The sequence below is a fragment of the Sphingomonas sp. 3P27F8 genome, from assembly GCF_005502745.1.
Taxonomy (GTDB): domain Bacteria; phylum Pseudomonadota; class Alphaproteobacteria; order Sphingomonadales; family Sphingomonadaceae; genus Sphingomonas.
In genome coordinates this window covers 1-449,246 of the sequence record NZ_SCNL01000001.1, presented here as the reverse complement: position 1 = coordinate 449,246, position 449,246 = coordinate 1, and the positions used below count along the sequence as shown (strand labels likewise).

General features: G+C 65.5%; 448 protein-coding genes, 4 tRNA genes, 2 pseudogenes and 1 riboswitch (1 of these 455 running past the window's edge). Of the genes and pseudogenes, 245 read left to right on the top strand and 209 right to left on the bottom strand.

Translation table 11 applies throughout. The features are described 5' to 3' along the window. The 3 genes from FFS35_RS02225 to FFS35_RS02215 all read right to left on the bottom strand — a co-directional run. On the bottom strand, positions 1-689 hold the 5' portion of the coding sequence (locus FFS35_RS02225) for a Crp/Fnr family transcriptional regulator (RefSeq protein WP_249341397.1). The gene continues 22 nt to the left of window position 1, outside the view; the window shows 689 of its 711 coding nt (coding positions 1-689); its start codon is at positions 687-689; its stop codon lies beyond the left edge, outside the window. A gap of 356 nt (positions 690-1,045) precedes the next feature. Then, positions 1,046-1,300, bottom strand: a complete 255-nt coding sequence (locus FFS35_RS02220) for a response regulator (RefSeq protein WP_249341396.1) — start codon at positions 1,298-1,300, stop codon at positions 1,046-1,048. 150 nt (positions 1,301-1,450) lie between these two features. Next, a complete protein-coding gene (locus tag FFS35_RS02215; protein ID WP_137785462.1) occupies positions 1,451-2,500 on the bottom strand; it encodes a PAS domain-containing sensor histidine kinase in 1,050 nt (349 codons plus the stop codon). A gap of 1,472 nt (positions 2,501-3,972) precedes the next feature. On the opposite strand from FFS35_RS02215, the gene FFS35_RS20265 reads away from it, so the two are divergent. The 3 genes from FFS35_RS20265 (at position 3,973) to FFS35_RS02205 (ending at position 5,839) form a co-directional block, all read left to right on the top strand. Beyond that, entirely contained in the window at positions 3,973-4,743 is a 771-nt protein-coding gene (locus FFS35_RS20265) for a divalent metal cation transporter (protein WP_249341395.1), read from the top strand. Continuing rightward, positions 4,683-5,234 (top strand): divalent metal cation transporter, encoded by a 552-nt coding sequence (locus FFS35_RS20260; protein ID WP_249341394.1) that lies wholly within the window; start codon positions 4,683-4,685, stop codon positions 5,232-5,234. The genes FFS35_RS20265 and FFS35_RS20260 overlap by 61 nt, the downstream gene beginning before the upstream one ends. 83 nt (positions 5,235-5,317) lie before the next feature. Further along, entirely contained in the window at positions 5,318-5,839 is a 522-nt protein-coding gene (locus tag FFS35_RS02205; protein WP_137785461.1) for a hypothetical protein, read from the top strand. Positions 5,840-5,944: 105 nt separating this feature from the next. Here the strand turns inward: FFS35_RS02205 and FFS35_RS02200 are convergent, their stop codons facing one another. Then, positions 5,945-7,090 (bottom strand): acetate/propionate family kinase, encoded by a 1,146-nt coding sequence (locus FFS35_RS02200; RefSeq protein WP_137785460.1) that lies wholly within the window; start codon positions 7,088-7,090, stop codon positions 5,945-5,947. Continuing rightward, positions 7,087-9,450, bottom strand: a complete 2,364-nt coding sequence (locus tag FFS35_RS02195) for a phosphoketolase family protein (RefSeq protein ID WP_137785459.1) — start codon at positions 9,448-9,450, stop codon at positions 7,087-7,089. The genes FFS35_RS02200 and FFS35_RS02195 overlap by 4 nt, the downstream gene beginning before the upstream one ends. A 310-nt stretch (positions 9,451-9,760) precedes the next feature. On the opposite strand from FFS35_RS02195, the gene mgtA reads away from it, so the two are divergent. Further along, positions 9,761-12,319 (top strand): magnesium-translocating P-type ATPase, encoded by a 2,559-nt coding sequence (gene mgtA / locus FFS35_RS02190; RefSeq protein WP_137785458.1) that lies wholly within the window; start codon positions 9,761-9,763, stop codon positions 12,317-12,319. 195 nt (positions 12,320-12,514) lie between these two features. On the opposite strand, the gene FFS35_RS02185 is transcribed toward mgtA, so the two are convergent. The 5 genes from FFS35_RS02185 to FFS35_RS02165 form a co-directional block, all read right to left on the bottom strand. Further along, a protein-coding gene (locus tag FFS35_RS02185) for an IS5 family transposase (protein WP_137785457.1) occupies positions 12,515-13,272 on the bottom strand; the annotation gives its coding sequence in 2 pieces (ribosomal slippage) (positions 12,515-12,951 and positions 12,951-13,272; 759 coding nt in all). Between the two features lie 198 nt (positions 13,273-13,470). Continuing rightward, the gene (locus FFS35_RS02180; RefSeq protein ID WP_137785456.1) at positions 13,471-14,100 is read right to left on the bottom strand and encodes a MobA/MobL family protein; all 630 of its coding nucleotides are present in this window, start codon (positions 14,098-14,100) and stop codon (positions 13,471-13,473) included. An 88-nt stretch (positions 14,101-14,188) separates the two neighbouring features. Next, a complete protein-coding gene (locus tag FFS35_RS02175) occupies positions 14,189-15,067 on the bottom strand; it encodes a 3'-5' exonuclease (RefSeq protein WP_137785455.1) in 879 nt (292 codons plus the stop codon). Between the two features lie 70 nt (positions 15,068-15,137). After that, on the bottom strand, positions 15,138-15,797 hold the full coding sequence (locus FFS35_RS02170) for a hypothetical protein (RefSeq protein WP_137785454.1): 660 nt from the start codon (positions 15,795-15,797) through the stop codon (positions 15,138-15,140). A gap of 281 nt (positions 15,798-16,078) precedes the next feature. Continuing rightward, a complete protein-coding gene (locus tag FFS35_RS02165) occupies positions 16,079-18,964 on the bottom strand; it encodes a MobA/MobL family protein (RefSeq protein ID WP_171007471.1) in 2,886 nt (961 codons plus the stop codon). A gap of 646 nt (positions 18,965-19,610) precedes the next feature. On the opposite strand from FFS35_RS02165, the gene FFS35_RS02160 reads away from it, so the two are divergent. The 7 genes from FFS35_RS02160 (at position 19,611) to FFS35_RS02130 (ending at position 26,318) form a co-directional block, all read left to right on the top strand. Further along, positions 19,611-20,456, top strand: coding sequence for a hypothetical protein (locus FFS35_RS02160; RefSeq protein WP_137785452.1), 846 nt, complete (start codon positions 19,611-19,613; stop codon positions 20,454-20,456). Further along, positions 20,453-20,746 carry a hypothetical protein gene (locus tag FFS35_RS02155; protein ID WP_137785451.1) on the top strand — a complete coding sequence of 98 codons (294 nt, stop codon included), beginning with the start codon at positions 20,453-20,455 and terminating at the stop codon, positions 20,744-20,746. The genes FFS35_RS02160 and FFS35_RS02155 overlap by 4 nt, the downstream gene beginning before the upstream one ends. Continuing rightward, positions 20,743-23,133 (top strand): hypothetical protein, encoded by a 2,391-nt coding sequence (locus tag FFS35_RS02150; protein ID WP_137785450.1) that lies wholly within the window; start codon positions 20,743-20,745, stop codon positions 23,131-23,133. Before FFS35_RS02155 ends, FFS35_RS02150 begins: the two co-directional genes overlap by 4 nt. Before the next feature lie 97 nt (positions 23,134-23,230). Next, the gene (locus tag FFS35_RS02145) at positions 23,231-24,091 is read left to right on the top strand and encodes a ParB N-terminal domain-containing protein (protein ID WP_171007469.1); all 861 of its coding nucleotides are present in this window, start codon (positions 23,231-23,233) and stop codon (positions 24,089-24,091) included. Positions 24,092-24,110: 19 nt separating this feature from the next. After that, positions 24,111-24,398 carry a hypothetical protein gene (locus FFS35_RS02140; RefSeq protein WP_137785448.1) on the top strand — a complete coding sequence of 96 codons (288 nt, stop codon included), beginning with the start codon at positions 24,111-24,113 and terminating at the stop codon, positions 24,396-24,398. Continuing rightward, a complete protein-coding gene (locus tag FFS35_RS02135; RefSeq protein ID WP_137785447.1) occupies positions 24,398-25,486 on the top strand; it encodes a hypothetical protein in 1,089 nt (362 codons plus the stop codon). Before FFS35_RS02140 ends, FFS35_RS02135 begins: the two co-directional genes overlap by 1 nt. Before the next feature lie 4 nt (positions 25,487-25,490). After that, positions 25,491-26,318: a hypothetical protein gene (locus FFS35_RS02130; protein ID WP_137785446.1), complete on the top strand. Its 828-nt coding sequence runs from the start codon at positions 25,491-25,493 to the stop codon at positions 26,316-26,318. 18 nt (positions 26,319-26,336) lie between these two features. Here the strand turns inward: FFS35_RS02130 and FFS35_RS02125 are convergent, their stop codons facing one another. Then, complete coding sequence (locus FFS35_RS02125; protein ID WP_137785445.1) at positions 26,337-26,969, bottom strand: hypothetical protein; 633 nt, start codon at positions 26,967-26,969, stop codon at positions 26,337-26,339. A gap of 126 nt (positions 26,970-27,095) precedes the next feature. Here FFS35_RS02125 and FFS35_RS02120 point away from each other — a divergent pair, with 126 nt between their 5' ends. From FFS35_RS02120 to FFS35_RS02105, 4 genes are read left to right on the top strand one after another with little or no spacing between them, the layout of a single operon-like run. Further along, entirely contained in the window at positions 27,096-27,770 is a 675-nt protein-coding gene (locus tag FFS35_RS02120; RefSeq protein WP_137785444.1) for a hypothetical protein, read from the top strand. Then, positions 27,767-28,660, top strand: a complete 894-nt coding sequence (locus tag FFS35_RS02115) for a hypothetical protein (RefSeq protein ID WP_137785443.1) — start codon at positions 27,767-27,769, stop codon at positions 28,658-28,660. The genes FFS35_RS02120 and FFS35_RS02115 overlap by 4 nt, the downstream gene beginning before the upstream one ends. 14 nt (positions 28,661-28,674) lie before the next feature. Then, on the top strand, positions 28,675-29,073 hold the full coding sequence (locus tag FFS35_RS02110; RefSeq protein WP_137785442.1) for a multiubiquitin domain-containing protein: 399 nt from the start codon (positions 28,675-28,677) through the stop codon (positions 29,071-29,073). 11 nt (positions 29,074-29,084) lie between these two features. Further along, positions 29,085-29,840 (top strand): ThiF family adenylyltransferase, encoded by a 756-nt coding sequence (locus FFS35_RS02105; protein WP_137785441.1) that lies wholly within the window; start codon positions 29,085-29,087, stop codon positions 29,838-29,840. A gap of 33 nt (positions 29,841-29,873) precedes the next feature. Here FFS35_RS02105 and FFS35_RS02100 read toward each other — a convergent pair whose 3' ends face one another. After that, positions 29,874-30,173 carry a hypothetical protein gene (locus FFS35_RS02100; RefSeq protein ID WP_137785440.1) on the bottom strand — a complete coding sequence of 100 codons (300 nt, stop codon included), beginning with the start codon at positions 30,171-30,173 and terminating at the stop codon, positions 29,874-29,876. Between the two features lie 486 nt (positions 30,174-30,659). On the opposite strand from FFS35_RS02100, the gene FFS35_RS02095 reads away from it, so the two are divergent. Next, the gene (locus tag FFS35_RS02095; RefSeq protein WP_137785439.1) at positions 30,660-31,397 is read left to right on the top strand and encodes a hypothetical protein; all 738 of its coding nucleotides are present in this window, start codon (positions 30,660-30,662) and stop codon (positions 31,395-31,397) included. Here FFS35_RS02095 and FFS35_RS20255 read toward each other — a convergent pair. Continuing rightward, complete coding sequence (locus FFS35_RS20255) at positions 31,388-31,699, bottom strand: hypothetical protein (protein WP_249341393.1); 312 nt, start codon at positions 31,697-31,699, stop codon at positions 31,388-31,390. The genes FFS35_RS02095 and FFS35_RS20255 overlap by 10 nt on opposite strands. 152 nt (positions 31,700-31,851) lie before the next feature. Here FFS35_RS20255 and FFS35_RS02085 point away from each other — a divergent pair. Beyond that, positions 31,852-32,889, top strand: a pseudogene (locus FFS35_RS02085) (recombinase family protein); the annotation flags it as partial. Positions 32,890-33,189: 300 nt separating this feature from the next. Here the strand turns inward: FFS35_RS02085 and FFS35_RS20460 are convergent. Then, entirely contained in the window at positions 33,190-33,321 is a 132-nt protein-coding gene (locus tag FFS35_RS20460) for a hypothetical protein (protein WP_283214507.1), read from the bottom strand. 140 nt (positions 33,322-33,461) lie between these two features. Then, positions 33,462-33,536, bottom strand: a tRNA-Gly gene (locus tag FFS35_RS02080). 122 nt (positions 33,537-33,658) lie between these two features. Here FFS35_RS02080 and FFS35_RS02075 point away from each other — a divergent pair. From FFS35_RS02075 to FFS35_RS02040, 8 genes are all read left to right on the top strand, one after another. After that, complete coding sequence (locus FFS35_RS02075) at positions 33,659-34,369, top strand: response regulator transcription factor (protein ID WP_137785437.1); 711 nt, start codon at positions 33,659-33,661, stop codon at positions 34,367-34,369. After that, positions 34,366-35,682, top strand: a complete 1,317-nt coding sequence (locus FFS35_RS02070; protein ID WP_137785436.1) for an ATP-binding protein — start codon at positions 34,366-34,368, stop codon at positions 35,680-35,682. The genes FFS35_RS02075 and FFS35_RS02070 overlap by 4 nt, the downstream gene beginning before the upstream one ends. 69 nt (positions 35,683-35,751) lie before the next feature. Then, positions 35,752-36,447 (top strand): carbonic anhydrase, encoded by a 696-nt coding sequence (locus tag FFS35_RS02065; protein ID WP_137785435.1) that lies wholly within the window; start codon positions 35,752-35,754, stop codon positions 36,445-36,447. After that, positions 36,444-37,979 (top strand): SulP family inorganic anion transporter, encoded by a 1,536-nt coding sequence (locus tag FFS35_RS02060; protein WP_249341392.1) that lies wholly within the window; start codon positions 36,444-36,446, stop codon positions 37,977-37,979. Before FFS35_RS02065 ends, FFS35_RS02060 begins: the two co-directional genes overlap by 4 nt. Positions 37,980-38,134: 155 nt before the next feature. Then, positions 38,135-38,983, top strand: a complete 849-nt coding sequence (locus FFS35_RS02055) for a TorF family putative porin (RefSeq protein ID WP_137785434.1) — start codon at positions 38,135-38,137, stop codon at positions 38,981-38,983. Between the two features lie 110 nt (positions 38,984-39,093). After that, positions 39,094-39,990 (top strand): tetratricopeptide repeat protein, encoded by an 897-nt coding sequence (locus FFS35_RS02050; protein WP_137785570.1) that lies wholly within the window; start codon positions 39,094-39,096, stop codon positions 39,988-39,990. Position 39,991: 1 nt separating this feature from the next. Further along, a complete protein-coding gene (locus FFS35_RS02045) occupies positions 39,992-40,597 on the top strand; it encodes an LON peptidase substrate-binding domain-containing protein (RefSeq protein WP_137785433.1) in 606 nt (201 codons plus the stop codon). Continuing rightward, positions 40,594-40,770, top strand: a complete 177-nt coding sequence (locus FFS35_RS02040) for a Trm112 family protein (RefSeq protein WP_137785432.1) — start codon at positions 40,594-40,596, stop codon at positions 40,768-40,770. Before FFS35_RS02045 ends, FFS35_RS02040 begins: the two co-directional genes overlap by 4 nt. Here the strand turns inward: FFS35_RS02040 and msrA are convergent. From msrA to pabB, 4 genes are all read right to left on the bottom strand, one after another. Beyond that, positions 40,754-41,446, bottom strand: coding sequence for a peptide-methionine (S)-S-oxide reductase MsrA (msrA, locus tag FFS35_RS02035; protein WP_171007466.1), 693 nt, complete (start codon positions 41,444-41,446; stop codon positions 40,754-40,756). The genes FFS35_RS02040 and msrA overlap by 17 nt on opposite strands. Then, positions 41,446-41,586, bottom strand: coding sequence for a hypothetical protein (locus FFS35_RS19865; protein ID WP_171007465.1), 141 nt, complete (start codon positions 41,584-41,586; stop codon positions 41,446-41,448). The genes msrA and FFS35_RS19865 overlap by 1 nt, the downstream gene beginning before the upstream one ends. Positions 41,587-41,781: 195 nt before the next feature. Continuing rightward, positions 41,782-42,981 (bottom strand): pyridoxal phosphate-dependent aminotransferase, encoded by a 1,200-nt coding sequence (locus tag FFS35_RS02030; RefSeq protein WP_137785431.1) that lies wholly within the window; start codon positions 42,979-42,981, stop codon positions 41,782-41,784. 62 nt (positions 42,982-43,043) lie between these two features. After that, the gene (pabB, locus tag FFS35_RS02025) at positions 43,044-44,834 is read right to left on the bottom strand and encodes an aminodeoxychorismate synthase component I (protein ID WP_137785568.1); all 1,791 of its coding nucleotides are present in this window, start codon (positions 44,832-44,834) and stop codon (positions 43,044-43,046) included. Positions 44,835-44,923: 89 nt separating this feature from the next. Between pabB and FFS35_RS02020 the strand changes: the two genes are divergently transcribed. Next, on the top strand, positions 44,924-45,586 hold the full coding sequence (locus FFS35_RS02020) for an MBL fold metallo-hydrolase (protein WP_137785430.1): 663 nt from the start codon (positions 44,924-44,926) through the stop codon (positions 45,584-45,586). Positions 45,587-45,667: 81 nt separating this feature from the next. Here the strand turns inward: FFS35_RS02020 and rpoZ are convergent, their stop codons facing one another. Then, a complete protein-coding gene (gene rpoZ / locus FFS35_RS02015; RefSeq protein WP_137785429.1) occupies positions 45,668-46,012 on the bottom strand; it encodes a DNA-directed RNA polymerase subunit omega in 345 nt (114 codons plus the stop codon). 118 nt (positions 46,013-46,130) lie between these two features. On the opposite strand from rpoZ, the gene FFS35_RS02010 reads away from it, so the two are divergent. After that, positions 46,131-47,276 carry a phosphatidylserine/phosphatidylglycerophosphate/cardiolipin synthase family protein gene (locus FFS35_RS02010; RefSeq protein ID WP_137785567.1) on the top strand — a complete coding sequence of 382 codons (1,146 nt, stop codon included), beginning with the start codon at positions 46,131-46,133 and terminating at the stop codon, positions 47,274-47,276. A 25-nt stretch (positions 47,277-47,301) separates the two neighbouring features. On the opposite strand, the gene FFS35_RS02005 is transcribed toward FFS35_RS02010, so the two are convergent. Continuing rightward, positions 47,302-47,922, bottom strand: a complete 621-nt coding sequence (locus FFS35_RS02005; protein WP_137785428.1) for a methyltransferase domain-containing protein — start codon at positions 47,920-47,922, stop codon at positions 47,302-47,304. Positions 47,923-48,055: 133 nt separating this feature from the next. Between FFS35_RS02005 and FFS35_RS02000 the strand changes: the two genes are divergently transcribed. Both FFS35_RS02000 and FFS35_RS01995 read left to right on the top strand, forming a co-directional pair. Then, positions 48,056-48,391: an antibiotic biosynthesis monooxygenase gene (locus FFS35_RS02000; RefSeq protein WP_137785427.1), complete on the top strand. Its 336-nt coding sequence runs from the start codon at positions 48,056-48,058 to the stop codon at positions 48,389-48,391. A 41-nt stretch (positions 48,392-48,432) separates the two neighbouring features. Beyond that, positions 48,433-49,701 carry an MFS transporter gene (locus FFS35_RS01995; protein WP_137785566.1) on the top strand — a complete coding sequence of 423 codons (1,269 nt, stop codon included), beginning with the start codon at positions 48,433-48,435 and terminating at the stop codon, positions 49,699-49,701. A gap of 5 nt (positions 49,702-49,706) precedes the next feature. On the opposite strand, the gene FFS35_RS01990 is transcribed toward FFS35_RS01995, so the two are convergent. After that, positions 49,707-51,998 carry a CDC48 family AAA ATPase gene (locus FFS35_RS01990; RefSeq protein ID WP_137785426.1) on the bottom strand — a complete coding sequence of 764 codons (2,292 nt, stop codon included), beginning with the start codon at positions 51,996-51,998 and terminating at the stop codon, positions 49,707-49,709. Positions 51,999-52,302: 304 nt separating this feature from the next. Here FFS35_RS01990 and FFS35_RS01985 point away from each other — a divergent pair, with 304 nt between their 5' ends. Then, positions 52,303-53,196: a LysR substrate-binding domain-containing protein gene (locus FFS35_RS01985; protein WP_137785425.1), complete on the top strand. Its 894-nt coding sequence runs from the start codon at positions 52,303-52,305 to the stop codon at positions 53,194-53,196. A gap of 52 nt (positions 53,197-53,248) precedes the next feature. Here FFS35_RS01985 and FFS35_RS01980 read toward each other — a convergent pair whose 3' ends face one another. Then, a complete protein-coding gene (locus FFS35_RS01980; protein WP_137785424.1) occupies positions 53,249-53,704 on the bottom strand; it encodes a peptidylprolyl isomerase in 456 nt (151 codons plus the stop codon). A 142-nt stretch (positions 53,705-53,846) separates the two neighbouring features. Between FFS35_RS01980 and mgtE the strand changes: the two genes are divergently transcribed. Beyond that, entirely contained in the window at positions 53,847-55,244 is a 1,398-nt protein-coding gene (mgtE, locus tag FFS35_RS01975; protein WP_137785423.1) for a magnesium transporter, read from the top strand. 15 nt (positions 55,245-55,259) lie between these two features. After that, a complete protein-coding gene (locus FFS35_RS01970; RefSeq protein WP_137785422.1) occupies positions 55,260-55,658 on the top strand; it encodes a DUF1489 domain-containing protein in 399 nt (132 codons plus the stop codon). Here FFS35_RS01970 and FFS35_RS01965 read toward each other — a convergent pair. The 4 genes from FFS35_RS01965 to recQ are packed head-to-tail and all read right to left on the bottom strand — an operon-like array spanning position 55,553 to position 59,206. Then, positions 55,553-56,536: a sterol desaturase family protein gene (locus tag FFS35_RS01965; RefSeq protein WP_137785421.1), complete on the bottom strand. Its 984-nt coding sequence runs from the start codon at positions 56,534-56,536 to the stop codon at positions 55,553-55,555. The two genes, FFS35_RS01970 and FFS35_RS01965, sit on opposite strands and share 106 nt — an antisense overlap. Before the next feature lie 10 nt (positions 56,537-56,546). Further along, the gene (locus tag FFS35_RS01960) at positions 56,547-56,942 is read right to left on the bottom strand and encodes a hypothetical protein (RefSeq protein WP_137785420.1); all 396 of its coding nucleotides are present in this window, start codon (positions 56,940-56,942) and stop codon (positions 56,547-56,549) included. Positions 56,943-56,957: 15 nt separating this feature from the next. Further along, positions 56,958-57,392, bottom strand: coding sequence for a TIGR01244 family sulfur transferase (locus tag FFS35_RS01955; protein ID WP_137785419.1), 435 nt, complete (start codon positions 57,390-57,392; stop codon positions 56,958-56,960). A gap of 47 nt (positions 57,393-57,439) precedes the next feature. Next, positions 57,440-59,206 carry a DNA helicase RecQ gene (recQ, locus tag FFS35_RS01950; RefSeq protein ID WP_137785418.1) on the bottom strand — a complete coding sequence of 589 codons (1,767 nt, stop codon included), beginning with the start codon at positions 59,204-59,206 and terminating at the stop codon, positions 57,440-57,442. 73 nt (positions 59,207-59,279) lie between these two features. Here recQ and FFS35_RS01945 point away from each other — a divergent pair, with 73 nt between their 5' ends. Beyond that, positions 59,280-59,552 carry a GNAT family N-acetyltransferase gene (locus tag FFS35_RS01945; protein WP_137785417.1) on the top strand — a complete coding sequence of 91 codons (273 nt, stop codon included), beginning with the start codon at positions 59,280-59,282 and terminating at the stop codon, positions 59,550-59,552. A 10-nt stretch (positions 59,553-59,562) separates the two neighbouring features. On the opposite strand, the gene FFS35_RS01940 is transcribed toward FFS35_RS01945, so the two are convergent. Then, entirely contained in the window at positions 59,563-61,383 is a 1,821-nt protein-coding gene (locus FFS35_RS01940) for an ABC transporter ATP-binding protein/permease (RefSeq protein ID WP_137785416.1), read from the bottom strand. A 102-nt stretch (positions 61,384-61,485) separates the two neighbouring features. Here FFS35_RS01940 and FFS35_RS01935 point away from each other — a divergent pair, with 102 nt between their 5' ends. After that, complete coding sequence (locus FFS35_RS01935; protein WP_137785415.1) at positions 61,486-61,716, top strand: hypothetical protein; 231 nt, start codon at positions 61,486-61,488, stop codon at positions 61,714-61,716. A gap of 3 nt (positions 61,717-61,719) precedes the next feature. Here FFS35_RS01935 and ubiG read toward each other — a convergent pair whose 3' ends face one another. Continuing rightward, positions 61,720-62,475 carry a bifunctional 2-polyprenyl-6-hydroxyphenol methylase/3-demethylubiquinol 3-O-methyltransferase UbiG gene (gene ubiG / locus FFS35_RS01930; RefSeq protein WP_137785414.1) on the bottom strand — a complete coding sequence of 252 codons (756 nt, stop codon included), beginning with the start codon at positions 62,473-62,475 and terminating at the stop codon, positions 61,720-61,722. Positions 62,476-62,534: 59 nt separating this feature from the next. Between ubiG and FFS35_RS01925 the strand changes: the two genes are divergently transcribed. Further along, positions 62,535-63,794 (top strand): aspartate kinase, encoded by a 1,260-nt coding sequence (locus FFS35_RS01925; RefSeq protein WP_137785413.1) that lies wholly within the window; start codon positions 62,535-62,537, stop codon positions 63,792-63,794. Between the two features lie 9 nt (positions 63,795-63,803). Here the strand turns inward: FFS35_RS01925 and FFS35_RS01920 are convergent, their stop codons facing one another. The 7 genes from FFS35_RS01920 to FFS35_RS01890 all read right to left on the bottom strand — a co-directional run bounded on the left by FFS35_RS01920 (position 63,804) and on the right by FFS35_RS01890 (position 70,160). Next, positions 63,804-64,508: a DUF2807 domain-containing protein gene (locus FFS35_RS01920; RefSeq protein WP_137785412.1), complete on the bottom strand. Its 705-nt coding sequence runs from the start codon at positions 64,506-64,508 to the stop codon at positions 63,804-63,806. A gap of 45 nt (positions 64,509-64,553) precedes the next feature. Then, on the bottom strand, positions 64,554-65,282 hold the full coding sequence (locus FFS35_RS01915) for a head GIN domain-containing protein (protein ID WP_137785411.1): 729 nt from the start codon (positions 65,280-65,282) through the stop codon (positions 64,554-64,556). Between the two features lie 56 nt (positions 65,283-65,338). Continuing rightward, complete coding sequence (locus FFS35_RS01910; protein WP_137785410.1) at positions 65,339-66,082, bottom strand: DUF2807 domain-containing protein; 744 nt, start codon at positions 66,080-66,082, stop codon at positions 65,339-65,341. Between the two features lie 112 nt (positions 66,083-66,194). Further along, positions 66,195-66,728, bottom strand: a complete 534-nt coding sequence (locus FFS35_RS01905; RefSeq protein ID WP_137785409.1) for a CarD family transcriptional regulator — start codon at positions 66,726-66,728, stop codon at positions 66,195-66,197. 259 nt (positions 66,729-66,987) lie between these two features. Beyond that, positions 66,988-67,329 (bottom strand): ferredoxin FdxA, encoded by a 342-nt coding sequence (fdxA, locus tag FFS35_RS01900; protein WP_137785408.1) that lies wholly within the window; start codon positions 67,327-67,329, stop codon positions 66,988-66,990. 37 nt (positions 67,330-67,366) lie between these two features. Further along, positions 67,367-67,669, bottom strand: a complete 303-nt coding sequence (locus FFS35_RS01895; protein WP_137785565.1) for an RNA-binding S4 domain-containing protein — start codon at positions 67,667-67,669, stop codon at positions 67,367-67,369. A 13-nt stretch (positions 67,670-67,682) separates the two neighbouring features. Then, positions 67,683-70,160, bottom strand: coding sequence for a helicase-related protein (locus FFS35_RS01890; RefSeq protein WP_137785407.1), 2,478 nt, complete (start codon positions 70,158-70,160; stop codon positions 67,683-67,685). A gap of 196 nt (positions 70,161-70,356) precedes the next feature. Here FFS35_RS01890 and FFS35_RS01885 point away from each other — a divergent pair, with 196 nt between their 5' ends. Next, entirely contained in the window at positions 70,357-71,817 is a 1,461-nt protein-coding gene (locus FFS35_RS01885; RefSeq protein ID WP_137785406.1) for a M23 family metallopeptidase, read from the top strand. 36 nt (positions 71,818-71,853) lie between these two features. Here FFS35_RS01885 and FFS35_RS01880 read toward each other — a convergent pair whose 3' ends face one another. From FFS35_RS01880 to FFS35_RS01860, 5 genes are all read right to left on the bottom strand, one after another. Next, on the bottom strand, positions 71,854-73,518 hold the full coding sequence (locus tag FFS35_RS01880) for an ATP-binding protein (protein ID WP_137785405.1): 1,665 nt from the start codon (positions 73,516-73,518) through the stop codon (positions 71,854-71,856). An 80-nt stretch (positions 73,519-73,598) separates the two neighbouring features. Continuing rightward, positions 73,599-74,366 (bottom strand): TIGR02186 family protein, encoded by a 768-nt coding sequence (locus tag FFS35_RS01875; RefSeq protein WP_249341391.1) that lies wholly within the window; start codon positions 74,364-74,366, stop codon positions 73,599-73,601. Next, complete coding sequence (locus FFS35_RS01870) at positions 74,363-75,277, bottom strand: sulfite exporter TauE/SafE family protein (protein ID WP_137785404.1); 915 nt, start codon at positions 75,275-75,277, stop codon at positions 74,363-74,365. Before FFS35_RS01870 ends, FFS35_RS01875 begins: the two co-directional genes overlap by 4 nt. Positions 75,278-75,321: 44 nt before the next feature. Then, positions 75,322-76,329: a hypothetical protein gene (locus FFS35_RS01865; protein WP_249341390.1), complete on the bottom strand. Its 1,008-nt coding sequence runs from the start codon at positions 76,327-76,329 to the stop codon at positions 75,322-75,324. Beyond that, positions 76,326-77,699: a glycosyl transferase family protein gene (locus tag FFS35_RS01860; protein ID WP_137785403.1), complete on the bottom strand. Its 1,374-nt coding sequence runs from the start codon at positions 77,697-77,699 to the stop codon at positions 76,326-76,328. Before FFS35_RS01860 ends, FFS35_RS01865 begins: the two co-directional genes overlap by 4 nt. A gap of 124 nt (positions 77,700-77,823) precedes the next feature. On the opposite strand from FFS35_RS01860, the gene gluQRS reads away from it, so the two are divergent. The 11 genes from gluQRS (at position 77,824) to FFS35_RS01810 (ending at position 85,708) form a co-directional block, all read left to right on the top strand. Continuing rightward, a complete protein-coding gene (gene gluQRS / locus FFS35_RS01855) occupies positions 77,824-78,669 on the top strand; it encodes a tRNA glutamyl-Q(34) synthetase GluQRS (protein ID WP_137785402.1) in 846 nt (281 codons plus the stop codon). 9 nt (positions 78,670-78,678) lie between these two features. Then, the gene (locus FFS35_RS01850) at positions 78,679-78,915 is read left to right on the top strand and encodes a twin transmembrane helix small protein (RefSeq protein WP_137785401.1); all 237 of its coding nucleotides are present in this window, start codon (positions 78,679-78,681) and stop codon (positions 78,913-78,915) included. A 95-nt stretch (positions 78,916-79,010) separates the two neighbouring features. Beyond that, complete coding sequence (locus FFS35_RS01845; protein WP_137785400.1) at positions 79,011-79,568, top strand: cob(I)yrinic acid a,c-diamide adenosyltransferase; 558 nt, start codon at positions 79,011-79,013, stop codon at positions 79,566-79,568. Between the two features lie 255 nt (positions 79,569-79,823). After that, a complete protein-coding gene (locus tag FFS35_RS01840; protein WP_137785399.1) occupies positions 79,824-80,735 on the top strand; it encodes a heme o synthase in 912 nt (303 codons plus the stop codon). Then, positions 80,732-80,872, top strand: a complete 141-nt coding sequence (locus tag FFS35_RS19860; protein ID WP_171007464.1) for a hypothetical protein — start codon at positions 80,732-80,734, stop codon at positions 80,870-80,872. The genes FFS35_RS01840 and FFS35_RS19860 overlap by 4 nt, the downstream gene beginning before the upstream one ends. Further along, positions 80,869-81,408: a cytochrome c oxidase assembly protein gene (locus tag FFS35_RS01835; protein ID WP_137785398.1), complete on the top strand. Its 540-nt coding sequence runs from the start codon at positions 80,869-80,871 to the stop codon at positions 81,406-81,408. The genes FFS35_RS19860 and FFS35_RS01835 overlap by 4 nt, the downstream gene beginning before the upstream one ends. Positions 81,409-81,442: 34 nt before the next feature. Then, the gene (locus tag FFS35_RS01830) at positions 81,443-82,369 is read left to right on the top strand and encodes a cytochrome c oxidase subunit 3 (RefSeq protein ID WP_137785397.1); all 927 of its coding nucleotides are present in this window, start codon (positions 81,443-81,445) and stop codon (positions 82,367-82,369) included. An 82-nt stretch (positions 82,370-82,451) separates the two neighbouring features. Further along, positions 82,452-82,808, top strand: coding sequence for a DUF983 domain-containing protein (locus FFS35_RS01825; protein WP_137785562.1), 357 nt, complete (start codon positions 82,452-82,454; stop codon positions 82,806-82,808). Next, positions 82,805-83,422, top strand: a complete 618-nt coding sequence (locus FFS35_RS01820; protein WP_137785396.1) for an SURF1 family cytochrome oxidase biogenesis protein — start codon at positions 82,805-82,807, stop codon at positions 83,420-83,422. The genes FFS35_RS01825 and FFS35_RS01820 overlap by 4 nt, the downstream gene beginning before the upstream one ends. A gap of 11 nt (positions 83,423-83,433) precedes the next feature. Beyond that, positions 83,434-84,828, top strand: a complete 1,395-nt coding sequence (gene thrC / locus FFS35_RS01815; protein ID WP_137785395.1) for a threonine synthase — start codon at positions 83,434-83,436, stop codon at positions 84,826-84,828. Between the two features lie 7 nt (positions 84,829-84,835). Next, positions 84,836-85,708 (top strand): class I SAM-dependent methyltransferase, encoded by an 873-nt coding sequence (locus FFS35_RS01810; RefSeq protein WP_137785394.1) that lies wholly within the window; start codon positions 84,836-84,838, stop codon positions 85,706-85,708. 31 nt (positions 85,709-85,739) lie between these two features. Here the strand turns inward: FFS35_RS01810 and FFS35_RS01805 are convergent, their stop codons facing one another. The 4 genes from FFS35_RS01805 to FFS35_RS01790 all read right to left on the bottom strand — a co-directional run bounded on the left by FFS35_RS01805 (position 85,740) and on the right by FFS35_RS01790 (position 88,432). Then, positions 85,740-85,997 (bottom strand): hypothetical protein, encoded by a 258-nt coding sequence (locus tag FFS35_RS01805; protein ID WP_137785393.1) that lies wholly within the window; start codon positions 85,995-85,997, stop codon positions 85,740-85,742. Between the two features lie 67 nt (positions 85,998-86,064). Then, on the bottom strand, positions 86,065-87,249 hold the full coding sequence (gene rlmN / locus FFS35_RS01800) for a 23S rRNA (adenine(2503)-C(2))-methyltransferase RlmN (protein WP_137785392.1): 1,185 nt from the start codon (positions 87,247-87,249) through the stop codon (positions 86,065-86,067). Positions 87,250-87,320: 71 nt separating this feature from the next. Continuing rightward, positions 87,321-87,794 carry a hypothetical protein gene (locus FFS35_RS01795; protein WP_137785391.1) on the bottom strand — a complete coding sequence of 158 codons (474 nt, stop codon included), beginning with the start codon at positions 87,792-87,794 and terminating at the stop codon, positions 87,321-87,323. Continuing rightward, the gene (locus FFS35_RS01790; protein WP_137785390.1) at positions 87,791-88,432 is read right to left on the bottom strand and encodes a histidine phosphatase family protein; all 642 of its coding nucleotides are present in this window, start codon (positions 88,430-88,432) and stop codon (positions 87,791-87,793) included. The genes FFS35_RS01795 and FFS35_RS01790 overlap by 4 nt, the downstream gene beginning before the upstream one ends. A 209-nt stretch (positions 88,433-88,641) precedes the next feature. On the opposite strand from FFS35_RS01790, the gene FFS35_RS01785 reads away from it, so the two are divergent. Continuing rightward, the gene (locus FFS35_RS01785; protein ID WP_137785389.1) at positions 88,642-89,262 is read left to right on the top strand and encodes a porin family protein; all 621 of its coding nucleotides are present in this window, start codon (positions 88,642-88,644) and stop codon (positions 89,260-89,262) included. Between the two features lie 118 nt (positions 89,263-89,380). Beyond that, a complete protein-coding gene (gene dnaN / locus FFS35_RS01780) occupies positions 89,381-90,496 on the top strand; it encodes a DNA polymerase III subunit beta (protein ID WP_137785388.1) in 1,116 nt (371 codons plus the stop codon). A 49-nt stretch (positions 90,497-90,545) separates the two neighbouring features. On the opposite strand, the gene ung is transcribed toward dnaN, so the two are convergent. The 3 genes from ung to FFS35_RS01765 all read right to left on the bottom strand — a co-directional run bounded on the left by ung (position 90,546) and on the right by FFS35_RS01765 (position 92,984). Then, positions 90,546-91,247: a uracil-DNA glycosylase gene (gene ung / locus FFS35_RS01775; RefSeq protein ID WP_137785387.1), complete on the bottom strand. Its 702-nt coding sequence runs from the start codon at positions 91,245-91,247 to the stop codon at positions 90,546-90,548. Positions 91,248-91,251: 4 nt separating this feature from the next. Then, positions 91,252-92,376, bottom strand: coding sequence for an acyltransferase family protein (locus FFS35_RS01770; RefSeq protein ID WP_137785386.1), 1,125 nt, complete (start codon positions 92,374-92,376; stop codon positions 91,252-91,254). An 86-nt stretch (positions 92,377-92,462) separates the two neighbouring features. Continuing rightward, a complete protein-coding gene (locus FFS35_RS01765) occupies positions 92,463-92,984 on the bottom strand; it encodes a DUF1993 domain-containing protein (protein WP_137785385.1) in 522 nt (173 codons plus the stop codon). A gap of 86 nt (positions 92,985-93,070) precedes the next feature. On the opposite strand from FFS35_RS01765, the gene ispG reads away from it, so the two are divergent. Genes ispG through FFS35_RS01735 form a run of 6 tightly spaced genes read left to right on the top strand, consistent with a single transcriptional unit; the run spans position 93,071 to position 96,790 of the window. Then, positions 93,071-94,186 carry a flavodoxin-dependent (E)-4-hydroxy-3-methylbut-2-enyl-diphosphate synthase gene (ispG, locus tag FFS35_RS01760; RefSeq protein WP_137785384.1) on the top strand — a complete coding sequence of 372 codons (1,116 nt, stop codon included), beginning with the start codon at positions 93,071-93,073 and terminating at the stop codon, positions 94,184-94,186. 28 nt (positions 94,187-94,214) lie between these two features. Then, positions 94,215-94,727, top strand: a complete 513-nt coding sequence (locus FFS35_RS01755) for a TIGR02281 family clan AA aspartic protease (RefSeq protein ID WP_137785383.1) — start codon at positions 94,215-94,217, stop codon at positions 94,725-94,727. Positions 94,728-94,759: 32 nt separating this feature from the next. After that, positions 94,760-95,656 (top strand): DMT family transporter, encoded by an 897-nt coding sequence (locus FFS35_RS01750; protein ID WP_137785382.1) that lies wholly within the window; start codon positions 94,760-94,762, stop codon positions 95,654-95,656. Then, positions 95,653-96,135 (top strand): GNAT family N-acetyltransferase, encoded by a 483-nt coding sequence (locus tag FFS35_RS01745; protein WP_137785381.1) that lies wholly within the window; start codon positions 95,653-95,655, stop codon positions 96,133-96,135. Before FFS35_RS01750 ends, FFS35_RS01745 begins: the two co-directional genes overlap by 4 nt. Further along, the gene (locus tag FFS35_RS01740; RefSeq protein ID WP_137785561.1) at positions 96,135-96,449 is read left to right on the top strand and encodes a multidrug efflux SMR transporter; all 315 of its coding nucleotides are present in this window, start codon (positions 96,135-96,137) and stop codon (positions 96,447-96,449) included. The genes FFS35_RS01745 and FFS35_RS01740 overlap by 1 nt, the downstream gene beginning before the upstream one ends. Beyond that, a complete protein-coding gene (locus tag FFS35_RS01735; RefSeq protein WP_137785380.1) occupies positions 96,446-96,790 on the top strand; it encodes a TfoX/Sxy family protein in 345 nt (114 codons plus the stop codon). The genes FFS35_RS01740 and FFS35_RS01735 overlap by 4 nt, the downstream gene beginning before the upstream one ends. Positions 96,791-96,852: 62 nt before the next feature. On the opposite strand, the gene ppa is transcribed toward FFS35_RS01735, so the two are convergent. From ppa to FFS35_RS01720, 3 genes are all read right to left on the bottom strand, one after another. Continuing rightward, positions 96,853-97,392 (bottom strand): inorganic diphosphatase, encoded by a 540-nt coding sequence (gene ppa / locus FFS35_RS01730; protein WP_137785379.1) that lies wholly within the window; start codon positions 97,390-97,392, stop codon positions 96,853-96,855. Positions 97,393-97,438: 46 nt separating this feature from the next. After that, positions 97,439-99,364 carry a PDZ domain-containing protein gene (locus tag FFS35_RS01725; RefSeq protein WP_137785378.1) on the bottom strand — a complete coding sequence of 642 codons (1,926 nt, stop codon included), beginning with the start codon at positions 99,362-99,364 and terminating at the stop codon, positions 97,439-97,441. 72 nt (positions 99,365-99,436) lie between these two features. After that, positions 99,437-100,096, bottom strand: coding sequence for a DUF1345 domain-containing protein (locus tag FFS35_RS01720; RefSeq protein ID WP_137785377.1), 660 nt, complete (start codon positions 100,094-100,096; stop codon positions 99,437-99,439). A 77-nt stretch (positions 100,097-100,173) separates the two neighbouring features. On the opposite strand from FFS35_RS01720, the gene hisS reads away from it, so the two are divergent. The 4 genes from hisS (at position 100,174) to FFS35_RS01700 (ending at position 104,376) form a co-directional block, all read left to right on the top strand. After that, a complete protein-coding gene (gene hisS, locus FFS35_RS01715; protein ID WP_137785376.1) occupies positions 100,174-101,430 on the top strand; it encodes a histidine--tRNA ligase in 1,257 nt (418 codons plus the stop codon). Further along, a complete protein-coding gene (gene prfA, locus FFS35_RS01710; protein WP_137785375.1) occupies positions 101,427-102,503 on the top strand; it encodes a peptide chain release factor 1 in 1,077 nt (358 codons plus the stop codon). The genes hisS and prfA overlap by 4 nt, the downstream gene beginning before the upstream one ends. Next, positions 102,466-103,326, top strand: a complete 861-nt coding sequence (gene prmC / locus FFS35_RS01705; RefSeq protein ID WP_137785374.1) for a peptide chain release factor N(5)-glutamine methyltransferase — start codon at positions 102,466-102,468, stop codon at positions 103,324-103,326. Before prfA ends, prmC begins: the two co-directional genes overlap by 38 nt. A 270-nt stretch (positions 103,327-103,596) precedes the next feature. Further along, positions 103,597-104,376, top strand: a complete 780-nt coding sequence (locus FFS35_RS01700; protein ID WP_137785373.1) for a DUF4167 domain-containing protein — start codon at positions 103,597-103,599, stop codon at positions 104,374-104,376. A gap of 80 nt (positions 104,377-104,456) precedes the next feature. Here the strand turns inward: FFS35_RS01700 and FFS35_RS01695 are convergent, their stop codons facing one another. Beyond that, positions 104,457-104,747, bottom strand: coding sequence for a hypothetical protein (locus FFS35_RS01695; RefSeq protein ID WP_137785372.1), 291 nt, complete (start codon positions 104,745-104,747; stop codon positions 104,457-104,459). A gap of 61 nt (positions 104,748-104,808) precedes the next feature. Here FFS35_RS01695 and FFS35_RS01690 point away from each other — a divergent pair, with 61 nt between their 5' ends. After that, positions 104,809-105,237: a CBS domain-containing protein gene (locus FFS35_RS01690; protein ID WP_137785371.1), complete on the top strand. Its 429-nt coding sequence runs from the start codon at positions 104,809-104,811 to the stop codon at positions 105,235-105,237. Between the two features lie 21 nt (positions 105,238-105,258). On the opposite strand, the gene FFS35_RS01685 is transcribed toward FFS35_RS01690, so the two are convergent. From FFS35_RS01685 to cobT, 5 genes are read right to left on the bottom strand one after another with little or no spacing between them, the layout of a single operon-like run. Next, a complete protein-coding gene (locus tag FFS35_RS01685; protein WP_137785370.1) occupies positions 105,259-105,942 on the bottom strand; it encodes a Fe2+-dependent dioxygenase in 684 nt (227 codons plus the stop codon). After that, complete coding sequence (locus FFS35_RS01680; RefSeq protein ID WP_137785369.1) at positions 105,936-106,670, bottom strand: tetratricopeptide repeat protein; 735 nt, start codon at positions 106,668-106,670, stop codon at positions 105,936-105,938. The genes FFS35_RS01685 and FFS35_RS01680 overlap by 7 nt, the downstream gene beginning before the upstream one ends. A gap of 4 nt (positions 106,671-106,674) precedes the next feature. After that, positions 106,675-109,152: a TonB-dependent receptor gene (locus FFS35_RS01675; RefSeq protein WP_137785368.1), complete on the bottom strand. Its 2,478-nt coding sequence runs from the start codon at positions 109,150-109,152 to the stop codon at positions 106,675-106,677. 51 nt (positions 109,153-109,203) lie between these two features. Further along, a complete protein-coding gene (locus FFS35_RS01670; protein WP_137785367.1) occupies positions 109,204-109,470 on the bottom strand; it encodes a ribbon-helix-helix domain-containing protein in 267 nt (88 codons plus the stop codon). Then, positions 109,467-111,293 (bottom strand): cobaltochelatase subunit CobT, encoded by a 1,827-nt coding sequence (gene cobT / locus FFS35_RS01665; RefSeq protein WP_137785366.1) that lies wholly within the window; start codon positions 111,291-111,293, stop codon positions 109,467-109,469. The genes FFS35_RS01670 and cobT overlap by 4 nt, the downstream gene beginning before the upstream one ends. Positions 111,294-111,563: 270 nt before the next feature. Here cobT and FFS35_RS20250 point away from each other — a divergent pair, with 270 nt between their 5' ends. Beyond that, positions 111,564-112,367, top strand: a complete 804-nt coding sequence (locus FFS35_RS20250) for a PEPxxWA-CTERM sorting domain-containing protein (protein WP_249341389.1) — start codon at positions 111,564-111,566, stop codon at positions 112,365-112,367. Between the two features lie 85 nt (positions 112,368-112,452). Here the strand turns inward: FFS35_RS20250 and cobS are convergent, their stop codons facing one another. Both cobS and FFS35_RS01650 read right to left on the bottom strand, forming a co-directional pair. Continuing rightward, complete coding sequence (cobS, locus tag FFS35_RS01655; protein ID WP_137785365.1) at positions 112,453-113,457, bottom strand: cobaltochelatase subunit CobS; 1,005 nt, start codon at positions 113,455-113,457, stop codon at positions 112,453-112,455. 47 nt (positions 113,458-113,504) lie between these two features. Continuing rightward, a complete protein-coding gene (locus tag FFS35_RS01650; protein ID WP_249341388.1) occupies positions 113,505-114,188 on the bottom strand; it encodes a helix-turn-helix domain-containing protein in 684 nt (227 codons plus the stop codon). 81 nt (positions 114,189-114,269) lie between these two features. On the opposite strand from FFS35_RS01650, the gene FFS35_RS01645 reads away from it, so the two are divergent. From FFS35_RS01645 to FFS35_RS01630, 4 genes are all read left to right on the top strand, one after another. Beyond that, a complete protein-coding gene (locus FFS35_RS01645) occupies positions 114,270-114,692 on the top strand; it encodes a VOC family protein (protein WP_137785363.1) in 423 nt (140 codons plus the stop codon). Positions 114,693-114,722: 30 nt separating this feature from the next. Next, positions 114,723-115,376: a glutathione S-transferase family protein gene (locus FFS35_RS01640; protein WP_137785362.1), complete on the top strand. Its 654-nt coding sequence runs from the start codon at positions 114,723-114,725 to the stop codon at positions 115,374-115,376. Between the two features lie 72 nt (positions 115,377-115,448). After that, entirely contained in the window at positions 115,449-116,243 is a 795-nt protein-coding gene (locus FFS35_RS01635; protein ID WP_137785361.1) for a VOC family protein, read from the top strand. Next, a complete protein-coding gene (locus tag FFS35_RS01630) occupies positions 116,240-116,719 on the top strand; it encodes a VOC family protein (RefSeq protein WP_137785360.1) in 480 nt (159 codons plus the stop codon). Before FFS35_RS01635 ends, FFS35_RS01630 begins: the two co-directional genes overlap by 4 nt. A gap of 193 nt (positions 116,720-116,912) precedes the next feature. Here the strand turns inward: FFS35_RS01630 and FFS35_RS01625 are convergent, their stop codons facing one another. Then, complete coding sequence (locus FFS35_RS01625) at positions 116,913-117,509, bottom strand: J domain-containing protein (RefSeq protein WP_249341387.1); 597 nt, start codon at positions 117,507-117,509, stop codon at positions 116,913-116,915. A gap of 43 nt (positions 117,510-117,552) precedes the next feature. Between FFS35_RS01625 and FFS35_RS01620 the strand changes: the two genes are divergently transcribed. Both FFS35_RS01620 and FFS35_RS01615 read left to right on the top strand, forming a co-directional pair. Further along, positions 117,553-117,843 carry a BolA family protein gene (locus FFS35_RS01620; RefSeq protein WP_137785358.1) on the top strand — a complete coding sequence of 97 codons (291 nt, stop codon included), beginning with the start codon at positions 117,553-117,555 and terminating at the stop codon, positions 117,841-117,843. After that, complete coding sequence (locus tag FFS35_RS01615) at positions 117,840-118,286, top strand: NUDIX domain-containing protein (RefSeq protein ID WP_137785357.1); 447 nt, start codon at positions 117,840-117,842, stop codon at positions 118,284-118,286. The genes FFS35_RS01620 and FFS35_RS01615 overlap by 4 nt, the downstream gene beginning before the upstream one ends. Before the next feature lie 55 nt (positions 118,287-118,341). Here the strand turns inward: FFS35_RS01615 and FFS35_RS01610 are convergent, their stop codons facing one another. Both FFS35_RS01610 and FFS35_RS01605 read right to left on the bottom strand, forming a co-directional pair. Continuing rightward, entirely contained in the window at positions 118,342-119,085 is a 744-nt protein-coding gene (locus FFS35_RS01610; RefSeq protein WP_137785356.1) for an outer membrane beta-barrel protein, read from the bottom strand. 154 nt (positions 119,086-119,239) lie between these two features. Beyond that, positions 119,240-120,058 carry an inositol monophosphatase family protein gene (locus tag FFS35_RS01605; RefSeq protein ID WP_137785355.1) on the bottom strand — a complete coding sequence of 273 codons (819 nt, stop codon included), beginning with the start codon at positions 120,056-120,058 and terminating at the stop codon, positions 119,240-119,242. A 65-nt stretch (positions 120,059-120,123) separates the two neighbouring features. Here FFS35_RS01605 and FFS35_RS01600 point away from each other — a divergent pair, with 65 nt between their 5' ends. The 3 genes from FFS35_RS01600 to FFS35_RS20455 all read left to right on the top strand — a co-directional run bounded on the left by FFS35_RS01600 (position 120,124) and on the right by FFS35_RS20455 (position 122,093). Beyond that, the gene (locus FFS35_RS01600; protein WP_137785354.1) at positions 120,124-120,657 is read left to right on the top strand and encodes a peroxiredoxin; all 534 of its coding nucleotides are present in this window, start codon (positions 120,124-120,126) and stop codon (positions 120,655-120,657) included. Positions 120,658-120,762: 105 nt separating this feature from the next. Further along, positions 120,763-121,833: a GGDEF domain-containing protein gene (locus FFS35_RS01595; RefSeq protein WP_249341386.1), complete on the top strand. Its 1,071-nt coding sequence runs from the start codon at positions 120,763-120,765 to the stop codon at positions 121,831-121,833. A gap of 125 nt (positions 121,834-121,958) precedes the next feature. Further along, on the top strand, positions 121,959-122,093 hold the full coding sequence (locus tag FFS35_RS20455) for a hypothetical protein (protein WP_283214503.1): 135 nt from the start codon (positions 121,959-121,961) through the stop codon (positions 122,091-122,093). A gap of 158 nt (positions 122,094-122,251) precedes the next feature. On the opposite strand, the gene FFS35_RS01590 is transcribed toward FFS35_RS20455, so the two are convergent. From FFS35_RS01590 to FFS35_RS01580, 3 genes are read right to left on the bottom strand one after another with little or no spacing between them, the layout of a single operon-like run. Further along, positions 122,252-123,457, bottom strand: a complete 1,206-nt coding sequence (locus FFS35_RS01590; protein WP_137785353.1) for an acyl-CoA dehydrogenase family protein — start codon at positions 123,455-123,457, stop codon at positions 122,252-122,254. A gap of 13 nt (positions 123,458-123,470) precedes the next feature. Beyond that, on the bottom strand, positions 123,471-124,568 hold the full coding sequence (locus tag FFS35_RS01585; protein WP_137785352.1) for an acyl-CoA dehydrogenase family protein: 1,098 nt from the start codon (positions 124,566-124,568) through the stop codon (positions 123,471-123,473). Between the two features lie 19 nt (positions 124,569-124,587). Continuing rightward, positions 124,588-125,373 (bottom strand): SDR family NAD(P)-dependent oxidoreductase, encoded by a 786-nt coding sequence (locus tag FFS35_RS01580; protein WP_137785351.1) that lies wholly within the window; start codon positions 125,371-125,373, stop codon positions 124,588-124,590. A gap of 99 nt (positions 125,374-125,472) precedes the next feature. Between FFS35_RS01580 and FFS35_RS01575 the strand changes: the two genes are divergently transcribed. Together FFS35_RS01575 and FFS35_RS01570 are read left to right on the top strand one after the other, a co-directional pair. Further along, the gene (locus tag FFS35_RS01575) at positions 125,473-126,279 is read left to right on the top strand and encodes an enoyl-CoA hydratase-related protein (protein ID WP_283214502.1); all 807 of its coding nucleotides are present in this window, start codon (positions 125,473-125,475) and stop codon (positions 126,277-126,279) included. Further along, complete coding sequence (locus FFS35_RS01570) at positions 126,276-127,034, top strand: SDR family oxidoreductase (RefSeq protein WP_137785349.1); 759 nt, start codon at positions 126,276-126,278, stop codon at positions 127,032-127,034. The genes FFS35_RS01575 and FFS35_RS01570 overlap by 4 nt, the downstream gene beginning before the upstream one ends. 128 nt (positions 127,035-127,162) lie before the next feature. On the opposite strand, the gene thiC is transcribed toward FFS35_RS01570, so the two are convergent. The 6 genes from thiC to FFS35_RS01540 form a co-directional block, all read right to left on the bottom strand. Continuing rightward, positions 127,163-129,022, bottom strand: a complete 1,860-nt coding sequence (thiC, locus tag FFS35_RS01565) for a phosphomethylpyrimidine synthase ThiC (protein WP_137785348.1) — start codon at positions 129,020-129,022, stop codon at positions 127,163-127,165. A gap of 41 nt (positions 129,023-129,063) precedes the next feature. Next, positions 129,064-129,174: riboswitch (TPP riboswitch) on the bottom strand. A gap of 46 nt (positions 129,175-129,220) precedes the next feature. Next, entirely contained in the window at positions 129,221-130,222 is a 1,002-nt protein-coding gene (locus tag FFS35_RS01560) for a ferritin-like domain-containing protein (protein ID WP_137785347.1), read from the bottom strand. A gap of 51 nt (positions 130,223-130,273) precedes the next feature. Further along, complete coding sequence (locus FFS35_RS01555; protein WP_137785346.1) at positions 130,274-131,239, bottom strand: ferritin-like domain-containing protein; 966 nt, start codon at positions 131,237-131,239, stop codon at positions 130,274-130,276. A 125-nt stretch (positions 131,240-131,364) separates the two neighbouring features. Next, entirely contained in the window at positions 131,365-132,228 is an 864-nt protein-coding gene (locus tag FFS35_RS01550) for a MipA/OmpV family protein (RefSeq protein ID WP_137785345.1), read from the bottom strand. A gap of 63 nt (positions 132,229-132,291) precedes the next feature. Continuing rightward, positions 132,292-132,681, bottom strand: coding sequence for a DUF2141 domain-containing protein (locus tag FFS35_RS01545; RefSeq protein WP_137785344.1), 390 nt, complete (start codon positions 132,679-132,681; stop codon positions 132,292-132,294). Further along, positions 132,647-133,438, bottom strand: coding sequence for a sterol desaturase family protein (locus tag FFS35_RS01540; RefSeq protein WP_137785343.1), 792 nt, complete (start codon positions 133,436-133,438; stop codon positions 132,647-132,649). The genes FFS35_RS01545 and FFS35_RS01540 overlap by 35 nt, the downstream gene beginning before the upstream one ends. 131 nt (positions 133,439-133,569) lie before the next feature. On the opposite strand from FFS35_RS01540, the gene crtY reads away from it, so the two are divergent. The 5 genes from crtY to FFS35_RS01515 all read left to right on the top strand — a co-directional run bounded on the left by crtY (position 133,570) and on the right by FFS35_RS01515 (position 138,041). Further along, entirely contained in the window at positions 133,570-134,730 is a 1,161-nt protein-coding gene (gene crtY / locus FFS35_RS01535; RefSeq protein ID WP_137785342.1) for a lycopene beta-cyclase CrtY, read from the top strand. Then, positions 134,727-136,202 carry a phytoene desaturase gene (locus tag FFS35_RS01530; RefSeq protein ID WP_137785341.1) on the top strand — a complete coding sequence of 492 codons (1,476 nt, stop codon included), beginning with the start codon at positions 134,727-134,729 and terminating at the stop codon, positions 136,200-136,202. The genes crtY and FFS35_RS01530 overlap by 4 nt, the downstream gene beginning before the upstream one ends. 67 nt (positions 136,203-136,269) lie before the next feature. Then, positions 136,270-136,851 (top strand): TIGR00730 family Rossman fold protein, encoded by a 582-nt coding sequence (locus FFS35_RS01525; protein ID WP_137785340.1) that lies wholly within the window; start codon positions 136,270-136,272, stop codon positions 136,849-136,851. Beyond that, a complete protein-coding gene (locus FFS35_RS01520) occupies positions 136,848-137,786 on the top strand; it encodes a phytoene/squalene synthase family protein (RefSeq protein WP_137785339.1) in 939 nt (312 codons plus the stop codon). Before FFS35_RS01525 ends, FFS35_RS01520 begins: the two co-directional genes overlap by 4 nt. A gap of 60 nt (positions 137,787-137,846) precedes the next feature. Further along, a complete protein-coding gene (locus tag FFS35_RS01515; protein WP_137785338.1) occupies positions 137,847-138,041 on the top strand; it encodes a hypothetical protein in 195 nt (64 codons plus the stop codon). Between the two features lie 9 nt (positions 138,042-138,050). On the opposite strand, the gene FFS35_RS01510 is transcribed toward FFS35_RS01515, so the two are convergent. Then, positions 138,051-139,679, bottom strand: a complete 1,629-nt coding sequence (locus FFS35_RS01510; RefSeq protein WP_137785337.1) for an alkaline phosphatase D family protein — start codon at positions 139,677-139,679, stop codon at positions 138,051-138,053. A 96-nt stretch (positions 139,680-139,775) separates the two neighbouring features. Here FFS35_RS01510 and FFS35_RS01505 point away from each other — a divergent pair, with 96 nt between their 5' ends. Beyond that, entirely contained in the window at positions 139,776-141,191 is a 1,416-nt protein-coding gene (locus tag FFS35_RS01505) for a glycosyltransferase family 87 protein (RefSeq protein ID WP_137785336.1), read from the top strand. Next, positions 141,188-141,925, top strand: coding sequence for a polysaccharide deacetylase family protein (locus tag FFS35_RS01500; RefSeq protein WP_137785335.1), 738 nt, complete (start codon positions 141,188-141,190; stop codon positions 141,923-141,925). The genes FFS35_RS01505 and FFS35_RS01500 overlap by 4 nt, the downstream gene beginning before the upstream one ends. Here the strand turns inward: FFS35_RS01500 and FFS35_RS01495 are convergent. The 3 genes from FFS35_RS01495 to FFS35_RS01485 are packed head-to-tail and all read right to left on the bottom strand — an operon-like array spanning position 141,904 to position 144,532. Further along, positions 141,904-143,094, bottom strand: coding sequence for a glycosyltransferase (locus tag FFS35_RS01495; RefSeq protein ID WP_137785334.1), 1,191 nt, complete (start codon positions 143,092-143,094; stop codon positions 141,904-141,906). The genes FFS35_RS01500 and FFS35_RS01495 overlap by 22 nt on opposite strands. A gap of 2 nt (positions 143,095-143,096) precedes the next feature. Next, positions 143,097-143,612 (bottom strand): DUF2141 domain-containing protein, encoded by a 516-nt coding sequence (locus FFS35_RS01490; RefSeq protein ID WP_137785333.1) that lies wholly within the window; start codon positions 143,610-143,612, stop codon positions 143,097-143,099. After that, complete coding sequence (locus tag FFS35_RS01485; RefSeq protein WP_137785332.1) at positions 143,597-144,532, bottom strand: hypothetical protein; 936 nt, start codon at positions 144,530-144,532, stop codon at positions 143,597-143,599. The genes FFS35_RS01490 and FFS35_RS01485 overlap by 16 nt, the downstream gene beginning before the upstream one ends. A 124-nt stretch (positions 144,533-144,656) precedes the next feature. On the opposite strand from FFS35_RS01485, the gene FFS35_RS01480 reads away from it, so the two are divergent. Continuing rightward, positions 144,657-145,808, top strand: coding sequence for a glycosyltransferase (locus FFS35_RS01480; RefSeq protein ID WP_137785331.1), 1,152 nt, complete (start codon positions 144,657-144,659; stop codon positions 145,806-145,808). Here FFS35_RS01480 and maiA read toward each other — a convergent pair. Genes maiA through pyrE form a run of 6 tightly spaced genes read right to left on the bottom strand, consistent with a single transcriptional unit; the run spans position 145,702 to position 150,066 of the window. Next, positions 145,702-146,331, bottom strand: coding sequence for a maleylacetoacetate isomerase (gene maiA, locus FFS35_RS01475; protein ID WP_137785330.1), 630 nt, complete (start codon positions 146,329-146,331; stop codon positions 145,702-145,704). The genes FFS35_RS01480 and maiA overlap by 107 nt on opposite strands. Next, positions 146,328-147,392: an AI-2E family transporter gene (locus FFS35_RS01470; protein ID WP_137785558.1), complete on the bottom strand. Its 1,065-nt coding sequence runs from the start codon at positions 147,390-147,392 to the stop codon at positions 146,328-146,330. Before FFS35_RS01470 ends, maiA begins: the two co-directional genes overlap by 4 nt. A gap of 14 nt (positions 147,393-147,406) precedes the next feature. Next, the gene (gene lepB / locus FFS35_RS01465; protein ID WP_137785329.1) at positions 147,407-148,351 is read right to left on the bottom strand and encodes a signal peptidase I; all 945 of its coding nucleotides are present in this window, start codon (positions 148,349-148,351) and stop codon (positions 147,407-147,409) included. Positions 148,352-148,355: 4 nt separating this feature from the next. Continuing rightward, positions 148,356-148,760, bottom strand: coding sequence for a holo-ACP synthase (gene acpS / locus FFS35_RS01460; RefSeq protein ID WP_137785328.1), 405 nt, complete (start codon positions 148,758-148,760; stop codon positions 148,356-148,358). Next, positions 148,757-149,485 carry a pyridoxine 5'-phosphate synthase gene (locus FFS35_RS01455; RefSeq protein ID WP_137785327.1) on the bottom strand — a complete coding sequence of 243 codons (729 nt, stop codon included), beginning with the start codon at positions 149,483-149,485 and terminating at the stop codon, positions 148,757-148,759. The genes acpS and FFS35_RS01455 overlap by 4 nt, the downstream gene beginning before the upstream one ends. Then, the gene (pyrE, locus tag FFS35_RS01450; protein ID WP_137785326.1) at positions 149,482-150,066 is read right to left on the bottom strand and encodes an orotate phosphoribosyltransferase; all 585 of its coding nucleotides are present in this window, start codon (positions 150,064-150,066) and stop codon (positions 149,482-149,484) included. Before pyrE ends, FFS35_RS01455 begins: the two co-directional genes overlap by 4 nt. Positions 150,067-150,259: 193 nt before the next feature. On the opposite strand from pyrE, the gene coxB reads away from it, so the two are divergent. Both coxB and ctaD read left to right on the top strand, forming a co-directional pair. Further along, positions 150,260-151,354: a cytochrome c oxidase subunit II gene (gene coxB / locus FFS35_RS01445; RefSeq protein ID WP_137785325.1), complete on the top strand. Its 1,095-nt coding sequence runs from the start codon at positions 150,260-150,262 to the stop codon at positions 151,352-151,354. A 2-nt stretch (positions 151,355-151,356) separates the two neighbouring features. Beyond that, positions 151,357-153,036 carry a cytochrome c oxidase subunit I gene (ctaD, locus tag FFS35_RS01440; protein WP_137785324.1) on the top strand — a complete coding sequence of 560 codons (1,680 nt, stop codon included), beginning with the start codon at positions 151,357-151,359 and terminating at the stop codon, positions 153,034-153,036. Positions 153,037-153,117: 81 nt separating this feature from the next. On the opposite strand, the gene FFS35_RS01435 is transcribed toward ctaD, so the two are convergent. After that, the gene (locus tag FFS35_RS01435; protein ID WP_137785323.1) at positions 153,118-153,804 is read right to left on the bottom strand and encodes a DUF2490 domain-containing protein; all 687 of its coding nucleotides are present in this window, start codon (positions 153,802-153,804) and stop codon (positions 153,118-153,120) included. A gap of 80 nt (positions 153,805-153,884) precedes the next feature. Between FFS35_RS01435 and FFS35_RS01430 the strand changes: the two genes are divergently transcribed. After that, on the top strand, positions 153,885-154,847 hold the full coding sequence (locus tag FFS35_RS01430; protein WP_249341385.1) for an alpha/beta hydrolase: 963 nt from the start codon (positions 153,885-153,887) through the stop codon (positions 154,845-154,847). A gap of 106 nt (positions 154,848-154,953) precedes the next feature. Here FFS35_RS01430 and FFS35_RS01425 read toward each other — a convergent pair whose 3' ends face one another. Both FFS35_RS01425 and FFS35_RS01420 read right to left on the bottom strand, forming a co-directional pair. Next, positions 154,954-155,454 carry a MucR family transcriptional regulator gene (locus FFS35_RS01425; RefSeq protein WP_137785321.1) on the bottom strand — a complete coding sequence of 167 codons (501 nt, stop codon included), beginning with the start codon at positions 155,452-155,454 and terminating at the stop codon, positions 154,954-154,956. 561 nt (positions 155,455-156,015) lie between these two features. After that, entirely contained in the window at positions 156,016-156,579 is a 564-nt protein-coding gene (locus FFS35_RS01420; protein WP_137785320.1) for a helix-turn-helix transcriptional regulator, read from the bottom strand. Positions 156,580-156,663: 84 nt separating this feature from the next. On the opposite strand from FFS35_RS01420, the gene FFS35_RS01415 reads away from it, so the two are divergent. Both FFS35_RS01415 and dapF read left to right on the top strand, forming a co-directional pair. Continuing rightward, entirely contained in the window at positions 156,664-157,125 is a 462-nt protein-coding gene (locus tag FFS35_RS01415) for a DUF6456 domain-containing protein (protein ID WP_137785319.1), read from the top strand. Between the two features lie 19 nt (positions 157,126-157,144). Beyond that, positions 157,145-158,104, top strand: a complete 960-nt coding sequence (dapF, locus tag FFS35_RS01410; protein ID WP_137785318.1) for a diaminopimelate epimerase — start codon at positions 157,145-157,147, stop codon at positions 158,102-158,104. Between the two features lie 53 nt (positions 158,105-158,157). Here the strand turns inward: dapF and FFS35_RS01405 are convergent, their stop codons facing one another. The 5 genes from FFS35_RS01405 to rpmF form a co-directional block, all read right to left on the bottom strand. After that, complete coding sequence (locus FFS35_RS01405; protein ID WP_137785317.1) at positions 158,158-158,514, bottom strand: MerR family transcriptional regulator; 357 nt, start codon at positions 158,512-158,514, stop codon at positions 158,158-158,160. Between the two features lies 1 nt (position 158,515). Beyond that, positions 158,516-158,815: an integration host factor subunit alpha gene (locus tag FFS35_RS01400; RefSeq protein ID WP_137785316.1), complete on the bottom strand. Its 300-nt coding sequence runs from the start codon at positions 158,813-158,815 to the stop codon at positions 158,516-158,518. Positions 158,816-158,926: 111 nt separating this feature from the next. Further along, positions 158,927-159,895, bottom strand: a complete 969-nt coding sequence (locus FFS35_RS01395; RefSeq protein ID WP_137785315.1) for a beta-ketoacyl-ACP synthase III — start codon at positions 159,893-159,895, stop codon at positions 158,927-158,929. Beyond that, the gene (gene plsX / locus FFS35_RS01390; RefSeq protein WP_137785314.1) at positions 159,892-160,923 is read right to left on the bottom strand and encodes a phosphate acyltransferase PlsX; all 1,032 of its coding nucleotides are present in this window, start codon (positions 160,921-160,923) and stop codon (positions 159,892-159,894) included. The genes FFS35_RS01395 and plsX overlap by 4 nt, the downstream gene beginning before the upstream one ends. 32 nt (positions 160,924-160,955) lie before the next feature. Next, on the bottom strand, positions 160,956-161,135 hold the full coding sequence (rpmF, locus tag FFS35_RS01385; protein WP_137785313.1) for a 50S ribosomal protein L32: 180 nt from the start codon (positions 161,133-161,135) through the stop codon (positions 160,956-160,958). Between the two features lie 197 nt (positions 161,136-161,332). On the opposite strand from rpmF, the gene FFS35_RS01380 reads away from it, so the two are divergent. Further along, positions 161,333-161,773, top strand: a complete 441-nt coding sequence (locus FFS35_RS01380; protein ID WP_137785312.1) for an MAPEG family protein — start codon at positions 161,333-161,335, stop codon at positions 161,771-161,773. A gap of 61 nt (positions 161,774-161,834) precedes the next feature. Here FFS35_RS01380 and FFS35_RS01375 read toward each other — a convergent pair whose 3' ends face one another. After that, complete coding sequence (locus FFS35_RS01375; RefSeq protein WP_137785311.1) at positions 161,835-162,479, bottom strand: peptidylprolyl isomerase; 645 nt, start codon at positions 162,477-162,479, stop codon at positions 161,835-161,837. Here FFS35_RS01375 and FFS35_RS19855 point away from each other — a divergent pair. The 16 genes from FFS35_RS19855 to FFS35_RS01305 all read left to right on the top strand — a co-directional run bounded on the left by FFS35_RS19855 (position 162,478) and on the right by FFS35_RS01305 (position 173,313). Further along, on the top strand, positions 162,478-162,669 hold the full coding sequence (locus FFS35_RS19855) for a hypothetical protein (RefSeq protein ID WP_171007462.1): 192 nt from the start codon (positions 162,478-162,480) through the stop codon (positions 162,667-162,669). The genes FFS35_RS01375 and FFS35_RS19855 overlap by 2 nt on opposite strands. A 224-nt stretch (positions 162,670-162,893) precedes the next feature. Beyond that, positions 162,894-163,373: a hypothetical protein gene (locus FFS35_RS20245; protein WP_249341383.1), complete on the top strand. Its 480-nt coding sequence runs from the start codon at positions 162,894-162,896 to the stop codon at positions 163,371-163,373. An 89-nt stretch (positions 163,374-163,462) separates the two neighbouring features. Continuing rightward, the gene (locus FFS35_RS01370; RefSeq protein WP_249341406.1) at positions 163,463-164,698 is read left to right on the top strand and encodes a terminase family protein; all 1,236 of its coding nucleotides are present in this window, start codon (positions 163,463-163,465) and stop codon (positions 164,696-164,698) included. A gap of 25 nt (positions 164,699-164,723) precedes the next feature. Then, positions 164,724-165,818 carry a phage portal protein gene (locus FFS35_RS01365; protein WP_137785309.1) on the top strand — a complete coding sequence of 365 codons (1,095 nt, stop codon included), beginning with the start codon at positions 164,724-164,726 and terminating at the stop codon, positions 165,816-165,818. Further along, complete coding sequence (locus tag FFS35_RS01360; RefSeq protein WP_137785308.1) at positions 165,815-166,108, top strand: DUF6127 family protein; 294 nt, start codon at positions 165,815-165,817, stop codon at positions 166,106-166,108. The genes FFS35_RS01365 and FFS35_RS01360 overlap by 4 nt, the downstream gene beginning before the upstream one ends. Beyond that, complete coding sequence (locus FFS35_RS01355; protein WP_137785307.1) at positions 166,096-166,476, top strand: HK97 family phage prohead protease; 381 nt, start codon at positions 166,096-166,098, stop codon at positions 166,474-166,476. The genes FFS35_RS01360 and FFS35_RS01355 overlap by 13 nt, the downstream gene beginning before the upstream one ends. A 98-nt stretch (positions 166,477-166,574) precedes the next feature. Further along, positions 166,575-167,567 (top strand): phage major capsid protein, encoded by a 993-nt coding sequence (locus FFS35_RS01350; protein ID WP_249341405.1) that lies wholly within the window; start codon positions 166,575-166,577, stop codon positions 167,565-167,567. A 110-nt stretch (positions 167,568-167,677) separates the two neighbouring features. Then, positions 167,678-168,229 carry a hypothetical protein gene (locus FFS35_RS01345; protein WP_137785305.1) on the top strand — a complete coding sequence of 184 codons (552 nt, stop codon included), beginning with the start codon at positions 167,678-167,680 and terminating at the stop codon, positions 168,227-168,229. Continuing rightward, positions 168,226-168,414, top strand: a complete 189-nt coding sequence (locus FFS35_RS01340) for a hypothetical protein (RefSeq protein ID WP_137785304.1) — start codon at positions 168,226-168,228, stop codon at positions 168,412-168,414. The genes FFS35_RS01345 and FFS35_RS01340 overlap by 4 nt, the downstream gene beginning before the upstream one ends. Next, positions 168,411-168,803, top strand: a complete 393-nt coding sequence (locus FFS35_RS01335) for a DUF3168 domain-containing protein (protein WP_137785303.1) — start codon at positions 168,411-168,413, stop codon at positions 168,801-168,803. Before FFS35_RS01340 ends, FFS35_RS01335 begins: the two co-directional genes overlap by 4 nt. Further along, entirely contained in the window at positions 168,803-169,210 is a 408-nt protein-coding gene (locus tag FFS35_RS01330) for a phage tail protein (RefSeq protein WP_137785302.1), read from the top strand. Before FFS35_RS01335 ends, FFS35_RS01330 begins: the two co-directional genes overlap by 1 nt. Continuing rightward, entirely contained in the window at positions 169,207-169,521 is a 315-nt protein-coding gene (locus FFS35_RS01325) for a gene transfer agent family protein (protein ID WP_137785301.1), read from the top strand. The genes FFS35_RS01330 and FFS35_RS01325 overlap by 4 nt, the downstream gene beginning before the upstream one ends. Continuing rightward, entirely contained in the window at positions 169,518-169,715 is a 198-nt protein-coding gene (locus FFS35_RS01320; protein WP_137785300.1) for a phage tail assembly chaperone, read from the top strand. Before FFS35_RS01325 ends, FFS35_RS01320 begins: the two co-directional genes overlap by 4 nt. Then, positions 169,708-170,262, top strand: coding sequence for a tail tape measure protein (locus FFS35_RS01315; RefSeq protein ID WP_137785299.1), 555 nt, complete (start codon positions 169,708-169,710; stop codon positions 170,260-170,262). Before FFS35_RS01320 ends, FFS35_RS01315 begins: the two co-directional genes overlap by 8 nt. Further along, the gene (locus tag FFS35_RS01310; protein WP_137785298.1) at positions 170,262-172,514 is read left to right on the top strand and encodes a DUF2460 domain-containing protein; all 2,253 of its coding nucleotides are present in this window, start codon (positions 170,262-170,264) and stop codon (positions 172,512-172,514) included. Before FFS35_RS01315 ends, FFS35_RS01310 begins: the two co-directional genes overlap by 1 nt. A 1-nt stretch (position 172,515) precedes the next feature. Continuing rightward, complete coding sequence (locus tag FFS35_RS01305) at positions 172,516-173,313, top strand: DUF2163 domain-containing protein (RefSeq protein ID WP_137785297.1); 798 nt, start codon at positions 172,516-172,518, stop codon at positions 173,311-173,313. Here FFS35_RS01305 and FFS35_RS20550 read toward each other — a convergent pair. Beyond that, complete coding sequence (locus FFS35_RS20550; RefSeq protein ID WP_171007461.1) at positions 173,298-173,615, bottom strand: hypothetical protein; 318 nt, start codon at positions 173,613-173,615, stop codon at positions 173,298-173,300. The two genes, FFS35_RS01305 and FFS35_RS20550, sit on opposite strands and share 16 nt — an antisense overlap. 88 nt (positions 173,616-173,703) lie before the next feature. Here FFS35_RS20550 and FFS35_RS20235 point away from each other — a divergent pair, with 88 nt between their 5' ends. The 6 genes from FFS35_RS20235 (at position 173,704) to FFS35_RS01275 (ending at position 179,660) form a co-directional block, all read left to right on the top strand. Next, positions 173,704-174,837, top strand: a complete 1,134-nt coding sequence (locus FFS35_RS20235) for a phage tail protein (protein WP_249341381.1) — start codon at positions 173,704-173,706, stop codon at positions 174,835-174,837. After that, positions 174,834-175,838: a hypothetical protein gene (locus tag FFS35_RS20230; RefSeq protein WP_249341380.1), complete on the top strand. Its 1,005-nt coding sequence runs from the start codon at positions 174,834-174,836 to the stop codon at positions 175,836-175,838. The genes FFS35_RS20235 and FFS35_RS20230 overlap by 4 nt, the downstream gene beginning before the upstream one ends. Positions 175,839-175,850: 12 nt before the next feature. After that, positions 175,851-176,354, top strand: a complete 504-nt coding sequence (locus FFS35_RS01290) for a DUF2793 domain-containing protein (protein ID WP_137785296.1) — start codon at positions 175,851-175,853, stop codon at positions 176,352-176,354. A gap of 109 nt (positions 176,355-176,463) precedes the next feature. Next, the gene (locus FFS35_RS01285; protein ID WP_137785295.1) at positions 176,464-177,582 is read left to right on the top strand and encodes an OmpA family protein; all 1,119 of its coding nucleotides are present in this window, start codon (positions 176,464-176,466) and stop codon (positions 177,580-177,582) included. Between the two features lie 330 nt (positions 177,583-177,912). Beyond that, a complete protein-coding gene (locus tag FFS35_RS01280; protein WP_137785294.1) occupies positions 177,913-179,214 on the top strand; it encodes a UDP-glucose/GDP-mannose dehydrogenase family protein in 1,302 nt (433 codons plus the stop codon). A gap of 2 nt (positions 179,215-179,216) precedes the next feature. Further along, entirely contained in the window at positions 179,217-179,660 is a 444-nt protein-coding gene (locus FFS35_RS01275; RefSeq protein WP_137785293.1) for a VOC family protein, read from the top strand. On the opposite strand, the gene FFS35_RS01270 is transcribed toward FFS35_RS01275, so the two are convergent. Continuing rightward, on the bottom strand, positions 179,643-180,356 hold the full coding sequence (locus FFS35_RS01270; protein WP_137785292.1) for a folate-binding protein YgfZ: 714 nt from the start codon (positions 180,354-180,356) through the stop codon (positions 179,643-179,645). The genes FFS35_RS01275 and FFS35_RS01270 overlap by 18 nt on opposite strands. Before the next feature lie 45 nt (positions 180,357-180,401). On the opposite strand from FFS35_RS01270, the gene FFS35_RS01265 reads away from it, so the two are divergent. The 5 genes from FFS35_RS01265 to hslU all read left to right on the top strand — a co-directional run bounded on the left by FFS35_RS01265 (position 180,402) and on the right by hslU (position 184,758). Then, positions 180,402-181,727 carry a dihydroorotase gene (locus tag FFS35_RS01265; protein ID WP_137785291.1) on the top strand — a complete coding sequence of 442 codons (1,326 nt, stop codon included), beginning with the start codon at positions 180,402-180,404 and terminating at the stop codon, positions 181,725-181,727. 67 nt (positions 181,728-181,794) lie between these two features. Beyond that, positions 181,795-182,334, top strand: coding sequence for a glycosyl hydrolase 108 family protein (locus FFS35_RS01260; protein WP_137785290.1), 540 nt, complete (start codon positions 181,795-181,797; stop codon positions 182,332-182,334). A gap of 17 nt (positions 182,335-182,351) precedes the next feature. Continuing rightward, positions 182,352-182,759 (top strand): holin family protein, encoded by a 408-nt coding sequence (locus FFS35_RS01255; RefSeq protein ID WP_137785289.1) that lies wholly within the window; start codon positions 182,352-182,354, stop codon positions 182,757-182,759. Between the two features lie 110 nt (positions 182,760-182,869). After that, positions 182,870-183,433, top strand: coding sequence for an ATP-dependent protease subunit HslV (gene hslV, locus FFS35_RS01250; RefSeq protein WP_283214500.1), 564 nt, complete (start codon positions 182,870-182,872; stop codon positions 183,431-183,433). A 26-nt stretch (positions 183,434-183,459) separates the two neighbouring features. Beyond that, positions 183,460-184,758 (top strand): ATP-dependent protease ATPase subunit HslU, encoded by a 1,299-nt coding sequence (gene hslU, locus FFS35_RS01245; RefSeq protein ID WP_137785288.1) that lies wholly within the window; start codon positions 183,460-183,462, stop codon positions 184,756-184,758. Positions 184,759-184,790: 32 nt separating this feature from the next. On the opposite strand, the gene pgeF is transcribed toward hslU, so the two are convergent. From pgeF to lgt, 4 genes are read right to left on the bottom strand one after another with little or no spacing between them, the layout of a single operon-like run. Beyond that, complete coding sequence (gene pgeF, locus FFS35_RS01240; protein WP_137785287.1) at positions 184,791-185,555, bottom strand: peptidoglycan editing factor PgeF; 765 nt, start codon at positions 185,553-185,555, stop codon at positions 184,791-184,793. Further along, positions 185,552-186,067, bottom strand: coding sequence for a GNAT family N-acetyltransferase (locus FFS35_RS01235; protein WP_137785286.1), 516 nt, complete (start codon positions 186,065-186,067; stop codon positions 185,552-185,554). Before FFS35_RS01235 ends, pgeF begins: the two co-directional genes overlap by 4 nt. Continuing rightward, positions 186,064-187,104 carry an SAM-dependent methyltransferase gene (locus FFS35_RS01230; RefSeq protein WP_249341378.1) on the bottom strand — a complete coding sequence of 347 codons (1,041 nt, stop codon included), beginning with the start codon at positions 187,102-187,104 and terminating at the stop codon, positions 186,064-186,066. The genes FFS35_RS01235 and FFS35_RS01230 overlap by 4 nt, the downstream gene beginning before the upstream one ends. Continuing rightward, entirely contained in the window at positions 187,101-187,982 is an 882-nt protein-coding gene (gene lgt / locus FFS35_RS01225; RefSeq protein WP_137785285.1) for a prolipoprotein diacylglyceryl transferase, read from the bottom strand. The genes FFS35_RS01230 and lgt overlap by 4 nt, the downstream gene beginning before the upstream one ends. 65 nt (positions 187,983-188,047) lie before the next feature. Between lgt and FFS35_RS01220 the strand changes: the two genes are divergently transcribed. The 5 genes from FFS35_RS01220 to FFS35_RS01200 all read left to right on the top strand — a co-directional run bounded on the left by FFS35_RS01220 (position 188,048) and on the right by FFS35_RS01200 (position 196,626). Next, positions 188,048-189,745, top strand: a complete 1,698-nt coding sequence (locus FFS35_RS01220; protein WP_171007460.1) for a class I adenylate-forming enzyme family protein — start codon at positions 188,048-188,050, stop codon at positions 189,743-189,745. Positions 189,746-189,791: 46 nt separating this feature from the next. Beyond that, complete coding sequence (locus FFS35_RS01215; protein WP_137785284.1) at positions 189,792-192,005, top strand: molybdopterin cofactor-binding domain-containing protein; 2,214 nt, start codon at positions 189,792-189,794, stop codon at positions 192,003-192,005. Beyond that, positions 192,002-193,006 (top strand): ferrochelatase, encoded by a 1,005-nt coding sequence (hemH, locus tag FFS35_RS01210; RefSeq protein ID WP_137785283.1) that lies wholly within the window; start codon positions 192,002-192,004, stop codon positions 193,004-193,006. The genes FFS35_RS01215 and hemH overlap by 4 nt, the downstream gene beginning before the upstream one ends. A gap of 33 nt (positions 193,007-193,039) precedes the next feature. Continuing rightward, entirely contained in the window at positions 193,040-193,762 is a 723-nt protein-coding gene (phbB, locus tag FFS35_RS01205; RefSeq protein ID WP_137785282.1) for an acetoacetyl-CoA reductase, read from the top strand. A gap of 116 nt (positions 193,763-193,878) precedes the next feature. Then, a complete protein-coding gene (locus FFS35_RS01200; protein ID WP_137785281.1) occupies positions 193,879-196,626 on the top strand; it encodes a [protein-PII] uridylyltransferase in 2,748 nt (915 codons plus the stop codon). Between the two features lie 40 nt (positions 196,627-196,666). Here FFS35_RS01200 and infC read toward each other — a convergent pair whose 3' ends face one another. From infC to FFS35_RS01180, 4 genes are all read right to left on the bottom strand, one after another. Beyond that, on the bottom strand, positions 196,667-197,200 hold the full coding sequence (gene infC, locus FFS35_RS01195; protein ID WP_137785280.1) for a translation initiation factor IF-3: 534 nt from the start codon (positions 197,198-197,200) through the stop codon (positions 196,667-196,669). 130 nt (positions 197,201-197,330) lie between these two features. Further along, a complete protein-coding gene (locus tag FFS35_RS01190) occupies positions 197,331-200,111 on the bottom strand; it encodes a TonB-dependent receptor (RefSeq protein ID WP_137785279.1) in 2,781 nt (926 codons plus the stop codon). A 159-nt stretch (positions 200,112-200,270) separates the two neighbouring features. Next, positions 200,271-202,265, bottom strand: a complete 1,995-nt coding sequence (gene thrS, locus FFS35_RS01185; protein ID WP_137785278.1) for a threonine--tRNA ligase — start codon at positions 202,263-202,265, stop codon at positions 200,271-200,273. 332 nt (positions 202,266-202,597) lie between these two features. Then, positions 202,598-202,972 carry a glycine zipper 2TM domain-containing protein gene (locus tag FFS35_RS01180; RefSeq protein WP_137785277.1) on the bottom strand — a complete coding sequence of 125 codons (375 nt, stop codon included), beginning with the start codon at positions 202,970-202,972 and terminating at the stop codon, positions 202,598-202,600. A 91-nt stretch (positions 202,973-203,063) separates the two neighbouring features. Here FFS35_RS01180 and FFS35_RS01175 point away from each other — a divergent pair, with 91 nt between their 5' ends. After that, positions 203,064-204,065, top strand: a complete 1,002-nt coding sequence (locus FFS35_RS01175; RefSeq protein ID WP_137785276.1) for an esterase-like activity of phytase family protein — start codon at positions 203,064-203,066, stop codon at positions 204,063-204,065. Between the two features lie 80 nt (positions 204,066-204,145). Here FFS35_RS01175 and rpmB read toward each other — a convergent pair whose 3' ends face one another. After that, the gene (gene rpmB / locus FFS35_RS01170; protein ID WP_137785275.1) at positions 204,146-204,439 is read right to left on the bottom strand and encodes a 50S ribosomal protein L28; all 294 of its coding nucleotides are present in this window, start codon (positions 204,437-204,439) and stop codon (positions 204,146-204,148) included. A gap of 137 nt (positions 204,440-204,576) precedes the next feature. Here rpmB and FFS35_RS01165 point away from each other — a divergent pair, with 137 nt between their 5' ends. Beyond that, complete coding sequence (locus FFS35_RS01165; RefSeq protein ID WP_137785274.1) at positions 204,577-204,807, top strand: hypothetical protein; 231 nt, start codon at positions 204,577-204,579, stop codon at positions 204,805-204,807. A gap of 64 nt (positions 204,808-204,871) precedes the next feature. Further along, positions 204,872-205,300, top strand: coding sequence for a nucleoside deaminase (locus tag FFS35_RS01160; protein WP_137785554.1), 429 nt, complete (start codon positions 204,872-204,874; stop codon positions 205,298-205,300). 46 nt (positions 205,301-205,346) lie between these two features. On the opposite strand, the gene FFS35_RS01155 is transcribed toward FFS35_RS01160, so the two are convergent. Genes FFS35_RS01155 through FFS35_RS01135 form a run of 5 tightly spaced genes read right to left on the bottom strand, consistent with a single transcriptional unit; the run spans position 205,347 to position 210,910 of the window. Then, a complete protein-coding gene (locus FFS35_RS01155; protein ID WP_137785273.1) occupies positions 205,347-205,799 on the bottom strand; it encodes a MaoC family dehydratase in 453 nt (150 codons plus the stop codon). After that, the gene (locus FFS35_RS01150) at positions 205,799-207,709 is read right to left on the bottom strand and encodes an acetyl/propionyl/methylcrotonyl-CoA carboxylase subunit alpha (protein ID WP_137785272.1); all 1,911 of its coding nucleotides are present in this window, start codon (positions 207,707-207,709) and stop codon (positions 205,799-205,801) included. The genes FFS35_RS01155 and FFS35_RS01150 overlap by 1 nt, the downstream gene beginning before the upstream one ends. Next, on the bottom strand, positions 207,706-208,185 hold the full coding sequence (locus FFS35_RS01145) for a nuclear transport factor 2 family protein (RefSeq protein ID WP_249341376.1): 480 nt from the start codon (positions 208,183-208,185) through the stop codon (positions 207,706-207,708). Before FFS35_RS01145 ends, FFS35_RS01150 begins: the two co-directional genes overlap by 4 nt. Before the next feature lie 11 nt (positions 208,186-208,196). Next, entirely contained in the window at positions 208,197-209,798 is a 1,602-nt protein-coding gene (locus FFS35_RS01140) for a carboxyl transferase domain-containing protein (RefSeq protein WP_137785271.1), read from the bottom strand. After that, positions 209,795-210,910 (bottom strand): isovaleryl-CoA dehydrogenase, encoded by a 1,116-nt coding sequence (locus FFS35_RS01135; RefSeq protein WP_137785552.1) that lies wholly within the window; start codon positions 210,908-210,910, stop codon positions 209,795-209,797. Before FFS35_RS01135 ends, FFS35_RS01140 begins: the two co-directional genes overlap by 4 nt. Positions 210,911-211,039: 129 nt before the next feature. Here FFS35_RS01135 and FFS35_RS01130 point away from each other — a divergent pair, with 129 nt between their 5' ends. Then, the gene (locus FFS35_RS01130) at positions 211,040-211,885 is read left to right on the top strand and encodes a LysR family transcriptional regulator (protein ID WP_137785270.1); all 846 of its coding nucleotides are present in this window, start codon (positions 211,040-211,042) and stop codon (positions 211,883-211,885) included. Between the two features lie 15 nt (positions 211,886-211,900). Here the strand turns inward: FFS35_RS01130 and FFS35_RS01125 are convergent, their stop codons facing one another. Next, entirely contained in the window at positions 211,901-212,587 is a 687-nt protein-coding gene (locus FFS35_RS01125) for an OmpA family protein (protein WP_137785269.1), read from the bottom strand. A 127-nt stretch (positions 212,588-212,714) separates the two neighbouring features. Here FFS35_RS01125 and FFS35_RS01120 point away from each other — a divergent pair, with 127 nt between their 5' ends. Continuing rightward, a complete protein-coding gene (locus FFS35_RS01120; RefSeq protein ID WP_137785268.1) occupies positions 212,715-214,010 on the top strand; it encodes a hemolysin family protein in 1,296 nt (431 codons plus the stop codon). A gap of 62 nt (positions 214,011-214,072) precedes the next feature. Here FFS35_RS01120 and FFS35_RS01115 read toward each other — a convergent pair whose 3' ends face one another. The 3 genes from FFS35_RS01115 to FFS35_RS01105 form a co-directional block, all read right to left on the bottom strand. Further along, a complete protein-coding gene (locus FFS35_RS01115) occupies positions 214,073-214,312 on the bottom strand; it encodes a DUF2312 domain-containing protein (RefSeq protein WP_137785267.1) in 240 nt (79 codons plus the stop codon). Between the two features lie 137 nt (positions 214,313-214,449). After that, positions 214,450-215,757, bottom strand: coding sequence for an amidohydrolase family protein (locus FFS35_RS01110; protein ID WP_137785266.1), 1,308 nt, complete (start codon positions 215,755-215,757; stop codon positions 214,450-214,452). A gap of 108 nt (positions 215,758-215,865) precedes the next feature. Continuing rightward, positions 215,866-216,159, bottom strand: a complete 294-nt coding sequence (locus tag FFS35_RS01105) for a DUF1244 domain-containing protein (protein ID WP_137785551.1) — start codon at positions 216,157-216,159, stop codon at positions 215,866-215,868. 70 nt (positions 216,160-216,229) lie between these two features. Between FFS35_RS01105 and pyk the strand changes: the two genes are divergently transcribed. Then, positions 216,230-217,684: a pyruvate kinase gene (gene pyk, locus FFS35_RS01100; protein ID WP_137785265.1), complete on the top strand. Its 1,455-nt coding sequence runs from the start codon at positions 216,230-216,232 to the stop codon at positions 217,682-217,684. Positions 217,685-217,702: 18 nt separating this feature from the next. Here the strand turns inward: pyk and FFS35_RS01095 are convergent, their stop codons facing one another. The 3 genes from FFS35_RS01095 to ykgO all read right to left on the bottom strand — a co-directional run bounded on the left by FFS35_RS01095 (position 217,703) and on the right by ykgO (position 220,733). Then, positions 217,703-219,865 (bottom strand): TonB-dependent receptor, encoded by a 2,163-nt coding sequence (locus tag FFS35_RS01095; RefSeq protein WP_137785264.1) that lies wholly within the window; start codon positions 219,863-219,865, stop codon positions 217,703-217,705. A gap of 101 nt (positions 219,866-219,966) precedes the next feature. Then, positions 219,967-220,581, bottom strand: a complete 615-nt coding sequence (locus tag FFS35_RS01090; RefSeq protein WP_137785263.1) for an HAD family phosphatase — start codon at positions 220,579-220,581, stop codon at positions 219,967-219,969. Positions 220,582-220,607: 26 nt separating this feature from the next. Next, complete coding sequence (gene ykgO / locus FFS35_RS01085) at positions 220,608-220,733, bottom strand: type B 50S ribosomal protein L36 (protein ID WP_003046794.1); 126 nt, start codon at positions 220,731-220,733, stop codon at positions 220,608-220,610. A 131-nt stretch (positions 220,734-220,864) separates the two neighbouring features. Between ykgO and FFS35_RS01080 the strand changes: the two genes are divergently transcribed. The 10 genes from FFS35_RS01080 to FFS35_RS01035 all read left to right on the top strand — a co-directional run bounded on the left by FFS35_RS01080 (position 220,865) and on the right by FFS35_RS01035 (position 227,726). Continuing rightward, on the top strand, positions 220,865-221,473 hold the full coding sequence (locus FFS35_RS01080) for a hypothetical protein (RefSeq protein ID WP_137785262.1): 609 nt from the start codon (positions 220,865-220,867) through the stop codon (positions 221,471-221,473). Then, positions 221,470-222,579, top strand: a complete 1,110-nt coding sequence (locus tag FFS35_RS01075; protein WP_137785261.1) for a M14-type cytosolic carboxypeptidase — start codon at positions 221,470-221,472, stop codon at positions 222,577-222,579. The genes FFS35_RS01080 and FFS35_RS01075 overlap by 4 nt, the downstream gene beginning before the upstream one ends. Positions 222,580-222,584: 5 nt before the next feature. Continuing rightward, entirely contained in the window at positions 222,585-223,040 is a 456-nt protein-coding gene (locus FFS35_RS01070; protein WP_137785260.1) for a GNAT family N-acetyltransferase, read from the top strand. An 89-nt stretch (positions 223,041-223,129) separates the two neighbouring features. After that, positions 223,130-223,771, top strand: coding sequence for a queuosine precursor transporter (locus FFS35_RS01065; RefSeq protein ID WP_137785259.1), 642 nt, complete (start codon positions 223,130-223,132; stop codon positions 223,769-223,771). A gap of 32 nt (positions 223,772-223,803) precedes the next feature. Further along, positions 223,804-224,703, top strand: a complete 900-nt coding sequence (gene argB, locus FFS35_RS01060) for an acetylglutamate kinase (protein WP_137785258.1) — start codon at positions 223,804-223,806, stop codon at positions 224,701-224,703. A 140-nt stretch (positions 224,704-224,843) separates the two neighbouring features. Then, the gene (locus tag FFS35_RS01055; protein ID WP_137785257.1) at positions 224,844-225,479 is read left to right on the top strand and encodes a PEPxxWA-CTERM sorting domain-containing protein; all 636 of its coding nucleotides are present in this window, start codon (positions 224,844-224,846) and stop codon (positions 225,477-225,479) included. Between the two features lie 154 nt (positions 225,480-225,633). Continuing rightward, entirely contained in the window at positions 225,634-225,939 is a 306-nt protein-coding gene (locus tag FFS35_RS01050) for a YggT family protein (protein ID WP_137785256.1), read from the top strand. Further along, entirely contained in the window at positions 225,936-226,238 is a 303-nt protein-coding gene (locus FFS35_RS01045) for a DUF167 family protein (RefSeq protein ID WP_283214512.1), read from the top strand. The genes FFS35_RS01050 and FFS35_RS01045 overlap by 4 nt, the downstream gene beginning before the upstream one ends. After that, positions 226,235-227,098, top strand: a complete 864-nt coding sequence (gene folD / locus FFS35_RS01040) for a bifunctional methylenetetrahydrofolate dehydrogenase/methenyltetrahydrofolate cyclohydrolase FolD (RefSeq protein WP_137785254.1) — start codon at positions 226,235-226,237, stop codon at positions 227,096-227,098. Before FFS35_RS01045 ends, folD begins: the two co-directional genes overlap by 4 nt. Positions 227,099-227,108: 10 nt before the next feature. Further along, a complete protein-coding gene (locus tag FFS35_RS01035; protein ID WP_137785253.1) occupies positions 227,109-227,726 on the top strand; it encodes a MarC family protein in 618 nt (205 codons plus the stop codon). 15 nt (positions 227,727-227,741) lie between these two features. Here the strand turns inward: FFS35_RS01035 and FFS35_RS01030 are convergent, their stop codons facing one another. Next, entirely contained in the window at positions 227,742-229,520 is a 1,779-nt protein-coding gene (locus FFS35_RS01030) for an AcrB/AcrD/AcrF family protein (protein ID WP_137785550.1), read from the bottom strand. Between the two features lie 99 nt (positions 229,521-229,619). On the opposite strand from FFS35_RS01030, the gene FFS35_RS01025 reads away from it, so the two are divergent. Beyond that, the gene (locus FFS35_RS01025; RefSeq protein ID WP_249341374.1) at positions 229,620-230,048 is read left to right on the top strand and encodes a GtrA family protein; all 429 of its coding nucleotides are present in this window, start codon (positions 229,620-229,622) and stop codon (positions 230,046-230,048) included. A 1-nt stretch (position 230,049) separates the two neighbouring features. Further along, positions 230,050-230,778 carry a class I SAM-dependent methyltransferase gene (locus tag FFS35_RS01020; protein ID WP_137785252.1) on the top strand — a complete coding sequence of 243 codons (729 nt, stop codon included), beginning with the start codon at positions 230,050-230,052 and terminating at the stop codon, positions 230,776-230,778. A gap of 4 nt (positions 230,779-230,782) precedes the next feature. On the opposite strand, the gene FFS35_RS01015 is transcribed toward FFS35_RS01020, so the two are convergent. From FFS35_RS01015 to FFS35_RS00975, 9 genes are all read right to left on the bottom strand, one after another. Then, entirely contained in the window at positions 230,783-232,243 is a 1,461-nt protein-coding gene (locus FFS35_RS01015) for an NAD(P)/FAD-dependent oxidoreductase (protein ID WP_137785251.1), read from the bottom strand. Between the two features lie 134 nt (positions 232,244-232,377). Continuing rightward, entirely contained in the window at positions 232,378-233,697 is a 1,320-nt protein-coding gene (locus FFS35_RS01010) for a cystathionine gamma-synthase family protein (protein ID WP_137785250.1), read from the bottom strand. Between the two features lie 81 nt (positions 233,698-233,778). Further along, positions 233,779-234,189 (bottom strand): hypothetical protein, encoded by a 411-nt coding sequence (locus FFS35_RS01005; protein ID WP_137785249.1) that lies wholly within the window; start codon positions 234,187-234,189, stop codon positions 233,779-233,781. Positions 234,190-234,231: 42 nt separating this feature from the next. Continuing rightward, a complete protein-coding gene (gloB, locus tag FFS35_RS01000) occupies positions 234,232-234,969 on the bottom strand; it encodes a hydroxyacylglutathione hydrolase (RefSeq protein WP_137785248.1) in 738 nt (245 codons plus the stop codon). Then, positions 234,966-236,024 (bottom strand): nitronate monooxygenase family protein, encoded by a 1,059-nt coding sequence (locus tag FFS35_RS00995; RefSeq protein ID WP_137785247.1) that lies wholly within the window; start codon positions 236,022-236,024, stop codon positions 234,966-234,968. Before FFS35_RS00995 ends, gloB begins: the two co-directional genes overlap by 4 nt. Before the next feature lie 5 nt (positions 236,025-236,029). Continuing rightward, positions 236,030-236,479 (bottom strand): VOC family protein, encoded by a 450-nt coding sequence (locus FFS35_RS00990; protein WP_137785246.1) that lies wholly within the window; start codon positions 236,477-236,479, stop codon positions 236,030-236,032. Between the two features lie 23 nt (positions 236,480-236,502). Beyond that, positions 236,503-237,228, bottom strand: coding sequence for a tetratricopeptide repeat protein (locus FFS35_RS00985; RefSeq protein ID WP_137785245.1), 726 nt, complete (start codon positions 237,226-237,228; stop codon positions 236,503-236,505). Further along, positions 237,225-237,929 carry an alpha/beta hydrolase gene (locus FFS35_RS00980; protein ID WP_137785244.1) on the bottom strand — a complete coding sequence of 235 codons (705 nt, stop codon included), beginning with the start codon at positions 237,927-237,929 and terminating at the stop codon, positions 237,225-237,227. The genes FFS35_RS00985 and FFS35_RS00980 overlap by 4 nt, the downstream gene beginning before the upstream one ends. A gap of 84 nt (positions 237,930-238,013) precedes the next feature. Next, positions 238,014-239,420 (bottom strand): Mur ligase family protein, encoded by a 1,407-nt coding sequence (locus tag FFS35_RS00975; protein ID WP_137785243.1) that lies wholly within the window; start codon positions 239,418-239,420, stop codon positions 238,014-238,016. Positions 239,421-239,477: 57 nt separating this feature from the next. On the opposite strand from FFS35_RS00975, the gene FFS35_RS00970 reads away from it, so the two are divergent. Together FFS35_RS00970 and FFS35_RS00965 are read left to right on the top strand one after the other, a co-directional pair. Then, positions 239,478-240,293 carry an LD-carboxypeptidase gene (locus FFS35_RS00970; RefSeq protein WP_137785242.1) on the top strand — a complete coding sequence of 272 codons (816 nt, stop codon included), beginning with the start codon at positions 239,478-239,480 and terminating at the stop codon, positions 240,291-240,293. Between the two features lie 135 nt (positions 240,294-240,428). Continuing rightward, complete coding sequence (locus FFS35_RS00965) at positions 240,429-241,118, top strand: PEPxxWA-CTERM sorting domain-containing protein (RefSeq protein WP_137785241.1); 690 nt, start codon at positions 240,429-240,431, stop codon at positions 241,116-241,118. A 55-nt stretch (positions 241,119-241,173) separates the two neighbouring features. Here FFS35_RS00965 and mutS read toward each other — a convergent pair whose 3' ends face one another. Then, on the bottom strand, positions 241,174-243,744 hold the full coding sequence (gene mutS, locus FFS35_RS00960; RefSeq protein ID WP_137785548.1) for a DNA mismatch repair protein MutS: 2,571 nt from the start codon (positions 243,742-243,744) through the stop codon (positions 241,174-241,176). Between the two features lie 297 nt (positions 243,745-244,041). Between mutS and FFS35_RS00955 the strand changes: the two genes are divergently transcribed. The 3 genes from FFS35_RS00955 (at position 244,042) to FFS35_RS00945 (ending at position 247,254) form a co-directional block, all read left to right on the top strand. After that, a complete protein-coding gene (locus FFS35_RS00955) occupies positions 244,042-246,300 on the top strand; it encodes an NADP-dependent malic enzyme (protein ID WP_137785240.1) in 2,259 nt (752 codons plus the stop codon). Between the two features lie 105 nt (positions 246,301-246,405). Next, positions 246,406-246,810, top strand: a complete 405-nt coding sequence (locus FFS35_RS00950; protein WP_137785239.1) for a hypothetical protein — start codon at positions 246,406-246,408, stop codon at positions 246,808-246,810. A 120-nt stretch (positions 246,811-246,930) separates the two neighbouring features. Beyond that, complete coding sequence (locus tag FFS35_RS00945; protein WP_137785238.1) at positions 246,931-247,254, top strand: hypothetical protein; 324 nt, start codon at positions 246,931-246,933, stop codon at positions 247,252-247,254. A gap of 1 nt (position 247,255) precedes the next feature. Here FFS35_RS00945 and FFS35_RS00940 read toward each other — a convergent pair whose 3' ends face one another. From FFS35_RS00940 to FFS35_RS00915, 6 genes are all read right to left on the bottom strand, one after another. After that, the gene (locus FFS35_RS00940; protein ID WP_137785237.1) at positions 247,256-248,257 is read right to left on the bottom strand and encodes a cell wall hydrolase; all 1,002 of its coding nucleotides are present in this window, start codon (positions 248,255-248,257) and stop codon (positions 247,256-247,258) included. A 32-nt stretch (positions 248,258-248,289) separates the two neighbouring features. Beyond that, positions 248,290-251,118 carry a pitrilysin family protein gene (locus FFS35_RS00935; protein WP_137785236.1) on the bottom strand — a complete coding sequence of 943 codons (2,829 nt, stop codon included), beginning with the start codon at positions 251,116-251,118 and terminating at the stop codon, positions 248,290-248,292. Between the two features lie 91 nt (positions 251,119-251,209). Continuing rightward, on the bottom strand, positions 251,210-251,404 hold the full coding sequence (locus tag FFS35_RS00930) for a hypothetical protein (RefSeq protein ID WP_137785235.1): 195 nt from the start codon (positions 251,402-251,404) through the stop codon (positions 251,210-251,212). Positions 251,405-251,418: 14 nt separating this feature from the next. Next, positions 251,419-252,543 (bottom strand): tRNA guanosine(34) transglycosylase Tgt, encoded by a 1,125-nt coding sequence (gene tgt, locus FFS35_RS00925; RefSeq protein ID WP_137785234.1) that lies wholly within the window; start codon positions 252,541-252,543, stop codon positions 251,419-251,421. Between the two features lie 10 nt (positions 252,544-252,553). Beyond that, complete coding sequence (locus tag FFS35_RS00920) at positions 252,554-253,024, bottom strand: EF-hand domain-containing protein (RefSeq protein WP_137785233.1); 471 nt, start codon at positions 253,022-253,024, stop codon at positions 252,554-252,556. 173 nt (positions 253,025-253,197) lie between these two features. After that, positions 253,198-254,163 (bottom strand): hypothetical protein, encoded by a 966-nt coding sequence (locus FFS35_RS00915; protein ID WP_137785232.1) that lies wholly within the window; start codon positions 254,161-254,163, stop codon positions 253,198-253,200. A 44-nt stretch (positions 254,164-254,207) separates the two neighbouring features. Between FFS35_RS00915 and cysD the strand changes: the two genes are divergently transcribed. From cysD to FFS35_RS00900, 3 genes are all read left to right on the top strand, one after another. Beyond that, positions 254,208-255,131, top strand: coding sequence for a sulfate adenylyltransferase subunit CysD (cysD, locus tag FFS35_RS00910; RefSeq protein ID WP_137785231.1), 924 nt, complete (start codon positions 254,208-254,210; stop codon positions 255,129-255,131). Further along, entirely contained in the window at positions 255,131-257,044 is a 1,914-nt protein-coding gene (gene cysN / locus FFS35_RS00905) for a sulfate adenylyltransferase subunit CysN (protein ID WP_137785230.1), read from the top strand. The genes cysD and cysN overlap by 1 nt, the downstream gene beginning before the upstream one ends. Positions 257,045-257,273: 229 nt before the next feature. Beyond that, positions 257,274-257,513, top strand: coding sequence for an XrtV sorting system accessory protein (locus tag FFS35_RS00900; protein WP_137785229.1), 240 nt, complete (start codon positions 257,274-257,276; stop codon positions 257,511-257,513). A gap of 42 nt (positions 257,514-257,555) precedes the next feature. On the opposite strand, the gene FFS35_RS00895 is transcribed toward FFS35_RS00900, so the two are convergent. Further along, complete coding sequence (locus FFS35_RS00895) at positions 257,556-260,174, bottom strand: calcium-binding protein (protein ID WP_137785228.1); 2,619 nt, start codon at positions 260,172-260,174, stop codon at positions 257,556-257,558. 141 nt (positions 260,175-260,315) lie between these two features. Here FFS35_RS00895 and FFS35_RS00890 point away from each other — a divergent pair. After that, positions 260,316-260,579, top strand: a pseudogene (locus FFS35_RS00890) (hypothetical protein); the annotation flags it as partial. A gap of 36 nt (positions 260,580-260,615) precedes the next feature. Here the strand turns inward: FFS35_RS00890 and FFS35_RS00885 are convergent. Both FFS35_RS00885 and FFS35_RS00880 read right to left on the bottom strand, forming a co-directional pair. Further along, complete coding sequence (locus tag FFS35_RS00885; protein WP_137785226.1) at positions 260,616-262,010, bottom strand: HlyD family type I secretion periplasmic adaptor subunit; 1,395 nt, start codon at positions 262,008-262,010, stop codon at positions 260,616-260,618. Further along, positions 262,007-264,178: a type I secretion system permease/ATPase gene (locus FFS35_RS00880; protein WP_137785225.1), complete on the bottom strand. Its 2,172-nt coding sequence runs from the start codon at positions 264,176-264,178 to the stop codon at positions 262,007-262,009. The genes FFS35_RS00885 and FFS35_RS00880 overlap by 4 nt, the downstream gene beginning before the upstream one ends. A 178-nt stretch (positions 264,179-264,356) precedes the next feature. Here FFS35_RS00880 and FFS35_RS00875 point away from each other — a divergent pair, with 178 nt between their 5' ends. Further along, the gene (locus tag FFS35_RS00875; RefSeq protein ID WP_137785224.1) at positions 264,357-264,626 is read left to right on the top strand and encodes a hypothetical protein; all 270 of its coding nucleotides are present in this window, start codon (positions 264,357-264,359) and stop codon (positions 264,624-264,626) included. Next, the gene (locus FFS35_RS00870; RefSeq protein ID WP_137785223.1) at positions 264,626-265,963 is read left to right on the top strand and encodes an SGNH/GDSL hydrolase family protein; all 1,338 of its coding nucleotides are present in this window, start codon (positions 264,626-264,628) and stop codon (positions 265,961-265,963) included. Before FFS35_RS00875 ends, FFS35_RS00870 begins: the two co-directional genes overlap by 1 nt. A 38-nt stretch (positions 265,964-266,001) precedes the next feature. Here the strand turns inward: FFS35_RS00870 and FFS35_RS00865 are convergent, their stop codons facing one another. Then, complete coding sequence (locus FFS35_RS00865; RefSeq protein ID WP_137785222.1) at positions 266,002-266,247, bottom strand: XrtV sorting system accessory protein; 246 nt, start codon at positions 266,245-266,247, stop codon at positions 266,002-266,004. 312 nt (positions 266,248-266,559) lie between these two features. Here FFS35_RS00865 and xrtV point away from each other — a divergent pair, with 312 nt between their 5' ends. Genes xrtV through FFS35_RS00850 form a run of 3 tightly spaced genes read left to right on the top strand, consistent with a single transcriptional unit; the run spans position 266,560 to position 269,047 of the window. After that, positions 266,560-267,444, top strand: coding sequence for an exosortase V (gene xrtV, locus FFS35_RS00860; RefSeq protein WP_249341372.1), 885 nt, complete (start codon positions 266,560-266,562; stop codon positions 267,442-267,444). Continuing rightward, on the top strand, positions 267,441-268,175 hold the full coding sequence (gene epsI / locus FFS35_RS00855) for an exosortase-associated protein EpsI, V-type (protein ID WP_249341370.1): 735 nt from the start codon (positions 267,441-267,443) through the stop codon (positions 268,173-268,175). Before xrtV ends, epsI begins: the two co-directional genes overlap by 4 nt. A gap of 20 nt (positions 268,176-268,195) precedes the next feature. Then, entirely contained in the window at positions 268,196-269,047 is an 852-nt protein-coding gene (locus FFS35_RS00850; protein WP_137785221.1) for an EpsD family peptidyl-prolyl cis-trans isomerase, read from the top strand. Positions 269,048-269,122: 75 nt separating this feature from the next. Here the strand turns inward: FFS35_RS00850 and FFS35_RS00845 are convergent, their stop codons facing one another. Further along, positions 269,123-270,568: a tetratricopeptide repeat protein gene (locus FFS35_RS00845; protein ID WP_171007458.1), complete on the bottom strand. Its 1,446-nt coding sequence runs from the start codon at positions 270,566-270,568 to the stop codon at positions 269,123-269,125. Between the two features lie 211 nt (positions 270,569-270,779). On the opposite strand from FFS35_RS00845, the gene FFS35_RS00840 reads away from it, so the two are divergent. The 4 genes from FFS35_RS00840 to FFS35_RS00825 are packed head-to-tail and all read left to right on the top strand — an operon-like array spanning position 270,780 to position 274,836. Further along, positions 270,780-271,391 (top strand): polysaccharide biosynthesis/export family protein, encoded by a 612-nt coding sequence (locus tag FFS35_RS00840; RefSeq protein ID WP_171007457.1) that lies wholly within the window; start codon positions 270,780-270,782, stop codon positions 271,389-271,391. After that, on the top strand, positions 271,388-272,566 hold the full coding sequence (locus FFS35_RS00835) for an autotransporter outer membrane beta-barrel domain-containing protein (RefSeq protein ID WP_137785219.1): 1,179 nt from the start codon (positions 271,388-271,390) through the stop codon (positions 272,564-272,566). Before FFS35_RS00840 ends, FFS35_RS00835 begins: the two co-directional genes overlap by 4 nt. After that, positions 272,563-274,005 (top strand): Wzz/FepE/Etk N-terminal domain-containing protein, encoded by a 1,443-nt coding sequence (locus FFS35_RS00830; protein ID WP_137785218.1) that lies wholly within the window; start codon positions 272,563-272,565, stop codon positions 274,003-274,005. Before FFS35_RS00835 ends, FFS35_RS00830 begins: the two co-directional genes overlap by 4 nt. 27 nt (positions 274,006-274,032) lie before the next feature. Beyond that, positions 274,033-274,836 (top strand): CpsD/CapB family tyrosine-protein kinase, encoded by an 804-nt coding sequence (locus tag FFS35_RS00825; RefSeq protein ID WP_137785217.1) that lies wholly within the window; start codon positions 274,033-274,035, stop codon positions 274,834-274,836. 6 nt (positions 274,837-274,842) lie between these two features. Here the strand turns inward: FFS35_RS00825 and FFS35_RS00820 are convergent, their stop codons facing one another. From FFS35_RS00820 to FFS35_RS00810, 3 genes are read right to left on the bottom strand one after another with little or no spacing between them, the layout of a single operon-like run. After that, entirely contained in the window at positions 274,843-276,003 is a 1,161-nt protein-coding gene (locus tag FFS35_RS00820; RefSeq protein WP_171007456.1) for a glycosyltransferase, read from the bottom strand. Next, a complete protein-coding gene (locus FFS35_RS00815; RefSeq protein WP_249341368.1) occupies positions 276,000-276,740 on the bottom strand; it encodes a WecB/TagA/CpsF family glycosyltransferase in 741 nt (246 codons plus the stop codon). The genes FFS35_RS00820 and FFS35_RS00815 overlap by 4 nt, the downstream gene beginning before the upstream one ends. Then, positions 276,737-277,924 carry a glycosyltransferase gene (locus FFS35_RS00810; RefSeq protein ID WP_171007455.1) on the bottom strand — a complete coding sequence of 396 codons (1,188 nt, stop codon included), beginning with the start codon at positions 277,922-277,924 and terminating at the stop codon, positions 276,737-276,739. The genes FFS35_RS00815 and FFS35_RS00810 overlap by 4 nt, the downstream gene beginning before the upstream one ends. A gap of 172 nt (positions 277,925-278,096) precedes the next feature. On the opposite strand from FFS35_RS00810, the gene FFS35_RS00805 reads away from it, so the two are divergent. The 5 genes from FFS35_RS00805 (at position 278,097) to FFS35_RS00785 (ending at position 282,868) form a co-directional block, all read left to right on the top strand. Next, positions 278,097-279,131 (top strand): glycosyltransferase family 2 protein, encoded by a 1,035-nt coding sequence (locus FFS35_RS00805; protein ID WP_171007454.1) that lies wholly within the window; start codon positions 278,097-278,099, stop codon positions 279,129-279,131. Further along, positions 279,128-280,135: a glycosyltransferase gene (locus FFS35_RS00800; RefSeq protein ID WP_137785213.1), complete on the top strand. Its 1,008-nt coding sequence runs from the start codon at positions 279,128-279,130 to the stop codon at positions 280,133-280,135. The genes FFS35_RS00805 and FFS35_RS00800 overlap by 4 nt, the downstream gene beginning before the upstream one ends. Further along, positions 280,132-280,674 (top strand): serine acetyltransferase, encoded by a 543-nt coding sequence (locus FFS35_RS00795; protein WP_137785212.1) that lies wholly within the window; start codon positions 280,132-280,134, stop codon positions 280,672-280,674. The genes FFS35_RS00800 and FFS35_RS00795 overlap by 4 nt, the downstream gene beginning before the upstream one ends. 95 nt (positions 280,675-280,769) lie before the next feature. After that, positions 280,770-282,017, top strand: coding sequence for a glycosyltransferase family 4 protein (locus FFS35_RS00790; protein ID WP_171007453.1), 1,248 nt, complete (start codon positions 280,770-280,772; stop codon positions 282,015-282,017). Beyond that, entirely contained in the window at positions 282,017-282,868 is an 852-nt protein-coding gene (locus FFS35_RS00785) for a class I SAM-dependent methyltransferase (RefSeq protein ID WP_249341403.1), read from the top strand. Before FFS35_RS00790 ends, FFS35_RS00785 begins: the two co-directional genes overlap by 1 nt. Positions 282,869-282,886: 18 nt before the next feature. On the opposite strand, the gene FFS35_RS00780 is transcribed toward FFS35_RS00785, so the two are convergent. The 6 genes from FFS35_RS00780 to FFS35_RS00755 form a co-directional block, all read right to left on the bottom strand. Beyond that, positions 282,887-283,915 carry an acyltransferase gene (locus tag FFS35_RS00780; protein WP_137785209.1) on the bottom strand — a complete coding sequence of 343 codons (1,029 nt, stop codon included), beginning with the start codon at positions 283,913-283,915 and terminating at the stop codon, positions 282,887-282,889. Next, positions 283,905-285,017: an acyltransferase gene (locus FFS35_RS00775; RefSeq protein ID WP_137785208.1), complete on the bottom strand. Its 1,113-nt coding sequence runs from the start codon at positions 285,015-285,017 to the stop codon at positions 283,905-283,907. The genes FFS35_RS00780 and FFS35_RS00775 overlap by 11 nt, the downstream gene beginning before the upstream one ends. Continuing rightward, positions 285,014-286,135, bottom strand: coding sequence for an acyltransferase (locus tag FFS35_RS00770; protein WP_137785207.1), 1,122 nt, complete (start codon positions 286,133-286,135; stop codon positions 285,014-285,016). Before FFS35_RS00770 ends, FFS35_RS00775 begins: the two co-directional genes overlap by 4 nt. A 2-nt stretch (positions 286,136-286,137) precedes the next feature. Beyond that, the gene (locus FFS35_RS00765; protein ID WP_137785206.1) at positions 286,138-287,529 is read right to left on the bottom strand and encodes a sugar transferase; all 1,392 of its coding nucleotides are present in this window, start codon (positions 287,527-287,529) and stop codon (positions 286,138-286,140) included. A gap of 189 nt (positions 287,530-287,718) precedes the next feature. Continuing rightward, positions 287,719-288,009: a hypothetical protein gene (locus tag FFS35_RS00760; protein WP_137785205.1), complete on the bottom strand. Its 291-nt coding sequence runs from the start codon at positions 288,007-288,009 to the stop codon at positions 287,719-287,721. 70 nt (positions 288,010-288,079) lie between these two features. Continuing rightward, entirely contained in the window at positions 288,080-289,681 is a 1,602-nt protein-coding gene (locus FFS35_RS00755) for a hypothetical protein (protein ID WP_137785204.1), read from the bottom strand. Between the two features lie 217 nt (positions 289,682-289,898). On the opposite strand from FFS35_RS00755, the gene FFS35_RS00750 reads away from it, so the two are divergent. The 6 genes from FFS35_RS00750 (at position 289,899) to FFS35_RS00725 (ending at position 297,563) form a co-directional block, all read left to right on the top strand. After that, complete coding sequence (locus tag FFS35_RS00750) at positions 289,899-290,735, top strand: 2OG-Fe(II) oxygenase (protein ID WP_137785203.1); 837 nt, start codon at positions 289,899-289,901, stop codon at positions 290,733-290,735. Between the two features lie 79 nt (positions 290,736-290,814). Next, positions 290,815-292,203: an oligosaccharide flippase family protein gene (locus FFS35_RS00745; RefSeq protein WP_249341402.1), complete on the top strand. Its 1,389-nt coding sequence runs from the start codon at positions 290,815-290,817 to the stop codon at positions 292,201-292,203. Positions 292,204-292,292: 89 nt separating this feature from the next. Further along, a complete protein-coding gene (locus FFS35_RS00740; RefSeq protein WP_137785201.1) occupies positions 292,293-293,837 on the top strand; it encodes an O-antigen ligase family protein in 1,545 nt (514 codons plus the stop codon). 20 nt (positions 293,838-293,857) lie between these two features. Then, positions 293,858-295,039 (top strand): glycosyltransferase family 4 protein, encoded by a 1,182-nt coding sequence (locus FFS35_RS00735; protein ID WP_137785200.1) that lies wholly within the window; start codon positions 293,858-293,860, stop codon positions 295,037-295,039. Positions 295,040-295,130: 91 nt separating this feature from the next. After that, the gene (locus FFS35_RS00730) at positions 295,131-296,264 is read left to right on the top strand and encodes an acyltransferase (protein ID WP_137785199.1); all 1,134 of its coding nucleotides are present in this window, start codon (positions 295,131-295,133) and stop codon (positions 296,262-296,264) included. Positions 296,265-296,405: 141 nt separating this feature from the next. Then, a complete protein-coding gene (locus FFS35_RS00725) occupies positions 296,406-297,563 on the top strand; it encodes a glycosyltransferase family 2 protein (RefSeq protein ID WP_137785198.1) in 1,158 nt (385 codons plus the stop codon). Positions 297,564-297,569: 6 nt separating this feature from the next. On the opposite strand, the gene FFS35_RS00720 is transcribed toward FFS35_RS00725, so the two are convergent. Both FFS35_RS00720 and FFS35_RS00715 read right to left on the bottom strand, forming a co-directional pair. Then, positions 297,570-298,901, bottom strand: coding sequence for a NupC/NupG family nucleoside CNT transporter (locus tag FFS35_RS00720; protein WP_137785197.1), 1,332 nt, complete (start codon positions 298,899-298,901; stop codon positions 297,570-297,572). Positions 298,902-299,010: 109 nt separating this feature from the next. Continuing rightward, the gene (locus FFS35_RS00715) at positions 299,011-299,739 is read right to left on the bottom strand and encodes a dienelactone hydrolase family protein (protein WP_137785196.1); all 729 of its coding nucleotides are present in this window, start codon (positions 299,737-299,739) and stop codon (positions 299,011-299,013) included. Between the two features lie 73 nt (positions 299,740-299,812). On the opposite strand from FFS35_RS00715, the gene gpmA reads away from it, so the two are divergent. From gpmA to FFS35_RS00695, 4 genes are read left to right on the top strand one after another with little or no spacing between them, the layout of a single operon-like run. Beyond that, a complete protein-coding gene (gene gpmA, locus FFS35_RS00710) occupies positions 299,813-300,499 on the top strand; it encodes a 2,3-diphosphoglycerate-dependent phosphoglycerate mutase (RefSeq protein WP_137785195.1) in 687 nt (228 codons plus the stop codon). Then, positions 300,496-301,359, top strand: coding sequence for a protein-L-isoaspartate(D-aspartate) O-methyltransferase (locus tag FFS35_RS00705; RefSeq protein ID WP_137785194.1), 864 nt, complete (start codon positions 300,496-300,498; stop codon positions 301,357-301,359). The genes gpmA and FFS35_RS00705 overlap by 4 nt, the downstream gene beginning before the upstream one ends. A gap of 50 nt (positions 301,360-301,409) precedes the next feature. Next, positions 301,410-301,886 (top strand): 5-(carboxyamino)imidazole ribonucleotide mutase, encoded by a 477-nt coding sequence (gene purE / locus FFS35_RS00700; protein WP_137785193.1) that lies wholly within the window; start codon positions 301,410-301,412, stop codon positions 301,884-301,886. Continuing rightward, complete coding sequence (locus FFS35_RS00695) at positions 301,883-302,950, top strand: 5-(carboxyamino)imidazole ribonucleotide synthase (RefSeq protein WP_137785192.1); 1,068 nt, start codon at positions 301,883-301,885, stop codon at positions 302,948-302,950. Before purE ends, FFS35_RS00695 begins: the two co-directional genes overlap by 4 nt. Positions 302,951-302,962: 12 nt before the next feature. Here FFS35_RS00695 and FFS35_RS00690 read toward each other — a convergent pair whose 3' ends face one another. The 3 genes from FFS35_RS00690 to FFS35_RS00680 all read right to left on the bottom strand — a co-directional run bounded on the left by FFS35_RS00690 (position 302,963) and on the right by FFS35_RS00680 (position 307,249). Further along, on the bottom strand, positions 302,963-304,000 hold the full coding sequence (locus FFS35_RS00690) for a hypothetical protein (RefSeq protein ID WP_137785191.1): 1,038 nt from the start codon (positions 303,998-304,000) through the stop codon (positions 302,963-302,965). Between the two features lie 133 nt (positions 304,001-304,133). Then, positions 304,134-304,430, bottom strand: a complete 297-nt coding sequence (locus tag FFS35_RS00685) for a hypothetical protein (protein WP_137785190.1) — start codon at positions 304,428-304,430, stop codon at positions 304,134-304,136. An 11-nt stretch (positions 304,431-304,441) separates the two neighbouring features. After that, positions 304,442-307,249 carry a pitrilysin family protein gene (locus tag FFS35_RS00680; protein ID WP_137785543.1) on the bottom strand — a complete coding sequence of 936 codons (2,808 nt, stop codon included), beginning with the start codon at positions 307,247-307,249 and terminating at the stop codon, positions 304,442-304,444. A gap of 117 nt (positions 307,250-307,366) precedes the next feature. Here FFS35_RS00680 and FFS35_RS00675 point away from each other — a divergent pair, with 117 nt between their 5' ends. Genes FFS35_RS00675 through FFS35_RS00660 form a run of 4 tightly spaced genes read left to right on the top strand, consistent with a single transcriptional unit; the run spans position 307,367 to position 311,966 of the window. Beyond that, positions 307,367-307,831: a MarR family transcriptional regulator gene (locus FFS35_RS00675; RefSeq protein ID WP_137785189.1), complete on the top strand. Its 465-nt coding sequence runs from the start codon at positions 307,367-307,369 to the stop codon at positions 307,829-307,831. Next, positions 307,819-309,228, top strand: coding sequence for an efflux transporter outer membrane subunit (locus FFS35_RS00670; RefSeq protein ID WP_137785188.1), 1,410 nt, complete (start codon positions 307,819-307,821; stop codon positions 309,226-309,228). The genes FFS35_RS00675 and FFS35_RS00670 overlap by 13 nt, the downstream gene beginning before the upstream one ends. After that, on the top strand, positions 309,225-310,409 hold the full coding sequence (locus tag FFS35_RS00665) for an efflux RND transporter periplasmic adaptor subunit (RefSeq protein ID WP_137785187.1): 1,185 nt from the start codon (positions 309,225-309,227) through the stop codon (positions 310,407-310,409). The genes FFS35_RS00670 and FFS35_RS00665 overlap by 4 nt, the downstream gene beginning before the upstream one ends. Before the next feature lie 12 nt (positions 310,410-310,421). Next, a complete protein-coding gene (locus tag FFS35_RS00660) occupies positions 310,422-311,966 on the top strand; it encodes a DHA2 family efflux MFS transporter permease subunit (protein ID WP_137785186.1) in 1,545 nt (514 codons plus the stop codon). Here FFS35_RS00660 and mnmA read toward each other — a convergent pair. Beyond that, positions 311,963-313,069 carry a tRNA 2-thiouridine(34) synthase MnmA gene (gene mnmA / locus FFS35_RS00655; RefSeq protein ID WP_137785185.1) on the bottom strand — a complete coding sequence of 369 codons (1,107 nt, stop codon included), beginning with the start codon at positions 313,067-313,069 and terminating at the stop codon, positions 311,963-311,965. The genes FFS35_RS00660 and mnmA overlap by 4 nt on opposite strands. A 146-nt stretch (positions 313,070-313,215) precedes the next feature. Here mnmA and FFS35_RS00650 point away from each other — a divergent pair, with 146 nt between their 5' ends. From FFS35_RS00650 to FFS35_RS00640, 3 genes are all read left to right on the top strand, one after another. Further along, on the top strand, positions 313,216-313,446 hold the full coding sequence (locus FFS35_RS00650) for a hypothetical protein (protein WP_137785184.1): 231 nt from the start codon (positions 313,216-313,218) through the stop codon (positions 313,444-313,446). Positions 313,447-313,554: 108 nt separating this feature from the next. Further along, positions 313,555-313,854: a DUF1153 domain-containing protein gene (locus tag FFS35_RS00645; RefSeq protein WP_137785183.1), complete on the top strand. Its 300-nt coding sequence runs from the start codon at positions 313,555-313,557 to the stop codon at positions 313,852-313,854. A 237-nt stretch (positions 313,855-314,091) separates the two neighbouring features. Further along, the gene (locus tag FFS35_RS00640) at positions 314,092-314,349 is read left to right on the top strand and encodes a GlsB/YeaQ/YmgE family stress response membrane protein (RefSeq protein ID WP_137785182.1); all 258 of its coding nucleotides are present in this window, start codon (positions 314,092-314,094) and stop codon (positions 314,347-314,349) included. Positions 314,350-314,417: 68 nt separating this feature from the next. Here the strand turns inward: FFS35_RS00640 and FFS35_RS00635 are convergent, their stop codons facing one another. Next, a complete protein-coding gene (locus FFS35_RS00635) occupies positions 314,418-315,131 on the bottom strand; it encodes an SIMPL domain-containing protein (protein WP_137785181.1) in 714 nt (237 codons plus the stop codon). A gap of 200 nt (positions 315,132-315,331) precedes the next feature. On the opposite strand from FFS35_RS00635, the gene FFS35_RS00630 reads away from it, so the two are divergent. From FFS35_RS00630 to FFS35_RS00600, 7 genes are all read left to right on the top strand, one after another. Beyond that, on the top strand, positions 315,332-316,504 hold the full coding sequence (locus tag FFS35_RS00630) for an efflux RND transporter periplasmic adaptor subunit (protein WP_137785180.1): 1,173 nt from the start codon (positions 315,332-315,334) through the stop codon (positions 316,502-316,504). A 6-nt stretch (positions 316,505-316,510) separates the two neighbouring features. Further along, complete coding sequence (locus tag FFS35_RS00625; protein ID WP_137785179.1) at positions 316,511-319,726, top strand: efflux RND transporter permease subunit; 3,216 nt, start codon at positions 316,511-316,513, stop codon at positions 319,724-319,726. Between the two features lie 88 nt (positions 319,727-319,814). Beyond that, positions 319,815-321,080: a DUF445 domain-containing protein gene (locus tag FFS35_RS00620; protein WP_249341366.1), complete on the top strand. Its 1,266-nt coding sequence runs from the start codon at positions 319,815-319,817 to the stop codon at positions 321,078-321,080. 85 nt (positions 321,081-321,165) lie between these two features. Beyond that, positions 321,166-322,263, top strand: coding sequence for an MlaE family lipid ABC transporter permease subunit (locus FFS35_RS00615; RefSeq protein ID WP_137785178.1), 1,098 nt, complete (start codon positions 321,166-321,168; stop codon positions 322,261-322,263). Continuing rightward, on the top strand, positions 322,263-323,099 hold the full coding sequence (locus FFS35_RS00610) for an ABC transporter ATP-binding protein (RefSeq protein ID WP_137785177.1): 837 nt from the start codon (positions 322,263-322,265) through the stop codon (positions 323,097-323,099). The genes FFS35_RS00615 and FFS35_RS00610 overlap by 1 nt, the downstream gene beginning before the upstream one ends. Continuing rightward, on the top strand, positions 323,099-324,064 hold the full coding sequence (locus FFS35_RS00605; protein ID WP_137785176.1) for an MlaD family protein: 966 nt from the start codon (positions 323,099-323,101) through the stop codon (positions 324,062-324,064). Before FFS35_RS00610 ends, FFS35_RS00605 begins: the two co-directional genes overlap by 1 nt. An 8-nt stretch (positions 324,065-324,072) precedes the next feature. Next, the gene (locus tag FFS35_RS00600; protein WP_137785175.1) at positions 324,073-324,654 is read left to right on the top strand and encodes an ABC-type transport auxiliary lipoprotein family protein; all 582 of its coding nucleotides are present in this window, start codon (positions 324,073-324,075) and stop codon (positions 324,652-324,654) included. Between the two features lie 2 nt (positions 324,655-324,656). On the opposite strand, the gene FFS35_RS00595 is transcribed toward FFS35_RS00600, so the two are convergent. After that, a complete protein-coding gene (locus FFS35_RS00595; protein WP_137785174.1) occupies positions 324,657-325,640 on the bottom strand; it encodes a peptidylprolyl isomerase in 984 nt (327 codons plus the stop codon). Positions 325,641-325,734: 94 nt separating this feature from the next. Between FFS35_RS00595 and FFS35_RS00590 the strand changes: the two genes are divergently transcribed. Continuing rightward, a tRNA-Ser gene (locus tag FFS35_RS00590) sits at positions 325,735-325,825 on the top strand. Positions 325,826-325,951: 126 nt separating this feature from the next. Here the strand turns inward: FFS35_RS00590 and FFS35_RS00585 are convergent. The 5 genes from FFS35_RS00585 to FFS35_RS00565 form a co-directional block, all read right to left on the bottom strand. Beyond that, positions 325,952-326,968 (bottom strand): hypothetical protein, encoded by a 1,017-nt coding sequence (locus FFS35_RS00585; protein WP_137785173.1) that lies wholly within the window; start codon positions 326,966-326,968, stop codon positions 325,952-325,954. A gap of 29 nt (positions 326,969-326,997) precedes the next feature. Continuing rightward, complete coding sequence (locus tag FFS35_RS00580; protein WP_137785172.1) at positions 326,998-327,897, bottom strand: DUF1259 domain-containing protein; 900 nt, start codon at positions 327,895-327,897, stop codon at positions 326,998-327,000. A 26-nt stretch (positions 327,898-327,923) separates the two neighbouring features. Beyond that, a complete protein-coding gene (gene chrA, locus FFS35_RS00575; protein ID WP_137785171.1) occupies positions 327,924-329,333 on the bottom strand; it encodes a chromate efflux transporter in 1,410 nt (469 codons plus the stop codon). Next, the gene (locus FFS35_RS00570) at positions 329,330-330,181 is read right to left on the bottom strand and encodes a sulfurtransferase/chromate resistance protein (RefSeq protein ID WP_137785170.1); all 852 of its coding nucleotides are present in this window, start codon (positions 330,179-330,181) and stop codon (positions 329,330-329,332) included. Before FFS35_RS00570 ends, chrA begins: the two co-directional genes overlap by 4 nt. Before the next feature lie 135 nt (positions 330,182-330,316). After that, positions 330,317-330,586 carry a metal-sensing transcriptional repressor gene (locus FFS35_RS00565; protein ID WP_137785169.1) on the bottom strand — a complete coding sequence of 90 codons (270 nt, stop codon included), beginning with the start codon at positions 330,584-330,586 and terminating at the stop codon, positions 330,317-330,319. A 119-nt stretch (positions 330,587-330,705) separates the two neighbouring features. On the opposite strand from FFS35_RS00565, the gene FFS35_RS00560 reads away from it, so the two are divergent. The 10 genes from FFS35_RS00560 to FFS35_RS00520 all read left to right on the top strand — a co-directional run bounded on the left by FFS35_RS00560 (position 330,706) and on the right by FFS35_RS00520 (position 345,153). Further along, positions 330,706-332,043, top strand: a complete 1,338-nt coding sequence (locus FFS35_RS00560; RefSeq protein ID WP_137785168.1) for an MFS transporter — start codon at positions 330,706-330,708, stop codon at positions 332,041-332,043. A 130-nt stretch (positions 332,044-332,173) separates the two neighbouring features. Beyond that, a complete protein-coding gene (locus FFS35_RS00555) occupies positions 332,174-332,500 on the top strand; it encodes a hypothetical protein (RefSeq protein WP_137785167.1) in 327 nt (108 codons plus the stop codon). Between the two features lie 53 nt (positions 332,501-332,553). Next, positions 332,554-333,849 (top strand): TolC family protein, encoded by a 1,296-nt coding sequence (locus FFS35_RS00550; protein WP_137785166.1) that lies wholly within the window; start codon positions 332,554-332,556, stop codon positions 333,847-333,849. After that, a complete protein-coding gene (locus FFS35_RS00545) occupies positions 333,846-334,997 on the top strand; it encodes an efflux RND transporter periplasmic adaptor subunit (protein ID WP_137785165.1) in 1,152 nt (383 codons plus the stop codon). Before FFS35_RS00550 ends, FFS35_RS00545 begins: the two co-directional genes overlap by 4 nt. Beyond that, positions 334,994-338,233, top strand: a complete 3,240-nt coding sequence (locus FFS35_RS00540; RefSeq protein ID WP_137785164.1) for a CusA/CzcA family heavy metal efflux RND transporter — start codon at positions 334,994-334,996, stop codon at positions 338,231-338,233. The genes FFS35_RS00545 and FFS35_RS00540 overlap by 4 nt, the downstream gene beginning before the upstream one ends. A gap of 39 nt (positions 338,234-338,272) precedes the next feature. Continuing rightward, the gene (locus FFS35_RS20450; protein ID WP_283214496.1) at positions 338,273-338,404 is read left to right on the top strand and encodes a hypothetical protein; all 132 of its coding nucleotides are present in this window, start codon (positions 338,273-338,275) and stop codon (positions 338,402-338,404) included. Positions 338,405-338,757: 353 nt separating this feature from the next. Beyond that, positions 338,758-339,357, top strand: a complete 600-nt coding sequence (locus FFS35_RS00535) for an RNA polymerase sigma factor (protein WP_249341365.1) — start codon at positions 338,758-338,760, stop codon at positions 339,355-339,357. Further along, positions 339,357-340,364, top strand: coding sequence for a FecR domain-containing protein (locus FFS35_RS00530; RefSeq protein ID WP_137785163.1), 1,008 nt, complete (start codon positions 339,357-339,359; stop codon positions 340,362-340,364). The genes FFS35_RS00535 and FFS35_RS00530 overlap by 1 nt, the downstream gene beginning before the upstream one ends. Before the next feature lie 86 nt (positions 340,365-340,450). Then, positions 340,451-343,036 carry a TonB-dependent receptor gene (locus tag FFS35_RS00525; protein ID WP_249341364.1) on the top strand — a complete coding sequence of 862 codons (2,586 nt, stop codon included), beginning with the start codon at positions 340,451-340,453 and terminating at the stop codon, positions 343,034-343,036. A 20-nt stretch (positions 343,037-343,056) separates the two neighbouring features. After that, a complete protein-coding gene (locus FFS35_RS00520; RefSeq protein ID WP_171007452.1) occupies positions 343,057-345,153 on the top strand; it encodes an Atxe2 family lasso peptide isopeptidase in 2,097 nt (698 codons plus the stop codon). Here the strand turns inward: FFS35_RS00520 and FFS35_RS00515 are convergent. From FFS35_RS00515 to FFS35_RS00485, 7 genes are all read right to left on the bottom strand, one after another. Continuing rightward, the gene (locus FFS35_RS00515; protein ID WP_137785161.1) at positions 345,150-346,895 is read right to left on the bottom strand and encodes an asparagine synthetase B family protein; all 1,746 of its coding nucleotides are present in this window, start codon (positions 346,893-346,895) and stop codon (positions 345,150-345,152) included. The genes FFS35_RS00520 and FFS35_RS00515 overlap by 4 nt on opposite strands. Beyond that, positions 346,895-347,557 (bottom strand): lasso peptide biosynthesis B2 protein, encoded by a 663-nt coding sequence (locus FFS35_RS00510; protein WP_171007451.1) that lies wholly within the window; start codon positions 347,555-347,557, stop codon positions 346,895-346,897. Before FFS35_RS00510 ends, FFS35_RS00515 begins: the two co-directional genes overlap by 1 nt. 55 nt (positions 347,558-347,612) lie before the next feature. Further along, positions 347,613-347,732, bottom strand: a complete 120-nt coding sequence (locus FFS35_RS00505) for a benenodin family lasso peptide (RefSeq protein WP_137785159.1) — start codon at positions 347,730-347,732, stop codon at positions 347,613-347,615. Positions 347,733-347,853: 121 nt separating this feature from the next. Beyond that, positions 347,854-348,462, bottom strand: a complete 609-nt coding sequence (locus tag FFS35_RS00500) for a GntR family transcriptional regulator (RefSeq protein ID WP_137785158.1) — start codon at positions 348,460-348,462, stop codon at positions 347,854-347,856. Next, positions 348,459-349,340, bottom strand: a complete 882-nt coding sequence (locus tag FFS35_RS00495) for a phytanoyl-CoA dioxygenase family protein (RefSeq protein WP_137785157.1) — start codon at positions 349,338-349,340, stop codon at positions 348,459-348,461. Before FFS35_RS00495 ends, FFS35_RS00500 begins: the two co-directional genes overlap by 4 nt. A 16-nt stretch (positions 349,341-349,356) precedes the next feature. Continuing rightward, on the bottom strand, positions 349,357-349,971 hold the full coding sequence (locus tag FFS35_RS00490; protein WP_137785156.1) for an acyl-homoserine-lactone synthase: 615 nt from the start codon (positions 349,969-349,971) through the stop codon (positions 349,357-349,359). Between the two features lie 77 nt (positions 349,972-350,048). After that, positions 350,049-350,801, bottom strand: a complete 753-nt coding sequence (locus FFS35_RS00485; protein ID WP_171007450.1) for a LuxR family transcriptional regulator — start codon at positions 350,799-350,801, stop codon at positions 350,049-350,051. 543 nt (positions 350,802-351,344) lie between these two features. Here FFS35_RS00485 and FFS35_RS00480 point away from each other — a divergent pair. The 5 genes from FFS35_RS00480 to FFS35_RS00460 all read left to right on the top strand — a co-directional run bounded on the left by FFS35_RS00480 (position 351,345) and on the right by FFS35_RS00460 (position 358,731). Next, positions 351,345-351,851: a DUF2285 domain-containing protein gene (locus tag FFS35_RS00480; protein ID WP_137785155.1), complete on the top strand. Its 507-nt coding sequence runs from the start codon at positions 351,345-351,347 to the stop codon at positions 351,849-351,851. A gap of 218 nt (positions 351,852-352,069) precedes the next feature. Next, entirely contained in the window at positions 352,070-352,786 is a 717-nt protein-coding gene (locus tag FFS35_RS00475) for a sulfite exporter TauE/SafE family protein (RefSeq protein ID WP_283214495.1), read from the top strand. A gap of 249 nt (positions 352,787-353,035) precedes the next feature. Then, positions 353,036-354,454, top strand: a complete 1,419-nt coding sequence (locus FFS35_RS00470) for a TolC family protein (RefSeq protein ID WP_137785154.1) — start codon at positions 353,036-353,038, stop codon at positions 354,452-354,454. A gap of 12 nt (positions 354,455-354,466) precedes the next feature. Next, positions 354,467-357,616, top strand: coding sequence for an efflux RND transporter permease subunit (locus tag FFS35_RS00465; protein ID WP_137785153.1), 3,150 nt, complete (start codon positions 354,467-354,469; stop codon positions 357,614-357,616). Continuing rightward, the gene (locus FFS35_RS00460; RefSeq protein ID WP_137785152.1) at positions 357,613-358,731 is read left to right on the top strand and encodes an efflux RND transporter periplasmic adaptor subunit; all 1,119 of its coding nucleotides are present in this window, start codon (positions 357,613-357,615) and stop codon (positions 358,729-358,731) included. Before FFS35_RS00465 ends, FFS35_RS00460 begins: the two co-directional genes overlap by 4 nt. 10 nt (positions 358,732-358,741) lie before the next feature. On the opposite strand, the gene FFS35_RS00455 is transcribed toward FFS35_RS00460, so the two are convergent. Then, positions 358,742-359,062: a hypothetical protein gene (locus FFS35_RS00455; RefSeq protein WP_137785151.1), complete on the bottom strand. Its 321-nt coding sequence runs from the start codon at positions 359,060-359,062 to the stop codon at positions 358,742-358,744. 795 nt (positions 359,063-359,857) lie between these two features. Here FFS35_RS00455 and FFS35_RS00450 point away from each other — a divergent pair. From FFS35_RS00450 to FFS35_RS00435, 4 genes are all read left to right on the top strand, one after another. Beyond that, positions 359,858-360,895, top strand: a complete 1,038-nt coding sequence (locus FFS35_RS00450; protein WP_137785150.1) for a zincin-like metallopeptidase domain-containing protein — start codon at positions 359,858-359,860, stop codon at positions 360,893-360,895. Continuing rightward, on the top strand, positions 360,892-361,308 hold the full coding sequence (locus FFS35_RS00445; protein WP_137785149.1) for a DUF2958 domain-containing protein: 417 nt from the start codon (positions 360,892-360,894) through the stop codon (positions 361,306-361,308). The genes FFS35_RS00450 and FFS35_RS00445 overlap by 4 nt, the downstream gene beginning before the upstream one ends. Positions 361,309-361,393: 85 nt before the next feature. Then, positions 361,394-363,235 carry a ParB N-terminal domain-containing protein gene (locus FFS35_RS00440; RefSeq protein WP_137785148.1) on the top strand — a complete coding sequence of 614 codons (1,842 nt, stop codon included), beginning with the start codon at positions 361,394-361,396 and terminating at the stop codon, positions 363,233-363,235. Positions 363,236-363,341: 106 nt separating this feature from the next. After that, the gene (locus FFS35_RS00435) at positions 363,342-363,785 is read left to right on the top strand and encodes a hypothetical protein (protein ID WP_137785147.1); all 444 of its coding nucleotides are present in this window, start codon (positions 363,342-363,344) and stop codon (positions 363,783-363,785) included. Positions 363,786-363,857: 72 nt separating this feature from the next. Here FFS35_RS00435 and FFS35_RS00430 read toward each other — a convergent pair whose 3' ends face one another. After that, positions 363,858-364,460: a cation transporter gene (locus tag FFS35_RS00430; RefSeq protein WP_137785146.1), complete on the bottom strand. Its 603-nt coding sequence runs from the start codon at positions 364,458-364,460 to the stop codon at positions 363,858-363,860. 530 nt (positions 364,461-364,990) lie between these two features. Between FFS35_RS00430 and FFS35_RS00425 the strand changes: the two genes are divergently transcribed. The 4 genes from FFS35_RS00425 (at position 364,991) to FFS35_RS00410 (ending at position 367,122) form a co-directional block, all read left to right on the top strand. Continuing rightward, positions 364,991-365,311: a DUF736 domain-containing protein gene (locus FFS35_RS00425; RefSeq protein ID WP_137785145.1), complete on the top strand. Its 321-nt coding sequence runs from the start codon at positions 364,991-364,993 to the stop codon at positions 365,309-365,311. Between the two features lie 404 nt (positions 365,312-365,715). Next, a complete protein-coding gene (locus FFS35_RS00420; protein ID WP_137785538.1) occupies positions 365,716-365,940 on the top strand; it encodes a helix-turn-helix domain-containing protein in 225 nt (74 codons plus the stop codon). Then, a complete protein-coding gene (locus tag FFS35_RS20225) occupies positions 365,933-366,505 on the top strand; it encodes a S26 family signal peptidase (protein ID WP_249341363.1) in 573 nt (190 codons plus the stop codon). Before FFS35_RS00420 ends, FFS35_RS20225 begins: the two co-directional genes overlap by 8 nt. Next, positions 366,493-367,122 carry a lytic transglycosylase domain-containing protein gene (locus tag FFS35_RS00410; RefSeq protein ID WP_249341362.1) on the top strand — a complete coding sequence of 210 codons (630 nt, stop codon included), beginning with the start codon at positions 366,493-366,495 and terminating at the stop codon, positions 367,120-367,122. Before FFS35_RS20225 ends, FFS35_RS00410 begins: the two co-directional genes overlap by 13 nt. Here the strand turns inward: FFS35_RS00410 and FFS35_RS00405 are convergent. After that, on the bottom strand, positions 367,119-367,601 hold the full coding sequence (locus tag FFS35_RS00405; protein ID WP_249341361.1) for a hypothetical protein: 483 nt from the start codon (positions 367,599-367,601) through the stop codon (positions 367,119-367,121). The genes FFS35_RS00410 and FFS35_RS00405 overlap by 4 nt on opposite strands. A gap of 228 nt (positions 367,602-367,829) precedes the next feature. Here FFS35_RS00405 and FFS35_RS00400 point away from each other — a divergent pair, with 228 nt between their 5' ends. Then, positions 367,830-368,189, top strand: a complete 360-nt coding sequence (locus FFS35_RS00400) for a hypothetical protein (RefSeq protein ID WP_137785142.1) — start codon at positions 367,830-367,832, stop codon at positions 368,187-368,189. A 144-nt stretch (positions 368,190-368,333) separates the two neighbouring features. On the opposite strand, the gene FFS35_RS00395 is transcribed toward FFS35_RS00400, so the two are convergent. The 3 genes from FFS35_RS00395 to FFS35_RS00385 are packed head-to-tail and all read right to left on the bottom strand — an operon-like array spanning position 368,334 to position 371,140. Next, positions 368,334-369,860 carry an IS66 family transposase gene (locus tag FFS35_RS00395; protein ID WP_137785141.1) on the bottom strand — a complete coding sequence of 509 codons (1,527 nt, stop codon included), beginning with the start codon at positions 369,858-369,860 and terminating at the stop codon, positions 368,334-368,336. A gap of 60 nt (positions 369,861-369,920) precedes the next feature. Next, complete coding sequence (gene tnpB, locus FFS35_RS00390) at positions 369,921-370,274, bottom strand: IS66 family insertion sequence element accessory protein TnpB (RefSeq protein WP_137785140.1); 354 nt, start codon at positions 370,272-370,274, stop codon at positions 369,921-369,923. Beyond that, entirely contained in the window at positions 370,271-371,140 is an 870-nt protein-coding gene (locus FFS35_RS00385) for a transposase (RefSeq protein ID WP_137785139.1), read from the bottom strand. Before FFS35_RS00385 ends, tnpB begins: the two co-directional genes overlap by 4 nt. Before the next feature lie 122 nt (positions 371,141-371,262). Between FFS35_RS00385 and FFS35_RS19845 the strand changes: the two genes are divergently transcribed. Together FFS35_RS19845 and rlxS are read left to right on the top strand one after the other, a co-directional pair. Then, positions 371,263-371,418, top strand: coding sequence for a hypothetical protein (locus tag FFS35_RS19845; protein WP_171007449.1), 156 nt, complete (start codon positions 371,263-371,265; stop codon positions 371,416-371,418). Positions 371,419-371,448: 30 nt separating this feature from the next. Continuing rightward, positions 371,449-373,437: a relaxase/mobilization nuclease RlxS gene (rlxS, locus tag FFS35_RS00380; protein ID WP_137785138.1), complete on the top strand. Its 1,989-nt coding sequence runs from the start codon at positions 371,449-371,451 to the stop codon at positions 373,435-373,437. Positions 373,438-373,730: 293 nt separating this feature from the next. On the opposite strand, the gene FFS35_RS00375 is transcribed toward rlxS, so the two are convergent. The 11 genes from FFS35_RS00375 to FFS35_RS00325 form a co-directional block, all read right to left on the bottom strand. After that, positions 373,731-374,591, bottom strand: a complete 861-nt coding sequence (locus tag FFS35_RS00375) for an SIR2 family protein (protein ID WP_137785137.1) — start codon at positions 374,589-374,591, stop codon at positions 373,731-373,733. After that, positions 374,591-375,667, bottom strand: coding sequence for a DUF262 domain-containing protein (locus tag FFS35_RS00370; RefSeq protein ID WP_137785136.1), 1,077 nt, complete (start codon positions 375,665-375,667; stop codon positions 374,591-374,593). Before FFS35_RS00370 ends, FFS35_RS00375 begins: the two co-directional genes overlap by 1 nt. Positions 375,668-375,669: 2 nt before the next feature. Continuing rightward, on the bottom strand, positions 375,670-376,125 hold the full coding sequence (locus FFS35_RS00365; RefSeq protein ID WP_137785135.1) for a hypothetical protein: 456 nt from the start codon (positions 376,123-376,125) through the stop codon (positions 375,670-375,672). Continuing rightward, entirely contained in the window at positions 376,125-378,203 is a 2,079-nt protein-coding gene (locus FFS35_RS00360; RefSeq protein WP_137785134.1) for an AAA family ATPase, read from the bottom strand. The genes FFS35_RS00365 and FFS35_RS00360 overlap by 1 nt, the downstream gene beginning before the upstream one ends. Before the next feature lie 3 nt (positions 378,204-378,206). After that, positions 378,207-378,434, bottom strand: a complete 228-nt coding sequence (locus tag FFS35_RS00355) for a hypothetical protein (RefSeq protein WP_137785133.1) — start codon at positions 378,432-378,434, stop codon at positions 378,207-378,209. 6 nt (positions 378,435-378,440) lie between these two features. After that, a complete protein-coding gene (locus FFS35_RS00350) occupies positions 378,441-380,615 on the bottom strand; it encodes a DEAD/DEAH box helicase family protein (protein ID WP_137785132.1) in 2,175 nt (724 codons plus the stop codon). Further along, complete coding sequence (locus tag FFS35_RS00345) at positions 380,612-381,448, bottom strand: phosphoadenosine phosphosulfate reductase family protein (RefSeq protein ID WP_137785131.1); 837 nt, start codon at positions 381,446-381,448, stop codon at positions 380,612-380,614. Before FFS35_RS00345 ends, FFS35_RS00350 begins: the two co-directional genes overlap by 4 nt. Continuing rightward, positions 381,445-384,774 (bottom strand): ATP-binding protein, encoded by a 3,330-nt coding sequence (locus tag FFS35_RS00340; protein WP_137785130.1) that lies wholly within the window; start codon positions 384,772-384,774, stop codon positions 381,445-381,447. Before FFS35_RS00340 ends, FFS35_RS00345 begins: the two co-directional genes overlap by 4 nt. Then, a complete protein-coding gene (locus tag FFS35_RS00335) occupies positions 384,771-385,694 on the bottom strand; it encodes a DUF4007 family protein (RefSeq protein WP_137785129.1) in 924 nt (307 codons plus the stop codon). The genes FFS35_RS00340 and FFS35_RS00335 overlap by 4 nt, the downstream gene beginning before the upstream one ends. Next, a complete protein-coding gene (locus FFS35_RS00330; RefSeq protein ID WP_137785128.1) occupies positions 385,645-386,916 on the bottom strand; it encodes a cysteine desulfurase family protein in 1,272 nt (423 codons plus the stop codon). The genes FFS35_RS00335 and FFS35_RS00330 overlap by 50 nt, the downstream gene beginning before the upstream one ends. A 101-nt stretch (positions 386,917-387,017) precedes the next feature. Further along, positions 387,018-388,199, bottom strand: coding sequence for a Fic family protein (locus FFS35_RS00325; RefSeq protein ID WP_137785127.1), 1,182 nt, complete (start codon positions 388,197-388,199; stop codon positions 387,018-387,020). Positions 388,200-388,422: 223 nt separating this feature from the next. On the opposite strand from FFS35_RS00325, the gene FFS35_RS00320 reads away from it, so the two are divergent. The 14 genes from FFS35_RS00320 (at position 388,423) to FFS35_RS00255 (ending at position 401,444) form a co-directional block, all read left to right on the top strand. Continuing rightward, positions 388,423-389,328, top strand: coding sequence for a HEPN domain-containing protein (locus FFS35_RS00320; RefSeq protein WP_137785126.1), 906 nt, complete (start codon positions 388,423-388,425; stop codon positions 389,326-389,328). A 161-nt stretch (positions 389,329-389,489) separates the two neighbouring features. After that, positions 389,490-391,514 (top strand): conjugal transfer protein TraG, encoded by a 2,025-nt coding sequence (locus FFS35_RS00315; protein WP_137785125.1) that lies wholly within the window; start codon positions 389,490-389,492, stop codon positions 391,512-391,514. A 7-nt stretch (positions 391,515-391,521) separates the two neighbouring features. After that, on the top strand, positions 391,522-391,926 hold the full coding sequence (locus FFS35_RS00310) for a CopG family transcriptional regulator (protein WP_137785124.1): 405 nt from the start codon (positions 391,522-391,524) through the stop codon (positions 391,924-391,926). Then, positions 391,926-392,924, top strand: coding sequence for a P-type conjugative transfer ATPase TrbB (trbB, locus tag FFS35_RS00305; RefSeq protein ID WP_137785123.1), 999 nt, complete (start codon positions 391,926-391,928; stop codon positions 392,922-392,924). Before FFS35_RS00310 ends, trbB begins: the two co-directional genes overlap by 1 nt. 1 nt (position 392,925) lies before the next feature. Next, positions 392,926-393,261 carry a TrbC/VirB2 family protein gene (locus tag FFS35_RS00300; RefSeq protein ID WP_137785122.1) on the top strand — a complete coding sequence of 112 codons (336 nt, stop codon included), beginning with the start codon at positions 392,926-392,928 and terminating at the stop codon, positions 393,259-393,261. Continuing rightward, positions 393,258-393,518 carry a VirB3 family type IV secretion system protein gene (locus tag FFS35_RS00295; RefSeq protein WP_033964516.1) on the top strand — a complete coding sequence of 87 codons (261 nt, stop codon included), beginning with the start codon at positions 393,258-393,260 and terminating at the stop codon, positions 393,516-393,518. Before FFS35_RS00300 ends, FFS35_RS00295 begins: the two co-directional genes overlap by 4 nt. Then, positions 393,512-395,950: a conjugal transfer protein TrbE gene (trbE, locus tag FFS35_RS00290; RefSeq protein ID WP_137785121.1), complete on the top strand. Its 2,439-nt coding sequence runs from the start codon at positions 393,512-393,514 to the stop codon at positions 395,948-395,950. Before FFS35_RS00295 ends, trbE begins: the two co-directional genes overlap by 7 nt. Before the next feature lie 6 nt (positions 395,951-395,956). After that, positions 395,957-396,703, top strand: coding sequence for a P-type conjugative transfer protein TrbJ (trbJ, locus tag FFS35_RS00285; RefSeq protein WP_137785120.1), 747 nt, complete (start codon positions 395,957-395,959; stop codon positions 396,701-396,703). Between the two features lie 108 nt (positions 396,704-396,811). Next, positions 396,812-398,116: a P-type conjugative transfer protein TrbL gene (trbL, locus tag FFS35_RS00280; protein WP_137785119.1), complete on the top strand. Its 1,305-nt coding sequence runs from the start codon at positions 396,812-396,814 to the stop codon at positions 398,114-398,116. A 19-nt stretch (positions 398,117-398,135) separates the two neighbouring features. Then, entirely contained in the window at positions 398,136-398,936 is an 801-nt protein-coding gene (gene trbF, locus FFS35_RS00275; RefSeq protein WP_137785118.1) for a conjugal transfer protein TrbF, read from the top strand. Next, positions 398,933-399,775, top strand: a complete 843-nt coding sequence (gene trbG / locus FFS35_RS00270) for a P-type conjugative transfer protein TrbG (RefSeq protein ID WP_137785117.1) — start codon at positions 398,933-398,935, stop codon at positions 399,773-399,775. Before trbF ends, trbG begins: the two co-directional genes overlap by 4 nt. After that, the gene (locus tag FFS35_RS00265) at positions 399,772-400,992 is read left to right on the top strand and encodes a TrbI/VirB10 family protein (protein ID WP_137785116.1); all 1,221 of its coding nucleotides are present in this window, start codon (positions 399,772-399,774) and stop codon (positions 400,990-400,992) included. Before trbG ends, FFS35_RS00265 begins: the two co-directional genes overlap by 4 nt. Positions 400,993-401,001: 9 nt before the next feature. Then, positions 401,002-401,232, top strand: a complete 231-nt coding sequence (locus FFS35_RS00260; RefSeq protein ID WP_137785115.1) for a DUF2274 domain-containing protein — start codon at positions 401,002-401,004, stop codon at positions 401,230-401,232. Next, positions 401,229-401,444, top strand: coding sequence for an AlpA family phage regulatory protein (locus FFS35_RS00255; RefSeq protein ID WP_137785114.1), 216 nt, complete (start codon positions 401,229-401,231; stop codon positions 401,442-401,444). Before FFS35_RS00260 ends, FFS35_RS00255 begins: the two co-directional genes overlap by 4 nt. Before the next feature lie 6 nt (positions 401,445-401,450). Here the strand turns inward: FFS35_RS00255 and FFS35_RS00250 are convergent, their stop codons facing one another. Continuing rightward, positions 401,451-403,061, bottom strand: coding sequence for a site-specific integrase (locus tag FFS35_RS00250; protein WP_249341359.1), 1,611 nt, complete (start codon positions 403,059-403,061; stop codon positions 401,451-401,453). Between the two features lie 743 nt (positions 403,062-403,804). Here FFS35_RS00250 and FFS35_RS00245 point away from each other — a divergent pair. From FFS35_RS00245 to paoC, 5 genes are all read left to right on the top strand, one after another. Then, complete coding sequence (locus tag FFS35_RS00245; RefSeq protein ID WP_249341357.1) at positions 403,805-404,614, top strand: hypothetical protein; 810 nt, start codon at positions 403,805-403,807, stop codon at positions 404,612-404,614. Positions 404,615-404,683: 69 nt separating this feature from the next. After that, complete coding sequence (locus FFS35_RS00240) at positions 404,684-405,346, top strand: hypothetical protein (RefSeq protein ID WP_137785112.1); 663 nt, start codon at positions 404,684-404,686, stop codon at positions 405,344-405,346. A 116-nt stretch (positions 405,347-405,462) separates the two neighbouring features. After that, on the top strand, positions 405,463-406,095 hold the full coding sequence (paoA, locus tag FFS35_RS00235) for an aldehyde dehydrogenase iron-sulfur subunit PaoA (RefSeq protein ID WP_137785535.1): 633 nt from the start codon (positions 405,463-405,465) through the stop codon (positions 406,093-406,095). Then, positions 406,092-407,051, top strand: coding sequence for a xanthine dehydrogenase family protein subunit M (locus tag FFS35_RS00230; protein ID WP_137785111.1), 960 nt, complete (start codon positions 406,092-406,094; stop codon positions 407,049-407,051). The genes paoA and FFS35_RS00230 overlap by 4 nt, the downstream gene beginning before the upstream one ends. Continuing rightward, positions 407,048-409,255 carry an aldehyde oxidoreductase molybdenum-binding subunit PaoC gene (gene paoC, locus FFS35_RS00225; RefSeq protein ID WP_137785110.1) on the top strand — a complete coding sequence of 736 codons (2,208 nt, stop codon included), beginning with the start codon at positions 407,048-407,050 and terminating at the stop codon, positions 409,253-409,255. Before FFS35_RS00230 ends, paoC begins: the two co-directional genes overlap by 4 nt. 105 nt (positions 409,256-409,360) lie before the next feature. Here paoC and FFS35_RS00220 read toward each other — a convergent pair whose 3' ends face one another. Both FFS35_RS00220 and FFS35_RS00215 read right to left on the bottom strand, forming a co-directional pair. Next, positions 409,361-410,272 carry a glycosidase gene (locus tag FFS35_RS00220; RefSeq protein WP_137785109.1) on the bottom strand — a complete coding sequence of 304 codons (912 nt, stop codon included), beginning with the start codon at positions 410,270-410,272 and terminating at the stop codon, positions 409,361-409,363. 5 nt (positions 410,273-410,277) lie between these two features. Then, a complete protein-coding gene (locus tag FFS35_RS00215; protein ID WP_137785108.1) occupies positions 410,278-411,045 on the bottom strand; it encodes an SDR family oxidoreductase in 768 nt (255 codons plus the stop codon). A gap of 588 nt (positions 411,046-411,633) precedes the next feature. Here FFS35_RS00215 and FFS35_RS00210 point away from each other — a divergent pair. From FFS35_RS00210 to FFS35_RS00190, 5 genes are read left to right on the top strand one after another with little or no spacing between them, the layout of a single operon-like run. Beyond that, a complete protein-coding gene (locus tag FFS35_RS00210; RefSeq protein ID WP_137785107.1) occupies positions 411,634-413,199 on the top strand; it encodes an EAL domain-containing protein in 1,566 nt (521 codons plus the stop codon). Further along, positions 413,196-413,936 carry a LysM peptidoglycan-binding domain-containing protein gene (locus tag FFS35_RS00205; protein ID WP_137785106.1) on the top strand — a complete coding sequence of 247 codons (741 nt, stop codon included), beginning with the start codon at positions 413,196-413,198 and terminating at the stop codon, positions 413,934-413,936. Before FFS35_RS00210 ends, FFS35_RS00205 begins: the two co-directional genes overlap by 4 nt. 2 nt (positions 413,937-413,938) lie before the next feature. Next, the gene (locus FFS35_RS00200) at positions 413,939-415,621 is read left to right on the top strand and encodes a serine/threonine-protein kinase (protein ID WP_249341355.1); all 1,683 of its coding nucleotides are present in this window, start codon (positions 413,939-413,941) and stop codon (positions 415,619-415,621) included. Between the two features lie 20 nt (positions 415,622-415,641). Beyond that, the gene (locus tag FFS35_RS00195) at positions 415,642-416,649 is read left to right on the top strand and encodes a type VI secretion system-associated FHA domain protein (RefSeq protein ID WP_249341353.1); all 1,008 of its coding nucleotides are present in this window, start codon (positions 415,642-415,644) and stop codon (positions 416,647-416,649) included. Further along, positions 416,646-417,389, top strand: coding sequence for a protein phosphatase 2C domain-containing protein (locus FFS35_RS00190; RefSeq protein ID WP_249341351.1), 744 nt, complete (start codon positions 416,646-416,648; stop codon positions 417,387-417,389). The genes FFS35_RS00195 and FFS35_RS00190 overlap by 4 nt, the downstream gene beginning before the upstream one ends. A gap of 105 nt (positions 417,390-417,494) precedes the next feature. Here FFS35_RS00190 and FFS35_RS00185 read toward each other — a convergent pair whose 3' ends face one another. The 6 genes from FFS35_RS00185 to FFS35_RS20220 all read right to left on the bottom strand — a co-directional run bounded on the left by FFS35_RS00185 (position 417,495) and on the right by FFS35_RS20220 (position 423,609). Continuing rightward, on the bottom strand, positions 417,495-418,205 hold the full coding sequence (locus FFS35_RS00185; RefSeq protein WP_137785104.1) for a hypothetical protein: 711 nt from the start codon (positions 418,203-418,205) through the stop codon (positions 417,495-417,497). 385 nt (positions 418,206-418,590) lie between these two features. After that, complete coding sequence (locus FFS35_RS00180) at positions 418,591-419,607, bottom strand: amidohydrolase family protein (RefSeq protein WP_137785103.1); 1,017 nt, start codon at positions 419,605-419,607, stop codon at positions 418,591-418,593. 87 nt (positions 419,608-419,694) lie between these two features. Further along, a complete protein-coding gene (locus FFS35_RS00175; protein WP_137785102.1) occupies positions 419,695-420,285 on the bottom strand; it encodes an NAD(P)H-dependent oxidoreductase in 591 nt (196 codons plus the stop codon). Positions 420,286-420,379: 94 nt separating this feature from the next. Then, positions 420,380-421,393 (bottom strand): serine hydrolase domain-containing protein, encoded by a 1,014-nt coding sequence (locus FFS35_RS00170; RefSeq protein ID WP_249341350.1) that lies wholly within the window; start codon positions 421,391-421,393, stop codon positions 420,380-420,382. A 314-nt stretch (positions 421,394-421,707) separates the two neighbouring features. Then, a complete protein-coding gene (locus tag FFS35_RS00165) occupies positions 421,708-422,688 on the bottom strand; it encodes an MBL fold metallo-hydrolase (RefSeq protein WP_212742148.1) in 981 nt (326 codons plus the stop codon). Between the two features lie 327 nt (positions 422,689-423,015). Continuing rightward, entirely contained in the window at positions 423,016-423,609 is a 594-nt protein-coding gene (locus FFS35_RS20220) for a PEPxxWA-CTERM sorting domain-containing protein (RefSeq protein WP_249341349.1), read from the bottom strand. A gap of 183 nt (positions 423,610-423,792) precedes the next feature. Here FFS35_RS20220 and FFS35_RS00155 point away from each other — a divergent pair, with 183 nt between their 5' ends. Further along, complete coding sequence (locus FFS35_RS00155; RefSeq protein ID WP_137785101.1) at positions 423,793-424,683, top strand: hypothetical protein; 891 nt, start codon at positions 423,793-423,795, stop codon at positions 424,681-424,683. A gap of 300 nt (positions 424,684-424,983) precedes the next feature. Beyond that, positions 424,984-425,382 (top strand): tyrosine-type recombinase/integrase, encoded by a 399-nt coding sequence (locus tag FFS35_RS00150; protein ID WP_212742147.1) that lies wholly within the window; start codon positions 424,984-424,986, stop codon positions 425,380-425,382. Between the two features lie 33 nt (positions 425,383-425,415). Here the strand turns inward: FFS35_RS00150 and FFS35_RS00145 are convergent. From FFS35_RS00145 to FFS35_RS00120, 6 genes are all read right to left on the bottom strand, one after another. Continuing rightward, positions 425,416-425,491, bottom strand: a tRNA-Lys gene (locus FFS35_RS00145). A 90-nt stretch (positions 425,492-425,581) separates the two neighbouring features. Beyond that, complete coding sequence (gene rodA, locus FFS35_RS00140; protein ID WP_137785099.1) at positions 425,582-426,694, bottom strand: rod shape-determining protein RodA; 1,113 nt, start codon at positions 426,692-426,694, stop codon at positions 425,582-425,584. After that, entirely contained in the window at positions 426,694-428,790 is a 2,097-nt protein-coding gene (mrdA, locus tag FFS35_RS00135) for a penicillin-binding protein 2 (protein WP_137785098.1), read from the bottom strand. The genes rodA and mrdA overlap by 1 nt, the downstream gene beginning before the upstream one ends. Next, positions 428,787-429,221, bottom strand: coding sequence for a rod shape-determining protein MreD (locus tag FFS35_RS00130; protein ID WP_249341347.1), 435 nt, complete (start codon positions 429,219-429,221; stop codon positions 428,787-428,789). The genes mrdA and FFS35_RS00130 overlap by 4 nt, the downstream gene beginning before the upstream one ends. Before the next feature lie 74 nt (positions 429,222-429,295). Then, complete coding sequence (gene mreC, locus FFS35_RS00125) at positions 429,296-430,180, bottom strand: rod shape-determining protein MreC (protein WP_137785096.1); 885 nt, start codon at positions 430,178-430,180, stop codon at positions 429,296-429,298. A 31-nt stretch (positions 430,181-430,211) separates the two neighbouring features. Then, positions 430,212-431,255, bottom strand: a complete 1,044-nt coding sequence (locus FFS35_RS00120; protein WP_137785095.1) for a rod shape-determining protein — start codon at positions 431,253-431,255, stop codon at positions 430,212-430,214. A gap of 153 nt (positions 431,256-431,408) precedes the next feature. On the opposite strand from FFS35_RS00120, the gene mutL reads away from it, so the two are divergent. After that, entirely contained in the window at positions 431,409-433,178 is a 1,770-nt protein-coding gene (gene mutL / locus FFS35_RS00115; protein WP_137785094.1) for a DNA mismatch repair endonuclease MutL, read from the top strand. A gap of 358 nt (positions 433,179-433,536) precedes the next feature. Here mutL and hisF read toward each other — a convergent pair whose 3' ends face one another. The 5 genes from hisF to hisB are packed head-to-tail and all read right to left on the bottom strand — an operon-like array spanning position 433,537 to position 436,541. Beyond that, complete coding sequence (gene hisF, locus FFS35_RS00110) at positions 433,537-434,304, bottom strand: imidazole glycerol phosphate synthase subunit HisF (RefSeq protein WP_137785093.1); 768 nt, start codon at positions 434,302-434,304, stop codon at positions 433,537-433,539. After that, the gene (hisA, locus tag FFS35_RS00105; protein WP_137785530.1) at positions 434,301-435,038 is read right to left on the bottom strand and encodes a 1-(5-phosphoribosyl)-5-[(5-phosphoribosylamino)methylideneamino]imidazole-4-carboxamide isomerase; all 738 of its coding nucleotides are present in this window, start codon (positions 435,036-435,038) and stop codon (positions 434,301-434,303) included. Before hisA ends, hisF begins: the two co-directional genes overlap by 4 nt. Continuing rightward, on the bottom strand, positions 435,035-435,640 hold the full coding sequence (hisH, locus tag FFS35_RS00100) for an imidazole glycerol phosphate synthase subunit HisH (RefSeq protein WP_137785092.1): 606 nt from the start codon (positions 435,638-435,640) through the stop codon (positions 435,035-435,037). The genes hisA and hisH overlap by 4 nt, the downstream gene beginning before the upstream one ends. Continuing rightward, a complete protein-coding gene (locus FFS35_RS00095) occupies positions 435,637-435,954 on the bottom strand; it encodes a YciI family protein (RefSeq protein WP_137785091.1) in 318 nt (105 codons plus the stop codon). The genes hisH and FFS35_RS00095 overlap by 4 nt, the downstream gene beginning before the upstream one ends. Further along, positions 435,954-436,541, bottom strand: coding sequence for an imidazoleglycerol-phosphate dehydratase HisB (hisB, locus tag FFS35_RS00090; protein ID WP_137785090.1), 588 nt, complete (start codon positions 436,539-436,541; stop codon positions 435,954-435,956). Before hisB ends, FFS35_RS00095 begins: the two co-directional genes overlap by 1 nt. Positions 436,542-436,627: 86 nt before the next feature. Between hisB and FFS35_RS00085 the strand changes: the two genes are divergently transcribed. From FFS35_RS00085 to gmk, 3 genes are all read left to right on the top strand, one after another. Next, a complete protein-coding gene (locus FFS35_RS00085) occupies positions 436,628-437,116 on the top strand; it encodes a ClpXP protease specificity-enhancing factor SspB (RefSeq protein WP_137785089.1) in 489 nt (162 codons plus the stop codon). A 54-nt stretch (positions 437,117-437,170) separates the two neighbouring features. Next, positions 437,171-438,562 carry a class II fumarate hydratase gene (gene fumC / locus FFS35_RS00080; RefSeq protein ID WP_137785088.1) on the top strand — a complete coding sequence of 464 codons (1,392 nt, stop codon included), beginning with the start codon at positions 437,171-437,173 and terminating at the stop codon, positions 438,560-438,562. A gap of 327 nt (positions 438,563-438,889) precedes the next feature. Next, positions 438,890-439,546: a guanylate kinase gene (gene gmk, locus FFS35_RS00070; RefSeq protein ID WP_137785086.1), complete on the top strand. Its 657-nt coding sequence runs from the start codon at positions 438,890-438,892 to the stop codon at positions 439,544-439,546. Here gmk and FFS35_RS00065 read toward each other — a convergent pair. Beyond that, complete coding sequence (locus FFS35_RS00065) at positions 439,543-440,232, bottom strand: ATP12 family protein (protein ID WP_137785085.1); 690 nt, start codon at positions 440,230-440,232, stop codon at positions 439,543-439,545. The genes gmk and FFS35_RS00065 overlap by 4 nt on opposite strands. Next, the gene (locus FFS35_RS00060) at positions 440,229-440,450 is read right to left on the bottom strand and encodes a hypothetical protein (protein ID WP_137785084.1); all 222 of its coding nucleotides are present in this window, start codon (positions 440,448-440,450) and stop codon (positions 440,229-440,231) included. The genes FFS35_RS00065 and FFS35_RS00060 overlap by 4 nt, the downstream gene beginning before the upstream one ends. Positions 440,451-440,628: 178 nt before the next feature. On the opposite strand from FFS35_RS00060, the gene FFS35_RS00055 reads away from it, so the two are divergent. Next, positions 440,629-440,829, top strand: coding sequence for a hypothetical protein (locus FFS35_RS00055; RefSeq protein ID WP_137785083.1), 201 nt, complete (start codon positions 440,629-440,631; stop codon positions 440,827-440,829). Positions 440,830-441,102: 273 nt separating this feature from the next. Here FFS35_RS00055 and FFS35_RS00050 read toward each other — a convergent pair whose 3' ends face one another. Genes FFS35_RS00050 through FFS35_RS00040 form a run of 3 tightly spaced genes read right to left on the bottom strand, consistent with a single transcriptional unit; the run spans position 441,103 to position 443,369 of the window. Continuing rightward, positions 441,103-442,194 (bottom strand): RluA family pseudouridine synthase, encoded by a 1,092-nt coding sequence (locus FFS35_RS00050; protein WP_137785082.1) that lies wholly within the window; start codon positions 442,192-442,194, stop codon positions 441,103-441,105. Further along, entirely contained in the window at positions 442,191-442,574 is a 384-nt protein-coding gene (gene crcB / locus FFS35_RS00045) for a fluoride efflux transporter CrcB (protein WP_137785081.1), read from the bottom strand. Before crcB ends, FFS35_RS00050 begins: the two co-directional genes overlap by 4 nt. A 45-nt stretch (positions 442,575-442,619) precedes the next feature. Continuing rightward, positions 442,620-443,369, bottom strand: a complete 750-nt coding sequence (locus tag FFS35_RS00040; protein ID WP_137785080.1) for a hypothetical protein — start codon at positions 443,367-443,369, stop codon at positions 442,620-442,622. Between the two features lie 83 nt (positions 443,370-443,452). On the opposite strand from FFS35_RS00040, the gene FFS35_RS00035 reads away from it, so the two are divergent. After that, positions 443,453-443,686, top strand: coding sequence for a hypothetical protein (locus FFS35_RS00035; RefSeq protein ID WP_349290313.1), 234 nt, complete (start codon positions 443,453-443,455; stop codon positions 443,684-443,686). Positions 443,687-443,771: 85 nt separating this feature from the next. Continuing rightward, complete coding sequence (locus FFS35_RS00030) at positions 443,772-444,920, top strand: acyl-CoA dehydrogenase family protein (RefSeq protein WP_137785079.1); 1,149 nt, start codon at positions 443,772-443,774, stop codon at positions 444,918-444,920. Here the strand turns inward: FFS35_RS00030 and FFS35_RS00025 are convergent. After that, on the bottom strand, positions 444,908-445,582 hold the full coding sequence (locus tag FFS35_RS00025) for an acyl-CoA dehydrogenase family protein (protein ID WP_137785078.1): 675 nt from the start codon (positions 445,580-445,582) through the stop codon (positions 444,908-444,910). The two genes, FFS35_RS00030 and FFS35_RS00025, sit on opposite strands and share 13 nt — an antisense overlap. A gap of 276 nt (positions 445,583-445,858) precedes the next feature. On the opposite strand from FFS35_RS00025, the gene FFS35_RS00020 reads away from it, so the two are divergent. Both FFS35_RS00020 and FFS35_RS00015 read left to right on the top strand, forming a co-directional pair. Then, positions 445,859-445,935 (top strand) — tRNA-Pro (locus tag FFS35_RS00020). A 262-nt stretch (positions 445,936-446,197) separates the two neighbouring features. Further along, positions 446,198-446,689: a hypothetical protein gene (locus tag FFS35_RS00015; protein WP_137785077.1), complete on the top strand. Its 492-nt coding sequence runs from the start codon at positions 446,198-446,200 to the stop codon at positions 446,687-446,689. A gap of 231 nt (positions 446,690-446,920) precedes the next feature. On the opposite strand, the gene FFS35_RS00010 is transcribed toward FFS35_RS00015, so the two are convergent. Both FFS35_RS00010 and FFS35_RS00005 read right to left on the bottom strand, forming a co-directional pair. Continuing rightward, positions 446,921-448,084, bottom strand: coding sequence for an MFS transporter (locus tag FFS35_RS00010; RefSeq protein ID WP_137785076.1), 1,164 nt, complete (start codon positions 448,082-448,084; stop codon positions 446,921-446,923). Positions 448,085-448,097: 13 nt separating this feature from the next. Beyond that, the gene (locus FFS35_RS00005; RefSeq protein ID WP_137785075.1) at positions 448,098-449,132 is read right to left on the bottom strand and encodes an aldo/keto reductase; all 1,035 of its coding nucleotides are present in this window, start codon (positions 449,130-449,132) and stop codon (positions 448,098-448,100) included. Between the last annotated feature and the right edge of the window lie 114 nt (positions 449,133-449,246).

Here is a 449,246-nt window from a genome sequence, read left to right as displayed (position 1 = left end):
TCGAGAGCCGTGCGATTGGATATGGTGACGGCGCGTGACCCCGGGAGACCGATGACTCCAGCCGTCCTGAGCTGGGTGAGCTGTCGGCTGACGGTCTCTATGGTCAAGCCGAGAATGTCTGCCATCTGGCCACGAGTCAGTGGCAGATCGAATGTCAGCGGCGCGTCGGGGGCGGATCGGCATCCAGTCGGTCCGGCCTTGTCTGCCATCTCGAGCAGGAATTCGGCCACCTTTTCATGAGCCGATTTGCGCGCCAGCATCAGCATGCGCGCTCGCGCCTCCTGCAGGGCCGTCAGCGTCCGCTGGAGGAGCAGCCGTTCCATCCGGATGTGGTTGTCAAGCACCTGTTCGAACTTCTGGCGCGGGAAGACGCACAGTTCGACGTCGGACAAGGCCCGCACGGAATGGCCCGCCTCTTCGGAATATGGCTGACCGACGAAGTCCGCTGGATAGAGGAGCCCGACTATCTGCTCCCTGCCGTCAGGCGTGGACGTCGTGAGCTTCAGCATGCCGGTCAGGACGTTGGCGCAGATGACGCTCTCGCCCCCCGCCCAGATGATCGTCGTCCCTCGGGCATACGTTCGACGTTCCGCGATGGAGTTGAGAAGACCAAGTTCCATATCGTCCAAACTCCCGCAGAGGGCGAGGTCGCGGACGGTGCAATCCTGGCAGATGTTCGGGCTTTTCACGTCCTATCCTTAACAGATTTCTCGCGATTGTCGTCTCATTGGCCGGGCCTTTGTAAACCGGAGGTATTCTGCGCAAGGTAGCACCCGATCCGGTTCTTTTTCCGTATCGCTGGTTCAACCCGCTTGGGCTAGCCACGCCTGTGGCCCTCGGGGTCGGACGATGGGTGTTCTAGGGCTGCGACGTTGCTCGTTCCTTCGTTCACACCGACAATCCTGGGGTCGGTTGGTCCCGCATCATGTTCGCGAAGGTGCCTGCCCCACGGCAGCGGGGACGGAACTCCAGCTACAGGCACGGGGCTGCCAGAGTCGCGCCCGGAGGAGCAGGATCGAATGACCGACTGCAAGGACACGGCCTATCACTTCGTGATGAGCGTCCCCGTCACGAACATCACCGGGATAGCTCCAAATTGGGCATGGATGAGCGCCACAGCGCAAGGACCGGTTCCGTGGAGCAGCTTGACGTCGGACGATATCATCGCCGGAAGTCGCTCGCGCGCGGCCGTGACAGCCTCATCCTGCGTCGCGGCGAACGCGAAGGACGTGGCCCCGGCATCCTCCAGGACGTCCCGAAGCAGCATCGCAATCAGCGGCTCGTCTTCGATGATCAGCACGTGGCACATCTTCGCTTACTCCTGATGGGCCTTAACGCGCGGGAAAGCCTATCGGCGTGCGGAATCGAGATTCTTTCGAGGTGGCGGCACAGACCGCTGTTTGTCACCGCTCTTGGGCGTGACCGGTCGTGCGGCGCAGCGCCCGCGCTTTCACGCCACTTTCGTCTCGCGGCTACGGCTGGCATCGGATTCCACGTGATCGATCGACACGATGGTGCCAGGATTCCCGCCATGCGTCTCAACGGTGGCGTCCAGCCTTTTAGCCAGCGCCTCGACGATCGTGCTGCCGAGCCCGGTCGAAGCGGACGCCATCGAGGACGGCGTGCCGACCCCGTCATCGCTGACCGACAAGGACCAGTCGCGTCCGTCCGCTTGGTACCCGACGGTGATCGTGCCGCTGCGGTCGCCGGGAAAGGCATGCTTCAGCGAATTGATCACCAGCTCCGTGACGATGAGGCCTAGGCTGACAGAGATATCGGCAGGAACGCTGCTGCTATCCGCGACGACATCGATCGAGAGCTGGTTGTGATCGCGGATCATCGAAGCGCCGAGGCTCTGGCACAGCTCGGTGAAGTAGGTGCGCAGCGCAACATCCCCGAGTGTCGATGTCGCCAAGTGGCGCTGCAGCGACGCGATCGACATCACCCGGCTATGGGCGTCGTGAAGATGGCCCCGGGTTTCTTCCGACTGCACGCGGCGCGCGCTTTGCAGCAGCACGCTCGCTATGATCTGAAGGCTGTTGGCAACGCGGTGCTGCACCTCCTGGAGCAGGATCACCTTTTCGCGCAGCAGCTCGTCCTTGAGCCTGGCGGCGATCCGGGCTTCGGTGACGTCGGCGATCGTTAGCAGCAACAAAGCGGGCTCGGCGCTATAATCGAGCTTGCGAGCCGTCAGGACGAGCTGGCGGGGCTTGGCGCCGCCCGCCAGATCCATGTCATAGGAATCGATGGCCGCATGTCCGGTAAGCGTCGCGCTCAGTAGGGAACGGAGCTGGGGCACGTCCCATTCGCCCGAGCCCAGCGCGAACAGCGACTTTCCGGCCACCTCGGCCTCTTCGGCATGGAATGCGCTACAGAAGGATGTGCTTGCCCCGACGACGGCGAAGGTCCGGTCGAGCAGCAGTGCTGGTGCGCTCGAGCAACTGACTACGGCTCGTGCCAGGCCGAGCGCAACGTCTGGGTGTGTGGGCCGCTCTGTCATTAGGTGCCTTCCGGCGTGCCGGGGGCTCGCAAGATCGAAAGCTTGGCCGGGATTGGGGCGCGATGCCTGTCTCTCAGCTGGGGACATAGACTCGCACAGTCCGTATAACATGGATCATGCGGTTCCGGTGAGAATTCGCACAGTGGTTTGCATCGGCTCGGCGGCATTAGTTCGCATCGATCAAATCGAACCGGCTGTCGCTGGCGTCAAGTAAGGCGAAAGGCGCTTGTGACAATGTGTATCGCCGCAACGGAGCCGACGGGATCAGCAGTAGTAGCGATACCCGTCGCCCCTTGCCGGTCGCGCTCGCGCCCAGGGATTCCGACTCTGCCGTGGCGAGTTTAACGCTCAACCCAGCGTATGCGACATCCTTATGATTCAATGAGAAGCGGATGCCGTTACGCTGAAGTCAAAGGCGTCGCGTCCTGGGCGCAGGCTATTCCATTGAGGATTTCCGGGCTCAGAAAGGCCAACCTGTCTTGGCGCAGAAACCGCTGGTGTCCTTCAGTACCTCCGGGACGCCGCTTGCCTGGCTCGATGAACAGGGCCAAATTCTGTCATTGCGTGAGATATTTGATGTCTATCTTTGGCGGGAATTTGGGATGCGGCAGAGCGAGCACGTGATGATCGATAACGTCGTGCCGAACATGAGCAACGAATATACCAGTCAACAGCTGGGACGGTGCAAGATACCCCAGCACGCACATGCGCCATGCTTCGCAACAGCTAGCCAGCAAAAGGTAGCTCGTACGTTGAGGCTCCATATCATTTCGCCGAAAAACGGAGGGCGCTTAGCTCTTCTTACCGCCTCCGTTACTAGGCGATGATCGATACTCGAACTCCCAAGGGAACGTGACGACGTCGAAGCTATCGTTTCTTGGCTGCAGGAACCACAAACATTGGCTGTTCCGAGTACGATATGACATAAGGCTGGCGGAAATAAGTCGCCTTGCACAGGAAATCAGATGCGGAAGAAGGGTGTAGAGCTGGCGGACGAATTTCCGACGTGTGACGTGTCATCGCATCGACACGCTACCCGCCAGTCCGTTCGATGGTTAGCCTTGATCCTTTTCGTCGTCGCCAGCGTCTCGCTTATGGCGGCGTCACTTTGGGGGGTGAGCCATCGAATAATCTGGCTCGGAAACGCGGCGTTGATGACAGTCACGATGTTTTACGCTGTTTCTGTCTGGATCGCGCATCGTCGCCGATCGACGAACGTTCTAGCTGCGCTTGATCGCCTTCAGGCTCTTCGGGTTGAGGAGCGATCAGAAAGACACATCACTTTCCGTGACCGGGTCCGTCCCCGCAAGCTCGATTCCTGACCTTGGTTGCCGCGCTCGGGCCTCCGCGGCTAACATTTTCCCCTAAGCGCGTCGTTCAATGGTGGCGCGAGGCAGTATGCGTCGCGGGTCTTCCGACCCGTCGGACACGGACCACAGGCCATTTCGTCAATTCTGCGAAGAGGACCAAGAATGAACCTTCGTGAGCGCGTTCGCTCGATCGCGCTGTTCAAGCAGCTTGGTCCCGGATTGATCACCGGCGCGGCGGATGACGATCCCAGCGGGATAGCCACTTATTCGCAGGCTGGCGCGCAGTTCGGTTTCGGGCTGTTATGGACTTTGGTGCTCACCTATCCGTTGATGACCGCGATACAACTGGTCAGCGCGCATATCGGGCGAGTCACCGGTCACGGCCTGGCCAAGAACATGGGCGACATCTTGCCAAGATGGTTGGTGACGGGACTGGTCGCTCTCCTGTTCATCACCAACACGATCAATATCGGCGCCGATATTGCCGCGATGGGGGCGGCCGCGGAACTGGTCGTGGGGGGCGGAGCACATCTGTTCACGGTCGCCTTCGCCGTCGCCTCCCTCCTGTTGCAGATGTTCATTCCCTATCGGCGCTACGCATCCATCCTGAAGTGGCTGACCCTAGTCCTGCTCGCCTATGTCGCACTTGTTTTCATGGTCCATGTCGACTGGGCTGCCGCCGGGAAAGGCATGGTCTGGCCGACAATCGCGGGCGCGGGCGCGATCACGACAGTGGTCGCGATCTTCGGGACGACGATCAGTCCGTACCTGTTTTTCTGGCAAAGCTCGCAGGAAGTGGAAGAGGTCGATCAGGACGACGGCAAGCACGCGCTCACCGAAGCCCCGAACAGGCGACGGGCGAGTATATCCGGATGCGAATGGACACGTATGTTGGAATGGCGGTGTCGAGCCTGGTCGCGCTCGCAATCATGATCGGCACCGCTGCTACCCTGCATGCCGCCGGCAAGACTCAGATCGACACCGCGGCTGATGCCGCGAAGGCGTTGCAGCCGGTCGCCGGTCAGTTTGCCTTCCTGCTGTTTAGCCTTGGGATCATCGGCACCGGATTTCTCGCCGTCCCCGTGCTCGCCGGCTCATCGGCCTATGCGATAGGCGAGTCTCGCGGATGGAAGTGCGGCCTGGAACATAAACCGTGGGAGGCCGTCGGATTCTACTCGGTCATCGGCGCTGCCACGATCCTTGGAATCGGCATCGACTGGTCCCCGTTGGATCCAATCAAGGCGCTGTTCTGGAGCGCCGTGATCAACGGCGTCGTCGCCGTCCCGATTATGGCGGCGATGATGATCGTGGTGTCGCGGCACTCGGCAATGGGCCAGTTCACGGCGACGCGTTGGCTGCTCTTCTTCGGCTGGGCTGCAACTGCCGTCATGGCTGCGGCTGCGGTGGCGATGATTTTTGTCTAGTCGAAGCGAGCGAGTAGTTTTGCATATATAGTTCAGCGCTGATCTCGTTCAGATTCGGTCCTTTGCGCCCATTGGAGACATTTGTGACCGAGTATTCCCCGAGCAGCCCGGAATCCACGGCATTCCACACCCTCGCGTTCACCACCAAGGAAGCGGCTGCGCGTGCCTATCAAGATCTTGTCGCCAGAGGTGTGTTGCCCGAACAGATTAGTCTGTTTATCCACGCAAGCCCGCCGCACAGGGATGACGCTCTGGACCACGACATCGATGTTGGCGGCGTTGCGGGAGCCGGTGCCGCGTCATTCGCCGGTGGCGTGGGCGGTTTTCTCGCCGGCTTAGGCTTGCTGGTAGTACCAGGCTTTGGACCTCTGCTTGCCGTCGGACCCATCGCTGCGGCCTTGACCGGGGTGATCGCGGGAGGCGCGTTGGGTGGATTCGCCGGTTCGCTGGTCGGTGCTGGCGTCTCGGAGATTTCCGCGTTTGCGGCGGAGAAGCATCTCGCGGCTGGTCATGCCATTGTTGTCGTTGCCGATACAGCCTGGAGCAAGGAACTCGACGAAGCAACGCAGCGATTTCCGGATTTGATTGCGAACCACGCAGCCTGACGGATCGCCAAGTGTATTGGACCCAACGGATCTATCACTGCGAAACGAAGCAACACTTGTACCGAAATAAGCGGCGGCAGATAACGATCTGTCCTTTGCGGTTTCTCACCGCCTGAGGAGAGCGCCGACGTGACGGGCGATCTGCTCATCTTCCCGCGATGTAAGAACGCGTAGTTCGCACGCGGAATCCGATCGATCGATATGCCCGGTTTTCGTCCGATTGGCGGCATCGTCGAGGCAAACGCCGAAGCAGCGCAGCGCGTGGCAGATGCCCGCGCGCGCGACCGCGTCATGTTCGCCGATGCCGCCAGTGAATACGATTGTGTCGACGCCACCCAAGGCCACGATCATGCCCGCGATTTCCTTTGCGACGGACATGCAGAACATCGCGACCGCCAGCCGAGCGTCGGGATTTGAGGGCTCCGCCTCGTGGAGCTTGCGCAGATCGCCGCTCACGCCGGAGATGCCAAAGAGCCCCGAGCGATGATCGACCAGATCCTCCAACGCGGCCGCATCGTATTTCTTCTCGCGCATCAGATAAATCAGGACGCCTGGATCGATGTCGCCGCTACGCGTCGCCATGATGATGCCGCCTGATGGCGTCAGCCCCATACTGGTGTCGATCGAGCGTCCGTCCTGCACTGCCGTCACGCTCGCTCCGCTGCCGAGATGCGCGATGACCAGGCGCTTCGGTAGCGCATTGCCGAACTGATGGACGATGGATTCGCAGGACAGCCCGTGAAATCCGTAGCGCTGGATGCCTTCGAGTTGGAGTTCCTTCGCAATGGGCAGGATACGGGCGATGTCGGGCATTTCCGCGTGAAAGGCCGTATCGAGGCATGCCACTTGCGGCACGTCCTGCCAGGTCTGTTTGGCAAGTCGGATGATAGCAAGCGCGGCGGGGGCGTGAAGCGGCGACATCGCACTTGCCGCTTCGAGATCGCGTTCCCCCCGGTCATCGATCACGCAGTGGACGCGAAGCTTCGGACCGCCGTGCACGATCCGGTGACCGATCGCCTCGGGCGCCGAAAGGCTGGTCTTCGCTAGAAGCGACGCGATCGCCTGTAGCGTTGCTTCCGGCGTCTCCGCCTTGATCGGCGTTCCCGGCAAGGCCGAACCCTTTGCGTCCTCGGCCTGCAACTCGGTACCGTCCGTCTCGCCCGTCATCAGCGCTTCGGTCTCGGCCCCTTCGACACGGTAAAGCCCGAACTTGAGCGAGGAGGAGCCGCTGTTGAGGGTGAGGACGATCATCGCACCCAGCGCCAGTCGCGAACCTCCGGCATGTCCTCGCCATGCTCGGCGACGTAGAGCTTGTGGCGCTCCATCGTCGCCCAATAGCGCTGCGTCTCGGCCGCCACCCGATCCTTGAACCGGGGGATGCGCGATATCGCATCGAGCGCGAGCTGGTAACGGTCGAGATTATTGAGCACGACCATGTCGAACGGCGTGGTGGTGGTGCCTTCCTCCTTGTAGCCACGGACATGGATCTGGTCGTGGTTGCGCCGACGATAGGTGAGCTTGTGGATCATCGCCGGATAGCCGTGGAAGGCGAAGATCACCGGCTTGTCGGTGGTGAACAGTTCATCGAAATCCTCGTCGGACAGGCCGTGCGGATGTTCGGACTGGGGCTGCAACACCATCAGATCGACGACATTGACGAAGCGGATGCGTATGTCGGGCACATAGTCGCGCAGCAGCGTGACTGCGGCGAGCGCCTCGAGCGTCGGCACGTCGCCGGCGCACGCTAGCACGACATCCGGCTCACCCTCGTCGCTCGCCCATTGCCAGATGCCGGCGCCGACCGTGCAATGGACGATCGCCTCATCCATCGTCAGCCACTGCCATTCCGGATCCTTCCCGGCGACGATGAGGTTGATGTAGCCGTGGCTCCGCAGGCAGTGATCGGCCACCGACAGCAGGCAGTTGGCATCGGGCGGCAGATAGATGCGGGCGACATCGGCCTTCTTGTTGGCGACATGATCGATGAAGCCCGGGTCCTGGTGCGACAGCCCATTATGGTCCTGCCGCCAGACATGCGAGGTCAGCAGGTAATTGAGCGATGCGATCGGCTTGCGCCACGGGATCTTCGCGCTGACCTTGAGCCATTTGGCGTGCTGGTTGACCATCGAATCCACGATATGGATGAAGGCCTCGTAGCAGGAGAAGAAGCCGTGGCGGCCGGTCAGCAGATAGCCTTCCAGCCAGCCTTGGCAGAGGTGCTCGCTCAGTACCTCCATCACGCGTCCTGACGGGTCGAGATTTTCGTCGACCGCCTCCATATCGGCCATCCACGTCTTGCCGGTCACTTCATAGGAAGCCTCGAGCCGGTTCGATGCGGTTTCATCGGGCCCGAACAGGCGGAAGTTTGCCGCCGGCAGGTTGAGGCGCATGACATCGCGGATATAGCGGCCGAGGGTCCGGGTCGCTTCGGCTTGCACACCGCCTGGCGAGCTGACCGCAATGGCATGGTCCCGGAAGTGGGGCAGATTCAGCGGCTTCAGCAGCAGGCCGCCGTTGGCATGAGGATTGGAGCCCATGCGACGATGCCCCGTTGGCGCGAGGGCGGCCAGCTCCTCGATCAGCTTGCCGTTACCGTCGAACAGCTCCTGCGGCTTATAGCTGCGCATCCAGTCTTCGAGCTGTGCGAGGTGTTCGGGATTCTTAAAGTCGGCGATCGGCACCTGGTGGGCACGCCACGTACCTTCGACCGGCTTGCCGTCGACTTCTTTCGGCCCGGTCCATCCCTTGGGCGTGCGGAACACGATCATCGGCCAGCGCGGGCGCGCCGCTCCACCCGCAGGCGCATCGGCTGCGCGCGCCTCGGTCTGGATCGCGCGGATTCGCGCCAGCACGATATCGAGCGTTGCGGCAAGCTGCTGGTGGACCAGCGTGGGATCATCGCCCTCGACGAAGAAAGGCTCATGGCCATAGCCGCGCAGCAGGTCGGTCAGCTCCTCGCGGCTGATCCGCGCCAGCACTGTCGGATTGGCGATCTTGAAGCCGTTCAGATGCAGGATCGGCAGCACCGCGCCGTCACGTGCCGGGTTGAGGAATTTGTTGGAATGCCAGCTCGCCGCGAGCGGCCCGGTCTCCGCCTCGCCATCGCCGACGACGCAGGCGACGATCAGGTCGGGATTGTCGAACGCCGCGCCATAGGCGTGAACAATCGAATAGCCGAGCTCGCCGCCTTCATGGATCGATCCCGGTGTTTCCGGGGCGACGTGACTCGGCACGCCGCCCGGCCAGGAAAATTGCCGGAACAGCCGCCGCATGCCCGACCGGTCGCGTTCGATCGCGGGAAAAAGCTCGGTATAGGAGCCCTCGAGATAGGTGTGCGCCACCAGGCCCGGCCCGCCATGGCCTGGGCCGATGACGTAGATCATATTTAGATCGTGTTGGACGATCAGCCGGTTCAGGTGGACATAAAGGAAATTGAGCCCGGTGGTCGTCCCCCAGTGGCCGAGCAGGCGCGGCTTGATGTGCTCCAGCGTCAGCGGCTGTTCGAGCAGCGGATTGTCGCGCAGGTAGATCTGTCCGACCGACAGGTAGTTGGCCGCGTGCCAATAGGCGTTCATCCGGGCGAGGAGATCGGGCGACAGGGGTTCGGTCATGCGTATCTCCGGCGTTGGCGGTGCGACTAAGCCATTGCATCTGCTGGCCGAACCAGTTGTTGCTCGGCAGTTGAGCCGGGCGGGCGCAGTTTGCGAGGGTCTCCACGACGCTGTCAGGAGACATAGCCTATCCGCAATGGGCTTTGTCGCGCTCTTAAGCGAGCGATGTTTCCGAGATAAGACGAGCGCGACCCATATAGTTTGATCGTGCTTCCGCCAGGGATCAAGCCTATGCTCAGGCTATCGCTGCGGCACCTGCAGGCATCCGGCGACTGAGAGACAATTGTGCTCCCGCTTGTGGGGAGATCGTATGGCTACAGTTCAGCCCAAGACAGTGCAGCCGCCCCTCTCCAACGCAAACGCCAAGAAGCCATTCTGGACGCTTTCCACTGACGACCAGAGCAAGGCTCTTGGCTGTACGCAGAACGGCCTCAGCGCGTCTGAAGCGGCCGAGCGGCTGAAGCGCTTTGGCGAGAACGCGGATGCCAAGCATCGGCGGGTCAGCCCGATCCGCGCGATCCTCCGCCGTTTGCTTGAACCACTGTCGCTGATCCTGCTGGCGGCGGGCGTCGTCTCGATCGCGACGGGCGATGCGATCGGCGGCGCGATCATCGTTGCCATCCTTGCCTTCTCGGTCGGTCTCGACACATTCCAGGAAGGTCATGCCGAGCAAGCCGCCGAGGTGCTGCGGCGCTCAGTCGCGCTCAAGGCCGAGGTGAAGCGCGACGGCGATTTCGTACAGGTGCCGGTCGAGGCGGTAGTGCCCGGCGATGTGATCCGGGTACGCGCGGGCGATATCATACCGGCTGACGCGCTGGTGCTGACCGCGTCGGCCTGTACCGTCAACGAGGCCGCGCTCACCGGTGAGCCTTATCCTGTCGAGAAGGAACCGGGGGCGGTGGCCGGCACGACCGCGGCCGAAGCGGTCGGCGGGCTGTTTCGGGGTGCCGTCCTCCAGACCGGGGAAGCGGTCGCGCTGGTGGTCGGTACGGGCTCGGCAACCTTGTTCGGCGCTGCTGCCACGGCGCTCGTCCAGACCGAGGTGCCGTCACCGTTCCAGCGCGATCTTCGCGCTTACGGCCTGCTCACCGCCCGGCTGACGCTCGCGCTGGTCGTGGTGGTCCTCGCTATCAATATCTTTTTCGGTCGCCCGCTGCTGCAATCCCTGCTGTTCGCCGTGGCGCTCGCGGTCGGGCTCACGCCCGAGTTGTTGCCGATGATCACCACAGTCACCCTGTCGCGCGGCGCGGTGCGAATGGCCAAGCGCAAGGTGATCGTGAAGCGACTCGCCTCGATCCACGATCTCGGCGCGATGACGATCTTCTGCACCGACAAGACGGGTACGCTGACCTCGGCCGAGATCCGCCTCGCGCGCAGCCTGAACGCGTCGGGCGGCGATGATCCGCGAGCCTCACACCTCGGCGCGATCGCGGCCACGCTCGGCGGCGACCGCGGGGCGATGGATGCCGCGCTGATCGCTTGCGCGACCGATGCAGCGAAAGGCTGGGCCTCGCTCGAGCGCCGCGCCTTCGATTATACGCGCCGCCTGGGGTCGGTACTGGCGAGCGGCGCCGAAGGCGCGCTGCTCATCGTCAAGGGCGCGCCGGAAGCGGTGCTGGCGCTCTGCGTCTCCAGCCGGAACGGCGATGCCATCGCCGCCATGGACGACGCGGCGCGTGCCGCGGCGCTTGCCCGCGTCACCACGCTGGCGGAGGCAGGCCAGCGCGCCGTCGCGGTGGCATCCCGCGCCTGGACCGGCGACCCGCACGAGCTTGCCGATCCCGACGAAGCGGGACTCGTTTTCGAGGGACTGTGTGCCTTCGAGGATCCGCCGAAGCCGACCGCCAAGGCCGCCATCGCCCGGCTGGCTGCCGCCGGGATCCGGTTGAAGATCCTGTCCGGAGACGATCCAGTGGTGGTGAAGCGCCTTGCAGGCCTGGTCGGGCTCGGCGCCGAAAATGTCCTGTCGGGCGCCGATATCGCCAATCTCTCCGACGACGCGCTGGCGGTGCAAGTGCAGTCGGTCGATGCTTATGGTCGGCTCGCGCCGGACCAGAAGTCACGACTGGTCAAGGCGCTTCAGGCCAAGGGGGCCATAGTCGGCTATCTGGGTGACGGGATCAACGACGCGCCGGCGCTCAAAGTGGCGGACGTCGGCCTGTCGGTCGCAGGCGCCACCGGCGTGGCACAGGCAGCGGCCGACATGATCCTGCTCGATTCCGATCTGGCGGTCGTCGCCGACGGGGTCGAGGAAGGGCGGCGGACCTTCGCCAACATCCTCAAATATGTCCGGATGGGTGCAAGCTCCAATTTCGGCAACATGCTGTCGATGGCAGCAGCGTCGCTGTTCCTGCCCTTCTTGCCGATGCTGCCGACCCAGATTCTGCTCAACAACCTGCTCTACGACGTATCGGAGATCGGCATCCCCTTCGACTCCGTCCGTCCCGAAGCCGTGGCGCGACCGCAAGTGTGGGACATGAAGGCGCTGGTCCGGTTCGCCGCGATCATGGGGCCGCTCTCGTCACTGTTCGATATGTTGACGTTTGGCGGCCTCCTCTTCCTGTTCCATGCCGCCGCACCCGAGTTCCAGACCGGCTGGTTCCTCGAATCGATGGCGACGCAGATCCTGGTGATCTTCATCATCCGAACCAACGGTCGACCCTGGCGCGATCTGCCGCGGCCGTGGCTCGCCGCGTCGTCGCTTGGCGCGCTGGCGGTCGCCATGATCCTGCCGTTTACCCCGCCCGGCGCTTGGTTCGGATTCGTGACGCCCCCTTGGCGCATCACGCTTGTCCTCGGCATCATCGTCGCGGTCTATTTAATTTGCGCGGAGCTTGTGAAGCAGGGGTGGGTCGAACGGACAAGATAGCGGCGTCGTAAGTCGAGTTGCATCCGGAAAATGGGCCGATCGAGTCATCTTCGAGCGCGCACTTTCTCGGAACGGCCAGCCCGACGCCCATAGGCTAATCAGCTGGCGCGCGGCCGGCTCACTGACGGCGAAGCCTCAGCATGCTTGTGCGCCAGCGTAACAAGCCAAGCGGTCGCTAGGGTCAGGACTCATAGGTCATAGCCAGAAGATGACGGTGGCAGCGAGCGCGATGGCGGAGAAGAAGGCGGTCGGGCATCGATCGTAGCGTGTGGCGACGCGGCGCCAGTCCTTGAGGCGGCCGAACATGATCTCGATGCGGTTACGGCGACGGTAGCGGCGCTTGTCGTATTTAATGGGCTCGTTGCGCGATTTTCGGCCCGGGATGCAGGGCTTTATGCCTTTCTCCTGCAGCGCGTCCCTGAACCAGTCGGCATCATAGCCGCGGTCGCCGAGCAGCCATTGCGCCTTCGGCAACTCGTCCAGCAGAGCCGCCGCGCCAATATAATCGCTGACCTGGCCGGCGGTCATGAAGAATCTCAAGGGACGGCCGTTGGCATCGGTAATCGCATGAAGCTTGGTGTTCATGCCGCCTTTGGTGCGACCGATCAGGCGACCAAGATCCCCCTTTTTGCCGCCAGGCTCGATGCCGTGCGGTGCGCCTTCAGATAGGTGGCATCGATCATCACCGTCCGGCGCTCGGCGCCCGCGGAGGACAGCCCTTCCACGATCCGCGTAAACACACCCATCTCGCCCCACCGCTTCCAGCGGTTGTAGAGTGTCTTGTGCGGCCCATAATCCTTCGGCGCATCGCGCCAGCGCAGCCCGTTGCGGTTCACGAAGATGATCCCGCTCAGCACCCTTCGATCGTCTACCCGCGGCCGACCGTGGCTCTTGGGAAAATACGGCGCAAGCCGCGCCATCTGCTCATCCGTCAGCCAATACAGGTCGCTCATATCCAGTCTCCTCTCGGAGCCTGATCAGATCGCAGCCCTCACATCAATGGGTCCTGACCCACGTTAGCATCTGTCGGTTGGGTGCAAGGGTAAGCCTGCGGCGGAGGTCCCGCCAACTTTGTGAACACAGGTCAGACCGGCCGCTGGCCTGCTGTCGTGCGCCGCGCTCGCTGCCGGTCCAATCGGCCGAGTCGCGATCTACGCAGCAATTGTGTAGCTGCGTGGCACGAGTCCTGAATGCGCCCACCATTTCTCGGTGAGCGACTTGCGCGCCTTATCTGTGCGTAGCCAATTCTGACGCACCCGTCCAACGTCTACGTGTGACGGATCGAATACTCGCGTCGTGATCAACATGTGGAGGTGTGGCAGGATCTCGGGCGTGTCGTTTGTGCCAACGCGGTGGTGAATTGCCCAGTCGACTGCCATACCCTGCGAGGTCAAATGGTCTTCGGCGAACCCTTCGATCAAGTTGCGCCAGCTGGCGACATCCTCGCCGATCGGCAACGAGCCGACCGCATGCGCGAGAACAGGTTCATCGGGCCTGATTGCCGCAGCATGGGCATCGGCCTGATCCCACAATCCAACGCCATCAAGCGATGTATGGCTCGCTGCCCTGGCGGGTGCGCAACGGCCATAAGCAACAAGGTCGTCTCGCACCGACCAATCGGGAGTCGGCCCGACCAAGTCGATGCCATGCTGGCGATGAATATAGAGCCACGACGCGCGGGCCGTGCGGTGAGTGCGCAGCAGTTCGGGCGTGTAGCGGCCATTCTGCTGGTGCACCGCATAGCGAATGTTGAACGGACGATCGTGATAGAGGCTGAACATAGGTCTTCTCCTTGGGTGATAGCCGCACGTCGCGGCGATTCCCGCGGGCGTGGCTGCGGGATTTTGTGAAAAGTGATGGTTTCGGTGGTCAGGCGCGGTGGCGTCGGTGCCAGGTGAGGGGCTCGATCGTCGGATTGTGGCAGGCCGCTTCGGCGGCCAGCCAGGCTTGTTCTTCGTCGGCGTTCGTAACGGCCACCTCGCTCCACCAGCGGCGGATGGTCGGATCCCAGCGATAGCCACGCGCCTTGAGCCGGTCCTTGACCTCGAACGGGGCGCCATCGGCCGTGATGCGGACGGTCGGACGCTGCGCGGACAGGATCATCTCGCTGCACGCCGTGCGCCCCGAGGGCAACATCGCGATGAGCAATGCGACCAGGGCGGCGACATCGGCATCTGCCCGGTGGCGTGCATTGAAGAACCCAGCCACCTCAGCCAGAAGCGCGCCGAGCTGACGCCCTTCATAGCCAAAGCCACGCCAATCGATGTCCTTGAGCGAGCAGCACCACGGTTTGCCGGCGACCGCCGGATACCGGCGTTCGATCCAAACGGCATCAAAACTGGCGTTATGCGCGACGATCAGATCGGCATTCGACAGCAAGTCTAACGCCGCTACGTCATCGATACGCTGACCTGCCAGATCCGCATCGGTGAGCTTGGTCAGCCGCACGATCTCGCGCGGTAACGGATAGCCCGGATCTTCCAGCCAATCGTGAGCCGGCCCGATCGCGACGATGCGCCCACGCGCATCGAATTTGACCTGGCAGATCGCGAGCTCGATGATGTGCCCGGTGGCAGGGTCGAGCGAGGTGGTCTCGGTGTCGAGGATCGCGGCGGTGCGGAGTTTTCCCTCCGGTTCGGGCAGGGGCACCAGATCTAACGGCGGCAAGGATCGCAGGACGCGATAGTCGGGGTGCGCTTCGAGGATCGCAGCAGCGCGCTCGGCGTCAGGCGACAGCCAGTCGTGCATGGTCGTTCTCCTAAACGACACAGCCCCGCCGAAACGGGGCCGTGTCGAGGGTGACTGATGAAGTTGGATGTCAGACGTAGGATTGGCCGTCCTCGAAGGTCAGCCATCGACTCTCGTCACCCGCATCGCGCCTCACGCAATAGTCGCGGTAATAGCTGGCGAATGACGCCGCCCGATGGAACGGGCGCGAGGCGAGCAGGGGCTTCAGTCCGGGCCGTTCGATCTCGATGTCGAGCAGCCGTAAACGAAGCGGCAGGAGCGTTTCGAAAAACGCATCCGGAAACCCACGCAGAAATGAAGCGCCGTGCGCCCACAAGATCACCCGCGACACGGCGGCGGCCAACGCCACGTCCTCGACCGCCAACGGCGCATCGCGATTCCAATACCGCGCCACATCGCTGTCGAGGACGAGGTTGGCCGGAATCCCCAGCCGCCGGCACAGAGCCGCCTCGTCATGCCCTGCACCGAACATCGCCACCGGATCGATCAGCGTCTGTCCCTTGGCCAGCACACCGATCGTAGGCTCGCTGAAGAACCGTCGGGAGGTCGCATCGATGGCCAGGACGTCACAATCCGCCTCGGTAATGATGATCGGCACGCCCGCGATCAGCGCGTCGTTGACGAGCACCGGCAGCGGGAATTCCATGTCGCGGGCGTCGGTCACGCAGTTGATCGCAACGTCGCGGTGTCCGTCGTCGCGCTCGACGAGCGTGACGATCGCCGCCGCCACTGGCTTGCGCGCGAGCGTGGTGCCCGGCGGCATGTCGTCGACGGGTACGCAGGCGATACCAACCGCCTGGATCACAGGCGGCAAGATTTGAGATTTCATGACAGTCTCCTTGGCAGGAGAACTGGAAGGCCAAGAGCCATATGCCCTTTTCCTTCACCCTCCAGTTCTCAAGCCCAAGCGCCAGCGTTTCTCTCTTCCTGGCCGCGCGTCGCACGCGCGGCCGACCTGTACGGCGTTCGGCGACGCCGGCGCTTTTCCACGCCGGTCGCATGCGTGATGTCTCAGCGCGACAGGTGTAACTCTTGAGGCGACCAGGACGGCGCCGTCACGTTTGTGACGATTGCGCGCATTTCGGCGCTGAGCTCTAGTGGCCAGACCGGCCGGCTCGCCGCGCGGCTCAGGCTGACCGTCGCCACGACAAGCTGCCGCACGCGAGGATCGTGCTGCCATCCCTTGAGTAATGTCCGGATCGTTTCCGGCACATCGTCTGTGGCCTCAAGGCCCGAGCGGCGCGCCACGTCGATGCGGTTGGGATACTCTCCAGCATAGCGTATTAGCATCAGCAGTGGTCTGGTCGGCTTGCCCGTCTTTTTGGAGAAGGCGACGATGCGGACACCGTCGAGGCCGCCGTCATCACTGCGGCGTCGGGGCACCTTGGGCCGGTCCTCTGGCGCCATCGTTGCGACATCAGCCTTCGCAAGCGCCCGCGCCTTCGAACGCTGCTCAGCCACGTCATTGTCACGATGGGCCTGGCGCACCGCCAGTTCGATGGCGAATACGTCGCTGCCAAAGAATTCGTCCCGCGCCCAACGATCGACCCGCTGTTTGAGTTGTAAGTCGAGGTCGTTCGGCCAGAACCGCACGCCGGTCTTGCTGAATGCCAGCGGGCGCAGTTGCGCTTCTGCGCTGAGCGCGGCGACCACCTGCTGTTGCTCGCTGCGGAAATCGCTTAGCGCGCGCTGAACGTGCCGTTGCATGAGCCAGTCGTCATCGACGTCCAAGGCACCGGTCATGCGCGGATCGATTCCGAACGAGCCGTCCCTGAAATCGCCGACATAGATATCCGCTCTGCGCAATCGGTCGATCAGATGCTCATCACGCTCGAGCGCCCGCACGGCGCGATCATCGAACTCGGTGCGCGGATGATCCTCGAGCCATTCGCGATCGGGGATTACATCGAGGGTGTTTTGCGGGCCCCTATCGGCACTCTTCGCAAACGTCCGCCGTCCACGATAGGTGCGAACCGCCGGCGGCACGGCCGCAGGGTTCGGCGTGCCCAACCCATGAGCCGCATCGCCTCGCCGGTCTTCCGAATCCCGCGTTTTCTTCGGCCCAGCCGCACCCGGCGCGACGAGCGATACGCCGCGATCGGCTTCACGCCAGGTGTTCAGAGCGGCAAGCAAATTGCGCGTCCGCATTACCGTCTCATCATCACCGTCTACCCCCATCCGCGACGCAAGCGGCGTGATGTGCGCCTCTGCTGTTATTGACGGTTCGAGGACTTTTGCTGGGCTGGTGCCTTGAGACGATGACTGTTGCGCTGGAGCGGCACCGGGTAGTGACAACAGAGGAAACGGGGGCGCTCCCTTGTCGGCGACGGACAGCCTGCGGTCGTGGGAATGCTGGCTGGAAACCTTCCTATCGGTAGCCACAAGCGTCCGAGCGGTAATGAGCGTTGTCGTTCGCGGCGTGCCCCCTGCACCTGCGGTCAGGGGTGGTCGCACGGTCACAGGCTGACCGCTTGGGGCGGCACTCACCCGCGTCATTTCGATCTCGCGGCCTGCAGCAGCCATGCTGGACGGTTGCCGCAAGTCCTTGGGCACAATGAGCGGGATCGACGGCGTGGCTGATCGCCCGGCAGCAGTCCGGAGCGGCCGCTTCCCAACGTGTTGCGCGTCTTGGATCATCGGAGGCGGCGCAGTCGGCGCGACTGTAGCGGCGCTGAGACGATTCGCGAATGACTCGGGCTGGGAGGCTGTGAGGCGCGGCGATTGCGTGGAATTGGAAGCAGGTGCCGCGATCAGCGGCATATGGACGCGAGGAGCATTCGCGTGCACGAGCTTTCGCGGCGCTCTCGCTTCAGCCTCCCGCGCCCGCATCTCCGCGATGGCGGCGTCACGCAACTGCGTAAGCGCAGCGATCTTCTTGTCGGCGTCGTGGATCGACCGGCGCAGCGCATTGCGCGCGTTCTTGATCCGGTTGCGCTCGTAAGCCCACACGGTCTTGCCGCGGCGAGCCATCGCGCTCCTGGCCTCATTGAGGTGCTCGCCAGCCTCGAGGTTGAGGCCGCGCGCACCGTAACCCAAACCCGTGTAGCGCATATTACGCTGCGCCTTTTCCGCGGCTTCCGACATCGAATGCGCCCACAAATGCCGCAGCATCTGCACCCCGTCGCGGCCGTCGAGCTCGCCGCGGACATGATCAGCGAACGACCAGCAATAGGGCTCGATGCGTGTCGTCGGACGAAAGTTGGTGAGGATGTGCGCATGGACGTTACGGCTATCGCCGCCGTCGGGCGCGCGATGGATCACCGCGCTGTACGGCAGACCCAGAGGTTCGAGCACCGTCTTGCAGAAATGGTTGAGCGCCGCGGCCTTTTCGGCATCGCTGGCGTCAGCATCCAGCGCCACGATGAGGCGGATCTGGATCTTGCCGTTCTTGCGTGTTGTCGCATCTTCGATCGCCTGCCACGCGGCGCTAATTTCATCGAGGTCGTCGCCGAGATTGGCGATGATGATCGGCTCGCCCTCGGCGTCACGTAGCACGGCCTCATCGCGTGCTTCGTAGAGCCAGCGGTCTCGCGCGGCACCACGATAGAAGCCGGGCGATTTCCGCCCGATATAGCTTTGGCTGTAGTGAACGCCGCGCATTCCGAAATCGTCGATCACCCAAGACGACGGGATCGTCGTCATCGAGATCGGCTTGCGCGACGGCGGCATCGTGACGCGCTTCACGACGTCTGATGTCTGCGGTGCCGGCCGGTCGGCCTTGACCTTGGCACGCAGTGTTGCCGCCATCCGGCGACTCTCGCGATCAATCTCGGCAAGCTCCTGCAGAAACCGCCTGGCCGCCGCGCGATCTTCGAGGTTGCGCTGCAACTCGTCGGCTTTCTCCTTGGCCGCCAACCGGCGCTGTTTGGTCGCTTCCGAGCGAGCCTGGCGAAGCACGATTTTGAGCGTAGCCGAGGTTGCAGGGGTGCAACTGCCGTCCGGCAGGACGACGAACACTTCTATCGGGGGCGGGGGTGGAACAGGGCCGGCGGAGCCGCCCGAATTCGACGAAGGCGAATTCATTTAATGCGCCCCCCGCCCTAAATCTGAAACCCCGCTCCCATTACGTGTCTGCCCACGGCGGTTCGTTATCGAACCGAAACGAGCCGCCACCTCCATCCACGCCGATGCATACGTCTTCGCCGGGCGACACGGTCGATGGTCGGCCAACGAGTGATGACAACGGTCCATGCCGGCCAGTCTGGCCGATCGAGCGGATTCAACCCATGTAAGTCCGGCTTCTCGACAGCTTCGTCACGGCATTCAAGTCGCGGTCGCGACCGAAAAATGACGTGCGGTGAAGATTCACCTGTGCACGAGCCGGACCATCTCCCATAAGCTCGGGGTTGGGCAACCCCGTCCGGCACAGGAGCCGGGCCGCCCGATGATCACGCATCACTATTTGGCAGGACCGCCACGAACGGCCGCCCGGCGAATGCCCGCGGCCGGACTTACATCGCTACCAAAACCCGCAGCGTCGAAGACGAATCTCGAAGGAGATTTCGTCATATCCGACCACGCTACGCCCGCCGACGCCCGCGACTTGCTCGCGGCGATTGATCGCGACATCGCCCACCTGGCTGCAAGCCGTCAGACCGCGCTGGATCGGATCGTCGCGCTCGACGCCGAGTTCGCGTCGCTTGGCTACCACCCGAACTATCCGGCCTATGTTCACGGCGGGATGCTCGCCGACAAGGGGTTCGGATCCGCGCACATCCTCGCCGTCGCTGGGTTCTACGACCTCGACTGGCGCGAGGCGCTCGACCGCCTGGAGAAAGCACCGGCCGACCCCGGCGACGATCCCGCCTGCCTGCTGGTTCGCCTGCGCCATGCCTGCGAGGCTGACGCGATGCTCGAGGTCGCGGGCTTCGCGTGGTGCGAGCAATCTCATCTCCTCAAGCGAGGCGCCATCGAGGGCTACTGGCTCAAGCACCCCAAGCTCGGGCTCGGCCAGCCGGCGAAAGCGTTCGGGCTGAGGCCGGATCACGCCGCCGCGCATCGCGGGCTCTTCGCGCTATCGACCGCCACGCTCAAGCGCGGGTTCGAGAATGCCGCGGTCAACCAGTTGGACCAGCGGTTCGGCGCCATGCTGCCTGCCGTCATCGATATGGGCGGACAGCGCCTCGCCCGGATCGGCGCCGCAGCGCTCCACGATGATGCCGAGACCCGCTATCGGGACGACTGCCGCCGCTTCGCTGCGCACCAGGCCGCGACGCCCGATCGCCGGTGGCGCTGGAAACCGCCGCTGTCGCGGCAGGGCCACCTCGCGGTCACGACGGCCCGCGCGAAGAACATCGCGGTGCCGACGGAGCGCACGCGCGGCCACGCCGCCGGCTGGCTCGACGACCATGACGCCAACATCCGCTTTACCAGGGAGGAGGAAGAATGACTGCGATCAACATCACGATCGACGGCGCGGAGCGCACGGTCACTGACATCACGCTGTATCGCAACGATCTCGCGAATACCGCGCGGATGCTCGATAAGGTCTATGCCGGGTTCGACGCCACGCGTCCCGATCTCCTCGTTTCGCGGGAGGAGGAGATCGTGAAGCTCTACAACCGCTATCAAGACCTCCGCGCGATCGTCGATCAGTGGGATGGCGCCGAGAAGAGCCGTGAGAATATCCTGGCCGGCTGGGTGCTGGTTCAGCAGCTGCGTGAAGGCGGTGCGCCATGACGCCGGACCGCGCATTCGATCGTGACAGCCGCACAGATATCGAAGGGCTTGCTCATCGCTCCGGGATCACGCTCCCTGGGGTGTTGCGAGCCGATGGCACGGCATCGGACGATCAGATCGCCAAGGTCGCGCCGGGTACCAATCTCAAGCTGGCGCTGCTTCCGCATCGTGAACTTGGTGCCGACCCCGTCTCGTGGCCTGGGGCCGCGATTGTCGGCACGCGCGAACCTGAGATCACCGCGTATCTCGATCGATGCGGTCCCGTAGCCGGCAGCGCCGACGCGGCCGCATCCATCGCGCAGGCCCAGAGCCGCGATGCCATCCTGTCGTGGCTCTACGACGTCACCGGGTTTCGCTACGCACCCGCCGCCCTTTGGAAGCTCGCCGGATGGCAGATCGGCTGGGCGGTCGACTTTCTCGACCGGCTGAAGCGTGGCGGCGCGGAAGGAGCCCTCAGCATGGCGGAGCGTCAGGCCGCAGCCGCCGTCCGCGCCATGTGGGTTGCACATGATCAAGCGCAGGAGGTGCTCGGGCTTGCGACCGCGAGCGGTGCGGTTCCGGTCGGCCATGCGCTGATCGATCTCATTGCGGCGTTCGATCGGATTTGCGACGAAGCAATCACGTCCGGCGAGGTGCACACCATCCGGCACCGCAATGCCGTGAAGGAGGCCCGCGCCCTGCTGGTGGCCGACCTGGAGCTTTACTGCGCCCGAATATCGGAAGCCGATCGCGCCGCGACGGCCAAAGCTGAACGCGCGCGGATCGGCGGCGCCCTGGAGGTCGCACGCCGGATCATCCAGGCAACGGCGATGTTCACCGTTGCCAGCGAGGCGATCGGTGAGCGCATCCGCCGACTGGTACACGTGCTGAAGACGAAGGCAAAGGTTGCAAGGGCGCCCGCCAGGCATGCCGATATCGAGGCCGGGTTGAGCGCCGCAAACGCCGGGTTGGACCGGCTCATCTGCGCCGGCCTCGGCAATACGCTCGAGCACACGGCATGGCCCATCGCGACTCGGATCGGCCTTGGCCGCCTCGGACTGACCGATCGCGCAGCGCGACTAGCGTTGCTCGATTGTATCCGCACGGACCTCATCTACAAACTCATCGTGACCCGGCGGCTCGACCGGCTCTACCGCGTCCTGCCATGGATGGCAGCACCGTCGGAAGCGTTCCCGCTGACCTTCGCCGGCCCACTCGGCGCGATCGCCCAGCTGTTCGAAGCAGCCCGCGCGCGCGAGATCGCACTCGAGCTGATGCGGCGCCTCTATGAACGACAAGGCGCCCCGCGCCTCGATACGAATGAGGGTCTCGCGGCGTGCGGCACGCCCGCCGCCGTTCACGCCGCCGTACAGGCCCGCACTCGCGCCGGCTTTCTCATCGCCGAGGGCGCGCATTCGCATCACATGGTGCAGGCATATCTCGGCGGCCGCAGCTTCGACGTCCTGCACCCCATCCCTGTTGCCGTCGCGGGAAGCACCGAATGGCATCTTCGCATCAGTCTCAACGATGCGTCTACGGCGAATACGGTTTCCGACGCCGAGCGCGGCAAGCCGGTCTATTCGATCACCGACTATGATACGGACCTGCCCCGCTACATGGGGCTGACACTCATCGATCTGCTTCGCGTCGCGCTGTTCGACATCTTTCCCGGCCACGCTCGCGGTCCGCGGTTCGGGCTTGACATAGCCATGACGGCAGAATTCGACGAGAAGGAACTCCATCGTACTGTTTCCGCCATGGCAGGCGCCCCAAGCGCTGCGAACCGCGAACTGCTGCGCTCGATGCTGAAGTCGATCGACGTCGATGAAACGGGCATGATCGACGAATGGCCATCCGATGACGCTGTGGTCGCCGCCACGGGGATGATCGAGCTCAATCGCGCCGATGATCTGTTCACTCGCCACACTCCGGACAGCAAGAAGAGCACCGGGGACTCAATCCGGCGCAACCTGTCGCCACTGATCGCGAATATGGGGGCTCTCGGCGTGCATCTACGAGCGCTCATCGACAGGGCGCGGACCTGGACGACGAGCAAGGATGGGAAGATTCGTTCGGAGGATGCGCCGCTGGCGGCAGTGCTCACCGGCGACGCCTTGCTTCCCGGCCTCGTGCCAAGCGCGCAGCTGTTCGTGCCCGCCCTATGGTTCCGGCCCGACATCGACCGTCACCTCCATGGCTGGCTCGCCGACGGCGCACCGATGTGGGCACCACTCGCGCTGAATAATGTCCAGCATGCCGGCCTCATTGCCAGGCATGTCGTGATGATGCGCGACGCCGCGCCCGCGCTCTATGCAGCGGTCCGATCAGACCGCGAGATCTCGCGCATTCTGGTGCCGCTATTCACCGGGCTAGCCGGGATTACCGCAGATCATGCGCATGTGCCCTGAGGCAACGGTCCTGCGCGCGGCATTTGCAGGGACTTACATCGCTAGGGCGAGCGCCCATCGGGCAGATCGATTCTTGTCACCAATCGAGGAACACGCGATGCCCAACCAGCTTCCCCTTCCTTCCTTCCGCTCGACCACCCGGATCGTCCATGTCGATCCGGCGACGGTGCGGCTCTCGTCGCTCAACCCGCGCGCGCGGACGTCGCATTCGCCCGACAGTGTCGCCGCTCTCGCCGACGAAATCAAGGAGGTCGGCCAGATCAACGACGCGCACGGCGAGACCGCCAAGGATGGCGTTATCGAGCTGTTTGCCGGGTCGCGGCGCCGGGAGGCGTGTATCGTCGCCGGGGTCGAATTGCGCATCCGTATGCACACGGATCTCCCGCGCGACGCCGCGATCGGCATCGCCTACCGCGACGACCGCGAAGCCGTGCCGGTCAGCCTGTGGGATCTGTCCGACGGATGGTCCCGAATGCTGGGCGACGGCATCGTCAAGACCGAAGCCGCGCTCGCCAAGATGGTCGGTGTTGACAAGAGCACGATGAACCGGGGGCTGGCGTTCCAGAAGGCGCCGGCCGCGATCCTCGATGCTTTCCCCGATCGCCGTGCGATCAGCCTCACCCAGTGGATCGAGCTCGCGCCGCTGATCGAGAACGACGAAACCCGCGCCCGCCTCATCGAGCGCGCCGGCCTCATCGCAAGCAAGGGCTATGCGGCAACCCGCGTCGCCGCCGAGCTCAAGGCGGCGGCCGCCAACAAGGCCGAGATCAGGCCGTTCGAGGTGCGCAACCGCCACGACAAGGTGATCGCCACCGTCCAGCCCGACCATCGCGGCGGGTTCGCGATCAAGGTCAAGCCCATGCTCGAGCTGCATCCCAGCTACCGGCTGGAGTTCGCAAAGCTCATCCACGACCGCTTCGCCGAGGTTCTCAAGACCTGGTTCGACCGCGATGTCTGACAGCTCTCGGAGAGACGCGATGGCTAGGGAAACGCGGATCTGCTCGTTCGGCGAGATCCAGCAGCTGATCGGGAAGGACGACAGCGTCGTGCTCGCGCAGCTGTCGGACAAGCATCGTCCCGATCCGTGGCCGGCCTGCGCGACCTGTCCTGCCCGGGATTGGTATCTGACCGTGAAGGGCCTGCGCTGTTACTGCAACGAACACCGGTACGTGTCCTGGGTCTCCAATGATAACCCGGTCCTGATGTGCGAAGCGCGCGAGCGTTTGATCGAGGAAGACGCGGCTGCCGCCCGTGGCGGCGGCTGATGGAGTCACGGATCGTGAATATATGGCGTAGGGAATATGGTAGGCAAAGCGCGTCGGATCTCGCGCTTGAAATCCTGGATGACATCGAAAGGAAGTTGGTCGCGTTCAGCGATCCGCGTCCGATCGTCCGGTCGATCCGCATCGGCGCCGGTCTTCGCGACCTGCATGATTTCGAGGTCGAGGTCGAGCTTGCGCCCGGCGCCATCCTGGCCGTCAGATACCAATCGGTCGATGAGGAGGGACGCGATCCTGACGCGCTGGAGAACCAGGCAGGCTCCGTAGCCTTTCTCGTAGGCGAAGGCGTCAAGGATCTTGCAGCGTTCGGCTTTGGTGCTCTTGCCGACGTTTTGCACGACCTGCGCGTGCGAGCCCGCAAGGCGTTCGCTGAATATTGGGCCGGCGGCGTCTACGAAACACTCGTTGATATCCGCATCATCTATACCGAATTCTGGCTGCCGCGAGATGGTGTGACCTTCGGGTTGAGGTTCCGTTGCCTCGACGACAAACTTCGACCTTCCATCGAAACACTGGAGACCACGGACCCCGACAGCCTTGAGGCCGAACTCGCGTCACCGCAGCAAGATTTACGCTTCGCCCGGAAGGCCGAACTGGCGCGGCAGGGAGCGGACGGCTGGGTCGATCAACTGGTGCTGAACGCCGCCGCCCAATATGGCGACGTCGCAAAGATCCTCCGGGGTGAACAGTCGGAGATACCACTCTGGCTGTCGCAAGCGCTGACCATCTGGACGACCGATGGTCACGTCAGGTGTCACGGCTGGGATGAATCAAATCCCAACTTCAGATGGAATCGAAACTCGATAGAGATTTTAGGGCGCTCCGCGCCAGACACCGTGCTCACGGCAATGCGCGGACGACCGATCACCCAGCTTGTCGAGCATCCGGTGCTGTCGGACGACATGGTGATCTCACATGCATACTCGAGGTTCGAATACGACACGCATTCGATCCGCGCGGAGTTCGAACAGCCGCGGCGGCTGTTCTGCGGTGCGTCGGGCCGCGTTTGGGATCCCGATCCCGCGACGCGGAACCGGTCGCCGGCATCGAGCGGGGCATGTGGCGATGAGTAACTTCATGGACCTGGGGATCATCGAGGAGCGTGCCCGCAGCATCGTCGCCGCCTGCGCGACCCCGAGCGCAAGCGACATCGCCATCATCCAGCGAAATCAGGCGTCTGTATCGGTCAGGATCGCCGACGAACGCCTGGATCTCGACCCGACCGATCCGTCCCTGCCGGTTCAGTTCGCCTTTTTGAAGAGCCGGGTCGCATCGATCACTCGCATTCAACGCGTCATCGCGATGGTGACGGCGGCTGACATATCTCCGGATACCTTCCCGCTCTGGACCCTTTGCGCCCTTCGGCCGATCGCGGAGTGGGTCGCTTGGGCTGGCGTTGAGAAGGAGCTGATCCCCCATGCGCGATGGGGGCAAAAGGACCGAAAGTCGAAGCTGGTCATCGCCGATAGAGTGGCCGTGTTTGCGGACATCGAAGGCCGGAACATGGCGTTGCACGCAGGTTTGTACGGCGGCGCTTTGACCGGCTCCCTGACGTTGGCGAACACGCCACGCTGTTATTTCACCGATCGGCCGCACCCACATATCGTCGTTGAAGCCACGACGCTTCCAGAGACTCTGATCGTGGAGATCGAGGAGCGTTTGTCGTCGCGCAACATTCCGGTGCGATTAAGCGATGTCATCGCCCACCCGTTTCTGTCGGCCTACGATCCGCTCATCAGCAGTGTCGCCAATCGCGGTGCGGGGGTGATGATTGGCTTCGATTGCGATTTCACGACCCTGCAACCTGTTCCGGAGGCTGCCATGCGCGCAGTTCCCATCGACGCGGATCCGGCGAGGCCCTGGAACCTTACGCACGCCGAGCGGGCGAGGCTTCAGGAACTCTAGGTTACCCGCATTTCGCTGCTAAAGCGCGCTGAACCGGAGCCGGTCAATTTCGTCCGCAACCTGCTCCTCGCTCACCGTTTCGAGCGTGGCGAGGTTCGTAATCAGCGCCGACATATACGGCCGCGTGTCGAAAACGATGCCCTGCCGCGTCGTCTCGCCCCATACCTTGCTTAGGGCGTCGTTGTCCGGGTGGCAGGTGATCAGTCCGAGTGGCCCGTCGTAGCGCGTGTCGCTCGCCGCCTTCTGTCCGAGACGCGCCAACGCCACTCCTTCAATCGCCACGAAGCTGGCGTCGAGTGGCTGACCTTCGCCCCAGCGGCTGCGCGCATGGTCAGGCCCCAGCCCGGCGACAAGCGCAGGGATGAAGTCAGCCCACCGCTCGCTCACATATCGGACCGCAACGATCGGCAGCATGAACGCCGCCATCAAGCGGAAAGCGGTTGCTAGGGCTGCGAGTTCGACCAGGCCGTAGCTGAAACGCTCATAGGCTTTGCCGTCGGGCTTCTTCAGCAGCCCGATCCGCTGCAGCTGGCGTATTCGCGCCTGAAATGCTGAGCGCGCGCTTTCCGGCTGCTCGAGCGCCGCCATGAGCAGCGTCGTCGCCTCCTCATAGCCCAATCGAATCGCCGGTGGTTGTGCATGCCCGCTCACAGCGCCTGCGTGCCGTGCCAACCGTCGCGGAGCAAGAACAGCGATCAGATAGAGAGTTCTCTATTTCTCTTGACGCGAAGTGTTTAGGATTATACACAGCTCTCTACATAACGAGTGTGAGAGGTCATGGGACTGTTTGAACGGATGCATGCGGACGCGGCGGAGCGGGTCGCGCTCAAACCGGCCCGCATTCGTCCGATTGCATTTCGCATGGTGCGCGATCTCGACGCAAGAAATGGCGTCGCGCTCCTGTTCGAGCGCCCCGGCACCAATTCCACCGTGCGCATCTGGTCTGGTGTGTTCGATTCGCGCGCCGAATGCACGGCGATCCTCGCCATGGCGAAGGAACAGGCCGACAGGCTGGAATTCTGGGGCCGGCTAGTGCTCACCTTGGGCGCCGCGCCGCTCGACCCGATCATCGCGGTGATCGCCTGCAAGGCCCGCAAGGAGGCGATCGAGGATGCCGAGCGTCGCCGCAAGAAAGCCGCGGCCCGCCGCACAATCCATCTCTACATCCGCGAGCGTAAGGGCCGTTTCTATCTCGATCTCGAGCGCGCCAGCGATAACGCGCCCGAATGGTCGATCCGCTTCGATGGCCGCAGCGAACGCGACCGGATGTGCGACTGGCTGCGCTGGCAGAAGCCGCATTTCCGCGAATACCTCGCCTATGCCGCAGCGAACGGCGACCACGCCCTCGAGAAGCGGCTGGTCGACGAGATGTTCGAAACCGAGGCACGGCTGAAAAAGGAGGGTCGCGTTGCCGGCGGCCTGCGGCCGCTGAGAATGTGGCGCGGCGAGTGAACACGCTCCCCGCTCCGTTCGAGCCCGCGACGCCGGCGATGATCGTCGGCCACTCGACGGCCGCGTCCACACCGCCGCTCGGCCTCGGTGAGCCGTTCGCGCTGATGGGCGGTGACCGCCTCGGCCCCGGCGGCATCGCGTTCGACCTCGGTCATGACTGGCAGCGCGATTTCATCGACGCGGTCGCCGACGCCTGTGACGACCATCTCGCGGCGGAACGGCCGTGGTTCAAGATGCCCGCGACGGCATTGGTTGGACATGCCGGCTCCGGGCGCACCCACGCCGCGCGGATGCTCGCATCCGCCGCGGGCGTGCCGCACGTGATCCTAAACCTGTCCGACCCTGTCATCGCGATGAATGTGTCGGCATCGGGCGAGATCAACGAAGCCCTATGGGTGTCGCCTGTCGTGACTGCGATGGCCGCGACGCGATGCGCCAATCCGGTCGTCACCGTGGTTGGTGCTGAGCACAATGCCGATGCCGCGATGGCCTTGGTGGCAATGGTCGACCCGATGCTTGGGCGCGCCTGGCGCGAGGACCGGATCGCCACCAGCGCCGACCTGGGTGAGGTAAGCTGGTTCATCCAGTGCTCGGACCCGTCCAACCTACCCTCGCCGCTGGTCGACCGACTGCAGATTGTCCCCATGCGCCAGAAGAATGTCGTGCCCAACTCCACGATCGCGCTCTCGCTCCTGACCGAGGTGCTCGCCGATCTAGGCATCGCCCGCAACGACCCGGCCGTCGTCTGGCACGATATCGTCGATCGCATCGATTGGTGCGGGTTCACCACCGCCGCGAAAGCCTACGCGGATCTGCGCAGCGCCGTGATCCAGGCGCAATACGACTTCGCCACCCAGCGGCACACCAACGCCGATCTCGATCCCTACTGAAAAGGAGACTGATGATGACGATGCTCACGACCAAGACCGTCGGCGAAGGAGCTGCGGTGCCCGCAGGCCTCCAGCATGACGTAAATCCGTCCACGGCGACGCCCGCCGCCCGGCGCGCGCCCTATTACCTGGTCGGCGAGCACGAGCGCAGCAGCGCGCGTCCTGCCAATGTCGATGCGGGCCGGACGCTCGTTTGCGTCAACGGACGCTGGCACGGCTTGCGCGGTGACCTCGCGACGTTCGAGCAGATTCTGGCGCTCGCCTATCCCGATCTCGAGCGGCCCTGGTCGACCGCCACGGTTACCTACCGCCGAGGGGTGGCGACGCGGCCCGCCGGCTCGCTGACACCCGGCGATGTGGTGCCCGTGGCCGACGGCATGCTGATCAACGCCAACGTCACCGTGCTGAGCTGAGAGTCGTCATCATGTCGGTCTCCCCGTTCATCTACGCCGATACGGCCAGCCCGCGCGCCGGGATCGATGCGGTGTCGGCACGTCTTGTCGGCGGGACGATCGCCATCATCGGCTGTGGCGGCAACGGCTCGTACATCCTCGATCTCGTTGCCAAGACGCCGGTCGAGCGGATTCTCCTCATCGATGGCGATGTGATGGAGCAGCACAATGCGTTTCGCGCGCCCGGCGCCGCATCGCAGGCCGAAGTCAACGCCGAGATGTTCAAGGTCGATTACTTCGCGCGCATATATGGCCGGATGCACGCGAGCATCGAGGCGCACGCGGCGCACCTCGACGCTGACAATTTCAAGTTGCTCGATGAGGTCGACTTCGCCTTCCTCTGCGTTGACAGCGTCGAGGCGCGTGCCGAGATCGTTCCGGCACTGCAGGCGCGCGACATTCCTTTCATCGACACCGGCATCGGGCTCACGCTCGTCGATGACCAGCTCATGGGGATGGTCCGCGTCACCACGAGCACCCCTTCGGTACGCGGCCATTCCACCGCCCGCGGACGTATCCCGATCGAGACGAGCGGCGCAGACATCTATCGCTCCAATGTCCAGATAGCGGACATGAACGCTCTCGCCGCAGCGCTCGCGGTGATGCGCTGGAAACGCTTGCGCGGGTTCTACCTCGACCTCGAAGGCGAGTACCACGCGACGTTCGCGGTCGACGGCAATCACATGCTCAACGAGGACCACCGTCCGGCCGACAAGGTCGATGGGTGACCACGTCCGACATCACGCCCGGCCGCGCGCCGCCTACGCCACCACGAGCCGCTCGGCACGAGCATCGGCCAGCGGCAGAAGGCTCGCCATCTCGGTCCTTCGCAGCGACCAGGCGAGCGAGCGCGCCATCAACCGTCGCTGACGGCGGGTCGGCCGGGCGTCGAACGAGGTGAACGCCGGATTGTCGCCGCGCTGCGCGATTAGCTCAGTCGCCAGCACACGGCAGCGCCAGACGATGAAAATGCCGATCGCGGTCGCGGCGATATCGACGAGCAGCAGCGGCGCCTTCCGGATCGCCAGCGAAGCGACGAGCAGAACAAAGATCATGAGCATGTTGAACACTTTCAATTTTTCCCCAGCCCCTGCTGGATCACTTCACCAGAGCCCTTTCCGCTTCCTCCTCACAAATCTTGTCGCGGTCCGCAAAGCCATCGCCTGCAGTTTCGTGGGACTTACATCGCTAGAACGGCACCCATCCCGTCAGAAGCTGACGGATGAGAGTTTCAACGGATCAAGGTCGCGCCGCAAACCCATCCACCGCCGGGAACGGCGTGGGGTTCGTTGGGGCGAGCCTGCCAGGTCCGGCCAGCGATCCCGACCCTGCGGTCGTCGAATTCGTGAAGGCATTTGCTCGCGCGAACGTCGCACGCGACCGCACACGGCTTCGCTCGGTGCGCGGCGCGGACTGATGCCGCCGAGCTTGGCCCAGCAGGTCCGCCGTTCGGGCACCCAGCTCGACTTACCCGAGCGCCAGGGCGCTAGTCCACCTTCAGGCGGCATGCCATCATTGGCAGCCGCTGCTCATCGGCAATCGAAATGATGCCCAGAACCACCGATCCTTCTACCAGCCCATCGGTCGCCCCCGAAGAGACCTTCGGTTCAGACGGACCTACCGAGGAGGATCGCCGACGCGTGCGAAAAGCACGGCGCCAAGCTCGTGCGGACGCTGCTCAGATCGAGAAAGAGCGCGAGACCGCGCTAATGACCGTTTTCCGGACGGAGATTGGCGATGTCGTCCGGTCAACGTCGCCACTGCTGATCTCGCTCCTCGCCATCGAGGGACTTACGCTGGACGACGCCATGGCGTTGATGAAGCCTGGGCGATTTTGGCCGCACGAACCCCAATTGTGGAATCGCCCACGCAAGCCGGCGCTCCACACTCATGTGCCTAAATACGATCCGGTCGGTCTGCAGCCAATGAAGATCTGCAAGCATCCGCTGCACAGTCACCGGTTTGATCGCCCGGATGGCGACTACCTGGATATCAACATCGTCGACCACTCGCTGGAGCTCTGTGCGAGGGTCAAGCCGGTTTTTCTCCAGACGCGGTTTGGAGTTCTGCGCATCGAGCTGGACGACGTCATTCCCGACACTGTCCTCACGGGCAGCATCGGCCGAACGATCGACGAGATCGTCGACCATGAAGCGTGGCGCGGGCGCGGATGGCGGATCATCGCGACAGAGGACGGGTATCCGCCGCTTCAGGGTCAGGCGCTGGTCGTGGCGATGGGTTCAGTTCCTTACCGAGTGATATGGCCGGAGCAGGATCAGCAATGAACGCAGTCATCTATGTCCGCGCATCGAGCTCCTCGCCTGATGCGCATGTGCTGGTCGATCAGATCGCGGCTTGCGGCGGGCTTTGCGAACGCAACGGGTGGGCCGTCATCGGCATCTTCTACGACACGAGCAGCGGAAGTGGAACGCTTGCACAGAAAAAGCGCACTGGGTTGCACGCCTTGCTTGCGATCATCGAGCAGGGCGACATCGACTATGTCGTGATCGAGACGGCGGATCGCATCGCCCGCGATCGCATCTATACTTCTGCCATCCAGGAAGACATCGAGCGCGCCGGCGCTCAATTGGTCAGTGTTTCGGACAGCGACCGGACCGGCATCGCCGACACCATCCTCGCGTTGTTCGACACGGCGTTTCGAGATGACTGGATCGCAAGGATCAAGCGCGGCACCCATGCCTCGGTCTCGGCTCGACGCGCCGATCTGTCGAAATAGATATGCAAACCGTCATCTACGCGCGGTTCTCGAGCGCCCTCCAGAATGCTCGATCCATCGAAGATCAGATAGCCCTCTGCCGTGAACGTTGTGAGCGCGAGGGATGGACGGTCGTCGAGGTCTTCACCGACTACGCCATAAGCGGTGCCGCCGGCATCGACGAGAACGGTCGGCCGGGGTTGAGCGCGATGCTGGCACGGATTGAAGCCGGCGGGATCGATCAGGTGGTAGCGGAAGCAACCGATCGCATCGCGCGGCATCAGGGCGATGCGTACACGATACGCGAGCGCATCACCTTTGCCGGCGCCCGGCTCTTCACGCTCTCGGACGGTGAGGTTACCGACATCACCGCCACCTTCCGCGGGTTGATGGACGCACAGTTCCGCCGCGACCTGGCGGCGAAGATCAAGAGGGGTCAGCGCGGTACCATTTCCCAGAAGCGCTCGGCAGCGGGATTGGCTTATGGATATCGCAAGGCGAATAGGTTCGACGATAATGGCGAACTGATCCGGGGTCTGCGCGAAGTTGATGAAGAGCAGGGCAAGGTCGTCCGGCGCATCTTTGAGGAGTTCGCCGCTGGACAGTCGCCACGCGCCATCGCCGAACGACTGAACCAGGATGGTGTGGAAACACCGGGCGGTCGGCTGAGTGGACCGCGATTCTGGCGAGCCTCCACCATCTACGGTGATCGCAAGCGTAAGAACGGCATCCTCCAGAACCGGCTTTACCGCGGCCAGTTGGTTTTCAATCGCACGAGGAAGGTACTCGACCCACGCACCCGTACCCATCTCATCCGCGCCAACCCCGAGAACGAATGGCTGGTCGAAGAGGTGCCGGCGCTGCGCATCGTCGACGACGCGCTCTGGGATAAAGTGCAACTCATGCTCGGTAAGGTCCAGAGTCGCGCGCCGGACAAGAACCGACGTCCGAAGCATATCCTGTCCGGTCTCGTCGCTTGCGGATCGTGCGGTGGTAGCTGGACGATCCACAGCGGGAATCGTTGGGGGTGCTCGCGTTACAAGGAGGGTGGGAAGCACGCCTGTTCCAACAACCGCATCATCTCGACCGATCGCCTTGAGACCCGGGTGCTGAATGGACTGCAGCACTACATGCTCAACGAGAAGCTCATTGAAGTCTATGTCGAAGAATATCGCGCAGAGTTCGCGAAGCGATCCAAAGAACTCGGTCGCGAGGGCGATCGTCTCAAAAAGCGGCACGCCGAAGCTGTGGCCAAGATCGAACGCCTGGTGGACGCCGTTGCCAACGGCGCTGAAGACTTTGTCGAGATCCGTGACGTCCTTGCCAAGGCCCGCACCGAACGCGATCAGCTCGCGGAGCAGCTATCGCAGGTCGAGCAGCTGCCAACCGTCGTGCTGCATCCTGCCGTCGTCGCCGACTATCGCCGGCAGGTCGCCAAGCTGAACGCCGCTCTCGGCGACAACCCCGAAGCCCGCCTTGAAGCCATTCCCCAACTAAGGGCGCTAATCAATCAGGTGAAGGTATCGCCTGCTGAGCAGGAGAAGGGTGTGACAATTGAGGTGATCGGCCGCCTGACCTCGATCATGGCTCTCGCCACGGGCCAGCCTGTTTCAGAAAAACAGTACTATAACGTTGGAGCGGGCGAAGGGATTCGAACCCTCGACCCCAACCTTGGCAAGGTTGTGCTCTACCCCTGAGCTACGCCCGCTCTGGCGTTCATCGCCGGGCAGACCCGGCGGGTGAGGCGCGGCCACTAGCAGCGCCGTTCGGGCTTGCCAACCCCCCTTGTGCGTTGACCGCGCAACGGGTTCGCGATTAGGCCTTCGCGCGATGACCGCACCTGTTATCCTGCTCGTCGAGGACGATCCCGCGCTTCGCATGCTCACCGCGCGCGCGCTGCAGGAGAACGGTTTCGTCGTCCGCCCTGCATCCGCTGCGCCGGAGATGTGGCTGGCGCTTGATTCAGGCCCGGTCGATCTCGTGTTGCTGGATATCATGCTCCCGGGCACCAGCGGCATCGATCTGTGCCGTGCGTTGCGGCAGAAAAGCGACGTGCCGATCATTTTCATGTCGGCCCGGTCGAGCGAGACGGATCGTGTAGTCGGTCTTGAGCTTGGGGCGGACGATTATATCGCCAAGCCGTTCGGCGTACGCGAACTGGTGGCGCGGGTGCGGGCGGTGCTGCGCCGCCCGGCGCTCGATCGCCGGTCGGGCGAAGGCGATTCCGGTCTGATCCGCTTCGAGGGGTGGACGATCAACCTGCCGCGCAGGGAATTGATCTCCGCGACGGGCGCCGTGGTGGACCTGACGGGCGCCGAATTCGACCTGCTCGTCGTGCTTGCCGATCATGCGCAACGCGTCATCGCGCGCGAGCGGCTGATCGAACTCTCCAGGACGCGGCTGGGTGACAGCTCGGACCGATCGATCGACGTGCTTGTGAGCCGGTTGCGGCGCAAGCTTTCCAGCGTCGGAAACATTGCGCCGATCGTCACGGTGCGCGGTGTCGGGTATATGCTCAACGTTCCGGTGGAGCGCAGTTGAGGCGGCTGGTTCCCTCTGTCGGCCTGCTTGGTCAGGTTGTCGCGATCCTGCTGCTGACGATGTTGATCGAGTTTGGCGTCTCAACGCTGTTATACGAGCGCGCGAGCCAGTTTTCGGTGCGTGACGACGAGGCGCGGCGGCTGGCTGAGCACCTCGTTATCAGTCGTCGGCTGGTGGAGGAACGGCCGCCGGAACAGCGCCCCGCGATGGCCGATGATCTGACCACCGATCGCTATGAAATGCACTGGGATCGCAAGCCGCCGCACGTGCCCCCGGTGGCGCCCACGCTCGATCAGATGCAGCGGCAGATCATGGAATGGGAGCCGTCGCTCGGCACGCGCGATCTGCGTATCCGCTTAACGTCGCCGGGCACGAGTTCGGCCGTCACGGGGGGCTTGCGGCTCAACGACGACAGCTGGCTGCATTTCCGCACGCTCGAGCCGGTGGCGCGGCTGAATTTTGGCTTCGAGCGGATCGCGCTGGCGCTGGTCCCCGCGATCGCGCTGATGGTGATCGGTGGACTGATGCTGCGTCGTGCGTTGCTGCCGCTCCGGCGACTTGCCGTGGCGGCTGACCGCGTGGGGCAGCATGAAGTCGAGCCCGTGCCGGAGGATGGGCCGGGCGACGTGCGCCGGCTGGTTGCCGCATTCAACCGGATGCAGGCGCGCATCCGCGCCTTGATCGAAACACGCACGCAGGCGCTGGCGGCGGTCGGGCATGACCTGCGAACGCCCCTGGCGCGCCTGCGCCTGCGGAGCGAATCGGTTGAAGACGACGAGACCCGCACCGCAATCGATCACGACGTCGCGGAGATGGAAGCGATGGTGACATCGCTGCTCGCGTTTCTGGGCGGGGATAGCGATCCCGAAACGCCGGTTTCCGTAGACCTTGCCGTGATGTGCGCGACGTTGGTGGACGATGCCAATGATCTTGGCAGAATGGCGGACTATGATGGCCCCGATCACCTCGAGATGCGGTTGCGCCGGTCCGGCTTCAAGCGCGCGCTGACCAACCTGGTCGACAATGCGCTTCATTATGGCGACCAACTCACGGTCGCGCTCGAAAAGACAGGCGGCGGCGTGACGATCAGGGTCATCGATGATGGGCCCGGGATACCCCAGGAAAGGCTTGCCGACGTGCTTCAGCCGTTCGTTCGGCTTGATCCGGCGCGTCGCCGCGACACCGTGGGCTTCGGCCTGGGGCTGGCGATCGCGATGCAGGCGGTACAGGCCGAGGGCGGCACGCTAAGTCTGGCGAATCGCGTGCCGCACGGGCTGGAAGCTGCGATCCGATTGCCCGGACACAAAACTTAACAGTTGCGCGGCGTCGCAGCAAAACAACGCGCTTAATTACCCTGCTCCATGACTAGAGGAGCAACTCCCGTGAACGACCTTATCGGCCGCGTATTCAGTTTCGAAAAGCAGGTCTTCCCGAACCAGCAGGCGCTTTACTCGAAGCTTGCGACGGACGGGCAGAGTCCAAAGGCGCTGATGATATCATGCGCTGACTCGCGCATCGTTCCCGAACATATCATGCAGGCGGACCCGGGCGATCTTTTCGTCTGCCGCAATGCGGGCAATATCGTTCCGCCCTATGCGACCATGAACGGCGGCGTGTCCTCGACCGTGGAATATGCCGTCGCTGCGCTCGATGTGCGCGACATCATCGTTTGCGGCCACTCGGATTGCGGCGCGATGAAGGCGCTGGTCAATCCGGAAATGACCGAAGGCATGCCGAACGTCGCGGCGTGGCTGCGCCACAGCCACGCGGCGAAATGCGTGCTCGATTCCTCTTATCCCGATCTCGAGAACGGTGCGGCGGTGCGCGCGGCGAGCCTCGAGAATGTGGTTGTCCAGATCGCGCATCTTCGTACTCACCCGTCGGTTGCCGCCGGAATCGCGCGGGGGGAAATCGCGTTGCACGGCTGGTTTGTCGATATCCACGCCGGGCAGATGCTGGCGCTGGACGGGAAAAGCGGGCGCTTTCTGCCCGTGCGCGACGATGCGCCGCTGCCGGTCGCGTTGCCTGCCGCGCCGCGTATCGCGGCAGAATTCATCATGCAGGAGGCGGCGGAGTGAAGCATGAGGTCATCACGCCGCCGGGCGTGTCGATCCCACGGCTCAAGTTTCTCGGACGCGATCTGACCTCGTCGATCGTTGTCTTTCTGGTTGCGATGCCCTTATGCATGGGCATCGCAGTCGCTTCCGGCGTGCCTCCGGAAAAGGGGCTGATCACCGGCATCATCGGCGGCATTGTCGTTGGCACGCTCGCCGGCTCGCCGTTGCAGGTCAGCGGCCCGGCCGCCGGCCTTGCGGTGATCGTCTTCGAACTGGTGCGCGACAAGGGCCTGTCGGCGCTTGGGCCGATCCTGATTCTCGCGGGGGTCATCCAGATCGCGGCCGGCATCTTCCGGCTCGGCGGATGGTTTCGCGCGATCAGCCCTGCGGTCGTCCACGGGATGCTCGCTGGCATCGGCGCGCTGATCGTCGTGGGCCAGTTTCACGTATTGTTCGATGCCAAGCCGCTGTCGAGTGGCCCCGCCAATCTTGCCGCCATGCCAGGCAGGCTGCTCGGGTTGTCGGCGACCAATATGCAGGCTGCGGAACTCGCTTTCACCGTGGCGCTGGTGACAATTGCTGCGATGCTCGGCTGGGAGAAGTGGCGGCCGCAATCGATGAAGCTGGCGCCAGGAGCATTGGTTGGTGTGCTTGCCGGCACATTCGTGACGGTGGCGTTGGGCCTGGATGTCGCCAAGGTTGTCGTGCCTGAATCGATCCTGGCTGCGATAGCGCCGCCGGAAAGCGGCTTCTGGGCAAAGTGGCTCGATCCATCGATCCTCGCCGCCGCGCTGGCGATCGCCTTCATCGCGTCGGCTGAGACATTGCTGTCCGCCGCAGCGGTCGACAAGATGCATGGCGGCGTCCGCACAGATTACAACAAGGAGCTTCGCGCGCAGGGCGTGGGCAACCTGCTGTGCGGCGCGGCGGGTGCGCTGCCGATGACGGGCGTTATCGTGCGCTCTTCCGCGAACGTGCAGGCCGGCGCGATCACGCGTGCGTCGGCGATCCTTCACGGCATTTGGATTCTCGGCTTCGTCGCGCTGTTGCCATGGCTCCTGCGCGAGATTCCGATGGCTGCGCTCGGCGCGATCCTGGTTGTCACCGGGTGGCGGTTGGTCAGCCTGACCCACGCGAAGCATCTGTTCCGAGATCATGGCGTGCTGCCCGTTGTCATCTGGGCGGCGACGCTCATCATGGTGGTGGCGACGGATCTGTTGACCGGCGTGCTGGTCGGCATCGGGCTTACGGTGCTCGAACTCGTGCCAAACATTCGCCGTCTGCGGTTGCGCGTGTTCGAGGAGCCGGAGGGCGAAACGCACCAGATCACGCTCGATGGTTCGGCCACCTTCGTGACGTTACCGAAAATGTCTGACACGCTCGATCGTGCGCCGGTGGGCAAGCCGGTTCGGCTCGATGTCACCCGGCTTGGCGCCGTGGATCATACCAGTGCCGAGATGCTGCGCGACTGGTTTCAGCGCCGTCGCGCGGGCGGTTTGCCTGTCGAAGTGCTCGGAGGCGAGCGTGGCCGAATCGCCACACTCATCGAGTGACATAAGATCGAGCAACAGTTCGACACAAAACAGCAACAAAACAGATAAAATGCTGCAGTAGCGTAAAGACTGTCGGTTAGCCGATGCCCGCCCTTCGGGATGAGAGCATCGGCGGCCGCGCAAGCAGGAGGAGCCTCTGCCAATCAGGAGGTTCCATGAAGACTATTTTTCTCGTTTCCGCCATCGCGCTCGGTTTTGCCGCCAGCCCCGCCGTTGCCCAGGAAGCAGCCCCGCCCAAGGAAATAACCGTCACCGGCAGCGTCGCCGTGGTTAGCGATTATCGGCTGCGCGGCGTTTCCCAGACCGACAAGCGTGCAGCGATTCAGGGCGGCTTCACCGTCGCGCACAAGAGCGGCTTTTATCTCGGCACCTGGGCGTCGAATCTTGCCGGCTGGGGAACGTTCGGTGGTTCAAACATGGAGCTGGATCTGATCGGCGGCTACAAGGCGGCGATCGGCAGTGGTGTTTCAGTTGATGCCGGCCTCACTTATTATGTGTACCCGGGCGGTGCCAAGAAGACAGCGTTCGCGGAACCCTATGTGAAGCTTTCGGGCACTGCCGGCCCCGCGAGCGTCCTCGTAGGGGTAGCGTACGCGCCCAAGCAGCAGGCGCTCGGTAAATGGTATAACGATGCCGCCAGCTATGCGACGGGCATCCCGGACCACCCGGGCGCGAAGAACGATAACCTGTATATCTGGACCGATCTTTCCGCTGCCATTCCCACGACCCCGCTGACGGCCAAGGCCCATCTGGGCCATTCGAACGGTAACAACGGTCTAGGGCCGAATGGCACCAGCGCCGCGCCGACCGGCCACTATTGGGACTGGATGGTAGGCGCGGACTTCGCAATCAAAGGCACCCCGCTGACGTTGAGCGCGGCCTGGATCGACACCAGCATCACGCGGCGGAAGGCCGCCTATCTCCAGCCGAACTTCGCTTCGACTCGGGATGGCAGCTCGATCGCGGGATCGTCGGCGTTGTTCTCGGTAACGGCGGCGTTCTGACGGCTGACTGAAAACCGATGTTTCCGGCGGGCCGGGGGGTTTGCTTCCCCCGGCCCGACCCCACATAAGGGGCTCCAATCAAGCTGGAGCGATCCTTGGCAACCCTAGGCATGAGTGAAGCGGAGAAGGCGGCCGTTCAGGCGTTTCGCCACGACGTGGTGGAGCCGTCGATGACGAAGCTCGTCATCATCGATTTCTGGGCAGAATGGTGCGGGCCGTGCAAGGCGCTGGCGCCGGTGCTGGAAAAGGTTGCCGCCGCCTATGCTGACAAAGGGGTGGTGCTGGCGAAGGTCGATACCGACAAGAACCAGTTCATCGCGGCGCAATTCCAGGTCCGCTCGATTCCCACCGTCTATGCGATGTTCCAGGGACAGCTCGTTGCGGACCTAACCAGTGCGCGCACGGAATCGCAGCTGCGCACGATGCTGGATCAGTTGCTGCGCCAGTTGCCGATCACGGGCGACGCGCAGGAGCAGGAAGCCGAGCTGGAGCCGCTGATCGCAATGGGCGAGGACGTGCTGGCCTCCGGCGACGCCGAACGGGCGCTGTCGATCTTCGAGCAGCTTGCGGAGATGGCGCCGGATCATCACGCGGTGCTCTCGGGCCAGGCGCGTGCGCTGATCGCGGCGGGCGAGATAGACAGGGCGGCCGCGTTGCTCGCTGAATTGCCGGAGGAACTCGCGCGTCAGCCGGATATCGAACGCGCGAAATCGGCGCTGTCACTGGCACAATCCGCGCCGCTGGTTTCTGATCTCGCGCCGCTGGAAGCGGCGGTAGCGGCCGATCCGAGCGACCTCCAGGCGCGATACGATCTCGCCAATGCGCAGATGGGCGCGGGCAACCGCGATGCCGCCGCCGAGGGGTTCCTCGAGATTACGGCCGCCGAGCGCGATTGGAATGAAGGCGCGGCGCGCCAGCAGCTGCTGAAGCTGTTCGAAGTTGTCGGGCTGGAAGATCCATGGGTCTCCCAACAGCGCCGCAAGCTCTCCGCGATCCTCTTCGGCTGACATGAGCCGGCTGTCTATCTTTCCCCTCGCTGGCGCGATCCTCTTTCCGGGGATGCATCTGCCGCTGCATATCTTCGAGCCACGCTATCGCGCGCTGGTATCGGATGCGATGGCGCGCGATCGTCGGATCGGGATGATTCAGCCGCGCGGCGAGGGTGATCCGCCGCCGCTCTATGAGCTGGGCTGTATCGGCCGAATTGTGGACGTCGAAATGCTGGACGACGGGCGCTCGAACGTCGTGCTTGAAGGGCTGTCCCTGTTTCGTGTCGTGCGCGAACTCGACGTGACCACGAAATTTCGCCAGGTCGAGGCGGAAATAATCCCAACGTGCGAAAACGAAGCACTTTCGCTCGCAGCGCGGGCGGGTCTTGAGCTTGAATCGAAACGCTTCGCTGAGGCGCAGGGCTATGCGGTTGACTGGGATGCGGTGGGTCGGCTGGACGATGCCAGCCTCGTCAACGGAGTCGCGCAGATCGCGCCATTCGATGCGGCGGCCAAACAGGCGCTGCTTGAGACACCGACGATCGCTGATCGGGCCGAACTGGTCGTCCAGCTCCTGCAGTTCTTTGGCCGGCACGACGGCGAAGATCGCGTTACGCTGCAATGATCGATGCATGGTTGCTCGAAAAGCTGGTGTGCCCGCTTACTCGCCAGCCGTTGCGCCATGATGAGGCTGCACGTGAGCTGATTTCCGACGCCGCCGGCCTCGCTTATCCGATCCGCGGCGGCGCGCCGATCATGCTGGTGGAGAACGCCCGCCCGCTCACTTCGCCAGATTAGGGAAGGCCGCGCGGAAGGCGGCAACCTTCGGTTTGTCCCATCGCACAATGTAGGGATGCGTCGGGTTACGATCGTAAAAATGTTGATGATATTCTTCAGCCGGGAAGAACTTGCCCTGCTCGATCCGCGTGGCGATTTTTCGCGGCCAGATGTGCGCCGCACCTAGCTGTCCGATGTAGGCAGTAGCCGCCGCGCGCTGGGCATCCGATTGCGGAAAAATCGCGGAGCGATAGCTTGGCCCACTGTCCGGCCCCTGCCGATCGACTTGCGTCGGGTCATGCGCGACAGAGAAATATACGCGCAGCAAGGTGCCATAACTTACTTGCCGCGGATCAAACTCGATTTGAATAGCTTCCGCGTGACCAGTATCTTCGCCGGAAACGCTGGCATAGTTGGCCGTCCGCGCCGTGCCGCCCGCATAACCCGCCGTGACGGAGCGAACGCCCTTTACCCGCTCGAACACTGCTTCCATGCCCCAGAAACAGCCACCGGCAAGCACCGCCGTCTGCACACCAGGGGTTAAGGGAACATCTTTTGCCGCAGGCGGGATGATTACAGCGCGTTCCGCGGCGTCAGCCGAGACGGGGGAGCATCCGATCAGAAGCGCGGAGATCGTCAGGGCGGATAGAGAACGGTTCATGGCCGTAATATAGGGTGCCGATCGGCGGCGCGCCATCACCGCGAGGCGGTGTGCGCCGGGGCAGCGGGTAGGGCCGTTGTGGCGGAGACGGGGTGTAATGCGAACAGGCCGACCGCCCCGATGACGAAGCCGCCTGCGAACTGCCACAGGAAGGTGGATTTAAGGAACCGGCTCATTCGCGAAATCTCTCTTGGATTTTGATCATGCCGATGCGCGTGATGCAGCATCGAAAGGCGGAACTACTTTAACGTGTCCAGCTGAACTTACGCTGGCGGCGCCGTTCATCTAGCGATGCACAGATAGGGACTCGCGCGTTGCAGCGATATTTCAGCGATCGAAACGCTGTGTTTCGCCGTTGAAACCTGCACGCCTCACTTGAGGGCGGCGCAGGCAGTCTGTATCCGCCGACATGCCTCGCGCAGCACGTCTTCGCCGGTAGCGTAACTGATGCGCATCGCGGGAGAGAGGCCGAATGCCAGCCCCTGCACTGCGGCGACGCGCGCGTCCTCGAGCAGATAGCCGACGAAATCGCTGTCGGTGGCGATTACCTTGCCGCCGGGCGTCGTCTTGCCGATCACGCCCGAGACTTCGGGATAGACATAGAAGGCGCCTTCAGGGCGGGGACAGGTGATCCCGGGCGTGTCGTTGAGCATCGAGACGACGAGATCACGGCGCGATTTAAACGCGGCGTTCCGCTCGACGAGGAAGGACTGGTCGCCGTTCAGCGCAGCCGTCGCCGCCGCCTGCGCGATCGAGCACGGGTTCGAGGTCGATTGCGACTGAAGCTTGGCCATCGCCTTGATGAGCCATTGCGCGCCGGCCGCGAAGCCGATCCGCCAGCCGGTCATCGCATAGGCTTTCGAGCAGCCGTTCACCGTCAGCGTGCGGTCGTAAAGCGAGGGGCAGACCTCGGCGATAGTCGCAAACCGGAAGTCATCATAGACGATATGCTCGTACATATCGTCGGCAAATATCCACACCTGGGGATGCCGTTCCAGCACCTCGCCAAGCGCCTTGAGCTCGGCCACGGTATAAGCGGCGCCGGTCGGGTTCGAGGGGGAATTGAGGATCAGCCACTTCGTCTTGGGCGTGATCGCGGCTTCGAGCATCGCGGGCGTCAGCTTGTAACCTTGCGCGGCGCCCGCCGCGACAATCACCGGCGTCGCCCCGGTGAACTGGACCACATCGGGGTAGCTCACCCAATATGGCGCGGGCACGATCACTTCGTCGCCCGCGTTGAGTGTCGCGACGAGCGCGTTGAACAAAGTATGCTTTCCGCCGACGTTCACGCTGATCTGCTGCGTGCTATAATCAAGGCTGTTGTCGCGCTTGAACTTGGCGACGATCGCCTCCTTCAACTCCTGCGTGCCGTCGACATTCGTGTATTTCGTCTTGCCGTCGCGGATCGCCTGAATCGCGGCTTCCTTGACGAAATCGGGCGTATCGAAATCAGGCTCACCCGCACCCAGCCCGATCACATCCACTCCCGCGCGTTTCAGTTCCAGCACCTTGGTGGTGATGGCGAGCGTCGGCGAAGGGCTGATGCGGTCGAGCGCGGCGGAGGGCTTCATATCGGCGTGCCTTTTGAAGTTTCACGAAACGGCAACTGCGCGTCTCGCTTATGTCGCGCGGCCTATAGCGTTCGCCGTTCCGATTTCGCAACTGCAACAGCCGCCGGCATCAACCCGCGCAGCGCGTTTCCGACGAAAAATCCCGCCGCAAGGTCTGCCACGGTGAGATCGCCTTCCACTGCGCGTGCGTGCGCGATCAGCTCGGCACGGAGGACGCCGGGGAGCAATCCGCGCGCCAGCGGTGGAGTGACCAGCGTGTCGCCGCGCGGGACAAAGATATTGGTGAAGCTGCCCTCGGTGAGAAATCCCTCGGGATCGACGAACACCACTTCGTCGGTGCCGGCCGCGGTGCGCGCGACGTCATAGAAGTTGCGGTCACTGGTCTTGTGGCGCAGCCGAAAATCCTCGCGCGGCACCGGCAGATCCACCACCGCCACCTCAATCGGCGCGCCGGGCGATACCGGCGGCGGGCCGATCTCGATCGCGACCCGGCCAGACCGCGCCGCCAGCAGCCGCACTTTGGCGGCATGACGCAAGCGGAACGTGGCGGCCTGAAGCTCGTTGCGCGCCTCATGGCGATCGAACGCGAAGCCAAAAACCTCGGCGCTCGCCTTCATCCGCGCGAGATGGGCCTCCACGCGCGCCACGCCGGCCTCGGGATCGAAGGCCATGGTCTCGATAAGGTCGAAGGAACGTGCGTCGTGCGTCAAGAAAGCTCCTTTGGCGAGCGCCTCATCCCATTCGGCGGACGCGCGGGAATCCGCAACGATCCCACCGCCGAGCCCGATCGTGGCGCTCCGCGTGCCCTCCTTCGCCGCTGCGGCATTCACAAGCAAGGTGCGGATCGCAACGTTGAACTGCGCGTCCTGCGGAGCGTCGATCCGCCCGATCGCTCCCGTGTATGGGCCGCGCGCGATACCACCTTCTACCTCGTCTATCACCTGCATCGCACGTACCTTGGGGGCGCCGGTGATCGAACCGCACGGGAACAATGCCACAAGCACGTCGATCGCGTCCCGCGCCGGATCGAGATCGGCAGTGACGGCGGATGTCATCTGGTGGACGGTTGGATAGCGCTCGACAGTGAACAGTGCCGGCACTTTGACGCTGCCGGGAATGGCGACGCGGGATAGATCGTTGCGCATCAGATCGACGATCATCAGGTTTTCGGCGCGCTGCTTTTCGTCTGCCTCCAGGGCGGCGGCGGCAGAGATATCGCGCGCGGGATCGGGATCGCGGCGCGCCGTTCCCTTCATCGGGCGGCAGGTGATGCGGCCCGCCGACATATCGAAGAACAGTTCTGGCGAAAAGGAGAGGAGCATCTCGCTCCCGGTCTCAACGACTGCCCCCCAGCCCGCGCCGGCCCGGCACCGCACAGCGGCGTACAGAGCGAGCGGGTCGCCAGCGAACGGAACGCGCGCGCGAAAGGTAAGGTTCGCCTGATAGATGTCGCCCGCCGCGATCAGCGCGAGGACGCGGTCGATCGCCGCGTCATAGTCGGCGCGCGTCACCATCGGCTCGGGCACGCCGACCCACGCTCCGGCGGGATCGGGGAAGAGCGCCATGGGGTCGAGAATCTCGGTGAATCCGTCGAACACGCCGAACCACAATAGCGGGCTCGCGCTGGCGCGCGCGGCCACGTTGCCTGGTTCCAGCACGTGCCCGGCCTCATATGACAGAAACCCGGCCGCCTGCTTCCCGCCGGCAACCGCCGCGCGCAATGCTGCTAGCGCGAGGGGCACTTCATCCGCCGTTCGGGCTTCGATCACCGCTGTGGGCGCGGTATAGAGGCGGGCGGGTGCGCCACCGGCGCGCGCGTCGTCGAGCAAAACGAAAGGAGGGCGGGGCAGCATCGCGGCGGTGATGCCCGTCGCATCGCCTTGCGGCAAGGGCAACGAGCGGGCTACGATCGCCGCAACAGGCGTGCCGAAGAGGACTTTCCATGAGCCAACCCGCATTGCGCGCGATGATCGTGCCGGTCACCGCGATCGAGCAGAATTGCACGATCATCTGGTGTACCAATACGATGAAGGCGGCGGTGATCGATCCCGGCGGCGATATCCCGCGCATCAAGGCGGCGATCGCTCAGGCCGGTGTGACGGTGGAGAAGGTGCTGCTCACGCATGGCCATATCGATCATGCTGGCGAGGCGAAGCCGCTTGCCGACGAACTTGGCGTACCGATCGAGGGGCCGCAGGAGGCGGATCGCTTCTGGCTCTCGCGGCTGGCCGACGACGGGCGCAACTGGGGCATTCGTGGTGTGCCATTCGAGCCGGATCGCTGGCTGGAGGATGGCGATACGGTGACGGTGGGGGAACTTACGCTAGATGTCTATCACACACCTGGCCACACCGCCGGGCATGTTATCTTTCACCACGCGCCGTCGAAATTCGCGCAGGTGGGCGACGTGTTGTTCCAGGGATCAGTCGGGCGCACGGATCTTCCGCAGGGCGATCACCCGCAGCTGATCAATTCGATCGTGACGAAGCTCTGGCCGCTTGGCGACGACACCACGTTCATTCCCGGTCATGGCAAAGCCAGCACCTTCGGGCACGAGCGGCAGTGGAACATGTTCGTCAGCGACGAGGCGTTGTCGGCAGCCTGAGTGGGGATAAAACAGAAAAGCCGCGACTGCCATAATGACTGCCGCGGCTTTTCTGCCTGTGCCGATCAGTGAAGGTTTAGATCAACCTTCGTAATCGGCGCCGAGATTCTGGTTACGTGGCGGCGCGGCGGCGGTAAGGCGTAGCGCTTCGGCCGACGCGGCAAGGCTGCCAACGGCATCCGCCTCGTCCTCGTCGTCGATCTGAACGCGTTGCAGGCTTGCCACCAGCGATTCCTCAAGGCCACCCGGAAGCACGGTTTCCTCGGCAATCTCGCGCAGTGCAACGACGGGATTCTTGTCGCGATCGCGGTCGATCGTCAGTTCGGCGCCACCGGAAACCTGCCGCGCACGTTGCGCTGCCAGCAGAACCAGATCGAACCGGTTCGGGATCTTGTCGACGCAATCCTCGACCGTTACGCGCGCCATAGACGCTTTCCTTCGCAAAATTACCGCTGGATGAGACGCTGCGATCTAGATGCTGGCGCCCGCGAAGTCAAGAAAAGCGCGCTTGCCGCTGCTGCTGCTCGCGGCCAACAGTGGCGCGATGAACATGTTCACGGTCGACGGCAACCGCCTCACGCTGCTAACCGAGGGGCCTGCGCGTCTCGATGCGCTGGTGGCGCTGATCGATGGCGCGCGGGAAAGCCTGCGCATCCTGTACTACATTTATGCCGACGACGAATCGGGCAGGCGCGTCAACGCTGCGCTGCTGGCGGCGGCGGGGCGCGGCGTGCAGATCGCGCTGATTGTCGACGGTTTTGGCAGCGAGGCGGCGGGACAGCGACATTTCTTCGATCCGCTGGCAGCGGCAGGGATTTCGGTATGCTGGTTCCGTCCGCGCTTTGGCCGGCGTTATCTGTTGCGCAATCATCAGAAGCTGGCGTTGGCCGATCAGATGCGGATCCTGATCGGCGGCTTCAATATCGCCAACGATTATTTCGCCGCCGACCACGCGGATGCCTGGCGCGATCTGGGGCTGCTTGTCGAAGGACCAGCGGCGGGGAGGATCGCGCCCTATTTTGATGCGCTGCTCAAATGGGTGCAATGTGCGGGTGGTCGAAACAGGCGCGTCGGGCATGCGCTGGCGCGCTGGAGCGAGCCTGTCGGGAAGGTGCGGTGGCTGATCGGTGGCCCGACGCGGCGGCTATCGCCTTGGGCGCGCGCCGTCCGGCACGACATGCGGCGCGCCATGCGGACCGATATCATCGCCGGGTATTTCACCCCGAGCCCGACAATGCTGCGGCGGCTGGATCGCGCGGCGCGACGCGAGGGCCAGGTACGGATCGTCACAGCCGCCAAATCCGATAATAACGCCACGATCGCGGCGGCGCGCTTCACCTATCGTGGCTTGCTGAAGCAAGGGGTGCGAATCTTTGAATATGCGCCGTCGAAACTGCACACGAAACTATATGCGATCGACGACGCGGTGCATATCGGCAGCGCCAATTTCGACATGCGCAGCCTGTTCATCAATCTTGAACTGATGCTGCGGATCGAGGATGCCGCGTTCGCCGCACATGTCCGTCACTACATCGATGGCGAGGTGGCGCGATCGGTCGAAATCACAATGGACGGCTATCGCGCGGAAACCGGCTGGTGGCAGCGCGTAAAGCAATTTCTGGCGTATCTGATCGTGGGCGTGGCCGACCCGACGCTATCGCGCGGGCTGAACTTCGGGATCGATGATTAGCGCGCCGGGCGACGCCGCCGCATTCCTACTCGGCTTCTTTCCAGGCCCAGTACAGCTGTGCCGGCGGCACGTTCCACCATTCCATGGCGTGGTCGATCCGCGTGAAATGTGGCGCGATGAAATCGCGCACCTTCGGACTGAACTGATAGACGAGGAAGGCGCCGCCCGGCTGAATCACGCGCCGCGTAGCCGCCGCGATCGCCGGTCCGACGCCGGCGGGGAGGGTGGAGAAGGGCAGGCCGGACAGCACATAGTCCGCTTTCTCATGGCCATGTTCGCGAACGATCGATTCGACGTCAGCCGCGGAGCCGTGCACCGGGACGAAACGCGAATCTGCGATCGTGTGGCGTAGATAGTTGATGAAATCCGGGTTGGTATCGATCGCGATCAGGGTCGCGTCGGGCGCCATCTTCTCAAGGATCGGGCGGCAGAAGGTGCCGACGCCGGGGCCGTATTCGACGAACAGTTTGCAACGTTGCCAGTCGACCTTGCCGAGCATCTTCTCGATCAGCTTGTCGGAGGACGGTATGATCGAGCCGACCATTACCGGATGCTTGAGGAAACCCTGGAAGAACATCTGCCACGGTCCTGGAACGCCGGCGGGGCGGGAACGCGCGCGGCGAACGGCACTGGTCGAACTGGGCATCGAGCTTCTGTCACTCCCGGACGTCGAATTGAGCGAGATTCCGCCCCCGTCGCACATCTGCCAAACGCTGGGCAAGCGCTATCAGTTGCAATCACGGGGTTGCGTCTGCGCGGCAAGCGCCTAAGCGAGCGGGATGCACGACGGAACGAGCGTGGGTCGGGAGGGGCAGGTGGCGGTGATCTTCATCTCCCAGCGCACTGCGGCCAATGAGGAGGAGTATGCGGCGGCAGCGGCGGCGATGGACGCGCTGGCGGCCGCGCAGCCGGGCTATCGCGGCGTCGATGCCGTGCGCGATGCCGACGGGCGGGGCATCACCATTTCATATTGGGCGAACGAGGCGGACGCGATTGCTTGGCGCGAACATCCCGATCACGCCGCTACACGCGCGCGGGGCCGCGCGGACTGGTATCTGGGCTATCAAGTGATCGTGGCTCGCGTCGAGCGTGGGTATGACTGGATGCGGTCGTGACGCGAGGGTTCGACCGTCGTTTTACACTGTTGTTCCTCGTCATGCTGACGATCGCGGCCGGGAATACCGCGCTGCAATCGGTTCTGCCGGCGCTTGGTCGTTCGCTCGGCGTGATGGACAGCGCGGTGGCGGCGGCCTTTTCGGTTTCCGCACTGCTTTGGGTGATCGCCGCGCCGTTCTGGGCCAATCGATCTAACCGGCAGGGGCGGCGCGCGATGGTATTGCTCGGCATGGGCGGTTTCACCGTCAGCCTAAGCCTGTGCGGGCTGTTCCTCGCGGCCGGAATCAACGGCTGGATAAGCGGTACGGCGGCATTCGTGCTCTTCATTATAGGGCGTTTGATCTACGGGACGTTCGGCGCGGCTGCGCCCCCGGCAGTGCAGGCGATGGTCGCGGGCAATACGACGCGCGAGGAGCGCACCCGCGCGCTCACCCTGCTGGCCTCGGCATTCGGGCTCGGAACGATTTTGGGGCCGGCTATCGCTCCTTACCTCATCTTAGGCCGGTTCGGCACCTTTGAGGTCGGTCTGGCAGGACCGGCCTTTATCTTTGCGGCATTCGGACTCGCCGTGTTCCTGACCGTGCGGCGCATCCTGCCTGACGATCGCGAGCCTGTGGACGGTGTGCATGGCGCCGCTAACGCCTATCCCTCGATCGGCGGACAGTCGACCGGCGCCAGTGTACGCGCTGCGACCGAGCCACCTGGCGAAGAGGTGAAGTTTGCCGATCCGCGCATTCGCGGCTGGATGATCGTGGGGCTGGTCGCGGGGCATGCGCAGGCGATGACCGGGCAGGCGATAGGTTTTCTCGTGATCGACCGGCTGCATCTGGCTCCTTCTCTGGCGCTGGAGCCGACCGGGATCGTGCTGATGATGGGCGCGGGCGCATCCTTGCTCGCACAATGGGGGATAATTCCGCTGCTCAATCTTGCGCCGCGCGCACTGGTGCTGGTGGGGCTGGTGCTGGCGGCGGCTGGCACCGTGCTTACCGGGATGGCGATGTCGCTTTATGGAATCGCGACGGCTTATGCGCTCGCGAGCTTGGGCTTCGGCTTCATCCGTCCCGGTTACACCGCGGGATCAAGCCTGGCGGTAGGCTACGACGCGCAGGGATCGGTAGCGGGGAAGGTAACGAGCATCAACGGAGCCAGCTTCATCCTCGGCCCGTCGATCGGCGTCGGTCTGTACGAGTTGCATCGGCCGTTGCCGTATCTTGCCGCCGGCGTCGCGTGCGTCATGCTGCTTGCCTATTGCTGGAAAAAATTGCGCGATCAGCCGGTCGACACGATTGAGGACGTGCCGGCCGGCTGAGGCGGTTAACGGCTCTTCGATCCGTCGGAGGCGGCTTGCGTGGGCATCGCGAAGCCGATCGATTGTGGCGCATTTGCCTCTTGCTTGAGCCGGGCGGCGATCTGTTCATACTCACGCTCCAGCTCTGGCGTGACACTGGCGCGGGACTCCTTCAGGGCAGCACGGAAATCGGCCATCGTCACTTCCGTCGCCGCCAGCGAGCCACGTAGCGCGATCAGCCCCGCGCGACGCACGACATCTTCCAGATCGGCGCCCGTGAAGTGATCGGTGAGTGCCGCAATCGCATCGAGGTCGACGTCGGCGGCAAGCGGCATTTTCTGGGTCTGTATCGCCAGAATGCGCCGTCGCCCCGCCTGATCCGGCACGCCCACATAGATCAACTCGTCGAACCGGCCCGGCCTCAACAACGCCGGATCGATCATATTGGGCCGATTGGTAGCGCCGATCACCACGACGGACTGCAATTCCTCCAGCCCGTCCATCTCGGCGAGGATGGTGTTGACCACTCTTTCTGTGACCTGCGGCTCGCCCAGCCCGCCGCCGCGCGCTGGCACGAGGCTGTCCAGTTCGTCGATGAAAATCACCGTCGGCGCAACCTGACGCGCGCGCTGGAACAGACGGGCGATCTGTTGCTCGCTCTCGCCATACCATTTGCTGAGCAGATCGCTTGATTTGGTGGCGATGAAGTTCGCCTCCGCTTCGCGCGCGACCGCTTTCGCCAGCAGCGTCTTGCCGGTGCCGGGCGGCCCATAGAGCAGAAAGCCCTTGGCGGGGCGGATGCCAAGCCGTCGGAAAGCGGCCGGATTCTTGAGCGGAAGCTCGACTCCTTCCTTCAGCCGCATCTGCGCGTCGTCCAACCCGCCGACGTCGCTCCACCTTATTGTTGGCGCCTGTACCATCACCTCGCGCATCGCGGACGGCTGGACACGCTTAAGCGCCTCCATGAAGTCGTTGCGCGTTACCGCCAGCGTGTCGAGCACCTCGGCGGGGATAGTGCGCTCCTCCAGGTTGAGCTTCGGCATGATTCGTCGCACCGCTTCGATCGCTGCCTCTCGAGTAAGCGCGGCGAGGTCCGCGCCTACGAAGCCAAAGGTGGTGCGCGCCAGCTCATCGAGGCTGACGGTCTGTTCCAGCGGCATACCGCGCGTATGGATGCCCAGAATCTCACGGCGACCACGCTCGTCCGGCACGCCGACAACGATTTCGCGATCGAACCGGCCAGGGCGGCGCAGCGCCTCGTCGATTGCCTCCGGCCGATTGGTGGCAGCGATGACGACGAGATTGGCGCGCGCCTCGAGCCCGTCCATCAGCGTCAGGAGCTGCGCGACGACGCGCTTCTCCGCTTCTCCGGAAACCTGCCCACGTTTCGGTGCGATCGAATCGATCTCGTCGATGAACACGATCGACGGTGCGTTCTTTGCCGCCTCCTCGAACACAGTGCGCAGCCGCTGCTCGCTCTCGCCATAAGCCGAGCCCATGATCTCGGGCCCGTTGATCAGGAAGAACTGCGCATCGCTCTCGTTCGCGACCGCGCGCGCCAGCCGGGTCTTGCCGGTGCCGGGTGGGCCATGAAGCAATACGCCCTTGGGCGCCTCCACGCCGAGCCGCTCGAACAATTCGGGGTACCGCAGCGGCAATTCTACCATCTCGCGAAGCTGGTCGATCGTCCCGGCCATGCCGCCGATATCGTCATAAGTGACATCGGCGCGCCGCGCATCGCCAGGCTCCTGATATTCTGGGCGCAGCTCCACCTCGGTATTTTCGTCGATATGGACAATGCCCTTTGGGGCAGCCGTTACGACGACCAGCCGGATCTCCTGAAGTGCATATGCTGGCGCATTGACGAACTGCGCCATGTTGGGCGGCATATTTTGCACCCGCTGGTGGCCGGCGGTCGCCACCACGTCGCCTTGGCATAGAGGGCGATTGAAGAAGGTGCGTTTCAGCGCGTTGGTCGAGCCCTGCAGCCGCAAGTTCTGCTGTGCAGGGGCAAAGACGACGCGGGTAGCCGGCTTCGATTCGGTGCGCCGAACCTCCACGAAATCGCCCGAGCCGACGCCCGCGTTGGCGCGTTGCAGGCCGTCGATGCGAACCAGCTCCAGCCCCTCGTCCTCGGCATAAGGACCGACGGCGCGAGCCGGTGTAGATTTCTTTCCGACAATCTCCACGACATCGCCGTCGGTGATGCCCGAAGCCGCCATGAACGCGCGTGGGAGATGCGCGATGCCGTGGCCGGAGTCTTCGGGCCGCGCATTTGCCACCTGCAACTTGCGCGTCGCTTCTTCACTGTCCGCCACTATCGCTCCTTCACATCGCTTCGAATGCGAACATAGAAACGCGCCAGGCCAGTTTCGAGATGCGCAGCCAGATTCACGGCAACTAACCAGCGGGCAAAAAAAAGGGCCGATCGCGAGGATCGGCCCATGAAAGTTTTTAGGAGAGGATGCCTGAAAGGCAACTTTCATATGTGGGGGAGGAGATTATTGTGCAAGTGCGAAATAAATCCACACACATGCATTTTTTGCAATCCAGGTGCGGAGGCGCTTGCGTTGCGAATGGCGGAGAGCGCATGATGCGATGCACAAGAAAGAGCGGGATTTCATGCGTCGCCTGCCCCCACTGACCGCGATCGAGGCATTCGTCGCAGTTGCCCGATTCGGTTCCGTGAAGGCCGGGGCGCAGGAATTGTCGTTGTCCGCGCCGGCGCTTAGCCGCCGCATTCAAACGCTCGAGCGCTTCATCGGGCGCCCGCTGTTCGAGCGTCGCCACCAGTCAATGGTAGCCAACAGCGATGGCGAGCGCTTGCTTGCGCAGGTTGCGCCGGTGCTTGATCAGCTTTCCGATTCGCTTGCGGGCTTGAGCAGTGCGGCGGAGGTCGTGCGGCTTCGGCTCGGCGTGATGCCGCTGTTCGCCTCCCAGCGGCTGTTTCCGAAACTGGGCGAACTGCGGGCGAAACATCCCGAGTTGCATCTCGATATCGACACGGCGGGCCACGCGTTGACGCGGTTGGGCGAGGGGCTCGATGCGGTGATCGTGCTGGCGCGCGATGTCGATCCGACGCTTTACGCGCGGCGGCTGGACCGGAACATGGTCTATGCGATCGGCGCGCGCGGCTTGGTGGAGGGGCCGAAACCGATCGTTCGCCCGGACCAGCTGGGCGATGTATCGGTGCTGATCCACCGCGACATGCCCGATACCTATTCAACCTGGCGGCACGCCGCCGGTCTGCCGGAGGTGGAGCCGGTGGCGATCGATCATTTCGACTCCGGCGCGCTGATGCTCGAGGCCGCGGCTCAGGGGCTGGGTGTCGCCTTCATGCTCGAAAGCCATTTTGAAGACGCGAACGATCCGCGGCTTGTGCGACTGTTCGCCGACATCGAGGTGGAGAGCCCATACAGCTATTGGTTCGTCTGCCGCCCGCGCGCGCTACAGCAAAAACCGGTGCGGATTTTTCGGGACTGGCTGCTCGCGACGCTGCGGCAGGAGGGCGTATAGCGTCATTGGGCAACATCCGGTCGAACCGGATGTTGCCAAGCCATGACAATGATCAGGCCGCGCGCATCTTTACGATCTTGCCCGGCTCGCGCGGCGGCTCGCCCTTCGGCAGCGCGTCGATCAGTTCCATGCCGGAAATCACCTCGCCCCAGACGGTGTATTGGTTGTCCAGGAAGCGGGCGTCGTCGAAGCAGATGAAGAACTGGGAATTCGCGCTGTCCGGGTTGTTGGTGCGCGCCATCGAGCAAACGCCACGAACGTGCGGCTCGCGATTGAATTCCTGTTTCAGGTCCGGCAGGTCAGAGCCGTGCATGCCGGTGCCGGTGGGGTCGCCGCCCTGCGCCATGAAACCGGGGATCACGCGGTGGAACACCACGCCGTCATAAAATCCCTGGTTGGCGAGTGTCGCGATCCGCTCGACATGATTCGGGGCGAGATCCGGACGCAGCTTGATCGTTACGTCGCCGTCGGCGAGCGTCATCGTAAGCGTGTTGAAAGTATCAGCCATGATTGGCTCCTGGTTCTAAGGAAACCGGCGCCCTACCGCCCGGTCATCGTGATGGCAAATCGCGCACGCGCGGGTTGTCGATCCGCGCTTGTGACCATATCACCTGCCTTTGTCTGCGCGCGATACTGAAAGGGGCGACGCGATGAGCGACACCGAACTTCAGGTCGTGGACGACGAAAGCCGTCTGGATGCCGATGACCGGCTGAGGCCGGAATTCATCGACGCCGTTCTCGATGCGGTCGAATCGGGCGAGGACGAGGCTGCGCGCGCCTTGGTCGAGCCGCTTCATGCCGCCGATATCGCCGATCTGTTTGAACTGGCGCCCGAGGATCGCCGCGCCGCCCTCGCTGCGGCGCTGGCTGATTTGCTTGATGCTGACGTAATAGCAGAGATGAACGAATACGTCCGCGAGGACGTGATCGACACGCTCGACGCGCGGCAGGTGGCGGACATCGCGTCGGAGCTCGATACCGACGACGCGGTGGCCATCATCGAGGATCTCGATGCCGACGAGCAGCGCGAGGTGCTGCGCGCGATGGAGCCGGACGATCGCGCCGCGATCGAGGAGGCGCTGGGCTATCCCGAGGAATCCGCCGGCCGCCTGATGCAGCGCGAGCTGATCGCGGTGCCGGAACACTGGACGGTTGGCGACACGATCGATTTCCTGCGCGGCCATGAGGAACTGACAACCGATTTCTGGGAAGTGTTCGTCGTCGATCCGTCGCACCGGCCGGTCGGCAGCTGCGCCCTTTCGTGGATCCTGCGCACACCCAGCACGATCGCCATCGCCGATGTGATGCAGCGCGAACAGACGCTGATCCCGGTGGACATGGATCAGGAGGAAGTGGCGCTGCGCTTCCAGAAATACGCGCTGATCTCCGCCGCGGTGATCGATGCGAGCGGCCGGCTGGTCGGGATGATCACCGTCGATGACGTGGTACACATCATCCAGGAGGAAGCGGGCGAGGACACGCTGAAGCTCGCCGGCGCGGGCGACGGCGACATCAACGAGCCGCTGATCATTACCGTGCGCACCCGCGTCGCGTGGCTCGTCATCAATCTCGGCGCGACGATATTGTCGGCCTCGGTGGTGGGGGTATTCCAGGGCGAGATCGCGCGTTTCGCGCTGCTCGCCGCGCTGATGCCGATCGTTTCCGCGCTCGGCGGCAATGCGGGGACGCAAACGCTGGCGGTGGTGGTGCGCGCGCTGGCGACGAACCAGCTGACCAGCTCGAACACGCTGCGCATGCTGTTGCGCGAATTTCGCGTCGCGATCTGCAACGGCGCGGCGCTCGGCGCGGTCGGCGCGGCCGGCAGTTACGTGATCCTCGGCAACGGCGGGCTGTCGCTGGTGTTCGGGCTGGCGATGATCTTCACCAGCATCGTCGCCGGGCTGGTGGGCGTGATCGTGCCGGTGGCGCTCGATCGCGCGCGCGTCGACCCGGCGGTGTCGTCGGCGGTGTTCGTCACGACCGCGACGGATGTGATGGGGTTCTTCTCGTTCCTGGGGCTCGCGGCCTTGTGGCACCTTGGCGCATGAACCACATTCCAGGCCATGCTTCATCTCACCAAGGTCGCGTTCGGATGCAGCGCCGTCGATGATCTCTCCGAACGCCTGCGCCTGCGCGGCGAGCAGGGGCCGGTGTTCCTGACGACGCGCTATCTGCCGAAGCGGCATGAGGAAATCGCGGGGCAAGGCTCGCTGTTCTGGATCATCAGGCACGCGCTGGTCGCACGCTCGCCGATCCTGTCGTTCGGCGAGGCGGAGGGCGGGCGCGTCGCGATCCATATCGATCCCGTGCTGCGCTTGACCCATGCGCGCCCCAAGCGCGCGCACCAGGGCTGGCGCTATCTTGAGGCGGCGGACGCGCCGGCCGACCTTTCCGACGGCGAAAGCGCTGTGGCGCTGCCGTCGGCGCTGGCGGGGAGGCTGGTGGAACTCGGCCTCATCTGACCGGCCAGCCATGCCTGCCTGAGCGTCTCGCTCGTTTCCCGGCTGTTGTCGTGGCTCCAGCCCGGCGGTCGCCAGATATAGCCCGGCTTCGCACGCCACGGCGCCCGCCACACATCGCGCGCGATCCCGATCCACTCGTGCGTTGCCGCCCACAGCAGGTTGAACGAGCCGAGCTGGTGGACGATGCCGTAACGCGGGCGTTCCTCGTCTAGCTCCGCTTCGAACGTGCCGAACACTTTGTCCCAGATGATGAACACGCCCGCGTAGTTGCGATCGAGATAGCGCGGGTTCGTGGCGTGGTGGACACGGTGGTGGGAGGGGGTGTTCATCACCGCCTCGAACCATCGCGGGAAGCGGCCGATCAATTCGGTGTGAATCCAGAACTGGTAGATGAGGTTCACGCCCGCCACGAAAAACACCATCGCCGGCGGAAAGCCGATCAGGAACAGCGGCAGGCGAAAGATGAACGCGAGGCTGAAGAAGCCGGTCCAAGTCTGCCGGAGCGCGGTGGAGAGATTGTAATGCTGCGAACTGTGATGGATGACATGGCTAGCCCAGAACCACCGCACGCGATGCGCCGATCGATGAAAGGCGTAATAGGCAAGATCGTCGACCACGAAGGCGATGACGAACCAATACCATTGCCAGCCGATATCGAAGAGCCGGAAGCGCGACACCCATGTCGCCATCGCGAACACCGCCCCCGCTGACAGCACCCCCGCCACCGTGCTGCCTAGCCCGAGCATCAGGCTGGTCAGCGTGTCGCGCGGCTCGTAACGCCGGCGATCGCGGAAATGAGCGACGACCATCTCGGCCAGCACCAGCAGGACGAAACCGGGCACGGCAAGGCTGACGGGATCGGGCAACTGCGGCGCCATGCCGCTTAGTTTACACGCGTGTCAGTTGCGGTGCCAGCCTTCGTACATCGAGCGCGTCGACGCCGCGCAGCGTGACCGCGCCGAACCGCCGCTCGCCGGTTTCCACCACCATGCCGCCCGGCGCCGCGCGCACCGCTTCCCAGGCGATCACCCGGGCCGCGATCCGCGCGCCATGCACTTTCAGCACGACCACGCGGCGATCTTCGCCAAACACCAGAGCGGCGCGGCCATCGGCGCCGATCACCGCCGACACGCCGGCGAACCCGGCGATCGCCTCATCCGCCGCAACGATCGCATCGGCCTCTTCCACCAGCATCCGATCCACGCGGCCCAGCCGCAGGAACGCGGCGATGCCGCCCAGCGCGAGCACCGCCGTGAGCGAGCCGCCCAATGCCAGCCAGTTCATCGTGCCCAATCCGCGTCAGCCGCGCGACGCCACCGCATCCATCAGCGGGCGCAGGTTGGTGAGATCGTAACCAGCGCCAGCGCCCTTGGCCGTGAGCTCGTCGCGATCGGCGCCGTTCTGTGCCTGCGCGAGCGCCCACAGATTGCAGGAGCGCGTGCCCGAGCGACAATAAGCGAGGATCGGGCCATCGGCATTGGCCAGCGCCTCCGCCATCGCGCTCACCTGCGGCTGGGAAAAGCCGGCGTGGGTGATCGGGATCGCTGTATAGGCGAGGCCGGCATCCTCCGCCGCCATACGGATCGCATCGCCCCCGGGCTGCGCCGCTTCCTCGCCGTCCGGTCGATTGTTGACGATCGCGACGAAGCCGGCGGCCTTGATGGCGGCGATATCCTCCGGGGCGATCTGGGGCGCGACGGAGATGGTGGCATCAATGGGGCGGATATCGAGCATGGCACTCCCCTAACGCAGCTTGTCGCGGGATTGAACCGGGTGAGCGATCAGTTTTCGTGGATAACCTTGAGGAACGCGGCGCCATATGCGTCGAGCTTGCGCTGCCCCACGCCCGCGATGCGCGCCATCCGATCCAGCGAGGCGGGGCGGGCGGCGGCCATCTCACGCAACACCGAATCATGAAAGATCACATAGGGCGGCACCTGCGCCTCCCGCGCGAGATCGCGGCGCTTCTCTCGCAATGCCTCGAACAGCGGATCGCCGACGGGGTTGGGGGCCGCGCCTTCACCGCCCTTGCGCCGGCGTTCGCGCTTTGGCGGCAGGACGAGCGCCACCTGCTCCTCGCCCTTCAGGATCGCGCGCGCGGCGGGGCCGAACTCCAGCCCGCCGTGCGGATTGGCGCGCAACGCGTCACGCACCTGGAGCGCGCGGCCGACCGGCTTGAGCAGCGCGCTCTCCTCACCATCGACGATCCCCCACACGGAAAGCGATTCGTGGCCGCTCATCAGGCTGCGCTCGCTCGATTTTCCGGTCAGCACCTGCTCCACATAGGTCGAGCCGAACATCTGGCCGGTGCGGAACACGGCGGAGAGATATTTGCGCGCCGCCTCCGTCACGTCGACCGCGGCGGGGGGCGAGAGGCAATTGTCGCAATTGCCGCATGACGATGGCGGATCCTCGCCGAAATGCTGGAGGAGGATGCGCCGGCGGCACCCCGCCGTCTCCACCAGCGCGCCAAGCGCGTTGAGGCGGGTGCGCTCGCCCGGCTGGCGATGCGCGTCCACCTCTGCGGTGCGCTGGCGTGCGCGCGCGAAATCCTCCGCCCCCCAGAACAGATGCGCCACTGCCGGATCGCCATCGCGCCCGGCGCGACCGGTTTCCTGATAATAGGCCTCGATCGATTTCGGCAGCCCGGCATGGGCCACGAAGCGCACGTCGGGCTTGTCGATCCCCATGCCGAACGCGACCGTGGCGCAGATCACCATCTCCTCCGATGCGACGAACGCAGCCTGATTGGCGGCGCGCACCGCCGGATCGAGCCCGGCATGATAGGCGCGCACCGGCCGGCCGGTGACGGCCAGCGCCTCCGCCATCCGCTCCGTGCCGGCGCGCGTCTGCGCATAGACGATGCCGGGGCCCGGCGTGGCGCGGACGAGATCGACGATCTGCCGCGTCGTGCCGTCGCGCGGGGTGATCGAATAGCGGATGTTGGGCCGGTCGAACCCGGCGACGATCATCCCCGCCGCCGGGATGCCGAGCTGCTCGAGAATGTCGGCGCGGGTGTGCGCGTCGGCCGTTGCGGTCAGCGCCAGCCGTGGCACGTCCGGGAAGCAATCGAGCAGCGGGCGCAGCAGCCGGTAATCAGGGCGGAAATCATGCCCCCACTCGCTGACGCAATGCGCCTCGTCGATCGCGAACAGCGCGACACGGCCACGCCGAAGCAGCTCGCGGAAATCCTGCGTCGATGCGCGTTCGGGCGCGATATAGAGCAGATCCAGATCGCCATCGAGGAAGCGCCCGCGCGTTTCGGCGCGGTTCTCGTCCACGCTCGTAAGCGTGGCGGCGCGGATGCCGACCGCCTCGGCCGCGCGAAGCTGATCGTGCATCAGCGCGATCAACGGGGAGACGACCACGCACGTCCCCTCAAGCATCACCGCCGGAAGCTGATAGCACAGCGACTTGCCGGCGCCCGTCGGCATCACCGCCAGCGTGTTCTCCGCAGCCAGCACACGACGCACCACATCGCGCTGGACGCCGCGAAAATCGGGAAAGCCGAAGACGCGCTGGAGCGTGGAAACGGGATCGGCAAGCATGACCGGGGCGCTATAGGGGGCGAAAGGGGCGCGGCGCCAGCCCGCGCCGACCAACGGCCAGAAAGGACATTCGATGGATATCGTGCGCGACAACCGGGCGGAGCAGGAATTCGAGCTGGACGTGGACGGTCAGCGCGCGATCGCCGCCTATCAGATGGAGGGCAACCGGATCGTCTTCACCCACACGCTGGTGCCCAAGGCGCTGGAGGGACGCGGCGTGGGATCGAAGCTTATCCGTGCGGCGCTGGACAGCGCGCGCGACCAGCGGCTGAAGGTGGTGCCGCAATGCTCGTTCGTGCGCGCCTATATCCAGCGGCACGACGAATATCGCGACCTGCTGGCCTGATCGCGGCCGGTCATTCCGCGGCGAGCGCTTCCTCGCGTTCCTTCGCCTGCCGCTGCCACATCTCCGCATACAGCCCGTCGCGGGCGAGGAGCTGCGCGTGGGTGCCCTGCTCCACGATCCGCCCCGCCTCCAGCACGACGATGCGATCGGCATGGACCACGGTGGACAGGCGATGCGCGATGACGATCGTGGTGCGGCCGCGCTCGATCGATTCCAGCGTCGCCATGATCTCCGCTTCGGTACGGCTGTCGAGCGCGCTGGTCGCCTCGTCGAGGATCAGGATCGGCGGATCCTTCAACAGCGTGCGGGCGATAGCGACGCGCTGCTTCTCGCCACCGGACAGCTTCAATCCGCGCTCGCCGACCCGCGTGGCATAGCCTTCCGGCTGGCGCTCGATGAAGCCGGCGATCGCCGCGCCGCGTGCCGCCGCCGCAATTTCCGCATCCGTCGCGCCTTCGCGGCCATAGGCGATGTTATAGCCGATCGTGTCGTTGAACAGCACCGTATCCTGCGGGACGATGCCGATCGCCGCACGCAACGACGCCTGCGTTACGTTGGCGATATCCTGACCGTCGATCGTCAGCGTGCCGCCGGTCAGATCGTAGAAGCGGTAGAGCAGCCGCGCGAGCGTGGATTTGCCCGCGCCGGACGGGCCGACCACCGCGACGGTGGAGCCGGCCGGCACGTCGAGATCGATGCCTTTTAAGATGTCGCGCCCGGCATCGTAGCCGAAGCGGACGTTCTGAAACCGCAAATGCCCGTTCGTCACGCGAAGCGGCAGGGCGCCCGGCGCGTCCACCACCTCGGCTGGCGTATCGACCAGATCGAACATCGCGCCCATATCGATGACGCCCTGCCGGATCGTGCGATAGACCATGCCCAGCAGATCGAGCGGCCGGAAGAGCTGTGACAGCAAGGTCGAGACCAGCACGACATTGCCGGCGGTGAACTTGCCCTGTCCCCAGCCGATCACCACCCACGCCATGCCGCCCGCGAGCATCATATTGGTGATGAGGGCCTGACCGATATTCAGCCACGCCAGGCTGTTTTCGGATTTCACCGCCGCGTTGGCATAAGCGGTCATCGCCGCTTCATAGCGCCGGCCCTCGCGCGCCTCCGCCCCGAAATATTTCACCGTCTCGAAATTGAGCAGCGAATCGACCGCATGCGCCACCGCGCCGGTATCCAGATCGTTCATGCGCTGGCGCAGGGCCGCGCGCCAATCGGTCACCCAGCGGGTGAACCAGATATAGAGGGCGACCATCGCCAGTGTCGCCACGACGAGCTGCCAGCCGAATTTCGTCCAGAAGATGCCGATGACCAGCCCAAGCTCCAGCACCGTCGGCGCGATGTTGAACAGCATGAAATAGAGCATCGTATCGATGCTTTTGGTGCCGCGCTCCACCACCTTGGTGACGGCGCCGGTGCGGCGTTCGAGGTGAAAGCGCAGCGACAGCTGGTGGAGATGGCCGAACACCCGCACCGCCAGCGTCCGCGTCGCTTCCTGCCCGACGCTTTCGAACACCGCGTTGCGCAGATTGTCGAACAGCGTGGTGCCGAAGCGCGCGACGGCATAGCCGGCCGCGAGCAGCACGATCAGCGTGACCGGGCTGCGCGATCCCGGCGCCATCCCGTCCACCACGCCCTGCAACGCGAACGGCGCGCCATAGACCTGCACCAGCTTCGAGCACACCACCAGCAGCAGCGCGCCGGTGACGCGCGCGCGGACTCCGGGCGCGTCCGCCGGCCAGAGATAGGGCAGGAAACGCCGGAGCGTCGGCCATAGCGGGCGGTCGGCAGTGAGGGCCGTGGTGGGATCGATGGGGGGCATGTCCGCCTCGCATGTCAGGAGCCGGGCGCGCTACGTCAATCCCTGTCACGGAACTGTATGGCGGGGCGGACCGTTGGCTTTGTAACAAGTGGAGGCAGGGTCATGGGTCCGGTGTTCTACGTGATGGCCATCATGGGGTGCGGCGACGGGCAGGCGATGTGCACCGAAGCGCGTGTCGAACCAGTGCGTTACGCCACGATCCAGCAATGCCAGGCCGCGGCACCGGCCGCACTGGCGCGCAACACCGATCTGTCGTTTCCCGAGATCAGCGCGTCATGCCGGTCGAACGGGTTGCAGATGGCGCAGCAGAATGCGCGCCGCCCACGCGGCTGATCGTCAGGCCGAGAGCGCCGTCATGAAATAATCGAGCGCGGTGGACGATCCCAGCGCGAAGCCGGTGCCGGGCGAAAATGTTAGACCGTGCACATCGCTGACGCGCATGTTCGCTTCTTCCAGCATCGCTGAAAGCTCGTCGGGCTTCAGAAAGCGGTGCCAGTCATGCGTCCCGCGCGGGATGCGCCCGGTGCCCTCCGCCACGGTGATGAGCGCCAGGCGCGACAGCGGCGTGCGATTCGGCGTGGACAGGATCAGCAGGCCGCCGGGCGCCACCGCGCCCGCCAGCCCGGCGACGAACGGCTGCGGATCGGTGACGTGCTCGATCACCTCCATGCAGGTGACGAGATCGAATGTCTCACCCGCCACCGCCTCGATTCCTCCGACGCGATAGTCGATGGCGAGCGGCCCCGCGTGATCGCGCGCGGCGGCGATATTTTCCGGCGCGGCATCGATCGCGGTGACGGCGGCGCCCAGCCGGGCGAGCGGCTCCGCGAGCAGCCCCGCGCCGCAGCCGACATCCAGCACGCGCCTGCCGGCGAGCGGGGTGAAGCTCGCCTCGTCCGCCCCCCAATGCGCGTCGATCCGCTGGCGGATATAGGCGAGGCGCGGCGGGTTAAGCCGGTGGAGCATCGCCGATGAGCCGCGCGGGTTCCACCAGTCGGCCGCCATCGCGCCGAAGTGCGCGGCTTCGCGCGGATCGACCGATGAAGGTGAGGTTTGCGGGCTGGTCACTTTTGTTACGGTTGCGTCGGCCATGCGCCCTTCCTATCAGTGCCGCCGTTTTCCCCCAAGAGCGAGGTTGGACGACAGCGACAATGGCGCGCATCGTGATGAAGTTCGGCGGCACCTCGATGGCCGGAATCGAGCGCATCAGGAGCGTCGCCGCGCGCGTGAAGCGTGAGGTCGATGCCGGCAACCAGGTCGCGGTGGTCGTTTCGGCAATGGCGGGCGAGACTGACCGGCTGGTCGGCTTCTGCCGCGAGGCGTCGCCGCTTTACGATCCGCGCGAATATGACGTGGTGGTCTCGGCGGGCGAGCAGGTGACGAGCGGGCTGCTCGCGATCGCCCTGCAGGCATACGGCGTGAAGGCGCGCTCGTGGCTGGGCTGGCAATTGCCGATTCGCACGTCGGACGCGTTCGCCAAGGCTCGTATCGGCACGATCGATACCGAGGCGCTCGACGCCAGCCTTGCGGGCGGCGAGGTGGCGGTGATCCCCGGTTTCCAGGGCGTGCATGAGGGACGCGTGACGACGCTGGGGCGGGGCGGATCGGATACGTCGGCGGTGGCGGTGGCGGCGGCCATGAAGGCCGACCGCTGCGACATCTACACCGATGTGGACGGCGTCTATACCACCGATCCCCGCATCGTCCCGCGTGCGCGCAAGCTCGCCAAGGTGACCTATGAGGAAATGCTGGAACTCGCCAGCGTCGGGGCCAAGGTGCTCCAGACGCGCTCGGTGGGCCTGGCGATGAAGGAAAAGGTCCGCGTTCAGGTATTGTCGTCCTTCACCGGCGAGGACGCGCCGATGGCGGACACATTGCCCGGCACGATGATCGTGGGCGAAGAGGAGATCGACGACGTGGAACGCCAGCTCATCACCGGCATCGCGCATGACAAGAACGAGGCGAAGATCACGCTGACCAGCGTGCCTGACAAGCCCGGCGCCGTGGCGGCCATCTTCGAGCCGCTGGCCGACGCGAACATCAACGTCGACATGATTATCCAGAATATCGCGCACGGCTCCGGCTCCACCGACGTGACGTTCACCGTACCGGCGGCGGACCTCGCCCGCTCGATCGAGACGCTCAATCAGGGGCGCGAGCGGATCGGCTTCGCCGAGCTGGTGCACGACACGCGCGTCGCCAAGGTTTCTGTGGTCGGCGTCGGAATGCGCAGCCACGCGGGCGTCGCCTCGACGATGTTCACCACGCTGGGCGCGCGAGGGATCAACATCCAGGCCATCACCACCAGCGAGATCAAGGTATCCGTGCTGATCCATGAGGACGAGACGGAGCTGGCGGTGCGGGTGCTGCACACCGCTTATGGCCTGGATGCGGAGGATGCGGCGGCCTGAGCGCCGCCGCTACTTGCCCGTGCCGCAGACGACGGGGCCGTCGGCAGCCGTCTTGACCGTGCATTTCGGAGTGCCGAGCACGGTTACCTTGCCCAGACCCGTCGTCGTCACCTGAGCGGTATAGCGCGCGCTGGCGCGGGTTTCGCCGGTGCCGTCGACGCGTACCGTCAGATCGGCGGCGGAGAGCGCGGCGGCGTCGATCGTGGCGGCGCCGCTGCTCGACAGCCGAACGCGATTGGCGCGGCCGGCGAGGCGGATCGATCCGGTGCCCATGACCAGCGCGGTGAGCTGATCGGCCTCCACGCCCTCCATCGCCAGCATGCCCGATCCGTTGACGTTGAGATCAAGGCGCTGCGCGGAAACCTTGCGCGCCGTGACCCGCGCGCCCGCCGTGAGCAGGATCGTGCGAAGCTGCGGAGTGGAGAGCGTGACCACCACCGGCGTCTGGCTGGATGCTGCCCGCGGCAATTCGCCCCAGCCGCCCGGGCCGAGCCGGACGGCCAGCGTCGTCCCTTCCACTTTCAGATCGAGGCGATCGAGGATCGCCGGGCTGCCGGTCGCGCTGGCGCGCGGGGAGCCGCCGGCGGTGATATGCACCTCGAACGGGCCATCAACGCGCAGGCGATCGTAACTGCCGACGCTGTAAGTGCGTTCGGCGGCGAGCGCCGGAGTGGCCATGCATGCGACGAGCGCCAGCGCTGCGGTATATCTCATGCGCGAGACCGTTGCGCGAACCCGGTCCGCGCGCAAGCCCGGGCGTTACCCGCCGCAACGCACCGAGCCGGAGCCGGCCGTGCGCGAACTGCATTTCGCCTTCGGCCCGAGATCGACATCGCCAGAGCCCGCGATGGAGACCTTCGCCGCGCCATCGACCGCCGCGCTGACGTTGCCCGATCCCGCGACATCCACCGTCGCGGCACTGGCGGAAAGATTCTTCCCCTCGAAATTGCCCGATCCGGCGATCGAGACCTTGATCTGCCGCGCGGTGCCTTGCGTGGCGGCGATATCGCCCGATCCGGCGATCGAGAAGCTGGCATTGTCCACCGCTACCGCGCCGATGGTGATGTCACCCGAACCGGACAGCTTGCCATCGAACGCCGCGCCCTCGACGCGATCGACCGTCATGTTGCCCGAACCCGACAGGCCCGCCCGCGCGATCCGCGGCATGGTGATGTACACCTTCGCCCTGGTGTCCGATCCCCACGAGAGCCAGCTTTGCTTGCGGCCGACGCGCAGCGCATCGCCATCGCGAACGATGCGCAGGTGATCGAGAACCTTGGGATCGCCCTCGGCGCGGACCGAGAAGGACGAGCCGACGCGCACATCCACGTCATCCGGCCCGCGCAACTGCACCGCGGCGAAATCGCTCGCGGCATAGGCGCGGGTCGATCCCGATCCGCTTGGCGGGATCGACGCCGTCGCATCCTCATCGTGAAGGGTGCCGCAGGCAGCGAGCGGCATGAGCAATAAGAGGGTGAAATAGCGCATGTGAGACCTCCTGTGTATTATCGAAATAACACACGTAGGGGGGACAAGCAATCGGATCATGCGCCGCAGCGCGCCTTGCCGCTGCCGGAGCGACTGACGGTGCAGCGCGCACGCGGGCCGAGATCGGCGTCTCCGCTGCCGGCGATCGACACGCGGGCGTCTCCCTCCACCTGCGCCCGAACCCCGCCCGATCCGGCGATCGATACGCTGGCTGCGCGCGCGCGCAGACGATCCCCGGCGAACCGCCCGGATCCACCGATGTTCACCTTGATTTCGCCAGCATTGCCTGCCGCCGCGATCGAGCCAGACCCGCCGATCGAGCCGGTCAGCCGCTCCACCGCGACATTGCCCAGGGTGAGCGACCCCGAGCCGCCGACCGCCGCATCGAAGCGGGGGCCCGACACGCGATCGACGGCGATCGAACCGCTGCCGCCGATGCTCGCACTCTCGATGCGCGGCATGGTCACCACGAACTGCACCGCCCGCAGCGCGCGATCGTCACGAGGGTGGTTGCGATAGCGCGGCTCGATCTGCAGCGTGGTGCCGTCGCGGAATACCCGCACATCGGCGAATGCCCGCGCCGGGCCGGTCGCGCGTACCGAGAAACCCGGGCCGACCCGCACCTTCACCTGCGACGGCAACGCCAGGCCGATCGCAGTGAAACCGTCTGCCGGGTAGGAAAGGGCGCCGCCATCCTCCCGGGGAGCGATGCCGGGGCCGCGATCGTTGCTCCAAGGAGCGGCGGGGGCGGCAATCGCGATCGCGGCAAGTGGAAGCAGGGCAAGCGACAGAAAGCGCATCGGGAATTCTCCTGGTGTATTGCGCTTTCAATACACCAAACGATTACGCCCGTAAACGAAAAAGGGGCGACCGGCGGCCGCCCCTTTCGATTTTGCGCAACGGCGCCGGCGATCAGGCGGGCGTCTTGTCCTTGTTGTAAATTGCCGCGGCGGCGCGAAGTATCTCGAGGATCTTCTCCTGTGCGGCCGGCTCGTCGATCTGCTCCATCGCGGCGAGCTCGCGGGCGAGACGGCTCGTCGCTCCTTCGAAGATCTGGCGCTCGGAATAACTCTGCTCCGGCTGGTCGTCAGCGCGGAACAGGTCGCGCACCACCTCGGCGATCGACACCAGGTCGCCCGAGTTGATCTTCGCTTCATATTCCTGCGCGCGGCGCGACCACATGGTGCGCTTCACCTTGGGCTTGCCCTTCAGCGTTTCCATCGCCTCGCGCATCGTCTTGTCGGACGAAAGCTTGCGCATGCCCACCGATTCCGCCTTGTTGGTCGGAACCCGGAGCGTCATCTTCTCCTTTTCGAAGCGCAGAACATACAGTTCGAGCTGCATGCCGGCGATTTCCTGTTTCTGCAGTTCGATGACCCTGCCAACCCCATGCTTGGGATACACGACATAATCACCGACATCGAAATGCAGAGCCTTGGCAGCCATTTAGGGGCCTTTCGTCAGGATATGATCCCGCCACCCGCGGCGCGGTGAAAGCCACGTCGAGGATTTTGCGAGAGGATAAGGATTGGACATCTCCGGTAGCCGTCGGGTTCGATTCCGACCGCCGTGGATGCATATAGCATGCCTGTAATAAAATTGCCAGCATCACCATGGCAGTGATGCTGGCCTGTCTCATCTGGGGTTCACGCGCGGATGCATTGCACGTGATCTCAATGGTCTCGGCGCCCGCGCGCCGGCTGTCTCAGTCCCCCGCGCCGGGCTCCGCCGAGAAATATTTGTCGAACTTGCCGGTTTCACCCTTGTGCTCGTCGGCGTCTTCCGGGGTCTGATCGCCCTTGCGGGTGACGTTGGGCCATTGCGCGGAGAAGGTATTGTTCAGCTCCAGCCACTTTTCCAGCCCGCTCTCCGTATCGGGAAGGATCGCCTCGGCGGGGCATTCCGGCTCGCACACGCCGCAATCGATGCACTCGCTCGGATTGATGACGAGCATGTTCTCGCCCTCATAGAAACAGTCGACCGGACATACCTCGACGCAATCCATGTACTTGCAGCGGATGCAGGCGTCGGTGACGACGTAGGTCATTGCCGGAAAACTCCCCTGGGACGAAATTATCCCGCTGCTATGCTGCGCGACCGGCGTCGTCAATTGCCGGCGTTTGATGCGAATGGTTATCAGTGAGAAGTTCCTGATAGCAGGCCCGCGCTTCCGCCGGTGGGCCGCGCCGCGCCGGCAGCGCCTCGACGCGCAGCACGCGGACGCGGCCGTGCTGCGCGAAGGTGAGGATGCAGCCGATGCGGACCGGCGCGGCGGCGCGATCGACGGCGCGACCGTTCAGTCGCAGGTGCCCGTCACTCGCCATCGCTTGCGCGGCGCTGCGCGTCTTCACGATCCGCGCAAACCACAGGAAGCGATCGAGCCGCATCGCCTCGGTCACGTCAGCCACGGCGCAGTGTGGCAAGGGCGGCGAAGGCATTGCCTGGCTGCGGCGGCAAGGGTTCGGCACGGCGGGGCTGCGGGCGGCCGTGCCAGCGCCAGCCGGTCGCGCCCTCCACATCCTGCACCGGGCGGAAGCCAAGCTCCGTCATCAGCCGCGCGATCGTCGCGGGATGCAGCCCCATCGACGTGGCGAGCGCGGGATCGGGGGCGAAGGGCTGGCGTCCGTTCCGGGCTTCGTGCGCGGCCTGCGCGATCCGCTCGACCAGATCGATGCGCACCGCCTGCGTCGCCAGCGGGCGGAAGCCCATCGCCAGGGAGGCGCCGGGCGTATCGCGCGGCACGGCGGTGGCGCCGGTGGGGGGCGTCGCACCCGCGGTGCCCTGCGCGGCGAGCAGCGCGATCCGCCACGGCTGGGCGCGCGGCTTGAGCAGGCGCGGGTCGAACAGATCGAGCGCGCCGATCGTAACCCCCGCTTTGCGGAGCCGGTGGCGATCGGCGGCGGCAAGCGCGTCGATCGCGGCGCGCAGCGGCAAGCGCTCGGCGAACCCGGCGCCCGCCTCGAGCGCACCGGCGATGCTGCGGAGCGCGGCGGTCGCCTGTTCGTCGCGCGACAGGTCGGCCAGCCGCGCGAGCGACGGAAGGGCATCGCGAATCGCCTCCGCGATCCAACCACGCACCCGTGCGCCCACCTCGCGGCGCAACCCGGCATCGAGGCAATCGAGCGCGGGGTCGAGGACCGCGCCCGGCCGAGCGAGCGAGCGGCCCGCCTCGATCCGGGCCAGCACGTGCCCCTGCCAGCGTATCTCGCCCGCGTGCATCGAGAGTTCGTCGTCCGGCGCGTCCACCACCGCGCGGGCGCGGCGCGCGCGCTCCACCGTGAGGCGCTTCTCGGCCGTCGCGAGCAGGAGGCGCTTGTCTGCCGCGCGCGCCTCCGGCGCGACGATGAAGCGAAAGCCGTCGAGCCGGCCGATCGGGTGCACGTCGATCGAGACATCGCCATTGTCCTCGATCGTCACCGGCAGCGCGCCCGCGCCGCCGCCGATCTGGCGGATCAGCGCGCTGGTGCGCTTGTCGACGAAGCGCTGGGTCAGGCTGGTATGGAGCGCGTCGGACAAACGCTCCTCCACCGCCAGCGTGCGCGCCGCCCAATGCGCCGGATCGGCGAGCCAATCGCCGCGCTGCGCGATATAGGCCCAGGTGCGGATCGCCGCGAGCCGCCCGGCCAGCGTCTCCACATCGCCATCGGCGCGATCAAGCCGCGCGACCTCGTCGGCGAACCATTGATGCGGGATATGGCCATCCGCGAGATAGGTGAAGATGCGCGAGACGAAGCGGGCGTGATTGTCGGCGCCGAGCTTTTGGAAATCGGGAATGCCGCACGCCGCCCAAAGCCGCGCCACCTGCCCTTTCGCGCGGGCGCGGATCGCGGGATCCTCCGCCAGCCGGCGCAGCACCGCAAGGTCGATCGCTTCCGGTGCGGCGCGCAGCATCGGATCGCCGGGCCGGGCCGAAAGCGAGGCGATGAGCGAATCGAGGCTGGACAGATCGGGCCGCCCCTCGCGCCAGTACAGTGCGTCGAGCGGCGGAAAGCGGTGCGCCTCGATCGCCAGCACCTCTTCGGGCAGAAATGCTTCCGCGCCGTCCTCCACCAGCGCGCCGAACGTGCCGTCGCGCTGATGCCGCCCGGCGCGGCCGGCGATCTGTGCCATTTCGGCGATCGTCAGCCGGCGGCGGCGGCGCCCGTCGAACTTGTGCAGCCCCGCGAAGGCGACATGCGCCACATCCATGTTGAGGCCCATGCCGATCGCGTCGGTGGCGACGAGATAATCGACCTCGCCCGCCTGAAACATCGCCACCTGCGCGTTGCGTGTGCGCGGCGAGAGCGAGCCCATCACCACCGCCGCCCCGCCGCGCAGTCGGCGCAGCATCTCGGCGACGGCATAGACCTCCTCCGCCGAGAAGGCGACGATCGCGGAGCGGCGCGGCAGGCGGCTGATCTTCCTTGCGCCAGCATAGCTGAGCGTCGAGAAGCGCGGCCGCTCGACGATCTCCGCCTCTGGCACGAGGTGGCGGATCACCGGGCGCAGCGACGCCGAGCCGAGGATCATCGTCTCCTCGCGTCCGCGCGCATGAAGCAGCCGCTCGGTGAAGACATGCCCGCGTTCCGGGTCCGCTCCGAGTTGCGCCTCGTCCAGCGCGACGAAGGCGGTATCCCGCTCGGATGGCATGCTTTCGGCGGTGCACAGGAACCAGCGGGCATCCTTCGGCACGATGCGTTCCTCGCCGGTGATGAGCGCGACCCGCTCCGCCCCCTTCAGCGCCACCACGCGGTCATAGACCTCGCGTGCCAGCAACCGCAGCGGGAAGCCGATCATGCCGCTGGAATGCGCCGCCATCCGCTCCACGGCGAGATGGGTCTTGCCGGTGTTGGTTGGGCCGAGCACCGCCGTAATGCGGGCATTGTCTGGAACGCGCATGTCGGATGTTACATCGGCGGGGCGGGGCGCGGATGCAAGTTTGAGCCGCTTTGCCGCAGCGCGCGAACGCCCCGCCGCATCGGAACCTGCGGTTTCCAGCGGTTAATTTGACTTTAGAACTTGCCGATTACATCCCCGCATCGGGATGCGCCGGGGGCTCGGCGACGGTGGATTTTTTGGGGGAAACCTCCTCGCGATGTTTCTGCGTGAACAGCCTGGACTTGAGCTGGCCGGCGGCGCCGGTTCGTTCGGCCGCGCGCTTGTCCCGGTAAAACCGCGTTCGCATTACGAGCGGCTGCATGGGTTGCTGGGCGGGATCGACTGGGTGCCGGATCTCGGTGCCGAGATCGGCTCGCTTACCTGGTGGCGCGGACTGGCGACGTGCTCCGTGCTGTGCGGCGCGGCGATCCTGACCGCGCCGGGAATTCGCCCGGTGCCGGGGCATGAGTCAGCCCCGCTGGCCGGCGCGGCCTGGGAAGAGGCGCGACCGCTGGCGATCGCGCCGCTCGGGCTCGGCGGCGGCACAGGGCGGCGGATGGCGGCGAGCGACCTCGTGCGCCCGCTCGCCGAAACGCCCGAGCGCCCGGTGATCGAGCTTACCGCGACGCTGGCCGACGGCGACCGTTTCGCCGCCGCGTTGCAACGCGCAGGTGTCGGCCGGGCCGATGCGGCCGCCGCCGCGACGCTGATCGCGCAGGCGGTGGCGCTCGATGATATCCCGTCAGGCACCGTGCTGGATCTCACCCTCGGCCGCCGCGCCGACAAGCGCGTGGCCCGCCCGCTCGAGCGGCTCGCGTTCCGCGCGAAGTTCGACCTCAACCTCACGCTCAATCGTGCCGGCGACGCGCTGACGCTGGAACGTCACCCGATCGCGATCGATCACACGCCGCTGCGTGTGACCGGCCGGGTCGGCTCCAGCCTTTATCGCTCCGCGCGCGCCGCCGGCGTACCCGCCCGGCTGGTGGAGGCGTATATCAAGGCGCTCGCCTCGCGCGTGTCGATCGGCCGCGACGTGCACGCCGACGACCGTTTCGACATCATCGCCGAGCAGGCGCGCGCCGCCACCGGTGAGGTGCAGATCGGGCAGCTCCAGTTCGCCGGCCTCGATCAGGGTGGCAGGAAAGTTCAGCTCGTCCGCTGGGGCGAGAACAGCCAATGGTGGGATGCAAAGGGCCAGAGCGAGCAGCGCGGCGCGATGGGCATGCCCGTCGCCGGCCATGTCACCTCCACCTATGGCAACCGCATCCACCCGCTGCTCGGCTTCATGCGCATGCACAAGGGCATGGACATCGGCGCGCCCTATGGCGCCCCGATCCGTGCGGCGGTGGATGGCGTGGTCGCCCAGGCCGGGCGTGCGGGCGGCTATGGCAATTTCGTCAAGCTCAACCACCCGGGCGGCGTCGCCACCGGCTATGGCCATATGAGCCGGATCGCGGTGCGTGCGGGTCAGCATGTCGCGCGCGGCCAGGTGATCGGCTATGTCGGATCGACCGGCCTGTCCACCGGGCCGCATCTGCACTGGGAAGTGTGGAAGAACGGCGTATCGGTGAACCCGCGCAGCATCTCGCTGTCGAGTGTCGCCGTGCTTTCCGGCAAGGCGTTGCGCGAATTCAAATCGAAAGTGGCGACTCTGCTGGCGACCGCACCGGCGCATTGATCCGTGCGGCGCAACGGCCGCCCGCGGTTTTCGTCCTTATTTCCCCTGCACGCGCCATTTCTGGATGGTGCGCTCGATGATCTCCTCCTCGTGGCCGACCTCCTTCCATAACTGGGAGAAGAGCGGGTCGGCGGAGGCAGGGCGACGCTCCTCTTCCAGCGTGTCGAAGGCGACGCGGATCGGGATTGCGACACCTTCGCCGCAGATCACGCATTCGCGATTGCGCAGCGCCGGGATCGAATCGAGGAAGCCGCGCGCGCCCTCCGGCATCGCGGCGCGGACGAACGCCTGGTCGCGATCGTTGTTGAGGCGCATGGCGATGATCGTGCCGCATTGCGACAATACGCCCTCCGCAAGATCGGACGGGCGCTGCGTGATAAGGCCGAGAGAGACGCCGTACTTACGACCTTCTTTGGCGATGCGTCCCAGGATGCGCGAGACGGAGCTGCTGGCGTCGCGGTCAGACGGTATGTAGCGGTGCGCCTCCTCGCAGACGAGCAGGATCGGCCGCTGCGGCTCGTTGCGTGACCAGATCGCGAAATCGAATACCATGCGGCTGAGCATCGCCACCACCACCGAGGTGATCTCGCTTGGCACGCCCGACACGTCGATGATCGAGATCGGCTTGCCATCTCCCGGGAGGCGGAACACGCGGGCGATGAAATTCGCCATCGTGTCGCCCACCAGCATGCCGGAGAACATGAAGCTGTAGCGCGGATCGGCCTTGATCTCCTCGATCTTGGATTTGACGCGGAGATAGGGGGCGCTGCTGCTCGCCTTGTCCATCTTGCCCATCTCGGCCTGGATCTGCGCGGTAAGGTCGCTCAGCAGATAGGGCACCGGCGCGTCCACCGTTAGCTTCGGAATGGTCTGTCCGACGCGGCTCTTGGCGCGTGCAGCAAGCAGGCATTTGGCGAGAATGTCGGCATCAAGCTGCCGGTCGGCGCCTTCGCTGGTGAGGAACACCTCGCAATGTTCCTCGAAGTTCATCAGCCAGTACGGCATCTGCAGGTTCGACACGTCATAGAGCGCGCCGTTGGTGCGGAAGGCGGCGGAATATTCGCCGTGCGGATCGATCATAACGACATGGCCGTGCGGCGCGGCTTCGCAGATGCGGTGCAGGATCAGCGCGGCGGAGGTCGATTTGCCGGTGCCGGTCGAACCGAGCAAGGCGAAATGTTTGCCGAGCAACGCATCGATGAACAGCGCACCGCGAATGTCGCGCGTCGGGTACACCGAGCCGACCTCGATCGAGGCGCGGTCATCGGCGGCATAGACCTGGCGCAGATCCGCCTGCGTCACGGGGAACACCTCCGCGCCCGGAGTCGGATAGCGGGTGACGCCGCGCCGGAAGTGATAGAGCTTGCGCGTGAGCTTCTCTTCGCCGCCTTCGCCGAGGAAATCGATCGTCGCGATGATCCGCCCGCTATCGAGATCGTCGAGCTTCAGCGAGCGCACGTTGGCGATCAGCCAGTTCGATCCGACCGGCACCTTGATCTGGCTGCCGACCTGTCCCGCGACGGCCACTACCGGATCGGGATGCGTGGCGAAGCTCGCCAGCGCCGCCATATCCAGCATCACCTTGCTGGAAGAGCCGCCGATCTCCAGCACGATCCCGATCGGCTCTGGCAGCGCGGAAGGAACGTGCGGCGCCTCGGGCCGGGTGTTCGTGAAGGCGCCAGGCGCCGGCATCTCGGTCATGCGGTAGATCCCACGGGTCGATAGAACCTGGGAATCATCGCCCAATTTGGTAAATTAACGGTGAGGTTGCGCGCCGCCCGTCAAACGCGGCGCGCGATCACCCCAGCCCCCCAGCCGAGCAGCACCGACAGCGCCACCGCCGTGACGCCGTACAGAAACGATGATTTGTCCGCCGCGCGCGCCACGAAGCGCTCGAAGCCCGATTTGCGCACGTCGATGTCGCGCACCGCCGCGCCCAGCACCTTGCCGTCGCGGATCAGGAAGGTCTCGGCGGTGAAGCGCCCGACAGGAACGCGGGCCGGGATTTTCATCCTGGCGCGATAGAGCACGCCGTCGGTGATCTCCACGGCGCGCGGCGCCTCGTAATAAAGCCCGTTGCGCGAGCGAAGATCGACCAGCCCGTTGGTAAAGCGATCCTGCACGTCGGATGGCGCGGAGGAGGTGGGGGAGAGCTGGAGACTGTCCAGCCCCAGCTCGTAGATCGCGCGCGTCCGATCGTCGACGAGATCGCGGATCGGGCGGGACGAGGCGATCGCGTAGAAGCTCGGCGCAGAACTGTAGCGCAGGCGATCGGCGTTCACCCAGATGCCGGCGACCTTCTCCTTCTCGCGGATCGTGATCGATTCGACCGGCCCTTTCACCACCACCACCACGTCGATCGGGTGGCGTGCATCGGCGCGGGGTTCGCCGGGCGGCAGGAGGATCGCGCCGAACAGCAGCAGTTCCGCCCCGGTGAAGCTGTAGGCGATCTCGATCTCGCGCTGCGACACGTCGGGCACCAGCACCGGCTTGGCCTCGGCCATCACCAGCGGCGCGGCGAGCGCCAGGCCGATCGCCCAGCGCTTCACGACAGCTCGACCGTGTAGATCTCGTCCGGCTTCCACCCCAGCCCCACGCCGATCCGGATCGCGACCAGCAGCACGATGATCGCCAGCGCGAGGCGCAGGTATTCCGGCCGCGCCTTTTCCGCGAAGCGCGCGCCGACCTGCGCCCCGGCGACCGACCCGAGCAGCAGCAGTGCGGCAAGCACGATATCCACCGCCTTTGTGGTGGTGGCGTGGACCATTGTCGCCGCGGCGGTGACGAACAGGATCTGGAACAGCGAGGTGCCGACGACCACCTGCGTCGCCATGCCGAGCAGATAGATCATCGCCGGCACCAGCACGAAGCCACCGCCGATCCCAAGCAGGATCGTCAATATACCCGTCGCCACGCCCAGCAGCAGCGGCGCGAGCGGCGAGATATAAAGGCCCGAACGATAAAAGCGCATGCGGAACGGCAGGCTGGCGACCAGCGGGTGATGCCGCCGCCGCCTGGGCCGCGCCGCCGCCTTGCCGTGGACGATGCGAATCGCCTCGATCGATTCCTTCAGCATCAGCCCGCCGATCGTGCCGAGCAGGAGCACATAGGTGATCGCGATCGTCGTATCGATCTGTCCCGCGGATTGCAGCAGGCGGAACAGCCACGCGCCCAGTAGCGAGCCGACGATGCCGCCCGCGACGAGCACACCGCCCATCTTCAGATCCACGCCGTCGCGGCGAAAATACGCGAACACGCCCGAGACGCTTGCGCCCGTCACCTGGCTCGCTGCGCTGGCGGCCGCGACGGTCGGCGGAATGCCATAGACGATCAGCAGCGGCGTGGTGAGGAATCCGCCGCCCACGCCGAACATGCCCGATAGCAGCCCGACCCCCGCGCCCAGCGCGATGATGACAAGCGCGTTCACCGAAAGATTGGCGATCGGCAGATACAGGTCCATGCGCGAGCGGTAAGCGTTTCGCGGGCGGAGCGGAAGATCGGGCGCTAGAAATCCGCGCCGATCGACAGCGCGGGGCCGGATTCCGGCCGCGCGTCCCCCGCGACGCGCTGCCGCCATTCCAGCGAAACGCGAAGCGGAAGGGCGGCGGGAATGGCGATGCTCGCCGCCGGGCCGACATCGAATCGTGATGCGCCGCGCTGCGCGCCACCCCAGGCGCCCAGACCAAGCTCGACGCGCGCCGTGCCGATCTTTGCGACGCGGCGCCGCAGATGCGCCGCACCGTCGACGAACGCTTCGCCCCCGTCGCGCGCGATCACGCCTGCCTGGCCGTATCCTTCCAGTGCGAAGCCGGCCGCGATGGGCTTTGGCGGCAGGCCGGCGATAACGCCGGCAGCCGGGCCACCGCGCGAACCGGCGAGTGCGATACGTTGTTCGGCGAAAAGGTGGATCGGCAGGGCGGTGGGCCGCCAGTCCAGCCCGATCGCCGCTTCGCGTTGGCGCACCGCCAGTGCCGAGGATATCCGCGCCGCAACGGAAAGGCGGCGCGAATCGCCCAGCGCATAGGTCAATCGCGCGCCGGCCTGGCTGCCGCCGAGTTGCGGGGAAAATTGCGCCGCCGCGCCCGCGCCGCGCGCGATCAGCCAGGCGCTGGCGGAGAGCCGTGAGCCAGCACCGCGATCGGGCGGCGGCAATGGTGCACCGATCGCTTCGCCCGGTTGCGGCGCGTTCAGCCGTGCGGAATCCGCAATCGCCTCCACCGGGGCGGGCGCGGTGAGCGCGAGCGTGAGCAGCGGCTCCCCCTGTCGCGACGCAGGTGCCAGGGCCGGTCGCGTCCATCCGGCGCGCGCGATAGGTTCGCCGCGATCGATCGCCGCCGCCGCCGGCGCGAAGGGCCCGGCATCGGCGGCGGGCGCGCCGATCAGCTGAGGCGCGGCGGCGGCGACAAGCGCAGCCACTGGCTCTTCCGCCGGCCACAGGATCGCGACGCGCACGCCAATCCACCCGCCGACAATCGCCATCACGAAGCGCAGCGGGCGGCTTTCGCCGATCACCGCCCGGTTCCGCCGAGACTGGCGGGGAAGGCGTGGGCGGTCTTGTCCCACTGCGGCGCGCGGCCAGCGAGCAGCGCGGCATAGCGGATCGCCGCCCGCCGCGCCGCGAGCAGTGCGATCAGATTGCCGGCGATCATCCGTAACGGTGCCCAGCGTGCCTCCCGCCAGCCATAATTGTGCGCGGTAAAGCCGATCCGCCATGCCGCGCGCCACAGCAGCAGCGCAAGATTGATGGTGAGGATGGTCGCCAGCGGCGCGCCTGGATTCGGCAGCGGGGAGTGCGTCAGGGCGTGGCCGGTCGCCGACACTGCCCAGCCGAGCAATGCGGCATAGCCGGCGGCCAGAACGATCACCGCCAATGTCGCGCGCCGATCTCGAACGCGCATCCAGTGATCGCCGAGATCACGCATCCGCCCCCAGCCAAGGCGGTCCCATCCGGCGAGCGCGATCCCCGTCATCCACCGGGCCTTCTGCCGCACCGCCGCGCCGATGGTCGAAGGGAAATATTCGCGCACCGAGATAACCGCGCCGCCAGCGTGCTCCCGCACCCGCGCGAAATGCGCGGCATGGCCCGCAGCGGCGAGGCGCAGGCCAAGTTCGTAATCCTCGACGAGGCTCCCGGCGTCGAACGGTGCGCCATGATCGGTGGTGATGGCGGCAAGCGCGTCGCGGCGGATCGCGCAGCCGACCCCGGCGAACGGCAGGCCGGCCTTCAGCGCGGTGCGCACGACCAGAGATTTGCCGTGCGCCTCGGCGAATTCGTCGATGTAATGGCCGGCCACCAGCGGCGATTCAGGGCGTGGGAGTGGCAGTACCGGGATTTGCACGGCGGCGTGCGTATCGATCAGTGCGTCGAACAGGCGAAGTTCGGCCGGGTGCACCACGTCCTCCGCATCATGGAGGACGATCGCATCGACCGGCGCGCCGCTTCGCCCCAGCGCGCGCCACAGCGTGTTGAGGCAATCGGCCTTGGTTGTCGGGCCGGGGCGGTCTCCCACCACCAGCGTCACACGCGAATCCTGCGCAGCGACTGCCGCCACCTCGCCGATGGTGGCGCTGTCGTTGGGATAGCAGCCGACCAGGATGCAGAAATCGGGATGATCGAGCCGCGCCAGCGTCGCGCGCAACATCGCGCCGATCACCGCGCTTTCATCCCACGCCGGCACCAGGATCGCGAAGCGATGCGGGACGGCGGGCGAGGTGAGTTCGTCCAGCACGGGGGCGTCGCTGCCGTGGACGAGGCGCCGGACGAGCCACACAAGATCGATCAACAGATCATCGACGCCCCCGATCAGGAAGCCAGCGGCGGCGAACAGCGTGACCTCACGGGTCGCCGCATCGATCCACGCCAGAACTTCCACTGCCCCCAAGCGCCGCTCCCCCGATTCGGCACAAACAGTTTCGCATTTTACGTAAGTTACGCAATCATTATGACAGCTTTACAGCCCGGGCGGCTTGCTGGTCAGGATTGCCGGAACCGCGCGTCAGCGCCAAATGGCGTGCGTGATCGTCACGCGTTTCGCCCCATCGCCGACCGGCCAACTGCATCTCGGCCATGCATGGTCCGCCATCCGAGCGCATGACCTTGCGCGGGAGCGGGGCGGGCGTTTCCTTTTGCGGATCGAGGATATCGACGGCACGCGCAGCCGCCGCGAGCATGTCACCGCGATCATCGAGGATCTGCGCTGGCTGGGGCTGGAGTGGGACGGGGAGGTCGTGTTCCAGTCGCGGCGACTGGACCTCTATGCAAACGCGCTGGATCGGTTGCGCGCGCGCGGTTTGCTCTACCCCTGTTTCTGCACGCGGGCGGAGATCTCCGCCGCCGCCAGCCTTGCCGCGCCGCATGGGCCGGAGCCGCTGTACCCCGGCACCTGTCGCGGGCTGGACGCGGACGGACGAATGCACGAGCCGCATTGCTGGCGGATCGACATGGCGAAGGCGGCGGCGCTCGCCGGGCCGATGGTCTGGGCCGATCATGGCGCGCCGATCGCGGCCGATCCGCTGTCGGCGGGTGACGTGGTGCTCGCGCGCAAGGACGCGCCGGCAAGCTATCACCTCGCGGTGACGATCGACGATGCGGCGCAGGGCGTGACGGACGTGGTGCGTGGGCGGGATCTGTTTGCCGCCACGCATGTCCACCGGCTGTTGCAGGCATTGCTCGATTTGCCTGTGCCTGCGTGGCACCACCATGATCTGCTTGCCGGCGCCGATGGCGAGCGCCTCGCCAAACGGCACGGCAGCCCGACGCTCGCGGCGATGCGCGAGGGCGGGGCGGACGGGCGAGTGCTGGCCGAGATGCTGCGGAGCGGGCGGCTTCCCAACGGGATCGTGACGGCGTAGGAAGCGAGCATGAAGATCTTCCTCGTCATTCTGCTGGTGGCAGCGATGATCGCCACGGTGGTCGCGCTCTTGCGCGGCGTCATTACATTTCTTCAGGGTGCGAGCGCGGAGGCGCGCGGCGAGGTGGGCTCAGGCCCCACCGCCAGCCAGCTCAAATCGAACCGCATGATGCAGCAGCGCATCCTTTTTCAGGCGCTGGCGATCCTGATCTGCGTCGTGCTGCTGTTCGCGATGGGGCGGACGTAAGATTTTAACAGCGTTGCCGGCCTGCGGCCCGCGCGCCGTTATGGACTGACGCCGCCGCCGAAGCCCGGTCGATGGCGGCGCCGTGAGGATTGACGATGGTAAAGCTCAACAAGATCTACACCCGCACCGGCGATGCGGGGACAACCGGGCTGGTCGATGGCAGCCGCGTCGCCAAGACCGATCCGCGCATGCAGGCGATCGGCGATGTGGACGAGGCGAACTCCGCGATCGGCGTCGCGATCGCCACTATCGACGATCCGGCGTTGCGCGCGGCACTGCTGCGTATCCAGAACGACCTGTTCGATCTCGGCGCCGATCTCGCTACGCCCGGTGAGGATTTCACGCCGACCGAGATGACGCTGCGCATCGATCCCGCGCAGGTCGAGCGGCTCGAGGCAGAGATCGATGAGATGAATGCGGCGCTGGAACCGCTGCGCAGCTTCGTCCTGCCGGGCGGCGCGGCCGCCGCGCTGCACCTTGCCCGCGCGATCACGCGACGGGCGGAGCGATCGGCGGTCGGGATCGACGGTGGCGCCAATCCGCAGGCGTTGATCTACCTTAACCGCCTGTCGGACTTTCTGTTCGTCGCCTGCCGTGCGGTGAACCTTCGCGCTGATGGCGATGTGCTGTGGGTGCCCGGCGGGGCGCGATAGGAAAATGGCCGGCGCGCACGGTTGTCGCGGTCGCGCTCATCGCTCCCAATAATGGCATAAGGGTCGGCCGGTCATTGGCGGTGCGACGATCGTCGCTTATGGCGATGGGCGCGGTTCCCGGCAGTCCCAGCCCGCAAAAGCAGGATGAATGGCCGCTTGGCTGGATCGGCACTTGCCACGAACGCCGCATCGACGCCATCGACATCCCGCCCTTCCCCCGCGCCGCGCGACAAGCTATGGCCCGCGCAGACCAGCATGAGCACCGCCTCTCCCCTTCTGCCGCCAGCACATTGGCGGGATTTCCTGGCGCTGACCAAGCCCCGGGTGATGACGCTCGTCGTTTACACCGGGCTGTGCGGGCTGCTTGCCGCGCCCTCGATCGACGGGCATCGCGTCCATCCCGTGCTCGGCTTCACCGCGATCCTGTGCATCGCGCTCGCGGCCGGGGCGGCAGGCGCGCTCAATCAATGGTATGAAGCGGATATCGATGCCGTGATGCGACGCACCGCCGCGCGGCCGCTGCCCGCCGGGCGGATGGATCGGCAGGCGGCGCTTCATTTTGGTGTCGGCCTCGGCGCGTTCGCGGTGATCCTGATGGGGTTGGCGCTCAACGTGCTGGCGGCTGCGATACTGGCGGCATCGATCCTGTTCTACGTGCTGATCTACACCGTGTGGCTGAAGCCGCGCACGCCGCAGAACATCGTGATCGGCGGTGCGGCGGGCGCGTTCCCGCCGCTGATCGGCTGGGCGGCGGCGACAGGGCATATCGCGCTGCTGCCGGTACTGATGTTCCTGCTCGTCTTTTTGTGGACGCCGCCGCATTTCTGGGCGCTCGCGCTGTTCGTGAAGACCGATTACGCCAATGCCGGAATCCCGATGCTGCCGGTTGTGGCGGGCGAGCGGACGACGCGGCGCCAGATCGGGCTGTATACGATCCCGATGGCCGTTGCTGCGGTGCTGCCGTGGCCGCTCGGGCTTTCGGGTGAGGTGTACGGGCTGGTGTCGGTGGTGATGACGGCGTGGTTCGGCTGGCTCGCGCTGCGCGTGGCGACGCGCACCGCCGAGCCCGACGATGCGATGAAGCCTGAAAAGGCCCTGTTCAAATTTTCGATCCTCTACCTGTTCGTCGTGTTCGGCGCGCTGGTGACAGACCGGTGGATGGCATGAATAGCGAAGATGAAAAGCTGATCCGGCAGCGGCAGAAGGGCCGCGCGATCGTGATGGGGCTGCTGCTTGGCGCGTTCGTCGTGCTGGTGTTCGCCATCACGATCGTCAAGATCAAGGCGGGGATGGTGGCGCGGTGAGGGTCGCGCGCACCACCCGCACCGCGCTGCTGGCGGTACTCGGCATCTGCTTCATGACCGGGCTCGCCTTTGCCAGCGTGCCGCTTTACCGCTTGTTCTGCCAGGCGACCGGCCTCAACGGCACCACGCAACGCGGGCTGGCGGCGCCGGGCGCGGTGGATCGCGCGATCCGCATCGATTTCGACGCCAACACCAGCACGCATCTGCCATGGCGCTTCACGCCGGAGCAGGGCAGCGAGACCGTGAAGGTCGGCGCGCGTGACATGGCGTTCTTCACCGCCACCAATCGCGCCGCGGTGCCGATCACTGGCACCGCCACGTATAACGTAACGCCATATCAGGCGGGAAAGTATTTCACGAAGATCGAGTGTTTCTGCTTCACGCAGCAGACGCTGAAGCCGGGTGAGACGGTGCGAATGCCGGTGATCTTCTTCGTCGATCCGAAGATCCTGACCGATCCCGATACCAGGGATGTCGAGACGATCACGCTCAGCTATACATTTTACCCGGTGGATTCCGGGAAAACCTCAAGCTAGAGAACCAGCCACTTAGGAACAGGGAACGTAACGAATGGCCGGCGCGAAGAACCACGATTATCACATCCTGCCACCCGATCCGTGGCCGCTGATCGGATCGTTCGCCGCGCTCGCGATGGCCGCGGGCGGCATCATGTGGATGCACGGCGGGCATGTGGGCAAGCCCAACGGTGGCGGCTTCCTGTTCTTCGCCGGGCTGTTCGCGGTGCTGTTCACGATGTTCTGCTGGTGGCGCAATGTCATCAAGGAAGCGCACGCGGGCGACCATACGCCGGTGGTGCAGCTTCACTTCCGCTATGGCATGATCCTGTTCATCGCCTCTGAAGTGATGTTCTTCGTCGGCTGGTTCTGGGCCTATTTCGATTTCGCGCTGTTTCCCGCCGCAATCAGCTTCGTCAACGGGCAGGTCGAGCATGCGGCCGATGGCGCCGCGGCGATCGCCGCTCAGTGGCCGCCGAAGGGGCTGGAGGTCATCAACGCCTTCGAATTCCCGCTGCTCAACACACTGATCCTGCTGACCAGCGGAACGACGGTCACCTGGGCGCACCATGCGCTGATCCACAATCAGCGCGGCGGCGAAAAGGTCGGCCTGTGGGGCCTGCTCGGCGTCGGCAATCGCGACAGCGTGCTCAAGGGCTTGTGGCTGACGATCGTGCTCGGCCTGATCTTCTCGTCGATCCAGGCCTATGAGTACATTCACGCGCCGTTCCCGTTCAAGGGGCTGAACTATGGCGCGGCCTTCTTCATGGCGACCGGTTTCCACGGCTTCCATGTCATCATCGGCACGATCTTCCTCACCGTGTGCCTTATCCGCGCATACAAGGGCGATTTCACGCCGCGGCAGCATTTCGGCTTCGAGGCGGCGGCCTGGTACTGGCATTTCGTCGACGTGGTGTGGCTGTTCCTGTTCGTCGCCATCTACGTCTGGGGCGGCTGGGGCGCGCCGGTTCACGGTGGGTGATGCTGAGAGCGGTTCGGGACCGGCGGATTCGCCCGCCGGTTCGCGATCCGAGGATAACGGACAAGCGGGCGCGGCGGGAACGATCTCGCCGCGCCCTTTCGATTGTGGGTTCAGGGGGGTCTGTCCGCGTTGCGGCGGCAGGACGTTGTTCGCGGGCTGGGTGAAGTTTGCCGATCGGTGTCGCATATGCTGGTTGGACTATGCCGCGTTCAACGTTGGCGACGGACCGGCGGCGTTCCTGACGCTGATCCTGGGAACGCTTGTCGTGATCGGCGCGGTGGCGCTGGAGCTGACGATCGAGCCGCCGTTGTGGGTTCAGCTTCTGCTATGGACCCCCGTGACGCTTGGTGGCGTGGTGTTCAGCCTGCGCCTGGCCAAGGGCTGGCTGATCGCACTCGAATATCGCAATGCCGCGCATGAGGGGCGATTGAAGCAATGACGCGTTGGCCGGTAATGCCCACGATCCTGGTCGCGCTCGCGGTGGCGGCGATGATCGGGCTTGGCCTGTGGCAGCTCCTGATCCGGCTGCCGGAAAAGGAAGCGCAACTGGCGCAGCTTGCGGCCAACCCCGGCAAGCCTGCGATCGCTTTCCCGCGCTTCCCCGATGACGCGTTGCTGTTTCGTCGTGCGACCGGTTTCTGTCTGTCGGTCGCAAGCATCGAGCGCGCCGGGGCGGGGAATTCCGGCTACCGCCTGATCGCCCATTGTCGCACCGGGGCGGAGGGCCCGGGGATGAAAGTGCAACTTGGCACCACGCGCGATCCCGATGCGAAGGTGCAATGGAGCGGCGGCAAGGTTTCGGGCTGGGTAAGCCACGCGCCGGACGCACGACCGCTGATCGCCGGCCTGTTCGATCATATGCCGCGCGAACTTCTGCTCGTGGCGGATGCGCCGCCTCCGGGCCTTGCGCGGAACACGCGGCCGGATATCACGATCGTGCCCAACAACCACTTCGCCTATGCCGTGCAATGGTTCTTCTTCGCGGCCGTTGCGGGGGTGATCTACGTGCTGGCGGTGCGGCGGAGGATTGCCCGCATGAACGACGCGCGTTAGGCGCGTCGTTCATGCGCTATATTTCCACCCGCGGGGCCGCGCCGGCTCTGGATTTCCGCGACGTCACGCTTGCGGGCCTCGCTGCCGATGGCGGCCTGTATCTCCCGGAACGCTGGCCGACGCTGAGCCGGGACGCGATCGCCGGACTGGCGGGCCTTTCCTATGTCGATACGGCGGTGGCGGTGATGGCGCCGTTCGTGGGAGACAGCCTGACGAACGACGAACTCAAGTCGCTGTGCAGCACGGCTTACGGCAGGTTCGATCATGCCGCCGTCACGCCGCTCGTCCAGCTCGATCATGATCGATGGCTGCTGGAACTGTTCCACGGCCCGACGCTGGCGTTCAAGGATGTCGCGCTCCAATTGCTCGGCCTTCTGTTCGAAAAATTTCTTGCCGGCAGCGATCGCCACCTCACCATCGTGGGCGCGACCTCGGGAGACACCGGCTCCGCCGCGATCGACGCGGTGGCGGGGCGCGCGGGCGTCGATATCTTCATGCTTCATCCGGAAGGCCGGGTGAGCGACGTGCAGCGCCGCCAGATGACCACGGTCGGCGCGCCAAACGTCCACAATATTGCGATTCGCGGCGATTTCGATTCCGCGCAGGCGCTGGTGAAGGCGATGTTCAACGATCCGGGTTTTTCCGGGCGGTTCAGCCTGTCGGCAGTCAATTCGATCAACTGGGCGCGGCTGATGGCGCAGGTGGTCTATTATTTCTACGCCGCCGTACGGCTCGGCGCGCCGGAGCGAGCGATCTCGTTCAGCGTGCCGACCGGCAATTTCGGCGACGTGTTCGCAGGCTATGTCGCCGTGAAGATGGGCTTGCCGGTGGCGAAGCTGATCGTGGCCACCAACGTCAACGACATCCTCGCGCGCGCGCTGGCGAGCGGCGATTATTCGTGCCGCACGGTCGTGCCGACGCCGACACCCTCGATGGACATCCAGGTTTCCTCGAATTTCGAGCGCTTGCTGTTCGATCTCGGCGGGCGGGACGGCAACGCGCTGGCAGAACAGATGCGCGGGTTCGAGGCGACGCGCGCGATGCGGCTGAGCAACGCGCAACAGGAGGGCGCGGCGGCGCTGTTCGCGAGCGAGCGGGTCGATATCGATGACATGTCGCTGGCGATGCGCTGGGCGTTCGAGCGCGCCGGGCAGGTGATCGATCCGCACAGCGCGATCGGCCTCGCCGCGGCGCGCCGCCAAGCCGGGGAGGCGCCGGTAGTGACGCTGGCTACCGCGCATCCGGCGAAATTCCGCGACGCGGTGGAACGCGCGACGGGCGTTCGCCCCACGCTTCCTGCGCGCGTCGGAGACCTGTTCGACCGCGAAGAGCGCTATGTCACGCTCGATGCGACGTTCGAGGCGGTGAGCGGCTATATCGCCGGGCTGGCCTCTCCGCGCAGGTGAGGGCGGCGTGATCCTTGACACTCTCATCGGCGACCCATGGGCGGATTATGGCCTGATCGATTCGGGCCATGGCCGAAAGCTGGAGCGCTATGGCCGCTTTCGGTTCATCCGCCCGGAACCGCAGGCATTGTGGGCGCCGGCAAAGGCGGACTGGCGGGCGCATGGCGAATTCGTGCCCGGCAGCGACGAGGATGGCGGCGGCCAGTGGCACTTCGCCGAGCCGGTGCCGCACGAGGGGTGGCCCTTGTCGTGGCGCGAGGTGCGTTTCACCGCACAGACCACGCCCTTCCGCCACCTCGGCTTCTTTCCCGATATGGCGCCGGTGTGGGGGTGGATGCGCGAGCAGCTCGCCGGCCGAAGCGAGCCGGAATGCCTCAACCTGTTTGGCTATACCGGTGTGGGCACGCTGGCGCTCTCCGCGATCGGCGCGCGGATGGTGCATGTCGATGCCTCGAAGAAATCGGTGGAAGCGGCGCGCGGCAATGCCGTGCTTTCCGGGCTGGCGGACGCGCCGGTGCGCTGGATGATCGACGATGCGGCGAAGTTCGTCGCGCGCGAGGTGCGGCGCGGGCGGCGCTATGACGGCATCCTGCTAGATCCGCCCAAATACGGTCGCGGGCCGACCGGCGAGGTGTGGCGGCTGGAGGAGAACCTGCCCGCGCTGATCGCCGATTGCCGCCGGTTGCTCGATGGCGATTCACGCTATCTTTTCCTGACGGTGTACGCCGTCCGCATGTCCGCGCTGGCGATCGGCGAGATGCTGCGACAGGCGTTCGCGGACCTGCCGGGGAAGGTGGAGGCGGGCGAACTCGGCGTGCGCGAGGAATCGCGCGGGCTGGTGCTGCCGACAGCGATCTGGGCGCGCTGGTCGCGGAGGTGAGGGGCGGGGATTGTTGGGAAGCTGCCATTAGCTAGTCAGCCGTTGTCTGAACCCAAATGCGCGACACACCCCGCTGCTCTGCCCACCTCGTCGCGGCGGCTATCGCCACCTCCAGGCTCACGTCGTTCTCCGCCAGGGATATGTAGAACGCGTCCTCTCCACCCGCTTTCTTGCCATAGCCGGTGCCAAAGAACTGCCCGTCATCGCTTGCCTCAACGACGATCCAAGTCTCTCGCTCGGACAGTAGCGGCATTTGTTCACCGGGAGCCAAATAGATGAGTTCGACCATCGCTCAACTATTCTCACGCCCAAGCAGTGTCGGCAACTGCGCGAAAGCGGTCAAAATTCCCTCAGCCTCACCCCAGAGCGGCCAGCTTCTCCTCCGCGAGCCGGTCCAGCTCCGCGCGCGTCTTGCGCTCGGACGCGGTCTTGAGCTGCCCACACGCGGCATCGATATCGCGCCCGCGCGGCGTGCGGGTGGGCGCGGAGATGCCGGCTTCGAAGATCAGCGTCGAGAACGCCTTGATCCGCTCGGGCGTGGAGCATTCATAGGGCGCGCCGGGCCATGGGTTGAACGGGATAAGGTTCACCTTCGCGGGCAGGCGATAATGGCGGATCAACCGCACCAGTTCGCGCGCGTCATCGTCCGAATCGTTCTTGTCCTTCAGCATCACATATTCGAACGTGATGCGCCGCGCGTTGTTCGCGCCGGGATAGTCGGCGCATGCCTGCAGCAGTTCCTCGATGCCGTATTTGCGGTTCAGCGGCACGATCTCGTCGCGCACCTCCTTGGTGACGGCGTGGAGCGATACGGCGAGGTTTACCCCGATCTCCTCGCCCGCGCGCGCCATCATCGGCACCACGCCCGAGGTGGAGAGCGTGATCCGCCGCTTCGAGAGCGCCAGGCCATCGCCGTCCATGACGAGCTTGAGCGCATCGCGCACGCTGTCGAAATTATACAGCGGCTCGCCCATGCCCATCATCACGATGTTGGTGAGCATCCGCCCCTCGGGCTGGCTCGGCCATTCACCGAGCGAATCGCGCGCGAGCATCACCTGCCCGACGATCTCGGCAGCGGTGAGATTGCGGACGAGGCGCATCGTGCCGGTATGGCAGAAGCGGCAGTTGAGCGTGCAGCCGACCTGGCTGGATACGCACAGCGTGCCCCGATCGGCATCGGGGATGAACACCATTTCGTAATCCTGCCCGTCGTCCGACCGGAGCAGCCATTTGCGCGTGCCGTCGGTGGAGACCTGTGCCTCGATCACCTGCGGCCGACTGATGACGAAGCGCTGGGCGAGCCACGGGCGCAAGGTCTTCGAGATATCGGTCATCAGATCGAAATCGGTGACGCCACGATTGTAGATCCAGTGCCAGAGCTGCTTGGCGCGCAGCTTGGCCTGTTTCGGCTCAAGCTGCGATGTCTCGAGCGCCATGCGCAGATCGTCTTTCGACAACCCGAGCAGGTCGATGCGCCCGTCGCTGCGCGGCGCAAGGGCGCGCGCCACGGGCACGGGATCGATGTGCCCCGGAATGGGCATGAGGGCTGCCGGCGCTGTCTGCATGACCGCGCACATAGGCGAAGTCGCGCGGTTTTTCCAGAAGCAACGATTCAGCGCCCGGCGCAGCCCAGCGCGGCGGCGTCGATCGCGGTGGCGGCGCCGGACAGGCCATAGGTATCGGCGAAGGGGCGACCGCTCGCGGCTATCGTCGACACGCTCATGCTTCGTCCGCCGCGCATCGCGGCGATCACGGCACGATCGGTGGCCGCGTCGGGAGACCAGGCGGCGGAATCGCGCGCGGAAAGATTGAAGCGGCGGTCCCCCACCGCCAGCGTCACGGTCGCGCCGGGGCGGGCCGCGGCGCTCAGGCGGACGAACAGTGCGCCGCGCCGTTCCGTGCCGAAACGACTGACCACGCTGGCGAACGGTCGCCAGCGTGAGGCGGCGCCGGCGCGCATCGGCGCGGCGATCGCGAAGCAGCGCGCGGGTGCGGCATCGCGAAACGCGCCCCAGCTTTGATAGACGCCGATGGTTGCGCGCCCCTCGGCCGCTCCGGCCAGCAACAGGAGCGCGGCCGCGATCATGCCGGGGCGTGGCCCGTGCCGAGATGCGCGACCGATTCGCGCCCACCTTCGATCAGAGTGACGGTCCCCTGCGGATGGCCGGGCAGAACTGGCGAACCGTAACGTCCAACCGGCGTTCCGGTCATCACCCCCCGCATCACGCGGCTGGAGATGCCGTGCATGATGACCAGCCGGTCGCCGGGATCGCGCGCGGTGTCGGCAAGCCATCCGGAAACGCGTCGGGCGATCGAGGGGTAATCCTCGCCGTCCGGTGCGGGGCGCAACAGGCCCTCCGCGTCGATCACCGGCCCGACTTCGCCGATGACGTCGGCGTAATAGCGGCCGCCCCAGCTTCCCATGCCGATCTCGGCCAATCGGGGATCGACGTTCGCCTCGTGCCAGTCGAGCTCGAGATGCTCCGCCACGATCGCCAGCGTCTGCAGCGCTCGGCCCGCGTTCGATGCCCACAGGGTGAGCGGCGGCCGCGGCCCGAGCAGGTCGCGCAGCGCCAGCCCCATTTCCTCCGCCTGCGCGAAGCCGGCGCGGGTGAGCGGGGTGTGGGGCGCATCGCCCTGCAGCCGGCGCGCGGCGTTGAACACGGTTTCGCCATGCCGTGCGATGAAATCACGGCCGAGGCGGGCGGGTGCCGAGGTGGTCATGAGGTGACCTTTGGACCGCTACGGCATGCCCGCGCAACGACTTATTCTTGACGTGGGCGATCGGAGCCGCACCCCGCGATTTCAACCCCCTGTGGCCGAAAAACAACGGATTTCCGCGTTTATCTGAGGTTCATGCAAAGTGCTGCGAGAACGCCCAGATAGGCTCCGCGCCCCCAGTTTCAGGGGACGGTTATCGAATGGAGTTTGTTATGCGTAAGCTCGTTATCGCCACTGCCGCCGCCGCGATGGGCGCCGCCCTCGCCACCCCGGCGCTGGCGCAGAGTCAGGCACCGTTTTCGGGTCCGCGTGTCGAGGTGCTGGCCGGATGGGATCATCTGAACGCCCATGACGGCAACGGCAGCGGGCGTGATGGCCTCACCTATGGCGGCGCGATCGGCTATGACGCGAACCTGGGTGGCAGCACGATCCTCGGCATCGAAGGCGAGATCGACGGTTCGACGACCAAGGCACGCGCCTATGACATCGTCAACACCGGCGACGCCGCGCGCCTGAAGGCGGGCCGCGACCTCTATGTCGGTGGTCGCCTCGGCTACGTCGTCTCACCGCGTGCGATGATCTATGCCAAGGCGGGCTACACCAATGCCCGCTTCAACGCGCGCTATTTCGACGGCACCGCGACGACGTTCGAGGACAGCCAGAACCTCGGCGGCTATCGTCTTGGCGCGGGCGTGGAATATAACGTGACGCCGACCGCCTACATCAAGGGCGAGTATCGCTACTCGCATTATGGCCACATCGACGGCGTCGACAATTATGATCCGAACCTCGATCGCCATCAGATCATGGCGGGCGTGGGCATGCGCTTCTGAGCGCAGCTTCGCGATCTGACGAAAAGAAGGGTCGGGGCGCTTGCTCCGGCCCTTTTTCATTGGCTAGGGTGGCGCGCTAACTGCCCCGGCCTTTGCCGCAGGGCTGGGGGATGACAGAATGAAGGCGACGATCGAACGCGCGACGCTCCTCAAGGGGCTTAGCCATGTGCAATCCGTGGTGGAGCGCCGGAATACCATCCCGATCCTGTCCAATGTCCTGATCGAGGCGACGGCGGAGGGGGCGCTGCGGCTGATGGCAACGGATCTCGATCTCCAGATCAACGAAAGCGTGCCGGCGGCGGTGGATCAGCCGGGCGCGACCACGGTTTCCGCGCACACATTGTTCGATATCGCACGCAAGCTGCCGGAGGGGGCGCAGGTGTCGCTTTCCGCCGCCGACGGCCGGATGGCGATCGTGGCCGGGCGGGCGCGCTTCTCGCTCGGCACGCTGCCGCGCGACGATTTTCCGGTGATCGCCGAGGGCGAGCTGCCGACCCAGTTCGAGATGCCCGCCGAGGCGCTGAAGCAGATCATCGACAAGACGCGCTTCGCCATCTCCACCGAGGAGACGCGTTACTATCTCAACGGCATATTCCTGCACGTCGCCGATGAGGGCGCGCAGCCGGTGTTGAAGGCGGCGGCGACCGACGGCCACCGCCTGGCGCGCGTAACCATTCCCCGCCCGGAAGGCGCGGAGGGCATGCCCGACGTGATCGTGCCGCGCAAATGCGTCGCCGAGCTGCGCAAGCTGCTCGATGAGGTCGACGGATCGGTCGGCGTATCGCTGTCCGGCACGAAAATTCGCTTCGATCTCGGCCAGGCGGTGCTCACATCGAAGCTGATCGACGGCACGTTTCCCGATTATTCGCGCGTGATCCCGACCGGCAACGACAAGATCCTCAAGATCGACCCGAAAAGCTTCATGGAAGGTGTCGATCGCGTCTCCACCATCGCCACGGAAAAGACGCGGGCGGTGAAGGTCGGGCTTGATCGCGACAAGGTGACGCTCTCCGTCACCAGCCCGGAGAACGGCACGGCGGCGGAGGAGGTGCCGGGCGAATATGTGTCCGCGCCGTTCGAGATCGGTTTCAACAGCCGCTACCTGCTCGATATCCTGGGGCAGATCGATGGCGACGTCGTGGAAGTCCACCTTGCCGATGCCGCCGCGCCGACGCTGATACGCGAGAATGACAAATCGCCCTCGCTGTATGTGCTGATGCCGATGCGGGTCTGACGGGCAGGGGCGGTGGCGGCGCGTTGCCACCGCGAAGGCGCGCCTCTGGCTATTCGGCGGCCGACGGCAAGGCCCAATCGATCGTTCCCCGCCCGTTGCCGTCAAGGAACGCGTTCGCCTTGCTGAAATGCCCGCTGCCGAACCATCCACTGTGCGCGGAAAGCGGCGAAGGATGCGGCGCCTTCAACACGAGATGGTGCCCGCCCTGCTCCACGCCCCGCACGAACCCCGCCTTCTTCTGGGCGTAGCTGCCCCACAGCATGAACACGATCGGCTCCGGCCGCGCGGCGAGCAGACGGATGATCGCGTCGGTGAACTTTTCCCAGCCGCGGTCGCGGTGCGCGGCGGCCTGCCCGCTCACCACGGTCAGCACGCTGTTGAGCAGCAGCACGCCCTGCCGCGCCCAGCTTTCGAGGAATCCGTGCGCCGGCCGCGCGATGCCGCAATCGGCTTCCAGCTCCTTGTAGATGTTGACGAGGCTCGGCGGCGGACGAACCCCGGGCGGCACGGAAAAGCACAGTCCATGGGCCTGTCCCGGCCCGTGATAGGGGTCTTGCCCCAAGATCACCACCCGCACGTCGGGCAGCGCAGTCAGCACCAGCGCGCGGAACCAGTCGGCGGAATGGGGGAAGATCTGCTTGCCCGCCGCCTTCTCCGCACGGAGAAAGTCACGCAGCGCTGCCATATAATCGCTGGCGAATTCGGCACGCAGCGGCTCCAGCCATGTCGGATGCATCTTCGGCTCGGCCATGTCGCTATCCTCTGAGCCGCAGCCCGATCAGCGGGCGGATGAGCGGAACTGCCCGGCCGCCGAGGTAAAAGGCCCAGCACCCCGTTACCGTCGCGGCGACCAGGATCGCGAATTCGGCCGGGCCGGAAAGACGCAGCGGCAACAGCCAGAACATCACGAGCACGATGATCGTCTGGTGAATGATATAGAAGGGGAATACCGCTTCCGTCAGGATCCTGCGCGCGGGCGTGTCATGGTTCCACCAGCGATCCGCGACACCGAGCAGTGCGGCGATCGCGCCCCATTGCTGCAACGCATGCACCGCGCCATAGGGACGCAGCACCCAGCGGGGCGTCCGCACCGAAGGCGGCCAGGTATATTCGATCGCCAGCACCGTGCCGAATGCCGCCAGCGCGATCACTGCCGCGACCGGCCACAGCCGCCGCAGCGCAGCCATCGCCGCGACCGAGCGGGCCAGCCCGAAGCCGAACAGGAAATCAGGCACGTACATGAAATGCGCCATCGTATCGTCGATCAGCATGTGCGTCTCGCCGACCATCGGGAACCACCATGCGTGAACGGCCAGCGCCCACGCCGTCGGGATCACGATCACGCCCCAGCCGCCGAATACCCGGTCGAACCAGCGTTGCGGCGCATCGCTGCGCACCAGCGCCACCAGCAGCGCGAGCGCAAGCGTATAGACCCACAGATAGCCGATGAACCACAGATGGTTCCATGTCGGCAGCAGGATTCCGCCAAGCTTCCCGAAGCGGAAATAATCGTGCAGCCAGAAATAGGGAAAGCCATGGGCGTATCCCAGCTTGGTCACCAGCTCGACCCACGGCTGCGGCGGCACGATCACCGCGATGCCGAATGCGAGCGGCACGAGCAGCCGCCAGCTGCGATTGGCGATGAACGGCACCAGTCCGGCCGACCGCCGGATCAACGCGCGGCTGGCATAGCCCGAAACGACGAACAGCAGCGGCAGACGCCACGCGTTGGTCGCCATCATCGGCAGCGTCGTCCAGTCCTCGCCGTTGGTGGACTTCACGTGGAAGTTCCACGGCACGAAGACCATGCCGATATGATAGAGGATGAGCAGCCCGAATGCGCCGATCCGCAGCCAGTCCATCCCGTAATGTCGCGCCATCCGATCGGCTGTAAGGCGCAAACCCGGCCATAACAATCGCATACGGCGGCGTGACGCCCGATCGCGCCAGGCCGCCCGGCGGAGCCTCAACGCTTGAAGCGCGGCATCCCCATGAAATCGCGCTTGCCGATCTGAACGCCTTTGGCGCGCAGGATCGCATAGGCGATCGAAGCGTGGAAATAGAAATTAGGCTGCGAAAAACTGAGCAGGAAGGATGCGCCCGTAAACGGCATCGCCGTCTCGCCGAAACGGAATTCGGTGTCGCGATCGCCCAGAGCATCGATCTCGGCCGGGACGAGCGCCTTCAACGTGGCGATCGCCTGCTGCAGCTTGGCGCGCAGCCCCGCAAAATCGGTGGGCCACGCATCCAGGTTGGGCGAATAGCTCCCCGCGCGGACGCCCTCGATTGATCCAAGCGCATGTTCGACGGCAGCCTTCACCTGATAGCCGAACGGCAGCATGTCCGGCGCGAGCCGCGCACCGATCAGATCGGACGGGGCGATCCCCTGTTCGGCGCAGAACGTCTCCGCCTTGACGATCAGGCCCTCCAGCGCGGCGAGAATCTGAATGTTCGACGGAATGGTCGCATCATAAAGGGAAAGCGTCATCGATCCTGCTCCTTTTCGGTAACGTGGCGTTTCACTCCGCGTCCCAAGCCGCTATATCGCGGTGAACCCCGATAGGAAGCTTGTCCATGTCCGTTCGCCCCTGGCGCGATATCCACCGCCGCAAGAGCCGCCAGATCATGGTCGGCAATGTGCCGGTCGGTGGGGATGCCCCCGTCACCGTTCAGACGATGACCAACACCCCGACCAGCGACGCGCGCGCGACGATCGACCAGATCCGCCGCTGCGAGGACGCCGGGGTGGATATCATCCGCGTGAGCTGCCCCGATGTCGAGAGCACCGCCGCCTTCCGGCAGATCGTTCGCGCCGCACGCGTGCCGATCGTCGCCGACATCCATTTTCACTACAAGCGCGCGCTGGAGGCGGCGGATGCCGGCGCGGCGTGCCTGCGCATCAACCCCGGCAACATCGGCTCGGCGGAACGTGTCAATGAAGTGGTCAACGCCGCCAAGGCGAATGGCTGCGCGATCCGTATCGGCGTGAACGCGGGCAGCCTCGAGAAAGACCTGCTGGAAAAATACGGTGAACCTTGCCCGGAGGCGCTGGTCGAAAGCGCGCTCGATCATATCAAGCTGCTCCAGGATCGCGACTTCCACGAGTTCAAGGTTGCGGTGAAGGCATCCGATATCTTTCTCGCGGTCGCCGCCTACCAGCAGCTTGCCGAGGCGGTGGATTGCCCTCTGCATCTGGGCATCACCGAGGCAGGCGGCTTCGTGGGCGGCACGGTCAAATCCGCGATCGGGATCGGCTCGCTCCTTTGGTACGGTATCGGCGACACGATCCGCGTATCGCTCTCGGCTGAGCCGGAAGAAGAAGTGCGCGTCGGCTTCGAGATTCTGAAGAGCCTTGGTATCCGCAACCGGGGCGTGCGCGTGGTGAGTTGTCCGAGTTGCGCGCGGCAGGGGTTCGACGTGATCCGCACCGTGCAGGCGCTGGAGGAGCGGCTCCAGCATATCCGCACGCCGATGTCGCTCTCCGTGCTCGGGTGCGTCGTCAACGGGCCGGGCGAGGCGCGCGAGACCGATATCGGCATCACCGGCGGCGGCAACGGCAAGCACATGGTGTATCTGTCCGGCGTCACCGATCACCATGTGCAGGATGCCGACATGATCGAGCACATCGTCAAGCTGGTCGAAGCCAAGGCGGCCGAAATCGACGCGGCGAACGAAAAGGCGGCGGCGTAACCATTCCCTAAGCGCGGCGCGGTAGGGCATGCCGATGCGCACCGCGATGCTCCTGATGATCGCTGCCGGTACGGTGATCGGCCTCGCGCTGCCCGGCGCGCGGCCCGGCGGCACTGCGCGGGCGAAAGTGGATATCGCGGCAGTCGCCTCGTCCGGCGCTGCGCCCAATTACCAGCGGCCGCGCGAAACGGTGATCCAGCGCGACGACAGCGGCCATTTCTACGCCTTCGCCACTGTCAACAACGAACCGGTCCGCTTCGTGGTCGACACCGGCGCGACAACGGTCGCGCTGACGGCGGAAGATGCGCGGCGTGCGCATGTCAGCGTCGACCCGTCGCAGTTCGTGCCGGTTGGTTATGGCGCGGGCGGCGAAGTGCGTGGACAGCCGGTGACGCTCGATCGGATCGAGCTGGACGGAAAAGCCGTGGGCGCGGTGCGGGCGGTGGTGCTGCCGGACCTGCGGGTATCGCTGCTCGGCCAATCCTATCTGCGCCAGATCGGCAGCGTATCGATCAGCAACAATGAGATGCGCCTCAATTAGCGCGCTGGCGCACACCCGGCTAAGCGAGATGGATGAATCGGCCGCTTTCCCCCGCGCTGGCCTTCGCCGTCGCGGCGGCGGGGATCGGCCTGTTCTCGATCATGGACGCGTTCATGAAATCGCTGACGCTTGCGCTCGGCGTTTATAACGCGCTGATCTGGCGCACAGGTGCGTCCACCGCGTTCGGGCTGGCGGGCTGGATTGCGGGGGGCGCCCCGCGACCCAGCCGGCGCGGGATGCGTCTGCATATGGTGCGTGGGGCGATAACGGCGGCGATGGCGCTGCTGTTCTTCTGGGGCCTCGCGCGCATTCCGATGGCGCAGGCGATCACGCTGGCATATATTGCGCCGTTGCTGGCGCTGCTGTTCGGCGCCCTGTTCCTGCAGGAGCGGGTCGGGCGGCGGGTGATCGCCGCTTCCGTTGCGGCATTCGCAGGGGTGCTTGTGGTGCTCGCGGGGCAATCGAGCCTCGCGCTGGGCCGGCAGGGGATGGAAGGGACGATCGCGGTGCTGGCCTCGGCGCTGCTCTACGCGGTAAATCTGGTGGTCGCCCGGGTGCAGAGCCAGGCGGCCGGACCATCCGAGATCGCCTTTTTCCAATCCGCGCTCGTCACGCTGTTCCTCGCGCTTGGCGCGCCTTGGCTGCTCGCGGTGCCGGAGGCGGGGCAATGGTGGAAGATCGCCGTCGGCGGGTTGCTGGCGACCAGCTCGCTGTTCCTGCTGGGCTGGGCCTATGCGCATGGCGAGGCGGGCTATCTCGCGACCTCCGAATATACGTCTTTCCTCTATGCCGCGACGCTCGGCTATATCGTGTTCGGGGAGCAGCTTTCGCTCCACACGCTCGCCGGCGCGGCGATCATCGTCGCCGCCTGTCTTTATGGCGCGCGCCGTCGCGATATCGCACAGGCTGCGATAGAGGGTGCGGCATGAGCATTGTCATTCGCCCCGCCACGCCGACAGATTGCGGCATCATCCTGCGCTTCGTACGCGAACTGGCGGAATATGAGCGCGAGCCGGACGCCGTCGAGGCGAGCGAGGAGATGCTCGCCGCCGCGCTTTTTGCCACGCCCCCCGCGGCCGAGGCGCTGATCGCGGAGCAGCGAGGCGAGCCGATCGGTTTTGCCCTGTTCTTCCACAATTTCTCCACCTGGACGGGCAAGCGCGGAATCTACCTCGAGGATCTCTATGTTACGCCGGCCGCGCGCGGATCCGGCGCGGGCAGGGCGTTGCTCGTTCACCTCGCGGGCCTGGCGCTCGATCGCGGCTGCGCGCGGTTCGAATGGTCGGTGCTCGACTGGAACACGCCGGCGATCGATTTCTATCGCTCGATGGGTGCGACCGGCATGGAGGAATGGACCGTCCAGCGCGTCACCGGTGACGCACTCGTCCGCCTGGCGGGACGGGCGTGATGGCGTGGGCATGGCTGATTTTGGGAGGGCTTTTTGAAGTCGGCTTCACCACCTGCCTGCGCAATGCCGATGGCTTCCGCAATCTGCCATGGACGCTCGCTTTTCTGGCCTCCGTCACGCTTTCTATGGGTCTGCTGGAACTTGCCGCGCGCTCGATCCCGATGGGCACCGCCTACGCCGTGTGGACCGGGATCGGCGCGCTCGGCACGGTGGTGGTGGGCGTAACGCTCTACGGTGAGCCGCTGACGGCGATCCGGGGTCTGCTGATCTTCGGGGTGGTCGCCTGTATCGCCGGGCTTAAGGCGACAGCGTGACGATCGATACCGGCCTGATCACCTGGATAGCCGAGGCGCTGGAGCCACTTGGCACGCTTTCTCGCCGGCGGATGATGGGCGGCGTGACGCTCTATCTGGATGGCGCCGTGTTCGCGATTGTCGACCGCGACGACGCGCTATGGTTCAAGGCTGATGCCGCAAGCGACGCCTTCTGGGATGGCGCCGGCTGCGCGCGCTTCGCCTATGAACGGGATGGCACCATCGCGATGATCAACTATCGCCGCGCCCCCGACGAAGTTTACGATGACGCCGAAGCGATGCAGAAATGGGCCGCCCCCGCAATCGCGGCCGGGCGGCGCGCGCCACGCATGCGCAACTAGGGAAACGCCGCCCGCCCCGGTGCGGAACGGGCGGCGCGATCCCCGCTTCTAAAGAAATGCGGTCAGGCCGCCTTGGCCTGCTTGGCGCGCTCGATCGCCTCGACCACGATCTGCCGTGCCTCGGCGGCATCGCCCCAATTGCCGACGCGCACCCACTTTTCGGATTCGAGATCTTTATAGTGGGTGAAGAAATGCTCGATCTGCTGCAGCACGATCGAGGGCAGATCCTGACGCTCGCCGACGTCGGAATAATAAGGGAAGGTCGTGTCGACCGGCACGCAGATCAGCTTCTCGTCACCGCCATGCTCGTCCTCGAGATTGAGCACGCCGATCGGGCGCACGCGCACGACGCAACCGGGAATGAATGGCGAGCGTGCGATGACGAGTGCGTCGAGCGGATCGCCATCGGGCGACAGCGTATGTGGCACGAAGCCGTAGTTCGCCGGATAGCGCATCGGTGTGTGCAGGATCCGATCGACGAACAGCGCGCCGGATTCCTTGTCAAACTCGTATTTCACGGGCTCACCGCCGGTGGGCACCTCGATGACGACGTTGAGTTCCTCGGGTGGGTTCTTGCCCACGGGGATAAGGTCGATGCGCATGGTATCCTTCACTTCGCTCGAACGGAGAGACGCCGGTATCCGCGCGTCAGCGCGGCGCCAGCAGCCTGTCGAGGCCATTCTCTCCGGTGCCGATCTTTTGGAGGCGCGGGTAGCGCAGCCCGCCGTGCCAGTCGAGCGATACCGTGCGATATTCTTCGGCATTTCTGATGAGCAGCGCCACCGGGGCTTTCGTATCCTTCGCCGCCGCGATCGCGGCCTTCAACCGTTCGGCTGAATAGCTCTCGCCGTTGATCGCGGTGATCGTGGTGCCGACCTTCAGCCCGGCGGCGAATGCGGGGCTGTCCCACGTAACGCCGCTCACTACGCCACCCTCGCCGATTATCATCCCGCCCGAATAGGTGAGATCGGTAATCTTGCGGGTCTTCTCGCCGTTGCGGAACGATGGCGGCGCGGTATCGGTGTAGATCAGGCGATAGCCATTGCGCTCGAACCCCTCGATCGGCGCGCCGGCGGCGTGCTCGGTTAGCCGCTTGTTCAGATAGGCTTTCCAGTCCCACGGCTGGATCGCATTGAGCGTCTGCGCCACATCGTCGATCGTATAGGTAAGCTCGCCCCAGTCGCCGTCGCGCACCCCGAAAAAGGCGCGCGCGAAATCGTCGATCGATTTCCTGCCGCCCGATTTCTCGCGCAGCAGCGAATCGACATCCATCCAGACGAGCAGGCCCTCGTTGTAATAGTCCTCGCTGCGCTGCCAGCTCGTCCAGCCCTTGGGCTTGCGCTGGGCGATGACGGGATCGTTGGTGGTGTCGACCAGATCGCGCCAGTGCCGCGCGGGCTGCGAATCGTAATTCGCCATGATCGCGGCATACTGATCGAGCGTATCCTGCTTCGAAACCAGGCCCGACCGCGCCTGGAGCACGAAACCCCAGAATTGCGTCTGCCCCTCGTACACCCACAGCAGCGAACCGCGCATCGGCGCGCGGAAATCGGGGGTCCACAGATCGGCGCCACGCCGGAACTTGCCGTTCCAGCTATGCGTGAACTCGTGTGGCAGCAGATTGCGACGGCCCGGTCCCTCCTCCCACTTCGTGAAATAGCCGGGGGTCACGCCGTTTTCGGAGCTGCGATGATGCTCCAGCCCGATCCCGCCGAGCCTGTCGGTGATCGAAAGCAGAAAATCATAATGGTCGTAGTGCTGCGCGCCGAAGGTCTTCACCGCCTGATCGACCAGCCTTTTGTGGGCGTCAATCTGTGCCGGTGTCGCCACCAGTTCCGCCGGATCGTCGGCGAAAACGTTTAATGACACACGATCGCTGAGCGGGATCACGCGGCCATAGCGACCGGCGAGCATCGGCGAATCGACGAGGATTTCGTAATTGGTCTGCTGATAGGCCCAGGTGTTGGCGATGCCTGTCGCCTTGCCGCGCAGCGCGCCCGCCGCCGTCCAGCCCGCCGGCCAGGCAACGTTCATCCGCACGGGGATGCGCCGCGTGAAATACCCCGCCGGGTAGAGGCTCACCTGATTTGGTTGCAGGCTAATCATCGTCGGGGTCACAACGATGCGCCCCTGATCGGCGCGCGTGGCGGAAAGGAACTGAAATTCCACATCGAGCTGCTTCGCGCCAGCCGGCACGTCGATGTGGAACGCGAACACATCGACCGGATCGCGCGTCCACGGCACCTGCTTGCCGTTGGCGCGGATGACGAGGCCGGCGAGCTTCTCGATCTCCCCGCGCGGAGAATGCGCACCTGGCAGCCACTTGGGATAGAGCAACGCCATATGGCCCGCGCTCGCGACGGGGATCGCCTGCTTCACGCGCAGGATGCCGCGCACCGTATCGGTCGCGTCGACATTGATCACCATCGTGCCCGGATAGGCCTCATCGCGTGGTTGAGGAATCGTGTCGGTAAACGGCGTTGGCTGCGGCGCGGAGTTACCTGCGGGAACCTGGGCGGTCGCAGCGATCGGGGCGGTGGACAACAGAAGCACGGCGGCAATGGCACGAAGCATCAAGCAAACTTTCACAACAACACATACACGAACGGTCACGCTAACTGCCTGCGCACGTTCCCGTCCAGCCGCTCAATGCCCGCCGCTGCTGCCCAGCACGTTGATGGTGAACGCCAGCACCCCGATGTTGAACACGAACGCCGCCAGGCACTGGCCGATCGACACGCGCCGCATCCGCCGCGTTGTCATGTCCACGTCAGAGGTTTGGAACGTCATCCCCAGCGTGAAGCTGAAATAGATGAAATCCCAGTAATTCGGCTCGTCGCATTCGGGGAAATCGAGCCCGCCCGAATCCTTGCCGGCGTTGTCGCTATAATAAAGGTGCGCGTAATGCAGCGCATAGACGACGTTGGAGAACAGCCACGCAAGCGCCAGCGTGGCCACGAGCAGCACGATCGAGCGTCCCGACGGCGGCCCCCGCAGCTCGTTGGCCACCACGACCAGAATCACGATCATCACCAGCCCGGTGATGGCGAGCAGCCCGGCGCGATTGGCGTCGTTCGCTTTGGCTCGCGCCCGCACGTCGCTCGTCTCGTCCCCCAGCAGCGGCCACAGCGAGACCAGGAAGAACGCCGCGCCTGCATCGAAGCCGATCATCAGCGCCCGTCCCCAGGCGAAGCCCCAGACCATGCCGGAACCGACACCCACCGCCGCCATGATCGCCATGAAGGCTATAAAACGCAGCGGCGCGACGTGCCGCCCCACCTGCCAGCGTTGAACGCTTTGCGTCATCTGCTCTCCCGTCTCTCTCCCGGCGCGGCAAACCCTAGCGTCGGCGCGCATCCTCGCATAGATAGCCGCGCTTCATCATGGCCCGTATCCAGACCCCAAATCGCGTCCGCGGCACGCAGGACATTTTCGGCGCCGAACAGCGCCGCTTCGCCCATGTGCTCGACAAGTTCGATCGCGTCCGCAGGCTCTATTGCTTCGGTCGCGTCGACCTGCCGGTGTTCGAGGACACGCAGGTTTTCGCCCGCTCGATCGGCGAGACCACCGACGTCGTCTCCAAGGAGATGTACACCTTTCCCGACAAGGGCGGCGATTCGCTGACGCTGCGGCCGGAGTTCACCGCCGGGATCGCACGCGCCTATATCACCGAGGGGTGGCAACAGTTCGCGCCGCTCAAGCTTGCCACCTCCGGCGCGGTGTTCCGCTACGAGCGCCCGCAAAAGGGGCGCTACCGCCAGTTCCACCAGATCGACGCGGAGATTCTCGGCGCGCCGGAGCCGGCGGCGGACGTGGAATTGCTGTGCCTCGCCGACCAGCTGCTCCGCGACCTCGGCATCGCCGACGGCGTGACGCTCCAGCTCAACACGCTCGGCGACGCGGCGACCCGCGATGCGTGGCGCGATGCGCTGGTCGCGCATTTCGGGCTTCATCGCGGCGATTTGAGCGAGGACAGCCTGACGCGGCTCGACAAGAACCCGCTCCGCATCCTCGACAGCAAGGATCCGCGCGACCGCGCAATCGCCGAGGCCGCGCCGGGGATCGACGAGTTCATGACCGCCGAGGCGGGCGTGTTCTTCGAAAGTGTGACCAGCGGGCTGGACGCGGCCGGCGTGAAGTGGACGCGCAACGAGCGACTGGTGCGCGGACTGGATTATTACCGTCACACCGCGTTCGAGTTCGTCACCGACCGGCTCGGCGCGCAGGGCACGGTGCTGGCCGGCGGGCGCTATGACGGGCTGGTGGAGAGCCTCGGCGGCCCGGCGACGGCGGGTGTCGGCTGGGCGGCGGGCGTCGAGCGGCTGGCGATGCTGATCGAGGAGCCGGCGGCGGAGCCGCTCGCGGTCGCAATCGTCGCCGAAGCAAGGGAATTGGAAACGGCATCGTTCGCATTTGTCGCGGCGCTTCGCGCGGCCGGAATATCTTCCGAAATGTTTGCCTCAGGCAGCCCGAAGAAGCGCTACGACAAGGCGCTCAAAGCCAACCCCTCTTACGTCGTTTCCCTTCAGCGCGAGCATGTCGGGCAACGCATTTTGCAGCCCGATGCGGTCGATGCGAACAAGGTGCGATCAATAATCGATCCACTTATACATCGCCTGGGTGAGCTTGCGAACGCATGACCACCATCTCGCTCGAACGCATCCGGCAGATCGAGGCGCGGCGGGATGAACTCGCGGCGATGATGGCGACCGGCGATCTTTCCGGCGAACGCTTCGTCGCGGTATCGAAGGAATATGCCGAGCTTGAGCCGGTCGCGGTTGCGGCGGCGGAGGTGCGGCGGCTGCGGCAGGAGGCGGAAAGCCTCTCGTTCATGACCGAGGACGCCGATGCCGAGCTGCGCTCGATGGCCGAGGACGAACTGCGAGAGAACAAGGCGGCGCTCGAACAGGCGGACCGCAGGCTCGCGCTCGCGCTCCTCCCGCGCGACGCCGCCGACGAGCGTTCCGCGATGCTGGAGGTGCGCGCCGGCACCGGCGGTGATGAGGCGGCGCTGTTCGCGGGCGATCTGTTCCGCATGTACCAGCGCTATGCGGAGACGCAGGGCTGGCGGGTCGAGCTGATCTCTGCGTCAGAAAGCGAGGTCGGCGGGTTCAAGGAAGTCGTCGCTTCCGTCACGGGGCAGGGCGTGTTCGCCAAGCTCAAATTCGAAAGCGGCGTCCACCGCGTTCAGCGCGTGCCCGTCACCGAAAGCGGCGGCCGCATCCACACCTCGGCCGCCACCGTCGCGGTGCTGCCCGAGGCGGAAGAGGTGGACGTGCAGATCGACGACAAGGATCTGCGCATCGATATCTATCGCTCGTCGGGCCCCGGCGGCCAGTCGGTCAACACGACCGATTCGGCGGTGCGCATCGTCCATATTCCCACCGGGCTGACGGTAATCCAGCAGGACGAGAAATCGCAGCACAAGAACAAGGCCAAGGCGCTCAAGGTGTTGCGCACGCGATTGTATGAGCTTGAACGCGAACGGCTTCATGCCGAGCGGGCGGGCGCGCGCAAATCGATGGTCGGGTCCGGCGATCGCTCCGAGCGTATCCGCACCTATAATTTCCCGCAGGGCCGTGTGACCGATCATCGCATCAACCTGACGCTGCATCGCCTGCCCGAAATCCTAGCGGGCGAGATGGGTGAGCTGGTCGGCGCACTGATCGCGGAAGATGAGGCGGAGCGGCTGGCGACGCTCGACGCTGCCTGAGGTGTCACGCTCGCCGGCCAGCGGCGCGCTCGCGGTGGCGGCCGCACGCTTCGCCTTCTCCGCCACCGCGCGTCTTGATGCCGAGCTGCTGCTTGCCCATGCGCTGGGGATCACGCGCGAACGGCTGCTGCTGACGCTGGCCGACTGGCCCGTCCCGCCAGCCTTTGCCGACCTAGTGGAACGGCGCGCACGGCACGAGCCGATCGCCTATATCACCCGAACGCGCGCGTTCTGGACGATCGAGCTTGACGTCGCGCCGGGCGTGCTCATCCCGCGTGCCGACAGCGAGACGCTGATCGAGGCGGCGGTGGCGCATTTCGCCGGCACCCCCGGGCCGCGACGGGTGCTCGATCTCGGCACCGGCTCCGGCGCGCTGCTGCTCGCCGCGCTCGATCAGTGGCCGGACGCCAGCGGCATCGGGCTGGATGCGTCACCCGCTGCGCTCGCCATCGCCCGCGCGAATGCCGCCCGTGTCGCGCCGGGCCGCGCGTGCATTGCGGAGGGCGGATGGAACGGGACGGGCGAGCCGTTTGACCTGATCCTGTGCAACCCGCCCTATATCGCCACGGATACGCCGCTGCCACGCGAGGTCGCGGCCTTCGAGCCGGCGTCCGCACTGTTTGCTGGTGAGGACGGTCTCGACGATTATCGCCTCATCGCGCCGTACCTCGCAGGCCAGATCGCGACCGGCGGCGTCGCCTGTATCGAGATCGGGCATGACCAGGCCGAAAGCGCCGCGCCGCTATTCCGCGACGCCGGGTTGCGGGTCGCGCTGCGCCGCGATCTGGCCGGTCACGACCGTTGCCTTGTCATCACGCCTTGAAACCGGCGAATGCGCAACCAACATTTTGCTTTGAGAAAGCCCCGCGAACGGCTAAGAGGCCAGCAGGGGCGCACCAGATCAACTCAAGTAGTTGAAATTGGGGAAGTTGCCCATCCCTCGTCATAAGCCGCTGCAGTCCGGTGGCCCGTGGCAGGCCCAGGCCCGCGATTTGTTCGCGCCGGCATGGGCCGGGGGAGGTTGCACCGTGAAGTCCGGGATGGGTGCGTTCGGAAATGGGTCCGGTTTGGGTTCGAGGACGAGGACAGTAATTTGATCAACAATCGTCAGAATGGTCGCCGGCGGGGTCGCGGTGGCGGGCAGCGTACGCCCGGTGGCGGCGGGCATGGTCAGCGGGACGGCGGCAACCGGATCGACAGCCGCGCGCGTGGCAATGCAGCGCAGCTTCTAGAGAAATACAAGAACATGGCGCGTGACGCGCAGCTCTCTGGCGATCGCGTCAACACCGAATATTATCTTCAGTTCGCCGATCACTATTTTCGCGTTCTGGCGGATCAGCGCGGTCGTTTCGAGGAGCAGAACCGCGATCGTCGCGGGCGCGAGGATTTCGATATCGACGAGGATTTCGGGGACGAGGGCGATTTCCGCGGCGACGAGCAGCAACAGCAGCAGCAGCACCATCAGCAGCAGCGCGCCGAGGAAGGGCGCCGCGATGATGCGCGTCGGGAGGACAGCCGCCGTGGCGAGGGTCGCCGCGACGAGCGCAATGGCCGCGATCGTGGCTTTAACCGTAACGAGGAAGCGCTGCGCGCTGACGCGGAAAGCGCGCCCGAGGGAACCGAGCCGGCTCCCGTTGTCGCCGAGCAGCGTGGTGATGCCGAGGTCGAGGCTCCACGCCCCCGCCGTGGCCGCCCGCGCCGCGTGACGAGCGAAAGCGAAGGTGCGCAGGCGATCGAGGCCGATCGTTTGCCGCCGTCGCTCGGCGTCGCCCCGGCCGAGGGTGTTATCGCCAGCGAGGGCGAGCCGGTGGAGGCGCCAAAGCCGCGTGCCCGTCGTCGGCGCACCGCGGATGTGGAAGCGAACGCAGGCTGAACCAAGACTGCAGGTAAAGGATCAGCCGGCGCTCCCAGGGAGACGCCGGCTTTTTCTTTTCGAGCCGGTTTCCGCGAAATTCAGTCGCTGTGCGGATGATGGTCATCGATCGACTCGTCGTGGCCGGTCCCGGAGCTGAGGAAGGTCAGCCCCATCAACGCCCCCGCCATCAGGACGGTGCCGACCACGCCGCCGATCGTCGCGAGCGTCGCCACCCAGCCGAGCGGGCCGTAGATCCGGCCCAGCGCCCACACTGACATGAGTGCGCTGGCCACCCCAACCACGCCGACCCATCCCAGAATCCGCCGGAAGCGCCGCCAGGCGAAGCGCGCATATTCGGGATCGGAAAGGCCGCTGTGATGGTCGTTCATCCTTTGCCATTAGCCGGGAAAAGTGAGACGCTGCTACCCCAATCAGAAACGGAGAGGGACGATGACGATCGCGGCGATCCTGGGCAACAAGGGGCGGGATGTGGTCCATGTCAGCCCCACGCAAACGGTGGCGGAGGCGATCGCCCTGCTTGCTAAGCATCGTATCGGCGCCGTGCCGGTGATCGATGGTGGCAAGGTGGTCGGCGTGTTTTCCGAGCGAGACGTGATCCACGGGCTGAGCGCTGGCGACACCGCGACGCTTCATCGGCCCGTCGCGGAAACCATGACAGCTCCGGCGCTCACCGTCACCCCGTCCGAGCCGGTGCTCGCCGCGCTCTCGCTAATGACGCGGCGGCGGATCCGCCATCTGCCGGTGATCGAGGATGGCCGTGTCATCGGCATCGTTTCGATCGGCGATCTGGTGAAACACCGGATCGAGAAGATCGAGGCCGATGCGGCGGCGATGCGCGACTATATCCAGCAGGCGTAGGTCTGTCGCGCGCGGCGCGGCCTACATCTCCGCCAACCGACGCAGAAGATTGTGGTAAACCCCGGTGAGGCGGATCACTTCGGCATCTGCTTGCCCGCGCTCGTGCCCCAACGTCTGAACGGATTGATCCAGCTCGAACAGGATCCGTCTGGCACCTTCGTCGCGAACCATTGACTGGATCCAGAAGAATGATGCGACGCGCACGCCACGCGTCACTGGCGTTACGCGGTGCAGACTGGATGCGGGATAAAGCACCATATGCCCCGCGGGCAATTTCACGCGCTGTTCGCCGAACTGTCCATCGATTACCAGCTCGCCGCCATCATAACTGTCCGCGTCGGAAAGAAACAACGTGGCGGAAAGGTCGCTGCGGATGCGAAAATCGCTGCCGCGCCGGATGCGTATCGCATTGTCGACATGCAGGCCGAATGCGTCCCCGCCTTCGTAGCGGTTGAACAGCGGCGGAAACACCCTGAGCGGCAGCGCGGCCGCGACGAACAACGGCGAATTGCCGAGCGCATCAAGCACCAGACTGCCCGCCTCGCGTGCTGCGGCACTGTCCTCCGGCAACTGCCGGTTGCGTTTGGCCAGCGCAGATTGCGGGCCGGAGGTGGCGTTGCCATCGCTCCATTCGGCCGCATCGATCAGCGCGCGCAGCCGCGTCACCGCCGCTGGATCGAGCACGTCGGGGATCGCGATCAGCATCCTGCACCTTCTTTCAGCGCCGCGATACCGCGGTCGGCGAAACCGGGTATCTCACTATCGGCAAGCCACGCCAGCGCCTGGCTGACAAAGCGCGCATTGCCGAGTTCACCCGCCCGTTTGAGCCAAAGCAGCGCGTCGCCCACGCGACCGGCGTTGCCCAGCATCCGAGCGTGGTTGAAGCAGCCGCGGAAATCGCCGCCTTCTGCCGCCCGCGCGTAGCAATCCGCCGCCTTGCCCATGTCGCGCGGTCCGGCCCAGCCATCCTCGGCAAAGCTGCCGACATGGTTGATCGCCTTGGCGTAACCCGTCGCGGCCGCGCGCTCGAACAGGGCCAGCGCCGCAGCCTTGTCCTCCGGCACGCCATCGCCCAGCGCCAGCGCCGTCCCGTAATTATACTGCGCCTCGGGCAATCCCCGGGCGGCGGCGACGCGGAAGCATTCCGCCGCCCGGGTCTTGTCCACCGCCACGCCCCAGCCAAGATCGTAACAGCGGCCTACCATGTTGAGCGCCATCGCGTGATGCTGCCGCGCGGCGCGCTCGAACCACCCGAATGCGGCCGACGCGTCCTGCGCAACGCCGTTGCCGTCGAGCAGCAACTGGCCCAGCAGCGCCTGCGCTTCCGCGATGCCGGCGTCGGCGATTTCGCGCAGGAACGCCGCCCGCTGTTCCGGGGGGCCGGAAAGGCGGGCGGCTGTTTGCTCGCGCGTCAGATCGGGTGCTTCGGCCACCCGGTCAGTAACGCACCGATAGAGTGGCGAACGCCGACCGCCCGGGCGCTATCGTCGCATAATGCGAGGCAAACGCCTGGGTGAAATAGGTCTTGTCGGTCAGATTCTGCACGTTGACGCTGAGATTCACCTTGTCGGTTATGTCATATCCCAGTCGCGCGTCGAACCGCGTGTAGGCGGGGATGGTACGCGCGATCACCTTGGTGGCCGGGGTGATCGTTACATTGCCGGCCGCGTCCTGCGTGGCGATCCGGTTATCGGCGTAGCCGCCGAAGACGCGGCTGACATAGAAGGCGCCGCCGCCGATCTGGAGCCGCTCGAACAGCGTCACATTGGTCCAGAGCGACACGCTGTCGCGCGCGGTTTGCGGTGCCTGTCGCCCGTTGTTGACGGACGGCACGAGCACCGTCCGGGCCGCCTGGGGGCCCACGGCCGCCGCGGTAAGCGCGGAGAAACCGCCATCGATGATCTTCGGGTCAAGATGAGTGTAGCCGCCGAAGATCGTCCAGCCCGGCAGGATGGTGCCATTGACGCTCAGCTCGATGCCGCGAATGCGTCGTTTGCCGATGAACTGTACGGTGTTGTTGTCGCCCGTGACGCGGGCATTGTCCGTGTCCGTCTGAAACGCGGCGACCGCCAGGCTCAGGCGGCCGTCCAGCACGTCCGCCTTGGCGCCCACCTCATAGGATCTGGTCTTTTCCGGCTTGAGTGCCGCGAGGACATTCGCCGTGGCCGTCGTGGTCGGCAGCGCATTGCCTTCCGATCCTTCCCCCAGCAGACTGTTCGGCGGTGTCGCGGCGGTGGCATAGCTGGCGTAGATGCTGGTGTTTCTCGTGGGCTTGAGCACCAGCCCGGCCTGCCAGTTGAACAATTCGTCGGTGCGCTCGAACTCGATCACGCGCGTCGCCGCGATTGGCTGGCCGGGGCGGATACGGGAGTGGAAACGATCGTAACGCAGGCCGACGTTGAGGATCAGCGGGTCGGCAAGCTGGATCGAATCGAAGCCGTAGATGCCGATCGTATTGGCGTCGTTCTGCGTCTCCGCGATCGGCAATGTGCGCGAGATCGCCGCCGGTGTGGTCGATGTGTCGCTGGCGTAGTTCACCCACGGATCGTTCGGGTTCGGGCTGAACAGGCTCGTGCAATTGTATCGTGCCACCGCCGTGGCGTCGCAGCGTGGCGATATCGTCGAGCCGTTCGAGAATATTTCGTTGCCCGATCCGTTGACCAGTCCGCGCGTCACGTAGCTGCCGCGCCGTGCCTTCTCCCACGCCAGCTCTGCGCCGATCGCGAAACTGTGCTTGAGGGCGCCGGTTTCGAACTTGCCGAAAAGGTCGGTCTGGTTGACCACCGAATTCGCATAACCGTAGCGCGAGTTGGCGCGACGCCACACCTGCCCACTGTTATAAACATTCCCCTGCGAGTCATCCGGCTGGGTGTAGATGTACGCCTGCGAGTTGTGCGTGAAGCGCGATGTGTTGCGCAGCGTGATGCCGCCGAAATCATGCTCGGCGCGGATCGTCGCCTGATCGATGCTGGTGTCGCGGAAGTCGCGGTCCTTCAGCCCGTAGAATGTCGCGCGGCCGACGGTGCCAGTCTGGCCGGAGGCGGTGGTGACGCGGCCGATCGCCGGCTCCGAATAGGAATAGCCAAGGTTGGGCGTGTTCCCGATCGTGTAGAGATACGGAATGCCCGCATCGGGCAGTTCCTCGCTCTCCATGTGATAATAGCCGACGGTGAGGCGCGTCGGGGAATCGATGCCGATCGTGATCGAGGGCGCGACACCCCAGCGCCGTTGCCAGATGGCATCGCGGCCGGCGACATCCTGATCGTGGAACACACCCTCAACGCGCACCGCGATCTGATCGGTCACGCGCTGGTTCACGTCGGCGGTGAAGCGCTTGTAATCGGCAGTGCCATAGCTCGCCGCGGCTGCCACGAAGCTTTCCTTCTGCGGCGTCTTGGAGATGATGTTGATCGTGCCGCCCGCGTTCCCGCGACCGCCGAGCGTGGTGTCCGATCCGCGCACGATCTGGATCGAATCAACCGCGAACACCTCCCGGCTTTGCGCGGCGAAATCACGCACGCCATCGACATAGGTCGAGCCCTGGCTGTCGAAGCCGCGGATGAACGGCCGGTCGCCGATCGGGTTGCCGCCCTCCGCCGCGCCGAAGGTGATGCCGGGCACGGTGCGGAGCGCATCGGCCAGCGTTGCTGATCCGGTCTGCTGGATCGTCTCGGCCGGCAGCACGACTATCGAGCGTGGCGTATCGACCGGCGGGGCGACGAACTTCGGATTGGCGTCGCGGCGTTCGCGCTCGCCGGTGACGACCACATCGGTGTGATGGACGCTCGCGCCGTCCCCTTCAGCCTCCGGCGCGTCGGCGCTGTTGGCGAGTGTGGCCGCATGGGCCGGCAACGGCGCGCTGGCGATGAAACCGACGCATGAGAGCGCGAGAAACGAAACAGATTTGTTAGCCACGGTCTTCCCCTTCGGAGAAACCGCTATTGCGACTAGTTCGCATAGTCAATGCTATTGCGAAATATTCTCACTATTGTCGCAAGCTGTCCCGAACAGCCATGTGCGCACGGCACTCGCAAGATTGGGCGGATCGGCCTGCGCAATGCGCAACGCATCGATCTGGGCCACCAGCGCGCTCAGCGGCAGGGCACGCGCTGCCGCCGCCGCCTCAAGCGCGCGCCAGAACGGTGGTTCGAGACTGACAGACGTTTGATGCCCGGCAATGGTGATCGAGCGCTTGACCGGACCAACGAAGCCGCCGGGGGGCGGGGCGATCACGGCGTATCGAACAGCGCGGCGAGCTGCTCGATGATCGTGCCGCCGAGCTGGTCGACATCCATGATCGTCACGGCGCGGCTGTAATAACGGGTCACGTCATGGCCGATGCCGATCGCCACTAGCTCGACCGATGACTTCTTCTCTATCCAGTCGATCACCTGCCGAAGATGCCGCTCGAGATAGGAACCGGAATTGACGCTGAGGGTCGAATCATCCACGGGCGCGCCGTCCGATATCACCATCAGGATGCGCCGTTCCTCCGGTCGCGCGATCAGGCGCGCATGCGCCCACATCAGCGCCTCGCCGTCGATATTCTCCTTCAGCAGCCCCTCGCGCATCATCAGCCCGAGCGAGGTGCGCGCGCGCCGCCACGGCTCGTCCGCCTTCTTGTAGACGATATGCCGGATATCGTTGAGCCGCCCCGGCTGCGGCGGTCGCCCGGCGGCGAGCCACGTCTCGCGACTTTGCCCGCCCTTCCAGGCACGCGTCGTAAAGCCCAGTATCTCGGTCTTCACCCCGCATCGTTCGAGCGTGCGCGCGAGAATATCGGCGGAGATCGCGGCGATCGAGATCGGCCGGCCGCGCATCGATCCGGAATTGTCGATCAGCAGCGTAACCACCGTATCGCGGAATTCGGTGTCGCGCTCGATCTTGTATGAAAGCGACATGTCCGGGCTGACCACCACGCGCGCCAGCCGGGCGGCATCGAGCAGCCCTTCCTCCTGGTCGAAGTCCCACGAGCGGCTCTGCTGCGCCATCAGCCGGCGCTGGAGCCGGTTGGCGAGCTTAGACACGACCGATTGCAGATGGACAAGCTGCTGGTCGAGATAGGAGCGCAGCCGCACCAGTTCGTCAGCATCGCAAAGATCGGTTGCGGCGATCACCTCGTCGAAATCGGTGCTCCACACCCGATAATCGAATTGCGGGGAGAGATCGGCAAACGGCCGGTTGGGGCGCACCGGCTGCATCCCATCCTCACCGTCATCGCCCGGCTCGCCGTCCATGTCCTGAACGTCGTCGCCCATTTCCTGGCCTTCGCCGTCCTCATTCTCGGCATCGCGCTGCTCGCCGCGCGCTTCGACCTGCGCTTCGCCCTGGCCGCTCTCGCCTTCCTCGTCCTCGCCGTCGTCGCCTTGCTCGTCGTCGGTGCCGTCTTCTTCCGATTCGCCGTCTTCAGTATCCTCGGGCAGCTCGTCGCCCTGGACGAGTTCGAGGTCTTCGAGCAATTTGCGCACGATTGCCTGAAACGCCCGTTGATCGTCCAGCGCGAGCGCGAGCGAATCGAGATCTGTTCCAGCCTTTTCGTCGATCCAGTCGCGCACGAGCGCGAGGCCGGGCGCCGCAATTGCGGGCGATTCGCGCCCGCTGAGTTTCTCGCGCACCAGCAGGCCGAGTGCGGTGGACAGCGGCACTTCCTCTCGCGTGCGCGCGCGGGTGATCGGATCGGCGCGCAGCCGCACATCGAGCGCGACCGCAAGATTGTCGGCGATCCCGGCATATCCGCGGCTGCCTAGCGCCTCGACCCGCGCCGTCTCGATCGCGTCGAACACCCCGCGCGCCACCGCCTCGTGCGGCGCGGCGCGCAGATGCAGCGCCGCGTCGTGATGCTTCAGGCGCAGCGCGAAGCCATCCGCGAAGCCGCGCGCTTCGGCCACCTGATCGGCGGGGAGAGCACGGGCCGGCATCGGCACCTTCAGGTGCTTGCCCGATTGTGTTGGCGCGTCGGCGGTGAAGGCGAGTTCGATTTCGGGTTCGTCCGCCAGCGCCCGCGCGGTACCGCCGAGCACTTCCTTGAACCGGTCGAGCGGCGTCTGCTGCGTCATCGCTCGTCTTTGTGGCGACAAAGGGCCGGCGCGCAACCCCAAAAGGCCAGCAATCCTCAAACGCCTCGGGCCGCCGCCGGACCGTGGCCCTATGCGTTGGCCCGCACGCGGTGCCGTTTTGGGACGATTAAGCCTGATTCAGGCCGAAACCGGCGTTCAATAACAGGATACGCGCGTTGCGACTCGTTAATGAAGCGTTTATGAACAGCAAAAATAAAAGGTCGCCCTCGATTCGCTAGATCAACATCTCAAAACAGAGGAACCACGATAATGAAACTGGGAATGAAAATCCTGCTGGCGTTATGCTCGACAGCGCTCGCCACGCCGGCCCTTGCCGGCAATATTCTCATCATCAACGGTTCAAGCGGAACCTCCGAAACCGGCACCACTGCCTCGATCACCCAGCAGATTTCTCAGCTGCAGACGGCTGTCGGCAATACGGTGACGGTGTCCGATCTCGTCCCTGTCTCGCTGTCCGGCTATGCGCAGGTGTGGGATCTGCGCTTTTCGAACAATCTGGCGCTGACCTCCGCGGATCAGGCTGAATATCTCTCCTATCTGCAAGGTGGGGGCGGCATGTTCGTCATGGGCGAGAATTCCTACTTCATGACGCGCAATGACTCGGTGCTGGCGCTGATAGCGGCTGCTGGCGGCGGCTCGATCGGCTTCACGACGCCGGGCGATGGCCAGACCGTGGTTTCGCCCTTTACCGGCCCGGATCCCGTCAGCTCCATTCAATATTCGGCTGCTGGCGGCTTTGACGGCAAGGGCACCGGGCAGTGGATCACGTCCAATGCGGCCGGCACAGCCGGATCGGGCATCGCTTTTGGCGTGGGCACGCTGGCAAATGCGCAAAAGGGCGCGCTGACGACGATCTTCGACGTCAATTTCATGCAAACCACTGCGAACGCGGAGTCGCAGGCGCTGACCCGTAACCTGATCGGCTATGTGGGCAATCAGGTTAATCCGTCCGTGCCGGAGCCTGCTACCTGGGCCATGATGATCATGGGCTTTGGCGCAGTCGGCGCGACGATGCGTCGCAAGCGCGTCAACACGAGCGTGCGTTTCGCCTGACCGGTCCAGTTAGCGCGAAGAACGAAGGGGCGGTGCCATGCGCACCGCCCCTTCTTTTATCAGCCGGGATGCGCGTGCGCGCCGGTCAGGCCTTGCCCACCACGCTTTCGGGCAGGTCCTTGCCGAACACGCGCTGATAATATTCCGCCACCAGCGGCCGTTCCGCCTCGTCGCACTTGTTCAGGAACGACAGCCGGAACGCGAAGCCGACATCGCCGAAGATCAGCGTGTTCTGCGCCCAGGTGATGACGGTGCGCGGGCTCATCACCGTCGAGATATCGCCGTTGATGAAGCCCTTGCGCGTCAGATCCGCGACGCGGACCATGTTCTCGACCAGCTTCTTGCCCTCTGGCTTGTCATATTCACCTGATTTGGCGAGCACGATCTGCGCCTCGGTCGCGGCGGGCAGATAGTTCAGCGTGACCACGATGTTCCAGCGATCCATCTGCCCCTGATTGATCTGCTGGGTGCCGTGATAGAGGCCGCTGGTATCGCCGAGCCCCACGGTATTGGCGGTGGCGAACAGGCGGAACCACGCATTTGGCCGGATCACGCGGTTCTGGTCGAGCAGCGTCAGCTTGCCCTCGGTTTCCAGCACGCGCTGGATCACGAACATCACGTCCGGGCGGCCGGCGTCATATTCGTCGAACACCAGCGCGGTCGGCGTCTGTAGCGCCCACGGCAACAGCCCCTCGCGGAATTCCGTCACCTGCTGGCCGTCGCGAAGCACGATCGCATCGCGACCGACCAGATCGATGCGGCTGATGTGCGCGTCCAGATTGATGCGGATGCACGGCCATTTCAGTCGCGCGGCGACCTGCTCGATATGGCTGGACTTGCCGGTGCCATGATAGCCTTGCACCATCACGCGCCGATTGTGCGCGAACCCCGCCACGATCGCCAGCGTCGTATCGGGATCGAAGACATAGGCGGGGTCGAGATCCGGCACCCGCTCATCCGCCTCGCTGAAGGCGGGGCATTGCATGTCGCTGTCGATGCCGAACAGATCGCGGACGCTGGCCATCTTGTCGGGAGCGTCGAGGATCGTCGTCTCGCGGCTGTCTGGCTGGGTGTTCGGAATATCGGTCATGCGCGCCTCGCGAAGTAACACACATGCCTTAGTCGCGGGCGTGGCGCTTATTCAACCTTTGCCTTGGGCGGCAACGCGAAGAGATCGATAAAAGCGCGCGCTTTAGCGCGATCCCCGGTGAAGATCAGCGCGCCTTCCGCTTCCGCCTCCTCGATCGGCCACTTGCCATAGACGATATTGGCCATCAGCCGCGCCGTGGTGGCGAAATGCGCGTCGCTCGCCGCCTCGCCGCGCGCGATCGGGAGATCGCCACCGGCGAGTCGCGCGATGAACGATTCGGCGCCGAAGGTGAAGCCGATCGTCATGGCGGGCAGCGCCAGCGCCTTTTTCACATCGATCATCGCGCGCAGCGACGACATCATTGATGCCGGCGACAGCGGCAGCGTCGGATCGTGATCGGGCGATCGTGCCGCCCAGGCGCCAAGCACCTTGATCGCCGCCTCCGCCTCATATCCCCATTCGGTGAGCTCATAGACCTGCACGTTCACCGGTGGCGCCAACCGGCGCCGCTTCAGCACATGGCTGCTCTCCAGCCCCTCCAGCCGCTGCGTCAGGACGTTGGCGCTGATCCCTGACAGCGCCGCTTTAAGCTCACCGAACCGGCGCGGCCCGAATATCAGTTCGCGCACGATCAGCAGCGCCCAGCGTTCCCCGATCAGTTCCATCGCCAGCGCGGTTCCGCAGGCATCGTCATACCAACGCTTCGTCGCGGCGCGACCTCTATCAGTCACTTTTTCTAACTTCATGGTTGTTTTTTATAACTATCGCGCGCAACAGTCTCAAGCATCGATTCGGGAGAGGAATGGTTTGCCATGACAAAGATGATCTTCGTCAATCTGCCGGTTGCCAATGTCGCGGAATCGACCGCCTTCTACGAGGCGATCGGCATGCGGAAGAACGAGATGTTCTCGAACGAGCATGCTTCGTCGATGGAATGGTCCGACACGATCGTGTTCATGCTGCTCGATCACGGCTTCTATTCCACCTTCACCACCAAGACGATCATCGATGCCAAAACGCAGAGCGGCGCGCTGATCGCCTTGTCGCTCGACAGTCGGGCGCAGGTCGATGCGCTCGCCGAGGCCGCGCTCGCCGCCGGCGGGCGTGAGGCACGGGAAAAGCAGGATCTCGGCTTCATGTATGCGCGCCCGATCGAGGATCTCGACGGCCACACCTTCGAGCCGATGTACATGGACATGGCGGCTTTCGAGCAGGCGACGCACGCGAACGCCTGAGGCGAGGGCACAACTGCAGGGGGCGAGGACATGGCTGGGATACCACAGATCATCACCTTCGGCTGGGTGCCGGAGTTCGCGCGCGGCTTCGTCCGCGATATTCGCCCGCGCTGGGCGTGCGAGGAGGTGGGCCAGCCGTATGAGGCGGTGTTGATCGCCGACGCCAAATCGCCCGAGCATCGGCGGCTCCAGCCGTTCGGGCAGGTGCCTGCCTATCGCGATGGCGCGCTGGAGATGTTCGAATCCGGTGCGATCGTGCTGCACATCTGCGAGAAGGCCGGGAAGCTGGTCCCCACCGATCCGGTAGCCCGTGCGCGCGCGATCCAATGGCTTACCGCGGCGCTCAATTCCGTCGAACCATGGGTGATGGCGCTTGCGGTCAACGATCTGTTCGAGGCCGACCAGCCGTGGTCGGAGATGCGCCACGGCAAGGTCGTCGCCGATCTCGATGGCCGGTTGCGCGATCTGGAAGAAGCGCTTGGCGACCGGCGGTGGCTTGAGGGGGACGTCTTCACCGTTGGCGACCTGATGATGGTTTCGGTGCTGGGCGGCCTGCGCAACACCGCCACGCTCGAGCGCTTCCCGCGCCTTGCGTCTTACGTCGCGCGCGGCGAGGCGCGACCAGCGCACCGCAAGGCGATAGCCGATCATTTCGCCACATTCGATCGCCCCGCGGCGGCCTGAGGAGCGCCGACCGGTCTATGAGGTCGTGGCGCCGACACTCGCCTGAACCGACATTTCGAGAGGATAGCGACAATGAGCAATGCCGATGGCACACCCGTCTGGTTTGAACTGACCACCCCGGATCAGGATGGATCGCAGGAGTTCTACGCCGCTGTCGCGGGCTGGACGATCGCCGCGTCCCCGCTGGCCGAACATGGCGGCTATCGCCTGGCGACCGCGCCAGATGGCGAGCAGGTCGCCGGTATGATGACACCGCCGCCGGGCACGGAAGGAATGCCCGGCTGGGCGCTCTATCTAGGCACCGGCGATGTCGATGCGGCGGCGGCGCGGGTGAAGGAGCTGGGCGGCGCCGTGCATTTCGGCCCGATGGATATACCGCACGTGGGCCGCTTCGCCGTCGTCGCCGATCCGCAGGGCGTTGCGTTCAGTCTGATGACCGGCTCCAGCCCGGAGGAATCGCGCGCGTTCGCCCGCGCGCCCGGGGGCATTGGCCATGGCGTGTGGATCGAACTGGCCACGCCTGATCCCGATGGTGCATTCGCCTTTTACGGCAAGCTCTTCGGCTGGGAGAAGGCGGGCGCGATGCCGATGGGCGATATGGGCGACTATGCCTTCATCGGCAAAGGCGATGATTTCCGCCCCGGCGCGGTGATGTCGAGCAGCGGAAGCGGCGCTCCCGCGCGGTGGACTTGGTATGTCCATGTCCCCGCTATCGATGCCGCGATCGCCGCCGCAACGGCTCGCGGTGGCGCATTGCTGCAAGGCCCGGACCCGATACCCGGCGGTGATTTTTCGGCCAAGATCACGGATTCGCATGGCTTTGAGATCGGCCTTGTCGGGCCGCGCACGCCAAGGAGCCAGTCATGACGACGATGCGCACCTGCTTGTGGTTCGATCATGGCGAGGGCCGGAAGGCGGCGGAATTCTACGCCGACACCTTTCCTGACACCCATCTCGACGACGCGAACAAGGCTCCGTCGGATTTTCCCGGCGGCAGCGCGGGCAATGAGATCACGGTGCTCTTCACGCTGCTGGGCCAGCCGTTCATGGCGCTGAACGGCGGCCCGAACTTCAGGCCGAACGAAGCCGTCAGCTTCCAGGTCTGCACCGATACTCAGGAAGAGACCGATCGTTACTGGCACGCGATCACAAGCAACGGCGGAGCGGAGAGCCGGTGCGGCTGGTGCCGTGATCGATGGGGTTATGCGTGGCAGATCACGCCCCGCGCGCTGACGGAAGGGATGAGCGACAGCGATCCGGCTGCCGCGAAGCGGGTGTTCGAGGCGATGATGACGATGACGAAGATCGATATCGCCACCATCGAGCGGGCACGCCGCGGGTAGCGGGCATCGCCATAAGTGTCGTCGCCCGCGATGTTGCGATCCGAACAACGCCGCGCCGCGCGATGAAGCGTAGTGCGCGATTGCCCACGACATCGCGGATTAGCGCTGCACGCACTTTGGCGGACCGAAACGGCCTCGATCGATTGGCGCTCCCGCGGCTGTGCCTGGCTGACAATGCGACGGCGCGCGCGGGTCAGGCGAAGGCGGGCGCCCGGCGAAGGTGCTGATAGGCCGCGATGACCTTGGTGAGCCTTTCCTCATGGCTGCGATCGCCGCCGTTGCGGTCTGGGTGATAGCGTCGCACCAGCTCCGAATAGCGGCTTCGCAGCGCGTGGCGGTCCGCGTCCGGCTCCAGCCCGAGCACCTTCAGGCTGGCGCGATCCTGCCCTGACAGCGGCTTGCCGTCCTTGCGACCGGCGATGTTCTCGCGGCGGAAACGTGCGCTGATCGCATCGAGCGGATCGGCGAAATCGGCCCAGCGCGGCGGATGATCCGCGCCGGCATGCGCGAACGCCCGCGTCTCGCGCTCCCATCCCGCCATAGGGCGTTGCGCGGCATGTATCTCGTCTGCGCTCATCCCATCGAAATAGTTATAGCCCGCGTTGAACTCGCGGATGTGATCGAGGCAGAACCAGCGAAAGGCGGGCGGCCCTTCGTGATCTCCGCGCGCGCCTTCCGGCGGTGGCGCGCGAAACTCGCCCGGCTCGGGGCAGCCCGGCGCGGCACAGGGGCGGTCTCCGGCGATCCGGCCGTGAAAACGTGCACTTGGCCGATCCTTTCGTTCGTGCACCTTGCCCAGAGCCTTTCCCGAAAAAGCCGGCTATATAGGAACGATGACCAGTATCGCCACCGGCCCCGTCGCCCGGGAAATCACCGCCCGCCTCACCGAAGCGCTCACCCCGACGCAGCTTGAGGTCATCAACGAGAGTGCTCAGCATCGCGGCCATGCCGGCGATGACGGCTCGGGCGAGAGCCATTTCCGCGTCGTCATCGAAAGCGCCGTGTTCACCGGCCAGTCCCGCGTCGCGCGGCAGCGGCTGGTCAATCAGGCGCTCGCCGATCTGCTGCGCGATCGGGTCCATGCGCTCGCCCTTCGCACGATCGCGCCCGGCGAGGCGGTGTGAGAGCGCAACGGCCGGCGGCGCGCATCCTGCTGGTCGATGCTCGGCGGCGCGTACTGCTGTTCCGGTTCGACACGGGCGATGAGCGGCCGCCGTTCTGGTGCACTCCCGGCGGCGCGGTCGATCCCGGCGAAAGCTACGCCGCGGCTGCGCGCCGCGAACTGCTGGAGGAGACCGGTATCCATGCCGATCCCGGGCCGGAGGTGGCGCAGCGCACGGTGGAATTCCTCACGATCGAGCGCATCGAGGTGGTGGCCGACGAGCGCTGGTTCCGCGTCGAGATCGACGGCGGCGAGATCGATTCGTCTCGCCACACCGCGCTGGAACGGCGCGTGATGACCGAGTGGCGCTGGTTCGCGCGCGATGAGATCGCGGGCTGGCCCGAAACGATCTATCCGGAGGATATCGTCGCTATGCTGGAAGCGACTGACCGGCGCGTTCACTGAAGCGGCCCCGACCGGGGCGGCCGCATGCCCGTGCACCCGGCCGCCGATGGCTGGATTACAGGTTGAAGCGGAGCCCCGCCGAGAAGGTGTTGGTCTTCACCTTGCCGATGTTGAGGCCGGCGCTCGGGAAATCCTCATCCACGATGCGGGCGCCGCTGATCTGGCGATGACGATAATCGATGGTCAGCGCGATATTGCGCGACAGATCTACCGCCAGGCCCGCGCCAAGCTGCCACGCGAAGCGCGCCTTGCCCTCGCCGCCGACCTCATACCCGCCAATGCCGGCGCCACCGCCGACATAGGGCGTGACGCGGCCGCCGGTGGGAATATCCACCCAGATGTTTGCCAGCGCGCTGAGCTGGCGCAGCTTCATGCCATCGCCGCCGATCGTATTGCCATTGACCGTGCAATTCTCCGTTTCGAGATAGTCGCAGATATCGGCGCCGTCGGCGGGTGTCAGCGTCACATTCTGCCCGTTGACCTGGCGCAACGTGAGGCTCTTCACCTTGCTGCGGCTGTAATCGATCTGAAGATCGGTGCGGATCAGGCCGAAATCATAGCCGATCGTGCCGCCGAACGCGAAGGCGCTGGACACGTCGCCGGTGAAGTCGATCGTGTCTTGCGCGCCGGTGCCGCCGAACGTGCCGCCCTGATCGAAATAGGTGAGGCGGACATCGGACACCGTGGCGACGCCTGCGTTGAGCGAGAGATAGACGCCCTTGTTGTCGCCGTCCTGCGCCAGCGCCGGCGACGCCGCCGCGGCCAGGGCGACGCCCAGAGAAATGATTGCAAACCGCATTTATACAACTCCCGGAAACTCAGACCGCTCCCCTGCGGTCGTCGGGGCGCTATCACCCGTTCCCGGTCGCGAAATCCCCCGCGGGGGGGATGACCAGCCGATAATGCAAAAATTTCAGGGCGATGGGCGCGCGGCCGACCGGCAGGCTCGCGCGCTAATGTGCGTGAGCCGCTCCATGCGCCTCGCCGTGCAGCGCTTCCAGCACATCGTCAGTCCGCGCCGGATCGCCAATCGCCAGCACCTGCCCACCGCTTGCGGCGGTCAAGGGATCGCCATGCCAGTCACACATGCGGCCGCCCGCGCCTTCCACCACCGGCACCAGCGCGGCGAAATCGTAGAGCGCCAGCCCCGCCTCGCACACCAGATCGAGATGCCCCGCGGCGACCAGCCCGTAATTGTAGCAGTCGCCGCCATAGACCGGGCCCTGCCGGGCATGACCGCCGGAAACTGCAGCGACGAGCGCGAGGAAACCGTCCGCCTCTTCCCCCCCGAAGGCGTGCGGGCTGGTGGTCGCCAGCAGCGCGCCTTCCAGCGCGGCGCAGGAACGCGTGCGAATCTCGCGGCCGTTCAGCGTCGTCGGCCGCCCGGCCGCGCCCAGCCAGCGTTCGCGCTGCACCGGCTGATCGATAATGCCCAGCACCGGCCACCCGTCTTCGACCAGTGCGATCAGCGTGCCGAAGATCGCGCGCCCGGCGGTGAAGCTGCGCGTCCCGTCGATCGGATCAAGCACCCACTGGCGCGTGGTGACGCCTTCCTTGATGCCATATTCCTCGCCGACAATGCCGTCGCCCGATCGCTCCGCGTCGAGGATGCGGCGCATCGCCGCCTCCGCCGCGCGATCGGCAAGCGTGACGGGGGAGTGATCGGCCTTGATCTCCACGCCATGCTCGGTGCGGAAATACGGGCGGATCGCCTCGCCCGCCGCATCGGCGAGGCGAAGCGCGAGATCGATGTCGGCTTGGCGGATAGGCATGGCACAGCCGCCTATCGCACCGCGCGCGATCGCGCTAGGATGGCGCGACCATCAGGAGACTTTCGATGCGCCTGTTCCCGTTGTTCGTCGCGACCGCCGCCTTCGCAACCACGGCTGGCGCAACCCTCGCACCCGGCGCCAAGGCGCCCGATTTCACCACGCGCGGCGCCGTCGCGGGCAAGGTCGTGCAGATCAGCCTCGCCGAAAAGCTGCGGCATGGCCCGGTTGTGCTCTATTTCTTCCCCGCCGCTTTCACCCCCGGTTGCAACGCGGAAGCGAAGGCATTCGCTGAGAATATCGGCGCCTTCCAGAAGGCGGGTGCGACCGTGATCGGCATGTCGGCTGATACGGTGGAAGACCTGCAGAAGTTCTCGTCCGCCGAATGTGCGGGCAAGTTTGCGGTCGCCAGTGCCGGGCCCCGCGTCGTTCAAGGATATGATGTGTCGCTGCCGCGAAGCGTGAACGGACGGCAGGTTACCAATCGAACCAGCTACGTTATCGATCGCACCGGCAAGATCGCCTTCGTCCATAGTGATATGAACCCGGCGGATCACATCTCTTCCACACTGGAAGCGGTGCGGAAACTTAACGCGCGCTAATATATCTGGTCACCAGTTCTTAGCGCTTTGCGGATATCTCCCCTCTGAACAACGCAAGCCACGCGGTGATCGCCGAGCCGTGGCCCATCCAGGGGGATGTCGACGGTGGAGTTCATTGCTGCGCGACAGATGCAGGATGGCAGTGCGCCGCTTGGTCTGTTTGAGCGGATCGGATTGTTCCTGGCCGATCACCGGCTAAGTCCCGAGCCGGCGCATTATACCTTTTCCTATCACGTGCTTAGCGATCCGAACGGCGCTCTTGCAAGGGCCGTCGCCGCGTTGACCGATGGCGGCGTGCGGCTGTCGCGGGACGATATCGTTTCGCTGGGCGGAGAGGCCGTGACCGGGCCCGCGGTCGAACTCGTGCACGATACCCCGCGAGTCGCGTCGCCGCCGCCAGCGACCGGGCCCGATGCCGATGCGCTCATCGCGCGCACGCAGCAACAGGTGGATGGATTCGCCGATACGGTCCGCGCCATTCACGGCGAGGCGGTCGATTTCGGCCGTGATATTGCCGCTAGCGCCGCGGCGATGCGCAAGGACACGCTGGCTGACGGGATCGACGAGATCGCGCGGCTGACCGGCGCGATGCTCGAGCGCGTTCGCCAGGTCGAGGCCCGGCTGGCGGTGGCGACGCGCGAAACCGAGGAATTGCGTGCTGCGCTCGATGTGGCGCGCGGCAATGCCCGCAGCGATCCGCTCACCGAACTGGCCAATCGTCGCGCCTTCGATGAGGCCTATGCCAATCTGACGCCCGGCACCTCGGCGATTGTCGCGGTGTGTGACGTCGATCATTTCAAGCGGGTCAACGACGAATTCGGCCACGCAGTCGGTGATCGCGTGCTGAAATCGATCGGGAATACGCTGGCGACCGAATGCGAGGGCCATCTGGTCGCGCGGCTCGGCGGGGAAGAGTTTGCGATATTGTTCGTCGGCCTTGAGCTGAACGAGGCGCGCGTGCTGGTCGAGCGGGCGCGCAGTGCGATCGGCGCGCGCCGGCTGCGGCTGCGATCGACCGACGCATTCATCGGCACGATCACGATCTCGGCAGGCGTGGCGCGGGTGTTCGCGTCCGAACGGCAGGAGGCGGGGATCGGCCGCGCCGATGCGGCGCTCTACGCCGCCAAGCGCGCCGGGCGAAATCGGGTGGAAATCGCACCGGAAGCTGGTGCGTAGTGCCAACATCTCGTGGCGTATTTGGCTGATTGTGCCTGGCCCGCAAGCTAAGGCATTGATAAATAATCAGTTATAAAACTGGCACGGCCTCTGCAAGGTATCAAGCATCGCCACCGGATAGTCTGGTGGCACAGCAGAAAGCCGATGCCATGACCGACCGTTTCATCACCGCTCGCCACTATGCGTTCAGCCTCGTCGGCGCCCTGTTCGTCGCCGCGCTGATGGTCAGCGCCGCCGTTCCCGTGATGCCGATCGCCTGATCGCCGTCGTCGCAATCGCACCCGGAGAGACAGACATGTACCGCCCTTTCGCCCTTGGCCTCGCTTCCTTCGCAACCGCCGCCCTGCTGGTCTACGTCAACGCCGTGAGCGTCATCGCCTGATTGCCGGCGGCGGCGCGAAGGGGTCGCGCCGCCAGCTTAACGCCCGGCAGGCAGATCCTTGAACGCTGCGTCCTTGTCGACGCGGATTTCGCCGGGCAGGCCGAGCACACGCTCCGCGATGATGTTCTTCAGGATTTCGTCCGTTCCTCCGGCGATGCGCAGGCCCGGCGCATTCATCACCGCCGTCTGGAACAGCCCCTTCAGCGGCAGCAGCGCGGGATCGTTGATGATCCCGTACTGATCCTCCGCCTCCACGGCGGCATTGCCCAGTTCCTGAAGCTGATTGGCGGCAATTATCTTTCCGATCGAACTCTCCGGCCCCGGCGTCTGTCCCCGGCTCAGCGCGGTTATCGTGCGCATCCGCGTGTTGCGCAGCCCTTCGGACTGGACATACCAGTCGGCAAGCCGCTGACGGAACGCCGGATCGCGGATCAGCGGTCCCTCGATCGCGTCGAGTTCCTTTGCCAGCGCGAGGATCTCCTTCGGTCCGGCGCCTGTGCCGCCGCCGACGGCGAGCCGCTCGTTCATCAGCGTGACGAGCGCGACCTTCCAGCCATCGTCCACCGCGCCCAAGCGCTGCGCATCCGGGATACGGACATCGGTGAAATACACTTCGTTGAAGTTAGACCCGCCCGACATCTGGTGGATCGGCCGGATCTCGATCCCCGGTGACCGCAGATCGAGCCAGACCATCGTCAGCCCCTTGTGCTTGGGCACCTCGGTATTGGTGCGGACGAGGACGATGCCGTAATCCGAATAATGCGCGCCGGACGTCCACACTTTCTGGCCATTGACGACCCAGTCGTCGCCATCGCGCACCGCGCGGGTGCGAATCGCCGCCACGTCCGAACCGCCAGCCGGCTCGGAGAAGAGTTGCGACCAGATTTCCTCGCCGCGCAGCGCCGGCCCGACAAAGCGCTTTTTTGTTTCGTCATTGGCAAAGGCCATCACGGTCGGCACGCACATGCCCAGCCCGATGGTGAAATAACCGTACTGGACCGGGAATCGCGATTCCTCCTGGCCGAAGATCACGCTCTGGATCGGTGTGCCGCCGCCGCCGCCCCATTCCTTGGGCCATGTGATCTGGGCATAGCCCGCGCCGGCCTTGCGCGCCTGCCAGCTGCGTGCGGCTGCCATATCGTCGGCGTGGGCGATCGCCTTGTGCTCGGCTGCATTCGTTTCCAGCCACGCGCGCGCCCTGGCGCGATATTCGGCCTCTTCCGGGGTGTCGTTGAAGTCCATCATCTCTCTCCAATCAGGCCGCGTTGCGTGCTTCGAGCTGGCTGACCAGCCGCTCGCGCCATGTAGACGGCGCGCCTGCGACAAGGCTCAATTGCCGGGACCGGCGATAGAGAAGCTGCGGATCGGCCTCCCAGGTGAAGCCGATGCCGCCATGCGTCTGGATATTCTCCTTCGACGCGAACCAGAACGCCTCGCTCGCCGCGACGCGCGCGGTGGCGGCGGCGAGCGGCAGTTCCGCAGCGGAGGTGTTGAGCGCCCAGGCTCCGTAATATGCGTTCGAGCGCGCGATCTCGTTTTTCACATAGATGTCCGCGAGCTTGTGCTTGATCGCCTGATAGCCGGCAATCGCCCGGCCGAAGGCGAAGCGTTCGAGCGCATAGCCCTTCGCCATTTCGAGGCTGCGATCCGCGCCGCCGATCTGTTCGAACGCAAGCAGCACCGCCGCACGATCGAACACCGCCTGCATTGCGTCGATCCCGTCCTCGTCGCCAAGCCGCTCGGCGGGTGCACCGCTCAGCACGAGCTTCGCCGCCGAGCGCGTCGGATCGAGCGTGGTAAGCACTTCCGGCGATACACCCGCGCCTTTTTCGACCAGATAGAGGCCGTCCTTCGCCAGCACGACGATCAGGTCCGCCACGTCACCGTCGGTCACGGGAATCTTCTCGCCGGTGAGCTTGCCGCCGCTCACGGTGGTGCGGATCGAACGCCGCGTCACCGGGCCCTTGCCTTCGCTCGTGGCGAATGCGCCGATCACCTCGCCGGCGGCGATCCGCGGTAGCCATTTCGCTTTCTGCGCCTCGGAGCCGAACAGCATAAGCGCCTCCGCCACGAAATAGACGGTCGAGGCGAACGGAATCGGCGCACAGGCGCGGCCGAGTTCTTCGGCCAGCGCGCACAATTCGACATGGCCCAGCCCCAGCCCGCCATAGGCCTCCGGTATCGCGGTGCCGAGCCAGCCCTGTTCGGCTACCGCGCGCCACAGCCCGGCGTCATGGCTCTGGCCGGCATCGTCAAGTACCGCGCGCACCGCCCTGGCGTCGCATTTCGCGGCGAGGAAGCGGCGCGCTTCCTCCTTGAGCATCTTCTGGTCGTCGGAATAATCGAAGTTCATCGCCTGTCCCCTTACGCCGTCAGCGCGGTTGCATCCTGATCGCGCCGTCGAGGCGCACGTCCTCGCCATTGAAATAGCCGTTGCGGATCATCTCCACCGCCAGCGCCGCATATTCCTGCGCCGCGCCGAGACGCTTCGGGAATGGCACCGATGCAGCGAGCGCCGCCTTCACTTGCGGCTTGGCCCGCGCGAGCAGGGGCGTGTCGAAGATGCCGGGCAGGATCGTGTTGATACGGATGCCTTCGCTCATCAGATCGCGGGCGATCGGCAGCGTCATGCCGATCACTCCCGCCTTGGCGGAGGCATAGGCGACCTGACCCATCTGCCCTTCCTCGCCCGCGACGCTGGCGGTGTTGACGATCGCGCCGCGATCCCCGTCCGGCAGCGGATCGAGCGTCATCATCCCGGCCGCCGCGCCCACGATGCAGCGAAAACTGCCGATCAGGTTCAGCTCGATCGTCTTGATATATTTGTCGAGCGGATAGGGTTCGATCTCGCCGGTTTCCTTCGAGCGCGCGACCGTCTTGTGCGCGCCGAAGCCTCCCCCGGCGCAATTGACGAGGATGCGCTCCTGCCCGTTCGCGGCCCGCGCCTTTGCGAAGCCGGCATCGACGGAAGCTTGCTGCATCACATCGACCGCACAGAAGGTCGCGCCGATCGCGGCAGCGGCCTCTGGGCCGATCTCCTCATTCTTGTCGAACAACGCGACCTTCACCCCCGCCGCGCGCAATGCGCTTGCGGTCGCGTGGCCAAGGCCAGAGGCCCCGCCGGTGATGATCGCCGCAATATCCGGCCCCAGCTTCACGCATCGCTCTCCTGTAACCCACGCCGGTTCGCGCCGGCTGTTGCGGGATAACATTAGTTATGTAGAAAGATGCGTCAACAGAACTGTGGGAGAGAATGCGTGGGCGAAGCGACGCTGCTGGTGGAGCGCCGGGACGGCGTCGACTGGGTGACGATGAACCGGCCGGACCGGCTCAATGCGCTCGACGATGCGCTGATCGGCGCGCTCTCCGACTATTTCGGCGCAGTCGCGAAAGACCGCGACTGTCGCGTCATCGTGCTCCGCGGCGCCGGTCGCGCCTTCTGCGCCGGGCTGGACCTTGCGGCACCGCGCGCCGGCGGCGATCGCGATACGATCGATCGGCTCGCGCATCAGCGCAGCATCGCGGAAATCGTGATGAAGATGCGCTATTGCCCGCAGCCCGTCATCAGCCTGGTACACGGTCCTGCCTGTGGAGGCGGGTTCGCGATGGCGCTGGCGAGCGATATCCGCATCGCGGGCGAATCGGCGCGAATGAACGCCGCCTTCATCCGCATCGGACTTTCCGCGTGCGATATCGGGGTCAGCTATTTCCTGCCCCGGCTGGTCGGGGCAAGCGTGGCGGCGGAATTCATGCTGACCGGCGATTTCATCACGGCCGAGCGTGCGCTGTCCACCGGCCTCGTCAGCCGTGTCGTTGCCGACGAGGCGATGGCGCAGGCGGCCGCGCCGCTGATCGATTCGATGCTGACTACCGCGCCGCTCGGTCTCCGCCTAACCAAAGAGTGCCTGCGCATGTCGATCGACGCGCCCAGCCTCGAGGCGGCAGTGGCGATGGAGGATCGCAACCAGATCCTCTGCGCCTCCGGTCCGGATTTCAACGAGGCGATCGCCGCGTTTTTCGAGAAACGTCGGCCGGACTACACCAGGAAGGAGCAAGGGGCATGAGCGGACTTCAGGGGCGCGTCGCGCTCGTAACCGGGGGCGGCCGCGGGATCGGCCGTGCGATCGCGCTGCGGCTGGCGAGGGACGGCGCCGATGTCGCGGTGAACTATCGCCGCGATGCGGACGCCGCCGCCGACGTCGTGCGCGAGATCGAGGCGGTCGGGCGTCGCGCGAAGGCCTATGCCGCGTCGGTCGATCGTTTCGAGGAATGCGAGGCGCTGGTCGCGGCCGTGCTGGCCGATTTCCCGGTGGTGGACATTCTGGTCAACAATGCCGGCATCGCCAGCCGCGGCCAGTCGGTCGCGGATACCGATCCGGGCGAGCTGGAGCGCGTGGTACGCACCCATGCGCTCGCCCCCCATTACATGTCCAAGCTGGTGCTGCCCTCGATGCGCACCCGCCCGCGCGGCGACATCGTCATGATCTCCAGCGTCGCCACGCTCTACAATTCGCCCAACGGCGCGCCGTATAATATGGGCAAGGCCGCCGCTGAGGCGCTGGCGGAAACGCTGGCGAAGGAGGAGCGCGCGAACGGTATCCGGGTGAACATCGTTGCGCCGGGGCTCACCGTCACCGACATGGGCGAGCGCCTCGCCAAGGCCACGCGCGGGGTAGCGAGCATTCATGATCTCGACGCGCAATCGCCGTTCGGGCGCGTCTCGACGCCGGAGGATGTCGCGGCGGCGGTCTCCTTCTTCGTTTCTGCCGACGCCGATTACGTCACCGGGCAGAAGATCAACCTCCACGGCGGCGGTTGATCCGGTCGCCCGCGCGAGACCACGCTTCCAGAAGGCCCGCTATCGATCGACCGAAAGTATGCGGGCGGTCCGACCGTGGTTCGTGACCGCCCGTAAGCGGCGAGCCCGCCAGCCCGCCGCCATATCCCTCAATCATGCTCCCTGCCGCCGGCGCCCATGTACAATTCGCGGCCGGTTTCGTCATACACCTTGCTCATCTGCTTCATGCCGGCTTCCGCCGCGTCCGCCGCTACAAAGGCATCGGCGGGCTGGTTTTGCAGCCGGGCGAACTCGCGCACCTCCTGCGTGATCTTCATCGAGCAGAATTTCGGACCGCACATCGAGCAGAAATGCGCGGTCTTAGCGCCCTCCGCCGGAAGCGTCTGGTCGTGATACGCTTCGGCCGTGTCGGGATCGAGCGACAGGTTGAACTGATCGCGCCAGCGGAATTCGAAGCGGGCACGGCTTAGCGCGTCGTCGCGCAGCCGCGCGGCAGGATGGCCCTTGGCGAGATCGGCGGCATGGGCGGCCAGCTTGTATGTCACCACGCCGACCTTCACGTCATTGCGGTCCGGCAGGCCGAGATGCTCTTTCGGCGTGACGTAGCAGAGCATTGCCGTGCCATACCAGCCGATCATCGCCGCGCCGATGCCGCTGGTTATATGGTCATATCCCGGCGCGATATCGGTCGTCAGCGGCCCGAGTGTGTAGAAGGGGGCTTCGCCGCACGCCTCCAGCTGCTTGTCCATGTTCTCCTTGATCTTGTGCATCGGCACGTGGCCGGGGCCTTCGATCATCACCTGCACGTCCTGTTCCCAGGCGCGCTTGGTGAGTTCGCCGAGCGTGTAGAGTTCGGCGAACTGCGCCTCGTCGTTGGCGTCCGCGATCGACCCCGGGCGCAGCCCGTCGCCGAGGCTATAGGCGATGTCATACGCCTTCATGATCTCGGTGATCTCGTCGAAGCGCTCGTAAAGGAAGCTCTCCTTGTGATGCGCAAGGCACCATTTCGCCATGATCGAGCCGCCGCGCGAGACGATCCCCGTGACGCGCTTGGCCGTCAGCGGCACGTAGGGCAGGCGGACGCCGGCGTGGATGGTGAAATAGTCGACGCCCTGCTCCGCCTGCTCGATCAGCGTGTCGCGGAAGATTTCCCACGTCAGATCCTCGGCAATCCCGCCCACCTTCTCCAGCGCCTGATAGATCGGCACCGTGCCGATCGGCACCGGCGAATTGCGGATGATCCATTCACGCGTGTCGTGGATGTTGCGGCCCGTCGACAGGTCCATCACCGTGTCCGCGCCCCAGCGGATCGACCAGACCATCTTGTCCACCTCGCTCGCCACGTCGGACGCGACGGCCGAGTTGCCGATATTGGCATTGATCTTGACGAGGAAATTCCGCCCGATCGCCATTGGCTCGGATTCGGGGTGGTTGATATTGTTCGGGATGATCGCCCGCCCGCGTGCCACTTCGTCGCGGACGAATTCGGGGGTTACGTAATCGGGGATCGCCGCGCCGAAGCTCTCGCCGTCACGGATGTAGTCGCGCAGCATTTCGCGTCCCAGGTTCTCGCGGGTGGCGACATATTCCATCTCCGCCGTGATGATGCCGCGCCGGGCGTAATGCATCTGGCTGACGTTGGCGCCGGGCTTGGCGCGCAGCGGGCGGCGGACGACATTGGGAAACTGCGCGACGCCGGCCGAGCGATCCGGCCCCTTGAGGCCGTTGTCCTCGGGCCTGATCTCGCGCGCGTCATAGCTTTCGACATCGCCGCGCCCCACGATCCAGTCGCGGCGCAGCGCGGGCAGGCCGGCCATGATATCGATCCGTGCGTCGGGATCGGTGTAAGGGCCAGAGGTGTCGTAGACGTTGAGCGGCGGTTCGCCGGACGAGGGCTCCAGATCGATCGCCCGCATCGCAACCTTGCGCGGGCCGACGTGAATCTTGCGGCTGCCGCGGATCGGGCCGGTGGTGACACCGATTTCGGTACGTGCTGGGATATCGGCCATGTGTCGCATTCCTCGCTTGTCGCGGGGAGGGGCACGGCCGGGATGAAGCGCCGCTCCCTCCCTACGCCGGTGTCAGCCGGATCAGGTTCAGCGGGTCGAGGGCTGCGGCCCTCCTCTCAACCGCGACGAAAGCGGTCCCCCGGGGATACGGTCGTTGTAGGCGGATCGTCAGCCGGCGTCCAGCGCCGGCCCACGGGATCATCCGCTCGCGGCGCTGGTGTTGACCGTTCCGTTGACGCCGGACGGGAAGAAGCCGCCGGAGGTGACCGCCGCCTTGTTCTGGAAGAAGATGTTCAGCCCTTGCCCGGTGTTTCGGCTGAATACGATGCCATTGCCATCGACAGGCGCGATGTTCGAAATAGAAGAGTTGGCGCCCGCGATGCCCTCGTCGAGGTTCTTGCCCGGGTTCAGGCTGTTCCGCGCATTGCTGAACAGCGCGGGGTTGGCGGTAAGGCCCTTCGAATACAACAACGTACGGATCAGGCCGGCGTGATAGCTTTCGGCGCCGAGAACGCCCACCGCGCCGGCCGCGAAGGCAGCGGTTCCGATCAGCGGCGCGAGGCCTTTGTACACTGTGACTATCGCATCCTTGAGGATGAACGCGCCATACAGGAAATTCTCGTCCGAAGCGTACGGATTGAACGGCGCGCCCGCGGCCACCACGGTAGCAAGCTGCGCGAACGTGGAAAACGCGCCGGTCGCGCTGGTGCCGTCGATGTTGATCGCCGGCATGGCCACCGGCGACGAGCCGGTCAGCGACGCTGCCAGCGATCGGAGATATTCGACATGCGCCCGATCGTCCCGTGCGATCTCGCGTGCGCAGGCAGCGACGACCGGGTCGGCGAACGCGACCTGCGCGCCGCCCGTCACCGTGCCCGGCGTGCCCGTGCCGGTCAGGTCAGACGCGGGCAGCCCGGTGCCGAGCGCCGCGTACGAAAAGTATTGCGCGGAAAGATATTCGAGGTTGAGCGCTAGGTTGAGGATCGAGATGTCCGCCGCTTCGACACTGCTGGTTGCTGTCGAGGTGGGCGTGGGGGTGGGCGTCGCGCTACCCGAACTGCTGCCGCCGCAGGCCGAAAGCAGCGCGAGGCCGCCGGCGGCCGCGCCGGTGCGGCCAGCGATACTGAGGAAACGGCGGCGTTCCGCGTTGCGCAGCGCGGCGGCGTCGAGGACGGTGGCGATCTTTTCCTGGTCGATCATGACGGTAATCCTGTGAATCGGGAGAGGCTGGGAGGGGGCGTCGGTCCGCCCTCAGCTTGCCGCGCTCGTCGTGATGTTGCCGTTGATGCCGCCCGGGAAGAAGCCGCCCTTCGTCGTCGAGGTTCGCGTCAGGAACAGCTCGTTGAGCACCGTGCCGCTGGTGCGGGGGAAGGTGTTGGCGTTGCTGTCCACGGGTGCGATATTGGCGACCAGGCCGTTGCCGGAGCTGACCGGGCGGATGCCCTGATCGTCATCCGTACCACCGTCGATGCTGTCGCGATAATTGGAAATGAGGTCGACCTGATCGAGCAACGCAGGGGTGGCGACGCTCTTCTGGTACAGCGTGGTGCGCACGAGCGCCGCATGATGCGCCTCGGTCGCCATCAGGCCGCCGAACGCTTCCTGATAGGTCTTGCTGGAAAGTAACGCGAACATGCCCTGATAGGCGCTGACAGCGACATCCTGGAGGAAGAATGCGGCAAGCAGGAAGTTGGTGTCCGATGCATATGGATCGAACGGAGCGCCCTGTGCGACGAGCCCGGCATTCTGCGCCATCACGCTGAACGCGCTGGTCGCCGCATTGCCCAGGTCGATCGCCGGTTGCGCCACCGCAGAGGTGGCGAGCGAGGTGCGCAGGAAGCGAACCTGATTGAGGTTAACGGCGGCCATTTCATTGGCGTAGGCGGCAACGATCGGATCGGCGAACGTAACCTTTGCGCCAGGAATCACGGTGCCGCCTGCAACCGGGGTCGCGGCGCCGCTCTGGGTATCCGCTGTCGCAAGCCCCGCGCCTGCGGACGCATAGCCGTAGAAATTCGCCTGCAGATATTCGATGTTAAGCGCGAAATTCAGGACGTCGGCATCGACGAGCGTCTGCGCGGAAAGCGGATCGGCGAACAGAAACGCGCCCGTGCCGATCGCGAGCGCGCCCGCCGCCGCGGCAAAGAAGGCGCGGCGGTCGTCACGCCGTTCCTCTGACACCTCGGGTGCCACGACAAGTCGCTCGTCCTGCGTCATGCTGCCTTCCTTCCTGAACTCGCCCGTTCGTTGCCGGGCAAAAACGCGGCGTAAAGTATTTCGCTGTCGCCAAGCTGAACGAATCGACAGAATCGCGACCGGAAATGGCCATACATGCTCAGGCCCTAGAAGGTATAGGCCACGCCGAGCGCGCCGAGCCATTGGTTGGGCGAGCCAGCGACGCTGACTAGCGGGCTGGCTGCGGTATCGCCGAGCACCCGCTCATAGGTCACGCCGCCAACCAGTTTCCAGCCGCGCAGCAGATCGCCGGAAACGGAAACGGTGCCGAGCGCGCCGACCGTCCAGTTCTTCCACCCGCCGTTGCCGTTGAAAACGGGCAGGCCGCTCACCGCGCTGTCGGCGGCGCTCACATCATAATATGCCGTCATGTACCGGCGCTGGACATGCTCCGCCGACGCGTAGAGGCCGACGGCGACCTTGCGGCTCAGCGGCGTCATATAGGTTATCGATGGCGAAATGATCGCGCTGTCATGAACGCCGGCGACATCGCGGCGGTAGCTGAGCGACACGGAGAGATTATCGTAGTCGCTGGTGATGACGCCGGTCTTGCCGATGCCGACATAGCCGCCAAGCTCCACGGCCAGCCCGCGTTTGGGCAGGGCGCGGACCTGCGGATTGTCGATCCCGCCGCGCGTGGAGCGGTTGAAGTTCAGGACGGCGACCGGGCCGAGCTGAATATCCCATGTCGGGCCCGGCTGGTTGCGGATCAGATCGACGCTGGCGCGATTGCCGATGACGGTGAAGCTGTATCCGCTGACCGTGCCGATCGCGCCCGGAATCGGGAAAAGCGAATAATGGTTCGATCCCTCGTAATCGCTCATATAGCCTGCGCCGATGCCCACCGTCACGCTGTCGCGCGCCAGATCCTCGGGTGTCGGGCGGCTCGATCCCGGGCCGGGGTTCTGCTGCGCCAGCGCAGGGCCGGAAACGAGGAAACAGGCGGCCCCGATCAGATACAAGCTACGCACAGGCGATTCCCCTTTTGTCGTTCCGGTTGAAACTGCCGGGGCGGCGATCGGGTCCGTCGCGCGTCACAACAGATAGCGTATCCTGATCGTCTGCCGCGCGCCGTCCCCGTCAATCGGAAAGCGCGCGGCGGCAAAACTCGGCGGCCCGAAGCGGATCGAGGGATTGCGCGAAAAGCCAAAGCCCTCACGCGGAATGCCGGCGAACGTATCGAGCTTGCCGTTGCCGTTCTCGTCGTGGATCACCGCGACGGCATAGTCGCCTGGCGGCAGCCCTTCGAGCAGCAGTTCGCGCGCGCTGGCCGGCATCGATCGGGCGATGCCGTGATGCTCATCCTTGCAGGCGGGGAAATTCTTCGCGGTGTTGGCGATGCAGATGCGCAGCATCCCTTTCGCCGATCGGACGTTCACGAAATCGAGATCAAGCCGTGCGACCGGGCTTGCGCCGATCAGCATCGTTCCCGCCGCCGCCAAGACGAGCCGCGGCACGATGCGCGCGGGTGAAATCGCCGAGCCCGTCATCGGTGCCGCAAAGCCGATCCCAAAACCGGAAGTAGAGGCCATAATTGCACCCGTAACGCTCGTGGTGACGCTGATGATGGCTCGCGGTGATGAGCCAGGCCCCCAGATACCCTCGCCACATGAACCGGGGGAAAATCTCCCACCCCATGTGATTGGTGACCCCCATAACCGTCATCACCGTGAGCACCACCCCGAGCGCCGCGACATGGATCGGAATGAGGAACACCAGTAGCGGAATTATCACAGCGCCGGTCAGCGCTTCGATCGGGTGGAACGCCATCGCCGCCCATGCGGTCGGCGGGCGGCTGGCGTGGTGGACGGCATGCGCGATGCGGAAGGGCTTTGGCCAGTGCATCCAGCGATGGGTCCAGTAAAACCAGGTGTCGTGCAGCGCGAGATACAGCAGCACCGAAAGCGGCAGATACCAGATAGGCCGGGCATGGATGTCGGTGTAGATCTGCGTCCAGCCGCGGTTCTGCCAGCCCCAGGCGATAATGCCGGCCGGAGCGCCATAAATCGCCGCCGACACCAGGCTCCACCATATCTCGGCGCGAATCTGCGGATCGAGCCCGCGATACAGGCCTGGATGGCGCAGCCGTGTCGCCAGCGCGAAGCCACCGCTCGTCAGCAGATATCGTATGCCGACGATCGCCGTCATGGCGAGCGCGGAGAGGAGGATCGCGATCAGCATCGATGCGCTTCTAGCGCCCGTCTCCGAACGATGACAGCGTTGATGGGCGGTGCCGGGAACCGTCCCGATCCGGGGCTGGCGTGATTCTCCTGCTCTTTCGCGCGCCGCGGGGATCGGCTAGGGCCGCGCTCATGGCGGAAATCCACGGCTGCGACGTGGCGATCGTCGGCGGCGGCCTCGCGGGGTCGCTGATCGCGCTGGCGCTTGCCGAAAAACGCCCTGATCTTTCGCTTCTGCTGATCGAGGCGGGCGAAACGATCGGCGGCAACCACCTCTGGTCGTTCTTCGACGCCGATGTGGCGAAGGAGGACCGGTGGCTGTTGGCGCCGCTCGTCTGCCATGCCTGGCCCGATTATGATGTGGCGTTTCCGGCGCACGCGCGCATCCTGCGCCAGCCTTATTATTCGATCGCCTCCGAGCGGCTCGACGAAGTCGTGCGCGCGCGGCTTCCTGCGCATGCGTTGATGATGGGTCGCAAGGTGCACAGCGTCGCCGCGACCGGCGTTTCGTTCGCCGATGGTGACCGAATCGAGGCGAAAGGGGTGATCGACGCGCGCGGTGCGGGCGATCTTTCGGCGCTCGATCTGGGCTGGCAGAAATTTGTCGGGCGCGAGCTGGAGGTGGCCGGCGGGCACGGGCTGGAGCGGCCGGTCGTGATGGACGCCACCGTGGCGCAGCACGACGGCTATCGCTTCGTCTATTGCCTGCCGCTTTCTCCCACGCGCGTGTTCGTCGAGGATACCTATTACAGCGACGGCGCCAATGTGAACGCGGGCGCGCTTGGCCGGCGGATCGAGGTCTATGCCGAAAGCCGCGGCTGGCAGGTGACGGAGAGCGGTCGCGAGGAACGCGGCGCGCTGCCGGTGGCGATGGGCGGCGATTTCGAGGCTTTCTGGCGCGCGGGCGGCGCGCGCGTGGCCAAGGCGGGAATGCGGGCCGGACTCTTCCACCCGATGACCGGCTATTCGCTGCCAGATGCGGTGCGCCTCGCCGTGAGGATTGCGGCAGCGGATGATCTGTCCGGCGATGCGCTGCACACGCTGACGCACGATCATGCCCGCGCCACCTGGGATGACCGGGGTTTCTATCGTCTGCTCGCTGCGATGCTTTTCCGGGCCGCTGATCCCGATGCGCGCTATCGCGTGCTCGAACGCTTCTACCGGCTGCGCGCCGGGCTGATCGCGCGCTTCTATGCCGCGCGTTCCACCTTTCCCGACAAGGCGCGCGTGCTAAGTGGCAAGCCGCCCGTGCCGTTCTGGCGCGCGGTGAGGGTCGCGAGGCGAATGGCATGACAACGGCGGTGGTGATCGGTGCGGGGTTCGGCGGGCTGGCGCTCGCGATCCGGCTGCAATCGGCAGGGATCGCGACGACGATCGTCGAGGCGCGCGACAAGCCGGGCGGGCGCGCCTATTTCTGGGAGCGCGAAGGATTCACGTTCGACGCCGGCCCGACCGTCATCACCGATCCCAGCTGTCTGAAAGAGCTGTGGGCGCTGAGCGGGCACGACATGGCGGCGGATGTGACGCTTCAGCCGGTCAGCCCGTTCTATCGCCTCAACTGGCCGGACGGGACGAACTTCGACTATACCAACGACGATACCGTGCTGCGCGCGGAAATCGGCAAGCTCGATCCGGCCGATATCGCCGGTTATGCGAAGTTTCTCGAATATTCGGCCGGCGTGTTTCACGAAGGCTACGAGAAACTCGGGCACGTTGCCTTTCTGGATTTCGCATCGATGGTGAAGGCGGCGCCGGCGCTGGCGAAATATCAGGCATGGCGATCGGTCTATTCGATGGTTTCGCGCTTCGTGCGCAGCGAGAAGCTGCGGCAGGCGCTGTCCTTTCACACCCTGCTGGTCGGCGGCAATCCGATGACGACCAGCGCGATCTACGCGCTGATCCACAAGCTCGAGCGGGATGGCGGCGTGTGGTTCGCCAGCGGCGGGACGAACCGGCTCGTTGCCGGGCTGGTCGCGTTGTTCGAGCGGATCGGCGGCACGATCCGGCTGGGCGATCCGGTGGCGCGGATCGAGACGATGGGCGATCGCGTGACGGCGGTGGAGACGGCGAGCGGATGGCGCGGTGAATGCGACATGCTCGCCGCGAACAGCGATATCGTTCACACCTATCGCGATCTGCTCGCGGGGTCGGCCTCGGCGCGGCGGAGCGCGGACAAGCTCGAGAAGAAGAAATATTCGCCATCGCTGTTCGTGGTGCATTTCGGGATCAAGGGAACTTGGCCGGGCATCCCGCACCACATGATCCTGTTCGGCCCGCGCTATCGCGAATTGCTCGCCGACATCTACGATCACGGCGTGCTCTCGTCCGATTTCTCGCTCTATCTGCACCACCCGACCGTCACCGATCCGTCGCTGGCACCGGAGGGCTGCTCCACCTTCTATGCGCTTGCGCCGGTGCCGCACACCGGCAAATTCACGGAAGACTGGGGCCGCGTCGCGCCGATCATGGAGAAGCGGATCCTCGACGAGATCGGCCGACGGCTGATACCGGATATCCACGAGCGGATCGTGACGAAATTCAGCTATACGCCGGCCGATTTCCAGCACGATCTAAACGCGCATCTCGGCAGCGCCTTCAGCCTGGAGCCGGTGCTGACGCAGAGCGCCTATTTCCGCGTCCACAATCGCGACGATGCGATATCCAACCTGTATTTCGTCGGCGCCGGGACGCATCCGGGGGCGGGCATCCCCGGTGTCGTCGGCAGCGCGAAGGCGACCGCCGGGCTGATGCTGGGACGCGGTTGAGGGGCGGCATCTTGCCCGCGCGCGCCCGTTTCGGTAGCGCCGCCGGACTTTCCAGCAGGGTGAACAGATGAAGCGTCTCGCCGTCTATTGCGGCTCGGCCACGCCGGCCGATCCCGTCTATCTCGAGACCGCGCGCGCCGTGGGGCGCGGGCTGGCGGCGCGCGGGATCGGCGTGGTCTATGGCGGCGGGCGGCTGGGGCTGATGGGCGCGCTCGCCGATTCGGCGCTGGCGGCGGGCGGCGAGGTGATTGGCGTGATTCCGCAGGCGCTGGTCGATGCCGAAGTGGCGCATCGCGGGCTGACCGAGCTTCACGTCGTCCCCGGGATGCACGAGCGCAAGAAGGCGTTTACCGATATCGCCGACGGCTTCGTCACCATCCCCGGCGGCACCGGCACGATGGATGAGTTGTGGGAGGCGCTCTCCTGGGCGCAGCTTGGCTATCACAGCGATCCCGTCGGGCTGCTCAACACGATGGGCTATTATGACGATCTCGTCGCTTTCTGGGCGAAGATGGCGACCGTCGGCTTCCTGCGGCCGCAGCATCGCGACCTGTTGATCGTGGCGGAAACCCTGGACGAACTGCTCGATCGCATGGCGGCGCACGTGCCGACCCAGCCGATCGTGCGGATGAAGGCGGCGGACCTCTGAGCCGCGCAGCGCCAGACCGCGACGCGCTCGTCGCGACGGCGCGCGAATCGATCGTGCGCGGCTCGAAAAGCTTCGCGCTGGCAAGCCGCCTGTTCGATCCGCCCACGCGCGAGCGGGCGTGGCTGCTTTATTCGTGGTGTCGGCGCTGCGACGATCTGATCGACGGGCAGGATCACGGGCATGAGATGACGCGGGTTGCCGATCCGCTGGCGCAGGTGGCGATGGTCGAACGGCTGACCGACGCCGCGCTCGCCGGCGAGGTGACGGGCGATGCGGCATTCGACGCGTTGGGCGTCGTCGCGGCGGAAACCGCGATGCCGCCGCGTTTCGCGCATGATCTGGTCGCGGGCTTCCGGCTCGATGCCGAGGACTGGCGGCCGCGCGGCGAGGACGATCTCTTCCAATATTGCTATCATGTCGCGGGCGCCGTGGGGTGCATGATGGCGGCGGTGATGGGCGTGCCGCCCGGGGATGACGACACGCTTGACCGGGCGTGCGACCTCGGCCTCGCCTTTCAGCTCGCCAATATCGCGCGTGACGTGGCGGAGGATGATCGCGCCGGACGTTGCTATCTGCCGATGGAATGGCTCGCGGAAATGGATATTCCGCCGGGCCAGCACATGAAGCCGCCGTTCCGCGATCGGCTGGTAGTGCTTGTGCGCCGCCTTACCGATCGCGCGGCGCAGCATGAGGCGAGTGCACGGATCGGTGCTGCGCGCCTGCCGCGGCGCTCGCGCTGGGCGGTGCTGGCCGCTGCGGGAATCTACGGCGACATTGCGCGTGAAGTCGCCCGGCGCGGCGCTCATGCCTGGGATCATCGTGTTTCGACCGGCAAGGCGGGCAAGCTCGGGCATGTAATGGGCGCGTGGCTGGCGGCATCGCGCCCGATCACGGATGTGCCGCGCGCGGCATCGCTGTGGACGCGGCCAAGGTAAATCAGTCGGTAACCACGATCGTTATCCACCGCGCAAATCGCCGACGCCTAAGATACAGATATGTCCAGGCTTTCACTCACGCTGTCGCGCGCGCTCGAAAAAGGTCGCGCCGCGCGTCCGCCGGTCACGCGCGCGGGCGTGCTCCGTGCGCTGCTCCGCAAGCGCGCCACCGCGCACGGGCAGGGCGCCGAAGAGCTTGAGGCGATGCTGCGCGAGCAGATTCTCTTGTCGCTGCCGATCGAACGCGGAGAGTAGCGCCCGATACTAGGACATCATCGCCCGCCGGCCGCGTTGCACGACGACGCTGTGCCCGACCGACGCCTTTGCCGAACGCACACGGACGCTATCGACGAACAACCAGTCGTTGGCCACGCGATCCGGTGTTATCGTCATCGCCATGTAGCCGCGGCGGCTGGTGTCGCACCATTTCAGTTCGGGATTGGCGGCGACGAGCGATCTTGCGATCTGTGCGGGGTCGGCAGCCAGCGCATTCTCGTAGCCCGGCGATGTCACCGAATGGCCGGCGAACTCGACGCCGGTGGCGTTGCCGCCCTGCGCCAGATCGAACGCCCAGGCATTGTGGCTGTCGCCGGTGATGACGACGAGGTTCGCATCGGCAGCGCGGGCCGATTCGAGGAAGCGGCGTCGTGCGGCAGGATAGCCGCCCCAGCTATCGTAATTGTTTGGCATGCCGAGCTTTGCCGCCGCGATCCCGGCGTTGACATAGCCTTGCGCCCGCTCACCCGCATTGGTGCTGAGCCATGAGAGAGCGTCTGCGGGCGTGTGGAGGTCACCCATGACGGTGCCGAAGCCTACGACCTGCCAGCGCTTGCCAGCTTTCACAGAAGTACGGAGCCCGTGGGCCAGCCATGCCTCCTGCTGGCTGCCAAGCATGGTGACGGCGGGATCCTGCCAGTCTCGGTCACGAAAATTCTTCAGCGCGACCGTGACATCCGGCGTTTTCAGGAATTCCTCAATTTCGCGCTGGCGGGTGCGGGCGAGCAGCCGCGATTCCGTGCGATAGAGCGTCGCAAGCGTGCCGATGTCATACGCCTTCCACGGCTCGTCCGACACCGGCATCCATTCGCGGTATGCCTGGATAGCGGCGGCACGGCGATCATTCCAGTCACCCTCCTTGACGGGATCGTGGTTTTCCGCGCCGCCCTCCCAACTGTCGTTAGCGCTTTCGTGATCGTCCCACTGCGCCAGCATCGGCAGCCGCAGGTGAAGCGCCTGAAGATCGGGGTCGGCGCGATAGCTCGCGTAGCGAAGACGATAATCGGCGAGATGGATGAGCTCACCCGCAGGTTGCGGCACGCGGCCCGCCACCGCCTGCGTGCTATAGGGATACTCGCCGAGCGCATATTCATAAAAATAGTCGCCGAGGTGAATCCACAGGTCCAGATCGTTCCGCGCGGCGGCATGACCATAAGCGTTGAACCAGCCAAATCCCATGTTCGAGCAGGAGAAGATCGCGGCACGGAAACTGCGCGCGGCGTCATCGGGCAGGGTGCGAGTCGTGCCGACCGGCGAGAAGCTGCCATCGGGGGCGACGAAGCGATAATGATAGGTGCGGCCGGGCTTCAGCCCGGTCACGGTGATCTTGGCCGTCCAATCCCGCCATGGGCCGGTGATCTGCGCGCCCGACGCAACGACCCGCGCAAAATCAGCGGCTTCGGCAAGCTCGACCTTCAACTCGGCCGAATCGCCGGAAACCGGTATATAACGTGTCCACAGCAGCATCTCGTCCGGCCCCGGCTCACCGGACGCGACCGCGTGGGTGAAACCCCGTGCGGCCATCACGCTCTCCGCAGCGGCGAAGCCGGGGAGGGCGAACGCACCGAGCCCCAGCGTGCCGGTGGCCAGCAGGGAACGGCGTGAAAGGTCGATCATCGTGGCGACATCCTTCCTGAAAGCGTGCGGCGTCTTGCGCGTCGTCTGCCGTGCGATCGTGACAGGTCCGTGTCATCTCGGATAGAGCCGGTGGCGATGCATTCGCGCCTGATCGATCGCCACCGCCTGCTCGTGCTGCTGATCGTCGCGATCGCGGCGCGCGCGGCGACGTTCGGCAACCCCGTCGTCCATGTCGACGAGGATTTCTATTTCACCGTCGCGCAGGCGATGTGGCGTGGCGCAATCCCTTATATCGACATTTGGGACAGGAAGCCGGCGGGGCTGTTCCTGCTCTATATGCCGCCCGCCGCATTGCCATTCTGGTGGGGCATCTGGACCTATCAGGCGATGGCGCTGGCGTCGGTGGTGGCAACGGCGGGGTTCATCGCGCGGCTCGCGATCCGCGCAGGATGGCGGGACGGCGCGACGCTGGCGGGCGCTGCCTATATCCTGTGGTTGAATGTCGCGCAGGGGCAGGGCGGGCAATCGCCGGTTTTCTATAACCTGCCGATGGCGGCGGCGGCGCTGCTGATCGCCAGCAATGGCGCGAGGCTATGGCGACGCGACGCGGCCGCGATGCTGCTGGTGGGCATTGCGCTGACGATCAAGACCTCGGCAGTGTTCGAGGGGGTGTTCTTCGGGCTGTGGATCGTCGCACGGGACTGGCGCGGCAGGATCGGCATGGCGCGCGTGGCGTCGCGCGCGGTGATGCTGGCGATGCTCGCGCTCGCCCCGACCGCCGCGATCGCGCTCTTCTATGCTACGATCGGCGCTTTCGATGCTTTTTTGTACGCCAACGTATGGTCGATTTTCTCGCGGGCGGACGATCCGGCGATGGAACGCTGGGGCAATCTGGCGCAGCTTGTGCTGTTCCTGTCGCCGTTGATAGCGATGGCGTTCAGCTCGCACGGGGTGGCGGAAGCGGGCGACGCGGCATCGCGGCGCTTCGTCCGCTGTTGGTTCGCGGTGGCGCTGATGGGCATCCTGCTGTTCGGCGGCTGGTACGAACATTACGCCCTGCCGGCGATGGTGCCGGGCACGATCTGCGCGGCGGGGTTCCTGGGGCGGCGGCGTGGCGCGGGCCTCACGATCCTAGTGCTCGTCGCGCTGGTCGGCACTGTCAACGTGGTGATGCAGCGAATCGGGCGGGGTGGCCCGGCGGAATTCGCGGCGCTGACGCAGGCGGTGGGGCCAGGGCCGGGTTGCCTGTGGGTTTATTCCGGCGACACAAAGCTTTATGCCGCGACGGCGCGTTGCCATCCCAGCCGCTACATGTTCCCCAGCCACCTCTATCGTCTTCGTGAACAGCGCGCGGTCGGCGTGGACCAGGCCCGGGAGGTGCGACGCATCCTGTCGCTGCGGCCGACGACGGTGGTGATGCGGCCGGCCTCGCGCGGGGAGCGACAGGATATCCGCGCAATCGTGACCGCCGCGATGACGCGCGAGTATCGCCTTGTTCATGCCATGCCGCTGGGGGACGAGACCATTTCGGTCTATGAGTTGAAGCGATGAAGCGACTGCTTGCCTCAATCCACGATGTCGGCCCGCGTTTCGAGTGCGAGGTGGAGGCGCTGCTGGCGCGACTGTCCAGGCATTTGGGCGGCCCACGCCTCGCGATGCTGGTGGTGCCGGATCATTGGGGTGAAGCGCCGCTGGCGCCCGGCACGCCCTTCGCGACGAAGCTGCGCGGCTGGGCGGATTCGGGTGTCGAGATGTTCGTCCATGGCTGGTTCCACCGCGACACCACCGAGCATCGGGGAATCGCGGCCCTCAAGGCCAAGCATATGACCGCGAGCGAGGGCGAGTTCCTCGGCCTCGATCACGCAACCGCGCTCGATCGGATGAAACGCGGCAAGGCACTGGTGGAGGATATCATCGGCCGCCCGGCGGCGGGGTTCATCGCACCGGCGTGGCTCTATTCGCCCGATGCGATGCGGGCGCTGGGAGAGGCGGGCTTTGCGCTGGCCGAAAACCATGGACGGGTATGGGTGCCGAGCGCCGCGGACAAGGTGCTGACACGCGGCCCCGTCATCACTTGGGCCAGCCGGACGAATGGGCGACAGCTAAGCTCGCTCGCCGCCGCTGCCGTGCTGCGCTCGCTGCTTCAGCCGGCACGGGTCGTCCGGGTGGCGGTGCACCCCGGCGACGCGCATGTGCCGCGCCTGCTGGACAGCATCGATCGCACCTTTCGCGCCTTCACGCGCGGCGGGCGCGTGCCGTCGTGCTACGCCGATCTGGCGCGCTGAACGCCGTCGCGCAGCGCGATTCGGTCGGCATAGTAATCGACCAGTGCCTGAGCGTGCTGGCGATCGTCCACCACCTGCCCCGCCGCCACGGCGGCGGCTCGGCGCAGGATACGGCGATCTCGTGCGGCGAGCCGCAAGATCGCGTCGGCGCACGCGCGCGCATTTCCGGCGGCATAGGTCTCCGCGAATTCCGGACGCGCCACTTCGCCCGCGCCGCCTTCGTTCGGCACGATCAGCGGCGCCCCGGAGGCCAGCGCCTCGGACACGACCAGCCCGAACGTCTCGATCTCGCAGCCGTGAATGCAGGCGTCCGCACTTGCCATGATGCTGGCGAGTCTTTCGCGATCGTAGACTGGCTTGAACAGCCGGATATGCGGACTGCCCGCCGCGCGACGCTCCAGCGCCGGCGTCTGGCCGCCATGCCCTATCAGGATCAGCCCAACCGGCAGGTGCGCTCCGGCGCGCTCAACCGCGTCGATAATCATGTCCCAGCGCTTTTCCCGATGATGACGCCCGACGCCGAAAAGCAGCAAGCCATCCTCCGGCAGCTCGCATTGCTTCAGCAGCGCGCGCCGCAATTTTTCATCGCGGAAGCGAGGCGAGAAATGCTGGCGCTCGATACCGAGCGGGAACGAGGCGTCGATGCGCAGACCGCGCGCCGTGAGTCGCTTCTGAAGCGCGGGGCCGTTTGTGACGACGCAATCATATTTGTTAAGGAAGCGCGCCATGTAGCGCGTGTACCAGGCGAACGCGCGCTCGACGCGCTCGGCGCTCGCCACGCCTTCAAACCAGCGCTGGGCGTAAGCGGCCATATTGTCGTTATGCATGAAATAGGATTTCAGCGCGCGGCCTTGCCAGTCACCCACGAACCACGCCGGCTTCCACGGACTGCAATTCTCCACCACGTCCGGGTCGTAATGATCGAGCAGGCGAGTGATCGCAGCGCGATCCCAGAACAAACCGTAGTTCTTGTCAAACGGGATCGGGGGTGATTTCACAAAATGGATGCGCCCGCCGCCGGGGCGATCCTCGATTCGCTCTTCCTTCCCGCAGGCGAGAACTATCAGTTCGTGTCCGAGATCGGCCATGATGCCAATCTTCCGGTCGATATAGGTGCGCACCCCGCCGCCGGTGGGGGAATAGATTTCGTTGACGTCGACGATGCGCATATTCAGCGTCCCAGCGGGCCGAAGGCAGGCGGGAACCCGTGCAAATATTGCGCACGGATCATGATCGTGGTGACGCCGACGCCGACATTGACCATCGCATAGCCGACCTTGGGTCGCGAGCGGCCGAGCTTTTGGTTGCCGGGCACGCCAACGCCGTCGGTCCAGAAGTTAAACTTGTTCTTCCCGTCGCGATCGTGAGTGAATAGCAGCGCATAAGTGCCGGGACGTGGCACGCGCATGCACATCACCACCGGCCCGTTCTTCGGCGTAGCCTGCCAGATCCGGTGAAACACTTTCCCTTCCGCCTTCAGATCGTGATCGTCGCGCAGAAAATCGTCCTGCGTCGCGGGGTAGAGCTCAAGCTTCAACGAGCCGGCGCGATCCTTCATACCGAGAATGTCGGCGCGGATGCCCGGCCCATTCACGCATGCGTCGGTTTCGCCGATCGGCTGGGCGACCGCGGCCGGCGGCGCCACGAATAACGCAAGAATTGCGAGGGAAATCAGGCGGCGTGCCATGCGCGTGCCTTTGCTATGCCGCTGCCCGCGCTGATAACAGCGATGAGCAAGACGTGAACCAGAAGAGTGAGGGCAGCGGTGAAGGCGATCATCTCCGACAAGGCCTTGTCCTGCCCGACGATGAGGATCGCGAAATTGGCGAACAGCAGATCCTTGTTCGGCAGAAACGGCAGCCGCGACACTAGCAGACGGCCGGCCGACAAGAAGAGCCACATGCCGACAGAAACGCCAGGCATCGCAAAATGCCAGCACAGCGCCAGCAACACCGATGTGATCGCGATCCGCGCGGCGTGAATGTTGAAGATCGTCCACAGTTCGCGGCGCGGCAGCGAAAAGACGCGCTTGGAGAAGGCGACGATCGCCACCGAGATAAACAGCGTGATGCATGCCGACCACATGACCGTCTTCAGAATCGGCAGCGGGATGAGCTGATAGCCGAGCGGCAGCGCAATCAGGCAGAGCAGGATCGTCGCGCCATTACCGGCGATGCCGGAAAGGATGCTGACATCTTTCACCGCCCCAAACGGGGCCGCAACCATGTGCGCCCGCGCGCGCGCCCAGGCATAGAAATACGCCTCGCCCGAATAGCCGAGCACGACGTCGTTCGCGATTCGCTTCTTGTTCAGCGCGATGAAGCCGCCGAGCCACGGGATCCGCCAGAGATAACGAAAGATCAGAAGGTCGCCGAGCGGGAAGGTCACGTAGAGCAGTGCAAAGGAGACATAGAACCACGGGCTAGACGGCACGGTGCGGTTTAGCCCGGCAAGGCCGGCGCTGAGCAATTCATGCCCAAGGCTCACGATCATCGCGATCGTCACTACCCCGCCCAGGATCATCGGCCAGCGGCGCTTGATCGTCTCTACCGGCTCCAAACCGGCCAGGTCGGCAACCGGATCGGGCGTTAGAATCGCTGCGGGCATTTCGGGTGGAGCTCCGGCGGGCAAAACAATCTCTCGATTCGCCCGATTTCGGGCAATTAACCCTCTCGCGGCAGATTGTGGATTCTTGTGGGCGAATCTGGGCTGTTGCATGGCAGTGCGCAAGATGGATCGAGCTAAACACATCTTCACCTATGCCGAAACGCTGGATGGCGGCGGCGTCGAACGAGCGCAACTGCGGCTCGCGCGCGGCTGGATCGAGGCGGGGCGTCGCGTCACGCTGGCGGTGGGCTGTACGGGCGGGCCGCTGGCAGCCGAGATTCCAGTGGGGCTGGAGGTCATTCCGCTGGGCGGCAGGACATTCCGCTCGCTGTTTGCGGTTCCGGCTATCATACGGAAAATAAAGCCGGATATCATCTTCTGTCCGGGCTCTTACTATACCAGCATCGCGCTTTGGACCCGCCTGCGGCTGGGCAGTTCATGCCCGCCGATCATCAGCAAGGTATCCAATGCGATGCGCCGCGGAGACCATCCGCCGCTGTTCGCACTCGGGCATTCGGCATGGCTGCGTACCCATCCGTGGTTCATCGACCACATTATTGCGATGACCGAGGCGAGCGCCCGCGATGTGTTCGAAACGACGCGAATCGATTCGTCGCGGGTGCGCATCATCGCCAATCCACCAGCGATGCCGCTGCCCGGATCAACTATCGAGGGGCTTCCGGAGCGATATATTTTGGGGGTCGGTCGGCTGGTGCGGCAAAAAAGATGGGATCGCCTGCTTGATGCGATGCCGCGAATCGCCGAGCCGCTGCCACTTGTCATTCTGGGTGAGGGCGAGGAGCGCGCGGCGATGGAAGCGCGTGCTCGCTCGCTGGGCGTAGATCTGCGGCTTCTCGGTCATGCGCCCGATCCGCTGCTGGCAATGCGATCGGCCGAGTTGCTGGTGCTGACGTCGGATTACGAGGGCGTGCCGGGCGTTCTGCGCGAGGCCCTGTCGGTCGGTACGCCGGTCGTCACGACCGACTCGTCACCGGCGGTGCGCGAGATCGTATCGTCGGCGCGGTTCGGCACGATCGTGGAGACATATGATGGCGATGCGCTCGTGCGCGCGCTTAACGCATGGCTTCGGCCCGATGCGATTCGACCGAAGCCGGTATTGCCGCCGGGCGCAGATTCGCCGCTGCGTTATCTTGAGTTGTTCGATTCGCTTATGTCGGGCGCACATTCTCCGGCGCGGCGGCTTGGAAGGCGGGCAGTGCCAGACACGCCGCTTCCGCCGACAGAAGTCGCGGCCACTGGTCCAGCGGCACCTTGAAGCGCCGCGCATTGGCAAGCTGCGGCACGAGGCATAAGTCGGAAATGTCCGGTGCCTCGCCGCCCAGGAAAGGCTCGTCACCGACCATCGCTTCCAGAGCGTTCAACCCCTCGACGATCCAGTGCCTATACCATTCGTCGCGCGCGGACTGATCCGCGCGGAACTGCGTTTCTAGTCGCCTCAGTACCCGCAGGTTGTCGATCGGGTGGATGTCTGCGGCTATCACGAGCGCGCGGGCGAGCTGATCCGCGCGCGTGAAGGGATCGCGTGACACCATCGGGGGATTGGGGAATTCGGCGTCGAGGAAGTCGATGATCGCCAGGCTTTGCGTCAATGGACGGCCGTCCACAACCAACGTGGGAACCAGCGCCTGCGGATTGATCGCGACATTCGCCGGAGTACGCTGCTCACCCTCCAGCAGATTCACTGCCACGCGCTCGTAGCGTATTCCCTTGAGATTGAGGCAAATCCGCACACGATAGGCTGCGGAAGAGCGCCAGTAATCGTGAAGCACGATCCTCACGGCGTGGCGTCGACGGCGATGGCGTCCTGATCCTCCACATGCTCGGAACGGCGCTCCATCGCCGTCTTGATAAGCGCTGTCATGGGATCCGCAAGCGCAAGGCCCATGATGCCAAATAACGCGCTCGCCAGAATCTGCGTACCCAGCGTTAACGCAGGGGGGAGGTCCACCGCCCGCTTGGCTACCATCGGGATCACGACATAGCCGTCGAACAACTGGACCGCGACATAAACGGCGATGGCCGCATAGCCAGTGTTCATCCCGGCCGAAAAACCGACTGCGATCGTTAGCGCCCCGGAGATGAAGGCGCCAATATTGGGAATGAAGGCGAGCATCCCTGTCAGGATGCCTAGAATCAGGGCCATTGGCACACCCGCGATTGCCAACGCGACGCCGACCAGCACGCCTTCCGCGGCCATGCCGACGAGGCGTCCCGCGAGCAGCCGACGTAGCGTCTTTCCCATCTCGCGCACGGTTACCGCGAATTCGCGCCGGTTATCCTCCGGGACCATCCATTGCAGACCGCGATCGTAGACCTTTGGGTCCATCGCCACGAACAGGCCGATCACCATTATCATGAACATCGTGGTCAGCGCGCCGAACGCGGTGCCGACCCATGAGGTGAGTCGACCGACCGAGGACAACGCCTCGCGCGCTATGCCTGAAATGTCCTTGGCACCCGGCAGCAAGCCCTGCGCAGAAAGCCACCCGAGCACGCGCGTCGCCTGCGCCTCGACGGTGGACCGGAGCTGGGTCACCTGATCGGTGATCTGCACCCCGGCGATGTAGAAAGTGCCGATGAGGAAGGCGATTGTCAGCAGGCAGACAATCAGCAACCGCCAGCCGCGCCCGATCGGCAGCACGCGCCCGAGCAGGCGAACTCCGCCATCGAGCAGCGCGGCAAACACCAAGCCGGCGAAGATGATGAGGAGCGGCTGGATCAGCAGCACGACGAGTGCGATCGCGGATGCCATGCCGAACCAGACGGCGGCACGGCGGATTTCGCGGCGTGTTTCCGGATTGCGGACCTCGTGCGGGCTGGCGCCCTCGACGACCTCCATGCGGTTGCCGCGGCTCACTTGGCCTGCTCCGGATGAAGCGAAGTGCCGGCGCGTCCAGCGCGCAGCGAATACCACCACGAAAGCGGATTGAGGGTCGCCGAACCATCCACCGAGAAGGTGATGAATTCGGCGCGGCCACCCAAATTCTCCCACGGCACAGGGCCGCCAAGCCCACGCTCCAGCCCGCCGAGCGCGAAACGGCTGTCGGCAGAACGATCGCGGTTATCGCCCATCAGGAATACATGGCCCGCGGGGATCGTGATCGGATTGCCCGCGTGATAAAAATCACCGGGGCTGTCCGGCTCAAGATCGACCGTCTCGTAGCGGCGGCCATTGGGCAAGGTTTCGGTAACAAGCGGGAGGCGACAAACGGTGGTGCCGTTCGCGAGAGTGAGGCGCGCGCCGGGATATTGCGCAGGATCGCAGGTAGCGTTGGCATCCACCGGAAGGTCGCGATAATGTATCGCGCTGCGCGGGATTGGCCGGCCATTGAGGATCACCACTCCGCCACGAACCTCCAGCGTATCGCCGGGCAGGCCGATGACGCGCTTGATGTAGTCGCTCGACTGACCCGGCGGAGTGACGATCACGACATCGCCGCGCTCCGGCATCTTGCCCCACAGCCGCCCCTTGATGAAGGGAAGCTGGACCGACCAACTATCCTCCGACTGGCGCAGCACGACGCTTTCGAAGATCGCGACCGGATTGGGGATCGTCGGCGAAACGAACGACCAGCCGTAAGCATATTTGGAGACAACCAGCCGGTCGCCCACCTCAAGGCCCGGCAGCATCGATTCGCTTGGAATATAGAATGGCTTCGCAATGAAGCTGTGGAAGCCCAGCACCGCGAGGATCAGCCAGAACATGCCGCGCACTTCGCCACGCCAGTCGATCCCGCGACGCGTGGCGGTTTCCGGCGCGGCCGGCGGTTCGCTCGTCAATGCCAGCTCCTCGGCCATGATATTACTCGGTTGCGACCGCCTCGATGATCACAAACGCCTGCGCCCAGGGGTGATCGTCGGTAAGGGTCAGGTGAATGCGGGCGACGTGGCCTTCCGGGATCATCGCGTCAAGCCTAGCCTTTGCACCGCCAGTCAGCGCCAGGGTCGGCGCGCCGGAGGGGGCGTTGACTACGCCGATGTCGCGCATGAACACGCCGCGCTTGAATCCGGTTCCAACCGCTTTGGAGAAAGCCTCTTTGGCGGCGAAACGCTTGGCAAAGGTGCCTGCGCGGGTAAGTGGGCGCTTCGCCGCTTTCGCGCGCTCGACATCGGTGAAGACGCGCTGCTCGAACCGCGCGCCGAAACGATCGAGCGAAGACTGAATCCGCTCGATATTGCACAGATCGGAGCCGAGGCCGACGATCACCGCGCTTCGTCCATCAGCGCGCGCATCCGGCGTACGCTTTCGGTGAGGCTGACGAAGATCGCCTCGCCGATCAGAAAGTGCCCGATATTGAGTTCGCGTACTTGCGGGATGGCGGCGATGGGGGCGACATTGTCGAAAGTGAGGCCGTGCCCGGCGTGTACCTCGATCCCGTTCTTGGCCGCCAGCGCCGCCGCGTCCGACAGACGACGCAACTCTGCCGTCCGGCTTTCTCCGACGAGTTCGGCATAGCGCCCGGTGTGCAGCTCAACCACCGGTGCCCCCAGCCGGACCGCCGCATCGATCTGGCCCGCATCGGGTTCGATGAACAGCGACACTCGGATCCCTGCCGCGCTCAGTGTGCGCATCATCGGCGCAAGATGATCGAACTGACCAGCGGCGTCCAGACCGCCCTCAGTGGTTCTTTCAGCGCGCTTTTCCGGTACGATGCAGGCAGCGTGTGGGCGATGCTTCAGCGCGATGTCGAGCATTTCCTCCGTCGCCGCCATCTCCAGATTGAGCGGGATCGTCAGCTCTTTGGAAAGCTTGGCGATATCGCCGTCGGTGATGTGTCGACGATCCTCCCGAAGATGCGCGGTAATCCCGTCTGCGCCCGCTGCCGCCGCGAGCAGTGCGGCGCGCACCGGGTCGGGCGTCGCCCCGCCTCGGGCGTTGCGGACGGTCGCGACATGATCGATGTTGACACCCAGGCGCAGAATATTGCTCACGCCGTTGCCCTGCTGCCGGGCTTGATCGCTGGAATCGCGGCGAGTTCGGGCGGAACCGCGTCGACCTCATACGTTGGCACATCGAGCCGGATCAGCGGAAAGAAGGGCACGCCGAGATCCGCTGTGCCGTTCGAGCGATCGACCAGCGCTGCCCCAGCAATCACCTGCCCGCCTGCCGCCTCGATCGCCCTTATCGCCTCGCGGCTGGATAGGCCGGTGGTGACGACATCCTCCATCATTAGCACTTCCTGACCGGGCGCAAGACGGAAGCCGCGCCGCAACTCGAACGTGCCGCTTGGCCGCTCGACAAACATCGCCTCGACTCCCAGCGCGCGCGCGATTTCATGCCCGGCGATCACGCCGCCCATCGCGGGTGACACGACTGCGGTGATGCGGGCACGTAACGCCGCCGGGAGGCGATCAGTGAGCGCCTTGGCCAGCCGCGCGGCGCGTTGCGGGTCCATCAGCACACGCGCGCATTGCAGGTAACGCGGGCTACGCAGACCGGACGACAGGATGAAATGCCCTTCGAGCAACGCGTCCGCCGCGCGAAACTCGGCCAGCACCTCGTCTTCGTTCATGCCCGTCCTTTCACGTCTCGCAGCCCAGCGCAGATACGGTCCCACGGAGACGCACGCAATGTTGCGCGGCAAAAATGGCCTTATGCGCTTGAGGCGAGGGGAGCGGCTGCGTATAGCGCAGGCCGAATGGACGGAATCTGCGCCGCGCTGGCGGTGATATGAAGCCGGGACAGGCAGGGGTGACAACAAGACGATGAAGATCGCGTTCAAAGGACTGGCTCTCGCGGCCGGCCTCGCGCTGGCCGGGTTAACGCCCGTATCGGCACAGGCGCCCGCAGCGCAGGATAAGGCTGCGGCCACCACCGCAGCGGTGCCCGCTGCAGCCGCGCCGACCTCGCCAGAACTGGCGATGGACGGTGCACCCGCCATGACGGTGAAGCCGATGATTGGCCAGCCGACCGACGGGCTGATGCGTATCCAGCCGCAGGTCACCAAGGTGGGGCAGCGCGCTCACAACTTTCACGATTACATCCTGTTTCCGCTCATCACCGTTATTTCGCTTTTCGTTCTCGGGTTGTTGATCTGGGTTGGAATTCGTTATCGCCGGGCGGCGAATCCGGTGCCGACGAAAACCAGCCACAACACAGCGATTGAAATCGTGTGGACGCTCGTGCCGGTGCTGATCCTGGTCGCAGTGGCGGTGCCCTCGATCGGGCTTTTGTCGGCGCAGTACAAGCCGGCGCCCGCCAATGCGATCACGCTGAAAGCGATCGGCAATCAATGGTATTGGAGCTACCAATATCCCGACAATGGCGGGATCGAGATCACCGCAAACATGTTGAAGGAAAAAAGTCAGGTCGCAGCCGGTGAGCGTTTCCGCACCGATGCGGACGGGCCGCGATTGCTTGCCGTCGACAACCGTATTGTGTTGCCCGTTGGCGTGCCGATTCGCCTCATCACCACCGCCAATGACGTGATCCACAGCTGGGCGGTCCCCGCTTTCTGGATCAAGCTGGACGCAGTGCCCGGTCGCCTAAACGAGACCAGCTTCACAATTGAAAAGCCCGGCCTGTATTTCGGTCAATGCTCCGAGCTGTGCGGCGCCCGCCACGCGCTCATGCCGATCGCGGTGGAAGCCGTTTCACCGGCGGAATTTGCGGCATGGGTGAAGGCCAAGGGCGGCACGATGCCGGGCGCTTCCAAGCCCGCTGCGGCACCTGCCGCCATCGCAGCCCCGGCTGATCCCGCCGCCAACTCCGCAGCCCCGGCCGCGAATGCCGCTACCTCTGTCAACACCGCCCAGGCGACGCCCGCGAACGCGGCTGCCGCTGGCGCGACGGGACGCTGACTATGACCGACACCGCAATTCATCCTTCGGCATTCGAGGCGCATCACGCGCACGATCATCATCATGACGCCGATCACAAGCCGGGCTTCTTCGCCCGGTGGTTCATGTCGACCAACCACAAGGACATCGGCACCCTCTATCTGATCTTTGCAATCTGCGCAGGGATCATTGGCGGCGCGGTTTCAGGTCTGATGCGTGCAGAACTGATGCATCCGGGCATCCAGTATCTCCAGGGCTGGGCCAGTATGCTGCATGGCGGCGAGGCAAGTCTCGACGAGTCGCTGCACTTATGGAACGTCCTCGTGACCGCGCACGGCCTCATCATGGTGTTCTTCATGGTGATGCCGGCGATGATTGGTGCGTTCGGCAACTGGTTCGTACCACTGATGATCGGCGCGCCTGACATGGCGTTCCCACGCATGAATAACATCTCGTTCTGGCTGCTGATCCCCAGTTTCTCTTTGCTGCTTGCCTCTCCGTTTTTCGGCGGCGCCGGCAACGGCTGGACCCTCTATGCGCCACTTTCCACCTATGGCGAGCCGGGGCCGTCCACCGATATGGCGATCCTGTCGCTTCACCTCGCAGGTGCGTCGTCGATCCTGGGCGCGATCAACTTCATTACGACGATCTTCAATATGCGCGCGCCGGGGATGACGCTGCATAAAATGCCGCTGTTCGTATGGTCGGTGCTGGTGACCGCGTTCTTGCTTCTGCTTGCGCTTCCGGTGCTTGCCGCAGCGATCACCATGCTGCTTACCGATCGAAACTTCGGCACCACCTTCTTCGATCCGGCCGGTGGCGGTGACCCGATCCTGTACCAGCATCTGTTCTGGTTTTTCGGCCATCCCGAAGTGTACATCATGATCCTGCCGGGCTTCGGCATCGTCAGTCAGATCATCTCCACTTTCAGCCGCAAACCAGTGTTCGGCTATCTCGGCATGGCTTATGCCATGGTCGCGATCGGCGTGGTCGGTTTCGTCGTGTGGGCGCACCACATGTTCACCACCGGCCTTTCCGTAAACACCAAGATGTATTTCACCGCCGCGACCATGGTGATCGCGGTGCCGACCGGCATCAAAATCTTTTCGTGGATCGCAACGATGTGGGGCGGCAGTCTCACGTTCCGCACCCCGATGGTATGGGCGATCGGCTTCATCTTCATGTTTACCGTCGGCGGCGTGACGGGCGTCGTGCTCGCCAATGGTGGTGTAGATGATTACATGCAGGACACCTATTACGTCGTGGCGCATTTTCACTACGTGCTGTCGCTCGGCGCGGTATTCTCGCTGTTCGCCGGTTTTTATTACTGGTTCCCGAAGATGTCGGGGAAGATGCTCAACGAGGCGCTGGGACACCTGCATTTCTGGGTATTCTTCATCGGCGTGAACGTGATGTTCTTCCCGATGCATTTCCTGGGGCTCCAGGGTATGCCGCGTCGTTACCCGGATTATCCTGATGGCTTCGCGCACTGGAACCAGATTGCTACGATCGGCTATATGATAATGGCGGCGGGCATGGCGGTGTTCTTCGTTAACGTGATCATCTCGCTGATCGCGGGTAAGAAGGCCGGAGACAATCCTTGGGGCGAAGGGGCGACGACGCTGGAATGGACGCTTTCCTCGCCGCCGCCGTACCATCAATTTGAGACGCTGCCAGTGATCGATGACGACGGTCATCATTGATCAGTCGGTGTGATCGAAGAAGCGACAAAAGCGCCTGGGAAGCAATTCCCGGGCGCTTTCTATTAATGCTTCCACGCGGTTTCAGGGTCGGACGAACAGCGTGAGCGATGCGATGTGCGACATATCGCTCTGCCCGCCACGTACGTGGCGTGTCTGATTGAGGTAGCCGGCCTCGATCGTCGATTTGCCGGGTAGCGGAATTTCGAGCCCGGCGAAGGTACGGAGTTGGTCGAAACCGGACACCCCGCCCCAGCGGGCCGATTTTAGCCCGGCGAACCCCTCAACCCAGCCCAGCGCGGCTACCCGCCGTTCGGCGTCAGCCAGTGGATATTCGAAGCGCAACATCTCCCGTACGCGCAGCGACATGCCTTCGGCATCCGACCGCCATCGCTGTTCTAGCCGGGTACGCGATTGCACCTCCAGCGACCCGATTTTGCCGACGTTCCAGGTGATCTGCTGGAACAGCCGATCCTCAATCCGAGCTTCCCCTCCGTCCTTGTGGGGTTCGACGACGCGGGCATAGCCCTGATAGGCAGTGACGGCGTTCGAGAATTGCCAGCCGATCGCTGGGCGGTAGATCACCTGTCCGAGTCGCGACGCGCCTTCAACGATGCGCGGCTGCACTTCCGCGAAAAAAACCAGCCCCCCGTCGATCCGCCCCATAACAGTGGCGTTGACCCAGATCGCTTCGTCCTGTCGGGTCTCGGCAAAGCTGGCTGAGGGGAATAGGGAGGACGCAAGGGCGATGGCAAAGGCAATTTTGTGCATACGCGCGGGGCCTATCGCGCACCCATCTTTCTGTCATGATCCGGGTATTCTTCAGCAACAAAACGTCAAGGAGAGTGTGGGTGCCGGATTTCCAGCTTATTGATACGGGGGCGGTACGGCTGCGTGTCGCGGTCGAGGGTACGGGCCCGCTCGTCCTCATGGTTCACGGGTTTCCCGAAAGCTGGTATTCGTGGCGGCATCAGATCGGGCCGATCGCGCGCGCGGGATTCACGGCCGCAGCGATCGATGTGCGCGGTTATGGCGGATCGGAAAAGCCAGGTTCGGTAGGTAGCTACGCGATGGAGCACATGGTGGCGGACATCGTGGCGGCTGCTGCTGCGTTGCAACCGTCTGGCCCGGTCATTCTGGTCGGTCATGACTGGGGCGCTCCGATGGTGTGGAACAGTGCCCTCGTTCATCCCGAGCGCTTTCGCGCGGTGGCGGCGCTCTCAGTGCCATACGCTGGAGTACCGTCTCGCCCGTTCACCGAGGTGTTCCGCGCGGCATTCACGGCGAAGGGGCGCTTCTTCTATCAGGAATGGTTTCAGGCCGAGGGCCCGCCCGAGATCGAAGCAGAACGCGACGTGCGCGATTTTTTACGCAAATTCTACTATGCTATATCCGGCGATGCGCCGGTCGGCACCTGGCCGGACAAGGCTGCCGGCGCGACATTGCTGGAGCAGATGGTCGATCCTCAGCCGTTTCCGGCGTGGCTGACGCCCGATGATCTGGACTATTATGTCGCCGAATTTGAGGCGTCCGGCTTTCGCGGGCCGATCAATCGTTACCGCAACCACGAACGCGATTTTGCATGGCTCCAGCCCTATCGCGAGCGCCTGATAGAGCAGCCTGCTCTGTTCATCGGTGGCAGCAAAGATCCGGCTACGACCCTTTTCGGCGCGGTCACCGATCCGGTGGCGCTGATGCAGCCACTGGTGCCGCGCTTGGAAGGATATATTTTAGAGGGTTGCGGCCACTGGACGCAGCAAGAGCGCCCAGTGGAGGTGAATAACCTGTTGCTCGATTGGCTGACGCGAATCTGACGCGTGGAGCGATCGCAGACTGATCGTGCTTAAACCTAGCCGTTGGCACAGACGCCTTGCCCGCTTCCGCAGCGTTTTAGCAGGAAAGCGGGCGCCTCTACGACAATCAGCCGTCGGTCTGCGCGCTCTTGCGGCGGCTGCGCGTGGGCGCAGTCGGGCTTTCGCTTTCGGCCTTCCGCTTCATGCCCGGCTTGCGGCCAAGGCCGATCTTCTTCGCCATCGCACGACGGGCTTCCGAATAGGTTTCGGCGACCATCGGATAATCCGGCTTCAGCCCATAACGTTGACGGTATTCCGCCGGCGTCAACCCCTGCCCAGCGAGATGGCGGCGCAAAGTCTTGTAAGGCTTTCCGTCAATCATCGAAATGATGAAGTCTTTCGATGCGAGCGACTTGCGCACAGAGACAGCGGGGACGAACTCCACAGTCGTATCTGCAACGACATTAGTCTCTATTTCGCCGGACAGGGTCGTAACTGCATCGTGCATCTGCTTCAGAAACGCCGGCACATCTTCGCTAGACGCGCGCGTGTTCGGGTTCGACAGCCATGCAATGGTCAACTCGGTAGCGAGCTCGACCGCATTGGTATCGACGGAATCTTCGGACATGCGACGCTCCTTTTAACTTAGTTCGTCTGTCAATAGCAGCGACGTCACGTCCGTCAATATACCAACATAAAAGAAAAAATAACAAAATATGCGATGAAAAGAGAATATAATAATGATCTTGGTAAAAATACGATTGAAGCACGATAAAAGAAAATAGACCTGCGCGACAGGAAGATCGTATATCAAAATATGGTGCAAAAATTATTAGATCTAAGTATTTTGCATCAATCTAAGAATATGTATATTGGCATAGATATTTTTATTTTGAACCAATTTGCAGCAATATATCTGTCGGAAGTTTGTGAATTCGGTATTACCACTTTATATAGTATCACGACCAACTCATATTGTTTTGATACAATAGTATCTCAAGCAGATCTGGCGGCCCGGAAAGAAATAGCCTTTCGATCCAGTCATTTAGATAAATCAAGTGCGATATTCGCGCAGGCCAATAGCCGACGGGCACGTACCCCCGATGAGAGGCGTGTGGGCTGCATATTCGCCAATCTGAGGCTATCCGATCGGCTCGTTGTGGTGATCGTATAGCCGGGGCCCCAAGCGCTAAAGGGTGCGTACAAGCCGCGCCGCTCGGGCAAGCCACGGCGCGTCCTCTACCGTAAGAGGCTTGGCGCCGGGTGCGAGGGGCAGAATTGTCACATCGGCGCCATCGACCGCTAGCAACCGGCCGAATAGGAACCTGCCCGCTGGCTTCGGCGCGAGAACATCATAGTGAAGCGCGCTCGCGAACTGTTCCGGCGTGAGCATGTCACACCAGATCGCATCGCCAGAATGGTAATCTCCGGTTGCCGCGCTGACGGAGACCGCCACCGCGCCCGGGGTTGGTTTCGGCGGAACTACCCGGGCGGGGCGGCGTAATGCTTGCGCGCCATCCGGGCCGAGCGTCGCGGCCACGGCGAGATTGTCGCGCTCTGACAAAGAAACGAGATCGCCAGCTTCCACCTCCAGCGCGCCGGCGATGCGATTGAGCCACCCGACCGACACGGTGCGCGTGCCCGTCTCCAGCCGCCCGATCGTCTGCGCCGTTGTAGGCGGGTAGCAGCGTTTTGCGACTTCCTCTAAAGTCAGCCCCTTAGCAATGCGTACTTCGCGGATAGCTGTTATCATAATAAAGCCTAACCAGATAGGTTGAATGTCTGTCCTACAATCGCGCCATTGTGGCAAGTTCCGATTCGTCAGTCGGAGGATGAGATGCGCGAACTGGTTGAGAAAGCGATCGATAATCGAGGCGTGCTCGGGGTGCGGAGACGCGGTGGATGCTTCGTAACGGTCAATCTGGCGGAATCGCCGCTGTCGTGGTTAGCGTCGCGCGGGCTTGTCGATGGGCGCCAGTGCGAAGCTGGGGAACGACTCCGCAGCGATTACGAGCGCGCCTCGATCGCGAGTGCGACGACGATGCGTTGGGGGGTCCAGCGGGTCGATGGAGGCGGCGAGTTCGCGGATCCGACGAACTCGCATATCGCCGCCAAGCGCCGGTTCGACGCGGCGATCGCGGGCGTAGGTCGCGGCCTTGCGGATATCCTGTGGCGCGTCATCTGCGCCGGCGAGCGGCTACCTGAGGCCGAGCGAGCGCTTGGATGGCCGACGCGATCCGGGCGACTTGTGCTGACAATGGCGCTCGACCGGCTCGCGGATCACTACCAATTGGGCTGAGGACTGATAAAGGCATGTCATGCGGTTCGAGATCGTCAAATGCCACGGATCGGGGAATGATTTTCCGCTGATTGATGCGCGTGGGGTCACGCTGGATGAGACGGAGTGGCCAGTCGTTGCGCGTGCGCTCGCGGACCGGCGGGGGGCAGTCGGCGGTGATGGGCTGTTGCTGCTTACCGACTATCGGGGCGGTATTGGATTTCGAATGTTCAACGCGGATGGATCGGAAGCAGAGACCTGTCTCAACGGCGTGCGTTGCGTGGCGCGGATGGCGTTCGAGCGCACCGGAGTGGACCGCGCCACGCTTCATCTAATGAACTCGACTGTGGATGTGGTCCGCGAACTGGATCTCGCGCCGGGCGTTTACACCGTCCGCGAAGTGGCTGGACCGGCGACGCTGGACGTAAGCACCTGGCCGTTTCACGGCGAGGCGCACGAAATCGTGGAGCGGCCGATCGTGCGGCTTGATCCCATGATTGCCTTCACCGCGGTCGCCATGCCCAACCCCCATCTGGTGGCTTTCGTGGAAACCATCGACGAGGCGGCGCTGGTAAGGATCGGGTCATCGTGCGAGGCAGCGCCGGATTGGCTGCCGAACCGTGCCAACGTGTCGTTCGTACGCGCGCTTGGGCCGGACACGATCTACGTCCGCACGTTCGAGCGGGGCGTGGGACTTACCGACAGCTGCGGCAGCGCGATGGCCGCCTCGGCCTTCGTCGCGGCGTTGACGGGGCGCACTTCTTTCGATCGCGAGGTGACGGTGCGCAACAAGGGGGGATTAGTGATGGCCTGTGCGGCAGGCAATGGCATGGTGGCGTTGAGCGGCAACGCGACGTGGGAGTGGGAGGGCGCGTTGCACGTTGATCTCGCGACAGGCATCGCCGGCGATTTGACTATCGCGCACCACTTCAACGAAGAGATCGCGGCTTGGGCGATGGTAGCCGAGACGAGTGCTGGCTCAGTGTCCGGGCTGCCTTGACCGGCGGTCGCAGTATTTGGGCGCTGCTTGGCAGCATTGCTATTGACTGAGCCTCAGGCCGCGTCGTCGTCCAATGCGCTCCGCAGAGTCGACCGTATCAAGCGTATTGCGGCGGCGTCACTTGCAGGCGCTACGGTCACCGGCGTTAAAATGGGCTTCCGCTCGCCGGCTAGCAATTTTTGTACGCCTTTGACGGTGTAGCCGTCGCGGTTAAGCATGATATTGATCTGGGTGATGAGGGCTATGTCTTCGGTGCGGTAATAGCGGCGGTTGCCGGCGCGGGTGATGGGGCGGAGCTGGGGAAAGCGGGTTTCCCAATAGCGCAGCACATGCGGCGCCAAACCCGTGGCCGCCGCGACTTCCCCGATCGTTCGAAACGCCCCCGCCGCCTTTACATCCGGCCCGGCCACGCTACCCGGCGGAGACGATGCGCTCACGCATCATCTGGCTGGCGCGGAAGGTGAGAACGCGGCGCGGCGCGATCGGCACTTCAACCCCGGTCTTGGGATTGCGGCCAACCCGCTGGCCCTTGTCGCGCAGAACGAACGTGCCGAAGCCCGAGATCTTGACGTTATCGCCCCTGGCCAGCGCGTCGCACAACAGATCGAGCACCTGTTCGACGAGACGCGATGAATCGGCGCGCGAAAGCCCGACCTGCCGATGCAGCGCCTCCGACAGGTCCGCACGCGTCAAGGTACCCGCTTCGCTCATACCAGCCTCACTCCCCCCGGAATGGTTGCACTATTGTAAGTTTATCACCGCGCAGCCCGCGCAGAAAGGGTTTTGTTACGGACCTTTGACGCGCCCCGGCAACGCCGTGTTTCAAAAGCGGACGACCGACGCGCCCCAGGTGAAGCCGCCGCCCATCGCCTCGAGCACCACGATCTGCCCCGGAACGATCCGCCCGTCGCGAACGGCGGTATCCAGCGCGAGCGGAACGGACGCGGCGGAGGTGTTGGCATGGCGATCGACCGTCACCACCACCTTTTCCGCAGGCAGGCCGAGCTTGCGCGCGGTGGCATCGAGAATGCGCGCGTTGGCCTGATGCGGGACGACCCAATCGACCTGATCGGAGGAAAGCCCCGCCGCGACGAGCGATTCGCCCATCACCGTCGCGAGATTGACGACCGCGTGGCGGAACACTTCCCGCCCCTTCATGCGGACCTTGCCGACGGTGCCGGTGGTCGACGGACCGCCATCGACATAGAGCAGTTCGTTGTGCCGGCCATCGGCGTGCAGCCGGGTCGCGAGGATGCCGCGCCCGTCCAGATCCGCGCTTTCCTGCGCCTCCAGCACGATCGCGCCCGCGCCATCGCCGAACAAGACGCAGGTGGTGCGATCCTCCCAATCGAGGATGCGGCTGAACGTTTCCGCGCCGATCACCAGCGCCTTGCGATGCGCGGAGGCGCGGATCATGCTGTCCGCCACCTGCACCGCATAAAGGAAGCCCGAACACACCGCCGCGACATCGAACGCGGTGCAATCGTCGATGCCGAGCGCCGCCTGCACCTTGGTGGCGGTGGCGGGGAAGGTCTGATCCGGCGTGGCGGTGGCGAGCACGATCAGATCGATATCGCGCGCTTCAACGCCAGCGGCGGCCAGCGCCGCTTTCGCCGCATCGGTCGCCAGCGTCGCCGTGGTCTCATCCGGGGCGGCGATATGGCGGAAGCGGATGCCGGTGCGCTCGACGATCCAGTCGTCGGTGGTGTCGACCATCTCGGCAAGGTCCGCATTCGATACGCGCCGCGCCGGCAATGCCGAGCCGGTTCCGGTGATGACGCTACGTATCATGCCGCCTGCTTTTCGAAATTGCCCAAATCTTCGGCGATGCGCCGTGCGAGATCCGCCTTCACCATCTTCGCCGCATTGCCGATCGCGGTGGCGACGCCAAGTTCGTTGGCGCTGCCGTGGCTCTTCAGCACCAGGCCGTTGAGGCCCAGGAAAACCGCGCCGTTATGATTGTTCGGATCGAGATGATCGCGCAGCAGCTGCGTCGCGGGGCGGGAGATCAGGAAGCCGATCTTCGAGCGTATCGATGAGGTGAAGGCGCGCTTCAGCAGATCGCCGACGAAGCGGGCGGTGCCCTCCGCCGTCTTGAGCGCGATATTGCCGGAGAAGCCATCGCACACGATCACGTCGACATGCCCGCGCGCGATCCGATCGCCCTCGATGAAGCCGGTGAAGTTCATCGGCAGGTGAGTCGCAGCGCGCAGCCCCTGCGCGGCATCGCGAATCTCCTCGGTGCCCTTCTGATCCTCGCTGCCGATGTTGAGCAGCGCGACGCGCGGGCTTTCGAGATCAAGCGTGGTGCGGGCATAGGCCGCGCCCATCACCGCGAACTGCATCAGGTTGCGCGCATCGCACTCGGTATTCGCGCCGAGATCGAGCATCACCACGTCGTTCGCGCCGAGCGACGGCAGCATCGCGGCGAGCGCGGGACGATCGATGCCCGGCATGGTGCGCAGCGAAAGCTTCGCCATCGCCATCAGGGCGCCGGTGTTTCCGGCCGACACGGCAGCGCCGGCGCGACCCTGCTTCACGCAGTCGATCGCGACGCCCATCGAGGTCGTCCGCGCCCGGCGCAACGCCTTGCCCGCCGTCTCGCTGGACCCGACGATATCGGGCGCGTGGACGATCTCGGCATTGTTGCTGAGGTTGGGATGGGCCTTCAGCCCGTCGCGAATCGCCGCCTCGTCGCCCACGAGGAGAAATTTCATCCCCTCGAAGTTGCGACGCGCACGCGCGACGCCGGCCAGCATGACCGCGAGCCCCTCGTCACCGCCCATCGCATCGACGGCGATCCAGGAACTGTCGGACATGAAGCGGCGTCCCCCCTTGACTGGCCGGGCTATCAGCCCTCGACGGAAACGACTTCGCGTCCGTTATAGTGACCGCACGACGGGCACAGATTGTGCGGGCGCTTCAGCTCGCCACAGTTCGGGCATTCCTGGAACGCCTCCACCGACAGGGCATCATGCGCGCGGCGCATGCCACGGCGGGAGGGGGAAGTCTTTCGCTTGGGGACGGCCATCGCGGCACCTTAATCCGTATTCAGTTCAGCAGGAGACGATCCATCCGAAACGACTGTGACGCCGCCGACAAAACGTCAGCCGCGCCGGGCGGCCGGACGCATCGCGAAGTGACGCGCCTATACCCGAATATCGCCGCGTTGCAAGCGGTGCGGGCAAGTGGCAGTCTCACAACCGGATAACATAAGGGGGAAAGAGGATGCTGCTTCCGGTAACATTGGTGCTCGCCGCCGCGTGCGGACTGATAAACCTGTGGCTTGGCCTGCGGCTGGTGCGCGGGCGCATGCAGGGCGTGATGATCGGCGACGGCGGCAGGCCGGAGATGCTGGCGGGGATGCGCGCGCACGCCAATTTCGTGGAGAATGCGCCGTTCGTGCTGATCCTCACCGGCCTGATCGAGCTGGCGCGCGGCCCGTCGTTGCCGCTCTGGGTGCTGACGGCGGTGTTCGTGCTGGCGCGGGTGGCCCATCCGATCGGGATGTTGCGGGCCAGCCCCAACGGATTCCGCGCCGGGGGCGCGCTGGCCACCTGGACCGTCACCGCGATTCTCGCCGGATGGGCGCTGGTGATCGCCTATCAGGCGAACATGGCGGTGCCGCCGCACGGCCCGGCGATCGAGATCGTGACGCCCAAGGGCTGAACGGCGCGGCCCGCACCGTCGGCCGCGACCGGCGTGGTGACGAAGGAGCGGCGTGTGCGGATCAGCCGTCCGTGCGCCGCTCGATGATCCACGGGCGCGGCCGGCCCGTCGGCCTGGCGACCCCGTCGAGCCGCACCGCGCGGCGGACGTAGACCGGCTTCATCAGCATCGTACCGCCCATGCCCCCGCCGGTCGGCTGCGCGAGGATATGGCGCACCACCTCCTGCCCGCCCACGACACGCCCGAACGCGGCATAGCCCGGCTGCGCCGCACCCGCATCCATCGACGGCATGGCGCCGACGGTGATGAACCAGTTGCCGTTCGCCGATCCCGGCTCCCCGCGCCGCGCCATCGAGATCGTCATGTCGAGGTGGCGGATGCCGGTCGTGCTGGTCGGCTCGTGCGCGATCGTATCGAGGAACCGGCGCGCATCGGTGCGGATGCCGGACTGGACGAAGCCGAATTGCGGCGCCTTCCGATTGCGCGCCACGCGATAGAAGCTGATCCCGTCGAACCGCCCGTCGTCGACATAGCGCATGAAATTCGCCGTGGAGATCGGCGCGCGCTTCGCGTTCAGCGCGAGCACGATGTTGCCGAGCGCGGTTTCCAGCCGCACGCGGACGAAACCCGGCGTCGCGCGGTCCGCGCGTTGCGCGGCGGCGGGGGCGGACAGCAGCAGGGCGAGGAGCAGGACGAGGGCGCGCATGCGTGTCGCGCCTATGCGCCCCGCCGATGACCCGCAAGGCGCACGGGGCGATGCGCGCGAGAAGATCGACGAGATCCCGCCGCCGCTGAAACGTCGCGCAGCCGTTCATGCCGCGCTACCCCCGATCAGATGCGAGCATGTGCGCGCATCCCTGACGCACGTGCGCAGCAACCCGCCGCGTCGCGCCTAGAACGGGCACTTCGGAAGAAAGCGAGAACCAAACGGGAACAAAGTGCTTGACAGCGTCACGCTGTTTGGGTACATAACAGGAACGCTGACGAATTGTGACTTGCGGGGGCCGAGCGGGCGGCTCGCGAGGCGCGCGTCGGCGCGGAAACGGGCTGGTGCGCGCGGATCATATCCTGCTGCGGCCGGCCCGTTTCCGTTTCGTGGGCTCGGATGGGGGATATTGGCATGGCCACGCAGGTGAAGACCGCGCCGGGGAATGGCGGCTATCCGAAATGGCCGGCGGCGCAGCGCGAGGCGTTTCTCGATTGCCTGTCGGCAAGCTGCAACGTCAAGGCGGCGGCGGTGGCGGGCGGCGTGCATGTCGCGACCGTCCATCGCTGGCGGCGCCAGGACCCCGCCTTCGCGCAGGCATGGGGCGAGGCGCTGGCGCTGGGTTACGAGATGCTCGAAACCCGGCTGCTGGGCCACGCGCTGGGCGGCGAGCCGGGCGACATGATCGCCGGCGCCGATCCGTTGCCCGCGATTTCGGTGGACCTGTCGATCAAATTGCTGAGCCGGCACCGCGAGGCGACGGGCAGGCCGCGCCGCGCGACCGGCCCCACGCGCCGCTATGCCGATCAGGACGACAGCGATCGCGCGATCCTGGCCAAGCTGGCGCAGATCGAGGCGCGGCGGGCCACTCCGCCCGCGGGCGATGGAAAGTGAGGCGCGGCACGGGCAGCGATCCCACCGCCGAGATCATCGACCGGCTGCTTGCGCTGCCGCCACGCGAGCGGCGCACCGCGATCCTGGCGATGACGCCGGCGCAGCGACGCGAATTTCGCGATCGCTGGGCGGCATGGGCGCATGACGGCCAGCGCGCCCCGCCGGGAGATTGGCGGGTGTGGCTGATCCGGGCCGGGCGCGGCTTCGGCAAGACGCGCGCGGGCGCGGAGTGGATCGGCGCGCTGGCCCGCTCGACGCCCGAGGCGCGGGTCGCGCTCGTCGGCGCCACGCCAGACGATGTGCGGCAGGTGATGATCGAAGGGCCGAGCGGCCTGATCGCGCTGGCACGCGAGCATGAGCCGATCGAGTGGCGCGCGACGGCGGGCGTGGTGCGCTGGCCCAATGGCGCGACCGCCAGCGTCTATGCCGCAAGCGCGCCGGAAAGACTGCGCGGGCCGGAACATCATCTCGCCTGGTGCGACGAACTGGGCAAATGGGGCCGCGGCGGCGAGGCGGCGTGGGACAATCTGATGCTGACGATGCGGCTGGGGGAGCGCCCGCGCGTGCTGGTGACGACCACGCCGCGCCCGACGCGGCTGATGCGGCGCGTGATGGCGCTGCCCGGCGTGGTGGAGACGCGCGGGCGCACGGCGGACAACCCGCACCTGCCCGCCAGCTTCGTCGCGGCGATGGCGGACAGCTATGCCGGGACAATGCTGGGGCGGCAGGAGCTTGAAGGCGAACTGATCGACGAGGTGGCCGGTGCGCTGTGGACGCGCGGGCTGATCGAGGCGCGGCGCGCGGCGCCGATGCCCGATGCCGTGCGCGTGGTGGTGGGCGTCGATCCGCCGGCAGGGGTGGGCGGCGACGCCTGCGGCATCGTCGCGGTGGCGCTCGGCGCGGACGGGCGCGGCTATGTGCTGGAAGACGCGAGCGTCACGGGCGCGACGCCGGAGCGCTGGGCGCGCGCGGTGGCGGCATGCGCGGCGCGGCGCGGGGCCGATCGCGTGGTGGCGGAGAAGAACCAGGGCGGCGAGATGGTGCGCGCGACATTGCTCGCCGCCGATGCGGCATTGCCGGTGACGCTGGTGCACGCCAGCCGCGGCAAGGCGGCGCGGGCGGAGCCGGTCGCCGCGCTCTACGAGGCGGGCCGGGTATGGCACGTCGGCGCGTTTCCGGCGCTGGAGGACGAGCTGTGCGGGCTTTCCGCCGGTGGCGGATATGAGGGGCCGGGCCGCTCGCCGGATCGCGCCGACGCGCTGGTGTGGGCGCTGACCGAACTGATGCTGGGCCGGCGCGGCGCGGTGGCCGTGCGGGAACTGTAGGACCAAGCTCCCATAGGAGACTGACATGAAGTTGTTCGGCTGGAAGCCCGGGCGCGAGGGGTCGCGCCCGGCGTTGTCGCGTGGCGGCACGTATTTCGACGAGGCGGCGCGCTGGCCGCAGGGATATGAGGCGCAGGTGCGCGCGGGCTATTGCGGCAACGCCGTGGCGCAGCGCGCGGTGCGACTGGTGGCGGAGAGCGTGGGCGGCGCGCCGCTCGACGGCTCGGCTCCGGCACTGGCGAGGCTGGTGAGCGCGCGCATCGGGGGCGAGCGGCTGCTCGGCGTGCTCGCGGCGCAGATGCTGCTCCACGGCAACGGCTTCGTGCAGGTGCTGCGCGATGCCCAAGGCGCGGTGGCGGAACTCTATCCGCTGCGGCCCGAGCGCGTGACGGTGGAGCTGGATGCGGGGGGCTGGCCGGCGGGCTATGTCTATCGCGTCGGCGGGCGGGCGACGCATCTTTCGGATGAGGAGGTGATCCATATCCGCAGCTTCAACCCCGTCGACGATCATTACGGGCTGGGATGCCTGGGCGCGGCATCCTCCGCGATCGCGATCCACAATGCGGCGGCGAGCTGGAACAAGGCGCTGCTGGACAATGCCGCGCGGCCTTCCGGCGCGCTCGTCTATGATCCCGGCGACGGATCGGCGATGAGCGCGGAGCAGTTCCGCCGCCTGAAGGAGGAAATGGAGGCCGGGTTCGCCGGCGCCGGCAATGCCGGGCGACCGATGTTGCTGGAGGGCGGGCTGAAGTGGCAGGCGCTGAGCCTGTCCCCCGCAGACATGGATTTCGTGGGGCTGAAGGCGGCCGCGGCGCGCGAGATCGCGCTGGCGTTCGGCGTGCCGCCGATGCTGCTCGGGCTGCCGGGCGACGCGACCTACGCCAATTACAAGGAAGCGAATCGCGCGCTGTGGCGGCTCACCGTGCTGCCGCTGGCGGACGCGGTGATCGGCGCGCTGCTGGCGGGAATCGAGCGCTGGTTTCCCGACGGCCGGCTCGAGATCGACCTCGATCGCGTGCCGGCGCTGGTGGAGGATCGCGAGCGGCTGTGGCGGATGATTACCGCGGCCGATTTCATCACGAACGACGAGAAGCGCCAGATGGTCGGGTGGTCGCAATGAGCGCGGGCATCCTGGCGCAACTGATCGCGCAGGGCACCGCCACCGGCGCGGACCTCGCCACGCTGCGCGCGATCGCGGAGGAAGCGGGCGAGCTGGGCGCGACGCGCGCGCTGACCCGGCTCGGCCTCGCCGACGACGAGGCGACGCGCGACGTGGCGGAGCTGCGCGCGCTGCTGACGGCATGGCGCGATGCCAAGCAGAGCGCGTGGAAGGCGTTCGCGGGCTGGGTGGCGGCGCTGCTGCTGGCGGTGCTCGCGGTGAAGCTGGGGTTCGGCCAATGGGTGAAGTGACGCGCATCCGGGGCTATGCCGCCGTCTATGACCGGGTGGACCGCGCGGGTGACGTGATCCGGCGCGGCGCATTCGGCGCGCCCGCGGTGGTGCCGCTGCTGATGCAGCATCGCGGGGCCCCGGTGGGCACGATCGCGACCATCGCCGAAGATGCGCGCGGCCTGTGGATCGAGGCGGCGGTGGCGCGGGAGGATGCCGCACGGCTGGTGCGCGCCGGCGCGCTGCCGGGCCTGTCGGTCGGCTATCGCGCGACCGCGACGCGGCAGGGGGCGTGGCGCGAGATACTGGCGGCGCAGCTCTTCGAGGTGAGCCTCGTCGCGCGGCCGGCGCAACCGGCGGCGCGCGTGGAGCTGATCCCCGGCGACTGACCGGGCGGATTTTCAACAGATCGGGCGGGGACGGTCCCCGTTCTTTTCGCCGGCCATGCGTGGCGGGCTTTGCGGAGGTGTGCATGGGTGAGATGGTGATGGCGCGGCCGGTGCTGGAAGGTGCGGCGGCGAAAGCGGGAAGCCGCGTGTTCGCAGGCTATGTGCGCAGCGGCGCGACGATGGAGATGAAGGCGTTCAGCGGCGTTTCCGGCGATAGCGGCGGCTATGCCGTGCCGCGTGAGATCGACGTGGTGATCGACGCGACGCTGAAGGCCGCCTCGCCGATCCGCGCGATCGCGAACGTGGTGGCGGTGGGATCGGCCGGGTATCGCAAGCTGGTGACGACCGGCGGCACGCCTTCGGGCTGGTCGGCGGAGAATGGCGCGCGGCCCGAAACCGCCAGCCCGAACTTCGTGGAGATCGCGCCGCCGATGGGCGAGCTTTATGCCAACCCCACCGCGACGCAGGCGATGCTCGACGATGCGCAGTTCGACGTGGAGGAATGGCTCGCCGGAGAGATCGCGACCGAATTCGCGAAGGCGGAGGGCGCGGCCTTCGTCAGCGGCAACGGCACGAATCGGCCCAAGGGCTTCCTCCAGTCCCCGACGGCCGCGACCGGCGACGGCGCGCGGGCGTTCGGCACGCTGCAATATCTGCCGGCGGGCGCGGCGGGGGATTTCTCCGCGAATCCGCAGGAGCGGCTCGTCGATCTCGTCCAGAGCCTGCGCGCGCCATATCGGCAGGGCGCGGTGTTCGTGATGAATGCCGCCACGCTGGCGCGCATCCGCAAGTTCAAGACGAGCGACGGCGCGTTCGTGTGGCAGCCGAGCCTGGCGCAGGGCCAGCCGGCGACGCTGCTCGGCTATCCGGTGATCGAGGCGGAGGACATGCCCGATATCGCCGCCAATTCGCTGTCCATCGCGTTCGGCAATTTCAAGGCGGGCTATCTGATCGCGGAACGCAGCGAAACGGCGATCCTGCGCGATCCGTACAGCAACAAGCCGTTCGTCAGCTTCTACGCGACGAAGCGGATCGGCGGATGCGTGTCGAACAGCGAGGCGATCAAGCTGATGAAGTTCGCCGCCGCCTGAGCCGGGGACGGGCCGGGTGACGCGCATGCGTCGCCCGGCAAGCGGCGTCGGATCAGGGAGAATGACATGGTGACGACAAGAACGACCGGCGCGATGCGCCGGGCCGGCCGATGAGCGCCGCCCCGGTTCCGGCCGCCGCGGCGCAGGCGGCGGTGGCGGCGGCGCGCGAATTCCTGCGCGATTCCGGCGTGGGCGAACAGGCCTTGCTGGAACAACTGGCGGCGAGCGCCATCCTGCTCGGCGAGGCATTCACCGGCACGTTGCTGATCCGCCGCGCGGTGGACGAGGTGCTGCCGGTGTCGGCGGACTGGCGGATGCTGGCGGAAGCGCCGGTGAACGCGATCGCGCAGATCACCGGCCTGCCGGAGGAAGGCGCGCCGTTCGCGCTGCCGACGGCGGGCCATGCGATCGATATCGATGGCGACGGCCGTGGCTGGATACGCGTGAGCGCGCCGGGCAATGCGCGGCGGATCGCGGTGAACTACACCGCCGGGGTGGCGACGGACTGGGCGGCCTTGCCCGCGCCGATCGCGCAGGGCGTGGTCGCGCTGATCGCGCACCTGTTCGAGGATCGCGGGCGCGCCACCCAGCCGCCGGCGGCGGTGGCGGCGCTGTGGCGGCCGTACCGGCGGCTGCGGCTGACGACGGAGCGACGGGCATGACGCGCGCCGGCGAGATCGCGGCGCGCATCGGCAAGGCGCGCGCGCTGGTGGTCGCGGCGCGGGTGGCGGCGGCGGCGGGCGCGGCGCTGCCGGGCGTGCGGGTGGCGCGCGAGGGCGCGACCGTGACGATCACCGGGCGCGGCGTGCTCTCCCGCCTGCGCTGGCCGGGAGGGCTGGGGCGATGAGCGGGCAACAGGCGGTGCAGGCGGCGGCGGTGACGGCGCTGCGCACGGCGCTGGGCGCGGTGGCGGTGTTCGATGCGCCGCCGGTGCGCGCGGCGCCGCGCTACGTGGTGGTCGATCCGCCGCTGCTGATCGACTGGAGCACGAAGGACTGGCGCGGACGCGAGGGGCGGCTGGTCGTCTCGGCATTCGATCGCGGCGAGCGGCCGGCGTGGCTGCGCGAAGTGGCGGGCACGATCGAGGAAGCGGTGGAGGCGATGCCGCCAGACATGGGCGATGGCTGGCGCTGCGTTTCGGCGCGCCTGGTGCGGAGCCGGATCGCGCGGGCGGGCGACGATCGCTGGGCCGCGACGAGCGAGTTCACGGTACGGATCTATCGGGAGAGTGTGTGATGGCGGTGGAGAAAGGGAGCGCGTTCCTGCTCAAGGTCGGCGACGGGGGCAGCCCGGTCGCGTGGCAGACGGTCGCGGGGATGCGCACGACGCAGATGAACATCAACGGCGACGCGGTGGTCGTTACCAACAAGGGCTCGGGCGGGTGGCGCGAGCTGCTGTCCGGCGCGGGGGTGCGCAGCGTCAGCGTGTCGGCGGCGGGGGTGTTCACCGGATCGGCGGCGGAGGCGCGGGTAAAGGCCAATGCGCTGGCCGGGCTGATCGACGATTATCGCCTGACGTTCGAGGGCGGGGAGACGATGACCGGCCGGTTCCTCGTGACGCGGCTGGACTATGCCGGCGATTTCAACGGCGAGCGATCGTACACGCTGAATCTGGAAAGCTCCGGCGCGGTGGTGGCGGCATGAGCGCGCCGGCAAATCCCGCGCGCGGCGAGGCGGCGATCCGTGTGGCGGGCGAGATGCTGGCGCTGCGCCCGAGCTTCGCGGCGCTGGTGGCGGCGGAGCAGGAACTGGGGCCGCTGTTCGCGCTGGTGGAGCGCGCCGTGGCGGGCAGGCTGACGCTGGGAGAGATCGTCGCGCTGTTCTGGCACTGCCTGCGCGAGCGGCCCGAGGGGCTGACCCGCGAGCGGCTGGGCGAGGCGGTGACGGCGGGCGGGCTGGCAGCGGCGACGCCGGTGCTGAAGCTGCTGCTCGGCCAGATCCTGGCGGGAAAATGACGTTCCGCGACAGCGCCGCCCGGCTCGCCGGGCTGGCGGGGGCGGCGTTCGGCTGGTCCCCGGATACATTCTGGCGCGCAACCCCGGCGGAGCTGGGCGTGCTGGTTGGCGCGATGACCGGCGAGGCGGCGGGCGGCGATCCGCCCGATGCCGGCGCGATCGCACGATTGAGGGAGATGTTTCCCGATGGATGAGGAAATCGAACGGCTGGTGGTGAGCGTGCGCGCCGACACCGCCGGCTTCGCGCGCGACGTGGGCGCGATGCGGGGCGAACTGGAAGGGCCGCTGGCGAGCGGCGCCGATCGCGCCGGGCGCGCGATCGAGAACACGCTGCTGCGCGCGGTGCGCAGCGGCAAGCTGGGTTTCGATGATCTCAAGACGGTGGCGATGTCCGCGATGACCGAGATCGCGTCTTCGGCGCTGCGCGCGGGCATCGGGCAGATCACCGGCGGGGCGGGGCTGCTCGGCGGCCTGACGAGCCTGCTGGGATTGCCCGGCCGCGCGACCGGCGGGCCGGTATCGCCCGCGCGCGCCTATTGGGTGGGCGAGCGCGGGCCGGAACTGTTCGTGCCGACGGCGAGCGGATCGATCGCGCCAGCGGCAACGGGCGGCGGCGGGCGCGACGTGCGGGTGGCGATCACGATCAACGCCGCCGCCGATACCGCGCCGGGCGTGCTCGCGCGGTCCAGCCGGCAGGTGGCGCGCGCGGTGCGCGCCGCGCTCGAGGGGGCGGGGGACTGATGGCGCACTGGCTCTGCCGCGAACGGCGGCATCAGACGACGGGCACGATATCGCGCTTCGATCCGCGTTTCTGGACGGTGAACTTCCCGCGCCCGATGATGGCGGCGGTGACGACCATCGCGCCGGATGCGCTGCGCGTCGATTGCGCCTTCTATCGCCAGAACGATCTCGCCGGGCTGATCTGGGACGCGGAGGACCGCCACGATCACCCATTGCTGAAATATGAGACGGCGCGCGATTTCCGCGCCTGCCGGCTGTCGTTCCGCTGGCGATCCGGCGGCGTCCGCGCGCTCGACGCGATCAACGGCCCGGTGCTGACGATCGAGGGGCGCGACGCGGCGGGGCAGGCGCGTTCCTGGTACGTGCGACTGTGGAACTACGCGCAGGGCGCGCCCGAGGACGCGCGCGTCACGATCGACTTCGCCGATCTGAAAGGCGGCTTCATGCTGCCTGCAGAGGCGGATCCGGTGTGGGCGGGCGACGTGGACCGGATGTTCTTCTCGCTCGTGCCGCCGGGCTATACCGAGGCGGATGCGCCGCTCGCCGCACCGGCCGAGGGCTGGGCCGAGATCAGCGAGATCCGCTGCGACGGCGCCGGCGCGGTGATCGCGATCGGCGAGGCGGTCGTACCCGAGCACCGGCTCGGCATCGCGAGCGGCTATGACGACAGCTATAATCTGACGCCCGCGCGGCTGCTGCGAAACGCGCTGTATCTCGGGTATCGCGGAGCGATCGTTCATTACGTCGGGATGAGCCATTATTTCCGGCTCTCGGGCGGCGTGGCGAGCCTTGGCGGCGGGGCGCTCAACGTGGCGTGCGCCGCGTGGCACCGCGATTTCGCGCGGCGGGCGAAGGAGCTTGGCTACGACCTGATCTGGTCGTTGAGCTACGAACTGTTCGACGCGCATTGCCCGGAGGCGTGGAAGCAGCGCGCGGCGGATGGCGCGCCCGCGCTGACCGGATGGTCGCCGCCGTCCACCCTCCTGTCGCCCACGCATGAGGGGGCGATGGCCTATCTGCGCGCGGTGGCGGCGGCGTTCGTGGCGATCGGCACGGCGGCAGGGCTGGCGGCGAAATTCCAGGTCGGCGAGCCGTGGTGGTGGACGATGCCGGACGGGCGGCCATGCCTCTACGATGCCAGCGCCGTTGCGGCGTTCGCGCCGGTGCCGATCGCATCGATCCGGGGCGCAAAGAGCGCGGCGGAGATCGCGACGCTGGACGCTGCCGGGGCGGCGCTGGCGACGTCCACGGCGGCGCTGTGCGCGGCGGCGCGGGAAGTGGCCGCGGGGTGCGAGACATATCTGCTCGCCTATCTGCCGACGGTGCTGGATGCCGCCGCGCCCCATGCGAAGCGCGCGAACCTGCCAACGGGCTGGGCCGCGCCGGCCTTCGACGTGCTCCAGCTTGAGGATTACGACTGGGTGACGGCGGGCGATACCGCGGCCTCGCGGGAAGGCGCGCAAGCGGCGCTCACGCGGCTGGGCTATCCGCCCGAACGGCAGGAATATCTCGCTGGCTTCGTGCTGAAGACGGAGGATGCCGCGCAATGGCGGCTGATCGACGCGGCCGCCGATGCGGCGCTGCGGCGCGGCGCGCGGCGCGCGTATCTCTGGGCGCTGCCGCAGGTGATGCGCGACGGCCTGGTGCACTGGGATGAGGAGGATGATGTGACCGCGTTCGATGACGTGCTGTTCCCGCTCGCGCTGGGCCGCGAGGCGGAAGTGGCGCCGGAATTCTCCACCACGATCGTGACGAGCGCGGGCGGTAGCGAGACCCGCAACGTGGCGTGGGAGCAGGCGCGCACGCGCTACGATGTCGGGCCGGGGGTGAGAAGCGAGGCGGACATTCGCGTGCTGCTCGATTTCTTCCGCGCACGCGGCGGATCGGCGCGCGGCTTCCGCCTGCGCGATCCGTTCGACGCGGCGGCGGGCGACGAGGCGATCGGGACCGGGGACGGCGTTACGCGGCGGTTCGCGCTGGTGAAGCATTATGGCGCCACGGTGCGACGGATAACGCGGCCGGTCGCGGGGAGCGTATCGGTCAGGGTCGGTGGGGTGGCGACGGCGGCGTTCGCGCTGGAGGGCGGGGATATCGTGCTGGATGCGGCGCCGGCCGAGGGCGTTGCGATCACCGCCTCCTTCGCGTTCGACGTGCCGGTGCGTTTCGCGGAGGACCGGCTGAGCGTGACGCGCTCGACGTTTCTTGCGGGCGCCGCGCCGTCGGTGCCGCTGATCGAGATCCGGGAGGCGTGAGATGGACCGGGTGACGCATCTTGCGATCTGCTGGCGGATCGAGCGGCGCGACGGCGTGGCGATCGGGCTGACCGATCACGATCGCGACCTGGAGATCGACGGCATGGCCTATCGCGCGGCGCCGGGCATGACCCCGTCGGCGATCGTGCGCGGAGACGGCCTCGATCCCGCGACGATGGACGCGAAGGGTTCGCTTTCCAGCGCGGCGATCACCGAGCGTGACCTGATCGCGGGCCGCTGGGACGGCGCGCGCGTGGCGATCTTCGCGGTCGATCGGGTGGCACGAGGCGATGCGGTGCCGCTCGGCGAAGGGACGATCGGGGCGGTGGAGCTGGGTGGCGAGGCGTTCACCGCCGAGTTGCGCGGGGCAGCCGCGGCGCTCGATCGCCCCGCGACGGAGGCGACCTCGCCCGATTGCCGCGCCGCGCTGGGCGACCGGCGCTGCCGCGTGGCGATGGCGGGGCGGCGGCGGTTCGCACGGGTGACCGCCGCGAGCGACGAAATGCTGACGCTCGATCGGGCGGAGCCGGTGGCCGATGCCTATGGCGGGGGGCTGCTGCGCTGGTTCGGCGGGGCGAACAGCGGGTTCGAAAGCGCTGTGACCGCCTCGTCGGGCTCGACGGTGACGCTGCGCAGCCTGCCGCCGTTCGCGGTGGAAGCGGGGGCGCTGATCGAGGTGAGCGAGGGATGCGACAAGACGCTCGCCACCTGCGCGGGGCGGTTCGGCAACGCGGTGAACTTTCGCGGCGAGCCGTATCTGCCGGGGATCGACCTGCTGACGCGCTATCCGGGCGGATGACGCGCGCGGACCGCGTCGTCGCGGCGGCGCGAGCGACGGTCGGCGCGCGGTTCCGGCCGCACGGGCGCGATCCGGCGCTGGGGCTGGATTGCGTCGGCGTGGCGGGCTGGGCGCTGCGGGCCGGCGGCTACCGAGGGCAGGTGCCGGCCGGCTATGCGTTGCGATCCGGCCCGGCGGCTCTGGAAGACGCGATGCTTGCCGGGCTGGCGACCTGCCCGGGCGATGCGCCGGGCGATCTGCTGCTGTGTTGCGCCGATGGCGGGCTGCATCTCGCCATCGTCACCGACGCGGGCCTTGTTCACGCTGATGCGGGCCTGCGCCGTGTGGTCGAGCGACCGGGTGCACCGCCGTGGCCGGTGATCGGCGCGTGGCGATTGGAAGGGGAAGAAGATGGCGACTTTGGTGCTGACGGCGGTGGGCACAGTGATCGGCGGGCCGATCGGCGGCGCGATAGGCGCGCTGATCGGGCAGACGGTCGATCGGACCGTCCTGTTCAAGCCGAAGGGACGCGAGGGCCCGCGGCTGACCGAACTGGCGGTACAGACGTCGAGCTACGGCACGCAGATTCCGAAGATGTTCGGCACGATGCGGGTCGCGGGATCGGTCATCTGGGCGACTGACCTGGTGGAACATCGCGCCACCAGCGGCGGGGGGAAGGGGCGGCCGAGCGTTACAACCTATAGCTACACGGCCTCGTTCGCGGTGGCGCTGTCGGCGCGGCAGATCCTGGGCGTGCGGCGAATCTGGGCTGACGGCAAGCTGCTGCGCGGCGCGGCGGGGGACTGGAAATCCGCGACGCGCTTCCGGCTCCATCCCGGCGCGGAAGACCAGCCGGCCGATCCGCTGATCGCGAGCGCGGAGGGGAGCGCGCTGACTCCGGCGCATCGCGGCATCGCCTATGCGGTGTTCGAGGATATGGCGCTGGAGGATTTCGGGAACCGCATCCCCTCGCTAACCTTCGAGGTGCAGGCGGATGCCGGGCCGGTGACGATCGGCGGAATCGCGGCGGCGATGAGCGATGGCGTGGTGCGGGACGCGGGGGCCGCGACCGTTATCGACGGCTTCTCCGGCTATGGCGATACGGCGCGGGCAGTGGTGGAAACGCTCGGGCGGATCGGTGGCTGCCGCTTTGCGCAGGTCGGCGCGGCGACCGAGATGCGCGGGCCGGGTTCCGGGCCGGTGCTGATGATCGCCGATGACGGCGTGAAGCGATCGACGCGCGCCCGTTCGATCCGGCCGATCGAGGCGGTGCCGCAATCGGTTTCCGTCGCGCATTATGATCCCGATCGCGACTATCAGACCGGGATCCAGCGCGCGACGCGGCCCGGCGCGGGCAACCGGCACGACACCATCGATGCTCCCGTCGCGATCGGCGCGGGGGCGGCGAAGGCGATTGCGACGGCGACACTCGCCCGCGCTGAAACGGAACGTGTGGGGCGCACGGTTTCGACCGACACCTGTGCGATCGGGATCGCGCCGGGCGACCGCGTGACGATCCGGGGCGAGAGCGGGCGGTGGCGGTGACGGGCACGTCGCTGGAGGGGATGGCGACGACGCTCGAACTGGTCGCGGAGCGCGCGGCGACGCTTCCGGCGCGCGCGTCGCCCGGGCGATCGGTCGGCGCGCCGGACATGGTGGCGGGTGCTACGATCCTGCACGCTTTCGAATTGCCTGCGCTCGACGAGGCGCTGCTGACGGAACCGCGTATCCTGATCGCCGCGGCCGGAACCGGCCCGGGGTGGCGCCGGGCAGGATTGCGATACAGCCTGGACGCGGGGGCAAGCTGGATAGCGATCGGCGGCACGGCGTTGCCGGCGACGCTTGGCACGACGGTTGGCGCGGTGCCGGCCGGGCCAGTGGCGCTGATCGACCAGCGCAACGAGATCATCGTCGATCTGGCGCATGAGGATATGTCGCTGGGCGATGCGGGCGCGGGTGCGCTGGATCTTGGCGCGAATCTGGCGCTGATCGGCGACGAACTGATTCAGTTCGCGGCGGCGACACAGATCGCGCCGCGACGATGGCTGCTTCGCGGATTGTGGCGCGGGCGCCGCGGAACGGGCGCTGTTGCACATACGCCGGGCGAGCGCTTCGTGCTGATCGAGCAGGATGCCGTCGCCGCCGTTTCGGTAGCCGCATCGGTGGGGCGGACGCTCCGCGTTGCGGCCGATGCTGTCGCGGACTCGGCCGAGGCGGAGGTGCTGCTTACCGGGGCCTCGATCCTGCCGCCGTCGCCGGTGCGCATCGAGGCCGTCTCGCAGGTGGACGGCAGCGCGCTGGTGCGATGGCGGCGGCGCGGGCGCAGCGGCTGGCGCTGGCGTGACGGCGCGGAAACGCCGCTGGGCGAGGAGCGCGAACAATATCGCGTCACGATCGCGCCGGCGACGCTGCCGACCCGGACGATGACGGTAGAGGTCGCCGCGGCTTTGGTGTCCGCCGCCGAGCGCGCGGCCGGGCCGGTGTCGATCTCTGTCGCGCAGATCGGCACGAATGGCATCTCCCCCGCGGCGATCTTCAGTTTCTAAACGGAGAGAATGATGAGCGACGAACGATCGCCACGTCTCGCGCTGCCATTGTTGCAGCCGGGCCAGGCGCAGAAGGAAAACGATCACAACGAGGCTCTGGCGCTGCTCGACATCGCAACGCAGGCGTCTGTGCTTGCGGTGGCGGTGAACGCGCCGCCGGCCGATCCGGTGCCGGGCGACTGCTGGATCGTCGGCCCCTCTCCGGTGGGAGCGTGGGCAGAACACGCCGCTGCACTGGCGGCGTGGACGAGCGGCGGATGGCGGTTCCTTACACCGCAGCCGGGAATGACGGTGTGGAGCGTACCGGACAGTCTGCCCGTCCGATACGAGGCGGGCGGCTGGCGCAGCGGGGATATTCGCGGCGCGCGGCTGATGATCGAAGGCAAGCAGGTGATCGGGCCGCAGGCGGCCGCCATTCCCGATCCGACGGGCGGCGTGGTGATCGATGCACAGGCGCGCGACGCGCTGAACACGATTCTGGCAACTCTCAGGGAACACGGGATAATCGAGGTATAATTGTTGCCTTTATGCAACAACGCCCGGTTTTTGCGCGCTTGCGTGGAAACCTTCTCTTGGGTAGTGAGTTTGCGTTGTCCGTAGTGACACCATTGAGAAGGGGATTATGATGCGGAAGCTTGCCGTTGTAGTGGCACTTGCCTCCACCGCACTTGCCTCGCCGGCGCTTGCGCGCGACAAGGCGTGGTATGTTGGGGCTGATTTCGGCGGGATGCTCGTCGAAGACATCAATTATAACATCGCCAGCGCGACGCCTGCGCTGAACGGAACGTCCACCGTCAACCATCATTACGGTTGGGACGCTGACGGCGTGATCGGTTACGACTTCGGCGGCTTCCGCCTCGAGGCCGAAGTCGGTTACCGGACGGCCAACGTGGACAGCTATCAGGCTTCTGCCGGTATTCCTTATGCGGGTGGCACGCTCGCAGCCGGAACCTACAATGGCGCCGGTGGCCGCTCGACCGCACTCAGCTTCATGCTGAACGGCCTTCTGGACTTCGGCCCGGATGATGGCCTGCAGGGCTTCGTCGGCGGTGGTGCCGGTGTCGCTCGCGTGAAGAGCCGGATCGACCTGGGCACCGCAGGGTCGCCGCTGGACGATTCCGACACCGTTTTCGCATGGCAGGCTCTGGCCGGCGTTCGCGCGCCGCTGACCGACCATGTCGATGTCTCGCTGAAGTATCGCTTCTTCAACGCTGACAAGGTGAAGCTGAACGACCTCGCGGGTTCGGCTTACGACGGGCGGTTCCGGTCGCACAGCATCCTGGGCGGTCTGACCTACAACTTCGGTGAGCCGGCTGCACCGCCGCCGCCGCCGCCGCCGCCGCCGCCTCCCCCGCCGCCTCCCCCGCCGCCGCCGCCGCCGCCTGAAGTGGTGTGCTCGCCGGGTCCGTTCATCGTGTTCTTCGAGTGGGACAAGTCGGACGTTACCCCAGAGGCAGCGTCGATCCTCGACAACGCGGTCACGCAGTACCAGAGCTGCGGCAACGCGCAGGTTATGGTCGCGGGCTTCACCGACACCTCGGGTTCGGCGAAGTACAACATGGGCCTCTCGCAGCGTCGTGCAGATGCGGTGAAGGCTTACCTGACGTCGAAGTCGATCCCGGATGGGGTGATCGCGACGCAGGCATTCGGCAAGACGCACCTGCGCGTGCAGACCGCCGATGGGGTCCGCGAAGTGCAGAACCGTCGCGTGGAAATCACCTACGGCCCGGGTTCGGGTCAGTAAGGTCTTTCACAAGACAGAGAAAATCGGGAGGTCGGCATTGCCGGCCTCCCTTTTTTTGTGTGCGGCTGGACAGGAACACGGCCGGCGGGATCTAGCCGTTTACAGTTGATTGCACAGGCGCGACCGGGATCACGCGCTTGCGGGGGTATTGCCGCCAACGCCAAGCTGTCGCCATGATCTGCTTTGACCGCATCGTTTCATCGTATCGCGGCAATCGGCTGCCAAGCGGACGACGTTGCCAACCGGGCTGATGATGTGCGGTTAGAGGTGGTGTTTGCCGGTGAAGACTTTAGAGCCGCGTCGGCAACACGCCTGATGAAGGGAGTTCAGATGCGTATCACGATGATCGGCTCAGGCTATGTCGGATTGGTATCCGGCGCCTGCTTCGCCGATTTCGGCCACAGCGTCACCTGTGTCGACAAGGCTGCGGAGAAGATCGAATCCCTGCTCGCGGGCCGGATGCCTATCTACGAGCCCGGGCTCGACCAACTCGTGGCGGCCAACGTCGCGGCCGGCCGGCTCGCTTTCACGACCGACCTTGCGGCAGGGGTCGCGGGAGCTGATGCTGTCTTCATCGCGGTCGGCACGCCATCGCGTCGCGGTGATGGCCATGCGGATCTGAGCTACGTCTATGCCGCGGCCGAGGAGATTGCCCGCGCGGCGACCGGGCCGTTGGTGGTGGTAAACAAGTCAACCGTGCCGGTGGGCACGGGTGACCGGGTCGAGCATATCCTGCGTGAAACGCGCCCGGACGGCGATTTCACCGTGGTTTCAAACCCGGAATTCCTGCGTGAAGGCGCCGCGATCGGTGATTTCAAACGCCCGGACCGTATCGTGCTAGGCACCGATGACGAACGCGCCAAGGCGGTGATGCGCGAAGTGTATCGCCCGCTGTATCTGGGTGAAAGCCCGATACTCTTCACCGGGCGGCGAACAGCCGAACTCACCAAATACGCCGCCAACGCGTTTCTCGCCACGAAGATCACCTTCATCAACGAAATGGCCGACCTGTGCGAAGCAGTCGGCGCGAACGTGCAGGACGTGGCGCGCGGGATTGGGCTGGACAACCGGATCGGGCGCAAGTTCCTTCACGCCGGCCCAGGTTATGGCGGCTCTTGCTTCCCGAAAGATACGCTGGCGCTGCTCAAGACAGCGGAAGATTTCGAAAGCCCGGTGCGGATCGTCGAGGCAGTCGTTCAGGTGAATGACACGCGCAAGCGCGCAATGGGGCGCAAGGTGCTAGCGGCGCTTGGCGGGGAACCGCGCGGCAAAACGGTCGCGGTGCTCGGCCTGACATTCAAACCGAATACCGATGATATGCGGGACGCGCCGTCGATCGCGATCGTGCAAAGCCTCATTGATGCCGGCGTCAATGTCCGTGCGTTCGACCCGGAGGGCGAAGAAACCGCGAAGGCAGTGATGCCGAACATCACCTATTGCAGAGATGCATATGACGCGGCCGAGGGCGCGGATGCGGTGGCAATCGTTACCGAATGGGATGTATTCCGCGCGCTTGATCTCAAGCGGCTTGCCACAATGATGGCGGGCGCGGCGCTTGTCGATCTGCGCAATATCTATGATCGCGACGAGGCCGAGCGGGCGGGCTTCGCTTATACGGCGGTCGGACGATAGCAATGGCGCCGCCGATCGCGGGATTATTGGAAACGTCGCTCTATGTTTCCGATATGGTGCGATCGGCAGCGTTCTTCCGGGATACGCTCGGGCTGCGTATCATGATCGAGAGCGCGCGGCTAACGGCGTTCGATGCTGGGCGCGGCGGGGTGCTGCTGCTGTTCCCGCGCGGCGGCGCGACGCGCGACGTCACAACCGAAAGCGGCACGATTCCCGGCCATGACGGCGATGGGCCACTGCATATGGCGTTTGCGATTCCGGCCGATGCACTCGATCGGTGGAGGGCGCATCTTTCGGATCATCGCGTTGTAATGCGTGGCGAGATGCGCTGGCCACGTGGCGGCACCAGCGTCTATTTTGAAGACCCGGATGGTCACGTGCTCGAGCTGGCGACGCCCGGGCTGTGGCCTAATGACGAGGATCGGCGGTCAAGCGATCGCGGATGACAGCCACTCGGGAACCAGCGCGTCGCCCAGTGCCTCGACGCGGCGATGCTCGACCATCAGCCCGAGCGCGGGATAGCGGATCCGCGTCCGCTCGCTTGCGTCGCCGAGCGGGGCGACGATCAGGCGGCGGTTGACCTTGGCGCGATGATGCATGCGCGCCGTGTTTTCCTGCCCGACATAGCATCCCTTGGCAAAGCTGACGCCGTTCAACTCGCGCGCGTTGCATTCCAGCCATAGTGTCGTACCGTCGCCTAATTCGGCAACGCCTTCCGTCACGCCGCAGGAAAGGCGGTGCGCGAGCCAGCCCTCCGCCGGCGCGCCCGGCGCGGCAATCCAGCGATTGCCCAGCGCAGCCAGGCGGGGATCGGCCGTGCCTTCATTGCTGGACGCGCTCCAATGCACCGCAAGTGTCTCATCGCGGGTGATCGAGATCGCCCGGCGCAGGCGATAGACCGTCAGCCGGCGTGCCAACGCGTCCGCCTGCGTCGCCTCGCAATCGATCAGCAGATCGGCGCCGTCCTCCCAGATGATGAAATCGAACAACGCCTTTCCCTGCGGGGTCAGCAGCGCCGCCCAGACGGGGAGCGCGCCCGACACGTCATTCGTCACCAGCCCTTGCAGGAAATCACGCGCATTCTCGCCGGAAATGCGGATCACGGCGCGGTCTGGCAGCATCGTCGGGGTGGTATCGCTCATGCCGCCCAGTTAGGGATGCGCGACACGCGACGAAAGGGCTGAACGATGGCAACCTTTGATCTCCTGCTGGCGAACGGGATCGTTCATACGCCCGGCGGCCCGATCGCGGCGAATGTCGGCGTGCGGGACGGGAAGATCGCCGCGATCGGCGCGAGCGGCGATGCCGGCCGAACGATCGACTGCACCGGGCTCGATATCCTGCCCGGCGTCATAGACACACAGGTGCATTTCCGCGAGCCGGGGCTGGAGCACAAGGAAGACCTCGCCAGCGGCAGCGTCGCGGCGGTGATGGGCGGCGTGACCGGCGTGTTCGAGATGCCCAACACCAAGCCCAATACCGACAGCGCCGCAGCGATCGCGGACAAGCTCGCCCGCGCCAAGGGGCGGATGTGGTGCGACCACGCTTTCTATGTCGGCGCGACCAACCATAACGCGCGAGACCTGGCGGAACTCGAACGGCTGCCGGGGACCGCGGGCGTGAAGATCTTCATGGGCGCCTCGACCGGCGATCTGCTGGTGAGTGAGGACGCGCGGCTCGCGGAAGTGCTGGCGTCCGGCCATCGCCGCGTCGCGATCCACGCCGAGGACGAAGACCGCATGAACGCGCGCGCCGATGAGCGCATCGCGGGCGATCCTTCCAGCCATCCGGTATGGCGTGATGACGAAAGCGCGATCCTTGCCACGCGCCGCATCCTGAAGCTGGCGCGGGCGGCGCGGCGGCGCATCCATGTGCTCCACGTCACGACGCCCGCCGAGCTTGAGCTGCTTTCGCAGCACAAGGATATCGCCTCGTGCGAGGTGACGCCCCAGCATCTCACGCTCGCGGGGGAGGAGGCCTATCCGCGCCTCGGCACGCTGGCGCAGATGAACCCGCCGATCCGATCGGGCGCGCATCGCGACGGGTTGTGGCACTGGCTGAACCAGGGCGTCCCGGATGTGATCGGTTCGGATCACGCCCCGCACACACTGGAGGAAAAATCCACGCCCTACCCCGGATCGCCCAGCGGCATGCCGGGCGTGCAGACGTTGTTGCCGCTGCTCCTCGATCATGCAGTGCACGGACGGCTAACCCTACAGCGTGTGATCGAGCTGACCAGCGCGGGCGCGCAGCGTATCTTCGGCATCGAGGGCAAGGGGCGAATCGCGGCCGGCTATGACGCCGATTTCACCATCGTCGATCTGAAAAAGCGCTGGTCGGTTGAGGAGAACTGGTTGGCCTCACGCTGCGGCTGGTCGCCGTTCACCGGGATGCAGCTTACCGGCAAGGCGATCGGCACGATCATCCGCGGGACGGTGGCGATGTGGGAAGACAGCCTCGGGGAAGGCCCGCAAGGCACGCCGATCCGCTTTGAGTCGGTCGATTTCAGCTAAGTCATTCTGTCCTACATGAACCAATTGGGTTAAATGGCTTGCCGTTTTCCGATATGAGGGACGGCAAATGGATATCGACGAACTGATCGATGAGGTGATCGGTCGCGAGGGCGGCTATGCGAATCATCCGGCGGATCGTGGCGGCGCCACCCGCTGGGGCATCACCGAGCGGGTCGCGCGCGCGAACGGCTATTCCGGCGACATGCGCGCGCTATCGCGATCTGTGGCCGCGGCCATCTACCGGCGGCTTTACTGGCAACACCCGGGTTATGATCGCGTGGCACGCCGAATGCCGCAGGTTGCGGCCGAAATGTTCGACACCGGGGTCAACATGGGGACCAAGGTGGCCACTGGCTTTCTGCAGCGGGCGCTCAATGCGCTCAATCGTGGCGCAAGCGACTATCCGGATATCGCGGTCGACGGGGTGATCGGCCCACGCACGCTGGCGGCGCTGGATGGGTTCGTCACGCGGCGCGGCGCGGCGGGGGAAAAGGTGCTCATGAAGGCGCTCGAGGCGCTGCAGGGCGCGCGCTACATGGCGCTGGCGGAAAGCCGCCCGGCCAATGAAGCGTTCCTTTACGGCTGGCTCGCCAATCGGCTCGGTTGAGGTTCGGGAGAGACATTATGGCATTGCTCGATGGGATTATCGCGCCGGTGGCTGGCCTGCTCGACCGGCTGATCCCGGATCCGAAAATGCGCGAAGCGGCCAAGCTGGAACTGCTGCGGCTCGACGGAACACAGGAGCTGGAACGGATCAAGACACAGATGACCGCGGTGCTGGCAGAGGCGAATTCCGCCGATCCGTGGACCAGCCGCGCTCGCCCCAGCTTCCTCTATGTGATGTACGCGCTGCTGCTGTGGTCGATCCCGATGGGATTGATCGCAGCGATCCGGCCGAGCTGGGCGACCGCGATCGGGCAGGGGATGAATGCCTATCTCAGCGGCATACCCGAACCGCTCTATGCTTTGTTCGGCACCGGGTATCTGGGCTATACGGTGGCGCGCGAATGGGGGAAGGCAAAGGGGCGCTGAGCATTCGCGGCCGTGATCGCGTGTGGTTCGCGGGCGTTAGCCTCCCCATCGACCACGCCTGACCGGCGAGGAGATTGCAGCCTTCCGGCCGCCGCACCATATGCGGGCCCATGAGCAACGAAAGCAGCATGCCCGTGTGGCATGGCACGACGATCCTGTCGATCCGACGCGGCGGCAAGGTGGTGGTGGCCGGGGACGGCCAGGTATCGATGGGCAATACGGTGATGAAGCCAAACGCGCGCAAGGTTCGCACCTTGGGCGCGGACGGCAAGGTGATCGCGGGGTTCGCCGGCGCCACCGCGGATGCCTTCACTCTGTTCGAGCGGCTGGAGGCCAAGCTGGAACGGCATCAGGGCCATCTGATGCGTGCCGCCGTGGAACTGGCGAAGGACTGGCGCACCGACAAATACCTTCGAAATCTCGAAGCGATGATGATCGTCGCCGACAAGGATGCGACGCTGATCCTGACCGGAAACGGCGACGTGCTGGAGCCTGAGGAAGGCATTGCTGCGATCGGATCTGGCGGCAACTATGCGCTGGCCGCGGCGCGCGCTCTGGTGGAATATGAGCAGGACGCGGAAACCGCCGCGCGCAAGGCGATGAAGATCGCCGCCGAGCTGTGCGTGTTCACCAACGATCGGCTGGTCGTCGAAACGCTCGGCAGCGCCGCCTGATTTCTCCCGATTCACGAAAGATGACCATGAACGACAATCTCACCCCGAAGGCGATCGTCGCCGCGCTTGACGCGCATATTATCGGCCAGCGCGATGCGAAGCGCGCGGTGGCCGTCGCGCTGCGCAACCGCTGGCGTCGGCAGAAGCTGAGCCCGGACCTGCGCGACGAGGTGACGCCCAAGAACATCCTGATGATCGGCCCCACCGGCTGCGGCAAGACCGAGATCAGCCGCCGCCTCGCGAAGCTCGCGGATGCCCCGTTCGTGAAGGTCGAGGCGACCAAGTTCACCGAGGTCGGCTATGTCGGGCGCGATGTGGAACAGATCGCGCGCGATCTCGTCGAGGAAGCGGTCCGGCTGGAAAAGGAGCGCCGCCGCAACGCTGTCAAGGACAAGGCGGAGGAAGCCGCGATGGCGCGTCTGCTCGACGCGCTGGTCGGCAAGGATGCGAGCCAGGCGACGCGCGAAAGCTTCCGTCAGCGCTTCCGCGACGGACACCTCGAGAGCACCGAGATCGAGCTGGAACTGCAACAGGCGCCGCAGATGCCGTTCGAGCTGCCCGGCGGCGGATCGGTCGGCATGATCAATCTGTCCGAGATGATGGGTAAAGCGTTCGGCGGCGGGCAGGCGAAGCGCCGCAAGCTGCTGGTGCCGGCGGCGTGGGAAAAGCTGGTCGAGGAAGAGGCGGACAAGCGGCTCGATCAGGACGAGGTGAGCCGCGTCGCGCTGGCGGATGCGGAGGCGAACGGCATCGTCTTCCTTGACGAGATCGACAAGATCGCGGTGAGCGACGTGCGGGGCGGGAGTGTCAGCCGGGAGGGCGTGCAGCGCGATCTGTTGCCGCTGATCGAGGGGACCACCGTGTCCACCAAATACGGCCCCATGAAGACGGACCATATCCTCTTCATCGCCTCCGGCGCGTTTCACGTCGCCAAGCCGAGCGATCTGCTGCCCGAGCTTCAGGGGCGGCTGCCGATTCGCGTGGAGCTCAAGGGGCTGACCGAGGAGGATTTCGTGGCGATCCTTTCCGACACCAAGGCATCGCTGCCGGCGCAGTATCGCGCCTTGCTCGGCACCGAAGGGGTCACGATCGACTTCACGCCGGACGGTATTCGCGCGGTGGCGAAGATTGCCGCCGAAGTGAACGGCGAGATCGAGAATATCGGTGCGCGGCGGCTCCAGACGGTCATGGAAAAACTGCTGGAGGAAGTGAGCTTCGACGCGGAGGATCGCGGCGGCGGCACGCTGACGATCGACGCAGCCTATGTGGAAAAGCAACTCTCCAGCGTTGCGCGGAATACCGATCTCAGCCGGTTCGTGCTGTAACCTTCAAACCCCGGCTTCGGCCGGGGCCGCCCTCATCTGAGGCCAATGATCGAGATCTGCCGCCCGTAATCCGGCTCGCCGCGATGCGTGGCGCGGCGGAAGCTGAAGAAGCGCGTGGGGTCGGCGTAGGTATCCAGCCCCAGCGTTTCGATGCGGGTGACGCCCGCATCGGCCAGGCGATGCGCGACATAGGCTTCCAGATCGAACTGCGCGTGGCATGCCCGCCCGTCCGCGAAAAAGCGTTCGTTCGCCGCATCCGCCTCCTCGAAGCGACGGCGAAACGCGAGATCAACCTCATAGCTGGCGCGCGCGATGCACGGGCCGACAGCGGCGGCGATCCGGTCGCGACGCGCGCCCAACGCTTCCATCGCGATGATCGTCGTATCCGTCACCCCGGCTAGCGCGCCCTTCCACCCGGCATGGGCCGCGCCGACGACGCCGGCTTCGGCATCCGCAAGCAGCACCGGCGCGCAATCCGCCGTCAGCACGCCGATCGCCAGGCCGGGTCGATCCGTCACCAGCGCATCGGCACGAGGGCGCAGCGCGGGATCGAACGGCGCGCGAACCGTCACGCACTCGGCCGAATGAACCTGATAGACCGTCACCAGCGCCGCGCCTGGCAGTACGGCGTCGCCCGCACGGCGACGGTTCTCCGCGATCGCATCCGCGTCGTCGGCCGATCCGGCGCCGACGTTGAGCCCGCCGTGCAGCCCGGTCGAAACGCCGCCGCGCCGGCCCAGAAAGCCGTGTGCCACGCCCGACAGCGCGGCGGCGCGATTGACCTCCACCGCGCTCATAATGCCAGCCGCATGATGAGATCGCGATCGACCTGATCGCCGACCGGGAAAGCATAATCGCCGATATGCGCGAACCCATGCTTCTCGTAAAAACGGATCGCGCGCGGGTTCGCCTCATAGACGGTGAGCAGCAGTGCCTTCGCGCCGCGCGCGCGCGCGGTATCGATCGTCCACGCCATCAGCGCCTGTGCGATGCCGGCGCCGTGATGCGTGCCGGCGATGTAGAGCTGGCTCAGTTGCAGCGCGCCAGCGGTCATCGCGGGATCGGGCAGAAATGGCGGGGTGAGCTTGGCATAGCCGACGATCTCGTCCCCGGCGCACGCGACGCGCCAGGATACGTCCGGATTCGAAAGATCGCGGATCAGTTTGCCGTTCGGGCCATAGGCCTCGGCGAAATAGGCGGCGATATTCTGCGGGCTGGTGAACGGCTCGAACGTCTCCAGCCACACCTTCCTCGCCATCGCGTCGATCTCGGTGCCGTCGGCGAGGGTAGGGGTGCGATAATCGATCATGCGAATCCTGCGGGTTCGGGCCAGTCCGCGTGGCGCAGGCCGATTACGTTGAACAGTTCGCCCATGTCCTCCACCAGCCGGTCGCGATCGACAAGAACATCGGCGTTGCTCTGCGCCAGCGCCGTCGCTCGGGCATCAACACCCAGCGCGCGGAGAAACGCGCCCTGCCCGACCGGGCCGCTCGCGATCGCCCCGCTGGCATGGCCGACCAGCGCCAGCGTCGCGAAATCGACATGCGCGGTCAGATCGCGTTCGCCCGGCTCCTCGAACGGATTGGCATAGGTGTGGGCGCGCACCGCCTGGAGCGTGTCGCCCACCGCCGGCCCCTCATAGCCATAATCGATCGCGAGCAGCGCGCCGCCCTGCGCCACGATGCGCGCGGCCAGCACGCGCATGATGCCGACCGAGGCGGGCGATGTTTCGATGATCGAGCCGGCGGGCGCGTCGCGAAGATGCGGTGGGATCACGTCGTCGGGCACCTGCTTGCCGGCGACAGGCAGAAACAACGTGTCCTGACACGCCACCAGCCGCTCATGCCACGTCGCGCCGCGCCGCACGAGCTGGCGGATCGGCAACGCATCGAAGAATTCGTTGGCGACGACCAGCAGCGGCCGGTCAGTCGGCAGCTCCTCCACGTCATCATGCCATGTGGCGTGGGGCACGCGCCTGGCTTGCTCGTCGCGCAGTACGGGGCTGGTCTCGACGAAATGCACGGGCGGGGTAAGCCCTGCCGTCGCCATCGCGCGCAGCGCATCGGCGGCGAGCGTTCCGCGCCCCGGCCCCAGCTCCACCCACGCCACATCTGGCCGCCCGGCGCGATCCCACAGGTCCGCGCACCACAGGCCGATAAGCTCGCCGAACATCTGGCTGATCTCCGGCGCGGTGGTGAAATCACCTCCGGCGCCGAGCGGATCACGTGTGCCGTAGTAATGCGCGTTGGCGGCCGCCATGAACTGGCTGACCGGGATCGGCCCGCCGAGAGTGATCGCTCGCGCCAGCCGTTCTGGCAGCGGGCCCTCTTCCACAATCCGGCTCACGCGACGCTGTCGCTCCCGGCGATCGGCTCGACGCGCTCGCGCCGCCCGCGCGCGGTGGCGATCAGCCAGATCCCGCCGGCGATCATCGGCAGGCACAGGATCTGCCCCATGTGGATCGTCGTCGCGAAGAAGGTGCCCGCGAACTGGGAATCCGGCTCGCGGAAGAATTCGACGAAGAACCGGCACAGGCCATAGCCGAGCACGAAGATGCCGACGAGCTTGCCCGGCTCGTATCGCGCCTTCGTCCGCCAGAAGAAGAAGGCGAGCACCGCGAACAGCAGCAGCCCCTCGAGCCCCGCCTCGTAAAGCTGGCTCGGGTGCCGTGCCGGCTCGATCATGCCGATCGGCACGGTGTGGGGGAAGACGATCGCCCAGGGCACGTCGGTCGGCTTGCCCCACAATTCGCCGTTCACGAAATTGGCCAGCCGGCCGAAGAACAGCCCGAACGGCGCGACGCAGGCGACATAATCGTGGATGCGCAGCCAGTTCAGCCCGTTCTTGCGCGCGAACAGGATGATCGCGATCGTCGTGCCGATCACGCCGCCGTGGAACGACATGCCGCCGTCCCACAGCCGCAGGATGCGGATCGGATGCAGGATCATGTCGGGCGCGTAGAACAGGACATAGCCGATCCGCCCGCCCAGGATGATGCCGAGCGTTGCGTAGAACACCAGATCGTCCGCGTGGCGCCGCGCCATCGGTGCGGCCGGCTCGGCGAGCAGCTTCAGCAGATACCACCAGCCGACGACGATCCCGGCGATATAGGCGAGGCTGTACCAGCGCAGCGTGAAGAAGCCGATCGAGAAGACGTCCGGGTGCAATCCCAGGTCGGTGAAACGGATATGGCCGGCGGATGCGGCGAACAAAGACAGGATCAAGGCTTTTCCCTCGTGCTTCGCCCCTGCATAGTAGCGTCAAATGACAAGACCAAGCGGAGAGGCGCATGAAGACCGAGCTTGACCTGAAGATGGACACCGTGATCGCCGCGATGACGGGCGAGGGCGGTCAGCTCGCGCTTGGCTCGGTGGAGCGTTTCGGGCGCGAGCTGCCGCTGATCGCTGCCGCCCCGCCCACGCTCACCGCCTATTTCTCGCACTTCTGCGCGCAGCATGCCGCCGCAGAATTCGTGATCTCGGGCGACGAGCGGCTTACCTTCGCGCAGGTCCATGCCGAGGCGCAGAAGGTCGCGCGCGCACTGGTGGGCGGCTTTGGCGTGAAGAAGGGCGATCGCGTCGGCATCGCGGCGCGCAACTCGCCCTCATGGATCACGCTTTATTTCGGCATCCTGATGGCCGGCGGGGTCGCGACGCTGCTCAACGGCTGGTGGCAATCCGACGAATTGCGCGACGGGATCGAGGATGTCGATTGCGGGCTGGTTTTCGCCGATGCGCCGCGCGCCGCGCGGCTGGCCGCGATCACGGGGCTGGGTGCAACCATTGTCACCTTCGATGATCGGCTGCCGCTACCGCAGGCGCTCGCCGACATCGCCGCGCGCGCGGATGAGACGCCCCTGCCGGAAATCGCCCCGGACGATCATGCCACGATCCTGTTCACCTCCGGGTCGACCGGCCGCTCCAAGGGCGCGCTGTCCACGCACCGGCAGGTGGTGCAGGGCGTGTTCAACTTTCTCGCCTCGGCGTTGATGATGCTTGCGATCGCGACGCAGGAAGGCGAGGTGAGCGCGTTGCAGCCTGCGACGTTGCTCAACGTGCCGCTGTTCCACGTCACTGCCGAAGTGCCGGTGATGCTCCAGTCGCTGGCGATCGGGCGCAAGCTGGTGCTGATGCCGAAATGGGACGCGGAAGAGGCGATGCGGCTGATCGAAAAGGAAAGGATCACGTATTTCGTCGGCGTGCCGCTGATGAGTTTCGAGATGCTCACGCATCCCAACCGGCACAAATACGATCTCTCGACGGTGAGCGATATCGCGTCCGGTGGCGCGCCGCGTCCGGTGGAGCATGTCCGCCGCATCCATGACGAGATGCAGGGCGCGCCGCTGATCGGCTATGGTCTCACCGAAACAAATGGCATCGGCACCGGCAACTGGCGCGGGAATTACATCGCAAAGCCCAATTCGGCCGGCCGCCCCTCGCCGCCGCTGGTCGATCTCGCGATCCTCGACGATGCGGGCAAGCCGGTCGCGCCGGGTGAGCGTGGCGAGGTCTGCATCCGCTCGGTCGCCAATTTCGAGCGCTACTGGAACAACGAGCGCGCGACCGCCGACGCCTTTACCGCCGACGGCTATCTCCGCACCGGCGACATAGGGTATCTCGACGAGGACGGTTATCTGTTCATCGTCGATCGCAAGAAAGACATCATTATCCGTGGCGGCGAGAACATCTCCTGTCAGGAGGTGGAGGCGGCATTCTATCAGCATCCGCAAGTTGCGGAGGCGACCGTGTTTGGCTTGCCTGACGAGAAGTATGGCGAGGTGCCGGGCGCGGTGGTCCATCCGGCGGATGGTGCTTCGCTGACGGCCGGGGAACTGACCGATTTCCTCCTCGAGCATATCGCCGCGTTCAAGGTGCCGGCGCGGATCTGGATCGTATCGGAACCGCTCCCCCGGCTTGGCACGGAGAAAATCGACAAGGTGGCGCTACGCGCAACTTATGGCGCACAATTTGAAGCGGAGGCGGCCTGATCCCGTCGCTTCCGTCGAAGGGTGATCCCGCCTAGTGGCTTCCCCGATGGTCACTAGACGCAATTTGCTCGTCTCCGGGGGGGCGGGACTGGGGCTGATCGTTGCCTGGGCTGCGTGGCCGCGCAGCTATCGGCCGAATCTTACCGCAGCGCCGGGCGAGACAATCTATGGCGCGTGGCTGAAGATCGGGACGGACGGCCAAGTGATCGTCGCGGTGCCGCAGGCGGAGCATGGGCAGGGCGTCTGGACCGCGCTGGCGCAGATTGTCGCCGACGAATTGGGCGCGGACTGGCGCACCATCGGCGTCGAGGCCGCGCCGCTCAACCCGCTTTACGCCAATCCGCTCGCTGCCGACACGCTGTTCGCCGGCGCGTTCGACCGGATTCCGGCCGCGTTGCGCCGTGAACGCGCGGTGCGCGGTGCGCTGATGCTGACGGGTGGCTCCACGTCGATCCGGAGGTTCGAATCTGCCATGCGGGAGGCGGGCGCGGCGGCGCGCGTGCTTCTTTGCAAGGCGGCGGCGAAGCGCTGGGGGATTGACTGGACGGCGTGCGAAACGGCGGAAGGCTTTGTCGTGGCCGACAAACGACGCATCCGCTTCGCCGAGCTTGCCGCCGAGGCGATCAGCTTCGACCTGCCGGCGGATCTGCCGCTACGCGTGGACGAGGACGGGCGGCTGACCGGCAAGGACGTGCCCCGCCTTGATGTGCCGTCGAAGGTGGATGGATCGGCCAATTTCGCCGCCGACGTGCGCCTACCGGACATGGTGTTCGCCAGCATCATGCAGGGGCCGCTCGGGGATTCCCGGCTGATCGGGGTCAATCGCGCGGCGGCCGAGCGGGTGCGGGGCGTGGTCGCCGTCGTGCAGAACGAACGCTGGGTGGCCGCACTCGCGACCGATTGGTGGGCGGCTGATCGCGCCATCGCCGCGCTCGCGCCGCGTTTCGCAACCCGCGGCCCGGTGGTGAACGACGCGAGCATTGCTGGAGTGCTCGACGCCGCGTTGAAAACACCCGGTCATCGCTTCGCGACGAGCGGCGATATTGCGCCGGTAATGGGCGGTCCCGGGTTGATCGTGGCGGATTATCTGGTCACGCCTGCCTTTCACGCCGCGCTCGAGCCGCCATGCGCCACCGCGTGGTTCCACGGCGACCGGCTGGAAATGTGGATCGGCACGCAAGCACCGGGCCTCGCGCGCGAGGCGGCGGCACGCGCGATCGGCATATCTCCAGACGCAGTGATCCTTCACCCTACACTGATCGGCGGCTCATTCGGCGCAGCGCTCGAGGTGGATGTGGCAGCACAGGCGGCGATCCTGGCAGCGGAGGCCAGGCGCCCGGTGCAACTGGTGTGGTCTCAACGCGAGGCGCTGGCGCGGGACCGCTTCCGCGCGCCAGCGAAAGCTCGAATGACCGCGCGGCTCGCCTCGAACGGCGCTATTATCGCTTGGCGCACACAAATCGCCGCCCCGTCCACCGGACGCGAACTTGCCGCAAGACTGATGCCAAGCGACGCGCTGGTTGCGGCGGCGCTGGCGCTTCCCGCGGGAGCGGACGGCTATGCGGTCGCCGGCTCATTGCCGCCTTATCGCTTGCCTGGTTGCATCGTGGAGCATCATCCAGCGAAAATCGGGCTGCCCGGCGGTCACCTGAAAGGCGGCGCACACGGCTACACCTGTTTCTTTACGGAGAGCTTCCTTGACGAACTGGCGCGCCAAGCGGGTATGGAGCCGATGTCCTTCCGCATCGGCATGCTTGGCGGAGATGCGCGGCTCGCCAGATGCTTATCCACCGCCGCTGCGCTTGGCGGATGGGATGGCGGGGGAGATGGCAGCGGGCAGGGCATCGCCTGTCACACAATGGCAGGAAGCTGTATCGCGGTGCTCGCCGAGGCCGAGATGGATCAGGCAGGTCGCCCGCGCGTGAACCGACTGGTCGCCGCGGTCGATTGCGGACGGCAGGTAAACCCGGATATCATTCGCCAGCAGATCGAAGGCGGGTTGATATTCGGTCTGGCTGCGGCCACGTCCGCTGGCGTGCATATCGACCGCAACCTCGTCACCGCCCATCGCTTTGGCGAACTCGCGCTCCCCCGGCTCGCCGATACGCCGGACATCACTGTTGAGCTTATCGCGAGCAACGCGGAACCGGGCGGAATCGGCGATCTAGGCATGGTCGCGGTCGCCCCCGCGATCGCCAACGCGCTCTATTCCGCAACCGGCAAGCGCCTGCGCGCACTGCCGCTCGGGCATGCTGCGTGAGGCCGGCAGATCATCCAGCGCTAGCAGCGCCGCGCGTCGGCGTGCTGCTCATCAATCTTGGTACGCCCGACTCGCCCGACACCAAATCTGTGCGGCGCTATCTGGCAGAGTTCCTATCCGATCAACGTGTGGTGGAATTGCCCAAGTTGCTGTGGCAGCCGATCCTGCGCGGCCCGATCCTGATGACACGGCCGAAGAAATCCGCCCATGCATATGCGCAGGTGTGGCGTGCCGATGGCTCCCCGCTCGCCGCTATCACGCGGGCGCAGGCGGCGGGCTTGCGCGACGCTTTCGGCCCGGGCGTGATCGTCGACTGGGCGATGCGTTATGGCACGCCCGCGATCGGGGAGAGGCTGGAGGTGCTGAAGGCGGCCGGATGTGAGCGGATACTGCTCGCGCCGCTCTACCCGCAATATTGCGCCGCCACCACCGCGACCGCCAACGACAGCGCGTTCGCCACGCTGGCGGCGATGCGGTGGCAGCCGGCAATCCGCACGCTGCCGCCTTATTACGACGATCCCGCGCACATCGATGCGTTGAAGCAATCGGTGGAGGCCGCGTTGGCCGGGCTGGATTTCGTGCCCGATGCGCTCCTCGTCAGCTTCCACGGCATGCCTGCGCGCACCCTGTCGCTGGGCGATCCTTATCACTGCCACTGCCAGAAAACGGCGCGGCTGCTGGGCGAGGCTTTGGGACGGGAGGTGACGATCACGTTTCAGTCCCGGTTCGGGCGCGCAAAATGGCTTGAGCCGGCGACCGATACGGTTCTGGCCGCATTGCCTGGCAGGGGCGTCAAGCGCATCGCGATCGTGGCGCCGGGCTTTTCCGCCGACTGTATCGAGACGCTGGAAGAGCTGGCGATTCGCGGGCGTGAGACGTTCGCCGCCGCCGGGGGAACGGATTTCGCCTATCTCCCATGCCTTAACGACACCCCGACAGGTTTGGAAATGCTTCGGAAAATCCTTTCGCGAGAACTTGAAGGATGGGTCGCCCACTCGTAGTTTCAAGTCCACTTCATGGAGAGGAGAGTCCTAATGGCGCGAGTTGCAGTCGTGACGGGTGGAACCCGGGGTATCGGCGAAGCGATCAGTGTCGCGCTACGGGACAAGGGGATCGCGGTGGCGGCTAATTATGCCGGCAACGACGATCGCGCCCGGGAATTCACCGCACGCACCGGGATCGTCGCCTACAAGTGGGATGTTGCCGACTACGATGCCTGCCAGCAGGGTTGTGCGGAAGTTGCCCAGCAACTCGGCCCGATCGACATCGTCGTCAACAATGCCGGCATCACCCGCGATGGCACGATCCTGAAAATGACCTACCAGATGTGGAAGGAGGTCATGGACACCAACCTTGGCGGCTGTTTCAACATGGCCAAGGCGGTGTTCCCCGGCATGCGCGAGCGCAAATGGGGGCGGATCGTGAACATCGGCTCGATCAACGGGCAGGCGGGCCAATATGGCCAGGTGAACTATGCCGCCGCCAAATCAGGCATCCACGGCTTTACAAAGGCGCTTGCACAGGAAGGCGCGCGGACCGGCGTGACGGTGAACGCGATCGCGCCAGGCTATATCGATACCGATATGGTCGCGGCGGTGCCGCCCGATGTGCTGGAGAAAATCGTTGCCAAGATTCCGGTCGGTCGGCTGGGGCAGGCGGAAGAGATTGCGCGCGGCGTAGCCTTCCTGTGCTCGGAAGAGGCGGGGTTTGTAACTGGGTCGACGCTGAGCATCAACGGCGGGCAGCACATGTACTGACGTAGTGCGCGGCGTGTCTTCCAGCGACGCGGGCCTGGCTCCCGCGCCGCTGCCGCCGCGAAAAGGCGTTCACGCGCATCGACCGCCCGGCCGGTTTCCTGTAACCGCGTAGAAAGATGCCGAGCCGCTTCGATAACCTGCCGAACCGTCGCGCGATCATTGATCGTCGCGAGCTTTCAGATCGTCTCGCCGCGCTCGATATCGCTGACCAGGCCACGCTGCGCCGCGCGGTCACCGTAGAACTCAAGAGCGCGCTCGACGCAGGCCGCGTCGAGATCGCACGGCGGCTTACCGAGCATCCCTCGCGCGGGCTGGAAGCAGCCAATGGGCAGGCGTTCCTTATCGATCAGATTCTGCGTGTGCTGTTTGATCTCGTCACCCAGCGACTTTATCCGCTGAGCAATCCGACGGCGGCTGAACGGCTCGCGCTACTGGCAGTCGGCGGGTACGGGCGCGGCGAGATGGCACCCTTCTCGGATGTGGACATCGCCTTTCTCACGCCGTGGAAGCAGCCGCCATGGGCGGAGCAGGTGATAGAATCGATGCTCTATGTCCTGTGGGATCTGGGGCTGAAGGTCGGGCATTCCAGCCGATCGCTCGATGAGATGGTGCGGCAGGCGAAAGGGGATGTGACGATCCGTACAGCGTTGCTGGAGGCGCGCTATGTCTGGGGCGATGAAGCGTTGGCGGATGAAGCCTCGCGCCGCTTCAAGGCCGAGGTACAGCGCGATACCGAGCGACAGTTTGTTGCGGACAAGCTGGCGGAGCGTGATCAGCGCCACCTCAAAATGGGTGACAGCCGCTATGTCGTCGAACCCAATGTGAAAGAGGGCAAGGGCGGGATGCGTGATCTCCACGCGCTCTTCTGGATTGGCAAATATGTCTATGACGTGGATCGCGCCGCCGATCTGGTCGAAAAGGGGCTGTTCACCCCGGCCGAATATCGCCTGTTTCATCGCGCGGATAATTTCCTTTGCGCAGTGCGCTGCCACCTCCACCTGATCACCGGACGCGCAGAGGACCGCCTGACCTTCGACGTGCAGCGTGAGATCGCCGAACGGATGCGGTTTTCGGATCGGCCGGGTAAACCTGGCGTCGAGCGCTTCATGCAATATTACTTCTTGCAGGCGAAGGCGGTGGGATCGCTGACGGGGGTGTTCCTCGCCCATCTTGATGAACAGTTTGCTGCGCGCGGGCGTCGCTTCGGGCTTCCGACCATCCGCAGGCGGCCGCGCAAGCTGAGTGGTTTCGTCCTCGATCGCGGACGGCTGGCGCTGCCGCGCGACGATTTCTTCGCCGAGGATCCCGTGCGGCTGATCGAGATATTCCAGCTTGCCGACGTGCACCGGCTGGAGATCCATCCGATGGCGATGCGTATCGCCGCGCGTGATGCCAAGCTGGTTGATGAGATCAGGGATGATCCGCGCGCAAATGCGCTGTTCCTCGATCTCGTCGCGAGCCGGAATGATCCCGAGCTAGTGCTGCGCTGGATGAACGAGGCGGGGGTTTTCGGTCGTTTTGTGCCCGATTTCGGCCGCGTCGTCGCGCAGATGCAGTTCGACATGTATCACCATTATACGGTCGACGAGCATACAATACGCGCGATCGGACTGCTGAGCCGGATCGAGCGCGGCGAGTTCGCCGGCGAGCATCCGCTCTCAACTGCAATCTTCAAGCAAATCGTATCGCGCCGCGCGCTTTACGTGGCCGTGCTGCTGCACGATATCGCGAAAGGCCGCGGCGGCGATCACTCAATTCTGGGCGCAGCAGTGGCGGAGCGCTTGTGCCCGCGTTTCGGACTTGGCCCTGCTGAGACGGAAACTGTGGCGTGGCTGGTACGAAACCATCTGTTGATGTCGGCAACAGCCTTCAAGCGCGACCTAGCAGATTTCAAGACGATCCTGGATTTCGCGGCAGTCGTTCAGTCGCCCGAGCGGCTGCGTATGCTGTTGGCGCTTACGGTCGTGGATATCCGCGCGGTCGGTCCGGCGACATGGAACGGCTGGAAGCGGCAGTTGCTTAGCGATCTTTTCGAAGCGGCGGAGGAAGTGCTGCGGCTCGGCCACAAGCAACGCGGGCGCGCCGAGCGGATCGCGGGAAAGCAGGCCAATCTTGCGCGCTCACTGGGCTGGGATGAAACGGCGCTGGCGAAATTCGTGCGGCAGATGCCGGAGCCGTATTGGATCGCGGAACCAGAGGATGTACTCGCGCATAACGCGCGTTTCATCGCCGCCACCGGTGATGAGCAGCTCGCGATCGACGCTCAGGTCTATCCCGATCGCGGCGCGACATTGGTGACCGTCTATGCCGCCGATCATCCGGGCATCTTCTATCGCATAGCCGGTGCGATCCATCTCGCCGGCGGCAATATCATCGATGCGCGCATCCACACGACGCGCGATGGCATGGCATTGGACAATTTTCTCGTGCAGGATCCGATCGGTCGCCCCTTCGACGAAGCCGGGCAGCTCAACCGATTGCGCACCGCGATCGAGGATGCGCTCGCCAACCGAAGCCGGCTGATCGACCGGCTGAAGGCGAAGCCCTTGCCGCGGGTGCGCGCCGATGCCTTTCCGATCGAGCCAAACGTGCTGGTCGACAATCACGCTTCCAACCGCTTCACGGTCGTGGAAGTGAACGCACGCGATCGGCCGGCACTGCTCAGTCAACTCGCCCACGCGCTGTTCCAATCGAAAGTGACGATCCATTCGGCACATGTCGCCACATACGGCGAGCGCGCGGTGGATACTTTCTATCTGACCGATCTTACCGGGGACAAGATCGCTGCTTCCGGGCGTGTAAAGGCTTTGGAGCGGCGGCTGCTGGATGCGGCAGCCGGCATGCCAAGCGAATTGGCGGCGTGAGGCACACGCCCCCCTCCAGCGGAGAGGGGCGTACCCAAAACTACTTCGGTGCGAGGACCATCAGCATCTGGCGGCCTTCCATTCGTGGATAGGCTTCAACCTTGGCCACTTCCGCCACCTGCTCCGCAACGCGCTGCAGCACCGCCATACCGATCTGACCGTGAGAGAGCTCTCGGCCGCGGAAGCGCATCGTCACCTTAACCTTATCGCCCTCTTCGATGAACTCGACCACCTTCTTCATCTTGGTATCGTAATCGTGATCATCGATGTTCGGACGCATTTTGATCTCTTTGATCTCCTGCGTCTTTTGCGACTTGCGGGCGAGGTTCGCCTTCTTCTGCGCCTCGTACTTGTATTTGCCTACATCGAGAAATTTGGCGACGGGCGGGTCGGCATTGGGCGACACCTCGACCAGATCGAGGCCAACATCGCGCGCCTGCTCCATGGCCTCACGCGTGTACATCACGCCAAGATTCTCGCCCTCATGATCGATCACGCGGACCTTGGGGCTCTGAATCCATTCGTTGAAACGGGGGCCATTCATTGGCGGCGCCTGCATCGGGCGGCGCATCATGGGCGGACGGATAGGTACTTCTCCTGCTGACTCACTGCGCTCGATATAGGGCTTCCTGCGCGGAATCGGAAGATATGAAACGGCCGACGCCCCGAATGGAGCGACGGCCGTGCTCTGAAGTCACACTTGTTCAGAAGCTGCCGCGCAGCGTGACACCGTACATGCGCGGTTCACCGGGGAAGCCGACGAACAGTTGGTTGGCCGAGCCCGCAAATCCGGACGATGCCGGAGCCGCGACTGAACGATAAGTGCCACTGCCCTGAAGGGGCATATCCGCGCCGATCTGGAAGTAGCGCTGGTTGAAAATGTTCTGTGCCCAGAATTCAACGCCCCATTTCTTTGCCGGGCCATAAATCCCGACGCGGCCGTTTACGACGACAAACGCATCCTGCACCTTTTCCAGATCGAGATCGGAGCCGGTGTTGGTATCGCTTTGCAGGCGCGCGTCGACATAGAATAGCGCCGAAAGCTTGTCACTGAGCTGCGGCGACCAGCTCACCCCTGTGGTGACCGTATAGCGCGGCGCGTTGGATACCTCGTTACCGGGAAGCTGGAACAACACTGGCGACAGCGGACGCCCGCCGGTCCCTACCAGATTGTTGCGATATTGGGCGTCGGTGTAAGTGAGCGCCATGTTGACCGACACCTGCCGGATTGGCCGTATGAACGCTTCAATCTCGAAGCCCTTGGAGATAACGCCCGGCCGCAGGCGATTGGGCGCGCACGATCCGGTAACGGTCGAGGCATCCCGATCCCCGCCGTTCAGATTATCCTTACAGGCTTGAATGTTCGTGACCTCAAAATTCACGCCATTGTACGTGTTGAGCTGATAATCGCTATATTCCTGGTAGAAGCCGGCAAGGTTGATATCCACGCCCGGCCCGTTCCATTTCAGCCCGACTTCATAAGCGTTGACCTTTTCGCTGGCGAAGGCGAGATCGGCAGCCTCAGGCCGGCCGTTACCCGGCGAGTTCGCCGGAAGCGCGAGCCGCGCGGCGCAGGTCGCATCATAAGCCGTGTAGCACGGTCGATCGAGCGCGGAATAGTCGAGGTTGAAACCGCCCGCCTTGTAACCCTTGGATGCGGAGGCGTAGATCATCAGCCGCTCGATCGGCTTGAAAGACAGAACCGCCGTTCCCGTCCACTCGCCATCGCTGAAGCGCGAGCCGGTCGACCCGGCCGGGATGCTGACGGCAGTCCCGTTGATGACGCACGCCAGCGACGCCAGCGACTGGAATGGTGAATTCACGATCAGCGGGCAGAGCGCGTTGTTAGAATTGGCGTTGCCTTGCAGGTTCTTGCGCTCGTGCGTGTAGCGCGCGCCGATCGTCAGCATCAGCTTGTCGCGTATGATGTCGAAAGTATTGTGCGTAAACACCGCAATGTTCGAGCTGTCCTGCCGGAAGTTCGACCCATTCGCTCCGGTGCCATTGATCGAAATGGCGGGTTGGCCTAGCGCTGCGGCCAGGCTGCCGAAGCCGGGGCGGGCCGGATTGGCGATAAGCGCCTGCAACGTAGAGCGCGCGGTGCCCGGCGGCAGCGCTGCAATCGTCCCCTGCACCACGGGCACGTTTATGCAATATTGATTCGACGGGAGAACTGCCCCCGGTAGTACATTGGCCATTAGCAAACAGTTGGCAAAACGCTCGTAATCCTTGCCATATTTTATGTCGTCGGAGGTGGTTAGGCGTTCGGTGGAGTAATAGCCGCCGATCAGCCAGTCGAGCCGGCCGTCCAGCGCCTCGCCCTGCAGGCGCAGTTCCTGGCTGAACAGGCGGAAGCGGCGGTTGAGGTTCTGCCGGTCGAGAATATCGAGCGCGTTGAAATCGCCATCCTGCCCCTGCCGGTTCTTGTAATCGCGATAGGCGGTGATCGAGGTGAGATTGGCACTGCCGAGCTTGTAGTTGATCTCGCCGGAAACGCCCCAATCCTCGCTTTTGGACGTATAGGGCACCCCCGGCGTGTTGGGCACGCCATAGACGAAGCGCTCGCCGTTCGGAATCGTCGGATAATTGGCACCGAGCGCCTGAAGCAGCGGCAGCAGCGTGTTCGGCGAGATCGCCACCCCGCCGCCCGCCTGGCGCGTCAGGCTGCGCGTCGGGCCGAGCAGCACGCCGCCGCAGCAATTCTCATCGCGCTTCGAATAATCAGCGATCAGGCGCACCTTGAGATCGCTCGACGGCTCGAACAGGAACTGGCCGCGCGCCAGCCAGCGGTTGCGATCGTTGATATCCGGCTGGCCGGGAGTGAGCGCCTTGATATAGCCATCACGCCGCTGCCACACGCCATCGAGCCGGATCCCGGCGGTTTCCGACAGCGGCGCGTTCAGCCCGCCGTCGAGCCGCCAGTAATCGTAATTGCCGTAGGTGATCGCGCCCTTGGCATGAAAGCCATCGAGCTCCGGCCCCTTGGTGACGATATTGATGAGGCCGGCGGTGGAATTGCGGCCGAACAACGTGCCCTGCGGCCCGCGCAGCACCTCGATCCGCTCGATATCGCCGAGTTCGGAGAGGCCGACGCCGGTGCGGCTGCGATAGACGCCGTCGATGAACAGGCCGACCGAGCTTTCGAGGCCGGCATTCTCGCCCACCGTGCCGATGCCGCGGATGCGCGCGGTGAAATTCACCTCGCTCGTCGCGCCGGAAACGAGCAGCGAGGGGGCGACCTGGTTGAGCGCGCGCACATCGGTCGCGCCGGTGTTCTGGAGCGTATCGCCGGACACCGCCGAGATCGCGATCGGCACGCTCGACAGCGATTCGGCGCGGCGCGTTGCGGTGACGATCACATCGCCGGCGCTGTCCGGCGCACGCTCGGCGGCGGTTTCGGCGGGTGCCGCCTGCTGGGCAACGGCGGGGGTTGAGGCCACGAGCGCCGCGCACGACAACAGGCGCGGCAGAACAGCACTGCGCATAAAATCCATCTCCCGGTCGGACCCTTCTTGAACGGGGTCACGGGCGGCAGGTTATGCGCGAGCCGGGCCGCATGTCACGGCGCGGTCATGCCGGTTTCACGTTTATTGCGCGCGCTGCGCCCTTTTCGCCACAAAGCGACAGCGACGTTGACGTAAACGTCAGGTGAGGTCCGGCGCCCGCGCGGCATCGCGCAGCCGCTCGATGGCGGCCGCCAGCCCGAGCACCTCCTGCTTTGCATCCGCGCCGAGCGGGCGCAGCGCCACGCTTCCCTCGTCCGCCTCGCGCTTGCCGACGACGAGCAGGTTGGGCACCTTGGCCATGCTGTGCTCGCGCACCTTGTAGTTGATCTTCTCGTTGCGGAGATCGGTCTCGACGCGCAGCCCCGCCTTGCGCAGTTCCGCGGCCACCTGCACCGCATAATCGTCCGCGTCGGACACGATCGTCGCCACCACCGCCTGCACCGGGGCGAGCCATTGTGGCAGCTTTCCCGCGAAATGCTCGACGAGGATGCCGATGAACCGCTCATACGAGCCGAAGATCGCGCGGTGCAGCATCACCGGGCGATGGCGCTGGCCGTCCTCCGCGATGTAGCTTGCATCGAGCCGCTCGGGCAGTACGCGATCCGACTGGATCGTGCCGACCTGCCATGTCCGCCCGATCGCGTCGGTCAGATGCCATTCGAGCTTCGGCGCGTAGAAGGCGCCCTCGCCGGGCAGTTCTTCCCAGCCATATTCCGGCGTGTTGAGCCCGGCGGCGGCGACCGCGTCGCGCAGCTCGTTCTCCGCCTTGTCCCACATCTCGTCGCTGCCGAAACGCTTCTCCGGGCGCAGCGCGAGCTTGATCGAATAGGTGAAGCCGAAATCCTTGTAGATGCGATCGGCGAGGTTGCAGAACGCCTGCACCTCATCGACGATCTGATCCTCGCGGCAGAAGATATGCGCGTCGTCCTGCGTGAACTGGCGCACGCGCATCAGCCCGTGGAGCGCGCCATGCGGCTCGTTGCGATGGCAGCAGCCGTTTTCGTAAAGGCGCAGCGGCAGATCACGATACGACTTGATCCCCTGACGGAAGATCAGGACATGCGCGGGGCAGTTCATCGGCTTCAACGCCATCCATTCGGCGTGATCGGAGACGATCGGCCCTTCATCCTCGGTATTGGGCACTTCGTCGGGGATGACGAACATGTTCTCGCGATATTTGCCCCAATGGCCGGATTGCTCCCACTGGCGCGCGTCCATCACCTGCGGGGTCTTGACTTCGCGATACCCCGCGCCGTCGATCGCGCGCCGCATATACGCCTCAAGCTCGCGCCAGATGACATAGCCCTTGGGATGCCAGAACACGCTGCCATGCGCCTCCGCCTGAAGGTGGAACAGGTCCATCTCCTGCCCGAGCTTGCGATGATCGCGCTTGGCGGCCTCCTCCAGCCGGAACAGATGCTGATCGAGCTGCTTCCTGTTGAGCCAGCCGGTGCCGTAGATGCGGCTGAGCATCGCGTTGTTCTGATCGCCGCGCCAGTAAGCACCGGACACGCGCGTCAGCTTGAAGGCATCGGGCGCGAGCTTGCCGGTCGAGGCGAGGTGCGGCCCGCGGCACATGTCGAGCCAGTCGTCGCCGGACCAATAGACGGTCAGCTCCTCGTCGCCGGGCAGTTCGGCGGCCCATTCGGCCTTGAACGTCTCGCCCTGCTGCTTCCAGCGGCTGATGAGCTGCTCACGCGACCACACTTCGCGGCGCAGCGGCTTGTCGGCCGCGATGATCGCGCGCATCCGCGCCTCGATCGCGGGCAGATCCTCCTCGGTGAACGGGCGATCCTTCGGCGCGAAATCGTAATAGAAGCCGTCGTCGGTGGAGGGGCCGAAGGTGATCTGCGTGCCGGGGAACAATTCCTGCACGGCCTCCGCCAGCACGTGCGCGTAATCGTGGCGGGCAAGCTCCAGCGCGTCCGCCTCGTCGCGCGCCGTGACGAGCGCGAGCGCCGCGTCATGCTCGATCGGGCGATTGAGATCGCGCAGCTCGCCGTCCACCCGCGCGGCAAGCGCCGCTTTCGCCAGCCCCGGCCCGATCGCGGCGGCGACATCCGCCGGCGTGGTGCCGGGCGGCATCGCGCGGACCGAGCCGTCTGGCAGCGAGATCGAGATCATGTCGTTCATGTGAAGGCGTATCCTGTCGATTCACGCGGGCTTATGCACATCGCGACGCCCCGGGGAAAGCGGCAGGAAACGGGAAGGCCGGGCGCGTGCTCCTTCCCGATCCCGGGAAGGTGCCTGAAGCGCGGATCGTCAGCCGATGCGCGTCAGGCCCCCCGGAGATCCGGGGGTAGTGCTGGTCCGCGATGGCGAAACGTGGCGCATGGGCGCGATATAGCGCGCTCGGCCCGATACGACAACGGGCCCGCCTCCGCTGGGGAGACGGGCCCGCGCCCTCGCTACGCCACTGGAGGGAAATGTCCTCGATACGCTACCCGAGGAAAGGGGCGTGCCGCTTAGCGGCAGTAACGCGGATTGCCAGACTTATCGATCGCGCGACCCGCCAGTGCACCCGCGACGCCGCCGATCAGCGTGCCGCCGAGGCGGTCGCCGCGCGTGTCGATCGTGCGGCCGAGCAAGCCGCCGGCGATCGCGCCGACCACGGTGCCGGTGCCGCCGCTCGAGCAGCGGCGCTCGCGATAGTGGTAGCGGCGGTCGTCGTAGCGCCGCTGGTCATAGCCGCGATCGTTGTAGCCGCGATCATAATAGCCGTTGCCGTAACCATTGCCGTAGCCGCCGCCGTAATAGCGCTGCGCTTCCGCCGCGCTCGGGGCCATGGTTGCCGCGCCGATCGAAAGGGCGACGGCGGCCAGTGAAAGTTTCTTGAACATCGAACGTCTCCCGAAAATTCCGGCCGATGGCGGGAGCGTTTCCCGGATCGGCGAAACACTATCTGCCCGATTCGCCGCGAACCGATCCTGAATGCGCCCGTTATCGACCGTTCAGGGTTCGCCGGGCTATCGGGATCGCGTGCGCCCGCTGTTCGCCTCCATCGCCGCCGTCTTGCTGATCGTGCCGGGATTCGCGGGGATCGATCCGGTCGCGCGCCTTTCACCGGGGGCGACGGTGCATGTGCGGCGCTATGTGCCGCGCGGCGGCTGGCCCGGGCGGATCGGGCGGCTGGAGCCGGTGGCCGCGGTGACGATCGACAGCCCGGCCGCGGGCTTCGGCGGCTTTTCCGCGCTGGCGCTGACCGACGGGCGCGCGACGCTGCTGAGCGATTCGGGCAACTGGCTGCTGCTGCGGATCGCGCACGGCGCGGCGTCCAGCGAAACCGGCGCGCTCGGCGCCGGGCCGGGGCGGGGCTGGTCGAAAGAGGATCGCGACAGCGAATCGCTTGCGATCGATCCCGCGACCGGCCGCGCCTGGGTGGGGTTCGAGCGGGCGAACGAGATCTGGCGCTTCGATCCCACGCTACGAACCGGCGAGGCGCATCGCGCGCCGCGCGCGATGGCGCCATGGTGGGGCAACAGCGGCGCCGAATCGCTCGCGCGCTTTCGCGATGGCAGGTTCGTCGCGATCGCGGAGCGCGCGCACGGCGCGACGCGGCCGGCGTTGCTGTTTCAGGGCGACCCCGCCGGGGCGACGACGCGAATCGAGCGGTTTCGCTACCGTCCGCCGGCGGGGTACGACCCGAGCGACGCGGCGGTGCTGCCATCGGGCGATCTGATCGTGCTCAATCGGCGCCATCACGGCTGGCTGCGCTTCTCCGCGAAGCTGGTGGTGATCCCGCGCGCCGCGATTCGCGCCGGGGCCAGCCTCGGCGGGCGGGAGATCGCGACGCTCGCTGCGCCGGTGACAAGCGAGAATTGCGAGGGGCTGGCGATCACGCGCGAGCACGGCGCGACGATGCTGTGGATCACCACCGACAACGATCAGATGCCGCTGCGGCGCAGCTATCTGATGAAATTCCGGCTGCGATGACGCGCGGCAAACGCCACACGGCCCGCCATCCGCTGGGGAGGGCGGGCCGCGCAGATCGGCCGGCAATCGAATCGAAAGCGTTACGCCGCGACGGCGCCGCGCTTCTTCACGATATCGCGCTTCAGGCGGCGTGCACGCAGCGACAGCTTCTCGTCGCCGGTCTTCACCAGCCAGTTGTCGAGGCCGCCGTTATGCTCCACCGAGCGCAGACCGTGGGTCGATACGCGCAGACGCACGCTCTTCTCCAGCGTGTCAGAGATCAGCGTGACGTTCTGCAGGTTCGGCAGGAACGTGCGCTTGGTCTTGTTGTTGGCGTGGGAAACGTTGTTCCCCACCTGCCGGCCCTTGCCGGTCAGCTCGCAGATGCGCGACATGATATAATCCTGAATTTCGGTTGCCCGGAAAGAGCGCGGCCCTAACGCGACCCCGCCATTTCGTCAAGCGCGGCGCGTGCAACTCCCGGCCGCGCGCGACGTTGTTTCACGATCGCATCAACACGGGAGAGAAATTCATGCGCGCTGTTCTGGTATTGCTGGGCGTCGTCGCCCTCGTGGCCCTGGTCGGCATCATGACCGGGTTCATCAACCTCGACCAGACGCGCACCGCGCAACTGCCGCATCTGGAGGGCGGGCAGGCCCCGGCGTTCAAGGCCGATGTGGGCAAGATCGACGTGGGCACCGAAAAGAAGACGATCGAAGTGCCGAAGGTCTCGGTCCAGAAGCCGGCCGACAACGCTCAATAGTCTCGATAGACAATCTCGCATGGCGGGCGGTAGGCGGGGAGCGATGTTCCCGCTTCCGCCTCATATGCGGGCCGCGCTCGATGCGGCGGCCGTTGCTGCCGCACAGGGCGAGGTGCCGGTCGGCGCCGTGGTGGTGCGCGATGGCGCGGTGATCGCCACCGGCGCCAATGCGCCGCGCGCGCTGCACGATCCCACCGCCCATGCCGAGATGCTGGCGATTCGCGCGGCGGCGGCGCTGATCGGTCGCGACCGGCTGGAGGATTGCGACCTGTGGGTGACGCTCGAGCCATGCGCGATGTGCGCGGGCGCGATCGCCCATGCGCGGATCGCGCGCCTCTATTACGGCGCGGCCGATGCGAAAGGCGGGGCGGTGGAACATGGCCCACGCTTCTTCGCGCAGCCGACCTGTCATCACCGGCCCGAGATATTCGCCGGCATCGGCGATCGTGAAGCGGGCACGCTGCTGCGGGATTTCTTCGCCGCGCGGCGCTAGGTGCGCTCGCTGCGATGAGCGCTCCGGCGCGCTTCCCGCTGAACGATCAGGCCGCCCGACGCTTGAGCAGCGCCGATCGCTCGCACCGGCAGACGATTTCATCGCGCTGATTGACAAGTTCGTGGGTGAAGGTGACGAGCCCCGCATCGGGGCGGGACTTGCTCTCACGCACCGCGATCACCTCGCTGGTCGCGCGCATTGTGTCGCCGATGAACACGGGTTTTGGCATGACGAGCTTGTCGTAGCCGAGATTGGCGACGAGCGTGCCGAGAGTCGTATCGCCCACCGACAGCCCCACCATCAGCGCGAAGGTGAAGGTGCCGTTGACGAGGATCTGGCCGAATTCGCTCGCCTTCGCCGCCTCCACGTCGAGATGCAGCGGCTGCGGATTGTGCGTCATGGTGGAGAACAGCAGATTGTCCGTTTCGGTCACGGTGCGGCGGATCTCATGCTCGATCCGGTCGCCCACCCGCCATTCGTCGTAGAAGCGCCCGGCCATCAGCCTTCTCCCCGCTCGATCCGCGCCAGCAGCGCGCCCTCGCTCACCTGCCCGCCGGCGGCGGCGTTGAGTTCCGCCACCGTCCCGTCGAACGGCGCGACGAGGCTATGCTCCATCTTCATCGCCTCCAGCGTGACGAGTTTCTGGCCCTTGGCGACGGTATCGCCCGCCGCCACCTCCACCGCGATGATGCGGCCCGGCATGGGCGAGAGGATCGCGCCGTCTGCAGCGGCGCCGGCGGCAGATAAATTGGGGCGCTGAGTAACAGAAAAAAGATAAGTCTCCCCCCTCTCGGTAACCAAAATCTCGCTATCACGTGTCATTGTAGTGCAAATGCCGTGAGGCCGGGTGTAATTCTTACTGGAGCCAACCAGATGTTTGCCGCTGTAATAGAGATTGATGCTCTCTTTTGTGTGACTATTTAGACGAAATCCAAACAATGCTGCTAACCGAACGCCAGCGGGCGTATAATTAATCTCAGTCCAGTCGAGAAAATCGAGGCGATAACGTCGGGCTGCTGCATCGACTGCTTCCGGCGATGGAGCGGGGGACGGCAAAAGCGCGTCGCCGGCACGTGAGATCAATCCGGTATCAACTGCTCCAGCCGCGAAATCTCGGTGCGCCAGGCAAGCATATAGAAAGCCGGCATTTGTCTTTGTCGGTGCGACATAGCTGGCATCGAGGGCCGCCATCAACACCAGCCTTGCTTCTTCACGGGTATCAGCATGCACCACGAGCTTTGCGATCATGGGGTCATAGAACGGGGTGACGACATCACCCTCCTCAACCCCGCTTTCGATGCGGATACGGTGATCCAGTCGTAAATGATTGAGCTTTCCGGGACTCGGCAGAAACCCCTTCGCGGGATCCTCCGCATACAGCCGCGCCTCGATCGCCCAGCCGTTGATCGACAGCTCCTCCTGCCGCTTGGGCAGCGGCTCGCCGCTGGCGACGCGGAGCTGCCATTCGACCAGATCGACGGCGGTGATCTCCTCCGTCACCGGATGCTCCACCTGAAGCCGCGTGTTCATTTCCATGAACCAGATGCGGTCGGCGCGCAGGCCCTCGCTCGCGTCGGCGATGAACTCGATCGTGCCAGCGCCAACATAATCCACCGCGCGCGCCGCCTGCACCGCCGCGCCGCAGATCGCCGCGCGGGTCGCCTCGTCCATGCCGGGGGCGGGGGCTTCCTCGATCACCTTCTGGTGGCGGCGCTGGAGCGAGCAATCGCGCTCGAACAGATGGACGACATTGCCATGCGTATCGCCGAACACCTGCACCTCGATGTGGCGCGGCGAGAGGATGTATTTCTCCAGCAGCACGCGATCGTCGCCGAACGAGGACGCCGCCTCGCGCTGGCAGGAGAGAAGCGCGTCGGCGAAATCCTCGCCCCGCTCCACGCGGCGCATCCCCTTGCCGCCGCCGCCCGCGACCGCCTTGATGAGCACGGGATAGCCGATCGCGTCCGCTTCGGCCCGGAGCCGCCCGGGAGCCTGATCGTCACCGAGATAGCCGGGCGTGGTGGGAACGCCGGCTTCCTGCATCAGCCGCTTGGCGGCGTCCTTGAGGCCCATCGCGCGGATGCTGGCGGGCTTCGGGCCGACCCAGACCAGGCCGGCATCGATCACCGCCTGCGCGAAATCGGCGTTTTCCGAAAGGAAGCCATAGCCCGGGTGGATCGCCTCCGCCCCGCTCGCCCGCGCCGCGGCGATGATCCGCTCGCCGACGAGATAGCTTTCGCGCGCCGGGGAGGGGCCGATATGCACCGCCTCGTCCGCCTGCCGCACGTGCAGCGCGTTCGCGTCGGCATCGGAATAGACCGCCACCGTACGCACGCCCATCGCCCGCGCGGTGCGGATGATCCGGCACGCGATCTCGCCGCGATTGGCGATGAGGAGCGATTTGATCATGCCGCCGCGCATCCCGTTGTCCGTTGTGTCCAGGTGATGTTGAGGATCTTCCACTGGCCGCCTTCCCGGATCAGGTCGAAGTGGTTGACGCCGCAATGCGCGACCTTGCCGTCGATCGTTGCGACATAATCGCTCCAGATCATCGCGATATCGCCGTCGATCTCGACCGCGGGGCCGGTGAGCCGCTCCACGAAGCGCGGGCCGCTATCGGGGATGCCGCCGATGAACTGCGCCCAGGTCATATGCCGGTAGCTGCGCGAGCCATCGGGATTCTCGACCACCGCCTGCGCCGCGCCATCGGGGCGGAAGAAGGTGAGCGCCTTCGCCTTGTCGCGCGCGCTCAGCGTTTCGAACAGGTTGGTCGCGACCGCCAGCACCGCCTGTTCCTCGCCGGTGGACGGCGGCAATCCGGTGCCCTTCACGATCGGGGCGACGGGTGTGACCTGGAGCAGCAGGGCGAGAAGCGGGGCGATCATGGTTTCTCCCATCACATGCGGAACACGCCGAAGCGCGGCGCTTCGGGAATCGGGGCGTCGAGCGTCGCGGCCAGCGCCAGGCCGAGCACGTCGCGGGTCTGCGCGGGATCGATGATGCCATCGTCCCACAGCCGCGCGGTGGCATGCCACGGATTGCCCTCATCCTCGTAGCGCTGGCGGATCGGGGCCTTGAACGCCTCCGCCTCGTCCGGCGTCCACCTGTCCGCGTCGCGATGCACGGTGGCGAGCACGCTGGCCGCCTGTTCGCCGCCCATCACGCTGATGCGGCTGTTGGGCCAGGTGAACAGGAACCGCGGGGAATAGGCGCGGCCGCACATCCCGTAATTGCCCGCGCCGAAGCTGCCGCCGATCAGCACGGTGATCTTGGGCACGCTGGCGGTGGCGACGGCGGTGACGAGCTTCGCGCCATGCTTGGCGATCCCCTCCGCCTCGTATTTCCCGCCGACCATGAAGCCGGAAATGTTCTGGAGGAACAGCAGCGGGATGCGCCGCTGGCAGGCGAGTTCGATGAAATGCGCGCCCTTCTGCGCCGATTCGCTGAACAGCACGCCATTGTTGGCGAGGATCGCGACCGGCAGGCCCCAGATATGCGCGAAGCCGCACACCAGGCTGGAGCCATACAGCGCCTTGAATTCGTGAAATTCGCTGCCGTCCACCAGCCGCGCGATCACCTCGTGCACGTCATAGGGCGCGCGCACGTCCTGCGGCACGATGCCGTATAGCTCTTCCGCGTCAAACTTCGGCGCGCGTGGCGCGCGTTGATTGACGGCTGCGGGCGTCTGCGGCTGGAGCGTGGAGACGATATCGCGGACGATGGTCAGCGCGTGTTCGTCATTCTCCGCGACATGATCGACCACGCCCGATCTGCGCCCGTGCGTTTCCGCGCCGCCCAGTTCCTCGGCCGAGATTTCCTCGCCCGTGGCGGCCTTCACCAGCGGCGGGCCGGCAAGGAAGATCGTGCCCTGATTGCGCACGATCACCGTTTCGTCCGACATCGCGGGGACATATGCCCCGCCCGCTGTGCAGCTTCCCATCACGCAGGCGATCTGCGGGATGCCCTGCGCGCTCATGTTCGCCTGATTGAAGAAGATGCGCCCGAAATGCTCGCGATCGGGAAACACCTCGGCCTGATGCGGCAGGTTCGCCCCGCCCGAATCGACGAGATAGATGCACGGCAGGCGGTTCTGCTCGGCGATCTCCTGCGCGCGCAGATGCTTCTTCACGGTGAGCGGATAATAGGTTCCGCCCTTCACCGTCGCGTCGTTGCAGACGATCATGCACTGGCGGCCGGAAACGCGGCCGATCCCCGCGATCATCCCCGCGCCGGGCACCTCGCCCTCGTACAGATCGAACGCGGCGAGCTGGCCGATCTCCAGAAACGGCGAGCCGGGATCGAGGAGCCGCTCGACGCGATCGCGCGGCAGCAGCTTGCCGCGCGCCGTGTGGCGCTCGCGGCTCTTCTCGTTCCCGCCCAGCGCCGCCTTCGCGACATCGGCGCGCAGTTCCTGGGCCAGCGCGCGATTGTGCGCGGCATTGGCGCGGAAATCGGCGCTGTCCGCCGACAGCTTCGTATCGAGGACGGGGGCGCTCACGCCGCGCCCACCAGTTCGCGGCCCACCAGCATGCGGCGGATCTCGTTCGTTCCCGCGCCGATATCGAGCAGCTTGGCATCGCGCCAATAGCGTTCCACCGGCCAGTCCCTGGTATAGCCCGCACCGCCCAGCGCCTGGATCGCCTCGCCCGCCACCTTCACCGCGCTTTCGGAGGCGAGCAGGATCGCGCCCGCCGCGTCGAAGCGCGTGGTGCGGCCGGCGTCACACGCCTTGGCAACGGCATAGACATAGGAGCGCGCCGAACTGAGCGCGACGTACATGTCCGCGACCTTCCCCTGCATCAGCTGGAACGCGCCGATCGGCTTGCCGAACTGCTTGCGCTCGCGAACATAGGGCAGCACCACATCGAGGCACGCCTGCATGATGCCGAGCTGGATGCCGGAGAGCACGACGCGCTCGTAATCCAGCCCGCTCATCAGCACGCCGACCCCGCCATTCTCCGGCCCCATCACATTCTCGTCGGGCACGAGGCAATCGTCGAACACCAGCTCCGCGGTTGGCGAGCCGCGCATCCCCAGCTTGTCGATCTTCTGCCCGATCGAGAAACCGGCGAAATCCTTCTCGATCAGGAAAGCGGTGATCCCGCGCGATCCCGCCTCCGGCGAGGATTTGGCATAGACGACGAGCGTGTCGGCATAGGCCGCGTTGGTGATCCAGAACTTCGTGCCGTTAAGCCGCCATCCGCCCTCGACACGATCCGCCCGCAGCTTCATCGACACCACGTCCGACCCGGCCGACGCCTCCGACATGGCGAGGCTGCCGACATGCTCGCCCGATACCAGCTTCGGCAGGTATTTCGCCTTTTGCTCCGGGTTCCCCCAGCGGCGGATCTGGTTGACGCACAGGTTCGAATGCGCGCCATAGCTGAGACCGATCGAGGCGGAGGCGCGGCTCACCTCCTCGCACGCCACGACGTGATCGAGATAGCCGAGGCCCAGCCCGCCGAATTCCTCCTCCACGGTGATGCCGTGCAGCCCGAGCGCGCCCATTTCCGGCCACAGGTGACGCGGAAACGAATCCTCGCGATCGATCTGCGCCGCGATCGGCGCGATCCGTTCGCTGGCGAAGCGCTGCGTCGTCGCTCGGATCATGTCGGCGGTCTCGCCGAGAGAATGCAGGTCTTCCACGGTCTTTCCTCTCCGCACTGGTGCAGCCTTTCTACCCGCCCGGCGCGCGCGAGGAAAATTGAAAGGCGCGGCGGCATGTCATAGATGGCGTCTATGATCGACCGCTATCTGCTACGCTATTTTCTCGCTGTGATCGATCAGGGCAATTTCTCGCGCGCCGCCGCCGCATGCAATGTGTCACAGCCGACGCTGTCGGCCGGCATCGCCAAGCTGGAGGCAGCGCTCGGGCGGCAATTGTTCACGCGCACCAACCGCCGGGTTGCGCTGACGGAGGCGGGCGCGCGGCTGGTCGCCCGTGCGCGGCGGATCGAGGCGGAGTTCGCACAGGCCGAGCGCGAGGCGAGCGCGGCGCGGGTGACGGGGCGGCTGCGGATCGGCGTGCTCGCGAGCGCCCCGACCCGGTGGGTGGCCGATTTCGTCGGCAGCGTGCCGCGCGACGGCGACGAGGTGGAACTGATCGAGGGGCGCGAGCGCGAGCTGGTCGATCACCTGTCGCGCGGGCGGATCGACGTGGCACTCGGCATCCTGCGCGGCAACCCGCGGTTCGCGGCGCGGCCGATCATCGGCGAGCGCTATATGATGGCGCTTTCCGCTGCTCACCCGCTCGCGGCCCGTGAGGAGATCGCGGCGGAGGAACTGGTGGACGAGCCGATGATCGTGCGCCGCCACTGCGAGTTGCTGAGCGAGACGAGCCGCTATTTCACCGCGCGCGGGGTGCGCCCGTTCTTCCCGGCGCGCACCACCAGCGACGATCGCGCGCGCGCGCTGGTGGCCGCCGGGCTGGGCGTCACCGTCGCCCCGGCGTCGTTCGGCGGGGCGGGTGTCGTGATGCGTCAACTGGCCGAATTCGATCACGTCCGCCAGCTTGGCCTGCTCGCCGCGGACGCCTCGCTGCTCGCGCACCCGCTGGTCGAGCGGCTGGCGGAGGCGATCGGCTGACCGGCGCCGTGCCGATCAGCCGATGTCGCTTTGCGCGATCGGCACGATCTTGATCTCGACACGGCGATTCTGCGCGCGCCCCTCCTCCGTCTCGTTCGAGGCGATCGGCTGGGTCTTGCCGAAGCCACGCGTGGCGACCCGCGCCGCCTGCACGCCGCGCGATTCGAGATACAGCGCCACCGCCGCCGCGCGCCGCTCCGACAACGCCTGGTTATAGGCGTCGCTGCCGTTCGCGTCGGTGTGGCCGTAGATGTCGATATAGGTGCGGTTGTTCTGCTGATCGGACAAGACGCCAGCCACCTGGTCCAGCGTCTGCTGGAAACGCGGCTCCACCGTCGCGCTGTTGTAGGCGAAGTTCACGCCCGACGGGATGTTGAGCAGCAGATCGTCACCCTGACGAATCACCTGCACGTCGGTGCCGGCGGTGCGCTGGCGCAATTCACGCTCCTGCTTGTCCATGTACGCGCCGATTGCCGCGCCCGCGATACCGCCGAGCCCGGCGCCGACGATCTTCTCGGTGCGATCATGCCGCCCGCCGACAAGATCACCGAGCAGATAGCCGCCCAGCGCCCCGCCGATACCGCCGATCGCCGTCTTCGACAGGCGCTGCTGCCCGGTTTCTGGATCGGTGGTGCAGCCCGCGGTCGTGCCTAGCAATGCCATCAGCGCCGCGCCGGCGGCGATCGTCGAACGGAATCCCATCATGCTCCCCTGTATTCCTGGCCGGGTGAACCCGCGCATATGGCCACTTGTTCCGCCATCGTGATGAACCGGCGATGACAAGAACGGTTGTGGTCCCCGCCTTTTATCGCCATGACTGGATGAGACCATGTTACCGCCGTTCCCCTGGATCGACGTCCTTATCATCCTCGCGCTGGTGGCGCTCAATGGCGTATTCGCGATGAGCGAGCTGGCGATCGTCTCGGCGCGCAAGGCGCGGCTGGAGGCGATGGCACGCGCGGGGAAATCGGGCGCGCGCGCCGCCGCCGTGCTTGCCGCCGACCCCGGCAAGTTCCTTTCCACCGTTCAGATCGGCATCACGCTGATCGGCATTCTGGCCGGCGCCTATTCGGGCGCGAGCCTCGGCCAGCCGACCGCCGCGCGGCTCGAGCTGCTCGGCATGAGCCATCATCTGGCGGAGAACCTCGGCTTCGCGCTGGTGATCGGCCTCACCACCTTCGCCTCGCTGATCGTCGGCGAACTGGTGCCCAAGCAGATCGCGCTGCGCTCACCGGAGCCGATCGCCGCGATCGTCGCGGTGCCGATGATGTGGCTGGCGGTTGCGGGCAAGCCGATCGTCTGGCTGCTCGATTCGACCAGCGCGCTCGTTTTCCGCCTGCTCGGGCTGAACCGCGAGAACGCCGATCAGGTGACGGCGGAGGAACTGCATCTGATCGTCGCGGAAGCATCGAAATCAGGCGTGATCGAGGAGCATGAACGCTCGATCATCTCGGGCGTGGTGCGGCTTGCCGACCGACCGGTGCGCGAGGTGATGACGCCGCGCACCGAGGTGGACTGGCTCGACGTCGCGCTCGACGATGCGGCGATCCGCGCGCGCATGCTCGCGACCGCGCACAGCCGCCTGCCGGTGGCGGAAGGATCGATCGATGCGGTGATCGGCGTGGTGCAGGCGCGCGATATCGCCGCGGCCCTGTCAAACGGCGAGTCGCTCGATCTCGCCCGGCTGGTGCGCAAGGCGCCGGTGGTGGTGGATCAGATCGACGCGATGGATGTGCTCAACACGCTGCGCCGTGCAGAGGTGCCGATGGCGCTGATCCATGATGAATACGGCCATTTCGAAGGGATTGTGACGCCCGCCAACCTGCTCGCGGCGATCGCGGGGGCGTTCGTATCGGATGCCGATGCGGGCGACGGCCCCGATGTGGTGGAGCGGGAGGACGGCTCGCTGCTCGTGGCGGGAACGATGGCGGCGGACCTGCTGGCCGAGCGGCTCGGCATGGATCTGCCGGAGGACCGCGATTACGCCACCGCCGCCGGGCTGGCGCTGGCGGTGCTCCGCCGGTTGCCGGACGAGGGCGAGAGCTTCGTCGAACAGGGCTGGCGGTTCGAGGTGGTCGATCTCGACGGACGGCGGATCGACAAGCTGCTGGTCAGCCGCGCGTAGCACGCCGCGGCGAGGGGAGGGGGCGGAGCATCGCTCGGCGCCCCCCGTGCCCACCGGGCGGCTCAGGCCATCCCGAGGGCGTTGCGATAGGTTTCGAGCAGCGCGTCGGCCTCGTCGCGGGCATGCTTCTCCATCTTGCGCAGGCGCACGATCGCGCGGATCGTCTTGGCGTCGAAGCCGGTCGACTTGGCTTCGCTGTAAACGTCGCGGATATCGTCAGCGAAGGCCTTCTTCTCTTCCTCCAGCCGCTCGATGCGCTCGATGAACAGGCGCAGCTGGTCGGCGGAAACGTTGTCGGTCATGAATCACTCCGTTCGGGATTTTCGCCCGCGATAAGGGCCAAAGCGGCCGAGGACAACGCCGCGCGAACGCCGAAGAGCACTTCGCCCGGAACGGCCGCAGGGCCGCCCCGGGCGAGCGCGCCGATGATGGCCGACGCTTATTGCGCGGCGTGCGCGACGATGCCGCGATGCATCACGAACGCGACATGCTCGAGGCGCGTCACATCCTCCAGCGGAGAGCCGCTGACCGCGATGATGTCGGCGCGCTTGCCGGGTGTGAGCGTGCCGATATCGTCGCGCCCCAGCGCGTCCGCCGCCGATATGGTGGCGGCGCGGATCGCGGCGGCGGGGGTCATCCCCGCCTTCACCATCAGCGCGAACTCCTGCGCATTCTCGCCGTGCTTCGATACGCCGGTATCGGTGCCGAACGCGATCTTGACGCCGGCGGCGATCGCCTTGCGATGGCTGGCCAGCGCGGCGGCGGCGGCGGCTTCGGCCTTGGGGATCGTCGCGGGCGGCAGCGCCCCGCCGCGCGCCTGCGCCAGCGCGGTGACCGGGGCGATCATCGTCGGGACGAGATAGGCGCCCTTCGCCTTGAACAGCCGGATCGTCTCATCATCGAGAAAGGTGCCGTGCTCGATCGTATCGACGCCGGCCTCGAGCGCCGCCCTGGTGCCTTCCGCCGCGTGGCTGTGCGCGGCCACCTTGCGGCCGAAGCCGTGCGCGGTATCGATGATCGCGCGCATCTCTTCCGGCGTCATCGCGCGGCCGAGGCCGCCCGCGACGTTCGACAGCACGCCGCCGGTCGCCGCGAACTTGATGACCTGCGCGCCGAGCCCGATCTGCGCGCGCACCGCGCGGCGGCAATCGTCCGGCCCGTCGCAGGTGTTGATCTGATGCTTGTGGACGGCATCGGCCCATTCCTCCGCCAGGCCGTTCGTGCCGTCGCCGTGGCCGCCGGTGATCGATATCATCTGGCCCGCGTTGATGATCGACGGGCCTTCGAGATCGCCGCGCTCGATCGCGTCGCGCAGCGCGCGGATACCGCGTGGATTGCCACCCAGATCGCGCACGGTCGTGAAGCCGGCGTCCAGCGTCTTGCGGGCATTCACCTCCGCGACGATCAGGTCGTCGGCGTCGTCCTGCGTCATCTCTGCCAGGCGCGCGCGCACGGGATCGCCGCCGATACCCCACAGGTGCACATGCATGTCCACCAGACCCGGCATGACGAACTTGTCCTGCAGCTCGATCAGCTCGGCCGTGGCGGGGGGAACGAGAAAGCCGTCGCGAACCTCGACCACCTTGCCGTCCTGCACGATGATCGTGCTCTTGCCGCGCGGCGCCTGCCCGGGCCGGTCGAGCAGCGCACCGGCGTGGATATAGATGACCTTCCCGGGCGCGGCCGTCTGCGCGGCGGCGGGCGCCGCAATGGAGACCGCGAGCGCGATCAGCAACGTCTTCAGCATTCCCCTCAAACTCCCGTTGGCGGGGCGCTTTCAGGCGCGCCCCTTCGTTGCCGAAGGGATAGGGGAGAGACGCGAGGTTCGACAAGCCATCCGCTCACGCCCGCGTCATCACGAGGCGTTTTTTGCGACGCTCTCCTCCATCCGGCGCAATTGCTCGGGCGTCGCCTCCTGCTGATGGCCCGCTTTCCAATCGGCATAGGGCATGCCGTAGATCGCCGTGCGCGCATCCTCCCGCGCCAGCCCGCCCGCCTCGCCGATCCAGTCCGACAGGCAGTTGCGGCAGAAGCCGGCGAGCCCCATCAGGTCAATGTTCTGGGCATCGTCGCGGTGGCGCAGATGGCGCACCAGCCGGCGGAACGCGGCCGCGGCGGTCGCATCGTCGATCGCATCGATCGGGTCCATCGTCTCACTCCTGGTTTGATCGGTCATCAAATGACTCTAAGGCGGGAGCAAGGGTAAAACGAGGACCAAGATGACCAGAGCGATCAGCCCCCGCAGCCGCAAGGTACGCGTGCTCGCGACGCTCGGGCCGGCGAGCAATACGCCGGAGATGATCGCGGCGCTGTTCGAGGCGGGCGCGGACGCCTTCCGCATCAACATGAGCCATGGCGATCAGGAATCGAAGATACCCGTGATCGCGGCGATCCGCGGGCTGGAAAAGAAATTCGGCCGGCCGACCACGATCCTGGCGGACCTGCAGGGGCCGAAGTTGCGTGTCGGCCGCTTCACCGGCGGTCGCGCGCTGCTGGAAACGGGGGCGACGTTCGTTCTCGATCGCGACGCCGTGCCCGGAGACGCGACGCGCGTTCAGCTTCCGCATCGCGAGATCTTCGCCGCGATCGAGGCGGGCGCGCGGCTGCTGCTCGACGACGGGAAGCTGGTGCTGCGCGTGGTGACGCACACGCCCGATCGCATCGTGACGCGGGTGGAGGTCGGCGGGCCGCTCAGCGACAACAAGGGGCTAAACGTGCCGGACGTGGTGCTGCCCATGGCGGCGCTGACCGAGAAGGATCGCAGCGATCTCGCCTTCGCGTGCGAGCATGGGGTGGACTGGATCGCGCTTTCCTTCGTCCAGCGGCCGGAGGATCTGGCGGAGGCGCGGCGGCTGATCGGCGGGAAGGCGGCGCTGCTCGCCAAGATCGAGAAGCCGGCCGCGATCGACCGGCTCGAGGAAATCGTCGACATGTGCGACGGCGTGATGGTCGCGCGCGGGGATCTGGGCGTCGAGCTGCCGCCGCAATCCGTGCCGCCGCTCCAGAAACGCATCGTCGAGGTATCGCGCCGCATGGGCCGCCCGGTGGTGGTGGCGACGCAGATGCTCGAATCGATGATAAAATCACCGTCGCCGACGCGCGCCGAAGTCTCGGACGTGGCGACGGCGATCTATGACGGCGCGGATGCGATCATGCTCTCGGCGGAGAGCGCGGCGGGCGACTGGCCGATCGAGGCGGTAGCGATGATGAACGCGATCGGCGACGCGGTGGAGCGCGATCCGATGCACGGGGATCGCGTGCACTTCACCGTGATGCGCCCCGACCCCACCACCGCAGACGCGCTGGCGGAAGCGGCGAAGAACATCGCCCGCACCGTATCGGCGAAGGCGATCATCTGTTTCACCACCTCCGGCTCCACCGCGCGCCGCATCGCGCGCGAGCGGCCTTCGGTGCCGTTGCTGGTGCTCACGCCGCGGCTGGAAACGGCGCGGCGGCTGGGCCTGTTGTGGGGCGTCCACGCCGCGCACACCCGCGATGTCGAATCGTTCGAGGAGATGGTCGCGAAATCGAAGCGCATGGCGCTGCGCCACCGGGTGGCGGCGGCGGGGGACAGCGTGATCGTGATGGCCGGCGTGCCGTTCCGCACGCCGGGTGCCACCAATGTGCTGCACGTCGTGCGGCTGGTCGGCGACGAGTTGAAGGACCATCGCTGAGCCGGCCGCGGCCCCGGCTTATCCCCCGAAGCTCTTCGTGAGCCCGACGAACAAGCCACGGCGCGGGCCATATTGCGGCGCACCGACGCCCACGCCGTTGCCGTCGCGGATCTCATAGATGTGATCGAGCGCGTTGATGATATCGAGCCGCACATCGAGGTTCGGCCCGGTGAAATGATGGCTCGCGGAGAGATTGAACTGGGCGTAACCGGGCAGATGCGCGCCATTGGGCACGTCGCTGCCATCGGGCAGGACCAGATCGGTGCGCAGGCCGGAGCCATAGGTCATCGTTCCGCCAAGCGCGGTCTGCGCGAGCACGCCGTGCTTGAACGTATAGGTGAGGCCCGCCGAGCCGGTGTAGGTCTGATCGTGATCGACGTAGATATAGTGGTTGGCGATATAGGCCAGCTCGTCCGGCGCGAATGCGAACTGGCTGGAGATGATGTCGCGCCCCTTGGCCTTGGCCACCGCGAAATTGGCGTAGATGTTCCAGCCGCCATGTGAATAGGTCGCGTTCGCCTCGACGCCGCCGATCCGCCCCTGCGCGTAATTGAACGGGGTGAGGATGATCGGGGCGCCGAACTGCCCTTCGTCGATCAGGTTCTTCGAGATGCGGTAATAAGCATCGACGCCATAGGTGAACGAGCCACTCGGCTTCGCCTGAAAGCCGATGTCGAAATAATGCTGACGCTCGGCGAAGGGCGTGGTGTTCAGCGTCACGATCGGCGCGGCGCTGGTGCCGGCGAATTTGTCGAGGCTGGCGGTGCCGACCAGCTCGAACGGCGGCGGCACGAAATAGCGCGCGTATCCGGCATGGACGGCGAGCGAGGAATCCGGCTGCCACACCAGATTGACGCGCGGGCTGAGCTGTTGCTCCGTGCGGAAACCGGCGAAGCGATCGTAGCGCGCGCCGTAATTAAGCGTCAGTGCCGGCGACAGCTTCCACTCGTCCTGGAGATAGGCGCTGAACGTCGTGGCGTTCGCCGAGCTGTTGTCGATGATCGAAACCGGCTCGCCCGCCTGCGCGCCGACATCGGGCGACGCCGGATCGGTGACGACGGGAAAGACGTGCGTCGTGGTGTTGCTCGTGCTGTGATCGTGGATCAGCAGCAGCCCGCCGCGCAGCGTATGCGCCGCGCCCAGATGATAGACGCCGTCCACCTGCCCGCCGAGCGCCAGATCCTGCTTGAACGCCGCCTGCGCCTGCCCGTTGAACAACAGTTCGCCAAGCACATCGGGACGATAGGCGAGCGAGGAATAGCGCGCGAAGAGCGATGCCTGCACCGTCAGCGGCTCATCGTCATGCAGCCAGCTCAGCTGGCCGAAGCCGGTGCGCTCCAGCTGCCGTTCGTCAAGCTTTTCGCTGGGGAAGGCCGATTGGCCGCCGACACTCCACTGGCCGCCCGGCTGCTGCCCGGCGGGGTTCGGAATCTGGAACCACTGATTCGAATAGCCGCCGACGAACGACACCCGGTTATGATCGTCGATGATGTGATCGACATAGGCGAAGGCCTGATACTGATCGGTCGAATCGTGGATAGGGTTCGAGCGGCCATCGACGCTTTCGATTCCCAGCGCGTCATGGCGATAATCGCCCGAAACGAAATAGTTCGTCTGTCCGCTCGATCCGCCATAGGTGAAGCTTGGCTCGATCGTGTCGTGGCTGCCGCCGTAGATCGACACGCTGCCGCCGTTCTGGAACATCCCGCTCTTGGTGGTGATGTCGATGATCCCGGCGCTGCGCAGCCCGTATTGCGCCGGGAGCGCGCCGGTGAGCAGATCGACCTTGCTGACGAGGCGTGGCGACAGCGTCTGGCCGAACACCGCCAGCCCTTCGGGCAGCACCGTGCCGTTGATGCGATATTGCAGGCCGTTGTGATCGTCGCGGACATGGAACTGGCCGAAGCCGTCCTGCACCACGCCGGGAAGCTGGAGCAGGATCTGGTTGAATTGCTGGTTGTCGCCACCGGGCAGGTTCTGGATCGCGGCCGCATCGACGCCATAGCTGGTCGCGCCAAGGCTCGGCTGGATATGCGCGCGGGCGTCATCCAGCCGCTTGGCGGTGACGACGATATCCTTGGGGGTGGTCCCGCCGCCGTCGTCGGACGGCGTGGTTTCGGCTAGGGCGGCACCCGGGACGAGAGCAAGAAACGCAATGCCGGCAAGGAGCGAAGGTCGCATGGCGACTCCCAATGTGATACTATAACATCACTCCCGGTAGTCGGCCGCTACGGGTTCGCGCGGATCCACGCAAGCATTAAATGGCGGCGCGCGCCGACCCGTTAGAGCGGAAAGCCGAGCGCCCTGAGATCGGTGCGCAATTGCGCGGCGCCGGTGAACAGCAGCGCGTGCATTCCCACTGCCGCCGCGCCATCGACATTATCCTGACGGTCATCGACGAACACCGCGTCCGCCGCGGCGATCCCGAATCGATCGAGCGCGAGGCGGTAGATGGCGGCATCGGGCTTCGTCAGCTTTTCCGCGCCGGACACGACGATAGCGCGGAAGCGATCGAACAGCGCGCTTTCCCTGTCCCGGAAGGGCGGGAAGAATTCGTGGCTGAAATTGGTGATCGCGTAGAGCGGCACGCCCGCCGCATCGAGATCGGCGACCAGCTCGGCCATGCCGGGCATCGGCCCCGGAATCTGTTCCGAAAAGCGTGGCCCCCAAGCGGCGATCAGATCGGCATGCTCAGGATGGCGCGCGGTCAGCTCGGCGGACGTATCCGCGAAATCGCGCCCGGCATCATGCTGGAAATGCCATTCGCGCGTGCAGATTTCGCCCAGGAACACGTCAAGCGCCTCATCATCGGGGATGAGGCGCCGATACAGGACCCGCGGGTCCCAATCATACAGGACGTGGCCGACATCGAAAACGACGCTGCCGGGGTTGGGCACGATTCGCCTTCCCCCAAAGGGCTGGTTCAGCCCTGACGCGCCTTGAAGCGACGATTCGTCTTGTTGATGACATAGGTACGGCCGCGGCGGCGGATCACGCGGTTATCGCGATGCCGGTCCTTGAGCGACTTCAGGCTGTTGCGGATCTTCATGGTGGATTCGCTTCTTGAATACGGGGTTCTGGTGAAAGCGTGGCCGCCTAGTGCTCGGGGCCTTGCAAGTCAAGCCGGAGCGCGCGACGAAGCATGTGCGTTACGGTGTCGCAGATATAAGGATTCGGTAGATGCGCAGTAAATTCGTCGCAATGGTGATCGCGCTCGGGACGGTCGGGCTGGCCGGATGCGCGACCGCGCCGACTTCCTTCCCGGTTCAGGTGTCACGCTATCATTACGATGCGGTGGCGCAGCGCGGCACGATCACGGTGGAGCCGCTGCCGGGCGGGAGCGTCGCGAGCATCGAATACAAGACCTATGCCGCCGCCGTGGAGGCGGAGCTGCTGCGGGCCGGCTTTACCAGCCCGCCGCCGGGCACGCGCGGCGATTATCTCGCCACCGTCGCCTTCAGCCGCGCCGAGCGCCCGCTGCCGCCCAAGCGTTCGCCGTTCTCGATCGGTATCGGGGGCGGATCGTTCAGCGGCGGGCGCAACGGCGGCGTAGGGCTGGGCGGCGGTGTCAGCTTCCCGATCGGTGGCCAGCGCGACCGCGTGGGCATCGTCACCGAGCTGTCGGTGCGCATCCGCCACGGCGCGGACGCCGTGTGGGAGGGGCAGGCACAATCACTGACCGACACCAGCGCGCCCAATGTGGATACCCAGGGGATCGCGGAACGATTGTCGCGCGCGCTGTTCACGGGCTTTCCCGGCGAAAGCGGGCGGACTATCGAGGTGAAATGACCCTCAGCATCAATTCCGCCTTCGATGGCGGCAACATTCGCGTCATCGGCATCAACGGCGATCGGATCGATCTGGAGATCGTGAAGGATCACCAGTCCGATTTCTATCAATGGTTCTATTTCCGCGCCGCCGGGCTGGAAGGAAAGCCCGCGACGTTCCGTATCCTGAACGCCGGCGGCTCGGCCTATCCGTTCGGCTGGCCGGGCTATCAGGCGCGCGTTTCGGTCGATCGCGAGACGTGGCGGATGATCCCGACGCGTTACGACAATGGCGTGCTGGAGTTTGAATGGCGGGGCGATGCGCAGGTGGCATGGTTCGCCTATTTCGCGCCCTTTACCATGGAGATGCATGCGAACCTGATCGCGCGCATCGCCCGGCGCCCCGGGGTTACCCATCGCGAACTGGGCCTGTCGCTCGATGGCCAGCCGATCGATTATTTCCGCGTCGGCAGCGGCGCGAAACAGGTGTGGCTCTACGCTCGCCAGCACCCTGGCGAATCGATGGCCGAATGGTGGATGGACGGCGCGCTCGACTGGCTGACCAGCGATGCCGCGCGCGATCTGCTAGCCCAGGCGACGGTGCATGTCGTGCCCAACATGAACCCGGACGGCACGCGGCGCGGGCACCTTCGCACCAACGCGGCCGGCGTGAACCTCAATCGCGAATGGCATGCGCCGACGCCGGAGCGCAGCCCGGAAGTGCGCTGCGTGCTGCAGGCGATGGACGAAACCGGCGTCGATTTCGCGATCGACGTGCATGGTGATGAGGCGATCGCCGCGAACTTCATCGCCGGGTTCGAGGGCATTCCTTCCTGGACCGAGGCGCATGGCGCGAAATTCTATGAATTCGGCCGCCGGCTCGCGGCCGCGACGCCGGATTTCCAGACCGAGAAAGGCTATGAGAAATCCGCGCCGGGCAAGGCCAATCTGTCCATGTCCACCAACCAGCTGGCCGAGCGTTTCGGCGCGGTATCGGTGACGCTGGAGATGCCGTTCAAGGATCACGCACCGAACGCCGATGCCGAATTCGGCTGGAGCGCGGAGCGCTCGCGCCGCCTTGCCGTCTCGTGTCTGGAGACGCTGGCCGGCATGATCGACGCGATCTGACGCGGATGGAGCTGCGCGCCGGTGGGCTGAGCGATCCGCGCGTGCAGGCGCTGATCGCGCACCACCTTGCCGAGGCGCGCGGCGCCACCCCGGTGGATAACGCGCATGCGATGGGCGCGGCGGCGCTAGATCGCCCCGATATCTCGTTCTGGGCGATGTGGGAGGGCGAGGAACTGCTCGGCATCGGCGCGCTGCGCCGGCTCGATGCGGATCACGCCGAGGTGAAATCGATGCGCACGGCCGCCGCGCACCTGCGCCGCGGTGTCGCGCGGGCGATCCTCGCGCATCTGATCGCGCTGGCGCGGGCGGAGGGGCTGGCCCGCGTCAGCCTGGAGACCGGCACCGCGCCGATGTTCGACGCGGCGAACCGGATGTATGAAGCGGCGGGCTTTGTCGATTGCCGGCCGTTTGGCGGTTATCCGCCGAGCCGACACAACCGCTTCATGACGCTCGCGCTGTGATCGGGGCGGCGCGCGCGACCGGCCCGGTGATAGCGGCCGGCGGGTCGATCGATATCGCATCCCGCGCGCGCCTCTGTTAGCACGGCGCGATGAACGCTTCCCGTGGCATCCCGCCTTCGCTTTTCGCCCTATCCATCTTCTACGGCGGCATGGTCTGCATCGCGGGCGTGCTGGGCAACAAGCAGGTCGCGCTCGGGCCGCTTGCGGTGGAGGCGGGGATCTTCGCGTTTCTGTTGTTGGTGGTCACATCCAGCGCGGTGGCGGAACTGCATGGCGCGGCGATCGCGACACGGCTGGTGCGGATCGGTTTCATCCCGCTGATCGTCTCGCTGCTGTTGACGCTGGTGGTGCTCGCCGTGCCCGCCTCGCCCGAGATGGACCCGGCACGGCTTTCCGCGTTCGAAATGATGATGACGGGCACGCCGCGCATCTGGCTGGGCGGCATCGTCGCCTACGGCACCTCGCAGACGCTGAACGTCACGATCTTCGCCAAGCTCAAGGGTGAGGGCGGCGGAGGGCGGCTGCTGTGGCTGCGTGCCGGCATCGCCAGCGTGCTCAGCCAGATCGTCGACACGCTGCTGTTCGTGACCATCGCCTTCTGGGGCGTGTTTCCGATCGGGGCGCTGCTGCTGGGCCAGATGCTGGCCAAGGTCACGCTGTCGGTGATCCTGGTGCCGCCGCTGATCTACCTGTTCGTGGCGCTGGGGCGGAAGCTTGATCGCGCGGCTTGAGCGATGGCGCTTTCGCCCGTAAGCGCGCGCGCATGACCGATCATTCCCCCGCGCCCGATCTGCTCGCCAAGGCCGAAACGCTGGTGGAGGCGCTGCCCTATCTCCAGCGCTATGCCGGGCAGACGTTCGTCGTGAAATACGGCGGCCACGCGATGGGCGATCCGGAAGCGCAGCGCGATTTCGCCGAGGATGTCGTGCTGCTCAAGGCGGTGGGCATAAACCCGGTCGTCGTCCACGGCGGCGGGCCGCAGATCGGATCGATGCTCAAGCGGCTGGGGGTCGAATCGCGCTTCGTCGATGGCCTGCGCGTTACCGACGCCGAAACCGCGCAGGTCGCCGAAATGGTGCTGGCGGGATCGATCAACAAGGAAATCGTCGGCTGGATTTCCCGCGCCGGTGGCCGTGCGGTGGGGATCTCTGGCAAGGATGCCGGGATGGTTCAGGCCGAGAAGGTCGGCCGCAATCAGCCGGACCCGCTGCAGGGCATCGAACGCAAGGTGGATCTGGGCTTCGTCGGCGAGCCGGTGGCGGTCGACCGGCGGCTGATCGATTCGCTGGTGCGCGACGGGATCATCCCGGTGATCGCCCCGATCGCCGCCGGGGCGGACGGCCACACCTATAATATCAACGCCGACACGATGGCGGGCGCGATCGCCGCGGCGCTGGGCGCGTCACGCTTCTTCCTGCTCACCGATGTGGCGGGCGTGCTGGACAAGCAGGGCGATCTCATGACCGATCTGAAGCCCGACGATATCGCGCGGCTGCGCGCCGACGGCACGGTTTCGGGCGGAATGATCCCCAAACTGGAAACCTGTGTCGCAGCCGTCGAATCGGGCGTGGATGCCGCCGTCGTGCTCGACGGGCGGGTGCCGCACGGGATGCTGCTGGAGATTTTCACGCGGCGCGGCGCGGGAACGCTGATCCGGCGCTAGCAGAAGTGTCCCATTTTGGGCGTGGCTGTCGTTAACGTACTATTCGGATTTTTGAAAATCGCGTAGGCCAACAATAAGCCGAGTCGCATAATAACATTCAGGGTCCTGGCGCTCGTGTTTGCAACAGTGGGAGCAGGTTTATGAAGAATTATGCAATTCTGGGCGCAGTCGCGCTCGCCGCCACCTCGGTAAGCGCCCAGGCGGCGCCGACCGTCTCGTTCGCTGGTGGCTCCGGTGCCACCGCCGCCGGGACGACCGTTTTCCAGAACTTCGACAGCTTCGCCGATGGTTCGACCCTGCCGGGCGGCACCGGCGCGCTGGCGCTCGGTTCTTCCGGCGGTAACGGCGCGCGTCCTGCCTATGGCAGCACGGGCAACTTCGGTTCGGTGCTCGGCAGCGGGACCTGGACGGTGAACTTCGGGGCGACCTCGATCTTCTCGTTCGTGCTCGGCTCGCTCGACACCTACAACACGCTGACGCTGCACTTCGCGGACAATTCGTCGCTGACCTACATCGGCGGCCAGATCATCAACGATCTGTCCTTCCCGAGCGGCAGCCAGATCAGCGGCGAGACCAACGGCGTCGTTTCGTACAACGCCAATGGCGGCCCGCTCATCACCGGTGCGACCTTCACCTCGTCGTCGAATTCGTTCGAGTTCGACAATCTGGCGCGCGCGGTGCCGGAACCGGCGACCTGGGCGCTGATGATCCTGGGCTTCGGCGCGATCGGTGGCGCGATGCGCCGCCGCCGCGTGAGCGTTGCCTACGCCGCCTGATCCTTCGGGCAATCATTGAGACGAAGCCGTCGGCCATCGGCCGGCGGCTTTTTCTTATGGCGTTGCCGCATGGAGCGTGCGCGTGCGCCCCATTGTCGGCGAGTGCCCGGTTGGGCTAGGCACGTGCCACATATCAACCAATGAGAGGGCACGCGTGCTGACGCTCACCATCATCCAGATCCTGCAGGTGCTGCTGAACGTCGCATGGTGGATCATCGTCATTCAATTCGTGCTGTCGCTGCTCATCACGTTCAACGTCGTGAACATGCAGTCCAATTTCGTGCGCAGCATGGCATATGGCTTCGATCGCCTGACCGAACCGCTCTATCGCCCGATCCGGCGCATCATGCCGAACCTCGGCGGGCTTGATCTGGCGCCGGCGGCGGTGCTGGTGCTGATCGCGATCCTGCGCATCGTTCTCGGCAATATCGCCATCAGCGTCGTGACGGGCGGCGCCTGACCGGCTGGAGGCAGATCGCCGACGGCATCGTCCTGTCGGTGCGGGTCACGCCCCGTGGCGGATACGATGCGCTGACGGCCGGCACGGCTGACCATCTTGCCGCCCGGCTTGCGGCAGCGCCGGTCGACGGCGCCGCCAATGCGGCGCTTATCGTGCTGATCGCCAAATCCTTCTCGGTGGCCAGGCGCGATGTGCGGATCATCGCCGGCGAAAATGCCCGATTGAAGCGGGTGAAGATCGGCGGCGATGCGCAGGCGCTGGCCGAACGCGCCCGCGCGCTCTATGGCGACGGCCCATGACTGCAAAAACAATCGACGGAAAAGCATTCGCCGCCGGGCTGCGCGCGCGCGTGGCGGAAGGCGCGGCGACGTTACTGGCCGCAGGCGGGCGCAAGCCCGGGCTGGCCGTGGTGCTGGTGGGTGAGGATCCCGCTTCGTCCGTATATGTCCGCTCCAAGGGCAAGGCCACGCTTGCCGCCGGGATGGAGAGTTTCGAGCATCGCCTGCCCGAAGCCACCAGCGAATCCGATCTGATCGCACTGGTCGATCGCCTCAATGCCGATCCGACCGTGGACGGCATCCTCGTCCAATTGCCGCTCCCCGCGCATATCGACGAGCGCAACGTCATCACCCGCATCGACCCGGACAAGGATGTCGACGGCTTTCATCCCGTCAACGCCGGGCGGCTGGCGACCGGGCTAGAGGGATTCGTGCCCTGCACGCCGCTCGGCTGCCTGATGCTGCTCAAGGACGAGCTGGGCGACCTTTCCGGGCTGGATGCGGTGGTGATCGGCCGATCGAACATCGTCGGCAAGCCGATGGCGCAGCTGCTGATCCGCGAAAGCTGCACCGTGACCGTCGCGCATTCGCGCACGCGCGACCTGCCGGATGCGGTCCGCCGCGCGGATATCGTCGTCGCGGCAGTGGGGCGCGCCGGCATGGTGCGGGCGGACTGGATCAAGCCGGGCGCAACGCTGATCGATGTCGGCATCAACCGCACCGAAGCGGGGCTGGTGGGAGATATCGATCCGGCCTGCGCGCACGTCGCCGCCGCGATGACCCCGGTGCCGGGCGGCGTCGGGCCGATGACGATCGCCTGCCTGCTCCGCAACACGCTGGTTTCGGCGTGCCGGCGGCAGGGCGTGGCGTTCGACATCTGAGCGCGCCGCGATGATCGAGCTGTTCATTTCCGCGTTCGCCACGTTTTTCGTGGTGATCGATCCGCCCGGCTGCGCACCGATCTTCGCCGGGCTGACCGCCGGGGCGACGGCGGTGCATCGCCGCGCGATGGCGATCCGCGCGGTCGGCGTGGCGGCGGTCATTCTGACGATCTTCGCGCTGTTCGGCGAGAAGCTGTTGCATGGCCTGGGCATCGAACTGGCCAGTTTCCGTATCGCGGGCGGGATCATGCTGTTCCTGATCGCGCTCGAGATGGTATTCGAGAAGCGCACCCAGCGGCGCGAGGATCGCGCGGCGAAGGTGACGCAGGCGGAGGCGGAGGACGTCTCGATCTTCCCGATGGCGATGCCGATGATCGCGGGGCCGGGATCGATCGCATCGGTCATGCTGCTGATGGCGCGCAACGACGGGATCGAGCGCAGCCTGGTGGTGCTTGGCGCGATGTGGCTCAACCTCGGGCTTACGCTCGCGGCGCTGCTGGCGGCGGGGAGCCTGATGCGCGTGCTGGGGCCGAAGATCGAGGCCGTGATCACGCGGCTGCTCGGCGTGCTGCTCGCCGCGCTCGCGGTACAGTTCGTGATCGACGGTATTCAATCGCAGCTGCGTTGAGCGAGCGCCGCCCGCTCAATCGATGCGGAACGCCCGCAGCGGCGAATTACGCGGCAGGGGCACCGGCGTGAGCCACGGAAACTTCTCGGCACTGGCCAGCCGGGCGTAAAAGCCGTGCGGCGCCCGCGAGCGGTAGATCGTCGATTCGGCCATGTTCGGGCAGACCAGCAACAGCGTTGCGCGATGGCGCTTCATGATCGCGCGGGCCTGCTCGGGTGATCCGCTGAAGGCATGCTGCACGTCGAGGATCGCATCGCCATTGCGATGATAGGGCCCGGCAATCGCCGAATGATGCGTCAGCGTGATGAGGCGCGGCCCCAGATCGACGAAAGTGAACATCGTCTGCGCCGGCAACTTGTCCAGCGGCTGCATCGCGGGCAGCGTGACGCACCGGCCAGACGCCTTGTTGACGCGGTTCACATAGGGGCTGGGCTTGTCGATATCGAACCAGCGCAAGGCGAGGCCCGAGAACAGACCGGAGATAATCACGAAACCGCCAACCGTGCCGAACACCCGCACGAACACGGAATGATGGCCGAGCAGCCACGGGAAGATCAGCCATGCGAGCGCGGCGACGCCCGGCACCGCCAGCATCTGCGCCGCTGGCCCCGCGCGGATCTGCCACAGCAACATCGCGCAGGCGAAGGCGGCGAATAGCGCGACGCAGGCCCAGCCGATCAGCAGCTCCGGGGTCCGCCGCGCGCGCCATGTCGCCACTCCCGCGCCGATCAGCCCCATCACCGGCAGCGCCGCGACGGGAAAGCCGATGCGGAAAGCATGTTGGTAGATCGGCTTCGCCTCACGGATATTGCCGAGCCAGTTGCGATATAGTTCGTCCGAAACCTGCTCCGGGCGGCCGAGGCATTGCGGGAATACCAGCGCAAACGCGCCCGCGATCACTGCACCGGCGATCACCGCCAGCGTCAGCCGCACGCCCGCGCGACGGGGGGAAAGCATCGCCATGACGAGCAGGAACGCGCCCGCCAGCACCATCACGGAGAGCCACACCGGGGTCAGCGCGTCGCATCGCGCCACGCGATTGTCGTAGGAAGCGAAGGCGGCATAGCCCGCCGCCGATCCGCCCGCGATCGTCAACGCATAGGTGGTGAGCCGATCACGCGACTCCACCTGCCACACCCAGCGGAGCGCGATGATCCCGCCGGCGATCACCGCGTAAGGCAGCATTTCCAGCCCGATCGTCAGCGATACCGCGCTGGCGATGCCGACGACCGCGCCGCCGCGCGCGCCTTTCGGATCGCACAGCCCCGCCAGCGTCAGGCTAAGCATGGCGAGCTGCCAGCCGTGATGATCGATGCGCTCGGGCATGAACATCATCAGCGCGACCGTCGAGCAGAGCATGAACACGATCGCCAGCGGCCATGCGACCGGCGCGATCAGCCGACGCGTCGTCGCCGCCAGCCCCACCAGCGCAAGCGACAGCGGCAGCAGCGGCGCGATGCCGCAGGCAAGCCGCTCCGCCTCGCCGGTGCCGAGGAATGGACGGAACAGCAGGATCAGCGCGGCGATCGGCAGATCGACCAGGCGGGTCCAGTGAATGTTGAAGCCGCCCGGCGGATTGAGCCGGTAATTGCGCAGATCGTACCAGCCCTGGCCATCGAGCAGCGCGCGGACCTGCATCAGGCGCATATTGTCGTCGGTGTCGCCCAGCGACAGCCAGTGGATCGCCGCCCAGCGCTGGATCACATACCAGAGCGCGATAACCGCCCATGCGAGCAGGGTGAGGCGGAGCCAGTGCCTGTCGAGTGCCGGCAGAAACGACCGTGCGTCGCGCATCGTCAAAGGGGACTTTCCTCATGGCTCCGGTGCCTCTAGACGCCGGGGCGGTGAAATGCCGGTTCGCCGCTGTATCGCGGCCGGCGCAAAGGGCAAGGCGTGGAAGCGGTTCGCAGGCATTTCCGATCACCGCGCACGCGCGAGATATTCTGGCAACTGGTGCGTTTCGGGATCGCGGGCGGCCTGTCGACGGTGATCTATTCGGCGGTCTATCTGCCGCTCACCTTCTTCGTCTTCTCCCGCGCGCACGCCGTCTATGCGGTGCCGTTCGCGTTCGCCGTGGCGGTGACGGCGGGGTTCTTCCTGCACAGCCGCTGGAGCTTCAGGGGGCACGGCACGCGCCAGCCCGGCGCCGCGCAGCAGGTGAAGTTCGTCGCGGTGCAGGCGTCGGGCATGGCGCTCAACGCCGTCATCACCTGGATCGGCACCGCGTGGCTGGGTTTCCCGGCATGGGCGCCGCTGCTTCCGGCGGTCGCGCTCGCGACGATCTTCACCTTCATCCTCAATCGCTGGCTGGTGTTCGCTTGATATGGATCGCGTAATCTATGACCGCATGGCGGCGCACGATTCCACGCACTGGTGGTATCGCGCCCGCCGCGACATCCTCGCCGACTTCATCACGCGCGAAGGCAGGCTGCCGCGACAGGCGAAGATCCTGGAGATCGGCTGCGGCACCGGGCACAATCTGCCGATGCTGGCGCAGTTCGGCGAGGTGGATGCGATCGAGATCGACCCCGCCGCCCGCGCGATCGCGAGCCAGCGGCTGGGCAGGGACGTGGGCGAGGCGCCGCTGCCGGTGCTGCCGGGGGTGCCCAAGGCGCATTATGATCTGATCGCCGTGCTCGACGTGGTGGAGCATATCGAGGATGACGTAGCGGCGCTGCGCGCGATGCGCGAGCGGCTCGCGCCGGGGGGCCGCATCCTCATTACCGTGCCGGCGCATCAATGGATGTGGAGCGCACACGACGTGGTGAACCACCACCATCGCCGCTATTCCAAGGCGACGCTGGCGAAGGCGATCACCGACGCCGGGCTCAAGCCGCGCAAGCTGGGCTATTTCAATTCCCTGCTGTTTCCGCTCGCGGCGGGCGCGCGGGTAGCCGGCCGCATCACCGGCCGCGACGACAGCGACGACACGCCGCCGCCCGCGCCGCTCAACCGCCTGTTCGAGACGATCTTCCGGCTGGAGCGGCATCTCGTCGGCCGCGTTCCGATGCCGCCGGGCGTATCGATCGCGACGTTCGCGGAGCCGGCCTGAGCCTTCAGGCGAAGGCCACTTCCTCCCGATCGATGGTGGCGGTCGCCTCGGCGTAGCTGGCGCAATTGCCCGACCAGTTCTGATAGATGCGCCCGTTCGAAGCCTTGTACCAGCTGTTGCAATGCGGATCGGCCCACACGGTGGCGGACAACGCCTGTTCGATCCGTTGATAGAAGCGCCGCTGCCCCTCCGCCGTGACATCCGCCGCCGCCGCGCCTTCATTCTCCAGCGCGGCAAGCGTCCTGAGCATGTAGTTCACCTGCGCCTCGATCATGAAGCTGATCGAATTGTGGCCGAGGTTCGTGTTGGGGCCATAGAGGATGAACATGTTGGGGAAGCCCGAGACCATGATGCCGAGATAGGCTTCCGGCCCGTCCTGCCAGCGCTGCGCAAGCGTCTCCCCACCCTTGCCCGTCACCGCCATCGACCAATTCCATTGTGTCGTCTCGAAGCCGGTGGCGAAGACCAGCACGTCCAGATCGTGGAATCCACCCGCCACGCGCACACCGCCAGCCTCGATCCGCTCGATCGGCGCGGTTTCCAGCGTCACATTGTCGCGCATCAGCGCGGGATAGAAATCGTCGGTGATGAGGATGCGCTTGCAGCCGATCGGATAATCGGGGGTGAGCTTGCGGCGCAGCTCCGCGTCCGGCACCTGCGCCTCGAGATGATCGAGCGCGGTGCGGGTGGACGCGGCGCGGCCCTCCGGCGTCCACTGAAACGCCTGCCACGAGAAATTGTCCGCCTGATCGAAGATCATCTGGCGCTGCATCGCGCCGAGCTTCATCGCCACGTCGATATTGGTGGCGAGCAGCGTCTTGGCCTCGGGCGTCAGCGGCACGTCGTTGCGCGGGACGCACCAGTTGGCGGTCCGCTGAAACACGACGAGATGCCCGGCTTCCCTGGCGATTTCGGGGATGAGCTGCACCGCGCTCGCCGCCGAGCCGATCACGCCCACGCGCTTGCCCTTGAGATCGGGGGATTCGGGCCAGTCGGCGGCGTGCCACTTCGCGCCGGCGAAATCGTGGACACCGGCGATATCGGGAAAAGTCGGGCGGCTGAGCTGCCCCAGCGCCGGTACGATCACGTCGAACGCCCCGGTCGCGCCCTTTTCAGTCTCGATCGTCCACTGCCGCGTCTCCTCGTCCCACGTCGCCTTCGTCACCCCTTCGTTAAGGTGGAGCGACGGGGCCAGCCCGAATTGATCCACCAGTGACTTGGTATAGGCGTGGATTTCCGGCCCGCGGGCGTAGTGATGGCTCCACATCGGATTGGGCGCGAAGCTGAACTGATAGAGGATCGCCGGCACGTCACAGGCGACGCCGGGGTAGCGATTGGCGCGCCAGGTGCCGCCGACCGAATCGGCATGTTCGTAGATGGTCACATCATGGCCGGCCTGTCGCGCCAGGATTGCGGCGCACAGCCCGCCCATGCCCGCGCCGACCACTGCGATTCGCTTCGCCATTCTCTTCGCTCTCCGTGCGCGGTCATCGCCGCGTTGATGCGCAGGATGCCGTGTCAAAGCCCAAGAGGGAAGAGGGATTAAGTCGCTCGCGTTAAATAGCGGGGCGGGGGTGCTTCCCCGCCCCGCCGTTGCGATCAGATCGCGTCGAGCGCCTGGGCGAAATCGGCGATCAGGTCGTCCGCATCCTCCACGCCGATCGAGATACGGACGAGATTGTCGGTGATCCCGAGCGCCTGCTTGCGCGCATCGGGCACCGACAGATGCGTCATCGCGGCGGGATGGCTCGCCAGCGTTTCCGTGCCACCCAGGCTCACCGCCAGCTTGGCGATGCGCAACGCGTCAAGGAAGCGGAACGATTCGGCCTCGCCGCCCTTGAGGTACAAGGAGAAGGTGGAGCCTGCGCCGGAGCAGTGGCGCCGATAGATATCGGCTTGGCGCGCATCCTTCCCGCCCTCCAGGAAGCCGAGATAGCCGACACGTTCCACCTTGGGATGATCGGCGAGGAAGGCGCATACCTTCTCCGCGTTCTCGCCCGCTCGGCTCATGCGCAGTTCCAGCGTTTCCAGGCTGCGCAGCAGCATCCACGCGGTATTGGGGTCGCAGATCGTGCCGATCGTGTTACGCATCAGCCGGATCGTGTTGATGTGCGCCTTCGTGCCCAGCACCCCGCCGGCGACAAGATCGCTGTGGCCGCCGGCATATTTGGTGAGCGAATAGACGACGATATCCGCGCCATGCCGCAGCGGCTTGTGCCACAGCGGGCCCAGGAAGGTGTTGTCGATCGCGATCGGCGGCTTCGCCTCGGCGTCGGCGAAGATCGCATCCCGGCTCGCCGCCACCGCCTCCACGTCGACCAGCGCGTTGGTCGGGTTGGCGGGGCTTTCCAGATAGATCAGCGCGACCTTGCCCTTCGCCGCCTCCTTCATCACCGCGTCGATTTCCTCGCGCGTCGCGCCGGCCGGGAAATCGAGCCATTTGACCCCGAACCGCCCGAGGATGCGGCCGATCAGCGTTTCCGTGGCGGCATAGAGCGGACCGGAATGGACGATCGTGTCACCCGGCTCGACCATCGACAGAAACAGCGTGGCGATCGCCGACATGCCGGAGGAGAAGGCGAGCGCATCCTCGGCCTCTTCCCAGATGGCCAGGCGATCCTCCAGAATCTCCTGATTCGGGCCATTGAAGCGTGAATAGACCAAGCCCTCGGCGCCGCCGGGCCGCTTGCCGGTGACCCCCTCGAAATGACGCTTTCCGGCAGCGGCATTGGGGAAGACGAAGGTGGAGGTGAGAAAGATCGGCGGCTTCAGCGCGCCTTCGGACAGCGCCGGATCATAGCCGTGCCCCATCATCAGCGTCGACGGCTTGAGCTTGCGGCCGCCGATCTTTTCGATTTCCGGCCGGGGCGATACGCGCGCCGCAATGCAGGTCAGATCGGCTTCGGTTTCATTGGTCATTCATGATCTCCGAACGAGGGGCCGCCAGCTTGCCGTGCAAGCGATCGCGCGGCCCGTGATGATCGGGTCTCTGCCGGAAATTCAGCGTGCTTGATAGGGTATGAAACTGCCCATCGTGCAAGTGCCGCTGTCGATCCGCGCGGGCATGTTCACCGTGCGCGCGATATCGCCGCGGCACAATTGCGTGGAGAATTGCCGGGTGACCAGCGCGTCGCCGCGTGCGACCGCCTCGCAGCCGCCGTTGGTCTCGTTGACGTAAACCCGCTTGCTGTTGATGCGGTAGATCAGCCGCGAACCGATCGCCTTTACCGAGCCGTTGTTGAGGCGGGTGCCAATGCAGTCAACCGGCTTGCCCGGCACAAGCCCGGATACCTCCTTTTGAAAGGCGGCTTCATCGGCGGCCGCGCGATCATTCCGGTTGCCCGGGGCGGCAATGGCGATCGCGCCCGCCCCGATCGCGGCGGCGGCCAGTGGAATGAGGATCATACGCATGGTATCAACTCCTTCGGCCCCGCACCCGACGATATAGCGACATCAGCCGCGAAATTCATCCTTTGCGTGGCGCCGCGCCGCGAGCGTCGCGGCATCGGGCGCGCGCAGGAAGGGATTGGTGGCGCGCTCCAGCCCGATCGTGGTGGGCACGGTGGCCTCGCCCGCCGCGCGCGCTTCATCCACCGCCACCATCCGCTCACGGATAGCGTCGTTATCCGGCTCCGCCACCAGTGCGAAGCGGCCGTTCGACTGGGTATATTCGTGTCCGCAATAGACCAGCGTCTCATCCGGCAGCGCGGCGAAGCGGCGCATATTCGCCAGCATCTGCGCCGCATCGCCCTCGAACAGCCGTCCGCAACCCATCGCGAACAGCGTATCGCCGGTGAACACCGCGCCGTCGCCCGCGAAGTGAAAGGCGATGTGGCCCGCGGTGTGACCCGGCACCGCCAACACCACAGCCTCGTGCGTGCCCAGCGTCACCACATCGCCCTCACCGACCCCGCGATCGAGATGGCCGATCTTCGCCCGCTCCGCTTCGGGGCCGGTGATGATCGCGCCGGTCGCGGCGACGATCGCCCCGTTTCCGCCGACATGATCGGGATGCCAGTGCGTGTTCCACACCTGCGTGATCGTCCACCCGCGCGTGGCAGCGGCATCCAGAACGGGCTGCGCCTCGCCCGGATCGATCACCATCGTCTCCCCGGTGTCGGGATCGTGGACGAGCCAGCTGTAATTGTCGCTGAGGACGGGTACGCGAATCACGTCGAGGCGGTTCGTCATGCAAGGCTCCTTCGGGCGGCGAGCGCAGCGGCGCCCAGCATTTCGGTGAGGTCGGCGGCGCTGCGGATGTGCGCGAGCGGGGCGGCCTGCCCTGCCCACAGCGGCGAATAATCCCCGCGGCCATCGGCCTCCGCGCTGGCGCGGAGCGGCGCGATCGCGCTGCCGGCGAGCGGAAAGGGTGGGGCCGACGAGTTCACCGGGCCGATCGCGTCGATCAGGCGGTTGCGCAGGCCACGCGCGAGCCGGCCGGAAAAGACGTTGGTGAAAACGCTGCCCTCGCTCCCCGCCGCCGCCAGCGCGGCGCGATGCACGGGGCTGGCGTTGCTCTCGCGGGTGAGCAGATAGGCGGTGCCGGCTTGAAGCCCGGACGCGCCCAGCGCGATTGCGGCCGCCGCGCCGCGCGCATCGGCGATCCCCCCGGCGGCGATCACCGGCACGCCCACCGCGTCGACGATCTGCGGGACCAGCGCGAACGTGCCGACCGGGCGATGATCGGCGAGAAAGTAGCCCGCATGGCCACCGGCCTCGAATCCTTGCGCGATGATCGCATCGCAGCCCGCCGCCACCAGCCAGCGCGCCTCGGCAACGGTGGTGGCGTTGCCGGTCACCCGCGCGCCGGTCGCGCGGACGCGGGCGAGCAGCGCGGGATCAGGCAATCCGAAATGGAAGCTGACGATCTCCGGCCTGACCTCCTCGATGATACGGGCGGCATCGGCATCGAACGCGCGACGCACGGGCGTGGTCGCCGGGTCATCGCGCACGCCCTCTTGCGCGTAGAATGGCGCGAGTGTGGCGCGCCAGGCGCTCTCGTCGGTGTCGGGCGGGGGCGCGTGACAGAAGAAATTGAGGTTGAGCGGACCCGGCGCCGCGGCGCGCACCGTGGCCACTTCGGCCAGTAAGCGGTCCGGCGCGAACATCGCGCCGGCGAGCGATCCCACCCCGCCGCCCCGGATCGTGGCGATCGCAAGCGCCGAATCGGCGAAATTCGCCATCGGCGCCTGAATGACGGGCCAGCGCGCGCCGAGCGAGGTGAAGAAATCGTCCGACGCGCGCATGGGGATTACCAAGTTCCGGTATTGGCCATCGATGCCCACGGCTCCTGCGGCGGCAGCACGCCTTCCTGCAACAGCTCGATCGAGATACCGTCGGGCGTTTTCACGAACGCCATGTGGCCGTCACGCGGCGGGCGGTGGATCGTATAGCCTGCCGCCATCAGCCGCTCGCAGGTGGCGTAGATATCATCGACACGATAGGCGAGATGGCCGAAATTCCGGCCGCCGGTATAGGTTTCCGGCGCTTCGCCCTCGGTCGGCCAGTTGTAGGTCAGCTCAACCTCCGCCTCGGCGCGCTCGCCGGGGGCGTTCAGGTCTCCGGGCGCGGCAAGGAAGATGAGCGTGAAGCGCCCGGCGGCATTCTCCATCCGCCTAACCTCCTTCAGCCCGAGCACCTCGAGGAAGGCGATCGTCCTGTCGGGATCGCTCACGCGGATCATCGTGTGGAGATATTTCATGCTCGGCTCCCGTTGCGGTGGGGTCATTTCGCGGGCTTTTCGCCCTCAAACTGGGCCAGCGCCTGCGCCGCCGCAACCCCCGCCGGGGCGGTGGGGGCGATCCGGTGCGCCGCGTTCCATGCGGTTCTGGCGCCGGCGGCATCGCCCGAAAGCGCGGCGATGTTGCCGGCCTCGAGCTGCACCTGCGCATCATCCGGCGAGCGCTTGAGCGCCTCCGCGATGGCGAGCCTGGCGTGCGGCAGATCGTTCGTTCGGCGCGCGAGCGTGGCGGAGAGCAGCCAGGCCAGCGGATCGTCCGCCGCGTCGCGCGTGGCGTCGTCAAGATCGGTGCGCGCCGCCGCCAGATCGCCGACGGCGACCAGCGCGCGGGCACGATCGAGATGCGCCTCGCCGCGCTCCATTCCCTGCAACGTTCCGGCCGCGAGCGCCGCATCGAGCGCGGTGCGCGCCCTGGCGGGCTGGTTCGCCGCGAGTTCGGCATTGCCGGCCTCAGCCCAGTAGGTCGCGGCCATCGTATCGTGCGCCGCTTCCGCCTGTCTCGCGGCATCGGCAAAGGCCGCCGCCGCCTCGCCGAACCGCCCCTGTTCGGTGAGCGCTAGGCCGAGGCACTGCTTCGCCTTCGCCGCCCCGCCGGAAAGCGACCAGCGTTCCGCCATCCGCTCCGCCGCGACCGGATCGGCGCGCGACAGCGGCAGGCAACGCGTGGCCGGATCGTCGGCGGCGAGCAGCAGCGCGAGCATCGCGATCATCCGAGCACTTCCTCCACCGCGCGAACGATCAGCGCGATATCGCCATCGCGCGACAGGCGGTGGTCGCCATCCTTGATGAGCACGGTCTGCACGTCGGCTGAACGGAGCAGTTCCGCCAGCCGCCCTGCGCGGTGCCACGGCACGTCGGGATCGCGCTGCCCCTGCACCAGCCGCACCGGGCAATCGATCGGTATTTCGCCGAACATCAGGCGGTTGGCCTCGCCCGACTGCCAGAAGCGGGCGGTATAGACGGTCGGTTCGGGGCCGTAGGGATTGGCGCGCCGGATCCGCCCTTCCTGAAGCAGGCGCATCTTCTCGTCGGTGGAAAAGCCCCAATCGGTGAAATCCGGCGCGGGCGCGATGCCGACGCAACCGACGACTCGATCGGGCCGCAACTTCGCGACGGAGAGCATGATCCAGCCGCCGAGCGAGGAGCCGACCAGCACCACCGGGCCATGCGCCACCTCGTCGATCATCGCCAGCGCATCGTCGCGCCAGTCGGCGAAGGATTGCTCCTCGAACGTGCCTTCGCTCGCGCCGCAGCCGCCATAATCGAAACGGAGATATGCCTGTCCGCGCGCCTTTGCCCAATGTTCCAGCGCAACCGCCTTCGTTCCTTCCATGTCGGAGGCGTAGCCGGGCAGGAAGATCACGGTCGGGCCGGTGCCCGGAGTGTGGCGGAAAGCGAGACGAGGGCGCATGACGGCGTATCTAGGATGCGGGCATGGGAAGCGCTACCCGCCCCGCTCGTCATACAGCCGATCAAGCGGTGCCAGGATTGCAGGTCAACCGGCTTTGTGAGCAGCCAGCGCCTCCACCATCCTCGCCGCGAGCAGCGGCAGCGTATCATCGCGCGCACCCATCACCACGATGCGGTCGCCCGGACGCGCCGTGGCCACAAGATGCGCCGCCGCCGCGTCGCGATCCGCGATATGGCGCGCATCGGCACCGGCCTGCGCGATATCGCGAACGATATCCGCGCTCGTCACCTCGCGATTGACGGTGCCGCCCTGATAGACGGGATCGGGCAGCACCAGGTGATCGCCCGGGGCCAGCTTCTCCGCGAACATCGCCACCAGTTCGCGCCGCATCACCTTCAGCGGGCCGTAGCCATGCGGCTGGAACAGCGCCAGCAATCGGCCGGGGAAGGCGTGAAGCGTATCGAGCGTTGCGGCGATCTTGTCCGGGTTGTGCCCGAAATCGTCGATCACCGCGACGCCGCCCGCCTGCCCGACCAGATCGAAGCGGCGCTTGAGCCCGGTGAAGCGCTCGACCCCGGCGATCGCCTGTTCCAGCGTCACCCCCGCCGCCATCGCCGCGCCGATCGCCGCGAGCGCGTTCGACACGTTATGCCGCCCCGGCACCGCAAGCCGGACCGGCGCGCCGCCCAGCATGAAGCGCACCGCGAACGGCTCCTCGACGATATCGGTGGCGCGCAGATCGGCATCGTGCGCGATACCGAAGCTGGTCACCCGCCCGCGTGGCACGGCGAGGGCGAGCGTCGCCGCGTCGGGATTGTCGATGTTGACGATCGCGTGCGCCGCCTTGCCGATGAAATCGCCGAACAACTGGTTGAGCTCGTCCAGCGACTTGTGATCGAGGCTGACGTTGTTGAGCACCGCGATGCGCGGCGCATAGAGCGCGATCGATCCGTCGCTCTCGTCCACCTCGCTGACATAGGCATCCCCGGCGCCGACCAAGGCGCTGGCGAAGGGGCGATCGGGCGCGGCGAAATCCTTCATCACCGCGCCGTTCATCACCGTGGGATCTCTCCCGGCCGCGTGCAGGATCGTCGCGATCATTCCGGTGACGGTCGATTTGCCAGAGGTGCCGGCGACGCCGATCGGCAGCGCGCTTTCGTTGAACAGCCGCGCGTTCAGCGCCGCGCGCGACAGGCGCCGGCAGCCGAGCCGCTCCGCCGCGACGATATCGGCCACCGTCGCCTCCACCGCCGCCGAGGCGACGACGATCTGGTCGGGCGTGGTGATCCCCGATCCGTCCTGCGGGTGCAGCGCGATCCCCAGCGCCTTCAGCGCGTCGAACTTGGCGGGCACGCGCCCCTGATCGAGCGAGCGATCCGATCCGGCGACGCTTGCCCCACGGCCCGCGAGGATCATCGCGAGGGGCATCATGCCCGATCCGCCGATCCCGACGAGGAAGTAACGCGTGGCTGCGAGGTTGGCGTCGTGCATCGTGCGGCGCTATCCCGGATCGGGAATTGGCTCAACCGTCAGCGGGGTTTTGGATCAGTGCGCATCGGGATCGTCTCGCCGGCAAAGTCGCTCGATCCACTTGCCGCCGAGCGCACCGCGGCATTCGCGGCGCTCGCCTATCCCGCGGTCGATCTCGTCTTCCACCCGCAATGTTTTGAAAGCGACGGCGGCCATTTCGCCGGGCCGGACGCGCGCCGCGCGGCGGCGTTCGTGGAATTCGCCAACGACGCCGCGTTCGACGCGATCTGGTTTGGTCGCGGTGGATATGGCTCGAACCGCATTCTCGCCGCCGCGATGCCGCAGCTTTCGGCGGCGGCGCGGAGCAAGGCCTATATCGGCTATTCGGACATGGGCTTCATGCTCGCGGCGCTCTACGCGCGGCGGATCGGGCGGCCGGCGCATGGGCCGATGCCGATCGACGCGCTGCGCGACGGCGGCGATCGCACGATCGCGCGCACCCTGGGCTGGCTGACCGGCGATCGGCAGGGGCTGGAGCCGGGGCTGGGCACCAAACCAGCGGTGGCATTCAACCTGGCGATACTCAACAGCCTGATCGGCACGCCGTGGCTGCCAGACCTCGCCGACCATGTGCTGTTGATCGAGGAAGTGTCCGAGCCGCTCTACAATATCGATCGGATGCTGTTCACGATGGCGAACGCCACCCAGTTGCGCGGCATCGCCGGGGTGCGACTGGGCGCGGTGAGCGACGTCAAGGAGAATGACCCGCCATGGGGCGAGCCGCTCGATGCGATGCTGCAGCGCTGGTGTCGCGACATGGGGGTGCCGTTTCTGGGGCATGCCGAGATCGGGCATACGCAAGCGAATTGCGTGGTGCCGTTCGGGTTGGGGTGATGGTGGTCGACTGCTAAGCCAGGGTAATCATGTGTCAATATGGGAAATGCCAGCATCATTAACAACAAGTATACGATTTGAAGCATGTCGTAAGTTGCTTATGCGGTCTTCTCGTCACAACAGGGAAATGTAGCGATGAAGAAGAATCTTGTTGCCGTCGCGTTTGCGGCCGCCACCATGCTTTCCACCGCAGCAGGCGCGGCGACGCTCGATGATTTCAACCGTCCCGACGCCGCGACGCTCGGTTCGGGCTGGACCCAGCAGTCCGGAAGCTCGTCAATCGTCGATGGCAAGGCGACCGGTTCAAGCCTGTCACTCGCGACGTTCAACGGCGGATCGGGCAACACCGTCAGCTTCGATCTGTCATCGCTGACCAGCGGCACCAGCTATATCGCGGCGGTGCTCGGCTATGGCGCGGGGGACAATTATTTCATCAAGGTGCAGAACAACGGCGGCGGCGCGTTCAACACCTACGGCTTCTATACCGGCAATAATAACTCTACCGGTATCTTTAGCAGCCTCAACAGTACCTTCACCTCCGCACACGTCACCGCGTCATTCGTGGGAACCGTCGCGACGCTGACGATCGATCCGACTGGCGGCACGCAGCAGGTCTACACGTATGACTATCGCTATACTCCCGGCGGCACCGGAATCGGCCTTGGCTTCTACGGCGCGGCCGCGGCAGACAATTTCGGCTCCGGCGCTGCGGGCGGCGCTGTGCCGGAGCCTGCCACCTGGGCGCTGATGATCCTGGGCTTCGGCGTGGTCGGTGGCGCGATGCGTCGCCGCAAGGCCGAACAGCTTGCCACCATCGCCGCCTGATCGGCTCGCGACACGAACCACAGAAGGGGCCGTGGCGCGATCCACGGCCCTTTTTCTATTCCCGTGCCAGTGCCTTCAGCCGGTATAGCGTCTCGAGCGCCTCGCGCGGGGTGAGCGCGTCGATGTCGAGCGCCTCCACTTCGCGCCGGATCGCATCGGCTTCCTGCTCAGGCTCCGGCAGGGAAGCGGCGAACAGGGGCAAGTCATCCAGCCCGGCCGCCAGCCCGCCCGTTTTCGCGCGTCCGGCCTCCAGCTTCGCCAGGACCGCCTTGGCGCGTGCCACGGTCGCGGGGGCCATGCCGGCGAGGCGCGCCACCGCGAGGCCATAGCTGCGGTCAGCCGGGCCATCGGCCACTTCGTGGAGCAGCACCAGCTCGCCCTTCCATTCCCGCGCGCGAACATTGTGAAGGCTCAGGGCGTCGCAGCGTTCGGCGAGCCGGGTGAGCTCGTGATAATGCGTCGCGAACAGGCAGCGGCAGCGATTTTCCTCATGGATCGCCTCCACCACCGCCCAGGCGATGGCGAGGCCGTCATAGGTGGAGGTGCCGCGTCCCACCTCGTCGAGGATCACGAAGCTGCGTGGCGTGGCCTGCGCAAGGATCGCGGCCGTCTCGACCATCTCGACCATGAAGGTGGAGCGCCCGCGCGCGAGATTGTCCGACGCGCCGACGCGGCTGAACAGGCGATCGACCAGCCCGAGCGTTGCCTTGTTCGCGGGAACGTAGCAGCCGGCCTGCGCCAGCACTGCGATCAGCGCATTCTGCCGCAGGAAGGTGGATTTGCCGCCCATGTTGGGGCCGGTGACGAGCCACAGTCGCGAGGTTTCGGATAAAGCGCAGTCATTCGCGACGAAGCGCTCGCCGGCCTTCGCCACCGCCGCCTCGACCACCGGATGACGGCCGCCCGACACCTCGAAACACGGATGCTCGACCAGATGTGGCCGCGCCCATGCGCCCTCCGCCGCGCGCTCGGCAGCGGCGGCGGCGACATCCAGCCGGGCGAGCGCATCGGCGGTGGCGGCGATCTCCTCGCAGCGGACGAGCGCCTGTGCGGTCAGCTCTTCGCGGTGCGCGGCTTCGGCGGCGAGCGCGTGCGCCCCGGCCTGCGTGACGCGCGCGGCGACCTCGTGCAGATCGGGCGCGTTGAAGCGTACGACGCCGGCCAGCGTCTGGCGGTGGGTGAAGCCGGAATCGGGCTTCATCAGGGCATCGGCTGATTTGGCCGGCACCTCGATATGATAGCCGAGCACGCCGTTATGGCGGATCTTGAGCGTCTGCGTGCCGGTGTCGGCGCGATACCGCGCCTCCAGGGCGGCGATCGCGCGGCGGCCGCCCGCGCCGGCATCGCGCAGATCGTCGAGCGCGGCGTCATAGCCCGCCGCGATATAGCCGCCCGCCGAGGCCTCGATCGGCGGCGCGGGGACGATCGCGCGCTTGAGGACGTCGATGAGCGCGCCATGCCCGCGAAGTTGCGGCGCCAGTTCGGCGAGAAGGGGCGGGGCCGCCTCCACCCGGTCGAGCATCTCGCCCAGCATCCATGCGCCATCCAGCCCGTCGCGGAGCTGGGCCAGATCGCGGGGTGAGCCGCGCCCCGCCGCCAGCCGGCCGACCGCGCGGCCGACATCGGGCAACGCCCGCAACGCGCTGCGCAGCCGCTCGCGCAGCGCGCCGTCGTCATGGAAAAGCTGGACCAGATCGAGCCGCGCATCGATCGCCGTGCGGCTCATCAGCGGGGCGCCGATATCGGCCGCGAGCAGCCGCGCGCCCGCGCCCGTAACGGTGCGGTCCACCGCGTCGAGCAGGCTGCCCTTGCGCGCGCCGGAGCTCGTTTGCGTGAGTTCGAGGCTCTCGCGTGTGGCGGCGTCGATCGCCATTGCCGCGCTCGCACTGGAGACGCGCGGCGGACGCAGGAACGGCAGCGCGCCCTTGGCGGTATGATCGAGATAGGCGACGAGGCCGCCCGCCGCCGCCAGCATCGCGCGGCTGAACTGTCCGAATCCGTCGAGCGTGGCGACGCCGTAAAGCCGCTTCATCCGCGCGTCGCCGGCGCCACTGTCGAAATCGGCGCGTGGGCGCCAGACGGTGGCGGGCGCCTCGCTCCCCTCCGCCGCCACCACTTCCGCCGCCGCCAGCCGCGCCAGCTCGGCATCGAGCGCCTGCGGGGCGCAAGCGATCACCTCGAACCGGCCGGTGGAGATATCCGCCGCCGCCAGCGCGATCTCGCCCGCCGCCTCGCCGATGGCGACGCACCAGTTGGTGGCGCGCGCGTCGAGCAACGCCTCCTCGGTCAGCGTGCCGGCGGTAACGACACGGACGATCGCGCGATTGACCAGCGCCTTCGATCCGCGCGCCTTGCGCGCTTCCTCGGGCGATTCGGTCTGATCCGCGATGGCGACGCGGTGGCCGGCCTTGATGAGACGCTGGAGATAGGCGGTAGCGGCGTGGACGGGCACGCCGCACATCGGGATCGGCTGGCCATCATGCTCGCCGCGCGCGGTCAGCGCGATGTCGAGCACCGCGCTGGCGATCTTCGCATCCTCGAAGAACAGCTCGAAGAAATCGCCCATCCGGTAGAACAGCAGGCAATCGCCGGCCTCGCCCTTCAGCGAGAGATATTGCGCCATCATCGGCGTGGGTGCGGCGGCGGTGGTCATCCAGATGGCGATACCGCGACGATCGGCGCCGGGAAACAGCGAGTTGACGATGCCCGGCAGCCACGGCGCCGCTCGCCGGCGCGAAACGGCTCGCCCCAACCGGCTTTCCACACCGGGAACGCGGCGGTGCGTTGCCACAACGCCGGGCGTAACACAGGCGGCCCGCTTCGGCATGCATCAGGCGCACGATTGTTTCAGGCGTCGAGCGGTTGCATCATGACGGGGTGCGCCTAAAGGATCGTTGCCAATCCCTCGCAGCAAGGTTGCCCTATGTCCGAGCCCACCAGCGTCCAGTTTTCCGAGCGCGAAGCGTTGCTTTTCCATTCCGAGGGAAGGCCGGGCAAGATCGAGATCGTCGCGACCAAGCCGATGGCGACGCAGCGCGATCTGGCGCTGGCCTATTCGCCCGGCGTGGCGGTGCCGGTGGAGGCGATCGCGCGGGATCCTGCGACGGCATATGATTACACGACCAAGGGCAATCTGGTCGCGGTGATTTCAAACGGCACGGCGATCCTGGGGCTTGGTAATCTCGGCGCGCTGGCCTCCAAGCCGGTGATGGAGGGCAAGGCGGTCCTGTTCAAGCGCTTCGCCGACGTGGACTCGATCGATCTGGAAGTGGCGACCGAGGATGTCGACGCCTTCATCAACTGCGTTGCGCTGCTGGAGCCGTCGTTCGGCGGGATCAACCTGGAGGACATCAAGGCGCCGGAATGCTTCATCATCGAGCAGACGTTGCGCGAGCGGATGAACATCCCGGTGTTCCATGACGATCAGCATGGCACCGCGATCATCACGGCGGCTGGCCTCATCAATGCGTGCCTGCTGACCGGGCGGAACATCAGCGAGGTGAAGGTGGTGGTAAACGGCGCGGGCGCCGCCGCGATCGCCTGCACCGAGCTTATCAAGGCGATGGGCGTGCGGCACGACAACGTGCTGATGTGCGATCGCAAGGGCGTGATCTATCAGGGCCGTGACGGCGTGAACCAGTGGCAGTCCGCGCACGCCGCCATTACCGAGCGGCGCACATTGACCGAGGCGCTGGTCGGCGCGGACGTGTTCCTCGGCCTTTCCGCCGCCGGCGCGCTGAAGCCGGAAATGGTGAAGGATATGGCGAAGGCGCCGATCATCTTCGCCATGGCCAACCCGGAACCGGAAATCCGCCCCGAGGAGGCCAAGGCCGCGCGACCGGATGCGATCATCGCGACCGGGCGTTCGGATTATCCCAATCAGGTCAACAACGTATTGGGCTTCCCGTTCATCTTCCGGGGCGCGCTCGACGTGCGCGCCTCGGCGATCAACGAGGAGATGAAGATCGCCGCGGCGCAGGCGATCGCGGAGCTGGCGCGCGATCGCGTGCCGGAGGAAGTGGCGCTTGCCTATGGCGTGCGCCACGTGTTCGGCCCCGATTATATCATTCCCGCCCCGTTCGACCCGCGCCTGATGGAGGTGGTGTCCGTCGCCGTGGCCCGCGCGGCGATGGATTCGGGCGTCGCGACCAAGCCGATCCTCGATATGGATGGCTATCGCCAGCGGCTTCGCGGGCGGCTCAACCCGACGAATTCCGTCCTCAGCCTGGCCTATGAAGGCGCGCGCGCGCATCCCAAGCGCGTGCTGTTTGCCGAGGGCGAGGAAGAGGTGGTGCTGCGCGCCGCGATCCAGTTCAAGGAAGGCGGCTATGGCACGCCCGTGCTCGTCGGGCGGGACGACGTGCCCGACCGGCTGCGCGCACTGGGCGTCAACAACCCCGAGGAATATGAGCTGCACAACAGCCGCCATTCCCCGCTGGTGCCCCGGATGGTCGACTTCCTCTATCAGCGGCTCCAGCGGCGCGGCTATCTGCGCCGCGATTGCGAGCGGATGATAAACCAGGATCGCAACATTTTCGGCTCCGTGATGCTGCAGCTCGGTCAGGCTGACGCGATGATCACCGGCATCACGCGCACGTGGGCGCACACGATGCGCGAGGTGAAGCGGGTGATCGATCCCGAGCCCGGCCGCACGCCGTTCGGCATCCATATCCTCGTCGGGCAGAGCCACACCGTGTTCATCGCCGATACGACAGTGAACGAACGCCCGAGCCCGGAAGAACTCGCCGACATCGCCGAGCAGACCGCGCAGGTCGCGCGGCGCATGGGGCATGAGCCGCGCGTCGCCTTTCTCAGCTATTCCACCTTCGGGAATCCCGAGGGGCAGTGGCTGGAGAATATCCGTGCGGCGGTGGGGGTGCTCGACGAGCGCAAGGTGGGCTTTGAATATGAAGGCGAGATGGCGCCGGATGTCGCGCTCAATCCGAAGCAGCTTGCCAACTATCCGTTCGCCCGTCTGTCTGGCCCGGCCAATGTGCTGGTGATGCCCGGGCTTCAATCGGCCAACATCTCCGCCAAGCTGCTGCGCGAACTGGGCGGGGATTCGATGATCGGCCCGATGCTGATCGGCATGGAAAAGCCGGTGCAGATCGCGACGATGACATCCACCGCCAGCGAGCTGGTGACGCTCGCGGTGCTTGCGGCGGGCGGGATCGCCCGTTGAGCCGGCTGCGGGCGACGGCCGAATTCATCCGCAATCCATTTGGCCGGCGCAACCTTTCGCGGGCGTAACCATTTTGTTTCCGTCGGTAACGATGGAGAACAGGTGATGAGGAAGGTTGCTCTGGCCGCGCTTGGCGCGGCGGTGATGGTGACGGGTTGTGTCGGCGATGAAGGCCCCGGCTACGCTGGCGACGGCTACCGCCGCTACGATTACAACCGTCCCGATCCCGCGTATAACGGCTATTACGCCGATCGTTACTATCGCGACAATCCGCGCTACCGCGAGCGTCGTCTCAGCAACAACGACCGCGTCTATGTCGGGCAGGACGGCCGCTATTATTGCCGCCGCAACGACGGCACCACCGGCCTGATCGTCGGCGGCATTGCCGGCGGTGCGTTGGGCGCGGCGATCGCGCCCGGCGGTTCGGGCGTGCTCGGCGCGCTGCTGGGGGGCGCGGGCGGCGCGCTTCTCGGCAAGTCTGTCGACAAGAGCAACGTGCGTTGCCGCTGATCTAAGCGCCAGGACGGCGACATATTGCGACAATTTTGTCGCCGTCCCGGCACATGTGCGCGACAGTGTTGAGTCAGGTTCGCCCGTGGCCGTCGTATCGGCCGTGTAGGGAGTATGAACATGAAGAAATTGACGATGATCGCGGCCGGGATCGGTCTTGCAGTCTCGGCTGTGCCTAGTGTCGCCCAGCCGGGGCGGTGGGTGCCGATCAGCCAGCGCGTCGGCAACCTCGACACCCGGATAGACCAAGGACTTCGCTCTGGCAGCCTGAACCGTGCGGAGGCATTGCGTCTGCGTGGGCAACTACGCGATCTGCAGGGGCTGGAAGCGCGCTATCGTCGCGGCGGTTTTACAATCGCCGAGCGCCGCGATCTCGACCGGCGGTTCGATCAACTCAGCGCGCGCGTGTATGCGCGAAAGCACGATATTCGCCATCGTCGCTGATCTAGCGTAGCGGTTTCCCCGAGTCTTTCCAGCGGTCAAGTATCGGAGACTGGGGCAGTTTATCGGAAGTGGCGTCGCGCAACGCGGCGCCGCTTTCCATATCGGTGGGCGGGCCCGAGGCGGTGGGTGTCGAACCGACATTGTCCCGTTCGATGACCTGCGCGTTTCCTTTAAGCGCAAGTATCGGCAATGGCGCGGCAATTGCCGGCTCGCCGCCGCGATAGATCCGGCTGAACGCTGCCGGCGTTCCCCAATAGCCTTTCCAGCGGTGGAAGAAATGCGCGCCGATCGCATCCGTCATCACCAGTGTACGGTTCCAAGACGGGGTGACGGCATAGGTATGATAGTGAGTCGCGAGGCCGACCGGCGCGAACACCTGCCCGGCAAGGATCACCGCCGCATTGCGCGCGGCTCTCCCCCACGCGCCGCCTGCCGGAATACGCGCGGCAGAACCGTCGCAGGCGAAGCTGAACTGACACCCGCTGGTGCGGTTCGCGCCCTGATAGACGACACCGCATATCGTGGGGGGGGAGGCCGGATGCCGCACCCGATTGACGACCACCTGCGCCACCGCGCGCTGGCCGGCATCGCTCTCCGAGGCAGCCTCGTAATAAACCGCCGACGTCAGACACTCCAGGGCGCGGGCACGATCGATCGAACTGGCGAGTCGGGTGGAAAAAGGAACGGCCGGGGTAATGCCGCCAGCTCCTGACGGCGTCGCGTTGCGCGGGACCGGCGGCAGCGCGATTGTGCCGGTAGAGCCGCGCGCCGGTGCCGCGAGCTCGCCATTCGGAGCTTCGGCGGCGTCGCTCAGCGCGTTCCGGCTCGGCATGGTGCGGAGGGCGGGCGGAGCATCGTTGAAGTGTAATATGCTCACGCCGGTGAGCGCGGCGGAAGCTACCGCGACGGGCAGCAGCGTAAGACCTACCACTCGTCTCCGCGCCGGCCGCCGCGCGCGGCGTTGGGCACGCCGTTCGCTGGGATGGGTCGCGGCGGTAGGCATGTGCCGATCCCTAGCGCGGATGGCTTACGATTTCATCTCAAGGGACCGGTTCGTCGCAACGTTGCGACGTCGAGGTTCAGGGCGGCAGCCGGGATCGTGTCGGTTTCGGGTCGCTGTTTGCGCAATGCGTCACCGAATGCGCGGGCATCTCCGACGACGACGATGACCGCGTTAGACGGATCGAACAACGAGGCGCCCGCAGCCTGCACTGCGTTGGCGGGGGTGTTGCGAATCGCTTCGGCGTAGCGGGTCATTTCGTCGACAGGCAGCCCGTTTGACACCGCGCTTCCAGCGATTCCGGCGAGCCCGGCGGTGCGTTCCACCTGTCGCCCGAAATTGCCGATAAGCACCGAGCGGCGCGTGGCCAGTTCGGCTTCCGGGATCGGGACGCCGCCCAGACGTCGCATCTCTCCGGCGATCAGCGTAACCACCTCGGCTGCGGAGGCGTTCTTTGTAGAGGCGCCGGCATCGATTGAGCCCGTGTCGCGCCCAGCGTTCAGATCGCTTTGCGCCCCATAGGAAAGCCCGCGCTTGATCCGGATCTCCTGATTGAGCCGCGATGTGTAACCGTCTCCGAGCACGGTATTGGCGAGCAATGCCGGATAATAGCGTGCATCGCCCCTGGGCACCGCACCGCGCGCGACAATGACACCTGCCTGTCCCGCATCCGGCAAATCAACGAGGATCGTGCGCGGCGCGGTGGCCGGCGTCGGCCGAGCGACCGGCGCGGGAGCGGTAGTGGCCGCCCGCCAATCACCGAATGCTCGCTCCGCCAGCGCCCTCGCGGTGTCCGGCGTTATGTCGCCAGCCAGGATCAGTGTCGTTCGATCGGGCGACCAGGCGGCGGCAGAGGCTGCCTGCAGATCTGCGCGGGTGATCGCCTTCAGCGAGGCGGGCGTGCCGTCCACGGCGCCGCCATAGCCCGATGCGCCAAATAGCGCGCGATCAGCGGCCAACCCGGCAAGTTCCATCGGCTCGGTCAGAGATACCTGTGCCGCATCGATCGCCTGCGCGCGGGCGCGCTCCAGTTCGTCTGGCGCAAGTGTCGCGTTGCGCGCGGCATCGGCGAGCAGATCGAGCGCGGGGGCCACCGCGGGCGTCGCGATGGTGATGCCGATCGCGCTGCCCTCGCGGGCCACGCCGGTATCGATCGACGCGCCCAACGCCTCCGCCTCGCGCGCGATCTGAACGGCTGAGCGGGTATGGGTGCCTTTTGTCAGCAGTGCGGCAGCGAGGCTCGCGGCGCCTGCCTTGCCGCTCGGATCACGCGCTGCGCCCGACAGCCCGACCAGCCTCGCGGTGACGAGCGGCACGTCATGGCGCTCGATGGTCACGACGCGCAGGCCGTTTGCCAGCCGGATTTCACGCGGCACCGGAACCTGCCCCTCAATGGCCGGACCGAGAGGCGGCAGCGGCACCCGATCTGCATCGCTGGCGGGCGTGACGAGGGTGATATCGGCCGGGATCGCAAGAGCGCGTGTCTCTACCGTCGCGGCGATGGGGATGCCTGTATCCGCGTTCGCACCATCGGCGGCCGGAAGATAACGAATCGTCGCGACGCGATCATCGCCCAGATAAAGACGTGCGACCCGCTGAACGTCGGCGGCGGAGATCCGCCGAACCGCCGCGAGCTGTCGTTCGCTGGCGCGTGGATCGCCGTCCACCAGCACCGACGCGGCGATGATGCGCGCGCGACCCTCCACTGTCTCGCTTGCCTTGAGGGCATCGGTGAGAATGCCGGTCTTGGCGATGGTAAGTTCCGCGGTGGAGGCGAGGGTATCGCGCATCCGCGCGAGTTGCGCCCGCAACGCATGCTCCACCGCGTCCGGCGCCTTGCCGCTCGCGACGATCGCGGTGACGTCGAGCTTCCCCGGCCCCGCGCGCGTATCGAGCGTCGCCTCGACCGACTGCGCAAGGCCGTCACGATAGACCAGATTCTCGTAAAGTCGCGAACTCTCGCCGTGCGCGAGGATCGCCTGGAGCACCATCAGCGCAGGTATGTCGGTGGAGCGATCAGGCGGCAGCGGATAGCTGAGCGCGATCGCGGGGAGCGGGGTGTTCGGTTCGTGGACGGTTACGCTTACCGGCTTTGTGCGAACGGTCTCGTCGGTGATCACGCGAGGGATCGGGCGATCGGGGCGCTTGATCGGCGCGAAATAGCGATCGACCCAGCGATCGAACTCTGCGGGGTCGAAGTTGCCGGCGACGACCAGAACCGCATTGTCCGGCCGGTAATAGGTGGCGTGAAAGGCACGCACGTCCTCGATCGTCGCTGAATCGAGATTGGCGATGCTGCCGATCACGCCGCGCGCATAAGGGTGGCGCTGATAGGCCAGCGCCGGAAGATACAGCGATTCCAATTTACCATAGGGACGCGCTAGGACGGACTGACGAAACTCCTCCTTCACCACATCGCGCTCCGAGGCGAAATCGGCGGGAGAGACGACCAGCGAAGCCATGCGATCGGCCTCCGCGAACAGGAGTCGCTGGAGATGATTGGCCGGGACGACCTCGAAATAGTTCGTGTAATCGTCCCCCGTGGAAGCGTTATTATAACCACCGACGTCCTCTGTCAGCCGGTCGAACTGTTCGGCCCGAAGGTTGCGCGTCGCCTTGAACATCAGATGCTCGAACAGATGCGCGAATCCGGAGCGGCCGCGCGGATCGTCGCGGCCGCCGACATCGTACCACACCTGAACCGCCACATTCGGGGTAGCCGTATCGCGGATCGCATAAACACGCAGGCCGTTCGGCAAGCTGCGTTCATTGAAAGCGATTGGCTTGACCGCCGGCAGGGGTGGTGCCGTTTCGCCAAGCGCGGGAGCGGCGACAGCGGCAAGCAACGTCAGGATCAGGCGCATGGCGTTCTCTCAGCGCGACGCCGCGATGATCTTGACGGCGGGGGGCGATGATAGCTCAGCCGCGCGGAAGCTTCTCGCGCGGCGTCGGTTGTCATTTCTTGTCGCGGTTCGCGAACAGCACGGCCGCAGCGACCGCAGCGGAGCCGATTCCGACGCCCAAGCCGATCTTTCCGAGGTTCCAGTTGCGCGCACGCTCCTCGCGCTTGGCCTTGCCGGCGCCCTCTTCATGCGCCTTGGCATCGCGCGCGGCGGCGAGTATTTCGTTGGGCTCTTCGTTGTCGGACACGCTTACTCTCCTTCTTAACCGTAGTATCGCGCGCGGAACGCGCCGGCGAAAGTACCCAGCGTGCCCGCCGAGATCGCCGCGCGCAAATCCGCCATCAATGCTTCGTAGAACCAGATGTTATGTTCGGTCATCAGCATTGCCCCGAGAATTTCGCCCGCGCGCACGAGATGATGAAGATAGGCGCGGCTCCAGGTGCTGCATACCGGGCAGCCGCAGTCGGGATCGAGCGGCCCGTCATCCTCGGCGAAGCGCGCGTTGCGGATGTTGATCGGGCCGGTGCGGGTAAAGGCCTGGCCGGTGCGGCCGGAACGGGTTGGCAGTACGCAGTCGAACATGTCGACCCCGCGTTCGACTGCGCCAACGATATCGTCCGGCTTCCCGACGCCCATCAGGTAGCGCGGTTTTTCGGTGGGGAGCTGGCCGGGCGCGAAATCGAGACAGCCGAACATCGCCTCCTGACCCTCGCCGACCGCCAGACCGCCGATGGCGTATCCATCGAAGCCGATATCGATCAGTGCGTCGGCGGAGGATTTGCGCAGCCCTTCGTCAAGCGCGCCCTGCTGGATGCCGAAGATCGCGTTCGACGCGGCATGTGCGCCGCCCGCATCGAAAGCGGCGCGGCTGCGCTTTGCCCAGCGCATCGAACGCTCCATTGCCGCCGCCTGCACCTCGCGCGCCGACGTGGTGGGCACGAGTTCGTCGAATGCCATTATGATGTTCGAACCGAGCAGGCGCTGGATCTCGATCGAGCGTTCGGGCGACAGCATATGGCGCGAGCCATCGAGATGGCTCTTGAACGAAACCCCATCCTCGCTGCGCTTGGTGAGATCGGCGAGGCTCATCACTTGATAGCCGCCCGAATCGGTGAGGATCGGCCGCTTCCAGCCCATGAAATCATGCAGCCCGCCAAGCCGCGCGACACGCTCCGCGCCGGGGCGCAGCATCAGGTGATAGGTGTTGCCCAGGATGATGTCCGCACCAGACGCAGCGACATCTGCAGGCTTCATCGCCTTCACGGTTGCGGCGGTGCCGACTGGCATGAAGGCGGGCGTGCGGATCACGCCGCGCTGCATCGCGATTGTGCCCGTGCGCGCCGCCCCGTCGGTGGCGGCGACGGTGAAGGTGAACCGCGAGGTCATCGTATGGAACTCATTGTGGCGGCGTTGCGCCGCGTTTGTGCTTGCCGCTCGCCGGATTGGGCAGGACCGCGCGGATCGTCAGGCATTCGGCACGCGTTACCGCGCCATCGTGATCGCGATCGAGCCGCCGGAAGATCTGAGCCATCTTCGCGTTCAATTCGGCTGCGGTAATGCGATTGTCGCCATCGCTGTCCACTTCGAACGGGCTCGGGAGAGCGTTGCGATCTCCCAGCCAGCGTTCGGCCCAGTCGGCGAATTCGATGTAACCGAGCGAGCCTTTGTGCGCGCTATCGATCGCGGCGAAGCTGCGCTCGACGCAGGCCTGAAGCTCGCCGGCGGTGGTGCGGCCGTCGCGATCTAGATCACAGGCGGCGATCATCATTGCGGCAGGCTCCACCACCATCGTGGCGGGCGGCTGGCCGGGGCCGGGCGGCGCGGCGGTCAAGGGAACAGCGGCCTGAAGCAGCAGTGCCAGGATCATGTGACATATTCCTGCGAGGCAAATGTACACCAAGCCATGCGGCGGACGGACACCCCCGCGGCTGAACCATGGCTGAGCCGGAAGGTGCCGCACCCGTTCTGCATCGCCATGCCCTATGGTGCGCTCGCGGAGCTTGCAACCGCTGGCCGGCATTTAGCGACGATGATCGCCGCTTACGCCAGCGCGGAAACGCCCGTGCACAGCAGGCGAACGAGCTCTGCCTGACCGCGCACGCCGGTTTTGGCATAGATTCGCTTGGAGTAATTTCGAGCCGTTTCGATCGTCAGGCCGATGGTGGCCGCCGCTTGCGCGATACTGGCGCCATCGGCGAGCGCCGCGGCCAGTCGCCCCTCGCTGTGTGTCAGGCCGTGGATTGCTTCGATCGCCGCCAGGCGCTGAGGGCCGGTCGCGATCGGCGACCGGAACAGCGCCGCCATCGCGGGGCGCGCCGGAACCAGCAGGATATTGCAAGCAGGCATGGCGGAAAGGCGGAGCGTACGCGGGGCGCTATCCGGGCTATCGGCAAACGTCGCGGCGGCTAGCGGGAGCAGGCGCTCGGCCTCGAGGTCGCCGATGCGCAGTCGTTGGCCGATCGCGGGCGAATTCCCGGTGGATGCGCGCACGATCCGCTCCGCGATGGGGTCGAAATGGAGCACGCGCGCGTCGCGATCGAAGCTGATCCGGCCCGTGCCGGTTCGCGCCACAATGTCCTCTGCGAGGTCGAGACGCGCGCGCAACCCGTCGATCGCGACCATCCCGGTCAGCGCGACGGCGAGGTGGGGGCCCAGCGCCGACAGCAGCGCGCTATCGGCGGCGGTGAATACGCGCGCGACGCCGATGATGGCGAGCACCGCACCGGCGCCGCTGGGTTCGGTCACGCGGATGATCCGCCCGTCCCCCGCTGCGCGCTCGCCCAGTTCTGCCGCGGCGTAGACGCGGTTCGGGCGGAGGCGTTCGGGTGTGATGTCGTTGAAGGGTGCGGGAAGGGCGGCACCGAACGGACTGGTTAGCAGGTGCGCGGAGTCGGCGCGGGTGCGTTGGCGAAGGCGCGCGAGAAACGTCCGCCAGCGTGGCGCCTCCCGTGCCGCTTCATGGAGCGGCAGCAACAGATCGGTTTCGTCGATGCGGCTGAATGCCATTGCCCTCCCATATGGGAGGTGGCGCGCGAAAGCCAGCCTCACAAATGGCGGCGATGACGACCGGCGCGATGACACTCACCCACCTCGAGCGGCTCGAAGCCGAATCGATTCATATCATCCGTGAGGTGGTGGCCGAGTGCGAGAAGCCGGTCATGCTCTATTCGGTCGGCAAGGATAGCGCGGTGATGCTGCATCTGGCGCGGAAAGCCTTCTATCCCGCGCCGCCGCCGTTTCCGCTGCTGCATGTCGATACGACATGGAAGTTCAAGGCGATGTACGACCTGCGCGACCGCATGGCGCGCGAGAGCGGGATGGAACTGCTCGTTCACCGCAATCCCGAAGCGGAAGCGAGAGGAATCAACCCGTTCGATCACGGCGCGCTCCATACCGATATGTGGAAGACCGAGGGCCTGAAGCAGGCGCTCGACAAGTATGGTTTCGACGCGGCATTTGGCGGCGCACGGCGCGACGAGGAAAAGAGCCGTGCGAAAGAGCGCGTATTCAGCTTTCGCTCGGCCAGCCATCGCTGGGACCCGAAGAACCAGCGACCGGAATTGTGGAACCTCTACAATACAAAAAAGGCGAAGGGCGAAAGCATTCGGGTCTTTCCAATCAGCAATTGGACCGAGCTGGATATCTGGCAATATATCCAGATAAACGATGTGCCGATCGTTCCGCTCTATTTCGCCGCGCCGCGCCCCACGGTGGAGCGCGACGGGATGCTGCTGATGGTCGATGACGACCGCTTCCCGCTGGCCGAGGGCGAAATTCCGGTCGAGCGCTCGATCCGTTTCCGCACCCTGGGCTGCTATCCGCTTACCGGAGCGGTGGAGAGCGAGGCCGCGACGCTGGCCGAGGTTATCCAGGAGATGCTGCTCACCACAACCAGCGAACGGCAGGGGCGCGCGATCGATCGCGACGCGGGATCGGCCAGCATGGAAAAAAAGAAGCAGGACGGATATTTCTGATGAACGCGACCGCGCCCGACAGCGCCTATCACACGGACGCGCTGATCGCAGAGGATATCGATGCCTATCTCGATCGACATCAGCACAAGTCATTGCTGCGGTTTATAACCTGCGGCTCAGTCGACGATGGCAAATCCACGCTGATCGGGCGACTGCTGTACGATTCCAAGATGATTTTCGAGGATCAACTCGCTGCGCTGGAGGCTGATTCGAAGAAAGTCGGCACCCAGGGGCAGGAGATTGACTTTGCGCTGCTGGTGGACGGACTCGCCGCCGAGCGCGAACAGGGGATCACGATCGACGTCGCCTATCGCTTCTTTGCGACCGAGAAGCGCAAGTTCATCGTCGCCGACACGCCGGGGCACGAGCAATATACCCGCAATATGGTCACCGGCGCGTCCACCGCCGATCTCGCCGTGATCCTGATCGATGCGCGCAAGGGGGTGCTGACGCAGACGCGCCGGCACAGTTATCTTGCGCACCTGATCGGCATCCGCAACGTGGTGCTGGCAGTCAACAAGATGGACCTGGTCAGTTACGAGCAGGGCGTTTTCGACCGGATCGTGGCGAACTATGCGGCGTTCGCGCGCTCGATCGGGATCGCGGATTTCAGCGCTATCCCGATCTCCGGATTCAAGGGCGACAATATTGCCTCGCTTTCCCCGCACACCCCCTGGTATCGCGGGCCGACACTGATCGAGCATCTGGAAAATGTGCCGCTTGACGCGGAGGCGGATCAGGAACAGCCGTTTCGTCTGCCGGTGCAGTGGGTCAACCGGCCTAACCTCGATTTTCGCGGTTTCGCCGGGCTTGTCGCGAGCGGGCGGTTGAAGCCGGGCGATGCGATCCGCGTGCTGCCCTCGGGCAGAACCTCAAACGTCGCGCGGATTGTGACGATGGACGGCGATCTCGATGGAGCGGTGGCGGGCCAGTCGGTCACGCTCACGCTCACGGGGGAGGTGGATTGTTCGCGAGGAGATGTAATAGCCGCCGCCGACGCGCCGTCGCAGGTGGCCGACCAGTTCGAGGCGACGATCGTGTGGATGGCCGAGGAGGAGATGCTGCCCGGCCGCTCCTACTGGCTGAAGCTGGCGACGCAGACCGTGAGCGCGACCGTCCAGGCGCCGAAATACCAGGTCAACGTCAACACGCTGGAACATCTCGCGGCCAAGACGCTGGACCTGAACGCGATCGGCGTGGCGAACCTTTCGACCGACCGGCCGATCGTGTTCGAACCCTATGCGGAGAACCGCCAGCTCGGCGGATTCGTGCTGATCGACAAGCTGACCAACGCGACCGTCGCCGCCGGCATGCTGCACTTCGCGCTGCGCCGCGCGCAGAACGTCCACTGGCAGCCGACCGACGTGACGCGCGAGGTGCGCGCCGACCTCAAGAACCAGAAGCCGGCGGTCTTGTGGTTCACCGGCCTTTCCGGCGCGGGCAAATCGACGATCGCCAATCTGGTCGAGAAGAAGCTGGTGCGGATGAACCGCCACACCTTCCTGCTCGATGGCGACAATGTGCGCCACGGGCTGAACAAGGATCTCGGCTTCACCGACGCCGATCGCGTGGAGAACATCCGCCGCGTGGGCGAGGTGGCGCGGCTGATGACCGATGCCGGGGTGATCGTCATCACCGCCTTCATCTCCCCGTTCCGCGCCGAGCGCGAGATGGTGCGGCGGATGATGCAGCCGGGCGAATTTATCGAGGTGCATATCGATACGTCGCTGGCAGACGCGGAATCGCGCGACGTGAAAGGCCTTTACGCCAAGGCGCGCAGCGGGGCGCTGAAGAATTTCACCGGCATCGATTCGCCGTATGAGGCACCCCAGGATCCCGAGATCCGCATCGACACGAGCGCGATGTCGGCGGAGGAGGCGGCCGAACTGATCGTGCGGCGGCTCGTCCCCTGACGGGACGATTGCAACCGATCCGGGCAATTATCGCCCTGGCGGGTGCGATGGACAGGCGCGCGCGAGGTCTGCTATCCCATCGGGGCGGCCTACGGTCGATAGGGGGAGGGCAGGCCTCGTGGTTCATTTCCATAGCGGGGTGAGGGCGATAGTCGTCATATCGGCGGGGCAACGTCACGCGATGTGCCGCATCCGCCCGGCCGCGGCGCGGCCAAGGCCCTAGCGCCCGATGCAGACACCTTTCGACTGGCTGACCCTGATGGTGTTCACCGGCCTGGTCGTGCTGATGCTGCATCGCTCGGCGGCGGAAAAGCCGGTCGACAAATTGTGGCATTATGCCCCGCCCGCGATCGGGTGCGCCGTCGTCAACTATATCGGCAACGAAGGCTATATCGCGCTAGCGATCGCCGGGCTGGTGGCGGTGATCGCCTATATCATGCTGGTGCTGCGGCCGAACATGTCGGCATGACGGCCGCGACGCCGTGGGACGCCGCGGCCGTTGCGCGATCGATCAGCCGAAGATGAAATCGGACTGGATCAACGGCCCGGTCGCCTTCACGTTGAGGACGAAATCCGCGACGCCATCGCCGTTGGTGTCGCCCATCACGTTCCAGTAGCCGCCGACCGAATCGACCCGCAGCTGACCGGCCTGCTTGGTGAAGCCCTTGCTGCCGATGAAGGTGAAGGCATCTTTCTGCGCCGTCTTCGTGTTCGCGTCGAATGCGGACAGATCGATCTTGTCGCCCTCGGCCCGGCTGAAATCCAGAATGACATCGGTATTGGTGATCGAGTTGCCGAGGTCCCCGGGCGCGAACACGAACCGATCCGCGCCCGCGCCGCCGGTCAGCGAATCCTTGCCGGTGCCGGCGATCAGGATGTCGTTGCCGGCGCCGCCCAACAGGATGTCATTACCGGCGCCACCGACCAGCGTGTCGTTGCCGTTGCCGCCATCGAGCACATCGTTGCCGTCGCCGGCATCGAGATAATCGTCGCCGTCGCCGCCGAAGAGTTGATCGTTGCCCGCGCCGCCCGACAGGACGTTGTTGCCCGCATTCCCGGTGATGATGTTATTAAGCTCGTTCCCGGTGCCGTTGATGGCGGCGGTGCCGGTCAGCTTCAAATTCTCCACGTTCGCGGTGAGCGTGTAGCTGATCGAACTCACCACCGTATCGTTGCCGCCGCCGGCCTGCTCGACAATCGTGTCGCCCGCGTTGTCGACGATATAGGTGTCGTCGCCCGCGCCGCCGACCATGCGATCCGCGCCGGTGCCGCCGTCGAGATAATCGTTGCCGTTGCCGCCGACCAGCGTGTCGTTGCCGGCGCCGCCATACAGCTTGTTGCCGCCGTTTCCGCCGGTGATGACGTTGTCACGATCGTTGCCGGTGGCGGCGAACGCGCCGGTGCCGGTGAACGTGAGATTGCGCGTATTCGCATTCAGCGTGACATTGGCCAGCGTCGTGCTCGTATCGAGCGGGGCGCTCGGCAGCGGCGCCTGCACCGCATTGGGATTGGCCGGCGTGGGGACGGCCGGCGCCGGGGTTGTCGGCGCGGGCGTGGTCGGTATCGGGCTGGTTGGCGCGGGCGTGGTCGGTGTCGTGCCCTGCCCGGCCAAAAGCGCGGCCTGCGCCTGGACGAGCGCGGTCCATGAGGGCGAGGGACTGTCGTAGATCGACTTGAGCGTTCCGAACAATCCGCCCGGCCGATCGGACTGCGCATCGGTGTATGCCGTCAGCAGCGTGCCGCCTGCGGCAGAGAAGCCCGCGATCATCTTGTTGTAGACGTCCGTCATCCGCGGATCGGCGTTCAGCCGCGCGAAGAACGCCATGATCGTGGGTTGGTCGGCGGTCGCGAAGCTCGATGCGTTCAGATCCAGCCCGCCTTCGTAGGCGACCAGATTGAGCCCGCTCTTTTTCGCGACCCCGGCCTGATACGCCCATTGCGCCATGACCGAGGGCAGCGAGCCCCAGCCGGTGAGCGTTCCGCCATTGAGCAGTTCGTTGAAGGCGGCGTCCATCCCGGCGGTTCCGCCATTCGCCCAGCCCAGAATGATCGCGCGATCGCTGGCATTCTGGCCGCTCAATTCGCTGCCGAAATAGGTGGTGACCGCGTAATTCTTGAACAGCGTCGAGGCATCGCCCACGCCGGCGCGCGTGATCCCCTGGAGGATGTATTTTTCCAGGCCGAGATTGGCGGTCTGCGTCGAGAGCACGTTCTGAAGCCGGTCGGCACCGCTGGCGCCGAACACGCTGTTCGCGATCGAAGCGACCTGCGCCGCGCGATAGCCGTAATATTGCTGGGGCGGCCGGGTGAGATCGCTGCCCCAGAGCTGGGTGGCCATCTGATTGGCATAACGCGACTGCTGGAAGCTCCAGTTCCAGACCTCGTTGGAATATTCGACGTTCACCTTGAGCGACGGATCGAGATTGTCGCGCACGTAGGTGAGCATCTGCCGGACGTAATTGTCGTCGGCCTGCGTCGGGATGTTCAGCCACATGCTGGTGTGCGATTCGTTCGCGAGCGCCACCATCGCCTCGATCGGCACGCCGGTGGTGCTCGATGTCGTCGCCCAGGAGAAGCTGTTCATCGTCGTCCGCTGCGACCAGCTTGTCGTGGTCGTCGCGTTGGTCTGTTCCCAGTCCATGAAGCGCAGCGTGCCGAACTGCGACACCTTCGCCACGAAATCGGGGTTGAACAACTCACCCTTGTTGAACAGCGCGACCTGATCCTGGCGAACGATATGCATCGCCGTCAGCGGATTGTTGCCGTCGATGCTGGTGATCATCACCGTCTGCATCGGTGTCGCGCCGGTAACGGTGAACGTGATCTCGCCCGGCTTCGAGCTGACGATCGTCGCGCCCGGAATGCGGAATGTCGCGGTGCCGCTGTACGACAGCACATACGTCTTGTTCGTGCCCGCGCTGGCGGGATCGAGCGCGACCATGGTGGAGACGCTCGTGGCGCCGGCGGGAAGCTTGGTCGGATATCCGTTCTGGTCCACTGTCAGCGATGCAAGCGAACCCCCTTGCACGCCCCAGGAACCGGCAGTCTTCATCCGGTCGATGAAGGGGTATTCGGTGCTCCAGTAATTGACGGGAGAAAGATTGATTCCGACGGAAGTGTTCGTCGCCATGGAAAGAAGACCCCTTTTCTAGCGGGCCAAGATTGTCAGATTCGTCCTGATCCTTCCTCTATGTGCGTGGTTAACCCTGCGATTACCGATCTTTAGTTTGCAGCGGCAGGGGCGTGGGCCGCCCGTGCGGGTGTGCCGCCCGTCGTGATGCCGGGCGTGACGATCGGGCCCGATGCGATCGTCGCGGCCGGGGCGGTGGTGACGAAGGACGTGCCGCCGGATTCGATCGTCGCAGGCGTGCCCGCGCGGCGGATCGGCAGCGTCGCCGATCTGTTGCGCCGCCGGCTGGCCGAGGCGGAAACGCTGCCGTGGATCGACATGTTGCGCCAGCGGGGCGCCGATTTCGACCCCGCGATCGAACGCGCGCTGGTGGCGGCGCGGGTGGCCCATTTCCATCCGAAGTGAAACACGCCCGCGCCCCGCGCGACCCGCCGGCCCGGCCTACCGTTCCTTGAGCGCGCTCCCCCGCGCTTCCTCGATCGGGCTGGTGAGATAGCTCAGATAGCTGCGGTTGCCGGTGACGATATCGGCGGTCGCCGTCATGCCTGGCACCAGCGCCGTCACCCGGTCGCCGCGATCGACCGTGGTGCGCGCCAGCGCGATGCGGACGATATAGACCGTGCCGAGCTTCTCGTCGTCCACCGCATCCGGGCTGACACTGACGACATGGCCGGGCAAGGTGCCGTAGCGCGAGAAGGGGAAGGCATCCAGCTTCAGCGCCACCTTCTGGCCCGGCTGGACGAAGCCGGCGTCGCGGTTGAGCAGCTTCACCTCCGCCACCAGCTTGTCCCCGGTCGGCACGATCGTCATGATCGGCTTGGCGGCCTCGACCACCCCGCCCTCGGTGTGGAGCGAAAGCTGGCCAACCGTGCCGTCGACCGGCGCGCGCAATGCCTGGAAGCCGGAACGCTGCTTCGCCTTGACCATTTCCTGCTGCCGCAACCGCATGTCCGATGTCGCCTTCACGAGCTGCTCGTAAAGCTCGGCGCGCGCGTCGGCACGGGATTTGGCGAGGGTGGAGGCCGCGCCGCCCGCCTGGGCCGAAGCGCGACGGATCGCCTCCCGCGCGGCATCGCGACTGCCGGATTCCATGATCCGCTGGCGCCGCATCTCCAGCACCTTGAGGCGCGAGACGAAGCCCTTTTCGAGCAATTGCTCGTTCGCCGCGATCTGCTGATCGAGCAGCGGCAGTGACTTGTCGAGCTTGGCGACCTCGGCCCGCGCGCTGGCGATATCGGCGCTGGCGACACCGCCACCCGCCACGTTCGCGGCAATCGTGGCGCGTACATCGGCGAGCCGCGCGCGCGCCAGCGCCTCCTGCGCGGCGATCGTGTGCGCATCCGCCCCGGCCGGGGGGATTATGACGAGCGGCTTGCCATCCAGCGCGTCGATCACCGCCTGGGTGCGCGCGACCTCGAACGCCACCGTCTCGAATGCCTTGGCCGCCTGCGCCGCTTCAGCACCCGATACGGTGGGATCGAGCAGGACGAGCGGCTGGCCCTTTTTCACATGATCGCCATCGTGGACGAGGATGCGGCGGACCACGCCGGCCTCCGCCGGCTGCACGAGCTGCACCGCCCCCTTCGGAACGATCCGCCCGCTCGCCGAGGCGACGATGTCGGTCCGCCCCAGTGCCAGCCAGCCGGCAAGGAATGCGACACCGGCCATCATCACGCGCGCGGTGAGGCGCGCGGTGGGCGATACCGGGCGTTCGATCACTTCGAGCGCGGCGGGCAGGAAAGCGGCGTCGTCGATGCGCAGCCGCTCGGCCTCGCGCTGCCGATCCTCGGCCAGCGCGCTCTTTACGATCGACCAGTTGGTGGTGAGCGCGTTCATGCGGCGAGATCCTTGATACCGGTCTGTCGCCGGTGAAGTTCGGCGTAGCGGCCGCCGAGCCGAAGCAGCTCCTCATGCGTGCCGCCCTCGACGATACGGCCCTTCTCCATGGCGATGATCCCGTCGCATTCGCGCACCGCGGACAGGCGATGCGCGATGATGACGACGGTGCGGCCCTGCGCGATCGCCTTCAGATTGTGGCGGATGATCTCCTCGCTCTCCGCGTCCAGCGCGGAGGTCGCTTCATCGAGGATCAGGATGCGCGGATCGGTGATGAGCGCGCGTGCGATCGCGATCCGCTGACGCTGCCCGCCGGACAGGTTCGCGCCGCGCTCCACGATCGGCGTGTCGTAGCCATGCGGCTGCTGAAGGATGAATTCATGCGCGCCGGCCAGCGCGGCGGCGCGCATCACGCGCTCCAGCGGCATGGCGGGGTTGGCGAGCGCGATATTCTCGCGGATCGAGCGGTTGAACAGGATATTCTCCTGCAGGACGACCCCGATGTGGCGGCGCAGCCATGTCGGGTCCGCCTGCGCCAGATCGATGCCGTCCACCATCACGCGGCCGCTTTCCGGCACGTAAAGCCGCTGGAGCAGCTTGGTCAGCGTGGACTTGCCCGAGCCGGACGAGCCGACGATGCCGATCGAGCGGCCCGCGCCGATGTGCAGCGAGATGCCGTCCACCGCCGGAGGGGAATCCGGCGCGTAGCGGAAGCGGGTGTTCTCGAAGGTGATCGTGCCCTGCATCGGCGGCATGTCCACCTTGCTGTTCGACTGGCGCTCGATCGGGTGGTTGAGGATATCGCCAAGCCGCTCGATCGAGATACGGACCTGCTGGAAATCCTGCCAGATCTGCGACATGCGGATCACCGGGCCGGACACGCGCTGCGCGAACATGTTGAACGCCACCAGCGCGCCCACCGTCATCGCGCCGCCGATCACCTGCTGCGCGCCGAAGAACAGGATCGCCGCGAAGCCCAGCTTCGAGATCAGCTCCACCGCCTGGCTGCCGGTGGACGAGAGGCTGATGACGCGCAGCGCCGACGCGCTGTATGCGGCAAGCTGGCGCTCCCAGCCGTCCTGCCACTGCGGCTCGACGGCGGACGCCTTGATCGTCTGGATACCGCCCACGCTTTCGACGAGCAGCGCGTTGCTCGCCGCGCCGCGCTCGAACTTGTCCTCGATCCGGTCGCGCAACGGCCCGGTGACGAACAGCGAGACGCAGACATAGCCGACCAGCGTGAGCGCGACGATCCCGAACAGCGCCGGCGAATAGACGATCATCGCCACCATGAACACGATCGTGAACAACGGATCGACCAGCACCGTGAGCGAGGCGTTCGTCAGGAATTCGCGGATCGTTTCGAGCTGGCGCACCCGCGTGACGGTATCGCCGACGCGGCGGCGCTCGAAATAATCGAGCGGCAGGGCGAGCAGGTGGCGGAACACGCGGGCGCCAAGCTCCACATCGATCTTCTGGCTCGTTTCGGCATACAGCCGGGTGCGGATCCAGCCGAACACCGTTTCCCACAGCGCGACCGCGACGAACGCGATCGCCAGCACGTTGAGCGTGGTCAGCGCGTTGTGCGCGAGCACCTTGTCGATCACGTTCTGGAACAGGAGCGGCGAGGCGAGGCCAAGCAGGTTGAGCGTGCAGGTGATCAGCAGCACCTCGCCGATCAGGCGGCGATAGCGCACGATCTGCGGCACGAACCAGCGAATGTCGAAGCGGCGGCCGTTGGCGACCGATGGCTCGCGCGTCGCGACCAGCACCACCTCGCCCGACCAGATCGCATCCAGCCCGGCGCGATCGATCCGCTCCACCTCGCGGCCGGGATGCTGGATGAGCACGCCATCCTCGACCAGCCGGCCGATCAGGAACCAGCCCTCCGGCCCGTTCGCCAGCAGCGGCAGCGGCTGGCGCGAAAGTTTGCCCGGCTCCACCTTGACCGGCCGCGCGCGGACGCCGGGAATACGGCGCGCCAGACGAACGATATCGCCGGACGACAGCGGCTCGGCATGGCCAAGCTCGTGCCGCAACTGTTTGGGATCGATCGCCAGATTGTGCAGCGACAGCAGCAGCGCGAGCGCCTGCGCGCCCGATTCGGGATCGACGGTCGGGCCGCCGAACGCTTCGTTGAGGCGCTGGATACGCTCGGTCACGGTCATCGCACTGGCCTTTGGTACTGGGGGACGACGCCGTGGTAAGCCGGGCTGGTAAAGGCGCGTTTAACTTCGACCGGCCGGGCGGGAGAAAAATAGCCCTGTCCTACGGCGGGTTTTCGAACATAACAGGAACACTCCTGCCGATTCGAGATGCGGATCGGCCTCTGAAAGGAGATTTCCGATGCCTTCCGATTCCTTCGCGCAGTTCAGCGATTCGGTGATCGCGCCGGCGTGCGCGCCGTTTCCGGTCGCCCCGAACGATTCGACGCCGCTGCCGGTGGTGCCCAAGGCGCTCTACGTCGGCACGGCCGGCGATGTGGTGCTGCGCGGCGTCAATGGGACGAGCGACGTGACCTTCCGCAACGTGGCGGCCGGGCAGGTGATCGATGTCCGCGCCGGTTTCGTGCGTGCAACCGGCACCACGGCGGCCGATATCGTGGCGTTCGCGTGATGTCGCTGGGCTTCGCGATCGGCGCGCAGGGCCGACGGCGGCGGCGATCGTTGCCGCCGTCGGCCGCCGCCCTGCCGCAGCGCGCCGCGATCGTGGCGCGCTGGTCGGCCGACGATATCCCGCCGCAGGCGGACAACAGCAATCTGGCGAGCTGGGCCGACGGGGCCGGCGGGCTGGCGGCGGTCCAGAACACGCCGGCCAACCAGCCGAAATATCGCACCGGCGGAGCAGGGGGAAAACCCTATGTGCTGTTTTCCGGCGCGCAATATCTCGACGCGGGCACCGCGAACGCGGTGGCGAGCGCCTGTCAGGGCGCGTCCAGCTCCGCGCTTGTGGTGTGCCGCAACGTGCAGGCGAGCTCGTTCGGGTTTCTGTTCACCGCGTCGAATTCCACCGGCTACAACCTGTTCGCCAACGGCACGCAGGCGGGCTTTTACGGGAACGGGCTGGGGCGATGCCCTTATGGCGGGGCGGGGCTGACGACGCTGGGCTATACCGCCGGGCTGCCGGATGCGACCTCGGCGCGATATTATATCAACAACACCTGCGTCACCCATTTCGGCAAGTTCGTCTCGGCGGCGGGGCACAACGTGGGGATCGGCGGATCGCCCGCGACGCCCGGCACGGCGGCCAAAGCGGAAATCTACGAGGTGATCGTATGGAATCGCGCGCTGACCGCCGCCGAAATGATGCAGGCGGAGAAATGGGCGCGCGACAAATATGCGTCCCCCTATCCATGGGCGGGCGCGCCGTTCCGCGTGTTTCACGGGGACAGCATAACGAACGGGTACAGTATCACCGCACCGCTCAACAGCTATCCCGGCCGGGTGGCGGCGGCGAACGGCTGGAGCCTGGGCCGGTGGACCAATCTGGGCCATGTCGGCGTATCGATGACCGCGATGAAGGCCGAAGCGACGGCGGAAATCGATCCGATGCTTGTGCTGCTGGGGGCGAGCCCGATGCATCTGGCGGCGTGGGAATGGTATAACCAGCGGCTGCTTTCCACCGCGGCGGCGACGGCGGCGACGCAATCCTATCTTCAGGCGCGGCGCGCGGCCGGCGCGGCCAAGCTGGTGCTGCTGACAAGCACCGATGCGGCCGATGCGCTCGACGTGCCGCTATCGCGGTCAGCCTATAACGCCTTTTTCGATGCGAACGGGCCGGCGCTGTGCGATGCCTATGTGCCGCTGCACCTGAATGCGGCGATCGGCACCGAGGGCGCCTGCCCCAACGCCGCGCCTTACGGACCCAATTTCCACACCGACGGCATTCATCTGACCGACGCCGGCTACGCGGTGCTGGCGGGGGTGGTGGCGCCGGTGATGGCCGCCCTGTGAGCGGCGGCGGCGGGTGCGATCCGCCGCCCTTTTCTAGATCAGCGCTTCGGGAAGATTTCCGGCTTGAGGATATGGAAGATATAGCCGACCACCGCCGCCAGGACGAGCACGGCGACGAGATGATTTCCCTCGTTGCCGAAATAATTCGCCACCGCGCAGCCGAGCGCGGGCGGCAGATACTGCCAGAGATGATCGGTCGGCTCCTCCCGGGAGGAGCGCTGCAACAAGAGCACGACAAGCCCGGCGAAGATCGCGACGCTGATCCAGTCGTAGGCCGTCTGCATGATAGATTTTCCGTTTCCAAGATCGATGGCGCGCGGCGCGCCCGCTGTTCCACCATCTCTAAGCATGAAACGGTTTAGGAAGAAATAAGGTGTGTATGGGATACATCATCGCCACGCGGCCGAACTTGTCCCGATGGTGACGGCCAAGCCGCGAAATATTCACGACTATCGTTAATGTATCGGAATGATCCAGCCACGCTGCGACAGGGGAACGCTCCTTGCTAAACTGGCGCCGCTTCGATAGAAAATCTGGTCAGGGCAATCGGCAAGTGTCGCGGTGATCAGCCTTTACCCTGGGGAGGTGTTTTCACCGTGGAAGCCGGTCTGCTGACGAAGCATTCGCAGACGCCTGTCGAATGGATCCGCTCGACGCCGATACTGGTGATCGGGCTGCTCGCGGTGATCGTTCCCGTGATGATCCATGTCGGCCAGGAAAGCTGGTCTACCGAACAGGGCGCGCACGGCCCGATCGTGCTCGCGACCGGGCTGTGGCTGCTCAGCCGCGAATGGGGCGCGGCGCGTGCGATCGCGCGGCCGGGATCGTGGCTGGTCGGCGGGGTGCTGCTGGCGGTGCTGCTGCCGCTCTATCTGTTCGCCCGGGTCACCAGCATCGTCGAGATCGAGGGCGCGACGATGTACGCGATCGTGCTGACCACCGCCTATCTGCTGTGGGGCGCCGCGACGATCCGGGTCGTGTGGTTCCCGCTGTTCTATCTGGCATTCATGTTTCCGCCGCCCGACACGCTGTTCGCGATGCTCACCCAGCCGCTGAAGATCGCGATCTCGCAATGGGCGGTCGGGATCCTGCATGCCGCCGGCTATCCGATCGCGGGATCGGGCGTGTCGATCCAGATCGGTCAATATGACATGCTGGTGGCGGCGGCCTGCGCGGGCCTGAACTCGATGATAAGCCTCACCGCGCTGGGATTGTTCTACATTTACATCCGCCACAGCGCGAACTGGCGCTACATGCTGTTTCTGGTCGCCTGCATCCTGCCGGTGGCGATCGTGGCGAACCTCGTACGCGTTATCATCCTGCTGCTCGTGACCTATCATTTCGGCGAGGCGGCAGGGCAGGGCTTCATCCACGAGGCGGCCGGCCTGACGATGTTCATGAGCGCGCTGCTCGGCATCTTCCTGATCGACAGCCTCGCGGCGCCGATCCGTGACCGTCTCGCGGCGCGGGGGGCGGCATGAACGAGGAAAGCTGGCTGCGCCACGCCGGGCAGGGCGAGGCTCGTGCGACGCGGCGGGAGGCGCTGCTGGGCGGCGCGATGATCGCCGTGGCGGCGGCGGGCTTCGCGCTGAAGCCGCGCCGGATCGAGAAGCTGCTGGGCAATGCCAAGCTCGAATCGCTCGTGCCGGACGCGTTCGGCGGCTGGAAGTATCAGGCCGCGAGCGGGCTTGTTCTGCCGCCGGCCGATCAGATGCGCGACAAGATATACAGCCAGCTTGTGACACGCGCCTACACGCGCGCCGATGGTGCTTCGGTGATGCTGCTGATCGCCTATAGCGGGGCGCAGGACGGCACGATCCAGGTCCACCGGCCAGAGGTCTGCTATCCGGCGAGCGGCTACAAGCTGACCACGATCGCACAGCACGAGACACCGCTGGCGCCCGGCGTCGCCATCCCATCGCGCTATATCGTGGCGGAGGCGGATCTGCGGCGCGAGCAACTGATCTACTGGACCCGCGTGGGCGACTATTTCCCGACGAAATGGTCCGCACAGCGCGGTGCGGTGGTGAGGGAAAACTTCGCCGGCGTGATCCCCGACGGCGTGCTGGTGCGCGTGTCGACGGTGGGCAGCGGCGACGAGAGCGCGCTGCTCGACGGCTTCGCCCGCGATCTGTACGCCGCGATCGGGCTCCGCTTGCGCCAGGTGCTGGTCGGCATGGATCGCGGCACCCAAGCGCCGAAATTAACGTAACATTCTCGTTGGGGGATAGCATGAGCAAGGTGAAAATTGGTCTGGTGGTTGCCACGGCGATGATGTTGCCGCTGGTGGCCGGGTGCCAGAAAAAGGCCGACGGCCAGGTCGTCGCGGTGGTCAACGGGCAGGAGATCACGCAGCAGCAGCTCAACGCCGAACTGGGCAACACGCAGATTCCGCAGGGCGTGGACAGGAAAGCGGTCATGGCGCAGGTGCTGCAGCGCGTGATCGACCGCAAGCTGCTCGTCAGCAAGGCGAAGGCCGAGGGCCTGGACCAGTCGCCGAGCTATCTGACGCAGATCTCGCGCGCGCAGGACGGCATCCTGATCGATCTGCTCGCCGCGAAGAGCTCAAAGGCCGTGGCCCTGCCGGATGCCTCCGCCGCGCAGAAATTCGTCGCGGACAATCCTTCGCTGTTCGGCCAGCGCAAGCGCTACACGCTCGATCAGATCGCCTTCCCGTTCACCAACGATCCCGCGCTCGGCGCCAAGCTGAAGGCGGCGCAGACGATGGCGGAGGTGGAAGCGGCGCTGAAATCGTCGAACATCCAGTTCAACCGCGGCAGTTCGGTGCTCGATTCGGCAGCGCTGCCGCCGGACGCGGCGCAGAAGATCGCCTCGCTCAAGCCGAACGAACCGTTCCTCGTGCCGCAGAACGGCCAGCTTATCGCGAGCGTGATCCGCAATACCGAGGCCGAGCCGGTTGCCGAGCAGCAGGCAACGCCGGTCGCGACGCAGATCCTGCGCCGTCAGGCGGTGGAAGCGGCGATGAAGAAGGATCTCGACGCCGAGCGCGCCAAGGCCAAGATCGAATATCAGCCCGGTTTCGAACCGCCGGCCAACAAGGGCGCACCGGCGGCGGCCAAGTAACCGGGAACGGTTCCAGTCAGAAAGGGGAGCGGGGACGATATGGTCCTCGCTCCCCTTTTCATGCCCGGCGCGGGCTCAGCCCGCCTTGATCCCCGCCGCGCGCCGGCTGAGCGGATTGGCCTTCACGAAATCCGCCAAGGTGGCGGCGGCGGCGTCGTGTCGCCCCTGGGCGAGCTGAAGCCGCGCCAGCCGGGCGGCCAGGCGCGGATCGTCACCGGCACCCTTCATCCCGTCACGCAGCGCGGTTTCGGCGAGCACCGCGTCGCCGCCGCGAAAGAGCGTATCCGCAAGCGCCAGCCGCGCGGCGATGTTGTCGGCATCCTGCGACACGGCGTTGCGCATGTCCTCGATCGCCCCGCGACGATCACCGGCGGCGGCGCGCAATCGGCCGCGTGCCAGCAGCGCGGCGGGCTGATCGGGATCGGCCTTCAGCACCGCCGCGATCAGCGCGTTGCCGCCCGCCGTGTCGCCCGTCAGCGCGCGCGCATAGCCCAGCGCGGCGGCGGCGCTGGCCGCATCCGGCTGCTGCATCGGCGCATTGGCGAGATTGGCGCTGTCGAGGATGCGAACCGCCACATCGGGATGACCAGTCTCGTTGGCATATTGGGCATAGGCGGCCTTCATCGCCAGCGTCGAACCGGCGGCGTTCGCCAGCATCCTTTCAACCGGCAGCGCATCCGCGCCCTGCTTCAGCCACAGATTAAGCGCGTTCGCCGGCACGCCGAGATCGTTGCCGCTGCCCTCCGCCGCCCGGGCGATCGCCGCATTCGCCGCGTCGTTCGCGCCGCGATCGAACAGCAGATCCGCATATTGGAGCTGGAGATTGGGATCCTTGGGGTTGGCCTGCACCAGCCGCTCGACCGCGCGGAACAGCCCGTCGCCGTCGCGCGCGCGCTTGTAATAATCGAGCAGCATCGACAGGCGCGCGGTGGGATCGCCAGGCGTTGCGAGCGCCTGTTCCATCACCTTGGCCGCACCGGCATAATCCTGATCGTTGGCCAGCATCCGCGCCTTCACGATCAGTGCGGACGGATCGCCGGGGCGCGCCTTCAGGACGAGATCGAGATAATGGTTCGCCTTGTCCTTGTCGCCGCGCGCGGCGGCGGCGGAGGCGCGCACGGTATTGGGCAAGGTATCCGTCGGATTGATGAGCGCGAGCTGGTCGGCGAATTTCTCCGCCTGGTTCGCGACATTGCCGGCCAGCGCGATCTGGCACAGGCTGGTCAACGCCTCGACATTGGCGCGATCGAGCTGGAGGACGTTCTGATAGGCGTCGTAAGCGCCGGAAAGATCGCGCTCGGCCAGCCCGATATGCGCCTTTATCAGCCAGTAATCGCTGATGTCGTCGCGGATCGCGAGCGCGCGCTGGATATATTGACGCGCCACCGTGAGCTGCCCCCGTTCCAGCGCGCCCTGTGCGATGGCGGCATCGTTCGCGGCCGTGCGATCCCCCGACGTACAGCCGACGAGCAGCGCCGCGGCGGCGAGCGGCGCGAACAACGGAATCGAACGGTGCTTCATCGTTTTATGACATCCGTATCGTTGGTGCAGAGATTGAGGGCAGCGTTCGTTCATGGGCGATGGGGATGGCTTAGGCAAAATAGATGGAAGAAATGCTTCGCTACAACCCGCGCGGTTAACACTCTTTTGCCTAGCGGTGGTGTAGGCAAGCAGGTAGAACCCCACGGTTCGCAGGGGAATTTGCGGTACTACAGATCAATCGAGGGTGGGAATGCAGCATAAAGCATGGATAACGGCCGCCGGGCTTGCCTGCGCCGGCCTGTCTCAGGCGCAACTGGCGATGGCGCAGGCTGCGCCCGCCGCGCCGGCCGCCGCACAATCGCGTCCGTACCGGATCAGCCCGGGCGACGAACTTGAAATCTACGTCTGGGGCGAGGAGCGGCTGCAGCGCGTCATCAAGGTGCTGCCGGACGGCACCTTCTCCTTCCCGCTGGTTGGGCAGGTGAATGCCAACAACAAGCTTCCCTCCGACGTGGAGCAGGATATCTCGCGCGGCCTGCGCGGCCAGTATCGCGATGCCGTGCCGCAGGTCACCGTTTCGGTGAAGACGCCGGTGGGCGTGCAGTTCTCGGTCGCGGGCAAGGTCAAGTCGCCGGGCGCATTCGCGACGGGGCGCTATATCAACGTGCTGGAAGCGCTGGCGCTGGCTGGCGGCCCGGCGGATTTCGCCGATGTCGGCAACGTCCGCATCCTGCGCAAATCCGGCAACGGGCTGGTCGTGCTGAAGGTGCGGCTCAGCGATACGCTGAAGGGCAACCCGAGCGATCGTGATCTTGCCGGCCTGCCGCAGCTTGAAAGCGGCGACACGGTTATCGTTCCGTGAGGGCGCGCTATTACGGCTGCGTGATAGCCGCGGCGCTGATCGCCCCGGGCATCGCCCATGCGCAGGAACAGACACGCGCCAGCGTGGATGTGGCGCCCGGCGTTGGTTATTCGTCCAATCCGTTTTCCGGGACGGGCAGCAATCTGGCCAGCGGCTATGCCGCGCTTGACGTGACGCCGCGTTTCGAACTGCTGATGCCGCAGGACACGCTGACCGTTACGGGCAATGCGAGCCTCCAGAAGTATTTCACCAATTATGCCGATGCGACCAGCTATCGCGTATCGACGGACTATCGCGGGCGCCCGTCGGAACGCGTCAACACGCATATGCGTGTCGATCTGACGAGCGCGATCATCGGCGCCTATGATTCGGTGGGCGGGGCGATCGAGCCGGGCGTGCCATCGCCGACCGATCTCGCGCTGTTCGGCACGCGCGACCGGCGGCGCGGCGTATATGCGACGGGCGATTTCGATGCGGCGCTGTCGGCACGCGACAGCATCAGCGCGAGCGTGTTCTACGAAATCGCGCGTTATCGCCGGTTCGCCGATATCAGCGATTACGACGGGCTGGGCTCCACGTTCAGCTACAATCGCCAGCTTTCGGGCAATACGCGGATCGGCGCGCAGGGCGCGGTATCGCGCTACGATTATCGCGGCGCGCGCGGGCGGACCAACGTCTATACGATCAGCGCCACGGCATCGACCAAGCTGAACGAATATTGGACGGTCGACGGATCGCTCGGCGTGTCGTTCGTGAACAGCAGCTCGACGGGATCGACCGGCAAGGCATCCCCATCGGGCAACATCAACCTGTGTCGCCAGGGGCCGTTGTCGAACTTCTGCATCACCGGCTCGCGCTCGGTGCGGCCGACCGGGTTCAACGGATCGCAATATGTGAATTCGATCGGCGCGAACTGGAGCCGGAAGCTCAGCGAGTTCACGACGCTTTCGGCACGCGCGCTCTACACCACGGAAGGCGGCTCGCAATCCGCGCTGGTGCCCGGTATCCGCGCGCAATATCTGACCACCTCGGCAACCTATGAGCGCCGCTTGTCGGAGCGCCTGCGACTGACGGCGACCGGCCAGTATCGCCAGATTTTTGCCAGCAGCCTGAACCGCCCCGCCGATTATGGCGGGCGACTGGGCCTGTCCTACCGTTTCGGAGATCCGCGATGAACGACGGCGCGCGCGCCTCGCTCGATGACCAGCAGGAATCATCTGGCCTGATCGGCAACCTGCCGATGGTCCTGTGGCAGCGCCGCTGGCTCGTGATCGTGCCGGCGGTGTTGATCGCCGTCGCCGCGCTTGCGGCGGCCTATCTGTTGCCGCGCAAATATGAGTCGAAAGCCACGCTGCTGGTCGAATCGCAGGATTTGCCGGGCGCGACCGCCGCGCCGGGCGGCGACGATCCGATCAACCGGCGCATCGCCAAGATCCGGCAGCAGATTCTCAGCCGGCCCGACCTGGTCGAACTGATTCAGGCGAACGATCTCTACAACGCCTCGGCGCACAGCGAGCCGCTGTCGAAGCTGGTCGACCGGATGCGGGATGCGACGACGATCAGCGCGATCGACGCCGACATCCAGGGATCGCCCAGCGGCGGCAAGCCCAACAGCGGCTCGATCGCCTTCTCGCTGAGCTTTGCCTATCCGCGCGCCGCACAGGCGCAGATCGTCGCGCAGACCTTCGTCGATCGCCTGCTCAAGCTTTCCGCGACCTCGTCGCAGGATGAGGCGCAGACGAATGTCGCGTTCCTGGAGGATCAGGAATCGAACCTGCAGGCGCAGGTGCAGGGGATCGAATCGCAGATCAACCGCATCGCCGGCGTCAATGGCGCAGCGCTTTCTTCCGCCGGGCTCGGCATGGTGGGCGCGGGCGCGTCGATCGATTACGCCGGGCAGATCGCCGCGCTGCAACGCGAGAACGCCGCACTCAATGTGCAGACCGGCGTGGCGGTGGAGCGCGATCCGAACGTGACGGCGGCCGAAGCGGCACTTGCGGCGGCAAAAGCGCAATATTCGGACAACCACCCCGACGTGAAGCTGGCCGAAAGCCGGCTCGCGGCGGCGCGCGCCAATTCGAAGCAGTTCCAGACCCGCGGCGTTTCCGCCGTGGTGCAACAGCAGCTTTCGGCCAACAACCGCGCGATCGCCGATCTCCAGCGCCAGCGTGGCGCCGAACAGAGCCGCGCCGCCGCGCTCGCCGCCGCGCAGGCGCGCGGGCCGCAGGTGGCGCAACAGGTGCAGCAGCTGCAGGCACGCGCCGATATCATCCGCGCCAACCTGGCGAAGGTATCGGCGAACCTGCTGACAGCCCGCTCGATGGCCAAGCTGGCGGACCAGCAGCGCGGCGAGCGGCTGACCCTGATCGATCCGCCGGTGACGCCCGATCACCCGACCTCGCCGAACCGGCCGCTGCTGATCGTGGGCGGAATCGTCGGCGGGCTGGCCGTCGGGCTGGCGCTGGCATTGCTGGTAGAGCTCGTCCTGCGCCCGATCCGCAGCGCCGGCCAGCTCACCAATCTGCTTGGCGAACCGCCGCTGGCGGTCGTCCCCGTGCTTTCGGGAAAGGGCAACCGGCGCCGCTGGCTGCCGCGGCGCTTCGCCCGTTCCTGACCGGTTCTTAGGATGAGACCCAAATCGATGGCCAATTCGTGGAACCTCGACGAAGCCGAAACCGCCCCGCCCGCCGGCGACGTGCTTGTCACCTCGCTTGCGGAAGAGCGGCTCGAACTGCCGGATGCGATCCAGCGCAAGCTGTTCGGCTTCAACAGCAGCGATCGGCGCTCGCGCCCGTTCAACCTGTTGCGATCGCAGGTGTTGAAGATCGCCAAGGCCAATGGCTGGAAGATCATCGGCGTCACCTCCGCGACACCGAGCGTCGGCAAGACGTTTATCGCGAGCAATCTGGCCGCGTCGATGTCCCGCATCCCGGATCAATATACGCTGCTGTTCGATTTCGATCTGCGGCGCAGCTCGATCGGCAAATGCTTCGGGCTGGAGGATGGGCCGGGCATCGGCGATTATCTGACGGGGCAGACCGACTCGCTCGATGCGGTCGGCCGCAATGTGGACGGGACCGGGCTGGTGGTTTTCCCCGCCGCCAATGTCGTGCGCCAGTCGGCCGAGGTGCTGGCGGGCAATCGCATGAAGGGCCTGGTCGAGGCGATGCGCGGGCTGGGGGACAAATATTTCTGCCTGTGCGATCTGCCGCCGGCGTTCGCCAATGACGACGCCTCGATCGTCGCGCAGCAGATCGACGCCTATCTGCTCGTGGTCGAGGAGGGCAAGACCACCGCGCGGCAGGTGAAGGACGCGATCGAGGTGCTCAGCCCGGCGCCGTGCATCGGCACCGTCCTCAATCGCTATCATGGCGCGATCGGCGGCGACGATTACGGCTTCGGCTATTGGACCCAGCGTTACTACGACGCTTATTACCAGGAATAGCGCCGGTCAGCGCGGCGCGAGCGCGTCGGCGATGTCGGCGCGGTAGCGGGCGAGGTTCGTCGCGGGATCGAATGCGGCGAAAAGGCGCGGAGCGGCCGCGGTGATCGCCCCGCGCATCTCGTCGGTTCGCGTGTCGATATCGACGATCGCGGCGGCAATCGCGCGCGCATCACGCGGCGGAACTGTCCTGCCCACGTCCAGCCCGTCAAGATAGCCGTCGATCGCGGTGCCCTGCGTGAACAGGATCGGCACGCCGGCGAACAGCGCCTCGACATAGACCATGCCGAAAGTCTCGTTGAGGCTCGGCAACAATAGCCCGCGATAGCCCGGCAGGCGGGCGAGCAGATCCGCATTCGGCAACGGCCCGGTCAGCGTGACGGCATCGGCGAGGCCACGCTCGGCGATCATTCGCTCGATCCGCCCGCGCGCCTGCGCGCTGCCGCCGCCGATCAGATCGAGCTTCAGGCCGGGCCGCTCGCGCCGCGCCAGCGCCAGCCCGTCCAGCAGCCAGCGTACCCCCTTGCGCCGCCATGTATCGAGGGCGAGGATCGCGACGAAGCGGTCCCCCGCCGGATGCGGCGTGATCGCCGGGGCGATGTTGCGCACGATATTGGGAAGGTTGCGCTCCTTCGCCGACTGCGCGGGGACGTGGCGGTGGAACTCGTCGCGGAACCATGCCGAGACGAAATACAGCCGGGCAGCGTCCGCCGCGACGCGCCTGAGAAGCGGGCGCAGCATCGGCTTCATGCGAAAAACCTTCGTCTCCACCTCGCCGCGCAGCGAGACGAACAGCGGCACGCCGAAATGCCGCGCGATATGCCAGCCGGCCAGCCCCTCGAAGGTGAACTTGTGCGCGTGGACCAGATCCGGGCGAATCCCCTCCGCCTCCAGCAGCGCGATCGTGCGACCGGCGGCGCGGCGCATGGCGGGCAACAGCCCGATGCCGAGGCGCAACCCGAAATAAGGGAAATGGAACAGCCGAAATCCCTCCGCCACGCAGGCGACCGGGGCCGGGGCGGGACGCTCGACGCGCTGATAGGCGATCACAATATTATCGTAATCGACAAGCTCACGAACGAACCACTCGATCGCGGTGGTGGTTCGGGCGCGCTGCGGCGTGTTCACATCCACCGCGAGGTGAACGATGACGGGCTTTTCGGCGCTCATCGGCGCGCGCGCCGCCAGCGCCAGACGAGCGGGAAGATCGCCGGCCCCTCGATCAGATAACGCCGCGCGAGCCGGCGGGGGCTGGTGGCCAGGCGCCATGCCCATTCCATGCCCGCGCGCTGCACGATGCGCGGCGCGCGGATCTGCCGGCCGACAAGGAAATCGACCGACGCGCCGATGCACAGCGCCGTACCGCTCGCGCCGTCGATCGCCGCGATCTCATGCGCGAGCAGCTCCTGCTGCGGCGAGCCGACCGCCAGCAGGATGAACCGCGCGCCGGCCGCTGCCGCGACACGTGCGGCACCCGCGCGCGCGGCGGCATCGGTGCGCAGCCGCATCGGTGGCTCGTGATGCAGGATATCCAGCGCGGGATGCAGCAGTCGCAGCCGCGCCACATCCTCCGCCTGCCCACCGATCAGCGCCACCCGATCGCCCGGCTGCAGCACGCTCTCGAAAAGCGCGGCGGTCAGATCGCTGCCGGGCACCACCGGAAGGGCGACGCCCGCGATCCGGGCGAGCTTCGCCAGCACCCGGCTGTCGCACAGGCACAGCGCCGCCTGGCGATAGGCAGCGCGCACCTCGGCCGGCGCATCGGCGAGCCGCACCATGTGATCGACGTTCGGGGTGACGACATAGCCGTAGTCGCTATCGCGTTGCCGCGCGGCGAGCCACGCGACCGCCGCATCGAAGGGCAGCGGATCGAACTGGACATCGAGGAAATCCGTCCGGGCGATCACGCGGGCGTTCCGGCGGCTGCGAACGCGGCTTCGAGACGGGCGAGGTTCACCGCGTCCGAGAATTCCTCCGTCACGAACGCGCGCGCGGCGAGGCCAAGCCGGCGACGGGCGACCGGATCGGCGGTGAGCCGCGCGATCAGCGTGGCGAGCGCGGCGGCATCGTCCGGCGGCGCCAGGAGCCCGGTCTCGCCATCGCTGACCAGCTCGCGGATCGTCGGCAGATCGCCCGCGATCACCGCGCGCCCGGCGGCCATCGCCTCCATCAACACTACCGGAATGCCGTCGCGATCGTCGTTCGAGGCGGTGCGGCAGGGCAGCACGAACAAGCCGGCAGTGGAGATCGCGGCCAGGCATTCGGCATGCGGACGGGCGCCATCGAAGGCCACGTCGTCGCCAAGCCCGAGCGCGGCAACCAGCGCCTCGAGCCGCGCGCGTTCCGGCCCGTCGCCCAGAATGCGCAGCCGCCAGCCGGCCGGGCGGGCCGCGTGGAAGGCCTCGATCAGCAGGTCGATGCCCTTCTTGGCCACCAGGCGCGCGACCGTGACGATCTCCTGCCGCTCCACCGCCACGGCTGCCGGGATCGCGACGGCGCAGCGCACCACCGGCAGCCGCCGCTCATCGAGCGCAGTGATCGATCGATAGAAGCCGCGATGCCAATGACTGATGCACGACACGAACGATGCCTCGCGCAGCTTGAACGAGAGCGCCGCGCGCTGGACGAACAGATCGGCGGCATGGCCGGTGAAACTGAACGGCACGCCAAGCGCCCGCGCGATATAGAGCGCGATCATCGCGGGGACGTTCGCCATATGGGCGTGCACCGCGCCGATCCCGCGTCCGCGCAGCCGCCATGCGGTGGCGATCCCGAACGCGGCCTGCGCGACATGCTTCAGCCGGCTGGAGAGCGAGGGATGATCGGCCCGGAACGCGTCCGCCACCGCACCGGCGGCTAGCAGAGGATGCCGCAGCAGCGCGACCGGCAGCGCCAGCGCGGTCGCGGGCGCGTAAACGACAAAGGCGGTGCGCGCGATCTCGCGCAGCAGCGGATCTTCGGCTGGCAGCGGGCGATGCACGCTGGCGCCGATCACCTCGTGCCCGCGCGCGCGCAGCCCGAGCAATTCGCGATAGACGAACGTCTCCGAAAGGGTCGGCAAACGGGCGGCGACATAGAGGATGGCGGTCATCGGCGGGCCATCATTCACCATCGGGGAATGCCGTAACCCTGCGTATTTGCGGCGGGATGACGGCTGGTGGGCGTTGGTAGGGCTTTGACAAGGAAGTCTGTCCTAAGCAAGAGGTGCCTTGTCCGAACGACGTGAACGGACGGCATGGATGCAAGCGGGGCGGGATACGGACGTGAACGGGCTCGCGGTCATCATCGTCAACTATCGCACGCCCGACCTTGCCATTGCGTGCATCAGCGCGATTGACGATGCGCGGCGCGCGTTTCCCGATCTTCGCGTGGTGGCGGTGGACGGCGGCTCCGGCGACGGCTCCGCCGAGCGGATCGCGGACGCGATCGCGGCGAATGAGTGGCAAGACTGGGTGACGCCGCTGCCGCTGCCCGTCAACGGCGGCTTCGCCTTCGCCAACAATCAGGCGATCGCCTTGCTGGCTGACAGCGGGCGGCTGCCGGAGGCGATCGCGCTCATCAACCCGGATGCGCGCCCGCGCCCCGGCGCGCTGGAGGCGATGGCGGCGCTGCTCGATCGCGAGCCGGGGGCGGGCGCGGTCGGGGCGTTGCTCACGCACGAGGACGGCCGCCCGCAATCCTCCGCCTTCCGTTTTCCGTCGATCCGGGGCGAATTCTGTCGCGGCGCGCGCACGGCAATGGTCGAGCGGCTGCTGCGCGTGCCGCCGACCAGCATCCATGCCGATCACGCCATCGAAGTGCCCTGGGTGACAGGCGCGGCCGTCATGCTGCGGACCGAGGCGCTGCGGCGGACCGGCCTGTTCGATGACGGGTTCTTCCTTTATTTCGAAGAGACCGATCTGATGCGCCGGTTGCGCCGGGCGGGCTGGGCGGTGTGGCATGAGCCGGCCGCGCAGGTGGTGCATGCGGGCGGGGCCGCCACGCAGATCCGCGATCCCGGCACCGGGCTGCCGCAAGCCCGGCGGATGCCGCGCTACTGGTATGAATCGCATCGCCGCTATTTCGCGCTGGCCGGTGGCCGTGGAAGCGCGATCGCGGCGGGCATCGCCTATGCCGCAGGCCGGGCGATCTGGCGCGCGCGCAAGCTGCTCTCGCCGCGGCTGGAGGGCGGCGCGGCGCGCAGCGGACGTGATCTTTTGACCTATGGCTGGTGGCCGCGCGGCCGTGACGTGACGCCTGCCGCCCCGCCGCTCGGCCCGCAACGCAAAGCGGCGCCCTCCTGGGGCGATGCGGGGTGAGCGACGTGCTCGGCATCGTCGTGATCGGGCGCAACGAGGGCGAGCGGCTGGTGCGTTGCCTTGCCTCGATCGGCGGTGGCCATCCGGTCGTCTATGTCGATTCCGGCTCCACCGATGACAGTGTCGCGGCGGCGACGCGGGCCGGCGCACGGGTGGTCGCGCTCGATATGGCGATCCCGTTCACCGCGGCGCGCGCGCGCAATGCCGGCCGCGCCGCGCTTGGCGCCGAGGTGACGCTCGTGCAGTTCGTCGATGGCGATTGCGCGCTCGATCCGGCATGGCTGGCGCACGGGATGGCGACGCTGGCGGGCGATGCGGGGCTGGCGGCGGTGTTCGGCCGGCGGCGTGAGATACGGCCGGATGCCAGCCGCTACAACTGGCTGTGCGATATCGAATGGGCGGTGCCGCCGGGGCCGGTGAACTATTGCGGCGGCGACGTGATGATGCGCGCGGCGGCGCTCGATGCCGCCGGTGGCTATCCCGACGCGATGATCGCCGGCGAGGAGCCGGACCTGTCGATCAGGATGCGCGCGCTCGGCTGGCGGATCGCGTGCGTGCCGTTCGAGATGACGCGCCACGATGCCGCGATCACGCGCTTTGGCCAATGGTGGCGGCGCGCGGTGCGTTCCGGCCATGCCTATGCCGAACTGGCGGCGCGCCATCGTGGCTCGCCATTGCAGGATTACGGCCGGCGATTGCGCGGGGTGGCGTTCTGGGGCGGCGCGGTGCCGCTGGCCGGCGCGACGTTGCTGCTGATCGGCGCGCTCGCGGGCAAGGCCGCGGTGGTGGCGGCAGGCGGCGCGGTGCTGGCGCTCGCGTTGCTCCAGTTCGCGCGGATCGCATGGCGAGAGCGTCGCCGACGGCCGCTGCGCGAGGCGCTGACGCTCGCGACGTTCCTGATGCTGGCAAAGCCGGCGCAGACGCTCGGCGCGCTGCGCTACGCGCTGGGGCGGATCGGCGGGCGCGGCGCCACGATCATCGAATATAAGGGGGCATCGGCATGAGCGGCCTGTGGCGGCAGATCGCCGAGGACTGGCGCGCGCACGGACGCGACTGGACCAGGCCCGGCTTTCGCGCCGTTGCGACACATCGCTTCGGCGTGTGGCGCATGGGCATCCGCTCGGGGCTGCTGCGCGCGCCGTTCAGCCTGCTCTATCGCTATCTCTTCCGCCGGTGCCGCAATCTTTACGGGATCGAGATTCCCTATACGGTCGCGCTCGGACGCGGCGTGGTGATCGAGCATCAGGGCGGTATCGTCATCCACGGCGCCTGCCGCATCGGCGATCGCTGCATCATTCGGCAGAATTGCACGTTGGGGATACGCCGGCTCGACGATCTTACCGCCGCGCCGGTGCTGGATGAGGGCGTCGATCTCGGCGCGGGCGCGGTGGTGCTCGGGCGGATCAGGCTGGGGCGGGGCGCGAAGGTGGGCGCCAACGCCGTGGTGCTCGACGATGTGCCGCCGGGGACCACCGTATGGGGCATTCCCGCGCGCCCCGCCGGCGTTCGTCGTGCCCCGGCCACCGATCGGCTCGACAAGTGACGAAATCGGGACAGAAAGCCGATGCTGCGATGCAAAAAGAAATCGACACCGCTCGGCCAGCCGGGCATCAGGTTCCCGGCGCCAGGAGTGACATTGTGAGTTTGGCTCGTAAGATCGTCATCGTCACGCCGAATATCTCCGAACAGATGGGCGGCGAGGCGATCAAGGCCTATCAATTCCTGCGCCATCTCCATCTGGCCGGCGCGGACGTCACCGTCGTGACACATCGGCGCAGCGCGCCCGTGCTGGAAAAGGATTTCCCGGCGGTCGATGTGCGGATCGTCGAGGATTCGCTCGATCAGGTCGCGGTGTGGAACAGTGTCGCCCTGCGGCCGGTCATCGCCAGCTTCTTCTTCTTCTATGCCCGGCGCGTGGTGAAGGAATTGCTGGCGCGGCATCCGGACGCGGTGTTCCACTATCTCTGCCCGGTATCGCCGATCCTGCCGCGCTTCCCGGTCAAGGCGGCCACCAACGTGCTCGGCCCGCTGACCGGCAATATCTATTATCCCCCTGCTTTCCGCGACGCCGAGCCGCTGAAGGACAAGTTCCGCCGCAGCTTTCACTATCTTGCGCAGCGGCTGTCGCGCGCGCTGATCGGCGACAAGGGGGTATTCTGGCGCGTGCTGGTGTCTGGCGGGGAGCGCACGCGGCGATCCTTGTCCTGGGCGGGATGCCCGGACGAGGCGATGCGCGACGTGATCGATTCCGGCATCTCCGACGAATTCGATGCGCATCCGCTGATCCGGCACGACGGGGTCAACACCCGCTTCATGACGAGCGGCCGCCTGGTCCCGCACAAGGGCGTGCAGCTGACGATCGAGGCGTTGCAATATGTGACGCGGCCGATCGTGTTCGACGTCTATGGCGACGGTTATTACGGGCCTGAACTGAAGGCGCTGGCGCAGCGGCTCGGCGTGGCGGACAAGGTGCGCTTCCTCGGCTGGATGGAGAGCCACGACGCGCTGATCGCCCGGATGGCGGATTATCGCGGCTACATGGTGCCCAGCCTCGCCGAAGCGAACGGCATCGTCGTACAGGAAGCGATGATGGCGGGGCTGCCGGCGGTTTGCCTGAAATGGGGCGGGCCGGCGATGCTGGCCAGTGATCTGGAGGCCGTGCTGATCGAGCCGCGCTCGCATGATTATGTGGTGCGCGAGCTTGCCGCGACGATGGACGCACTGGCCGACGATCCCGTGCGCGCCAATGCCATCGCGGTGAACGCGCGGCGCATTGCCGAGCGCCGCTTTACTTGGGATAATGTGGTTGGCGAGTGGCAGCGGGGATACGACTTGCTTGCTGCTCCGGCGCCGATAGGGCGATTGGCGAGGGAGGCGCGCGCGTGATGGATGCAACGCTGGCTGTCGATGAGGCTATTGCCGAACTCGCCAATGTCGATCTGGCGGTGACCGAGGAATCGGCTGGGGCGCCATCCCACTATCTGCGCGAACATCGCCACGAATATGTGCGCACCGTTCGCGATATCGTGAAGGCGCGCCCGCCCTCCGGCCAGCCCGTGCGCGTGCTGGAGATCGGCGCCTTTTTCGGTGCCGTATGCATCGCGCTGAGCCGGCTCGGCTATAAGGTGACCGCCGGCGATATCCCGGAATATATCGAGCTGCCGGAGCAGGTGGCGCGTTATGCCCGCCACGGGATCGACACCGCGGGCATCCGGCTTGAGGATTTCATCCTGCCGTTCGCCGACGAGAGCTTCGACGTGGTGGTGATGTGCGAGGTGCTGGAGCACCTGAACTTCAATCCATTGCCGCTGCTGAAAGAGATCAACCGGATCCTGTCACCCGGCGGGTTGTTCTATCTCTCGCTGCCCAATTACGCGCGCATGAAGAACAGAAAGGCGATCCTGCGCGGTAATGCGGCCGGGATCACGGTGGACGAATTCTTCGCGCAACTGGATCCCAAAAGCTCGCTGATCGCCAACGGCCACTGGCGCGAATATACGATGCCCGAGGTGCGCGCGATGCTGGAGCCGCTGGGCTTCCGCCTGCAGGATCATTATTATTTTTCCTATGGCGAGACGCTTCAGGGCAGTTCGGTGAAGAAGCGGCTGGGCAGGTGGTTCTATCGCACCTTCCCGACGCTCAAGGAAAACCAGACCGCGCTCGCGATCAAGGAGCGGCGGACCGAGATAGTGTTCGACATCCCCTCGACGGTGCACCGGGAATTGCGGTCGCTGTGAACCCGGCGCCGGCCGCGGCTATGTAGCGGCATGACCGATCGAGCGGGCGCGGCGCGCCTTCGCTACGCGGTGGCTCCAGTCGATGAAGCGATTCTCGAAATGGAATGTCGACCAGTGGGCGAGGGCGAAAGTGATCGCGAAGCAGATCGGGCGCTTCGCGTATTTCTCCCATCCGTGCCCGGCGCCCAGCCAACCGAACAGGGTGAAATGGTGGACGATGTATAGCGCGTAGGAAATCTGCGCGATGTAGTTCGCCGGACGCGATTCCAGTGCCGGGGACAGGCCCCATATCGGCCGCACGACCGTGATACCCACCATCGTGGCCGCGAGATACGGGCGAATATAGTTCAACCACGGGAGTTCGGGCCGGGTCGCCAGCAGGAAGAGGATGACGACCGGCCAGAACGGCACGCGACCAAGCCAGCCCGCGGCGCGGGGGCCGAAGCTGCCGTGAAGTATGAGCGCGAGTATTCCGCCGGCAAGAATCTCGTCCACGCGAAACCAGGTGACGATTGAAATGTCCGTGCCGGTGATGATGCGGGCGCCCGTCACGATCAGGGCCGCCACCGGCACCAGCATCAAGCCGCGTCGACCGAACGTCGCCACGACCAGCGCGATCGCGACGTAGAACTGCATCTCGAGGCACAGGCTCCAATAATGGGAAGACCAGCTATCGAGCCAGAAGGGCGGGAGGTTGGCGTAGAACAGGAAGTTCGCGATCCACACCGACGCTGGCTGCCCCTTTACCAGAAAGGAAATCGCCAGCACCGCCCACGCCAGTGGCAGGATTCGCGCGAATCGCCGGACAAGGAACGATAGGATATCGTCGTCGCGCAGCAGGATGCTGACGATCAGAAAGCCGGAAAGCGTGAAGAAGATCGCCATCCCGTTCGCGGCGATCGGCCCGTTCATCGCCCACCGCGCCGGCCCGAGCGGCAGCATGTGCGCGGCCATCACCGCCAGGATGCTGATCGCGCGCCAGCCATCCAGCATCTTCAGCCGCCGATGCTGGGGCTCTCCTGCCGCGGCGGTTGGATCAGCGGACATGCGAGCCGAGCTTGCGCCGCAGCGATTTGAGCGGCACCTCCAGCGCGTTGTAGGAGATCGACGCGATAATGAGCGATCCGACGATCGACACGGGCAGCAGCACCGGAGGCGAAATGGTCGGCCAGATTTCCTCGATCACGCGATTGAACAGCATGTGATAGAGATACAGGCCGTAGGAGATGCGCCCGACATAGCGAACCGGCGCCCATTCCAGCACACGCACCACGCCGCGCCAGCGCGGATCGAACAGCACGTTGGCAATGAGCAGGACGATGCCGATTCCCTGCACGGTAAACCGCCACGTCCAGCGGAACGCCTCGTCGCGGTACAGGAGCGATCCGATAATCAGCGCAAAGCCCAGGAACACCGCGGGCCGGCTGATGAACCACAGCTCGGACATCGCCCGCTCGCCGCCGTCCGGCCGCCGCATCGCCAGCGCGAGCAGGCACCCCCACGCGATCGAATCGATCCGCGTATCGGTCGCGACGTAATTATATTGCCACGGAAGCCCGAGCCAGAAATAGGTCACGAACCGCCACAGGAACGGGATCGTCACCAGGGCAAGCGCGAGCGCCATGCGCGAGCGCCAGGTGCGCGTGATGAACAGCATCAGGCCCGGGAAGAAGAAGTAGAAATGCTCCTCGATCGCCAGCGACCATAATTGCCGCCACGGATAGCTTTCCGCCTCGGTGTAATGCGCGCCGAAGACGTAATAATAATTCATGTAATAGAACAGGCCGGCGAACTTTTCTGCGGTGGTCGCCCTAAGGCCAAGCACTGCGCCCGCGATCAGGCACAGGATCACCAGGGCGATAAGCTCGGGATAGAGCCGCAGGATGCGGCGCACGTAGAACAGCTTGAGATTGATCGTTCCCGTCCGCGCGAATTCGTTGATGAGCAACGTGCAGATGAGATAGCCGCTGATCGCGAAGAAGATCGTGACGCCGAAACCGCCGGGAACGAGCTTGCCGTATCCGGCGTGCGCGATCAGCACCATGCCGACCGCGATTGCGCGCAGGCCGTCAAAGCCCGGGATGTAGCCGGCCGACGGACTGGCCGGGCGATCGGCCGCAATCGCTGGTGCCCCGCCTCTATTGTTCAAGCTTCATTCCCCTGATCGAATTCATTGGGTTGGCGGGCATGTGATGGCGCGCGCATCGGGCGCCCCAGCCCGACACGTCGTGTCGCGCGCACCACCGGCTTCTCGATCAGCTGCCAGGTCAGCCACGATCCGGCTCCGGCCAGCAGCAATGCCGCGAGATAGATGGCGACCAAGGCAGGATTGGCGCCGATCCTCGCTTCCATCCCGGCCGCCAGCGGGTGAAGCGCGCCGAGCACCGCGAACTGGAGAACATAGAGGCTGAAACTGATCTCGCCGATCAGCGGCAATATGCGCCCCTCCAGCGCGCGGGGGCGTATCACGCCCGCCGACCAGACAAGCGCCGTCAGCAACGCGATCGGCACGAGCACGATCGAATAGGCGCGAAGCTGACTGTCGATAATCAGCGCGATGACGCTGATGGCCAGGACGAAGGGCGCGATCTTGCGCGCGAGCGCCCCCTGCGGCGCGAGCGTTCCCAGCCAGCACCCGCCGATGAAGGCGGGCGCATGCACCAGCCAGAACTGGCGCGCGAATTCGATGCCGCCCGGCGCATCGCCCAGCGCCCGCTTGAGCGCGACATTGGCGACGACTGCCAGCACATAGCTGCCCGCCAGCATGCCCGCCATCAGGCGCGGGCGGCGGCTCGCGACCAGCAACAGCGGGAACATGACGTAGAACATCGCCTCCGCCGCGATGCTCCACCCGCCCGGCACCACCGTATTGATCGCGCTCGGGAGCCAGCCATGCACGAACAGGATGGTTGCCGCCACATCACCGGCTGTCGCCCTGTCGGTGGGCAATTGCATTGCCGTCAACCGGCTCAGCAGCAGATACAGGACGATGCCGAGGTAGAACATCGGCGCGATGCGAAAGAAACGCCGCGCCGCGAAATTGGCGGCGTGGAACGGCCGGCCGGCATAGTTGATCGTGAGCGTGAGCCCGCTGACGATGAAGAACAATTGCACCCCGCGCACACCATAGAAGGTGAAATCACGGACGGGTTGCGAAAGCCCCGCGATCAACTGCCCGGAATGGACGAGCAGAACCGCCAGGATCGCGACACCGCGCAAGCCATCGAGATAGCGCAGATGCGGGCGCGCGGCGGCGTCGCTGGCCACGCCTAATAGGCCTTCGGGTGCACGATCACGCGCAACGTGTTGAAGATGATGGTCACGTCACGCCACAGCCGCCAGCCCTCGATATATTCAAGATCGGATTGCAGGCGATTCTCCAGGTCCGACTGCTCGTGCGTCGCGCCGCGATAGCCGCGCACCTGCGCCAGTCCGGTGATGCCGGGCTTCAGCGTATGGCGCAGCCAGTATTTCTGGCTGACCTCCCAGAACAGCTTGTCGCCGGCAAGCGAGCCGAGCGCGTGCGGGCGGGGGCCGACGATGCTCATGTCCCCGCGCAATACGTTGAAAATCTGTGGTAATTCGTCCATGCTCGTCATGCGCAGGATGCGCCCGACACGGGTGACGCGTTCGTCGTCGGGGGTGGCCGATTTCCTGCCGTCAGCGTCCGTCGCCTCGACGCGCATGCTGCGGAATTTCAGGATCTTGAACGGCTTGTTCCCGCGCCCCATGCGGACCTGCGAGAAGAACACCGGGCCGCGGCTGTCCAGCTTGATCGCAAGCGCGACCAGCAGCAGCAATGGCGACAGCGCGATCGTCGTCGCCCCCGCGAGCAACAGATCCATCGCGCGCTTCATCACGCGATTGCTGAGCGACATCGCGCCGACCGCCACCACCGCGGTATCGCTGCCGTGATAGCGCGAGATGCCGATCGCGCCGAGCGGGCTGCCCTGGTCGAGCTGGATTTCGCCGGTGAGGTCATACGCCTTGAGCAGCAGCGCCCAGGCATGACGCCGCTCGGGCAGGCAGGAGACGACGACGCGATCGAACGGCTCCACCAGCACGGCCAGCCTGGACAAGGCCTCGGGATCGTTGAGATCCGGCACGAACCCGACCGCGCCGGCATCGAACACATGATAGGCGCCGGGGCGCGATGGCACGCCATCGACGATCAGCAACTCGCCCACCAGTCCACCCTTCACCGGCGAAACGAAGCAGATGTGGAAGAAAAGCCGGAACAGGCAGATGAAGCCCAGCGAACACAGGATCGAAACGCCGAACGCCACGCGCGACACCAGCAGGCCGAGATACTGGAAGAACATCACCAGCGTCACCACGCTCGTCGCCAGGATCAGCGCGGACATCGCGCGCCGCAGCGATTCGCTCGGCCGCTGCAACGCCTCGCGCGATACCGCGCCGTTGCGCAGCGCGATGAAGATGTGGATCGGCAGGAGTATCCAGGCGATCTGCAACCCCATCGGGGCGAGCCATCGCGCGGCACGGAGCGATCCGCCGACCGCAAAGCCAGAGCGAATGGCCGCGCAATCGCACAGGATTACACCCAGATAAAGCAAGGCGCGGATGCGGCGCTTGTGAAAGGACGTGTTGAACGCTCTCGCCGGTTCGGGCGGCTGGAGCGTAGCTGCGGTTGAATTTCCCACCTAACTCAACTGCCCCGTCCGTTGGCCGTCAGCGAAACTATCGCCCGACACCCCCCATTTCCGGTTGTGGCGCGGCGACCCTTTAGGCCTTCGCACGAAAACATTACTAGGCGGTTTGTGATGTAGTGCAACCGAAGGTCGCGATCACATGGGCGCGCGCTTATACCGCGCCGCCGCATGCACGTGCTTTCAGCGTAGCACGGAAACCAGGATCGTGCCGATCATCGACCAGAGCAAGGCAACCGAGCCAGCCAGAATCAGCAGCCGCTGACGGCGCGACAGAATCGTCCCGGGGGCGGCGGCAGGGGCGGCGAAGGATTCCACCAGTCGATCGTGCAGCTGGCGGGCCGGCGATGCGGCCCACGCCAGATCGCTTTCGCCGAGAGTCACGACCACCGGCTGCGCGGCGGGCGTGCTTCTGGAGCGACCGATCGACGGATCGGCCGGGGCTGCATCGAACTGAACGGCTGGCTGCGGCATCACAATCCTCCGAGGGGACGGTACGCCGCGCTTTGCTAACGAAAGGTAAAAGTCGATCGCGCCGGGCGCGTCATGCGGCGGGGCGCTGCTGCGCGCGCTGCTGCTCGATGAAGGGCCAGGAACCGCTGTCCACCAGGCTGAAGAAACCGCCGTTGCCGGGGCCGCTGGACAGATTGTAGAGGCAGGCAAGGTTGCCCCCGGCGGCGGAGAAGGCGGCAAGGTTCGCCTCCATCACGGCTGCCGAGGCCGGCGATCGCGTGATCGCCTCGAAGAACGGCTTCACCAGAGCCTGTTGCGCAGCGAAGGTCGGGATCGGGTTGAGGTGCAGATTGCCCTCATAGGCGATCAGCGGCAGGCCGTGCGCGCGGGCGATGTCGCCTTGCTGCTTGTAGATCGGCTTCATCGTGGCGACGCTGAGCGCTCCCGGCCCTGTCGCGTTGAGCAGATTGTCGATCGCCGCAGCTACGTCCTTTCGGGCTGCCAGGGCTATGGTGGGGCCGCGCGCATCGGTGAGCGTTCCGTTCACATAGGTCGCGATGATCCATCCCGCGAAATCGCCATCGCTGGCACCGGCGCGCCTCACGCCATCCCATACGGCGTCGGCCCGGCGCGGATTGACCGTCTGCGTTCCGAGCAGCATGCGAACGCCCGATCCCCGCGCGAGGCGGGCGATCTGCCCGGAGCGATAGCCGTAAAAGGCATCGCCCGCCGTCCCGCCGCCCAGCCGGGCGACAGCCTGCTGCTGCGCGAAGCGTGCCTGCTCGAAGCGAAGGTTCCACACCTCGTTGCTGTATTCGAGGAATCCGGCCGGCCCGCCACCCGTCGATGCCGCGCGCAGCGCGTCGATCATCCGCGCCACCAGCCCGTCGCTGGCGAGATGCGGTACGCAAAGCCATGGGCGCGCGCCGATCTTTTTCGCGAGCGCGAGCATGATCTCGATCGGCACGCCATTCGCGTAGCTGCACGAATCGACCGCGGGGAAGGCGTCCGTCACCTTGCTGCCGTTGGTGCGCATCCAGTCCATGAAACGCAGCGTGTCGAAGCCCTTGATCTGCGACAGGAATTCGGGCGCGAAAACCTCTCCGGCGGCGAAGGCGGCGGCGTCTTTCTGGTTGACGAGGCGCATGAACGTCGGCGGCTTGCGGATGGCATCGATGATGAGCGGGCGGCCGGTGGGCATGGCCCCGCGTGCTTCATAGACCACGCCATCCCGGCGACGCGCGACCAGGGTGCCGCCCTGTATCCTCACGTCCATGTCGCCATTGTGCGATAGCAGGTAGGTGCCAGGCTCGCACGGCAGCATCGTGGCGATCATGCGTTGGCCGCCAAGCCCCGTCGGATAGCCAAGCGAATTGACGGGCGCGGGGATGCCGTGGGTGTCCCACCCGGCTGACGCCTTGAGGCGATCGATGAATGCGACGGCGGTCCAATAGTTGATCGGCGTAAGGTTGACGCCCAGCGACGGCATCGCCGGGGCGCTGGCGCCGCCGGCCACGGGAGCGGCGGTGGTGGTGCCGGTCGATGAGGCGCTGACCGCATCGGCGGCCGGGTTGGTCGCCAGCGACGCGGTGTGCAGCGCCGGGGCCTTTCCCATGGAAAGGCGCCATGCCGCGGCGGCGGCCGCCCCGCCTCCCGCCAGCAGCAAAAGCCGGCGATCGATCCCCTTGTTCATTCCCACCAGCTCCATGAGGCGACGCGTCCTGTTTTCGATTCGGCCCGTAACCATGACAGCGTTGACGAGCCATCACCATGCGCCGAGCCGAAGGATAGCCGTGTCGGCGGAGGGCGGCGTCACGATATCGAATCGAGACAGCCGCCCCGCGCGATGCCGGGAAAATGCTTTTCGCACCGGGCCGGCTTCACTACAGGATGGCCGCGAGGAGAATTCCATGGCAGTGCTGACATTCGAGGGGTCGGGGTATCGGCGCTTCGACAAGGCGGAGTGCGAACAGGCTGGCGCTGCCCGTGCCGAAAGCTATCGCGGCGCCGCGCCATTCCCGCACATCGCCATCGACGATTTCCTCGATCGCGCGATGCTTCGAGACATCGCCCGCCATTACCCGTCGATCGAGGACCGGCAGTTTTTCGATCGCGAGCAGGAGCGGTTCAAATATCAGTTCCAGCCCGCCGCGATCGATGATCCTCTTGCGCTGAACCTGCTCGCGGAGCTGAACAGCGAGGCATTCATCGCCTTTCTTGAGCGGATGACGGGGATCGCGGGGCTTATCCCCGATCCCTATTACAGCGGCGGCGGCCTCCATCTCACGCGGCGCGGAGGGCATCTGGGCGTCCATGCCGATTTCAACATCCACGAAACGCTGAAGCTGGAGCGGCGGCTGAACCTGCTGGTCTATCTGAACGAAGACTGGGACGAATCCTGGGGCGGTGCGCTGGAATTGTGGGATACGAAGATGAAGGCGTGCGAGGTGAAAGTCGCGCCGCATCTCGGGCGCGCCGTGGTGTTCAGCACCACGCTGGACAGTTATCACGGCCATCCCGACCCGCTGGCCTGCCCGGAGGATCGCGATCGGCGCTCCATCGCCACCTATTATTACACCGCGGTTGAGGCGGATGCGGGCGATATCGTCAGGCGATCGACGAACTTCCGCGCCCGCCCGGGCACCGAGGATCGCCCCGATCGCGCCGTGGCCTTCCGTCATTTCGTCAACGACTGGATTCCGCCGCGGCTGCAGGGTGTCGTTAACCGATTGAATCCCTTCTCTTGATATCGCCTGCGGAGAATAGCGCCGGACCGCCGCTCGACGCGACCGCATACAGATTGTTCAGGACGTTGTTTTGACGAAGATGGGGGTGCCGGAAAGCCGATTGTCCGCCGTGCGGTCGCTGCGCGCGCGCGCGGCGCCGATGCTCTCGCCACGCCGTCTGACCGGCCCGTCGGCAACGCTGATCGGGACGACGGTTCTCATGAACGTCCTGCGGATCGCGAACACGGTGGTGCTGACGCGTCTGCTCGCGCCGTCCGATTACGGGTTGATCGGCATCGTCATGGCGATCTTCTTCGTCATCACGATGATAACGGATACCGGCTGCCAGGCGTTCATCGTGCGTCATGAGCGCGGGCTGGAGCGCGAATTCCTCGACGCGGTCTGGACGATCCATGTGCTGCGTGGCGCGGCAAACGCGCTCGTGGCCGTCGCGCTGGCCGTGCCGCTCGCGCTGTTGCTCGACAAGCACGGGCTTGCGCCGCTGATGGCGGTTGCGGCGATCAGCCTCGCGATCGACGGGGCGTCCTCATTGTCGCTGCTCACCGCGCTGCGCCGCAAGATGGTGCGCAAGCTGTCGATCGTCGATTTCGTCGCCTTCCTCGTGCAGCTTGCGGTGGGCCTTGTCGCGGCATGGTTCCTGCGCAGCGCCTGGGCGATCGTGATCGCGATCATCGCGCAGAGCGCGACACGCGCGATAGCGAGCTATATCGTGTTTCCCGAAGCCGCCCATCGGCTGCGCCTTCACCGCCCGATCGCCAGCGAATTGTGGCGGTTCTCGCGGCTGATCGCCGCGTCGAGCACGTTGACGCTGCTCATCAGCCAGGTCGATCGGCTGGTTCTGGCCCGCTTGTTTTCGCTCCAGCAGTTCGGCGTCTATTCGATCGCCGGGTCTCTGGCGACCGCGCCGATCGCTGTGGTCCATCTCTACAGTTCCCGGATCATCTATCCGGCGCTTGCCGAGGCGTGGCGGACCACGCCCGACCGGATGCGCGAGACGTTCTACGGCATGCGGGGCGCGGTGTTCTTCGGCTATCTGTTTGCCGCTGGCGGCTTGCTCGGTTCGGCGTCGCTGCTCGTCCGGCTCCTGTACGATCCACGCTATGCGGAGGCGTCGCGTTACCTTCACCTGCTCGCGATCACGACCGCGATGATAATGCTCACCAAGCCGATGAACGAATTCATGGTTTCGATCGGACGCGTCCGCATGACGCTGGAAATGAACATCACGCGCGTGTGCTGGCTGCTCATCGCAGCGGCGCTGGGTTATGTCTGGATCGGGCCGATCGGGATCGTGGCGGCGCTGGCCCTCATCGAGCTGCCCGCTTATTGCTATGGCGCATTCCGGTTGAACCGGCTCGGGCTCTACAGCCTGCGCCATGACTTGCTTGCGTTTGCGGTGATCGCGGCCGGGGGCGCCGTGGGCGGGGGCGCTGCCTCGTTCGGACTGATGATGTTGGGGAGCAGATAAGCGCCGGATATGCCAGACGTGCATGTGGGGGTTTGTCGATCGGCCGCGGGAAGGCGTTGATCCCGCCAGACGGGCTTTGGGGATAGGTGATGATCGTTTCGTTGAAGGTGCTGATTTTCATCGAGGCGCTGCTGATCGTCGCGTTCGCCTTGTTCCGCTTTGCCCTGAAGGGGGAGGCGCGGCGGCTGATCGGCCCGCTCGACATGGCGCTGGCGCTGGCGATCCCGGTGGTCGGGCTGTTCGGGCGCGACAAGAACGTCTTCTACGCCTTCATGTTCGTCATTCCGCTCCTGTCGGTGGGCAAGCCCGCGCAACTGGTCAGGCGCTATCTGCTGCTGCTGCCGCTGTTCCCGACGCTGCTGCAAAACTACATAGCGGGCGGGGTATATCTCGGCGATCTATCGGCGATCGATGCCTTCAATCTCGGCGCGCTGGGCGCGCTGGTTTTCACGAACCGGGGCCGTGCAAGGCCGGTCGCGGCGATCGACATCGCGGTGTGGCTGTTTTTCGCGTTCAGCCTGTTGATGGAGACGCGCGGCATCCCGCTGACCGGGGTATTGAGGTCGATCTTCACGACCATGCTGTCGATCGTTCCGCCATTCTACCTGCTGGCCAGGCTGGTTTCGACGCGCAGGATCGCCAGCGACGGGACGTTGCTGTTCGTCCTGGGCGCCTTCTGCAACGCCGTGGTGGCGATCTTCGAATCCTTTCGCGGATGGCCGCTGTATCAGGCGTTCTACGATTCGCTCGGCGTGCCGATGGGGATGAGCGCCACGCTCTCGATCCGGGCCGGCTTCCTGAGGGCGCAGGGGGCGGTGACCAATCCCGCGACGCTGGGGCTGATCCTTGGCCTTGCCATGCTCGCGATGGTGACGTTGCGGCCGCGTTTCCGGCCTGTCGCCTGGGCGGCGATCATGGTGGCGCTGGCGGCGGGCATGATCGGCAGCCAGTCCCGCGGGGCGTGGATCGCGGTGCTGGTCGGCGGCGCGCTGTATCTGTTGTACGAGCGACGCACCCTGCTTCTCGTCGGACTGGTTTCGGCGAGCCTCGTCGCCGGGGCGGTCTTCGTCTCGTTCGCCCCCAGCGATAGCAGGATCGGCCGGTTGGTCGGCCGCTCGGGCGCTGCGAACTGGACGGCGGATTATCGCAAGAACCTGCTGGCGCGCGGGCTTCAGGAGGTCGCGACGCATCCCGTCACCGGGCAGACGCGCGCGCAGCTCGAGGTGTCGATGAACGACATGCGGCAGGGCGAGCATATCATCGATTTCGTCAACACCCATTTGACGGTGGCGTTGATCAGCGGCCTGGGCGGGCTGGCATTGTGGCTCATCGCCTGGTTCACACCGATGGTGATCGGCTGGCGATTGCGGGGAAGAGCGAGCGCGCATGACGCGCAGACGCCGGTGGCATTGCCGTTCGCGATGATCGGCGCGTGCTTCGCCTGTTTGACGTTCACCTCCACGATCGACCGGATGATCCCGCTCGTCCTGCTCTCGATGGGGCTGATGAGCGCTTATGTGCGGCTCGCAAGGGTGGGCGACGCGGCGGGCAGGGCGGAACAGCCGCCAGCGTTTCGCAGCCTCGTCGCCCGGATGCCGCGCGAGGATGCGGTGCCGCTCGGTCAGTCGGCCTGAACCCCTTGGGAAGGCCATCCATGCATATCGCGATGTACGCCCCGGCGCTGCCATCCACCGGCTCCGCCAACGGGATCGTCACCTATGCGCGCATCATGCAGGCGGCGCTGCGGGAGGCCGGGCATCGTGTCACCGTGTTCGATCGCTTCGGCATCGAGTATGACGACGGGCGCGTCGAGCCGGTCGGCCCGGATACGCGCCTGCCCGCCCGGCTGCGACGCGCGAAGGAGCGGGTCTTCGGCCGCCCGCCGACCGAATGGCCGGTGACGTTCCGGCATATCATCGAGAAGATCCACGCCGCGCATCCGATCGATGTTCTGGAGATCGAGGAAAGCTTCGGTTTCGCAGGGCGCATCGGCCTGGGCATCCCCGTCGTCGCCCGCCTCCATGGCCCGCATATCTATGGCAAGGATGCCTGCGAGCCGCCGGAAATCGCGCGGATCAGCGCGGCGCGGATCGTGGTTGAACGGGGATCTATCGCGGACACCGCTGGAGTCACGTGTCCGTCGCCCAAGATGATGGCTGCGACGCTGGACCACTATGGCGTCAGCCCCGTCCACGCCGCCCCGATCTACAACCCGATTCCGGTCGCGTCGCCCGCCGACACTTGGTCAAGCGCTCATTGCAATCCCGACCAATTGTTGTTTGTCGGCCGGTTTGATCTCCGCAAGGGTGCAGATATAATGCTGCGCGCTTTCGACCTCGCGTTGCAGCGTCGGCCGACGCTGCGATTGACGATGTGCGGGCCTGACGTCGGCATTGTGGGAGATGACGGGGAAGCTCGCTGCTTCGATGACTATTCGAAGCTCCACCTTCGCTCCGAGACTCAAAAGCGCATCGCCTATCTTGGGGCGGTGAAGCCGGATCGTATTCGCGATTTGCGGCTTCAATCGACGCTGAGCGTTTCCACCTCGCGCTTCGAAGTGCTGGCCTACAGCCTCACGGAAGGACTCGCGGCCGGTATGCCTATTCTCGCATCCGATACCTTTGGGATCGCGGAGATCGTGGAAAACCGCCGCAACGGCTTCGTCGCGCCGGTTGGCGATGCGGCTGCGGTGGCCGATGCGATCGTCGAGGCGCTGTCCGACCGGGCGCGACTGGCCCAGGTGGGCGCTGCCGGGCGTGACCTGTGCGCGGGGCTGCTGGCGCCGGCGCGGATCGCGGCGCAGACGGTGGATTTCTACCGGGCCGTGATCGGTTGAGACGGGGCCGCCCCGCCGCACCCTCCCGATCGGTGCGTGGGGCGGCGATCGACGGCTCGACTCGCGCCGGCCCCGCGCGCAGGATCGCGCCATGCCGCTTCTGATCCCCCGCGACGACAAGGCGCAGCGCAGCAACAATTTCGATGCGATCCGGCTGGCGATGGCGCTGCTGGTCGTATGGTCGCATTCCTTCGCGCTCTGGTTTCATACCGAAGCGGGTGAGTGGATTTCGCTCGCGATGGCGGGCACGTACAACGCCGGCAATCTGGGTGTGCTGGCGTTCTTCGCGATCAGCGGCTTCCTCATCACGGCAAGCTGGCAGCGATCGACGACGTGGCGCAGCTATCTGAAGCGCCGTGTGATGCGGATCTATCCCGGCTATCTGATCGCGGTGACGCTGTGTTCGCTGGTGATCGTGCCGGCATTCTCATCGCGCGCCTTCGGTGCACTGCGCGGGGCCGAAATGCTCGGCATCGCGTCCAATCTGCTGCTCAGGAACTATATCATCACGTCCGATGCGTTCGGCGGCGGCGCGGTGAACGGATCGCTGTGGAGCATCCCGTACGAATTCTGGTGCTATCTGGGGGTCATGGCGCTCGGCCTGTGCGGGGTGTTGCGGTGGCGGCCCGCCTATCTGGTGATCGCCATCGGCGTGATGGCCGTGCGGGTGTGGCTGGACATGACCGGCCGCCACCCGGACGGCGGCAGCCTGAAGGCGATCATCGGCGTCGCCTATTTCTGGTTCAACGTGCTGCCGCCCTTCGTGCTCGGCGGGGCGGCGTATATCTATCGGGATCGGGTGCCGCGCAGCGGATGGCTGCTGGCCGGGCTCGTCGCGGCCACCCTGATCGCGGCGCATCTGCCGCTCGCCGATCCGCTACGGCTGGTGCTCACCCGGCTGCTGCTGCCGCCGACCCTCGTGTATGGCGTGCTCTATCTCGCTTTCGACGCGCGGGTGCGGATGGGGAATGCGGCGCGGTTCGGCGACTTTTCCTATGGCTGCTACCTCTATGCCTTTCCGATCCAGCAGATGCTGGTGGCGCTGTTGCGGCATGTGGTGCCGTTTCCGGTATTCGTGATCGCCGCGCTGGCCTGTTCGCTCGCGGCGGGGGTGGCGAGCTGGTATCTGGTCGAGCGCTGGTTTCTGCCGCGCGTGCGCAGCGGGCCCGATCACCGCAAGGATCGGCGGCCGCTGGCCGAGGAGACGACGCTCGTCGCGCCCTGATCGCGGGCGGCACGGCATTTTTACGCTTTTCTGGCTAAGCGCGGGGGATGTTGCTACCGGCGCGCCAACCCGCGTCCCGCCTGTTCTTTCGAGGTTTCGCCCATGTCAGTAACCCCGGCTCCCGACGGAGCGGCCGTCACGATGGCGGGTTCGGCCCCGGTCGGCGCGCGGCCGGCCGTGCCGCAATTGTCGATCATCTCGCCCGCCTATCACGAGCGGGACAATATCCGCCCGCTGGTGATGGCGATCGCGGCGGCGATGGGCGAGACGCGCTGGGAACTGATCGTCGTGGATGACGACAGCGGCGACGGCACCTCGGAAGAGGCGTTTGCGGTAGCGCACGAGGGCTATCCGGTGCGCTGCATCCGCCGGATCGGCCGGCGCGGGCTCGCCTCGGCGGTGGTGGAAGGCGCGCTCGCGGCGACCGCGCCGGTAATCGCGGTGATCGATGCGGATCTTCAGCATGACGAGCGGCTGTTGCCCCGGATGCTGTCGCTGATCGCGGATGGCGACAGCGATCTGGTCGTCGGCAGCCGGCATGTCGAGGGCGGCAGCGTCGGCGACTGGTCCAGGGACCGGCAGGCGATGAGCGGCTTCGCCACCTGGTGTGCCAATATCGTGCTCGGCACTGGCATCAGCGATCCGATGAGCGGTTTCTTCGCGATCCGCCGCGATGTGTTCCACGCCTGCGTCCACGATCTGTCCCAGCAGGGCTACAAGATCCTGCTCGACATCATCAGCTCCGCCCCGCGCGAGTTGAAGATCACCGAGATCCCCTATGTTTTCCGCAACCGGACGCAAGGGGAGAGCAAGGTCGATCTGATGATCATGCTGGAATTCCTGTTCCTGCTGATCGAGAAGGTGACGCGCGGGCTGATCCCGCCGCGCTTCGTGCTGTTCTCTGCGGTCGGCGGGCTGGGCCTGCTGTCCCACCTTGTCGTGCTGCAGACGCTGAAGGCGTTTGGCAGCACTTTCCTCGTCGCGCAGACGACGGCGACGGTGGTGGCCATGACGCTCAACTACGTCATCAACAATTCGGTGACATATCGTTCGCAGCGGTTGCGCGGCGGCCGGTTCGTCATTGGCTATTTCGTATTCTGCCTGGTGTGCTCGATCGGCGGGATCGCGAACATCGGGGTTGCCGATCTGGTGCTGGCGGGCATCGACAACTGGCCGCTGGCCGGCATCGCCGGGGCGCTGATGAGCGCGGTGTTCAACTTCGGCGTCGCCACCCAGTTCGTCTGGACGCAGCGCCGGCGGACGCGCCGGCCCCGGGTGAGCCGCCAGCGCGCCGCGTGAATCGCGTCAGGCGATCAGCAGACCGGCGAGCGCCGCCGACATCAGATTGGCAAGGCTGCCGGCAAGCAGCGCACGCACGCCGAGCCGGGCGATGACGGGGCGCTGGTTGGGCGCGAGGCTGCCCGTCACCGCCATCTGGATCGCGATCGACGAGAAGTTGGCGAATCCGCACAGCGCGAACGTGATGATCGCAACGGTCCGCTGGCTGAGCTGGCCCTGCTGCTCGCCGAGCGAAATGTAGGCGACGAATTCGTTCAGCACGATCTTCTGGCCGAACAGCCCGCCCGCGATCCCCGCCTCATGCCACGGCACGTTGAGCAGGAACATCACCGGGGCGAACACATAGCCAAGCAGCCCCTGAAAGCTCAGCCCCGGATAGCCGAACCACCCGCCGATCCCGCCGAGGATGCCGTTGGCGAGCGCGACGAGCGCGACGAACGCCAGCACCATCGCGCCGACCGCTACCGCCAGCCGCACGCCGGTCTGCGCGCCCTGGGCGGCGGCCATGATGAGATTGGCGGGGCGCTCCTCGTCATGCGTCGCCTGCGGCATCGGTTCGCCGGGGGTTCCTTCGGGAAGTAGCGCGGCGGGGCCCTTGCCGCTGATCCGCGCCTCGGCGATCGCGATCTGCCGATCCTCATCGCTCATGTCGCCCAGCGGCAATTCGCCTTCGATCGGCTGCGCGCGATCCGGCATGATGATCTTCGCCATCAGGATGCCGCCCGGCGCCGCCATGAAGCTGGCCGCGAGCAGATATTCGATCCTGATCCCCATCGAGGCATAGGCCGCCAGGATCGTGCCGGCGACGCCCGCCATGCCGCTCGTCATCACGGTGAAGAGCTGCGGCGGGGTGAGGCCGGCGAGATAGGGGCGGATCACAAGCGGCGATTCGGACTGGCCGACGAAGATGTTCGCCGCCGCGCACAGGCTCTCCACCTTGCTGGTGCCGATGATCTTTTCGATCCCGCCGCCGATCCAGCGCACCACGAGCTGCATGATGCCGAGGTGGTAGAGGATCGACACCAGCGCCGCGAAGAAGATGATGACCGGCAGCGCCTGGATCGCGAAATTCTTGCCCAGCGGATCATCCGCCAGCTTTCCGAACAGGAAGGCGGTGCCGGCATTGGCATAGGATAGCAGGTTCGCCACGCCGCCGGACAGGAAGGCCAGCGCGTGCCGCCCCCACGGCGCGTATAGCACCATCACCGCGATCCCCGCCTGAAGCGCGAAGGCCGCCCCGACGACGCGCGGCCGGATCGCCCGGCGATCGGTCGACAATGCCAGCGCGATCAACAGGATCACGACGATGCCGGCAATGCCGATAAGAAAACGATGCATGGATACCCGCGTGGTTGTGGAAGACGCGGCCCCCCGCGTGGGCGCGCATATTTACACGCGCGCCGCGCGGCTGCCAGCCTGATTCGCCCCCCTGCTGGAGGGCGACGTTTCAGACGAACAGTTCGGCCAGGAAATGCTGCATCGCCGCCCAGCTCCGCCGGTCCGCGCGCTCTTCATAGGCGACGGCGGGATGCGGGCTGTGCCCTTTCAGCTCGATGTCGGTGAAGGCGTGGCCGGCATTGCCATAAGCATGGATCTGCCAGTCCGCGCCGCTTTCGGTCAGTTCCTTGCCGAGCGCGACCATCGCGTCGGGCGGGGCGATCGGATCTTCCCACCCGTGGCACACCAGCAGCTTCGGCCCGATCGGGTTGACGTTCGCGTAATCGGGCCGGTCGTAGACGCCGTGGAAGCTTACCGCGCCACGGATGTCGAGCCCGGCGCGGGCCATGTCGAGCGCGCATTTGCCGCCGAAGCAATAACCCACCGCCGCGGTCTTCGCCGGGTCGACATGACCGAAGCCCTTGAGGACGCCGAGCGATGCGACGAGCCGATCCCGCAGCAGCGCGCGATCCGCGTTCAGCTCATCCATATATTCCGACATCGCCGGCGATTCGCGCGTCTTGCGCCGGCCCTGTCCGAAAACGTCGCAGGCGAAGCCGACATAGCCGAGCTTGGCGAGATTTTCGGCGTGGACGTTGTCCGATTCCTTCTGGCCCAGGATATTCGGGATCACCAGCACGCCCGGGCGCGGGGTTTCCACCTCGTCCTCATAGGCGATCACGCCCTCGAACGGGCCGCCGGGGCCGTCATACACCAAGGTCTGCCGGACGATTGCCATCGCTTCTCTCCCAAAGGTTGCCCGATATGCAGGACGCGCTACAGAGCGGCCGCCCGCATCGCAAGGAGAGCCAATGCCCCGCCTCGTCCTCATCCGCCACGGCCAGTCGGCGTGGAACCTCGAAAATCGCTTCACCGGCTGGTGGGATGTGGACGTGACCGAGAAGGGCGCTGCCGAAGCGCGCACCGCCGGGGAACTGATGGGCGCCCGTGGCCTCGATTTCGACATGACCTTCACCTCGCTCCAGACGCGCGCGATCAAGACGCTCAACCTCGCGCTGGAGGCGATGGGGCGGCTGTGGCTGCCGACCGAGAAGGACTGGCGGCTCAACGAGCGCCACTATGGCGGGCTGACCGGGCTGGACAAGGCGGAGACGGCGGCGAAGCATGGCGAGGCGCAGGTCCATATCTGGCGCCGCAGCTTCGATGTGCCGCCACCGCCGCTGGAGGCGGGCAGCCCCTATGACCTCGCCAGCGACCGGCGCTATGCCGGGATCGACGTGCCCGCGACCGAGAGCCTGAAGGACACGATCGCGCGCGTTCTGCCCTATTGGGAAACGCGCATCGCCCCGGCGCTGCGCGATGGCCAGCGCGTGCTGATCTCCGCCCACGGCAATTCGCTGCGCGCGTTGGTGAAGCACCTCAGCAACATCCCGGACGACGAGATCACCAGCCTCGAAATCCCGACCGGCCAACCGATCGTCTACGAGCTGGACGACGCGCTCAATGCCACCGACCGCTATTACCTGAGCGAGCGTTGAACAAAATTCCAACCACGCGCGCGTGGTGGCTGGCGGCGCTCGTGCTGCTGGCGGTGGCGGCGCCGGCCGCTTCGCGCACGGGCGATGGCGGGCGCAAGGCGATGGTCGCGGCGATCAGGCAGTCGATCCATCGCGCCGCCCCGGATGCGGACAACGCCGCGCTGGCGCGCGCGCTCGCTGTGCTGGAGCAGGTGCCGCGCGAGGCGTTCGTGCCGGCGGCCCAGCGCAAGCTCGCATTCGCCGATCGATCGCTGGACATCGCCGACGGCCAGACGATCTCAGCCCCCTCCGCGGTGGCGCTGATGACGGCGGCAGCGCAGCTTCCCCCGCATGCGAACGTGCTCGATATCGGCACCGGCACCGGCTATCAGGCGGCGGTGCTGGCGCGCCTTGCCGATCATGTCGCATCCGTCGAAATCATGCCGGACCTCGCCGCGACTGCGCGCGAACGCCTGGCCAGGCTGGGCTATGCCAATGTCGACGTGCGCAGCGGTGATGGGTTCGCCGGCTGGGCAGAGCGCGCGCCGTTCGACGCGATCATCGTCGCCGCCGGCAGCGACAAGGTGCCCCAGCCGTTACTCGACCAGTTGAAAGTCGGTGGTCGTCTGGTGATGCCTGTCGGGGCGACATGGGCGAGCGAGCAATTGCTTGTCATCACCAAGACCGGGGCAACCAGCACGACGCGATGCTCGCTCGGCTGGACGATGTTCGTGCCGCTCGCCGGGCAGGGTGCGCGCGATGAGCGCGTGCGCGGCGGCGTTTACGATAACGCCATCCCGGATTGTTTTTCCGCGCCGGTGATCGCGCCGATGTTCGTGCCGCAGAAAGAAGCGCTCCCCGGGAAGCGCAAGGCGCGTTGAACCGCAATCCGGGCATTGCCCTCAACGTCGTGTCCCGCTAACCGCCCGCAATGGCGCAAGTCGGCATCATCATGGGCTCCACTTCCGATTGGGAGACGATGCGACACGCGGCGGACGTGCTCGACGCGCTGGGCATCGCCCATGAGACCCGCGTCGTTTCCGCGCATCGCACCCCCCAGCGGCTTTACGATTATGCTCATGGCGCGGCCGATCGCGGCATCCGCGTCATCATCGCGGGCGCGGGCGGCGCGGCGCATCTGCCGGGCATGGCGGCAGCGATGACGCATCTGCCGGTGCTGGGGGTGCCGGTGGAGTCCAAGGCGTTGAAGGGCATGGATAGCCTGTTGTCGATCGTGCAGATGCCGGGGGGCATACCCGTCGGCACGCTCGCCATCGGCAAGGCCGGGGCGACCAATGCGGGGCTGCTCGCCGCGTCGATTCTCGCGCTGTCGGATCCGGCGCTGGAGGGGCGGCTCAAGACGTGGCGGCAGGCGCAGACCGACAGCGTGGCCGATACGCCGCAATGACGATCCTGCCTCCCGGATCGACGATCGGCATCCTGGGCGGCGGCCAGCTCGGACGGATGCTGGCATCGGCCGCAGCCGAGTTGGGCTATCGCACTCATGTGCTGGCGCCGGATCGCGAGAGTGTCGCGGCGCAGACAGCCTCCTCGCTGACACGCGCGGATTACCACAACCGCATCGTGCTCGCCGATTTCGCCGCGCAGTGCGACGTGGTGACCTACGAATTCGAGAATATCGCGGTCGAGCCGGTCGAATGGCTTGCCGAGCGGGTGCCGGTGCGTCCTTCTCCGGCGTCGTTGCGCGTTGCGCAGGAGCGGGTGGCGGAGAAGAAGTTCGTCGAGCAGCTTGGCGGCCGGCCCGCGAAATGGGCGGCGGTGAACAGCCGCGCCGCGCTCGACGACGCGATCGCCAGCGTGGGGACGCCCGCCGTGCTCAAGACAACACGCATGGGTTACGACGGGAAGGGGCAGGTACGGCTGCATGCCCCTGCCGATGCCGACGCGGCGTGGGAGGCGATCAAGGGCCCCGCCGTGCTGGAGGCGTTCGTTGCCTTCAGCCACGAATTCTCGATCGTGCTGGTACGCGCGGCGGACGGCACGATGGTAAGCTATCCGCCGCCGTGGAACGTGCATGAGGATGCGATCCTCGCCCGCTCGACGCTGCCCGCGCCGGCCGAGATCGCGCGTCATTGGGCGGAAGCGGCGGCGCTGACCGGGCGAATCGCGGAAACGCTCGGCCATGTCGGCGTGCTGACGTGTGAATTCTTCGCCACCGATGACGGCCCCGTGTTCAACGAGATGGCGCCGCGTGTGCACAATTCCGGCCACTGGACGATCGAGGGCGCGACGACCTCGCAGTTCGAAAACCATGTCCGTGCGATCTGCGGCCTGCCGCTGGGCGATGTCGCGCTTACCGCCCCCCGGGTGGAGATGGAGAATTTGATCGGCGACGCCTGGGAGCGCTGGCCCGAGCTGCTCGCGGAGCCCGACGCGCACCTGCACCTTTACGGAAAGCGCGAGGCGCGGCCGGGGCGCAAGATGGGGCATGTCACGCGCCTCAAGCGCTAGACCCGGAAAGTTTCAGGCCCGGGGGCGCCGATAGCTGGCGAGCGTCCATTTGTCGCTGCCGTCCCACTGCCATAAGCCGACCGTTCTGATCGAGACTGCCGGAGGCTTCCCGGCCGACGCCAGCTTGGTGCGGGCGTTCGACAGCAGGCGACGCGCATGGGCGAGGCGGTAAGCGCTGGTGCGATCGGCTTTGGTCGAGGCGACGAGGCGGCGATCGGTCGGCGCATTTCGACGCGTCGTGACATGGTGTACCCGTGAGGAACGCCATCCCGCCGCGGTGGCATGGGCGAGCTGGACGCCGTTAAGCGCTTTGGCCGTCGCCATCTGACCGAGGGATAGCGATCGTCCGTACGCGCGCGGTGCTCGCCCGATCGCCAAATCCCTGGGTTTTGGAGAATCGGGCGTGGCGCGGGCGATCACGTTGCCGTGCTTCCCTGTTACCAAGCGCGCGATGGGCTTGTGCGCAGACGGTGCCGATACGGGCGGCAGGGAATCGCCCGAAAGACTAGCCGCGATCTGCTCGCCGGGGCGGGCATTGTCGCCGGTCAGAATCGCGCGCGCCATCGCGAGCTTTCGCGCGGCCTGGGCGCGCTTCAGGCGTGTGCCCAGATCGCGAATGAGGGCCGCGGCGTTGTCCTTATGATCAGCGCGCAGCCGGTCGATCCGCTGCTTCAACAGGGCGATGCGCGTTTCATGCTCGGCAAGCACGTCGCGATCCATGTCGCCGGTATCACCGGCGAGCGGAGCGCTCTCACCAGGACCGGCCGCCCAAGGCGATGTAACGGGGCCCGGAGCGCTATATTGCTCTGCGTGACGCCGGATCTCCGTGTTGATAAGCTCGCCAAGGTTCGGCGTTTCCGGCGGGCGGGCGGCTGCCGGCACATCGAGGATGACATAGCCGCGACTGAGCGGCGTTATCGGCTGCGTCGGTTGCGGAGCATCTGCAACGATAACCGGGACGACGGTCGTTTCGGCTGCCACCGCCGAGGCATTGCTGGCGGCCGTAAGCGACGAGGCAAGGTAGATCGCGTTGGATGTTATCCCGCCCATGAAACGGATCGTCTCAAAAAGGCACGGTTGCGTCAATCGGCAGCTTTGGCGCTGAACCGCGCTCTAACGTGAACGAAATCGGCCACGCCAGCATATGCCAGCGTGGCCGAATTCGTATCCCGGGACGGATTTCTCAGGCGGTGCGCGTGCCGTTCAGCGGGAAGCTGCCGAACGCCCCGGCGCCGACCGTGCCGGTCACGCTGTCGCCATCGATCGTCGCCTTCATGTCGAGCGTCATCGGCATCGGCACGGTCATTTGCTGCTTCCAGCTGATCGTGTTCCCGTCGACGTCCCCGGAGATGTCGGACGAACCCATCGCGCCGGCAGCGGTGCCGGTGAAGGTTGCGCCGTCAGTCTTTACGGTGAGGGTCGATTTCTGATCACCGAGCGGGGATTTCACGGTGATATCGTAGGTGCCATCAACGGCCATGGGCGCTCTCCTTATTTCGCGTCCGCGATGGACGCAGCCGTGACGACCTCGACCGGCAGACCGAGCGAGTCAAGCTGCGGCTTCACGACTTTCGCATCGCCCACGACTACCCACACAAAGCGCTTCGGGTCGATCACCCGCCTTGCCGTAGCGTCCAGCTCGTCGCGGGTCAGCGCACGATATTTCTGCGTGATCGTGGCGTAATAGTCGTCCGGCCGACGATAAAGGTCGTTCGCCTGCATCGCGGCCAGCACGTCGCTCCCTGCCTCGAAGTTTCCCGCGAGCGAGCGAGTCGCGTCGGCAACGCTTCGGTCGAACTCGAACTGCGTGATCGGCCTGGTGGTGACGAATGCGGTCATGTCGTCACGCAGCGCCGCGATCGACGCGCCGGTCCTGTCGGCCTGGACCGGCGCGCGGACGACATAGGGCGCGGCGAAAGCGTTGCGAACGAAATTGCCGGACACGCCATAGGACCAATGCTTGTCCTCCCGCAGATCCATGTTGAGGCGGCTGAGGAAATCGCCGCCGAGCGAGTCGTTTGCCGTTGTCACTGCGAGCAGATCGTCGGTGCCGCGCAGCGAGGTGCGCAGGCCGCCCGAAATCAGCGACTGCGGCGAGTCCGGCCTGTCGATCAGCACGATGCGCGGGGCGGGCAGGCTGCGGTCCTCCCGGAAAATTTTCTCGCCAGCGGCGCCATTCGGCCGCCATTCCCCGAACGCGTTATCCAGCACCGCCTTCACCTCCGCCAGCGGCCGATCGCTGACGACGAAGATCTTCGCCTTGTCGGGCCGCAGCCACGCCTGACGGAAGGCAAGCAGATCAGCGCGCGTGAGCGCTTCCACTGCCCTGGCGTCGCCGCTTCCGCGCCCCTTCGCATACGGGCTGCCGGCGCCGTAGAGGATCGGGGGCAGCACGCGGCGGGTAAGCCCGGCCGGATCGGTCAGTTCCTGCGCGATGCCGGCCAGCAGCTGGCTTTTCACGCGCGGCAACTCGCTTTCGGGAAACGCGGGCGTGCGGGCGATATCGGCCCATAGCGCCACCGCCGGCACGAGATTCGCGCTCGGCGCCTCAAAGCTGAGGGTCGTGCGGTCGGCGGAAGAGCCGGTCGAGATATTCAGCCCGAGCCGCTCCTTCGCCTCCGCGAGCCGGATCGAATCGAGCTTTGGCGTGCCCTCGTCGATCATCGCCAGCGTCAGCGTCTGGGTGCCGAGCTTGTCGGCAACATCGGCAGCGGTGCCCGCATCGAAACTGAGGACGCCGCGCGTGATCGGCACGGTGGTGCGGTTGGCGTAGATCAGCTCGATGCCGTTCGCGAGATGCGTGCGCTCCACTTTCGGGAAAGCGAGATCGGCGACCGCGCCCGCCGCCGGGATCGGCCCGCGCGTTCCCTTAGGCGCCTTCTCGGGCGACATTTCCGGCTTTGGCGCGCCGGCCAGCGCCTCGGCATAATGCTCGCGCTCGCCGGGTACGACGGTAAGAGTATAGGCGGGGCGCTCCAGCCACTTGCGGGCGGCGGCGCGAACGGTTTCCGGCGTCTGCGCGGCAAGCGCGGCGAGCTGTTTCTTGTAGAAGCCGGGGTCACCCGAATAGAGCTCGCCCTCGGCCAGCGCGACCGCCTTGCCGCCGAACCCGCCGACTCGCTCCAGCCCGCCGATGCGGCCGGCGACGGCGCTGGTAAGTACGCGCTGCACCTCGTCCGCGGTCGGGCCGTTTTTCGCGAGATCGGCGACGATCGCGTCCAGCCGCTTCGATACCACCGCTGGATCGACGCCGGGGCGGACGACCGCGTTGACGGTGAACATGCCGGCCTGGGCAAAATCATCCGCGTCCGCGCCCACATCCACCGCCAGCTTCTCCTGCTTCACCAGCACGTTCTGAAGCCGCGAACTGGCGAGGCCGCCCAGCACTGCCGCCGCCACGTCCAGCGGCACCGAATCCGGGTCGTTCAGCCCGGGGATCGCCCATGCCTTGAGCACCATCGGGGCGGCGACGCGATCTTTCATCACCTCGGCCTTGGGGGCGGCAAGCGTCGGGACGGCGACCTTCGGCAGCACGCTCTTCGGACCGGGCCGGATCGCGCCGAAATATTTTTCCACCAGCGGCTTCGCGGTGGCGGCGTCGATGTCTCCGGCCAGGACGAGTACGGCGTTGTTTGGACCATAATGATCGTGGAACCAGCCCTTCACGTCAGCGAGGCTGGCGGCGTCGAGATCCGCCATCGAGCCGATCGTGGTGTGGCCATAGGGATGGTCGGCGGGGAACAGCCCCTCGGTCAATTTATAGCGGATCAGGCCATAGGGGCGATTGTCACCCTGACGCTTCTCATTCTGAACGACGCCGCGCTGCGTATCGAGCACGCGTTGCGTGATCGCGCCGGTCAGCCAGCCCATGCGGTCGCTTTCGAGGAACAGCGCGCGATCGAGCGCGGACCTCGGCACCGTCTCGAAATAGTTGGTACGATCGAAATAGGTGGTGCCGTTCAGATCGGTTGCGCCCACCTGTTTGAGCGGCTCGAAGAAGTCACCCGGCGCATTCTCGCTGCCGTTGAACATCAGATGCTCGAACAGATGCGCGAAGCCGGTCTTGCCGGCCGGCTCATGCTTCGACCCGACGTCATACCATACGCTGACCGCCACGACCGGGGCCTTGCGATCGGTGTGAACGACGACGCGCAAGCCGTTCTTGAGCGTGAATTGCTCGTAAGGGATATCGATCGCGCGGACCAATCGTGAGACCGGAGCTGCCTTGCCGGCGCCGGACTGAGCGAAAGCGGCTGGGGAGGCGAGCGCCAGTGCAAGCGCAGCGCCGCTGATCGTCATAAAACGCAAGCGAGAACTCCTGTAACAACAGCGGAGACGCTACGGCGGGGAGCGGGCAACGTAAAGCGCGTCGAAAGGGCAGTTGACTGCCAGAGCAATGATTGCCAAAGCAACGAAATGACACTGTTCGACGAGACCAACTTTGTCCCCGATTCGTCGCCGGGGTACATCGTCCGGCTCATCAATCAGATGAGCATGGCGGGGCTCGATCGTGTGCTGGCGGAAGAGGGCGTTACGGCAACGCAGTGGATGACACTGGTGTCGCTGCATTTCGGTTTTGCGGATACGTGCGCCGATCTTGCCCGCAACATGGCACATGACAAGGGCGCGATGACGCGTCTGATCGATGCGCTGGAAGAGCGCGGCTGGGTCGAGCGCACCCGCGCCGAAGATGATCGTCGCGTGATCCGGCTGGCGCTTACCCCGGTTGGCTTCGAGGTGGCGATGCGCGGTCGGCGCAAGGTTATCGAATGCTGGAATCACTGGCTCGCTGACTGGACTCGGGAAGAGGTGGATTCGCAGCTGACAATGATGCGGCGACTGAAATCATCAATGGAGAAGGCCGGGCCATGCGACGCCTGACGATCATGACGTTGCTGGCTGGCGTATCGCTGGCGGGCTGCGTGCCGCCGGATACGCGCCCGGCGGTGAACCCGAAAGCTCCTGCCGATCTGGGGCTGACCGACGCGAATCTGCGCGCAGTCGATCAGCGATGGTGGCGTGCGCTAGGAGATGCGCAGCTGGACCGGATCGTTGCGGATGCGATCGCGGGCAATCCGTCGCTGGATGCAGCCGCCGCCCGCGTGCGTCAGGCGCAGGCGACACTCGCCTCGCGGCGCGCCGACGATGGGCCGAACCTAACCTTCGATGCGGACGGCACGGTTCAGCGTCTCTCCGGCACCTATATCATTCCGCCGCCCTATGGCGGCACCGTGCGCTTCCTGGGCAACGTGCAAGCGAATCTTGCCTGGAACCTCGACCTGTTCGGGCGGCAGAAGGCGGCGATCGCGGGTGCGCGCGCCTCGGCACAGGCGGCGCAGCTGGACGCGGCGGCGGCGCGGCTGATGCTGGAGGGGGCGACTGTCTCCACCTACCTTGAGGTGGTGCGCGCGGAACGGCAGGCGGCGCTGGCCGGGCGCACGATTGCGGCGCGTTCCCAGTCGCTGCGGCTGACCGATGTGCGCATTCGCAGCAATCTGGCGAGCAAGCTCGATCGAGAGGCAGCGACCACGCTTCTCGCGCAGGCGCAACTGGCGCTGACCCGCGCACAGGCGGCGCGAGCGCTCGCGGCGAACGCGCTGGCGGCACTGGCCGGTCGCGGCGCGGATTATCCCGCCACGATCGGCGTTACGCATGTGCGCGCTGATGCCACGTTGCCGATCCCTTCGACGATCCCGGCCGATTTGCTGGCGCGTCGCGCGGATATCGCGGCGGCGCAGGCGAGGATCGCGGCGGCGGCGGCCGGGCGCCAGGTCGCGCGGCGCGCTTTCTATCCCAACGTCAATCTTTCCGCGCTCGCCGGGTTGCAGGCGCTTGGACTGGGCAATCTTTTCGATGCCGATTCCGGTGTTGCCGGTGGCGGCGGCGCGATCCATCTGCCGATTTTCGATAGTGGACGGCTCAAGGCCGATCTTGCCGGAGCGAATGCCGGGCTCGATCTGGCGATAGCGGACTATAACGGCAAGGTCGTCGGTGCGGTGCGAGAGGCGGCGGACGCCGTGGCGAAGACTCGCGCTGCCGATGCGGAGCGCGCGAAACAGAGCGACGTGGTACGCGGCTATGCTGAAACTGCGCGGCTCAACGGCATTCGCGTTTCGAGCGGGCTCGCCTCGCGGCTGGACCTTATCGACACCGATGTGCGGCTGCTCGACGCGCAGCTTGCCGAGACCAATCTTGTCATCGATGCGCTCGCCGCGCGCGCCCAGCTCGCGCAGGCGCTCGGTGGTGGCTTCGATCCTTCCCGGGACATTCAGCAATGAGCGACGCAGACAATCCCGTGCATAACGATCCGACCCCTGCGGCCGCGTTGCCGCGCGGCAATCCGGGTGCCCGCAAGCGACTGCTGACCGTGCTTGCCGTGGTGGTGGTGCTTGCCGCCCTCGCATGGTTTGTCTTTGGCGTATTGCTCGCCCCGCCGTCCGAGGAAACCGACGATGCCTATGTCGCGGGCGACGTGGTGGCGATCACCGCGCGCGACGGCGGCACGGTGGTGTCGCTCCACGCCGACAATACGCAGGCGGTGAAGGCGGGGCAGCCGCTGATCGATCTCGATCCCGCGACCGCGGACGTCAACCTGGCCGCAGCCGAAGCGGAACTGGCGCGCGCGGTCCGCGCGACCCGTGCCGATTTCTCCAGGGTCGGGGCCAGCAGCGCCGCGGTGATCCAGGCGCAGGCGCAGCTTTCCGCGGCGCAGGCGGACTATGCCCGCCGCAAAGCCGCCGCCGCGTCCGGCGCAATTTCCGGCGAGGAGCTTAGTCATGCGGCGGATGCGGTGAAGGTTGCGACCGCCACGCTCAATCTGGCGCGCGCTCAGAAATCGCAGGCGCGCAGCACCGTGGCCGGCACCGATGTGAACAACAATCCGACGGTGATGACGGCGATCGCCGCCTATCGCCGTGCGGCGATCATCCGCAGCCACATGCACATCATCGCGCCGATCGATGGCGTGATCGCGCAGCGCACCGTGCAGGTCGGTCAGCAGGTTCAGGCTGGCGCGCCGCTGATGGCGGTAGTGCCGCTCAACCGCTTGTGGGTGGATGCCAATCTGCGCGAGACGCAGCTTCGCGATGTGCGCATCGGCCAACCGGCGGAGGTGGTGTCCGATATGTATGGCGGGAAGGTCGTCTATCATGGCCGCGTCGTCGGTCTCGGCGCGGGCAGCGGCAATGCCTTCGCGCTGCTACCGTCGCAGAACGCCAGCGGCAACTGGATCAAGATCGTGCAGCGCGTGCCCGTGCGCATCGCGCTCGATCCGAAGGAGCTGGATAAAAACCCGCTTCGGGTCGGTCTGTCGGTGAAGGCCACGGTGGACACCGCCGATCTCTCCGGGGTTCGGCTCGCGAAGCAGGCGGCTTCGCCCTATCGTGGCGACGTGGCGACCGACGCGAGCAATCCGGCGGTCGAGGCGCGCATCCGCGAGATCGTCGCGGCGAACCGCTGAGGCGATAGGAACATGGCCAGCGCCGCGCCCCCGCAGCCCCGCCCGATGGAGGGCGGGCGTCGTGCGCTCGTCGCGATCGCGCTGGCGCTCGGCACCTTCATGATGGTGCTGGACAGCACGATCGCGAACGTCTCGCTGCCGACGATCGCCGGCAATCTCGGCGTATCGAGTGACAATTCGACGTGGATCGTCACCGCCTTCGCGGTCGCCAACGGCATTTCCGTGCCACTGACCGGGTGGCTGATGCGACGGTTCGGCGTCGTGCGCACCTTCTGCGTGTCGTTGGTAATGTTCACCATCGCCTCGTTCCTGTGCGGACTGGCATGGAGCCTGCCGTCGCTCATCGCCTTTCGCGTGTTGCAGGGGGCGGTTTCCGGGCCGATGATGCCGGGAAGCCAGGCGCTGCTGATATCGATTTTCCCGCCGGACAAGCGCTCCACGGCGCTAGGCATCTGGTCGATGACGACGCTGGTCGCCCCGATCATGGGGCCGATCCTTGGCGGCTATATTTCCGACAATTATCACTGGTCGTGGATATTCCTCATCAACGTGCCGTTCGGGATGTTCGCCGCCTCGATCTGCTGGTTCAACCTGCGCGATCGCGAGACGCCGACCGCGCGGGTCCCGATCGATACGATCGGGCTGATCCTGCTGGTGTTGTGGGTAGGCTCGCTTCAGATCATGCTCGATCTCGGCAAGAACGCGGACTGGTTCAGCGATCCCATGATCGTCGTGCTAGCGGTGATGGCCGCGATCACCTTCGCCGCGTGGCTGATCTGGGAGCTTACCGACGCCAACCCGACGGTCGACCTGACGCTGTTCGCGAACCGCAACTTCCTGATCGGGACGATCGCTTTCTGCCTCGGCTACGCGGTGTTCTTCGCGAATATCCTGCTGCTGCCCTTATGGTTGCAGACCCAGCTTGGATATACCGCGACATGGGCGGGGCTGGTCGCCGCACCCAGCGGGGTGGTCGCGGTGCTCCTGACGCCGTTTGCCGCGCGCGCGGCCGGCAGGATCGACGCGCGCATCCTGGCGACGATTTCTTTCATCGGCTTTGCGGTGAGTTACTGGATGCGGTCCGGTTATACGACAACCGCGAGCTTCTGGGATTTCACGCTGCCGCTGCTGGTGCAGGGCGTGTCGATGAGCACATTCTTCCTCTCGATGGTGACCATATCGCTCGATCGTATCCCGCCCGAGCGGATTCCGTCGGCCACGGGCATTTCCAATTTTGCGCGAATCGTGGCGGGGGCGTTCGCCGCCTCGATCATCACCACCGCCTGGGATCGCCGAGAGGCGTTTCATCAGGCACATCTCTCCGAGGCGATCGGAACGGGCATGCCTTATCGCATGGCGGTGGAGGGGATGGCGAGGCTTGGCCTGAACGCGACACAGGCGGCCGCGGCGGTGACGCGGCAGATGGTGGGGCAGGCATATCTGCTCGCCTCGACGGATCTGTTCCGGCTGTCGGCGTGGCTTTCGGCTGTGCTGGTGATCGTGGTGTGGTTCTGCCGTCGTCCCTCCGGCGGCGGCGGCCCGGTGGCGGCGGACTAGGCGGCGTTCATCATCGCAGGCTCGGTTTCCGCGATCCATCCGCCGCCGAGCACGCGGTCCCCGTCGTAGAGTACCGCCGCCTGGCCGGGCGAGACCCCATATTCGGGGACATCGAACATCAACCGATCGCCCGACAGCCTCGCTGCCACCGGCTTCGCCATCGAGCGCACCTTCGCGGTCAGGGGGCGATCGAGCGGCCCCAGCGCGTTTATCCCCTCCAACCGCGCAGCGCAGACCGCAAGCGCGGCGCGCGGGCCGACCACAATTCGCTTCTCCGCCGCGTCGACGCGCAGGACGTATAGCGGCTCTGGCGCACCTCCGATCTCCAGACCTCGCCGCTGACCGACGGTGAAGTGGATGATGCCGCGATGCTGCCCCACCGTTCGGCCATCCAGGTCCACAATCTCGCCCGCCGTATCCGCTTCAGGGCGCAGCCTGCGAACCAGCCCGGCATAGTCGCGATCGGGGACGAAGCATATGTCCTGGCTGTCCGGCTTGGCCGCGACGCCAAGACCTAGCTCGGCAGCGATCTCCCGCACCCGCGCCTTCGGCAATGAGCCAAGCGGGAACCGCAGGAAATCGAGTTGGGGGCGGGTTGTGGCGAAGAGGAAATAGCTCTGGTCGCGGGCGGGATCGCGCCCGCGATGCAGTTCCGGCCCATCCGCGCCGATCTCCCGGCGGACATAATGGCCCGTCGCCAGACAATCCGCGCCAAGATCGCGCGCCAGCGCGAAAAGATCGGTGAATTTCGGCCCCATGTTGCACTGGATGCACGGGATCGGCGTACGCCCGGCGAGATACTCGTCGGCGAACTTATCCACCACCGTCTCGCGGAAGCGCGATTCATGATCGTGCACATAATGCGCGATGCCGAGCCGATCACATACCGCGCGGGCATCGCGAATATCCCGCCCAGCGCAACACGATCCGCTGCGGCCGACCGCCTCGCCATGATCGTAAAGCTGCAGCGTGACGCCGATCGTTTCCGCCCCGGTCGCATGCGCGAGCGCCGCCACGACCGAACTGTCGACCCCGCCCGACATCGCGACGACGATACGCCTGCCCGACAGGCTTTCGCCCAACTGGAAATCCGCCTGATCCATGACGGGCGCCGATACAGGAGGGCGCGGCGGAGCGCAAAGTAACCTTGGTGAATGAACTGTTTCAGCGCCCTTTACGGGACTTTCAGCAACGCCGGTTACAACGACCCCAACGCGCCGAACGGGCGTGAAAAAACAAAAGGGTCGCAATGGATTTGAGTTTCGCCAGGTTCGACAGGCGCGCCGACACAGCAGTGCCGCTGCCCGTCGGTCTGGCGGTACTGCTGGTCCGGATGGCGGCGCGGCAGGCGGCATCGCCGACGGCGATCGCGCATGCCCGGATGACCCACGGGCCAGTTGTCGCGACGCGCTTCGCCCCGGACGATGGCTCGTTCAACGGCGCCACAGCGCGGGCGTTGGCGGAATGGAAAGATGAATGAAGGCCGCGTTTACCGTGCCGCTTAGCCGGCCCTCAACGGCCTGCATATTAGGCCATGGTTGTTGTGATTGGAGAGGGGGCCCCCCGCCCCGAACCGAAAGTTAAAGTTATGATAGAGAACCAGAAAATTCGCCCCGCACGGGTTATCGGGCCGCTTGGTGAGCCGCTGACGCTGGATTCGTTGCCGCCGGTCACGACGACGCGGTGGGTGGTGCGCCGCAAGGCCGAGGTGGTCGCCGCGGTGAACGGCGGCCTGCTTACGGTGGACGAAGTCTGCGAGCGCTACGGCCTCACCGTGGAGGAGTTCGCCGGCTGGCAACGCGCGATCGACCGGTCGGGGATGCCAGGGCTTCGGGTGACGCGCATCCAGCATTACAAGACGCTGTACGAGCGCCAGCAGAAATACTGACGCTCATGCCCGATCCGGTTCGCCGGACAGCAAGCGGCGCGGGTGCCTATTCCTACTTCCCGTATTCGGACAACAGCGGGGCGGAGGAAGCAGCACCAGCGCCTTATTCGTTCGCGAGATGGCCCGGCATCGGGCGGCGGGCCGGGCAGGTTACGCGATCGGAACAAAAATGACCGCTCGACATTTTATCCTTCCACGCGGCCCGGACGTGCCTGGGTCTTTGCAGGGGAGAAGGTCATGGGTATCATTCTTTGGCTCGTCATCGGCGGTGTCATCGGCTGGCTCGCCAGCATCATCATGCGCACCGATGCGCAGCAGGGCATTTTTCTGAACATCATCGTCGGGATCGTCGGCGCTTTCATCGGCGGCCTGATCCTGTCGGGCGGATCGATCAACAATTCGCCGCTGACGCTCACCTCGTTCCTGGTATCGCTGCTTGGTGCGGTGGTTCTGCTGGCGATCGTCAATCTCGTGCGTCGCGGTTCGGTGCGCTAAGCGCCCCCTGAACGCAGACGACGAAAACATCGCGGCCGCCCGAATGCATCGGGCGGCCGCTTCGTTTTTTACTGGAGCAGGAAACGCACCGCGAGCGTCACCGACAGGTCGGTCTCGCCGGCGACGATCTGCGTGTCCGCCTCCGCCTTCTGCGCGCGCGCCATGTACATGACCGGCGGGCGCGGGGAGCCGCCGTCATTCTCGCCATTCTCGTTGATCGACAGAATGCGCACCACCCGCAGGCCGGCCGCCTTCGCATAAAGCTCCGCGCGCGAGCGGGCGGCCCTGACCGCCTCCGTCCGCGCCTCATCCAGCGCGCCCTGCGGCTTGTCGATCGACATGGACGGGCCGTCGATCTGGTTCGCACCGGCTTTCACCAGCGCGTCCAGCGCTGCGCCGCTGCGCGAGATGTCGCGAAACTTCACCGATACGGTGTTGTTCGCCTGATAGCCGGTAATCACCGGTGCCTGATTTTCCTGGTAACGATATTGTGGCGACAGCCCGACATTGCTCGTCATGATGTCACGCTCGGCAATCCCGGCGCCCTTCAGAGACTGGATCACGCGGCTCATCCGCGCAGCATTTTCCGATAAGGCGGCGGCAGCGGTCGGCGCCTGGGTGACGACCCCGGCGCGGATCGTGGCGATATCGGGGGTGCGCGTCACCTTCCCCGTCGCGGTGACATCCAGCGTCGTGCCATCGGGAATCGCGGTATCGGCGGCGAGCGCCGGCACGGCGACGATCGCGGCGCCTGCCGCGGCGAGGGTGAGAAGAAAACGCATGAGATTCGAAGGCTCCCGTCTTTGTTGACGCGGCGAGTTGTGGCAGAGCGTCGATCAACCGCACATGAACGATATACCAGGCTCGCCCGGAAAAGCGCCAGCGGATCAGCCCTCTTGAGGGAAGTGATTTATTTCTGTAATACAGCAAAAATAAACGAGCGAGGGGCGGCCGGGTGCGCCGGGACGGGAAAGTGGATCGAATGAATTACGAATCCGGCAGTCTTGAAGGGGAGCATCTGGCGATCGAAGGGCCGTCGCATGACGCGCGCCGCCGCCGCCGCTGGATCGTGATCGCCGCCGTGATCGTGGCGGTGGCCGCCGCCGCCTATTTCTTCTCCCGGCGTGGCGGCGCGCCCGAGCATACCTCGCCCGCCGATCAGGCGCCGAGCGTCACCGTCGTGGTGCCGGGCAGCGCGGCCGTCGGGCGAGTGATCAACGCCACCGGCTCGCTCGCCGCGAAGCGCGATATGCCGATCGGCGTGGCCGGCGAGGGCGGGATGGTGACGCGCGTCCTGGTCGAGCCGGGCCAGTGGGTATCGGCGGGCCAGATACTGGCGACGGTCGACCGATCCGTGCAGACGCAGACCTCCGCCAGCCTCAATGCCCAGATCGGGGTCGCGCGATCGGATCTGGTGCTGGCGCAGCAGGAGCTGGAACGTGCGCAGCAGCTTGTCGGGCGCGGCTTCATCAGCCAGGCCGACGTTCAGCGCCGCATCGCCACGCGCGATGCCGCGGCGGCGCGGCTGAAGGTAGCCCAGGCGGCCGTGGCCGAGCAGGGCGCGCGCAACCGGCGCCTCGATATCCGCGCGCCGGAGCCGGGCCTGATCCTTACCCGTCAGGTGGAGCCGGGGCAGATCATCAGCTCCGCCTCCGGCACGTTGTTCCGCATGGCGAAGAACGGCGAGCTCGAGATGCAGGCGCAGCTCGCCGAGAGCGATCTGGTCAAGACCCATGTCGGCGACAGCGCCACCGTCACCCCGGTCGGCGAGACGCGCTCGTTCGCGGGCAGGGTGTGGCAGGTGGCTCCGGTGATCGACCCGCGCACCCGCCAGGGCATCGTGCGCGTCCAGCTTTCCTATGATCCGGCGCTGCGCCCGGGCGGCTTCGCGTCGGTCGCGCTGACGAGCGGGATGAACAGCGAGCCGCAATTGCCGCAATCCGCGATCATGAGCGACGATCGCGGCAATTTCGTCTATATCGTCGGCAAGGATGACAAGGTGGTGCGGCGCGACGTTCGCCTCGGCACGGTGACCGACCGCAACGTTGCCATCGCCGAAGGGCTGACCGGCAGCGAGCGCGTGGTGCGATCGGCCGGCGCGTTCCTCAATCCCGGCCAGAAGGTCGCGCCGGTGCTGGCCAAGAGCGGGGGCTGATCGGCGATGAGTTTTCGCAACATCTCCGCCTGGTCGATCCGGAACCCCGTTCCGTCGATCGTCCTGTTCCTGATGCTGACGGTGGCCGGCGTCGTCAGCTTCATCCGCATGGACATCAATCAGGAGCCGGATATCGACTTCCCGGCGGTGGCGGTGGAGATCACGCAGCCGGGCGCCGCGCCGAGCGAGCTTGAAACGCAGGTAACGCAGCGCGTCGAGGCGGCGGTGCGATCGGTGGAGGGGATCGACGAGATCCAGTCCTTCGTCAGCGAAGGCGATTCCACCACGATCGTGCAGCTCGATATCGGCACTCCGGTCGACCGGGCCGTGAACGAGGTGCGCGACGCGATCGTGCAGATCCGTTCCAATCTGCCGGAGGGAATCCTCGAGCCGCAGGTGAGCCGCGTCAAGATCAACGACAATGACGTCGGCAGTTATTCGGCAATTTCGACCGACATGACGATCGAACAGCTCTCCTGGTACATCGACAACACGGTGGCGAAGGAGCTGCTCTCGGTGCCCGGCATGGGCAAGGTGGAGCGCAATGGCGGCGTCGATCGCGAGATCCGCGTGATCCTCGATCCGGCCAAGCTGGCCGCGTTCGGGCTGACGGCGACGCAGATCAACCAGCAGTTGCGGCAGGTGAACCTCAACGCGGCCGGCGGCCGATCGCAGATCGCGGGCGCGGAACAGTCGCTGCGCGTGCTTGGCAACGCGCGCAACGCCTATGAACTCGGCCAGACGCAGATCACCGTCGGCGATGGTCGCACGGTCAAGCTGGCCGACGTGGCGACGGTGCGCGATCTCTATGCCGAGCAGCGCAGCGCGGCGGCGGTCGATGGCCGGCCCGTGCTGAGCTTCGATTTCAAGCGCGCCAAAGGCTATTCGGACGTCACGATCTTCCGCGAGGCGAAGGCGAAGCTGGAAGCGCTGGAAAAGCGCAACCCGCAGGTGCATTTCGAATTGCGCTACGACGGATCCAAATACGCGCTTGAACAATATAAGAGCGCGATCCACGCGATGATCGAGGGCGCGGTGCTCGCGGTGTTCATCGTGTTCCTGTTCCTGCGCGACGCGCGGGCGACGGTGATATCGGCCCTCGCGATCCCGCTCTCGGCGATCCCGGCCTTCTGGTTCATGGACCTGATGGGCTTCACGCTGAACAGCATGACGCTGCTGGCGCTCAGCCTCGTCGCGGGCGTGCTGGTGGACGACGCGATCGTGGAGATCGAGAATATCGTCCGCCACATGCGCATGGGCAAGACGGCCTATCAGGCGTCGATCGACGCCGCGGACGAGATCGGCCTCGCCGTGCTCGCCACGACGATGGCGATCGTCGCGGTTTTCCTCCCGGTCGGCCTGATGCCCGGCGTTTCGGGGCAGTTCTTCAAGAATTTCGGCCTCACCGTGGTGGTTGCGGTGTTGATGAGCCTCGCCGTCGCACGTCTCATCACGCCGATGATCGCCGCCTATTTCCTGCGCGCCTTCGGTCACGCCGAACATGGCGAGGGCAGGCTGATGGACCTCTACATGGGCGTGCTGCACTGGACGCTAGATGTCGGCCGTGCGCCGGCCGTACGCGCGCGCGGCGGTTTCCGCCGCGTCACCGGCTATTTCCGCGATCATCGCTTGTGGGTGCTCGGGATCGGCGCCGGTGCGTTTCTGCTGACGCTGGTCTGCTTCGCGATGCTGCCGTTGCAGTTTCAGCCGGCGACCGATTCCGAACGTTCCGCCGTCACCATCACCATGCCGCCGGGGACAACGCTCGCGCAGACGCAGGGCACGGTGGACAAGGTCGTCGCGCTCTTGCGCAAACAGCCCGACGTGATGAGCGTCTATAGCCGCACGCAGGTCGGCACCGGCCGGGTGAGCGCCGTGTTCAAGGATCACAAGTCGATGACCTCGACGCAGTTCGAGCGCAGCCTTGCGCCCGAGCTGGCGAAGATCCCCGACGCGCGGGTGAACTTCCAGTCGCAGTTCGGCTGGGGCGACAACAATCGTGACGTGTCGATCACGCTGGGCGGCGACGATCCCGAACTGCTGCGCAAGACCGCCGACCAGCTCGTCAGACAGATGGCGCATGTTCCGGGGCTGATCGCGCCGCGCATCGCGGGCGATCTGAAGCGGCCGGAAATCGTCATCAAGCCCCGCCTCGACCTCGCCGCCAACCTTGGCGTGACGACGAGCGCGCTATCGAACGCGATCCGCATCGCGACGCTGGGTGACATCGATCAGAACAGCGCGAAATTCTCGCTGTCCGATCGTCAGGTGCCGATCCGCGTGGCGCTGGATCAATCGTCACGCACGGAATTGTCGACGATCCAGAACCTGCCGGTGCAAACGCAGAGCGGCGGCTCCGTCCCGCTGTCGCTGGTGGCGGAGATCGGCTTCGGATCGGGGCCGACCAAGATCAACCGCCTCAATCAGCAGCGCCAGCTTACGATCGGCGCCGATCTGGCCTCCGGGCTCGTGCTGAGCGATGCGATGAAGAAGGTGAACGCGCTGCCGGCGATGAAGAACCTGCCGATCAGCGTCCAGCGGATGAGCGTCGGCCAGGCGAAGTGGCAGATGGAGATGCTCATCAACTTCGTTTTCGCGGTGATCGCGGGCGTGTTCCTGGTCTTCTCGGTGCTGGTGCTGCTCTATCGCCGGATGCTGCCGCCGCTCGTCAACATGGGGTCGCTGATGCTAGCACCGCTCGGCGGCGTTCTCGCGCTGCTCGTGACGGGTAATCCTTTGTCGATGCCGGTGTTCATCGGCCTGCTGATGCTGCTCGGCATCGTCGCCAAGAATTCGATCCTGCTGATCGATTTCGCGCTGGAAGAAATGGCGAAGGGCGTGCCGGTCCACACGGCGATCATGGATGCCGGCCACAAGCGCGCGCAGCCGATCGTGATGACCACCGTCGCAATGGTCGCGGGAATGGTCCCGACCGCGCTGTCGCTGTCCGGGGATGGATCGTGGCGTGCGCCGATGGGCATCGTCGTGATCGGCGGGCTGACGCTCTCAACGCTGCTGACGCTGCTGATCGTGCCGGCCGCGTTCAGCCTGGCGATCGGGATCGAGCGGCGGATCGGCCCGTGGATCGGTCACCGGCTGCTCACCTATCGCCCCGGCGATGACGGGCGTGGCGCGATCGAACACCAGCCCGGCGGCGGACCGCTGCCGGCGCCGCACGGACGGATCGGCTATGACGACGATGGTTCGCAACCCGCCGAATGATATCCAGCGGGCGGCGCCCTGAACGGCTGTCGCCCGTCTTTCCGCAACTCCGCTTGAACAAAGTGGAGAGTTGGGGATTGTTTCGGCAATGAACCTGATCGTCCGCCGGCGTCCTCCCCGTGAAAGAGCCCCCGCCGGGCTGGTGCGTATGCGGGTGATCGCCACGGCGATGCTGGTGTTTATGGCGATCGCCTTCGCGATCGCGCGGACGATGCAGCCGGTGCATCCGGCATGGGGGTTCGTCCGCGCGTTCACCGAAGCCGCGATGGTTGGCGGGCTGGCGGACTGGTTCGCGGTGACGGCGCTGTTCCGCCACCCGCTGGGCCTGCCGATCCCGCACACCGCGATCATACCGCGCAACAAGGATCGCATCGGCGATCAACTCGCGCTGTTCCTGCGTGACAATTTCCTCATTCCGGTAGTGGTCGCGCGGCGGATGCGGCGGATCGATCTTGCGAGCGCCGCCGGGCGCTGGCTGACCAATCCCACCTCCGGCGGCTCGCGGCTGACGCGCGGCGTATCGCGCCTCGCGGTGGAAGTGCTTCAGGCGCTGGATCAGGAACGGCTGGGCGGCATGGTGCGCGGCGCGCTGGTGCGGCAGGTGAGGGCGATCGAGCTTTCGCCCATGCTGGGCCGCGCGCTCGTCGCCGCGATCGCGGAGGATCGCCATTTGCCGGTGCTCAACGGGATCGTGCGCTGGGCCGGCCGCGTGCTGGAGGCGAACCAGCCGATCGTCCGCACCATGGTGCATGACCGCGCCGGATCGATCATGCGCTGGACAGGGCTGGACGAAACGTTGGCCAACAAGATCATCGACGGACTCGACAGGATGCTGGCCGATATGGCCGAGAACGTCGATCACCCGTTGCGCGCAAAGGCCGAGGAAGGGCTGGTGAAACTCGCTCATGACCTGCAGCACGATCCCGCGCTGATCGGCCGGGTTGAGGAACTGAAGCTGGAGCTGCTCGAAAACCCTGCGATGCAGGACTGGATCAACGGGCTGTGGGAACAGGCGCGCGCCGGAATGTTGCGCGTCGCGCGCGATCCGGAGGCGTTGCTCGCGGGCAAGATGCGCGAGGCATTCAACCAGCTCGGCGAGACACTGCAACAGGATGTGCGCCTGCAACGCACGCTCAACCGCTTCGTGCGCCGCGCGGCAGTCGGCGCGGCGGCGGATTATGGCGATTCGATCGTTCGACTGGTTTCCGAGACGGTGCATGGCTGGGATGCGCAGACCATCACGCGCCGGCTGGAAAATGCGGTGGGCCGGGATCTCCAGTACATCCGCATCAACGGCACGTTGGTGGGCGGCATGGTGGGGCTGGCGATCCATGCGGTGGATGCCGCCATTTGAACGACGATTTAGCCACGCCCGTGTTCGAGATTGCGCGACAAGCGCCGCTTGCCGTGACCGCCGCTTTCCCGCAAGGAGGGCGATGATGGGCGCACCGGCGGATTTCAGCGAGGATGACGGCACCCTGCGCTTCAGCGGCGACCTGTCGCTGCCGAAGCTGGGTGATCTTCCGCAACGCCTGCGCGGCGTGGGCGAGGGCGTGCGCCGCGTCGATCTTTCCGCGATCGAGCGGATGGACACGATCGGCGCCTGGCTGATCCACCGCTTCGCGCATGAACATGATGCCAAGATCGAGGGCCTGGACGGCGAGCGCGCCCGGCTGCTCAAACATGTCGAGAGCGCCGATCAGGTGGTCGCCATGCGGCCAACCCATGTCACCGCCTTCACCCGCGTGCTGGGCGAGATCGGCACCGCGACGATCACCGCCGGCAGAACGCTGCTCGGCCTGCTCGGTTTTCTCGGCGCGACGGTGATCGCATTTGGCAATGTGATCCGCCATCCGCGCCGTTTTCGTTTCAATGCCACGGTCCAGCGGTTCGAGGTGGTCGGCGTCACCGCGCTCGGCATCATCGGGTTGATGAGCTTCCTGATCGGGATCGTCATCGCGCAGCAGGGCGCGGTGCAACTCCGGCAATTCGGCGCGGAGGTCTATACGATCAATCTGATCGGCCGCATCACGCTGCGCGAATTGGGGGTGCTGATGACGGCGATCATGGTCGCCGGCAGATCAGGCTCCGCGTTTGCCGCGCAACTAGGCACGATGAAGCTGACCGAGGAGATCGATGCGATGCGCACGATCGGCGTTTCCCCGATGGAAGCGCTGGTGCTGCCGCGTACGCTGGCGGCGATCACGCTGATGCCGCTGCTGGGCTTTTATGCCTCGATCGTGGCGATCATCGGCGGCGGCCTGTTGTGCTGGATCAACCTTGGCATCCCGCCGGTCACCTATATCGCGCGCATTCGCGAGGTGGTGCCGATCACCGACCTTTACGTCGGGCTGGTCAAGGCGCCGGTGTTTGGCGCGATCATCGCCGTGGCCGGCTGCTTCCAGGGAATGCAGGTGGAGAGCGACGCCGAGCAGGTCGGCAATCGCACGACGGCGGCGGTGGTGCAGGCGATCTTTCTCGTGATCGTGCTCGACGCGTTCTTCGCGGTGTTCTTCACCTCGGTAGGGTGGAACTGATGGCAGACGAGAGCGAAGACTTCATCATCCGCGTGCGTGGCCTGCGCACCAGCTTCGGTGATGGCGAGCAGGTGATTCACGACGGGCTCGATCTGGATGTCAGGCGCGGCGAGATCCTTGGCGTGGTCGGCGGATCGGGCACCGGCAAATCGGTGCTGATGCGATCGATCATCGGACTTCAGACCCCCGATGAAGGGGAAATCACGGTCTTCGGCGAATCGACGATCGGCCGCGAGGAAACCGATGCGGTGAACGTCCGCAAGCGCTGGGGCGTGCTGTTTCAGGGCGGCGCGTTGTTTTCCACGCTGACCGTGGCGGAAAACGTCCAGGTGCCGTTGCGCGAATTCTATCCCGAGCTTGATCTGGCCCTGCTTGACGAGATCGCGTCCTACAAGGTGGTGATGAGCGGGCTGCCCGCGGAGGCGGGCCCGAAATTCCCGTCCGAACTTTCCGGCGGCATGAAAAAGCGTGCCGGGCTTGCCCGCGCGCTGGCGATGGACCCGGAACTGCTGTTCCTGGATGAGCCGACCGCCGGGCTCGATCCGATCGGCGCGGCCGCGTTCGACGAACTGACCCGTTCGCTGCAGGAGACGATGGGGCTGACGGTGTTCCTCATCACCCACGATCTCGATACGCTCTATGCGATCTGTGACCGGGTCGCGGTGCTGGCGGACAGGAAGGTGATCGCCGTCGGCACGATCCCGGAGTTGCTCGCGCTGGATCATCCGTGGATTCAAGAATATTTCAACGGCCCGCGCGGCCGGGCGGCGGTGGCGACCCGCGAGGCACAGGTCTCTGAGCCGCAGGCCGGGCGCGAGAAGGCGGGGATTGACTGATGGAAACACGTTCCAACCACGTTCTGGTGGGGTCGGTCGTGCTGATCCTGCTCGCGGTGCTGGCGCTATTCACGGTGTGGATCGCGCGTCTTGGCGGCGCGACCGAGAAGGAATATGACATTTTCTTCAAACAATCGGTCGATGGCCTCGCGAAGGGTTCGACGGTCACTTACTCAGGTGTGCCCTCCGGCCAGGTGAAGTCGATCCAGCTGTGGAAGAATGATCCGCAGTTCGTCCGCGTGCGCATTAGCGTGAACGATGATACGCCGATACTCCAGGGAACCACCGCGACGATCCAGGGCAGCTTCACGGGCACCAGCACCGTCACGCTCGATGGCGCGGTGAAGGGCGCGCCGCCGATCGCATGCCCGGAGAACGATGCCGCCAATCAATGCCCCTATGGCGTGCCGGTGATCCCGACGCGGGCGGGCGGGCTGGGCGCGATCCTGAATTCCGCGCCGCAATTGCTCGAACGGCTGTCGACACTGGCCGAGAAGCTGACCGGGCTGGTATCGGACAAGAACCAGGCATCGATCGCTGGCATCCTGGACAATACCAACCGGTTGAGCCGCGCGCTTGCCGATCGCGGGCCGGAAATTGCGGCAACGCTCGCGCAGACCCGTGTGGCGGTGCAGCAGGCCGGGGATGCGGCCGAGAAGATCGGCAATCTCGCGCAGACCACGAACGGCGTATTGTCGGAAGATGTGAAGCCGGCGATGGCCAATCTGAACGATGCGATCCGCTCGGCCAAGCAGAGCGCGGATACGCTGAACGCGGCGGTGAACGACGCGCGGCCGGGCCTGCAGACCTTCTCGAAGCAGACCATTCCGGAAGTCGGGCAACTCGTGCACGATTTGCGCAATATGGCGGCGGCGCTGTCTTCGGTGGCTGAAAAGGTCGATCGTAACGGTGCCGGCTCGCTGATCGGCCAGCAGCGGCTCCCAGATTACAAGCCCGGCAAGTGAGGCGGATGATGAAGCGATTTGCTATTTTCCTTGCGGCGCTGCCGCTCGCCGGTTGCATCAGCTTCGGTGCCAAGCCGCCGCCCTCGCTACTTGATCTTACCGCTGTGGAGCAGGTGAAACCGGGGCAGGAGCAGGATGCCTCCAGCGCGAAGACGATGACGATCAGCGTGCCGGTGGTGCCGCAGGCGCTTTCCACCGCGCGCGTGCCGGTGCAGTCGAGCGCGACCTCCGTCGCCTATGTGAAGGACGCGCAATGGGTGGAAGCACCCCAGCGATTGTTCGCGCGGCTGCTGTCCGACACGATCTCCGCGCGCACCGGGCGCGTGGTGCTGGGCGCGGCGCAATCCTTCGGTGATCCGGGCGCGAGGCTTGGCGGCGAGTTGCGTAATTTCGGCATCGATGCCGCGTCCTCCTCCGCGATCGTGACGTTCGATGCGGCGCTGGTGCGCGGCGGCGACGGGAAGGTCGAGAAGCAGCGGTTCGAGGCGCGCGTGCCGATCGCGAAGATCGATGCGGCTTCCGTCGGCCCGGCGCTCAACCGGGGCGCAAACCAGGTCGCCGCGCAGGTAGCCGACTGGGTCGGCCGATAGGCTTAATTCGCGCGCCGGATCGGTGTCGGCACGTTGCATATGTCGGCCCCGCCGGCGGGACGGATGAAAAACGCGTCATGACGATTGGCGCGCGCATCCGCATACCGGGCGAAACTGTCGCTATCCGTGGCGAGATATTCGAAATGGGGCTGATCGGGTGGCGGCAGGTCTCTCGCGATGCGGGCGGAGATGATCGGCACCCGCTCTGCCGCCGTCGCATACATGCCGAGCGCCTCGGTACCGCGGGGGAGCGAAGAAAGGTGCTCGATTCCCTCGATCACCCGCCCGACCAGCGCGATATTGCGGTCGAGGTGACGGGGGGCATGGCCGATCACCGCATATAGCTCGGCCCCATTGCCGGTATCGGGCGCGATGTTTCGACCAACGCCAACCATGCCGTAGCAATGCACCGGCCACGCGACTGTCAACGCCGCAGAACCGGGGGCGCCGCGTCGCTCGGCCGCCATCGGCCAGCTCCGCCAGGTGAAGGTGAGAGGCGCATAGGCATCGCGCCCGCTTTCCGCCACGCGCCCCACGAAATCGCGCGAATGCGCTTGCCGCACCATCGCTCCGTCCAGATAGGTTTCGCCGATAGCGGCGGTATAATCCTTGTCCGACATGGTCGCGAGGCCGGGCGGCAACGGCTTCTTTTCAGTCGAATCGCCCCATTGCGCGACATAATTGTCCTGCACGCGGTTCACGCTTGTACCGTCCCACCAATGTGCTTTGGCGAGCTGGCGGATGTTGCCGATCCACCCCTGCGAGATAGGCGACGGCAGTAATTGAACGACCACCCGACGGCGGACGCCGCCGGCGGCGGGGGCGAGCTCCACCACCATGATGTCAGAAGCCGGGATGGCCCGCCATTCCGATGGAGATGCGCGACTGACGACCTCCGCCGGAGCAAGCCCGGGAGCAGCGGCGTTCGAGGTCGCGTTTGCCGGGGCAGCGGGCATGGCGAGCAGCGCGAGGATTTCAGCGATCATGCGCGTGATGCTGCCGTGTGGGCAGGAATGATGCAATCACGAACCCTTGCGTCATGCCGCGAGCCAGCTTAGGGCGTCGCCTCCCAGTGCATGCGGAGCGGTGGCCGAGTGGTCGAAGGCGCTCGCCTGGAAAGTGAGTATACGGCAAAACCGTATCGAGGGTTCGAATCCCTCCCGCTCCGCCAAAACCTATTGAAATTATTGTATTTTTTTAGGATTTTGGCCCAGCGTCCGGGTCTCCGTCCGGGTTTTGATGGCGGATTTCTGCGAACCGCTGCGACCAACCGTTGCACTTCTACGACCAGTGCCAGTCAACGACGCGCGATTGCCGTATCCAGGACCCAGATCGCGGCAGGCCGGTCACGGGCGGGCACCGCCAAGAATAGCTTTCCGAGTTCGGGTGAAAACAGGCCGGTGCGAGCGCCTGATGCTGTGACCACGCGCAGGCTTACCTCCCGAGGCCGCGATCGCACCGAGACATCAATGTGGCCCGCACCGCAAATCAGATAACGTCGGTCGCCATCAAGGAAGAGATCGTCCGCGTCGCCGCAGGCAGGCAGCGTATCGATGACGACTCCCGTATCGGCATCCCGGCGCTGAAGCGCGGCGGGCAATCGATAGGCGACAACCACTTCGCGACCGGACGGGTCGATTGCCAAGGGAAAGTTCAGGCGGTGCATTCCCGTCGACCATGACGAAAGGACCCGGCTTGAATCGATGTCAGCCACCACGATCGCTCCGCGATCGGGGATGTTAATCCAGGCACGGGAACCCCTCAGCCGGAACCCCTCGGGGTGGCCGGCGAGCGATACCCGGTTGAGGATCCGAGCTTGCGCCGGATCGACGAGCGCCAGTCCGCCGCCGCCGTAGCCGACAATGACATGCCCGTTGCGGCCGTCGATCCGGACATTGTCGGCGTCGTCGCCGAGGTCCAGATGTGCCACCTCACGACGATCGGACGCGGCATAGAAATGGACCGATCCATCTCCGCAAGCGACGACGATCTCATCCAGCCGATCGAGATAGGCGACGCCCTGTGGCTCGCGCAGGCCCGCGATCCGGCCGATCCGGCGCCCGCTGGCCAGATCGATCTCATCGACCGAGCCATTGCCATATTCTGCCACGAACAGCCGACCATGGGTCGTGTCGAGCGCCAGATGGTCAATCCGCCCGGAAACACCGGGTAGCGGAATGACCCGCTCAAGCTTCAGCGGCGAGGCGGGATCGTTTGGACTGAACGTCCTGGGCGCCGCGCTGCACGCTGTTGTCGCGGTCAAGACGACGAGCATCAGGACAGAGCGCATCGTGGTCTTGGCAATGTCCGTCATCGAGCTGTCCCGCCGTTCGGCGCTCCGATTCAATTCGTCAATTTCACATGCCGAAGGGCATCCGCGAGGCCACGGGCAAGCTTGATGGCATCGTCATTGGCCCAGAAATGCATGAAGAAGAGCCTGGGTTCGTCGTCTAGCATGTGGTTGTGCAATGCTGTGACCTCGATTCCGTTGGAGCGGAGACTCCGTAGAACCGGGTTGACCTCGTCGGCAGTCAGGACCAGGTCGCCAGCGATTGCTGCCTTTCCGCCGCCGGTTGGCTGAAAGTTGATGGCAATCGCAGACCCCATGGCTTCGGGAATGGTCATGCCGCCGGCACTTGGGGTTACCGCGCGAGGAATGCTGAAGGCGTAGACGCCGTTGTTGACCTTGCCTTTGTGCCCGAGTGTCTGGTCGAGGGCGGCCGTATCGATTTCGAGCGCGGGCGCGGGTGTGGCGGGTGCTGCGGTTGCCGTCGACGGGCTCGGAAACGGCGTGTGGCTCAAGGCAAGGGCGGCATGCAACGCGGCAGCGAGTTTCGCGCCGTCGCCCGTGCCGCCAACGTGCATGTACATGGTGTGGGGCGTCGCGCGCAGCAGGTGATTGTGCAGGGCCGTGATGGTCAAGCCGCCTTCCAGGAGGCGCTTCATGACCGGGTTCACCTCGTCATCGGTCAGGACAAGGTCACCCATGACCATCACCTCATTTCCGTGTCGCATGAACGCGACCCATGATCCCAGCGCGAGAGTGGGTTTCACGGTGATGCCATCGAGCACGACCTTCAGGTCGGTCCTTGGAAAACCGACACGATAAACGCCGCCTGGCATCTCGGTTCCGGGCTTGCCCAGCGCGACCGCGACCGCATCTTCCCAAGGTTCGCTCGCGTGGGCCGCTCCTGCGATTTGCGACAGCGCGGCAAGGGCAAGCAAAGACGATAAGATGCGCATGAGTCTACTCCTTCATTCAATCGATTTCAGCTCAAAATACCCGCCACGTAGAGGCCGATGCCCGCTGCCGAGGCTCCCCCAAGCGTCATGAATATTCCGACCTTCAAGCGGAACATGGCGACGACCGCAGCGATCGAGATGGCGAGCGCCCAAAGATCGATGCTGCCGGGAACGGGCATGTCGAAGTGGATAGGACCCCACTTCAGAGGCTGCACTACGCGAAAGATCGTATGGATCGCGAACCAGATGGCGAGGTTGAGCACGACGCCGACGACGGCGGCCGTGATCGCCGACAGCGCGCCCGACAGCGCCTTGTTGCCGCGCATCCGCTCGATGAACGGCGCGCCGAGGAAGATCCACAGGAAACAGGGGATGAACGTCACCCAGGTGGCGAGCAGTCCGCCCAGCGTTCCCGCAAGCAGCGGCGAAAGCATGCCCGGATGGCGATAGGCGCCCATGAAGCCGACGAACTGCAGCACCATGATCAGCGGCCCGGGCGTGGTCTCGGCCATGCCGAGCCCGTCGAGCATCTCCTTTGGCTGAAGCCAGTGATAGTTCTCGACTGCCTGCTGCGCGACATAGGCGAGCACCGCATAGGCACCGCCGAACGTCACAACCGCCATCGTCGAGAAGAAGGTCGCGATCTGGGTGAAGACGCTGCCTTGCCCTGCTATCAGCAGCAGCGCAGCGACGGGGGTGAGCCAGAGCGTCAGCCACACCGCGGCTTGGCGCAACGACTGGCCGATGGTGGGATTGGCATGCGCGGGCAGTTCCTCGCCGAGCAGCGTGTCGGCATCCTCGACGATGGCGCCCTTGGCCGCCCCGTGCCCGCCGCCGACCTGGAAGGCCGGGATGCCGGCGCGGCCACCGAAGTAGCCGATCAGCCCGGCGCCAAGCACGATGATGGGGAACGGCGCGCTGAGGAAGAAGATGAGCACGAACGCTGCCGCCGCCAAGCCGCGCATGATGGTGTTCTTGAGCGCCCGGCTGCCGATCCGCACGACCGCCTGCAAGACGACCGCGAGCACCGCGCACTTCAGCCCGAAGAATAGCGCCGAGACGATTCCTACCCGTCCATAGAGGGCATAGATCCAGCTCAGCGCCATGATCGAGATCGCTCCGGGCAGGACAAACAGGGCACCTGCGACGATGCCCCCACGGGTCTTGTGCATCAGCCAGCCGATATAGGTGGCGAGTTGCTGCGCCTCGGGTCCTGGCAGGAGCATGCAATAGTTGAGCGCGTGGAGGAACCGGTGCTCGCCGATCCAGCGCTTCTCGTCGACGAGGATGCGGTGCATCACCGCGATCTGGCCGGCGGGCCCGCCAAACGACAGGGCAGCGATCCTGAGCCAGACCCAGAAGGCTTGTCCAAGCGATACCGGGGCAACGGCGGTCGACGTAGACGCGACTGCTATGTCGATCGGGGCCGTGCTCATGCCGGCACCGGCTTGGCGCGTGCGCCCTTGGGCTGGTGCGACCCCCAGTCGTGCGTCTCGCCGGTCGCATCGCGGCACCAGCGATACAGCGCATCGTAGACGAGCATGCCGGCGTCGAGCTGCTCGAGATCGTCGGCGAATATGCGGGACAGGCCGAGCGACAGCGCAACGAGCCCCGCCGCCTCTGGCACAAGATCGGGCCGCGCCGTATCGGCGCCGCGGACGATCAGCGCGAGATGGGTGAGCGGCTTGAGCCCACCCAGGCCGAAGCCGTCCACCATCACGTCGAAGGTGCAGCGCTCGCCATCATGGCTCCAGGTGACGCCGTCACCCTCCACATCGAACGGCGTGGCGCCAAACCGCTCGGCGACGCCCGCGACCTCGGCTGGCGCGACGAACAGGAAGACGGCGTTCGGATCGACGAAGCGCCGGATCAGCCAGGGGCACGCGATACGATCGACCTTGGGCCGCGCGCGGGTGACCCACACCGTCCGGCCCTGTGCATCGCGCGCCGGCAAGGCCGCTTCCGGCACCATGGGATGGCCCGCCTGGATCCAGGCGTGGACACCGCCATCCAGCGCCTCCGCGTCGGCCCCGGCCTGGCGCAGCCATGCGGCCGCGCCCTGCCTGAGCTTGTGACCCTCGCGGCAGACGACGACCACATCCTTGCCGCGATAGTCTGTCGCCCAGTTGGCGACCTCGGCCCATGGCCGGCGGACCGCGCCCGGGATCAGCCGGGCGTCGGCGGTAAAATCCTCGTCCGTCCGGACGTCGATGATCGCCGGCCCCTTGGCGGTGCCAACGAGACGAACAAGCTTGTCGATGGGAATCGTGTTGAGAGCAGGCATGCGGCGTCCTCGATGAAAGCAGGACGCGATACTTCAGCATGTCGCCTCATGGGGTGATCGCGATCCCCATGGCGCCGATCTAATGCCTGTGTGACCGAGTCTGTCAACCGTGTGTTCGCGCTACTGTTGTTATTGCTACAAATATTTGGAGATCGTCCGGAACTCCTCGACTGCCGAACCGACCCCTTCGGTCTGTTCCGCATGAGCGAGGCAGTGGTCGATATGGTCGTTGATCAGCGCCTTCTTCGCGTTGGTGATCGCCTTCTCGACCGCGTGGAGCTGCTGGGCGATGTCGATGCAGGGCCGTCCGCCCTCGATCATCTCGACGATGCTGCGCAGATGGCCGCCCGCACGATTGAGCCGCTTGACGATCGCGGGGTGACTGTCGTGCCTGTGGTCCGTCATCGCGCATATCCCGCCAGCCGTTCGCCTCGGGTTTACTTATCCTCCCCGGGAGGATAGCTCAAGCGAGCCTATATCCCCCCAGGGGGATAGATTGGGGTCAATCGGGACATCTCGCAAAAATGCTCTCCGTTCTTGCCAACCGGACCTATCGCCACCTGTTTCTGGCACAGGTCATCGCGCTCGTCGGCACGGGGCTTGCGACGGTGGCGCTCGGCCTGCTCGCCTATGACATCGCCGGCGGCAGCGCGGGTGCGGTGCTCGGGACTGCGCTTGCGATCAAGATGGTGGCCTATATCGGCGTCGCGCCCGTGGTCGGCGCCTTTGCCGACAGGCTGCCGCGCCGCGCCTTCCTCGTCAGTATGGACCTGATACGCGCGGGCGTCGCAATCTGCCTGCCGTTCGTCGATCAGGTCTGGCAAGTCTATGTCCTGATCTTCGTCCTGCAATCGGCCTCGGCCGCGTTCACCCCGACCTTTCAGGCGACCATTCCCGACGTGCTTCCGGAGGAGCGCGACTATACCCGTGCGCTGTCGCTCTCGCGGCTCGCTTACGACATGGAAAGCCTGACCAGCCCTATCCTGGCCGCCGGACTGCTGACGGTCATCAACTTCCATTGGCTGTTCTCGGGAACCGCGATCGGCTTCCTCTGCTCGGCCGCGCTGGTCGTCTCGACCGTGCTGCCGAAGGCGGCGGCATCAGCGCCGCGCGAGGGCGGCATCTATGCCAAGACCACGCGGGGCACGCGCATCTACTTGAAGACGCCGCGCCTACGCGGACTGCTCGCGCTGACGCTTGCATCCGCCGCGGCGAGTTCGATGGTGATCGTCAACACGGTCGTGATCGTGCGCGGCAATCTCGGCCTGTCGCAGCGCGATGTCGCGTTCACGCTGGCGGCGTTCGGCGGCGGTTCGATCCTTGCCGCCCTGACCCTGCCGCGGATCCTCGACCGGGTTGCCGACCGCACGATCATGATCGGCGCGGCTGCGGCGATGACGATCGGCCTGGGCCTGCTCGCAGTGCTGACCGCAAGCCTCGGCCAGGGTACCGGCTACTGGCATGTCATCCTGGCGGGCTGGTTCGTGCTCGGCATCGCCTATTCGATGAGCGTGACCCCCTCTGGCCGGCTGCTCAAGCGCTCGGCCAATGCCGATGACCGGCCCGCCCTGTTCGCCGCGCAATTTGCGCTCAGCCACTGCTGCTGGCTGATTTGCTATCCGCTGGTCGGACAGCTCGGCGCGGGAGCGGGCCAGGCAGCGGCGTTAGGTGCCATGGCGGCGATTGCCCTGATCGGTACGATCGGCGCGCTTTGGGTCTGGCCGCAGGGCGATCCCGATGCGGTCGAGCATGATCATGCCGACCTGTCGCCCGACCATCCGCATCTGCGTGAACATCATCGCGCTGCGCAGCCGCACGCCTTCGTCATCGACGATCTTCATCATCACTGGCCCCGGCAGTGATGGCGGACATTTTCACATTTGCTGCACCGCATCAGCGATATGCTTGTCGATCTGCACCAGGCGCGATAGGTTCGCCGGCATGACGGCATCGCCGGCCAGATCGCGCCTTCCCGCGCCGGGGGGCATTCACATGCGCTTTTCGGCGCTATTGGCGATTCTGGCGCTGTTCGGAATGCTGGCGCTCGCCAACTGGCACGACGCGATGCCGCATGTTCATGACGGGGACCATGTCGTCAGTCTCGAGACCGACCATCATGATCGTGCCCCCGGCCAGCAGCCCGATCAGGCCGACCTCATGCACATGGCCGCCCATGTCGTACTCCAGACCATCGTTGTGCCGGCACCGCCGGTGGTGACGGGCGCATTGGCACCGGCTCTTGCGAGCTGGACCCTCGGCACGACCGAGGGCTCGCGCTCCATCGCCCCTGTGTCGATTCTCCGTCCCCCCCGAGGCTGACCGCACGCGCTGGACCGGCGCGTCGCCATTGCAGCCTTCAAGGGGACAAGAACATGAAAGCCTTTATGGGCCGGCTGCCGCGTCGCGCGGTGTCCGGCATGATGGCCGCGACCTGCGTCGTGGCCCTGTGCGCGACCGCACGCGCACAGGAAAGTGGCGCGCCCGCGCGCGCGCAGGCAGCGCCACCTTATGCGACGCTGCTCCAGCAAAGCGCGGACGCGCCGCGCCTCGAGCTGAGCGAAGCCGAACTCCGGCGTGCGGAGGGCTTGTCGCAGCAGACCCGGTCGCGGCCCAATCCGAGCGTGAGCATACTCACGGAGAATATCGCCGGCTCCTCACCCTATCGGGGGTTCGACCGGGCCGAGACGACGCTGCAATATAGCCAGCCGATCGAGATCGGCGGCAAACGCTCGGCGCGGATCGCCGCGGGCGAGGCCGGGGTCGTCGCGGCGCGAGCCCGCGACCGCGACGCCCGGATCGCCTATGCCTATGATCTGGCCCGTGCCTATGCCGCCGCCGAGATTGCCGACCGACGGATTGCGTTGGCGGAAGACGAGGTCGAGGAAGCGCAGAACGACCTGCGCGCCGCACGCGCATTGGTCGGCGCAGGCAAGGAAGCCCGGTTGCGGGCACTCCAGGCGGAATCGTCGCTGAATGCGGTCAACGCCGAACTCGAACTCGCCAAGGCCAATCGCATCGCTGCCTTCGCCCGGCTTTCCGCGCTCGCCGGGGTCGACCAGCCGTTCACCAGTCTCTCGGAATCGCTGCTCGATCGGCCCGTCACGGCTCCGGCCATTGGGCCGGTCGATCCGCTGGCCAGTTCCGCCTATCTCGCGGCACGGGCGGAACGCGAGGCGGCCGACCGCCGTCTCACCGCCGAGCGCAAACGGACCATCCCCGATATCACCGCCAATATCGGCGTGCGTCGGCTCGACTATGAAAACTCCACTGCGCTCGTTGGCGGCGTGTCGATCCCGCTCCATATTTTCGATCGGAATCGCGGCAATATCGCCGCCTCGCAGGCCGACGTGCAGGCGGCCGAAGCCCGCCTGGCGATGGCCCGCTATGATGCCCAGGCCGAAGCCCAGGCCGTGCAGGCGCAGCTTGCCGCCGCAGATGCCCGCGTCTCGGCAGCCGAGACGGCGCAGGCAACCGCCGACGAGACCTATCGCCTCGCCCGCATCGCCTATGAGGCGGGAAAATCGCCGCTCGTTGAACTGCTCGCTGCCCGTCACGGCCTTGGCGCCGCACGCGGCATCGTTCTCGATGCGCGCACCGCCCGGTTCGAGGCGCGCGCGCAACTGGCCCACTTGCAGGGCCGCACGATTTTCGGAGATCCGATCCAATGACCCCCGACCGAAACAAGCTCTATGCCGGCGCCGCGCTTGGCCTTGTTCTCGCCGCCCTTGCCGGTTTCGGCATCGCGCGCCTGACTGGACCGTCCGCACCGGTTGTCGAGACAGCGACCGAAGCACCGGGAGACAAAGATAGCGTCGCCATTTCGGCAGACGGTATCAAGACCTCGGACATCGGCGTCGCGCCCGCCACGGCCGGCAACGTCGCCGGCCTCATTCTTGCGAGCGCGACCGTAGAGGCGACGCCCGACGCGCAGGCTGTGCTCACCGCCCGAGCGCCGGGTACGGTCACCCGCATCTTCAAGCGGATCGGCGATACGGTCGGCGCGGGCGAGACGATCGCGCTGGTCGAAAGCCGCGATGCCTCGGCGATCGCCGCCGATCGCGGCACCGCATCGGCGCGGGTGACGCTGGCAAGCCGCCAGCTCGCACGCGAGCGGACCCTGCTGGCGCAGGGGGTATCGCCGCGCGCCGACTATGAAACCGCCGAGGCCAATCTCGCGGTGGCGCAAGCCGAGGCGCGGCAGGCGAATGCGGCCGCGAGCGCGGCCCGCGTTGCCGGCGATGGCCGCTCGGTCGCGGTCGTCAGCTCGATATCGGGACGGATCACGTCGGCACCGGCAAGTCTCGGCTCGTTCGTCCAGGCCGAGACCGAACTGTTCCGTGTCGCCGATCCCCGCCGGCTCCAGATCGAAGCCAGCGTGCCCGCAGGCGACGCCGCGCGTGTGCGGCCCGGCGATCGGGTAGAACTGACCACGATCGACGGACAGACGATCGAAGGCCGGGTGCGCTCCGCGACCGGGGTTGTCGATCCGGAATCCCGGCAGGCGACGGTGGTGGTCAGCCCCAGCGGCGGCGCCAGCGGAATTGCACCTGGGCAGCTCGTCCAGGCACGCATCTACGCAAGCGGCAGCGTGACAACCGGCGGCGTGATGGTGCCGCAGGATGCAGTGCAGACGATCGGCGACCGGACGGTGGTGTTCGTGCGCACGCGCAGCGGGTTCAGAGCGCAGGCGGTGCAGATCGGCAGCCGCAGCGGCGGTCTGGTGGCAGTGACCTCCGGCCTCGCCGCCGGGACGCCGATCGCGACGTCCAACGCCTTCCTGCTCAAGGCCGAACTCGGCAAGGAGTCGGCAGAATGATCGCGCGCATCCTTGGCCTCTCGGTGCGCGGCCGCTGGTTGGTCGCGTTCCTCACGCTGCTCGTCGTCGGCTTTGGCGCGTGGCAGATCACCAGGCTGCCGATCGACGCGGTGCCCGACGTCACCAACCGACAGGTCCAGATCAACGCCTTTGTGCCGACCCTTGGCCCGGTCGACATGGAGAAGCAGGTGACCTTCCCGGTCGAAACCGCGCTGGCCGGCATTCCAGGGCTGGAGATGACCCGCTCGCTCACTCGCAACGGCTTCAGCCAGGTGACGGCGGTGTTCGAGGACTCGACCAGCATCTACTTCGCGAGGGCGCAGGTCACCGAGCGGCTGGCGCAGGCGAAGGACAGCCTGCCCGCCGGCGTCCAGCCCCAGCTCGCGCCGCTGACCACGGGGCTCGGCGAGATCTTCATGTATTCGGTGGCGTTCAGGCATCCCGATGGGAAGGGCGTGCAGGCCAATGCCGGCAAGCCCGGCTGGCAGCCCGATGGCAGCTATCTGACGCCCGAGGGCGAACGGCTGACCACCGAACTCGCCAAGGCGGCCTATCTGCGCACCGTGCAGGATTGGGTGATCCGGCCGCAGATGCGTACCGTGATCGGCGTCGCCGGTGTCGATTCCAACGGCGGCTATGTGAAGCAATATGTCGTCGAACCCAAGCTGAGCGCGCTCGCCGCCTACGGCCTGTCGGTCACCGAACTGGCCGATGCGCTGGAGCGCGCCAACCTGTCGGCAGGCTCCAACTATGTCCGCCGTGCGGGCGAGAGCTTCCTGGTCCGCGCCGACGCGCGGCTGAAGTCGATCGCCGATATCGAGGAGGCTGTTGTCGCCACGCGGGCCGGAGTTCCGGTACGCGTGCGCGACGTGGGCGACGTCGTCATTGGCGGCGCGGTCCGCACCGGCTCGGGCAGCCGCATGGGCTCCGAAGCGGTCATCTCGACGATCCTGATGCTGACCGGCGAGAACAGCCGCATCGTCGCGACCCGCGTCGCTGACAAGCTCACCGAGATCAACCGGGCGCTGCCGCCCGACGTGATCGCCGAGTCGGTCTATAACCGTTCGAAACTGGTCAATGCCACCATCGCCACGGTCGAGAAGAACCTCGTCGAGGGCGCGCTGCTGGTCATCGTCATTCTGTTCCTGCTGCTCGGCAACGTCCGCGCGGCATTGATCACGGCGGCGGTGATCCCGATCACCATGCTGATGACGGCGGCGGGCATGAACGGCCTTGGCGTCTCCGGCAATCTGATGAGCCTGGGCGCACTCGACTTCGGCCTGATCGTCGACGGCGCGGTCATCATCGTCGAGAACACGCTGCGGCGCCTCGCCGAGCGCCAGCATCGCGAGGGCCGGCTGCTCACCCGGCTGGAGCGGCTGACCGAGACTGCGGAAGCCGCGCGCGAGATGGTCAAGCCCACCGTCTACGGCCAGGCGATCATCTTCCTCGTGTTCGTGCCGCTGCTCACCTTCCAGGGCGTCGAGGGCAAGACCTTCGCGCCGATGGCGACTACGCTGATGGTCGCGCTCGCCTCGGCCTTCGTGCTGTCGATCACCTTCGTGCCCGCGATGATCGCGCTCGCGATCACCGGCAAGGTCAGCGAGACCGAGGTCAAGCCGATCCGCTGGTTCAAGGAGAAATACGCGCCCTTGCTGGCCAAGGCGGTGGCGCATCCGCTGCCGTTCGTGGCGGGCGGCGCGGGCGTGTTCCTGGCGGCGGTGCTGCTGTTCGGCGCGCTCGGCGAGGAGTTCATGCCCCAACTCGACGAGAAGGACATCACCGTCACCAACTTCCGTATCCCCTCGGCTTCGATCGACCAGTCGACGCAGATGCAGCTTCGCATCGAGGATGCCCTCAAATCGCTGCCGGAGGTGGCCTTGGTCTTCTCCAAGAACGGCAATGCCGACCTCGGCACCGATCCGATGCCGCCCAATGCGTCCGACACCTATGTCATTCCCAGGCCCGAGAAGGAGTGGCCGGCCGACGTCCACAGCAAGGCGGATATCCTCAAGCGCATCGAAGCGAAGATGAAGCCGCTGATCGGCAACAGGACGGAAATCCAGCAACCGATCCAGATGCGTTTCAACGAGCTGATCGCCGGCGTGCGCTCGGACGTGGCGGTCAAGCTCTATGGCGACGATCTCGACAGCATGAGCCAGACCGCGGGGCGGATCGCGGCGGTGCTGCGCACCATCCCCGGCGCAGCGGACGTCCAGGCCGAGCAGACCTCGGGCGCGCCGACGTTCGACATCCAGGTCGATCGCCAGGCGGCGGGACGCTACGGCCTGTCGGTCGAGGAAGTGGCGAACACCGTCGCCGCCGCACTAGGCGGGCGCGAGGCCGGAATGCTCTATGAAGGCGACCGCCGGTTCAACGTGGTCGTGCGCCTGCCCGACGCGCAGCGTGATGACATCGAGACGCTGGGTTCGTTGCCGGTGATGCTGCCGTCGGTCAATGGCGCGGCATCGCGCTCGATCCCGCTCAGCGAAGTGGCGCGGTTCCGCTATACCGAGGGGCTCAACCAGATCAGCCGCGAGAACGGCAAGCGGATGGTGGTCGTCCAGACTAATGTTCGCGGGCGCGATCTTGGCGGGTTCGTCACCGAGGCGCAGGAGAAGATCGAGGCGATGTCCTTGCCCTCGGGCATGTACACGCAATGGGGCGGCACGTTCGAGAGCCTGCAATCCGCGCGGATGCGGCTGCTGATCGTGGTGCCGCTGTGCTTCGTGCTGATCTTCGCGTTGCTCTACATGGCGCTGGGCGGTGCCATGCCGGCGCTGATCGTGTTCAGCGCGGTGCCGATGGCACTGGCAGGCGGCGTGTTCGCCCTGCTGCTGCGCGGCATTCCCTTCTCGATTACTGCCGCGGTCGGGTTCATCGCCTTGTCCGGCGTCGCCGTGCTCAATGGCCTCGTCATGATGAGCGCGATCCGCAAGCGGCGCGAGGACGGCGCGGGCGATGAGGACGCGATCATCGGCGGCGCGATGGAGCGCGTGCGGCCGGTGCTGATGACTGCGCTCGTTGCCAGCCTTGGCTTCGTGCCGATGGCCTTGGCGACCGGCACCGGCGCCGAAGTGCAGCGTCCGCTCGCGACAGTGGTCATCGGCGGCCTGATCACCTCAACCGCACTCACCCTCCTGGTGCTCCCCGCGATCTCGGCATTGATGTTCCGCTTCGTGGGCAGGCGTCGGGAGGGCGAGCATGATAGGGTCGACGTGCCCGCGACTCCGTGAGGGTGAGGCAGGGACGATCGGTGGTCAGGAGGCCATGCGATGGCGCAGAAAGATCGATCGAGACTGGTGGCCATCGCGATGGCAGTCCTTCTGGCCATCGCGTTGATCGCGTTCGCCCTCTATGGCCTCGCGCGCCTCGTCGAGCGCATTCCCTGGAGCGGCCTTGGCTAGTCGCGACTAGATATGAACGCCGACGGCGGTTGTTCGAGGCGACCGGGCAGATACCCAGCCCACGCATGATGTTGGTATTGCTTCTGCGAATCAGCGCGTTAGTCTGACCACGCGCCGCGAGGGCGGCGCCGAGGCTTGAGAACCTCGCTTGGGAAAGTCTGACCCGCCATCGACGCGGCCGGGTGGCCGACGCGCATGTCCAAGCCGCTTGCGGCCAAAGGCGTCGGCGCATGTCTCAAGCATGTTCTCTACACCCGGCTTCCGCCGGCTCGCCTCGAACGACTGGGCGAGCCGGGCATGGGTGTTGGATTGAGAAGATTCCGTCGCGCGAACGACCAGAGCTGCATCATGGATTGCGGATCCCGATGCGACTGATTCCCGATGTCCTGAAATCGCTGGTCTCGCCAAGGCTGGTCGAAGGCGACCCATTGCCCCCCGACGACCGCGTGGTGGCTGGATCGGTGCTCGCCTTGAACGATCTCTACCAGACCCAGGCGCCGAAGCTGCTTCGCTACTTCGCGCGGCGAGCCGACCGTCAGGACGCGAACGACCTCATGCAGGAGAGCTTCGCCCGCTTCGTGGATGCAACGGCGGCCGCGGACCGCGTGATCGAACAGCCCGAAGCCTATCTCAACCGGATCGCGACGAACCTGCTTCGCGACCGCGCCAAGACGGCCCTGCAGCGCTCGCTCGCGCGGCATGTGCCCGCCGACGAGGAGTCGCTGGCCGGACCGGACATCGTCGCGGCACTCGAAGCTCGCGACCTGCTTAACCGGATCCAGAACGCCCTGATGCGGCTCGGCCCGAAGACCCGCGACATATTCCTGGCGCATCGTGTCGACGGCTTCAGCTATAGCGACATCGCCAAGCGCACGGGATTAAGCGTAAAAGGCGTCGAGTGGCACATGACAAAGGCGATAACCCATCTCGACCGCGTGCTGAGGTCCCGTTGATGTCCGAAGCCGGGAGAGAAGCCCGCACGGACGAGATCGTGCGCGCGGAGGCCATTGCCTGGCTGACGAGACTGCGCTCGCCGGACGGTGCGGAAGATCACGAAACCTTCCAGGACTGGTACGCCGCCGATCCTCGACATGCCGACATCTATGATGATGTTCTCGGCACCTGGGACAGCACGGCCTTGGCGGCCCGTACGCCGGCTGGCGAGATGCCGCGGCGGCTCGACTCAAAGCCAGATACCCGGCCGCGGTTCCGGATGGCGGTCGCCGCTGTTGCCGCCCTTGTCCTGGTGGTGCTTTCGGGCGTCGGCTTGCACCGGTTCGGCGCCTTTGGGCCAGGCCGGACGGACCCGGCCGAAGTCGCCAGCCGGACAGGCGAGATCCGCACCGTCACGCTGACCGACGGCACGCGCGTCACGCTCGACACGAACAGTGCCCTGGCAATCGCCTACACCGCCGGGGAACGCAGATTGACGCTCGAGCATGGGCGTGCCCGCTTCGATGTGGCGCATGATCCAGCGCGCCCGTTCGTCGTCACGGCCGGGGGCGGCATGATCATTGCGCATGGGACGATCTTCGACGTCGACCTGCAGCAACATCGCGTGACGGTGTCGCTGCTTCGAGGGTCGGTCGAAGTGAGAAACGAAGCGGCCGGTCAAGTCGGGACGGCAAGGACCGGACGGCTACTCAAGCCCGGCCAGCGGCTGGAACTGGAACAGCGCGCACCGACGGGTTCTCCGGTAGCGCTCCGCGCCAGCGAAACGCGATGGCCCTCCGGGATGTTGTCGTTCGAGGACGCGCCGCTGGCCGAGGTCGTGGCAGCCGCGAACCGCTATAATTCCGTGCAGATCATTCTTGCGGACCCAGGCGTCGGAGCCCTCCGGTTCACCGGCACTTTCGCCGCGAGGGATGCACAAGGTCTGACCCGGATGCTGTCCGCGACGTTCAATCTGGACCTGTCCCACGACGATCACGGCAACCTGATCCTTGCGCCGCGTCGATAGCCGAAAAAAATCCCAGGGTAGAACGCGCCTCAGTTGTCGAGGTCCCCAAGCGATGCCGCGTCGGTGTGTCGCAAGGGGAGTTCGTAATGGGGATATTGCGCTATGCGGTGATTGCCGCCTCGATGTCGACGAGCGTGGCAGCGGTCATTCTGGGAGCGGGGGCCGCCCAGGCCAGCGAAGTCGAACGGCACAGCTACCAACTTCCGTCGCAGCCGCTGGCAGCGTCGCTGCGCGCGGTCGCGATCGCCTCCGGCCGCAGCATCGTCGCCCCGGCGAACCTCGTGAAGGGCAAGCGCGCGCCGGCGCTCGATGGCGATTTCACGGTGGAGGATGCCGTCGCATTCCTGCTTTCCGGGTCTGGCCTGCAGCAGCGTGCCGTGGCCGATGGCCTGATCATCGAGCGGAATTCCTCGGTCGATCCCCAGGACGCGGCAGCCGTTTCCGATGGATCGGACATCGTCGTGACAGGAAGCCGCATCCGCGGCTCGTCGGTCGCCTCCCCGGTCATTCGGCTGAGCGCGGAGGATATCCGGGATTCGGGACAGGCCGGCCTGGGCGAAGTCGTGCGCCGGATTCCGCAGAGCTTCGGCGGAGGACAGAATCCGGGCCTCGGCATGAACGTGCCGACCGCCAGCGGAGTGGATGTTGGCGGCGGCTCGTCAGTCAATCTGCGCGGCCTCGGCAGCGACGCGACGCTTACCCTGCTCAACGGCCATCGACTGGCCTATACGGCGGTCAAGCAGAGCGTCGACGTGTCGGGCATCCCGGCGAGTGCCGTCGACCGCATCGAAATCGTGCCCGACGGCGCGTCGGCAATCTATGGCTCGGACGCGGTCGCCGGCGTCGCCAACATCATCCTGCGGCGCGATTATGACGGGCTGGAAACCAGCGCGCGCCTCGCGGCCACGACCGACGGCGGAGATTTTCAGCAGCAGTATGGCGCGGTCGCGGGCAGGACATGGTCGAGCGGCGGGCTGATCGCGGCGTATGAATATGGCAGCAACACCGCAATCCGGGCGAGCCAGCGCTCTTATGCCGCCAATCGCTCGCCGGGCCTCGACCTGTTCCCGGCGTTGCGCCACCACAGTGTCCTCGCGAGCGCGCACCAGGCGCTTGGCGGGGGCCTCTCCTTCGAGATCGACGGTCTCTACAATATTCGCTGGAGCGACCTCACCTTTCCGACAGTCGCGGGCGGCAATCTCGACGAAGGCAAGGCGACCTTCTCCTCGGTCGACAAGTCCTTTGGCATCGCCCCGTCACTAAAGCTTCAACTCCCCGGCAACTGGCGGATCGCGCTGACGGGCACCTACGGCAAGGAGCGGGTCGACTATCATCAGGTCGAATGCGCGTTCGCCGCATGCTCTGACTCCGGGAACAGTTTCTATCGCAATACCGCCAAGTCGATCGAGATCGACGGCGATGGCGACCTGTTCCGGCTTCCCGGCGGGATCGCGAAGCTCGCGCTGGGCGCGGGCTATCGCGACATCGGCTTCCGACGCTTTGTCGGCGCGGGCAGCGCGGTCAATACCGCGCACTCGCAGGCCAGTCATTTCGCATTCGGCGAACTCAACCTTCCCCTGATCGGCCCGGACCAGAACCTGCGCTTCGCCAACCGCATCGATCTCAGCGCGGCTGTCCGCTACGAGCGCTATCCGGGCATCGGCGAGGTCGCCACGCCCAAGCTGGGGCTTTCCTGGGCGCTGAGCCCGGACATCGCGATCAAGGGCAGCTGGGGCAAGTCCTTCCGGGCACCGACACTCTACCAGCAATATCAGCCGCGCGCCGTGTATCTGTTCCCGCCTGCGGCGCTGGGCGCGACCGGCGTGCCCGCGACCGCCGGCGCCATCCTGATCCTGGGCGGCAATCCCGATCTCAAGCCCGAACGCGCAACGACCTGGTCGGCGACCGTGGCGCTTCATCCCCGATCACTGGCCGGGGCAAGCCTTGAGATCAGCTATTTCAATGTCGCCTATCGGAACCGCATCGTCGCGCCGATCACGCTCACCCAGCAGGCGCTGAGCAATCCGATCTACCGGGACCAGATCATTCTCAACCCGAGCGCCAGCGCCCAGGCCGCGGCGATCGCGAGCGCGGGCACGTTCCTCAACATCACCGGCGTGCCTTATGATCCGGCCAATGTGATCGCGATCGTCGACGACGCCAACGTCAATGCCGGCCGCCAGACCGCGCGGGGCGTGGACGTCCTCGCCAGCTACACCGCGTCGATCGCAAACGGCCAGCAGCTCCGATTGTCGGCCGACATTGCCTATCTGACCAGCGACCAGCAGCTAAGCGCCGGCCAGCCCGTATCGCCGCTCGCCGGCGTGATCTTCAATCCGCCGCATTGGCGAGGCCAGGCGGGCATCGGCTGGACCGGCGGGCCGCTGACGCTGACGGCCAACGGAAACTATACGGGCGGCGTCAGCGATGTCCGCTCCAGCCCGGCGGTCCGGGTCGGCGCGATGACGACGGTCGACCTGACGGTGCGCTACCGAGTGGAAGCGGCGTCGTCCGCCCTGCGCGGCATCGAGGTGACGCTTTCGGTCCAGAATCTGTTCAACGCCAAGCCCGACCCGATCGCCACGTCGATCCCCTATGACACACCCTACGACTCCACCAACTATTCACCGGTCGGACGCCTGATCGCCTTCGGGCTGACCAAGAAATGGTGAGGCTATCCGGAGTGCGCACGATGTCCGCTTTCGCGATCCTGCTGGCGTTCCCGGCGGTCGCGCACGCGCGATGCGACGATATCATCCCGGCGCCGACGCCGGAAACGGGGGCGAAGCGCCCGATCACGGCGGTCGACCTGATCGGACTGCGCGATATCGGCGATCCGGATTCCGCATCCTATGCGGGTCCGAGCCCGTTCGCGGTCTCGCCCGACGGCAGCCGCGTGGCCTACATCATCAATCGCGCGGACCTTGCCACCAACGGCTATTGCCGAGCGCTGGTCGTGAACGAGCTCCGGGCGCCCGGGCCGCCGGCAGTGCTCGATCGTGGCGGCGAACTCATCAAGATCCTCGACGTCCAGCGCGGATTCTATCTACCGAGCGGGGCGACCCAGACGATCGTTCCCAAATGGTCGCCGGATGGACGAGCGCTCGCCTATCTGCGCCGGGACAATGGCGTGACCCAGGTATGGGTGGCCAATGCCGATGGCAGCGGCACGCGCGCTGTTTCCCGTTCAAGCATTGACGTTGATGTGCTCGCCTGGAGCCAGGACGGCGCGCGCCTGCTCTTCGCCAGCCGTCGGGACGGGGCCGCCGCGGACGCGGCGATCGACCGCGAAGGCGAGGCCGGATGGCTTTACGACAGGCGCGTTTCGCCGGAAATCTCGGCACGGCCGCTGACACCAGCGACCGACGAACTGGATGTCGTTGCAGTGGAGGTCCAGTCCGGACGGACCATGGCGGCCGATTCCGTCGATCGTGCCGCGCTTCGGGCGGCCGTCGCGCCCGATCTGCCCGCCGACCCCGTGGCGGTCGCGGCCGACGGTCGCAGGGCATGGGCCGAGCGCGCGGTTTCGTCGCCCTTGGCGCCCGCAAGACTGATGGCGTCCGGGCATAACGGCGAGACGATGCAGTGCCCCGCCGCCGCATGTGCCGGCGGCGCCCTCTCCATCTGGTGGGACGGCGATGCGGTGCTGTTCCTGCGGCGCGAGGGCTGGGACAAGGGTGACACCGCGCTCTACCGCTGGTCGGTCGACGCCCGGGCGCCCGTGACCGTGCTGCGGACCGACGACGTTCTTCACGGCTGCGTGAAGGCGACCACCGCGCTGGTCTGCACGCGGGAGAATAGCGTGACACCGCGCCGGGTGGTGACGATCGACGTGACGACCGGCGCGGTTCGCGAGATTTTCGACCCGAACCCCGAATTTGCGGGCATCCGGCTCGGGCAGGTCGTCCGGCTGCGATGGCGCAACGATCTCGGTCTCGAAGCGTGGGGCGACCTTGTCCTGCCGCCGGACTATCGTGCCGGCACGAAGCTGCCGATGGTCGTCGTCCAGTATCACAGCGACGGCTTTCTTCGCGGCGGGACCGGGGATGACTACCCGATCTACCTCCTGGCCGAGCGCGGGTTCGCCGTCCTCAGTACCGAGCGCCCGACCTTCTTCGCCGCAGCGTTTCCCAAATTGAAGACATGGTACGACATCAATGCCGCCAACCAGAAGAATTGGGGTGAGCGACGCAGCCTCCTGTCTTCTGTCCTGACCGGAGTCAGCCTCGCCGTCGATCGCGGCTTCGCCGATCCCGCGCGGGTCGGAATCACCGGCCTCAGCGACGGTGCGTCGACCGCGGCTTTCGCGCTGATCAATGCGCGCACCTTCGCCGCTGCCGCCATGAGCACCTGCTGCATGGAGCCCAACACGACCGCAACCTATGGCGGCATCGCCTGGGCCGACTGGCTGCGTGGCATGGGCTATCCGCCGGCAACCGCCAACAATCGCGCCTTCTGGCGCGAAACGTCGCTTGCCCAGAATGCCGCACGGATCGACACGCCGCTTCTTTTGCAGCTTGCGGACAATGAGTTTCGGCTTGCGCTCGAAGCGTTCAGCGCGCTGCGCGAGCAGCGCAAGCCGGTGGAAATGTACGTCTATCCCGACGAATATCATGTGAAATGGCAGCCTGTGCATCGCCGGGCCGTCTACGAGCGCAATCTCGACTGGTTCTCCTTCTGGTTGCAGCACGAGGAAGATTCCGACCCCGCCAAGGCCGCCCAATATGCCCGCTGGCGCGCGCTGCGGTCGCCTGCCCGGAGCACGCCGCAACCGCGCCCGACCCGCTAGCCCTGCGCGCTGGCCCAGGCCTCGGCGTCGACCAGTTCCATGATCCGCACGAAGCGAAGGTCACGGACGGGTCCGGCGATATCCAGCGCCCGTTCGACCGCGTTCACATCGAGGATTCCGAGCGCCGCGAGCCTTCCGCCGAGCAGCATGTCGCGGATGGCCGGGCGGTTCCGGTCGAAGATCGTCGCAACGAAACTGGTCGGCGTCCCCTTCGAGCGTCGATGGATGATCGCTTGTGGCAGGGCGGACTGGAACGCATGGCGCGCAGCGGCCCGGTCCTGGCCCGGCGCCAGCCACAGCCAGCTCGGTACGCGCAGGCATGCCTCGGCCACCGGCTGGGTGATCAGGGGTGAAATCGCCTGCGCCGGCGCCTGGGCGTTGATCGCCTCCGCGAGATTTTGGGCCGGTACGAGCAGCGCCGCGTGGCTCGCGCGGCCCGGCAGAATTCGTGGCGGCGGCAGGAACCAGGGGTGCGGAGCCCCTTCCGCGACGGCTGCCCTGGCTGCCCTGGTCAGGAAAGCCGTCCCCGCCGCCAGCCGCGGCGCCCACGATCGAAACCACGCACGGTAGGCGGCCTTGCGCGCGAGCGCGAGCATGCCCGTCTGGCCAAGGTCGCCGAGCGCCCGGGTCGCGGCCCAGAAGCGTCGATCGAAGCCACCCGCGATCAGGCAATCCGCAAGAATTGTGACCGTGCGCGAGGCGAAGAAGACATTGTCGCCGCCGCCGCCGTCGAGAATGGCCTGGGCGCCCTCCTCGTTGGCGACCTCCATCGCCATGCTGTCCTGCGCCTGGGTAAAGCAGCGATGGACGGGATAGGGCATGTGCGCGGCGCCGGATCGCCGCACGTCGATCCGCTCCAGTTCGAACCGCCGCGTCAGCCGCCTGGCACCGACGGAATCGGCGACCTGGCCGGCATAATGCTGCTCGTCGCTGGCGGGGTCGTCGCCGACAAGGTTGAGGCAGGCAAAGTCCGCACCGATACGGGCCAGGCTTGCCGCCACGATCGCAGAATCCAGGCCACCGGACAGCAGGAGCAGGCTACGGTCCTGGGAGGCGGCGCGCGCGCGGACCCCAAGGTGGACCGCGTTCCTGATTGCCCGCGCGGCTTCGTCGGAATCGTCGATCATCCGTTCGTCCGCGACGAATGCCCAGGGCGACCACAAGGTCTCGCAGCGCATGCCGGCCGCCGAGACGGTAAGCCGGTCTCCGCCGCGAAGCTCACCGACGCCATCGATGCAGGTTTCCCCCGACCGCCACTCCGGATAGGCGATATGGCGCGCCAGCGCCGGCATGCTGATGCGCCGCGCCCGACCGGACGCGGCGAGGAGCAATGCAAGATCGGATGCGACGATCAGCATGTCGCCGGACTGCGCATAATAGCATCCCACGTCGCCAAGCGGCGCGCGCAAGATGCTCACCTCGCCGTCGCCGACGATGAACGCGACATAGGCACCCCAATATCGTTCGACGAGGGCCAGCCCGCGCGACTGGCGGATGCCGGTCCATTCGGTTTCCGTGAGCGCATGCGCGGGTTGCGTGCTGCCGCGGCCGAAGAGTTCGCCGACGACCGCCTCTCCGGCTGTGTCGGGACCAGCCATTCCGAAGTTGCTCGAGACCGTGAGACGGTCGCCGCGGACCAGAACCGGAAGCGGCTCGGCGGTCGCTGCCGCACTGTCCGGCCGTTCGACCACCCCCGCGTCCGGCCCAGCGAGGCGAATGACGGCGAGGAAGCGCGCGTGCATCAGATCACGAGGATCGGCGTGAAGGTACGAACCATGTCGAAGCGGTCGTTGACCAGGCGGTTCTCGCACTGGACCCAGCAATGGGCATTGAACGGACCGAGCCGCACGCCCAGCACGACGTCCGGCCTGAGCCCGCGCGCCAGCATGTCGTGGGCAATCGCGATCGACTGGCCAAGGCAGTTGTCGAGGATCGTCGCGATCCCGGTTGCCCGACCGAAGCCGGCCATTGTCCGGCAGAGCAGCATGTCCTGGTTGCCCCTAACCGGCTCCAGGCGCGCCTTCATCACGCTGATCGCGAACAGGGTTCGCGCCAGCCCGGCGATCTTCAGGCGCAGTTGGACCGCCGTAAGACGACCCAGGGCTCCGACCGCTTGCCGCAAGCTTCCGCGCGGCAGCGGCTGGTCGAGCACGCTCTCCTCGGGAAGCGCTGGGAGCGTGCATGGCTTGAGCGGAACGGGCGCCTCGACGAGCATGCCGCGTGAGATGAGCGAATCGAGCGCATCCTCGCGGTCAGCGACCCTGCCGCCGGCCTCGACGAGCCCGAGAAAGCATTTCTCGGCGGGTTCCGACAGGCAGAAATAGCGATCGGCGATTACGTCCAGGAATAGCAGGCGCCCATCGACGCAGCAGAAGGAAATGCCGGTTCGCAGGGCGAGGTGCATGGCTGGATCTTGCTGATCGACGCGCGGCCCCGGACGGGACCGCGCGTCAACAGGGTCAGTCGTCAGCGATGCCGAACGGCTGCTGGCCGTTCTTGGCATCGATGACCAGGCCTGCGCCGCCCTTGGTCTCGACGCTCGCGGTGCCGAGTTCGATCACGTCGTCTTCGCGTTCCATGATGCACTCCTTCTGTCATGCTGCGAAATGCAGCCATGGCAGTCTATGGAGCGCGGTCGGCTATCCGAACTTTATACGGATTCTATATCGAGTTTGTTTGACGCACCGGGGCGGTCGTCCTTCAGTCGGCGCGGTACACGGCGCGCACGATATCGGCTGCGGCGCGGCGGCGGCGGCGGTGATAGGACGTGCTGAGGCGGCGGAGCGTGTCGCGCGCGCCCTCGGCTACTGCCGATGCCACTGCGGCGAGTTCCTCATCCACCTGGTCGAGTACGTGCGGTTCAACGGTCCGGATCGCGTGCAGGCGTGCGTTGAGACGATCAACAGCGCCTCGGTGCTCGCCATTTGGCGAACGCCGGACGATGGACAGAAATATCGCCGCGGTGCGATCGGCAATCGATCGATCGTCCTGACCGCCGGGCTCGGCGGTCGCGGTCTCTGGGCGCGGCCATCCACGGATGGCGAGCGCAAGCAGTTCCGCCGACCAGTCATAGAGGTCCTTCAGCGCCGGCTCGTCGAGCGCGGGAATGTGGAAGCCGCCGCTGGTGCGGGTCTCGACCAGTCCCTCTCCGGTCAGCAGGTGGAGCGCGTCACGTACCGGGGTCACGCTCGACGCCAATGGTGCCGCCAGCACCGCCGGGTCGAGCCGGTCGCCCGGCCGGAATTCCCGGCCCATGATGCGGCGCTTCAGTGCCTCATGGACGCGCTCGGCGGTTGCGCCCGAGTTCACGACACCGCTCGCCGTTCTTGTTCATAAGCCTCGACCATCGCCTGCTGATCCGGGCGGAGTGCGTCGATCGCGCCGAGCGGGCGGTCGGCTCCATCGCCGAGCAGCACCGACGGACACTGGCCTTCATAATTGCCGAGATTGGGACGATGCTGGCGATAGCCGACCAGCGCGGCCAGCTCCGGCGCAAAATGGCGCGCGACCTCGGGCGGATAGGCGAGCCATTGGTTCTCATAGGGCTTGAGCCAGCCGAGCGAATAACCGACAACCAGACCGCGCCGCACTGCGCCCGTCAGATTGGCGCCGGCACCATGCAGGGTCGAGCCGAGGAAAATGAGCGCCGCGCCCGGTGCCATCTCGGCCGCGAGCGGCGACTCGTCCGGCTCAGGCTTGAGCGCGCTGGAGCCGTGGCTCCGCGGCCACACGATTGTCGCGCCATTGTCGCACGTGAAGGGCGTCAGCGGCCACATCACGTTGACGAGATATTCTATCTCGCCGACCGGCCCGCGCCACATATCCTGGTCGCGGTGGGGAAGCTGCGCCGGGGCGCCGGGATGCACGGCGATCGCCTGGGTGGTGTTGAGCTGGATCCGGTCGCACCAGGGGGACAGCACCGCCTCGACGATACCGAGAATCAAACGATGTTGAACCAGCGCCGCCGCGCGGGGCGACCGGATGAGAAGGCGGCCGAACCGCTTCGTCGTCGTGCCGTAGAAGCCGCCCTGACCGAACGGCGTGCGGGCGAAACCGTCGGCGAGGTCGTCATCGAGCGCGCCGATCGTCGCCGGCGCCAGCGCGCCAGGGATAATGCAATAGCCATCGGCAAGGAGGTCGGCGGCGTGGCGCACGATCTCGTTCGAAAGGTCGAGGGTGTCGGTCATGCTCCGTCTCCGCTCGTCAGGCCGCAACGCGTCGGTCGACGCGCAGCGCGGCTGCCGTGGCACGTCCGGACTCAAGCAGGCTCGGCGTTTCCGGCGTGATCTCGATGCGGAGCGCCGCCAGCATCGTGCCGTCGATGACGCGCGGAAGCCCGAGCGGCATGCAGCGCCAGCCAAAGGCGAGGATCTGCTGGAACCAGCCCATCTCGGCGATCGCGCTATAGGCCGCGACGCCCGTCGCAAGCGCATGGTCGACGAGCGCGCTCACCAGCGTGTCGCGAACCTGGCGTCGCTCGTGCGCGCACAGCCGGCGATCGAGGCAGAAGCGGGTGATCTCGAAAATATCGGCGTCGCGGGGCGGAGCATCCTCGCACAGATCGGCATAGAAGCTGTCGAGGATGTGCGGCCGGGTCGTCGGCAGCAATCGGGCCGAACCGAGATGCGTGCCGTCCGGCTCGGCGAGGATCAGATAGGTGGCGTGGACGTCGTCGAACTGGTCGACCTCATAGGCGCCGTCGAGGACGGGAACGTCCCATTTGAGCAGGTCGACGAAGACCGACTTGCGAGCGGCGAACATCGCCCGGAGGACCGCGTCAGATGCCGGGCGCGCGGCGGATTGAAGGACATGCAGCATGGGTCTGGCTCCCTGACCGTTATCGGCCAAGGGTCAGCGAGAAGCCGGCTGCGCCGCTATACTGGAAAAGGGGTATATCAGCGGCGGAAGAGATCGGTGAAGGTCAGAGTTCCGTCGAACAGTGCCCGGATCACCAGCAATGTCCGCTTGTTCACTCCGTAGCGTTCGCAGGCGTCCCTGACATGGCGGGCGACCGTCTCCTCGCTGATGCCCAGGATGATGGCGATCTCCCAGTCGCCCTTTCCTCGGGCGACCCACAGCAGGCAGTCGCGCTGGCGGTCGGTCAGGACCCGCGGCTGCGGCACCGGCAGATGGCCGCGCTTGCTCCACAGGCGCCGGGCCGCCTCGAAGGCGAAGTTGCCGGCGAGCTGGGCGAGCGGCAGGTTCGTGTCGGGCATGGGCCGTCCCGCCTGGTTGGCGAACGAGCACGACCCGCGCGCCTCGCCCGGGACATTCGCGGGCACCGTGAAGCCGTCGCCGATTCCCTGGTCACGCCCAAGCGCCAGCATGCGCTGGTCGGCCGCCGTCAGCGGGATCATGAAGGGCATGCGCGACCAGCAAAATCCCGCGCTGGTCACATGGCTCGCGCGGTGCACCGGATCGCTGACGCCAAGTGCGTTGCCGTCATAATAGTCGGCCCATTGCGCGGGGTAATTGTGCAGCCGGATCGCGTTGCCGCTCGCCGCGACGATGTCGACATGGTGCGTCAGCGCGAAATATTGGAAGCCGATCTCGGCCGTTATCGCGGCCATCGCCAAGGCGAGATCATCGGCGCTTCCGACCGCTTCGACGACATGCATGAAATGCGTCGCCAGTGCGTGAAGGCGCATCGTCCAGCATTGCGACCGCGGGCGGCGTCTCAAGCCACCGGATACCCGACGGTCGCCCTTTCCCGTTCGTACAGGCCAAACGACGGGTTCTCAGGCCGTCGCGGGGCGACTCCAGTAATAAAAGCGCAATATCACAGAGACTTTGGACACAAAAGTGGCAGATTATCGGGATCAAGGTGCACACCGCGTAAAGCCTCAGGCGATACAACCATTTTGGTTGCTCTTTGTGGCGACAGATTACGGCCAGCCGGAGCCCGCCGGTGAGCGATTCCGCCGGGGAATACCCTTTGTCGGACTGGCGCAAGGCGACGGGCTATCTGCAATTGCGCGGAATCGACCGCGCGGGACTCATGTGGGAATGGCTGCGCCGTGATCCCGACTATATTGCCTGGCACGTGCGCGCGAGTACCGCCACGCGCGGGGTGGCCCAGGATCCGCTTCAATGGGGGCTTCACTTTCGCCGAGCAGCCGGACCGCGCAGCACCCGCGGCCCGGATCATCTGGCATGCCGATCTCGATCCCGAAACGATCGGCGTCGCCGCGGTGCCCGCCGACCCGTCCGACCCCGACAGCCTTCGTATCGACCGGATTTCATCCTGGCTCGCCATGGCGGTCGACGCGGAGGGCCGCGAGCACGTGGTCCTGTCCGATGGCTGGCACCATATCCGGCTCGACATCGAGGAAGGTCGGCTGACCGGCCAGGAGGCGGTCCTTCTCCACTATCGGCTGTGCGGACTGGCTTCCGCAGAGAACCGGGTGCTGCCGCTGCGCCGTCTTCTCGACCTGTGCCGGCATCGCCGTTTCGCGCGATCACTGTTCCCATGCGATCCTCGCACCGACCGTTGGATCAACATGCTACGGGTGCATGATGCTGTCAGGGACGGCGCGAGCCAGCGCGAGATTGGCGCGGCGCTGTTCGGCGATGAGCGGGTGGCGCGCGACTGGGGCGGGGAATCGGATTCGCTGCGATCGCGTGTCCGTCGATTGGTGCGCGAGGCGCACGCCATGGCGCGGGGCGGATACCGGCACTTAATGCGGCGAAAGTCCTGACGGATCCACGCTACCTTCGGAGGTGCTCCATGGTGGGTTCTGCGTCGGCCCCTTGCGGTCGGAATTCGTGAGAAGGTGCCTTTGTCTTTCTGGCCAAGGCTGGGACTCTTTGCTGCCATTCACAGAAGCCGTGCTGAATGGCGGTATTCGGCAGGAGCGGACATTCTCGAATGGGGCGGAAGCCGGCCGCATATGCCCGACGCTGGGCCGAAAGCGGAATGTCTTTTTTGGACCGGGCTGCCGAGCGCGGCGACTATCTCGAAAGCGTCGACGAAATCCCCGAACCGCACGCGTTCGCCGCGCGGCTGAGCCTGGGGCATGCCGGTCACAGCCACGATTACGACCTGACCCTCACCGAGGATCACGACCATGGCGAGAGTGGGGTATTGCTAGATGACGGCAGTTATATGGACGCGCACGAACGCGCCCATGCCAGCGATATCGAACGGCGCTTCGGCGGACGGAGCGTGTCGACGGGTCAGATCATATTGTTCGGACTGACCGGCGGCCTGATCCCATGTCCGGCGGCGATCACGGTGCTGCTGCTCTGCCTTCAGCTCAAGCAACTTGCGCTCGGTGCCGTGCTTGTACTGTCGTTCAGCGTCGGCCTTGCGATCACGATGGTGCTGGTCGGCGTCGCCGCCTCGCTCAGCGCGCCATATCCAGAAGCGCTGGTCGGGCTTCAACACCTTCGCGCGCCGCGCGCCCTACGCTTCGGGCGCGTTGATGCTGGTGATCGCGCTGTACATGGGTGTGTCGGGCTGGATCGGGCTGACCGGCGGGCACATGCCGCAGGTCTGAACCGCGTTAGCCGGTGCGCAGCAGCCACAGCGCGGCGACGAACAGGGTCTTCAGTTCGGGCAGGAACAGGCCGCTGGGCCAGCGACCGAGAAAACGCGTTCCATATGATTGACACGTCAGTGGAAATTTGCTGAGCGAAAACCATGGGGCTTGCGATCACCCCACGAGGCGACATGCTGAAGTATCGCGTCCTGCCTATTCAGTGGACGCGTCATGCCTGCTTGCAATTCGCTCTCATCCGATGATCTCGATCGCTTGCCAAGCGTATCCGCGATAGTTGTTACCCGAAGGGCCGATGATTTCGCAAAAAAGGATAAGTCCGCGAGCCGCGGACGGGTTCTAGCCCGACGCGTCTCCACTTGCTCATTCTCGGGAATCGCCCAGTGATTCGTACGATTACTCGCGCGATGACGCTCTCCACATTTGCCGCATCGCTCATTCTCGCGCCGGTTTCTGGATTGAGCGCGCAAGAACGCATGCCTGCGCCCGCCGCCGATGTCATCACTTTGGGAGAGGCGCTGGACTATGCGGATTCCAATTATCCAGCCATAAAAGCAGCGCTCAACGAGCGCCTATCTGCGGCGCGGCAGATCGATGTCGCGCGAACCGCCTACCTACCGCAAATCAACCTATTGGCGCAGATCAATCGCGCGACCGCGAACAACATCACCGGTGTGCTCCTTCCGCAATCGACGCTTCCCGCGATTTCCGGACCCGTCCTGCCGGAATCCGGCCGGAGCGACTGGAACAGCGCCGCTGGCGTTCTCGCGTCATGGCGCGTTTTCGACGCGGGCCAGCGCGCGGCGCGGGTGGACGCAGAGCGCCAGAACGCCGCGGCCGCTGACGCCGATCTCAACCTGACGAGGCTTGAGGTCGCCAGGGCCACATTGGGCGCCTATCTCAACACCCTGGCGTCCAGCGCGTTGGTGGCCGCGGCTCAGGCCAATGTCGATCGACTGCAAACCTTCAGCAATGCGGTGCATGTTCTTGTTGCCAACCAGCTGCGGCCCGGCGTTGAAGCGCAACAGGCGGACGCCGCGCTCGCTTTGGGGCAAACCCGTTTGATCTCGGCGCAAGCGGATCTCGAAAGTCAGAAAGCGACCCTCGCGCGGTTGCTTGGCCGATCGGTCGATGGTCTGCGACTATCCTCGCCGGCCATTCCGAGCGTACCGGACAGTCTGATCTCACCGGCTCAATACGCCAAGGATCATCCCGCAGCGATTGCCGAACAGGCCCGGGTAAATCGAGAACGAGCTCGCCTCTCCGCGATTTCCCGCAGCTATGCCCCTTCGGTCGATGCGCTTGCCAGCGCCTACACGCGCGGATCGGGGCGCGATGCCAACGGAACATATTCTGGAGGAACGTCAGGTCTGACGCCGAACACAAGCAACTGGGCGCTCGGACTTCAAATCACGCTGCCGCTGGGGTCCTATCCGACGATCCGGGCTCAAGAGCAGGCGCAGCGAGCTTCGCTCGGCGCGGAACGGGATCGCTACGACGAAACCTTGCGACTGATCACAGAACGACAGCAGCAAACGCGCGCTGCACTGGTCGCCGCCATCGCCATCGCCAGGATCACGCCTGCCGAACTTCAGGCTGCGCAAACGGCCGAGGTCCAGCAGCGGGCGCGTTTCCAGTCGGGATTGGCGAGTGCCGTGGACGTAACGGTCGCCGAGGCCGCGCTTGCGCAGGCCGAAGCCCAGGAAGCGATCGCCAAGCTCAACGTGTGGCGCGCGCTTGGCGATTATGCGGTGGCGATGGGCGACCTCGCGCCGGTCCGCACCGCCTTGGCCGATCAGTAGGACGGCGACCCTATGTGGCTCATCCGCACGGCCTTGCGCCACCCGATCTCGATGGCCGTCCTCGCCGTCGCGCTGACCTTTGCGTCGTTGCTTTCGCTTACCCGAACGCGGATCGACATCCTGCCGGATCTCAACGCGCCCGTTATCTATGTCGCGCAGCCTTATGGCGGCATGAGCCCGCAGCAGATCGAGGGCTTCGTCTCTTATTATTACGAATACCATTTCCTCTATATCGACGGCATCGACACCGTTCAGGCCAAGTCGATCCAGGGTGCTTCGCTCCTGCGTCTCACCTTCCATCCCGGCACGAACATGAGCGAGGCGCTCGCCGAGACGGTCTCCTACGTGAATCGCGCCCGGGCCTTCATGCCGCCCGGAACGGTCGCGCCGTTTGTCGTGCGGTATGACGCGGGCACGCTCCCCGTCGGCTATCTCGTCTTTTCGAGCCCGACCAAGACGCTCGGCGAGATCCAGGATGTCGCTCTCAACAAGGTACGACCGGTTTTCGGGACATTGCCCGGCGTGTCGTCGCCTCCGCCGTTCGGCGGCAATCAACGCACCATCCTTCTCAATGTCGACCCGAACAAGCTCCGCGGCTTTGGCCTTTCGTCCGATGAACTGCTTCAGGCACTGGTATCCGGCAACAGCATCCAGCCCGCGGGCTCGGTCAATATCGGCACGACCCAGACGCTGGTGACGACCGACTCGACCGCGACCTCGATCGATACGTTGCTCGACATTCCAGTGCGATCCGGCCCCAGCGGCGCGGTCTATATGCGGGATGTCGCGGCGGTCGCGGACGGCTCCGACCTGCCGGCCGGTTACGCGCTGATCAATGGCAAGCGCACCGTCTACATCCCGGTCACCAAACGCGCCAGCGCATCGACGATCAGCGTCGTCAACGAGGTCAAGAGCAATCTGGCCAAGTTCCAGTCGCTGCTGCCGGACGATGTCACGGTGAGTTACCAGCTCGACCAATCGAAATATGTAACCGACGCCCTGTGGGCCGTGGTGCGCGAGGGCGCATTGGGCGCTGGTCTCGTGGGCCTCACGATCCTCCTCTTCCTGGGCAGTTGGCGGAGTGCGGTGATCGTCGTCGCGATCATACCCGTCGTGCTGCTTACGGCCGTCATCGGACTCTGGCTTGCCGGGCAGACGATCAACATCATGACGCTCGGCGGACTGGCGCTTGCCATCGGCATTCTCGTCGATGAAGGCGTGGTCCTGCTCGAACATATCGATTTCCACCGCGCTGGCGGAAAGCCGCTGGCGCGTGCGGTGCTTGATGCCAGCGGCGAAGTCGCCGTGCCCCGATTGCTCGCCATGATGTGTATCGTAGCGGTGTTCCTGCCCGCCTTCTTCATGAGTGGCCCGGCCCAAGCGCTCTTCCTGCCGCTCTCTCTCGCCGTCGCGTTCGCCATGGCAGCATCCTACCTTCTCTTCACGATCTTCGTGCCGATCCTGTCCAACTGGCTGGGGGACGACCGGAAGGCGCGCGAAGAGGCGCATTGGTATCAGCGGATTCGGGGACGCTATGCCGCGGTGCAGAAGCGCTTGGACGGTCGGCGATCCGCTCTCCTGATCGCTTACGCGATGTCGGCCGTGCTGGTGGTCGCAGGCGCGAGTTTCGTCCTGCGAACGGAGTTGTTCCCGTCCAGCGCCGCCAATGAAGTCCGGCTCCGGATGGATGCGCCCGACGGTACTCGGATCGCGATGACCGAACGACAGGCACAAGATGTCCTGAAGATCGTCGATCAAGAAGCCGGCGCCGGCAACGTCGACCTATCGCTCTCCTATATCGGTGGGCAGCCCTCATCCTACCCCGTCAATCTCGTCTTCCTGTGGACCGCGGGTTCGCATGAGGCGATCATGAACATCTCGCTGAAGCCAGGCTCCAGCATTGCGCTTGCGCCGCTGATCGCGCGCCTGCGACAAGTGCTGCCCCAGCGCTTCCCCGGGAGCACTTTCTCGTTCGAGCCGGGCGATCTCGTCAGCCAGATCCTTGGCTTCGGCTCAAGCACCGTCGCCGATGTTGCGGTGATGGGCGGGCAATATAAGGACGTCGCCGGCTTCGCGCAGAAATTGAAGGAGCGTCTCGCGGCCGCCCCCGAACTTGCGGACGTCAAGTTTGGCCAGTCGCTTCACTATCCCAATGTCGACGTTCGCATCGACCGTGTTGCTGCCGGGGACGTCGGCGTGACAGCGGACAAGGTCGCGCGGGCGGTCGCCGCCGGAACAGCTTCCAGCCGTTTCATTACACCAAACTATTGGCGCGATCCCAAATCGGGCATCAGCTACCAGGTCCAGCTCCAGGTTCCCCAACCCAAGATGACGTCGGTCGCGGATGTCGGGAACCTGCCGGTGACCGGCACCGACGGATCGTCTGTTCTTCTGTCGCAAGTGGCCCAGTTGCGCCAGCAGGCCGTTCCCGGTGAGCTCGATCGCCAGAACGGACAATGGGTCGTCAGCGTGACCGCCAACCTGGCAAAGGCGGATGTCGGCCGTGCGGCCAGCGCGATCGATCGGGCGATCGCCGACATCGGCGCGCCACCCAAGGGGGTCTCGGTCCAGGTGCGCGGTCAGGTCGATGTCATGAGAGGCGTTTTCGGCAATCTCGGCATCGGACTCGGGGCGGCGATCCTCGTGATGCTGCTCCTGCTGACCGCCAATTTTCAGTCGATCCGCCTGGCGCTCATCGCCCTGTCCGCGGTTCCGGCCGGCCTCATGGGCTCTCTCGTGATGCTCGCGGTGACGGGCACGAGCCTCAATCTCGAAAGCTTCATGGGCATCATCATGGTGGTGGGCGTGGCACTGGCGAACGCAATCCTCCTGGTCACCTTCGCCGAGCACAATCGCCGTGCCGGCAAGACATCGTTCGAGGCCGCCTACCTGGCAGCCGATGAACGGCTCCGGCCGATCCTGATGACCAGCCTCGCGATGATCGCGGGCATGGTGCCGATGGCGCTTGCGATTGGCCAGGGCGCGCAGGAAACCGCGCCGCTCGGGCGCGCCGTGATCGGTGGCCTGCTATTCGCGACCGCCGCGACGCTCATCGTCCTCCCCATCGTGTTCGGTCTGGTTCAGCGCGGCGCCGCTCTGGCTTCTGTGTCCCTCCACCCGGACGATCATCCTGACGCCCAGCTTGTGGAGCAGCCGCAATGAAGTTTTCGGTGCCCGCCTTCCTGTCGATCTGCCTCGCTCTCGCAGGGTGTGGTCGCGATCAAAGCCAGACCGCGCCAGTCGTCAAGCCCGACCAGGTCGAAGTGGTCAGCGTCCAGAGTTCGAACCTCTCGACGACGGTGTCCTTGCCAGCGCAGCTCCAGCCTTATGAAACGGTCGATATCTTTCCGCGCGTGGCGGGCTTCATCCGCGATATCACGGTCGATCGAGGCTCTGTCGTCCGCCGAGGACAGCCGCTTGTCCGTCTGACCGCACCCGAACTCGGTGCTCAGCGCGAGCAGGCGCAAGGCGTTCTTCGTGCCGCACTAGCCAAGGCGGCGGCGGACAATGCGACCTATGCGCGCTTGGCGAATGCGGCGAAAACCCCGGGCGTCGTCGCTGAAAACGACGTGAATATTGCGCGCCAGACAGCGGCTGCCGACAACGCGCAGGTCGCCTCGGCGCGGGAATCGCTTCGCAATGTCGGACAGCAGGAAGCCTATTTGACCATCACCGCGCCGTTCGATGGGGTCATTACCGCGCGCAACCTTCATCCCGGGGCGCTGGTTGGACCATCCTCGAGCAGTCCCGGCGCCCAGCCTATCCTGCAAATGGCGAACGTGAGGCGGCTTCGCCTCGTCATCGCGGTGCCGGTGGTCGATGTTCAGGACGTGCGGGTGGGGCAGATCGTCAGTTTTACGGTACCCAGCGTCCCCGGCCGCAAATTCGAGGCGCCGGTCGCCCGCATCGCCGATGCGCTCGATAATCGTACCCGGACAATGGCGATCGAATTGGACGTACAGAATTCGGAGGCAGTCTTGACGGCCGGTGAATTTGCGACGGTGCAATGGCCGGTACGGCGCCCAATGCCGACCATGCAAGTTCCGCAGACAGCCATCGCCAACGATCAGCAGACGCAGTTCGTCATCAAGGTTGCAAACGGAACCGCCCACTGGATCACCGTGACAACCGGCATGACGGTCGACGGCAAAACCGAAATCTTCGGCACGATCAATCCGGGCGATTTTGTCGTCAAGCGCGCGAGCGACGCGCTCCACGATGGAGCGACGGTGCGAGCGAAAAAGGCGCCACCAGAACCATCCGCCAAGGCTGCTTGATTTCCCAGGCTCAGCTGGTCTTTAGCTCCCGCAAGGTGGCGGGGACGCCGCCACGAGCGGGTGCGGCGACGAACAGCGTTTTGAGGTCAGGCACGAACAGACCCGTACGTGCGCCGGCAGCGGTCGAGACGCGCACCGGTTCACCGCCGGCGTCCTTCGTCGACGACACGTCCACATGGCCTGCGCCGCAGATCAGCAGGAAGCGATCGCCGTCGATGTACAGATCATCGGCGTCGCCGCAAGCCGAACGAGTCGAGATCACGTCGCCCTTGGCGGCATCACGAACCTGAAGCGCCGCCGGGAGCCGATAGGCGAGCGCGAACGACTGCAATTGGCGCTCTGCTGATGGTCCGGCCTGTCGTGCGTGAACGACCGCTTGGGTCAGGAGCGGACGTTCGCGTGCCGCCCGGCAAACGGCGAGAATTGGTCGGTTCTTGCCGGAACGGTGGCCCGGTGAACGACCGATTTCAGGATCGCAAAATGGACGCCGGAAGGTTCGCGACTGGCTGGGGAGCAGGCGCCTCGCGCCGGTGAAGCGGCGCGACCGCGCTCTACGGCTCGAAGCCAGGCTTCTCGCCGCCGAGCCCCGTTTCCGCGTCTCGGCCTGGCGGTGACGATCGGCTGGCGCGGGTCAGCGCTGCTGACCTGATGGAGCGGGGCTGAGGACGCACACTGCCGGACTGCTGCGCAGCCGGACAGGGTGCGGCGCCTGATGGCGGCCCCGCAGGCACTCCGGCCTCTCGGTCGGGCGGTGCGCCCGGTTTCGCAAAGCCGGCGACAAGTGCCGCCCTGGCCTTGCGAAGCCCGACCCAGCACCGCTCATCCGCCCGCGCCGGCCGGGGGTCCATCTTTTGTTGGCGGCGGCTTTGCCGCCGGGAAGTGCTGCGGTCGCCGCTCGCGCGGCGGCGCTGTTTGTGGCCTCTCCCGGTGGCGCGGGAGTGGGCGGCGCTCCCTGCTAGGCCCGCTCGCGTCCCCGGCAAGCCGTGCTGCGCCCGGCTCCTTCACTGCGTTGCGGCCCTTTGGGTGCCGGGGCCGCTCAAGCGGTCCTCTCCGGTTCGCATCTTGCCGCCCACCCCCGCTTCCGGGGGAGGCCATGGTGGTTTTGGGGCGGTGCAGGAGGTGAACGATGCGTGCTCCCACGACCGTCCGCACGCGCGGCAAGGGCCGGAAATCCCCGGCTTCCAGCGCCGGAACGCCAACCCCGGCCGAGGCCCGGACCAAACCCGAAACGGCTCGCACCAGTCTTTATGACGAGGTGACGGGGCGGATCATCGCCGAACTGGAGGCGGGCCGCTTTCCGTGGGTTCAGCCTTGGGGGCGTCCCGATGGTGGTGGCAGCGCGGTAAGCCCCGGCCTGCCGCGCAACGCGCTTACCGCGCGCCGTTACTCTGGCGTGAACGTCCTTATCCTGTGGGGCGCGGTCATCGAGCAGGGCTTTCCCTCGCAGGGCTGGCTTACTTTCAAGCAGGCGCTTGAGGCGGGCGGCTGCGTCCGCAAGGGCGAACGCGGCACCACCGTCGTCTATGCCGACCGCTTCACACCCGAGGCCGAGAAGGCGCGCGCCGTCGAAACCGGCGGCGACGCCAAGACAATTCCGTTCCTGAAACGCTTTACCGTGTTCAACGTCGCGCAGTGCGAGGGGCTGCGCCCCGGCCTCGCGCCCGAGGCGATCCCCTTGCCCGAACGCCAAATCGTGCCGGTCGCCGAGGAAGTGATCGCGGCGAGCGGCATCGAGTTCCGCGTCGGCGGCAACCAAGCCTTCTATGTCCCCGCGCAGGATTATGTGCAGGTGCCGCCGCAACCGGCCTTTTTCGAGCAGATCAATTATTACCGGACCTGCCTGCACGAACTTTGTCACGGCAGCGGCCACAAGTCGCGGCTGAACCGCAACCTCGTCAACAGCTTCGGGTCGAAGGATTATGCCCGCGAGGAATTGATTGCCGAATTGGGTTCGGCCTTTCTCTGCGCGGCCCTCGGCATCGTCCCGACCGTCCGTCATGCCGATTACCTTGGCAGTTGGCTCGCCGTACTGCGTGAGGATAACCGCGCGATCTTCCGCGCCGCCAGCGCCGCCAGCAAGGCCGCCGACTGGCTGCTGGCCCGGCACGCCGCCGCCCAAGCCGAGGCAGCCCAAGGCGACGCTGGCGAACGGAGGGCGGCATGATCCTGTTGACCCCCGAGCTTCACGCCGCGCTGCGCGTGAATTCCGACCGCTCCGCCGAGAGCGATCATGATCCCGTGCCCGTGGTCAAATTCTTCAACCCGCTGGGCGCGGCGACATGGCTTGCGACCGAGCTTTACGACGATGGTGACACGCTGTTCGGATTGGCCGACCTTGGGTTCGGCTGTCCCGAGCTTGGCTGTTTCAGCCTGTCCGAAGTGGCGAGCATCCGCCTGTCGTTCGGCCTCGGCATCGAGCGCGATATCGGCTTTGCGACGACCGCCAGCCTGTCGGTCTGGGCCGACACCGCGCGCCGGGCCGGTTCGATCCAGCAAGCCCAATCCATCATCTGGCGCATCGAGTCCGCGCCGGTCCCCGAGCTTCCGACCGATCCCGAAGGCGGGAAAGGCGGATGACGCGCGGCGCGTAACGCCGCCTATCGTAAGCCGGTCCGCCTACCCGCAAAGATCGACGGACCGGCACTCACAAGGAGTGCTGACCATGAAACTCGATTTTATCCCGCTCGACAAGCTGGTCGTGAGCAAGGCCAACATGCGCTACGGCAAAAAGGCCCCGGACGTGTCCGATATCCTGCCGACCGTGCGCAGCCGTGGCGTCATCCAGCCGGTCATTGTCCGCCCCAATTGTGCGCCTGATGGGTTCGAAATCGTCGCCGGAAGCCGCCGCTTCCATGCCGCGAAGATCGTCGCCGAGGAACGGCGCGCGGCGGGCGACATGGCACCGGAACCGATGCCGTGCGCGATCCTCGACGAGGGCGACGATGCCGCCGCCATCGAGGCGTCGATGATCGAGAACATGGCGCGGCTCGATCCCGACGAGGTGACGCAATGGGAGAATTTCACCCGCCTCGTACGCGAGGGCCGCAAGGTGGAGGATATCGCTGCGACGTTCGGATTGCCCGACCTCACCGTCAAGCGCGTGCTGGCGCTTGGCAATCTGCTCCCCGCGATCCGCGACCTCTACCGAAAGGAGCGGATCGACGCGGCGACCGTGCGCCATCTGACGATGGCGTCCAAGAGCCAGCAAAAGGCATGGCTGGCGCTGGCCGACGACGAGAATGCCTATCTGCCGACCGGCCACCAGTTGAAATCATGGCTTTTCGGCGGGCAGTCGATCCCGGTCAAACATGCGCTGTTCGACGTGGACGCGAGCGGGCTTGCGACTATCGCCGACCTGTTCGGCGAGGACCGCTATGTCGCCGATGCCGATGCCTTCTGGACGGCGCAGAATGCCGAGATCGACGCGCGCCGCGCGGCCTATGTCGAACAGGGCTGGGCCGATGCGATCATCGTGCCGCCGTCCGATCATTTCTCGACATGGGAATATGAGAAGGCGGGCAAGCGCAAGGGCGGGCGCGTCTATATCGACGTGCGCGCGAACGGCGAGGTGATCGTCCATGAAGGCTATGTCTCCGGCAAGGAAGCCCGCCGGATCGCCAAGGCCGAGGGGTCGGAGAACGGGAACGGGACCGGCCAGAAAGCGGCGCGGCCCGAGGTGACATCGACCATGCAGACCTATGTCGACCTGCATCGCCACGCTGCCGTCCGCGCCGCGCTGACCGGCCATCCGGCGGTCGCGCTACGCCTGATGGTGGCCCATGTCATCGGCGGTTCCCATCTCTGGAATGTGAAGGCCGAGCCGCAGTCCACCCGCAACGACGAGGTGCGCGACAGCCTCGACAACAGCAAGGCCGAGGCGGATTTCGACGAGCGCCGCCGCGCGGTTCTGGCGGTTCTCGGCTTCTCCGCCGAGGAACCGACCGTGACCGGAGGAAACGGCGACGATTATGGCGTCGTCGGCATCTTCCAGCGGCTGCTCGACCTTCCCGATGCGGTCGTCATGGAGGTGATCGCCATCGTCATGGGCGAAACACTGGCGTCGGGCAGCGCCGCCGTCGAGGCGGTGGGCATGGAGATCGGCGTCGATATGGCCCGCTGCTGGCAGGCCGACGATGCCTTTTTCGGGCTGATCCGCGACCGGGAAGTGCTGACCCGGATTGTCGCCGAGGTGGCGGGCGAAACCGTCGCCAGCGCCAATGCGGGGGAAAAGACCAAGACCCTGAAACGCATCGTCCGCGATCATCTCGACGGCGCCAACGGGCGCGACCGGCGCGAAAGCTGGGTGCCGCGCTGGATGGCGTTCCCGCCCGCCGCCTATACGGCGCGCGGCGGCGTCGGCACCGTCGCGGCCCATGCCAAGGCGCAGGCGGCACGCGAGATCGAGCGGCTCCGCCCAAGCGACGACGAGCCTGATCCGACCGCACCCGGCGCGGTGATGGCCCCGCCGGACCCCGACGAGGAGGCTGACCGCCTCGCCGCCTGATCCCTTGCGGGCGGCGGGAAACCGCCGCCCGCATCCTTCCATTCTCGAAAATTCGGCCGCGCGCCCTCGCCCTGGCGGGCTCGGCCGCGCGGGAAAGGAGACCATCATGGCCGACCGCGTATCCGCGAGCATCACTATCGGCGGCACCCTGCCGCGATCCCTGCTGCCCGATCTCGCCGCTCTCGTTCAGGAGCAGGGACTGTCCACCGAATGGGATGGCGAAACCTTCACGCCCGCGATGTTTCGCGAGGGCGTGCCGCTCGAACTCATGGCGCATGAAGTGGCCTGGGGCCGGTTCGAGGGCCTCGAAAGCTGGTGTATTACGCATGGCTTGCCCTTCGCCCGCTGGTCGGGCGCCTATTCCGGCCAGTGGGGCGCCGAGCGTGCCGTGTTCACCGGCGAGGGCGAGGTGCAGTGCTATGCCGCCGACGAGGACGATTATCTCCTGATCGGCCGCTGCACCGTCGAACGTCTCGGCAGCTACGAAGCGATCCTCGCCCACTTCGCGGCGGGCGATTTCGCCGTCCCGCCGCTGCGGCTGATACCTTGAAACGGCAGGAAAATGGGTCTGGTTCGCCCGCTCCCGCGCGGCGCGGCGGTCAACAGAGTTGCCCGCCGCCGCTCATGCGGCGGCGCGATGCTCGCGCCGCGCCGCGCCCCAGACCTCGCGCGCGGCGTCGGCGTTCATCGCGGCGATACCCAATCCCACGATCAGGTCGGGCCAGGCCGATCGCCAAACCGACGCCGTAACAACCGCCGCCGCAATGATCGCCAGATTGGCGAACGCATCGTTACGCGCCGACAGGAACGCAGCCTTGGTCAGGCTCCCGCCATGATGCCGGTAGCGCGCGAGCATGACAGCGCAGCTCAGATTGACCGCGAGCGCGCCAAGCCCGGTCAGTGACAACGACACGGCGTCTGGCGCGACCGGAACGCTGAATTTCTCCCATGCCATCCAGAGCGTCGCAACGCCCGGAATTAGCAGGATTGCAGCTAGCGCCATGCCAAGTCGCGCCCGGTTTCGGACCGTCCAGCCAAGCGCGATCAGGATCAGCAGATTGACCGACGTGTCTTCGAGAAAGTCGATCGAATCGGCGAATAGCGACACCGATCCGATCGTCAGCGCGACCACGAACTCGACCGCGAAATATCCGAGATTGAGCACCGCGACCGCGCCGATCACGCGGCGCAGACCGCTGTTTTCGGTTCCGGTCTGATCGTTCATCGCGGCATTTCCTTTTCATCCTCCCGCGGCGGAAGGCGTGCGGCGAAGCTTGGCGGCAGGCGGACGACGATCATCGACATAGTGCTGGCTCTACGTCCTTTCGCGCCAGACCCGAAACCCTGACCGTCGTCATCGGCTACGCCGACGGCAATGTCGGCGGCCTCGCCGTTTGTGTGTTTGGACGGTCGATCCGATAGCGTGCTGGTGCGTCCCGTCCGCGCTGTGTTCGCCTGATCCCTCGCGCGGGATGTACCGGCGGAATGGTCGTCATCATTGCTGCCGTGCCTTGAACCGTTTCGGCTCCTCGGGCGCATGACCTGGGACGGCCGCGACCCTGCGAAACCATCGCCGCGCGGCTTATTTCCCCGCCCGCCAGGGCGGGCTCCTCGCGGTCGCTGCGCTTCAAATAAGCCGCCGGCTCCGGTCCTCCGCTTCGCTCCGGCCTACCGGTTCGCAGGCCCGCTTTGACCGTCCCTCCGGTCCGCCCATCGCCCGGAAACGGTTCGGGGCGACTTTTCAGGAGACGAACAATGCCCGCCATCGGTTATGTCACTCGCGAAGGAGAAGGCTTCAAGGGCCAGCTCAAGACGCTCTCGATCCGCACCGACATCGAGATCATTCCCAACACCCGCAAGTCCGGCGACACCCAGCCCGACTATCGCGTATCGGCGGCCGGCGTCGAGGTCGGAGCCGGATGGGTCCGGCGCGGCGAAATGAGCGGCAAGGACTATGTGTCGCTGTCGCTCGCCGCCCCCGAATTCGGCCCGCGCCGGCTCTACGCCAACCTCGGCCGCGCCGCCGGGCAGGATGACGACGACGCCTTTGCGATCATCTGGAACCCGGCCGATTGAGCGAACCGCCCCGCGTCCCGCAAGGGCGCGGGGCATGAAGCGGTGCGCCGGATTTGCCATAGCTCGCGAGGGACTCTGCAGGCGGGGGCGTCTGCACCGTCAGCTTACCGTCGCACGGACGAAAGCCCGTGCCACCCGGTTCAACCCACGCCGCTTTTTTTGCGAAATTAGCCTCGGGACATCGTGTTTCGGGGCGCTGCGAGGCGCCTTCGGGATCATCTCGAACCTCGCCAATGAGCAGACCGCCCCGCGTCCCGCAAGGGCGCGGGGCATCACCGCTGGCCCGAAACGAGGGGGGTCGGAATCGCATGGGTCGATTTGCGACCCTGCCGAAGATGGCCGGATCGATCCAATCCGCGCTCATCAGCCGACGCACGATGCATTGGCCCAGATGGACCGAAATCATGGACGATATCGCCGAACGCGCGCAGGCCGCGCGCGAGACCTGCCCCTTCCTCACCGCCAAGCAGGCGGCCTTTCATCTCGGCCTCGCCTACTCGACGCTGAAGCGCCTTCGCCAGACGGGCAATGGTCCGAAATGCCGCCTGCATGGCCGCACTTGGCGCTATCATATCGCCGATATCGAGGCATGGTCGGCGGCCCGTGCGCGTGGAGGCCATCATGGTTGAGCGCCGCGACCTGCCGCTCTTCGCCTGGGGCAACGCGCTACGCGCCGCCCGCGCACGCCGCACAAGGTTGCGCCACCGCGCCGTCCTGCTCGGCGCCGGGATCGCGTGCCTCGGCCTCACGATCGCGTTGCCGCCGCTGCCCCGGCTGGTCTGGAATGCGAGCGCCAGCGCACCTATCGGCCTCTATGCCGTGTCGCCCGGCGCGACGCTCAGGCGCGGCGACATGGTGATCGCCTGGCCACCGGCCGAAGCGCGGCAACTGGCCGCGAACCGCCACTATCTGCCCAGCAACGTGCCGCTGGTGAAGCGCGTCGCCGGTATTGCCGGGGACATGATCTGCGGGGTGGATCGCGTGGTGACGGTGAACGGCCGACCGGTTGCAACGCGACGTGTCGCCGATGCAGCGGGCCGACCGCTGCCCGCGTGGCAGGGATGCGTCCGGCTGGGGCCGGGAATGCTGTTCCTGCTCATGAGCGAAACGCCGGACTCGTTCGATGGACGCTATTTTGGGCCAACCTTGGCGCAGGATGTCATCGGCAAGGCGACCCCGTTGTGGCTACGCTGAGGACGGTCGCGCTCACCATCGCGCTGCTGTTTGCAACCCCCGCCGCCGCCGATCCACTTGATCGCTGGCGAGCGGAGATCGCCGAGGCGTCCGCTCGGTTCGGCGTGCCGGTGGCTTGGATCGAACGGGTGATGCGGGCTGAAAGTGGTGGCCAGACCATGCTCAACGGGCGGCCGATCACCAGTAGGGCGGGCGCATTGGGCCTCATGCAATTGATGCCCGCGACCTGGACAGCGATGCGGGCAGCGCTCGGCTTAGGCGGCAATCCGCATGATCCGCACGACAATATTCTCGCAGGCACGGCCTATTTGCGCGCGATGTATGACCGCTTCGGTTATCCCGGCTTGTTCGCCGCCTACAATGCCGGTCCCGGCCGATATGCCGCGCATCTGGCGTCGGGCCGTGCGCTTCCAGGCGAAACCCGCGCCTATCTTGCCGAGGTCACGAGCGACCGGCCGAGGGTGATCAGCAATGAGCCCAGACCGTCGGCCGGCATGTTTGTTGTGCTCGCAACCGCAACGCAGCCTTCCGGCCAAACAAATGCTGACGCGCCGGCACCGAGCCTGTTCGTCGCCTTGACCTCGACCGTCCCTGGCCGAGAAACAGGGGCGCGCTAGTGCGGGCGACTGCCGAGGAATCGTTTCGTGTTTGAGCGGCCTTCCGCAGTCTCAACAGCCTGTTCGGCATGGGCGCACTCGTCGCCGCGAACCGAGCCGTCGCGGCAGCCGACGATGATCTTGCGGGCCTCATCGAGATTCGCGGCGAAATACTGTGTGCCGCGCGGCCCCGCGATCGCGGCCGGAACGAGTCCCGAACCGACGCTGGTCGGAGGCGCCGTAACCGGATCGATGACGGGCCGCAGAACGAACCCGATCGCAAATCCTGCGACCAGCACGACAGAAGAAATGACGACGGATTTACGCTGCATCATGACGACGAAACTCGGCTGACGGTCAACCGTATCATACCAGATTCGCTGGCTTTTCGCAAAACGCAGATGCCGCACAATCGGATGAAGAAGGGGCCGAGGCAGCACGCAATGATCGGCAGCGCGCTGCGGTGAGGTGGGGGGGCTCGTCTCGGCAAGGCCCAGCATGACGGGCGGCGAAGCGGCTGTGCAAGGCCGGCGGCCCCTCCAATTTTGCCGCGAAATTGAGCGTGCTTCGCACGCGCTTTTGTTCGTTTTGCGCGCAACAAAATCGGTTCCTCCGCCGCCGCTGCGCGGCGCTTCCGGCTTCGCCTCCAGCGGCCCTGACAGCCACTCCGCCACCCGTCTTCGGAGGGCTGTCCTCAATGAGGAGGATTTCAAGCGAAGGAGGCGATCATGACCATGTTTCAACCCATTGGTGCGGCGTCGGACCGCGTGATGGCGACGCTCGTGGCAGGGCTCGAAATCGAGTTCGGACGGGGCGCAGGCGAGGCGCTGGCACAGCGGTTCATGGAGGCCGAGGAGAGCGATTTCCTGTGGGATGCGAGGGTGTCGGAGCGGTGGCTCGGGGCGTATGAGAGCATCGACGAGGAGGATTTCGAACTCGATCGGGTGGCGATTATCGGGCGGCTGGATGGCCGTTGGTTCGTCGCGGTGAGCATCGTCGATGGAGACGGAAACGCGCATGGATTGATGGGGCGGCGCAGCTTCAGGAGCGAAAGCCAGGCACGCGAAGCCTTTGAAGCGACACATTGATCGGAGCATCGGAAACGCCGGGACAGGGTGCCGGGCAGGCATCGTGTCCCGGCTTCTTTTTGCCTCGGCTCGGGCGAAATGGACGGGCAACAGGAAGGCGGAAATAGGCGGCAGGAGCGGTTGTATCCGTCCGGCGGATGCACGTCAGGCGGTGGCGCCGTGATTGAGCGCCCAGTTCCACGGCAGCAGTTCATCGAGTCGGTTCGCGGGATGGCCGTCGATCATTCGCTGCAACACGTCGCGGAGATAGGCGTAGGGTTCGACGTCGTTCAGGCGGCAGGTTTCGATCAGCGAGCACACCGTCGCCCAGCGCGCGCCGCCGCCATCGGAGCCCGCGAACAGGTGGTTCTTGCGTCCGAGCGCGACCGGCCGGATCGCCCGTTCGACCGGGTTGGTATCGAGCTCGACCCTACCATCGTCGAGGAACCGGCACAGCGCTTCCCAGCGGCCGAGGGCATAACGGATCGCCTCGGCCAGGCGGCTACGCGCCGCGAGCTGCGGCAGCTGCGCCTCGAGCCAGACCTTCAGCGAGCGCACCAGCGGCTTGGACAACGACTGCCGCCAGGCCAGCCGATCGGCCGGGGTTTTCCCGCGAACGCGGGTCTCGATCGCATAGATCTCGGCGATGCGGCGCACCGCTTCGATCGCGATCGGCGCCTTGTCGGCCTCGGCGATCTCGTAAAATTTGCGCCGCGTATGCGCCCAGCAGGCGGCGAGCTTCACGTCACCGCGCGCCGTCAGCCGCTCGAACCCGGCATAGCCATCGACGTGCACCACGCCCTTGAACCGAGCCAGATGCGACTGCGGTCGCTCGGCACGGCGGTCGGGTTCGTAATAGTAGATGGCGGCCGGCGGAGCAGGCCCGGACCATCCTCGCTCGTCGCGCGCATAGACCCACAGCCTGCCAGTTTTCGTGCGGCCACGCCCCGGATCGAGCACCGGGATCGGCGTGTCGTCCGCGAACAGCCGGTCCGATGCGAGGATATGATTGCCGAGCCTCTCGTGCAGCGCGTCCAGCCACCAGCACGCCCCGCCGACCCATCCGGCAAGCGTCGATCGCTCCAGTTCCATGCCGTGTCGGGCGAAGATCCGCGACTGCCGGTAGAGTGGCGTGTGATCGCAGTATTTGCTGACGATCACCTGTGCGAGCAGGCCCGGCGTGGCGAGCCCGCCGGCGATCACACGCTCCGGCGCAGGCGCCTGGGCGACCGTTTCGCACGCCCGGCAGGCATATTTCGGGCGACGGATGCGCAGCACGCGGAGCCGCGCCGGCACCCAGTCGAGCATCTCGCTGACGCTTTCGCCGATCGGATGGAGCGCGCCGCCACAGCCCACGCAGGCGTCGGATTGAACGTCGAGCAGCTGCTCTTCGCGTTCCAGATGCTCCGGCAGCGCCTTGCGCCTGGGACCGGCACGATCCGCTTTCTCGATGACCGGCTGCTCTTCGACGATTGCTGCGATATCGGCGTCGAGATCCTCCAGCGCCAGGCCAAGTTGGTCTGGATCGAGCCGTTCGGAGCGCCGCCCGAACTGGGCGCGTTGCAACTGCTTGATGATCTGCTGGAGCCGCTCGATCTCACCCTGATGCTGGGTAACGGCGGACGCGATATCGCGCACCAACTGGTGCAGAACGCCGACATCCGACGGCAGATTTTCAAGATCGAGCCGCATGCCCGATCATACTATAAAGGGGTCGTTTTCCCAAGCATTTTGGGCGGTTTTCCGCCAGCTTCAGCCCGCTTTTGCGGGCCGCCACACGCGTTCCGGATGCCGCCAGTCGATCCCTTCGATCAGCATCGCCAGCTGCGCCGTGGTCAGCGGGATCGTGTCGCCGGGAACAGCTATGCGCGGCCATACGAAGTACCCGCGATCGATGCGCTTGGTGAACAGGCACAGGCCCGTTCCATCCCAGAACAGGATCTTGATCATGTTCGCCCGCTGCCCGCGGAACGCGAACAGATGTCCAGAGAACGGGTCCTTCTTCAACGTCTCCTGCACGAGGGTGGCGAGCCCATCGAGCCCCTTGCGCATGTCGGTCACGCCCAGCGCCAGATGCACTTTCACACCCGCCGGCATCAGCATCATGGCTGCTGCTCCCGGGCCGTAACCTCGCGCTGGACGGCCTGCGCGTCGCTGCCTTCCGGCGCGAACACGAGCCGGCCATCGGCGAGCGCGACCTCGATCATGCCTTCCGGTCTGGGCAGCAGGTCGGCGAGCAAGCTAGGCGCGCCGGAGCTTGTCCGGTCGCGCCCTTCGGCAACGCGGACCGGCATGATCACTGCCGGTTTTTCCTTCCCCATGCCAAGCTGGTCGCGCCACCGGAACAGCACGCTGGTGGATATTCCATGCGCCTGACCCACCGACGATATCGTCGATCCGTGACGCTCCGCCTGGAGCAGCAGCGCGATCTTTTCCTCGGTCGACCATCGCCGGCGCGTGGCTCTTCGGGGTGGCGGCGCATCGGCTTCGATCGCCGCTGTCAAGCGCGCAGCCTCCGCTTTTTCCTTAGCACTAGGACCTATTTCGGTGCTTATCAGCGGCAGCGCGGATGGATGCAGATGCGTCCGCCAGTCGACCACGACCTCCTCATTGTCGAAGATATTGCGCCACCGTTTGAGGCTGTGCGTCGACAGCCGATGGGTCGCCGCATAGTCGCGCAGATGGAGTCCGCTCCACGTCCACGCCTCGACATGCATGGCCCAGAATGCCTGGGTCGCCTGCCGCCTTTTGTCCTTGGAGATCGGCTTCCACTGGCCTCTCCGACGGCTTGCAGCGGCGGATTTCTGCGCTTCCCAGTCGGTAAGCTCGCGCCGCCATTTGTTGAACGTCCACCGCACCAGCCCGTGCGTGACGCAGTATTTCGTGACCGTCAGGCCGCTCTTCCGATGTGCCTCAACATGGACCGACCACCATGCCCGCTTCGCCGGATTGTCGAACGCTCGCCGTGCCATCGCTCACCCCTCGCATTGGAAAGGTCACGACATGGTTTGTCAGGGTCACAGAGAACAATGTGCGAACTTCGGACGGTTACGAGCGGTTCAGGCGGGAGAGCGGCGTAAGGCAAGATAAAGCTATGGCACTGGCGCGCCATAAGCCTTTGTCTGCACATCGTTTTTTCGGCCTATTCCTGGCACTGTCCTTTTCCGGCCAGTGCCGTTCCGCGTCGAAAGGACGGCATTCCGCCCTGTTCGGCGGCACCGGTTTTCATATCACCGGCTGCGGGTCATGATCGCCGTTCCACACCGCCGGAATCAGGAAAATGGACGACGACGACAGCTTCTTGCCCACCCTTGGGCGCCAGCGCCAGCAGGGCGGCAAGCGCGCCCGGCGCTATCTCGGCCGCGTCCTCGCCGCCGCCAATCTTGCGCGCGGCGGCACGGCGGCTGTGGGTCTCGCGCGGGGAGTGTTCTCGGGCACCCGGATCGGGCGCGGCGCGGGTGTCGGGCGGATGCTCGCCAGCCGCGGCGGACATGCAGCGTCGAACAGCCGCCGCGTCATCGTCAAGGCAAGCATCGTCAAGCTCGCCGGCAAGGGCGCGTCGGCCGCTGCCGCGCACCTGCGCTATCTCCAGCGCGACGGCACCACGCGCGAGGGCGAACGCGGCACACTCTATGGGCGCGATGCCGATACCATCGACGGCAAGGCGTTCGGCGAGCGCGGGTCTGGTGATCGCCACCAGTTCCGCTTCATCGTCTCACCCGAGGACGGCGATCAATATGAGGATCTGAAACCCCTGACCCGCCGGCTGATGGCGCGCATGGAAGAGGATCTCGGGACGAAGCTCGACTGGGTCGCGGTCGACCACTTCAACACCGGCCATCCGCACACCCATATCGTCGTGCGCGGTAAGGATGATCGGGGCGCCGATCTCGTCATCGCCCGCGACTATATGACGACCGGCATCCGCGAGCGCGCCGCCGAGCTCGTTGATCTCGATCTCGGCCCCCGCACCCACCGCGAAATCGCGCAGACGCTACGCGCCGAAGTCGAGCAGGAGCGGCTGACCTCGATCGACCGGGCCTTGCTGAAGGGGGCGGACGCCGAGCGAGTAGTGGCGACCAACGGTCGCGACGCCTTCGACCAGACGCTGCGCGCCGGCCGGCTGGCGAAGCTGTCGCGCCTGGGCCTGGCCGAGCCGCTCGGCGCCGGGCGCTTCCGGCTTTCGCCCGACCTCGCCGACACGCTCCGCGCGCTGGGTGAGCGCGGCGACATCATCCGCACGATGCAGCGCGAATTTTCCCGCGCCGCGATTGCCCGGGCGCAGGCCGACCAGGCGATCTACGATCCAGCCGCACCCGATGCCCGCCCGCTGGTTGGTCGCGTGCTGGCGCGCGGACTCGCCAACGAACATACCGACCGCCATTATCTGATCATCGACGGCGTGGACGGGCGCAGCCATTATGTGGCGATCGGCAAGGGTGCTGAAACCGACGTCAGCGTGCCGCGTGGTGCGATTGTGCGGATCGATCCGGTCAGGCCGACAGTACGGGAGGTGGATCGGACCATCGCCGCAGTCGCCGCCGGCAATGGTGGGCGATACGATGTGGATGCCCATCTTCGCCACGATCCGACCGCCACGCAGGCCTTCGCTGAAACCCATGTCCGGCGGCTCGAGGCGATGCGACGGATATCGGGTATGGTCGAGCGCGAGCCGTCGGGCCGCTGGATCGTCGCGCCGGACCATCTCGATCGCGTGACAGCCCATGAGACGGCGAAGCTGCGGGACCGTCCCGTCGCGATCACCATGCTGTCGCCGCAGCCGCTCGATCGGTTGATCGATGCCGAGGCTGCGACCTGGATCGACCGGGAGCTGGTTTCGGCCGCGCCCGAGCCTGCTCGCGATGCCGGGTTCGGCCACGATCTGCGCGATGCCCAGGCGCGTCGGCGGCAGTGGCTGGCGGCGCAGGGTTTTGCTGAGGAAACCGGGGGCAGCACTACGTTTTCGAACGGCATGATCGCGGTTCTCCAGCGGCGTGAGTTGCTTCGGGTTGCAGGCCAGCTCGCCGACGAGCTGAAAATGCCGTACCGGGAAGCTGCCGAAGGTGCCCGGATCGAGGGCATCTATCGCCGCCCGGTCGATCTCGTCAGCGGGCGTTTTGTGCTGATCGAACGCGCCCGGGATTTCACGCTCGTGCCGTGGCGTCCGGTGCTCGAGCGGCAGGTCGGCAAATCAGTTTCGGGCCTCATGCGCGGCGACGGCATCAGTTGGTCGATTGGGCGCGGCCGAAGTGGACCGAGCATTTCGTGAATTGCCTGTTCTCGCTCATGGCCTTGCGAATGCTCGATCCTCGGGAGGCGGCGACAGATCGACCAAGAGTGCGGTTCGCCCACCGCTTATCCCATCGGACCCTGACTACTGGAGCCAGCGATGGCTGGGCCTCGAACGCACTGAAGGCCTCATACGGAACAGCGGCAAGGCGGAGCATCGCAAGCGTCGGGATCGATTTGTACCGAGGGTTGGCGGTACGACGCACAACGCCCTATACAAATCGACCTGCGCACCTGGTCGCTCGGGGGCGATCGGAGCGGGCCGACGATTTCCTAAATCGGTGCCGCTGAGGCCGCCAGCGCAAGGACGAATTCGGCCAGCTCAGCATATTCATCTGCGGAGCTCACGGGGATCACGCGGATCTTGAAATCCTTGAACCAGCGCTCCTTCTCGACCTCGTTGATCTTTTCTTTGGTCAGAAGCGCATAGTGCGTCGGACCGGAGTCAGGAGCAAATGTGCTGGCGACGTAGTTCAACATCAGATTGACTTCGGGATCTGTCATTGACGCGCCCGCGAAGATGACCGTGTACATGGAAAACATGGTCGCCAGCATGTGCTGGTACGCAGGCTCCTTAAACAGGATGTTGCGATAATCCTGCTCAGTTAGGATGATCCCGTCGCCGCTCTTCGTCGCGTCGCCATGCGCTTTTAGGATGAAGAATTCTCGGCTCGACAGGCTACGTCGGACTTCACCAGCATCTTTGAACGTACACACGGTAACGTCTGGATCGTTCTTCCGGAACGTCCGTTCGATCAAAGTGTCATAGTTGGTGGTCAAAACAAATTGGAGCTGAGCTAGCTGGGCGATGGCCTCGTGAAGCTCGGTCGGAGCAGGCTTCGAGTCGACGAAGACTCGCCGAATGAAGCCGGCGAAAAAGCTGCCGAGATCGGTCTTGAGGCCGGACGCCGCCATCAAGTAGCGGCCCTGATCAATCAGGGACTCATAGTCGGAAACTTTCTCATCGGAGATGCCGACATTGTCTTTTGCTTCCGCGACCATTTGACGAAGAAGGTCGCCCCATTGCGGCAAGCCTGCTCCAACTGATGCGCCAGCACCGACGAGCAGGCCGCAACGCCCCTTGGCATATTCCTGCAGGAGTGAGCCGGGGATAGTTCCTGGGTCGAAAGCCACTATCGCACCTCCACACGTCGGAAGAACTTGGCGAGCGCCTTGTTCCGCTTTTGAAGGCTGGCTGCCTTGGCGCCTTCGGTTCGGAAGGCATAGAGATAGTCATAAAGCGCGCGATCGTTGGGCGCCGCGTCGCGCCGCCGACCGTTCAGAAGCAGATCGGGTTCGGACGTATATTGCTGCCGCCGCTCCTCGAAGGCGTCATAGGCAATCGTAAAACGAGTGATGTCGATCGCCTTGCCAGCCGCCTGATACTGCATGATCAGCAACAGCAGATCGACGAAGATCCATTTTCTGATGATTCGATAACTGGTCTCCTGATCGACTTCGGCCAGGATGTTGAGCGCCGCGCCCACCTTGGCCGACAGTGCCGTGATCTCATCCATCGGCTTGGCGTTATATTCGCGCTGCAGTTCGCGCAGATCAGGCGATTTCATGTCGCTGGTGCCATTGCTGGCGCCGATCGCAAATGCGTAGCTTGCGAAATCGAAGTGGCGGGTTCGATCGTCCTTGATCCTGGTGCCGGTGAAGAATTCGTGAGATGTCGCCATTAGCTGGATCACGTTGCGCATCGGACCCAGATCGGCATTGCGCAGCTCGGCTGGGTTGAGCGGCATGCCCATTTGCAAACGTGCGAACAACACCGTGATCTCGTCATTTGTGGATTCGACGATCTCTCCGACGCCGATTTTGAACGCCTTGAATCGATCTTTCAGCGGCTTGTCGAGCTTGGCGAGTGTCTTTCCAGCGATCACGCATCCGCCAATGGGTGGCAACGCGTCGGGACCATTCAGCGCGAAAGCCTTGGACTTGTCCGCTGCCATCGGCGCGGCAGCGAAGTCCCAAATGGCACGGAGGCGCTGCTGGCCATCGACGGCCTCATATTTGAAGAGTCCGCCTGCCGGGAGCTTGCGGAGATAAATTTTCGGGACATCCATGTCGCGCAGGATCGAGTCGATAAGCAGGACGCGGCGTGCATCCTTCCACGCAGGGCCACGCTGCCATGCCGGATTCAAATTGATCTCCGCCTTCAGGTCTATCAGCTTTTCAATAGTCCATAACCGTTGTTCGACTTTCATCGTCAGGCAGCTTTCTTGGTACGAAGCATGCCTTCGATTGATTCGCTGAGATAATCCAATGCGGTGTCACCTTCTCGTTCGTTGAGCAGCGTCAACAGTTCAGGCAAGCCCGCCATCGCGTATCCACTGGCGATGCGCAGCATTTCTCCCGGCCGATCGACGATCGACACGTCACCTGTTTCACCAATCGCGAGCAGCGTCAGTGCCGTTGGCCTCCAGGGATCGGCGTTGAGAACGACGCCCTCTGCGGCTTTGTAGGACTTGCCGGCATGCGTGGTCGGTGTGAGGCCCTTCTTCACCGCTAAACAGATTGCGAAAAACCACATGTCGATATTTCGACCGAATGGCTGATGGATCGGCTGGGCGCTCTTTCCCTCTTTCTTTTGCACGAACGAGTCAAAATGCTCGCGGAAATCATCGGGAATCATGATATCGCTGCCGGCGAATGGGTTGTTCATTACGCGGCCTCCAGTTCGGCTGCGCCGGTCGGTAGACGCTCGCATTCGTCGCACACTGACCGATGATCGCAGCCGCATTGGATCGCTCGCGCGTCCGTTGTGCCAGGGTCATTCTTGAGCATGCGCGGGTAGTGCATTGGGTTGGTGATCGTGAGCACCTTTCCAGCCCGTGCGTCTAAGATCGCCTCGCAGCCGTTGATCTCGTCATGAGTGAGAAAGAGGATCAGTTGGGAGCTGGCTTCAGAGGCGACGCGCACGACCTCGGTTTTGACGAACCCGCTCATCATGCCTAGCGGCGTATCGATGACATTGGGCGCTTCGACGCCACTTACTTCCGTGAGAGCCAGCACAAATGCGATGGTCAGAGCACGGCGCGAAGCGCCGTTCAAGTCCATCGAAGGATCAAGCTTCTTATCGTTGCGTCCATGCACGACGATGTGAAATTCAGGAGTAATCTCGGCGCGCTGGATCAGGGCATTGTCGGGATGGGCACCGATCATTCGCAGGAAATACTGGTTCATCTTCTGCGAGACCGCCTCAACCTCCCGGGTCTTCATAATCTCCAGCGCACGCTCGACGACGCCCCGAATATCGCGCGCGACGATCAGCTCGCAGGTGAAGCGACGGGCCTTATCCTCACGAGCGGAAAGGGCTTGAAACTTTCGATCGAGTTCAACGCGCCTCTCCCGACGATCGCGGATCTGGTGATCAAGGCGCGCGGCGAGCGGTATTTTCTCGTCGAGACGCTGACGGTAGGTGTCGCGCATATCCCGTGCGCGCTGGACATTGTCATCCTTGACCTTGTCAAGGCGAGCTTCAAGGTCGGCCTCTGCTTGGCCGAGCTCCTCATAAGTCCGTTGTTCGTTGTTCCGGTCACCAAAGGCAGCTGTATAGTCGTCTATCCAGGTCGATGCGGCCGGAATGAACAACTCTCGGCCTTCGAAATACAGATCAGACACCTTCGATTTCAGCGCGTCGGCATCTCGGCTGTCCTCGATCAGCTGCTGGATATGCGCGCGGCGGCGGGCACCATCGGTCTGCGCCGCATCGAGACTCTCACCACATATGCAATCGCTATGCTGCAGTCGGTCCTCAAGAATCGGAATGGTCTTGTTGGGGATCGCGCCCTTTTTCCGAAGATCGTCCAACAGCGCACCGGCGGCTCTGAACTTGTCACCGAGCATCTCGCGCGCGAAACCTTTGCTCGAAAGAAGTGCGGCCTGGCGAAGTTCTGCCGCCCTGATTCGCCCTTCGGAAGCGATCCGCTGCTTCTGGGCACGGGCCAGTTCGATGGCGATCTCCTCGCGATTGCCGCGTTTCAACGCCTCCTGCAGCTCCCGGTCGGCCTTGGTGTGAAGGTCATTGAGATTGGCGATCTCATCCTGCGCTTCCTTCAGCTTGCCTTCGAGTTCCGGGATCGACTGATCGATCGACTCAAGCTCGACGCGGATACGTCGGAGCTCGTCGCTCCCGGCGGCAGCGTCTGCCTTGGCGCGAACGTCGCGTTCGACCTTCTTGACGTGGTCGACCGCTTCCTCAAGCATTGGGAGGCCCATTAGCTGCTCGATCGCTTTCTTCACCCGCCGCTGTTGCTCTGTGCGAAGCCCCTCGATGAAACTGAGCGCCCGATCTCCGTCGGTGAAGAACACTTCGCGCAGCTCACCGGGCATATGGACCGCGAGATGTGCCTCCACGTTCGGCACTTCCTTGGCGCCGCTGGGCAGGATTTCATAAAGTTGCGGAACGGATCGGCTTCGGACGGCCGATCCAACATGCTCCGTCAGGCTACGAATCAGGCGAAAGCGCTTGGCTCCAGTCTTGCCGCTTACCTCGTATATTACTTCGCAAACGGTGTCGGACAACTCGCCCGGTTTCTTGTCCATCGAGTGGGGGCTGTATCCGGATGGGAGTGCATCCTCGCCAAACAGGCACCATTGGAGCGCGGTCAGCATCGTCGTCTTGCCGCTTTCATTCGCGGCGCGGATGACGGTAATGTTCTTGTCTGGATCGTTCGAAAATTCGAAGTCGATACCGTCGAGCAAGCGGAAGCCTTCGAAACGAGCGCGGATCAACCTCATGACTTATCCCTCGCTCGGCAATGTGTCGCGATCGAGAAAGGTGCCGACGCGGCCCACCAGATCCCCGATCTTGGACACGATATTCGTTCGGGCAAACTGATGCTGGCGCTCAGCTTGGAGAATCTCGGCTAGCGCTTGTTGCACCTCGTCACGATAGCCCGGGCAGCGTTCTTCGACACTGCCAAGCTGCTCCATTATGATCGTGACGATCTTCTCGTCCTTATATGCCATCCTGCCTCACCCCCTCAAAAGCGCACGAAGCTCCTCGACCTTCGCGAATGGCCCCCCGATTGCCGCTCCGTTTCGACTGAGCCGCGCGAACTCCCAGGCGCGATCCAGCTCGGAGTTAACAATCTTTTTCGCCTCCGAGTCCAGGGTTCCGCCCTCATAAGCTTCGGGCGGTAGCGCCACGAGATCGTGAATTACCGCATGTGTCTTGCCAATGGCTTTACAAGTGCGAAGCAAACGCCCGCGCCGCTGAACCCACTGGCGCCTGACTGTTGTACTCGCGAGGATGAAGGCGCGCTCGATCTGCGGTACGTTGACCCCTTCATCGAGAACTCGCTTGGCGGTCAAAACTTGAAGATCGCCGCTTTGGAAGCGACTGAGGATTCTCTGCGTCCTGACCTTGTCACCGCTCTCTTCGGCTGTCAGTTGATGGAAAAGAATACGCCGCTCATTGAGGGCAGCATTTACTTGATCGAGCTGCGCAGGATCTTTATCGGTCGCGTAGATGAGCGTGTATCGCAGCGCCCTCGCGTTCTCTTCGTCTAGTAACTCCCCGAGCTTGTCGAGCTTGGAGCGCGCGGTCTCTAGCACACGCCGTCGTTTCAGAAACAAGTTATTGAGCCGATCGTCCTTTATGCCCGCCTGAATCTTCCAGGCTAGCTTCGCAATCTGTTCGCTCAGGTCGCGCCAATCGGCCATTTCGTCGGCGCTGAGGGGGACAAAGTGGACGTGATAGTCATAAGGCGTGAGACAACGCCCGATCGCTTGCTCGAGTAGAAAGCTAAAGCAGGGATCACCGAAGAAATCGAACAGAGCAGCAGTGCCCTCGTCGTCATATTGCCGGACAGGCGTCGCCGACAATCCAAGTCGGTAGTCGAAGAAGGTCGGTGGATTGGCCATGAAGCCAGCGGCGCCAAGATTGTGGCACTCGTCGGCGATCAACAGCTTTGGCCCGTCATGCTTGGCGATTTGCGCGGCAAACTCGGGCGTGCAGAGGGTGTCGTTGGAGACCACGAGCGCCTCTGAAGTGCTGAGACCCAGCCTGAGGCGCCGGCGGGCGTTCGCAATCGCACGCTCTCTGCCCTTGGCGCCGGCCTCGGCCGTGAGATCGACCGCTTTCAAGCCGAACAGGCCGATCTCGCCGCACCATTGTTGGACAAGAACCTTGTATGGGGCCGCTACCACAATCAACAGCGGCCCGACTTCGACATGAAGTTGGTGCGCGCCGATCATCGCTGTCAGCGTCTTACCCGACCCCGTGCACATTTCGAGGACACCGCGCCATCCGGTAGCGCGCCACGCGTCGACCGCCTCTCCCTGGTGGGCATATTCGCCTACTCGATATTCAAGCCACTCAGGGATTGCGAAGCGCAGAGGTTCGCGCGAGTCACTGGCCGCTAGCTCGGCCACAGACTCCTCGGGCAGGCCATGGGCTTTCCTCCAGAGCCGCCGAAAATCATCCTCATCTGGCAGACGGTCGGATTTGTAATCACGCAGAAGCCGCTCTTCGAGCGCTTTGGGCAAGTCTACGATCACGCAATCATTATCGCCGCCGCGCCAGAGCATTTCAAATTCTTCGGACAGGCGAGCGCAGGTTCGCGCGCCATCGTCGCTCATCCAGGAGCGCGAAAGGCTAAGCTGTTCCCGATTTTTTCCCAAACCGGCTCCCGTCATATTGGCCGAGCCATGAAGGGTGGCGACGTCATCGCCATCGCGGAATAGCCAAACCTTGGGATGGAAGAGCGCATCGCGCATCAGCGCGATCTGCATCTGGAGACGCCCTTGGGCGACCAGCCAAGCTAGGCAGGACAACGTATGGCGGCTCAAAGCATCGGCGTCGGGCAGGCTGTCGATAATCTTCGCGCTTGCCAAACTTTCTGACGGCATCGTGCCAGCAGCCAATGCCAATTGATCGGCGGCGGTCAGATAAGGGCTGACGATCAGCCGGAGCGGTGCCTGGGTCGAGCGGAGATAGGTTGCAAGGCCCGGTGCGATTTCCGCCAGCGATTGACTCGCGAAGAAGCCGATCATCACGTCGGCACTGTTGCACGACGACAAGGCCGGCGAGATAACCCCGTTCGCCACGTCGTCTTTTGGGAGAAGGTAGATAGGTTCGCCGGCGCGCAGCGCATCACTCAGCCCGCGCGAGGCTGGCGCTCCTTCTGCGAGTGGAAGGGCGGTCATTTGTGACAAATCACGCAGCCCCCGCTGACCTCGTCAACTCCATAGATGTCGTCAATCGATACTTCGAGGCCATCCCGCAGGGGATTGAGCCGGCGCTTGCGACGCAATCGCTCAAGACGCTTGTCATAATCGCTTTCGATCTGCGCGACGCGTTCGGGCTGCGATAGTTCTTCAAGGCTCTCGGCATCGGACCAGGTGAACGGTGATCCATGTTCGACCGCATTTTTCTCGTAGGCTTTCGCTTCGGCAAATGAGTCTGGATGTTCTCGCATGAGGCGAACCCATTCGATCTTCTGCTGGAAGAAGCAGAAGGTGCATCCCGAGCGCGAGCGCCAGCTATAATAGGCGGGCTCGCCCACGCCTGACGAATCGAGCAGCTCGATGACACCGGTCTTGTCGATCCCTGCTTCCCGAAGCGGGAAATGGACTACCATGTTCGCGTGCGTGGCCTGATATCCCGCTCGGTCTTCATCCGCGCGAATGGCAACATAAGAATGGACCTTGACGCCAGCATCGAGGCTTGGGCGCAGCCATTGCTCGAGCGGCCGCAATTTCAACTGGCGTGTGCACCAGCGCGTGCGCGGCGAAGGCAGAAAGCTCTTATACTCGCGGAGCCAAAAGTCGAAGTCGCGGTCGGGATTGAGACGCAGAATTGGTCGGCCGAGATAACCTTCGAGCCGGTCGAGGAATTCATGGACTTCCGGAAGTTCCTTGCCGGTATCGGTAAAGAAATACTCCAGTTCCACCTCGGGGCGGTTCTCACGCATCCAGATCGCAAGCGAAGCAGAATCGCGCCCGCCGGAGAGGCCGAGAATATGGCGTTCTATGGTCATTCAGCGGCCTCGCAATCGCCAGGCTGCGCCAGCTCAAGCCGCCTGAACGCCTCGGCAAGTGCTGCGAACTGGACACGGTAGTCGATATTATCGAGGCGAGACATAAGGTCGTCTGCCAACGCCTTTGCGTGGATGGATTCGTCGGCATTGATGTCGAAGCTGTGCACAACGGGCTCACCGCCCCGTCCCGCCACAACTAAGCTCAGCGCTTCGGCACCGGTCGAACGGCCGCGTGCGACCGCCATGGCTTCAGCTTCACGCATGCGGCGGGCAAAGCGCACGAGTTCGGCATGGGCCATGTCGACATCCTGATCAGTCCATTGCTGGGCGGGCTTGTGTATAAGAAAGCTGCCCAGCCCCTCGACTTCCGCATAGGGATCCTGCCCGATTTCAAGCGTACCCACGCGCTGGGCAAAGGCATCGAGGCGCAAGTCGCCTGACACACCTTGGACAGCTGCAGCGCGGCGCTGCAATCCCGCGAAGGACGCGATATCACAACCCAAGGCGACGGCTAGCGCGCGGCGCAATCCGTCAAGCATCGCATGATAGCCGACGTCGAGTTCCAGCAGGGCTGCATGCACTGCCTCGACGCGTGCAGCGGGCGTTTTGCCCAAGAAGGTGAGGTCTTTGAAAAGCAGGCGGTGGGGGTCGTCGGCATGGAGGAGAAGGTCACGCAGTTTACGCGTATTCGCCTCGATCGAGCGCGTCCGCTGTGTCCATTTCGGCAGGCTGGCAACGATGCGGACTAAGCCCTTCGCGACAAGAAGCGGGCTAGCCTCCGCGGTCACAAGCCCGCGCTGTCTCAGAATGGACGCAAGGCCGTTCAACAACACATCCTTTTCACGGCCCATTTCGATGCGCCGCACCGTCAGTGCTTCGGGCGTCTGCAGGAGACGATCCGCCACCAATTCGTCGATCACCGGCACGAAATAGCCGTCCAGATAGACAGCAGTGCTGGATTCATTAGCCAACATCCAAGCGAATGCGAGCAGAGGCATGGCCCCTGCGCGCATGCCGATCGGCGCCTTGCTCCAGATCTCGTACAGATCGGCGATCGTCGCATCCATCGGGAGTGCCTGCGCGGCTTCCCATGCGGGCACGTAGCTTCGGCCCACTTCGCTATTATCGGGCGCGCAGAACACCCATTCATCATTCTTCCCGATCCGGTGCAGTCCCGCCTGTTCCAACACTGTCGCATAGAGGGCATATTCTGGCGGGAAATTTACGAGCCCAAGCCGCGCGACGTCACGGTGGTTGGTCATGGCGTGGAGCAGGGCACGAACTGCAGCCATCGCATTTGACGATGGGCGCTCGCGGTTGATCAGCTCGTTTCGGATAAGCGGAGTCTCGATGAACAGGGCGTCCGCCTCTGCTGACGCGATCGCGCTGAGTGGTGCGCCATCATATTGCCTGGCGCGGGTGCCGTGTGCATACCATTTGGCGCGCTCGAAGGCGCGATGCACTTCCTGTTCGAGCGCGCTCCCGACTTCGGAGACCCGAGCAGCTACTTCCCGACGGGCAATCATATCTCCTTCGAGCTGGGGGTTCTGCCGCGCGACACGTTCAAGTGCATCAAGCTCTGCGGCCAGTTCTCGGATCATATAGCTCGATTTGGGCAATCCGATTGTGACGCTGGCATGTTCGTCACGTCGGGCAAGCGCGATGGCGATGGCCTCAGCTTCGGCCTCCGACATCTCGGGCGGCTTAACGCCGAGGACGAGCGTCGGGTTCTTGCGCCGTGACCCGCGCCATTCCGCAAAGGCCGCAATATGGGCGCTGGCGAACGCCGCCACACGATCGCCGCGACTGGCCTCGACTGTTAATTCAATCTCGGGCAGCGGATAGATCGCCACGTCGGACCAGCGCAAATTTCCGGTGCGATAATAATGGCGTTTGGCGACAATCGCGGGCAGTGCGAGCCGGTCGGCCAAGTCCGCGCGGCCTGATTGTGTTCTCTCAGCGGAGACGGCGGCATCGAGATCGAAATCTGATCCAGAATATATGACAAATGCGCCCTGGTGCCGACGGTGGATCAGCACCGACCAGGCAACGAGATCCTCAAGTGCGCCTGCTACCTCACGTTCCGACATGGCGGGAACGCATGCCGCAAGTAGCAGATCGCTTCCGATTAGCCCAGTACCGGCGCCGAACAACTCTATGACCGCGGCAGATTTTGCGACCGCGATGTGCAGTGGCCCACCGCGTGCTGCCGCTCTATCGACCGCGTCCAGACTGGTCGAAAAGCGGTGGCCCTCGCTTGAGGCAAGAATGGCCGGTCCGAGATTAGCGACGAGATAATCAAAGAGCATTGCGGGGTCGTAGACGCCGCCACGCGGCTGCTCATCTGCTCCAAGGAATTCCTGAAAACCAAACGGCTCTGCTGATCCAAGAAACCCGAATACGCTCCGTTCATTCTGGCCAAAACGATGCCGCGCCAGCTGTCCGAGGAGCAACGCGACGACCGGGTGGAGCGGCCAGCATTGCTCAAGCGTGGTGGCAAGATTGGGGGATGCGCTGCCACGACGCTGGAGCACTTCATGGGCGACGCGCGAGGCTAAGGGCGCCGCCGCCACGGGCGGAGCCTTGGCTGTAATCGCCTTGGAAATGAGATCGAGGGTCTCATCGGTGGCGCTTGCCAGCGGAATGTCCTGGAACCGGCCTTGGATCTTAGCCCATTCGTCTCGGGCCATGCGCGAGAGCTTCGCAGCGTAACGCTCGAATGATTGATGCAATATGCCGACGATCAAGAGGCGGCCCTGGCTGCGAGCCGAGAGTTCCGCCAGATCTTGAAGTATATGCGCGTCGCCACCGTCCAAAGCGGCGTGCTCAAGATACTTGCCAAGCTCGTCGATGATAATGACGAGACCATCAGCATCTTTGCTAAGGGCAGCTACGCCAATCTGGCTGACCAGCCTGTCGCCATTAGGGAGATCAAACGCCTGCGCTATATCCTCGGCAAGGGCTGCGCGCCGTCCTGAGAGCGCAACGACGCGCCACCCACGCTTCGTTCTGGGCAGGCAGGCGCCAACAATCTCAAGCGCGTCATTGTCAAATAGCGCGACCGCCGATGCCTGCGCCGCCGGACTCTTTCCTAACAAACCGGCGAGAACGAGCGCCGCTGACGATTTGCCACCGCCATAGGGGCCAGTCCATGTAAATGCCCCTTGGCCCGCCTGCTGAAAGGATTGCGCAAGCGTGATGAATGCTTGTCGAACAGAGGGCTGCAGCACATAGCCGTCGAGTGCCTCCGCTTTGCCGATATCAGCGTCGACCCGCGCCGAGCGCGCAAAGCGGCGGCTGACGCCAACGGTTTCGGCAAGCTTCATGCCGCGCGTCTCCGGATTCCAAAGGCGTGCTGAAGTACCGCCACCTCATCGATGGCGCGGTGTCGGACGACCTGCTTCAATCCAGCGGTTTCCGACCATGCTAGGGCACCGCCGGTTATCTCACCGATACGGATCATTCGCTCGATCACACTGTCTTCGTCGAGTTTGAAGACACGCCCGGGCGAGCCGCGCCCGTAACACGCAGCTTCCGCCGAGAGCGTTGCGGCCTCGCCATGGGCATCACGCCAGAAGCGATCAAGGGCGATCACGAAGACTGCGTCAGGCAGGCTAGCTTTTGGACCGCGCACGAATTCAAAGGCATCTCCGATGGGCGATGGACGGATCAGACCAAGCTCAACGAGGATAGGTTCGATCGCATCCTCGGTCGCTCCGCCGCGTGAACGCGCGACATAGGAGCGAATGAAACAATCGACATCACGTTTGATCGTGACGGGAGCGACACGTTTCCAACCGCGTTCTTGGGCAATATCAAGCAGACCGCGCGTCAGTGCCTCGCGGTCGAATGCGAGGCTCCCGAAGACGTTGAATGCCCAATACCATGTTGTGGACATTTCAGGCGATCCGGCGAGCGCCAAATGGATCAGCCATAACGTGGCCGGGTGCTCGAGATAGGGATCGAGACCGCCGTCATTAGCAAAGATTGCTGATCCGAGCGGTGATGGGAGGCATTGCGTCTCCACATCCTCAATAATACCAGTCGCCACGCTCCAATGACGCATTGCTTGCGCCATGTTTTTACCCACACCAAATCGAACGATTGCGTCAGCGGCAACGAAGATATTACGATCGGCACCGTCTTTTACGGCCTCGAACGCCTTTTTTAGCCAAAGCGTTCTGAGAGGAAAGGTTTCATGTCCCGCAAATTGCGGGCGAAAATCTTTCGCCGTGAACCTTTCCACCGTCGCTACCCCGCTGCTGGACGCCTCCTCCAGTGGGCTTCTCGCATGAGGCTACTGCTTCTGCAAGCAGTTTGGCGGCAACAATCGCGTCTGATTCGGTATGTTCACGCCCAAAACATATGCGGAACGAAGAAGCAACGTCTTGATCCGACAGACCGAGCGCCCGCAACACATGGGATCCTTGAAGCTCGCCCGATTGACAGGCCGATCCGGTCGACAGATGCAGATCATCGCCAAGGCGCAGAACGACATCGTCAGCGTCGACGCCGTCAATCAGCAGGTTCAGACTGCCTGGCAAACGGGGTGAAGGAGCACCATTGAGGCGCGCCGCGATCCCCAGCAATCTGAGATTGCTCACAAAAAGATGAGCGATTTCGGTAAGATGCCTGGCGTCTGCCTCCATCCGTTCCGCCGCGATCGCTGCAGCTTTACCAAAGCCGACGATCAAAGGGACGGCCAGCGTACCCGGTCGGAGTCCTTGCTCCTGTCCCCCTCCAAACATGATCGGTCGAGGCTTTAGCTCGGCTGCGGATGACACAAAGAGCGCCCCGATCCCATTGGGGCCGTACATTTTGTGGCCAGAGAAACTCGCGAGGTCGCAGCGGAGGGCAAATACGTCAAACGGCACGCGTCCCACCGCCTGCGCGGCATCGACATGGAAAATTGCTCCATAATCCCCAGCTAGTTCGCCAATTTGAGCCAGAGGCTGGATGACGCCGATTTCGTTGCTCGCCGCCATCACGCTGACGAGGAGGACTTCCTCATCGAGCATTTCGCTCAGGACGGCGAGGTCGATAAGCCCTTCTGCGGTTACGGGTATCAGTTCGTGTACGAAGCCAACACTCGACAGGTGGCCAGCCGCTTCGAGAACGCATTTGTGTTCGATTGTCGAGGTGAGGATGCGTCGCCGAATAGACCCGGAATGGGTCGCGGCGGCTGCCGTACCAAGAATGGCGATATTATTCGCTTCGGTGGCACCAGAGGTGAAGATGATCTCGCTTGGAGCACTTCCAACCAGGTCTGCCACCTGCGCGCGGGCGACGGCGACGGCGCTCGCAGCGATCGCGCCGCCCGCATGTGCAGAATGGGCGTTCCAAGAGGTGTCCGAGAAGAATGGGATCATCGCGGCGACGACCTCAGGCGCGACCGGCGTCGTGGCATGGTAATCCAGCGAGATTGTTCCAACACGGTCTTTGCTAGAATCGCCGCGTATCACACCCATTGCCGCCCTCTTTTTCGAATGCTGTCAGGTAACACACAGTCGCACGTTTCGCGAGATGAGGTACAATTGCGGTGGCCGTCGATTATCCAATGGCCGGCCGATCAGCCGACGGCCGGGAGGGGCGCGGTGCCCTCGCTCAATATAGCCAAATACCTTCGATAGCCGAAGACGCGGCTTCGCTTTTTGCCCGTGATCTCTTCGACCACACCCAGCCGTTCAAGATCAGCAAGGACAGCATTGACGGTCGGGGCGGATAGGCCGGTCCGCTGAACCAACTGATTGGCGCTGAGAAAGGGATTCTGTTGGAAAAGGTCGTGAACACGCAGCGCTGACCCGGCGCGATCGCTGTTCGCAGTGACGTTTTCCCGGTCCTCCTTGAAGAGCTCGACGATGCGCGTGGCCGCATCGAAGGCCTGGTTGGCAGTGTCGGCAACGCCGGCGAGAAAGAAATCAAGCCACGCCTCCCATGCTCCATGCTCCCGCACCTCCTGCAGCAGCCTGTAATAGTCGGCTCGGTGGGTTTTCAGATAGAGGCTGAGATAGAGCAGCGGCTTGCGCAGGACGCCGTTGACGCAAAGGTACAGCGTCACCAGCAGACGGCCGATGCGGCCATTGCCATCAAGGAACGGGTGAATTGTCTCGAACTGGACGTGGAGGAGGCCCGCCTTGATCAGTGCGGGCAGGCGAGATTCACTCTCGTGCATGAAGCGTTCGAGAGCATCCAGGCAGCCATCGAGTTCCGTAATCGGCGGTGGCACAAACAGCGCGTTGCCTGGGCGCGTGCCGCCGATCCAATTCTGCGAACGGCGGAATTCGCCGGGGCTCTTGGTGCCGCCCCGGCCGCTTTGCAGCAAGCGTTCGTGCATCTCTCGGATGAGACGGAGCGACAGCGGCAGCTCTTCCAGCCGATCGAGCCCGTACATCATGGCGTCGACATAGTTCGAGACCTCGCGGATATCGTCGATCGGCTGGCCAGCCTGCGCCTCGGTTTCGAAGCGGAGCAGGTCCGACAAGGTCGATTGCGTGCCCTCGATCTGAGAGGACAGCACCGCTTCCTTTCGCACGTACATGTAGAGGAAGAGTTCCTGGCGCGGCAGCAGCATGGTGATACCGTCGAGGCGCCCCAAGGCGCGCTCGGCCAGACTGAGACGGTCGAGGAGGCCCAGCACGTCGATGGGTGGCGCTGGTGGAAGCGGTGGTGGCACGAAGGCTCGCACAACCTCGCCCGCAACGGGGGTCTCGACGAAGCGGCCCAGCCGCAGATTCGGTTCAGGATCGACCATGCGGACCCAATATGCGGAAAACCTCTTATTTAAGCAACTGGCACTTGGCTTAATTAGCAAACAAGCTAAGGTAAGCGGGCTTAAATAAGGGAGACGACGGGGCGATGCGCAGGCGTGTACGATATCTACGAGGCTGTGCTCGTGCGTGAGGCGGGACCATCGACGTGTCCATGCACGCGGTCAAGGCTTGCCAAGCGCCTGGTCTCTCGCGAGAATCGTCGCCGTGCGCTCTGATGTTGATCATCTGCCCTCGGTCCAGCAAGGCGAACTGGATCGGGTGAAGCAATTGCTGATGGGCGAGTTTGCCGAGGCGACGGCGCGCGCGACCCAGCCCTGGAAGAAAAACGGGAGCATCCTCAAAGTCGTCCTGTTCGGCAGCTATGCGCGGGACGATTGGGTTGATGAACCCGAAAATGGCTACCAGTCCGACTATGATCTGCTGGTCATCGTCAGCCATCCCGATCTCACTGATATCGCCGATTACTGGTACGTTGCCGAAGACAAGATCCTGCGCGACACCGCAATCGCGCGACCCGTGAATATCATCGTCCACACGCTGGAGGAGGTGAACCAAGCGCTAAGCCGGGGCGAATATTTCTGGGTTGATATCGCCCGCGACGGGATCGTTCTCTACGAATTGCCCGGGAGCGCACTTGCCACCCCGCAGCCACTGACGGCCGCCGATGCTTATGAGATGGCCTCCACCTACTTCCAAGACTGGCTCGCCAAGATCGACAGCGGGATCAAACTGGCAGCATTCGCACTTCAGGAGGGCGAATTGAAAGATGCGGCTTTCCTGCTCCATCAAGCGACCGAGCGGGCCTATATTTGCTTCCTGCTTGTTCGCACCCTGTATTTTCCGCGCTCGCACAACATCAAATTCCTGCGCTCGCTCGCTGAGGATAGCGAACCCCGCCTGATCGAGGCATGGCCGCGTGCGACCCGGGTCGACCGCCGCCGCTTTGAACTTCTGAAGCGCGCCTATGTCGAGGCGCGTTATTCGGCGAGCTATGAGATCGGCAATGACGACCTCTGCGCCCTCTCACAGTCGGTCCGCGACCTTCGCGACATCGTCGAGACCGTTTCGCGCGAACGCATCGAAACGCTCCGAACAGACGCAGGCCTCTAACCGCCGGACGACGCCTGCCGGATAGCTTCCGGTTCCACCTTTCGGCCAAAGCAGGCCGACGCGAGCCCATCAGCGCCCATCAGCGCCGTTCCGTTTTTCGAGCCTGTCACCGAGTCTGAGACCGCCCCAGCCGATCCTGTTCGGCGGGCGGGAGCTTCGACGTGACACCCACCAAATTGCTCATCGGCCAGATCCTTGTCGTCTTCGCGATCGTCATCGCGGGGGTGTGGGCGGCGACACAGTGGGCGGCGGCGATGCTGGCCTATCAACCCGAACTGGGGTTGCCGTGGTTCCGGCTCGGTCGCGTGCCGGTCTATCATCCCTGGGCGTTATTCGGCTGGTGGTATCACTATGATGCCTACGCCCCGATCGTCTTCGACAAGGCGGGCATGCTCGCCGGCGCCAGCGGCTTCGTCGGCTGTGCGGCGGCAATCTTCGGATCGCTGTGGCGCGCGCGCCAGTCGAGCAACGTCACCACCTATGGTTCGGCTCGCTGGGCAAGCCCCCGCGAGGTCGAGCGCGCCGGGCTGCATCGCGACGCTGGCGTCATGCTCGGCACGCTCGCTGGCCGTTATCTGCGCCATGACGGCCCCGAGCACATCATGGCGTTCGCGCCAACGCGATCGGGCAAGGGCGTCGGCCTCGTCGTCCCTACCTTGCTGTCCTGGACCGGCTCAACCGTCGTCCATGATATCAAGGGTGAGAACTGGACGCTGACCGCGGGCTGGCGCGCGCGGTTCTCGCACTGCCTGCTGTTCAACCCGACTGACGCCGCCTCGGCGCATTATAATCCGCTGCTCGAGGTCCGGCGCGGTATCGACGAAGTGCGCGACGTCCAGAACATCGCCGATATCCTGGTCGATCCCGAAGGCGCGCTCGAACGCCGCAACCATTGGGAAAAGACCAGCCACTCGCTGCTGGTCGGCGCGATCCTCCACATCCTCTATGCCGAGGAGGATAAGACGCTCGCGCGCGTCGCGACCTTCCTCTCCGATCCGCAGCGCAGTTTCGTCGCCACGCTCCGCCGGATGATGACCACCAATCATCTCGGCGACGACAAGAACCCGAGGGTCCATCCCGTCGTCGCCTCCGCCGCGCGCGAACTGCTCAACAAGAGCGAGAACGAGCGTTCGGGCGTGCTGTCGACGGCCATGTCCTTCCTCGGCCTGTATCGCGATCCGACCGTCGCGGAGGTCACCTCGCGCTGCGACTGGCGAATTGCCGACCTGATCGAGGCCGAGCGCCCCTTGTCGCTCTACCTCGTCATCCCGCCATCGGACATCAGCCGCACCAAGCCGCTGATCCGCCTCGTGCTCAACCAGATCGGCCGTCGGCTCACCGAGCGACTCGACCAGCCCGGCACATCCTCGCGCCGGCACCAACTTCTGATGATGCTCGACGAGTTTCCGGCACTGGGCCGCCTCGATTTCTTCGAGACCAGCCTCGCCTTCATGGCCGGCTACGGCATCCGCGCCTTCCTGATCGCGCAGAGCCTCAACCAGATCGAGAAGGCGTATGGTGACCACAACGCCATCCTCGACAACTGCCATGTCCGCGTCGCCTTCGCGACCAATGACGAGCGGACCGCCAAGCGCATTTCCGATGCGCTCGGCACCGCGACCGAGCAGCGCGCCATGCGCAACTATGCCGGTCACCGGCTCGCGCCCTGGCTCGCGCACGTCATGGTCAGCCGCCAGGAGACCGCCCGCCAGCTCCTGACGCCTGGTGAGGTGATGCAGCTTTCGCCCGACGAGGAACTCGTGCTCGTATCGGGGCTCGCGCCGATCCGGGCGCGCAAGCTGCGCTACTTCCGCGATCGCAACTTTGCCGCGCGCGTGGCACCCGCGCCGGTGTTGGCATCGGGCCAATATGTCGACCGCCCGAAGTCGCGCGGCGACGACTGGTCCAACCAGGTGCGCAGCACCGATGACCGACTGCACCAGGCGGAGGACGCCGCCGGCGGCGAGGACGATGGCGGGATGCAGCAGCAGCGCCATCCCGGCCTTCCCGAGCAGGTTTCCAAGGCGACCGACGCCGCCGAAACGCGCGATCCCCAGATCGTGCCCGACGACGACGATGTCGCCGCCGACAAGCGCGCCATGGACCAGGCGCAAGGGCAAAACGCCGTCGTCCGGGGGCATGCCATCAACGAGGGCGCGAAGCGCGACCTCATACCGGATTTCTGAGGTCGCGATGAAGATCCGCCAGAACCTCTATATCGACCGCGAACTCAGCGATGCGCTGGAAGCGCTCGCTGCCGGTCCGCGCGGCAACAAGAGCCACCTCGTCAACGATGCGCTGAAAGACTGGCTGGCGCGCCGGGGGACCAAGGAAATCGACGACCTCCTCAAGGTTCGCCTCGACCGCCTGACACGCGAACTCGCCGGCGCGCGGCGCGACATCGACGTGCTGCTGGAAAGCCTGTCGCTGTTCGTCCGCTACCAGTTGATGGTGACGGCGCCGCTGCCCGAAGCCGATGCCGCAGCCCGCGCCATCGGTCGGGATCGTTTCGAGGCGTTCGTCTCGCAGGTCGGCCGCCACATCGCCGGCGGCACCCGCACGCTGGCGCCTATCGACCCCGCTGGAGGCGCATCGTGATGTCCGCCCAGACGACAAGCGTCTCCGCGGAACGCCGCCGCGCCATGCTGCGCACCGCGATGGGGCCGGCGATTGCCGCCGCGCTCGCCGACCCGCGGGTGATCGAGATCATGGTCAATCCCGACGGCGCACTTCGCGTCGATATCCTCGGCGAGGGCCGTGTCGATACCGACGTGAAGCTCGATGCGCCCCAGGTCGAGCGGATCATCCGGCTGGTCGCGTCCCATGTCCGAACCGAGGTGCACGGCGACAAGCCCATCGTGTCTGCCGAACTGCCACCGCTCGGCACCGGCGCGGGCGAGCGGTTCGAGGGAATCCTCCCGCCCGTTTCGACGGCTCCGTGCTTTTCGATCCGCAAGCCCGCAGCCCGGATCTACACGCTGATGGACTATGTGACCGACGGCATCATGTCGGCGGAGGCCGCGCGCCTGCTGTCGCTCGCCGTCGTCGATCGCCGCAACATCCTCGTCGCCGGCGGGACCAGTTCGGGCAAGACCACGCTCGCGAACGCGCTGCTCGCCGAGATGGCGCATCTCGACGAACGGGTGATCCTGATCGAGGATACCCGCGAGCTGCAATCGCCGGCGCGCGACACGGTGGCGCTCAGGACCCGGCCCGGCGCCGTCACCATGGGCGATCTCGTGCGCTCGACGCTGCGGCTTCGGCCCGATCGAATCATCGTCGGCGAGGTGCGCGGCGGCGAGGCACTCGACATGCTCAAGGCCTGGAACACCGGCCATCCCGGCGGGATCGCTACCGTCCACGCCAACAGCGCCGCGTCCGCGCTCTACCGGATCGAGCAGCTCATCCAGGAGGCCGTGGTCACCGTGCCGCGCCGCCTGGTCGCCGAGGCAATCGACATGATCGTCTTCATCGCCGGGCGCGGCACCGCGCGGCGCATCGAGACGATCGTCCGCGTCGCCGGGCTCGACCCGCAGGGCGACTACGTCGTCGTGGATCTCACCCCAACCCTGACCCCTGACCATGAAGGAGACTGACATGACCACCGTTCGTATTCCCAACCGCGACCGCTTCTTCGTCACCGGGCTGATGCTCGGCCTGTCGATCACCATGACCAGCCGCGCTTATGCCAGCGGCGCGGGCATGCCCTGGGAACAGCCGCTCCAGCAGGTGCTGGAATCGGTCCAGGGACCGGTCGCCAAGATCGTCGCGGTGCTGATCATCATTTCCACCGGGCTCGCGCTCGCGTTCGGCGAGACCGCCGGCGGCTTCCGCAAGCTCATCCAGATCATCTTCGGCCTGTCGATCGCGTTCGCCGCCTCGAGCTTCTTCCTGTCCTTCTTCAGCTTCGGCGGCGGGGCGCTCGTCGCGTGAGCCACATCGAGGGATTCGAGGCGCCGATCCACGCCAGCCTGGGGCAAGCCATCCTGCTGGGTGGTGCGCCGCGCGGTATCGCGATCGTCAACGGCACGATCGCGGCCGCGGTCGGTCTGGGTCTCCAGCAGTGGCTGGTCGGTATCGCGATCTGGGCGATCGGCCACAGCATCGCCGTCTTCGCGGCCCGCCGCGACCCGGACTTCGTGCCCGTGCTGCTCCGCCATCTGCGCCAGAAGGGATATCTGGCATGTTGAACCTTGCCGAATATCGCTCGCGCGCGGACCGGCTCGCCGACCATCTGCCCTGGGCAGCTTTGGTCGCGCCCGGCGTCGTCCTCAATAAGGACGGCAGCTTCCAGCGTAGCTTCGCCTTTCGCGGTCCCGATCTCGAAAGCGCGACCGAGGCGGAACTGGTGTCGGCCTGCGCGCGGGCTAACAATGTCCTCAAACGTCTCGGCTCGGGCTGGGCCTTGTTCTTCGAGGCCGAACGGCGCGAGGCACTCGGTTATCCCGATGGCGCCTTTCCCGACGCGGCGTCCTGGATGGTCGAGCAGGAACGGCGTGCCGGGTTCGAAGCCGAGGGGCAGCATTTCGAAAGCCTGTTCCACGGCACGCTGGTTTGGTTGCCACCCGCCGACAGCAGCGACGCGGCGGGACGGACACTGGTCGAGCGGCCGGATGACGCCAAGGGCCGGGACTGGCGCGCCAGCCTCGCCGGCTTCATCGCCGAGAGTGATCGCGTGCTCGATCTCCTGTCGGGATTCATGCCCGAGGTGCGCCCCTTAAGCGACGCCGAGACGCTGACCTATCTCCACGGCACCGTTTCAAGCCGCCGTCATCCGGTCGCGGTGCCGGAGACACCGATCTATCTCGACGCGCTGCTCGCCGATACACCGCTGGTCGGCGGGCTGGAGCCCATGCTCGGAGCGAACCATCTTCGCACGCTGACGGTGCTGGGATTCCCGAACCTCAGCCGACCGGGCATCCTCGATGCGCTCAACCATCAGGATTTCGGCTACCGCTGGGTCACGCGCTTCATCGCGCTCGACAAGACCGACGCGGCCAAGGCGCTGACGAAGATCAGGCGGCAATGGTTCAACAAGCGTAAGTCGATCACCGCGTTGCTGCGCGAGGTGATGTACAATCAGCCGGTCCAGCTTCTCGACACCGACGCCGACAACAAGGTGGTCGATGCCGATCTCGCGCTGCAGGCGCTCGGCGGCGATCATGTGGCTTTCGGCTATCTGACGACGACGATCACCGTCGCCGATACCGATCGTGCCCGCGCCGAGGACAAGGTCCGCGCCGTCGAGCGGATCGTCAATGGCCTCGGGTTCACAGCCAAGCGCGAGGGCGTCAACGCGGTCGAGGCGTGGCTGTCATCGCTGCCCGGCCAGGCCTACGCGAATGTGCGCCAGCCGCTGGTCCATACCCTCAACCTTGCCCATCTCATGCCGCTGTCGTCGGTCTGGGCAGGACCAACGGAAAACCGGCATCTCGGCGGGCCGCCGCTGCTGTACGCCCAGACCAGCGGATCGACGCCATTCCGCCTCTCGACCCATGTCGGCGATGTCGGTCACATGCTCGTCGTCGGCCCGACCGGTGCGGGCAAGTCCGTTCTGCTGGCGCTGATCGCGCTGCAGTTCCGGCGCTACGGCGGTTCCCAGCTCTATATCTTCGACAAGGGCTATTCGGCGCGCGCGGCGGTGCTGGCGATGGGCGGCGCTCATCATGCGCTGGGGCTCGGCGCGGACAGCGGCGAAACCCTGGCGTTCCAGCCGCTGCGCCGGATCGACGATGCGAGCGAGCGGAGTTGGGCAGCGGAATGGATCGCGGCGCTGCTGGCGCACGAGAAAGTCATCGTCACCCCCGAAGTGAAGGATGCCGTCTGGTCGGCATTGGCCAGTCTCGCATCTGCACCCCCGGAGGAGCGCACGCTGACCGGGCTCGCCATGCTGCTCCAGTCCAATGCGCTGCGCGTCGCGCTCACCGCCTACACGCTCGACGGCCCCTATGGCCGGCTCCTCGACGCCGCCGAGCAGCATCTCGCCCTCGCCGACGTCCAGTGCTTCGAGACCGAGTCGCTGATGGGACAGGCCGGCGTCGTCGCCCCGGTACTGACCTATCTCTTCCACCGCCTCGAGGAGCGGTTTGACGGCCGGCCAACGCTGCTGGTGCTCGACGAGGCCTGGATCTTCCTCGATCACCCGCTCTTCGCTGCGCGCATCCGTGAATGGCTGAAGACGCTGCGCAAGAAGAATGTCGCGGTGCTGTTCGCAACGCAGAGTCTGGCGGACATCGCAGACAGCAGCATTGCGCCGGCCATCATCGAAAGCTGCCCGCAGCGCATATTGCTTCCCAACGACCGGGCGATCGAACCGCAGTCACGCGCCGCTTATGAGCGGTTCGGCCTCAACGAGCGGCAGATCGAGCTGGTCAGCCGTGCCACCCCCAAGCGGCATTATTATCTGCAATCCGCACGCGGCAATCGCCTGTTTGAGTTGGGCCTTGGCCCGATCGCGCTGGCGCTGTGCGGCGCCTCCGATCCCGCGACCCAGGCGCGGATCGACGCTCTGCTGGCCGAGCACGGCCCCGAGAATTTCGCGGCCCGCTTCCTTGAAGGAAGCGGCCTCGACTGGGCCGCCAATCTCCTCGCCGATTTTCCCGTCCCCCAAGCCAAGGAGTAAAGTGTGATGCGTTTCCCAACCCGCAAATATCTGATCGCGACCGCGCTCGGCGCCGGCGCCATCGGCTCGCTCGCAGTCGCGTTGATCGTGCCGAGTGCGCCCGCCCATGCGCAGTTCACCGTGTTCGATCCCAGCAACTACAGCCAGAACCTGCTCACCGCCGCGCGAACCCTCCAGCAGATCAACAACCAGATCCGCTCGCTTCAGAACCAGGCCCAGAGCCTGGTCAACCAGGCGAAGAATCTCACGACGATCGGCTTTCCCGAGATCCAGGCGATCACGAGCACGCTCCAGCAGATCGACCAGTTGATGGGTCAGGCGCAGGGCATCCAGTTCCGTGTCGACGGTCTCGACCAGCAATTCCGCCAGCTCTTTCCCCAGAGCTTCAATCAGGCGCTGACCATGAACGGCCAGGTTGTTGCCGCTCGGACCCGGCTCGACACCGAGATGGCGGCCTACAAACAGACGATGGGTGTACAGGCGCAGGTCGTCGAGAATGTCCAGGCTGACGCGCAGACCCTCAATGGCATCGTTTCGCGAAGCCAGGGCGCCGAGGGCGCGCTGCAAGCGCAACAGGCGACCAACCAGTTGCTCGCGCTGACCGCCAAGCAGCAGTTTCAGATCCAGAACCTGATGGCGGCCCAATACCGCGCCGAAGCCACGGAAGCGGCCCGCCGTGCCCAGGCCGAGGCCGAAGGACGCGCCGCCACGACGAAGTTCCTCGGTACCGGCACCGCCTACACGCCCCAGTAGTCGGACGCCGGACAGGCGGCGGCGGTTTCGCCTCCCGCCGCCGTCGCCGCGGGGGGCGTGATGCTCCCCTTGCGCTCCCCGCGGCACCCCTCTTGATGGAAAAGTCATGTGAACGACCTCAGCGTCATCGACCGGTTCATGCAGGCCTTCATCCGCTACATCGACAGCGGGTTTGGGCTGCTGGGCGGCGACGTCCACTTCCTGACCGTCACGCTGATCGGCATCGACATCACGCTGGCCGGTCTGTTCTGGGCGATGGGCGGCGAAGACAATGTCATCGGTCGCTTCATCAAGAAGATCCTCTACATCGGCGCGTTTGCGTTCATCCTGAACAGCTTCTCGACCCTTGCCGACATCATCTTCAAGTCATTCGCACAGGCCGGCCTCACCGCCGGGGGCGGGACCCTATCGGCGGACGATCTGCTCAGGCCCGGCCGCGTCGCCTCGACCGGATTCTCGGCCGCCTGGCCGCTGCTCCAGCAGGCATCGAGCATGATGGGGTTCGTCAGCTTCTTCGAGAATTTCCTGACGATCGCGGTGCTGCTGTTCGCCTGGGTGATCGTCATCCTCGCCTTCTTCATCCTCGCCGTGCAGATGTTCGTGACGATCATCGAGTTCAAATTGACCTCGCTGGCCGGCTTCATCCTCGTGCCCTTCGCGCTCTGGAATCGCACCAGCTTCCTCGCCGAACGCGTGCTCGGCAACGTCGTCTCGTCGGGTATCAAGGTCATGGTGCTCGCCGTGATCGTCGGCATCGGCTCCAATTTCTTCGCCGAGTTCACGACCTCGATGCAGGGGCAGGAACCCGATCTCGGCGCCGCGATGAGCCTGACGCTCGGCGCGCTCTCGCTGTTCGGCCTCGGTATCTTCGGTCCCGGCATCGCCTCGGGCCTCGTGGCTGGCGCGCCGCAATTGGGCGCAGGCGCCGCGCTCGGTACAGCCGTCGGCGCGGCGGGCGTTACCATGCTTGCAGGCGGCGCAACGATCGGCGCGGCTCGTGCGGTCGGCGGTGCTGCGCTCGGTGCGATCCGGGCCGGCACGACCATGGGTTCGGCGGCTTCGGCTTCCTACCAGCTCGGCCAGACTGCGGCCGGATCGTCGAGCGTGGGCGCCGGGATTGGCGGCATGGCGCAGGCGGCCGGCAACGCAGTCCGCCAGAAAGCATCGGCGGCGCTGGGATTGTCAGAAGCCGCCGAGCGCGGCCGCGACGCCGCCTGGTCCGCTCTCAATGGCGGCACCGGTTCTAAAGGATCAGCTCCCGATGCCGGCAGCGATGGTGCGCCGTCCTGGGCACGCTCGCTGCGCGCGCAGCAGACCTCTCGCCACCACCGTCAAGTCGCGTTGCACACTCTCCAGCAGGGCGATCGCGGCGGCGCATCCGCCACCCCCGACATCAAGGAAAGGGAAGATTGAGCCATGATCTTCAAGCCCCATGTTCTTTAAGCGCGCCGTCCAGCGCTACGCGCAGACGCCCGAGCCCGAGACGCCCTATCAACGCGCCGGCCAGGCCTGGGATGACCGCATCGGGTCGGCCCGTGTCCAGGCCCGCAACTGGCGCCTGATGGCGTTCGGCACGCTGTCGCTGTCGACCGCCATGTCGGGCGCGCTCATCTGGCAATCGCTGCAGAGCCGTGTCACGCCCTATGTCGTCGAGGTCGATCGCCTGGGCGAGGCCCGGGCGGTGACCGAAGCCGAAGCGGGCTATCACCCCACCGACCCCCAGATCGCCTGGCATCTGGCGAAGTTCATCGAGAATGTCCGCGGGGTCTCGCTCGATCCTGTGCTGATGCGCCGCGACTGGCTGTCCGCCTATGACTTTACCACCACGCGGGGAAGCCAGTTCCTCGGCGACTATGCCCGTGCTGCTGACCCCTTCGCCAAAATCGGCGAGCGCACCGTGTCGGTCCAGGTGACCAGCGTCGTCCGGGCATCGGACCGCTCATTCCAGGTCAAATGGACCGAGACGGCCTATGAGCGTGGGAGCGCGGCTGGCTCCTCCCACTGGACCGGCATCCTGACGATCCTAACGAAGCCACCGGCATCCGCCGACACACTCCGCAAGAACCCGCTCGGCATCTACATCGACGCGATCGACTGGAGCCGCGAACTCGAGCCCGCGGCGTCGACTGCTCCCGCGCGCACCACTCAGCCGCCCAGCAACGTGCCGCTCGGCTCGCCGCTCGACCCGAACCTTGCCGCTCAACCGACCGTCAATACGGAGACCCAGCCATGACTAGAACTCTCGCAGCCGCCGCGCTGCTGGCGCCTTGCCTGATCCTTGCTGCCCAACCCGCGGAGGCGACCACACACAAAACCACGCCGGTCGCCGCGGCCAACCGCGCGGCGACGATCGAGCCGGTCGCGCAAGGCTTCATCAACGCCGTGCAGGTATATCCGTTCGCCGATGGCGCCATCTATCACGTCATCACCGCGCCCGAGCGGGTGACCGACATCGCGCTCCAGCCGGGCGAAACGCTGGTTGCCGTGGCAAGCGGCGACACGGTGCGCTGGGTGATCGGCGATACCACCAGCGGATCGGGCGCGGAGAAGCGAACCCATGTGCTGGTCAAGCCGTTCAGCGCCGGCCTGTCCACCAATCTCGTCATCACCACCGACCGGCGCAGCTATCATATCGCGCTGACCAGCATGGCGAAGACAGCGATGGCCGCGCTCTCCTGGACCTATCCCCAGGATGCGCTGATCGCATTGAAGAGCGCCGCAGCGGCGACCGAGGCGGCGGCTCCGGTGGCGGCCGGGATCGAGGTCGAGCAGCTTCACTTCAATTATGCCATCTCCGGTGATCGACCGGCCTGGCGACCATTTCGTGCTTTCGACGACGGGCGCCAGACCTTCATCGAGTTCCCGGCAACGCTCGCCGTCGTCGAGGCGCCGCCGATTTTCCTGGTGGACGGGAAAGGCGAGGCCCAGCTCGTCAACTATCGCGTGAAGGGGCGATTCTATGTCGTCGATCGCATCTTCGACGTCGCCGAGCTTCGCCTCGGCACGAAGCACCAGCAGGTCGTCCGCATCAGTCGGGTAGCGGACGGCGCGCCCAAGCGGAGGGGATCATGACCGTCGAAGCGGCAGCGCCACCGGCGCCCGAGGCCCCCGCCGCACCGGGCAAGCTGGACCCGGAAACGCTCGCGCTTCGCGCCCAACCGGCGCGCGCGATCCGTTTCAAGCGGGGCGCCGTGGTGGCGATCGCAGCACTCGGCTCCGTCAGCCTGATCGCGACAGCCTGGGTCGCGCTGCGGCCATCCGCATTGCACCTCGCTGGACAAGCCGATGACCAGACGGTCGCGGCGAAGGCGCCGGCCGATACGCTGAGCGGACTGCCGGGGAGCTATGGCGACGTGCCCAAGCTGGGACCGCCATTGCCGGGCGATCTCGGCCGGCCGATCCTCGATCATCAGCGCGCGATGGGCGTCGCGCCGGCGAGCGGCGAAACCGGTCGCGCGGAACAGGCCGCCGCGACCGAACGCGATCGGCGCGCGGCGGAGCTGAAGGCGGCGCGCGAGTCGGGATTGCTGGTGCAATCCGGCAATCGCACCGATCCGAGCCGCGACGCCGCTGCGACGCCATCCTCGCCACCGGTCGCAGCCACCGATGCGTCGCGGATCGCTATCGATCCTGATCGCGATCCCAATGCCCAGCAGCGCAAGGCCGACTTCGTCGCGGCGCGCGACACCGGCGGCGACGTCAACGAGCATCGGTTGAGCCCGCCGGCGTCGCCGAACATGCTATCCGCCGGCAGTGTCCTCGCGGCGAGCCTGATCACCGGGCTTCGATCCGACCTCCCTGGCCTCGTCACCGCTCAAGTGACCGAACGCGTCTTCGACAGCGCAACGGGCAACATCCTTCTCATTCCGCAGGGCGCGCGGTTGATCGGCAGCTACGATAGCGTAGTCGCCTTCGGACAGAAGCGCGCGCTTGTGGTGTGGCAGCGGATCATCTTGCCGGACGGCAGCTCGATTCGGCTCGACAACGTGCCCGCGACGGACCCATCTGGCTATGCCGGGCTCGCCGACAAGGTCGATTTCCACACCTGGACCCTCCTCAAGGGCGTCGCGATCTCGACGCTGCTGGGCGTGGGCGCGAACGTGACCTTCTCCGGGGAGAGCGATCTCGTCCAGGCGATCCGGGAATCGACGCAGCAGAACGTGTCGCGCGCCGGCGACCAGATCACGTCCCGCAACCTTCAGATCCAACCGACCATCACGATCCGGCCCGGCGCGCCCGTCCGGCTAGTGGTGCATCGCGATCTCATTCTCGTGCCCTGGAAGGAATAGGAGCCCGATATGACAGACCTCAAGCTCGCACGACTGCCAGACAGGACGCCGATCAAGTTGACCATCAGTGTCGCGCCGGACCTTCAACGAGCCTTGGCGGACTACGCCGCGATCTATCAGCAAGCTTATGGCGAAGAGCAAACGATTGCTGATCTGGTCCCGCACATGCTGGCCGCCTTCCTTGCGAGTGACCGCGCCTTTGCAAAAGCGCGTGAAAGGCTAGCGGAGCGGCGCAAATGACGACCGACGCCGATGCAGCGCAGCCGGAGAGATTGCTCAGGCTGGCGGAAGTTCGCCACCGTGTAGGTCTGGGCAAGACCATGATCTACGCCATGATCGGCGATGGGCGCTTCCCGAAACCATACAAGATCACCGCCGCCGCCGCACGATGGAGCGAACGCGAGGTCGAAGCGTGGATCGAGGGCGTCGTTCGCGACTCTCGGGCAAACTGATCGCCGTCAGGCGGCCTCCAGCATGGCGACATCAGAGCTAGCACGCCCGGCATTACTGCGCTTCGCACGGGCATTTCGTTTCTGGACGGGCATCAGATAATCCTGCCATTCCTGCATAAGCGCGCGTCGCTTGAGGAACGCGTCGCCGCGCCGATAGGCCCGGGTCGTCTCATCACCGATCTGGTGGGCCAGCGCCTGCTCGACGAGCGACTCCGGATGATCGGTCATGTCCCCCATGTAATCGCGGAAACAGCTTCGCATGCCATGGACAGTGAATTGCCCAAGCTTCATCCTGCGCAGCACCATCGTCATCGCCATCTGCGACAATGGCCTCCCCGGCTTTTCACCTGGGAAGACATAAGTACCCGGTGCCTGGTTTGACGTTCGAGCCTGTGCCTTGATGAGTTCGACGGCGTGGCTGGGCAACGGCACGCGATGCTCTATCCCCATCTTCATCCGCTCGCCCGGCACCGTCCACACGGCCTGTTCGAGATCAACCTCCGACCACGTCATCTGCAGCGTTTCGTTGGTCCGGGTTGCGCACAATATCGTCAGTTCGAGCGCCCGCGCAGCCGTTGCGGGACGCCGCCGCAGTTTGCCGAAAAAATCAGGCAGATCATCAAACGGCATCGCCGCGTGATGCTTGACCTGGGATTTCTTGGGCGGGCGGGGCAGGAGATGTATCAGATTACCACGCCACCGCGCAGGGTTCTCCCAAGGGCTGACGATGTGCTTGGACGCCTTTGCCGCATCCAGGATGTTCTCGATCCGGCCTCGAAGGCGACCGGCCGTCTCGGGAACCTTGCGCCAGATGGGACGAAGGACGGCAACCACGTCATCCGACGTGATCGTGTCTACAGGCATGTTCAGAAGCGACTTGGCATGCGTCTTGATCGTGTTGCGCCACTGCTGCCGATGCTTGGGATTCTTCCAGCCGTCCTCGTGGGCATCGATGTACGTATCGGCGAACTGGCCGAAGGTCGGGACGCTGGGAATTTCGTCCGCGGCATCGTCAGTGGCTGCGGGAGCTTCCTGCTCAGCCTCTTTCGCACGACGCTCTTCGATTGGATCAAGACCCTGCGCCAATAAGGCACGAGCCTCGGCAGCGAGTTCGCGTGCCGTCGCTAGTGTTATATCGGAGGCGGCACCCAGCCCCATCTCTCGGCGGCGTTTGGATCGCTCCCAGGCGAACACCCATTTCCGGGAGCCGCCGTTGTCAATGCGCAGCCAAAGCCCGCCGCCGTCACCGTGCCAGCCTGACGCCTTGATCGTCTCCACGCGACGGGCGCTCAGCTTGTGCATTGCGCGAGACATTCGAATCCTCCTTCGCCCGTCGAAGCCGTCCTTCCGTCCGGGTTTGCGTCCGGGTTTGAGTCGCGGAATGGGGCGGAACGCAGCGAACTGGAGCGATCTGCCAAACTGCTTCGAGCGACTTAAAACCCTTGATTTTCCAAGGGATAGGTAGCAGAAAACGGTGGAATTTGAAAGCGATGCCAGGGGTGGGTTCGAATCCCTCCCGCTCCGCCAAAAACCATTGATTTTGTTTGATAAAATCCAAGATATATCCCCGGTTCCCACAATCGCTCCCCAATTGCGCTCTCGCTTGAAGCCGGACACCACGGGACAATTCCGCTCGAAAGGCGCTGCCGCACCTCCCTGCCGGAGTGGATGCCATGATGGTTGTTCAAGATGGGATCGCCTTCAGGCGGCGACGCCAAAGTTGTGAACAGGGGCACACACCGTACGCGACAAATCGCAGGCGCAAATCCAGCATTTCTGCGGCCTTCCACACGTGGCAGCCTTCTCCGTCAGATTGACTTGACGTCGTGGGTTTGACGTGAACCCTGTAAAATCAAGGCGCTCCATCAAGTCACATCAAGTTTGCGTCTGTGCCGGGCTTACCGATTGCGAGGATCACCGAGCGCGGGCGCATGACCATGCGGGCCGCGCGAGCGCCTCGAGGCTCGATGCCGGAGCGGACGATGCCGCCCATTCGCGGCGGGCCGCCAGCCGATCAATGGTCACTTTGAGCCGGCGTCGATCAGCTGCTGTGTTTGAAACCCGGACGTTGTCTCGTCGCCACCAGCTCGAGATACGCTATCGTCGACACCGCCATTCGCAGCTGCCCGGCGATAAAAAGGGCAAACCGCGCAGCGGCGTTCCCTCCGAACGTATACGCTGCGCCGGTCTCGTGGCCGGTTAACGTTTGCCTTCACCAAGCGGATGCATGGCGTTCAAGCCGCCGTTAGAATAAGCTGGCGGCGGAACCTTAGAAACGGGGGAGCGGCATCATGAGAAGCGTTCTATGTGCATGTGCAGCGACGTGCTGCATTGGCTGGGCTTCGATATCCTTGGCGCAAATGCCGGTCGGCCTCGGCGACCTTGTGGGCGCGCGCGGGTCGAGCGGCGAGAGCGAGCTGCAACGGCGTGGTTATGAAGATGTCGGTGGTCGGAAAGGCGACGATCGTTCCTATACCTATTGGTGGAACGAGCGGTCGAGGCAATGCGTGACGGTCGCAACCATGGATGGTCGCTTCGCCTCGATTACATCATCGCCCGCGCCCGATTGCGGCAAGCGACAAAGCGCTGGAGAAGATCGGCGTGACAAAGATCGGCGCTCCGGCTCGGCTTATCATCCCGACCTCGGCTATCAGCCAGCGCTACCGCGTACCGGAACGCCGAGCTACGCGACAGCGTCGGACACATACGCGCCCGAACGCGACGCATCCGGGCAGTATGATGGAAGATCACAGGGTCGCCTTGGGCTGGTCTGTTACGGCGGTGGCCAGAGGCCCCGGGCGGCAACCACCTACGGCTACACGTGGGACGATCGACGGGATCGCTACGTATATGGCAATCACACCGAACTGACCGCAGAGCAGTTCGACGCTTCGGTCATGGTACAGGTCTGGCCTGGAGGCGGACGCATCCGTTTGCCCAAGAAGCTCATCCCTCCGCTTAATACGCGGGGAAGCGATGGTTGGTGGGATCTTTATAATGTGTCCATCGGACCGGATATGATCTCAGGCCGCTACCGGCTCAACGGCCTGAACAAGCCGGAATTGACCATCAATCGGCGCTCGGGGCAAATCAGCATTGTCGGAATGGCCAGCTATGCGTTCCGGGGCGAATGCGACCTTGTCGGAGCGAACGACAGCCGACGCTTTTAAGCGCGCGCGGACGGAAAACGCCGTCCAGCCCATCCCCTTACTGCGAATCATTGGTGTGCCATGGACTTCATGAAATGGCTCAACTCGCTCGACGAGCTTCTGTACGAGGTGATGAGCTGGCTGATCTTCTATCCATTGACACTATGGCGCACGCTATCTCGTCCGCTGTCGACGATGAATTATGCCGATCAGCAACTCGCTCTCCCCGATGCGGAGCAATATGCGGATGCGATCAGCCCCCCGCTGTTTCTCGCATTGACGCTCGCGTTGTCGCACGGCTTTGCTGTGGCACTCGGCCAGACGGATGAGATCGAAGCCAGCCACCGTGGCTTGGCTGGTCTCGTATCGGACGACAGCACTGCCCTGGTGTTCAGGTTGATCGTCTTCGCCATCTTTCCGTTGGTCATGTCGGTGCGCCTGGTGCGCGGGCGCAAGCAGCCGTTGAACCGGTCAACCCTGCGTATGCCATTCTACGCGCAATGCTACCCCGCAAGCATATTCGCCCTGGGCCTCAGCATCGGAACCGCCATCGGGACGTCGCACTGGCAGACCTCTCGAACGGCGGGGGCCATAATTACGTCTGCCGCACTGCTCTATTATGTCATGGTCGAAACCAGATGGTTCCGGGCACAACGACCGACTGGACTCGGCTTGGCGCTCTTGTCGGCCATTCTCGGCCTGGTCGAAGGCTTCATATTGCTCGTCGCAATAGGGATCTTGTTCCGCGCCTAGCCATGCGTGCGGCGCCCCGAAAATCTGTGGGGCGTTCGACGCCTGACAAGACGACCATCTGATAGCATCGAAAAGCGTCGACGGGCGTTGTCGTGTCAAATCTGAAGGGTTCGGCAATGCGCGAAGGGCTGGATGTGACACGACGAAACGTATTGGCGAGCGGCGGCGCAGCGGCCGCGTTGGCGGTGGTGCCGGCGGCCGAGGCTGCGCCCGTCACGGCAAAGGCGGTGGCTCCGCCGCGTTTGCCGATCAGCCTGACAGTGAACGGGAAGCGCCACGATTTGACGCTCGATACGCGGACGACCCTGCTCGACGCGCTGCGCGAGCATCTGCATCTGACCGGGACCAAGAAGGGGTGCGACCACGGCCAGTGCGGCGCGTGCACCGTCATCGTCAATGGCGAGCGGATCAACTCCTGCCTTACGCTCGCCGCCATGCATCAGGGCGACAAGGTGACTACGATCGAGGGGCTGGGCACCGCCGACAAGCTGCACCCGATGCAGGCGGCTTTCGTGAAGCACGACGGTTACCAATGCGGCTATTGCACGCCGGGCCAGATCTGTTCTGCGGTCGCGGTGCTGGACGAGATCAGGGCCGGCATCCCAAGCCACGTGCAGGACGATCTGCTTCAAGAACCAGGCTTTACCGCGGTCGAGATGCGCGAGCGGATGAGCGGCAATATCTGCCGCTGCGGAGCCTATTCGAACATCGCCGAAGCCATGGCCGAGATCGTTGGGGACAAGGCATGAGGGCGTTCACCTATACCCGCGCAAAGGATCCGGTCGAAGCGGCACAGATCGTCGCGAGAGAGCCCGGCGCCAAATTCATCGCCGGCGGGACCAATCTGCTCGATCTGATGAAGCTGGAGATCGAGACGCCGTCGGTTCTGGTCGATGTGCAGGATCTCAAGCTCGACACGATCGATGCGACCGATGATGGCGGGTTACGGATCGGCGCGCTGGTCAGCAACACGCGGCTCGCCGCTGACAAGCGCGTGCGTCGCGACTACGCGGTCCTCACCCGCGCGATCGTCGCGGGCGCGTCTGGCCAGTTGCGCAACAAGGCGACGACGGCGGGCAATCTCCTCCAGCGAACGCGCTGCCCCTATTTCTATGATACCAACATGGCCTGCAACAAGCGCAAGCCTGGGTCGGGTTGCGCCGCGATCGGCGGCTATTCGCGCCAGCTCGGCGTGATCGGAACCTCGGACGCATGCATCGCCACCTATCCCGGCGACATGGCGGTGGCGTTACGGGTGCTCGACGCGGGCGTTGAAACGGTGCGTGGCGATGGGCGGCGACGGACCATTCCAATCGCAGACTTCCACCGTTTGTGGGGCGACCATCCCGAACGCGACACTGTGCTTGAGAACGGCGAGTTGATCACCGCGGTCACGCTGCCGAAGCCGCCCGGCGGCGTGCACCTGTATCGCAAGGTACGCGACCGGTCGTCCTATGCGTTCGCGCTCGTGTCGGTCGCGGCCGTCGTGGCCAAGGACGGCTCCGGTCGCTTCGCATTCGGCGGCGTCGCGCCGAAGCCGTGGCGCGTCGAGGCGGCGGAGCAAGAGGCGGCACGCGGCGCCAAGGCGGTAACGGCGCAGGTCTTCGCCGACGCGCGCCCGACCAAGGAGAATGCGTTCAAGCTGACGCTCGCCGAACGCGCGCTCGCCAGCGTCATTGATGAGGCCCGGGAGCAAACGGCATGAAATTCACCGAGCCTGCGGGCGCCAACCCGATCGACCAGCTCAAGCACGTCGGCCGTCCGATCCCGCGCATCGACGGAAAGTTCAAGACGACCGGAACCGCGCGCTACGCCTACGAGCGCCACGATCAGATCGCCGACCCAGCCTACGGCTATATCGTCGGTGCCGCGGTCGCCAAGGGCCGGATCAACGCGATCGATGCGGCAGCGGCTGAGGCGGCGCCGGGGGTTCTTGCGGTCGTGACATACAAGAATGCCGGCAAGCTTGGCAAAGGCGAGATGAACACCGCCAAGCTGCTTGGTGGGCCGGACATCGATCATTATCATCAGGCCGTAGCGGTGGTCGTCGCGGAAACGTTCGAACAGGCGCGTGCGGCAGCCGGGCTTTTGAAAATCGACTATGCTCGCGCGAAGGGCAAATACGATCTCGCTGCCGAACGGGCTAACGCGCCTGTTCCGAAGGACGACGGGCTTGGCGGGCCGGCGCGCACCACAGCGGGGGATTTCGAGGCTGCTTTCGCCAAGGCGCCAGTCACGCTCGACGCGACCTACACGACGCCCGACGAAAGCCACGCGATGATGGAGCCGTTCGCCTCGATGGCCGAGTGGCGTGGCGACAAACTTAAGTTGTGGACATCGAACCAGATGATCGGCTGGGGCGTCGGCGACGTCGCGAAGACGCTCAATCTGCCCAAGGATAAGGTCGAATTGTCGTCTCCCTTCATCGGCGGGGGATTCGGCGGCAAGCTGTTCGTCCGCGCCGACGCGATCATGGCGGCGCTCGGAGCAAAGGCATGCGGGCGGCCGGTGAAGATCGCGATGCAGCGGCCGTTGATGATAAACAACGCTACCCATCGAGCAGCGACAATCCAGCGCGTCCAGATCGGCTGCGAGAAGGACGGAACGATTACCGCGATCGCGCATCAGGGCTGGTCGGGCAACCTACCCGATGGCGGGCCGGAAACCTCGGTCAGCCAGTCGAAGCTGTTCTACGCCGGCGCGAACAGGCTGACCGAATTGCGCCTCGCCGAACTCGATCTGCCGGAGGGCAACTCCATGCGCGCACCGGGCGAGGCGCCGGGGCTGATGGTGCTCGAGATAGCGATGGACGAGATGGCGGAGAAGCTCGGGATCGACCCGATCGCGTTCCGCATCAAGAACGATACGCAGGTCGATCCGGAAAAGCCCGAACGGCCGTTTTCCCAGCGCCATCTTGTCGAATGCCTGAAGACCGGGGCTGATCGCTTCGGCTGGGCCAGGCGCAATGCCAAGCCTGCGCAGGTGCGCGATGGACGTTGGCTGGTCGGGATTGGCGTAGCGGCGGGTATTCGCAACAACCTCTTGCAGAAATCGGCCGCGCGCGTGCGGCTCGACAAGCGCGGCGTCATCACGGTTGAGACCGATATGACCGACATCGGCACCGGCAGCTACACGATCATCGCGCAGACGGCGGCGGAGATGATGGGGGTCGATCTCGATGGCGTCGTGGTTCGGCTGGGCGATTCCGCTAGCCCAACGTCGTGCGGATCGGGCGGGCAGTTCGGTGCGAACAATTCCACCTCGGGCGTTTATGCGGCGTGTGTCAAGCTGCGCGAGCAGGTCGCGCAAAAGCTCGGGTTCAATTCGGCCGACGCCAGCTTCGGCGACGGGAAGGTACACGCCGGCAATCGTTCGGCCAGGCTGAGCGACGCCGCACGCGATGGCGAGCTGGTCGCCGAGGACGCGATCGAATACGGCGACCTCGACAAGAAGTACCAGCAATCGACCTTCGCCGCGCATTTCTGCGAAGCAGGGGTCGATCGCTACACCGGCGAGATCCGCATCAGGCGCATGCTCGCGGTGTGCGACGCGGGGCGCATCCTCAACCCGATCTCTGCCCGCAGCCAGGTGATCGGCGCCATGACGATGGGCGTGGGCGCCGCGCTGATGGAGGAGCTAGCGGTCGACAAAAGATTCGGCTTCTTCGTCAATCACGACCTCGCGAGCTACGAGGTGCCGGTCCATGCCGACATCCCTCACCAGGAGGTGATTTTCCTGGACTACCCTGATGACAAATCGTCGCCGATGAAGGCGAAGGGCGTGGGAGAGCTCGGGCTGTGCGGCGTCGGGGCGGCGATCGCCAATGCAGTTTACAACGCGACTGGCGTGCGGATCAGGGATTATCCGCTAACACTCGACCGCCTCATCGATCGCTTGCCGTCAATGTGACAGCGTCAAGGAATGGCTGTCGCGGCAGCGAAGTGTCTTGTTCCCGCCGTTCACGTTTGTGTCGCGGCGCCCCTCGGACGATCCTTGTCCGCCAGGCGCAGAAGCTCAAGACCGGCGGATGATCGCCCGATACAATTTGGAGTCCTCTAACGAATAATAGAGCCAGATCGCACCATCGACGACCACGACGGAGGCTGCAAATGCGATGTCCTTGGCATTCTGCTGCGATGTCGGCGGTGGCGTTATCAGTGGCTCGATGCAGCGATCGACCACGTTTTCGTATTCCGCGTCGAAAGCGATCCACCCGATTCGCCAATGTGCGTCGCGCGTGGCGCCGTTGTAGAACATCACGGGGGTGTCTTTGTCCGCCGTCAGCAGCGGACCAGTCGACAGATGCCAGCTATCCCAGCTATCAGTGCGCGGCGCGAACGGTTGAGCCTGGTTGTCCCAGGGCCCCGACACGGTTTGACCGATAGCCAGGCCGACAAGCGAGGCTTCGGCATGCGCGTATTCGAAGAACAGACGCCATTTGCCCGCTTTCGTGCGATCGACCGTCGCCTCCTTGATATTGCCCTCGCTGCCGGAGTTCAGCATGGCGACGCCTTGTTTTGACAGCGTCGAGAGCGAGTCCCCGGTTGCGTAGAGCAGTTGGGCATGCGCCCGCGTTCCATCGACCCCGGTGTAATATACCACAAGGCTGCCGTCGGGCATCACCACGGGAGTGGGATCTTCACAGCCGCCGATGTCATCCGGGCCCGGCCCCGGGCTCAGCACCGCTCCACCTTCCACGGCAAAACTAAGGCCATCATCGGACAGCGCATGCCAAATCGTGCCCGTGTCACCGGCGGCACCATGATCATAGTCCGCGCGCGGGACAGCGCGCACGAGCATCGCGAACTTGCCGTCGGGCCTTTGCCAGACATAGGGACTCATCAGATCGCGCTGAGAGACGGCGGGTGGGCCGGCGACTGTGGCTGCATCGATTTGCTCGACGTCGAAATCGATCTTGGTGGGCATCGGCTCTAGGCGCCTTGCGCTACGGTGAGTGACAATGCGCCGTCGATCGTCACCGTGGTGCCGGTGATATAGTCAGCCGCCGGCGACAAGAGATATGAAACGAGCGACGCGACCTCATCGGGCTGTCCGGCGCGTCCCCACGGGATCGCCGCTTCTTTTGCCCTTAATTCCGCTGGATGGCTGAGCGCCGACTGATTCATCGGCGTGAGGATCATGCCAGGCGCGACGCCGTTGACCGCGATACCCTTCGGCGCGAGTTCGAGCGCGAGCGTCGCCGTGAGTTGCGAAAGGCCGCCCTTCGCCGAGTCATAATCGACGCCCCCGGGTCGGGGAGCACGTTCGTGGATCGACGAAATGTTGACGATCCGCCCCTTCAAGTTCGCTGCTTCCAAGCCGCGGACAAAAGCGCGGCAGGTGAGGAATGGACCATACAAGTCCGAACGCATCACACGGTCAAACTGAGCAAGTTCCATGTCGGCGAGGAGAACGCCGCTCATGTTCAAACCGGCGGAGTTGACCAGGAGGGTGGCCGTGCCGAACGCTTTTTCGGTAGTTGCGAAAAGAGCGGTAACAGCCGCTTCGTCGCCGACGTCCGTCTGGACAGCCATGGCGCGGCTGGCATCGCCGATCGATGCGCATATCTGCTGCGCTGCCGCCGCGTCACGAAAGTAGGTGATTACTACGTGCGCGCCAGCATTGCCCAGTGCTTTGGCGCATGCCGCACCGATACCCGATTCGCCGCCGGTTACGATCGCTACGCTACCGTTGAACATGGTCGATCTCCGCTGAGGTTTTGATCGCTTGCCGGGCGACTGTGCGTGGCGAGGCATTTACGGGAGCCACCGAGGATTTCGAGAGTGCCGGAATGATCGCGGATTCGCCATCAAACGAAGAGAGGCTCGTGGAACAATACCCAAGCGAGAAGGTGGACATACTTGCCGTCATGGACATCCCGCAGAGCTATTCCGCCGGACGTGTTGCCCCGCGATGTCAGCCGCCAACCGCGCACTGGTGCATTAGTTCCAAGGGTGGATGAATCCGACCGCGAAGGCGCCACAATATCCGCAATCGAGGATCAGTTGCTCGGGCAAGCTCGTCTGCCTCGTCACATAATGTTGGAGACAGAAAGGGGGCTGCGGCGCCCGCCGGTGCGATCGCTGGCCAGCTCAAATGCATTTTCAAAAGCGGGCGTCATGAGCAATTGACACATACAACTCGGTTCGGCGCGGCAGACGTCTTTCGGAGCCCACACAATCCGGCAAGAGACTGATTTACATCAAGTTTCAATTAAGAGTATCGTATCTTTTTGCGCTTAGGTCGAATGGGTGGACCGTTCGACTAAACCCTCCGTCGCAATTCGCATGGCATTGCCGTCCGCGATGGTGGCGGCCGCGGTTTTAGCGGCCTCGACAATCAGTATCAGCGCCGCCGTCCTGTTCGCGGTGACAGCAATCGGCTTGCTCGCCTGGGCGTGGCGACTGCTGCGCAAAGTCGACAACGCGGCGCAACGCATCGACGCTGTACGCGGCGACGCGTCGTCTTCGGACAGTTTGGAAGACGGCCTCGCAGCGATCGAGCGGAAGATGGCGGCGCTCAATCACCGAATGGCGGCCGCGCACCCGATCAGTGGCCTGCCGGTGCGCGAGGCCTTGCTCGCGCAGATGAACTCCGACCGCACCGGCATGCTCGGCGTGATCGCATTCACCGATTTCGATCGTCTCACGGCGTTCGATCCTGCGCTTGGCGAGCGCATATTCGCTGCCTCGGCGGCGCGGCTACGTAGCATGCTGCCGCCTGACCGGTTTATCGCGCAGATCGATCGTGGCCACGTCGGGCTGTGGTTCGGCGGCGCGGTCGCCGTAGCGACCGCGCAAGCTGAACTAGAAGCGATCGGCTACGCGCTGGGCGAGGCGATCGAAGACAACGGCACTACGATCATTCCCCAGATTGGCATTCGTCAGGCGCGCTTCGATGAGGCCGATGAGATCGAACCCGGCGCGTTGATCGCGCGAACTCTTGCTTTGTTCGCTTTGCCGGCAGGGGCGATACCAAAGCCGGACCAGCCCGCCGTCGACTATGCGGACCTCGCGCGCGATCGCTACGCGCTCGAGCAGGATTTGCGGCAGGCGATATCGCGGCGCGAACTGCGGCTCGAATTCCAGCCACTGATCGATGCTGGCGCGGGTCGCGTGTGCGGGGCCGAGGCGCTGATCCGCTGGAACCATGTCGAACGTGGTGCGGTCCCCCCGGCACGCTTCATCCCGATCGTCGAGGCGATGGGGATGGCCAGCGAAATCGGCATGTGGGCGCTGAACGCCGCAGCGCGTGAGGCGCAGCGATGGGCGACGCATGGGCTCGAACATGTTCGGGTCGCGGTCAACGTATCGGGTCTGCAGCTGGAGCGCGACGATCTGCCAATCCTGGTGCAGCGCACGCTGGAGCGTCATGAGCTCGGCCCGAGCGCGCTCGAGATCGAGCTCACCGAAAGCGTCGCGACCAGCGATGCAGAGCACTGCCGCCAAATCTTCAAGGGGTTGCGCGCGATAGGCGTGAAGCTGGCCGTAGACGATTTCGGCACCGGCTATTCGGGGTTCAGTTCATTACGCACGCTGGCGTTCGACAAGATCAAGATCGACCGCGAGTTTGTCACCGGTGTCGATACGCGCACGGATAGCCAGGCAATCTGCCAGTCGATCATCGCACTTGGCCGAGGGCTTGGCATCCGCGTTCTCGCCGAGGGTGTCGAGCGGCGCGAAGAATATGAGTGGCTGCGCCGCCACGGCTGCCAGCACTTTCAAGGCTATTATTTCGCGCGACCGATGCGAAGCGAGGCGTTCGTTGCCTTCGTCCGCGACAGCGCGCGGCTGACCGAGATGCTGCGGCTCGGCGTGACGCCGAACCAGATCGAAGAGAAGTTGAGGGCATGAGTATGCGTATCGAGATAATAGCAGCGGGATTGAGCGCGCTGCTACTGGCCGGGTGCGGTGGATCGGGCGGCGTGAAGTCCGCGCCGCCGCCGCCGAAGAGCGCGGTCAGCCCCGCGATCGATACCGAGGTAGCGTTCGATTTGCTGATGCAGGGCAAGGAGAGCGCGGCGGCCGGCAAGCTAAAGTCCATCCTGAAACGTGACCCGATGAACCCGGCGGCGGCCATGCTTGCCGGATCGATCAAGGACGATCCCAAAAAGCTGCTAGGCCCGCAGAGCTATCTCTACACCGCCCGCGCCGGCGACACTATGGAAGAGCTCGCGCAGCGTTTCCTTGGTAACCGGCTCAAGGCGTATCAGCTGGTTAGGTATAACGCCCTCAAGGCGCCGGTGACCCTGTCGCCGGGGCAGGTGCTTCGCATTCCCGGCGAACAGCCGCGGCCCGAACCTTTGCGCCATGTGGAGCCTGAGCCTGCTAGGCCAGCCACTGCTGTCGCGACGCCCAGGTCAAAGGTCGCCGTGCCCAAGCCAGCCGCGCCAGCGGCAGGCGCGGGCACCAACCCGACCGCAGCGCGTCAGTTGCGAACGGCAGGCCTTGCCGCGCTCAACCAGGGCCGTGTCGATCGTGCAGTCGGCCTGTTGCGCCGCGCGAAGCAGCTCGACCCCGCCAATCCGCTGATCGCCCGCGACCTGACCCGCGCCGAGCGGATTGCGGCGACCGTGCGGGCACGGAAGTGATGATGGCGCAGGGCATGCTTGGCCGCTACCGCATCGACGGCCGCCTGGGCGAAGGCGCGATGGCTGACGTCTATCGCGCGCATGATCCTGATATTGACCGGACGGTCGCCATCAAGGTGCTCAAGCCCGAATTCGCCTGCGATCCCGAAATCGCCGCCCGCTTCCTGCGAGAGGCGCGCGCGGCGGGAGCGCTCAGCCACGCCAATATCGCGACGATCTACGACGTCGGTGAAGCGCAGGGTGCCGCCTATATCGCAATGGAACTGATCGACGGACAGCCGCTCGACGTGGCGCTGCAACAGCAGGGCCGCATGCCTTACGAACGGGTGCTGGCGATCGGCGCGCAGCTCGCCACCGCGGTTGCGTATGCGCATCGCTGCGGCGTCGTGCATCGTGATATCAAACCATCAAACATCTTGCTGTCGGCGGACGGCAAAACCGCCAAACTTCTCGACTTCGGCGTTGCGCGGGTTGGCGAGGCCGACGCTGCCGCTGCGGACCGCAAGCTTGCGCAGACGCAGGTTGGCCAGCTGGTCGGCACACCGCGTTACATGAGCCCCGAACAGGCGCTCGGCCTGCCAGTCGATCAGCGATCAGACCTGTTTTCGCTCGGCGTGGTGCTCTACGAAATGATCACCGGCAAGGTCGCCTTCCCCGGTACGGCGCTCGCAACCCTTGCGATCCAGATTGCCCAGGAAAAGGTGGAGCCGATCGATCGCAGCGTGGGTGATTGCCCGCCGGGGCTGCGCTTCATCATCGACAAGCTGCTCGCCAAGAAAGCGGAGCAGCGCTTTGCCGACGGCGATGCGCTCGCCGCCGCGCTGGCGCGAGAAATCGCCGCGCACAGCGAGGCGCCGGCGGGTAAGCGGGGATTGCCCCTGCGGATGAAGCTTCCCCTGGCGCTCGCCACCGTTACTGCGGCGGCACTCGCTATCTGCGTGACCACGACACTTGGCCGCGAGCGCCAGACACTCGAACATCTGGCGATAGTGGCGGGCAAATCGACGGCGACGTTCGTCACGAACAATGCGGCGGTCTTGGCGGCGGAGAATGCCGGCCTGCCCACCAACCAGCAGGATTGGTCGGCGCTCCAGGCGTTCGCGGTATCAGCCAGCAAGGACCCGGCGATCCGTGATCTTGTCGTCGTCGACATGGGCGGGATTGTCCGCGCTGCCGGAGATGCCAGCCTGATCGGCAAGCGCTATGCACAGCCGGTCGGTGAGCCGCTGATGGAACCTGTCGATGGCACGCAGGTGGCGTCTGCCGCCGATCGCGGCCGCGGCGCGGGTATCCGCTTCCTGCAACCGATCCGATACGCCGGTGCCGATTTCGGGCGGGTCGATCTGGTCGTGAAGCGCGCCTCGCTTGACGCGGCGCTTTCAAGCACGCTGACCTCGCTGGTCATTCTGTCAGCGGTGGTGATGCTCGTCGTGCTGCTGATCGGCTATCTCAGCGGCGCAATGGTCGCGCGGCCGCTCGCGCGGTTGCGCAAGGCGCTTGATGCGGCGCCCGAGGCCGGGTTCGCAATGCGAATCTCGCATCATCGGTCTGACGAGCTCGGCGCCGCATTCGATTCGTTCAATCGCGCGGCGGCGGCGGTCGAACCACTGCTTGCCAACGGTCAGACCGACGACAAGGACGCACAGGTTCGAGCGACGGTGATCTCGTCGCGCTTGGCCGCCTGACCGGAGTGAAGCCTGTGTTCATGCTCCAACTCTTCGATACGGCGAACGAGGTCCAGCCGATTGACGCGCGCCTGATCCGCGACGGCCTGATGCGGATCGGTCGCGACAGCGCCGCGGACTGGTCGATCGCCGACCCCGATTGTGAACTGTCACGCGCGCATTGCGAGTTAACGGTCGCTGACGGCGCGCTGACGTTGCGTGCGCTGGGCGCCAACGGTGTGTTCGATGACGCGACGGGCACGCGCTTCCCCGACGCGGTCGAAGTGGCGATGCCAATTCCATCGACGCTGCGGTTCGGCCGGTTTCGCCTGAAGGCAAGCCGCGCGCCGCACGGCGACGAGCCGGTCGACGCTGCGCGCACGATGGTTATGACGCCACCGCTCGGGAATTCGACCGCGGTGCCTGACGATTGGAGCGACGCGTGCGTTATCCTGCCGAGCGGCACAGGCTCGCTGCTGGAGGCGTTCTGCGAGGGAGCCGGGCTGGATGCGTCGTTGCTTTCGAGCGAGGATCCAACCGAAATCATGCGTCGCGCCGGGGCCGTCTATCGCCAGATGGTGCTTGGAATAGGCGATCTGATGGCCGAGCGCGATCGGGCTCGCGGGCAATACAAATTGTCACGCACGACGATTGGCGGGGCGAACAACAACCCGTTCAAATGGGCGCCGACGCAGCGACTTGCGATCGATCTTCTTCTCGCCGGATCGGGCAGCTTCCTGTCAGGGCCGGCGGCGTTGCAGGCTTCGTTCCGTGACATCAAACGCCACTTGATCGCGACCTTCGCGGGGCTGCACGGGAGTCTCCGCGCCGCGATCGGCAGCTTCGATCCAAAGTCGCTCGATGCCGCGGTCGAGCCGCGGGTGTCGCTGCTCAAAAGCCGCGTCTCATTGCAGGCCGAGGAGGTCGCTGCCCGCCACGCTGACCTGGCGAAGCAACTGGCCGATGGCGAGGGGGGATCGCTCGACCGCGCCTTCGTTGCCGCATATGACGCGGCCGAAGCGCGGGCCGGTGCGAGTGGCGTGCGATGACCATGATGTCGTTCGGCCGCTTCGCCACTGCTTCGAACCTCGCGACGGTCCATTCGGTTGCGCGCACCCATGTCGGGCTTGTGCGCGTCATCAACGAGGATCGCGTGTTCGACTGCCCCGAGCGCCGCGTCTGGGCGGTCGCCGACGGTATGGGCGGGCACGCCGGCGGCGATCTTGCCGCGCAAGCGGTGATTGATCGGCTCCGCATCCTGACCTCGGATGAGCGTGTCGTCCGCTTTGCCGACATGCTCGTGGCGCTCGGCCAAGCGAATGGCGACATTCGTGCGCGCAACGAGCGGTTCGCCGCCGCCGCCGGTACGACAGTGGTAGCTGCGATGATCGACGGTAGCACAGGCCATATCGCCTGGGCCGGGGACAGCCGCGCCTATCGCTTGCGGGACGGTGCCCTTGATCTGCTGACCCACGATCACAGCGTCGTGCAGGAACTGGTCGATGCCGGGCTGCTGACGCCGGATCGCGTCGAGCGCCATCCCCAATCGCATGTCGTAACGCGCGCGCTCGGTGTCGAGGATGATCCGCGCCTTCAGACGACGAGTGTCCACCTGCTGCCCGGCGATCGGTTGCTGCTGTGTTCGGATGGTCTGTCACGCTCGCTGGCCACCGGGGACGCCGATCGCGATGCCCTCGACCAGCTGGCAGATCGGCTGCTCGCCAATGCGTTGGGGCGTGACGGCAGCGACAATGTGTCGTTGATATTGATCGACTACGACAACTCTTAGGCCGCAACGCTCAATCGGGGCAGGCGGGGCATTGGCCCCCGGAGGATAGGCCATCATGCGATGTCTTCGCGCCCCCGGCCTTTCGATAATCCGCCACGCCTCGATTTAGATCGAAACCGGCGCGGGACCGCCATGATGCGACGCTGCCGGATCTCGCAGCGTTTTGCGAGGCGGAACCTTTTTCCACGCCCACGCAAGAAGCGAAACGGAAATGCACCCCGCTGCGAGCGCCATCCACCCCGCTGGCAGGTCGGTCAGGACGATAACCCAACCATTCCACCACGAGATATTCGGCACGACCTCGAAACCAATCATCTGAGCGGCTGTTGCCGCGGCGGCCAATCCAAATCCGATGCGCGCATCCATCATCCGGGTTGCGAGCAAAACCGCGAGAACCAGCGTGAAGCCCTCAGCAAGATGAAACGAGAGCCTGAACCCGCCCAACCCCGCCCAGCCATCACGCGGAAATCCCGGTATAGCGGGCAGTAGTCGACCAGTGATCGGTGGAAGAACCAGTAGCGCCGTGGCGAGCATCGCTGACGAATGCGCCATGACCCTGCGCCGGCTCAGAAAAGCGTAGACGACCATGGCGACCACGGACGGACCCGCGATCATGTCGGCGGCCACGAGACGAGCCCCGAATTCGGCATGAAAAGGATCAGCTTGCAAACGCCAAAGCATTGCCATGCCTTGAAGCGCCAAAGGCCCGGCTGCGGCAAACAATGGCAGGACGACAAACGTAGCGAGACCGGCGGTGCGGTGCCAAGCCAGTTTACTGCGGTGCACTGACCACGACTGCACCGACAGAAGCGCCAACCATATCGCGGAGGTAATGCCATGTGCATGGAGCGCGAACGGCGCGCTGCGAAGCTGTCCCAGGTAGCCGGGCCAAAATGCCACGGCGATCAGCGGAAAGAGCGCTATTATCCACCAGTGCGCATGTCGGTATGGCATCAGCTTCCCCCAAAGCTTCGATTTAAGTTAGACGCTTTTGCCGCTCGATGACAGCAGATTTGCCGTGCCGCGAACCTGGTGACTATTTCCCGAAAATAAGTCGAAGCTACTTAGTGCGATCTATCGACAAAAAATATCGCCCGCGCCCCTGTCGCTGGTAGAAATCGCTCGAATGAGCAGTATCCCGGAAGGCAGCACTGGGCTTCACCGCCGCTAGTTCGGCGATATTCGAACTATCAGTTGGGGCTTAATTTTCGATTCGCAGGAATCGGGCCGCATTATCATGTAAAATAAGCCGTTTCTGGCGCTTACTAAGAAACGGCGCGCGCTTGATCCGTTCAATCGCCACTGCGATCGCATCGGGCCAGACCATGTTGTCTGAGCCAAACATGATTCGCTCTTCCATGCCCGCGTCGATCAGGCGCTTGAGATAGGAATAGAACGATTTTTCGGTATGAGCGTAGTCTATTATTGCCACGTCAACATATAGCTGTGGGTGTGCGTACATCATCGCGATCATCGCGTCGCCCAGCGGCCAGCCCGCATGCATCGCATAAACGCGCAGTCGGGGATGACGGATAAGCACGCTCTCCAAGCGCATCGGATCGCCGACGCTCACGCGGTAACCAGGCGTCGCAAAATACGTCGTGCCTGGAGGACCGGGACCGAGATGAATGCCGACTGGAATGTCGAGTTCCTCGGCCAGCGCGAAATAGGGTTCGAGCCGGGGGTCATCCGGGGCGATACCCGCATATTGGGTGGTGATCTCGCTGAGCGCCCTTAGCTTGCCTTCCTTATGAAGTTCCCGGAGCGAGGCGATACTGGGGAAATTGCCATCGCTGCCGAACCCCGCCGCCGGAAGAATGCGGTCTGGCGCGTGGGCGCGAAAATCTTCGACCGTGTCTGAAGCCCCGCCAGCCAGAGCGAGCATGTTGTAGCGCTTCAAAACGGCCAGATCGCGATCGCGCAGATCAGCAGCGCCAGTCGGTGCCGTTAGGATGTTCGGACAGGTTGGATTGATCGTGAACCAATCGAGATATTCATCAATCGGCTTTGCGGGGTCGCGTGGCGCCCAGGTGCTGTATGGAGCGCAAACCTTGCCGCCCGCTGGCCCTTCCGCGTCGGGAAGATCAGCGTGGAAATGCATATCGATAATGTCGAACTGCGGACGCGCGAACGCAACGGACGGGATAAGCAGGCTGGCGACGGCCAATGCATGACGGATCCGCAATTCAGCCCCCTTCAGTATTTGCTGGAGCTTCATGCAAATCTGAGTGGTTGGCAAGCGGTGACGCCGGCGTAGCGGCCATTTCGAAAGTGTGGGATCACGTCTGCAACTGAGCTTCGGCCATCAGTATGGCGGGTCGCGAAGCGCCCGCTGGTTGCGCGCCGCTTCGGTCCACCACGCAAGATCGTCGGCGAAGCGTGAAAAGGCGCGGACCAGCGCCGTACCTCCCTCGCCGGATGGCTCGCCGGCGTGATCGAAGGCATGGCCGATGCCGCCGACAGCGATCGTGCTGGATACGACGACCATTCCCATCTCCGACAATGATCCGTGCCACTGCAAGGCCGATCGTGCGCCGGCGAAGCGACCTGCCGAATAGCTGACAATCGCGGCCGGCCGCCAAAACCATTCCTCGAGAAAATGGTCGGTCAGGTTCTTGAGGCCTGGCTGGATTCCCCAATTGTATTCGCCGGTTACGAAGACGAAGGCGTCGGCGCTGCGTATCTTCAAGGCAAGCTCCTCCAGCCTCGGCGGCGCTTCGCCCGCCTCATGCTCCTTGTACATGCGGTCCAGCATCGGCAGGTCGACCGCCTTGGCGTCGATCAGTTCGGCATCGGCGCCGCGCTTGCGCAAGGCACCGACCAGCCACTCCGCCAAACGTATGCCCTGACGATCGGAGCGGTAAGAACCATATAACACGAGAATGCGGTCAGCCACGGGCATCTCCTTGAACAGACTTGAGGCATGGGAGCCGGAGCCCCTTGTCGCACGGCAATGGCGATGGCGGTCACCATAATTATGGCCCCGTCTGTCAGTCCATCTGACCGCGAAGGAACGCGATCAGCCTCGGATCGCTTCCGGTGCGTTCAAGGACCGGCAGGATGATCCGCCACCCGTTGTCGCTGTTGGTCAGGATGACGATCCCATCACCGCTCGGACGATCGATCGCAGCAAATGTGAAGGCCCCGGCATCCTTGCCGGTGTGAAGCATCGTCGTCCCCGCGGGAAAGCCGAGGAGCTGCCAACCCAGGCCGAAACCTGTCCAGGGTGGACAAGTCGTTGCTTTCGTTCCGGTGCATATGTTCGCCTTCAGGTCGGCCTGTAATTTGCTGCGCTCCGCCGCGACCGACGCGACCAGGGCCCGGTCATTGCGCGCCTCGATAAGGAATCGCGCATAGTCGCGCGCCGTCGCGTGAGCCAGATCGGCAGCATTGTATCGCGTCACTCGATCGACCCGCAGCGGCTTGCCCGCTGCGTCATATGGCGTGGCGATCGGCGTCGTCCTGCCTTGCGCCGACACATAGCCCGAAGCGCGCATGTGGGCCGGGGCGAATAGCCAGCGCGCGGCCAGCGCCTCGAACGGCTGCCCGGTGCGACGCTCGGCGTAGCGCGCTGCATATTGATATCCCTCGCCCGAATAGCCGGTGGCCGTGCCGGGATCATGATCGAAGGCCAGTCCTTTCACGTCGCGCCAGTTCGGCAACCCGCTGCGATGGCTCAGCGCCATGCGGACTGTGAGCTTCATCCGCCGGGGATCGCGCGACAGATCGGGGTCGCTCCAGTAGCGATCCATCGGCTCGTCGAGCGACAGCTTGCCGGCCGATACCAGTCGCAGGATGACTTCGGCCGTGAGCGGCTTCGTCAGTGAGGCGAGATTGTAGGGCGTCGAGACGGTCGCCGCGCGGTTTGGCCCCGCGATGCCCCATGCCCCGGTCCAGACGATCCGTCCGTTGCGGATCAGGGCGATCGACGCACTCTCCACATGCTGTTCGCGAAGGATGACGGTCATATCGGGCAGCGCGTTGTTCGTTTTGGCGTCCGCCATGGAGGCGCAAGCCACCAGCGCGGCCAAACCGCTGCGACCTAGCCGTCTCACCACACTCACTGTATTACTCATGTGCAACAGCTAGCGACATCGAAGTATGGCCGCAACCCGGATCGTATTCTTCATCCGGCTATCGCCGTTGCGATTTCCGCAACCAGGCCGGGCGCTAAACCCTGTTACTGTCGTTCGCCGCCTGCCTGAATGCAGGGCGGCTCAAGGGCGCAGGTCATAAGTCGCTAGATGCGCGCATCTTTGGTGCAGACCTCCGACATCTTCAACGCTCGCCTACGGCTCATTGATCGTTGGCGGCGAGCTTAGAAGTCGGCAGTTTCTCCTGGCTTCAAGGCGATAAATCGCTTCGGAGCAATTCCTCGCGCGGCGAGACCCTTCGCAAGTTGCTCCACCGGATCCTCCCGCAGTTCGTCGGTGAGCTTGAACACGCCCCAGTGCATCGCCACCGCGGCGCCGGCTTCCAGATCCTGCATGATCCGGATCGCCTCGGCCGGATCGACGTGCTGCGCTGACATGAACCAGCGCGGATCGTATGCGCCAATCGGCAGCAGGGCCACGTCCGGCGATCCGTAGCGTTCGCGCATCGCACGGAAGATGGCACCGGTTCCGTATCCAGTGTCGCCGGCGAAATAGATCAGCCGACCTGCAGCTTCGAGCATGAATCCGCCCCACAGCGTCATCCTGCGATCACGGACGCCGCGTGACGACCAGTGGACGGCGGGCACGACGTGCGTTCTCGCGCCAGCCGCGACAGCGATGACGTCACCCCAATCACCCGCCTCGACCCGCGCGCCCCGGACGTGCTTGCGGATGATGGTATCGTTGCCGAGCGGGGTGATGATCAGCGGCCGATGATCGGCTTGCAGTCGTTTCAGTGTCGCGACATCGAGATGGTCATAGTGGTTGTGCGACAGCAGCACCGCATCGATGGGCGGCAGGTCGGCGAAGGCAACGCCCGGCGCGGCGACCCGTTTCGGCCCGGCGAAGGACAAGGGGCTTGCTCGGTCCGACCAGACCGGATCGGTCAGAAGGTTAAGCCCGGCGACCTGCACCAGAAGCGTGGCGTGCCCGACCATGGTGATGCGCAACCCGTCAACACGTTGGGCAGGTTTCGCCTGCTCGACGGCAACGAACGAGGGCCACGCCGTGCGAGGTGCCTCTCGCCTCCAGCGGAGAATGTCGGCCAGCCCGCGATCGGTATCCGGCTCACCGGGATTGTGGAAGCGCACCCCGTCGAAATGGTCGGTGACGACGCCTTGATAATATGGGTTCTTGATCGACATTGCTCCAGTTTGGGCTCAGCGATACCAATCCAGAATAATCATCGGCGGAATATTAGCCGTATCAAATTTTTTAGTGGTAAAGGCGCGTGCCGAGGTGATCGGCGCGCCCGCGACCCGGCGGCGGCGACACAATCTAACTGCGCAGCCTCAATAACTCCGAGTGGGGTTTGCTCGCGATTTAAGTGGCGGCCCTCAAAAATGGGATACCATCCACCAGAGACGGTTTCGGATTAGATTGACAGCACCACCGGGGCGCATCGAACCACATCGCGCCGACAACACCGGTCCGAGCCGCGCCCACCAGACCCACTCGTCTGACAGAGCCGATCAGGCGAAGACGACACGCGTCCGCCGGCGACGGCGCAACGCCGCGCCAGTCAGGCCGAACCCGGCGATCATCATCGCCCAGGTCGCCGGTTCCGGCACTGCGGCGACGAAGGGGCGTGCGGTGACCTTGCCACTGGTGGTGCTCGCCGATGAGAAGCGTGAAAAACCACCGTCGTAATACACAGCCGTGCGCAGCGCCCCCGAACGCAGGCCGCTCAGGTTCGTATGTCCGTCGCTTGTCGTTCGGGTCCCGTCGATCCGAAGCAGCAGGCTGGAACCGGGGACGTTCACGAGATCCTCGACGCTTGTTGGCGCGTTGCTGAAGCTAAAACCGACGTCGAATGTGCTGGCACCACGGGTGGGGCCATAGTTATAGATCGTGGCCCCGTGCATCGCCGTGCCATCGATCGTCACGGCGACGTCGTTGACCGCGTATCTCACCGTATCGTCGACGGTGAACGAGCCACTCACGTTCCAACCGTTGCTCAGCGTGTCGGTGAAGGAATAGAGCGTCACTGCTGCTTCTGCCGGTGTGACGGCGAGGGTGGCACCGACGAGCGCGCCAGCGGCGAGAAGCGTGGATCGAATGGTCATGCGTGTCCCCTTGAAATCCCTGTGGCCCGGTGTCGCCCCGCGATCCCTTGCCGATGACGGGCAGATACCGGAATCGTGGCCGGCGCGGGCGATTTAGGTGACGGAAATGGATCACACCGGCTGTCCATCGCGCACCTGTCCTATTACGGTACGATGATGACGGGACTTGATCCGGCTTGATTCGTGCCGTTGTCGGGCATCAGGATTGCAATCCGTCCGGCCGTGGCGATGCTGGCGAGCCAAGGACGGCGCTGGGCGATCGCCTGTAGCAGCGACCGGGTAGGAACGGCGCTGGTCTGGTCGGTGCTGGGCGGCAATCTCGCGCATCTGCCCTATCGCCGGGACGACGGGACCGTCGCCGGTCTGGATGCGCCCGATGCCGACCGTCGTGGGGTAAGCCGGTTGTCGGTCGCGGCTACTTTCGGCATGCCGTATCAGACCGCCCGCGGGCGTGTGGCGGCGCTGGTGGCCGACGGGCTGGTGGAGCACGCGGCCGGTGGCCTGATCGTGCCAGCGGCGGTGCTGGGCCGGCCGGCAATGCAGGTGGCGCAGCGGGGCGATCATGACGCGCTGGCAGAGATGGTAGGCCTGTTGGTGCTGGCGGGCTATCCGCTGCCTGCCCGTCTGACGGTGGCGAAGGTTGAGCGGTTGCCGACCGCAATCGCGGCGCGACTTGCGCTCGACTTCATGCTGCGGTCGCTGGAAACGGCGCGGCAGATGCACGGCGATATCCTGAATAGCGCAATTATCGGCGGCATCATCACCGCAAACATCCGCGACCTGATGGCCGACGCCGGCTTTGCCCGACGCTATGCCGATCATGATGTGCCGCCGCCCGACCATCTGCGCCGTCCGATCCCGCTACGTCAGTTGGCGCGCGAGATCGATGCGCCGTTCGTTACGGTGCGCCGCCGGGTCGAGGCGATGCGCGCGGCAGGCGATATTGTGGTGCTACCCGCCGGACTGATCGTGCCGGCGGCAACGCTGGCCCGCCTGCGCTTTCAAGAGAATAACGCGATCATCGTGCGCAACATGCGGCAGATGTTGCGCGACGTGATGCGCATCACGATGTAACGCTGGTCCACAGCTCAGACCCGCTCGCATCGGGAAACATAGTTTCGTTCCGTTTCACAGGCATTGGTAGACGACCTCGCGTGGTGGAGGGCCGCTGCGCGCCGCCAGCGTCAAGATACATCGCCACCGTATTGATTGCTTGATCCGCTCGTGCTGCTGCGGCAGCAAGGCGCCCTAACATCAGACGTTCAGCCCCTTTGTCGCGATCCCGATAGCTGACGTTTAGGCGCTCTTTTTCCGGTCGGTCTGGCTCACCCGCTTGATTCCGAGAACAGCAAAATCTCTTACAAGTCGACATCCGTGGTCAGGCGTCCGCAGACGCGGGGAAAACATGAATCTCATGTGTTCACCTTTCGAGGCAATCCGCTTCGTAATGCGAGCACGCGGGCGTGGCGCAAGGCGCTGACGGAAAGCGGCATCACCAATTTTCGTTGGCACGATTTGCGGCATACCTGGGCGAGTTGGCTCCGGCAGAATGACTTACCCACCTGGGTGCTTCAGGAGCTGGGCGACTGGAAGAGCGAAGCGATGGTGCGGCGTTATGCCCACATGTCGGTGAAGCACCTTCAGCCTTATGCCGACCCGCTGATTGTTCGGCCCATTGTGGAGACACGCGCAAAGCCGCAGAAATCGGTGGGAGCCGATGACACAAAATCACCCACAAGGCCGGCGAAGCCCCGGCTCTATGTGGTGCGTTGAGCGCTTCAACACGTTGATTTAACTGGAAGAAAATGGTGGACGCACTTGGGCTCGAACCAAGGACCCGCTGATTAAGAGTCAGCTGCTCTACCAACTGAGCTATGCGTCCATTCCGGCGTATGAGGCGACTTCGTGGTCGCCCTCGCGATCGGAAGCGCGCGGTTAGCAGGCGCATTCCGGTTTGCAAACACCTTTTTGTCTACCAGCCCGTTTTTCTTCGGCTTTCGCGATCAATCGACATAAGGATGCCCAGGCACAGCAAAACGGTCATCTGCGCCGAACCACCGAAGCTGACCAGCGGCAGCGGGATTCCGACAACCGGCGCAAGGCCCATCACCATCATCAGATTGATCGCGACATAGAAAAAGATCGTCGTCGAAAGTCCGGCTGCGGTGAGCTTGGCGAAGCGCGATTTCGCCCGCACCCCGACATTCACGCCCCATCGGATCACCCATAGATAGGCGGCTATGATGAACAGCCCGCCGGCGAGACCCCATTCCTCCGCCATGGTGGCGAAGACGAAATCGGTCTGCCCCTCCGGCAGATAGTCAAGGTGGCTCTGTGTGCCGTTGAGGAAACCCTTGCCGAGGATTCCGCCAGAGCCGATCGCGATTTTGGACTGGGTGATGTGATAGCCGGTTCGAAGCGGATCGCTCTCCGGGTCAAGGAAGATCAGCACACGATTGCGCTGATAATCGTGCAGCACGAAATGAAAGGCGAGCGGGGCGGCGATCGCAAGTGCCAGCGCGCCGCCGACGAACAGCCGCAACGGGATTCCGGCGAGGAACATCACCGTGATGCCACCGGCACAGATCATCAGCGCGGTACCAAGATCCGGCTGCAACATCACAAGCGCGGCAGGCACGCCGATCAGAACGCACGGCGGCCAGATCGCGCCGAACCGCCGTGTCTCCGAAGGCGGGAGCATCTCGTAAAAGCGTGCGCAGGCAAGCACGATGCCCGGTTTCATCAACTCTGACGGTTGGAGCCGGATAAAGCCGAGATCCAGCCACCGCTGGCTGCCGCCGCGCACCGCGCCAAGCAATTCGACCGCGAACAGCAGCACTACCAATATGACATAGGCCGGGATCGCGGCACGACGCCATACATCCTCACGCACTCCGCTCACGCCAATCGCAGCGGCAAGAAAAACGAAGAACCGCACGCCCTGCGGGAGCGCCCAGGGCCGGATACTGCCGCCGGCGGCGGAGAACAGGACGACAAGTCCGAAACACCCGATCGCCGTGACGGTCAGCAGAATGCGCCAAGGGAGCCGCGTGAGCGGGGCGGGAATGATCGACGCGCGCGCCATCAATCCGGCGTTCCCGGATCGGGAGACCCGGTCGTTCCGGCGACGCCACCTGTATTGGCGATGTCACCCGGGATTGCGTCGGCATTGGCGTTGCTTGCTCTTGTCGCCGCTTCAACGGCGGGCGCGTCGGTAGGAGCGGGGGCGTCCGTCTCGGTCGCCAAACCCTCCTCATTCGCCGCCGCGCTGGTTGCGCTGCGATAGGCTGCAGCCTCCGCGGCCATGCGGGTCCGTATGTCGCCGCCCCAAGTCGGCTCGATCTCGGCCAGCGATTTCAACGCTCGATCGCGATCGAAGAGATAGGTCATGATATCGCGCCCCATCATAGGCGTATCGAGATTGCGCACGGTATGGCCGCCGTGTTCGAGCACGATCGCAGCGGCATAACGCGGATTGTCGGCAGGCGCAAAGCAGACGAACAGGGCGTGGTCGCGAAGCTTGAACGGCAGGCTCGCATTCTTGAGCACGCCCGAGCTTCGTTCTGCCATGGTGATACGGCGAACCTGCGCAGTGCCGGTCTTGGCGGCAAGCTCCACGCCTGGGACATACATGCGCGACGCGCCCCCGGTGCCCCCGCCGTTGACAACTTTCCACATCCCCTCGCGGACAATGCGCAGGTGGTCGGGGTTTACCGGAAGCGCCGCGGCCTCACGATGCACGTGGCTCATCAGCAGGCTCGGCCGCAGCATCCGCCCAGAGGCGATTCGCGCGGCCATCACCGCAAGCTGAAGCGGGTTCGCCAGCACATAGCCCTGGCCGATCGAGGCGTTTAGCGAGTCCGCGACCGTCCAGTCGCTTTTGTACTTGCGGCGCTTCCACGCGCTATCCGGGACGGTGCCGTAACGCTGCGTGGCAAGGGGCAGATCATATTTCTGCCCCAGGCCGACCATCCGGGCGATCGGCGCGACATGATCGTAGCCGAGCCGACGCACCATCTCGTAGAAATAGATGTCACAGCTTTGCGCGATCGCGCCGCGCAGATCGAGCGGGCCGTGGCCACCGCGCTTGTGGCAGTGGAACACGCCGGTCCCCACGCGCAGCGAGCCGGAACATGATATGCGCTCATCCGCGCCCACGCCCGCCTCCAACAGCGCCAGACCATTCATTGGCTTGACGGTCGAGCCGGGTGGATACAGGCCCTGCGTCACCTTGTTCATCAGGGGCACGTGATCGTTGGCGCTCAGCATTTCCCATTCAAGATGGCTGATGCCGGCGGAAAAGCTGTTGGGATCATAGGCTGGCACCGATACCATCGCGAGCATCTCGCCAGTGATGCAATCGAACACCACCGCCGAACCTGAATTGGTGCCGAGGCGGCGTGCCGCATATTCCTGCAGCCCTGCGTCGATCGTCAGCTTCTGCGTCTTGCCGGGGATATCAGGTCGCGTGGCCAGCTCAGCGACGAGCTTGCCGCGCGCCGTCACCTCAACCCGCTTTGCGCCGGGCGTGCCGCGAAGTTCTTTCTCCAGTGTCTTTTCGAGCCCGTCCTTGCCAAGCTTGAAGCCAGGGGTGACGAGGAGCTGTTCCTTCGTCGCCTTGAACTGTTCGGCCGTCGCCGTGCCGACATAGCCCGTAAGATGCGCAACGGCCGCGCCAGCCGGATAGTTGCGCGCGAAACCACGGGTAGGCGAAACGCCCGGAAGTTCGGGCTGGCGGACCTGAACCGCGGCGAAGCGCTCCCATGAAATGCCGTCGATAACCTGCACGGGCTGGAATCCGGCCGCGCGCTTCAGGTCCGCGCGTACGCGCAGAAGATCCTCGGGCGTGAGATCAAGCAATTTCTGGAGCAGTGCCAGCGTGCGATCGAGATCCTCGACACGGTCGGGGATTATGTCGATGCGGAAATCGGTGCGATTGTCGGCGATCGGATGGCCGCCGCGATCGACGATCCAGCCGCGGCGCGGGGGAATCATCGTGTTGTTGACGCGGTTGCTTTCCGACAGCGAACTGTAGCGCTCGTTCTCGGCGATCGCCAGCCAGCCCATGCGGCCTGCGAGCAGCGCGCCGACCCCGATCTGCGCGGAGCCGAGCAGCCAGGCGCGGCGCGAGAAGGTGTAGCCCTGCTGCGCCTCGGTTGCGATCCGGGGCGCGCGGCTCATTCGATCGCCCGCTTTCGATCGATCCAGGCGACGATGCGCGCAGCAAGGGGGAAGAGCAGAATCGACACGACGATCTGTATCACTAGCACCTCATCGACGTGCGCGCTAAGCGGCGACGCGACGATCCTGCCGCCGGCGAGGCAAAAGGCGATCGCGGCGGCGGCGATCAGCCAGTCCTGAAAGAATGCGCGAAACATCGTGCGCTGGTCAAAGAGGTCGATCAGAAAGAAGGCGAGCGTCCATAATATCATCGCGCTGCCGAGCGGCTGGCCACTCGACAGATCGTCGAAGAGGCCCAGCAGCGGCGGGGACCAGCGGCGCAGCGCGAGCGGAGCGAGCAGGCGCCACGCCAGCATCATCAATAGCCCGCAAGGCGGCAAGAGCCCCAGTGTCGCCCCGAACGGCGCCACGGTCACGAGCGAGCCCGTCATCACCGTCATCCATGGAATCGCGCGTGCACGGGCCGCCGGCAACGCCGAAACGAACGGTTTGCGCGGAGCCTGGCTCATTTCCTACCCTTGGCGGATAGCGGACGCGGCGGCGGGGGCGGCGGGACGAATACCTCGCTCACGAGCGCGAAATCGAACGTGTCGGGGCGGGCAAACGGTTGGGCGGGCGCAGTATCGCTGCCCGGGCGCACCACACGGGCAACGAGCACGCCCGGCGTGTATATGCCGCCGGTGCCTGACGTGACGAAGCGATCGCCCGGGCGCAGTTTCGCGTCGGCGGTTTCGACAGAGCGGATATCGACCATTCCGTCGCCGCGTCCGGCGGCGAGGGCGGGCAGTCCGTCCCCGATGCGGCGGACCGGCACAATGCTGCTGGGATCGGTGAGCAATAGCACGCGGGCGGTGTTCGGCCCGGTTTCCGTGACACGACCAAGTAGTCCGTCCGGCCCGCGCACCGGTTGCCCGTCGCGAACGCCCTGCCAGCTACCGGCGTTGAGCACCCCGAAGCGCCGCGTGCTCGATGCGGTGGAACTGACGATGCGTGCGGTTATGATTGGGTTGAATGCACCGTCGCGCAACTTGAGAAGACCGCGCAGCCGGCGATTGTCATGCACGATGATCTGCGCCTGTATCAACGCCGCGCGGCTGCGCTTCACCTCGGCGCGCAGTTCCTCATTTTCGCCATGGACGCGGAAATAGGTGCCGATCGTTTGCGGTACGTCCGCGATCGTACCGAACACGGCGGAGACGCCGGACGATACCGGCGTCGTCACTTCGCGCACCGTCGCGCGCAGTGACGCGAATGCGGTGGGATCGATCGCGGAAAGGGCGAGCAGCACCGCGCCGACCATCGCGCCCGCGATCGCCAGAATGTAGGTGAGGAAAAGAGAATATTGCGCCCGACGCGAGAAACCCGGGCGCCGATCCCGCGTCGGCGCCATCACCTATTCCTCTTGAGAAAACCGCCTCTGTTCAACCGTTTGTCAGCACGCCGCGATACATCGGATCTTCAAGCGCCCGCCCGGTGCCGAGCGCCACGCAGGTTAGCGGATCCTCAGCGACGGTGACAGGGAGGCCCGTCTCGTCGCGCAGCACCTCGTCCAGCCCCTGAAGCAATGCGCCGCCACCGGTAAGCACGATGCCCTGATCGACGATGTCGGCGGCCAGTTCCGGCGCGGTATTTTCGAGCGCGACGCGCACGCCCTCGACGATCGTGGCGACCGGCTCTGATAACGCCTCGGCGATCTGCCCTTGGTTGATCTGGATTTCCTTCGGCACGCCGTTCACCAGGTCGCGGCCCTTGATGTGGATCGTCAGTCCGATGCCGTCGGACGGCGGCTTGGCGATCCCGACTTCCTGCTTTATCCGCTCGGCTGTCGCTTCGCCGATCAGCAGATTGTGGTTGCGGCGGACATAGCTGACGATTGCCTCGTCCATCTTGTCGCCGCCGACGCGCACGCTGGTGGTATAGGCAAGGCCGCGCAGCGAGAGCACGGCCACCTCGGTGGTGCCGCCCCCGATATCGACCACCATGCTGCCGATCGGCTCGGTCACCGGCATGTCGGCGCCGATCGCGGCGGCCATCGGCTCCTCGATCAGCCACACCTGGCTGGCACCAGCGTTAGACGCGGCGTCTCTGATCGCGCGTCGTTCCACCTTGGTTGAGCCAGAGGGAACGCAGATCACGATCTCGGGGAAGCGCCATGGCCGCTGTTTGCCGCCGTGCACCTTGTGGATGAAGTGCTTTATCATCTGTTCGGCGACGTCGATGTCGGCGATCACGCCATCGCGCAACGGGCGGATCGCCTCGATGTTGCCGGGCGTCTTGCCCATCATCATCTTGGCGTCGTCGCCAACGGCCTTCACTTTCTTGATTCCGTTGATCGTCTCGACCGCCACGACAGATGGCTCGTTAAGCACGATCCCACGACCGCGCAGGTAGACGACCGTATTCGCCGTGCCGAGATCGATCGCCATATCGTGCGACATGAACTTGAAAAATCGCGAAAAGGCCATGTTTCGGTAAATTCCGTCCCCGAGTCGCCGCGTCAGAATCGCGGCACGATATGCCAAGCATCCCACGCCTGCCGTCGCAAGGCGTAATTGATACGCATATATCTACGTCTCACGGGGTCGCGGGATGCCGCCGCTTGGGCTAGGGGAGTTGTCGTGTCAATACGACGTTTACCCGAGCACCTGGTCAACCGCATCGCTGCCGGTGAAGTGGTGGAAAGACCGGCCAGCGCGTTGAAGGAACTGGTGGAGAACGCGATCGACGCCGGTGCGACGCGCGTGAGTGTTGCGCTCGCCGCCGGCGGGACGGAGCGGATCGAGGTAGCCGATGATGGTTGCGGGATGACGCCTGGGGAAATGGCGCTGGCCTGCGAACGCCATGCGACGTCCAAGCTGCCCGACGACGATATCGATGCGGTTTCAACGCTCGGTTTTCGCGGAGAGGCGCTGCCCTCTATCGCCAGCGTCGCGCGGTTGACGCTGGAGAGTCGCCCGCGCGGCAGCGACGGCTGGGCGCGCACGATCGATAATGGCGATCTGGTGCGCGAAGGGCCAGCCGCCCTGCCACTCGGCACGCGGATCGTGGTGGACGGCCTGTTCGCGCGGGTGCCGGCGCGACGAAAGTTCCTGCGCTCGACCCGGAGCGAATATGCCGCCTGCCTCGATGTGGTGCGGCGGCTGGCGATGGCGCGGCCGGATATCGCCTTTACGTTGGAGCACGATGGCCGCCGCGCGCTCGCCGCATTGCAGGCGGAGGGCCGCCCCGGCCGTGTCGCTCTGCTGACCGATCGCGCGCTGGCGGAGAATTCGGTCGCGGTCGATCTGGAGCGCGAGGGTGTCGTGCTGGGTGGCGTCGCAGGGCTGCCAACCTTCCATCGCGGTGTCGCCGACCACCAATATCTGTTCGTCAACGGGCGTCCGGTGAAGGACCGGCTGCTGATCGGCGCGATTCGCGGCGCTTACGCAGAAATGATGCCGCGGGACCGCCATGCGGTGGTGGCGCTGTTTCTCGAGGTGCCGCCCGATCAGGTCGACGTGAACGTACATCCCGCCAAGACAGAAGTGCGCTTCCGTGATCCCGCAATGATTCGGGGCATGATCGTCAGCGGCATTCGCCGTGCGCTCGATGGCGCGGGGCATCGCGTGTCGAACCGCGCGGCGGAGGATGCGCTGGCGATGTGGCGGAGCGAGCCGATCGCGCGCCCGGCAGAGTATCAGCAAACGATCTGGGCTCCGCCGCCCCAACCCGCGGGGATGTCGGTCGCGGATCGGCGCACGAGCTTCGCCGCGCCGCCGCCACAGGCGCGTGCCGAGCCGGCGTGGGCACCGCCGCCGGAGCGCGAGGATCATCCGTTGGGCGTGGCGCGTGGGCAGGTCGCCAAAACTTACATTGTCGCGGAGGCGGAGGACGGCCTCGTCATCGTCGATCAGCATGCGGCGCACGAGCGGCTGGTGCTGGAGCGGATGCGCCGCGCGCTCGCGGACGGGCGGGTCGCATCGCAGGCGCTCCTCATCCCCGAGGTCATCGAACTGGACGAGCCGGCGTGCGACAGGCTGGAGGCGCGGGTGACGGAACTTGCCGAACTGGGGTTGGAGCTCGAGCGCTTCGGGCCGCGCGCGATCCTGGTGCGCGCGATGCCCGCGTTGTTGGGCGCCGGCGATCCGTCGGGACTGGTCGGCGACCTTGCCGACGAACTCGCCGCATTCGACGAGGCGCTGTCATTGCGCGAACGTCTCGATGCTGTCGCCGGTACGATGGCATGCCACGGCTCGGTTCGGGCGGGGCGGGTGCTTTCGGTCGCGGAGATGAACGCGCTGCTCCGTGAGATGGAAGTCACGCCGCACTCCGGGCAATGCAATCACGGGCGACCGACCTGGGTGAAGCTGGCGCATGGCGATATCGAGAAGCTGTTTGGGCGACGGTGACGGGCGTCGCCACAGTTGTGGACAGCTAATGCGGCCCGACCACATGTGCGTGGATAACCCGTCACGACCTAACCGCTGGCCGGGGCACGTCTTCGGCTCGGCGCCGTTCGTGTTGTTCGCCTTGCCGGCTTCTGCGTTTTACATGGTAGCGGAGCGCATGTGCGACATTGGCTCAGCACGATCATGCACAGTGAGTGGGGAGATTATCCAAGCGCCTCTTCCTCAGCGCAGCTAGGGCGCTTTGCGCGTTCGTAGGACGGGCGACAAATGCGCTGATAAACTGGATCAGGTCGTTTCAAGCTTCGTCAGCCTGCGGACAGCGGCTGGGACGCCCCTCTCGGCCAGGAGTGGGGGTCAATCAGCCCGCATATGTCCGCACCGGCACGCCAGCCGCCGCCAGCGCAGCATGTGCCTGCGCGATCGTAGCGTCGCCGAAGTGGAAGATCGATGCGGCCAGCACGGCGGAGGCGTGCCCCTCCGTCACGCCGGCGACGAGATCCTTCAGGCTGCCAACGCCGCCCGAGGCCACGACGGGCACTTTCGTCCGGTCCGCGATCGTGCGGATCAGCGCCAGCTCGTAGCCGTCGCGGGTGCCATCGCGGTCCATCGACGTGATAAGCAGTTCGCCCGCGCCCAGACCGGCGAGGCGCAATGCGTGCTCCACCGCATCTATCCCGGTCGCACGGCGGCCGCCATGCGTGAACACTTCCCAGCGATCGCCGCTTCGGCGCGCGTCCACGCTTGCCACGCAGCATTGGCTTCCAAATCGGTTCGCAATGTCGGACACCACTTCCGGCCGTGTTACCGCAGCGGAGTTGACCGCCACCTTATCCGCGCCCGCCAGCAGCAAGGCGCGCGCATCTTCCGCTGTCCGCACCCCGCCGCCGACGGTGAGCGGCATGAAACACACCGCCGCCGTGCGCCGTACCACGTCCAGGATCGTGTCGCGCCCCTCGTGGCTGGCCGTTATATCCAGGAAGCAGAGCTCGTCCGCGCCCGCACTATCATAGGCGCGCGCCTGCTCCACCGGATCGCCTGCGTCCTTCAGATCGACGAAGTTCACGCCCTTCACCACACGGCCGTTCGCCACATCGAGACACGGGATGACACGGGCACGAACGGTCATCCGGCAGCGCTCGCAACAGACAGCGCGGCCGAGAGATCGAGCCTTCCGTCATAGAGCGCACGGCCGGTGATGACGCCTTCCACACCATCGCGCGCATGAAGCGCAAGGATGTGAATGTCGCCGATGCCTTTCACACCGCCGCTGGCGATCACCGGAATGTTGACCGATCGTGCGAGATCGACGGTGGCCTCGACGTTGCACCCCTTGAGCAGCCCGTCGCGCCCCACATCGGTAAACAGGAGCGCGGCCACCCCGGCATCCTCGAAGCGGCGCGCCATATCGGTGGCGCGGACATCGGAAACCTCGGCCCAGCCCTTCGTTGCGACCATGCCGTCGCGCGCGTCGACCGCGACCACGATCCCACCGGGAAAGGCTTTGGCCATGTCGCGGACGAATTGTGGCTTCTCCAGCGCCGCCGTCCCGATCACCACCCGCGCCACGCCGAGATCGAACCACGCCTCCACCGCGCCGGGTGTACGGATGCCGCCGCCGAGCTGGACGTGACCGGGGAAGCGTTCGACGATCGTGCGCACCGCCGCGCCATTCACGGATTCTCCCGCGAAAGCGCCGTCGAGATCGACGACATGGAGATGTTGTGCGCCGGCGTCCGCAAACTGCATCGCCTGCGCAGCAGGGTCGTCGCCGTAGACGGTGGCGCGATCCATATCGCCTTCGGCGAGGCGAACGACCTGACCAGCCTTGAGGTCGATGGCAGGAAAAACGATCAGGGTCATGGGCGCCACGCTAGGAATCGTTCGAGCAGCGCGATGCCGTAGCGCTGGCTCTTTTCGGGATGAAATTGCACGCCGAGCATGTTGTCCCGGCCGATCGCCGCCGTCACCGGCCCGCCGTGATCGGTGCGCGCGAGGACATTCTCGCCCTCGAACGCGTAGCTGTGCAGAAAATACGCTTCGCCTGCCTCCAGTAACCCCGTCGAGGCGAGCGGGGTTACATCGTTCCACCCCATGTGCGGCACTTTCGCGGCCGGGTCTTCTGGGGCGAGCCGGCGGACCTGGCCCGCGATCCATCCGAGGCCTTGGTGCGTGCCCATTTCCTCGCCGGTCTCCGCCATCAGTTGCATACCGACGCAGATGCCGAGGAACGGCGCGCCGTCGTTCAGCACGCGCTGCGTCAGCGCCGCCTGCAGACTATCGACCTTGCGTAAATTCGCCGCGCACGCGCCAAATGCGCCGACTCCGGGCAGGACGATGCGTTCCGCGCGCACAATAACGTCCGGGTCGGCGGTGATCACCACGTCCCGTGCACCGGCCGTCCGTAGCGCGTTCTCCACCGAGCGGAGGTTGCCCGACTCGATATCGACCAACGCCAGCGTCATCGTGCGAGGCGGGCGACCGCATCGACCGCGAAGCTAGCCTTGAACTCAACCACTTCGGCGGTCGCGACGCCGCTGACGACGAACGGATCGGTCTGCGCGAGCGCCTCGATATCCTCTGCAACGCCGCGGCACAGGATCACCCCGCCAGTACGCGGTTCACGACGACCAGCCACGACGAAAACGCCTTGCTCGAAGCCCTGTTCGAGAAAGGCGACATGCGCCTCCATCTGCGCATCGACATCTTCGAGCGGCTTTACGTAATCGAGCAGGATCAGGCTCAGGTGCCCCTCCGCGCGATATTTTCCGGCCGGCATCACAACATGCCTTTCGTCGAGGGGATGGTATCCGCCTTGCGCGGGTCGATCTCCACCGCCTGACGCAACGCGCGGGCGAGGCCCTTGAAAGCGCTTTCGGCGATATGGTGATTGTTCTCGCCATGCAGGGTCTCGACGTGGAGCGTGATCCCGGCGGCCTGTGCGAAGGAATGGAACCAGTGTTTGAACATCTCGGTATCCATTTCGCCCAGGCGCTTCTGGGTGAACTCCGTATTCCACACCAGCCACGGTCGCCCGGAAATGTCGAGCGCGACGCGCGTCAGCGTCTCGTCCATCGGCGACAAAGCATCGCCGTATCGGCGGATGCCGCGCTTGTCGCCGAGCGCCTGAGCAATGGCTTGGCCGATCGCGATGCCGGTGTCCTCGACCGTATGGTGCTGGTCGATGTGCAGATCGCCCTTCGTGCGTACGGAAAGATCGATCAGCGAATGGCGAGCGAGCTGCTCCAGCATATGATCGAAAAAGCCGATGCCGGTTTCCACGTCATACTGGCCGCTGCCGTCGAGATTGACGGTGACGGCGATGTCCGTCTCGCTGGTGGCACGGGTTATGGTCGCTGTGCGCATGGCCGCGCTCCATAGCGCGCGTGCGGCATTTGGGAAGGAAAGCTTTGCTTGACCACGCCCGCGACCGCGCTACCCATAGCCGCCATATGGATGATTCCGCGCCTGATAGCCTGATACCTTACGACGAGATCGTGCAGGAAGCCCTTCGCGCTGTGGTCGGCCGCGTGCTCGGCTCGGTCGCGGAGAACGGCGGCACGCTGCCGGGCGAGCATCATTTCTACATCACGTTCAAGACACAGGCGCCGGGCGTCGATATCCCGAAGCGTCTGATCGAGCGCTTCCCTGACGAGATGACGATCGTCATGCAGAACCGCTTTTGGGATCTGACCGTCGACGACACGAAATTCTCGGTCGGCCTAAGCTTCAACCAGGTGCCGTCGAAGCTGCTGATCCCGTATTCGGCGGTCACCGGCTTTCACGATCCGGCGGTGAATTTCGAATTGCGCTTCCAGGCGGCCGAAGGACCGGAGGACGGTCCGGGGGGCCACGATCCGGCGGAGAACGACGGCCCGACCGCAACGCCGGTCGAGGATGGATCGAACGTCGTGGCGGTCGATTTCAAGCGCAAGAAATAGACCGGCCGCGGCGGGACAGACCTGCGCCATGCGGCCGTGCATCGTGGAGCACGGATGACCGACAGCCGCACCGAAACCGATTCGATCGGCGCGATCGCGGTGCCGGCCCAGGCCTATTGGGGCGCGCAGACGCAGCGATCGATCGAGAACTTCCCATTCGGCGACCGCGAAAGGATGCCGATCGCCATCCCCCGAGCACTCGCGCTGGTAAAGCAGGCGGCCGCCCGGGTAAATCGCAACCACGGCCTCTCCGCGGACAAGGCCGATGCGATCGAGCAGGCGGCGGCCGAAGTCGCTTCCGGCGACCATGACGATCAGTTCCCGCTGGTAATCTGGCAGACCGGCAGCGGCACACAATCGAACATGAACGTCAATGAGGTGATCGCGGGCCGCGCCAACGAGATTCTGACCGGCCAGCGCGGTGGCAAGTCGCCGGTGCATCCCAATGATGATGTGAACCGCGGGCAATCCTCGAATGACAGTTTCCCCACCGCGCTCCACATCGCGGCGACGCTTGGCGTGCGCGAGCGCCTGTTCCCGGCGCTAAACCGGCTCCACGACGCACTTGATATCAAGGCGCATTCCTGGGTGCATATCGTGAAGATCGGGCGCACCCATCTTCAGGATGCCACACCTCTCACGCTCGGGCAGGAGTTTTCCGGCTATGCGAACCAGCTTTATCGTTGTCGTCGCCGGATAGAGCCGGCAATCGAACATGGCACGCTGCGGCTGGCTCAGGGAGGCACGGCGGTTGGTACCGGACTGAACGCACCCGCGGGTTTCGCGGAGGATTTCTGCGCCGCGCTGCGCGACATTACCGGCGAAGCTTTTATTCCGGCGGAGAATTTTTTCGAGGCGCTCGGCTCGAACGATCCGCTTGTTCACCTATCAGGCACGCTCAATACACTGGCGGTTGCGCTCACCAAGATTGCCAGCGACATCCGCCTGCTTGGCTCCGGCCCGCGCTGCGGCATCGGCGAACTTGATCTGCCGGCGAACGAGCCGGGCAGTTCGATCATGCCGGGCAAGGTAAATCCCACGCAATGCGAAATGCTTACAATGGTCGCCGCGCAGGTGATGGGCAATCATGTCGCGATCACCGTGGGCGGCGCGCAGGGGCATCTGGAACTGAACGTGTTCAAGCCCGTAATTGGTGCGGCAGTGTTGCGGTCGATTGACTTGCTTGCGGTTGGCATGGCGTCTTTTGCCGAACGCTGCGTCGAGGGGCTGGAGGCGAACCAGCGGCGCATCGCTGAGCTGGTTGATCGATCGCTGATGCTGGTGACCGCGCTCGCGCCAGAAATAGGCTATGACAATGCCGCCAGGATCGCCAAGCATGCTCATGCGGAGGGACTGACCCTGCGCGAGGCAGCGACGGCGCTCGGGCTGGTCGACGCCGCGACTTTCGATCGCCTTGTCCGGCCCGAGGCAATGCTCGGAACCTGAACGCGCCTGAAGCGCTTGTTCGCTCCAAGGCAGTTCTAAGGGGTTATTCGAATGATTCGCTCTATTATTGGCGCACTAGTTGGTAGCGAGCTACAGCGCCGCGAAGGCGGAAGTGGCGTCAAAGGTGCAATTCTCGGCGCGTTTATGACTCGCGCGGTCACGCGTATGGGTCCGCTTGGGCTGGCGGTTGGTGGGGCCTATGTCGCGAAAAAGGCTTACGACCGGCACAAGGCGCGGCAGACTGGGAGTGCCTCGACCGTCGCCTAAACGCGCCGCGCCGCGCCATGTCGTCTTGACGCATGCCCTGCGCGCGCGGCAGTAGCGCGCATGGCCGCTTCCCCACATCCCGATCCGCACGGTTTCAAGCGCCGCGGCGTGTTGTTTGTGCTGTCCTCGCCATCGGGCGCGGGCAAGTCCACTATCGCGCGCAAATTGCTCGCGGACGATGCCGATCTTTGTATGTCGGTTTCCGCTACCACACGCGCGATGCGCCCCGGCGAGGTTGATGGGACGGATTATCATTTCGTTTCGCTAGATCGCTTTCGGGAAATGGCGAACTCCCACGAGTTCCTGGAGTGGGCGCATGTTTTCGATGAACGGTATGGCACACCCAAGGCGCCGGTGGAGAAGATGCTGGCGGCCGGCAAGGATGTGCTCTTCGATATAGACTGGCAGGGAGCGCAGCAGCTTTATCAGATCGCAGGCGGCGATGTGGTGCGGGTATTCATCCTGCCACCATCGATGGAGGAATTGCATCAGCGCCTGCTGAAGCGCGCGACCGACTCGACCGAGATCATCGACAGGCGCATGTCGCGGGCCGCGAATGAGGTCAGCCATTGGGACGGCTATGACTATGTTTTGGTCAATGACGATGTCGAGCAATGCTTCCAGCATGTCCGCACGATCCTGGCGGCGGAGCGCCTGAAGCGATCGCGACAGACCGGGCTGATCGGCTTCATTCGCAAGTTGCGCCGCGCCAGCTAGCGCCGCGTGAGCGCAGCGAGAAACCTTGTCGCCGCATCAAAGTCCGCACGTTTCGCCTCGCGAGCGCGGGTGGCGAGTTCGTCGTCACCCCATTTCTCGATCTGCCAGTCTTCGTCAATCTGCGCGGCGCGCCACAACGCATCGGGATCGATCACACCTTCCGCCAGCGCCAGCGTGCCTACGATCGTGCCGGTCGCTCCAACGATCGTTTGCAAGGCCGCAAGCGCAAACGGATCATACGTCGCGACAGCGTCGGAGATCCGTGCGAGCGTCGCCTCGGGCTGATCGACGTGCATCACGCCAGCGGTTGTCTCAAAATGCACGTCGTAGCGACGCCGCGCCCAGTCGAGCAGCGGATTCCATGCCGCCTTCTGGCGCGCCACCAGCTCGGCTGGCGTCTCCGCTCGATAGCAGGTGAGGTCGCTCTCTGCATATCGCGCGATATCTTTGACGAATGGAGCGGGATCCGGTGCGATCCGATCGATCGCTGCGTTGGCGAGCCCGGTCAGAGGCATCAAGCGCGGATCGAGGGTTTCGGCAACTCCGCGCCATTCTTCGGCTATCACCTCCGCCAAGGCCGCTGTGGGTAGCGCGAGCCGCGCGCGGCCCGGCGTGCGCACCGTCCGACCGTCAAGCAGCACGCCGCCGCCCTCGTCCAGCGACACCTCGTTCCAGAAGCGCTTCATTCCGGCGGTGTCCGCCAGCGCTTCGCAAGGCTGCGCGGCACGATTGCCATCATTGCCATCGCCGAAAGCACGATCGCGCCGCCAAGTACCCTCCGCCAGACAGTGTCGCCTTCTGCGAGGAGGATCACGCCGAGCACCGCTCCGCCCGAGGCGGCCAGGCGGGAGAGCGTGATGTAAAACCAGCGGACCTTGGCGGGATCTTGATTGGGGGCGGCCATAGCAGGCCTATGACCGATCGACGACGCGCGCGCCAGCCATCGCGACGAACCGTATCGCGCGGACGCCGGGTGTAGCGTGAACGGCTTGGTAAGTACCTCCTGCTATGGTTAAGCAATGGGCTGAACGGGCCGGGGGGGCACGCCGGCTTTCAACATTTGGATATGGAGACGCTGGCAGATGGTCGGCCCGATGGTATTCACTTATGGTTTGTTGATGAGCTTCGTGTTGTCTGGCGCGTCGCGCAACGCGAAAATGCGGCGTCCGAACCCGCCGGTGGTGCAATATACCGGTTATGTGTTGTGCGGATTGACCGGCGCGCTCTCTGCGATGCTCTTCGCGATCGCCGCGCTCGGCTTTTTCGGCGCGCCGCTCATCTGATCCTTGCGGGCGCAGCGAAAGCGGAAGCACTACCCTACCTCGACGACGACGTAGCTGCATGTCGCCATCTGATCCGCCAGAATTGGCGATTGCCCGCGTGATGCCCGAAATCGGCATGGCCCGGTTGATGCACGACGGATGAAAGGTGAAATTGCCCGCCGTGTCGATCGTCACCGGCGCATGCTCCACCGCCGGCCCGTCCGCGCCGGTCGCATTTCCCCCGTGACGAGATGCGACGCCGCTACAGTTGCGCGGATAGGGTGTCGGAATACATCAGTCGCGCTCGGTGCCACGTCCGCGCCGTTCGCCGCGCCGGGCCTTGCGCACCGTTTTCGCATGGGCGCGCGCCTTCGCCTTTTTCTCCTCACGGCTGGGCGGGGGGCGTGTGTCAGCCGGCATGTTGTCGCCGAGCGCCTCGTCGAAGCCCAGGCTCTTCAGGCTTTCGGCAAAATGGGTCGGAAGTGCGGCGGTCACGTCGATCTTGTCGCCGTCCGGGTGATCGACGCGGATGCGCCGCGCGTGCAGATGCATCTTCCGGCTGATCCCACCGGTGAGGAACGCCGCCGCGCCGCCATATTTGCCATCGCCAACGATCGGGTGCCCGATCGCCGCCATATGCACGCGAAGCTGGTGGGTACGCCCCGTGAATGGCTGCAATTCAACCCAGGCCGCATGATTGCCCGCGCGCTCGATCACCCGATAACGGCTGCGGGAAGGCTGCCCTTCCGCCTCGTCGACGTGCATTTTCTCGCCGCCAGTTCCGGGCTGCTTGGCGATCGGCAGATCGACCGTGCCATCCTCGATCGACGGCACCCCGACCACCAGGGCCCAGTAAACCTTCTTGGCCGAACGCCCCGAGAATGCCTTTGAAAAGAACGCCGCGGCGCGCGCGGTCCGCGCTACCAGCAGCGCGCCCGAGGTATCCTTGTCAAGCCGGTGGACGAGTTTGGGTCGCCCCTCCGCCTCGAACTGAAGCGCGTCGAGCAGGCCGTCGACATGCGCCGTGGTCTTGGTGCCGCCCTGCGTGGCCAGGCCAGGGGGCTTGTTGAGCACGAATGCGGCGGCATCCTGGTGGATCACCATCTCGCGCGCAAACGCGATCTCGTCATCAGACAGCGGCGCCCGCTGGCGCACCGGGCGTGTCGTGGCGCGTAACGGCTCGGCCGGCGGCACGCGCAGCACCTGACCGACGGTGACGCGATCGCCCGGCCCCACGCGCGCGCCATCCAACCGCAGTTGCCCGGTCCGCGCCCATTTGGCGACGATGGTGAAGCTCGTATCGGGCAGATGGCGCTTGAACCAGCGATCGACGCGGATGCCATCGTCATCGGGCGCGACCGTGAACTGGCGGACGGCATCGTTCATGCCGTCACCGCGCGCATGATGAACAGACCCGTGAACACTGCCAGAACCGCGCCGAACAGTGACGCCAGGACATAGGCGAGCGCCCCCGCCCAGGCCCCGCGCTCGATCATCGCCACCACGTCCAGCGAGAATGAGGAGAAGGTTGTATATCCGCCGAGTACACCAACGCCGAGCAGCAGCCGCCAGCCTTCGCCGCTCACCGTGGGGAAGCGCGCCAGTGTGCCGACGAGCAGGCCCATCAGCAGTCCGCCGACGATATTCACCGTCAGCGTTCCCCATGGCCAGTTTGGCCCGAGCAGCGCAAGCATCAGCCGGCCGGTCAGATGCCGCGCGCCCGATCCGAAGGCGCCCCCAAGCATGACAATGAGTAGGTTCTGCATCGCGCCGCCCTAGCGTGAAAGGCGCGGCGGCGGAAGGGAAGGGGATCAGTTGCCGCGGTCGGCGATAAGATCGACCTCGGTGCCGCCGCCCGCCCGGGGCCGGAACATCACGAACAGCGCGCCTTTGCCGGGTGTCGAGGCGGCGAGGACATGATCCGCTCCATCCATGCCATGCTGTGCCGAAAGACCGGCATCGCCGGCCTTGGTGTAATACCAGGCCAGCAGGCGCTGCAGCGACGCTCCGCTGGCGAAATTCACGATGCGAAGCGCGCAGCCATTGCCGTCCGCACCAGCTGCTTCGATCACCCGTGCATCCGGATAAAGTGGCGTTGCGGGTGGCAATCGGTTCGCCCAGACGGCCGAATACCTTACCTTGGCGACACAATCCCCGGTGGCGTGCTGCCCTTCCGCGAGCGCGCCCAGCGTCAATGCGCGCCGCGCGGCGGCGCATTGCGGGCACGGGCCGGGCGCCGGTGCCGGCCGCAACCTATCCCTTTCGGCGGGGCCGCCGCGCGCCGCGATATCGTCTGGCGGCAAAGCGCCGCTGGCCGGTTGTGCCGGTGGCCTGACTACATCTGCATTTGCCTGCTGCACCAGCGCGGGATCGACCATGATCGGATCGCGCAGCGCAGTTCGGAGCGCGGGATCGTTGGCCGCACTCGCCTCGTTCGTGGCGGCGAGCATATTGTCGAGTTCGTCCGCGTTGCCGGTATCGCTGCGGGAGTCGCCACACGCGGCTAGCGTGATCGCCAGCAGCGGGGCGAGGAACTTGGCGAGGTGGCGCGGCTCGATCATGGCGAAGATACTTGCCCTATCTTGCTTGCCGAAGCGTTGACACGCGTGCCGTATTGCACTTGCACTACACTGCGGCGCGACCCATGTTGCCGCCCATGTTCAATATCTTCTCGATCCTGATCGGCCTCGTCGCTTTGCTGTTTGCGATTCCCGGCGTGCTGCCGTTGTTCGGCTGGCTCAACTGGGCGGCATTGCCGATCGCGGCGGTGGGCGCGCTGTTCGGCATGATCTCGTCGAGCGATTCGGGCCGCAACTTCAACCTGCTCGTGTTGCTTATCGCGATCGTGCGCCTCGCGCTTGGCGGGGGCTTCTTCTGATATAGCGGAGCGATTGGTTGGCCGATACCGCAATGGCGCGTTATTGTTCGGTGGACACGCGCTGCATTCCGCGCATGATGCGCGAATGGATCACCTGCTGACCTCTGAAACGCGCGCTTTCCGGGACGAGGTGCGCACCTTTCTGCGCGAGAAGCTTCCGCCCGATTTGTCGCGTGCGGCGCGACGCGCGACGAGCGTATTCCTTCATCCCGATATCACCCTGGCCTGGCAGAGCATATTGCACGCGCAAGGCTGGGTCGCTCCAGACTGGCCGGTGGAGTATGGTGGGCCGGGATGGGATGGCATCCGCCGCTATATCTTTGCCGAGGAATGCGCCCGCGCCCATGCGCCCTCGCTGCCGCCGCAGGGGCTGAAGATGGTCGCACCCGTAATCATGCACTACGGCACGGACGAGCAGAAGGCGGCGCTGCTGCCGCGCATCCTGTCGGGACAGGATTACTGGTGCCAGGGCTATTCGGAGCCGGGCGCCGGATCGGACCTGGCTGCGCTCCGCATGCGCGCGGTGCGCGATGGCGACGACTATGTACTCAACGGATCGAAGATCTGGACGACCCATGCGCATTTCGCGAACCGTATGTTTTGCCTCGTCCGGACCAGCACCGAAGGGCGGCCGCAGTCCGGCATAACCTTCCTACTGCTCGAAATGGCCACGCCGGGGATCACCGTGACGCCGATCCTGACGCTCGCCGGCGAGCATGAGTTCAATCAGGTGTTCTTCGACGATGCCCGCGTGCCGGTCGTCGGTCGGCTAGGTGCCGAAAATGACGGCTGGACGGTCGCCAAGCATCTGCTGACGTTTGAACGGGGTGGCCGATATGCGCCCAGCCTTGCAGCGCATCTCGACACGATCCGTGATGCGGCGGCGCGAACGGGCTGGCTGGATCATGAGGGCAATCGCGAGCGGCTGGCGCGTGAGGCGATCGCGATCGATGCCTTGCGCGCGATCGAGTTTGCGGCGCTGGAGGGCGATGGGCCGTCCGACGCAATCCGGCCTTCGATGCTCAAAGTTCTGGGAACTGAAACGTCGCAGCGGCTCGATCATCTCGCGCTGGAAATGGCGGCATTGTGGGATGGCGCCATTGAGGACGCGCCAGATGCGATCGCCGTAGCGATGCCGCGTTATCTCAACAATCGTGCTGGCAGCATCTATGCCGGATCAAACGAGATCCAGCGCGATCTGATCGCGCGCGCGGTGGTAGATCAGGCAGCGTAGCGGGAGAGGTGAGTGCGGGCGCCACCGTCGCCCTGCATCAGGGCACGGGCGCGGCGAAAATATCCGCCGACGTTCAATTCCGCCGTTAGCCCCATCGCGCCATGAATCTGTACCGCGCCCTCGCCGACGATCCGCGCTGCATCGTCACACACCACGCGTGCCGCGCTGACAAAGCGGGCTGAATGTGGATCGGCCGAGTCCAGTGCGTCGATCGCCGCACTGGTGATCGCATCGGCCTGTTCGAGGATCATCGCCATATCGGCCATGCGATGCCGCAGCACCTGAAAGCTCGCGATCGAAACGCCGAACTGGCGCCGCTCGCGAGAGAACAGCGCCGCGTCGCGCAGCATTGTACGGCATAGTCCGACGATCTCGGCACAATGCAACACGGTGAGCATTTCCGCTGTCGCGTCAGTAGCAGCGGCGCGCTTGGCGGCCCAATGCTCCGCCCAGGGGAACTCGGCATTGGCGCGGCCCAATGCTGCTGCAACTACGGCTGCGTCCCTAAGGTTCTGTCCTAGCCCACCATCTTCCTCCGCGACGCCGAGCGTATCGAGCCCGGTTTCCTCAATCGCGGTCACCCAATTGTTGCCGCCGCGTGCAAGGGTGGCGTCAAGGGTTTCAGCGAGCATCCGTTGCTCGTCAGTGCGCGCGAGCGTCATTTCGGTTCGTTCTGCTCTCAACGTTGGCTTGAAATGCTTGCGTAACCCCCGACCTGGAAACTTGCCAGGGAGATTGTTGGTGACTATCGCGATCGTCCGACGGGCATGCCCTGTGCGAGCGTCCGAGTTTACGAGCGTCCGAGTTTATCAGCGGCAAGGCCCGGGACTGTTCCGGGACTATCGTCGCTGGTTCCTGCCGTGTTCCGCCCGGTTTTGCCGGTGTCGGACAAACCTGTTGCGCTGTGATCGGCGGAAAAGCTAAGGGCATCCGCGCGTCGGGGAGTGGCGCAGTCTGGTAGCGCGCCTGCTTTGGGAGCAGGATGTCGCAGGTTCGAATCCTGTCTCCCCGACCATCCGCTCGCAAGTCCTTGATTTCGCGTCTTAACGACGGCGATAAGAGACGGTTGTACCCCCGACTGTACCCCTTGCTGTACCCACTGGGGTGGCGGAATGGGCTTATCGAACGTGTGTTTGCGCGGCAGCCGCTATTGGTGGCGCAAGAAAATGACGGTTGGCGGCGTACGGTTACCGCTGGGGTTACCGTTGGGCGCAATGAACTTCACAGACGCGCGGGTTACTGCCTTGCGTCTCGGTTCTGCGGAGGAAGCTTTGCGCATGGGTTACGGTCCGTCGTCGGGTGTGAGCCCCGACCAGCTCAAGAAGGTATTCAGCGACGCGCTGCGCTGGCAATTGCAGCGAATCCTTGAGGATCAGTTCGCCAGCAGCACCGCCGCCGTCGACCATGCCTCCCTCAACTCTCCCTACGCCGAGGCGTGGACCTTTCTCTCAAAGCAGCATCAGGTGGGCGGCGCCTGGAAGGACAAGGACGTCTACAGCTTCCGCCGTACCGCCACCTCGATGCTAAAGGGCGTCGTGCCGGACAGCGTTCGCTGCAACATCTTCGGGCATGAAGGCGAAACCGAGAAGGCCCGCACCTTTGACGACGAGGCGGACCTGTCGATCAAGCTGGAGGCGCTCAAACATCTGACGCCGCTGACCGAACATATCCCGCCGGTCCTGCCGATCCGTATCCGCCCCGCGAACCGCCTAAAGTTCGGGGGTCGAATACCGAGCCGTTTGGGACGAACGAAGGCGGGCAAAGCGTAGCGAACCGCGTCTTGCATAGCGTTCGGGCCGTCGTGCTGATCGCCCCTTGCGACTATTGCTGCGCCCAACGCGGAGTCGATGTGTTTGCCGCCGTGAGGGCAGAAGTGCGTGGAAACGTCCTGATCAAGTAGCCCAATCCTCGTTGCAAGTTTCCCGATATTCGCGTTAACCGGATCGCGGCGATCAACATCCTCCCTGTTTGGCCGAGTTCGTCCGCATCGACACAACCAATTAGAATGGACAGGCCCTTGCACGGGGCTGACGCCGGAATGCGAGCAGCATCGCCAGCGCCACCGCCGTCATTACGGCACCCGCCAGCGCCACAGCAGGTAATCCAAGCCCAGCCCCGATCACGGCCCCGCCCAGAGCCGCGCCGATCGCGTTGCCGAGGTTGAACGCGCCGATGTTCATCGCCGAGGCGAGGTTCGGCGCCTCCGATGCGGTATCCATCACCCGCATCTGCAGGGGCGGGACGATCGCGAAGCTGGCGATGCCCCAGATCAGGATCGCGACGGCGGCGGTCACCGGCCATTGCATCAGCACCGTAAAGGCCAGCAGCGTCAGCGCCATGACCGCGAGCATGGTCATCAGCGCCCGGTCGACCGAATGGTCGGCGAGCTTGCCTCCGAGCGCATTGCCGATCGTCGCGCCGACGCCGAACAGCATCAGCATCGCGGTGACATAACCGCTCGAGCCGTGCGTCACATCGCGGAGGATCGGCACGATATAGGTGAAGACGGTAAAGACGCCGCCAAAGCCGATCGTGGTCAGCGTCAGCGCCATCACCACCGGCCCACGTGTCAGCACGCGCAGTTCGGTGCGCATGTCACCGCCCTCGGTCGCGGGGAGCGGGGGCAGCGCGAGGCGAAGCGACAGCATCGCGATCGCGCCGACGCCTGCGATCCCGGCAAAGGCGGTCCGCCAGCCGATCGCCTCGCTGACCCAGGTCGCCGCCGGCACGCCGCCGATGGTGGCGACGGTCAGCCCGGTGAACATCGCCGCGACCGCGCCCGCGCGCTTGTCCGGCGGCACCAGGCTGGCGGCGACCACCGATCCGACGCCGAAGAATGCGCCATGATTGAACGAGGTGACGACCCGCGCCGCCATCAGCATCCAATATCCGCCCGCCACCGCCGACAGGGCATTGCCGAGCGTGAAAATGCCCATCAGCGCGATCAAGAGGGTCCGCCGGTCGATACGCCCGGTAGCGAGGGCCATCAGCGGCGCGCCGATCAGCACGCCCATCGCATAGGCGCTAACCAGCAGCCCGGCGGCGGGGATCGACACCCGCAGGTCGCCGGCGATCACCGGCAACATGCCCATCGGCGCGAACTCGGTCACGCCGATGCCGAAGGCGCCGACCGCCAGCGAGATTAGCCCGAGATTGAACTTCATGATCCTGGCTCCCTCAGACCATCGGCGGCGCAAGGCGGGCGAAACCCTCCTGCTGCCGATAGGGGGTGTGCGGATAGGGCGGCAGTACGTCGCTCGCTGCATCAAGCGTGGCGATCTGCTCGGGCGTCAGCGCCCAGCCGACCGCCCCCAGATTTTCGCGCAACTGCGCCTCGTTGCGGGCGCCGATGATGACCGACGACACGGTCGGCCGCCGCAGCAGCCAGTTGATCGCGACCTGGGGGACGGTCTTGCCCGTCGCGCCCGCCACCGTCTCCAGCGCATCGACGACGCGGTAGAGGTGTTCGTCCTCGACCGGGGGCGCGAATTTCGCGGTGTCGTGCAGGCGACTGCCCGCCGGGATCGGTCGTCCGCGTCCGATCTTGCCGGTCAACCGGCCCCAGCCGAGCGGGCTCCATACCAGAGCACCGACGCCCTGGTCGGCCGCCAGCGGCATCAAATCCCATTCATAGGCCCGGCCGATCAGCGAATAATAGACCTGATGCGCGACCAGACGGGGCCAGCCATGGCGATCGGCAAGACCTTGCGCCTTCATGATCTGCCAGCCGGGATAATTGGAGACGCCGGCATAGCGGACCTTGCCCGCGGCGATCAGCCGGTCGAGCGTGCCCATCACCTCATCGGCCCGGGTGGAGGCGTCGAAGGCGTGAAGCTGCAGCAGGTCGATATGGTCGGTGCCCAATCGTCGCAGCGCCGCCTCGACGGCGCCGATCAGCCGCGCCCGCGACGCGCCCCAATTCTGCGGGCCGTCTCCTATCGGCAGGGCGGTTTTGGTCGAAATCAGGACGGCACCGCGCCGCCCTTTGATCGCTTCCCCGAGAACCTGTTCCGACGCGCCATCTGAATAAACGTCCGCGGTGTCGAACAGCGTGATCCCTGCGTCTAGGCAGATGTCGACCAGCCGCCGCGCCTCGGCGGCATCACTTGTGCCCCAGGCGCTGAACAGCGGGCCCTTACCGCCGAACGTGCCCGCGCCGAACGACAGCGCTGGCACGCGCAGGCCGGACGATCCCAGTTGCCGATATTCCATTACCGAACGAGACTGTTGAAAAATGGCTGCTTGCGATGGTGACGAGGGCGTGATTCACTCCTGCAAGGCGGCAGGGGGTCACGGACATGATGGGTCGGCAGGTGGCACAGGGCG

What these genes read in the sequence shown, in the direction of transcription:
- mutS (WP_137785548.1), bottom strand. Translation starts at nt 243,744, where the DNA reads ATGATGGCGCAATATCTCTCGCTGAAGGGCGAGGCCGGCGATTGCCTG.
- FFS35_RS01110 (WP_137785266.1), bottom strand. Translation starts at nt 215,757, where the DNA reads ATGCTGAAGACGTTGCTGATCGCGCTCGCGGTCTCCATTGCGGCGCCC.
- FFS35_RS00025 (WP_137785078.1), bottom strand. Translation starts at nt 445,582, where the DNA reads ATGACGCTCGCGCGCACTGACGAGCAACGGATGCTCGCTGAAACCCTT.
- FFS35_RS00170 (WP_249341350.1), bottom strand. Translation starts at nt 421,393, where the DNA reads ATGGCGGACGCCAAAACGAACAACGCGCTGCCCGATATGACCGTCATC.
- FFS35_RS01375 (WP_137785311.1), bottom strand. Translation starts at nt 162,479, where the DNA reads ATGCGCGCCCTCGTCCTGCTCCTCGCCCTGCTGCTGTCCGCCCCCGCC.
- FFS35_RS00965 (WP_137785241.1), top strand. Translation starts at nt 240,429, where the DNA reads ATGAAGAAGAATCTTGTTGCCGTCGCGTTTGCGGCCGCCACCATGCTT.
- FFS35_RS00465 (WP_137785153.1), top strand. Translation starts at nt 354,467, where the DNA reads ATGTGGCTCATCCGCACGGCCTTGCGCCACCCGATCTCGATGGCCGTC.
- rpoZ (WP_137785429.1), bottom strand. Translation starts at nt 46,012, where the DNA reads ATGGCGCGCGTAACGGTCGAGGATTGCGTCGACAAGATCCCGAACCGG.
- FFS35_RS01945 (WP_137785417.1), top strand. Translation starts at nt 59,280, where the DNA reads ATGGATATCGTGCGCGACAACCGGGCGGAGCAGGAATTCGAGCTGGAC.
- pyrE (WP_137785326.1), bottom strand. Translation starts at nt 150,066, where the DNA reads ATGAACGAAGACGAGGTGCTGGCCGAGTTTCGCGCGGCGGACGCGTTG.
- trbG (WP_137785117.1), top strand. Translation starts at nt 398,933, where the DNA reads ATGACTAGAACTCTCGCAGCCGCCGCGCTGCTGGCGCCTTGCCTGATC.
- FFS35_RS00595 (WP_137785174.1), bottom strand. Translation starts at nt 325,640, where the DNA reads ATGATCGCTGAAATCCTCGCGCTGCTCGCCATGCCCGCTGCCCCGGCA.
- FFS35_RS20265 (WP_249341395.1), top strand. Translation starts at nt 3,973, where the DNA reads ATGAACCTTCGTGAGCGCGTTCGCTCGATCGCGCTGTTCAAGCAGCTT.
- FFS35_RS00685 (WP_137785190.1), bottom strand. Translation starts at nt 304,430, where the DNA reads ATGGCCGTTGATGGCACCTACGATATCACCGTGAAATCCCCGCTCGGT.
- coxB (WP_137785325.1), top strand. Translation starts at nt 150,260, where the DNA reads ATGAAGATCGCGTTCAAAGGACTGGCTCTCGCGGCCGGCCTCGCGCTG.
- FFS35_RS00795 (WP_137785212.1), top strand. Translation starts at nt 280,132, where the DNA reads ATGAGCGGCCTGTGGCGGCAGATCGCCGAGGACTGGCGCGCGCACGGA.
- FFS35_RS01830 (WP_137785397.1), top strand. Translation starts at nt 81,443, where the DNA reads ATGGCCGGCGCGAAGAACCACGATTATCACATCCTGCCACCCGATCCG.
- FFS35_RS00915 (WP_137785232.1), bottom strand. Translation starts at nt 254,163, where the DNA reads ATGGCATTCAGCCGCATCGACGAAACCGATCTGTTGCTGCCGCTCCAT.
- FFS35_RS00895 (WP_137785228.1), bottom strand. Translation starts at nt 260,174, where the DNA reads ATGGCGACGAACACTTCCGTCGGAATCAATCTTTCTCCCGTCAATTAC.
- FFS35_RS01505 (WP_137785336.1), top strand. Translation starts at nt 139,776, where the DNA reads ATGCATTCGCGCCTGATCGATCGCCACCGCCTGCTCGTGCTGCTGATC.
- rlxS (WP_137785138.1), top strand. Translation starts at nt 371,449, where the DNA reads ATGGACGACGACGACAGCTTCTTGCCCACCCTTGGGCGCCAGCGCCAG.
- FFS35_RS00810 (WP_171007455.1), bottom strand. Translation starts at nt 277,924, where the DNA reads ATGACCGCCATCCTCTATGTCGCCGCCCGTTTGCCGACCCTTTCGGAG.
- FFS35_RS00350 (WP_137785132.1), bottom strand. Translation starts at nt 380,615, where the DNA reads ATGACCGCCCTTCCACTCGCAGAAGGAGCGCCAGCCTCGCGCGGGCTG.
- FFS35_RS01420 (WP_137785320.1), bottom strand. Translation starts at nt 156,579, where the DNA reads ATGATAACAGCTATCCGCGAAGTACGCATTGCTAAGGGGCTGACTTTA.
- FFS35_RS01175 (WP_137785276.1), top strand. Translation starts at nt 203,064, where the DNA reads ATGCGCCCGTTATCGACCGTTCAGGGTTCGCCGGGCTATCGGGATCGC.
- mgtA (WP_137785458.1), top strand. Translation starts at nt 9,761, where the DNA reads ATGGCTACAGTTCAGCCCAAGACAGTGCAGCCGCCCCTCTCCAACGCA.
- hisA (WP_137785530.1), bottom strand. Translation starts at nt 435,038, where the DNA reads ATGACCCTGATCGTTTTTCCTGCCATCGACCTCAAGGCTGGTCAGGTC.
- FFS35_RS00120 (WP_137785095.1), bottom strand. Translation starts at nt 431,255, where the DNA reads ATGGCCTTTTCGCGATTTTTCAAGTTCATGTCGCACGATATGGCGATC.
- FFS35_RS00640 (WP_137785182.1), top strand. Translation starts at nt 314,092, where the DNA reads ATGGGTATCATTCTTTGGCTCGTCATCGGCGGTGTCATCGGCTGGCTC.
- FFS35_RS00240 (WP_137785112.1), top strand. Translation starts at nt 404,684, where the DNA reads ATGAAATGGCTCAACTCGCTCGACGAGCTTCTGTACGAGGTGATGAGC.
- FFS35_RS01215 (WP_137785284.1), top strand. Translation starts at nt 189,792, where the DNA reads ATGGTCACTAGACGCAATTTGCTCGTCTCCGGGGGGGCGGGACTGGGG.
- FFS35_RS01135 (WP_137785552.1), bottom strand. Translation starts at nt 210,910, where the DNA reads ATGATCCGAGCGACGACGCAGCGCTTCGCCAGCGAACGGATCGCGCCG.
- FFS35_RS00780 (WP_137785209.1), bottom strand. Translation starts at nt 283,915, where the DNA reads ATGTCCGCTGATCCAACCGCCGCGGCAGGAGAGCCCCAGCATCGGCGG.
- tnpB (WP_137785140.1), bottom strand. Translation starts at nt 370,274, where the DNA reads ATGATGCTGATGCCGGCGGGTGTGAAAGTGCATCTGGCGCTGGGCGTG.
- FFS35_RS01010 (WP_137785250.1), bottom strand. Translation starts at nt 233,697, where the DNA reads ATGACCAATGAAACCGAAGCCGATCTGACCTGCATTGCGGCGCGCGTA.
- hisH (WP_137785092.1), bottom strand. Translation starts at nt 435,640, where the DNA reads ATGACGCTGGCGTTGGTCGATATCGAGTCGGGCAACCTCCGCTCGGTG.
- trbE (WP_137785121.1), top strand. Translation starts at nt 393,512, where the DNA reads ATGTTGAACCTTGCCGAATATCGCTCGCGCGCGGACCGGCTCGCCGAC.
- FFS35_RS01260 (WP_137785290.1), top strand. Translation starts at nt 181,795, where the DNA reads ATGGATATCGACGAACTGATCGATGAGGTGATCGGTCGCGAGGGCGGC.
- prmC (WP_137785374.1), top strand. Translation starts at nt 102,466, where the DNA reads ATGAGGCGGAGCGGCTGGCGACGCTCGACGCTGCCTGAGGTGTCACGC.
- argB (WP_137785258.1), top strand. Translation starts at nt 223,804, where the DNA reads ATGACCGATCATTCCCCCGCGCCCGATCTGCTCGCCAAGGCCGAAACG.
- FFS35_RS00485 (WP_171007450.1), bottom strand. Translation starts at nt 350,801, where the DNA reads ATGCGCCTTCACGCACTGGCGACGCATTTCATGCATGTCGTCGAAGCG.
- FFS35_RS00825 (WP_137785217.1), top strand. Translation starts at nt 274,033, where the DNA reads ATGGCCAATTCGTGGAACCTCGACGAAGCCGAAACCGCCCCGCCCGCC.
- FFS35_RS02045 (WP_137785433.1), top strand. Translation starts at nt 39,992, where the DNA reads ATGAGCCGGCTGTCTATCTTTCCCCTCGCTGGCGCGATCCTCTTTCCG.
- FFS35_RS00355 (WP_137785133.1), bottom strand. Translation starts at nt 378,434, where the DNA reads ATGGCATATAAGGACGAGAAGATCGTCACGATCATAATGGAGCAGCTT.
- FFS35_RS00540 (WP_137785164.1), top strand. Translation starts at nt 334,994, where the DNA reads ATGATCGCGCGCATCCTTGGCCTCTCGGTGCGCGGCCGCTGGTTGGTC.
- fumC (WP_137785088.1), top strand. Translation starts at nt 437,171, where the DNA reads ATGACCGACAGCCGCACCGAAACCGATTCGATCGGCGCGATCGCGGTG.
- FFS35_RS01965 (WP_137785421.1), bottom strand. Translation starts at nt 56,536, where the DNA reads ATGGCGCCGCAGTTGCCCGATCCCGTCAGCCTTGCCGTGCCCGGTTTC.
- pgeF (WP_137785287.1), bottom strand. Translation starts at nt 185,555, where the DNA reads ATGAGCGCGGTGGAGGTCAATCGCGCCGCCGCGCTGTCGGGCGTGGCA.
- FFS35_RS00190 (WP_249341351.1), top strand. Translation starts at nt 416,646, where the DNA reads ATGACCATGATGTCGTTCGGCCGCTTCGCCACTGCTTCGAACCTCGCG.
- FFS35_RS00530 (WP_137785163.1), top strand. Translation starts at nt 339,357, where the DNA reads ATGTCCGAAGCCGGGAGAGAAGCCCGCACGGACGAGATCGTGCGCGCG.
- FFS35_RS02095 (WP_137785439.1), top strand. Translation starts at nt 30,660, where the DNA reads ATGCCCAGAACCACCGATCCTTCTACCAGCCCATCGGTCGCCCCCGAA.
- epsI (WP_249341370.1), top strand. Translation starts at nt 267,441, where the DNA reads ATGAACGAGGAAAGCTGGCTGCGCCACGCCGGGCAGGGCGAGGCTCGT.
- FFS35_RS00010 (WP_137785076.1), bottom strand. Translation starts at nt 448,084, where the DNA reads ATGAAGTTCAATCTCGGGCTAATCTCGCTGGCGGTCGGCGCCTTCGGC.
- FFS35_RS01925 (WP_137785413.1), top strand. Translation starts at nt 62,535, where the DNA reads ATGGCGCGCATCGTGATGAAGTTCGGCGGCACCTCGATGGCCGGAATC.
- gpmA (WP_137785195.1), top strand. Translation starts at nt 299,813, where the DNA reads ATGCCCCGCCTCGTCCTCATCCGCCACGGCCAGTCGGCGTGGAACCTC.
- plsX (WP_137785314.1), bottom strand. Translation starts at nt 160,923, where the DNA reads ATGTCCGACAGTTCCTGGATCGCCGTCGATGCGATGGGCGGTGACGAG.
- FFS35_RS01725 (WP_137785378.1), bottom strand. Translation starts at nt 99,364, where the DNA reads ATGCTTCGTGCCATTGCCGCCGTGCTTCTGTTGTCCACCGCCCCGATC.
- FFS35_RS02050 (WP_137785570.1), top strand. Translation starts at nt 39,094, where the DNA reads ATGAGTGAAGCGGAGAAGGCGGCCGTTCAGGCGTTTCGCCACGACGTG.
- tgt (WP_137785234.1), bottom strand. Translation starts at nt 252,543, where the DNA reads ATGACCTCGCGGTTCACCTTCACCGTCGCCGCCACCGACGGGGCGGCG.
- cysD (WP_137785231.1), top strand. Translation starts at nt 254,208, where the DNA reads ATGGCGGCGATGACGACCGGCGCGATGACACTCACCCACCTCGAGCGG.
- FFS35_RS00580 (WP_137785172.1), bottom strand. Translation starts at nt 327,897, where the DNA reads ATGCGCATCTTATCGTCTTTGCTTGCCCTTGCCGCGCTGTCGCAAATC.
- FFS35_RS00180 (WP_137785103.1), bottom strand. Translation starts at nt 419,607, where the DNA reads ATGAAGCTCCAGCAAATACTGAAGGGGGCTGAATTGCGGATCCGTCAT.
- FFS35_RS02155 (WP_137785451.1), top strand. Translation starts at nt 20,453, where the DNA reads ATGACTGCGATCAACATCACGATCGACGGCGCGGAGCGCACGGTCACT.
- FFS35_RS01315 (WP_137785299.1), top strand. Translation starts at nt 169,708, where the DNA reads ATGGATGAGGAAATCGAACGGCTGGTGGTGAGCGTGCGCGCCGACACC.
- FFS35_RS01330 (WP_137785302.1), top strand. Translation starts at nt 168,803, where the DNA reads ATGGCGGTGGAGAAAGGGAGCGCGTTCCTGCTCAAGGTCGGCGACGGG.
- hisS (WP_137785376.1), top strand. Translation starts at nt 100,174, where the DNA reads ATGGCCCGTATCCAGACCCCAAATCGCGTCCGCGGCACGCAGGACATT.
- ppa (WP_137785379.1), bottom strand. Translation starts at nt 97,392, where the DNA reads ATGCGCATCGACCTTATCCCCGTGGGCAAGAACCCACCCGAGGAACTC.
- FFS35_RS01545 (WP_137785344.1), bottom strand. Translation starts at nt 132,681, where the DNA reads ATGCTGATCGGCGCAAGCCCGGTCGCACGGCTTGATCTCGATTTCGTG.
- rpmB (WP_137785275.1), bottom strand. Translation starts at nt 204,439, where the DNA reads ATGTCGCGCATCTGCGAGCTGACCGGCAAGGGCCGGCAGGTGGGGAAC.
- FFS35_RS02110 (WP_137785442.1), top strand. Translation starts at nt 28,675, where the DNA reads ATGACGATGCTCACGACCAAGACCGTCGGCGAAGGAGCTGCGGTGCCC.
- FFS35_RS01870 (WP_137785404.1), bottom strand. Translation starts at nt 75,277, where the DNA reads ATGGACCTGTATCTGCCGATCGCCAATCTTTCGGTGAACGCGCTTGTC.
- thrC (WP_137785395.1), top strand. Translation starts at nt 83,434, where the DNA reads ATGCGCTATATTTCCACCCGCGGGGCCGCGCCGGCTCTGGATTTCCGC.
- FFS35_RS00900 (WP_137785229.1), top strand. Translation starts at nt 257,274, where the DNA reads ATGCAGACACCTTTCGACTGGCTGACCCTGATGGTGTTCACCGGCCTG.
- FFS35_RS01640 (WP_137785362.1), top strand. Translation starts at nt 114,723, where the DNA reads ATGGCTGGGATACCACAGATCATCACCTTCGGCTGGGTGCCGGAGTTC.
- trbJ (WP_137785120.1), top strand. Translation starts at nt 395,957, where the DNA reads ATGCGTTTCCCAACCCGCAAATATCTGATCGCGACCGCGCTCGGCGCC.
- FFS35_RS00330 (WP_137785128.1), bottom strand. Translation starts at nt 386,916, where the DNA reads ATGGGTGTGATACGCGGCGATTCTAGCAAAGACCGTGTTGGAACAATC.
- FFS35_RS01540 (WP_137785343.1), bottom strand. Translation starts at nt 133,438, where the DNA reads ATGCTGATCGCGATCCTCCTCTCCGCGCTCGCCATGACGGCGATCGTC.
- infC (WP_137785280.1), bottom strand. Translation starts at nt 197,200, where the DNA reads ATGATGCGCCGCCCGATGCAGGCGCCGCCAATGAATGGCCCCCGTTTC.
- FFS35_RS00735 (WP_137785200.1), top strand. Translation starts at nt 293,858, where the DNA reads ATGCATATCGCGATGTACGCCCCGGCGCTGCCATCCACCGGCTCCGCC.
- FFS35_RS00565 (WP_137785169.1), bottom strand. Translation starts at nt 330,586, where the DNA reads ATGACGGACCACAGGCACGACAGTCACCCCGCGATCGTCAAGCGGCTC.
- FFS35_RS00015 (WP_137785077.1), top strand. Translation starts at nt 446,198, where the DNA reads ATGGGTTACGGTCCGTCGTCGGGTGTGAGCCCCGACCAGCTCAAGAAG.
- FFS35_RS00400 (WP_137785142.1), top strand. Translation starts at nt 367,830, where the DNA reads ATGACCATGTTTCAACCCATTGGTGCGGCGTCGGACCGCGTGATGGCG.
- rpmF (WP_137785313.1), bottom strand. Translation starts at nt 161,135, where the DNA reads ATGGCCGTCCCCAAGCGAAAGACTTCCCCCTCCCGCCGTGGCATGCGC.
- FFS35_RS00680 (WP_137785543.1), bottom strand. Translation starts at nt 307,249, where the DNA reads ATGACGATCAGCGGCGCTGCGCTTGCACTGGCGCTCGCCTCCCCAGCC.
- recQ (WP_137785418.1), bottom strand. Translation starts at nt 59,206, where the DNA reads ATGCTTGCCGATCCCGTTTCCACGCTCCAGCGCGTCTTCGGCTTTCCC.
- FFS35_RS01310 (WP_137785298.1), top strand. Translation starts at nt 170,262, where the DNA reads ATGGCGCACTGGCTCTGCCGCGAACGGCGGCATCAGACGACGGGCACG.
- FFS35_RS00255 (WP_137785114.1), top strand. Translation starts at nt 401,229, where the DNA reads ATGACGACCGACGCCGATGCAGCGCAGCCGGAGAGATTGCTCAGGCTG.
- mreC (WP_137785096.1), bottom strand. Translation starts at nt 430,180, where the DNA reads ATGGCGCCGACGCGGGATCGGCGCCCGGGTTTCTCGCGTCGGGCGCAA.
- FFS35_RS20450 (WP_283214496.1), top strand. Translation starts at nt 338,273, where the DNA reads ATGGCGCAGAAAGATCGATCGAGACTGGTGGCCATCGCGATGGCAGTC.
- FFS35_RS02000 (WP_137785427.1), top strand. Translation starts at nt 48,056, where the DNA reads ATGCACGACGGAACGAGCGTGGGTCGGGAGGGGCAGGTGGCGGTGATC.
- FFS35_RS01585 (WP_137785352.1), bottom strand. Translation starts at nt 124,568, where the DNA reads ATGAACTTCGATTATTCCGACGACCAGAAGATGCTCAAGGAGGAAGCG.
- FFS35_RS00555 (WP_137785167.1), top strand. Translation starts at nt 332,174, where the DNA reads ATGCGCTTTTCGGCGCTATTGGCGATTCTGGCGCTGTTCGGAATGCTG.
- folD (WP_137785254.1), top strand. Translation starts at nt 226,235, where the DNA reads ATGACTGCAAAAACAATCGACGGAAAAGCATTCGCCGCCGGGCTGCGC.
- FFS35_RS00525 (WP_249341364.1), top strand. Translation starts at nt 340,451, where the DNA reads ATGGGGATATTGCGCTATGCGGTGATTGCCGCCTCGATGTCGACGAGC.
- FFS35_RS00830 (WP_137785218.1), top strand. Translation starts at nt 272,563, where the DNA reads ATGAACGACGGCGCGCGCGCCTCGCTCGATGACCAGCAGGAATCATCT.
- lepB (WP_137785329.1), bottom strand. Translation starts at nt 148,351, where the DNA reads ATGGCCGAGGAGCTGGCATTGACGAGCGAACCGCCGGCCGCGCCGGAA.
- FFS35_RS01395 (WP_137785315.1), bottom strand. Translation starts at nt 159,895, where the DNA reads ATGATACGTAGCGTCATCACCGGAACCGGCTCGGCATTGCCGGCGCGG.
- FFS35_RS01510 (WP_137785337.1), bottom strand. Translation starts at nt 139,679, where the DNA reads ATGATCGACCTTTCACGCCGTTCCCTGCTGGCCACCGGCACGCTGGGG.
- FFS35_RS01290 (WP_137785296.1), top strand. Translation starts at nt 175,851, where the DNA reads ATGAGCGACGAACGATCGCCACGTCTCGCGCTGCCATTGTTGCAGCCG.
- FFS35_RS00695 (WP_137785192.1), top strand. Translation starts at nt 301,883, where the DNA reads ATGACGATCCTGCCTCCCGGATCGACGATCGGCATCCTGGGCGGCGGC.
- FFS35_RS01095 (WP_137785264.1), bottom strand. Translation starts at nt 219,865, where the DNA reads ATGCGACCTTCGCTCCTTGCCGGCATTGCGTTTCTTGCTCTCGTCCCG.
- FFS35_RS01530 (WP_137785341.1), top strand. Translation starts at nt 134,727, where the DNA reads ATGACAACGGCGGTGGTGATCGGTGCGGGGTTCGGCGGGCTGGCGCTC.
- FFS35_RS01795 (WP_137785391.1), bottom strand. Translation starts at nt 87,794, where the DNA reads ATGATCGCGGCCGCGCTCCTGTTGCTGGCCGGAGCGGCCGAGGGGCGC.
- FFS35_RS02135 (WP_137785447.1), top strand. Translation starts at nt 24,398, where the DNA reads ATGGAGTCACGGATCGTGAATATATGGCGTAGGGAATATGGTAGGCAA.
- ctaD (WP_137785324.1), top strand. Translation starts at nt 151,357, where the DNA reads ATGACCGACACCGCAATTCATCCTTCGGCATTCGAGGCGCATCACGCG.
- FFS35_RS01940 (WP_137785416.1), bottom strand. Translation starts at nt 61,383, where the DNA reads ATGCCCCCCATCGATCCCACCACGGCCCTCACTGCCGACCGCCCGCTA.
- thrS (WP_137785278.1), bottom strand. Translation starts at nt 202,265, where the DNA reads ATGAACGACATGATCTCGATCTCGCTGCCAGACGGCTCGGTCCGCGCG.
- FFS35_RS01620 (WP_137785358.1), top strand. Translation starts at nt 117,553, where the DNA reads ATGACCAGTATCGCCACCGGCCCCGTCGCCCGGGAAATCACCGCCCGC.
- FFS35_RS00645 (WP_137785183.1), top strand. Translation starts at nt 313,555, where the DNA reads ATGATAGAGAACCAGAAAATTCGCCCCGCACGGGTTATCGGGCCGCTT.
- FFS35_RS00440 (WP_137785148.1), top strand. Translation starts at nt 361,394, where the DNA reads ATGAAACTCGATTTTATCCCGCTCGACAAGCTGGTCGTGAGCAAGGCC.
- FFS35_RS01495 (WP_137785334.1), bottom strand. Translation starts at nt 143,094, where the DNA reads ATGCGCATCGTCGACGTCAACGAAATCTATTCCCCCACCGGCGGCGGG.
- FFS35_RS00195 (WP_249341353.1), top strand. Translation starts at nt 415,642, where the DNA reads ATGCTCCAACTCTTCGATACGGCGAACGAGGTCCAGCCGATTGACGCG.
- FFS35_RS01920 (WP_137785412.1), bottom strand. Translation starts at nt 64,508, where the DNA reads ATGAGATATACCGCAGCGCTGGCGCTCGTCGCATGCATGGCCACTCCG.
- FFS35_RS01325 (WP_137785301.1), top strand. Translation starts at nt 169,207, where the DNA reads ATGAGCGCGCCGGCAAATCCCGCGCGCGGCGAGGCGGCGATCCGTGTG.
- FFS35_RS01055 (WP_137785257.1), top strand. Translation starts at nt 224,844, where the DNA reads ATGAAGAATTATGCAATTCTGGGCGCAGTCGCGCTCGCCGCCACCTCG.
- cobS (WP_137785365.1), bottom strand. Translation starts at nt 113,457, where the DNA reads ATGACCGATATTCCGAACACCCAGCCAGACAGCCGCGAGACGACGATC.
- FFS35_RS01270 (WP_137785292.1), bottom strand. Translation starts at nt 180,356, where the DNA reads ATGAGCGATACCACCCCGACGATGCTGCCAGACCGCGCCGTGATCCGC.
- hisB (WP_137785090.1), bottom strand. Translation starts at nt 436,541, where the DNA reads ATGCGCACAGCGACCATAACCCGTGCCACCAGCGAGACGGACATCGCC.
- FFS35_RS00755 (WP_137785204.1), bottom strand. Translation starts at nt 289,681, where the DNA reads ATGAACAAGGGGATCGATCGCCGGCTTTTGCTGCTGGCGGGAGGCGGG.
- FFS35_RS00300 (WP_137785122.1), top strand. Translation starts at nt 392,926, where the DNA reads ATGACCACCGTTCGTATTCCCAACCGCGACCGCTTCTTCGTCACCGGG.
- pabB (WP_137785568.1), bottom strand. Translation starts at nt 44,834, where the DNA reads ATGCTGCCCCGCCCTCCTTTCGTTTTGCTCGACGACGCGCGCGCCGGT.
- FFS35_RS02150 (WP_137785450.1), top strand. Translation starts at nt 20,743, where the DNA reads ATGACGCCGGACCGCGCATTCGATCGTGACAGCCGCACAGATATCGAA.
- dapF (WP_137785318.1), top strand. Translation starts at nt 157,145, where the DNA reads ATGCGGTTCGAGATCGTCAAATGCCACGGATCGGGGAATGATTTTCCG.
- FFS35_RS00495 (WP_137785157.1), bottom strand. Translation starts at nt 349,340, where the DNA reads ATGACCGACACCCTCGACCTTTCGAACGAGATCGTGCGCCACGCCGCC.
- FFS35_RS01130 (WP_137785270.1), top strand. Translation starts at nt 211,040, where the DNA reads ATGATCGACCGCTATCTGCTACGCTATTTTCTCGCTGTGATCGATCAG.
- FFS35_RS00515 (WP_137785161.1), bottom strand. Translation starts at nt 346,895, where the DNA reads ATGCACGCGCGCTTCCTCGCCGTCATTCGCCTCGCTGGGCCGGACGCG.
- FFS35_RS01180 (WP_137785277.1), bottom strand. Translation starts at nt 202,972, where the DNA reads ATGTTCAAGAAACTTTCACTGGCCGCCGTCGCCCTTTCGATCGGCGCG.
- FFS35_RS00845 (WP_171007458.1), bottom strand. Translation starts at nt 270,568, where the DNA reads ATGAAGCACCGTTCGATTCCGTTGTTCGCGCCGCTCGCCGCCGCGGCG.
- FFS35_RS02175 (WP_137785455.1), bottom strand. Translation starts at nt 15,067, where the DNA reads ATGCACGACTGGCTGTCGCCTGACGCCGAGCGCGCTGCTGCGATCCTC.
- thiC (WP_137785348.1), bottom strand. Translation starts at nt 129,022, where the DNA reads ATGGCCGATATCCCAGCACGTACCGAAATCGGTGTCACCACCGGCCCG.
- purE (WP_137785193.1), top strand. Translation starts at nt 301,410, where the DNA reads ATGGCGCAAGTCGGCATCATCATGGGCTCCACTTCCGATTGGGAGACG.
- FFS35_RS20225 (WP_249341363.1), top strand. Translation starts at nt 365,933, where the DNA reads ATGGTTGAGCGCCGCGACCTGCCGCTCTTCGCCTGGGGCAACGCGCTA.
- FFS35_RS19860 (WP_171007464.1), top strand. Translation starts at nt 80,732, where the DNA reads ATGAATAGCGAAGATGAAAAGCTGATCCGGCAGCGGCAGAAGGGCCGC.
- hslV (WP_283214500.1), top strand. Translation starts at nt 182,870, where the DNA reads ATGAGCAACGAAAGCAGCATGCCCGTGTGGCATGGCACGACGATCCTG.
- FFS35_RS00095 (WP_137785091.1), bottom strand. Translation starts at nt 435,954, where the DNA reads ATGCCGGCCGGAAAATATCGCGCGGAGGGGCACCTGAGCCTGATCCTG.
- FFS35_RS00665 (WP_137785187.1), top strand. Translation starts at nt 309,225, where the DNA reads ATGAGCGACGCAGACAATCCCGTGCATAACGATCCGACCCCTGCGGCC.
- FFS35_RS01570 (WP_137785349.1), top strand. Translation starts at nt 126,276, where the DNA reads ATGAGCGGACTTCAGGGGCGCGTCGCGCTCGTAACCGGGGGCGGCCGC.
- FFS35_RS01350 (WP_249341405.1), top strand. Translation starts at nt 166,575, where the DNA reads ATGGCGCGGCCGGTGCTGGAAGGTGCGGCGGCGAAAGCGGGAAGCCGC.
- FFS35_RS00725 (WP_137785198.1), top strand. Translation starts at nt 296,406, where the DNA reads ATGGCGGGTTCGGCCCCGGTCGGCGCGCGGCCGGCCGTGCCGCAATTG.
- FFS35_RS00740 (WP_137785201.1), top strand. Translation starts at nt 292,293, where the DNA reads ATGATCGTTTCGTTGAAGGTGCTGATTTTCATCGAGGCGCTGCTGATC.
- FFS35_RS00980 (WP_137785244.1), bottom strand. Translation starts at nt 237,929, where the DNA reads ATGCGCCCTCGTCTCGCTTTCCGCCACACTCCGGGCACCGGCCCGACC.
- mrdA (WP_137785098.1), bottom strand. Translation starts at nt 428,790, where the DNA reads ATGAGCCGCGCGCCCCGGATCGCAACCGAGGCGCAGCAGGGCTACACC.
- FFS35_RS00210 (WP_137785107.1), top strand. Translation starts at nt 411,634, where the DNA reads ATGGCATTGCCGTCCGCGATGGTGGCGGCCGCGGTTTTAGCGGCCTCG.
- paoA (WP_137785535.1), top strand. Translation starts at nt 405,463, where the DNA reads ATGCGCGAAGGGCTGGATGTGACACGACGAAACGTATTGGCGAGCGGC.
- FFS35_RS00620 (WP_249341366.1), top strand. Translation starts at nt 319,815, where the DNA reads ATGAACCTGATCGTCCGCCGGCGTCCTCCCCGTGAAAGAGCCCCCGCC.
- FFS35_RS00490 (WP_137785156.1), bottom strand. Translation starts at nt 349,971, where the DNA reads ATGCTGCATGTCCTTCAATCCGCCGCGCGCCCGGCATCTGACGCGGTC.
- FFS35_RS01995 (WP_137785566.1), top strand. Translation starts at nt 48,433, where the DNA reads ATGCTGACGATCGCGGCCGGGAATACCGCGCTGCAATCGGTTCTGCCG.
- FFS35_RS01065 (WP_137785259.1), top strand. Translation starts at nt 223,130, where the DNA reads ATGAACGCTTCCCGTGGCATCCCGCCTTCGCTTTTCGCCCTATCCATC.
- FFS35_RS02105 (WP_137785441.1), top strand. Translation starts at nt 29,085, where the DNA reads ATGTCGGTCTCCCCGTTCATCTACGCCGATACGGCCAGCCCGCGCGCC.
- FFS35_RS00460 (WP_137785152.1), top strand. Translation starts at nt 357,613, where the DNA reads ATGAAGTTTTCGGTGCCCGCCTTCCTGTCGATCTGCCTCGCTCTCGCA.
- FFS35_RS02195 (WP_137785459.1), bottom strand. Translation starts at nt 9,450, where the DNA reads ATGACCGAACCCCTGTCGCCCGATCTCCTCGCCCGGATGAACGCCTAT.
- FFS35_RS00985 (WP_137785245.1), bottom strand. Translation starts at nt 237,228, where the DNA reads ATGATCGCGATGCTCGCGCTGCTGCTCGCCGCCGACGATCCGGCCACG.
- FFS35_RS20220 (WP_249341349.1), bottom strand. Translation starts at nt 423,609, where the DNA reads ATGACCATTCGATCCACGCTTCTCGCCGCTGGCGCGCTCGTCGGTGCC.
- FFS35_RS00385 (WP_137785139.1), bottom strand. Translation starts at nt 371,140, where the DNA reads ATGGCACGGCGAGCGTTCGACAATCCGGCGAAGCGGGCATGGTGGTCG.
- FFS35_RS01770 (WP_137785386.1), bottom strand. Translation starts at nt 92,376, where the DNA reads ATGGCGCGACATTACGGGATGGACTGGCTGCGGATCGGCGCATTCGGG.
- FFS35_RS01360 (WP_137785308.1), top strand. Translation starts at nt 165,815, where the DNA reads ATGAGCGCGGGCATCCTGGCGCAACTGATCGCGCAGGGCACCGCCACC.
- FFS35_RS00940 (WP_137785237.1), bottom strand. Translation starts at nt 248,257, where the DNA reads ATGCCTACCGCCGCGACCCATCCCAGCGAACGGCGTGCCCAACGCCGC.
- FFS35_RS00990 (WP_137785246.1), bottom strand. Translation starts at nt 236,479, where the DNA reads ATGAAATATCTCCACACGATGATCCGCGTGAGCGATCCCGACAGGACG.
- FFS35_RS01765 (WP_137785385.1), bottom strand. Translation starts at nt 92,984, where the DNA reads ATGACGCTTTCCCTTTATGATGCGACCATTCCGTCGAACATTCAGATT.
- FFS35_RS00690 (WP_137785191.1), bottom strand. Translation starts at nt 304,000, where the DNA reads ATGGGCGGGATAACATCCAACGCGATCTACCTTGCCTCGTCGCTTACG.
- FFS35_RS01490 (WP_137785333.1), bottom strand. Translation starts at nt 143,612, where the DNA reads ATGGCACGCCGCCTGATTTCCCTCGCAATTCTTGCGTTATTCGTGGCG.
- FFS35_RS00885 (WP_137785226.1), bottom strand. Translation starts at nt 262,010, where the DNA reads ATGAACGCGCTCACCACCAACTGGTCGATCGTAAAGAGCGCGCTGGCC.
- FFS35_RS00630 (WP_137785180.1), top strand. Translation starts at nt 315,332, where the DNA reads ATGAATTACGAATCCGGCAGTCTTGAAGGGGAGCATCTGGCGATCGAA.
- FFS35_RS01125 (WP_137785269.1), bottom strand. Translation starts at nt 212,587, where the DNA reads ATGGGATTCCGTTCGACGATCGCCGCCGGCGCGGCGCTGATGGCATTG.
- hslU (WP_137785288.1), top strand. Translation starts at nt 183,460, where the DNA reads ATGAACGACAATCTCACCCCGAAGGCGATCGTCGCCGCGCTTGACGCG.
- trbF (WP_137785118.1), top strand. Translation starts at nt 398,136, where the DNA reads ATGTTCTTTAAGCGCGCCGTCCAGCGCTACGCGCAGACGCCCGAGCCC.
- FFS35_RS01305 (WP_137785297.1), top strand. Translation starts at nt 172,516, where the DNA reads ATGGACCGGGTGACGCATCTTGCGATCTGCTGGCGGATCGAGCGGCGC.
- FFS35_RS20260 (WP_249341394.1), top strand. Translation starts at nt 4,683, where the DNA reads ATGCGAATGGACACGTATGTTGGAATGGCGGTGTCGAGCCTGGTCGCG.
- FFS35_RS00420 (WP_137785538.1), top strand. Translation starts at nt 365,716, where the DNA reads ATGGACGATATCGCCGAACGCGCGCAGGCCGCGCGCGAGACCTGCCCC.
- FFS35_RS00950 (WP_137785239.1), top strand. Translation starts at nt 246,406, where the DNA reads ATGAGGAAGGTTGCTCTGGCCGCGCTTGGCGCGGCGGTGATGGTGACG.
- FFS35_RS01080 (WP_137785262.1), top strand. Translation starts at nt 220,865, where the DNA reads ATGCGCAGTAAATTCGTCGCAATGGTGATCGCGCTCGGGACGGTCGGG.
- FFS35_RS01275 (WP_137785293.1), top strand. Translation starts at nt 179,217, where the DNA reads ATGGCGCCGCCGATCGCGGGATTATTGGAAACGTCGCTCTATGTTTCC.
- FFS35_RS02130 (WP_137785446.1), top strand. Translation starts at nt 25,491, where the DNA reads ATGGACCTGGGGATCATCGAGGAGCGTGCCCGCAGCATCGTCGCCGCC.
- FFS35_RS00165 (WP_212742148.1), bottom strand. Translation starts at nt 422,688, where the DNA reads ATGTCGATCAAGAACCCATATTATCAAGGCGTCGTCACCGACCATTTC.
- FFS35_RS01605 (WP_137785355.1), bottom strand. Translation starts at nt 120,058, where the DNA reads ATGCCTATCCGCCAAGCCGACATCGATCTCGCGCTTCGCCTCGCCGAT.
- FFS35_RS01590 (WP_137785353.1), bottom strand. Translation starts at nt 123,457, where the DNA reads ATGGACTTCAACGACACCCCGGAAGAGGCCGAATATCGCGCCAGGGCG.
- FFS35_RS00995 (WP_137785247.1), bottom strand. Translation starts at nt 236,024, where the DNA reads ATGCGCGCGTCGGACGATTTCTTCACCTCGCTCGGCGCGCGCTGGCCC.
- FFS35_RS20235 (WP_249341381.1), top strand. Translation starts at nt 173,704, where the DNA reads ATGGCGACTTTGGTGCTGACGGCGGTGGGCACAGTGATCGGCGGGCCG.
- gmk (WP_137785086.1), top strand. Translation starts at nt 438,890, where the DNA reads ATGGCCGCTTCCCCACATCCCGATCCGCACGGTTTCAAGCGCCGCGGC.
- FFS35_RS00505 (WP_137785159.1), bottom strand. Translation starts at nt 347,732, where the DNA reads ATGGAACGCGAAGACGACGTGATCGAACTCGGCACCGCGAGCGTCGAG.
- FFS35_RS00475 (WP_283214495.1), top strand. Translation starts at nt 352,070, where the DNA reads ATGTCTTTTTTGGACCGGGCTGCCGAGCGCGGCGACTATCTCGAAAGC.
- FFS35_RS01220 (WP_171007460.1), top strand. Translation starts at nt 188,048, where the DNA reads ATGAAGACCGAGCTTGACCTGAAGATGGACACCGTGATCGCCGCGATG.
- FFS35_RS00060 (WP_137785084.1), bottom strand. Translation starts at nt 440,450, where the DNA reads ATGGCCGCCCCCAATCAAGATCCCGCCAAGGTCCGCTGGTTTTACATC.
- FFS35_RS02075 (WP_137785437.1), top strand. Translation starts at nt 33,659, where the DNA reads ATGACCGCACCTGTTATCCTGCTCGTCGAGGACGATCCCGCGCTTCGC.
- FFS35_RS00445 (WP_137785149.1), top strand. Translation starts at nt 360,892, where the DNA reads ATGATCCTGTTGACCCCCGAGCTTCACGCCGCGCTGCGCGTGAATTCC.
- FFS35_RS00920 (WP_137785233.1), bottom strand. Translation starts at nt 253,024, where the DNA reads ATGATCCTGGCACTGCTGCTTCAGGCCGCTGTTCCCTTGACCGCCGCG.
- FFS35_RS02030 (WP_137785431.1), bottom strand. Translation starts at nt 42,981, where the DNA reads ATGAAGCCCTCCGCCGCGCTCGACCGCATCAGCCCTTCGCCGACGCTC.
- FFS35_RS00395 (WP_137785141.1), bottom strand. Translation starts at nt 369,860, where the DNA reads ATGCGGCTCGATCTTGAAAATCTGCCGTCGGATGTCGGCGTTCTGCAC.
- FFS35_RS00840 (WP_171007457.1), top strand. Translation starts at nt 270,780, where the DNA reads ATGCAGCATAAAGCATGGATAACGGCCGCCGGGCTTGCCTGCGCCGGC.
- FFS35_RS01750 (WP_137785382.1), top strand. Translation starts at nt 94,760, where the DNA reads ATGAATCGGCCGCTTTCCCCCGCGCTGGCCTTCGCCGTCGCGGCGGCG.
- FFS35_RS00310 (WP_137785124.1), top strand. Translation starts at nt 391,522, where the DNA reads ATGAAGATCCGCCAGAACCTCTATATCGACCGCGAACTCAGCGATGCG.
- FFS35_RS01910 (WP_137785410.1), bottom strand. Translation starts at nt 66,082, where the DNA reads ATGCGCTTTCTGTCGCTTGCCCTGCTTCCACTTGCCGCGATCGCGATT.
- FFS35_RS01075 (WP_137785261.1), top strand. Translation starts at nt 221,470, where the DNA reads ATGACCCTCAGCATCAATTCCGCCTTCGATGGCGGCAACATTCGCGTC.
- hisF (WP_137785093.1), bottom strand. Translation starts at nt 434,304, where the DNA reads ATGACCGTTCGTGCCCGTGTCATCCCGTGTCTCGATGTGGCGAACGGC.
- ung (WP_137785387.1), bottom strand. Translation starts at nt 91,247, where the DNA reads ATGGCCGAGCCGAAGATGCATCCGACATGGCTGGAGCCGCTGCGTGCC.
- rlmN (WP_137785392.1), bottom strand. Translation starts at nt 87,249, where the DNA reads ATGCCCATTCCGGGGCACATCGATCCCGTGCCCGTGGCGCGCGCCCTT.
- FFS35_RS01555 (WP_137785346.1), bottom strand. Translation starts at nt 131,239, where the DNA reads ATGACGCAGGACGAGCGACTTGTCGTGGCACCCGAGGTGTCAGAGGAA.
- FFS35_RS01890 (WP_137785407.1), bottom strand. Translation starts at nt 70,160, where the DNA reads ATGCGCGTTCCAGACAATGCCCGCATTACGGCGGTGCTCGGCCCAACC.
- FFS35_RS01645 (WP_137785363.1), top strand. Translation starts at nt 114,270, where the DNA reads ATGACAAAGATGATCTTCGTCAATCTGCCGGTTGCCAATGTCGCGGAA.
- FFS35_RS00615 (WP_137785178.1), top strand. Translation starts at nt 321,166, where the DNA reads ATGGGCGCACCGGCGGATTTCAGCGAGGATGACGGCACCCTGCGCTTC.
- FFS35_RS01320 (WP_137785300.1), top strand. Translation starts at nt 169,518, where the DNA reads ATGACGTTCCGCGACAGCGCCGCCCGGCTCGCCGGGCTGGCGGGGGCG.
- FFS35_RS01880 (WP_137785405.1), bottom strand. Translation starts at nt 73,518, where the DNA reads ATGACCGAGATGCCGGCGCCTGGCGCCTTCACGAACACCCGGCCCGAG.
- FFS35_RS01885 (WP_137785406.1), top strand. Translation starts at nt 70,357, where the DNA reads ATGTTTCTGCGTGAACAGCCTGGACTTGAGCTGGCCGGCGGCGCCGGT.
- FFS35_RS01985 (WP_137785425.1), top strand. Translation starts at nt 52,303, where the DNA reads ATGCGTCGCCTGCCCCCACTGACCGCGATCGAGGCATTCGTCGCAGTT.
- FFS35_RS01635 (WP_137785361.1), top strand. Translation starts at nt 115,449, where the DNA reads ATGAGCAATGCCGATGGCACACCCGTCTGGTTTGAACTGACCACCCCG.
- FFS35_RS00750 (WP_137785203.1), top strand. Translation starts at nt 289,899, where the DNA reads ATGGCAGTGCTGACATTCGAGGGGTCGGGGTATCGGCGCTTCGACAAG.
- cysN (WP_137785230.1), top strand. Translation starts at nt 255,131, where the DNA reads ATGAACGCGACCGCGCCCGACAGCGCCTATCACACGGACGCGCTGATC.
- FFS35_RS00760 (WP_137785205.1), bottom strand. Translation starts at nt 288,009, where the DNA reads ATGCCGCAGCCAGCCGTTCAGTTCGATGCAGCCCCGGCCGATCCGTCG.
- FFS35_RS19865 (WP_171007465.1), bottom strand. Translation starts at nt 41,586, where the DNA reads ATGAGCCGGTTCCTTAAATCCACCTTCCTGTGGCAGTTCGCAGGCGGC.
- chrA (WP_137785171.1), bottom strand. Translation starts at nt 329,333, where the DNA reads ATGAGCACGGCCCCGATCGACATAGCAGTCGCGTCTACGTCGACCGCC.
- FFS35_RS00570 (WP_137785170.1), bottom strand. Translation starts at nt 330,181, where the DNA reads ATGCCTGCTCTCAACACGATTCCCATCGACAAGCTTGTTCGTCTCGTT.
- FFS35_RS00600 (WP_137785175.1), top strand. Translation starts at nt 324,073, where the DNA reads ATGAAGCGATTTGCTATTTTCCTTGCGGCGCTGCCGCTCGCCGGTTGC.
- FFS35_RS00585 (WP_137785173.1), bottom strand. Translation starts at nt 326,968, where the DNA reads ATGACGGACATTGCCAAGACCACGATGCGCTCTGTCCTGATGCTCGTC.
- FFS35_RS00220 (WP_137785109.1), bottom strand. Translation starts at nt 410,272, where the DNA reads ATGCCCACCAAGATCGATTTCGACGTCGAGCAAATCGATGCAGCCACA.
- FFS35_RS00200 (WP_249341355.1), top strand. Translation starts at nt 413,939, where the DNA reads ATGGCGCAGGGCATGCTTGGCCGCTACCGCATCGACGGCCGCCTGGGC.
- FFS35_RS00625 (WP_137785179.1), top strand. Translation starts at nt 316,511, where the DNA reads ATGAGTTTTCGCAACATCTCCGCCTGGTCGATCCGGAACCCCGTTCCG.
- FFS35_RS00955 (WP_137785240.1), top strand. Translation starts at nt 244,042, where the DNA reads ATGTCCGAGCCCACCAGCGTCCAGTTTTCCGAGCGCGAAGCGTTGCTT.
- FFS35_RS02145 (WP_171007469.1), top strand. Translation starts at nt 23,231, where the DNA reads ATGCCCAACCAGCTTCCCCTTCCTTCCTTCCGCTCGACCACCCGGATC.
- FFS35_RS00055 (WP_137785083.1), top strand. Translation starts at nt 440,629, where the DNA reads ATGGTCGGCCCGATGGTATTCACTTATGGTTTGTTGATGAGCTTCGTG.
- FFS35_RS02005 (WP_137785428.1), bottom strand. Translation starts at nt 47,922, where the DNA reads ATGCCCAGTTCGACCAGTGCCGTTCGCCGCGCGCGTTCCCGCCCCGCC.
- FFS35_RS00870 (WP_137785223.1), top strand. Translation starts at nt 264,626, where the DNA reads ATGTCGCTGGGCTTCGCGATCGGCGCGCAGGGCCGACGGCGGCGGCGA.
- FFS35_RS00325 (WP_137785127.1), bottom strand. Translation starts at nt 388,199, where the DNA reads ATGGTCGATCCTGAACCGAATCTGCGGCTGGGCCGCTTCGTCGAGACC.
- FFS35_RS01335 (WP_137785303.1), top strand. Translation starts at nt 168,411, where the DNA reads ATGAGCGGGCAACAGGCGGTGCAGGCGGCGGCGGTGACGGCGCTGCGC.
- FFS35_RS02055 (WP_137785434.1), top strand. Translation starts at nt 38,135, where the DNA reads ATGAAGACTATTTTTCTCGTTTCCGCCATCGCGCTCGGTTTTGCCGCC.
- FFS35_RS01370 (WP_249341406.1), top strand. Translation starts at nt 163,463, where the DNA reads ATGACGCCGGCGCAGCGACGCGAATTTCGCGATCGCTGGGCGGCATGG.
- FFS35_RS00520 (WP_171007452.1), top strand. Translation starts at nt 343,057, where the DNA reads ATGTCCGCTTTCGCGATCCTGCTGGCGTTCCCGGCGGTCGCGCACGCG.
- FFS35_RS01600 (WP_137785354.1), top strand. Translation starts at nt 120,124, where the DNA reads ATGCGCCTGTTCCCGTTGTTCGTCGCGACCGCCGCCTTCGCAACCACG.
- FFS35_RS00040 (WP_137785080.1), bottom strand. Translation starts at nt 443,369, where the DNA reads ATGATCGAGCCGCGCCACCTCGCCAAGTTCCTCGCCCCGCTGCTGGCG.
- FFS35_RS02020 (WP_137785430.1), top strand. Translation starts at nt 44,924, where the DNA reads ATGAGCCAACCCGCATTGCGCGCGATGATCGTGCCGGTCACCGCGATC.
- FFS35_RS00675 (WP_137785189.1), top strand. Translation starts at nt 307,367, where the DNA reads ATGACACTGTTCGACGAGACCAACTTTGTCCCCGATTCGTCGCCGGGG.
- FFS35_RS01630 (WP_137785360.1), top strand. Translation starts at nt 116,240, where the DNA reads ATGACGACGATGCGCACCTGCTTGTGGTTCGATCATGGCGAGGGCCGG.
- FFS35_RS01380 (WP_137785312.1), top strand. Translation starts at nt 161,333, where the DNA reads ATGCTGCTTCCGGTAACATTGGTGCTCGCCGCCGCGTGCGGACTGATA.
- FFS35_RS01015 (WP_137785251.1), bottom strand. Translation starts at nt 232,243, where the DNA reads ATGGCGAAGCGAATCGCAGTGGTCGGCGCGGGCATGGGCGGGCTGTGC.
- FFS35_RS02215 (WP_137785462.1), bottom strand. Translation starts at nt 2,500, where the DNA reads ATGACAGAGCGGCCCACACACCCAGACGTTGCGCTCGGCCTGGCACGA.
- FFS35_RS00265 (WP_137785116.1), top strand. Translation starts at nt 399,772, where the DNA reads ATGACCGTCGAAGCGGCAGCGCCACCGGCGCCCGAGGCCCCCGCCGCA.
- FFS35_RS01500 (WP_137785335.1), top strand. Translation starts at nt 141,188, where the DNA reads ATGAAGCGACTGCTTGCCTCAATCCACGATGTCGGCCCGCGTTTCGAG.
- FFS35_RS00065 (WP_137785085.1), bottom strand. Translation starts at nt 440,232, where the DNA reads ATGAAGCGCTTCTGGAACGAGGTGTCGCTGGACGAGGGCGGCGGCGTG.
- phbB (WP_137785282.1), top strand. Translation starts at nt 193,040, where the DNA reads ATGGCGCGAGTTGCAGTCGTGACGGGTGGAACCCGGGGTATCGGCGAA.
- FFS35_RS01970 (WP_137785422.1), top strand. Translation starts at nt 55,260, where the DNA reads ATGCTTCATCTCACCAAGGTCGCGTTCGGATGCAGCGCCGTCGATGAT.
- FFS35_RS01070 (WP_137785260.1), top strand. Translation starts at nt 222,585, where the DNA reads ATGGAGCTGCGCGCCGGTGGGCTGAGCGATCCGCGCGTGCAGGCGCTG.
- FFS35_RS01895 (WP_137785565.1), bottom strand. Translation starts at nt 67,669, where the DNA reads ATGCGGCTCGATCGCTTCCTGTGGTTTGCGCGGATCGTGAAGACGCGC.
- FFS35_RS00875 (WP_137785224.1), top strand. Translation starts at nt 264,357, where the DNA reads ATGCCTTCCGATTCCTTCGCGCAGTTCAGCGATTCGGTGATCGCGCCG.
- ykgO (WP_003046794.1), bottom strand. Translation starts at nt 220,733, where the DNA reads ATGAAGATCCGCAACAGCCTGAAGTCGCTCAAGGACCGGCATCGCGAT.
- FFS35_RS00935 (WP_137785236.1), bottom strand. Translation starts at nt 251,118, where the DNA reads ATGCGCCTGATCCTGACGTTGCTTGCCGCTGTCGCCGCTCCCGCGCTT.
- FFS35_RS00245 (WP_249341357.1), top strand. Translation starts at nt 403,805, where the DNA reads ATGCCGGTCGGCCTCGGCGACCTTGTGGGCGCGCGCGGGTCGAGCGGC.
- FFS35_RS00050 (WP_137785082.1), bottom strand. Translation starts at nt 442,194, where the DNA reads ATGAACGATGCCGTCCGCCAGTTCACGGTCGCGCCCGATGACGATGGC.
- FFS35_RS01150 (WP_137785272.1), bottom strand. Translation starts at nt 207,709, where the DNA reads ATGATCAAATCGCTCCTCATCGCCAATCGCGGCGAGATCGCGTGCCGG.
- FFS35_RS00610 (WP_137785177.1), top strand. Translation starts at nt 322,263, where the DNA reads ATGGCAGACGAGAGCGAAGACTTCATCATCCGCGTGCGTGGCCTGCGC.
- rodA (WP_137785099.1), bottom strand. Translation starts at nt 426,694, where the DNA reads ATGGCGCGCGCGTCGATCATTCCCGCCCCGCTCACGCGGCTCCCTTGG.
- FFS35_RS00560 (WP_137785168.1), top strand. Translation starts at nt 330,706, where the DNA reads ATGCTCTCCGTTCTTGCCAACCGGACCTATCGCCACCTGTTTCTGGCA.
- FFS35_RS02040 (WP_137785432.1), top strand. Translation starts at nt 40,594, where the DNA reads ATGATCGATGCATGGTTGCTCGAAAAGCTGGTGTGCCCGCTTACTCGC.
- FFS35_RS00260 (WP_137785115.1), top strand. Translation starts at nt 401,002, where the DNA reads ATGACAGACCTCAAGCTCGCACGACTGCCAGACAGGACGCCGATCAAG.
- FFS35_RS02200 (WP_137785460.1), bottom strand. Translation starts at nt 7,090, where the DNA reads ATGATCGTCCTCACCCTCAACAGCGGCTCCTCCTCGCTCAAGTTCGGG.
- FFS35_RS00660 (WP_137785186.1), top strand. Translation starts at nt 310,422, where the DNA reads ATGGCCAGCGCCGCGCCCCCGCAGCCCCGCCCGATGGAGGGCGGGCGT.
- FFS35_RS02100 (WP_137785440.1), bottom strand. Translation starts at nt 30,173, where the DNA reads ATGCTCATGATCTTTGTTCTGCTCGTCGCTTCGCTGGCGATCCGGAAG.
- FFS35_RS01265 (WP_137785291.1), top strand. Translation starts at nt 180,402, where the DNA reads ATGGCAACCTTTGATCTCCTGCTGGCGAACGGGATCGTTCATACGCCC.
- FFS35_RS01035 (WP_137785253.1), top strand. Translation starts at nt 227,109, where the DNA reads ATGATCGAGCTGTTCATTTCCGCGTTCGCCACGTTTTTCGTGGTGATC.
- FFS35_RS00005 (WP_137785075.1), bottom strand. Translation starts at nt 449,132, where the DNA reads ATGGAATATCGGCAACTGGGATCGTCCGGCCTGCGCGTGCCAGCGCTG.
- FFS35_RS01155 (WP_137785273.1), bottom strand. Translation starts at nt 205,799, where the DNA reads ATGGCCGGGCGCTTCTACGACGAATGGCGGGTGGGCGACCGGATCGAG.
- FFS35_RS00425 (WP_137785145.1), top strand. Translation starts at nt 364,991, where the DNA reads ATGCCCGCCATCGGTTATGTCACTCGCGAAGGAGAAGGCTTCAAGGGC.
- FFS35_RS01685 (WP_137785370.1), bottom strand. Translation starts at nt 105,942, where the DNA reads ATGCTGATCGCGATCCCCGACGTGCTCGATCCAGCGGCGGTGACGCGG.
- FFS35_RS00030 (WP_137785079.1), top strand. Translation starts at nt 443,772, where the DNA reads ATGGATCACCTGCTGACCTCTGAAACGCGCGCTTTCCGGGACGAGGTG.
- FFS35_RS01515 (WP_137785338.1), top strand. Translation starts at nt 137,847, where the DNA reads ATGTCCAGGCTTTCACTCACGCTGTCGCGCGCGCTCGAAAAAGGTCGC.
- FFS35_RS01435 (WP_137785323.1), bottom strand. Translation starts at nt 153,804, where the DNA reads ATGCACAAAATTGCCTTTGCCATCGCCCTTGCGTCCTCCCTATTCCCC.
- FFS35_RS00820 (WP_171007456.1), bottom strand. Translation starts at nt 276,003, where the DNA reads ATGAGCGCCGAAAAGCCCGTCATCGTTCACCTCGCGGTGGATGTGAAC.
- FFS35_RS01790 (WP_137785390.1), bottom strand. Translation starts at nt 88,432, where the DNA reads ATGACCACCTCGGCACCCGCCCGCCTCGGCCGTGATTTCATCGCACGG.
- FFS35_RS01030 (WP_137785550.1), bottom strand. Translation starts at nt 229,520, where the DNA reads ATGCGCGACGCACGGTCGTTTCTGCCGGCACTCGACAGGCACTGGCTC.
- FFS35_RS00340 (WP_137785130.1), bottom strand. Translation starts at nt 384,774, where the DNA reads ATGAAGCTTGCCGAAACCGTTGGCGTCAGCCGCCGCTTTGCGCGCTCG.
- pyk (WP_137785265.1), top strand. Translation starts at nt 216,230, where the DNA reads ATGACCAGAGCGATCAGCCCCCGCAGCCGCAAGGTACGCGTGCTCGCG.
- crcB (WP_137785081.1), bottom strand. Translation starts at nt 442,574, where the DNA reads ATGCAGAACCTACTCATTGTCATGCTTGGGGGCGCCTTCGGATCGGGC.
- FFS35_RS01120 (WP_137785268.1), top strand. Translation starts at nt 212,715, where the DNA reads ATGTTACCGCCGTTCCCCTGGATCGACGTCCTTATCATCCTCGCGCTG.
- FFS35_RS01400 (WP_137785316.1), bottom strand. Translation starts at nt 158,815, where the DNA reads ATGAGCGAAGCGGGTACCTTGACGCGTGCGGACCTGTCGGAGGCGCTG.
- FFS35_RS01105 (WP_137785551.1), bottom strand. Translation starts at nt 216,159, where the DNA reads ATGGACCCGATCGATGCGATCGACGATGCGACCGCCGCGGCCGCGTTC.
- FFS35_RS00230 (WP_137785111.1), top strand. Translation starts at nt 406,092, where the DNA reads ATGAGGGCGTTCACCTATACCCGCGCAAAGGATCCGGTCGAAGCGGCA.
- FFS35_RS00785 (WP_249341403.1), top strand. Translation starts at nt 282,017, where the DNA reads ATGGATGCAACGCTGGCTGTCGATGAGGCTATTGCCGAACTCGCCAAT.
- FFS35_RS01785 (WP_137785389.1), top strand. Translation starts at nt 88,642, where the DNA reads ATGCGTAAGCTCGTTATCGCCACTGCCGCCGCCGCGATGGGCGCCGCC.
- FFS35_RS00450 (WP_137785150.1), top strand. Translation starts at nt 359,858, where the DNA reads ATGCGTGCTCCCACGACCGTCCGCACGCGCGGCAAGGGCCGGAAATCC.
- FFS35_RS00085 (WP_137785089.1), top strand. Translation starts at nt 436,628, where the DNA reads ATGGATGATTCCGCGCCTGATAGCCTGATACCTTACGACGAGATCGTG.
- ubiG (WP_137785414.1), bottom strand. Translation starts at nt 62,475, where the DNA reads ATGGCCGACGCAACCGTAACAAAAGTGACCAGCCCGCAAACCTCACCT.
- FFS35_RS02140 (WP_137785448.1), top strand. Translation starts at nt 24,111, where the DNA reads ATGGCTAGGGAAACGCGGATCTGCTCGTTCGGCGAGATCCAGCAGCTG.
- FFS35_RS01485 (WP_137785332.1), bottom strand. Translation starts at nt 144,532, where the DNA reads ATGCCCGCAGCGATTCTAACGCCCGATCCGGTTGCCGACCTGGCCGGT.
- mnmA (WP_137785185.1), bottom strand. Translation starts at nt 313,069, where the DNA reads ATGGATCAGGCGGATTTCCAGTTGGGCGAAAGCCTGTCGGGCAGGCGT.
- ispG (WP_137785384.1), top strand. Translation starts at nt 93,071, where the DNA reads ATGTCCGTTCGCCCCTGGCGCGATATCCACCGCCGCAAGAGCCGCCAG.
- FFS35_RS00880 (WP_137785225.1), bottom strand. Translation starts at nt 264,178, where the DNA reads ATGACCGTGACCGAGCGTATCCAGCGCCTCAACGAAGCGTTCGGCGGC.
- FFS35_RS01470 (WP_137785558.1), bottom strand. Translation starts at nt 147,392, where the DNA reads ATGGAGGTCGTCGAGGGCGCCAGCCCGCACGAGGTCCGCAATCCGGAA.
- FFS35_RS00405 (WP_249341361.1), bottom strand. Translation starts at nt 367,601, where the DNA reads ATGCTGGGCCTTGCCGAGACGAGCCCCCCCACCTCACCGCAGCGCGCT.
- FFS35_RS02010 (WP_137785567.1), top strand. Translation starts at nt 46,131, where the DNA reads ATGAACATGTTCACGGTCGACGGCAACCGCCTCACGCTGCTAACCGAG.
- FFS35_RS01935 (WP_137785415.1), top strand. Translation starts at nt 61,486, where the DNA reads ATGGGTCCGGTGTTCTACGTGATGGCCATCATGGGGTGCGGCGACGGG.
- FFS35_RS01145 (WP_249341376.1), bottom strand. Translation starts at nt 208,185, where the DNA reads ATGATCGCCCCGCTTCTCGCCCTGCTGCTCCAGGTCACACCCGTCGCC.
- FFS35_RS01610 (WP_137785356.1), bottom strand. Translation starts at nt 119,085, where the DNA reads ATGCGGTTTGCAATCATTTCTCTGGGCGTCGCCCTGGCCGCGGCGGCG.
- FFS35_RS01160 (WP_137785554.1), top strand. Translation starts at nt 204,872, where the DNA reads ATGCGGGCCGCGCTCGATGCGGCGGCCGTTGCTGCCGCACAGGGCGAG.
- prfA (WP_137785375.1), top strand. Translation starts at nt 101,427, where the DNA reads ATGACCACCATCTCGCTCGAACGCATCCGGCAGATCGAGGCGCGGCGG.
- trbB (WP_137785123.1), top strand. Translation starts at nt 391,926, where the DNA reads ATGTCCGCCCAGACGACAAGCGTCTCCGCGGAACGCCGCCGCGCCATG.
- FFS35_RS01005 (WP_137785249.1), bottom strand. Translation starts at nt 234,189, where the DNA reads ATGCGTATGATCCTCATTCCACTGGCCGCCGCCGCGATCGGGGCGGGC.
- FFS35_RS00215 (WP_137785108.1), bottom strand. Translation starts at nt 411,045, where the DNA reads ATGTTCAACGGTAGCGTAGCGATCGTAACCGGCGGCGAATCGGGTATC.
- dnaN (WP_137785388.1), top strand. Translation starts at nt 89,381, where the DNA reads ATGAAGGCGACGATCGAACGCGCGACGCTCCTCAAGGGGCTTAGCCAT.
- FFS35_RS01845 (WP_137785400.1), top strand. Translation starts at nt 79,011, where the DNA reads ATGGTAAAGCTCAACAAGATCTACACCCGCACCGGCGATGCGGGGACA.
- FFS35_RS01280 (WP_137785294.1), top strand. Translation starts at nt 177,913, where the DNA reads ATGCGTATCACGATGATCGGCTCAGGCTATGTCGGATTGGTATCCGGC.
- FFS35_RS01560 (WP_137785347.1), bottom strand. Translation starts at nt 130,222, where the DNA reads ATGATCGACCAGGAAAAGATCGCCACCGTCCTCGACGCCGCCGCGCTG.
- FFS35_RS00345 (WP_137785131.1), bottom strand. Translation starts at nt 381,448, where the DNA reads ATGACCATAGAACGCCATATTCTCGGCCTCTCCGGCGGGCGCGATTCT.
- FFS35_RS01285 (WP_137785295.1), top strand. Translation starts at nt 176,464, where the DNA reads ATGCGGAAGCTTGCCGTTGTAGTGGCACTTGCCTCCACCGCACTTGCC.
- FFS35_RS01805 (WP_137785393.1), bottom strand. Translation starts at nt 85,997, where the DNA reads ATGGTCGAACTCATCTATTTGGCTCCCGGTGAACAAATGCCGCTACTG.
- FFS35_RS00550 (WP_137785166.1), top strand. Translation starts at nt 332,554, where the DNA reads ATGAAAGCCTTTATGGGCCGGCTGCCGCGTCGCGCGGTGTCCGGCATG.
- FFS35_RS01905 (WP_137785409.1), bottom strand. Translation starts at nt 66,728, where the DNA reads ATGGCTGCCAAGGCTCTGCATTTCGATGTCGGTGATTATGTCGTGTAT.
- msrA (WP_171007466.1), bottom strand. Translation starts at nt 41,446, where the DNA reads ATGGCGCGCCGCCGATCGGCACCCTATATTACGGCCATGAACCGTTCT.
- cobT (WP_137785366.1), bottom strand. Translation starts at nt 111,293, where the DNA reads ATGACGCAGCAGACGCCGCTCGACCGGTTCAAGGAAGTGCTCGGCGGT.
- FFS35_RS00430 (WP_137785146.1), bottom strand. Translation starts at nt 364,460, where the DNA reads ATGAACGATCAGACCGGAACCGAAAACAGCGGTCTGCGCCGCGTGATC.
- FFS35_RS01480 (WP_137785331.1), top strand. Translation starts at nt 144,657, where the DNA reads ATGGATCGAGCTAAACACATCTTCACCTATGCCGAAACGCTGGATGGC.
- FFS35_RS20245 (WP_249341383.1), top strand. Translation starts at nt 162,894, where the DNA reads ATGGCCACGCAGGTGAAGACCGCGCCGGGGAATGGCGGCTATCCGAAA.
- FFS35_RS00670 (WP_137785188.1), top strand. Translation starts at nt 307,819, where the DNA reads ATGCGACGCCTGACGATCATGACGTTGCTGGCTGGCGTATCGCTGGCG.
- FFS35_RS00205 (WP_137785106.1), top strand. Translation starts at nt 413,196, where the DNA reads ATGAGTATGCGTATCGAGATAATAGCAGCGGGATTGAGCGCGCTGCTA.
- FFS35_RS01745 (WP_137785381.1), top strand. Translation starts at nt 95,653, where the DNA reads ATGAGCATTGTCATTCGCCCCGCCACGCCGACAGATTGCGGCATCATC.
- FFS35_RS01525 (WP_137785340.1), top strand. Translation starts at nt 136,270, where the DNA reads ATGAAGCGTCTCGCCGTCTATTGCGGCTCGGCCACGCCGGCCGATCCC.
- FFS35_RS00365 (WP_137785135.1), bottom strand. Translation starts at nt 376,125, where the DNA reads ATGAACAACCCATTCGCCGGCAGCGATATCATGATTCCCGATGATTTC.
- FFS35_RS01755 (WP_137785383.1), top strand. Translation starts at nt 94,215, where the DNA reads ATGCCGATGCGCACCGCGATGCTCCTGATGATCGCTGCCGGTACGGTG.
- FFS35_RS01850 (WP_137785401.1), top strand. Translation starts at nt 78,679, where the DNA reads ATGAAGATCTTCCTCGTCATTCTGCTGGTGGCAGCGATGATCGCCACG.
- FFS35_RS00730 (WP_137785199.1), top strand. Translation starts at nt 295,131, where the DNA reads ATGCCGCTTCTGATCCCCCGCGACGACAAGGCGCAGCGCAGCAACAAT.
- FFS35_RS01820 (WP_137785396.1), top strand. Translation starts at nt 82,805, where the DNA reads ATGACGCGTTGGCCGGTAATGCCCACGATCCTGGTCGCGCTCGCGGTG.
- FFS35_RS00435 (WP_137785147.1), top strand. Translation starts at nt 363,342, where the DNA reads ATGGCCGACCGCGTATCCGCGAGCATCACTATCGGCGGCACCCTGCCG.
- FFS35_RS19845 (WP_171007449.1), top strand. Translation starts at nt 371,263, where the DNA reads ATGGCACTGGCGCGCCATAAGCCTTTGTCTGCACATCGTTTTTTCGGC.
- FFS35_RS01340 (WP_137785304.1), top strand. Translation starts at nt 168,226, where the DNA reads ATGACGCGCGCCGGCGAGATCGCGGCGCGCATCGGCAAGGCGCGCGCG.
- FFS35_RS01425 (WP_137785321.1), bottom strand. Translation starts at nt 155,454, where the DNA reads ATGTCCGAAGATTCCGTCGATACCAATGCGGTCGAGCTCGCTACCGAG.
- crtY (WP_137785342.1), top strand. Translation starts at nt 133,570, where the DNA reads ATGGCGGAAATCCACGGCTGCGACGTGGCGATCGTCGGCGGCGGCCTC.
- FFS35_RS01255 (WP_137785289.1), top strand. Translation starts at nt 182,352, where the DNA reads ATGGCATTGCTCGATGGGATTATCGCGCCGGTGGCTGGCCTGCTCGAC.
- FFS35_RS01165 (WP_137785274.1), top strand. Translation starts at nt 204,577, where the DNA reads ATGCGCGCTGTTCTGGTATTGCTGGGCGTCGTCGCCCTCGTGGCCCTG.
- FFS35_RS01960 (WP_137785420.1), bottom strand. Translation starts at nt 56,942, where the DNA reads ATGAACTGGCTGGCATTGGGCGGCTCGCTCACGGCGGTGCTCGCGCTG.
- FFS35_RS00865 (WP_137785222.1), bottom strand. Translation starts at nt 266,247, where the DNA reads ATGCAGACGGCCTACGACTGGATCAGCGTCGCGATCTTCGCCGGGCTT.
- FFS35_RS00370 (WP_137785136.1), bottom strand. Translation starts at nt 375,667, where the DNA reads ATGAAAGTCGAACAACGGTTATGGACTATTGAAAAGCTGATAGACCTG.
- FFS35_RS00850 (WP_137785221.1), top strand. Translation starts at nt 268,196, where the DNA reads ATGAGCAAGGTGAAAATTGGTCTGGTGGTTGCCACGGCGATGATGTTG.
- FFS35_RS00945 (WP_137785238.1), top strand. Translation starts at nt 246,931, where the DNA reads ATGAAGAAATTGACGATGATCGCGGCCGGGATCGGTCTTGCAGTCTCG.
- FFS35_RS19855 (WP_171007462.1), top strand. Translation starts at nt 162,478, where the DNA reads ATGCGTGTCGCGCCTATGCGCCCCGCCGATGACCCGCAAGGCGCACGG.
- FFS35_RS01355 (WP_137785307.1), top strand. Translation starts at nt 166,096, where the DNA reads ATGGGTGAAGTGACGCGCATCCGGGGCTATGCCGCCGTCTATGACCGG.
- FFS35_RS01740 (WP_137785561.1), top strand. Translation starts at nt 96,135, where the DNA reads ATGGCGTGGGCATGGCTGATTTTGGGAGGGCTTTTTGAAGTCGGCTTC.
- FFS35_RS01840 (WP_137785399.1), top strand. Translation starts at nt 79,824, where the DNA reads ATGAGCACCGCCTCTCCCCTTCTGCCGCCAGCACATTGGCGGGATTTC.
- mgtE (WP_137785423.1), top strand. Translation starts at nt 53,847, where the DNA reads ATGAGCGACACCGAACTTCAGGTCGTGGACGACGAAAGCCGTCTGGAT.
- FFS35_RS02120 (WP_137785444.1), top strand. Translation starts at nt 27,096, where the DNA reads ATGGGACTGTTTGAACGGATGCATGCGGACGCGGCGGAGCGGGTCGCG.
- FFS35_RS00545 (WP_137785165.1), top strand. Translation starts at nt 333,846, where the DNA reads ATGACCCCCGACCGAAACAAGCTCTATGCCGGCGCCGCGCTTGGCCTT.
- FFS35_RS00360 (WP_137785134.1), bottom strand. Translation starts at nt 378,203, where the DNA reads ATGAGGTTGATCCGCGCTCGTTTCGAAGGCTTCCGCTTGCTCGACGGT.
- FFS35_RS01365 (WP_137785309.1), top strand. Translation starts at nt 164,724, where the DNA reads ATGAAGTTGTTCGGCTGGAAGCCCGGGCGCGAGGGGTCGCGCCCGGCG.
- FFS35_RS01980 (WP_137785424.1), bottom strand. Translation starts at nt 53,704, where the DNA reads ATGGCTGATACTTTCAACACGCTTACGATGACGCTCGCCGACGGCGAC.
- FFS35_RS01955 (WP_137785419.1), bottom strand. Translation starts at nt 57,392, where the DNA reads ATGCTCGATATCCGCCCCATTGATGCCACCATCTCCGTCGCGCCCCAG.
- FFS35_RS00650 (WP_137785184.1), top strand. Translation starts at nt 313,216, where the DNA reads ATGGATTTGAGTTTCGCCAGGTTCGACAGGCGCGCCGACACAGCAGTG.
- FFS35_RS00720 (WP_137785197.1), bottom strand. Translation starts at nt 298,901, where the DNA reads ATGCATCGTTTTCTTATCGGCATTGCCGGCATCGTCGTGATCCTGTTG.
- FFS35_RS00130 (WP_249341347.1), bottom strand. Translation starts at nt 429,221, where the DNA reads ATGACGGGCTCGCTCGTGACCGTGGCGCCGTTCGGGGCGACACTGGGG.
- FFS35_RS20250 (WP_249341389.1), top strand. Translation starts at nt 111,564, where the DNA reads ATGAAACTGGGAATGAAAATCCTGCTGGCGTTATGCTCGACAGCGCTC.
- FFS35_RS00745 (WP_249341402.1), top strand. Translation starts at nt 290,815, where the DNA reads ATGGGGGTGCCGGAAAGCCGATTGTCCGCCGTGCGGTCGCTGCGCGCG.
- FFS35_RS01690 (WP_137785371.1), top strand. Translation starts at nt 104,809, where the DNA reads ATGACGATCGCGGCGATCCTGGGCAACAAGGGGCGGGATGTGGTCCAT.
- fdxA (WP_137785408.1), bottom strand. Translation starts at nt 67,329, where the DNA reads ATGACCTACGTCGTCACCGACGCCTGCATCCGCTGCAAGTACATGGAT.
- FFS35_RS01415 (WP_137785319.1), top strand. Translation starts at nt 156,664, where the DNA reads ATGCGCGAACTGGTTGAGAAAGCGATCGATAATCGAGGCGTGCTCGGG.
- FFS35_RS01020 (WP_137785252.1), top strand. Translation starts at nt 230,050, where the DNA reads ATGGATCGCGTAATCTATGACCGCATGGCGGCGCACGATTCCACGCAC.
- FFS35_RS00975 (WP_137785243.1), bottom strand. Translation starts at nt 239,420, where the DNA reads ATGCACGACGCCAACCTCGCAGCCACGCGTTACTTCCTCGTCGGGATC.
- FFS35_RS01695 (WP_137785372.1), bottom strand. Translation starts at nt 104,747, where the DNA reads ATGAACGACCATCACAGCGGCCTTTCCGATCCCGAATATGCGCGCTTC.
- FFS35_RS01915 (WP_137785411.1), bottom strand. Translation starts at nt 65,282, where the DNA reads ATGCGCTATTTCACCCTCTTATTGCTCATGCCGCTCGCTGCCTGCGGC.
- FFS35_RS00035 (WP_349290313.1), top strand. Translation starts at nt 443,453, where the DNA reads ATGTTGCCGCCCATGTTCAATATCTTCTCGATCCTGATCGGCCTCGTC.
- FFS35_RS01115 (WP_137785267.1), bottom strand. Translation starts at nt 214,312, where the DNA reads ATGACCGACAACGTTTCCGCCGACCAGCTGCGCCTGTTCATCGAGCGC.
- gluQRS (WP_137785402.1), top strand. Translation starts at nt 77,824, where the DNA reads ATGGCGTGCGTGATCGTCACGCGTTTCGCCCCATCGCCGACCGGCCAA.
- FFS35_RS01345 (WP_137785305.1), top strand. Translation starts at nt 167,678, where the DNA reads ATGAGCGCCGCCCCGGTTCCGGCCGCCGCGGCGCAGGCGGCGGTGGCG.
- paoC (WP_137785110.1), top strand. Translation starts at nt 407,048, where the DNA reads ATGAAATTCACCGAGCCTGCGGGCGCCAACCCGATCGACCAGCTCAAG.
- FFS35_RS02180 (WP_137785456.1), bottom strand. Translation starts at nt 14,100, where the DNA reads ATGTTCAGCCTCTATCACGATCGTCCGTTCAACATTCGCTATGCGGTG.
- FFS35_RS01200 (WP_137785281.1), top strand. Translation starts at nt 193,879, where the DNA reads ATGCCGAGCCGCTTCGATAACCTGCCGAACCGTCGCGCGATCATTGAT.
- FFS35_RS00635 (WP_137785181.1), bottom strand. Translation starts at nt 315,131, where the DNA reads ATGCGTTTTCTTCTCACCCTCGCCGCGGCAGGCGCCGCGATCGTCGCC.
- gloB (WP_137785248.1), bottom strand. Translation starts at nt 234,969, where the DNA reads ATGACGAACCGCCTCGACGTGATTCGCGTACCCGTCCTCAGCGACAAT.
- FFS35_RS01235 (WP_137785286.1), bottom strand. Translation starts at nt 186,067, where the DNA reads ATGATCGATTATCGCACCCCTACCCTCGCCGACGGCACCGAGATCGAC.
- FFS35_RS00605 (WP_137785176.1), top strand. Translation starts at nt 323,099, where the DNA reads ATGGAAACACGTTCCAACCACGTTCTGGTGGGGTCGGTCGTGCTGATC.
- FFS35_RS00510 (WP_171007451.1), bottom strand. Translation starts at nt 347,557, where the DNA reads ATGCACCTCGCCCTGCGAACCGGCATTTCCTTCTGCTGCGTCGATGGG.
- FFS35_RS01190 (WP_137785279.1), bottom strand. Translation starts at nt 200,111, where the DNA reads ATGCGCAGTGCTGTTCTGCCGCGCCTGTTGTCGTGCGCGGCGCTCGTG.
- FFS35_RS01720 (WP_137785377.1), bottom strand. Translation starts at nt 100,096, where the DNA reads ATGACGCAAAGCGTTCAACGCTGGCAGGTGGGGCGGCACGTCGCGCCG.
- FFS35_RS00715 (WP_137785196.1), bottom strand. Translation starts at nt 299,739, where the DNA reads ATGGCAATCGTCCGGCAGACCTTGGTGTATGACGGCCCCGGCGGCCCG.